We start from the raw sequence: 344772 nt of genomic DNA, 5'->3' as shown, positions 1-344772 counted from the left end.
GAACACCGACCGCTCCCAGGCACGACTCGAGGGCATGAGCCCGGTTCAATACCGAGCTCACGCCCTCGCGGCCTAATCTGACTTCACGGTCCAACCGGGACCAGTTCACGGTCCGTCGGACCTGCACCGGGCCTCCAGTCGGTCGCTACCTGGCTGCGCTCACCAGGACGCGCTCGATCTGCGCCACGATGTGCGGCGTCGCGTAGCGCGCGGCGGAGTGGCGCCCGTTGCGGGCGAGTCGGTTCCGTTCCTGCTCGTCACCGGCCAACCGGAGGATCGCGTGCGCGAGGGCATCGACGTCGCCTGGACGGACGAGGAGCCCGTCCTCGCCGTGCGTGAGCACCTCGGCAGGGCCGCCAGCGTCCGCGGCGATGACCGGTCGACCGAGCGCCATCGCCTCGGTGACCACCTGCCCGAACGGCTCCGGGCGGCGGCTGGCGTGCACGAGCAGATCGCACGCGCTGATCTCGGCATCGACGTCCTGCCGGTGTCCCCGGAACTCGACCACCGCCGTCAGGTCCAGCTCCGTGACCAGGGTGTGCAACTCGGCGGCGTGGTGGTCGTCGGTCCCGAAGTGCGCCGCGCCGATCAGCCGGAGCCGCGCATCGGGGTCGAGACCGAGCGCGCGGGCCGCGGCGAAGGCGCGGACAGCGATGTCCTGCCCCTTCCAACGGGTGAGCCGCCCGACCATGCCGATGGTGAACGGGCCGGGTGCCGACGGGGCGGCCTGGTCCGGGAGGTCCACGGGGCAGCCGATCACCGCGGGTGCCGGACCGGACCGGCCGAGGGAGCGGGCCGTCGTCCGTGAGTTGGCGATTCGGGCTGCGGGGAGCGTCGTCAGCGCCGCGCGGAGTACCAGGGTGTTCGCGCGGGAGGCACCGGCCGCTCCGACGACGTCGTGGACGTACGCCACGACGGGGATGCGTGCGAGCCGGCCGGCCAGTCCGCCGTACACGTGCGCTTTCGCCGAGTGTGTGACGACCACGTCGGCGCCGAGGTCGCGGAGCCGTCGCGCGAGGGCCCGCGTGGAGCGGAGTGTCGACACTCCCTTCGCGAGGAGGCCCCCGGCCGCATCGGCTGCGTGCTCGGTCACGGACGGGTCGAGCGCGACGACCTCGTGCTCGACGCCGAGCCCGGAGAGCAGGGACTCGAGTGGCCCGTGTTCACCGAGGACGACGATCACCTCGGTCTCGACCCGGGCAGCGGCCACCCGCGCCACGAGGAGCTCCGCCCCGGACAGTGCTGCGCTGTGGGTGAGCATGGCGACGAGCGGGAGGTTCCGGGTTGTCATGCATCTAGAATACCAGTATTCTATAGAGCGTGACATTGAAACGTCACCGGGGCGACAGTGCCAAGCGTCATCCGCCTCGCCGCGATCCCAGAACGGAACCCGACATGCGTCACACCTCCCGCACCGCCCGCATCGCCGCCACGACCCTGGCTGCGATCGGGATCCTCACCGTCGTCACGGCGTGCTCCGGCACCGGCGGCGACGAGCCCACCAAGAAGCCGACGGCCAGCTCGAGCGCCAAGGCAGACGACCGCTTCTCGACGCCGCCGGCCGACATCCAGAAGGCGACGGCGGAGTGCGCCGACGGCAAGGTCGTCATCGACCAGAGCAACAAGGACGTCACCGTGGGCGACTGCGCCTCGGTCGAGATCACCGCGAGCAACGCGGTCGTCCACCTCGGCAAGGTCGACGCGCTCGTCATGAGCGGCACCATCAACGACGTCGACGCCAAGGAGATCGGCAAGGTCACGGTCAGCGGCAACGGCAACCGGGTCACCACGGACGGCAAGCCGAAGGTCACGGACAAGGGCGCCGAGAACCTGTTCGTCACCCGCTGAGTCCGACCCGACCCGAACGGAGGACTGCCATGACCCGCACGACCCTGCCGGACTGGCAGTCTTCCGCTCCGCTCGCGACCGCGGCAGCCCGTGGCGGCATCGTCACCGCCGCCGGCACCGCGACCCGGTTCCTCGTGCAGCTCGTCACCGTCGTGGTGATCGCCAGGATCCTCGGCCCCGCCGAGTACGGGTTCGCGGTCGTCGTGCTCCTGCTCAGCGGTCTCGCCGAGCTCCTCCGCATCGGTGGCATCGGAGCCCTCGTCATCCGTGCGCCGCGCCTGTCCGCCGGCGTCGCCTCCTCGCTCCACCTCCTCAGCGCCGCAGCCGGACTCGCTGTCGGCGCTGCGCTGGCCCTGTCGGCGCCGGCACTCGCGGTCGTCCTCGGCTTCCCAGCGTCCGGCAGGTCCGTGATGCTGCTCGCGGTTCCCTTCGTGGCGGCCGGGGCCAGCGCGGTCCCCACGGCGCTGCTCGCCCGCAACCTCCGCTTCCGTGCCCTCGCCCTGCTCGAGGTCGCGTCGATGGTCTCCGGCGCCGCCCTGGCGCTCGTGCTCGCGATCGCCGGTGCGGGCTCATCGGCGCTCGTCGCCCAGGCGCTCCTCTTCTCGCTCGTGCTCGGCATCGGTTCGATCGCCGTGTGTCCCTGGCGCCCGACCCGCCCCGCGCGGTGGCCCGCCGTCCGGCCGGAACTCGGCTTCGCAGCGAACGTCACCGCGGTCCAGGTCCTCAACTTCGCGGCCCGCAACCTCGACAAGGTGATCGTCGGGGCGTCGTTCGGCCCGCTCGCCGCCGGCTTGTACGCACAGGCCGGGCAGCTGCTCACGATCCCGCTGGAGCAGGTCAACGGGCCGCTCCAGCGCGTCGCGGTCCCCGTGCTCGCCAAGGTCGCCGACGACCGCGAGCGCTTCCGGCGCTACTACCGGCACCTCACAGCCCTGACCGGGTACGTGCTGTGGCCGACCTTCGCGGTGCTGGCAGTGCTCGCCGACGCCGTCGTCACCGTGCTGTTCGGCCCCGCGTGGGCGGGCTCGGTACCGATCTTCCGCGTGCTGGTGCTCGCTGGCATCGCGCAGACCCTCGGCTACGTCACCGTCTGGGTGTTCGTCGCGACCGGCCAGGGCGCTCGTCAGACCATCTGGGCGCTCGTCAGCCGTCCACTCGTCCTCGCCTCGTTCTTCGTCGGCCTGCCGTGGGGCGTCACCGGGATGGCGTGGGCGTTCTCCGTCAGCTCGCTCGTCCTCGTCGTCCCCGGCTTCGTGGTCGCTGGTCGACGCCCAGGGCTCGGGCTCCGTGACCTCGTCACGCCGATCGTCCGCCCCGGCATCGTGGCCGTGGCGGTGGGTGGTGTCACGCTCCTGACCCGGCTGCTCGACCTCGGCCCCTGGCTCGCGATCACGGTCGGCGGCGCTTCTGCGCTCGTCGTGCTCGCCCTTGCCGTCGTGCTGCCGGGCATCCGCCGCGACGTCATCGCGATGGCGCGCCACGTCGTGCCCGCCCGGTTCGGGCGCACCGCCGCAACCACACCCTGAGAGAGCGAGTCCGCCGTGCCCGTCTCCGCCGTGCCCGTCTCCGTCGTCGTCCCGGTCGGTCGACCCGACACCGCCCTGAGCGCGCAGCTCGGGGCGATCGCCGTGCAACAGCACGAGGGCGACGTCGAAGTCGTCCTCGCTGCCAACGGCGTCAGGCCCAGCGTCCTGCGCCCGTTCGTCGACGCCACGGAGTGGCCATCCGGCTGGGCCGTGCGCGTCGTCGACGCGACGGACGTCCGTGGGCCGAGCCACGCTCGCAACGTCGGCTGGCGCGCCGCACGACACGACATCGTGCTGTTCTGCGACGCGGACGACGTGCTCGAACCCGGATGGATCTCGGCGATGGCTGTGGCCGTGCAGCAAGACGGCATCGGCGGCGGCCGACTGGCGTACGACCTGCTCAACGCACCCGCGCTCGCGGCCCGGGTGACCGCGTCGACGACGGAGCTGCCCGTCAAGTTCCGGCACCTGCCCTACACGCCGAGCTGTGCGCTCGGCGTGACCCGCGCGCTGCTCGAGGCCGTCGACGGCTTCGACGAGTCCTTGCACTGCGGCGAGGACATCGACTTCTGCTGGCGGGTGGCTGCGGCTGGTTCGCCCATCGTCTTCGTCCCGCAGGCGGTCGTCCAGTACCGCTTGCGCAGCGCGGCCCGCGGTGCGTTCCACCAGGCGTACCGCTACGGCGTCGACGATGCGCGCCTCCTGCGGGCACACCGCGCCGCCGGTGCACGGTGGCGCGCGGTCGACGGGGTCCGTGAGCTCGCATCGACGGTCAAAGCCGTTCTGCTCGCCGGCACCGGCCAGGAGGCCCGGATCACCGCCGCCTCGCGCGTCGGCGCCGCCTGCGGCCGGTTCGCAGGCTCCGTGCGGCACCGCATCGCCGCCTTCTGATCGCAGTCCGCCGCTGAGCGGCCAGGCCGCCGCACGTCGTCACGACGGGCGGCGGCCTTCGTCGTTGGTGAACGTGGGCTGTGGGCTGTGGGCTGTGGCAGGGCGGTCGGCGGTCGGCGGTCGGCGGTGGGCCGGTGCGGTTGCGGTTGCTGGGTTGTGGTGCCGGTGCCGGTGCCGGTGCGGGTGGCATTGCGCGTTGCGCAGGTGCAGGGAACGCCGAACGGCCCGACCCCTGGGTGGGGTCGGGCCGTCGGGTCCTGCTGGGGTGTTACTGGGTGACGTTGATGGTCGTGACCACCGCGTCGCCGATCAGGTTGCCCTTCGTGATCTGCTTCGTGTAGAGCACGTAGACCTGCGGGGTCAGCGTGCGGCTGATCGTGATGGACCACTCGCCTTCGGAGTTCACCGTGGCCTCGCCGAGTCGGCTCGTGGTGCCGCCGAGGACGACCGTCGAGCCAGCCTGGCCGGTACCGGTGAACGTGATGCCGGTTCCGGGGACCTGTGCGCCCTCGGCCGGGGTGTTCACGACGACCTGGGTCGCCGTGCCGTAGTCGAGCGTCGCCGTCTTGGCGGGGGAGACCTCACCGTCGACCGTCTGGGTGACGGTGAAGGTGCGGACGCCCGCGACGATCGCGCCGGTCTGGGCGTTGCCGCTGATCGTGGACTGCTTCTCGGCGTCAGCCTGGAACGAGCCGGTCGCGGTGAGCTCCGTGACCTACTTGTCCTGCACCGTGACGGTGATCTCGGCCTGCTTCGTCAGCCCGCCCTTGCTCGTCTGGAGCGCGTGCAGCTCGTAGACGTTGGGGGCGAGCTGCCGGGAGACGTCGACCGTCCAGGCGCCGTTGGCGACCTTCGTGTCACCGATCGACGATGTGTTGCCGCGCATGTCGAGCTTGGCGCCGGTGGCACCGGTGCCCGTGAAGCGGATCTGGCCGTTCGTGACGGTGGCGCCGTTCGCCGGGGTGGAGATCACCGGGACGACGGGGTTGCCGTAGTCGAGCGAGCGGTGCAACGGGGCGGACACGGCACCGTTGACGGTCTGGGTGACCGTGAACGTGTTGACACCGAACGCGGCCTTGGCCGGCGGGATCGTGATCGTGTACCGACCCCCGGTCGCCTTCGCGGTGCCGACGACCGAACCGTCGGCAGCCTTCACGGTGACCGTCGCGTCCATCTGGGCCGCGCCGGAGATCGTCGCCGGCAGGTCCTCGTCGGTGGCGTTGAACGCCGCCGTCGCGGTGAGCGGGGTGACCGCCTGCTCGTCCGTGACGGTCACGGTGATCGCCTGCTGGGTGGTCAGACCGCCCTTGGTGGTCTGCACCGCCCACAGGTTGTAGAGGTTGCTCGTCAGCGGGAAGTCGACCTTGGCGGTCCACTCGCCGTTCACGACGTCGCCGCTGGCGATCGCGTTCACGGTGCCGCGGACGGTGACCTTTGCGCCGGTCTGACCGGTGCCGGTGAAGGTCAGGCCGTCCTTGTTGACGGTCGCGCCGTTCGCGGGAGAGGTGATGTTGATCGGCGTCGGGATGCCGTAGTCGAGCGAGACGTTCACGGCTGCGGAGGTCTTGCCGTTCAGCGCCTGGGTGACGCTGAACTCGTTCACGCCGAACTGTGTGCCGTTCGCCGGGATCGGGATCGTGTAGCGGCCGCCGCTTGCGACGACGCGGCCGATCTCGTTGCCGAGGCTGTCCTTGACGACGACGGTCGCGCCGGTGGTCGCCGCGCCCGAGATCGTCGCGGGCTTGGAGGAGTCCTCGTCGAACGCGCCGGTGGCCGTCAGCGCCGTGGAGAACTCCGTGGCGTTGATCGTGAACGAGACGGGCTTCGAGTCGGCGTTGCCGCGGACCGAGGTCTGCGTCGCGGTGAGGTTGTAGACACCGTTGCCGAGGTCGAACGTCGCCGGGGCGGACCAGTTGTCGTTGTCATCGACGACTGCAGTGGCTACGACGCGGCCGGACGTGCCCTTGACCTCGACGCGCGCGCCCTTGTCACCCGTGCCGGAGAACACCGGACGCTTCTGGTTGACCGTGGAACCGTTCGCCGGGGTCTGGACCACGAGCGGGGCCTCGGTGCGGACCGTGAAGTGCACGCGCTTCGTCTCGGCAGAGCCCGTGAGCGGGGTCTGGGTCGCGCGGAGGTCGTAGAACCCCGCGCCGAGGTCGAAGTTCGCCGGAGCGGACCACTTGCCGTCCTTGACCGTCGCCGAGGCGACGACACGGCCGGAAATGCCCTTGACCTCGATGGTCGCGCCTTCGTCACCGGTGCCGGAGAACGTCGGACGCTTGGTTTCCACGACCGAGCCGTTGGCCGGAGCCTGGACGACGAGCGGTGCCGGGTCGGTCGGGATCTCGGCCGCGACGGTGAAGTTGACGCGTGCGTTCGAAGTGTCGCCGCGGACGGGCGACTGGGTGACGGTGAGGTCGTAGGCGCCGTTCGTGAGGTCGATGTCCGAGGGGGCAGACCACTTGCCGTCCTTGACGGTTGCGGTGGCGATGATCACGCCGGCGTTGCTCCTGACCTCGATGCTCGCGCCTTCATCGCCGGTGCCGGAGAACACCGGGCGCTTTGTGGTGACGGTGGATCCGTTGGTCGGGGTCTGGACGATGAGCGGTGCCGGGTCGGCCGGAACCCCTTCGAGGGTCGTCGGCGTCGAACCGTTGACCCGGTAGCTGCCGACGGAGCTCGTGCCCATGAACAGGTAGTTCATCTGGCTCGAGGTCGTCGTGGCGTTCGAGGCGTCGACCTTGAGGCTCCAGCGGAACTGCTGGCCGGCGCTCTGCGAGCCAGTTGTCTTGCCGAAGTTGAACTCCATCTGGCGGTTGTTGTCGAACAGGCGGCCGTTCTTGAGGTTGAGAACCTCGGAGTTCGCCCACGCGCCGCTGGAGCCGTTGCGCCACTGTCCGGTGACCGTGGTCTGGCCGGGCGCGAAGGTGGTGCCGGCTGGAGCGGCAACCGTGACGATCCCCTCCATGCCGGTGCGGGTCGCCTGGTTCTCGACCACGAACGGCACGTTGGTGGGCGTGGTGCGGCTGAGGGTCACGTTCGGCTGGGGCACGCCGATGATGGGGCCGTTCTCGACGATGGTGATCGTGACGCTGGTGCGGGCGACCTCGACCCCGCCGACCTTCTCGACGATGGTGCGGGGGTTCGCTCCGACGGGCAAGTTGCGGATGGTGAGCGACCACTTGCCGGTGCCGTCCGCGGTGGTCGCGAACGAGGTGCCGCTGACGGAGATCGCGGCGCCGGGGGTGGCGGTGCCGGAGACGACGGCGGTCTTCGCGAAGTTGTCGACGGAATCGACCTTCGCCGTGAGTTGTGGCACGCTCCGGAAGGAATTGATAGCGTGAATTGAGTCGCCGTTGGCAGCCTGCGCTTGGCTCAGACTTGACCGACCTGACGATGTGTATTCCTGCACATATCCGAGGTCCTTGGACCAGAGCGCCCACCCCGACGTAAACGACCCTGCAAACGGCGTGAGTTTGAACCGTTGCGCGACCCTTTCTGGATCGCAAGTTTCCCAGGTCATTCTATGCTGACTAGTCCCTGCAGACTGAAGGCAGAGACCGCTGCTCAGTTCTCGCACGGCTCCGAAAGAGTTCCAGCCTGGAATTTCCAATGTTGCCGCCGAGCTCTGCAGCGCAGCGGCAGTCGAGGCTGCGTTCGTGCTCGCCTCCTGACCGGCACGGGTGGGTGGCAAGGCGGCATTGTAGTTTCGCGCAGCCGAAGTCGGATGGCTGAACTGGATGAACTTCCCAACAAGCCGGTCCTCCGCAAGTGGACTGATGGAGGCGGAGGCGGCCGGGCCGAAGGACAAGCCGGAGACGAGCGTGGCTGCGGCGAGTCCTGCTGCGCCGACGGACTTGAGGGCCGTTGCCCTCTTCTTTCGAGACATGTGACGTTCTTTCGGGGAGGGCCGCCGGGGATCCGCGGCACGGTGGAGGATCGCAGCCCAGGACCTCTCGGTTGGCCTGCAAGCCGAGAATATCACATTACACATGGCATACGAGACATTGTATGGCGCGACTGCTGGCTGAGAGTTGAGTGGGATCGACGCAACTTCAGCCTCCCTGAGTTGACGCCGACCGTGTCCTGAGTAGAGTTGAGTCCATCGGACGCAAGTCCAACGACTTACCTCGAGCAAGAAGGAGCACCACACATGGGACGTGCAGTAGGCATCGACCTCGGAACCACCAACTCGGTCGTCAGCGTTCTCGAGGGTGGCGAGCCCACCGTCATCGCGAACGCCGAGGGCCTCCGCACCACGCCGTCGATCGTCGCCTTCACCAAGGACGGCGAGGTCCTGGTCGGCGAGACCGCCAAGCGCCAGGCCGTGACGAACGTCGACCGCACCATCGCGTCGGTCAAGCGTCACGTCGGCACCGACTGGACCACCGAGATCGACGGCAAGAAGTACACGCCGCAGGAGATCTCGGCCCGCACCCTCGGCAAGCTCAAGCGCGACGCCGAGCAGTACCTCGGTGAAGACGTCACCGACGCGGTCATCACCGTGCCGGCGTACTTCAACGACGCCGAGCGCCAGGCCACGAAGGACGCCGGTGAGATCGCCGGCCTCAACGTCCTCCGCATCATCAACGAGCCGACCGCGGCCGCTCTGGCCTACGGCCTCGACAAGGGCAAGGAAGACGAGCTCATCCTGGTCTTCGACCTCGGTGGCGGCACGTTCGACGTCTCCCTGCTCGAGGTGGGCAAGGACGACGACTTCTCGACGATCCAGGTCCGTGCGACCTCCGGTGACAACCGCCTCGGTGGCGACGACTGGGACCAGCGCATCGTCGACTACCTGATCAAGAAGTTCAAGGACGAGCACGGCGTCGACCTGTCCACGGACAAGATCGCCAAGCAGCGCCTGAAGGAAGCCGCTGAGCAGGCCAAGAAGGAGCTGTCGTCGCAGATGTCGGCGAACATCCAGCTGCCGTACCTGACGCTCACGGCCGAGGGCCCGCTCAACCTCGACGAGACCATCTCGCGCGCACAGTTCGAGCAGATGACCTCCGACCTGCTCGACCGCACCAAGAAGCCGTTCAACGACGTGATCAAGGAAGCCGGTGTCTCGGTCAACGACATCGCGCACGTGGTGCTCGTCGGTGGTTCGACCCGCATGCCCGCCGTGGCCGAGGTCGTCAAGCAGCTCACCGGTGGCAAGTCCCCGAACCAGGGCGTCAACCCGGACGAGGTCGTCGCCGTCGGCGCCGCACTGCAGGCCGGCGTGCTGAAGGGCGAGCGCAAGGACGTCCTGCTCATCGACGTCACGCCGCTGTCGCTCGGCATCGAGACCAAGGGCGGCCTGATGACGAAGCTCATCGACCGCAACACCGCGATCCCGACCAAGCGGAGCGAGACCTTCACGACCGCTGACGACAACCAGCCGTCGGTCGCGATCCAGGTCTTCCAGGGCGAGCGCGAGTTCACCCGCGACAACAAGCCGCTCGGCACGTTCGAGCTCACCGGCATCGCGCCGGCTCCCCGTGGCGTCCCGCAGGTCGAGGTCACCTTCGACATCGACGCCAACGGCATCGTGCACGTGTCCGCCAAGGACAAGGGCACCGGCAAGGAGCAGTCGATGGTCATCTCCGGCGGCTCGTCGCTGCCGAAGGAGGACATCGAGCGCATGGTCCGCGAAGCCGAGGAGCACGCGGCCGAGGACAAGGCCCGTCGTGAGGCCAACGAGCGTCGCAACCAGGCCGAGCAGCTCGTCTACTCGATCGAGAAGCTCATCAAGGAGAACGACGACAAGCTCCCCGAGGACGTCAAGTCCGAGGTGCAGGCCGACGTCGACGCGCTCAAGTCCGCGCTCGCGGGCGAGGACGAGGACGCCGTGAAGACGGCCTTCGACAAGCTCAACGAGTCGCAGGGCAAGCTCGGCCAGGCCATCTACTCCCAGCAGGACGCAGCAGCCGGTGCAGCCGGTGGCGAGCAGCCCGCGGGTGAGCAGCCGGCGGACGACGAGGACATCGTCGACGCCGAGGTCGTGGACGACGAGGACGACAAGGACAAGAAGTAACGATGACGGACCCCAAGGGCAACGCGCCCAACGAAGACGAACCCCAGGTCGAGGGCGACGCCACGAACGCGGCCGAGCCCGAGGACCTCATCGAGGCGGAGGGGCCCGACGTCGAAGTACCGACCGACGGCCCCGCCGCCGGCGGTCCGGCAACGGACGCGGCGAACGACCTCTCCCCGGAAGACCAGGCCCTGCTCGACGACGCCGCCCGCGGTATCCAGGAGGACAAGCTGTCCGACACGGACCGCGACCTCGTCGCCGAGATGCGCGCGGACATGCTCCGTGCGCAGGCCGAGCTGGTGAACTTCCGGAAGCGCGTCGAGCGCGACCGCGAGGCCAACCGCGAGGTCGCCATCGCCGAAGTGGTGCGGGCCCTGCTGCCGGCGCTCGACGACCTCACCCGGGCCGAGGCCCACGGTGACCTCGCCGAGGGTCCGATGCAGGTCATCGGCCAGAAGATCCGCGGGGGCTTCGACAAGTTCAAGCTCGTGCAGATCGGCGAGAAGGGTGAAGCCTTCGACCCGAACATCCACGAGGCGATCGTCCAGCTCCCGACCCCGGGTGCCACCGGCCAGACCGTGGCGGACGTCGTCGAGCCGGGCTACAAGCTCGGTGAGCGCGTCCTGCGTGCGGCCAAGGTCGCGGTGGCGGTCCCGGCCTGAGCCGGAACGGAAGGTAGGTACCAGTGGCCAGTCAGGACTGGTTCGACAAGGACTTCTACAAGGTCCTCGGAGTGTCGAAGGACGCGTCGGAGGCCGAGCTGAAGAAGACCTACCGGAAGCTCGCGCGGCAGTTCCACCCGGACTCCAACCCGGGTGATGCCGCGGCGGAGAACCGCTTCAAGGAGATCAGCGAGGCCTACTCGGTGCTCTCCGACAAGGAGCAGCGCCAGGAGTACGACCAGGTCCGTGCCATGGGCTCCGGCGCCCGCTTCACGGCGGGCGGCGGAGGCCAGGGTGGTGGCTTCGAGGACGTCTTCGGCGGGATGTTCGGGCAGCAGCAGGGCGGGGGCGGACAGCGCGTCCGCTTCGGCCAGGGCGGCCCGGGCGGCGCCGGCGGCTTCGAGGACATCCTCGGCGGGATGTTCGGCGGCGGTGGTGGCTTCGGCCAGACCTCCGGCGGCTACCGCGGCTTCGGTGGACCGACGAAGGGCCGGGACGTCACGGCGTCGACGACGCTCGACTTCACCACGGCGATCGCCGGCGACACCGTCAAGCTGTCGCAGGGCAACGGTCGCCCGGTGAACGTCCGCATCCCCGCGGGGGTCGCGGACGGCCAGAAGATCCGGCTGCGCGGCCGAGGCGAACCCTCGCCCGACGGCGGCGAGGCCGGTGACCTGGTGGTCGCCGTCTCGGTCCGCAAGCACCCGGTCTTCGAGCGCGACGGGCTGAACCTCCGCGTGGACGTCCCCGTGACGTTCGTCGAGGCAGCTCTCGGTGCGACGATCGAGGTCCCGACGCTCGGCGGTTCGCCCGTCAAGCTGAAGGTCGCTCCCGGCACGCCGTCGGGTCGCGTCCTGCGCGTCAAGGGCCGTGGCGTCGCGACGAAGAACGGCACGGGCGACCTGCTCGCGACCGTCCAGGTCGCGGTGCCGTCGCACCTGTCGGACAAGCAGCGCGAGGCCGTCGAGGCACTCGCCGAGGCACTTCCCGACGAGAACCCGCGCGAGGACATCCTCGCCAAGGCGCGTGACTAGCGTCACGCAACCACAGCAGTAAACCGGCCTGGAGGCGGGGTGCGGCTTCCTGACGGACGCTCGCCGGGCCTCCAGGCTGGTTTTCACCACCACGCGAACGACGGAAGGAACACGCCATGACCGACATGGACGAGAACTCGCCCGTCTTCGCGATCGCGGTCGCCGCGGAGCTGTCGGAGATGCACCCGCAGACGCTGCGGCAGTACGACCGGCTCGGCCTGGTCGTGCCGGGCCGTACCCGCGGCGGTTCCCGCCGCTACTCGATGCGCGACGTCGCGCAGCTGCGCGAGATCGCGCGCCTCGGCTCCGAGGGGGTGTCGCTGGAGGGGATCCGGCGCGTGCTCGACCTGGAGAACGAGAACAAGGACCTGCGCGACCGGGTGCGTGAGCTCGAGACCGCGTTGGCCGACCAGCTCATCAACCGGCCCGGCGCGCGCGTGTTCGCGGCGACGACGACGGGTGCCGCGGTGTCGCTGCGGGCCGGTGCGCGGCCGCAGCGGAACACGCAGATCGTGCTGTACCGCGGGCCGCGCTGACCCTTCCCGAATCGCCATACCACATGTAAAATATCTGCATGCGATTGTTTCCTGCCCTCCCTGCTGTCCTCGTCGTCACGGCACTCGCCATCGGTGGCGGGGTCGCCGCAGCGGCAACCGGCGGAGTCGACGTCCACGAGACGGTGATCGAGCACTCGGCGAACGGCGACGCGACGAGCGTCCTGGTGCACGGCATCGGTGATGCGGCGGCCGCGGCCACAGCAGAGGGACGGCGGTTCCGGCACAGTGATCTGCAGCCTGCCGGACGGTTCGTCGCCGCCGGCGACGTCGTCACCGTGTCGGTACCGATCGGTGCGCCGGCGATGGACGTCGCCATCGGGCTGATCGGCCCGTACGCGGCGCACAACTCGGGCGCCGATGTCGGGTACCAGCAGACGCGACTGACCGCTGGCGTGAACCGTGTCACGGCTCCGCACGACGGGATGGTCTCGATGGTCAGCGCGGCGGACACCGGGGAAGCGACGGTCACGATCGCCGGTGGTGTTGCCGTCCCGACCTACGTCCGGGGCCAGTCGACCGCCGACTCGTTCGCAGCGGACCTCCGGCGGTTCGCCGATGCACCGTTCGTCGAGGTGGTGTCGAACCGGATGTTCGGCGACTTCCAGAAGCCGAAGACCGGCACGGCCATCGCCGGTGCCGACCTCGCGGAGCGCACCGCGAACTGGGACCGGGTGATCGAGCTCACGAACGAGACGTACGGCCTCGACGAGCGTGCCGTCGGGACCTCGCACAAGTACCCGCACCGGATCCACATCGCTTCACCCGACTCCGGTGCCGGGTACGCCAACGCGAGCAACGCGCGCATCATGTTCCAGACCGGCACCGGTGCTGCCGCCGATCTCTTCCGGCTTCCGTTGAGTGGGCTGTGGGGGCTGTGGCACGAGATCGGCCACACCTACGAAGCTCCGATCAACATCTTCCCGGGTACCGCGGAGACCATCACCAACCTGTCCGCGCTCGCCGTGCAGGACGGACTCGGGTTCGGGAGCCGGTGGGACGAGAGCATCCCGCTCCTCGAGCGGTACTTCACCACACCGATCGCGGACCGGGACTGGGAAGGCGCCCACGACCGGGTCCGGCTCCTGGCATGGGAACAGCTGCGCCGCGCGTTCGGCGACGGCTACCTGCCGAGGTTCTTCGCGGCGCTGCGTGCCGAGGCCGCGAAGACGAACGTGAACGCCCTGACCATCGACGACAAGCACGCGATCTTCGTCGAGGTCGCCTCGCGGGTGGCCGACCGCGACCTCGCGCCGTTCTACGACCAGCTCGGGTTCCCGATGTCGGACGCGACCCGCGCCGTCATCGGTGCGCTCCCCGACCTGCGGGAGCCCATCTGGGACAACGTCGACTCACGACACCGCATCGTGGAACGACTCGTCCCCGACTACGACCCGCCGGTCGGCGTGGTCACCGGAGCAGTGTCGCCCGTGCCCGTCGGCGAGCACGTGATCGCCGCGCCGACGGTCACCGGGCTCGGGACCGCGAGCGGCCGAGGGAGCGCGACCGCCGTGGACGCCGCAGCGGTCGCCGATGCCGTCGGTACCGACACCGGACGGCTCCTCGTGCGGCTCCGGAGCGACACCGGCGCCGAGGACACGATCGTCGTCAGGACTGCGGCCGTCGGCGGGGACTCGATCGTCCTGCGCGGGGCGTCGAACCGCGTCGTCGGCGACCTGTGGCTCGATCAGCGGAACGAGGAACTCCGGTGGCGGGCGGTCACGTCCTACGACGCGCACTGGTCCTGGGGATCGAACGCCTACCTGACCGTCACGCACTTCGCGGCGGACGGCACGGTACTCGCCACGGGCACGGTGCAGGGCAACCAGACGGGCAAGGTCCTCGACGAGACCTTCCGGGACCGCCCGTACGCGGACGGCGAGTTCGTGCTCGTCCTGCACGCGCAACCGACGCTCCTCGCCGCGTACCGTTCCGACTCGCTCATCTCGGACTCGAGCGCGCCCCAGGCGTTCCGGATCGCGGACGGCAAACTGCACCTGACCGCGCCCGAGGCGATCCCGGGGTGGCAGTCCCTGTCCGGACTGCAGGGCCCGAAGACCGCCCTGACCCGCGGCGCCGACGTCGAGGTCGAGGCCGGGTTGCAGGTCCACGCCCAGATCTCGACGATCACCGGGGCGATCACGCTGACCAGTCCGGACGGCACGACCTTCGCACCCGGGCAGTCGACGCTCGCCGGCATGTACCGGAAGCCGGGCGAGGACTGGCGGACGAGCGCGAACCTCGTGCTGCGGGGCGGGACGCTCGCCGACGGCGGCACGACGATGCGGTTCACGCTGCAGACGGCTTCGGGGTTCTCGATGCCCCCGGGTTCGACGCTTCGCTGGAAGCCGGTCGTCCGTGTCCCGGCCGACGCGGTCGCGGGCGACTCGTCGCTGGAGCTGCGTGCGGAGGGCACCACCGGCTGAGTCCCCTGCAACGAGGAGCGCCCCCGGACTGACCTGCCGTCGTGGAGCTCGGGCGGCGACGTGCAGTCGCACGCTGGTCCGCGTGAACTGGACGCGGTCGTCCGCGCCGCTGCGAGGTCCGCCGTCGAGGGATGGGTACGCTGACGCGGTGCCAGACTTCGCCGACCTCTTCCGCCGCCGCGACGACACCGCCCCGGACCTCATCGCGATCGACGGCACCGACCGGTTCCTGATCGACGAGGCGCCGCACGTGCACGGGGACGCCCTGCGGCAGCCCGGCGAGGTGGCGGTCGTCGATGACCGTCTTGGAGTCCTGACCCTCGGGCTCATCACGCAGTACGGCGCATCGGACATCCGCGTCGTGCAGGACTCGCTCGTCGGGGAACGCGCGCTCGAGGCCAACGCTGGCACGTTCGGTCTGCGCGGATTCCACCACCCGGACTCGCTCGAAGACGCCTTCCGCGACGTCCGGCTCGTCGTGCTGCGGCTGTCGAAGTCACACGACCGCCTCGACGAGATCGCCCGGGCCGTCGCGCGGTTCGCCGCTCCCGACGTCGTGCTGCTGTGCGGCGGCAACGTCAAGTACATGAACCTGTCGCAGAACGACGTGCTGCGCCGCTCGTTCGGCGAGGTCACGGCTTCGCGGGGGCGGGGGAAGTCGCGCCTGCTCATCGCGCAAGACCCGTTGCGTGCCCAGGCGAACCGTGCGGCCGCGACCAATCCCTGGCCCAGATCGGTGCACGTCGACGACCTCGGCATGACGCTCGTCGCGCACGGCGGGGTGTTCGCCGGTACCTCGCTCGACCAGGGCACCCGGGTGCTGCTCGAGGCGATGGACGCCGCGGTGCCGACCGCGCGGACCGTCGTCGACCTCGGGTCCGGCAACGGTGTCATCGCCGCGGCGATCGCACTGCGGCGGCCGAACGTCAAGGTGATCGCGACCGATGTGTCCCGGATCGCGGTGGCGTCCACACGGGCGACCGCCGAGGCGAACGGCGTCGCTGACCGGGTGACGGCACTGCGCACCGACGCCGGGGACGAGCTCGCCGTCGGGTCCGCCCAGCTCGTGCTCTGCAACCCCCCGTTCCACGCGGACACCACGGTGACCACCGACGCGGCCGAGGCGATGTTCCGGAACGCGGCCACCGTCCTGCAGCCCGGCGGCGAACTGTGGTGCGTGTGGAACGGGCACCTGCGCTACCGGCCGGTACTGGAGCGCCTGGTCGGGCCGACGCGGCAAGTCCTGCGCACCCCGAAGTTCACGGTCACGGCGTCGGTCGCTGCCCCGCACTGAGGCCCGCCATACCGAACGCGGAATATCGTACGGATAATACTTGCGGACCACTCCGCGACCCGTGCACAGTCGTCTCCTGCACCGTCAGAGAGGACTCCCATGCACACTCGCTCCACCCGTGCTCTTCCACCGCCGGCCCGTCCGCCTCGTGCCCGTCCGTCCCGCGCGGCCGTCACCGTCGCGCTGGTCCCGATGGTCGCCCTGGGCGCGCTCGTCGCCGGCGCGGGCGTCGTCGCAGATGCACCACCGGCCCACGCCGTCGACCCGTTCCCGGTCCACGATCCGTTCGTGGACCTGCCCGTCGGCACCACGATGCCGTCGGGTTGGGCTCGCATCGCCTCGAACGACCAGCAGGCCGCGATCGTCGAGAACGGCTCGGCGGGCAAGTGGCTGCGGATGACCGACAACGCCAAGTACATGGCCTCGGCGGTGTACAACGAGGTGCCGTACGACTCGAGCAACGGACTGACCGTCGAGTTCGACCAGCGGATGTGGAGCCCCACCGACACCGGGTACGCCGACGGCATCGGGTTCTTCCTGCAGGACGCCGCGATGCCGCTCGACTCCATCGGCCCCGTGGGCGGCGGACTCGGCTACTTCGACGGCAAGTCCGCCTGCTCGGCAGGACTGGACGGCGGTGTCGTCGGCGTCGGGTTCGACCGGTTCGGCAACTTCGCGCTGCCGGAGTTCATCCAGAACGCCGTCACCGTCCGCGGGGCCGAGGCTGAGTGCTACCCCGTGCTGGCGACGACGGGCAACCGCGGCGACGGGTTCCTCGAGGACCGCGGCGTCGACGCCGAGACGGCGACCTACCGGCACGTGAAGGTCGACGTCGTGCCCCGGGACGCCGGTGGCATCACGGCCATCGTCACGATGTCGGACGCCACCCCCGTCGGCTCGGAGCCGGCGGAGCTGCACCACCTGATCTCGACCGACCTGCCGGCGACGGCGTTGCCTGGCCAGATGCGCTTCGGGTTCAGCGCGTCGACCGGCGGGCGGGCCGAGTTCCACGAGATCCGCAACGTGCGGGCCACACAGCCGACCGACGTCGTGACCACGGCGTCAGTGGACACCGAGGGGCCGGTGACCTCAGGCGACGACGTGTCGTTCCGCGTCCGATCGGTCAACGACGGGCCGGCCACGATCGGTGGGCCCACCGACGCAGTGGCGCGGACGACGGCACTGATCGATGCGCTCCCGCTCGAGGACGTCACCTGGTCGTGCGAGGCCACGGGCGGCGCGTCGTGCGGTGCCGATCAGGGCGCAGGAGTCGTGGCGACCGACTGGACGGCGCCGCCCGGAGGGCAGATCGAGTTGCTGGCCCGCGGGACCGTGCCGGCGACCACGAGGAGCGGGACGTACTCGGCGCCGGTGGAGAGTGTCACCGACTTCACCACCGGCCGGTTCGACGAAGGGCGGGCCGCGGTCGCGCGGGACGGCTCGGTGAGCGACGTCGACCTGACGAACAACACGGACACGATCGCGTTCGACGTCGTGCTGCCGGACGCCGTCGCCTCGGATGACGCTGCGACCGGACAGCAGGGTGAACCAGTGGTCGTGGACGTCGTGGGGAACGACGCGCTCGACGGCAGCGGTGCCGACCTCGGCTCGCTGCGGCTCACCGACGAGGGACTCGACGGTGCGGAGCTGTCCGACGACGGCAAACAGCTGCGCGTTCCGGGCGAGGGCACGTACGTCGTGGACGACGCCGGGCGGGTGACGTTCACGCCCGAGGACGGCTTCAGCGGGGTCGCGTCGCCGGTGCGGTACGAGATCACGTCGAACGCCGGGCAGGTCGCGTCCGCCGAGCTCCGGGTGGAGATCGAGGCCGGTGCGGTCGACCCGACGCCGGGGCCCACGCCGGAGCCGACGGCGGAACCCACGCCGGATCCGACCACGGCGCCGACCGCGGGGCCGACGGCCGATCCGACCGCGGTACCGGGTGCCGGTTCCGCCGCTGGGCCCGGGGACGGTCCCCAGAACGCGTCGACCGTCGGCGGACCGTCGTCCGGCGGACCGGACCGGCTCGCGTGGACGGGCTCCGACGGGGTGCTCGTCGCAGCGGTCCTCGGCCTGGGGCTCGCGGCCGCCGGTGGCGTGCTCCTGACGCTTCGACGTCGCCGACTCGAGGTGGGCCCGGACGCCGACGCCTGATCCACACCGGTACGACTCCGGACGCGACGGAGACGACGAAGCCGCCCGGGTCTCCCCGGGCGGCTTCGTCGTGTGTTCCGAGCGATCAGGCCGGGACGTAGTCGAACGTGTCCGGGTCCGGACCCGTTCGGTGGCCCTTGTCGAGAGTCGTGATGTCCGTCATGTCCTCGTCGGAGAGCTCGAAGTCGAAGATCGCGAAGTTCTCCTCGACGCGGGCACGCGTGACCGACTTCGGGAACACGATGTCGCCGCGTTGGATGTGCCAGCGGAGCACGACCTGCGCCGGGCTCTTGCCCGTGGCGCCGGCGATGCGGGTGATGGTCTCGTCGTCGAGCACGAGGCCCTGGGCGATCGGGGACCAGGCCTCGGTCGCGATGCCGAGCTCGTTGTTCACGGCGCGGAGCTCGTCCTGGGTCAGGTACGGGTGCACCTCGATCTGGTTCACGGCCGGCGGGACATCCGTCTCAGCACGCAGGCGGCGCAGGTGGTGGGCCTGGAAGTTGCTGACGCCGATCGAGCGGGAGGTGCCAGCGGCGTAGAGCTCCTCGAGCGCCTTCCACGTCGGCACGAAGTCCGAGACGGTGGGCAGCGGCCAGTGGATGAGGAACAGGTCGGTGTAGCCGCCGAGCAGGTCAGCTGACTTCTTGCCGTTCTCGGCAGCTGCCGAAGGGTCGTGGAAGCCGTTGTTGAGCTTCGAGGTGACGAAGATCTCGTCACGCGGGATGCCGGACGACGCGATGGCCTCGCCGACCTCCTTCTCGTTGCCGTACATCTCGGCGGTGTCGATGTGGCGGTAGCCGACCTCGAGCGCTGTGAGCGTCGCTTCCTTGGTCGACGCGGGGTCGATCTGGAAGACGCCGAAGCCGAGCTGCGGGATGGTCTTGCCGTCGTTCAGGGTGATGTTCGGAACGGTCATGAGTCCAGACAACACCCGACCAGCTCCCAGGCATTCCGCTCGCTCCCAGGACCGTTCAAGTCAAATGCAGAATATTGGTATTCTGGCGTGATGAACCGACACGCTTCACGACGCCCTCGTGCGCGCACCGCGCCGCGCGTCGCCGCCGTGGCGACCGCGGCCGGCCTGGTCGCCGCGCTCGCCACCCCGCTCGCCGCCACGGCAGTCCCGGCCCCCGCGGCCGACGCCGGATCCGCACGGACCGACTCTGCCGCCGACTCCACGATCCTGTTCGTCGAGGACTTCGAGAACGGCGTCACGACGACGCCGGTGCTGTTGAACGCGTACAAGGGCGCGAACGGTGAGACCTACACGGCCGACCCGGCGTGGATCAACTCCGCTGAGTGCAACGGCATCGTCACGAGCGCCAGCAGCTCCGACATGGCATCCTGCGACGCCAACCCCCAGCTCAAGCAGCTCGGGTCGGTCCTCGGGCAGATCACCGGCGAGGACCCGGAGACCAACCACGTCGTGAGTGCTTGGACCGCGTCGCGCAACCTGCCGCGGAACGCCGTTCAGATCGAGTCGCGCGATGACTTCTCGCTCGGGCAGACCGGACGCTTCGTTTCGTTCGGTGTCAGCGCCGCCGCCGGAAGCTGTGTCGGGTTCGACCACCCGCTGCTCGACTTCCTGCTGGTGGACGGATCTGCCGAGCGCCCGGTGTCCGAGCGTCCCCTCGACCCTTGCAGCGACCCTCGCTCGAGCACCTTCACCGCGGGCGGCAACACGTACAAGGGCGGCGAGTTCGTCTCGAACGGCGGCGTGCTCTTCTCCGGCGACACCCTGCGATGGCGTCTCCGCAACGCCCAGTCGTCCTACAGCGGCAACGACGGCGCGATCGACCGAGTGACGATCGTCGACTCGACCCCGACCCTGGCGAACGAGTTCTCCGGCGCCCCGATCGTCGGGGACACCGCGCGCATGACGGCGCGCGTCGTGAACACGAGCGAGCACGGTTCGAAGCCCGGTTGGTCCTTCGCCGAGACCCTGCCCGAAGGCCTCAGCGTCGCGTCCGACCCGAAGGTCGCGACCACCTGCGCCGCGGCGGACCTCGACGTCGAGGCAGATGCCACGACCATCGGTGCGTCGGGCGACCTGGACATCGACGCACCGGACTGCACGGTGACGTTCGACGTCAGCGCCTCGGCTCCCGGCACGTACACGATCGGTGCCGACGCCGTGACCGAGCGCACCGGCGTCGACCTGCCGACCGGCTCGGCGAGCATCACCTTCGCCCCCGAGGTGAACGAGCTGCGCGTCATCGACCAGGCCGTCTTGTCCGGCGGCAACGGTGACGCCGTCGCCGACCTCGGCGAGACCGTCTCGTTCCGCACGACCGTCGACAACGCCGGCAACGTCCTGGTGCGGGACGTCACGCTGACCAGCCCGAACGGCGACGCGGACTGCGACGTGCAGCAGCTCGCCCCCGGAGCATCGGCCGCGTGCGCGACCGCTCCCCGCCCGGTCACGCAGGACGACCTGGACCACGGCTCGATCGACGACACCGCCACGGTCTCTGCACGATCGCGCGCCGGCCAGGCCGTGACGGCCAGCGCAACCGCCACCGTCCCCACCTCGAGCACCACCTCGCGCGCCTTGCTCGCCATCACGCCCGTCGTGCGTGGCGGTGCCCCCGCGGTCGGTGACGACATCGGGCTCACGGTGACGGTGACCAACGAGGGCAACGTCTCGATCCGCGACCTCGCGGTGACCGTGGCCGACGAGCCCGGCATGACCGTCGCGTGCCCGCCGACCCGCCTCGCGCCCGGCGCGTCCATCGAGTGCGCCGTCGAGGGCTCGCACCCCGTCTCGCAGCACGACGTCGACCGCGGCACCGTCACGTTCGTCGCCACGATGACCGCAGTCGACGCCGCCGGTCAGCCGGTCCGTGGTGACGCCCGGACCGCACAGACCACGGTCGCCCAGGCCCCCGCGCTCGCCACGACCGTCACCCCGACGCTCGACACCGCCGGCAAGACCCCCGCTCCCGGTGACGAGGTCACGCTGAGCGTCGCCGTACGCAACACCGGGAACGTCACGCTCCGCGACGTCGCCGCCGAGGTCGAGGACCGCGACGGCATGCCCGTCTCCTGCCCGACCTCCCCGCTCGCACCCGGCGCGAGCGTCGACTGCACCGTTCCGGCCCACACCCTGAGCCAGCGGGAGATCGACGCCGGCACGGTCGGGTTCGCCGTGACCTCGACCGCCACCGCACCCGACGACCGTCGCGTGACTGCTTCGGACTCTGCGTCGGTGACCGTCGACCGCCAGCACGGCATCGTCGCGACCGCGACCGCCGGCCTGGCCGACGAGTCCCGCGCGCCGAAGGCCGGTGACCACGTCGAGCTGTCCGTCTCGGCGCGCAACTCCGGCAACACCACCCTGCGGGGCCTCGCTGCCGAGGTGGACGGCCGCGACCTGGACGTGGAGTGCGCCGAGGGTGCGCTCGCCCCCGGCGCCGCGGCGACCTGCTCCGTCGGCGACCACGTCCTGACGCAGGACGAGATCGACGCCGGCACCGTCGACTTCGCGCTCACGGTCCACGCGAACGGCCCCGGCGGTTCGCGTGCCCAGGCATCGGACACCGTGGCGGTCGAGCTCGTCAGCGCGCCGGCCATCGCCGTGTCGGCGACGAGCGTCCTCGGTGCGAACGAGCACGAGGTCCCCCTGGCCGGCGACACCGCGACGGTCACGATGACGATCCGGAACACCGGCAACGTCACGGTCACGGGCATCCGCGGCAAGGTCGAAGACCGTGCGGGCCTCGAGGTCGACTGCCCGGACGACGATCTCGCCCCGGGCGCCGCGGTGACGTGCGAGGTGTCCGAGTACACCCTCACCCAGAGCGACGTCGACAGCGGTGCCGTCCGGTTCGTGCTGTCGAGCGCAGCGACCGGTGCCGACCGTCAGCGCGTCGAGGCCCGTGCCGACACGACACTCTCGATCGTGCGAGCGCCGTCGATCACGACGACGGCCACGGCTGCGCTCGACGACACCGACCACGGAGCCCCGACCGCGGGCGACACGGCATCGGTCCGCATGTCGATCACGAACACGGGCAACGTCACGGTGCACGACCTGAGCGGCATCGTCGACGAGCGGGCCGGCACGACGGTCGCCTGCCCCGCCGAGCGGGTCGCTCCCGGTGCTTCGGCGGACTGCGCAGCGGCGGAGTACGCGCTCACCCAGGGCGACGTCGACGCGGGCAAGGTGCAGTTCGCCCTCACCGCAGCGGCCGTCGGCCCGGACGACCAGACCGTGACTGCCGGCGCGAAGGCCGGCACTGCGATCGAGCGCGCCCCGGGCGTGCAGGTCCAGGTCACCGCGCACCTGGCGGAGTCCGAGCACGAGGCGCCGCGCGCCGGTGACCACGTGAGCGTGGGCATCCGCGCCACCAACGCGGGGAACGTCACGCTGACGGGGACCCGCGCCGAGGTCGTCGAACTCGCCGGTCTACCGGTCGAGTGCGTCGGCGAGGGTGTCGCACCGGGTGCGTCGATCGACTGCACGACCCCGCAGTACGTGCTCACCCAGGCGGACGTCGACCACGGCACAGTGACGGTCGCAGCGGTGCTCGACGCGACCGGTCCCGCCGGAGACTCCGTCACCTCGCGCGACGAGGTCCAGGTCGGCCTGACGGCGAAGAGCGCCCTCGACCTGTCCGCCGAGCCGGTGCTGCACGGAACCGACGGCAGCACGAAGGTCGTCGCCGATGACCACGTGCTGCGCCCGGGCGACCGCGTGTCTGTCCGCTACGAGGTGCTCAACACCGGCAACCTCGCGGTGCACGACCTGCAGCAGGCCGAGGGCATGCCCGCGGTGACCTGCGAGGAGTCCACGGTCGAGCCGGGCCAGCGTGCCACGTGCGAGAGCGACGCGCACGTCGTGACCGAGGAAGAAGCAGCGACCGGCGAGGTCGCGATCACCGGTCAGGTGGCCGGCCAGGTCACGCGCGCCGACGGTGCCACGACCGAGGAGCCGGGTGCTGCGAGCACGGGGCAGACCGCGACGCCAGCGACGTTCGGCGTGACCACCGCCGCGGCGTCGACGAAGCCGGTCTGGGTGTTCTCGCTCGAGGTGCACACGAAGCTGCACGCCGAGCCGCAGCCCGTGACCGCCGCCGAGAAGCCCTCCGCCGCGCCGGTGGAACTCGCGTTCACCGGATCGACCGTCCTCGCGATGGGCGTCCCCGCGACGATCGTGCTCCTGCTCGCCGGAGCGGTCCTGCTGCTCTGGCGCCGCCAGCGCCGCCCGGACGACCGCCAGGTCTGACGCGCAGCGGCGCCGGCACGACACAGCGCAGCCAACACGGACCGCCCCCTGTCCCAGCCCAGGGACAGGGGCGGTCCGTCACTCCAGCGCAGCGGCGATGTACGCCTGCAGCGCCTGGCCGTAGGCGATCGCGGGGACCTCGGACGCGAAGCTGCGGTCAGCACCGCCGATCGTCGCGGTGACCGTGTAGACGATCCGGCCGTTCACCGACACCCGGGTCAACCCGATGAACGACGGACCGAGGAGCTCGCGCAACTGGTCCTCACGCGGCAGCCAGAGCGACTCCGACGCGGTCACGGAGTCGAGCGCCCACTCGGTCGTCCCGTTGAAGCCGAGGATCGTGCCGGTGGGGGAGTCGTGTCGTTCGACGGTCATCTCGGACACGGTGTAGACGTCCTCGTCCACCTCGGGCTTGTCGATGACGAAGCGGTCGCCCGTCTCGGGGTGCCAGCGCAGGCCGGCGTCGCGGAGGGTCCTGGCGAGTGCAACGGTGATCACCTCCCCACCCTGCACGCGCGAGACCGCGCTGTCACCACGAAGTCGCGCTGTCACCACGTAGGTTGCCGAAAGCATCCCGTACTAGCATCGCCGAGCACCCCCACGCGCGAGCGCCACCCGATCGCGCGCGCGACGTGACGACGCCCGGGCAACCGGTGCCGCGCCTCCAGGCCGACCAACCGGCCACGGGGCGGGCCACCGGCCGGCGTCCCGACCGAGGCGACGGACACCCCGTCCGCCGAAGAGAAGGACCTGCATGACCCTCGAACGCGAGGAACTCCGCGACGGCTGGACCGTGACCATGGCCGGAGGAACCGGCGCGCCGGACGGCGTCGCGGGACGCAGCATCCCGGCGACGGTGCCGGGGCAGGTGCACACCGACCTGGAGCGGGAGGGCCTGCTGCCGGACCCGACCTTCCACCTGAACGAGCAGGCGGCGAAGTGGGTCGGCCGGGCCGACTGGGCCTACCGGACCGCGGTCGACGTCGACCCGCGCGGCCACGAGCGTGTCGACCTGGTCTGCGACGGCCTGGACACGGTGTCCGAACTGAGCCTGGACGGCGTCGTCGTGGGCACGACCCGGAACATGCACCGCCGCTACCGCTTCGACGCGCGCGTGCAGACCGGGTCCGGCGCGACGACGAAGGACCTCGAGATCCTGTTCGAGTCGCCGTACCGCGAGGCCGGCCGGGTCGCCGCGAAGGCCGGCAGCATGCCGGGCCCGTACGACGAGCCGTTCCCGTACATCCGCAAGAACGCCTCGAACTTCGGCTGGGACTGGGGGCTCACCGCCGTCACGAGCGGTCCGTGGCGACCGGTCGCGATCGAGCGGTGGTCGACCGCGCGGCTGCGCGAGGTCCGCCCGCTCGTCGACGTCGAGGCCGGCGAGGGCGTGCTCGACGCCCACATCACCGTCGAGCGCTCCGGCCTCAACGACCTGGACCAGGACGGCGAGGACGACGACCTGGTGCTCGTCGTGACCGTCAGCGGTCTGAAGGAGGACGGCACGCCGACGCGGCAGCGGTCGCGGGCGCAGCTGACACCGAAGGACGACGAGACCGTCGTCACCGTGCGCGTGCCCGAGGCGCTGCGCTGGTGGCCCCGCGGCTACGGCGCGCAGGCGCAGTACGACGTGGTCGTCGAGCTGCAGACGGTGGACGGCGAGGTGCTCGACCGCGACACGTTCCGCACCGGCTTCCGGTCGACGCGGATCGACACGCAGGTGGACGACATGGGTCGTCCCTTCGGCATCCACGTCAACGGGACGCTGATCGACGTGCGCGGGGTGAACTGGATCCCCGACGACGTGATCGTCTCCCGCGTCGACCGCGCGCGCCTGCAGTCCCGTCTGACCGCGGCGGCCTCGCTCGGCACGAACCTCGTGCGCGTGTGGGGCGGCGGTGTGTACGAGTCGCGCGACTTCTACGAGGTCTGCGACGAACTCGGCCTGCTCGTCTGGCAGGACTTCCCGTTCGCGTGCTCGGCGTACCCGGAGGTCGAACCGATCCGCAGCGAGGTCATCGCCGAGGCCCGCGACAACGTCGCCCGCCTCGCGCGGCACCCCTCGCTGGTGCTGTGGAACGGCAACAACGAGAACATCTGGCTGCACGACGTGGACGGCTGGGCGGACTCGCTCGGTGACCGCGGCTGGGGCCTCGACTACTACCTCGACCTGCTGCCGACGATCGTCGACGCGGTCGACCCGTCGCGCTTCTACACCGTGGCCTCGCCGTGGTCGGGCGCCGAGTCGCTGCCCGCGAACGACGTCGACCACGAGACGCACCACTCGTGGGACGCCTGGAACCGCCTGCCGGACACCGCCTACCGCGGATCCGTGCCGCGGTTCGTGTCCGAGTTCGGCTGGCAGGCGCCGCCCGCCTGGCGGACGCTGCGGGACGGGGTCGCGGACGAGGTGCTGTCGCAGGACGCACCCGGGGTCGTGCACCACCAGAAGGCTGCCGACGGGATGGGCAAGCTGGCCCGCGGCATCGAGCCCCGGTTCGGCACGGGGCCCTTCTCGTTCGATGCGTGGCACTACCTGACGCAGCTGCAGCAGGCCCGCGCCATCGCGACGGGCGTCGAGCACTGGCGCACGCACTGGCCGCGCAACACGGGTGTGGTCATGTGGCAGCTCAACGACCTGTGGCCGGTGTCGTCGTGGTCGGCCATCGACTCGGCGGGGCGCCTGAAGCCCCTCGCGCACGAGCTGCGCCGGTTGTACGACGACGTCCTGCTGACGATCCGTCCGGTGTCGCGGGCGGCGGTCGCGCCGTCCGCCGTCTCCGGGCCGGCTGCTTCGCCGGCGTCGTCGCCCGTCTCACCGGTCTCCGGAGCGGTCGCGCCCGCCTCGCCGGTCGCGTCCGGCGCGGACGGGACGGGAGGCCCGGATCACCCCGGCCACTCGGCCTCCGCCGGCGAGACGGCTGATCTGGGCGACGTCGCGGACACCCTGTCGCTCGGCGTCTCGCCCGGTGCGTTCGGGTCCTCGCCCGTCGAGGTCGCCGTCCGGTCCACGCGCGGCGGCCACGACAGCGTGGTGCGCGTGCGACGGGTCACCACGGCCGGCACGATCCTGGCCGAGGCGTCGTTGCCAGTGCGGTTGTCGTCCGCCGGGGTCGCCGTCGTCGCCCTGCCCGAGTCCGTCGGCGTGGTCGACGACCCCGCGCGGGAGCTCATCGTGGCGGACATGGACTGGCGTCGGGCGGTCTGGACACCGGGCCCCGACGTCGACGTGCGGTGGGAACCCGCGCGGTACCGCACCTCGTTCACACCCGTCGACGGCGGGCTCGACCTGACCGTCGAAGCCGAGACGCTCGTCCGCGACCTGCTCGTGCAGCCCGACCGGGTGACCGCGTCCGGTGTGGTGGACCGCGGGTTCATGACCCTGCTGCCCGGGGAGCGCGTGACCTTCCGGCTCACCGGTGTGACCGAGGCCGACATCCCGGCGCTCCGTGCCGAACCCGTCCTGTGGAGCCTGGACCGCGCGCTCGAACATTGATATACAGAACGACACAGTGATATATTTTGTGGTGCGCCGCTCGCTGTCGTGACCCGACGACTCCGGCGTCCGGTCGACCTCCCGTCGGCCCGGTCGACAGGAGGACCCCACCATGTCGCTCGCGATGCGCCCACCCACCGCTGCCATCACCGTTCCCCCCGCCGCCGCACCGACCACCGCGCCGCCGTCGGCACCCGCGGGTGGTCGCCGAGGCTTCGCCCCCGCCGTTGCCCTGCTGGACGTCGGACTGCTGGTCCTGGCGTTCGCGGTCGCCCACGTCGTGCGCTTCCCCTGGGAGCTGTCGGCCGTGCGACCCCAGGCCGGCTGGATCGAGTTCGCGACGGCTCCGGTGATCATCCTGGTCTGGATGGCCCTGCTGTCGATGTTCCGCACCCGCGACCCACGCATCGCCGGCATCGGCAGTGACGAGTACCGCCGGCTCGTCACCGCGAGTCTGGTCGCCGTCGCCGTGGTGGCGGTCGTGGCGTACGCCGCGCAGCTCGACCTGGCCCGGGGGTACGTGGCCATCGCCTTCCCGCTCGGGCTCCTCTTCCTCGCCGTCGGGCGGAAGGCCGTCCGCACCGTCCTGGCGCGCAGTCGTGCTCGCGGGCAACGGTTGCAGGACGTCCTGATCGTCGGTGACACCGAGGACGTCCGCTACGTCGGGCGACGGATCGCCGCGACGCCCAGCGCCGGGTACCGGGTCCGCGCGGTCGTGACCGACTGCGAGCCGGTGGGCGCGACGATCGACCTCGGTTCGGCGTCCGTCCCGGTGGTCAGCGGGATCGACGACGTCCTCGCGCTGGCTCGTTCCGAGGGAGTCTCGGCGGTCGTCGTCGCCGGCGCCGTACGCGGCGGGCACGAGCGACTGCGCCGCCTCGGGTGGCAACTCGAGGAGCACGGCGTCGAGCTCGTCGTGTCGTCGCCCCTCGCGGACATCGCCGCGGGTCGCGTGCACGAGCGTCCCGTCGACGGCCTGCCCTTGATGCACGTGGAGACCCCCGACTACCGCCGTCGCACGGGCAAGCGTCTGCTCGACGTCGTCGGAGCCGGCTTCGGTCTCCTGCTGCTGGCGCCCGTGCTCGCGGTGATCGCGCTCGTCATCCGGCTCGACGACCGCGGTCCGGTGTTCTTCCGCCAGACCCGTGTGGGCCGTGGGGGCGCGGAGTTCTCGATCCTGAAGTTCCGCACGATGTGCGTGGACGCCGAAGCGCGGATGGCCGCACTGCAGGCAGCGAACGAGGGTGCGGGCCCGCTCTTCAAGATGAAGGACGACCCACGCGTCACCCGGGTCGGGGCGTTCCTGCGGAAGACGTCGCTCGACGAGCTGCCGCAGTTGTGGAACGTGCTCACCGGTGCGATGAGCCTGGTCGGACCCCGCCCGGCGCTCCCGCGCGAGGTCGCCCTGTACCAGGACTTCGCCGACCGCCGACTCCTGGTCACCCCGGGGATCACCGGCCTGTGGCAGGTCAGCGGCCGGTCGGATCTGGACTGGGCCGAGGGTGTGCGGCTCGACCTGCACTACGTCGAGAACTGGTCGTTCCTGCACGACCTGGTGATCCTCGCCCGGACGGTGCCGTCGGTGCTCCGGTCGCGCGGCGCGTACTGAGGGCGCTGCGGCGGATCGGCCCGGCGCCTTCCCTGTGCGAACGGTGTCCGTTCCGGGTCCCGGCCTGGGCATCGGGGAGCGGGAGAGTTACGATGGGGGGAACACGGACTTCCGCCGCGTGGGTCGACGAAGACCTGCGAACGGCGACCAGTTCCAGATCAAGGAGTCATGATGCTCGGAAACCTCGGCGGCGTACACCTGCTGATCATCCTCGGGATCGTCATCCTGCTGTTCGGCGCGACGAAGCTCCCGGCGCTCGCCAAGGGCCTCGGGCAGTCGATCAACATCTTCAAGAAGGAGATGACCGACGACGAGAAGAAGGCTCAGGCAGGCGACACCACGGTGCAGAACACCGCGGCCCCGACCAGCACCGTGCCGAACGCTCCCGCCGAGCCCGCCGCCGGTCCGATCCTGAACCCCGGCCCGAGCGCGCAGCCGAACACCGACTCCCGGCGCTAGAACACCAGCTCAGGACACCCAGCCCCGTCCTGTCGGCAGCCCCCGCGACCACATCGGTCGCGGGGGCTTCGTCGTGCGGGGCGCGCAGCGGTCCGAGGGGGCGCAGGATGAGCACATGACCACTGCCGCACCCCGCGCGACCGCGCCGCTCCGGGACGACCGGCGCACCGTGCTCGTGGTGGCGATCCTGTCGTCGTTCGTCGTCGGGCTCGACTCGAGCGTCGTCAACGTGGCGCTCCCCGCGATCCGACAGGAGCTCGGCGGCGGACTCGTCGTGCAGCAGTGGACCGTCGACGCGTACCTGGTGACGCTCGGCTCGCTCATCCTCGTCGCCGGATCACTGTCGGACGTGTTCGGCCGGGTGCGCATCATCACGTGGGGGCTCGTCGTGTTCGGGATCGCCTCGGTCGCGTGTGCGATCGCCCCGACGGGGGAGTTCCTGATCGTCTCGCGGGCGTTCCAGGGCGTCGGCGGCGCCCTGGTGACCCCGAGCGCGCTCGCCCTCATCGTGGCGGCGTTCCGCGGGGCCGCGCAGTCGAAGGCGATCGGCACGTGGACCGCTTGGTCGAGCGCGTCGACGATCCTCGGACCCGTGGTCGGCGGGATGGTGGTCGACAGCATCGGCTGGCGGTGGATCTTCGTGCTGACCGCCGTCCCGATCGCCGTGACGATCCCGCTCGTGCTGCGGATCACCGGTGACGTACACCCCGCGATCCGACCGCGCATCGACGTGGTCGGCGCCGTGCTGGCGGTCGTCGGGGTCGGTGGGGCGGTGCTCGGGCTCATCGAGCAGGAGCGGCTCGGGTGGGGCGCGCCCGTGGTGGTCACCGCGCTCGTGCTCGGTGCCCTGGCACTCGGGGCCTTCGTGCCGTGGGAACTCCACGTGACCCGGACGACCGGTTCGCCGCTGGTGCCGCTCGCGCTGTTCCGGGCCCGCAACTTCGCGGTGGGCAACCTCGCCACCCTGTCGATCTACGGCGCCCTGAGCATGGTCTTCTTCGTGGTCACCCTGTTCCTGCAGGAGGTCTGGGGGTTCCCCGCCTGGCTCGCCGGTCTGGCGACGCTGCCCCCGACGGTGGTCCTGCTGCTGGTCTCCTCGGCCGTGGGCGGGCTGGCGGGACGGTTCGGGCCGCGCTGGTTCATGGCCGCGGGCCCGGCGGTGGCAGCGGTCGGTGCGCTCCTGATGCTGCTGGTCGGTGCGCAGCCGGACGGGTACTGGATCGCGGTGTTCCCGGGCCTCGTGCTCATCGGGTTCGGGATCGCGCTCATGGTGACACCGCTGACCAGCGCCGTGCTCGGGTCGGTGCCGCAGTCCGAGGCCGGCGTCGGGTCGGCCGTGAACAACGCGATCGCGCGGATCGCCGGGTTGGTGATGGTCGCGCTCGCGGGCGTGGTCCTCGGCGGCGAGATGAGCGTCGCCGGCCTGCACCGGGCGGTCGTCGTCATGGCGGTCCTCCTGCTGGCCGGCGCGGTCGTCAGCGCCGTCGGGATCCGGAATCTCCCGGCGCCGACGTAAGTTGAGTGCAGTAGACTCAAGTACAACACCACCGCAACGAAAGGACGGAACGCATGGCGAACCTCCAGGGTGCTCCTGACTCGCAAGAGCGACAGAAGACCGCCCTCGAGCAGTACGGCGTCGACCTGACGGCGATCGCTCGCAGCGGCAAGCTCGACCCGGTCATCGGACGCGACTCCGAGATCCGACGCGTCAGCCAGGTGCTCACCCGCCGCACCAAGAACAACCCCGTGCTCATCGGCGAGCCCGGCGTCGGCAAGACCGCCGTCGTCGAGGGGCTCGCGCAGCGCATCGTCGCCGGCGACGTCGCCGATTCCCTCAAGGACAAGCGGCTCGTCTCGCTCGACATCTCCTCGCTCATCGCGGGCGCCAAGTACCGCGGCGAGTTCGAGGAACGCCTCAAGGCCGTGCTCAAGGAGATCAACGACTCCGATGGGCAGGTCATCACGTTCATCGACGAGCTGCACACCCTGATGGGTGCCGGTGGCGGCGAAGGGTCCGTCGCGGCGTCGAACATGCTCAAGCCGATGCTCGCGCGCGGCGAACTGCGGCTCATCGGGGCGACGACGCTCGACGAGTACCGCGAGTACATCGAGAAGGACGCCGCCCTCGAGCGCCGCTTCCAGCAGGTCTACGTGGGGGAGCCCAGCGTCGAGGACGCCGTGGCGATCCTCCGCGGGCTCAAGGAGCGCTACGAGGCCCACCACAAGGTCACGATCAACGACTCCGCGCTCGTCGCCGCGGCCAGCCTGTCGAACCGGTACATCTCCGGTCGGCAGCTGCCCGACAAGGCGATCGACCTGATCGACGAGGCCGCCAGTCGGCTCCGCATGGAGATCGACTCCAGCCCGGTCGAGATCGACGAACTGAAGCGCAACGTCGACCGGCTGCGTGTCGAGGAGTTCGCGCTCAAGCAGGAGAAGGACGACGCCTCGAAGGCCCGGCTGGAGACCCTGCGGAACGAACTCCGCACGCGCGAGGAACGACTGGGCGAGCTCGAGCAGCGCTGGCAGGCCGAGCGGGCGAGCCTGAACCGCATCGGTGAGCTGAAGCAGCAGCTCGACGACCTGAACATGCGCAGCCAGCGTGCCCAGCGCGAAGCCGACTACGCGACGGTGTCGCGCCTGGAGTACGCCGAGAAGCCCCGGATCGCAGCGGAGCTCGCGGCCGCCGAGCAGGCCGAGTCCGCCGACCGCATGGTGAACGACAGCGTCACCGACGAGGACATCGCCGCCGTCATCGCGCAGTGGACGGGCATCCCCCTCGGGCGGCTGCTGCAGGGCGAGACCGAGAAGCTCCTGCACCTGGAGAACGAGCTCGGCCGCCGGATCATCGGGCAGCGCACCGCCGTGAACACCGTGTCCGAGGCCGTCCGCCGCACCCGTGCCGGCATCTCCGACCCGGACCGTCCGACCGGATCGTTCCTGTTCCTCGGACCGACCGGCGTCGGCAAGACCGAGCTGGCCAAGGCGCTCGCGGAGTTCCTGTTCGACGACGAGAAGGCCCTCGTCCGCATCGACATGAGCGAGTACGGCGAGAAGCACTCCGTCTCGCGGCTGATCGGCGCCCCGCCCGGGTACGTCGGCTACGAGTCCGGCGGGCAGCTCACCGAGGCCGTCCGGCGTCGCCCGTACTCCGTCATCCTGCTCGACGAGATCGAGAAGGCGCACCCCGAGGTGTTCGACGTGCTGCTCCAGGTGCTCGACGACGGCCGGCTGACGGACGGGCAGGGGCGCACGGTCGACTTCCGGAACACGATCCTCGTGCTCACGTCGAACCTCGGCTCGCAGTTCATGACCGACCTGACGCTGACGGACGAGCAGCGCGAGGACGCCGTGCGCGAGCTCGTGCAGCAGGCGTTCCGGCCGGAGTTCATCAACCGCCTCGACGACATCGTGGTGTTCCAGGCCCTGACGGCCGACGACCTCGGCCAGATCGTGTCGCTGTACGTCGACCGGCTCGCCCGTCGCCTGACCGACCGCCGGCTCGAACTCGCGGTCACGCCCGAGGCGCGCGGCTGGCTCGCCGAACGCGGGTACGACCCGCTCTACGGTGCGAGGCCGCTCCGCCGCCTCATGCAGCGGCAGATCGACGACAAGCTGGCGCGCGCGATCCTGTCCGGTGACGTCCGTGACGGCGACACCGTCCGGGTGGACGTCGCCGAGGACGGCGACGGTCTGACTGTCGAGCCGTTCCAGTTGGCGGAGGTCGTCGAGGAGTAGGCGACGGCCGCGCGGAACCTGGTTCCGGGGTTGGTGGGGTGACCGACGGGAGGCCCGGGGCCGGTTCCTGGGACCCGGCACGGGCCTCCCGGGTTGGCTGCAGGGCATGCCTGAGATCCGCGCGATCCGTCGCCTCACCGACACCGTCGAGCACGCGAGCGTGCTCGACAAGGCCGTCGACATCGACCGTTCGGTCGTGAACGCCCTCGCCCGGCCGAAGGCCCTGCGGCAGTTGCTGCACGGTGTGCCGTTCGGGCACCCGCTGCACCCGCTCATGGTGCAGGTACCGCTCGGGGCCTGGATCTCGGCCGCCGTGCTCGACGTCTTCGGCGGGAGGGGCAACGCGAAGGCCGCGAAGACCCTCGTCGGCGTCGGCCTGGTGTCGTCCGGCAGTGCGAGCCTCGCCGGGTACGTGGACTGGTCCGAACTCGACCGCGAGCAGCTGCGCACGGGATGGGTGCACCAGGCCGTCAACTGGGTCGGCATCTCGCTGTACGGCCTGTCGTGGTGGCAGCGCAAGAACGGCAACCACGGCGCCGGCAAGCTGCTCGGGTTCGCCGCGCTCGGTGTCGTGGGGGTGGGCGGGTACCTCGGCGGACACCTGGCGTACCGCCAGCGCGCCGGCGTGAGCGACCACGGTGAGGTGCCGTTCGACGCGTGACCACTGATACGGAAACGTTATGTGGACGAAACGCGGTACGTGAAATGCTCGACCCATGGATCGACTCAGCACCGACACCGTTCCCCTGACCGGCCTTCCCGCCCGCGGCGGCCTCGAGTTCATCGTCCACATCGACGAGGCGGCGGGGGTCGTGTCACTCGACCTCACCGCCGCGTGACCAGCCGTGCGGGTCCTGGTCGTCGATGACGAAGCAGCCCTCGCCGACCTCGTCGCGAAGGGCCTGTCGCGGCAGGACATGGCCGTCGACGTCACCTACCGCGGCGACCACGCCGACGAACTGCTGGCGGTGAACGACTACGACGTCGTGGTGCTCGACCGTGACGTCCCGGGGGTGCACGGCGACGAGGTCGCACGTCGGCTGGCATCGCGCGGCAGCCTGACCCGCATCCTCATGCTCACCGCGGCGGCGACCCTGACCGACCGCGTCAACGGGCTCGAACTCGGCGCGGACGACTACCTCGCGAAGCCCTTCGAGTACCCGGAACTGGTCGCCCGGGTGCGCGCGCTCGGTCGGCGCAGCGTGGCCCCGGTCGCGCCCGTGCTCGAACGCGTCGGGATCGTCCTCGACACGAACCGTCGGATGGTCACCCGTGACGGCCGACCGCTCGACCTGACCTCGAAGGAACTCGGGGTGCTCGAGGCGCTCCTGCGAGCCGACGGTCGCATCGTCTCCGCCGAGGAACTGCTCGAGAAGGTCTGGGACATGAACATCGACCCGTTCACCGCTGCCGTACGGGTGACGATGTCGAAGCTCCGCAAGAAGCTCGGCCGCCCCGATCCGATCCGGACGGTCCCGGGCGAGGGCTACGCGCTGTGAGACGGCTCCGGCGGACCTGGAGCATCCGGGCCCGCACGGCGCTGACGTTCGCGCTCGCGGCGATGGCGCTCGCCACCGGGGTGGTGGTGTTCTCGAACGTGATGTCCCTGGCCGGGGTCGGTGCGGGTCTCGACACGACGGCGATCCGCGGTGCCTCCCAGGCGGAGACGTTCGTGACCGCCTCGCCGGTGCCGATCGGCGAGCGCTCGGCAGCGAACGACGCACCACCCTCCACCACGGTCGCGGTGGTCCGGCTCGTCGCCGTGCAGCAGTGGCAGTGGTCCGCGATCGGCATCGCCGGGGCGGGCCTCGTCGCCGGTGGCGTCGGGTGGCTGGTGAGCAGGCGCATGCTCCGACCGATCGACCGGATCACCGCGACGGCGAACCGGATCACGGCGTCGAACCTGCACGAACGCATCGCACTCGAGGGCCCGGACGACGAACTCCGACGGTTGTCCGGCACCGTCGACGACCTGCTCGACCGGCTGCAGACCGCGTTCGAGAGCCAGCGACGGTTCGTCGCGCAGGCGTCGCACGAACTCCGGACCCCGCTCGCGGTCCAGCGTGCCGCGATGCAGATCGGGTTGCACGACGGTGCCGGCGCCGATGACGTCCGAGTGGTGCGCGAGGAACTGCTCGCGCAGAACCGGCGCACCGAGCACCTCGTCGAGTCCTTGCTCGTGCTCGCGGAGGCCGATCGAGGGCTCGCAGGCGTCGGGACGTCGATCGACCTCGTGGCCATCGCCGACGAGGTCGTCGCGGGAGCCGCCGGGAGTGCGCACGAGGCGGGCGTGACCATCACCCACGAGGGCCGAGCCGCGCCTCCTGGCAGACCCACCATCACGGGTGAGCCGATGCTCGTCCGGCAGTTGCTCGTCAACCTCGTCGGCAACGCCGTCGAGTACAACGAAGCCGGCGGCTTCGTCCGCGTCACCACGCGCGGTGACGGCCTCGTCGTGGAGAACTCCGGGCCGGTCGTGCCGGACGAGGTCGCGCCACTGCTCGTCGAACCGTTCCGACGCTGCTCCGAGGTCGCATCCGGCGGTCGGCACAGCGGCCTCGGCCTGTCGATCGTCGCGTCCATCGTGCACGCGCACGGGTGGCGACTCGTCGTCACCGCGCGCCGTGAGGGCGGCCTGCGCATCGACGTTTCGTCGGTGTGACCCCACGCGTACCGGAGACGAAACACCGGGTCCGCTGTGCTGGTCCCATGAAGCCATCCACGAAACACTCCACCACCACCATCGTCGCCGTCGCCGCAGCCGTCGTGCTCCTGCCCGGCCTCCTCGCCGGCTGTTCCGGAGCGCCGTCGACCGACTCGACCGACACGGCCTCGGGCGGCGGCAAGGGGGCCGGGGCCTCGCTCGCGTCCTGCATGCGTGACCACGGGTACGACATGCCGGATCCGTCGTCGGGTGGGAACACCCTGTCCCTGTCGGCTCCCGACGGCATCGACGACGAACAGTGGAAGGCGGACCTGCAGGAGTGCATGGGCGACGCCGGAGCCGGTGAGGGGTTCCAGGCGGCGAAGCCCGCCGGGACGCCGGAACAGCGGAAGCAGATCGCGGAGTGCATCCGTGAGAACGGGTTCGCCGACTTCCCCGATGGTGACGATGCGATGTCCACGTACCGGCCCGACGACCAGGACGCGTTCCAGGACGCGTCGTCGACGTGCTTCGACGAGGTCCTGGGCAAGGGCGGCAGCTCCGGTTCGAACACGACGGTGCAGCCGTGACCACCGTCCTGACCAGTCGTCGAGCGCTCGTCACGAGCGCGTGCCTCGTCGCGGTGCTCGCCGCAGGCGCTGGCACGTGGTCGTTCATCGACCTGCAGGCTGCGCCGTCCTCGGCAGCCGCCGAGTCCGGGAAGCAGCAGCACCCGACCGCCGCGGTCACGAAGGGCGACCTGACGGACTCGAAGGTGTTCGCCGGGACCCTCGGGTACGGCACGGCCACCGGGGTCCCCGGCGCCGCCTCGGGCACGCTGACCTGGCTCCCCGCGCCCGGGCAGGTCATCAGGAGCGACGAGTTCCTGTACGCGGTCGACGAGCGCGGGGTGCGGGCGATGCACGGCACGGTGCCGATGTGGCGCTCGCTCGAACGCGGGCTGACGGGCACCGATGTGCAGCAGCTCAACGACAACCTCGCCGCGCTCGGGTACGACGTCGCGCAGGACGACTCCTTCGGCCCGCGGACGCAGCGCGCCGTGCGGCAGTGGCAGGAGGACCGGGGGCAGGAGGTCACCGGCGTGCTGACCTCGGCGGACATCGCGTTCGTCGACGGGGACGTGCGTGTCGCGACCGTCGACGGGAAGCTCGGCCAGCCGGCGGAGGGAGGGAGCGGTGACGTGCTCTCCGTCACGAGCACGAAGCGCATCGTCGTCGCCACCGTCTCACAGCGCGACGCAGAACGGCTCGCGGTCGGCACGGAGGTGCGGGTCCGGATCAACGGCGCCGGGGCACCGATGACGGGCGAGGTCGCCGACGTCCAACCGAGCTCGGGAGACGACGCCGGGTCCAAGGTCGACGTGTCCGTCGCGTTCGACCCCGGCTCGCGACGGCTGCCCGCTGCGGCGTCCGCGCAGATCGACGCCGCGGGAGCCACCGAGAAGGACGTCCTCTCCGTGCCGGTCGCGGCACTCGTGACGACGGGGAACGGCGCGTACGCGGTGGACGTGGTGCGGCGCGACGGCACGACGAAGCGGGTTCCCGTGACCCCCGGGTTCATCGCCGACGGCCGGATCGCGATCACCGGGAAGGTCGCGGAACGCGACCGCGTGGTGGTACCGGGATGAGCGGCACGGGGCCGGTCCTCGCCCTGCGCGAGGTCACGAAGACCTACGGCGACGTCGGCGCGCTCCGCGGGGTGACGCTCGACGTCGCCGCCGGGGAGCTCGTCGCGGTCGTCGGTCCGTCCGGGTCCGGCAAGTCCACGATGCTCAACATCGTCGGGACCCTCGACCGTCCCACGCAGGGCTTCGTGTCGATCGCCGGGAACGACGTCGCGACCATGTCCGACAACGCCTTGTCCGCGCTGCGAGCCGAGCACGTCGGCTTCGTGTTCCAGCAGTTCCACCTGCAGGCCGGTGCCACCGCGGCGGAGAACGTCGCCGACGGGCTCCTGTACTCGGCGACCGGGCGACGTGAACGGCGCCGACGCGCCCACGAGGCCCTGGAACGAGTCGGCCTCGGGCACCGCACCGACCACCGCCCGACCCAGCTCTCCGGGGGTGAGAAGCAGCGCGTGGCCATCGCCCGCGCGATCGTCGGGAACCCCACGATCCTGCTCGCGGACGAGCCGACCGGCGCGCTTGACTCCGCCTCCGGTGCGGCGATCGTGACGCTCCTGCGTGCGTTGAACGCCACCGGCACCACGGTCCTCGTCATCACGCACGACCTGGACCTCGCAGCCTCGTTGCCGCGGCAGGTCCGGATGCGTGACGGTCTGCTGGAGCACGACTCGGCGGTCGGGCCGGCTGGGGACATCGCCGCTTCCATCGGGGGTGGCTGGTGACCGGCGTGCGAGCACGGTTGGGTGCCGCTGACCTGCTCCGGCTCGGGGTGTTCGGGCTGCGCACCAGACCCGGCCGTGTCGTCCTGTCGGCGCTCGGCATCGCGATCGGCATCGCCGCGATGATCGCCGTCGTCGGGATCTCGTCGTCGAGCAAGGCGAAGCTCGACCAGGTGCTCGACGCCCTCGGCACGAACGTGCTCACCGCCACGCAGGCCCAGGGGTTCGGCGACGTGCCGCCGTTGCCGTCCACCGCACTCGAGTCGGCACTCCGCCAGGACGACGTGCAGTCGGCTGCCGCGGTCGGCACCGTGGTCGACGCGGCCGTCTACCGCAACGAGTTCATCCCGCCGCCGGAGACGAAGGGCATCGGCGTGATGGCGGCTTGGGGCGACGTGCCGCGCGTGCTCGGCGGCGAGCTCGGGTCCGGGCGCTGGATCGATGACTCGGTCGTGGCTCCGCCGCAGGTGGTGCTCGGTGCGGCCGCCGCAGCGGCACTCGGCATCGACCGGGTCCGTGCCGACAGCCGCGTCTGGATCGGCGGGCAGTGGGTGCAGGTGGTCGGGATACTGGAGCCGATCGCGCTCGCCGACGACCTGGGCAGCCAGGTGTTCGTCCCCCGCGGCCTCGCCCGGCAGCTCGGGTTCGACGGGGCGCCGACCGCCGTCTACACCCGCGTCGACCCGTCGCGAGTCGCACCAGCACGGGACATCCTGGCGAATGCGATCAGTCCGGGGTCCCCGCAGGACGTCGGCGTGACCCGGCCGTCCGACGCGCTCGCCGCGAAGGACGCCACCGACGACTCGTTCACCGGGTTGCTGGTCGGCATCGGCGGTGTGGCCCTGCTCGTCGGCGGCATCGGCGTCGCGAACACGATGGTGATCACCGTGCTGGAACGTCGTGCCGAGGTCGGGGTGCGGCGAGCCCTCGGAGCGCGGCGGCGGAACATCCGCGACCAGTTCCTCGTCGAGTCGCTGCTGCTGTCGTTCCTGGGCGGGGTGGCCGGTGTGGTGATCGGGGTCGGGGTGACGGTCGCCTTCGCCCTGGCGCAGGGGTGGCCGGTGGCGATCCCGCTGTGGGCCGTCGGCGGCGGGCTCGGCGCGACCGTCGTGATCGGCGGTGTGTCCGGGTGGTACCCGGCCGCGCGCGCAGCGCGCATCCCACCGACGTCCGCCCTGGCGGCCGTCTGAGGCCGTGGTGGTGATCCGGGAGGCCCGGTGCCGGTCTGCGGGACCGGTACCGGGCCTCCCGGTCGTTCCGTCCACCCCGTCGACGCGTGGCGCAGATCATGCCTGGTCATGACCAGTCGCGTCAAGCGTTGGCGACGATCTGTTCGCCATCCGTGATCCCCCGGAAACACGCGGATCGAACCCGCTCACAGGGACCGATCCAACGGTTGACAAGGGCTCTCGGAAGGTCTTCTATTGCGAATACGCAACGACCTTTCATAAAGGCCGGACCAAGGGAGTCAACGTGACACGCACGCGTTTCGCCGCACTCGGTGCGCTCGGCCTGGCGGCCGCGCTCGCCCTCACCGGGTGCTCCGCCGGAAGCAACGGAGCTTCCGACGGCGGCACGAAGGCCATCGGCACACCCGATGGCAAGGGCAAGACCATCACCGTCTGGATGATGAACGGCGACCTGAGCGACAAGGTCCTCGACGCAGCTCAGAAGCAGTTCACGAAGGACACCGGGGCGAAGGTGAAGATCCAGACCCAGCAGTGGGACGGGATCACCACGAAGCTCACCACGGCGCTCGCCCAGGACGACGCCCCGGACGTGGTCGACCTCGGCAACACCCAGGTGCCGGTCTACGCAGCGGCCGGCGGTCTCATGGACCTGACGCCGTACCGCGACGAGCTCAAGGACGGCCAGACCTGGCTCACCGGGCTCGAGGGGCCGGCCACGGTGGACGACAAGCTCTACGGTGCTCCGCTGTTCGCCGGCAACCGTGCCGTCGTCTACAACAAGAAGGTCTGGAAGGACGCCGGCGTCACCGACGTGCCGACCACCTACGACGAGCTCACCGCCGACCTGGACAAGGTCAAGGCCGCCAACACGGCGAGCGACTTCTCCGCCTTCTACATGCCCGGCCAGTACTGGTACGGCGGGCTGCAGTGGGTCTGGGATGCCGGCGGCGAGATCGCCTCCGACAAGGACGGCAAGTGGACCGGGAAGCTCGACTCGGCCGATGCGGTCAAGGGTCTGACGGCGTGGAAGACGTTCCAGAACGACTACTCCGCGAAGTCGACGCAGGACATCAACACCGACAAGCCCTCGCAGAGCGACGTCTTCGCGCAGGGCAACACCTCGGCGTTCCTCGGCTCGGCGTGGGAGATCGGTTCGATCACCACGGCGAAGCCGGCGCTCGCCGACCAGATCGGCACGTTCCCGATGCCCTCGCAGACCGACGGCAAGACGCAGCCGGTGTTCCTCGGTGGCTCCGACCTCGGGATCCCGGCGAAGGCCGCCAACCAGGACCTCGCGCTGTACTACCTGAAGATCCTGACCTCGAAGGAGTTCCAGCAGGACCAGGTGTTCGGTGTGGACGGCTGGGAGCCGAACTCGACCGAGCTGCTCGACGCCGTGGCCGACGACGTCGACACCCTGCACAAGCCGTACTTCGCGGCAGCGGGCACGAGCCGTCCGACCCCGGCGACGCCGGGCTGGGCGACCATCGAGGGCGACGCGTCGTTCCAGTCGATGTTCGCGGACATCGCCACCGGGCGGAAGTCGCCGGAGCAGGCCGCCGAGGGCTTCTCGAAGCACCTCACGACCGCGCTGAACGCGCAGCAGTAGTCGATGACCTCCACTGCAGAGCAGGCGACCGGTTCGGAGCAGTCCGAGCCGGTCGCCGGCGGCGGGGGGACCGGGGGCGCGGGCACCGTGGGCACCGGGGGCCGCGTCGGTGCCGGGTCGGGGCGGCCGGTTCGTCCCGGCCGCGGGGCGCGTCGTCGGTCGGTGGTGGCGTCGCGCGCACCGCTCGTCCTGCTGGCGCCCGCGGCGATCCTGCTGCTCGCGCTCGTCGTCTACCCGCTCGTCCGGCTCGTCGTCATCTCGTTCCAGGATTACGGACTCCGGGCGATCTTCACCGGGGAAGCCGGGTTTGCGGGGGTCTCGAACTACACGAACGTCCTGACCGACGCGTCGTTCTGGCCGGTCATCCTGCGCACCGTCCTGGTCACCGGGGCGATGGTGCTCGGCACGATCGTCATCGGGATGGGCGTCGCGCAGCTGCTCACCCGGTTGGGCGTCGTGATGCGCACCGTGGTCAGCGTCGTGCTCGTGCTGGCCTGGGCGATGCCGAACGTCGCCTCGAGCCTGGTGTGGCAGTGGCTGTTCCAGCCCTTCTACGGGGTGCTCAACTGGCTCATCACGCAGCTGCGGGTGTTCGGCGACCACACGCAGGACAACTGGGCGTCGCACCCCGGGCAGGCGTACACGATCGTGCTCACGCTCGTGATCTGGCAGGCCGTGCCGTTCGTCGCCCTGACGCTGTACGCCGCACAGTCGCAGATCGCGCCGGAGTACTACGAGGCCGGGGCGCTCGACGGTGCCTCGACGTGGACGATGTACCGCGCGATCACGCTGCCGGCACTCGCCCCGACGCTGCTGCTCGTGTCGATCCTGTCGGTGATCTGGGACTTCAACGTCTTCAACCAGATCTGGTTGCTCACGAGGGGTGGTCCGGAAGAGGCCACCCTGACGCTCGGCATCTGGACGTTCGTGAAGTCGTTCGTCTCCAACGCGTACGGCCAGGGTGCCGCGATCGCCGTCATCTCGACCGTGATCCTCGGCGCGCTCACCAGCTACTACATCCGCCGGCTCGTCCGCAGCGGGGAGGAGGACCTGTGACCGTCTCGAATGCTGCGCCGGTGCGGGCGCGGAAGCGCAAGCCGCGCGTGTTGGCGAACACCATCGCGGTGGTGTTCTGCCTGGTGTGGGTGTTCCCGATCTACTGGATGGTGAACACCGCCTTCAAGCCGGCGGACGAGGTCACCACCATGACCCCGATCTGGGCACCGCTGCACCCCACGCTCGACAACTTCACGCGCGCGCTCACCCAAGAGGGCTTCCTCGTCTACCTGCGGAACTCGACCATCGTCGTGGTGGCCGCCGTGCTGCTGTCGATCGTGGTCGGGTTCCTGGCGTCGGCGGCGCTGTCGCGGTTCCGGTTCCGCGGGCGGCGGGCGATCCTGGTCGGCATCCTGTTCGTGCAGATGATCCCGTCGGGCGCGCTGCTCATCCCGCTGTTCCTGTCGTTCCAGACCCTCGGTCTGCTCAACAGCTACGTCGGGCTGATCCTGGCGTACGTCGCGAGCGTGCTGCCGTTCTCGATCTGGGTGATGCGCGGGTTCTTCGTGGCCGTGCCCGTCGAGATCGAGGAGGCTGCGAAGGTCGACGGGGCCGGCACCTTCCGGATCCTGTGGAGCGTGCTGTTCCCGCTCGTGATGCCCGGGGTCATCGCCACGAGCGTGTTCGCGTTCATCGCGGCGTGGAACGACTACCTGATCGCGTACGTGATGCTCAAGGACCAGGGGATGTACACGCTGCCGGTCTGGCTCGCGGGCTTCTCGACGAACAAGGGCACGGACTTCGGTGGGCTGATGGCGGCGAGCGTGCTGTTCTCGATCCCCGTGGTCGTCTTCTTCCTCATCGTGCAGCGTCGCCTGGTCAGCGGCATGACCGCGGGAGCCGTCAAGGGCTGACGTGCTCGACCGAACACCCCGTCGCACACGCGGCGGGGTGTTCGTGCGTGTGGGGCGTTCGTGCGTGTGGGGTGTTCGTGCGTGTGCCGTCCGTCGAGGTTCCACGACATGCCGCGTGCTGGACGCCGAGGTTCCACGGACGGGCTGTGGGCGCCGCGAGATGCCGAGATTTCGGAACCTCGGGGGAGGGGGCGGGGACGGAGCGGGGGAGCGGGACGAGTGCGGGTGGTTGTGTTTGTGTGGGTTTGTGGCTTATGGTTCCTGAAACCCACGGGAACGAAGGAGTTCGGGCATGTACGCAACCGAGCGGCACGACGCGATCGCAGCAGCGCTGCAGGACGCCGGCCGGGTCTCCGTCGCCGATCTGGCCGAGCACTTCGACGTCACCACCGAGACCGTGCGCCGTGACCTCGACACCCTCGAGTCCGCCGGGGTCCTGCGCCGCGTGCACGGGGGAGCGGTGCCCATCGGCCGCTCGAGCGTCGTCGAACTCTCCGTCGCCGAGCGCGAAGGGCAGCACGGTTCCGCGAAGTCCGAGATCGCCCGAGCCGCGATGCGCCTGGTGCCCTCGACCTTCACCGGCTCGATCGCGATCGACGCCGGCACCACCTGCGCCGCCGTTGCCGCCGAACTCGCACGCTGGGAGCCCGCCACCGCCGGCGCGACCCTCACCGTCATCACGAACTCCGTCCCGATCGCCGCGACCCTGCAGCACAGCGAGCACGTCGAGCTGCACCTGCTCGGTGGCCGGGTGCGCGGGGTCACGAGCGCCGCCGTCGGGACCGCCACCGTCGAGCAGATCAGCGCCCTGCGGCCCGACATCGCGTTCGTCGGCACGAACGGCCTGTCCGCCGGCTTCGGGCTGAGCACCCCGGACGAGTACGAGGCCGCGGTCAAGGGCGCCTACGTCCTCGCCGCCCGCCGAGCCGTCGTGCTCGCCGACGCCGCGAAGCACGGGGTCGAGGCCCTGATGCGCTTCGCCCGGCTCGACGAGATCGACACCGTGGTCACCGACCAGGAGCCGCCGGCCGACCTCGCCGGCGCCCTGACCGACGCCGACGTCGAGGTCGTCGTCGCATGAGCCGCCGCATCGTCACCGTCACGCCGAACCCGAGCCTCGACCGCACCATCGAGCTCTCCGGCGAACTGCAGCGCGGCGCCGTCCAGCGTGCCATCCGCTCCACCGCGGAGCCCGGCGGCAAGGGCGTCAACGTGTCCCGCGTCGTGGTCGCGAGCGGTGGGGACACCATCGCCGTGCTGCCCGGCGACGAGCTCGACCCCGTGCTGCTCGGCCTCGCCACGCGCGGCATCCCGACCGCCGCCCTGCCGATCGGTGCGCCGCTCCGCTCGAACGTCACCGTGACCGAGCCGACCGGCACCACCACGAAGCTCAACGAGCCCGGTCCCTCGCTCGCCGGTCGGCTGGCCGACCTGGCCGACCTGGTCGCCGACACGGCCGCGGCGACCGCCACCGGACCCGCCGCCCGCTGGGTGGTCTTCGCCGGCTCGCTCCCGCCCGGACTCCCCGACGACGCGCTCGCCGTGCTCGTCCGCGCCGTCCGCGCACGCCACGGTGAGGACGTCCGGATCGCGGTCGACTCGTCCGGCGTCCCGTTCACCGCACTGCTGCAGTCCGGCGAGCGGATCGACCTGGTCAAGCCGAACGCCGAAGAGCTCGCCGAGGTCGTCGGCGGCGACCCCAACACCTACGAGCAGGACCTCGACGCCGCCGTGGCCGCTGCCGAGCGGTTGCGCGACCGGAACGTCGGCTCGGTCCTGCTGACCCTCGGCAGCGCCGGCGCCGTGCTGGTGTCGGACGAGGGTGCCTTCGCCGCCGCAGCACCGCGGATCGTCGCCCGCTCCACCGTCGGCGCGGGGGACTCCTCGCTCGCGGGCTACCTGCTCGCCGAGGTGGCCGGAGCGTCCCCCGAGCAGCGCCTCGCCCAGGCCGTCGCGACCGGAGCCGCCGCCGCAGCCCTGCCCGGCAGCGACGTGCCGGCCCTCGACCACACCGACCCGACGGCGATCTCGGTCCGGGTGCTCACGACGCACCCGGCGCCCGAGCCCGCCTGACCCCCGCCCCAGCTCGAACACCCCCACTCCCCGAACACCTGCACGACCCGCGCGATCAGCGCCATTGCGAAGGAGCAAGCACATGTCCGCAGACTCGAGTCCGCGCCTCATCAGCGCCCAGCTCGTCGGCCTCGACGAGGACCTCGGTGCCACCTCGGCCGACGTCATCCGCGTCCTCGCCGACCGCGTCGCCGCGACCGGCCGCGCCGCCGACGGCCGGGTCCTGGCCGAGGACGCCATCAAGCGCGAGGCCAGCGTCGGCACCGGGGTTCCCGGCGGCATCGCGATCCCGCACGCCCGTTCGGCATCGGTGTCCGAGCCGACCCTGGCGTTCGCGCGTCTCGCCCGGAAGGTGTCGTTCGGCGCCCCGGACGGCGACGCCGACATCGTGTTCATGATCGCCGTGCCCGAAGGGGCCGACAAGGACCACCTGACGGTCCTCTCGACCCTGGCCCGTGCGCTCATCCGCGACGACTTCACCGCCGCCCTGCGCGCCGCAGCCACCCCGGACGAGATCGTCCAGCTCGTCGACCGCGAGGTGAGCGGCGAGGTGTCCGAAGCCGGCGTCGGGAAGGCGAGCAGCGCCTCCAGTCCGACCGCCGCACCCGCGCCGGGCCGCAAGGTCTTCGTCGGCGTCACCGCCTGCCCGACCGGCATCGCGCACACCTACATGGCGGCCGACGCCCTCGTCGCCGCGGCGCAGCGCGCCGGTGCCGAGATGCACGTCGAGACCCAGGGGTCCTCGCAGGTCGAGCCCCTCGACCCCGCCCTCATCGCCCGTGCCGACGCCGTCGTGTTCGCGGTCGACGTCGACGTCCGCGACCGCGGTCGCTTCGCCGGCAAGCCGCTCGTTTCCGGACCCGTCAAGCGCGGCGTCGACGAGCCCGACAAGATGATCGCCGAGGCCATTCGTGCCTCGGACGACCCGAACGCCGCACGCGTCCAGGGCGGTGCAGCCGTCGACGGTGCGTCCACCGCCAAGAACGAACACTTCGGCCAGGCGCTCAAGCGCTGGCTGCTCACCGGCGTCAGCTACATGATCCCGTTCGTCGCGGGCGGCGGGCTGCTCATCGCGCTCGGCTTCCTGCTCGCCGGCTACGGCATCGCGCTCACCCACGGTGACGACGGCGTGAACAACGCGGTCTTCGCGCTCCAGCACTACAACCTGGTCGACCTGCCTCCGGAGGGGCTCCGCTACTACCTCGGTGCCGCCGCGTTCCAGATCGGCTCCGTGTCGCTCGGCTTCCTCGTCGCAGCGCTCGCCGGGTACATCGCCTACGCCATGGCCGACCGACCCGGCATCGCGCCCGGCTTCGTCGCCGGTTCCATCGCCGTCTTCATGAACGCCGGGTTCCTCGGTGGCCTGATCGGTGGCCTCATCGCCGGTGCCGCGGCGTACTGGATCGGTCGCATCCCGACCTGGCGCTGGCTGCGTGGCCTGATGCCCGTCGTGATCATCCCGCTGTTCGCCTCGATCATCGCCTCCGGCCTCATGCTGCTCGTGCTCGGTGGACCGATCGCCTGGCTCATGACCCAGCTGACCGAGTTCCTCAACTCGCTGTCCGGCGCCTCGGCGATCCTGCTCGGCATCATCCTCGGCCTGATGATGGCCTTCGACCTCGGCGGCCCAGTCAACAAGGTCGCCTACGCGTTCGCCGTCGCCGGGCTCGGCGCCGGGACCGCCACCAACGTCGTGCCGTTCGAGATCATGGCTGCCGTGATGGCTGCCGGCATGGTGCCGCCGCTCGCCCTGGCACTCGCGTCGACCGTCTTGTACCGCAAGGGCTTCACGAAGCCCGAGCGCGAGAACGGCAAGGCTGCCTGGCTGCTCGGGGCGTCCTTCATCTCCGAGGGAGCGATCCCGTTCGCCGCGGCCGACCCGCTGCGCGTCATCCCGGCGTCGATGGTCGGTGCCGCGGTCACGGGTGCGATCTCGATGGCTGCCGGTGTGACCTCGCGGGCGCCGCACGGTGGGATCTTCGTGTTCTTCGCCATCGGGGACGTCGCGATGTTCATCGTCGCGATCCTGGCCGGCACGATCGTGTCCGCGCTGGTGCTCGTCGGGCTGAAGAAGTTCGTGCGTCGGGCCCCGGCGGCGGACGCCGCCGTGTCCGAGACGGCAGACGACCGCGTGGCCGTCGCCGTGTAGTCGACGTCACCGCGTGACGGACGGGAGGCCCGGAGCCAGCTGGCACCGGGCCTCCCGTCCGCCTGCGGTCGCGACGCACCGCCGGCCGCGCGTCGGGCGGTCACGTTCCGTCGCTGGCGTGGCGCCCAAAAGACGAGACATGACCGCGCGCCGGCACTGAACGGGGTGTCGTGGCCACGCGAGGAGCAGCCCGCCCCCTACTCGGCGATGTTCGCCGTGACCGCGTCGATGTAGGCGGCGCGGTCCTCGCGCGAGTGCGGCCGCCCGGGGACGCCCGGACGCTGCTCCCACGGGAACGGCCCGGCCTCGTGCCGGTACTCGATCCCCATCGCCTCGAGCCGCGCGGTGTGCTCGGCCAACCGCCCGCGGAACTCGGCGACGTCGCGCGGTCCGGTGACGTCCGCCGACCAGAGCGCCTCGGCCAACGCCGCCACCCGCGGGAACAGCTGGTAGTCGAGCTTCCGGGCGGTGTCGACGTGCTCCGTCCACATGTTGCCCTGGCCGCCGATGACGTGGGCGCGCTCGGACTCGGTCAGGCCGGACGGCACCGGGTCGAACCCGAAGACGTCGTCGACCGTCAGCACGATGGACACCGGGATCGGTTCGGTCGCCAGGTCGCTCTGGCGGTAGTCGAGGTAGGCCTGGTCGTCGGGCGACGAGATGACGTCGTGCCCGCGCTTCGCCGCCGTCCGCGCACCGGTCAGACCGCGCCACGACACGATGGTCGCCGAGGGGTCGAGGGTGCCGCCCTCGAGGATCTCGTCCCAGCCGAACGCCTGCCGCCCGTGCGAGGCGACGTGTGCCGCGAGCTGCCCGATGATCCAGGCCTGCAGCTGCTCTTCGTCCTCGAGCCCGAGTGAACGCATGCGCTCCTGCGTGCGGGGGTCCTCGACCCACTGCACCTTCGGGCACTCGTCGCCGCCGATGCCGATGTAGCGCGAGGGGAAGAGCGCGATGACCTCGTCGAGGACGTCCTTGAAGAAGTCGACGGTGCTGTCGTCGGCGTTCAGGACGTCGTCGGCGATGCCCCACTCGGTCCAGACCTCCACCGGCGTCTCGGGGTGCACGCCGAGCGACGGGTAGGCGGCCAGCGCGGCACGGACGTGTCCGGGGGTCTCGATCTCGGGGACGACGGTGACGAACCGGTCTGCCGCGTAGGCGACGATCTCGCGGATGTCGTCCTGCGTGTAGTAGCCGCCGTGCGGGCGGCCGTCGAACGATGCCGGGCGCAGCACGCCGTCGGCGTCGGGGACGTGTGCGCCCACCTGGGACTCGCGGCGCCACGACCCGACCTCGGTCAGGCGCGGGTACTTCCGGATCTCGATGCGCCAGCCCTGGTCCTCCGTCAGGTGGAAGTGCAGCCGGTTGATCCGGTGCGCCGCGAGCTGGTCGACGACGCGCATGACCTCGTGCTTGGTGCGGAAGTGCCGCGCGACGTCGAGCATGACGCCGCGCCAGGCGAAGGCGGGGGCGTCCTCGACGATGGTGGACGGGACGGACCACGGCCCGGTGCCGACGCGGCCGCTCCGGTACACGTCGGCGGGCAGCAGTTGGAGGAGCGCCTGGACGCCGTAGAACACGCCGGCGGCCGAGCCGCCCGCGACGTCGACACCGTCGGGTGTGACGGTCAGGCGGAAGGACTCGGCGCGCTCGCCCTCGGGCGACGGCGGACCGGCGGGCAGGGAGGGGTCGTCGGTGACGCGTAGCGAGATGACGCCCGTCCGCACCGACCCGTCGGCGGAGGCCGCCCCGTCGACGGCCACGTCCTCCGCTGCGTCGCGGACCGGCTGGCCGGTCGACGCCCGGAGCGTCTGCTGCAGGTACAGTCGGACCGATCCGCTCGCTGCGTCCGCTGCGATGCGGGTCGACGGGGTGATCTCGAAGGCGCCGGTGCCGGGGACGGCGCGGCGCGGTCGTGGGATGAGCATGTCGGAGTCCACCATTCCTCAATGATCTTTCGTAATGTGGAGGCTATGGCCGTGGACGAGACCGTGTCAACGATCCCGAGTGTCGTGGGGACGACGCCGGGTGTGCTCCGACTCATGAACTCCCGGGCCATCCTCGACGAGCTCCTGCGCGACGACGCGTCGCGCACCGTGACCGAGCTCAGCCGCACCGTCGGGCTCTCCCGCCCCACGGTCGAGGCGGCGCTCGCAGACCTGGTCGACGAGGGCTGGGTGACCGAGGCCGAGGCGATCGCCACCCCGAACAAGGCCGGCCGCCGGGCCAAGCGCTTCGCCGCGGACGCCACCGCCGGTTCCGTGCTCGGCGTCGACCTCGGACTGCACGGCATCGTCGGCATCCGCGCCGACCTGCGCGGGAACACCCTCACCCGGGTCGAGGAGCGCTACGCCGACCTCGCCGACGCGGAGCAGGCCTGGACGAGCGTGCAGGACGTGGTCCGCCGCCTGACGGCCGACTCGGAGGCGTCACCGGTCCTCGCCGCCACGTTCGGCGTCCCCGCAGTCGTCGACCGCGCCGGCGAGATCGACTACACGGTCGCGGTGCCGGAGTGGGTCGAGCGCCGCGTGCCCGGCCGGATCCAGGACCTCTTCCCCGGCATCGCGACGTTCTTCGACAACGACGCCAAGCTCGCCGCCACCGCCGAGGCGATGTGGGGGCGCTTCCGAGGCGTCCAGGACGGCCTGTACCTGGTGATGGGTCGGCAGATCGGTGCGGCCTACGTCATCGACGGGGCGTTGGCGCGCGGCGCGCGCGGTGCGGCTGGCGAGATGGGCGGCCTGGCCTCGACCGGGTGGCCCGGTGCGCCCGCCCGCCTGGAGGCCCGGATCACGTCCGACACGGACCTCGAGTCGGTCTTCGCCGCAGCCGGGCGCGGGGGCGCAGCGCCGGGTCGCGTCGGCGAGGACGGTCCGGACCCGGCGGCGGTCGACGTCGTCCGCGCCTTCGCGGACGACGTGGCACCGGGCGTCGTGCAGCTCGTCACGACGATCGACCCCGAGATCGTGGTCGTCGGGGGCGAGGTCCTGCCGGCGGCGTCGGTGTTCGCCGAGGCGCTCGCCGCGGTGGTCACGCCCCAGCTCCGGCACCCCGTCGAGATCGTGCCGTCGACGGTCGGTCGTGACGCCGTCGCCCGCGGTGCCCTCGCGCGATCGCTGACGCACGTGCGGACCTCGCACATGGGACTCGGCTGACGTTCAGGTACCGCGCCGGGTCCTGACAGGGCGCTCAGGGATGCTGGGGGCATGACGACTGCCGTGACCGCCCGTGCCATGACCGTCGCCACCGGCGACTCCACCGCTCCCTCGGACCTCGGCGGACTCTCCGGCCTCGTGCTCCAGATCATCGACGCCCTGGGGGAGTGGGGCGTCGCGCTCATGCTCTTCATCGAGACGGTGTTCCCGCCGATCCCGTCCGAGCTCATCCTGCCGCTGGCGGGGTTCCTGGCGGGCGCCGGGCAGATGAACCTCGTCCTCGTCCTCGTGCTGGCGACGCTCGGGTCCTACCTCGGTGCGCTGGTGCTCTACTGGCTCGGCGCGAAGATCGGGTTCGAGCGCACCACACGGTGGTTCGGCAAGCTCCCCCTGGTCGACGAGGACGACTTCCGCAAGGCCGCCGCGTGGTTCCACCGGCACGGCAAGAGCGCCGTGTTCTTCGGCCGGTTCGTCCCCATCGTGCGCAGCCTCATCTCGCTGCCCGCCGGTGCTGACCGCATGCACCTCGGCACGTTCTCGGTGTTCACGATCATCGCGAGCGGCATCTGGAACAGCGCCCTCGTGCTGCTCGGTGCCGCGTTCGGCTCGCAGTACGACCGCGTCGAGCAGTACACCGAGTGGATCGACCGGGTGCTCTACGTCGTGATCGCGGTCGTCGTGGTGACGTTCGTGGTCCGGCGGGTCCGACGGTGGCGGGCAGACCGTCGCGCGGACGGAGGCGGCAACGGCGACGGTGCCGCGAGCGGGGGCGCACGTGGTCGTCGTCGCGCCGAACCCGCCCGTGACTGATCCGCTCGTCGTCAGGCCCTGGTCAGCGCCGACTCCTTGTGCGCGGCCTGCTTGCCGCTCTTCTCCGACTCGACGATCCAGTACGGATCGTCGTCGGTCGGCTTGAACGTCTGACCGTCCAACTCGAAGTCGCTCGTGCGCTTCCGCACGAGTTTCCCGGTCGTCCGTCCCTGCGAGGTGTTCCAGTGCACCTCGTCACCCTTCGTCAGTGCCATCGCTGTCCTCCTTGCGTGATCGCTCACCCTGGTCGGAGGTCGAACGGTACCCTGATGCATCCGCATGAACACAGGGAAGTACGCCGATCACGATGTCATAACACCCGCCCAAAAGCGGGGTCGGACGCGTACCGTTTCTCGTGAGCCAACACGCCGGCAGCAGCCGCGGAACCTGCGGCTCCCGACGGAACGACGGACACCATGACCCTGCTCGACGGCTTGCGGACGGAGACGGTCCTGTCGGGCCGGTACCGACTGGTGAAGCTCATCGGCACGGGTGGCATGGGGACCGTCTACGAAGCCCGCGACGAGCACACCTACCGCGCCGTCGCCGTGAAGCTCTTCGCGACGCCGGACAAGATGACGACGGCCGACCGCGTCCGGCAGGAGCGCGAGATCCGGCTCCTCAGCATGCTGTCGCACCCCGGGCTCATCCCGCTCTACGACGCCGGCACGCACGACTTCCCCGACGGCCCGCACCGGTTCATCGTGATGGAGCTCATCGCCGACACGACGCTGCTCCGCCGACTGTCCGAGGGGGCCCTGCACAACTACGAGGTGGCCGACCTCGGCGCCCAGCTCGCCGACGCCCTGGCCTACGTGCACTCGCGCGGCATCGTGCACCGGGACGTCAAGCCCGCCAACATCCTGATCAGCGACGAGGGCTCGTCCGGCTTCGCCCGGACCGTGAAGCTCACCGACTTCGGCGTCGCGCACTTCGTCGACGGCTCGCGCCTGACGAACGACGGCACGATCATCGGCACGGCGGCGTACCTGAGCCCCGAGCAGGTCGCGGGTGAGCCGATCAGCTTCGCCACCGACGTGTACTCGCTCGGACTGGTGCTGCTCGAGTCCCTGACCGGCAAGCAGGAGTACTCCGGCACCCTGATCGAGGCAGCACTGGCCCGCCTGCGGCACGACCCCGAGATCCCCGACGACGTCGCCTCGGAGTGGCGTGAACTGCTCAGCCGGATGACCGCCCGCGACCCGGAGCGTCGTCCGACCGCGGTGGCGATCGCGAACGCCCTGCGGGGCGGCTCCACGCAGGTCACCGGACCCGTGCCGCTCGGACCCGAGCGGGTCAAGCACCAGCGCGACCACCGGATGCACCGGGCGGCCCACCGGCACGCGAAGCGCGGGACCTTCTCGGCCGTCCGCCGCTGGCGTCGGCGGAACGTGCTCGTCGGCTCGTTCGCGGCGTTCGGCGTGCTGGTCGCGTGCGGCTCCGCCTACGTCGCGGGCATGCTGCACTGACGTCGCGAGCTCGTCCCGTTCGTCCGTGGTCCCTGGCAGGATGGACAGCATGACCGACCAGCGCTGGATCAAGATCTGCGGCCTGTCGACGCCCGACACCGTGGACGCCGCCGTCGACGCGGGCGCCGACGCGGTCGGGTTCGTCTTCGCCGCGAACAGCCCCCGCACCGTGACGGCCGACCTGGCGAAGGAACTCGTCGAGCGGCTGCCGGACGGCATCGACGCCGTGGGGGTCTTCCGCGACCAGAAGATCGACGAGATCGTCGGCATCGCGTCCGAGGTCGGGCTCACCACCCTGCAGCTGCACGGTGGCGAAGCCGCGACCGACTTCGCCCGGGCCCGCGACGCCGGCTTCTTCACCATCCGGGCCCTCGCGGCCGAGGACTACCTGCGTGAGACCGCCGAGCAGCGCGCCTCGTACGACCACGACCTGCTGTTGCTCGACGCCGCCGTGCCGGGCAGCGGTCGGCTGATCGACCCCGCCGTGATCGAGGGCGGGATCGACGAGGCCTGGATCCTGGCGGGCGGCCTGACCCCCGCCAACGTCGTCGCCGCGGTCGAGGCGCTCGACCCCGACGGTGTCGACGTGTCGAGCGGCGTGGAGTCCGAGCGCGGCGTGAAGGACCCGGCCAAGATCCGTGCCTTCGTCGAGGCCGTCCGCAGCCTGGGCTGACGCGGGGTCAGCGCAGGGTCGGGATGAGCTCGGTCAGGAAGGCGTCGGTGTCCTCCCAGCCCTCGACCGCGTGGCACGGCACACCGAGGGCCTTCACGGGGTAGTCGTTGCCCTCGGGGTCGAGCCGGTCACCGACGAAGAGCATGTCGTCGAGCGCGATGCCGGTGATCTCGGCGAGGCGCTGCATGCCGTACGCCTTGTCGATGCCCTTGCGGGTGATGTCGACGCTGGTCGAACCGCCGGACCGGACCTCGAGGTCGGGGAGCTCGGCCTGCACGCGGCGACGCAGGTCGTCCTTCTTCGCGCCGGTCGGGTCCCACTGCTTCTTGACGTCGACCGGAGCGGCCTGCCCGAGGGCCGAGAACGTGATCTGCGACCCGCGGTCCTCGAGGATGTCGCCCCAGGTCTCGGACTCCCAGTAGCCGGCGTCCTTCGCGACGGACTCGACCGCTGCGAGAGCGCGTGCCTTCTGGTCGTCGGTGAGGTCCTCGGCGTACTGCAGGGCCCAGTCGTCGTCGGACCAGCGGTAGTACCGCGTGCCGCACGTCGGCAGCAGGTGCAGGTCGTCGAGGGCCAGGCCGTCGCGGTGGCGGAGCGGGGTGACGAGCTGCTGCTCGAACTGCGTGAAGTTGCCGCCGGAGATGACCGCGACCGGCACGACCTCGAGCAGGGACGCGAAGGTCTCGAGCATGCGGGGGTCGAGGGAGGACTTCGACGGGGCGAGGGTGTCGTCCAGGTCGAAGGCGACGAGGCGGGGCGTGGTCATGCCCCGATCCTGCCAGAGGCCACCGATCACGTGCCGGGTGCGGTGTTCACCGCACGCGACTGCTGCGCGATGTCTGCGGGGTCACGCGGGTCAGGCGCGGTGCGTCGCGGGGACCCGGTCGCGGTCGTACGTGATGTCCGTGTAGCCGTGCGGCGCCGGGTTGCCGTCGTCGTCGAGGTTCACGAACACGACCTCGTCGATGGTGAGGATGCTGCGGTGCGTGAAGAGGTTGCGCGCCTCGGCCCGCATCGTGAGCGAGCTGCGGCCGAAGCGGGTGGCGACGAGGCCGATCTCGACGATGTCGCCCTCCTTCGCCGAGGACACGAACTCGATCTCCGACATGTACTTCGTGACGACCTTGCCGTTGCCGAGCTGGATGATCGCGTAGACCGCGGCCTCCTCGTCGATCCAGCGGAGCAGGCTGCCGCCGAACAGGGTGCCGTTGGCGTTGAGGTCCTCGGGGCGGACCCACTTGCGGGTGTAGAAGTTCATCTCGGGCTGCATGTCACGACATACTACGCGGCGGCGGCGGCAGCGGCAGCGGAGACGACAACGGCCGCGCCCCACAGGGACGCGGCCGGACGTTGGTGCCGAGGACTACTCCTTGACGAGCACGACCTCGTCGAGGGGCAGGCGGGTGCGCGGTGCGACCTCGCGCTCGGCCGCCTTCTCGTCGAGCTGCGACGGGTGCGCCACGGTGCCGATGGCCGTCACGGTGAAGGGCAGGAAGCGCTCCGGCAGGTCGAACGCGGCGCGCAGGCCCGCGGCGTCGATGCCCGCCATCTGGTGCACGTGCAGGCCCTCGGCGTGCGCCTGGACGGTGAGCGCGGCGAGCGACTGGCCGAGGTCGTACTGCGCGAAGGGACGCTCGTCGCCGTCCTCGGTCACGGTCTCGAGCACGCCGACGACGAGGGCGCTGGCACGGAAGGCCCAGGCGGCGTTGAAGCCGAGCAGGTTCTCGTTGATCTTGCGGAACGTCTCGGTGCCACGACGGCCCGCGATGAAGCGGCGGGGCTGGAAGTTCATGGCCGATGCGGCCCAGCGGGCAGCCTCGAGGACGGCGTCGAACTGCTCGTCCGAGATCGTCGCGGTCTCGTCGTAGGAACGGGGGCTCCAGCGCTCTTCGAGCAGGGGTACGAGGGGCTGGCTGGAGTCGGTGGACCGGGTGAGGGTGTCGGCGTTCGTCGAGGTCATGGTGCCTGCAACGGTATTCGATGCGAACGCATTTCCGACCTGAGCGACGTCACATGGTGCAAGGATGGACGCGATGGGTGGCGTGTTGACCGGCTTCGCGATCATCGGCGCGATCATCGCCGGTGGGTACGTCGTCGGGCGCATCGGACTGCTCGGCCCGCACGCACAGTTCGTGATGAGCCGCCTCGCGTTCTTCGTGCTCATGCCCTGCCTGCTCTTCCACACCATCGCCTCGGCCGACATCGAGTCGCTGCTGTCCCCGATGCTCTGGGTCTCGCTGCTGAGCGCGGCCGTGGTCGCACTCGGAGCGGCGGCCGTCTTCCGGTTCGTGCTGCGGCGTCCGGTCACCACCACGACGGTCGGGGCCTTGGCCGCGAGCTACGTCAACGCGAACAACATCGGCCTGCCGGTCGCCGTGTACGTGCTCGGGCAGGCGACCGCGGTCGTGCCGGTGATCCTGCTGCAGCTCATCGTCATCGCGCCGGTCGCGTTGACGATCCTCGACGCCGCGACCTCGGGCGCCGGCGGCTGGGGACGCCGGATCTCCGGACCGTTCCGGAACCCGATCATCATCGCCTCGCTGGTCGGCCTGGTGTTCTCGGCGACCGGCATCACGCTGCCCGCTCCCGTGCTCGAGCCGTTCTCGCTGGTCGGCGCGGCAGCCGTGCCCGTCGTCCTGCTGTCGTTCGGGATGAGCCTGCACGGTGCCGCGCCGCTGCGGGACCCGGCGATCCGGACGGACGTGATCGTGGCGTCGTCGATCAAGCTCGTGGTGATGCCGGCGGTCGCGTACGTGTTCGCGCGCTTCGTGTTCGGGCTCGGCGACCAGGACGTCTTCGTGCTCACCACCCTGGCGGCGTTGCCGGCGGCGCAGAACGTGTTCAACTACGCGCAGCGCTACGACGCGGCGGTCCCGGTCGCCCGCGACGTGGTGCTCATCTCGACGATCGGCTCGGTCCCCGTCCTGGTCGCGATCGCCGCGCTGCTGCACCCGTAGCGCGCCGTGAGCGCACCGCGAGGCGGACGGGAGGCCCGTGGCGGGGCCGCCCCGTGCCTCCCGTCCGCCGTGGGGTCGCGTGCACTGCGGATGGTGAGCAGGAATGGTCGGGTCGCGGTCACCGACCCGACCATTGCTGCTCACGAAGCGCATCGGGGGCGCGCGTACGCTGGCGTCCACGGGGCGGACCCGCCTCGGGACCACGACGGACGGAGACCTCCGATGGACACGATGGCGATGATGAAGAACATGTCGATGACGGACATGCCCATGGAGATGGACATGGACGTGATGCAGGACACGATGATGGCGATGAACGCCGCGTCGATGGCCGCCACGATGTGCTCCGCGAGCGACATGCGCATGGGCGGCGAGATGGCCACGTGCGCCGCGATGTGCTCCAACACGGCGATGATGGCCGACACCGGCATGCGGATGATGATGCGTCCGGCCGGCATGGACCTGCCGAGCATGCAGGCGATGCTCATGGCCGTGATGACGATGGGCACGATGTGTGCTGCCGAGTGCCGGAAGCACATGGACATGGACGAGTCGTGCCGCTACTGCGCCATGGCCTGCGACGAGATGGTCGCGAAGTGCGAGGCGATGCTCGCCTCGATGTCCGCCTGAACCAGGCCGACCGTCTGCGCTACGCGCTGCGTGCCGTGGTCTGACGACCGCCGGCGCTGAGGATCTCCGCAACCGGGTGGTGGGCGACCGGATCGCCGACCGACAGGAAACCGTCGGCGTCCGCCACCCGGAGCTGGGTCACGCCGCCGTCCAGGAACACCACGACGGCGTCGGCGGGACGGGTCTCGACGACGATTCCGTCGCGCCAGGCGCCGGGGGCCGCGTTCGCCATGACGCGCTGGATGGGAAGGATCGTCGTGCGGGACATGGCTTCACCTGCTCTCGAAGGGGTTCGGTGCAGGAAATCTACGTCGGCGCCGTCACCTGCTCAACGAGGGCGGACGCCGGGCGTAACAGAACGCGTCACGACCGCGTGACCGCTCAGAAGATCATCGGGCGGTCGTCGTCGAGCGACGTGTCCAGGTCGAGGTCGACCACCACGGGGACGTGGTCGCTCGGGGCGTCGCCCTTCCGCTCGTTGCGGTGGATCGAGGCATCGGTGACGACGTCGGCGAAGGCCTGCGAGCCCATCACGAAGTCGATGCGCATGCCCTCGTTGCGTGGGAACCGCAGCTGTTTGTAGTCCCAGTAGGTGTAGCCGTCGGGGACGATCGGCCGCACGACGTCCTGCAGGAGCCCCGCTGCCTCGAACGCCCGGAAGGCGTCGCGCTCCGGTTCGCTGACGTGGGTGTGCCCCTCGAACACGCGGACGTCCCACACGTCGGTGTCGAGCGGTGCCACGTTCCAGTCGCCCATCAGCGCGAGCGGGGTCTCCGGCGACGCGGCGATCCACTCGGCGGTGCGGTCGGCCAGCTGCGCGAGCCAGTCGAGCTTGTACGTGTAGTGCGGGTCGCCGACCTCGCGCCCGTTCGGCACGTACAGGCTCCACAGGCGCACGCCGTCGACGGTGACGCCGATGGCCCGGGCCTCGACGGGCAGGTCCGGCCCTTCGTGCCCCTTGAGGAAGCCGGGCTGGCCGGGGAAGTCGCGGGTCACGTTCTCCATCGGCAGTCGGCTGGCGAACGCGACACCGTTCCACTGATTCAGGCCGTGCGCCTCGACGTGGTAGCCGGCGTCCTCGAACGCCTGCACCGGGAACTGCTCCGGCTTGCACTTGATCTCCTGCATGCCGAGGACGTCGACGTCCTCGCGCACCAGCCAGTCGACGACCCGCCCCACTCGGGTGCGGACGGAGTTCACGTTCCAGGTCGCCACGCGCATGGCATCGAACCTACCGGGGACGACCGACCCCGCCGTGCAGCGCGCCGCCTGCCGCTCTCGGGCGCAGCGCGGCACGATGGTGTTCGCTGGAAGTCCAGCAAGCGAGCGCAGGAGGCACTGATGGCATCGACGACGAACCGCGTCGACGGGACCGCGACGACCGGCACCACGACCGGCACCACCACCACGCAGGTCACGGCCAAGGGCAAGACGATCATCGACGACACCGTCGTCGCCAAGGTCGCGGGCATCGCCGCGCGTGACGTCCCCGGCGTCTACGCCCTCGGCGGGAACGCCTCACGGGCCTTCGGCGCCATCCGTGACGCGATCGGCTCGAGCGCGCTCGGCCAGGGCGTCCGTGTCGAGGTCGGTGAGACCCAGGTCGCCGTCGACCTGACGATCGTCGTGGACTACCCGATCCCGATGATGGACGTCGCGTCCGCCGTGCGCGCCGCCGTCACGAGCGCCGTCACCGAGCTCGTCGGGCTCGAGGTCACCGAGGTCAACATCGCGATCAACGACGTCAACATCCCCGCACTGAACGGCACCGCCGACGACCTCGACGGCGACGTCCGCGAGGGCCGGGTCCGGTGAACGCCACCGTCGTCGGGATGGGCGTCGGCGCCCTCCTCGCGATCGTCGCGGTGACCCTCGGGTTCTGGGCGTTCGTGGTCGTCGCCGTCTGCATGGCCGTCGGTGGCCTGGTCGCCCGCATCGTCGCCGGTGACGTCGACGTGCGTCGCCTGGTCGACGTGCTGCGCGGACGCCGGAGTTCGTCGTGACCGACGCCGCCGTCGCCACGGTCGGCGACAGCGGCGTCCGGCTCCGCGGCTCCGACCGCATCGGCACGTCGGCGCTGGTGCACACCGCCCAGGCGGTCGCCGCCGAAGCGCTGCGCGTGGCCTTCCGGGAGGTCCGTGCCCGGGTCTCCGACGACGGCCGCGGCGCGCTGGCGGTCGAGATCACCGCCCCGCTCACCCTGCCCGTGCTGGGGAGCCACGCGGTCCCCGACGAACCCGTCGTCACGAGCGCGCACCGGGCCCGCGGCACGATCGCCGAGCGGCTCCGGACCATCACCGGCCGACAGGTGTCCCGGGTGACCGTGACGTTCGCGTCGTCGGTCGTCGACGTCCCGCGGAGGGTCCGGTGACCGCCGTGGACGGCCGGACCGCATCGGTTCCCGAAGCCGGCCCCGCACCGTCCACCGAGCACGCCGCCACGTACCGCCGTCTGCTCCGCCGCGAGACCCACGTGTCCCGGTCGGGTGCCGTCGTCATCGCGATGCTCATCACCCTCGTGCTCGCCGCCGCTGCCGTCTTCGCCGGTGCCCTCGTGCTGCTCGACCAGAACGTCCTCGGCGTCGACCCGCGTGCCGTGGTGGACGCCGCCCTCGCCGCGCCGGACGGCCTCGACACCACGCTCGTCGTCGGGATCGCGGCGATCGTCGCCCTCGTCGGCCTGGTGCTCCTGCTGCAGGGGTTCCTGCCGCAGCGGCGTCCGCGCCACGCGATGGCATCCGACCGGCTCGCCGTCGTGGTCGACGACGAGGTGCTCGCCTCCGCCGCGGCACGTGCCGCCCGTTCCGTCACGCGGCTCGGGCCGGATGCCGCCGTCGGCACCGTGGGCCGCCGGACCGTCGAGGTGGTGCTGCGTCCCGCCGCCGGCGTCGACGTTCCCGCAGTGGCCGCGACCGAGGCCGTCGAGCACGAGTTCGCGGGGATCGACGCGCTGCCCGCCCTCGCTGCACGGGTGCGCGTCCAGCCGACCGGACGGGTGGACGGATGAACGCGACCAACCGTGGGCTCGGCCGGACGGCACTCGTCGTCGTCGGGCTCGTCCTGTTCGTCGCCGGGGTCGGTGCGATCCTGGTGCAGACGGCCCAGGGCCTGCCGCTCGTGGCGTCCTGGTGGCGCACGGCCGGCGACGCACTCGCGGGCCTCGGCACGGACACGTCGCGCGATGACTCCCTGCTGTCGTGGACGTGGGTGCTCGGCGGCGGGGTCGTCGTCGGCATCCTGGCGATCGTGGTGCTGACGACGCTCGGCGGTGGCCGTGCGGGCACCGTCGTCGAGAGCGACGGATCAGCTGACGGCGTCGCCGGTTCGGTGCGCGTCGAGTCCACGGCCGTGCAGCACGCGCTGTCGTCGGCGATCGGGGAGCTGCCGCAGGTGGCCTCGCTCGCGGTCGACGTCTACCGCGTCCGCGGCGGCCGGGCGATCCGGGTGCGGGTCCGTCCGCGCCGGGGTGCCTCACCGCGCGAGGTCACCGAACGGGTCGAGGCCGTCGTGGCCGACCTGGACGCCCTGCTCGGCGAACGACTGCCGGTCCTGCTCGAGATCGCACGCGGTGGGGCCGGGTCCTCGCGCCCGGACCGCGTGCACTAAGGCCGTCGTGGTGCGGTCGATCGGCGGGCTGCCGGGGCCGGACTCCGTCGTCCCCGTGCCGCGGGTGGTCGTGGAGGCCGCCCGGGGCCGCGAGGTCGCCCTGGTCTGGCACAACGAGATCGGCGGCACGACGTTCCGGATCGGCCCCGACGAGCACGCCGAGGAATTCGTCAAGGTCCTGCCGCACGCCTACGGCCGGTGGATCGGCAACGAGGCCGCGCGACTGGAGTGGGCGTCACGGTACGTGCGGGTGCCCGAGGTGCTCGACCACGGTGCGGACGACGACGGCGTGTGGCTGCACACCCGTGCCGTCCCCGGGTGGAGTGCCGTCGACCCGCGGTGGCACGACGAACCCCGGACCGCGGTGGTCGCGGTGGGCGAGGGCCTCCGCGCGTTCCACGACACCCTGCCGGTGGACGACTGCCCCTTCGCGTGGTCGACGGCGGCGCGGCTCGACCGTGCTCGCGCGGCTGGTGCCGACACGGACCGCCTGGGCCCGGAGCCGCCCGGTGATCGCGTCGTGGTGTGCCACGGAGACCCGTGCACGCCGAACACGCTCATCGGTGCCGACGGCCGGTGGAGCGGGCACGTCGACCTGGACGCCACGGGTGTCGCGGACCGCTGGGCGGACCTGGCGGTGGCGACGATGGCGTTGGGGTGGAACTACGGGCCCGGATGGGAGTCGCTGTTCCACGAGGCGTACGGGGTGCCCGACGAATCGGAGCGGACGGCCTGGTACCGCGCGCTGTGGAACGCCGACGTGGACGACCTCGGGGACTAGAAGGCGACGCCCCGCGCGGACATGAACGGCACCGGGTCGGTCGTGGCGCCGTTGATGTGCACCTCGATGTGGCTGTGGCACCCGGTGGACTGGCCGGTCGAGCCGACGAGCGCGATGAGTTGCCCCGCGGAGACCTGCTGGCCGATACCGACCCGGAAGCCGCCGTTGACGATGTGACCGTAGGCCGTCTGCACGCCGTTGCCGTGGTTGATGCGGACGTAGTTGCCGTAGCCGCCGTACCAGCCGACGTAGTCGACGGTGCCGGCCGACGCGGCGACGATCGGCGTCGAGCAGCCACTGGCCAGGTCGGTGCCGTCGTGCTTGATGACGGTGCCGTAGATCGGGTGCACGCGGTAGCCGTACGGGCTGATGACGTAGCCGCTGGCCGGACGGACCCAGCCCTGACCGCCACCCGAGCCGGCGGAGCCGCCACTGCCCGAGCCGCTGCTGCCGGAGCCGCCACCGCCGCCGGACGATCCGCCGCCGGCGTTCGCTGCCGCCGCAGCCGCCGCAGCGAGTTCTCGGGCGGCGCGGGCTTCGGCCTCGCGCGCGGCCTTCGCCTCGGCCGCCTTGCGGACGCGCTCACCCTTGGCGAACTCGGCCTCGGTCCGGACACGGCCGGAGACCAGGGTCGCGAGCTGGGCGTCGAGACGGGCCTTGTTCGACTGCTGTTCGTCGTACGCGGTCTGCACGGCGTCGGAGGCGGCCTGCGCCTCTTGCATGCGGGCCTCGGCCTTCGCGGCGAGGCTGTCGAGTTCTTCGGAAGCGCGGTCTGCCTGGGCTTCGAGCGAGCGGGCGACCCCGGCGTCGACGCTGGCGGCGGCCTGCACGCGCTCGGCCTGTTCGGACAGCTTGCTCAGCGCGCCGAGGTCGTAGAGCAGGTCGCGCGCGTCTTCGCCCTTGGTGAGCACCGAGGTCGTGACGTCGGCACCGCCCGAGCGGGCCATCTGCGCGGCGAATTGGCCGGCCTGCGCGGCGCTCTGGTCGGCGACCTTCGCGTGTTCGTCGGCGTCGGCGCGGAGCTTCTGCTCCTTCTCGGCGGCGTCCTGCGCGTCGGACTGCGCGTCGAAGAAGACCTGCCCGAGCTCCTGTGCCTTCGCCTGGGCGGCTTCGACCTTGGCGTCGAGGTCGCTGATGATGCCCTTGATCTCGGTGATCTGCCCCTGCTTGGCGGATTCCTTGCCACGGGCGTTCTTGACCTCGTCCCACGTGGGGTAGGTCACCGCCTGGGCAGTGGGTGCATCGACGACGACCGTGCCGACGAGGCCCGCGAGTGCCAGTCCGGTGACGGCGAGGCGGAGGCGCACGGAGGCACGAGGGGTGCGGTGGCTGGTGGGGCGAGACATCGACCACGAGCCTATACATCCGTACAGAGAAGATCGGACGCCGACGCGCCGCTGTGGACAACTCCTAGAACCCGCGCTCCTGCCGGATCTCGTCCGCACTGCCGACCACGTCGCGCCGGAGGACGTCCGCGCCGGAGGTCCCCGCGTAGTCGTAGACGTCGAACCCCGTGCAGTGCGTGATCGTCGCCGGAGCACCGAGGGAGTCCTCGACCGCGGTGGTCCACAGGTCGTGGGACCCGACCACCACGAACGTCGGGTCGGCGTCCCGGTAGGCCCCGAGGTCGACGAGCCACGGGTACGTGTCGAAGGTGTCGCGGACCTGCAGCAGCTGCACGTTCGTCGCGGAGTACGTGGCGAGGGGCCGCACCGTCCAGAACTGGCCGACCCCGGTGACCGACCGTCCGTCCGCCCAGCGGTCGAGGCAGGACGACGGCGTGTACCGGGCGGTGGCGACGGCGTGCGCGGTGCTCGGTGCGGTGGCGACCCCCGCGGCGAGGACGGCGACGGCGGCGATCGCGACGGTGGCGCGGACCCCGCGGAACGGCCGGTGCACGCGGGTGCGGCGGACCGCCGTGCGGGTGAGCTCGGCCACCGCGACGAGGGCCAGCAGCGGTGCGGTGACGACGGGCTCGAGGTATCGCGGCGTCTCCGACCCGACGAGCACGACCCCGATCGACGCCGCGACCACGGTCACCAGGGGCAACGCGGTCGCGACGAGCACGGTGCGCGCGGTCCGGACCCGCCAGGCCCACACCGTGCCGCCGACGGTGACCAGCACCCCGACGAACATCAGGAGCAGCCCGGCGTCGCCCGCCGCCGTGCCGGCTCGCACGTCGGTCAGCGCCGCGAAGAACTGCAGGGTCTCCACCGCGCGCGACGGCCGGACGTAGGTGGACGGGTCGAGCGACACGAAGGGCTGCAGCGGGATCCGCACCAGGTACCCGAGCAGCGACCCGACCGTCACGGTGCCGGACAGCAGCAGCGCGGGACGCCACGGCACCCGGCGCACCGCCGCCAGCAGCACGAGCGTGACCACCACGGGTGCGGCGGACCACGGCACGTACAGCGGGTTCGACGCGGTCGTGCACAACGCCACCAGCCCGAGCACCACGAGCACGACGACCGACGCCCGCCCGACCCGCACGGCGCGGAGCACGAGCACCGCGGTGCCGAGCATCGCCAGCACCACGCCGTAGTAGTACGTCGTCGTCAGCAGCAGGGACGCCAGCTCGAGCGACGTCGCGGTGCCCGACGACTCCGTCAGCACCAGCAGGGTCACGAACGCCACGCTCGCCGCCGACACCGTGATGCGGGCCGCTCGTCCGGCCGACGGCATGAGCTCGTTCGCGGCAGCCCGGACCAGCGCGTACACGGCCAGCAGGACGAGCACCCCGTTCAGCGCCAGGGCCTGCTGCGGGGTACCCGTGACGAGGGCGCAGAGCAGGTAGACCGGCAACTCGGGGAAGAAGAACAGCGCCGGGGACATCGCCCACTCGAACGGCTGCCCGAGCTGCATCGACCGGTGCACCAGGGGCAGCAGCACCGAGTCGCCGTCGTACCAGAGCAAGGCGACCCGTTCCGTGGCGACGACGTGGCGGAGGGCGATGACGGACAGAGCCAGCGCGACCAGGGCGCCCAGGGCCTCCCCTCCGATCGCCCCGGCCACACCGCCGGACCGACGGCCGCCGGACGGAGCCGGCGCCACGGCGGAGCGACGCGGTGCTCGGGGCATGTCCCGGAGCGTACCGAGGGCTGCTCGGGACGACCCCACAGGACGGGGGAGCGCGCTGCGAGTCCGACCGGCTACCCTTGTGCGCTGTGACCGACGCGCGCGAACAGTTGATCCAGTACATCTCCTCCGAAGCGGTGTTCCACGGCGACTTCACCCTGACCAGCGGGAAGAAGGCGACGTACTACATCGATCTGCGGAAGGTCAGCCTGGACCACCGGGTCGCGCCGCTGATCGGGCAGGTCATGACCGAGCTCGTGCAGCAGGTGCCGGACGTCTCGGCCGTCGGCGGACTCACCATGGGTGCCGACCCCATCGCCAGCGCCGTGCTGCACCAGGCCGCCGCACAGGGCCTGACCTACGACGCCTTCGTCGTCCGCAAGGAGCCCAAGGACCACGGCCGCGGCAAGCAGGTCGAGGGTCCGGACCTCAAGGGCAAGCGCGTCGTCGTGCTCGAGGACACCTCCACCACGGGCGGCTCGCCGCTCAAGGCGGCCGAAGCGCTCGAGCGTGAGGGCGCGATCATCGCCGCCGTCGCGGTCGTCGTCGACCGCGACACCGGCGCCAAGGAGACCATCGAGGCAGCCGGGTACCCCTACTTCGCGGCCATCGGGTTGGCTGATCTGGGGCTGACCGCGTGAGCGGGGAGCGTCCGGACGACGCGCGCGACCCCGAGGACACGGCCGGCCCCGCAGCGGCGGCCGACGGTGCCGACGGGGTGGACGGCCAGGAGGCCCGGCGCGCGTCCGACCCGGACGCTCCGTTCCACGGTCTCCGCAGCGCCGCGGACATCTTCGGCGCCCCGCGGGGCGAGGAGGACTGGCCCTCGCGACGGGAGCGCCGCGAGGCCGAGCGCACCGCACGCGAGACGGGCGCACCGTTGCCGGAGCCGTTCGAGGCTGCGACCCCTGAGGCCTCGGCCCCCGAGGCGTCGGCGCCCGAGGCGCCCACCGCGCCTGCTGCTCCGGTGCTGGACGACGGCGCGACGCAGGCCATCTCGATGCCCGAGCAGCTGTCGGCGCCGTCCGAGAGCCCGGACGCCGCCGCCGAGCACGAGCGCTCCACCCTGCACGACCGCATCCCGCCGGCCGCCGTCGTGCCGCCGAACCCCACCGCGCCGCACCCCTCGTCGATCGTGCTGCCCACCGCGCAGACCCACCGCGACGAGCGCGCCGCGGCGTCGCAGGCCATCGAGGACGAACGTCGCCGCGTCGACCCGTTCGGCGAGGGCCGTGCCGACGTCGACTGGCTCGGCCGTGCGACCGGTTCCGGCGCACCCGTCCCGCCCACCGGACCCGTGGCGCACCAGCCGCTCGGCGTCGAGAACGTGCTGCCCCCGTCCGAGGAGCCGCCGAGCTTCACCGACCTGCTCCGGATCACCGGCGAGGGGCCCGTGCCCACGCAGGGCGCCGGACCGGACCGGCCGTTCGACTGGGCCATCCGCGACGACGAGACCGGCGAGGTCCCGACGACCCTGACCGGCGACTCCTTCGACACGACGGCGTTCGGTGGCGGCGGCTCGTGGTCGTTGGCGGACGAGACCGAGGACGATGACGAGGTCGTCTCCGGCGAGGTCGACACCCCGGTCGACGGGGTGCCGCAGGCGCTTCGGACGTTCCCGGTGCCCCCGGCGGTGCCGACTGCTGCTGCTGTGCCGCCTGCTGTTGTGCCGCCGGCGGCTGCTGTGCCGCCGGGGGCTGCCGTGCCGCCTGCTGCTGTGCCGACGGCGGTTCCCGGTGCCGGGCCGGTGGCTCCCGCGGAGCCGACCGAGGCCCCGGACGCGACCCGCTCCGCTGCCGAGGGTGACGGGGCGGACGCGGCCACGGGCCTCCCGGACGCCGCGACCACCGCGCTGCCGGTCGCCGGGACGCCCTGGTGGTCCGAACCCGACGCGACCGTGCCGCCGACCGCTGCGCCGCCCCTCGTCGAGCCCGCTGCGTCGCCCGCGTACCCGGCGCACCTGCCGCCCGCGGTGGGCCAGGACCTGGACGCCGTCCTCGGCCTGCGCCGGGACGACACGGGGGCGCAGCCCACGGCGTTGCCGGCCGCTGCGCCGGAGGAGCTGGACCAGTCCGAGTGGGACGGCCGCGAGACCAGCGACACGAGTGCGATCAAGGACCTGTTCGGCACCGAGGCCGTCGGGCAGCTCGGTGGCACGGGGTACGACCCGGAGGACACCGGGACGCGGATGATGCCGGCGGCCGCGATGCCGTCGGCTGCTGCCGGTGCCGGTGCCGGTGCCGGTGCCGGTGCTGCCGGTGCTGCAGGTGCGTCGTCGCCTGCTCCCGCTCCGTCGGGCCAGCCGGTCGAGCGCGACAACTTCATCAACCAGGGTGCGGCGCGCCTGCGGAGCGAGGGCAAGCGCGGCAAGCAGCTGCTCGTCTACGGCTCGATCGCCCTGATCGTCGTGCTCATCGTCCTGGTGTTCCTGCTGTCGAAGTGGATCCTCGGCAACAACATCTCCGACCAGGAGATCGCGCCGACGAAGTCCCCGGCGGCAGCGTCATCGGCTCCGGCGACTCCTTCGACTGCGGCGTCTGCCGCTCCCTCGGACGAGGCCGCTGCTCCGGCTGCGACGCTCCAGTTCGCCACCACGCCCGCGCTGCCGGGCGAGCACGCCTGGACCGACCTGGCCGGCGGGGAGTGCCTGTCGCCGTTCACCAACGCCTGGGCGCAGAGCTTCACGGTCGTCGACTGCGCGACGCCGCACATCGGGCAGCTCACCGCACGGATCGCCGTCGACGGGGATGCGTACCCGGGGGCCGAGGCCCTCGCGACGCAGGCGGCCGACCAGTGCCAGTCGGACGCGGCGCTGAACGCTTCGGCGGCTGCGGCCGTCGGGGACGTGCAGGTGCAGGGGTCGTACGCGCCGGACCAGGCGACGTGGGACCAGGGCGACCGGTTCATCTCGTGCTTCGTGACGCGGTCGTCGGGGCAGGAGCTCACGGCGTCGTTGGCGCCGGGGGCGTAGGGCGGCTGCTGCTGCTGCGGCGGCTGCTGCGGCGGTCGACGTGGAACGACACCGTCGACGTCGTACGACATCGATCTCGTCGTCCGTTGCGCGCCGGTGATGCCCGCGTGTGCAACGAACGACATCCCCGACGTCGTGCGACGTCGAGGATGTCGTTCGGGGTCGAGGCGGGCGCGTGTCAGGCGGCCGCGGGGACCTTCGCCGACACGTCGGACAGGGTCTGCAGCTCGTCGGCGCTGAGCTCGAGCTCCGCCGAGGCCAGCAGCGCCGGCAGCTGCTCGGTGTTGCGGGCGCTGGCGATCGGCGCGACGACGTCCGGCTGCGCCTGCAGCCACGCCAGGGCGACGGTCGCGAGCTCGGTGTCGCGGGCCTCGGCGATGGTGGACAGGGCGTCGACCACGGCGAGTCCCTCGTCGTTGAAGTAGCCCGAGACCTGGCCCTCGCGGTCCTTGCCGGCGAAGTCCTCCTTCGAGCGGTACTTGCCGGTCAGGAACCCGGCGGCGAGAGCGAAGTACGGCACGACGCCGAGGCCGTGCGCGTGGGCGAGCGGTGCGATGTCGGACTCGTACGGCTCGCGGGTGACGAGGTTGTAGTGCGGCTGGATCGCGACCGGCTGCGCGAGGCCGTTCTCGGTCGCGATGCGGATCCACTCCTCGGCGCGGTCCTTCGAGTAGTTCGAGATCGCGGTGTAGCGGACGATGCCGTCCGTGACGAGCTGGTCGAAGGCGCGGACGGTCTCCTCGAGCGGGGTCGACTGGTCGTCGAAGTGCGCGTAGTACAGGTCGATCCGGTCGGTGCCGAGGCGCTGCAGGCTGGCACGGGCCGCAGCGGCGACGGTGTCCGCGCCGAGGCCCTGGAACTGCGGGTGCTGCGAGCCCTTCGTGGCGATGACGACGTCATCACGCTTGCCCGAGGCCGCGAGCCACGAACCGATCACCCGCTCGGACTCGCCGCCCTCGTTGCCGGGGGCCCACGCCGAGTACACATCGGCGGTGTCGATGAAGTCGCCGCCCGCCGCGGTGTAGGCGTCGAGGACCTGGTGGGAGGTCGACTCGTCCGCCGTCCACCCGAAGACGTTGCCGCCGAGGGCGAGGGGGAACACGTGGAGGTCGCTGGTACCGATGCGGGGCATACGGGGGTCCTTTCGTGGTCGGGCGAGCGGTCCTCGATGCGAACCGCTCCTCGGCCGACGCTATGCCCCGAGGCTTGACACGGCCCCGGTGGCAGCGGGTTGCATGGACCCATGACCGCACTCACCGATGCCCTCGCCGACCCCCGTTCCTCGGTGCGGCTGCAGGCCGTGATGGCCGCCGGGACCACCCCGGATGCGGCTGACCTCGACGTGCTCGTCGAGCAGTGCGCCGTCGAGCCGGACTTCTTCGTCCGCGACATGCTCACCTGGGCGCTGGTCCGGCACCCGTCGGCCGACGTCGTCGCGCGGGTGGTCCCGTCGCTCACCCGTTCCGAGCCGCAGGCCCGTAGCCAGGCGTTGCACACCCTGTCGAAGGTCGGCGACCCGTCGGCTTGGCCGTCGGTGCGCCCGTTGCTCGCGGACCACGACGACGACGTGCTCCGCGCCGCCTGGCGGACCGCCGTCGCACTCGTGCCCGACGACGAGCGGGGCGAGCTGGCCCGGACGTTGGCGGTGCAGCTCGGGGTCGGTCCGCGCGAACGGCGACTCAGCCTGTCGCGGGCACTGGTCGGGTTGGGCGAGGATACGGTGGCGCCGGTGCTCGCAGCGGCTGCCGCCCGGGGCTCCGACGCCGTGCGGGACCACGTCGCCGACACGGACCGGCTGTTGCACGACCCGGACGCTGCGTCCGCGCTCGCCCTCGAGCGGGCTCGGCGCGAGGTGGCGCTCGGCCGCACCCGGTCCGTGAAGGGCTAGGGCCGGTGGGCGCGCCCGGCTGGGCGCGTCGAGTGGTCGAGAACCGTCGTCGTCGCGGTGGTGGGGCGGGCGCGTCGCGCGGTCACGAAACCCCGTGCCCTGGGCGCCGAGTGGTCGTGAACCGTCGGTCGCGGGGCTGTCGGACGGCGGTCCCTGACCGCTCGGCGGACGTGAGCGGGGTGTCGTGACCAGTGGGGGCGACGGACGGGAGGCGCGTGGCGGCCGCGCACCGGGCCTCCCGTCCGACACCACGCGCGTTCGCGGGCCGCGGTGCGGTCGCGACGCCCCGTGCCCTGGGTGCCGAGTGGTCGTGAACCGTCGGTTGCGGGGCTGCCGGGCGACAGATGGTGACCGCTCGGCGGACGTGAGCGGGGTGGCGCGGGCGGGCCCGCTCAGTCGGCGTCGGGAGCCAGCCAGATCGCGGTCGCGGCGGCGGCGGGCAGGTCGACGAGCGCCTCGGCGCCGTCGGCCCCACGTCGGGAGACCGCGATGACGCCGGCGTAGTCCCGCACCCGCTCGACCCGCAGGTGTGTGCCGAGGCCGACCCCGAGCTCGTCGAAGTACCGCAGCAGCGAGGGGTCGTCGTCGGACACCCGGTCGACGGTGCCGCACGCACCGGGCTCGATCGCACCGAGCAGCGTGCCGAGCGTGGCGGGCACGGTGCCGTCCGCGGCGGGGATCGGGTCGCCGTGCGGGTCGTGCGTCGGGTGCCCGAGATCGGCGTCGACCCGGTCGAGGAACCGCTCCGACACCGCGTGCTCGAGCGCCTCGGCCTCGGTGTGTACCTCGTCCCACGTGTAGCCGAGGCGGGACACCAGGAACGACTCGATCAGCCGGTGCCGCCGGACCATCGCGACCGCGACCTGCTGCCCGAGCGGCGTGAGCACGACGCCGTAGTACGGGGTGTGCTCGATGAGGCCGTCGCGGTCGAGCTTCTTGAGGTTGCCGGACACCGTCGAGGCCGACACCTTCAGCGTCGCCGCGATGTCCCGCGTGGCCAGTCCGGTGCCGCCGCGCTCCCCGGCCTTCCAGATGAGCTTGACGTAGTCCTCGGCCATGGTCGACAACGAGGGCAGGCGCATACCGCCAATCGTACGGCTGCACTGGTACAACCGGGACGTGCACCAACCCCGTCGTCGCCGCTGGCCGGTCCCGCCCTCGCTGCTCATCGGCCTCGCGCCCCTCGTGGTCTTCGCGGCGATCAGCGCGTGGCGGTCACGGCCGAGCGACGACTACCCGACACTCGGCCAGACCGTCGACAGTGTCGTCCGTGCCCTGGTGATCCCCGAGGGCATCGCCGCCGTCGCGCTCGCCGTGGTCGTCACCGGGCTCGGGTGGTGGCGGATCGCGACCGTCGACCGCACCCGGACGCCGCTGCGCTGGTCCGCGCTCGCACCGGGGCTGGCGCTCGTGGTGTGCCTGGTGCGGCTGCCCCTGATCGACTGGACGGCGCTGCCCGCGCACTACTTCCTGCTGCTCACCGTCGGGGTGCTGTTCGTCGGGGTGTTCGAGGAGCTGATGGCCCGGGGCATGCTCCTGGTCGGGTTGCGTCGCCGGGTGCCCGAGTTCGGCGTGTGGGCGCTGTCGTGCGTGCTGTTCGGGCTGCTGCACCTGCTCAACGCGCTCGCCGGTGCCGGGATCGGACCGACGGTGATCCAGGTCGTGTTCGCGGCGTCGTTCGGTTCCACGCTGTACGTCGCACGACGGGTGACTGGTTCGCTGCTCGTCCCGGTGCTGCTGCACGCGTTCTGGGACTTCGGGTCGATCGGGTACTCCGCGACCGCTGACCCGTCGGACACGGGTCGCGTCGTGGTGCTCGGCCTGATCGGGCTGTTCTCGTTCGCCGTCCTGGGCTTCGGGATCGTCGCGGGCGGTATGGTCGCGTGGCGCGACGACCGGCCGCGTCGCCTGGCGAAGCGGTGGCGTTCCGTGCCGCCGATGGCGGCCTTCGCCCTGGAGGCCCGTGGCGACCTGGCAGCGCCGGCCCCGGCCCGGTAGCGGCCCGGCTCCAGAGCCGGGCGCGCGGGCGCGCGGGCGCGCGCAGCAGCGCCCGGTGGCGCGGGCCGTCAGGGCTTGCGACCGACGGCGAAGACGCGGCGGAACGGGTACACGGTGCCGTGGGTGCTCGCCGGGTACGCCTCGCGCAGCGCCGCCCGGTACCGGTCGACGTACTCCGCCGTCAGCGCACCGGAGGGGTCGGCGGCGTCGAGTGCCGCCAGTGCCGGTCGCAGCCCGGTGCCGCGCACCCAGTTGAGCACCGGGTCCTCGCCCGGCAGCAGCTGCGCGTAGGTCGTCTCCCACGCGCGGGCCGCGAACCCGGCGTCGAGCATGATGCCGAGGTAGCCGGCGGGGTCGAGCACCGGGTCCTCGCGCAGGACACCGTCGAGCGCTGACGCCCAGGGACCGGAGGCCCCGATCGACCGCATCAAGGCATGCGACGGGGACTCGAAGTTGCCCGGCACCTGCATCGCGAACCACGATCCGGACGGCATCGCGTCGAGCCACCGCGGCAGCAGCTCCACGTGCGACGGCACCCACTGCAGCGCCGCGTTCGTCACGACGACGTCGTCGGTGGGCCCGGGCGTCCAGTCCTCGATCGCACCGAGCTCGAACGACAGGTTCGGCAGGCCCGCCAGAGCGGGGTCGGCCGCAGCCGACGCGAGCATCTCCGCCGAGCTGTCGATCCCGACCACCGGCGACGAAGGCCACCGCGCTGCCAGCGTGGCGGTGAGGGACCCGGGACCGCAGCCCAGGTCGACGACGCGACGCGGGGCCTCCCGTCCATCGTCCGCTGGCCACGCGACCTGCGCGACCAGGTCGTGGAACGGACGCCCGCGGTCGTCCGCGAACGCGGCGTACCGCGACGGGTCCCAGCGCATCGCTACAGCTCGACCTCGAAGGGGGCGGTGCGCACGAGTTCGTGCACGCCGGAGATGACCTCGCTCGGACGGAACGGGTAGCGGTCGATCTCGGCCTGGTCGCTGATGCCCGTCATCACGAGGACGGTGTGCAGCCCCGCCTCGATGCCGGCCTGCACGTCGGTGTCCATCCGGTCGCCGATCATGCCGGTGTTCTCGGAGTGCGCGCCGATGCGGTTCATCGCCGAGCGGAACATCATCGGGTTCGGCTTGCCGACCACGTACGGCTGCTTGCCGGTCGCCTTCTCGATCATCGCGGCGATCGCGCCCGTGGCTGGCAGGACGCCCTCGGCCGACGGGCCGGTGGCGTCGGGGTTGGTGACGATGAAGCGGGCGCCGTCGCGGATCAGGCGGACGGCCTTGGTGATCGCCTCGAACGAGTAGTTGCGGGTCTCGCCGACGACGACGTAGTCGGGGGCGGTCTCGGTCATGATGAACCCGGCTTCGTGCAGGGCGGTGGTCATGCCGGCCTCGCCGATGACGAACGCGGAGCCGCCGGGCATCTGCGACTTGCAGAAGTCGGCGGTGGCGAGGGCGCTCGTCCAGATGCGCTCCTCGGGGACGTGCAGGCCCGAGCTCCGGAGCCGGGCGCTGAGGTCACGCGGCGTGAAGATCGAGTTGTTCGTCAGGACGAGGAACTCGGTGCCCTCGTCGAGCCACTGCTGGATGAGCTCGGGGGCACCGGGGAGGGCCTGGTTCTCGTGGACGAGCACGCCGTCCATGTCGGTCAGCCAGCACTCGACGTCGTCGCGGGTCGCCATGGCCTCACCCTACTGCGCACGGCCGACGGGCCGGCCCGTCGGACGGGTTCCTTCGAAGGGGCCGGGAGGCGCGGATCGGCTCTTGCGCGTCGGCTCCGGACCCGAGATGGTCGAGTCACCGAACGCCACTCGGCTTTGCCCTAGGCTTTTCGGGACACGTACCGAATCAAGGAGAACCCGCCGTGCTCGTCGAACCCGGATCCCCGACCGCCACGCCCCGCCCCGCTGCGGTGCCGGACCTGGAAGCGGCTCCCGATCTGGTCGAGGCGACACCGCGACGACGTCGGGGCCGGCCCAACGTGCTGAGCCGCGAGCAGGTGATCGACGCCGCGACGGCGATCGCGAACGAGGACGGCCTCGACCGCCTGTCGTTCCGTGCGCTCGGGGTGCGGCTCGGCGTCGCGCCGATGACCGTGCACCGGACCATCGGCGGCCTCGACGACCTGCACGGTGAACTCGTCCGTCGCACCGTCGACGAGTTCACCGCCACCTTCGTCTGGCCGGACGAGTGGCACGCCGTGGTGCGCACCTTCGCCACGACGTTCCGCGACCTGATGCGCACCCACCCCCTGGTGCTCGAGTCGCACAGCCGGCGCGGGGCCCTGGTGTCCACCGAGTCCGACGCCGTCGTGGCGAAGGTCGTCGGGGCGCTCCGCTCCGCCGGGCTGGCCGATGCCGAGGCGATGTACGCGTTCTTCGTCGTGTACGACTTCGTGGTGGGGCACACCTCGGTGGAGATCGGGCGTGGAGATGCCGAGGCCGGGCGTCCCGAGCGGCACGCGCTCGTCGGAGAGCTCCTGGGGGAGCACTCGTACGACGCACGCTTCACGCTTGGGCTCGACGTCCTCGTCGCCGGGATCGAATCGCGCGTCCGCTGAATTTCGGTACGCTTCCCAACAAAAAAAGATGTGAGATACCGTCTTTCACGATGTCCACTCAGTACCAATCCCCACAGTCTTCCGTTCCGCAGTCCTACGGTTCCGTCCCGCACCGCACGAACACCCTCGCGATCATCTCGCTCGTCGCGGCGTTCGTCGCACCGCTGATCGGGTTCATCCTCGGTCTCGTCGCGATGTCGCAGGCGCGCAGACGATCCGAGGGGGGCCGCGGCCTCGCGCTCGCCGCGGTCATCGTCGGTGGGGTGGTCACGCTGCTGTACATCGGGCTGTTCGTGACGATCGCGGTCCTCGCGGCGAACACCCCCGATCCGACGTACTCGTACTGACCGACCACGCACGTCGATCATGAGCACCACCGATCCGGCCGCCGCCCTCCGTGCGAAGGCCGCCGCGCAGCAGGGCAGCGCCCGTGCACTCGTCCTGACGATCGTGTGGGCGGCGCTCCTGCTCGCCGTCGGCGTCGTCGCCGGGTACGCGCTCGGGTCCGTCCTCGGCACCATCCGGGACATGACCGTCAACAGCGTGTTCTCGGACACGCCGGACCCGGAGTACCCGTGGTGGGCGATGCCCGTCGCGGTCACGGGGTCGGTCGTCACGCTGGGCATGTACTCGAAGTGGAACCACCGCTTCGCAGGCCGGGCGTCGGAGTTCGTCGGGGTGGGACCGGTGAGCATCTGGCTCGTCGGCGCCGCAGCCGGGCTCTGGTGGACGACCGCGACGCAGTGGGCGCCCGTCGACCGCGTCGGGACCACCGTCGACCCGGCGTTCGGCCGCGACGAAGTCTGGGGCATCGGCGGCTGGATCTGGTACGCCGCTGCGTGGTGGATCCCCGCACTGGTCACCGCGCTGGCGCTGGTCGCCCTGATCGGCGGGACGGTTGCACGCCGCGGGCAGGGCGGCCGACGCGGTCGGCTCGAACAGCTGCTGCGTGCGGGGCGCCGGGTCGACGGGATCGTCACCGCGGTCAGCGGCTCGACCGCCCACGACGCCTCCTTCACGCTGCTGCGCTGGACCTTCACGTTCACGGACCTCCAGGGACAACAGCGCTGGGTCGACCGGACCGAAGGGTTCCGCGACGGAACCGGCCCGGTGCTCGGAGCGACCGTCGTCGTCGTGTTCGACCCGACCCGTCCGAGTGATCGGAAGCGCATCTTCGCGGCGACCAACGCCGGTGCCGTTCCGGAGGACTTCCTCCGCCCGGGTACGCAGTGACACCGTGACGCGGCGGGCGTTCGGCTGGAACACGGTCGTGGGACTCGCGCCGACCGGCCCGGTTCGCCGCGGCTCTACCCTGGAGGCGTGACCGACGAGCCCGCCCCGACGCACGAACTGACGACGAACGGCGTCGGCCCGCACCCGGAGCCCTGGCCGGACGACCCGCGGCTCGACCCGGAGCTGCTGGCGGCGGGGGACTCGCGGAACGTGCTCGACCACTTCCGGTACTGGTCGATGGACGCCATCGTCGCCGAGCTCGACACCCGCCGGCACGCGTTCGACGTGGCGATCGAGAACTGGCAGCACGACCTGAACATCGGGTCGATCGTGCGGAGCGCCAACGCGTTCCTGGCCGGCACGGTGCACATCATCGGGCGGCGGCGCTGGAACAAGCGCGGCGCGATGGTGACCGACCGGTACCAGCACGTCCGGTACCACCCCGACGTGCAGGCGTTCCTGGCCGCGATGGCCGAGGAGCAGCGCCCGGTGATCGCGATCGACAACACCCCTGGCGCCGATCGCATCGAGACCGCGGCGATCCCGGAGCGGTGCGTGTTCCTGTTCGGCCAGGAGGGCCCCGGGCTCACCGACGAAGCGGTGGCCGGTGCGTCCGGGCACCTGGAGATCACGCAGTTCGGGTCGACGCGGAGCATCAATGCCTCGGCGGCGGCTGCGATCGTCATGCACAGCTGGATCGTGCAGCACGCGGCGCCTGCCGACGCGACTTCGTGAGCAGAAATGGTCGGGTACGGGCCCTGGACCCGACCATTTCTGCTCACGAAGCGGGCGGGGCGGACGCGGGACGGGCCTCCCGTCAGCCGCGTCAGCGCGGGGCGGTCGTGCGGCGAGCAACCAGGCGGGGCTCGACCAGGGACTCGGTGGCGGCCAGCCCCGGGTCGGCGATGCGGGCGAGCAGGCGCTCGCCGGCGCCGCGGCCGATCTCGACGCTGCGATCGTCGATGCTCGTCAGGCCGACGTAGCGCGTGGCGGCGACGGGGGTGTCGTCGTAACCGATGACGGAGACGTCCTCGGGGACCCGGAGTCCGCGTTCGGCGAGTTCGGACAGTGCGCCGAGGGCCATCACGTCGTTGGCGGCGAACACCGCGGTGACGTCGGGGTGCTCGTCGAGCAGGGCGCCGAGGGCGCGGGATCCGGCCTCTTCGGTGGGTTCGCCGGGCAGGACCACGACGGCGACGCTTGCACCCGCACTGGCCGCGACGGTTGCCTCGAACCCTGCGCGGCGTTCCTTCGACGCCGCCGAGCTCGCACCCACGAAGCCGAGCCGCGTGTGGCCCAGCGCGAGCAGGTGCTCCGCCGCCATCCCGCCGCCAGCGCGGTCGTCGTTCGCCACGGTGTCCGCGCGGGGGATCGACACGCGCCCGCCGGCGATGACGACCGGCATCGACGCCGGGATCGCCAGGTCGGTGTCGGGCTCGCCGGCGATGACGATGCCCTCGACGCGCATGGACAGGAAGCCCTCGACCGGCGAGGCGTCGAGCCCCGTGTTCAGGAACCGGTCCGCGACGACGAGCCGGTAGCCCTGGTCCTGCAGGGCCTCGCGCAGCCCGGTGAGCAGGTCGACGAACCACTGGTTCCGGAAGTCGTCGAGGACCACGCCGACGGTGCGGCTGCGGGTGCCGGCGAGGGACACCGCGGCAGTGGAGGGCCGGTAGTCGAGCTCCTGGATCGCCGTGAGCACGGCGGCCCGGCGCTGGGCACTGACCCGGGGGGAGCGCTGCAACACCAGGGAGACGAGGGACTTCGAGACCCCGGCGCGCGCGGCGACGTCGTAGATGGTCGCGGGTTTGCCGTCTCCCATGATGCGCTTCGACCTCCGTTGGTTCGTCCGTCGATCGTAGCGGGCGGCGGGGTTCCGTTCGGTGCGTCGAGTGAGCAGAAGACGACGGGTGCTGGATGCTCACCCGTCTTCTTCTGCTCACTCGGTGCGCGGTGCGCGGTGCGAGTCCTCCACACGGGAGGCGCGGTGTGCGTTGTGCACAGAACAAACGTTCGGCCTGCGGAGGCGGGGCGCGGGGCGCGAGCGTGGTGCGCATGCAACCACGCGCACTTCCGCCATCGCTCCGCGGGCGAGCGTTCGACGTCGGAGCCGCTGACCGTGCGGGTGTTCCGCGTGAACGGCTCCAGCGCCGAGACCTCGTCTGCCCGACGCGGTCCATCCGCTGGGCGCGTGACCGTCAGCCGGACCAAGTCCAGCGAATCCAGGCACTGCGACCGGTCCTGTTGCCTGGCCAGTTCATCAGCCACCTGTCGGCCGCAGTCCTGTGGGGGCTCCCGATCATGTGCTCTGACGACGATCCGGTCCACATCACGAGCGTGCTGCCGCAGACCCAAGCCCGTCGGAGCGGGGTGGTCGGGCACCGCATCGCGGCAGAGCGCGCGTCGGTCCGACTTCGTCGCGGCATGCCGGCGAGCGCGCCTGACGCGGTCTGGGTCGAGTGCGGCGCGATGCTCGACGCCGACGAGCTGGTCGTGCTCGGCGACGCGATCGTCACCGAGGGCCGCTGTGCGACGACTCCGGGCGACCTCGCCGTCGCGCTCGCCGCAGCCGGCACCCGCCGTGGCGTCCGCAAGCTGCGGACGGCACTCGAACTCGTGCGGGTCGGTGCTGGCTCACCGCAGGAGACCCGGGCGCGACTGACGATCGTGCGCGCCGGATTGCCCGAGCCGGAGCTGCAGGTCGACGTGCTCGACGAGGCAGGGCGGTTCGTGGGGCGCGTCGACATGGCGTACCCGGAGCAGCGCATCGTCATCGAGTACGAGGGGGACCAGCACCGGACCGACGCCGAGCAGTGGGGTCGTGATCTGCGGCGCTACCGCGAGATGGAGCGGCTCGGCTGGGCGGTCGTGCGGTGGACGAAGTCGGACCTGGGCGTGCACGTGTCCGGCGCCGTCGACCACCTGAGGGAGCTGCTTGCGCATCGGACTCGTCTCGCTCCTCGCTCCGGTCGCACCGAGTGAGCAGAAGACGACGGGTCGCCTCGGGCCACTCGTCGTCTTCTGCTCACTCGGCGAACGCGGGGCGCGCGACGCTGCCCGCCCCGCGCCGCCGCCCCGCTACCCGATCAGGCTCGGGCGCAGGTCGCGCAGCGTGCGGGAGCGGGTCTGCCGCGCCGTGACCACGAAGGACACGAGCAGCGCCCCGAGCAGCCAGCAGAGCAGCACGCCCGCGTCGGACCACGCGGCGCCGAGGTTCCCGCCGTACATCGTCTGCCGGATCGCGTCGACCGAGTACGTCATCGGCAGCGCGAAGTGCAGCGCCGCCAACTGCCCCGGCAGCGTCTGCCACGGGAACGTGCCGCCGGCGGTGACGAGCTGCACGAGCATGAGCACCAGGCCGAGGAACTGTCCCACCGACCCGAGCAGCACGTTGAGCGCCATGATGACCGCCGCGAACGTCGCCGAGGCCAGCACCATGATCCCGATCGTGCCGCCGACGTGCACCACGTTGAGGTCGAGGGCGAAGCGCACGATGAAGAACAGCGCGACCATCTGCACCAGGCCGAGCAGCGCCGGGGTCAGCCATCCGCCGAACACCACCGCGAGGGGCTTCCGCACCGCGGTGATCGCCCGCTTCGAGATCGGCTTGAGGATGAGGAACAGCGCGTACATGCCGATCCAGGCCGCGAGCGAGATGAAGAACGGCGCGAGGCCGGCGCCGTAGTTCGACGCCGCGGCGACGTTGTCGTCCCCGACCTTCACCGGGTCGGAGATGACCGAGGCCTGCGACTCGCGCTCCGAGGCGTTCGACGCGGGGATCTTCGTGCGGCCCTCGTCGAGCGACGCGGCGAGCTTCGACGACCCGGTCTTGAGCTTGTCCAAGCCGGAGACGAGCGACGAAGCACCCTTGTCGGCGGACGCTGCGCCAGTCGCGAGCGACGAAGCACCTGACGACAGCGTGGGTGCGGCGGACGCGAGCGCAGACGTACCGTCTGCGACCTTCGCGGCACCCGTCGAGAGCGTCGACGCCCCGTCCGCCGCCGACGAGATGCCCGAGGTCAACGTCGGCGCCGCTGCAGCCAGCTTCGACGTCCCGGCGGCGAGCGTGTCCGAGCCGTCGGAGAGCTGCTGGATGCCACTCGTCAGCGACGGAGCCTTCTCGGCGAGCTGCGATGCTCCGGCGGACACCTGCGCGCTGCCGGTCTTGAGCTTCTGCAGGTTGCCGGACAGCGCTCCGGCACCGGTGCCGAGATTGGCACTGCCGGTCTGCAGGTTGTCGAGCCCGGCGAGCAGCTCGGTCTTCTGGTCAGCGTTGAGCACCGTGGACGCCTGTACAACGGGCTTCAGCGACGCGACGAGTTCCGGCGACTGCGCAGAGAGCTGCTGGACACCCGCGATGAACGGCGCGGCCTTGTCGGCGAGCTCGGCGTTGCCGCTGGCGACCTTCGATGCACCGGACGCGAGCGTCGCCGAGTCCGCAGGCAGGGTCGACGTCTGGTCGCGGAGCTGGTGCAGCCCGGTCTGCAGTTGCTGCGCCCCACTGTTCAACTGCTGCGTCTGCGACGGCAGCGCCGCCGTCTGCTGCTGCGCACTCGCCAGCCCTGAGGCGAGCGTGGAAGCACCCGACGCCACCTGCTGCGCCCCGCTGTCCAGCTGCTGGGTCTGGGACGGCAACGACGCCATGCCGGACGCGAGCTCCGCCGCACCGGACGACAGCTTGCCGGTGCCGTCCGCCAGCTTGCGAGCCCCCGAGTCCGCCTTCGCGGTGCCGGAGGCGAGCTGGTCGGCCCCGTCGACGGCGTCGCCGAGGCTGTCGCGGACGTCGGCGAGCCCGACGAGCAGGGTCTTCGCCGCCTGCTTGCCGACGCGCTCGGCGACGGCCGTGCGCATGGTCTTGCCGGCCTGCTCCGCGATGGTCGAGGCCAGGTACGAGTTCGTGTCGGCCGTCGTCATGACGAGCTTCGCCTGCGTCGGGTCGTCGGACTGCGCGGACACCAGGTGCTCGGAGAAGTCGTGCGGGATCGTGACGACGAAGTCGTAGGTGCCGTTCCGCACGCCGGAGCGCGCGTCGGCGGCGCTGGTCTTCGTCCACTTGAAGTCGGCGCCGTCGATCGCCTCCTTCGTGACGTCGGTGCCGTAGTCGACCTGGTCGCCGTCGAGGGTGGCGCCGGCGTCGAGGTTCACGATCGCCGCCGGGATCTGGTCGAGCTTGGCGTACGGGTCGCGGTTCGCCCACAGGTACGCGCCGCCGTACAGCAGCGGCACGATCATCAGGGCGATGAACGCCAGCCGTGCGAGCGGGGTCGCGGTGAGTCGCGCCAGTTCGGCGCGGACGAGCGAGGTGGTGGTCACGGGGTTGCCTCCGTCGGGACGGTTGCGGATTCTGCGGTGACGGAAGGGCCGGACGGGAGGCCCGGCTCGGTTCCGCCGGACAGGGCCGCGTCGTCGGGACCCTCGGTCTGGAGCGCGACGTGCGTCGCGGCGTCGTCGTGCGTCTGGACGGTTTCGGTCGTGTCGAGCAGCGTCTCGACGGTCGCGGCTGCGGCCTTCGAGGTGACGAGCACGACGGTCACGCCGCGTCGTGCGACGTCGCGGAGGACCGCGAACCACTCCTCGACGGCGCCGCCGTGCCGCTCGGGCGCGGTGACGACGAGCCCGGTGACGCCGTCGCGGAGCAGGGCGAGCTCGACGAGCAGTCGCACGCGCACGGCGGTCGGCACCCGCTGGACCGGGGTGTCCGCGTAGTGCCGCAGGCCGAGCTCCTCGAGCACGGTGTCGACGTGGTCGCGCGAGGGGCGCTGGGCGGCGAACGCGAGCTCCTCGCGCACGATCTGCTTGACGGCCATCACGGGGAAGGGCTCGGCGACGCCCGGGGTGTCGACGAGGGCGAAGGCGCGGCGCACGGCGGCGGCGTCCTCGTGCCCGTCGAGCAGCAGCCGCCCGGTGTCGGGCTGCATCCGGCCGCCGGCGACGAGCGAGGCGAGCACGGGGGCCTGCTCGGTCTCGACGGCGACGACCCCGGGGTGTCCGGGCGCGGCGACGGCGGAGACGACGGGCAGTGCCGCGCCGGGCTCCTCGCCGATGCCGACGTGGTCGAGTTCGAGCGTCATGCGGGGTCCTTCACGGGGGAGACAGCGGAGCCGGTGGCCGGGGCCGCGGGTTCGGACAGCAGTGCGGTGCGCCAGTCGATGCCGGCCATGCCGAGCGCCGACAGCACCACCATGCGCCGTCCGGCCTCGTCCGGGGTGCCCGACCGGGTCGCCTCGTCGAGGACGGCGATGCACGCGCCCTCGACCAGACGCCCGAGGGTGGCGGGGTCGACGTCGTCGCGCATGGCGCCCTCGGCGATCCCGAGCGTGCACGCCTGGCGGACCTGGGCGCGCAGGGGTGCGAACACCTCGGCGACGGGCTCGGCGAACGGGCTGCGCACCGCGACCCGGGCCATGGACCGGACGTGCGAGACCTCGGTCCAGAGCGTCACCGCGATCGCGGCGAGCCGGGCGGCCGGCGGCAGCTCCTGCAGGTCCGAGGTGGTCGGCATGGCCGCGGCGATGCGAGCGGCACCGGACGTCACGACCTCGCGAACGAGGTCGTCACGTGACGGGAAATGTCCGTACACCGCGCGGCGCGAGAGTCCCGCGGCCGCGGCGATCGTCTCGATGGAGGCGTCCGGATCGCGCTGCAGGCAGGTCCGTGCTGCGTCGAGGAGGGCTGCCCGGTTCTCGGTCGCGTCGCGGCGGGGTGCGCGTGCGGGGTGGGGAGCAGTGGTCACGAACCCCATCGTAATAACGTGCACACGTGTGTGCAACTTAACAGGAAGACCGGCCCTCGAACGGGGGTGTCCCCCAAAGTGCGGACTGCCCTTTCTGAATGTAAGCGCATAACTTCACAGCAATCTCATGCGAACCACGGACTGAGCCTGGAGTGCCCTCTTTGAACCGTGCAACACCGAACCACGACCCGAACCCGACCCCGAACTCCCATCGCATCGCACGCGTCCTGACCGCCGGCATCGCCGCCGTGGCCCTGACGTGCGGCGGCCTCGCAGTCGGGGGCGCGGCCTCCGCAGCTCCGGCCGGGGTGTCGGTGGCCGACCTGAAGCTCTCCGCACCACTGCGCGACGCCAAGCCCACCAAGACCGTCGCCGCCTTCGTGCGCACGACCGGCCAGGGTGCCCTCGAGGTGGACGCGAACGCGAAGGGCGGTGACCTGACCAAGTCCAAGACGCAGTCCTCGGCAGCGAAGAGCCGCGTCAAGGCGATCGAGTCGACGACCGCGGCCGTCCGCGCCGCCGTGAAGCGCGCCGACGCCGACTCCACCGAGCTCTACTCGACCGAGTACACCGTCCCCGGTGTCGCGGTCGTCGCCGACGTCTCCGCGCTGCAGGACATCGCGAAGCGTTCCGACGTCGAGAGCATCATCCCGCTCACGCCGAAGAAGATCGTCGAGCCGACGGTCAACGCCGACGCGAGCGCCGCTCCGTCCGGTGTGGACCCGAGCCTCGTGAAGCCGGGCGCCGACGGCGTCTCGCCGAATAACGCCGCGAGCGACGTCTACACGCGCTCGCTCAACGCCTGGCAGCAGACCGGCCACACCGGCAAGGACGTCAACGTCGCCGTCCTCGACACCGGCCTCGACTACACGCAGGCCGACTTCGGCGGCCCCGGCACCACCGCGGCCTACCAGCAGGCCCTGGCGAACGCGAGCTCCGGCGCCCCGGACCCCAGCCTGTACGACGCGTCGAAGTTCCTCGGCGGGTACGACTTCGCCGGCGCGACCTACAACGCCGACCCGACCGACCCGGCCTACGACCCGGTGCCGGCTCCGGACGGCAACCCCATCGACGGCAAGGGCGGCGACCACGGCACGCACGTGTCCGGCTCGATCGCGGGCTACGGCCTGACCGCCGACAAGCAGCAGTTCGACGGCGACTACACCAAGCTCACCACGCAGCAGGTGCAGGACATGTGGATCGGTCCGGGCACCGCGCCCGAGGCCGGCCTCTACGCCCTCAAGGTGTTCGGTGACGGCGGCGGTTCGACCGACGTCACGGGCGCCGCGCTCGACTGGGTGGGCCAGGCGCTCACCGAGGGCAAGGACATCAACGTCCTGAACCTGTCGCTCGGCTCCGACTACGGCGCACCGGACGACCCCGACAACGCCAAGATCGACGCGCTGACCGCACGCGGGGTCCTGCCCGTGATCGCCTCGGGCAACGCTGACGACTTCACCGACATCGGTGGCTCGCCGGGCAACGCCGAGGGCGCGCTCACCGTCGCCGCGAGCGCCACCGGCCAGTCGCTGTACGACGGCGTGCAGGCCACGGCCCCCGCGAACGTCGCGAAGACCTACCGGTCGCAGTACTCGCAGAACTTCACGGGAACCCTGCCGGTCGAGGGTGACGTCGTCGTCCCGACCAGCAACATCGACGGCTGCGCCGCGTTCAGCGCCGCCGACGCCGCGAAGATCGCGGGCAAGGTCGTCTGGCTGAAGTGGACGGACGGCGCGCTCGAGTGCGGCTCCGGCGTGCGCTTCAACAACGTCCAGGCCGCCGGCGGCATCGGCGTCCTGCTCGCGGGCACGATCAACACCTTCGACTCGGGCATCGCCGGAAACGCGACCATCCCCGGAGCCGAGCTGACGCTGGACGCCGCCACGAGCCTCCAGGCAGCTGCCAAGGCGGGGACCCTGCACGTGCGCTTCGCGGACGAGCTCAAGGGCTTCGAACTCGCCACCGACCCGGAGGCCGTGAACACGCTCGCCGGGTTCACCAGCCGGGGCGTCCACGGGTCGTTCAACGACATCGTCAAGCCGGACATCGCCGGCCCCGGGGTCAACGTGATCTCGGCGGCCAACGGCACCGGTGACGGCCGCATGTCGATGAGCGGCACCTCGATGGCCACGCCGGACGTCGCGGGCATCGCGGCGCTGACCTTCCAGGCGCACCCGGAGTGGAGCGCACCGCAGGTCAAGGCGGCGCTCATGAACACGGCGACGCACGACGTCAAGGACGGCTCGCGATCGGCGACCCTGCTCCGGCAGGGCACCGGCCGCGTCGACGCCCTGCAGGCCGTGACCGCCGGCACCACCGTGCGGAGCGTCGAGAACGACCTGCTCGTCACCGCCTCGTTCGGTGTCGTCGAGGTCTCGAGCGCGACGACCGAGAGCCGCACCCTCCAGATCGCGAACACCGACGGCGTCGCGCACACCTACGACGTGGCCTACCAGCCGCAGGTGTCGCAGCCCGGCGTGACGTTCGCGCTCAACACGAAGCGTGTCACCGTTCCGGCGAACCGCACCGCGACGGTGAAGCTCACCTTCACGATCGCCGACCCGACGAAGCTCCGCCGCGTCATCGACCCCACCCAGGAGTCGGTGCAGCAGGGCTACCAGCGCGAGTTCGTCACCGCCGCCTCGGGCATCGTGGCGTTCACGCCGACCGACACGACCGCGGTGCCGCTGCGCGTCGGTGCGTACCTCGCACCGAAGCCCGTCAGCTCCGTGCAGGGTCGCTCCACCGTCGCCTTCACCGGCCCGGGCAAGTCGGCCGACCTGACGCTCAAGGGGCGCACGGTCGACCAGGGCGGCCTGACGACCGGCTACCACGCCGCCGTCGCACCGTTCGTACTCGGCGGGACCGACCCGGTCGAGTCGTTCCCGGCGGGCTCGGCGAAGCGCTCGCTGCAGGCAGCGGACATCCGCTCCTACGGCGCGAGCTACGACAAGGCCTCGGACACGATCGCGTTCGGCATCCAGACGGCCGGTCCCGACGCCAACCCCGGCGCCGTGACCAACGTCGAGGTGCTCATCGACACGAACCGTGACGGCGAGCCCGACTACCTGGTCTACAACGCCAAGTCCGCCGCGGTGGACGCGACGTTCGCGACGACGATCGACCTGGCCAAGGCCGCGTCGGACGACCCGGACGTCGACCCGGTCGTCGACGTCCAGCCGCTGAACGGCGGGGCACCCGGCCAGGACGTCAACACCTTCGACAGCTCGGTGAAGGTGCTCACGACCACGGGTGCGCTGATCGGCGCGAAGGGCAAGTTCACCTACTCGGTCCTGACCGAGTCGGCGTACGCCCCGGGTGCCGCGACCACGGGTTCCTCCGTGGTGGACGAGACGAAGAGCGCCTCGTTCGACCCGTCGAAGCCGGCACTGTCCTTCGCGCAGGGCCGCAGCACCGGCGTCCTGTTCGCCGACTCCGGCGCCCTCCGGGTCACCCGCGCCTCGGGTGTCACGAAGGCCACCGTGCTGCTCCTGCACCTCGGCAACGCGTCGGGCAAGCAGGCCGGCACGTCGACCATCTCGGTGACCCCGCCCACGCTCGCGCTCGCCGCGGGCAGCAAGGTGACGGTCAGCGGGACGGCGAAGGTCGGCTCGAAGCTGTCGGCCGGCCACGGCAAGTGGAGCACGACGAAGGCGACGTACAAGTACCAGTGGCTCCGCGACGGCAAGGTCGTCGGGAAGGCCACCGCTGCGACGTACAAGCTCGGCACGTCCGACGCGGGACACAAGTTCTCCGTCAAGGTGACCGCGCACGCCTCGGGCTACAAGGACGGAACCGCAACGTCCAAGTCGACCGCGAAGGTGTCGCGCAAGTAGTCGCCGCGAGCGCGTCCGCGCGCCGCACATGGTGAGCAGAAGATGTCGGGTCCCGCGTTCGGACCCGACATCTTCTGTTCACGGAACGGGATCCGGCGGACCGCAGACGCGGAATCGGGACAGGTAGTTAGACAAACTAGTTATCGGGTGCCAGGGTTGCAGCATGCAGAACACGCTGAGCCAGCTCCGGGCCAACCCGACCGAGTGGCGCCGCCGGGGGCTCACCCCGCCCGACGTCGTCCAGGCGATGATCGAGCAGCGTCTCGCCGAGCCCGGCTACTCGCAGCCCGTCGGCGACCCGTCGTACCAGGACTTCTTCCGCGCCTGATCACGCGGCGTGCGAAACGGACGGACGGGAGGCTCGGTGCCAGCTGGCACCGGGCCTTCCGTCCGTCACCTGGGTGCGTACCGGGCGTTACTCGCCGACCTTGTCGTCAGCCGCCTGCTGGGCCTTGTCGATCTGGTCGCCGTGGCCGCCGCCGGTCGCCTTGTCGGCCGCGTCGCCTGCCTTGTCGAGGCCGGCGTCGGACGCCTGCTCGCCCTTGTCGCTGTTCGCGAAGTCCTTGGCCTTGTCACCGAGGTCACTCATGTCGTGCTCCTTCCGATGGTGGATCTGACCGGTACGACGGTGCTCCGGAGCCACCGAGCGTCCACACAGCCTGTGTGGTCCGGACGAGAGGTCGCGGTACCGGTGACTACGCGACCATCTGCACGACGGTGCCGAGCGGGAGTGCGTTGATCGCATCGACGGCATCACCGTCGAGGCGGACGCACCCGTGGGACACCGCTCCGCGGGCGACGGATTCGTAGTGCACGCCGATGAGCCCGCCGTCGTCACCGCCGAACGGCTCGTCCGCCGCTGCGGAGTGCAGCGTCGTCAGGTTGATCTGGTGCACCGTCTGGTCCTGGGCGGGATCCAGGTACCTCGCCTGGATGTAGCCGACGACACCGGTCGGGGTCGGAGTGTCCCCGGCACCGACGCCGGCCGGGAACTCGTGCACGACCTTGCCGCTCGCAGCGACGATCAACACGGTCTGGTCACCGACGGAGATGACGACGTGGTCGTCGAGCGCGTCGCCCTGGTGCAGCAGGTCGCGGCGCATCCAGCCGGCGGTCTGCGCTGGAGCGCCGCCCGGTGCAGTTGACGGCAGTGCCTGTCGGCTCGGGGTCATGACGAGGGCCCAGTCGCCCTGGAACCGCAGCGGGACGACGACGGTGGGGTCACCGAGGAAGTTCTCGGCTGCGAGTCTCGCGACCGGCTCGGTGCGGTCGTCGCCGTAGAGCGGCGCGTCGCGCTGGATCGTGTACGCGTGTCCTGCGGCCTTCGGGACGTCAGGGTCGTACGAGGGCAGGAGCCCGCCGATGACCGCGTCGTACCGGGCCTCGGGGAGTGCTGCAACCGTCTTCGTCGACGGTGCGCGGTAGGGCTCGGCGGACGCCGTCGGGGTCGCCGTGGCAGTACCCGTGCTGCTCGCAGCGGTCGGGGCGGGATCAGCGTGGCAGGACGCCAGGCCGAGCGAGAGCAGCACTCCGGCGGCGACGGCGAGGACGAGGCGAGCTGAGCGGGTTGCGTGCATGTGCGGATTCCGGGTCGGGACGGCGAACGGGGACGCGACGATCCGTCGCGCCCCCGCTCGGTGGATGGTTCCGGTGTCAGCCGCTGACGACCGGGAGTGCACCCACGGCCGGGGTGCGGCCGACGGCCGGAGCGGCGCCAGCGCCGGTCTCGGTGCCGGTGCCGGTGCCGGTGCCGGTGCCGGTGCCGGGGGTCGCGCCCTGGTCGCCGCCGTCGACGGGGGTGGTGCCCTCGTCGCCGCCGTCACCCGGGGTCGTGCCCTCGTCGCCACCGTCACCGGGGGCCGCTGCCACGGCGGGCAGCGTGATCGAGAACTCGATGTTGCCCTGGCCCTGGCCGCCACCGACCTGGTTGACACTCAGGTCCTGCTCGACAGCAGCCGAGTCCGAGAAGGTGCCCGTGGTGGACCAGTTGCCGTCGGCGTCCACGATCGTCTGCGGAGCAGCGCGGTTGCCATCGGTGTCCAGCACGTTCACGGTGTCGCCCACGGCGCCGGTCCCGGTGAAAGTCACGGTGCGCGAGTCGACGGTGTCGCCGTCGGTCGGGCTGGTCAGCGAGAAGTTGAAGTCCGCAACCGCGGCTTCGGCGCGAGCCGTGACGGTGACGGAGTCGACCGTCGACAGGTTCGCGCGCTGCTCGTTGATCGTGTAGGTGTGCTCGTCGGTGTCGGTGCCCGGGATCTCGTACGAGATCGTCCAGGTGCCGTCGTCGGAGATCGGGGTGCGGCGGACGGGGTAGCCCACGTCGAAGTTCACCGTGTTGCCGACGGCGCCGGTACCGGAGACCGTCAGCGTGCGGCCGGAGACCGACTGCGACGTGACGGCGAAGGGCAGGACGGCAGCTTCCGCACGAGCGGTCACGGTCAGCGACTCGACCGTCGACAGGTTCGCGCGCTGCTCGTTGATCGTGTAGGTGTGCTCGTCGGTGTCGGTGCCCGGGATCTCGTACGAGATGGTCCAGGTGCCGTCGTCCTTGATGGCGGTGCGCTGCACCGGGAACCCCGCGTCGAAGTTGACGGTGTTGCCGACTGCGCCGGTGCCGGAGACCGTCAGCGTGCGGCCGGAGACCGACTGCGACGTGACGGCGAAGGGCTTGTCCGTGGCCTCGGGGGCGGCGGTGACCGTCACCGAGCCGTCCTGGTTCAGGCCCTTGAGCTGCTCGAACGTGTACGTCTGCGCAGTCGTGTCCGTACCGGGGATCGTGTACGAGATCGTCCAGGTGCCGCTCGCCGGGATCTCCTGGCGGGTGTTGCGGAAGTCCTCGTCGAGCTGGATGTTCTCACCGGGGGTGCCGGTGCCGCTCACGGTCAGCACGCGGCCGGAGACCGACTGGCTGGTGATGGACAGGTCGGCCGGGTCGGCCATCGCGGGGGCGGCGGCGAAGGTGACGCCACCGATCACGATCGCGGCGCACGCGGGGAGCGCGAGCGCCTTCTTGCTCCAGAGAGCCTTGTTCATCGTCGAACTCTTCTTTCCGTGCTGCATGAGGGCACGACTGTTCTGATGCATCCGGGCGCGTTGCAGCGTCCGGTGGTGCTCACGCGAATCTCGCGCTGGCTGAACGGAGTGGGTTGGACTCCGACGTGACGCCGACAGGGAAACCGACGTCGCGGTGCACGATACGTCGTGCTTCCCGAGATGTTCCGGCCTGGAACTATTTGTCCCCCCTTGTGGGGACGTTCGGCATGCACCGACGCGTAATGAGGACAATTCACCGACGCGGCGACGGTGCGGGCGACCGTGTCCGATGGGTGGCGCGCGAGTGACCAGCCGATAGACTCGGGTGGACCACCGGCCCGCCTGGTCGCGTGAGGTCCTCCGCCAACGTGAGGAGAACCAGATGCCCGCAGCAGTCATCATCGGAGCCCAGTGGGGCGACGAGGGCAAGGGGAAGGCCACCGACCTCCTCGGCTCCCGCATCGACTACGTCGTGAAGTTCAACGGCGGCAACAACGCCGGCCACACCGTCGTCGTCGGCGGCGAGAAGTACGCGCTGCACCTGCTGCCCTCCGGCATCCTCACGCCCGGCGTCACGCCGATCATCGGCAACGGCGTGGTCGTCGACCTCGAGGTGCTGTTCCAGGAACTCGACGCGCTGAAGGCCCGCGGCGTCGACACCTCGAAGCTGCTCGTGTCGGCGAACGCCCACCTCATCACGCACTACCACCGCACCATCGACAAGGTGACGGAGCGGTTCCTCGGCAAGCGCCAGATCGGCACCACCGGTCGCGGCATCGGCCCGTCCTACGCCGACAAGATCAACCGCGTCGGCATCCGCGTCCAGGACATCTTCGACGAGAACATCCTGCGGCAGAAGGTCGAAGCGGCCCTCGACCAGAAGAACCACCTGCTCGTCAAGGTCTTCAACCGCCGCGCGATCGACGCCGAAGAAGTGGTCGAGTCGCTGCTGTCCTACGCCGAGCGACTGCGCCCGATGGTCGCGGACACCGCCCTCGAGATCCACCGGGCACTGGAGCGCGGCGACACCGTCCTGTTCGAGGCCGGTCAGGCGACCATGCTCGACGTCGACCACGGCACCTACCCGTTCGTGACGTCGTCGTCGGCGACCGCCGGTGGCGCAGCGACCGGTTCCGGCATCGGCCCGGGCAAGCTCGAGCGCATCATCGGCATCGTCAAGGCGTACACGACCCGCGTCGGTGCCGGTCCGTTCCCGACCGAGCTCTTCGACGAGTCCGGCGAGTTCCTGCGCGCCAACGGCTTCGAGTTCGGCACCACCACGGGCCGTCCGCGCCGCTGTGGTTGGTACGACGCCCCGATCGCCCGGTACACCGCGCGCATCAACGGCGTGACCGACTTCGTGCTGACCAAGCTCGACGTGCTGACCGGGCTCGAGACGATCCCCGTCTGCGTCGCGTACGAGGTCGACGGCGTCCGCGTGGACGAGGTCCCCGTGAACCAGTCGGACTTCCACCACGCGAAGCCCGTCTACGAGGAGTTCCCCGGCTGGACCGAGGACATCACCGGCGCCCGCTCGTTCGACGACCTGCCGAAGAACGCGCAGGACTACGTGCTCGCGGTCGAGGCGATGTCCGGCGCGCGGATCTCCGCGATCGGTGTCGGTCCGGGCCGCGACGCCATCGTCGTCCGGCATGACCTGCTCGGCGCCGGCGCCTGACGATGCGGGTCCTGTTCGTCTGCAGCGGCAACATCTGTCGTTCACCGCTCGGCGCGCAGGTCCTGACGGCGCGACTCGGCCCGGACGCTGCGGCGTTCGTGGTCGAGTCCGCCGGCACCATCGCCGACGACGGCGCCGCGATGGACGGCGCCGCCGCAGCGCAGTCCGTCCGGCTCGGCGGTGACCCGTCGGGCCACGGCTCGCGCTACTTGACGGCCTCGATCGTCGAGGACGCCGACCTGGTGCTGACGGCCGAACGGTCGCACCGCGCGGCCGTGGTGTCGCTCGCACCCCGGGCCACCAAGCGGGCGTTCACGATCAAGCAGTTCGCGCGGGTGCTCGCGGGGCTCGAGCCCGGTGACCTGGCCGACGTGCACTCGCCCGAGGCCCTGGTCGAACGGGTCGCACGCCTGCGCGGCACCGTCCCGCCGCCGGCCGACCCCGCGGACGACGACGTCGACGACCCCTACCGCCGGTCCGAGGCGACCCACGCTCGGGTCGCCGACGAGATCGACGCCGCGCTCGCGCTGATCGCGGACGCCCTCCGGGCCGCGCTGCGCTGACCTACGCTGTGCCCCGCCTCGCACGGTGCGGGCTTGTTCGTCCGGTGCGAGGTTGGTGGCTCGGTGCGGAGTTGTAGCGGCGCACGGAGCGGTCAAGCTCGCACGGGCCGGCGGACACCGCACCGTGCGCCGCGCCGCGCCACCGCCACCGCCACCACCTGCACCCTTCGATGCAAGTCCGGCAGGTGCATCCCGAAGCCGGTCGTTCTGCGACGCCGCAGTTCCTAGCGTCGTGTGCATGACGAACACCACCGACGTCCGGCCCACCGCCGGCACCACTCCGCAGGAGCGCGGGGGAGTCAGCGGCGTCATCGCCCGGCACCCGCTCGCGTCCTTCTTCACCCTCGCGCTCGGCCTCAGCTGGCTGGCGTGGATCCCGTACATCCTGTCGCCGCACGGCCTGGGCGTGTGGGACCTGCACTTCCCCGAGGTCCTCGGCACCGCGCAGTTCACCGGCGTGCTGCCCGGAGCGCTGCTCGGCCCGTTGGGCGGCGCGTTCGTCGTCACCGCGGTCGCCGACGGCCGTCCGGGCCTGCGTCGATGGGTCGGGCGGCTGTTCCGCTGGCGGGTCGCCTGGTACTGGTACGCCCTGGCGCTCGTCGTCGTGCCGGCCGTGATCGTCGCGTCCGCGCTGCCCTTCGCCGGCGGTGACGTCCGTGCCCCCTCGGCCCTGGCCGTCGCCATGCTCGTGCCCGGCCTGGTCATCCAACTGTTCTCCACCGGTCTGAGCGAGGAGCCCGGCTGGCGCGACTTCGCCCTTCCCCGGCTGCAGCACCGCTTCGGCGGGCTCGGAGCCGCTGCGATCCTCGGTCCGATCTGGGCGCTCTGGCACATGCCGCTCTACCTGAGCGACTGGGGCGGGTGGCCGAACGCACACTGGAGCGAGCCCGTGGTCTTCGCCCTGTTCACGATCACGTTCAACGTCGTGATGATCCAGGTGTTCAACAAGACGGGCGAGAGCCTGCCCCTGGCCCTGCTGCTGCACGTCGGCGTGAACAACACGATCTCGACGCTGTTCCCGGAGATGTACCCGAGCATGACCGCCGGCACGCTGATGCTCGGCCTGACCATCACCTCGACCGTCGCTGCCGCGGTGCTCCTCGTCGTGACCCGCGGCCGCCTGGGCTACGACCCCACCCGCCGTGCGCTGCCGATCGACGCCCCGGTCCCCGCCCGCACCCGCCTCGTAGGATCACACGATGGCCTCCGCTGACCCGCGCACGCGCACGTCGCGCGACGGCGACCCGCGCACCCGCGACCGCCGCGTCGACGTGCTCGTCGCGCTCGGCACGGCCGTCGTGGCCCTCGGCCTGCTGATCGGCCTGCCGCCGCTCGACGCCCTCGAGCCGGACGGCCCCGCCCTGGCCCTGCGGGTGCCGGCACCGTTCACCGCCGCGTGGACCGTCCTGGCGATCAGCCTGTTGGTCCAGTCCGCCGCCCTGCTCGCCGCCCGTCGGGCACCACGGACCGTGCTCGTCGCGGTGTCCGCGCTGCCGGTGCTGGTCGCCGCGCTCGCTCCGCAGTCGCTCGACCTGTTCGGCCTCACCGCCCTGCCGGTGGTCGTCGCCGTGGTCCTCGCCGCCCTCCGTGTCCCGCTCGCACGCCTGTGGCCGACCCTGCTGGTCGCCGGCGCGCTGGTGGCAGCCGGCAGCGCGGTCCTGTCCGCGGTCGCCGGCGGAGCGCTCCGGGGCGACGTCACGCAGGGACTGTCCGGCGCACTCGGCCAGGGGATGCTGCAGGCCGTCGGCGCCGTTGGGCTCCCGCTCCTGGTCACCCTGCTGGTGCGCTCCCGCCGCGAGGTCCGCGCCGCCCGCACTGCCGAGGCGAGCGCGGTCTTCCGTGAACAGGACGCCCTGGTCGACGCCGCGGTCTCCCGTGAACGTGCCGCCATGGCCCGCGAGCTCCACGACATCGCCGCCCACCACCTGTCCGGCATCGCCCTGATGGCCGCCGTGATCGACCGGCAGATCGACAGCGACCCGGAGCGCGCGCACGAGGGTGCCCGTCAGGTGCGGGAGCAGAGCACCGCCGTCCTCGACGACCTGCGCCGCCTGGTCGGGCTGCTGCGCGAGGACGTCCCCGCCGAACGCGCGGTCGAGACGGTCGCCGGCATCGTCGACCTGGTCGAGCGTGCCCGGTTCCGCAGCGACGTGCGCCTCGAGGTGCTCGCTGGTGACCACGCGCGTGGAGCGCAGGCGCTGGCCGACGGCGTCGGCCCACTCGCGCAGCTCGCCGCCTACCGGACGGTGCAGGAGGCGCTGGCCAACGCCGCCCTGCACGCCCCGTCCGCCCCGTGCACGGTCACCGTCGACGACCGCGACCCGACCCGGGTGGTGATCCGGGTGGAGAACGCACGGGCCGCCGCTCCGGCAGCGCCGACCTCACCGTCGGGCGGCAACGGCCTGCGGGGGATGAGCGAGCGGGCGGACCTGGTGGGGGCGAGCCTCCAGACCGGACCCACCGCCACCGGCGGATGGCTGGTGGAGCTGGCGCTCGGACGGGAGGCACCTGCCGCACCCGCGCAGGCCGCCGACGGTGGCGAGGTGGTCGCGTGATCCGCGTGCTGGTGGCGGATGACCAGCCGCTGGTCCGTGCCGGGGTGTCCGCCCTGCTCGGCGCGGAGGCCGACATCGAGGTGGTCGGCGTGGCCGCCGACGGCGGCGAGGCGCTCGCGCTGGCGCGCTCGTTGCGACCCGACGTGGCCTGCCTGGACATCCGGATGCCCGTCATGAACGGGATCGAGCTCGCCCGGCTGTTCTGCGCTCCCGACGCCGACCCGGCGATCCCGGTGCTGATGCTGACGACGTTCGACCTGGACGACTACGTGTTCGGGGCGCTCGAGGCCGGTGCCTCCGGATTCCTGCTGAAGGACGCCGAGCCGGACACCATCGTCGACGCCGTGCGCCAGGTCGCCGCGGGCAACGGGACGCTCGACCAGGCGCTGACCCGGCGGGTGCTGCGCGAGTTCGTGTCGCGACGGAGCCTGCAGCCGGTGTCGGGGGACCGGGCCGACGGGGTGCTCACCGCCCGCGAACGCGAGGTCCTGCTGCTGCTCGCGCAGGGGATGTCGAACGAGGAGATCGCGGTCGCGCTCGTGCTCGAGGTCTCCACCGTGAAGTCGCACCTGGCGCGGATGCTGCCGAAGCTCGGGGTCCGGTCACGGCTGCAGGCCGTGGTGTGGGCGTACCAGAACCGGATCGTGGCGGTCCCCGAGCCGTAGGGCACGTGTGGTGCGTGCCGGCCGTCAGCCGGTGGTGAGCGGCTCGGCGGCGCCGGGGACGACGAGGCGCCAGACGCTGTCGTCGTCCTCGGGGTCGGCCTTCGTCAGGTAGAGGCGGAACGTTCCCCCTGGTTCGAGCACGTCGCCGTCGAGGTACTCGACGGGTTCGCCGCTCGTCGTGCACTGGTCCGACGTGCTGACGACCTCGATGGTGGCGCCGGGGGCATCCCCCTTCGAGGTCGTCGTGACCTCGGCGTCGTAGACGTCGTAGACGCCGCCGATCTCGACGGTGCGATCGGTCTTGGTGACCTGGCCGTCGACCACGAGATCGGCGGATTCGCGGCGCTCGGCCGCGGTCATGGGCACGTAGTCGATGCAGGAGCTGACCGAGGTGCCAGTGTCGATGGACTGGACCGTCCCGTCGGCGCCGCACCCCGCGAGCGCTCCGCTCGCCATCAGGGCCACCGCCGCCACCGGTACGATCCGTCCCCACTGCATGGGATGAGTATCGCTCGCAGGTCGATCGGTGGGAAGTGTCGTGGCCGGATCGTGCTGGTCCGTTTTGCGCGCGATCCCCGTTCGGGGGCTTTGGTGGGACCGGTGTGCCTGGTGGGGTGTATGCATGCACATCGAATCATCGCGCCGGACCTCGGACGATGCCGCCCTCCGATCGGCCGTCGTCGACGGGATGATCACGGCACTGCGGACGCGTCCGCTCCACGAGGTGACCCCGGCCGTCGTCGCGGACCACGCCGGTCAGGACGTCGACGTGGTCGGCCGGACGTTCCCCAGCTGGGACGGTCTGCTCCTGGCCACCATCGACCACTGGAACGAGCAGCGCACCGCACCGCTCATGCCACTCGCCGAACGGTTCGGGACGGTGCCGTTCCTGCGTGCGATCGTGACCGCGAACATCGCCGACCCGTCCCTGATGCGCTTCCTCACCGCCACCCTGAACATCGCGGCGTCACCGGAGCACCCGCTCGCGCCGATGCTGCACGCGCGGTGGCGCCGGTTCCACGCCTTCGTGCAGGACTCCCTGCAGCGCGACAGCCTGCTCGGTCGCGAACCGAGCACCATGGAGCCGTCGCGCGGCGCCGAGCAGCTGCTCGCGACCTACGAGGGACTGCAGCTGCAGTCCATGGTGCGCCCCGAGATGGACCTGCTCGAAGCGTTCGACCGGGCAGTCACCCGGTTGCGCGAGGGATGGTCCCGCGAGTACGTCGCCCCCGTGTGGGACCTCGACCTGGTGAGCTGACCCGGACCAACCACAGACCACGGACGCTAGGGCGTCCGAGGGCAGACGCCAGCCGTCTGCACGCGCCACCGCTCGATTCGGGTTCGAGCGGAAGCGCGCACACCGTGCCGCCGCTCGATTCGGGTTCGAGCGGCGGCACGCACACTGAACACCCACGGGGTACCCGCGACGACGCGGCGCCGGGCGAGGAACACACCACGATGCAGCACCTGACGTTCTCGGTCGCGGCCGAGCCCTTCGACCACGAGGACGCCGTCCGGCTGCGCGCCGCGGCCAGGATCGAGGTCGACCGGATCTACGGCCGTCCGGCCGACCGTGGCCGTCCGCTGACCGAGGCGACCGCCGCCGTGCACGTCATCGCCCGAGACCGCTCGGGCTTGGCGCTCGGTACCGCGTCGCTGAGTGCGGCCGGCGACGGCGTGTTCGAGGTCCGGCGGCTGTTCGTCCGACCGGACTCCCGCGGGCAGGGCGTCGGCGACCTGCTGGTGCTCGAACTGCTCGCGCAGGCCGAAGAGCTGCAGGCACCGGCGGTCGTCGCCGAGTTCGGCGTGCTGCAGCCGCACGCCGCCGCGCTGTTCGCCCGGAACGGGTTCGTGCGGATCCAGCCGTTCGGGCCCTACCGCGACGACCCCGAGTCGGTCTGCTTCTCGCGGGCGTTGTGATCGCCCGTGCCCTCGACCGGGATCTCGAAGAGGTCCGTGTGCCGGTAGTCCTCGGCCCACCCCCGCCGCAGCCGTGACACGGCGCGGTCGAAGGACGCGATGATGTCGAACCCCTCGATGAGGAGCGACTGGATCCGCAGACCGTCGTAGAGCGCGAGGAGCTGCTCGGTGGCACGCGCGGGATCCATGGTGGCCGGTTCGCGACCTGTCCGGACGTCCCGCTCGAGTGCTTCCCGGACGGTCCGACGGAACCGGAGGTACAGGGTGCGGTAGTACTCCGCGCCTTCGTGCCCTGGGTCGGTGCTCGAGGCGAGCGTCGAGGCGAGCAGCCGCATCAGCGCTGGTTCCTCCGAGTACGCCACGACCAGCGCGTGCAGGTACGCGACCGCGCCGTGCGTGTCCGCGATCGGCCGCAGGGGCCGTGACACGGAACTCGACCACCGGTCGACCGTCGCCGTCAGCAGGCTCTCGCGGGTGGGGAAGTGGGTGCGCAGCTCGTCGACGGTCATCTCGGCCCGGGTGGCGACGGTGTCGACGTCGACCTGCTCGACCCCGGTCTCGTGCAGCACCGTGATCGTCGCGTTGACGATCCGGGTGCGCAGCTCGATGCCGTCGTCGCCGTGCTGGTTCGTCAGCGGCGCCAGGGGGTGCTTCCGGAACCACTCCAGCAGGGCCGTCGCGCGGGACGTACCGGTGGCGGGGTCGGGCGCGTGCCCGTCGGCGAAGAGGTCGAGGAACCCCGGGATCTCCTTGATCAACGGGTCCGCCGGTTGGAACGCCATCGACCACTCCGGGAAGGACCGGGTCGCGACGGTGTCCGCGGCGACCTGGCGCACGTTGGTGTGACGGGGGTCCTGACGGATGCCCTCGAACCGTTCCCGCACGACCTCGTCGTCGCCCTCGATGATGCCGATGCAGTTGCTCCCCTGGTGGGCGAGGACCCCCGTGATGCCGAGCTGCAGGTTCTTCTCGTGACCGATCACCAGGATCTCGGCGAGTTCCTCGTCCGTGACCGGTCGGCTCATCGTGCTCACGTACACCAACGACAGCATGTGGTCCCTGTTCCTCCGAGCGAGCGTGTACTCCACACAGTGGTGCACACCGGCGCCGATGGCAAGGCATGCCGACCGCGTCGCGGTCCGCCTGCGGCACGCGGCCCGCGGCCTGCGCGCAAGGTGGACGGCGCGGTGTCCTGCCGGTGGGCCGCTGCCGACACTGGGGGACCGGGCCCGACCGGGAGCCCGGTCGGCGAAGGTGCTCGGAAGAGCTGGGCGGTGTCACGGACGAAGTCCTTCCGCCGCGCCGCGTTCAGGTTCCCGTCGCGCAGTGCCCGGGTCGTCGAGTTCGTGTTCCGTCGCCTCGACGCGACCGGGGAGTGTTCGTTGGCGAGCGGGGCGGACTGTCGCCCGGCGTCCGCACCCACGAGCTCTCCCTCCCGTGTTCTTCGCCCGGCGCCGGGCTGCACGGACGGCGCGCGGCGTCTCGTGGAAGATGGTCCCCGCACCCTCGGAGAGCGTCCGGGAACTCCCGTCCATCAGCGCTCAACCCGACGATGTCTTGGTGAGACCGTGCTCCGTCTTCTCCCAGTAGTGGGGGCGGGTGATGAGCTGCCACAAGCCCTTGTAGGCGGCGACCGAGTGCAGCACCCAGTACACGGGGTTCAGCAACGCCCAGAGCATCAGGTCGAACCGAGCGCGTTTGTACGGTCCCATCATGGTCAGGTAGATCATCGTCGCGTTGCCGAGCAGGAAGTCGAGCACGCACAGCCAGAGCACCGGGGCGGGGAACACCGGAGCCGTCCACGCCGTGGGCAGCACGAGCGTGGCGATCGTGACCGCGATGCCGGGCAGCATGCCGAGGAACGTCAACGGTGTCCCGGCGATGAGCAGCGCGAACGCGGCTGCTCGGCGCACCCCGATCTCCCGCACGAGTGCACGGGGCCGCCGGGCGTGGACGAGGGCGGTCTGCATGTACCCCTTGATCCACCGCGACCGCTGCCGGACGAAGTTCGGGATCGAGGTGTTCGCCTCCTCCATCGTGGTCGAGTTGACGACGGAGACGCGGTACCCGACCGCGGACGCGCGGATGCCCAGGTCGGCGTCCTCGGTGACGTTGTAGGGGTCCCAGCCACCGAGCTCGCGCAGGAGCTCGGTGCGGAAGTGGTTCGAGGTCCCGCCCAGCGGGATCGGCAGGTTCCGGGCATCGAGGCCGGCGAGCATGTAGTCGAACCAGTACGAGTACTCCAGCGTGAACATGCGCGTCAGGGCGTTCTCGTCGGCGTTGAAGTAGCTCAGGGCAGCCTGGACGCACACCGTGTCGGTGCCGGCCCGCTCGAACGTCGTGAACACCTTCTTGAGCTGGTCGGGGTCGGGGCGGTCCTCGGCGTCGTAGATGACCACGTACTCGCCGCGGGCGATCGCGAGGCCGACGTTGCAGGCGCGCGGCTTGGTCTGCGGCGCACCGGGAGGGACGATGACGATCCGCATCCAGGCCGGTGGTTCAGCGTCGAGGACGGCCTGGCGTGTCTCGTGGTCCTCCGCCTCGACGAGGACCAGGACCTCGAGGCGGTCCTTCGGCCAGTCGAGGACCTCGAGGTTGCGGACGAGGTCGCCGACGATGTTCGCCTCGCGGAACACCGGGACCAGGACGGTGTACGTCGGCAGCGTGGTGTCGTCGAGCGCGGCGACGTCGGCCGCTGAGACCTGCTCGACGAGGTCGAAGCGGGCCCCGACCATGGAGACCCAGAACTTGAAGACGATGCCGGCCAGGAACCCGAGCGAGAGCACCGCGGTGACGATGGCGGCCGTCGTGCCGGGAGCGACCACCAGGCAGCCGGCGAACGCGAGCAGGGCGATGCCGCCGCCGACCTGTTGACCGCGGGACAGCACCGTGCGGGCGGACATGGCCGGGATCGTCCGGGCGAGGTCGTGTGCCGCGAGGTCGGCGACCTCGTCGTCCAGCTCCCACATGATGCGCTGGCGGACCTCTGCCTCGTCGACCGCCCGGAGCACGACCGGCTCGCCGAACTCCTCGGTCAAGGCGGCTCGGAGCACATCCGGGTCCGACCGGCCGCTGGTCAGGACGAGGACCCCCTCGCGGATCCGTGCGGAGGCGACCCAGCCCTCGTCGACGTGCCGGCGGACCGAGCACCGGTGCGGCGGGCGCCAGTCGGACTCGCCGCCGCGGTGCCGGGCGGTCGTCTCGTCGATCGACGGGGTGTCGGTCTCGCTGGTGACGGCGGACGCACTGGACACGACGGCGGTCATGCGCCCACCGCCGAGACCAGGGCGTGCATCCACTCGGCGACGACCTCGCGTTCGAACGCCGCAGTCCATGCGAGCGGGATCTGGAGGGCGGCGAGCACCATGACGAGAGCGCTCGTGACCCGGCTGCTGACCCGCGGGAGGATCGCGATCGCGACGGCGAGCATCGTGACGAACGTGTTGCCGGCGGTGGCGACCGGGATGAGCCCGATCGCGTAGCCGGCGAGGATCCCGGCGAACAGCGCGACCACGATGACGATCGCACCGGGTCGGTGCACGAGCAGGGCCAGGAGGCACCCCGCGACGACCATCGCGAGGAGCAACAGCCCGTCGAACGAACCCACCAGGTGCTGGAGGCCGCTCAGCCGGGTGCTGTCGGTGTGCACGGTGTTCCGCAGTGCCGCGAACGGGTCGCGGAGGACGAGCAGGTCGAGCACGGACATCGAGCCGATGACGGCGATGCTCGGGAACACGAGGACGAGCGTGTTCGCTCGTCGGATGCCCGGCTGTCCGTGCCGGGCGAGCTCCAGCAGCGGGGCGGTCAGAGCTGCGATGACGACGTAGACGAGGCCCATCGGATCGACGAGCGTCGACACCATCAACGACAGGCCGGCACGGAAGCCCGCTTGGGTGTCGCCGTACGAGAAGAACCGCACCATGTCGGCGATCGCGAGCGCGAACAGCGCGATGCCGAGGAAGGCCTGCAGGTCGTTGAGGGCGACGAAGGCGTAGAGCGGGTTCGCGCCGAGCGCGATGGTGAAGACGACCACCTTCCGCATCCGGAGGCCGCGCCGGAGCATGGCCTGCGCCAGGAGTTGCAGCAGCACGCCGGCTGCGAGGCCGCCGAGGACGGCTGCGCCGTGCACGCCGAACGGCAGGAACCGGAGCAGGACGCCGGAGAGCAGCGGGTAGAGCTGACCGACGGCCTGCACGACGCCGCCGTCGAGAGCCGCCGTCGCCCGGTCGAGGGTCGCCTGGTTGCCGGTGAGTTCGAGGAGCGGTGTGGTCGGGATCTCGATCGAGAGCACGGCGACCACGACGTAGGGCACGGCGAACGCGAGCCGGAGGAGCCACCGCGTCCACGCGCGAGGGAGCGGCCGGAGCGCCGATCGGTGCGGCGGCTCGGCCGACGACAGGACGGCGCTCAGACGCGGGACGGTGACGGTCATGCGCGCTCCTTCGGGTGGATGCGGACAGTGGAGCCCAGGCACCCATCACAGCCGGAGGACAGACGAATCGGTACACCCAGAATGGGGTACAGGGGAGTCCCCCGGAGTGAGGACCACTGCACATCTCGTGAATGGGGGTGCCGCCGTGTCGAACCCGAATCGACACGCCGGCACCCACCGCGACCGCCCCACCCGAGGGGGGTCACCTTCGCTTGGTGCCGAAGCTCCGCGCGGATCTCGTCCGCAACGGAGTTGCTGACTCGACGACCCAACCAGGCCACGCCCCTCGTCGGTATCCCCCGAACGGGGAACGTACGTTCTCCGGATGGCGGCAGGAGGCTTCCGGTCGATTTCCGCGTACCTGTGCACCCGGAGAGTGGCACATCCGTACCGTCTCGTGAGCTACCCCGCGGTGCCCAGCTGCGGGGGCCCGATCCCTGTTCCGGGCTGGCATCGTCGCGGCCCGCCGCGCCGAACCCGACGTCGTCGTAGCGCGAGGGCGCCTGCTCCCCGACCCGAACGAGGAGCAGACGCCCTCGGTCACCGTTCGGTGTCGGCCCACGTGGTCGCAGCTGTCCGGTCTGCGCATCCATGCCTGCCGGGGTACGTGCGCGAGCCGGGACCACAGCGGCCGCCCGGTACAACGACACCATGACCACTTCTGCCCGCACCCCGCTCGGGGTCACGCTCGTCGACGGCGGCGCCAACGTCGCTCTCTTCTCCAGCACCGCGGAGCGCGTCGAGTTCTGCACGTTCGACGACGACGGCACGGAACACCGCACCGAGCTGCAGCACCGCACCGGCTACACCTTCCACGACATCGTCCCCGGCGTCGCTGTCGGCACCCGCTACGGCTTCCGCGTGCACGGCGCGTGGGACCCGGCCAAGGGCCTCCGCCACAACGGCTCCAAGCTCCTGCTCGACCCGTACGCCACGGCGGTCGACAGCTCGTACGAGTGGGGCCAGGCCCTGTTCGGGCACGACATGGACGACCCGGAGACCCGCGACGACACCGACTCGGCCGCCGCCATGCCGAAGTCGGTCGTCGCCGACCGCTCGTTCGACTGGGGCGACGACGTCCGTCCCGCGACCCCGCTCGGCGACACCGTCTTCTACGAGGTCCACGTGAAGGGCTTCACGAAGCAGCACCCCGACGTGCCCGAGGCGATCCGCGGCACCTATGCCGGCATGGCGCACCCGGCCGCGATCCAGCACCTCGTCGACCTCGGCGTCACGGCCGTCGAGCTGCTGCCCACGCACCAGTTCGTCCAGGACTCCACACTCGCCGACAAGGGGCTGCGCAACTACTGGGGCTACAACTCCATCGGGTTCTTCGCGCCGCACGACGAGTACTCGTCCAGCGGCACGGCCGGCCAGCAGGTCGCCGAGTTCAAGGAGATGGTCAAGGCCCTGCACGCAGCCGGGCTCGAGGTCATCATGGACGTCGTCTACAACCACACCGCCGAGGGCAACCACATGGGTCCGACGCTGTCCTTCAAGGGCATCGACAACGAGTCGTACTACCGGCTCGTCGAGGGCGACGAAGCGAACTACTTCGACACCACCGGTACCGGCAACAGCCTCAACGTCTCGCACCCGGCCGCGCTCGGTCTGATCATGGACTCGCTGCGCTACTGGGTCGAGGAGATGCACGTCGACGGTTTCCGCTTCGACCTGGCGACCACGCTGACCCGTCAGGGCGGCGAAGCCGAGAAGCACTCCGCGTTCCTCGACATCATCCACCAGGACCCGGTGCTCCGTGAGGTCAAGATGATCGCCGAGCCGTGGGACACCGCGGGGTACCAGGTCGGCGGGTTCCCGGCCGACTGGTCCGAGTGGAACGGCAAGTACCGCGACGACCTCCGTGCCTTCTGGCGCGGCGACGAGGGGGCGCTCGGCGACGCCGTGCAGCGTGTCCTCGGCAGCCCGGACGTCTACGAGGGGTCACGGCGCTCGCCGCTGTGCTCGGTCGACTTCGTCACGGCCCACGACGGCTTCACCCTGGCGGACCTGACCTCGTACGCCGAGAAGCACAACGAGGCGAACGGCGAGGGCAACAACGACGGCGAGAGCGACAACGCCTCGTTCAACGGCGGCGTCGAGGGGCCCACGGACGACGCCGGGGTCAACGCGTACCGCGACCGGCAGCGCCGGAACTTCCTCGGCACCCTGCTGCTTTCGGCCGGTGTGCCGATGATCCTCGGCGGCGACGAGATCGCCCGCTCGCAGGGCGGCAACAACAACGCCTACTGCCAGGACGACGAGATCTCGTGGTTCGACTGGGACGCCGCCGACCAGGACCTGCTCGCGTTCACGACCGCGGCGATCGCGTTCCGGGCCCAGCACCGTTCCCTGCGTCCGGAGTGGTACCGCACGGCACCCGGCGACTCCGACTCGACCGTCTCGGTGCTCCGCGCCGACAACGCGGGCTTCGAGGACGGGGACTGGGCAGACGGCGGCAACCGGGCGGTGATGCTCGTCCTCGAACAGGGCGACGACACGGTCGCCGTCCTGCTCAACGCCTCGGACACCACCGTCGAGTTCACGCTGCCCGAGAAGCCGGGTGGCGGCACGTGGCAGCTCGGGCTGTCCAGCGACCCGCAGCAGCAGGTCGCGGGTGACGCGGCGACCGTGCTCGTGCGCGACGCGTCCTTCTCCGCGCTGTACTGACACGGTTCCGGTCGCCGGACACCGACCCGGTGGGGTCGACGGTCGGCGATCGGAGCTGGTCTACGTTCGACTCATGGGGACTGACGACGTGACCGGACAGCAGCGGCGGGAGCGGAACCGGTGGTGGCTCTGGTGCGCCGGCGGATTCGTCCTGTCGCTCGGGCTGCTGCTCGTGCTGGGGCGGTGGTTCCCGGTGAGCGCCGGGGTCCTCGTCGGCTGGTTCGTGCTCGCGACCTCGGCCTGGTCACTGCCGACTGGTCGTCCGCGCCTGGGCAGCCCCGTCGCCACCTTCGTGCTGTCGACGATCACGGTCATCGGGGTGAGCTTGCTGGTCGGTGCCATCGTGCCGAACCTGGGCGACGGTGACCTTCGCATCGAGGGGATCGTTCTCGGGGTCGTGCTCACCGCGGTCGGTGTGACGTGGGGGATCGTCGTGGCGAAGCGGTTCTCGCGGCGGCAGGTCGATGCGGAGATCGAGCGGTTCCGGCGCGAGCAGGAGGCAGCGGTCGAGGACTGACCTCGTCATGCTCGGTCCTGGTGCACCGGACGGACCGGCACCGCGGAGGCGTCAGCCGGGACCGGCGCTCGCCGGACCGCGATCACCGTCACATCGTCGTCGTGCGCGACCTCGTCCGCCCGCGCGGACAGCGCCGCCACGAGCGCAGTGGGCTCGGACCCGCAGGCCCGCGCGAGGTCGGCCACGGCGTCGACGGTGTCCTCACGCCCGCCGAACAGGTCGAGCACGCCGTCACTGAACGAGATGAGCAGGTCGCCGGTGTCGAGGAACCCCTCGGTCGTCGCCCACTCGTCGCGGAGCCCCATCCCGAGCGGGAGGTCGCTCGACCGGAGCCGGTCCACGGCACCGTCGGACCGGAGCACCAGGCTCAATCCGTGGCCCGCGTCCGCCCACCGGAAGGTGCCGTCGGTCGAGATGCGCGCGTGGAACAGCGTGGTGAACGTCACGTCGGTCGCGCTGCCCTCGGCGGCGAGCCCGTCGGCCGCCCGCAGGAGCGCCTCGGACGGGTCGTCGACGGCACGGGAACTGCGGACCGTGGCCCGCACGGCCGCTGCGATGAGCCCCGCCCCCACGCCCTTGCCCATCACGTCACCGAGGCTGACGGCGATCCCGCTGTTCGTCTCGTACCAGTCGAAGAAGTCACCACCGACCGACTTCGCCGGCAGGCAGGCGCCCGCCACCGCGACGTCGGCGCCCAGGTGGTCGGTCGGCGTGGGGAGCAGCGAGCGCTGAACGGCGGCGGCACGGTCGATCTCCGCGCGGACGCGTTCCTCGCCCAGTCGGGCAGCGCGGACGTTGCGCCGCGCTCGCCGTGAGAGCTCCTGCACGACTGCCGCGACCGTCCCGAACACGATCACGGTGACGCCAAGGCGGACCAACTCGCTCGCTCCGGGCACGTTCGTCGGCGTCAAGAAGTAGGGCGCCATGATCACGAGCGTCACGCCCAGCGCCGCGTACACGACGGTCAGGCGGCCACGGAGCGATCCGCACCAGACGACCGGCAGGACGGCGAGCGAGGTGAAGACCGAGGCACCTGCGCCCGTGCTCGTCCGGAACAGCGCGATCGCCACGAAGTCGAGCACCAGCAGCGCCGGCACGAGCCCGACGGAGTGTGGCAACGCCAGTGCCACCGCAGCCACGACCGTCGCGAGACCGGTGACCGCGAGGCTCGCGACGAACAGGCCGTCGTCCGTCACCTGGAGCGACGGCACCGTGATGCTCAGGACGGCTCCGAGCGCCAACAGCGCACTCAGGGGAGCCTGCCGGGCGAGGGGGCTCTCGAGGATGCTGGTTGGGCGAGACATTCGAGAAGGACGTTACCGGTCGGGGCGGCTCATCGTGCGGTCGGTGTCAGCGCGGCCAGGTGAGGACGACCGCCACGGTGTTGAACAGGACGTGCGCCAGGATCGCCCCGCCGATGCGTCCGGTCATGGCGACGAGCGTCCCCGTCAGCAGGCCGAGCACGAACGTCGTCACGAAGACCTCGAAGCCCGCGACCGACGACGTGGTCGTGCTGATCGCGAGGTGCATCAGCGCGAAGGCGAACGCGGTCACCAGCACCGCGAGGAACCGCGTGCGTGGCGTCAGCTCGGCCGACAGTCGACGCTGCATGACACCCCGGAACACGATCTCCTCGAGCACCGGACTGACCAGGCACACCCCGATCGCCGAGACCACGAGCAGCAGGACGTCCGGGGTACCGAGGGTCGGCTGCGGCGTCAGCCCGGTCGCGCCGAAGAACGCGACGGACAGCACGGCGTCGAGCCCGCGGCACACGACGACGATGCCGATCGCCGCGACGACGTCGGCCCACCCGAGTCCGAGCCGCCGCACGAGGACGGCTGGGGCGGACTTCCGGAGCACCCATCCGACACCGAGCACGAGCGGCACCCACACGGCCAGGTCGGCGGCGAGCACCTGCGTGATCGGCGAGGGCAGACCCCCAGTCCGGGCGACGCCACCGACGATGCGGGAAAGCAGCACGGCGACCAGGAGCGCGATCACGATGACCTGCAGGTCCCGCACCGCCGAGGAAGGGCGGGCGGCGGTCGGCGCGTCCGGTTCGGGCTGCATGCCGCCACCGTACGGGACGCAGAACGAGACTCGACGTCGCGCGACCCCGAGCGCGTCTCATCGGTGTGGCAGTATTTCCCTGCCGAACGCTGGGACGATCCCGGTCGACCTGCGACAGGGACTCTGCAGGGCGCGGCGACTTCCGGGGAAGGGTGCCGCGTGGAGCTACGCGACTACATAGCGGTCTTGCGCAAGGGATGGGTCTTCATCCTGGTGCTGGCACTGGTCGGGGTCGCGGCCGCTGCGGGCTTCTCGCTGGTGAAGAAGCCGGTCTACGCAGCATCCGCGCAGGTCTTCGTCTCCACGGAGACGTCCGGCAGCGCGAGCGACCTGGCGCAGGGCAACACGTTCACCCAGCAGCGCGTGCTGACGTACTCGAACCTGGTGTCGACGCCCATCGTCCTGTTGCCGGTCATCTCGTCGCTCAAGCTCGACATGAACGCCGATCAGCTCGCGACCATGGTGTCCGCGACGGCGCCGACGAGCACCACCCTCATCTCCATCTCGGTGGAGGGCACCGACCCGGTGCAGGCCGCGAACATCGCGAACGCGACCTCGCAGAGCCTGACCAACGTCGTGCAGGACATCGAGGCCACCGATGCGAGCGGCAAGAGCACGGTCAAGCTCACCCGCGTCAAGCAGGCGGACGTCCCGAGCACCCCGGTCAGTCCGAACGTGCCCGTCAACGTCGCACTCGGTCTGCTCGTCGGGCTCGCGCTCGGCATCGGGATCGCCGTGCTGCGCGAGACCCTGGACAACCGGGTCCGGACCGAGCTCGACGTCGAGAAGATCAGCGACAAGCCGGTCATCGGCGGGATCGCCTACGACGCCAAGGCCGCCGAGCGTCCGCTCATCGTGCAGGTCGACCCCCGTAGCCCCCGCGCCGAGTCCTTCCGGACGCTCCGCACGAACCTCCAGTTCCTCGACATCGGCACGGGCGCTCGGACCTTCGTCATGACGTCGTCGATGCAGTCCGAAGGCAAGAGCACGACCGTGGCGAACCTCGCGATCGCCCTGGACAGCGCCGGCTTCCGGGTCATCCTGATCGACGCCGATCTGCGCCGCCCCCGCGTCGCCGAGTACATGGACGTCGAGGGCAACGCCGGCCTCACCGACGTGCTCATCGGACGTGCCGACCTCGAGGACGTCGCACACCCGTGGGGGCGCGGCAAGCTCGTCGTCCTGCCCGCAGGACCGATCCCGCCGAACCCGTCGGAACTCCTCGGCTCGCGCGCGATGCAGGACCTGATCGAGCGCCTCGAGCAGCAGTTCGACTACGTGCTGTTCGACGCTCCGCCGTTGCTACCGGTGACCGACGCGGCGATCCTGGCGAAGAAGGCATCGGGCGCGATCATCGCGGTCGCCTCGGGCCACACCCACAAAGGGCAACTGGCGGCAGCCATCGCATCGCTCGAGAACGTCGGCGCCCCGATCTCCGGTTTCGTCATCACCAAGATGCCCGTCAAGGGTCCCGGTGCTTACGGGTACGGCCGGTACGGGTACGGGTACGGCTACGGCCAGGACGACGGCGCCTCTGCTCCGGTGACCCCGCCGAAGCAACCCGGCAAGAAGCTCGGCGTGCTCCGGCGCGCCGGACGCTGAACGGAGCCGCCGACCATGAAGACCCGCCGGGGGACCCGAAGCCTCGGCCGCGCACTGCCCCGAACCACACTCATCGTGGTGGCGGCAGTCGTGGTGGTGCTGGTCGCGATCGACGTCGTGCTCGTCTCCCTCGCCCTGGGGCGCACCGCGCCGGAGCAGAACGGGCCAGCGGGCCCGATCCCCACGTTCACGAGCACACCCGACACGACCGAGACGCCGCGCGCGAGCACGTCGGCTGACGCAGACCCCGCATCCACCGCTCAGCAGGGGCGGCGCCTGTTGGCAGCCGTGGACGACCGGGAGGCATGGCGTGCGTCCGGCGGGTCGTGCGGCGGCCCCCGGCCGGTGCTGGAACACACCGTGGACGGCGGGTCGACGTGGGTCCCGGTGGGACTCGGGACGGATGTCGGATCGCTCATGGCGATCCGGGCCTCCAGTGCGGAGCTCTCGATCCTGGCGGGCGTCGGTGACGACTGCACCACGACGGCGCGGACCAGCACCGACGCGGGCGTGACGTGGAACGCGGGGACGCCCGGCGCCGCCGGCGCCGGGATCAGCACCGACGGTGTGGTGCTCGCGAGCGGGACGATCCAGGCCCCGTGCGCGGACCCGATCGAGGCGTTCCAGGGGGAGCGGACCTCGGTCGTGATCTGCGACGGACAGCTCGAGTGGCGGGCCGGCACGGATGCATGGGTGGACGTACCGATGGGCGGTGTGCGCTCGATCGCGGTCGACGGCGGCGAGTACACCCTGGCCCGAGTGGACGTGGCGTCCTGCTCCGGCGTGCAGCTCGTGACCATGCCCGCGGCGGACGTGACCCCCAGCACCGCGGTCTCGCCGGTGGGCTGCGCCGACGGTGCGGACTCCGACGGCACCGTCACGATCGACCGTGCCGGACAGGACGTCTGGCTGTGGGACGGCGAGACGGTCAGGGTCTCGAGTGACGGCGGTGCGTCGTGGTGATGCGACCGTGACGGCGGACGCGCTCCGCGCACCGAGCGTGGTCGGGGCCCGCGACGAGTGGAGCCGCTCGTACTCGCGCCGGGTGCTCATCACGGATCTGCTGGCGCTGATCTGGGTGGTCTTCGGCGTGCAGATCGCCTGGCTGGGGATCGAGTCGAACCTCGCCACCAACACCGCGGACCTCCGGCTCAGCTACTCGGCCATCTCGATCGTCGTGATCGTGGTGTGGATGAGCGCGCTCGCCCTGTACGACACCCGCGGGGCGCGAGTCATCGGTGTCGGGAGCACGGAGTACCGCCTGGTCGCAGACTCCAGCGTCCGGGTGTTCGGGCTGCTGGCGATCGCGGCGTTCCTGCTGCACGTCGATCTCGCGCGCGGGTACGTGCTCATCGCCTTCCCGATCGGGATCCTCGTGTTGCTGCTGTCGCGGTGGATGTGGCGGCAGTGGTTGGTCGCCCAGCGTCAGCAGGGTGCGTACTCGGCGACGGTGCTGCTGGTCGGTTCGCCGGCCAGCGTGCTGCACATCGGCCGCGAACTGGCTCGTTCACCCGAAGCCGGGTACCGCGTGGTGGGTGCCGTCGTGTCCTCCAACCACCGCGGGATGCTGGCGGGCTCGACGATCCGGAGCCACGGCGGATTCGACGACGTCGGCTCCGCATTGCGCGAGACCGGTGCCGACACCGTCGTGATCACGAGCTCCGACGACCTGCCGCCGGAGCGGGTCCGCGAACTCAGCTGGTCGCTCGAGCCCGGTCGGCAGCACCTGGTCGTCGCACCGAGCCTGACCGACATCGGAGGTCCGCGCATCCACACGCGGCCCGTGCAGGGGCTCCCGCTCATCCACGTCGAGACGCCGACCTACTCGGGACGCAAGCTCTACACGAAGCGGGCATTCGACCTCGTCGGCGCGACGCTGCTCGTCATCGTCCTGTCACCGCTGCTGCTCGTGCTGACCGTGCTGGTGAAGACCACGACACCGGGTCCGGTCTTCTTCCGCCAGGAGCGAGTCGGACTGAACGGCGGCACCTTCCGGATGATCAAGTTCCGATCGATGGTCGTCGATGCCGAAGATCGCCTGCAGGAGCTCAGCGCCCTGGACCGCGCCGAGGGCAACGACGTCCTCTTCAAGATGCGGAACGACCCGCGCGTCACCCGGATCGGCGGTTTCATGCGGCGATACAGCCTCGACGAGGTGCCGCAGCTGTTCAACGTCCTCGCAGGCAGCATGTCGCTCGTCGGCCCACGTCCTCCGCTCGCCCGCGAGGTCGCGCGCTACGACACCCACGTCCACCGTCGGTTCCTGGTGAAGCCGGGCATGACGGGTCTGTGGCAGGTCAGCGGTCGGTCCGACCTGTCGTGGGAGGACTCGGTGCGGTTGGACCTGTACTACGTGGAGAACTGGTCCATCACGGGCGATCTCGTGGTGCTCTGGCGGACTGCCAGGGCCGTCGTCGCTTCGCGTGGTGCCTACTGACCACGCTATGTCGTCCTGGTCCCCCTCACCGCACAAGGAAGGTCGTCATGACCGCTCACGCAGCGCCAGTTATGGAATCACTACCTCGGCGCCGACTCGGTGGCCTTCCGATCGTCGCTGCCACGCCCGCAGCGGCTGCATCCGCTGTGATCCAGGCGGCTCAGTTTGATTCGGCGACCGGTGCCGCGGTTCATCTCGTCAATGCCTATTCGATCGCTCTTGCTCAGAGCGACGAGGTGTTCCGCGAGTCGCTTTCGGGCGACGCGTACAACTTCCCCGACGGCAAACCGCTCAGCTGGGTGACACGACTGTCCAAACACCGACTCTGGCAGGTTCGTGGTCCGCAGTTCTTCCACGACGTCATGGATCAGGGCCGGGAGTCCCGCGTCCGACACTTCCTCCTTGGTGGGTCAGAGGAGTTGTTGATCAGGTTGCAGCGGAATCTGGAGGCTCGGCACCCCGGGGTGATCATCGCCGGGGCGTACAGCCCACCCTTCCGACCAATGTCGCCGGGAGAAATCATCGCTCAGGATGAGCTGATCCGGGATGCACGGGCCGACATCGTGTGGGTCGGTCTCGGAACGCCGAAACAGGATCTCGAGGTCCGTCGCCTCGCCGCGTCGCTGACGGTTGTTGCCTGCGCTGTCGGCGCTGCGTTCGACTTCACCGCGGGTACGAAGCGTGAAGCGCCGAAGTGGATGACGACTCTCGGCGTGGAGTGGGTATTCCGTCTCTTGTCGGAGCCCAAGCGGCTTTGGCGGCGGTACCTCATCGGCAACTTCGTGTTCATTGCGGCCGTGATCAGGAGCCGCTGATGATCTCGGGTCGTCGGATCGTCGTGATCAGTCAGGTGCCGCCGCCGATGCACGGCTCGACACTGATCACCAAGATCCTCCTCGAGGTACTCCGCGAGCTCGGGGAGACGCCCATTCTCGTCGACCGGCGCTTCAGTCGAGACATCGGTGAAGTCGGCTCAGTGTCGCTTCGGAAGATCAGTGCGGCTCCGGCCCTTGCCGGACGGCTCCTGATCGCGCTGTTCCAACGCCCAGGTGCCTGTGTGTTCTTCTGCACGAACCGGCCGTTCTCGTTCCTCGTGGATGTCGTTCTCGGCGAGTTGCTCCGGCTGTTCCGTGTACCAACCGTCAACTACGTCCATACGAGGGGTTACCGGGAACTTGCCCAGCGCGGCAAAGTGTGGCGCTTTCTTGTGAGCCGATTACTCGGACGAGGCAAGGTCACTGTCTGCCTCGGGGAATCCCTGGTGGCCGACATCGTTGACTTCGTCCCCGCGGGGTCGATCACGATCATCAAGAACACCGTTGAGACGCCGCCGACGAAACGCGCGCCCCGACGACGCGGGCACGTCATCTTCCTGTCCAACCTCCTGGAGGAGAAGGGTGCTGACGTCTTCGTGGAGGTGGCGATCAAGATCTCCGCTGGCCCCGGCGAGGAGACGTTCTCCTTGATCGGTCCGACGGTCGACGAGGCTGTGACTTCCTCACTCCGCGACCGCGTTGCTCGAGTCGGGCTGTCCGACAGGATTGCGTTCCGTGGACCGCTCCTCGGCGAGGAGAAATGGGCTGCACTGGCGTCGGCGGAGCTGCTGGTGTTCCCGTCTCGGTACCGGTTCGAGGCGCAACCGCTCACGATCATCGAGGCGTTCAGCATCGGTGTGCCGGTTGTCGCGTCCGATCTCGGCGCGATCGGCGAGCTCGTTGACGATGACTTCAACGGGCGGCTAGTCGGGGCGGCTACCGTCGACTCCGTGTCCGCCGCTGTTCAGAGCATCACCCGCGACGCCTCGACGTCGGAACGACTTGCCGAAGGTGCTCGGCGAACCTTCGACGAGCAGCATTCGCGAGACGCATTCCGCGCTGGCTGGGCCCGTGTTATCTCGAGCGTGAGGAAGTAGCGGCATGGTGACGGACGAATTAGTTCTGGGAGGTGGGACCGCGGAGGCGCAGGCCGCGTTGCTGCCGTTCGAGTCGTTCGCAGGCTTCCGCAGGACATTGCGAGCCGATCTGCGGGCCAACCGTGGTGATGTCAAGTCACAACTCGTGCTCACCGGGCTGCGCGTTTGCCAATTCTTGATGCGGAGCCGCGCTCGACCGCGGAGGAGATCGTTGCCGGCGGTGATCTTGTACCGCCTCGCAACGGAGTTCGTGCTCGGGATCGAACTCCGCCCGAAGACGATGGTGGGCCCCGGGCTGACCATCTTCCACGGAACCGGCTTGGTGGTGAACGACCACGCGCTGATCGGTTCGGGAGTAACGCTGCGTAACGGCGTCGTGATCGGGCACAAACGACCGGGCGAGCGTGCGCCCTTCGTCCGCGATGGGGTGGATGTCGGAGCCGCAGCGCTGATCATTGGCGCGGTGACTGTGGGACGGAGCGCCAACGTCGGAGCTGGCGCGGTCGTTGTTCGGGACGTGCCCGACGGGGACACCGTGGTCGGGAACCCAGCGAGGAGCGTGCGCCGGTGAGCACAGCGCGCCGCTCTCACGACGACCTTGTCGTTGTTGCCTACGGGTATGCCGCGTCCGAGCGCGACGCAGTCGCAAAGGCCGTCCATGATTTGGCCGGTGAGCTGCGGCGGCGCGGCGAGAGAGTCGCTGTCATCGCGATCCGCCCAGAGAAAATTGTCCTCTCCGGCGGCAACGCCGCAGCGAAGGCGAGACGTCTCTTGTCAGAGATCCGTTTTCTCGGATCTGCGGCCAGATTCGTCTGGCGCCGCAGGCGCGCAATCCGCGTCGTGATCACCGTAGATGTGCCGTCGGGGATCCCGTTCGTCGGAGCCCTGGCACGACGTCTCAGTCGTGGGCGGGTCACGGATGTTGCCTGGGTCATGGACCTCTACCGACTGACGCGTGATCAAGGCGGGCCTCTGTCGAAGGCCAGAGCTGCCGTTGAGCGCGCAGCGCTCCGAAGTAGTGGGAACGTCGTCACGATCGGAGAGTGCATGGCAGACGCTCTCTCCGCGGTCACCGGTGGCAAGGTGAGCACGATCCCGCTGTGGCACCGCGACATGGCTGCAACGCCGGTCGGCGATCGCGGTGGCCCGCTGCAGCTCCTCTACTCCGGTTCTGCTCGTGACCTTCACCCGCTACTGCCCTTGGTGAGGGCTGTAGCGAACCGGCGTGATGTCGAGCTCTCGATCAACGGCTCCGGAAGCGAGGTCGATCGTGTCGCCGCGTACTTGGCAGGCACTCCGGCTAGCAATGTCCGGATCGGTGGTTTTGTCGACGAATCGCAACTGGAAGCAGCGTATGCGGCTGCCGACATCCACGTCGTCTCACTCGCCGATAGCGCGACGGGCACGTGCGTTCCGTCGAAGGTGTACGCCGCTATGGCAGCCGGGCGAGGAGTGCTCTACCTCGGCTCAGGCTCCGGGCAGGCAGCTCGAGACGTCCTCGCAGCGGACGCCGGGCTGGTGGCACCGCCTGAGTCTGTATCCCTCATTTCGACGACCGTCTCGAAGCTCGTGTCAGATCGCGAAGCAGTGCAGCAGTACGGGGTCCACGCTCGGCAGTTCTTCGAAGAGCGGCGCAATGTCCGAGCCGGCGGGGAGAAGTGGGTCGGTGCTGTCGGCAGGACCGAAGCGGCCACTGCGATCTCGGTCTCGGCGAGCTGATCGATGCGCAGTCTGATCTGGTCGCTCATTGAACGGGTGTTTCCGAGGCTTGCCAGCGCCCTGTTGATGGTGTTGCTGGCACAGTACGTGACGCCGGTCGTCATCGGACTCTACGCCTGGCCGATGCTCGTCCTCACCTTCTACTACTCGGCCCTAGATGGCGCGATCCGCCAGGTCGTTGTGCCGAGCCTGGCCAACAGGGACTCGTACCAATTCCTCCTTCGATACCGGAGGTGGGCAAGCATCGGCGGAGTCGTTGCAATGCTCGTCACCATCGGGCTTCTCTGGTTCGCCTTCCCCGAAGAGCTGCACACCCAGATCTTCGCCCTGCTCCCGCTCGTCGCGGTGCCGATTGCGAATTCGTACTCGATCATCCCGCTCGGATTCCTACAGCGGGGCGATGAATGGCGCCGCCTGGCAAACCTGCAGCTGCTGGTGTCTGGCCTCTCGCTCGTCGTGTCCGTCCCGATGCTCTTTCTCACGCGCAGTCTCGCGGCTGCGTCACTGCAGGTTCTGCTCGCAGAGCTCCTGTTTGCGGTACTCGCTCACCGGGCTGCCGCCCGACTGGGCTTACCCGCTCACGTTGAGGCACTAGGTGCAGGCACTACCCTCACCAGGGAGTTTCGTCACTCGTCCGGATTCTTCATCCTCGGCTGGTTGCAAGGGCAAGCTGATCGCATTCTGCTCGGCGCGATTGCTGGCACGGCTGCCCTCGGTTCGTACAATCTGGCGATGGCAGTGGCACGGAACCCGGGCGACGCGGTGTCCTCTTCAACAGCCAACGTGCTCCGGGTCCGGCTTGACAAGGCCGATGGCGTTGACGATGTGAGAGGTGCGGCCAACGTGCTCCTCGTGAGAGCCGCCCTCCTGTCGGCCGCTCTGGTCGTGGTGCTCAACGTCGGTACGGAATTCATACTGCGCCCGTTCCTCGGCCCGGCCTGGACGAAGCCTCTCGATGCCGTCTACCCCGCTTCACTCAGCATCCTCGTGACGACGATCACCTGGTCGCTCGCCCCGGTTCTGATGGCTCGCGGGCGACTCGCCTGGGGGACGCCGATCAAGGCAGTGGGCGTCGTTCTCGCGATTCCGATCGCCGTTGCTGCAGCGCACAGCGTCGAGTCAGCAGCATGGGTCTACCTCGGCCGCGAGCTTCTGCTCCTCGTGCTCCTCGCGTTCGGATGTGGCCGTGCAACTCCTTATCGAGCTGTCGGTTTGAGTCTCGCGCTCACGGCTGCACTCGGGGCAGCGCTCGGAGTTCTCTGCCAGCTCGGTTGAGCGTGACGCCCCATCGCTGAGCCGAGCACAGGTCTTGGCGGGGAGTGCATTTGTCGCGTTGGCTCGGGTGGCGGAGACGCCCGACCATCGGAAGGTCGAAGGATGCACCGACCGTGCTAGCTTTCCCCCATGGCTTCGGGGGACTTGCAGCGCCAGTCGACCCGAGTCGTCGTCGGCACGAGTGCCGTGGCGTTGATCCTCGCGGCGAGTCGCTGGGGCTCCTACATCGGAGTTTCCCCACTGTTCTTGACCGACGTTCTTCTGTTCCTCGGGTTGTCGCAGTGGTTCATCTCGCGACACATGCGGGGCCAGCAGTTGCGCGACGATCTGTTCGCTCGCGACCAACCCGGCCTCGCCGTACACCTCTTCTTCGGCTACATCCTCATCCGAGTTGCGTTTGCGCTGACACAGGGCGAGCCAGTGAGCGACTGGATCCGAGATTCGGCACCGTTCATCTACGTCTTCGTTGCCTACGTCAGCGCTGCATCGATCGCGCGCTCGACGAAGAGCGCCCGCGACAGAACAGCCCGCATCTTCCGGCTTGCGTTGGCCTTCCATCTTGTGTGGGCCACCGTTTCGATCTTCACAGGGTTTACGGGCATCCCGCTCCCTGGCGGTGCCGCAGGGATCTTCCAGCTTCGGCCGGACATCGACATGGCGATCCTCGGAATCGGGGCCGGGACGTTCTTGCTCCGAGCGTTCCGCACGACGAAGCGTTTCTGGTCCATCTTGGCGATCGTCGTTTCTCTGATTGACGCCTTCTCGCTTCAGTCGCGCGCTGGGTTGATCAGCGTCGTTGCCTCGATGTTCGTCGCCTACCTGATCTTCTATGTGAGCACTCCTGCTCGTAGCGGACGTCGACTCTTCTCCCAGATGCTCGTGCCGATTGCCGTTGCAGTTCTCATGCTTGTCTTGCCGCTCACCGGCGCGGGACAGCGAATCATTGCGACGATCGATGCCTCCGCGGCCACCACGCAAGGCCAGTTGAGCGCGAAGGGTACAGAGAATGCCCGGCGGTTAGTCTGGTCGCAGGTGATCGCTTGGACGAATGCATCGCCGTCCCGACAAATCATCGGCAGCGGATTCGGAAACGACTTCCTGTCGGAATCTGGAACGCTGACGTTCCTCGAGGGTACGACCTACGACAACGTTCGGAGTCCGCACAACTATTTCGTCGGTATCTACGCCCGCATGGGGGCAGTCGGCGTGGTCCTTGCAGCGGCAGTAGTCCTGTCACTTGTGTTCACGCTGTTCCGGCGGCTGCGTGTCGCGGCCCAAGATGACGTCGTCGCGACAGCGGCCTTGACGACCATCGCGATCCTTCCAGTCGCATCACTCGGAGTTGTCCTCGAAGCGCCGTTCGGGGCGGTGCCATTCTGGTGGTCCGTCGGGATCATTCTCGCAATCGGACCGCGAAGGGTCGAAGGTGTCGATCAGCGGACTGCGGTCTCCTCGGGTAAGACCGTCACCTCGCCGGAAGGCGCGCCAGCGGCTTGATCGGGGCGCTATCGTGTCGGGAATTCCGAACCTGAAGACGGTCGGGCTGCGAAGACCGTCTCTTAAGAGGCGAGAGATCAGGTGAGTGTCGGGCTGGCTTTTGTCGATGGCAGCTTGTAGGCTCACGCACCGTGGAACAGCCTGCCAACAGAATTGGCGCGTTTGATGGACTTCGTGGAATTGCCGCTCTAGTCGTTCTCATCCATCACTCGTTCGTCTCGGTGGCGCCTCTCGGCGATGTCTACTTCGACAAGCCGACGCCAGCGAGGCTGGCGTGGTTGGTTGCGTCGCCGATGCATCTCGTATGGGCTGGGCCCGAGGCGGTCTACGTGTTCTTCATTTTGAGCGGGCTCGTACTCACTCTGCCAGCGCTTCGTAGGCGCTACGACTGGAAGGCGTACTACCCCTCGCGGCTGATACGGCTCTACTTGCCCGTCATTGCCGCCGTGGTCTTTGCCCTTGCCCTCGCTCTGGCCGTGCCTCGGAAAGGCACAGCTGGACGCGGGATATGGATGGAACACCATGATCAAGCGCCTTCTCTCGTCGCCTTTGTCCGCAATGCCACATTGGTTTCGCCGGATTGGCTGAATCCGCCGCTATGGTCCCTGCGGTGGGAAGTAGCGTTTTCCGTCTTGCTCCCTCTATATGTCTTCATCGCTCTGCGCTCTGCACGATGGGAAATCCCGCTCATAGTGGGAGCGATTGGCTTGAGTACATTCGGAACGTTGACCCACGACAAGGGCCTGCTGGTCTACCTTCCAATGTTCCTGATCGGTGCGGTCCTCGCGCCAATGCTTTCCCGGCCAGAGAAGTCGACTAGTCGAAAATGGCCATGGCTCATGGGTGCTGGTCTCATCGGTATCACTTGTAAGTGGTGGCTTGAGCCGTTGATCCCGGGTAGCAACGCAGCGACAATGCCGATCGTACTTTTGTCCGCGCTCACGATCGTGGTCTCTGCGGTCAGGTGGCCGGGTGCTCGCTCGTTCTTGGAGCGGCCGGTGGTGCAGTGGCTCGGCCGGATATCGTTTAGCCTCTACCTCACGCACGACCCCATCGTGGTCGCCACTGGGACGCTCCTCCCGGTCGACCTGGCTTGGCTGACGCCCTTGGTCTGCATCCCTGTCTCTATTGCAGTCGCCTACATCTTCTTCCGGCTCGTCGAGCGACCGGCTCACATTGCAGCGAAGCGGGCAGCCTCCAGACTTGCTTCCCCGCGCGGCGCTGCGGTGGGCTGATCAGCCGCGCCCGATGAGGATCCTCATTGCAAGAGCATCCCGAGCACTAAGGTCCTGCATGGCGTCCAAGATGCCTGGTAGGAGAAGAGCGCGCTTTGACTCGATCGTCATACACGCGTTCACCTTGGCGAGCAGGGTCGGATCTGCGGCAATCTGACCCGTCGCTACAGCCAGTGCTGCGTACGACTCTTGCCACTCAGGCTCACTGCTTGCTCTTGCCGCCCATCCTTCGTTCGCTGTCACCTGACCGCCGTGCCTCCTCAGCGCGGTGACCGGGCGAGCAAGACGCGAGATGCGCGCGCCTCGAGCTGCCGCGCGCATCCAAAGGTCGTAGTCCTCGGCAAGGCACTGGCGGTAGCCGCCGAGCTCCAGGAGCAGCCCCCGTCGGGCCATCATCGTCGAGTGTGCGACGGGGTTGTCGATCAACAGAGCCGAAGGAAAGGCGCTTGGGCCCAGGGCGATCGGCGGCGAAGGGTAGGGAATCCGGACGCGAGCTCCAAAGTGGACCACTCCGCCGAAGATGATGTCGAGAGGCCTGCGGAACTGGGTGAGCTGGAACTCGAATCGTCCGGGTAGGCCGATGTCATCGGCGTCCATCCTTGCCACGAAGTCGCCGCGCGCCTCCATCAGGAGCACGTTCAAGGCTCCGGCTACCCCCGACGGCGCACTCGACCGGAATACCTTGACGCGTGCATCGCCCGTTGCGCTCGCGATTTCAGCCGTCTTGTCACTGCTTGCATCGTCGAGAACGAGAAGCTCAGCGTCGGCGGGAAGGGCTCGAAGTGTCGATCTCATGCTCGCAGTGATCGTCTTGGCGGCGTTCCGAGCGGGCATGAGGAGGGACAGACGCATCGATGGCTTCCATGTACTGATCAAGCGTGCGGGTGGCGGAGGTACTGACCAAGCGTGCAGAAGGCGAGCTCGGTGTGATCGTACTGGAGGCGTCGGTGACGTCGGACGAAGAACGGCTCCCGTCCAGAAGAGGGCAGGGAGCGAGTCGCCTACGTGCTCCATGTGGGCCCGTACTGAGGCTGTCCGGGCAACGGCGATTCTCAACCGACTGACGTGCGGTGCAGCGACGCAAATGGCAACATCTGGCTCCGATCATGCCGATCGTTCGCCCGACGCGCTGCTTTAGATGCGAGAACCATGCTAGTCCTTGCAGTAACAGGGCCGTTGGGACACTGTTGGGCCTGTGGATGACCCTGTTGTAGTGCTTCGTGAACAGACTCGGTCGAGTCTCGCACTGCTGCACTCGGGGATCGCCGAAGTGGTGCTGACGGATTTCCCCGACCACGGAAACATCGGTGACTCCGCGATCGCGTTGGGTCAGCGTCGCTTCTGGGATGATGCTGGTATCAGGTTGACGAAGGTCAACAGTCGCTCAACGCTCAGTCGATCGACTCTGGATACGAAGACAACGGTCGTGATCCACGGTGGTGGCAACGTCGGTGGGCTCTACCCGGATGCCGATCAGCATCGATATCGTCTCGCCGAGAACCTTCGGTCCGAGACCTTGCTGATACAAGAGCCGCAGACGGTTCACTTCACTTCACCTGCGTCCCAGGAGAGCTTCGCGCGGAGGTTCGCGGCGCGCCCGAACACACGTTTGGCCGTACGGGACCACCGGTCGGCGGTCGCTGTGAGGGACATGATGTCCAAGGTTGTGATGAGCCCGGACGCCGTCCACATGCTCGGTTCGATCGAGGCACCGGCGCCGATCGCGAAGGTGGTGACCCTTCTGAGAAGGGACGGCGAATCTGCACGGACTCTCGTTGACGGATCCGATTGGCCTCGCGATCCAGTGGACCTCGATCTGCTCCGGTGGTGGTCGAATCGTGCGCACCAGGTCCCGCCGCTCAAGATCTTCTTCCGACACGCACCGCGCACTTGGATGTCCAAGGCGGAGCGACGCTTTCAGCGAGGCGTCCGATTCTTGTCGCAAGGGGAGACCATCGTTACCGATCGCCTCCACGCGATGCTCATCGGTCTACAGATGGGGCGCCAAGTCATCGCTACGGACAACAACTACGGGAAGCTCTCCGCCTACGCGGAGACGTGGCTGGCACCGTTCGGTGATCAGCTACACCTCCGAGTTGCGGCCTGACCGGCCGAAATCGGAGCAGACATCGGGCGCAGTGGCGGCAGCCGTTATGCTGACGAATCGTTGCGTCCAGCCACGCTTCGGGGCGGTGCCCGGAGGCTGGCGCTTGAGCTGGGGAAACATGACGAAGCGCGCGCTCATCACGGGCATCACCGGACAGGACGGCTCGTACTTGGCTGAGCTGCTGCTCCGCAAGGGGTACGAGGTGCATGGCCTGATCCGTCGCGCCTCCACGTTCAACACCTCGCGGATCGACCACCTCTACGTCGACCCGCACGAGTCGGGCGCGAAGCTGTTCCTGCACTACGGGGACCTCGGCGACGGTGCACGACTCGTCAGCCTCCTCAGCGAACTGAAGCCGGACGAGGTCTACAACCTCGCGGCGCAATCACACGTGCGGGTGTCGTTCGACGAGCCGGAACACACCGGTGACGTGACGGGTGTGGGCACGATGCGCATGCTCGAAGCGGTCCGGGTCTCCGGCATCCACACGCGCTTCTACCAGGCGTCCTCCTCCGAGATGTTCGGGGCGACCCCGCCGCCGCAGAACGAGGAGACGCCGTTCTGGCCGCGTTCTCCGTACGGTGCAGCGAAGGTCTACAGCTACTGGGTGACCCGGAACTACCGCGAGGCGTACGGCATGTTCGCGGTGAACGGCATCCTGTTCAACCACGAGTCGCCGCGACGTGGTGAGACGTTCGTCACCCGGAAGATCACCCGTGCAGTCGCGCGGATCAGGGCCGGCCTCGAGGACCACGTGTACCTCGGCAACCTCGACTCCGTCCGCGACTGGGGGTACGCCGCCGAGTACGTCGAGGGCATGTGGCGGATGCTGCAGGTCGACGAGCCGGACGACTTCGTCCTGGCGACCGGCGGTGACTTCACGGTCAAGGACTTCCTGACGACCGCGTTCTCCCACGCAGGCCTGAACTGGGAAGACCACGTGCGCTTCGACGAGCGGTACCTGCGACCGAGCGAGGTGGATGCGCTGGTCGGTGACGCGTCGAAGGCCAAGGAGAAGCTCGGCTGGGAGGCGACGGTCGACACCGCCGAACTGGCGAGGATCATGGTGGACGCGGACATCGCCGCCCTCGAGCACGAGGGCAGCCCGTGGATCGACACCGTCCGACTCGAGAGCTGGGGATCCTGATGACCACGACCGACTTCACTCCCGGTCCGATTAACCGCGCGGACCGCGTCTACGTCGCGGGACACCGCGGTTTGGTGGGCTCGGCGGTCTGGCGCAAGCTCGAGTCGGAGGGCTTCACCGACCTGGTCGGGCGGAGCTCCTCCGAGCTGGACCTGAAGGACCGCGGCGCCGTGTTCGCCTTCTTCGCCGAGCAGCAGCCAAAGCACGTCGTGCTGGCGGCAGCCAAGGTCGGCGGGATCATGGCGAACAACACCTACCCGCACGACTTCCTGAGCGAGAACCTGCAGATCCAGGTCAACGTGATGGACGCGGCTGTTGAGCACGGCGTCGAGCGGCTCGTCTTCCTCGGGTCGTCGTGCATCTACCCGAAGATGGCCGAACAGCCGATCCACGAGGACGCGCTCCTCACCGGGCACCTCGAGCCCACCAACGACGCGTACGCGATCGCCAAGATCGCTGGCATCCTGCAGGTGCAGGCCGTCCGGCGGCAATTCGGGCGCCCGTGGATCTCGGCCATGCCGACGAACCTCTACGGCCCGGGCGACAACTTCTCGCCCACCGGTTCGCACGTCCTGCCGGCCCTCATCCGCCGGTACGACGAAGCGGCACGAACGGGTGCGGCGCGCGTCGAGAACTGGGGGACGGGCTCGCCCCGTCGGGAGTTCCTGCACGTCGACGACATGGCGGCGGCGGTCTTCCACCTGATGGAGCACTACGACGGTCCGGACCAGGTCAACGTCGGGACCGGGTCCGACGTCACCATCAAGGAGATCGCCGAGACGATCGGCAGGATCGTCGGCTTCGAAGGCGAGACGGTCTGGGACACCACCAAGCCGGACGGCACGCCGCAGAAGCTGCTCGACGTATCCAAGCTCGCGGATGCCGGCTGGACTGCGCAGATCGGCCTCGAGGACGGTCTGCGGAGCACCATCGACTGGTACCGCGAACACGTGGACACCGTGCGTCAGTGACGTGGGCTGGACACGGGGAACCGTAGGATCGCGTCATGTCCGACCTGCCCGAGTCGCGACGCACTGCAGCACACCGGGGATCCAGGGCCCGGATCGTCTTGTGGATCGTCCTCGCCCTCGTCCTGCTGCTCATCCTCGCCGTCGCCTGGGTGGGAGTGCGTGGTGCGCTCGCGAAGGGACACCTCGAACGAGCGGTCGGTGACGTCGACACACTGCGCTCCCAACTCACCGGTGGCGACACCGCCGCCGCGCAGAAGACCGCGAAGCACCTGGAGCGTGAAGCGGGGGCAGCTCGTTCGTTGACGGGTGATCCGATCTGGGGGGCCTCGCAGAACGTCCCGTTCTTCGGGGCCAACCTGCGTGCAGTCCGCCAGGTCTCCGTCGTCGTGGACGATGTTGCCCGGAACGCGGTGACCCCGGTCGCCGACGTCATCGGCGGTCTCGGAACCGACTCGTTCGCGCCGAAGAACGGCAAGGTCGACCTGCAGCCGATCGTGGACGCGCAGCCGGCCGTCGCGAAGGCGACGACGACCCTGGCACGGGCTGACCGCGATGCGGACGCGATCGACACGAGTGACACGTTGTCCCCGGTGACGACCGCGGTTGCCGAGCTACGGAACGCGTTGTCGTCCGCTTCTGCGCAGGTGACCACCGCGAACCGGGTCGTGCAGCTCGCGCCGTCGATGCTGGGCAACGACGGTGAACGGAACTACCTGCTGTTGTTCCAGAACAACGCCGAGTTGCGCGCGGGTGGCGGGATCCCGGGTGCCGTGGCGCTCCTCCAGACCGATGACGGTGCCATTCACCTGCAGAACCAGACGTCCGGTGGCTCGTTCGGTCCGTACGCGCAGCCGATCCTGCCGCTGACCCCGGACACGACTGGTCTGTACGGCAGCATCACCGGGAAGTACATGCAGGACGTCACCCTGACCCCGCGTTTCGACGTCTCGGCGAAGCTCGCTCGGGCCATGTGGAAGCAGAAGTTCGGCGAACAGGTCGACGGCGTGCTGGCGATGGACCCGGTGACGCTGAGCTACATCCTCGAGGCCACCGGCCCGGTGAAACTGCCGACCGGAGACACCTTGACGTCGGACAACGCGGTCAAGCTCCTACTGAGCGACGTGTACGCGAGGTACCCGGACCCGGTCGTGCAGGACGCCTTCTTCGCCTCCGCCGCCAGCGCGGTGTTCGACAAGGTCGCGAGTGGTGACTTCGACCCCCAGCAGTTCGTCTCCGCCCTGAGCCAGAGCTCCGGCGAGGACCGACTGCGCCTGTGGAGCGCGGACCGGGCCGAGCAGCGCCGCATCAGCGGTACCGCTGTGGCCGGCGAACTCCCGACCGAGTCGGCGTCGTCACGAGAGTTCGCGGTGTACCTGAACGACGGCACCGGCTCGAAGATGGACTACTACCTCGAGAAGACCGTGTCAGTCGGCAGCTCAGTGTGCCGGAAAGACGGTCGTCCCACGTCGGTCGTCGAGGTCACCATCAAGAACACTGCACCCGCCGACGCCGCGACGAGCTTGCCCGAGTACGTCACGGGTGGCGGCGACTTCGGTGTGGAGCCGGGCAAGATCAAGACCCTGATCGCGACCTACGCGCCCGAGAGCGCGATCTTCCTCGGCGCAGCCAAGGACGGCAAGACGACCGCGGTGCAGACGGCGACGGATGGCGGACACCCCGTGGCGCAGTTGCAGACGCTGCTCGCACCGGGCCAGAGCCTGACCTACCGCGTTGCCTTCCTCGGCGAGAGCAAGTACGCGAAAGCCCCCGTGCAGGCGAGCTCCACCCCGGGTGTCCGCCAGTCCGAGGCCAGGCCGATCGCGTTCGAGTGTGACCAGCCTCTCGCCGCCGGGTGAGCCCGCCGTCCCGTTAACGCGGATCGGGCGCCCCCACTCCGGGGGTGATCGATCGCGGCTGTCCGACGTCACAGGCTGGTGATGCGGTGGTCAGGATTCGTGGGGGTTCGGCTGAATGTTCGCCTGACCTGGGATTTCCTCGTCGGATTCAGCCCGATGGCATCATGACGGCGACTCGGTCGCGCGCTCGTCTGGAATGAACACATGACGACCAATGACCGAAATCCACGCCATCTGGTACCGAGCTGTGAAACTCCGGTAGATTGAGACAACTTCGCCATCGCAACCGCCAGTTTCTTGGCCGGGGACAACCACGGGCGGATCAGCGGGCTCTGGGTGTCAGGGTCTGGATTTTCAGATCTTTAGGGGAACCACATGAAGAAGCTCATCGCTGCGGTGGTGCTGGCTGGGGCCGCACTGCTCGCCACGCCGACCGTCGCCAACGCCGCCGGTTACACGCCTGACTCCGACGTCTCCGTCTCCGGCACCGCCGTTGCCGGTGGTACCGCCTCCGTGAACTTCACCGAGGGTGCGTTCCAGGACAACGAGACCGTCAACGTCCAGGTCACCGGTGCCGGTGCGGTCACGCTCGGCGCGCTGCCGACCACGACCGTCTCGAAGACCTACACCGCTGCCTCCGACGGTTCACTCGCCGTCAAGGTCACCTTCCCGAAGGGCGCTTCGGGTACCTACAACCTGACCGCCACCGGCGCGACCTCGGGTGTCGTCGGCTTCGCCGCCTTCACCGTCGCCCCGGCTGACGCTGCTGCTGCTGTCCCGGCTGCGGGTGCTGGCTCCGGCACCGACGGCACCCTCGCATTCACCGGTTCGACCGTGTCCGCCCTGGCCCTCTGGGTCGCCGGTGGCGCAGTCGTCCTCGGTGGTGGCCTGCTGCTGGTCCGCGGCTCGGTCCGTCGCCAGCGCGAGTCCGTCTGAGACTCGAGCCTCTGAAGGAAGCCCCCGGAGCGCATCGCTCCGGGGGCTTCGTCGTGTCCGCGCGTCAGTGACGCCGGCGGTGTGCCGCCCACGCGAGCGCGAGGACGCCCAGGACGGCTCCGATGACCGCTCCCAGACCGTTCGCCAGGACATCGGCCAGTGACGCGGTGCGCGCGGGCAGGAAGAGCGCCTGGCCGGTCTCGATGCCGACGCTGACGACCACGCCCGCAGCCGCACCGGCCCACCACCACCGAGCGCCCGCGAGCAGGACCACGAGCAGGCCCAGCGGGACGAAGAAGACCACGTTCGACAGCGACTCGATCGTGCCGTACCCGAACCAGTCGGGGGCCCCGTGGCGATGAGCGATCGCCATCACCCGGTCGAGCGTCGGACCGGCTGCCGCGTCGACGGGTGAACCCCAGAACCCGACGAGCACCACCGCGACGCCGTAGGCGGCGGCGAGCCACGTCGCGACCCGACGGCTGCGTCCGGTGGCCGGGGCGCGCCCTGGATCGCGGGGACTGTCGGAGGTCACCCGACCGACGGTAGTGAGTCGGGCCTCCCGGATGGGCGTCTCCGTCATTCCGTGACGCATCTCGGAGGTCCGGAAAACGAGTACCCCGATCTGACGCGTGTACCCCGGAAAGACGTCACACCACCCCGGAAACCCAGGGGACGCCGATGGGTCGCATTGACGAAACCCGTGAATCAACGGGCATCGCTGGCGGTTCGGGCCGTGGTTCTCGTAGCGTTCTCGTGTCAGCAGATGTACCCCGGATCGTGAAGGAGAGCGACATGAGCATCACCGTCAACAACGCGACGCAGGCCGAGGTCACCCTCGACACCGACACGGTCGACACCATCGCGATCCTCGAAGCCGACGCGGCGACCTCGACCCGTCCGACCCGCGCCAAGGTCACCTGGGTGCAGGAAGACCAGGGCGAGTGGATCGCCGGCTACGGCGGGTACTTCGGTGGCAGCGTCGACAAGCGCGACGGCCGCTTCGTCGCTTCGGACACCTTCGGCCTGGTCGTCGGTGAGTTCGCATCGCTGGAAGAAGCGCAGACCAAGCTCGAGGACCAGCTCCACGTCATGCTCCCGTCGGTCATCCGACCGGTCGAGTAGGCGCCACCGGCGCCACCGCATGGCCAGCACCACCGGCGCCTGTCCAACCACGCACCATCGGCGTCCGCGACGCCCGCAGCACCAGTACGCAGCACCAGCACGCAGCACAGCCCGAAGGAGCACCACCATGAGCATGACCGCCGATCACCACCTGCAGACCGAAGTGACGCTGGACACCCGGACGATCGAGGTCATCGCCGAGATCGAGGCGCAGGTCGTCGCCGACACCGCGCCGACTCGCGTCCGCATCAGCTGGGCGCAGCCCGACGCCGGGCTCTGGGTCGCCAACTACGGCGGGTACTACGGCGGCACCGTCGACCGGCAGGGCACGCACTTCTTCGTTGCCGACACGTTCGGCGAGTACGTCGGGGACTTCCGATCGCTTGACGAGGCGAAGACGCGGCTGGCCGAGCGGCTACACGTGCTGTTGCCCGACGTGATCCGCGTCACCGCCTGATCCGGACCACGCTCGACCCCCACGAAACCCCACCGGATCCCGGTGGGGTTTTCCAGTGCCCGAGCGGGTGACGCGGCCCTGAGGTGCGCCTACCCCCACAACGAGTGGTCCCCTCTATTGGGGACCCGTCCCGTCCCCACTTCGGTATCGAGACCTGCCAGTATCGACCCGGCGCCAACGACCGTCCTCCCTGAACCGACGGCCGTTGATCAGCGCCCGCATCATCTCGACCCGAAAGTGATCATGCTGCCTGGAAACCAGGGCACCGCTGTGCCTCGACGCCGCTTCGGCGTCCGAACCGTCGCCTTGTTCGGTGCCGCGCTGCTCGTCGGCGCCGGTCTCTCGACGACCACGGCGGTCATCGCGGCCGAGCCGGCGTCGGCCGTCGATGCGACCCAGAACGGTGCGCTGGTCTGCTACCCGCAGAACACGCTGTACGCGATCGACAGCACCGGCAAGGTAGTTGCCGTCGACATCAGTTCGGACGAGTCCAAGGTCGGTCAGACCGCGGACGTCACGAACCTCGGTGCGGGCGCGAACAACGGTCTCGGCATCTCGCGCGAGGGCGTTTCGATGTTCGCCGCAGCGAACGGCGGGACCGCGACGCTTCGTCAGTACGACCCGAAGACGGGTGTCGCCAGCGACCCGGTCGCGACCGACACGACACGGTCAGTGATCCGTGGTGCCGTGAACCCGGCAACGGGCATCTACTACTACGGCGACGGCACCGGTTGGCTCGGCGCGTACCGCCCCGCGACGGACACGACGCCGGCGAAGTACCTGGGTCAGGTCGGGCAGATCAACGGGCTCGCCACGCGGAACGCCGCCGACACCGCGAACGCGAACGGCGACTTCGCGTTCAGCTCCCGCGGACTGTTCTTCGTCGTCGCGGCGAACCACGTCTACCGCGTGAACACGAACGAGGTCCCGACGACGTCGGGCAACACGGCGATGACGACGACCGAGATCGCGACCCTGCCGTCCACCACCAACAGCCCCGGCATCGCGTTCTCCTCCGACGGCTTCCTGTACGTCTCGAACACGGTGACGACCAACCGGGTCCCCACCACCACGATCTTCCAGCTGGACCCGACGTCGGGAAAGGAAGTCCGCAACTTCCGCATCGTCGGTGATTACGCCGCGAGCGACCTCGCCAGTTGCAACTACGCCGACACCGTCACGGGTGAGTCGAGCGTCGACACCCGCTGGAACAGCGGTGACCAGTTCACGGTGTCGATCACCGGCGGCGGCATCACCCCGAACGCCGGGACGACCAGCACCAGCAGCGGCAGCGCCACGGGCATCCAGGCGCAGAAGGCGGGCGCGGTCCTGACCACGCCGAACAAGGACTACACGGTCACGCAGACCGCCGATGGCACCACGGACATGGCGAACTACGACACCACGTGGAAGGCCGTCGACCGGGGGACCAACGCGGTCATCGCGAAGGGCAACGGGAACACCGGCACCTTCACGTTCCCCGCCGCCACGACCGCCGACGGCACCGACGTCATGGTCACCTTCACCAACACGCTCAAGGCCGTGCACGTCACCACGACCTCGGACACCGGCAACACGCCGAACGGCACGAAGCTCACGGTGCCGACGAAGGGCGTCCTGGCGAACGACAGCGGCACCGGCCTGTCCGTCGTCTCGAACACCACGCCCGCCCACGGCACCGCGACCGTGAACTCCAACGGCTCGTACACGTACACCCCGGCCGGCGGCTTCTCGGGCACGGACACCTTCCAGTACACGGCGAAGGACTCCTCCGGCCAGACGTCGACCAGCACCGTGACGATCACCGTCGCTCCGGCGGGCACCGACGACGCGTTCAGCGTGCACGCCGGCCAGACCGCCACTGCGGACGCCGGGACGGGTCTGCTCGCGAACGACCACGGCACCGGCCTGACGGTCACGGGCAACACGAAGCCCGCCCACGGTGACCTGACCGTCGAGCAGGACGGTTCGTACTCGTACACCCCGACCGCCGGTTACTCCGGCCCGGACTCCTTCACCTACACGGCGAAGGACGGCGACGGCGCGCCGATCAGCGGCACGGTCACCATCACGGTGCTGCCGACCGCGGGCGCCGACACGATCACCGCGACGGCGGGGGCCACCACCCCCGGCACCGCCCCTGGCCTGCTCGCCAACGACCTCGGCTCGGACCTGACCGTGACGGGCAGCACCAAGCCCGCCCACGGTGACGTCGTCGTCGCGAAGGACGGCAGCTACACCTACACCCCGGCCACCGGTTCCTCCGGCCCCGACTCCTTCACGTACACCGTCACCGACGGCACCGGGGGGACCGACACCGTGACCGTGACCGTGAACGTCGCCCCGCTGGCGAAGGACGACACCGTCCGCGTCGCCGCCGGCACCACGTACACCGCCGACACCCGCGCCACCGGCGTCCTGGGCAACGACCTCGGCACCGGCCTGACGATCTCGTCGAACACGAAGCCCGCGCACGGCGAGCTCACCCTCGACAAGGCGACCGGTGCGATCACCTACACGCCGGCCGACGGCTTCTCGGGCACGGACTCGTTCCGTTACACCGCGACGGACACCGCCGGTGCGCCGACGACCGCCACGGTGACCATCACGGTCAACCCGACGATCGCGAACGACACCACGACGACGAGCGCCGGCACCCCGGTGAACGTCGACGTGCAGCACAACGACCGCGGCTCGGACCTGGTCACCACGATCGTCACCGGTCCGGCGAACGGCACCGCAGTGGTGGCCGAGGACGGCACCGTCGAGTACACGCCGACGGGTGACTTCTCCGGCACCGACTCGTTCACCTACACCGTGACCGACGGCGACAAGGTCACCACCAGCCCGGCGACGGTCACCGTCACCGTCAAGCCGGTCGCGAACGGCGACACCGTGTCGACGAAGTCCGGCGAGACGCTGACCATCGCGCCGACGACGCTCACCGGCAACGACAAGGGAACGAAGCTGACCGTCACCGACGCGGCCGCCGTGCCGGACGCCGACGGCACGACGCACGGTGACGTCACGATCGACCCGACCACCGGCGTGATCACGTACACGCCGAAGCCCGGCTTCTCGGGCACCGACACCGTCACCTACACGGTGCGGGACGACTCCGGCCAGACCACGACCGGCACGATCACCGTCGTCGTCGGCCCGATGGCCACCCCGGACACCGCGACCGCCACCGCTGGCACCACGCTGATGGTGGGCGGGGACGGCGACGACCGCACGGGCGTGCTCGGGAACGACGAGGGCACGAAGCTCACCGCCACGGTCGACCTCGAGCCCGCGAACGGCGACCTCGAGCTGGCGGAGGACGGGTCGTACACGTACACCCCGAAGGACGGCTTCTCGGGCACGGACACCTTCACCTACACGGCGAAGGACCCCTCCGGCGGGACGGCCACGGGTGTCGTGACGATCACGGTCAAGCCCGGCACCGAGCCGGACGAGATCACGGTCAAGGCAGGCGGCAGCAAGACGGTCACCTCGGCCGAACTGACCGGCAACGACCACGGCACCGGCCTGTCCGTGCTCGACATCCCCGTCGGCAAGAGCGGCACGAACGGCACCGCGGTCCGGAACGACGACGGCACCGTCACCTACACGCCGAAGCCGGGCTTCTCCGGCACCGACGAGTTCACGTACACGGTCACGGACCGCAACGGCCTCACGAACACCGGCACCGTCTCCGTCCGGGTCACCCCCGTCACGGCGGGCGGCTCCACGTCCACCGACGCCGACGGATCCATCACCGTGCCGGCCGACAAGGGCGTGCTCGACGGCGCCACCGGCACCGACCTGCACGTCACGGACAACACCGACCCGTCGCACGGTGACGTCGTCGTCGACGAGGACGGCGGGTACACCTACACGCCGAAGCCCGGCTACTCCGGCCCGGACTCGTTCGACTACACCGTCACCGACGGCTCCGGCGGCACGACCACCGGCACCGTGACGATCGTCGTCGCCCCGAAGGCCGTCGCCGACACCGCGACCACCACCGCCTCGACCCCGGTCGACGTCGTGGTCACGGGCAACGACTCCGGCACGAAGCTCACCGTCACCGCGGTCACCAAGCCCGGTCACGGCGAGGCCGCGATCACCGGAGGCGGAGCCGGAACCGGCAACACCGGCACCGGCACCGTCACGTACACGCCGGCCGACCGCTTCTCCGGCACGGACACGTTCACCTACACGGTGACCGACCCGACCGGCGGCACTGCGAAGGCGACCGTCACGCTGACGGTCAAGCCCGTCGCCGTCGCGGACACCGTGCGCACCAGCGCCGGCACCGCGCTGGCCATCGCCGGCGCGACGCTGACCGCCAACGACCACGGCACGACGCTCACGGTCACCGGCCACGGCGACGCCGCGCACGGCACCGTGACGAAGGGCACCGAGCCCGGCTCGCTCGTCTACCTGCCGAAGAAGGGCTTCTCCGGCACGGACACGTTCACGTACACCGTCACGGACGGCTCCGGCCAGACCACGACGGCGACCGTCACCGTCCTGGTCGGCACCATGGCGACCCCCGACACCGGCCGCACCGCCACCAACGGCACCGTGACCGCGACCGTCGGCACGGGCGTCCTCGCCGACGACGAGGGCACCGACCTGTGGGCGAAGCTCGACCGCAAGCCGGCACACGGCTCCGTGGCGCTGGCGAAGGACGGCTCGTACGTCTACACGCCGGAGCACGACTGGTCGGGCATCGACACCTTCACCTACACGGCGATCGACCACGACGGCAACACCGCGACCGGCCTCGTGACGATCACCGTCACCCCGACGGCGACGAACGACAAGGCAGCCACGAAGGCCGGCAAGTCGATCACCGTCGCCGGCCCCGGCGTGCTCGGCAACGACCACGGCAGCGACCTGACGGTCGTGACCTCCGGCACGGCGGGGCACGGCACGGTCTCGATCGCCGCGGACGGCACGTTCGTCTACACCCCGGCGAAGGGCTTCTCCGGCACCGACACCGTGACCTACCGGGCACAGGACGGCTCGGGTCAGCAGGTCGACGCCACCGTCACCGTCACCGTCGGCATCGACGCGACGAAGGACGCCGGCCACACCATCGCCGGCACCCCGATCGCCCGCGACGCCGCCCACGGTCTGCTCACCAACGACCAGGGCACCCGCCTCACCGCAGCGCTGGACCGCAAGCCGGCCCACGGCACGGTGACGGTCCAGCCCACCGGCGCGTACGTCTACACCCCGGCCGCCGGCTTCACCGGCACGGACACCTTCACCTACACGGTGACGGACGCCTCGGGGCAGACCACCACCGCCACCGCCACGATGACGGTCGTCGCCGCCGCGGTCGCGAAGGACGACTCCGCCACCGGGACCGTCGGGCACCAGGTCACGATCGACCCGCTCGACAACGACTCCGCCTCGGGCGGTGCCACCTTCGAGACGGGCACCCTGCACCTGATCGACCCGGAGACGGGCAAGCAGTCCGACCGCGTCGTCGTCAGCCACGAGGGCACCTGGACCGTCCGCGACGGCAAGGTCGTCTTCACCCCGGCGAAGGGCCACACCGGCACCGCGTTCATCGGGTACACGGTGACGGACAGCAACGGCCAGACGGTGACGGCGACCATCACGGTCACCTACCCGACCGGCATCGCGGCAGCGGTCCACACCGCGGAGCTCGCCTTCACCGGTGCGACCGGCCTCGTCGGCCTCGGCCTCGCGGCGATCGCACTGCTCCTGGCCGGCGTGCTGCTCGTGACGCGTCGCCGCATCGCGGCGGGCATCGCAGCCGCCCCGGGGATCCGACGCAGCGCGCGTCCGTAACCACCGCGGTCGACCGGGAGGCCCGGATCACGTCAGCCGACAGGCGCACGTGATCCGGGCCTCCCGTCGTCCTGCCGTGGTCGCGTCCGACGCACGCCGTCACGCGGGGTGGTGCGGCTCCGCCGCTCGCTAGCCTCGGAGGATGAGCGACCGACCCACCGCACCCGGCCGACCCACCGCGATCGTGACCGGTGGGACCAGCGGCATCGGACGCGCCGTCGTCGAGGAGCTCCGCCGGACCCACGAAGTGATCGCCGTCGGGCGTGACCGCGTGCGGCTCGACGAGGTCGGGGCGCTCGACCACGTCACCGCCGTGCAGCTCGACCTGACCGACGCCGCCGGGTTCCCGGCCTTCGCCGACTCGGTACCGGAGCTCGACGTCCTGGTGCACAACGCAGCGATCGTCGAACGCCTGCGTGTCGAGGACGCCCGCGCCGAGGACTGGCAGCGCGCCTTCGCCACCAACGTCATCGCGCCGGCCGAGCTCAGCCGGGTGTTCCTGCCACACCTGCGCCGGGCAGCCGGGTCGGTCGTCGTGATCAGCTCGGGCGCCGCTCGACGGGCCGTGCCGAACAGCACCGTGTACTCCGCGTCGAAGCACGCGCTGCAGGCCGTCACCGACGGGCTCCGCCAGCAGGTCAGCGCCGACGGGATCCGGGTGAGCACCGTCGCGCCGGGACCGACCGACACCCCGCTCGCGCACACCGGCGATCGGTACGGTCCGGCCGACCCCGACGTGGTGCGGAGCGAACCGTCCACCGTCGCCTCGGCCGTGCGGTTCGTGATCGACGCCCCGCGGGACTCCCAGATCGCCGAACTGTGGGTGCGTCCGAGCGTCGAGTAGGGCGCCGGGCCGGGTGGCGTCTCGCTGGCTACGCCACCGGTTCGATGAGCTGCGGGCCGTCGTTCTTCACGCTGTTCACGGTGCGGGCGACCTCGTACTGCTCCAGGCCGGCCGCGACCGTCAGCGACTCGTGGTCGAGCAGGGCCAGCAGGTCGTCGGTGCCGAGGCCCCCTGCGCCACCGGTGCCGCCCCCCAGCCAGTCGTCGTAGCCGTCGGGCGTCAGGAACGCCGGCATCCGGTCGTGCACCTCGCCCGGGGCAACGTGGGCGTCGCGCGTGATGATCGCCAGTGACAGCCGCCACTTGTCCGGGTCGCCCTCGGGCTTGGTCGGGTCCGGCCAGGCACTCACGACCCCGGCCATCGCCAGGGCACCGCCGGGCTCGTGCACGAAGTGTGGCTCCTTACCGTCCTCGCGCACCACCCACTCGTAGTACCCCTGCGCCGGCACGATGCAGCGGTTCGTCGCGAAGGCCCGCTTGAACATGCCGCTCGTCGCGACCGTCTCGATGCGGGCGTTGATCGGCTTCGGGCGCTGCTTCAGGAAGTCCTTCGCCCAACTCGGCACGAAGCCCCAGCTGATCTGCGGCAGCTCGCGCTCCCCGTGCCGCTGGCGCACCGCGGACACGGGGTCGGTCGGGGCGACGTTCCAGCTCGGCACCAGGCCGGTCCCCACGACGCCGGTGTCCTGGTCGACGTGCTCGGTCCGGTCGGCGAGCTCACCGAGGAGCTCGGGCAACAGATCGGCCGTGGTGTCGGAGACGACGAACCTTCCACACATGCGCCCAGTGTGCCCCGTGCCCCCGACAGTCGCGCGGGCGGGGCTGTTGCGTCGTGTCGGCCTGTTCCCTTGTCCCGTTCCGCTTCGTGAACAGAAATGGTCGGGTCCCGTCACGCCACCCGACCATTTCTGCTCACGAAGTCGGGCCGGCGGGGACCTCGAACGGCTCGGCGGCCTCGGCGGCGACCCGCGCGCGTTCGGAGCGGCCGAGGCGGACGACGTACTCGGGCAGCACGAGGACGTAGAGCGCGACGGACACCACGGGCCACCAGGGCGCGACGTCGAGCAACGGGCCAGCACCGACGGCGGCGACCCCTGCCCCCAGCAGCGGGGTGACGCGGGCGAGCGTGCCGATCAGGCCGCGGCGGAGCAGGACCGTGTCGGTGCGGACCGCCTCGCGGTCCTCTGGACGGACGGGGCGTGGCCGTCGCAGCAGGTAGGGCTGCACCGAGGTCCGCACCGAGTTCTGCCACGAGGCCCGCACCTGCCGCCCGTTGATCGTCGCCGAAGGGTCCGGCGCGCGCCGCGTCGGGAAGCACGCGAACGTGAGCAGACCCACGCCGGCCGCCAGCAGCACGATGGCCGCCACGCTGCGGAGCGGAGGCTGTGCCGTCCAGCCGAGCCGGGCCTCCAGGACGAGCATGCCGACCAACGCGACCACGGCCCCTGCACCGGACCACGCTGCTGCGCGGCGGACACGACGCGGGTCCAGCACGTCGTCGACGTGCTGGAAGAAGATCCGCCAACCGAGTGCGAACACGGCTCAGTCTCCGGGCAGCGAGAGCTTGCTGCCCTTCGGGGTGCCGGGCCGGCCGCGGGCGGGCGGTGCCGGCGGGACGGGCGGGAGCGCCTCGGCCTCGACGCGCAGCTGCTCCTGGCGGCCGAGGGTGCGGATCCCCATGACGCCCGTGCCGCTCGAGAAGACGAGCCACATGGACCACACACCGAGGAGCACGATCATCCGGTCGCCGTCGACGGGGAACGTGAGGACGAAGACCACCGTGCCGAGGACGAGACCCACCCAGCTGACGAACTGCAGGAACGAACGGGTGGCGAAGCGGACGATCTGGTCGCGGCTCTCCAGCAGACCGTGGAGCACGGCATCGCGGTGCTGCGGGTCCACCGCCGGAGGGTTCCTGCCGTAGTAACGGGCGATGGCCTCTTGCGTGCGCCAGCCGATGCCCGGGATCGGTGGGACGGCCCATCCCTTCGGGCCGACCGGCGTCATCGATGCGCCGAAGCACCCGAAGCCGGCGGCCACCACGACCGCGATGACGACACCGGCGGGACCGGGAACGGGGTCGTCCAGGCGGTCCAGGAGCACGCCGACGAACAGCAGCACCACGAACGCGGTCGCCGCGACGATCGTGCCGACGACAACCATGCGGCGGCGGATGCGCTCGCCGATGACCTCGGGCAGTCGCTCCCGGTACACCTGCCACCCGATCTTGAACACGTGTCATGTCTACCGGGTTCGGGGTGTCGTGGGCCGGGTCGGCGGTGCATCGAGTGAGCAGAAGACGACGGGTGCGGTGATGTGACCCGTCGTGTTCTGCTCACTCGGCGGTGTGGGCACGCACGCGCGGACACGCCCGGCGGCGCGGGCACGCGCGGGCGCCCGGCCCCGGCACCCCGGGCGCGCGCAGCACACGTCCAGGTGGGCGCGATGACCTCGGCTCCATGAGTCTCGACATCGTCTACACCGCAGCCGCCCACGCCACCGGAGGCGGCCGCGACGGGCACGTCCGCAGCGAGGACGACCGGCTCGACCTGGACACCCGCCCGCCGAAGGAGATGGGCGGCAGCGGCGAGGGCACCAACCCCGAGCAGCTGTTCGCCGCTGGGTACGCCGCGTGCTTCCTCGGTGCGCTGCACGCCGCGGGCAAGGAACTCGACCTCGACACCACCGGCGCCGAGGTCTCCGCCGAGGTCGGCATCGGCGGCGCCGGCAACGGCACCTTCGGCCTGGCGGTCGAGCTCGACGTCTACGCACCGGCCGCCCCGCAGGAGCAGCGCCAGCGCCTGGCCGAGCGCGCGCACGAGATCTGCCCGTACTCGAACGCCACCCGCGGCAACATCACCGTCGCGCTGTCGATCGTCGACTAGCGTTCCGGCGTGGTCACCGACGAGACGCGCTGCCCCTGCCTGAGCGGCAACCCCTACGGCGAGTGCTGCGGCCCGCTGCACCGCGGTGCGGCCGCGCCGACCGCGGAGCGCCTGATGCGCTCACGCTTCAGCGCGTTCGCGCTGGGACTGCCGGAGTACCTGCTGCTCACCTGGCACCCGCGCACCCGTCCGGCGGCCCTCGAGTTGGACGCGTCCCAGCGCTGGACCCGGTTGGACGTCCTGACGACGACCTCGGGAGGCCCGTTCGACTCCCAGGGCACGGTCGCGTTCCGCGCGTGGTGGCGTTCCGACGACGACCGCGGGACGCTCGAGGAGACGAGCGAGTTCGTCCGCGAGCAGGGACGATGGTTCTACGTGGACGGTGTCGTCGCCTGACGGCTCCGCACCACGCCAGCTGACAGGAGTCGACATGCCCGCACGCGACCTCACCCGCTTCGGCGGCCGGACCACGGCCGCCGAGGTCGTCGACGGCCTCGACCTGACAGAACGCACGGCGATCGTCACCGGCGCCGCGTCCGGCATCGGGGTGGAGACCGCCCGAGCACTCGCCGGAGCCGGGGCGCGCGTGACGCTCGCCGTGCGGGACGTCGACGCCGGCCGACGGGTCGCGGACGACATCGCCCGGTCGACGGGGACGGACGCACCGGCCGTCGTCGAACTGCACCTGGACCGCCCGGGCTCCGTCGAGGCGTTCACCGCAGCGTGGTCGGGGCCGCTCGACGTGCTCGTCGCCAACGCCGGCATCATGGACGCGCCCGAGTCGTACACGCCCGCCGGGTGGGAGACGCAGTTCGCGACGAACCACCTCGGGCACTTCGCCCTCGCGCTCGGGCTGCACGACGCCCTGGCGGCCTCGGGTTCGGCCCGCATCGTCTCGGTGTCGTCGAGCGGCCACGGCGGTTCGCCCGTCGTGTTCGACGACCTGTTCTTCCGCCGGCGTCCCTACGAACCCGGACTCGCCTACGGCCAGTCGAAGACCGCGAACGTGCTGTTCGCCGTCGCTGCCGGCCGGCGGTGGGCCGCCGACGGCATCACCGCGAACGCCCTGATGCCGGGCGGGATCTGGACCGGGCTGCAGAAGCACTGGGACCCGGAGGTCCTCGCCGCCACGAAGATCGCCGCCGCCGACGCCGTGAAGACCCCGGAGCAAGGAGCTGCGACCTCGGTCCTGCTCGCCACCGCACCGGAACTCGACGGGGTCACCGGCCGCTATTACGAGGACTGCCACGAAGCAGCGGTGGTCGAGCGGATCGAGGACGGCCTGCACGGCGTGCTGCCCTGGGCGCTCGACCCGGACCAGGCCGACCGGCTGTGGGACGTGTCCGTCGCCCTGCTCGACGCCGAGGCGCGGTCCCGCGGCTGACCGCGGGTCGCCGGTGTCGTCGTCGGCTAGCTGCTGATGACGGCGGGCAGGCCGACAGCCGAGCGCATCGCACGACGGACGGCGGCCTCGTCGGGCAGCAGCTCGTCCTCGTCACCGGTCAGGAAGAAGCGGATCTGGCCGATGGCCTGTTCGGTGAGCATGTCGAGACCGTTCAGCACCCGGCCGCCCGCACCGGCCCAACGCGACGCGACGGCGGTCGGCCACGGTTCGTAGGCGACGTCGAACAGCACGGCGTCCGACCCCGACGGCACCAGCTCGAGCGGGTCGGCCGCGCCGCCGGGAAGCGTCGACAGGACGAACCCGTGGCGGGTGCCGGGCAGGTCGGTGAGCGGCAGGACCTCGAGCGAGACGCCGAGCCGCACGGCCAGCTCCACGAGCGACCCGGCCTTCGCGGTGTCGCGCAGGAACACCCGCACGAGTGACGCCCCGAGCCGCACGGCTGCGGTCAGGGCGCTCGCCGCGGTCGCCCCGCCGCCGAGGATCGTGGCCTCGCCGGGAAGGTGCCCGAGGGCCTCGACCGGACGGACGAGCCCCTGGACATCGGTGTTGGCACCCGCACGGACGATGCTGTCGCCCTCGTGGCGGAACGCCACCGTGTTGGCGACCCCGAGCTCATCGACCAACGGGGTCGTGCGGTCGAGGAGCGGCAGCACCTCGCGCTTGAGCGGCATCGTGAGACTCAGCCCGCGCCATCCGGGACCCAGCCCCGCGACGAACTCGTCGAGCCCACCGGACGCGACCTCGTGCCTCCCGTACGACCACCCCAACCCGAGCGCGTCGTAGGCCGCTTCGTGGAGCGTGGGGGAGAGCGAATGCGCGATGGGGGAGCCGAGCACCGCGAGGCGCGTACGGTCTGGATCTGGGACGGCCACGATCACCCAGCCTATCCAGCTGAATTCCTGTACGCCCCGTTAGGTTAGGCTACCCTTCGTGATCCGCTCATCCCTTCGTCTCCGACGTGTCCTCGCCGCTGCGGGTGCCGTCGCCGCAGCCTCCCTCGTCCTCGCCGGCTGTGCCTCGGGCTCCGGCTCGTCCACCGACACGGCTTCGTCCGGCTCGTCCGACGGCGCCTTCCCGGTGTCCATCACGACCGGCCTCGGCACCACGACGATCGACTCGCAGCCCAAGCGCGTCGTCGCACTCGGCTGGGGTGACGCCGAGACCGCGCTCGAGCTCGGTGTGCAGCCGGTCGGCGCGAGCGACTGGCTCGCCTTCGGTGGCGACGGCGTCGGACCGTGGCTCAAGGACGCGTACACGAAGTCGCCGAAGATCATCCAGACGCTCGAGCCGAGCTACGAGGACATCCTCAAGCTCAACCCCGATCTGATCCTCGACGTGAAGTCGTCTGGTGACAAGGACCGCTACGACAAGCTGTCCGCGATCGCGCCGACCGTCGCGATCCCGAAGGGCGGCGAGAACTACCTCGCCTCGACCGAGCAGCAGACCACGATGATCGCGAAGGCGCTCGGCAAGGAGTCCGAGGGCAAGAAGCTGCTCTCCGACCTCGACGACGCCTACGCCGCGGCGCGCAAGGCGCACCCGGACTTCGAGGGCAAGACCGCCGTCGTCGGTGCGTACAGCTCCGAGGGCTTCGGGGCGTACGCCTCCACCGACAGCCGCTCGTCGTTCATGAAGAACCTCGGGTTCACGATCCCGTCGGCCATCGACAAGGAAGCCGGCAAGGCGTTCTCCGTCACGCTGTCCGACGAGAACCTCGACCTGCTCGACGCCGACCTGACGCTGGTCCTGCCGATCTACGTCGACGCGTCGAAGGCCGAGGCTGACCCGCTGTTCCAGAAGGTGCCGTCGGTCGAGGCCGGTCACTACATCGTCTTCGACGACAAGGACGTGTCGTCGGCGTTCTCGATGGGCACCACCGCTGCGATCGAGTGGGCGCTCGACAAGCTGCCGGCCCAGTTCGAGGACAAGCTCGGCTGACCTGGCCGGTCTTCACCCGCGAAAGCGACAGGGTGCCGCCGAACTTCGGTGGCACCCTGTCGCTTTTGCTTGGTGGGGCTGACGATCTGGTCGAGACGGCTCAGACGGCGCAGACGGCTCAGACGGCGCAGACGGCGCAGACGGCGCAGACGGCGCAGACGGCGCAGACGGCTCAGACGGGGAAGCTCGAGCCGAGCAGCGCGAAGAGCAGCGCGATCAGCGGGAGCGTGCCCTGCTTGAACGCGGAGTTGACGTACTTGCGGCCGGAGCCGACCAGGATCACCGCGGCGCCGAGCATGCTCGCGGTCGAGAACACGACGAGGGTCCAGCCGGTTGCGGTGTTGCCCGCCAGCACCAGCACGACACCGAGGATCGCGCCGATCGCCAGGAACAGGTTGTAGAACCCCTGGTTGAACGCGAGGGAGCGGGTCGCGTCGGCCTCGGTCTCGGTCGCGATGCCGAACACCTTGCGGGCGCGTGGACTCGTCCAGATGATGGATTCGAGGAACCAGATGTACACGTGGACGAGGCCAGCGAGGACCGCACACACGCCCGAGATCACGAGCAAGACCGACATGTGCTCATTCTCGCAGGCGTCGGCGGGGTTCGGCTGCGCGTCCGCCAGTAGGCTCGGGGCATGAGCGACGACGTCACCCCGCCCGAGCCCGAAGCGACGGCCGAAGCGACGGCTGTCGCCGAACTCCGGAGCATCCGGCAGAGCATCGACAACATCGACGCCGCCGTCATCCACATGCTCGCCGAGCGCTTCAAGTACACCCAGCGAGTGGGGCACCTGAAGGCCGAATCGGGCATGCCCGCCGCCGACCCGGACCGCGAACAGATCCAGGTCGCACGGCTCCGGAGCCTCGCCGCCGAGGCGCACCTCGACCCCGCCTTCGCCGAGAAGTTCCTCAACTTCATCGTCGCCGAGGTCATCCACCACCACGAGCGCATCGCCGGGCGCGACGAATGAGCGTCGACCTGCCGACCCTGCTCGTCGGTTCCTACACCGCCACGGGCGGCGGGAACGCGACCGGCATCTCCCTGGTCGACGGCGGCGCTGCCCGCGCGGGCGCGGGCGAGGGCGCTCGTACGGTCGCGGTCGCTCGTACCGTCGCGGTGCTCGACGATCCCTCGTTCCTCGCTGTGTCGGGCGACCGTGTCTACGCCGTGTCCGAGACGAACGACGGCGGCGTCTCCGCCTTCCGGATGCAGAACGGCGCGCTCGAACACCTGTGGGACGCCTCCGCCGGCGGTGACGCCCCGTGCCACCTGCGGGTCGACCCGTCCGGGGCGCTCATCGTCACCAACTACGTCTCCGGCACCGTCACCGCCGTGTCCCTGGCGGCGGCCGAGTCGTTCTCCGCCTCGGTCCTCGCGAGCGACGGCGTCGTCCTGCCCGCAGACGGCGTGCACGGCCGAACCGACCGGCTCGCCGTCCCCGCCTCGGCCATCGCCGTCGCGACCCTGCCCGCCGCCACCGGCCCGGTGCAGGACCGGCAGGATGCGCCGCACGCGCACCAGTCCGTCGCGACGCCGGACGGCACGGTGCTCGTCGCCGACCTCGGTGGCGACGCGCTGCACGAGTTCCGCGTGACCGTGTCGGCCGACGGCGTCCCCACGCTCGAGGCGCTGCGCGTGCACCACGTGGCGCCCGGCGTCGGCCCGCGGCACCTGGCCTGGTACGCAGGCGACCTGTTCGTCGCCGGTGAGCTCGACGGCGCGGTCCACCGACTCCGCCGCGACGAGTCCGGCTCGCTCGTGACGATCGCCTCAACCCCGACGTTCGAGGGTGCGGTGGGGGAGTCGCTCCTCAGCCACATCGAGGTCGACGACGCCGGACTCGTCACCGTCGCCGTCCGTGGCCGCGACCTGATCGTGGTGCTCGACGCTGCCGACGACGGGCTCGCGCTCGTCGGGTCCGCCTCGTGCGGGGGTGCCTGGCCGCGCCACTTCGCCCGGGTGCCGGGGTACGTGCTCGTCGCCAACGAGCGGTCGGACGCCATCGCCGTGCTGCCGATCGGTGCCGACGGTGTGCCGGGCGAGGCCGTCGAGCAGATCGCCGTCGGGACCCCGACGTGCATCATCCCGCTCTGACCATGACCGAGGTCGACCCGTACACCCTGGTCGTCGGGGCACCGCCGCTGGCGGACTACCTGCGTCTGCGCCAGGACTCCGGACTCTCACCGAAGAACGCCGAGCAGGGCGCCGGGGCGATCGCCGGCAGTTGGTCGGCGTGCCACGTCGTGGACGCCGGCGGCACACCGGTGGCGATGGGCCGGACGATCGGCGACGGCGGTTGGTACTTCCACATCGCCGACATCGCCACCGATCCCGACCACCAGCGCCGTGGGCTCGGACGCCGTGTGGTCGAGTGGCTGCTCGAGGATGTCCGCGACCGAGCACCCGCCGGTGCCTACGTCACGCTCGTCGGGGATCCGCCCGGTCAGCGGCTGTACCGATCGCTCGGGTTCGACGACGTCGCGCCGAGTCTCGGCATGGCACTCCGACTGGACTGACGCCGACGGGTCGCTAGCGCTCGATCAGGTTCTCGAACGGGCGACCCTCGGCCAGCGCTGCGACCTGCCGACGCATCAGCTCGATCGACCGCGGGACGCTCAGGTCGGTGTTGCCCCCGACGTGCGGCGTGAGGACCGTGTTCGGCGTCGTCCACAGCGGGTGGCGGTCGGGCAGGGGCTCGGGGTCGGTGACGTCGAGCGCCGCGAACAGTCGCTCGGACTGCAGCTCCGCCACCAGCGCATCGGTGTCGACGACCTTTCCGCGGGCGACGTTCACCACCAGGGCGCCGTCGGGCAGCGCGGCCAGCAGCTCGGCGTCGACCAGCCGTTCGGTCTCGTCCGTCAGCGGCGCGATGAGCACGAGGACGTCCGTCGTCGGTGCCAGCTCGGGCAGCTCGCCGAACGCGTGCACGTGGCGACCGTCCTGGTCGCGAGCCGTACGGGCCACCACGGTGACCTCGGTGCGGAACGCCTCGAACCGGGTGGCGATCGCCGACCCGATCGCGCCGTAGCCGACGACCGTGACCCGGCGGTCGGCCAGGGATCGGGTCTTCCGGGCGTCCCAGACACCGTTGGCGCGATCGGCCTGGAACGCCCCGAGCTCGCGCAGCGAGGTCAGCGCCAGGCCGACGGCGAGCTCGGCGGTCTCGTCGTCGTGGATCCCCCGACCGTTCGCCAGCTGGGCGTGCCCGGGCACGTGCGGCACCGCGTGCTCGTAGCCGGCGCTCGGCAGCTGCAGGAGCTCGAGCGCCGGCAGGTCGTGCACGAACTGCCAGCGGTGCCGTCCACCGAAGTAGAACGGCAGGAACGTGATGGCGACGTCGTCCGGGCGACCGTACGGCGCCTCGACGTCCCACACGTCCAGCTCGATGCCGTCCGGCACGGGGCCGAACCGGTCGACGAGCTCCGCGAAGGGCAGGGTGACGATGGGCACGCGGTGTCCGCCGGGCCTAGGAGTCCGTGCGCGGCGAGAACGCACCGTCGGAGTCGAGCGGCCCACGGCCGACGTACCCCTCGGTGACGTCCTCGACGATCACGTCGCCGAAGCGGGCCGGCAGCGTCGCGTTGTGCGTGCCGCGGAGCTCGTCGAGCGTCGCCGTGAACGCACCCTGGACCTCGAGCGCGTTCGACGTGGCGTCGGTCACGCCGATGCGCAGGACCGGGAAGCCCCGACCGGCGCACAGGCCCTGGAAGCGGACGTCGTCCTCGCGCCGGACGGTCACGATGACGCGACCGGTCGACTCGGAGAACAGCGCGGTCGCCGTGTCGACGCCGTCGCGGGACTCGAGCTCGTCGAGGACCACGCGGGCGCCGAGGCCGAAGCGGAGCACCGACTCGGCGAGCGACTGGCCGAGGCCACCGTCCGCCAGGTCGTGCGCACTCGTCAGCAGCTGCTCGCCACTCGCTGCGAAGAGCAGCTCGGCGAGCTCCTTCTCGCGACCGAGGTCCACCGCCGGCGGACGACCGCCGAGGTGTCCGTGCACCGTGCCGGCCCAGGCCGAACCGTCGAGCTCGAGGCTCGTGGTGCCGAGCAGGTAGATGTTGTGGCCGTCGTCCTGCCAGCCCGACGGGACGCGCTTGGCGACGTCGTCGATGACACCGAGCACACCGACGACCGGGGTCGGGTGGATCGGGGTCGAGCCGGTCTGGTTGTAGAACGACACGTTGCCGCCGGTGACCGGGATGCCGAGCTCCATGCAGCCGTCGGCCAGTCCCTCGACCGCCTCGGAGAACTGCCACATGACCTCGGGGTTCTCGGGGGAGCCGAAGTTCAGGCAGTCGGTGACCGCGGCGGGGACGGCACCGGTGACGGCGACGTTCCGGTACGCCTCGGCCAGGGCCAGACGCGCGCCCTGCTTCGGGTCGAGCTGGCAGTAGCGGCCGTTGGCGTCGGTGGCGATGGCGACACCGAGCCCCGTTTCCTCGTCGACGCGGATCATGCCACCGTCGTCGGGGAAGGACAGGGCCGTGTTGCCGAGCACGTAGGTGTCGTACTGGTTCGTGACCCAGTTCTTCGACGCCAGGTTCGGCGAACCGAGCAGGCTGAGGAACTGCGCCTTGAGCGCGGGGCCGTCGGCCGGACGGTCGAGCGAGGCGGCGGAGTCGGCCTGCAGCGCGTCGATCCAGGTCGGGTAGGCGACCGGGCGGTCGTAGACCGGGCCGTCGACGGCGACGGTGCGCGGGTCGACGTTGACGATCTCCTGGCCCTGCCAGTCGATGACGAGACGGCCGGTGCCGGTGACCTCGCCCAGGACGCTGGTCTCGACCTCCCACTTGCCGACCACGGCGAGGAACTCGTCGAGCTTGTCGGGGCGGACGACCGCCATCATGCGCTCCTGGCTCTCCGACATCAGGATCTCTTCGGCCGTGAGCGTGGGGTCGCGCAGCAGGACGTCGTCGAGCGAGATGTGCATGCCGCCGTCGCCGTTGCTCGCGAGCTCGGACGTGGCGCAGGAGATACCCGCGGCGCCGAGGTCCTGGATGCCCTCGACCAGTTCCTTCTGGAACAGCTCGAGGCAGCACTCGATCAGGACCTTCTCGGCGAAGGGGTCGCCGACCTGGACGGCGGGACGCTTGGTCGGGCCGCCCTCGGTGAAGGTGTCGGACGCCAGGATCGACGCGCCACCGATGCCGTCGCCACCGGTGCGGGCACCGAACAGCACGACCTTGTTGCCGGCTCCGGACGCGTTCGCCAGGTGCAGGTCCTCGTGCCGCAGGACGCCGACCGCGAGGGCGTTGACGAGCGGGTTGCCCTGGTACACCGGGTCGAAGTAGGTCTCGCCGCCGATGTTCGGCAGGCCGAGGCAGTTGCCGTAGAACGAGATGCCACCGACGACGCCGTGCACGACGCGTGCGGTGTCCTCGTGGTCGATCGCGCCGAAGCGGAGCTGGTCCATCACGGCGACCGGGCGGGCACCCATCGAGATGATGTCGCGGACGATGCCGCCGACGCCGGTCGCGGCGCCCTGGTACGGCTCGACGTAGGACGGGTGGTTGTGCGACTCGACCTTGAAGGTCACCGCCCAGCCGTTGCCGACGTCGACGACACCGGCGTTCTCGCCCATGCCGACCATCAGGTTCTTCGTCATCTCCGGCGTGACCTTCTTGCCGAACTGACGGAGGTAGTTCTTCGAGGACTTGTAGGAGCAGTGCTCGGACCACATGACGGAGTACATCGCCAGCTCACCCGAGGTGGGGCGGCGGCCGAGGATCTCCTTGATGCGGGCGTACTCGTCCGGCTTCAGGCCGAGCGCGTCGTACGGCTGGTCCTTGTCGGGAGTCGCCGCGGCATCCTGCACGGTGTCGGGCTTCGGGCGCACGTAAGTCGTCACGGTGTTGTCGTTCCCTGTCACTGGAGTCGCGGCCGTCACTTGACGAGCGTCGACTCGATCACGGAGGTGAAGAAGGTGAGGCCGTCCGTGCCGGAGGCCATGGCAGCGGCGGTGTCCGGGCCGAAGCCGGGCTCGGTCGCGTGCTCGGGGTGCGGCATCAGGCCCACGACGTTGCCGCGCTCGTTCGAGACGCCCGCGATGTCGTCGATCGACCCGTTCGGGTTCACGCCGACGTAGCGGAACACGACCTGGCCGTTGTCCTCGATGCGCTTGATCTCGTCGGCGTCGGCGACGAACCGGCCGTCGGCGTTCTTGAGCGGGATCGTGATCTCCTGCTGCGCGGTGAACCCCGAGGTCCAGGCGGTCGAGGTGGTCTCGACGCGGAGCTTCTGGTCGCGGCGGATGAACTGCTGGTGCGCGTTGCGGGTGTGCGCGCCGGGGACCAGGCGGGCCTCGGCCAGCATCTGGAAGCCGTTGCAGATGCCGAGCACGGGCATGCCCTTGCCGGCGGCGTCGATGACCTCGGCCATGATCGGCGCCTTCGCGGCGATCGCTCCGGCGCGCAGGTAGTCGCCGTACGAGAACCCGCCGGGCAGCACGATGGCGTCGACGCCCTGCAGGTCGTGGTCGCCGTGCCAGAGGGCGACGGGGTCGGCACCGGCGAGACGGACCGCGCGCTGGGCGTCACGGTCGTCGAGGGAGCCGGGGAAGGTGATGACGCCGATGCGCATCCGGGTCACTGACCTTCGACGGTCACGGAGACGACGTCCTCGATGACCGCGTTCGAGAAGACGTCGGCGGCGATGTCGCGGACCTCGGCCAGCTTGGCGTCGTCGACGGGGCCGTCGACGGTCACCTCGAAGCGCTTGCCGATGCGGACGTTGGTCAGGTCGGCCTTGCCCAGACGGGCGAGGGCGTTGCCCACCGCCTTGCCCTGGGGGTCGAGGATCTCAGCCTTGGGCATGACCTCGACGACGATCGTTGGCACGTGTTCTCTCCAGCGCTTCAGGGGTGGGGGACGCGACCAGTCTACGGGGCGCGCGCGACACGCCGGGACGGATCCGGGCCTCCTGTGGAGAACGTGCTGTGCGTTTGCTCACCTGTGTTCGACTCCGTATATTCGAAGTCGAATAGTCCAGTCGGAAGACTGCCGCATCGATCCGTCAGGAGGCCCGCATGGCGTCGCTCACGCCCCTCGCGTTCGCCGCGCTCGACCTGCTGAACGAGGCACCGATGCACCCGTACGAGATGTTCCAGACGATGGTCCACCGGCAGGAGGAGCGGAACGTCAAGGTCCGCCCGGGCACCCTGTACCACCAGGTCGGCCGCCTCGCCGAGCTCGGGTTCGCCGAGGTCGTGGGCACCGACCGCGACGGCAACCGGCCGGAACGCACCACCTACACGATCACCGACGCCGGTCGCGCAGCGCTCGCGGACGGCCTCCGCCGCATGGTGGCGGAGCCCGCGGACGAGTACCCGGAGTTCCACCTGGCCCTCTCCGTGCTCGAGAACCTGCCGCACACCGAGGCGGTCGATGCCGTCCGGGCCCGGATCGTCGCACTCGAACAGGAGCGCGACGACTACGACCAGGCACTCCAGCGCGTGCAGGCCAAGCAGCTGACCGAGCGGTACTGGCTCGACGTGTCGTACGTCCGTGCGATGCTCGCCGCGCAGATCGAGTGGCTCAGCACCACCGTCGACCGCATCGCCAGCGGCGACCTCCCCTGGGACGGCCCGGCCGTCCCCACAGACACTGACTTCCCCACGAACAGCAAGGACACCACTCGATGACCACCGTCACGCCTCCGCGGACGACCGAGAAGAAGCCGTGGCCCGCCCTCTGGGCGCTCGTCGTCGGCTTCTTCATGATCCTCGTCGACTCGACCATCGTGTCGGTCGCCACCCCCACCATCGCCCAGAAGCTCGACGCGGACATCAACTCCGTGATCTGGGTGACGAGCGCCTACCTGCTCGCCTACGCGGTGCCGCTGCTCATCACCGGCCGCCTCGGTGACCGCTTCGGCCCGAAGGTCATGTACCAGATCGGCCTCGTCGTCTTCACGCTCGCCAGCCTCTGGTGCGGTCTGGCCGGCTCCATCGAGATGCTCATCGTGGCCCGCGTCGTGCAGGGTCTCGGCGCCGCGATGATGAGCCCGCAGACGATGTCCGTCATCACGCGCATCTTCCCGCCGCAGAACCGCGGTGCCGCGATGGGTCTCTGGGGCGCCGTCGCCGGTGTCGCCTCGCTCGTCGGCCCGATCGTCGGCGGTCTGCTCGTCGACGGCTTCGGCTGGGAGTGGATCTTCTTCGTGAACGTCCCCGTCGGTGTCGTGGCGTTCGTGCTCGCGCAGCGCTTCGTGCCGTCGTTCGACCGCCACGGGCACCGCTTCGACTACCTCGGCATCTTCCTGTCGGCGGCCGGCCTGTTCCTGCTCGTCTTCGGCATCCAGGAAGGCGAGACCTACGACTGGGGCGTCATCGCCGGACCGATCTCGGTGTGGTCGCTCATCATCGTCGGGCTCGTGGTGCTCGCCGGGTTCGTCGTCTGGCAGGGCGTGCAGAAGGGCGAGCCGCTGCTGCCCCTCGGCCTGTTCAAGGACCGCAACTTCACCCTGGCCAACGTCGCCATCACGGCCGTCGGTGTCGCGATCGCCTCGTTCGCGCTGCCGATCATGCTCTGGGCGCAGGACGTCCTGCGGTTCTCGCCGACCCAGGCTGCACTGCTCCTCGTGCCGCAGGCCGTGCTGTCCGCCGGCCTCGCACCGCTCGTCGGCAAGAACCTCAACCGGTGGAACCCGCGCTGGGTCGCCGCGTTCGGTCTCGCGTGCTTCTCGGCCGGGCTGTTCTGGTTCGGAGCCCTGCTGTCGTCGAGTGCCGACTGGGGATGGGTGCTCCTGCCGAGCGCGCTCCTCGGCATCGCCAACGCCTGCATGTGGGGTCCGCTGTCCGTCTCGGCGACGCGCAACCTGCCGCCGAAGCTGGCCGGTGCCGGCTCGGGCGTCTACAACACCACGCGCCAGATCGGTGCCGTGCTCGGTTCGGCCGGCATCGCGGCGCTGATGGAGGCCCGGATCACCGCGAACTTCCCGGCCTCGACCGGTGGGACCTCCGCCGGTGGTGCCGAGCAGCAGGTCGGCGGGCTGCCCGGGTTCCTGCTCGAGCCGTTCTCGCGGGCCATGGGTGAGTCGCTGTTCCTTCCGGCGATCGTGCTCATCGCGGCGATCGTGGCGGCGCTGTTCCTGGCGAAGCCGAAGCAGACCGTCGCCTGGCAGCAGACCGGCGGCGTGACCGCCCAGCCCGAGGCCGCCGGAGCCCCGTCGAAGTAGGAACGCGCACAGTTCGTGAGCAGAAATGGTCGGGTCGCCTGCGGGCACCCGACCATTTCTGCTCACCATGTGCCGCTCGCCGCTCGCCGCCGCCGCCCCGCCCGCGCGCTCAACCCCGGCGCTGCAGGTGCTCCCGCGTCAGCTCGTCGATCTGCTCGTCGGTCAGGGCGTCGACGGCGTGGGCCTCGCGGCGATCGGTCCGCTGCCACCGGATGAACAGCGAGATGAGCACGGGGATGTCCGCCACCTCGGCGATGAACCACAGCAGGTCGCCCGCCAGGTGCTGATCGCGCAGCGGCGACGGGAACCACGGCTGCCCCACGGCCTGCACCACCGACCCGTCGAGCACGTGGTTCGTGATCCGGAGCACGATGCCCGGCACCGCGTCGATCATCAGCTCCACGAAGGCGAGCAGGAACTCCGCGGTGACGAACGTCGACGACCGCAGCACCCCGGGCTCGGACAGCGGAGCGAGCAACCCGAACCCGAGCATCGGGACCGTCACCGTGATCACGACGGCCCAGACGGACGATTCGCGCAGGGTCGCCGCGAACGGTGTCAGCAACAGGCCGAACAGGACGAGGGCGACGAGCGGCGCGACGATCGCGTTGCCGAGCAGGCGCACTGGACGCGACCGCATGGCGGCGTCGGCGGCGTGCGCGAGGTGATCCGGGCCTCCTGTCCGGAGCAACGAGACGGGCGCACCGAGCGCGGCGAAGGTGGGGACCGCGAAGAAGAGCAGGGCGGACCGCAGCACGAACGCCCACCGCAGCTGCTGGTCGTACACGCCGACGATGCCGAACTGCAGGATCCCGAACAGCACCAGTGCGGCGACGAACGCGAGGGTGCGCCACCAGGGCCAGCGTGCGCCGCGACGTGCGGCGGCGACGACCCACCAGCCGTAGGCGACCGCGGCGACGGCGATCATCACCGCGGACAGGGGATCGAACCGCCAGGTGCTCCAGAACTCGGGTGTCGACGGCGTCGGGTGCCTCCAGGGGATCGGCCTGCCGCCATCCTCTGGCCGGCGCGTGTGGCGGTGCAGGCCCGAGTGGTCCCGAACGGTGAGAACCGGTTCAGATCCGGGTGACGCCCCGGGCCGGCGTGGTCCGCGAAAGCAACCACACCCCGATCGGCACGGCCACGGCGCCGATGACCGCGATCCCGAACGACAGGTGCAGCTGCATCACCAGGAACGCCGGACCGATCGTGCAGAGCGCAGCGACAGCGACGACCGGCCAGGACGGGCGGTCCGCCGAGGGCAGCAGCCGGGGGAGCGGGCGGTCGAACCAACGGAGCGCGCGAGCAACCCCGAGCGCGACGACGAGCACCGCGACCAGCGCGATCAGCCGGGACGCCCACCACCCACCCGAGCCCGGCGACGGGAACGGCACCCCGACCAACAGGGCGACCCCGTTCAGCGCGATGAAGAGCGGCAGGTGCCAGAGGTAGATGGTCATGCCGTCCCGACCGAGCACGAACACGGCGCCGAGCGCGGCCCTGGTGCGCATCAGGCGGGTGAGCGGGGCGTGCACGAGCTGGACCAGGCAGGCCTGTGCGATCGCGAGGAACGCCAGCGGGAGCATCGGCGGGTTGAGGTCCTGCAGCATGTCCGGTGCCCACAAGCCGATCGAGGTCATCGGGACGAGCAGGGCGTAGGCGGCGACGGCCACCGCGAGCAGGAGCGCCTTCGACCGCCGTGCGAACCACCCGTCGGCCCAGAGGAACCCGAGCTGCTGCGCGAAGAGCCACACCGGCCCGAGGTTGAGCAGTCCGACCTCGGTGACCCCGGTGGCCAGGCGGACCGCATCGACCACCGCGGCGAGCACGAGCAACACGCCGAGGGTTGCCCAGGGTGCGCGCTCGTGGAACCGCATCATCAGCGGCACGCAGCACTGCGTGATGCCGTACGCGGCGAGGAACCAGAGCGGTGAGCCGATGCCGAACGCGACCTCGGCGAGGAGGTCCGGCGGGGTGCCGACGGCCGTGGCCACACCGAGCCCGAGCGCGAGGAACACGAACAGCGGGACCGCGGGCCGGAACAGGCGCACGAGGCGGGTGGCCAGGTAGTCGCGAGCAGGGCTCGGTGCACCGCGGGCGACGGTGCTGCGCCAACCGACTGCGCTCGCGAAGCCGCCGACCACGAAGAAGAGGGGCATCACCTGCCCGATCCAGGTGGCGGCGACGTACCACGGGAGTTCCTGCAGGGGGCTCGTCACCCGCACTCCCTGGTCGTCGGACGCGACGCCGACCATCGTGACGTGCACGATGACGACGAGGACGACGCAGGCCGTCCGGATGAGGTCGACGACCAGGTCCCGCTTCGCGATGATCCCCCGGACGTCCGGTGCGCTGTTCGCCTGCTCAGACAGGCCGTGGCTCGTGGACATGTCGGGACGTTAGCGTGCAGACCGATCGTTCCAGCGTCCCTCCAGGTGATCGCCGCCAGATCGTGACACGTCGCATACCGGTCGCGGAATGTGTTCCGACGGGTGCGCGCCACGACGGCTCGTGTACAGTGGCCGTGTTGTCTTGATTCCTGCAAAAGAAAGGCTCAGCATGGACGCCGACGCCGATCTGCTCCGCACCTCGGGCCTCCGGGTCACGACGCCGCGACTCGCGGTGCTGCGGGCCACCGAATCGATGCCGCACGCCACCGCCGACGACATCGTCACGGCGCTCACGGCGGAGCTGCCGACGACCAGCCACCAGGCCGTGTACGGCGTGCTCGCCGCGCTGACCGGCGTCGGCCTCGTCCGACGCATCGAGCCGGCCGGCAGCCCCGCTCGGTACGAGCGACGCACCGGTGACAACCACCACCACATCGTCTGCACGCTGTGCGGCGCGATCGAGGACGTCGACTGCGCCGTCGGACACTCGCCCTGCCTGACCCCGTCGGACGCGCACGGCTTCGCCGTCACCACCGCCGAGGTCACCTACTGGGGCATCTGCGAGCGGTGCGCCGCGGCCGAGCGCGACGACGCCGGCGATGACGCAGCCAGCGACGCAGGCGCAAGCGCAATCGACGCAAGCGCAAGCGAAAGCGCAGACGACCCCGACGCAGCCGTGCCCGACGCAGCCGCGCCCGACGCCCCGCGCGTCCCCTGAACCACCCGAGCACCCCTGACCGAACCAACCGTTCCACCCAAGGAGGAACCGTGTCCGACCAGAACACGACGCCCGGCCAGCCGGCCGGCACCCCCACCACGACCACCAACTCCGGCGCTCCCGTCTCGAGCGACGAGCACTCGATGGGCGTCGGGGCCGACGGCCCCCTCGCGCTACACGACCACTACCTGATCGAGAAGCTCGCCCAGTTCAACCGCGAGCGTGTGCCGGAGCGGGTCGTCCACGCGAAGGGCGGCGGCGCCTTCGGTACCTTCACGGTCACGCAGGACGTCAGCAAGTACACCCGCGCCGCGTTCCTGCAGCCGGGTCAACAGACCGAGATGCTCACGCGCTTCTCGTCCGTCGCCGGTGAGCAGGGTTCTCCCGACACGTGGCGCGACCCCCGCGGTTTCGCGCTGAAGTTCTACACGTCCGAGGGCAACTACGACCTCGTCGGCAACAACACCCCCGTCTTCTTCATCCGCGACGGCATCAAGTTCCCCGACTTCATCCGCTCGCAGAAGCGCCTGCCCGGCTCGCACCTGCGCGACCACGACATGCAGTGGGACTTCTGGACCCTGTCGCCCGAGTCGGCGCACCAGGTCACCTGGCTGATGGGCGACCGCGGCCTGCCCGCGTCGTGGCGCGAGATGGACGGCTTCGGCTCGCACACCTACCAGTGGATCAATGCCGAGGGCGAGCGCTTCTGGGTGAAGTACCACTTCATCACCGAGCAAGGCCACAAGACCCTGACGCAGGAGGACGCCGACCGCATCGCCGGCGAGGACGCGGACTTCCACATCCGTGACCTGCACGCCGCGATCGAGCGTCAGGACTTCCCGCGCTGGACCCTCAAGGTGCAGGTCATGCCCTACGAGGACGCCGCGACCTACCGCTTCAACCCGTTCGACCTGACGAAGGTGTGGCCGCACGCGGACTACCCGCTCATCGAGGTCGGCACGATGGAGCTCAACCGCAACCCGGAGAACTACTTCGCGCAGATCGAGCAGGCGACGTTCGCCCCCTCGAACTTCGTGCCCGGCATCGCGGCGAGCCCGGACAAGATGCTCCTGGCGCGCATCTTCAGCTACGCGGACGCCCACCGCTACCGCGTCGGCACCAACCACGCGCAGCTGCCGGTGAACGCCCCGAAGAACGAGGTGCACTCGTACTCGAAGGACGGCGCGATGCGCTTCGACTTCCAGAAGTCCGAGGTGCCCGTGTACGCGCCGAACTCGCTCGGTGGCGCACACGCCGACCCGACCGCGACCGACGACGTGCCCGGCTGGGAGTCGGACGGCGCGCTGCAGCGTTCCGCCGCGACCCTGCACCCGGAGGACGACGACTTCGGCCAGGCCGGCACGCTCGTCCGAGAGGTCCTCGACGACGCCGCCCGTGAGCGCCTGGTCGGCAACATCGCCGGTCACGTCTCGAAGGTGACGCGCGACGACCTGCGCGAGCGCGTGTTCGCGTACTGGACGAACGTCGACGCCGACCTCGGTGCGCGCGTGCGCGCCGCGGTCGTGCCGAGCGCGCCGGGTTCGAACGAGGACCCGGAGACGGTGGCCGTCGAGGCGTAGCCCAGCCAGCGCAGGGGCGTGAGCCCCGGTCCACCACCTGACGGACGGGAGGCACGGTGCCAGCTGGCACCGGGCCTCCCGTCCGTCTGTCGTTGCGTTCTAGACCTCTTGTCCGTTCAGCCAGATCGGGCCGGCCGGCCAGTCCTCCAGGGCTGCGGCCACCGGCCGCACCATCCAGCCGCCCTGCTCGGTGTTCGTGATGCCGGCGCCCTCGGCGGTGAACGCCGAGAAGGTGCCGACGACCGCGGGGAACTCGTGCCAGCCGAGCTTCGCGTAGAAGGGGATGCGGTTCTCGCCCGCGCCGAGGAAGCCGTACGGCACCGCGAGCCCGTCGAGCACGGCGTGCGTGCGCTCCATGAGTTCCCGGCCCTTGCCCGATCCCTGCAGCCGTGGCGACACGGCGACGAGGCCGGTGTCTCCGACCAGGACGTCGCGCCCGCCGACCGTGATGAACATGCGGCGGATCCCGACGTGCGCCAGGACGACGCCGTCCCGGTCGCGGGCGAGGACCCGGCGTTCGGGCTGCATGCCGGACCAGCTGCGGCCGCCCACGTACCAGTGGGACCAGTCCGGGAACGCCTGCGCGAGCAGTGCTGCGATCGCTTCGTGGTCCGGGAGCGAGAGGGAGCTCTCCTCGACCACCTCCCACCGGATGTCATCAGTCACGCGTCCATCCTGCACGGATGTGGTGGGTGTCGTTGCGTTCTCGTACTGACCGGTAATACGTTAACGGTGACATCGGGGCGATGTCGCGATGAAAGGGGAGATCGATGTCGATCAAGAACGTCGTACTGGGTGCGGCCGTGCTGGGGAGTGTCGTGGGCGGCGGGATCGCGGTCGACACCGTGACGGCGCCGGAGGCAAGTGCTGCGACGTGCTGGCGGAAGGTGACGCAGAGCATGGGCTTCAACGAGTCGGGGTGTGGCCGTGCTCAGCACTTCAACCGGCTGAAGAGCGGGACGATGAAGTGGGGAAACGTGGTCGGTGGCAACAAGTGGTCCTACGAGGCTGCCTGCTGGACCAACATCGCCCAGTACGGCATGATCCGGGCCTGACGCGGTGGTTCGGAACCGTGCTCGGGGAGCAACGGTCGTCGTGGTGATCGGCGCCACGGCACTCGCTGGCTGCGCCTCCGCAGATGCTGCGCCCCGGGTCGTCGATCCGTCAGGCTTCTCCGCGGCCGGGCCGTGGGCGGATGAGTTCGCGGAATCAGCCGCCGACACCAGCCCGTACCAGCGGCAGATCCTCTCGGACGGAACGATCTCGGCGCGGGAGGTCGCAGATGCCCAGTCCCGCATGAGCGCATGCATGCGGGATCTCGGCTACGACTACACGACAGCAGAGGACGGCACGTCCGAAGCGTCGCCGCTCCCGGGGCGGAAGGCTGAAGACGCAACGGCCATCAACGATTCGAAGTCGAAGTGCGCGAAGGACTTCGACAGCGACGTGACGTACCTGTTCAACGAAGTCCGGCGGAACCCGGAGAAGCAGGACGAGGCAACGATCACCGTCGCGTGCCTCCGTGCCGCGAGACTCGTCGACGACACGTACACCGAACGTGAATGGCGCACCCAGAACGACGACGGGAACTTCTCCTTCTCGCAGTGGGACCCCGCAGCCGTACAGTGTCGGCTGGACCCCCTCGGACTCTGGCGGCAGTGATGCGCTGCCCGTCTGCCGCGCTCTTGGCGCTCGGGGCGATGGTGGTCGCGGCGGCGACGGCCGCCGCCATCGTGGTTGCTGTGCCGGCCGAGGTCCCGGCTGCCCTCCGGACGGCGGCCCCCACGAGCACCGTCCGGGTGACCGAGCGCACCGATGCCGATGAACGACAGGTGCAGCTCGCACTCGACACCGGTGCCCCACGGGCGGTCGTGACGTCGCGGACCGGCACGGTGACGACGTCGACGTGCTCGACCGGGGCACCCGTGCGGAGTGGGGACGTCCTCACGCGGGTCGACGGGCGGCCGGTGATGGCGCTCGCCAGTGACGAGCCGCTGTGGCGCGACCTCGAGATCGGCGACCGCGGGGCCGACGTCACGGGGCTGCAGCGGGAACTCACGCGCCTCGGTGCCGGACTGAGCATCGACGGCGTCCTCGGCCCGGGCACGCTCCGAGCTGCGCACCAGTTCCTGGTCGACCGAGGTGTCGACCGCGACGACCTGCCCGACGACGTCGTGCCGCGGGACCCGTTCGCATGGGTGCCAGCCGCCGAGAACGCCGTCCTGGCGTGCGTGGCCGTCGTCGGGGCAGCGGTCGGCGCCGACGGTGTCCTCGTCGAACTCCCGGCCGAACTCCGCGGCGCGCGCATCGAGGCGCTCCCGGTTGATCCGGCGCCGGGGGAGCGCGTGCTGCGGATCGGGAACGCCGACATCCCGATCGACGCCGCCGGGGTGGTCTCGCCGCCGACGGACCTCGCTGCGATCACCGCCCTGCCGGAGTACGCGGCGACGGTCGCTTCGGCGGACGGCGCACCGACGGTGGCCGCGACGTGGACGCTCAGTCGCCCGCGGACCGTCCAGGTGGTGCCGCCGACGGCCCTCTGGGACCTCGAGGGCGACCGGGCGTGCGTGCAACCGACGACGGGGCGGCCGCTCCGGGTCGAGGTCCTCGGGTCGGAACTCGGGCAGTCGTTCGTCCGGGTGCCCGGCGGACGAACGCTCGACCGGATCCGTGCCGCGCCGGACCGGTCCAGCTCGTGTCGGTGACGCTCGAGGGCGTCGGGCACGTCTGGCCGAACGGCACCGTGCTGTTCGACCGCGTCGACCGCACCTTCGCCGAGGGGAGCGTGACCGCGGTCGTCGGGCCGAGTGGCTCCGGTAAGTCCACGCTGCTCGCGATCCTCGCCGGGATGCTCCGTCCGACGCGCGGTGCCGCCGTCCGCCCGCCGGGCTGTCGGCCGCTCTGGGTCTTCCAGAACCCGTACGGGGTGGCCCGCCGCCGCGTGCTCGACCACGTCGCGTTGCCGTTCGTCGCCCAGGGCGCGGATCGTCGGACCGCGGACGTCCGGGCACTCGGGGTCCTCGAGCGCTTCGGGCTCGGTTCGCGGGCGCACGCGCGGTTCGCCGAACTGTCCGGTGGCGAGGCGCAACGCCTGATGCTCGCGCGCGCGATCGCGAGTGCGCCGGGTCTGATGCTGGTCGACGAGCCGACGGCGCAACTCGACCGGGCGACCGCGATCGAGGTGAACCGTGGGATCGGTGCGCTCGCCGCGTCGGGGACGGTCGTCGTCGTCGCCACGCACGACGACGCGACCCGTGACGCCTGCGACGGAGTGCTCGACCTCGGGCGGTACCGATGAGCCCCCGCCGGATGCAGGTGACCGAGGTCTGGCGGGAGGCGTGGCGCGACATCGCCTCCGGAGCCTCGTGGGCAGCCGTGACCGCTGCCGTCCTCGCGGTGCTGCTCAGCGGTGTCGTGGGCCTGCGCGCCGCAGCGGTCGCCGGTGACGTCCGAGCGGCTGCGGTGTTCGTCGCGAGCGGTGCGGCGACGACCGTCCAGCGAGCCGAGGGGCGGATCGACGGCCGCGTGTGCGATGCCCTCGCGGATGCCGAAGGGGTCATCGCGTCCGGTGCGTTCCGTCGCCTCGACGCCGGGGTCGTCCCCGCCGCGCTGCCGGGCTCGGCGATCCCGACCTACGAGGTGACCGCCGGGGTGCGTGGCCTGCTCGGCGGCTCCGCTGCCGACGGGGCCGCGGGAGTGATCATCTCGCCCACGGTGCACGAGACCCTGGGGCTTGCTGCCGGCGATCGCCTCGTGAGGGTGGGCCTCGCGGGCACCGGAGTCGCCGGTGTGTACGACCACCCCGACGACGGCCGGGACCCCGACCTGGAGTACGCGGTCCTCGCGCCGACGGTGGACGACGGGTCGCCGTTCGACGCCTGCTGGGCGACGGTGTGGCCGCAGCGCGACGACACGGTCTCGATGCTCCGGCGCACCGTCCTGCCGGCGAGCGGTGCCGAGGGCGAAGACCGACCCACCGCCGGGCAGCTCAACCCGACCCTGGGCGCGGTCTTCACCCCCGCGGCGCGGCAGCCAGTGCTCGTCCCGTTCGGGGCAGCGGCCCTCGTGGGGCTGACGATCGGCGCGGCAGCGGTCGCACGGCGCCGGCTCGCCCTGGCCTCCGACCGGCACGTCGGGGTACCGCGGAGCGCGCAGGTCCTCGGAATCGTCCTGCAGCACTTGGTCTGGGGATCGGTCGGGGCCCTGGTCGCGACGAGCGTCGCGGTGGTGTCGGTGCGTGGCCTCGACGTCGACGACGCACTGCCGATCGTGCGCGAGGCGATCGCGATCGCGTCCCTCGGGCTCGTGGGCGCGCTGCTCGGTGGGGCGCTCGCCGCGGCCACGATCCGCGAGCGCGCGCTGCACCGCTACTTCCGCTCCCGCTGACCGCAGCCGGGTGCTGCGCCACTTCAGTTCGCGCTGAGCGACACATCTCGGGCGCCGGGCCGCGAGAAGTGTCGCCCACCACGAAACTCGCCGCGACCACCGATGAACCCATTTGGTTGACGCGTCAACCAAATGGGCGCACACTGGTGCCATGCACACGCAGGACCTCCTCGCCGCCGACACCGGGATGGGTGCCGTCACCCTCCGCGTCGCGAACCTCGACCGGATGATCGGTTACTACCGCGATGGCGTCCAGCTCTCGCTGCTCTCGAACGAGGGCGGTGTCGCCGTGCTGGGACGACCGGGCGCCGGTGGCCTGGCGGTCCCGATCGTGATCCTCGAGCACGCGCCGTCGATGCAGCACGCCGGCCCGCACGACGCCGGCCTGTTCCACACCGCGATCCTGTTCGACACGAGGGCCGACCTGGCCGCCGCGCTGTACTCGGTGGCGACGAAGTTCCCGCAGACCTTCACCGGCAGCGCCGACCACCTGGTGAGCAACGCGTTCTACTTCACCGATCCCGAGGGCAACGGCGTCGAGCTGTACTGGGACCGCGACCGCACGGAGTGGTCGTGGACGCACGGCATGGTCGACATGGACACGAAGTACGTCGACCCGAACGCGTTCCTCCAGGAGCACCTTACGGCCGAGGCTGTGGAGTCCGCGCCGAACGCGCCGGGTCGGGTCGGCCACGTGCACCTGTCGGTCGGCGACGTCGCCAGCGCGAAGGACTTCTACGTCGACAAGCTCGGCTTCGCGACGACGGCCGGGTGGGGCGACGCCCTGTTCGTCAGCGCCGGCGGCTACCACCACCACATGGCGATGAACACCTGGAACTCCCGCGGGGCCGGGCGCCGTCAGCTCGCGCTCGGGCTGGGGCTCGTGCGGATCGAGGTGCCTGGGTCGGACGACCTCGGCGCCCTCGTCGCACGCATGCACGACACCGGGGTGCAGACCGCCGACGACGGCCGGACGGTCGCGTTCGAGGACCCGTGGGCGAACCGCATCGAGGTGACCGCGCCCGGTCGCGGCTGACGCGGTCCGCCGGCAGGGTCACGCGCGGTTCGAGATCCCGCCGTCCGACGTCAGCAGCTGCCCGTTCACCCAGCGCCCCTGCTCCGAGCAGAGGAACCCGACGAGTGCAGCGGTGTCCGACGGTCGTCCGAGTCGGCCGAGCGGCGTGCCCTCGACCGCCCAGCGCTTGACGTCGTCGGACATCCACCCGGTGTCGTTCGGGCCGGGGTTCACGACGTTCGCGCTGACGCCGAGGCTGCCGAGCTCCTTCGCGGCACCGAACACGAGGCGGTCGAGCGCCCCCTTCGACGCCCCGTACGGCAGGTTGTACGCGATGTGGTCGCTCGTCAGCGCGACGATCCGCCGGCGGTCCCGCGGTGCGGCGTCGCCAGCACGTTCGAGTGCGGCCGCGTACGCTTGCACGAGCAGGAACGGCGCGCGGGCGTTGACCGCGAAGTGCCGGTCCCACGACTCGACCGTCGTGGTCCGGACGTCCGAGTCGACCGATTCGCAGTGCGACATCACCAGCGCGGTGACGGGGGCGCCCGCCTCGGTCTCGGCGCGGCCGACCAGGGCGGCCGCCTGGTCCGGGTCCTCCAGGTCGACCGGGAGGCGCGTCACGCGTGCACCCACCGACTCGCACTCCTGCACGACGGATTCGACCCCGTCGGGATCCGCCCCACCGCTCACGCGGTCGTCGTACGGGCCCCACCACGAGATGGCCAGGTCCCAGCCGTCGGTCGCCAGACGGGTGGCGAGCGCCGCGCCGATGCCGGCTCTGCGGCCCACGCCGGTCACCAGGGCGAGTGGTCGTGCGGACGTCATACGGGCCTCCTGTCCGGTGCGCCGTCGCACCGATCGCCACCCAGTCTGCCGGAACCGGCCACGCGCGTGGCCATCGCACTCGGTGTCCTGTCGGCGAGGACCGGCACGCGAGGGCCAAGATGGACGGATGCCACGCACACGACCACCGCTCGGACGCGGACGCGGACCCCGCGGCGGTCGTCCGGACCCGCGCGACCTGCCGATCGAGCACGTCCGCGACCGGATGTCGTCCTACATCTACGGCAACATCACGGTGCTCGCCGCCGCGATCGCCGTCGACCCGGCCGCCATCCACCACGGGTCGGCGATCTGGGCCGTCCTGGCGACCGCGGTCCTGACCTACCTGGCGCACGTGCTCGCGCACCTGGTGGCGCACGGCCTCGGCGGCGACGACTCCCAGACGGACGACGCCCGGCGCGAATCGGTCCTGACGATCATGCGGAACGCGAACCCGATCGCGACGTCCGGGCTCATCCCCGCGGTGCTGTACGCGGTGGCGTGGATCGGGTGGATCCCGACGGGGTGGGCGCAGACGGCCGCCCTGGTCATCCTGGTCGTGCGCATCGGCATGGTCGGCGTCTTCATGCAGCGGTTCAGCGGCAAGCGGCCCACGTTCCTCGGGCTCTGGGGTGGCATCGTGCTGGCCGCCGTGGCGTTCGTGATCGGTCTCGTGAAGGTGGTGTTGACGCATTGAGCGCCACCGAGTCCGAGCCGAAGCCGAAGCGGGCCGGCTGGAAGTTCCTCCGCGACCTCGTCGTCATCGTCGTCGTGGCGCTGCTGGCGTCGTTCCTGGTGAAGACCTACCTGGTCCGGTCCTTCTACATCCCGTCCGCATCGATGGAGAACACGCTGCTCATCGGCGACCGCGTGCTCGTCAACGAACTCGTCCCCGGCGCCGTGCCGCTGCAGCGCGGTGACGTCGTCGTGTTCCAGGACCCGGGCGGCTGGCTCGGCACCGGGCAGGGCGACGACCTGATCAAGCGCGTGATCGGCCTGCCCGGCGACACCGTCTCGTGCTGCGGCACCGGCGGACACCTGTCGGTGAACGGCCACCCGGTCGACGAACCCTACGTGGTGCCCGAGATCGGGTCGGACCGGGTCTCCGGCACCGACTTCGACATCACCGTGCCGAAGGGGCGCATCTGGGTGATGGGCGACAACCGGTACAATTCGGCGGACTCCCGCGTGCACGGCACGGTGCCGGTCGACGACGTGGTCGGTCGTGCGTTCATCACCACGTGGCCGGTGTCACGGTGGACGGTGCTCTCGCGGTACGCCGACGAGTGGGACCAGGTGCCCGACCCGTCCTGAGCGGCCCTGAGCGGTCCTGAGCGGCCTTGAGCGGTCCGGGGCGGTCGTTGCCCGCCCCGGTCGTCCGGTGCGGTAGCGTTCCGATTCCCGTGTCGGACCGTCCGCAGCGGGGTGAGCGGAGGCACTGTTCCGATGGACGCTGTGCCCATGGACTACGTGACCGGGGGTGACGCAGAGCTGTCGATCCGGCGCATCGGGACGCACGGACACCGCTCCGGCACGATCGGCCCCCGACCGGACCACGTGGTCTTCTGGCTCGCCGACGGCCGTGCCCGCCTGACCGCGGACGACGGCTCGAGCTGGGACGTCGGCGCCGAACGCCCGATGATGCTCTCCGCCTCGGTCGCGTACGGCTTCGACACCGACGCCACGGCGATGACCCTGCTGCACCTGTCGCCGGCGTTGCTCGGCGGACGCGACGGCGACGGCGACGGCGGCGGCGGCGACCGCGGCGGCGACCGCGGCGGCGGCCCAGCGGCCGAGTTCCGGCAACCGGACGCCGCCGACCCTCGGATCGAACCCCTCCGAGCACTGCTCCGCGACGTCACCGGTCGCGTCCTCGACCCCGCGCTGCCGGCCGACGAGCGGGCCGCCCTGAACCGACGCATCGCGACGGTCGTGCTGTCGACGTTCTCACCGTCGCGGTCCGACGTCGAGCACCGGATGCGTCGTGCGATCCGCTTCGTGCACGACCAGGCCGACCGGCCGCTCTCGGTGGGCGACATCGCGGACTCGTGCGGCCTGAGCGAGCGCGGTGTGCAGGACCTCTTCCGCCGGCGGCTCGCGGTGACACCGATGCAGTACCTGCGCGAGGTCCGGCTCGACCGGGTCCACCTCGAACTCGGCCGATCGCGTTCGGGCGCGCTGCTGGTGAGCGACGTCGCCCGGCGCTGGCAGTTCTCGCACCTCGGGCGCTTCGCCGCCCACTACCGCGCACGCTTCGGCGAGCAGCCGCACGAGACGATCGCACGGGGTCCCGGCGCGGTCTGAACCGACCCGCGCTCAGCAGCCCGTCGTCGTCAGCGTGACCGTCGCGACGGCGTCGTTCGTCACCGTCGTCGTCTGCGGGCACAGCGAGCCCGCGCGGACGGTCACCTTGCCGAGCGGGACCCCCGCGAAGTCCGCGGTGCCACCGGGGAACACCCGCTGGTGCTCGGAGAGCTTGCCCGTCGACGCGAAGACCTTGACCTCGTACGGGCGGTCGGCGGCGTTGTCCGACACGGTGACCGAGACCTGACCGGTCGAGTCGTGGGCACCGCACCCCGCGAGCGTCAGCAGGGCCGCCGCGGCGAGGGCGACGGCGGGCAGGGCGCGGCGGGACACGCGTCCAGGGTAGTCCCGCGCCGGGCCGCGCCGGACCAGGGTCGGCCGCCGAACACTCGGCGAGCCTGCCCCGCGGACTGGGGTGGTGCGTCCTCCGTAGTGGGGACAGGACCTGTCCGGTTGGCGCGTTAGCGTGGGTGCATGCACTCGGAGACAGCGACGACCGTCCCAGTCACCGGCGCGCCCGACGCCGTGCGCCGAGCAGCGCTGCTCGCCGCACTCGACGTGGTCGAGGGTGGCGCCGAAGAGCGCTTCGACCGGATCACCCGCATCGCGCGTGAAGCCCTCGGTGTCTCCGGCTCCTTCCTGAACCTGGCGGGCGAGACCTCGCTGACCATCAAGTCCCAACAGAGCGACAGCCACTTCGGACCGGTCATCCCGCTGCAGGACACCTTCTGCGGGCGGACGCTGGGGGAGCGCGGCCCCGTGCTCGTGCCGGATGCGCGCATCGACGCCCGCTACTCCGACATGCCGATGGTCGTCGGCGACCCGAACGTGCGCTTCTACGCCGGGGTCCCGCTGCGGCTCGGCGACGACGACGTCAAGGTCGGCACGCTCTGCCTCATCGACCCGGAACCGCGGACCCTCGACGCCGACGAGGTCGCCCTGCTCCAGGAGCTCGGTGTCTGGGCCGAGCGGGAACTGGCAGCCGGCGCCGACGAGGACCGCCTGCGGTCCGTGCTCGCGGGGCTCGAACCCGGCACGGTCGACGTGCCCGGCTACCGGATCGCGGGGCTGTCGGTGCCGCACGGCGTCGTCTCCGGCGACTTCCACGACTGGCACCGTTCCGGCGACGACGCCGTGCACCTGACCGTGGCGGACGTCATGGGCAAGGGCATGTCGGCTGGGCTGCTCGCCGCGAACATCCGCGGCGCACTGCTCGCCCGCGGCGACCTGGCACCCGACGTCGCCGTCGCCGAGCTCGAGGCACAGGTCGCACCCGACCTCAGCCGCGCCGAGTCGTTCGCGACGATGTTCCACGGCCGCCTCACCCCCTCGACCGGCCGGATCGACTTCACCGACGCCGGACACGGGCTCGTCCTGCAGCTCCGCGACGACGGCGCCGAGCGCATCCTGCGGTCGTCGGACCTGCCGATCGGGCTGCACCCCGCGGGCATCGAACGTGCCTCCGGGTCGCTCGTCATGCGTCCGGGTGACGTGGTCATCGTGGTCAGCGACGGCGCGCTCGAGCTGTGGGACTCCACGCTCGCGTCGCTGTCGCAGCTCGGGGAGCTCTACCGCGGCTCGCCGGACATCGCGACGTTCCTCCAGCGGGTGCGGTCACGTGCGGTCGACCACGACCCGGGCGACGACCTGACCGTCGTCGTGGTCGCGCGCGACCTCTGACGACGAGCCGTCGGCAGGTCGTCGGCAGGCCGTACGCCGGTCGTCGGCAGGTCAGGACTGGTCGCTCGTCGACTGGTCACGACGTGCCGTCGGCGCGCCGCCGGGCGGTCACGAACGGTCGGGTACCGGGGGCCTGAACGACGGCTCGTGACCGGTCGCCGGACGTGAGCGGGGTGTCGTGACCGGTCGGGGCCCGCTCGGGGCCCGCGCAGCAGGCCCGCAGCAGGAACCGACTAGGCGCCGAGGCGCTCGATGAGCTCGGCGTAGCGCGCGGCGGTGCGGGACACGATCGCCTCGGGCAGCACCGGGGGCGTGCCCTGGCGGTCCCAGTTGGCGCTGAGCCAGTCGCGCACGATCTGCTTGTCGAAGGAGTCCGTCCGACCGTCGGCCCGGGCGTCCCAGTACCGGCTCGAGTCGCTGGTCAGGACCTCGTCCGCGATCCGGATCCGGCCGTCGGCGTCCTGCCCGAACTCGAACTTCGTGTCCGCGATCACGACGTCGCGCTCCAGGGCGATCGCCGCAGCCTCGGTGTACACGTGCAGCGACAGGTCGCGCAGGGTCGCCGCGACCTCGGCGCCGACCAGGTCGACGGTCTGCTCGTACGAGATGTTCTCGTCGTGCTCGCCCTGCGGTGCCTTGTAGGCAGGGGTGTAGATCGGCTCGGGCAAGCGGTCGCCGTTCGACAGCCCCTGGGGCAGGGCGACACCGCAGACGCTGCCGGACGCCTGGTACTCGGCCCAGCCGCTGCCGACCAGGTACCCGCGCACGACGCACTCGACGGGGAACATCTCGAGCGGCATGACGTGCATCGACCGTGACTCGACCTCAGCCGGTACGGGGGTGCCACCGGACGACGGGCCGATGATGTGGTTCGGCACGTCGCTCAGCTGCGTGAACCAGAAGCGCGACAGGCGGGTGAGCAGCTCGCCCTTGCCGGGGATCGGTGGCTCGAGTGCGAAGTCGTAGGCACTGACGCGGTCGGACGCCACGAGCAGCAGCTCGGACGCACTCTGGAGGTCGGCGGTGCCGGACGGCACGTACAGCTCGCGGACCTTGCCCGACGAGACGTGGTCCCAGCCCTCGATCACGGGCGCGGCGCTCATCGGGTGACCTTCGCGGCGATGTCGGTGCGGTACTGCGCGCCCTGCAGGGTGATGTCACCGAGGCCCGCGTAGGCACGCTCCCGTGCCTGGGCGAAGTCGGCCCCGGTCGCGACGACGCTGAGCACGCGGCCGCCGGTGGCGACGAGGCTGTCGTCGAGCACCCCGGTGGCGGCGTGTGCGACGGAGACGCCGTCGCGGGCGTTCGCGGCGTCGATGCCGGTGATCGGACGGCCGGTCTGCGGGTTCTCCGGGTAGCCCTCGCTCGCGAGCACGACCGTGACCGCCGCGTCCGGACGGAACGAGGGTGCCGGGGTGCCCCCGAGCTGGCCCGTTGCGGCGGCGAGCAGCAGTCCGCTCAGCGGCGTCGCCAGGCGGGGGAGGACGACCTGGGTCTCCGGGTCGCCGAAGCGGGCGTTGAACTCGATGACCCGGACGCCCTGCTCGGTGACGATGAGCCCGCAGTAGAGGAGCCCGACGAACGGGGTGCCCTCGTGCTCGAGACGACGGACGGTGGGCAGCGCGACCAGCTCGGTGACCTCGTCGACGAAGGCCTGCTCGGACGCCCACCGATCGGCCAGCCACGGCAGCGGCGAGTAGGCGCCCATGCCGCCGGTGTTCGGCCCGAGATCGCCGTCGGCCAGGCGCTTGTAGTCCTGCGCGGGGCTGAGCGGGCGGACGTCGTGGCCGTCGCTCAGGAAGAACAACGAGACCTCTTCGCCATCGAGGAACTCCTCGACCACGACGTGCCCGTGCTGCAGCCAGTAGGTGGCGTGGTCGATCGCGGCCTGACGGTCCTCGGTCACGAGGACGCCCTTGCCCGCGGCCAGCCCGTCGGCCTTCACGACGTACGGTGCGCCGAGCTCGTCGATCGCGGCGACGGCCTCTTCCGCCGTGCCGGCGTACACCGGGCGGCCGGTGGGCACGTTCGCCTCGGACATGATGCGCTTGGCGAAGGCCTTCGAGCCCTCGAGCTGCGCGGCGGCCTTGCCCGGCCCGAAGACCGGGATGCCCCGGGTGCGGACGGGGTCGGCCACACCGGCGATGAGCGGTGCTTCGGGCCCGACGACGACCAGCTCGACGCCGTTCTCGATCGCGTACTCGGCGACGAGTGCACCGTTGGTGGGGTCGAGGGAGACGGTCTCGACATCGGCGGCGATGCCGGCGTTGCCGGGAGCAGCCGTGATGACGTGGCCCGCCTGTTCAGCGAGGAGGGCCGTGATGATCGCGTGCTCGCGGGCACCGGAACCGAGGACGAGGATTCGCACCCGATCACCCTACCGATCAGGACTCGCCCGCCGCGAGGCGACGGCTAGCCTGTGGAGATGCCACCCAGGAGGATCGAGGACGCCGCCGGCCGCGCCGCACTGACCGCGGTGCAGCAGGGCGACTCGGCACGGGCGACCGTCGCGACGGCCGTCCGGTGGACCCTGCAGCGCCTCGCCGACGACGTGCCGGGCAACAGCGTCGAGGTCCGGGTGCCGCCGTTCGCCGCGGTCCAGGCCGTCCCCGGCCCGCGCCACACCCGTGGCACGCCGCCGAACGTTGTCGAGACGGACGCCACGACGTGGCTCGCGCTCGCGACCGCGGAGCTGACCTGGGACGAGGCCGTCGCGCAGTCGCGCGTCAGCGCGTCCGGCTCGCGTGCGGACCTGACGGCGTTCCTGCCGGTGCGGGTCGCGCTCTAGTCGCGTTCAGCACTACCTAGGCGGACGAACCGAATTAGGTAGTCCCTACCGATGCGGGCGCATGCACTGCGAACCTACGCTTGAAGTCGCCGGGATTCGGACCCGACCCGAACGGGTCCGAACCCGGCGACAGGGACCAAGGTACGCGATGTTCCACACAACGTGTCAACCGCCGCGGCGCGTCGTGCTGCAATGCGCAACGTTCTTGCGTCACGAGTGGACTCAGAAGAGTCCGGCGAGCTCCGAACGAGCATGCAGGTCCCACTTGCCGAACACGCGCGACAGGTGCGCGTCGATGGTCCGCGTCGAGAGCCCGAGCTCCTCGCCGATCAGGCGGTTGCTCAACCCCTGCGCCGCGAGCTCGGCGACCTGGTACTCGCGGTTCGTGAGCGGTGGTTTCGGCCGGCCGGCCGTGACCGCCATGCCGTGCGACGCGAGCACCCCCTGCGCCGCGATCACCCGCGTCCGGTCGCGTGCGGTCAGGGCGTCGGCGTATTCGACGATCGCCGCGGCGAGCGGACCGTCGACCCGAGCCGCTGCCTCGCGCATGCGACCGAGCGAGGTACCGGTCTCGCGTCCGTTCAGCATGTCCATCGCGTAGTGCAGCGTCTGCGCGTACATGACGTGCGTCCACCCACCGCTCGCCGTCCCGCGGTCGATGATGTCGTCGGCGTGCCGGAGCCCGGCCGGGTTGCCGAGCACCGCCTCGGTCCAGGCGATCGTCACCGCGACCTGCTCGCCCGTGATCCGCATCGCCCGCTGCGGGGTGGCCCTCGCCCGGTCGAGCGCACGTGTCGCGTCCTCGGTTCGACCGGCGTAGGCGTACGCCATCGCGAGCCGCGCCCACGGGTAAGCAGCGAAGCCGCCGTGGTCCGCGACGTCGTACCGCTCGCAGGCTGCCGAGAACGCCGCGATCGCGTCGTCCCAGCGCCGTTGGCCGATGGCGAGGTTGCCGTCGCCGATGAGTTCGAGGGTGAAGTCGTACTTCAGGTACGGGTTGGATCGTCGGACCGGCACCTCGGTGAGCAGGTCGGCGAGGTCGCCGCGCCAGACCTGCACCTGGTGCAGCACTGAAACGATCTCACCGACGCTCCACGGTGCGTCCTCGAGGTGCTCGATCGCGGTGGCCAGTGCCCGGCGACCGAGGGCCGAGGCGTCGTCGAGCCGACCGGCCGTGGCGAGCGCCATGATCGCGCAGGGGGCGACGCACAGGAACGCGAACGGGATCGTCGGGGCGTGCACGATGCCGCTGCGCTCGAGTTCGGCGCGGACCTCGTCGAAGCGGCCGCCCCAGCCGAGGTGCGCGAGGCGCAGCAGGCGGAGCCGTTCGACCGCGTCGCCGGACACCAGTCGGCTCGCGACGTCGGTGAGCGCGACCGCTGCCAGCACGTCGTCGTCGTGGAACTGCCGGATGTTGGCGAGGATCTCGCAGGCCTCGACCACGAGGGCGTCGTCCACCGTGCCGGGGTCCGCACGGGCGACGGCCCAGGCAGCCTCGGCGTCGGCGCGACCGGCCTCGCGCCCGTCGGTGTACGAGTACGCCAGCGACCGCAGGCAGCGCGCGGCGACCTGCTCGTTCGGGTGCAGCGTCCGCCGGAGCGCTGCGGAGGCGAGGGCGATCGCGCTCTCGTGCTCCTGCAGCCGCACCGCGACCTGCGCCGCGTCGAGCAGCTGCTCGACCGGGGGCACGACACCGCAGTCGAGCGCCCAGAGCGCTGACCGCAACCGTGCGGCGGGCGGGGCGCCCTCGGGACTGTCGGTGCGGAAGGCGTTCGCGCGGGCGAAGAGTGCCGTGCGGCGGGCGACCGGCACCAGGCCGCGGATCACGTCGCCGACGAGCAGGTGCTGCGGACGGGCCACCGCGGCGCCGTCGTCGAGCGAGTCGATCCGGACCAGCCCGAGCGCGACCACGCGGTCGACGTCGCCGCCGCTGACCAGGCCGAGCAGTCGCGCGAGCGGGATCGGGTCGGCCAGCGCCACGATGTCGACGACGTCGCGCAGGTCCTCCGGCAACGAGCCGAGTTCCGTCCGGTACATGTCGGCGAGGCTGTTCGACGCCGTCACCCGGCCGCGCCAGTACCACCCGGACGCCGTGTGCTCGAGGGCACCCGAGGTGCGGGCGGCGCGGACGACCTCGCGCAGGTAGAGCGGGTTGCCGGCGGTCGCACGGTGCACCCGTTCGGCCGAGGCGTTCTCGAGCTGCGAGCCCAGCGCCTCGGCCACCAGGGCCGACGTCTCGCGCAGGCTGAGTGGCGCGAGGTCGATGCGCTCGAGCAGGTCGTCCTGCCACAGGGCGCGGAGCGGCTCCGGCAGCGCGGTGAAGTCACGGCAGGTCAGGACGAGCCGCGCACCCTGGTGCCGGACGAGCCACGCCACGTACCGGGCGGAGATCGCGTCGAGGTGGTCGGCGTCGTCGACGCGCAGCAGGACGTCGCGGTCCGCCAGGTCGGCGATCGCCCGGAGGCGCTGCTCGGCCCCGGCGTCGTCGGACAGTTCGGACAGGGTCGCCGGCAGCTCGCCGAAGCGGTCCGAGATCGCGCCGAAGGGCATCGATCGCCCGGAGGCGACGGCGGTGATGGGCACCACGACCGTGCGCCCGGTGGCGTCCCGTCCGGCGACGCGGTCGGTGACGCGGGCGGCGACGGTGCTCTTGCCGAGACCCGGGGCGCCGACGAGCGCGACGCTCCACTGGTGCTCTGCGACGACGGACACGGCACGGTCCTCTTCGTGGCGTTGCATCACGGGCCAGGTCACGCGCGCCGGGGTGCTCGGGGTGCGACCTCGCCCCCGTACGGTCCGTTCTCGCATCCGTGTCACCTCCAGCCCTTGGGATACCAACGCGTACGGATCATCCTCTCCTGGATCGGACTGCGCGGACAGGCCGGGAGACGTCCCACAGTGGGGGACAATGGGTGGGTGAGCAACACCGATCGACCCGACGACCAGCCGGTCCCGGCCCCTGCGCCGAACGCCGTCTCCACCTCTGACGAGGTCACGATCCGTCGTGCCCCGAAGTTCGGGGTGTTCATCGTCGGCGGTGCGGTGCTCGGGTTCATTGCGACCCTGATCGTCGTCTCGCTCACCATGAACCTCGGTGGCCAGCAGGAGGAGTCGAGCTTCGGCAGCCTGGTGGGCTACTTCAGCCTGTGGGGCGTCACGATCGGTGCCTTCGTCGGCGCGGTCGTCGCCGTCGTGTTCGACCGGGTCTTCGCCCGGCGCGCGGCCCGGCTGACGGCGGAGCGTGTCGAGGTCGAGCTGCCGCCCGAGACGGTCGACGGCGAGATCGACGAGCACGGCGACCAGCGGCCGTAGCCGCGACCGCTTCCAGACGGGAGGCCCGTTGCCAGCTGGCAACGGGCCTCCCGTCCGTATTGCGGTTGCGTCTCGGACGCGACCTAGCTGAGCTGGTTCGCCTCGACCCAGGACAGGTACTCCGGGCTCACGGTGCCCGTGACGTACTCGCCCGTGAAGCAGCTCATCTCGAGGTCGGTCACGTCGGAGCCCTCGATGATGGCGTCCCGCATGTCGCCGATCTCCTGGTAGATCAGGTGATCGCTGCCGAGCACGCGGTTGATCTCCGGGATCTTCCGGTCGTGCGCGATGAGCTCGTCGCGCGTCGGCATGTTGATGCCGTAGACGTGCGGGAACCGGACCGGGGGAGCGGCGCTCGTGAAGGTGACCTCGTTCGCACCGGCGGCGCGGGCCATCTCCACGATCTCCTTGCTCGTCGTGCCGCGCACGATCGAGTCGTCGACGATCAGGATGTTCTTGCCCTTGAACTCCGACGACATCGCGTTGAGCTTCTGCCGGACGGACCGCTTGCGCTCCGCCTGGCCCGGCATGATGAAGGTCCGGCCGACGTAGCGGTTCTTGTAGAAGCCCTCGCGGTACTCGATGCCGAGCTTCCGCGCGACCTGCATGGCTGCGGGTCGGGACGAGTCCGGGATCGGCATCACGACGTCGATGTCACCGGTCGGCGCGTACTGCTCGATGGTGTCCGCCAGCCGGTTGCCGAGGCGCAGGCGGGCGTCGTAGACCGAGATGCCGTTCATGACCGAGTCGGGACGAGCCAGGTACACGTACTCGAACGAGCACGGTACGAGCCGCGGGTTCTTCGCGCACTGCCGGGCGTGCATCTGCCCGTTCATCTCGATGAAGATCGCTTCGCCCGGGGCGACGTCGCGCACGATCTCGTAGCCGCCGGACTCGAGCACCAACGACTCGCTCGCGACGACCCACTCGGGCTGGCCGGCCTCGTCGAACTTGTGGCCGAGGATGAGCGGCCGGATGCCGAACGGGTCGCGGAAGGCCAGGAGCCCGTGGCCGGCGATCGTGGCGATCGTGGCGTACGAGCCCTCGACCCGCTCGTGCACGCGCTCGACGGCGTCGAAGACCTGCCCGGGGTCGAGGTCGGTGCCGCGGACCTGTCCCTGCAGCTCGTGCGCCAGCACGTTCACCAGGAGCTCGGTGTCCGACGTGGTGTTGAGGTGCCGACGGTCGATGTCGAACAGTTCACGCGTCAGTTCCCGCGTGTTGGTGAGGTTGCCGTTGTGGACGAGGACGATGCCGTACGGCGCGTTCACGTAGAACGGCTGCGCTTCTTCCTCGTTGCTCGCCGCGCCCTTGGTGGCGTAGCGCACGTGGCCGAGGCCCATGGTGCCGAGGAGGGCGCGCATGTCACGGGTTCGGAACGACTCCCGCACGTGGCCGCGGGTCTTGTGCATGTGGTGCACGTGACCCTCGACCGTGGCGATGCCCGTCGAGTCCTGCCCGCGGTGCTGCAGGAGGAGCAGTGCGTCGTAGATGGATTGGTTGGCGGGGCCCTGTGCAACGAGGCCGACGATGCCGCACATTCGCGGGTGTGCTCCAGACCGTAGAATCGGGGGGTACCGAACAAGTCTGCCATGTCACCGCGAAGGACTCCGCATGCCCAACCCGTACGCCGAAGCCGGAGTGGACACCGCTGCCGGTGACCTGGCCGTCGAACTCATGAAGTCCGCAGTCGCGGCGACGCACAACAGCCACGTGCTGGGCGGCGTGGGCGGCTTCGCCGGACTCTACGACGTGTCGTTCCTGAAGGACTTCTCACACCCGTTGCTCGCGACCTCGACCGACGGCGTCGGCACCAAGGTCGCCATCGCCCAGGCGATCGACAAGCACGACACCATCGGGCAGGACCTGGTCGGCATGGTCGTCGACGACATCGTGGTGGTCGGTGCGAAGCCGCTGTTCATGACCGACTACATCGCCTGCGGGCGCGTCGTGCCGAACCGCATCGCCGACATCGTCGCCGGGATCGCCCGCGGCTGCTCGGCGACGGGCACCGCGCTGGTCGGTGGCGAGACCGCCGAGCACCCCGGGCTGCTCGGCCCGGACGACTACGACGTGGCCGGTGCCGCGACCGGTGTCGTCGAGGCCGGTTCGCAGCTCGGTGCCCACCTGGTGCAGGACGGCGACGTCGTGCTCGCCATCGAGTCGTCCGGGCTGCACTCGAACGGGTACTCGCTCGTCCGGCACATCCTGGCGTCGCGCGGGGTCGGGTACACCGACCAGCTGGCCGAGTTCGGCGGCGTCTCGGTCGGCGAAGCCCTGCTCGAGCCCACCCGCCTGTACACGACGCCGCTGCTGGAGCTGCTCGAGCAGCACCCGGGCGCCGTGCACTCCCTGTCGCACGTGACCGGTGGTGGCATCGCGGCGAACCTGGCGCGCGTGCTGCCCGTCGGCTCGTGGATCGAGGTCGACCGCTCGACCTGGCAGCCGCTTCCGGTCTTCCGCGTGCTCGCCGACATGGCCGGCACGCCGATCGAGGACACCGAGGGCACCTGGAACCTGGGCATCGGCATGTTCGCCGTGGTGTCCGCCAGCGCCGCGGTGGACGTCATCGAGTCGCTCGGCGTGGCCGGGATGCCCGCGTGGCCCGTCGGCACGATCGCCACGTCGGCCCGCGACCTGACCGGCTTCGAGCAGGGCGCCAAGGGCGTCGACGGCGGTGCCGTGCGGCTCGTCGGGAGCTACGCCGCCTGAGCCTGTCGGCCACGCCCGTCACGCAGGCCGCGTGGCGGGCGTTCGTCGTGCCTCCAGGCCGCAGGACCTGCCGTCAGGTGTCCGCCGAGTGGCCACGAAGTGCCGCTCGGTCCGGCCGCGGGCGGCACTTCGTGACCACTCGGCGTTCCCCGCGTGGGGAGTCGTGACCGGTCCGCGTCATCCGCGTGGGCACGCAGAAACGCCGCGCTGCCCGGAGGCGCGCGGCGTGACGGCTGTGCCGGTCAGGCGGACTTGTTCTGGTCCGCTTCGGTCTCGAACTCGTCGGATTCGTCTGCCGCTTCGGGACCGTACTGGTCCGCCCAGCGGTCGACGAGATCGTCATCGGAGTGTTGTCCGGCGGAGAGCTCCTGCTCGAGTGCACCGTAGTTCGTCTGCGGGCTGAAGTACTTCAGCTCACGGGCGACCTTGGTGTGCTTCGCCTTTTGACGGCCGCGCCCCATGCGTGACCCCCTCGTTCGGCTCTGGTCCGGTCCTGGCGAATGACGGAAGATCACTCGGGGAACCAGACGGTTCGTGGTTTGAAATCTGCCGATCACTCTACCATGTACCTCGATCTGGACGTCGCCGCGACGGCTCCGTGCACAGGAGAATCGAAGTGATGACCGAACCCCTCGAGAACCCAGCCGACCAGTCCGCCCGTGTCGTCGTCATCGGTGCGGGGCAGGCCGGACTGTCGGTGGGATACCACCTGCGCCGCCTGGGGCTCGTGCCCGGCACCGACCTGGTGCTGCTCGATCGGGCCCCGAGCACGGGTGGCGCCTGGCAGTTCCGGTGGGAGGCCCTTCGGCTCGGCGCGGCGCACCGCGTGCACGACCTGCCGGGGATGCGGGCGATGGGGCTCCAGTTCGACGACGCCGATCGGTCACGACCCGCCCGGGACGTCGTGGGGGAGTACTACCGGCGGTTCGAGCAGCACTACGACCTGCGGGTCCGGCGTCCGGTCTCGGTGCCGTCGGTCTCGCGCACCGCGGACGGCCGACTGTGCGTCACGACCCGCTCCGCCGACGGCACCGAGACCCGGATCCGCGCCGACGTCGTGGTGAACGCATCGGGCACGTGGGGCACGCCGTTCGTGCCGTGGTACCCGGGCCGAGGCGCGTTCCGCGGACGACAGCTCGACACGACCGAGTACCGCAGCGCCGCGGAGTTCGCCCGGCAGGACGTCGTCGTGGTCGGCGGCGGAACGAGTGCCATCGGTTTCCTGCTCGAACTCGACGGTGTCGCGCGGTCGACCCACTGGTTCACCCGGCGGCCGATGGTGTGGGCGGACTCCTCGTCGCTCGACCTCGAGTCGGCGGTCGCAGCGGTCGACGAGCAGGACCGGGCAGCTCGTGCCGGCGAGGTGCTGCCGAGCATCGTGAGCGGCACGGGTGTGCCGGTCTCGCGGCGGATCCGGGCGGGCATCCACCGCGGGGTCCTGCGTGACCAGCCGATGTTCACCCGGATGGACGAGACCGGCGTGGTGACGGCCGACGGCACGCACGTGCACGCTGACGCGGTGCTCTGGGCGACCGGGTTCCGGCCTGACCTGCGGCACCTCGCGCCGCTGCACCTGCGGACCGCGGCCGGCGGGGTCGTCGTGGCGGACGGGCGCTCGGTCGACGAGCCGCGGTTGTTCCTGGCGGGCTACGGGCCGCAGGCGTCGACGATCGGGGCGAACCGGGCCGGACGGCTCATCGCCCGCCAGGTGATGGACGTGCTCGCCGCCGCGTGAGCCGCTCCGCCTGGTGCGAGGTTGACCACCCGGTGCGAGGTTCTTTCGGCGCACCGGGTGATCAACCTCGCACCAGGGGCGCAGGGCGGCGCAGCGCGGGTCAGGCGGGCAGGGGCTCCTGCACGCCACGACGGCGACGGGACGACGCCAGGAACACGGCGTCGAGCGAGAACCGCCCCGGGCCGGTCAGCGCCACGACGAGCGACCCGACTGCCAGGACGAGCACGTACTCGAAGCCGCCGTCCTGCGAGTAGAAGCCGGACGACGCGTGCGCGAGCAGCCCCGCGACGACCATGTCGACGGCGAGCAGGACGCCCACGACGCGGGTCGCGACGCCGAGCACGAGCAGCACGCCGCCGACGAGTTCGAGGCCCGCCACCAGGGGCGCGGCGACGTCGGCGAGCGGGACGCCCATGCCGGAGAAGCCCTGGGCGACGTTCGGGATGCCCTGGGCGAACTTCTGGGCGCCGTGGGCGATGAACACCACCCCGAGGACGATGCGGAGCGCGGTCAGGCCGATGGAGGTCGATGTCGTTCGCATGGCCACGAAGCTAACCGGTGACGCGTCATCGAACCCCCTCGTCCGGGGGTCTGCCCGGACTTCACCAGAACATGCCCAGGCTGGGGTCCGCCGAAGGGCGGACCCGCTCTCAGGAACCCGTGGTGTCGGTGCCGCGGCCGGTCTGCTGCTGCAGGCGGTCGATGTGCTCCGAGGCCTCAGCCTTGGTCAGGTCGGCGGAGAGTTCTTCGCCGGCTTCGCGGGCCAGGGTGTCGAGGTAGCTGCGCTGGGGTCCGGTCATCGGCTCGTCACCGGTGACCCACTGCTCGGGGTCCTTGCTCGCGTCGGTCGACGGGTCCGGACGGGCGCCGCCGAGGGTCTCTTCTGCATCACTCATGCCGAGGACGCTACGCCGCACCCCCGACGCACCCCGCAGGCGCGTGTCCCCCGTCAGACCGGCGTGGCCGAGTACCGCACCAGGTCCGGACCGACCGCACTCGTGGCGATCGGAACGGTCCGACCCTCGCGCCGGACCCAGATCGTCGCGGCCTGCTCGTCGATCCGCTCGACCTCGTGCAGCGAGCCGTCGAGCAGCACGGTCGCGGACACCACGACCCGGCCACTGGACGGCCGCGGGGGCAGCCCGGGGACGTCGTCGTCGTACGCCGCGTACTCGCCGGGCTGCAGGAACGGGGACACCGGAGCGGTCACGACCTCGAAGCCCTCGTCGACCTCGGCGACCGCCACGAGGCGCACCGCCTGGTCCGTCGGCAGGGGGACGTCGACCACCCAGGGCGCCTCGGAACCGGCCAGTGCGCGGAAGGCGGGGCGACCGTCGGGGGCGAGTCGTGCCTCCAGGCCGTCGATCCGGACCCGTCCGCGACCGCGCGAATCGGCGTAGAGACCGGGCTCGATGCCGGACTGCCGCGCTTCGAGCCGGGTGATGACCACGCGGTCCGGGCGGTACCAGTCGCGGAGCGTCGACGGGTCGACCCACCCGACGCTGGGGACGCCGCGCGACAGCGCTGCCGACTCGTCGGCGGCGCGCTCGTCGAGCGCACCCAGGGGGTGTTCGCCGCGCACCGCGACGAGTCCTTCGTGGCGGCTGCCCGCGACGGGCTCGTGGTCCAGCACCTCGACGCGCTTCGACACCTTGCCGCCGTGGCCGTCGAACGTGGCGAACGTCCGCAGGTCGGTGATCGTCATGACGTCAGATGCTACGACTCGTCGCCCCGGCGCGGCGAGGTCGGCACGAGCGCGTGCAGCTCACCGGTGCACTGCGCGGGGTCGACGCCCTCGGCGGGACCGGCCGGTCGGGTCGCGCGACGCGGCTGCAGGCTGTTCCGCTGCGCGGACCGGGCCAGGCGATCGTCGACGACACCGTCGGCAGGCACTCCGGCCGAGCCGGCGAGGGACCGGCGGAGCGGGGGCCGCACGGGCTCGCCGCGACGTTCCTGACCGGGGAGCGGACGCGACCGGCGGCCGTACAGCAGTTCGGACGAATCGAGCAGCCACGGCACCAGCGCCACGGTGACGCCGTGCACGAGCAGGAGCTTCTTGCGGATGCGACGGCCGCGGTGGTTGTGGAGCAGGCCCTCCCACCAGTGACCGACGATGAAGATCGGCGTGTAGACGGTGACGACCTCGGAGCCGTGCTCGAGCCGGTGCGCCTTGATGTACTTGATGAGCGGCATCGAGATGTCGCGGTACGGACTCGGCACGATGGTCAACGGCATCCGGATGCCGTACTCGGCCCACTGGTCGCGCAGGTGCTGGGCATCGGCGTCGTCGATCGCGACGTGGACCGCCTCGCAGCTGGCGTGCTCGGCCGCGATCGCGTAGTCGAGGGCCTTGAGCACGGGCTTCTGCAGCTTGTTCACGAGCACGACGGCGTGGTCGCCGGTGGCGCCGAACTCGGTCTCGACGTCGGCCTCGATCTCGTGCGAGACGTCGCGGTAGTAGCGGTTCACGCCGAGCATGAGCACGTACAGGATCGGCATGATCAGGAACACGAGCCAGGCGCCGTGCGTGAACTTGGTGATCGTGACGATGACCAGGACGACCAGGGTGAACGTGGCACCGATCGCGTTGATGGTCCGGGAGCGCAGCACCTGCGCACGGTTGACGGACGGATCGGCGGTGCCGGCCCGGTCCGCGCGCAGCAGGCGCGTCCAGTGCACGACCATGCCCGTCTGCCCGAGGGTGAACGACACGAAGACGCCGATGATGTAGAGCTGGATGAGGCTCGTGACGTTCGCCCGGTACACCACGAGCAGCGCCGCGGCGACGAGCGCCAGGACGATGACGCCGTTCGAGTAGATGAGCCGGTCGCCGCGGGTGGACAGGGCCTTGGGGGCGTAGGAGTCGCGGGCCAGGATCGAGCCGAGCAGCGGGAACCCGTTGAACGCCGTGTTCGCGGCGAGGAGCAGGACCGCGGCCGTCGTCGCCTGGATGACGAAGAACAGCACCGAGTTGTCACCGAACGTCGCCGCCGCGATCTGGGCGATGAGGGAGCGCTGCGGCGTCGTGGCGCAGTCCGCGAACCCCTGCAGGTCGCAGGCGCGTTCGGCGTAGTGCACGCGGGACACGAGCGCGAGCGTGATGAGCCCGATGAACAGGACGATCGCGATGCCGCCCATCGCCACCAGGGTCGCCTGCGCGTTCTTGATCTTCGGGCGTCGGAAGGCCTGCACGCCGTTCGCGATGGCCTCGACGCCGGTGAGGGCCGAGCAGCCGGAGGCGAAGGCGCGGAGCAGCAGCAGGATGAACGCCGCCTGCGTCGTGTGCTCGACGTTGTCGACGGTGTACCCGGCGGACTCGGCGACCGGGGCGTGCCCTGAGGCGACGCGGACCAGGCCGGTGACGACCATCACGAAGACCGACGCCACGAACAGGTAGGTGGGGATGGCGAAGGCCTTGCTCGACTCCCGCACGCCGCGCAGGTTCGTGGCGGCGAGGAGCACGACGAACACGAGCGCGAGTTCGACGCGGACGTCGTTCAGCATCGGCAGGGCCGAGATGATGTTGTCCACGCCGGAGGCCACCGACACGGCGACCGTCATGACGTAGTCGACGAGCAGCGCGCTCGCGACGACCAGCCCGGCCTTCTCGCCGAGGTTCCGGTGCGCGACCTCGTAGTCGCCGCCGCCGGACGGGTACGCCTTGATGAGCTGCCGGTAGGACGCGACGACCACCACGAGCAGCAGCACGACGAGCGCGGCCACCCACGGTGCGAAGGTCAGGAACGACATCCCGCCGAGCAGCAGGATCATCAGCAGTTCCTGCGGTGCGTACGCGACGGAGGACAGCGGGTCACTCGCGAAGATCGGCAGGGCCAGGTGCTTCGGGAGGAGCTGTCCTTCGAGCTTCTCAGAGGGGAGGGGATCCCCGATCAGTCGCGCTTTCAGCGACCGGACCTCGTTCGTCACGAGCGGCAAACCTACTCAGTTCCGGGCGGGAGTCAACACGGGTGCCCGGGCGGTCATTCCCGGTCGGTCGCGTGTCGTCGACTCCGCACCCCGATCACCCCTTGCAGTTGACGCGGCGTCAACCTCTACGGTGGGCTGCATGAGGGATCCGTCAGACATCGCCACCGCAGCTGCGAAAGCACCGCACGGCATCGCCGACGTGGCGCGATCCGCCGGGGTGTCGAGTCGCACGCTCCGCCACTACGACGCCATCGGGCTGCTGCCGGCCACCGCCGTCGGCGACGGCGGACTCCGCCGCTACGACGACCGGGCACTCGTCCGGCTGCAGCGCATCCTGCTGCTGCGCGGCCTCGGCATCGGGCTGCCCGACATCCGCCGGGTCCTCGACGGCGAGCAGGACGACGTCGCCGCCCTCACCGCGCACGTCGCCTGGCTCGAACGCGAGCGGGACCGCCTCGCCCGGCAGCTCGCCGCCGTGCGCACCACCATCACCAGGATCGAGAACGGGGACACCATGAACGCCACGGACACCTTCGACGGGTTCGACCAGACCCGCTTCAAGCACGAGGTCGAGGAGCGCTGGGGGGCGGACGCCTGGCAGCGCGGCACCGCCTGGTGGGACGCGAAGGACACCGCGGGCAAGCAGGCGTTCCAGGACGAACTGCGCGCGATCGCCCGGGACGCCGCAGCGCTCGCCGCGTCCGGAGACGGCTCGGACTCGCCGGCCGCGCAGGCACTGGCGCGGCGGCAGTTCGCGTGGCTCGCCGAGTCGGCGCCGCCGGCGGACCTCACCGCGGAGCGGTTCCGGACCCTCGCCGAGATGTACGTGCACGACGAGCGGTTCGCACACGCCTACGACTGGGCCGGAGCGGGTGCGGCACGTGCGCTGCGCGACGCGATGGTCGCGTTCGCCGACGCCGGGCTGTAGCGCGCCGACCGCAGGCTGGGGCGCGCGAACGGAACCAGGTTCCGGTCACGACACCACGGATCGGCGTGGTGCTGTGTCCGGAACCTGGTTCCGTGGGTGGGGCTGTGCGGGGTGGGCGGTGCGACGGGCGGCCGGGAGGCACGGGTCGCGACCGCCTGTCGGCCGCGGGCCGTCAGAGCGACTTGCGCAGGGCCTCCAGGCCGTCACGCAGACGCGTCACGGTGTCCGCACGGAGCGTGCCGCGGGTCGCACGTCGGCGCAGGTCCGCGCGGACCTGCTGCCGGAACGACGACAACGCCATCTCGAGCTCGCGCAGGGCGCGGGCGCTCTCCGACGGGACCGAGACGGGCTCCTCGTGGGAACCGGTGCCGGGGCTCTCCGCCGAGGCGGCGAGGTCGGCACGGAGGGAGCGCATCGCCTCGCCGACCGAGGCGCGGACGCCGTCGGCCAGGGACTTCACCGAGTCGGCGACCCCGGATTCGACCGCGGCGATCTCGTCGGCACGGGCCGCGAGTTCGGTGCGGCCGGCCTCGGTGATCGCGTAGACGGTCTTGCGGCCGTCGGCGGTCTTCGAGACGAGGCCCTCTTCTTCGAGCTTCGCGAGCCGCGGGTACACGGTGCCGGCGCTCGGCACGTAGGTACCGCCGAACCGGTCGCCGAGGGCCTGGATGAGCTCGTAGCCGTGCATCGGGTGGTCCGCCAGCAGCACGAGCAGGTACAGGCGGAGGTGGCCGTGGGCGAAGACGGGACTCATGCGGGCACCTCGCCGTCGTTGGTCGGGGCGGTCGGGGCGGCCGGGGTGGTCGGAGCAGTCGGCGGAGCCGGGGTGGTCGGCGCGGCCGGGGTCGTCGGGGCCGCGGTCGGTTCCGCTGCTGCCGGCGGGGCGTGCAGCACCGCGATGTCGCCGGAGACCGAGTTCACGCGCAGGTCCAGCCACTGGCCGGCCAGCTCGCCACCCTGCTTGACGTACGAGCCGCGCACACCGCGGATCTCGGAGTCGTCGAACTGGAGCTTGCCGGAGGCCGTGCTGACGGTGCACTGGTAGGCGACACCGTCCTCGAGCCGGACGCTCACGCCACCCGAGACCGTGTTGACGCGCGCCGACTCCGGCACGCCGTGCAGGTCGAGCACGACGTCGGCCGAGACACCGTCCGCCTGGAACCGCGGGATCTCGCCCGTGGCCACGACGTCACCCGAGACCGTGTGGACCGTCAGGGCGCCGTCCAGCTCGCGGATCGTCGTCGCGCCCGACACGGCGTTGACCGTGACGTCGCCGGCGACACCGTCGACCACGAGGTCGCCGGACACCGTGTTGAGCATCGCGCCGCGGTTCGTGCCGGACAGCAGGGCACCCGCCGAGACGACCCCCAGGGTGACCGAGGCGTCGCGGGGGACCAGGATGCTGACGTCCGCGTGGGCCTTGCCGCGGAACGACTTGAGGAACCCGATGGGGTCGTCCCACCGGATCTGCGGGTGGTCGACGGTGAGCGTGTCGCCGTCGACCTCGATCTTCAGTTGCTTGCCGGACACGCTGTGGACCTCGACCCGTGCGGTGGGTTCGTCGTGTGCCACGACGTCCACCTGACCACCGACGAGTCCGACACGGAGTGTGCGGACGATGCCGGTGTCGATGACCTTGGGCTCGTCGACGAGCCATTTCTCCTGCGTCATGTTGCTTCCTCCAACTCGCGATGTATCGCGTCTGTGGAGGTCACGCTATATCGCGAGTCGACGAGGCGCAAGGGTGCCGGGCGGATGGTGAGCAGAAATGGTCGGGTGGGGCCCTGCGACCCGACCATTCCTGCTCACGAAGCGTGCGCGACGGAGGTGGGACGGGCCTCCCGGACGACCCGGCGCTCGGGGCTCCACGGGAACCGGCGGAAGAACGGCATGAGCGGCTGCACCATCGGGCCGATCGCGAAGGCGGCGATGACGGTGCCGGCCCCGACGTTCCCGCCGAGGATCCAGCCGACGACGACGACGGACACCTCGACCAGGGTGCGCGCGAGCCAGAGCGGCCAGCCGAGGCGCTCGTGCAGCCCGACCATCAGGCCGTCACGGGCCCCGGTGCCGAACCCCGCGCCGATGTAGAACGCCGTCGCCACGGCGAGCAGCACCAGTCCCGCGACGAACAGGGCGATCCGGGCGAGTAGACCGGACGGCTCCGGCACGAGCCAGAGCACCAGGTCGGCGCTCGGCCCGATCGCCAGCGCGTTCAGCAGCGTGCCGATGCCCGGTTTCTGGCGCAGGGGGATCCAGAACAGCAGGATCACGCCGCTCGACACGACGGTGATGACGCCGAACGACCACGGCACCACGTTCTCGAGGCCCTGCGTCAGGACGGTCCACGACGAGACGCCGACGACCGCTCGGACCTGCAGCGCGGTGGAGGCGCCGTAGAGGAACAGGCCGACGAAGAGCTGGACGAAGCGGAACGTGAGGGCGGTGCTGCGGGACATGGGTTCATCGTCGATGCGGATTGGACTGCTGGTCGAGAGCCAATCGCGCTACCGTGGACCCATGACACCCGTGCTGTTGAGTGCCCGATCTGCTGCCCTGCTGCTCACCGACTGGCGCGACGGCACCGACGCCCCGGCGTACGAAGCACTGTCCGACGCCATCCGGGTGCTCGTCATCGACGGCCGGGTCGCGCAGGGCGTGCGACTGCCGGCGGAGCGTGGGCTCGCGACCGCGCTCGGCATTTCCCGCACGACCGTGGCGAACGCCTACGCCCGACTGCGGTCCGACGGGTTCGTCGTGTCGATCCGTGGCTCCGGCAGCGTGGTCCACCTGCCCGCGTCCCTGATCGGTCGTCCCGACCCGGAACGGCTCGGCGGGGTGGTCGACGGCGAGCTCCTCGACCTGCGGAAGGCCGCGCTGCACTCGGCACCGGGGATGGCCGAGGCCGTCGAGCGGGCGGTTCGACACGTGCCCGCGGCGCTCGCCGGCATCGGGTACGACACCGTCGGCGACCCCGGGCTCCGCGCCGCCATCGCCGACCGGTACACCGAGCGCGGACTGCCGACCGACCCGTCCCAGGTGATCGTGACGATCGGCGCGCAGCACGCCATCGCGCTGCTCGCACGGGTGCTCGTCCGTCGCGGGGACGCCGTGCTCGTCGAGTCCCCGACCTACCCGCACGCGCACGAGGCGTTCCGCGAGGCCGGCGGACGACTCGTCGGCGTGCCCGTCGACGCGCGGACCGGGTGGGACGCCGCCGCGCTCGAGACGACGCTGCGGCGGACCGCCCCGGCCGTCGCCTACGTCATGCCCGAGCTGCACAACCCGACCGGAGCGACCATGTCCGCGTCGACCCGCCAGCTGCTGCTGTCGGTCGCGGCGTCGGTCGGCACGACGGTGGTCGCCGACGAGACGATGGGCGAGCTACGGATCGACGGCGCGCCGTCGCTGCCGCTGGCAGCAGCGGACCCGTCGGGTGCGTCGGTCGTGATGATCGGGTCGGCCGACAAGGTCTTCTGGGGCGGCCTGCGGATCGGCTGGATCCGGGCCGCACCGGCCCTCCTGCAGCGGCTGCTCGCCGCCCGCCCGACGGGCGACCTCGGCACCCCCGTCCTCGACCAGCTGGTCGCGCGGGAGCTGGTCCCACGCACGGCGGCCGTCCTGGAGGCGCGGCGCGAGTACCTGCGACAGGGTCGCGACGACGTCGTGGGCGCGCTCAGGGCACGACTCCCCGAGTGGGACGTCCCGTCGCCCGCAGGCGGGCTGACGACGTGGGTGGGCCTCGGGCGACCGGTGTCGAGTGCGCTCGTGCTGGCCGCGCGGTCCGAGGGCGTGGTGCTGGCATCCGGCGGGGTGTTCGGCCCGGACGGCGGGTTCGAACGGTTCCTGCGGGTGCCGTTCACGATGGCGCCGGCGGACCGCGGTCGTCTGGTGGACGTGCTCGAACGGGCGTGGGCTCGGGTCGGTGGGGAGTCCGCCGGGGTGCGGGGGTCGCTCGCCGCGGTGGTGTGAGCAGTCGTGGGGTCATCCTCTGGGGTGATGGGCTGGGGTCGTTCTCGCTCCGTGGGGTGATGTGCGCGGCGGCGGACGACGCGATGCTGATGCCATGAACGCGACCCTGTCCGCCGGTGCTCCGGCGCCTGCTGCGTCCCCGTCGTCCGCGTCGCCGTCCGAGCCGTGCCCCGCGGTGCCGGCTCTGGTGCGCGTCACGATGGCCCTGAGCGGTGCGCTGCTCGCCGGTGTGCTGACCTCGTTCGGGCAGACCGTGCCCGCACTGTCGTCGGTCGCCAACTCGGCCGGCCCCTGGTTCCTGGTCGCCGTCGCGCTGTGCATCGGCGCCGGAGCCCGTGCCGGCCGGTTCGCCCTGCCGCTCGCGATGCTGCTCGGCGTCGTGCTGCTCGAACTCATGCACGTCGGCTACTGGGCCACGACGAACCTGCGCGGCTACCCGGACTTCCTGTCCGTCACAAACCTGTGGGTGCTGCTCGGCGTCCCCGCCGGGCTGCTCGCCGGTGCGGTCGCCGTGTTCGTCCGCTCCCGCGACGCCCGCTGGCGTGCCGGAGCGTTCGGGGTCACCGCCGCGATCCTGATCGGCGAGGGGGTGCGGGCGCTGCTGCAGGTGGTGGCCACGACCGGCCCGGTGACCTGGGTGGTCGAGATCGTCGTCGGCATCCTCGTGCTCGTCGTCGGGGTGGCCACCGCCCGGTCGTCGGTCGGCCGCGTGATCGCCCTCGGCAGCGGCGTGCTCGGCACCGTCGGCGTGCTCGGCGCGTACCTGCTGCTCGGTGGCTGACCCGACGGCTGACCCGAAGGCCTGATGCGGACGCGCACGGGCTACGGCTGCGAGGATCGATGACGTGCACCTCCTCTCGGTCTTCAGCCTCCGCAACCGGGCCCTCATCGCGCTCGTCACCATCGTCGTCGCGATCTTCGGCGGCATCGCGCTGTCGAACCTCAAGCAGGAGCTCATCCCGAGCGTCGAGTTCCCGCAGGTCGCGATCGTCAGCGCGTACCCGGGTGCCACGCCCGAGGTGGTGTCCAACGACGTCTCGACGAAGATCGAGCAGGGGATCCAGGCGGTCCCGGACCTCGAGTCGACCTCGGCGACCTCGTCCACCGGGCAGAGCATCGTGTCGGCCTCGTTCGACTACGGCTCCAACCTGGCCAGCGCCGAGGACAAGATCCAGACCGTCGTCAACGCACTCTCGTTGCCCGACTCCGTCCAGACCCAGATCGTGACCGGGTCGTTCGACGACCTGCCCGTCCTGCAGCTCGCGGTGTCGGCGAAGGGCGACCAGGAACAGCTCGTCGAACGGCTGAACGCCACCGCGGTGCCCGACCTCGAGAAGCTCGACGGGGTGCGGGCCGCCGACGTCTACGGCAACCCCGGTCGCCGCGTCGTCATCACCCCGGACCAGGACGACCTGGCAGCCCGGGGCCTCAGCGAGACGGCGATCTCGGACGCGCTCGACGACAACGGCACCCTGATCCCCGGTGGCACGATCACGCAGAGCGGTTCGACGCTCTCCGTGCAGACCGGCGAACGCATCGCCTCGGTCGCCGACATCGAGGACCTGCCGCTGACGGGCGGCACCTCGGCGACGACCCTCGGCGACGTCGCCACCGTCGCCATCAAGGAGTCGCCGCGCACCTCGATCAGCCGCGTGAACGGTGAACAGGCACTCACCATCGCGAACACGAAGACGCAGGAGGCGAACACCGTCGACGTCTCCGAGACCGTCCGTGACGCCCTGCCCGGCATCGAGGCGAAGATCGACGGCGACCCCCGGTTCACCGTCGTGTTCGACCAGGCGCCCTTCATCCAGCAGTCGATCGACTCCCTGGCCGAGGAAGGCCTGCTCGGCCTGGCGTTCGCCGTCCTCGTGATCCTGCTGTTCCTGCTGTCGGTCCGGTCGACGATCGTCACCGCGATCTCGATCCCGACGTCGGTGCTCCTCGCCGCGATCGGCATGCTGGCCGCCGGCTACACGCTCAACATCATCACGCTCGCCGGCCTGACCATCGCGATCGGCCGTGTGGTCGACGACTCCATCGTCGTGATCGAGAACATCAAGCGGCACCTGCAACCCGGCGTCGACCGGCAACGGGCGGTGCTCGACGGCGTCCGCGAGGTCGCCGGCGCCGTGACCGCGTCGACCGTGACGACCGTGGTCGTGTTCCTGCCCGTCGCGTTCGTCGCCGAGCTCGTCGGCGAGCTGTTCCGGCCGTTCGCCCTGACCGTGACGATGGCGTTGATCGCCTCGCTGCTGGTCTCCCTGACCATCGTGCCGGTGCTGGCGTACTGGTTCCTGCGCGCGCCGAAGGGGCACAAGCACGCCGGGGCGGTGCAGCCGGCCGTGTCGGGGACCGACGCCGACGGGGCGGCGGGGGCCGTGCCTCCCGTCAGCTCTGCGACGGACGGTGCACTCGCGAGTGCGGCAGACCTGCACGACGCGTCCGCACCCGACCGGCTGCGCCGCGGCTACCAGCCGGTGCTCGGGTGGGCGCTCCGCGCACCGTGGGTGGTCCTCGTGCTCGCCGTGCTCGTGCTCGGAGGGACCGCAGCGGCGCTGCCGTTCGTCAAGACGAACTACCTCGGTGACTCCGGGCAGAACACGTTCACCGTCACGCAGGACCTCGAGCCCGGCACGAGCCTGGCGTCCCAGTCCGACGCGGCGCGCACTGTCGAGCGCCAGCTCCGCGCGGTCGACGGCGTCGAGACCGTCCAGACCACGATCGGCACGAGCGGCCAGTCGATCCAGGCCGCGTTCGGTGGCGGCGGCACGGCATCGGTGCAGTACTCGGTGACCACCGACGAGGGCGCCGACCAGACCCGGGTGCAGTCGGACACCCGGAAGCGACTCGACGGGCTCAAGGACCAGGGCGAGCTCACGGTCGCGTCGTCGGGTGGCGGCTTCGGCGGCAGCAGCGACATCGAGGTCGACGTCAGCGCGCCGACCCAGGCGCAGCTCCGGACCGCCGCGTCGCAGGTGCTGCGCGAGATGCGGACGGTCGACGACACCACGGGGGCGACGAGCAACCTGTCGTCGGCCGAGCCGTACCTGGCCGTCCGGGTCGACCGCGAGAAGGCGGCCGCGCTCGGGCTGACCGAGACCCAGGTCGGCGGGATCGTCGCAGCCTCGGTGTCGCCGCGCGACACCGGGACGGTCGAGATCGACGACGCCTCGCTCGACGTCTACATCGCCGCACCCTCGCCGCCGGGGACGATCACGGCACTGCGCGCACTGTCGGTCCCGACCTCGACCGGCCCGGTGCCGCTGTCCGACGTCGCCACCGTCGAACGTGCCGAGGGGCCGACGACCGTCACCACCTCGGACGCCGTCCGCACCGCGACGATCACCGTGACCCCGGACGCGTCGAACCTCGGCGCGGCGGTGCAGTCGGTGACCACGGCGGTCGACCAGCTCGACCTGCCCAAGGGGGCGTCCGCGTCGATCGGCGGCGTCGCCTCGAGCCAGACGTCGGCGTTCAGCCAGCTGCTGCTCGCCGCCCTGGTCGCGATCCTGATCGTCTACGTGGTGATGGTCGCGACGTTCCGGAGCCTGCTCCAGCCCCTGCTGCTGCTCGTCTCGGTGCCGTTCGCGGCGACGGGCGCGATCCTGCTGCAGATCGCGTCGGGTATCCCACTCGGTGTGGCGTCGCTCATCGGCGTGCTCATGCTCGTCGGCATCGTCGTGACGAACGCGATCGTCCTCATCGACCTGGTGAACCAGTACCGGCGGCGCGGACTGCGGGTGCGCGAGGCCCTGGTCGAAGGGGCCACCCGACGACTCCGGCCCATCCTGATGACCGCACTGGCGACGATCTTCGCGCTCGTGCCGATGGCGATCGGGCTGACCGGCAAGTCCGGGTTCATCTCGCAGCCGCTCGCGCTCGTCGTGATCGGCGGGCTGGTGTCGTCGACGTTGCTGACCCTGGTGGTGCTGCCGGCGCTGTACTACGTGGTGGAGCGGGCGCGGGAGCGGCGGGCTGATCGGCGGGCTGCGGCGGCGGCCGCGGCGGGCTAGCGGCGGGTTAGCGGCGGCGTTGTCGGCGCCGGGCCCCGCTACCTGCGGTACTCGGCGTCGACGGCCGCGATGGCGGCGGTCGTGAGGGGCACCGAGGCCGAGGCCGTGCCCGGCACGACGGGCGCGGTGACCCGGTGGTCGGCACGCTCCTCGCGCTCGACGGCGCGGAACCACGACACGAGCACGCAGGTCAGCGTGACGAGGAAGACGATCCCGGCGCCCTGCGCGAACACAGCGAGGTGCCCGGTCGCAGCCGCGTACCCGCCGAAGGCCGTGGTGGCGGCGAACGACAGCCCGAGCAGCAACTCCGCAGAGGTCTGCAGCGCGGAACGGTCCCAGCGGGTCGCGGCGGCGCGTGCAGGGCGGGTGGAGGTGTCGGTCACCCCGGAAGTCTGCGACGTGGCGCGGGTCGGCAGTAGTCCCGACTCCGGGTGCCACCCACCCGGGGCACGCGGCAGTGCGGCTCCGCGAAAGCGACACTGCTCCGCCGAACATCGGCGGCACAACGTCGCTCTGGTGGCACGGACGCCCGCTCGTCGGCGAGAAGTGTCGCTTCGGCGGCACACAACCCGCCCGCGGCCGAACCCGCGCACGGCGCCCCGCAGCGCCTCAGCCCAGCTGGGTCCGGAAGAACGTCGCCACGCGGCGGCTCATCGCCTCGTCGAGCTGCGCGATCGAGTGCGCCGTCCCCTCGACCTGCACGAACGTGACCGGCACGTCGTGTGACCGGAGCGTCGCCGCGAACTCCTGCGACTCCCACAGCGGGATGAACTCGTCCGTCGAGTGCCCGATGAAGAACGGCGCCGTGTCCGAGGTGACGTGGTACTCCGGCGACGCCCGGGTGGCCGCTGGACACTTCGCGTAGGTCCGGCAGCCGAGGTACAGCAGCTGCTTCCGCTGGAAGGACGCGGACACCCCGTCGGCCCGCGTCGAGCGTGACGTCAGGTTCGTGGGGCCGCTCAGGTCGACGACCGCACGGATCCGGTCGCCCTCGGCGTAGGCGGCGGACTCGTGGTCGGTCACTGCGAGCATCGCCGCCAGGTTGCCGCCCGCGCTCCCGCCGAACACCCCGACCCGCTGGGAGTCGACGTCGTACGTGGAGAGCGTCGTGGGGCGGAACACGTAGTCGAGCGCCCGTCGGACGTCGTCGAGACCGGCCGGGAACGGGTCGGTGGGGGCGAGCCGGTAGTCGACGTTGAACGTGACGAAGCCCTCGGACGCCAGGTACTTGCACACCGACCGGTAGGCGGCCGTGGCCTTGTCGCCGTGCGACCAGCTGCCGCCGTGGATCATCAGCACCGCGGGCCGACCGGTGCTGGCTGCGGCCTCGGCGGGGTCGGCCGTCGGGGTGGCGGACGGCGTCGCCGTGGGGGTCGCGGTCGTCTCCGGGGCGCTGTCGGCCGGCAGGCAGACGTCGAGTCGCTGCAGCGGGGCCGTGCCGTACGGCACATCCGCGACCACGTCGATGCCGTGGTACTGCAGGGACAGCGGGTAGATGACGCTGTCCGCGGTGACCGTCGCGTTCTCGTCACCGACGGGGTCCGTACTGCAGGACGCGACCGCGCCGAGCGCCACGACCGCGGCGACGAGCGCGAGCACTGTGCGGCGGCCGGACTTCATCGGTTCCACGGTAGCCGCACCCGGGGCCGGCCACGTCACCCGAGCGGAGGAACCCCGACCGCGCACCCGACCGCGCAACCCGACGGCGGAACCGGACGGCGCAGCCCGACGGCGGAACCGCCACAGTGCCAGGATGAGAGCTGGGGGCACCCGCCGCCAGGACCGCAGGAGGACCCGTGAGCCGTCGCAAGGCCTGGAACGCCGATCCCGAACCACTGCTCCGCGTCGACCCGGGCTTCCGCCTCGACCAGGTCGACCCGGATGCGACGCCGGGCTTCCCCGGCCGCAAGATCGACGGGCTCGAAGCGCTCGCCGCGGGGGCGTCTCGCCTCGCCGCCCTGCAGGAGCGGTTGTACGCGGCGTCGACCGCCGGCGACCAGCGCCGGGTGCTGCTCGTCCTGCAGGCGATGGACACCGCCGGCAAGGGCGGCATCGTCTCGCACGTCGTCGGTGCGGTCGACCCCAACGGCGTGCGGTACGCGGGCTTCAAGGCCCCGACGGCCGAGGAGCGCGAGCACGACTTCCTCTGGCGCATCGAGCGGCAGCTCCCGAGTGCCGGGCAGCTCGGCGTCTTCGACCGCTCGCACTACGAGGACGTCCTCATCCAGCGCATCCGGGCGTTCGCGGCGCCGGACGAGATCGAACGACGCTACGGCGCGATCACCGAGTTCGAGGACCGTCTCACCGCCGAGGGCACCACCATCGTCAAGGTGATGCTGCACATCTCGAAGGACGAACAGCGCGAACGCCTCGGCGAGCGACTCGACCGCCCCGACAAGCACTGGAAGTTCAACCCGGCCGACATCGACGAGCGCCTGCTGTGGGACCGCTACCAGGACGCGTACCAGATCGTGTTCGACCGGACCTCGACCCCGCAGGCGCCCTGGTACGTCGTGCCGGCGAACCGCAAGTGGTACGCCCGCCTGGCGGTGCAGCAGCTCCTGCTCCGGGCACTCGAGGACATGCAGCTCTCGTGGCCGAAGGCGGACTTCGACGTGGCCGAGCAACGACAGCGGCTCGCCGAGTCCTGACCGACGGGCAGGCCGGGAGGCACGGGCCGGGTCCGGCTCGCGGCCGTCCGTCGACGACGGGGCTGGCATCAGAGCGCGGGGTCGCGTAGACTCGCTCGGTCGGCCTTCGACGCCGTGACATCGTGATCACGGGCTTTTTGTTGGGTGTGTGTTGCTCGAGGGCTGGAATCACGTCGAATCGCGACGGGATGAACCCCCTCTCCGCAAGCAGCCCCCGCCGATGTCGCTGTCGGGCGCTGCGGTTCGTTGCGCACCCGAGAAAGCAGTCATGGCTCCGTACAACAAGGGCGCGGACAACCGCGCCTCCGATCGTCCCCGCCACCCGAACGGCACCCCCGCCGCACGCAGCAGCAAGCACCGCGGGTTCCGCGCCGCCGAGCCGACCGCGCCGCGCCAGAAGCAGCGCTGGGACGCCGAGGAGCGCCGCGGCCGCTCGGCGCAGGGCGAGCGCCCCGCGCGCCCGAACTGGGAGCCCCGCGACAGCGGCGGCCAGCGCCGCCCCGAGCGCGACGACCGCGGTGGTCGCGGCTACAACCGTGACGACCGCGCGCCGCGTCGCTTCGATCGCGATGACCGCGCTCCGCGTCGTGACAACGACGACCGTCCGCGTCGTAGCTTCGACCGCGACGACCGCGCCCCGCGCAGCTTCAACCGCGACGACCGCGCTCCCCGTCGTGACCAGGACGACCGTCCCCGTCGCTTCGACCGCGATGACCGTGCTCCCCGTCGTGACAACGACGATCGTCCCCGTCGCAGCTTCGACCGCGATGACCGCGCCCCGCGCAGCTTCAACCGCGATGACCGTGCGCCCCGTCGTGACAACGACGATCGTCCCCGTCGTTCGTTCGACCGCGATGACCGCGCCCCCCGTAGCTTCAACCGCGATGACCGTGCGCCCCGTCGTGACAACGACGACCGTCCTCGTCGTAGCTTCGACCGCGATGACCGTGCCCCGCGTCGTGACAACGACGACCGTCCCCGTCGCAGCTTCGACCGTGCTCCCCGCAGCTTCAACCGCGATGACCGTGCGCCCCGTCGTGACAACGACGACCGCCCGCGTCGCAGCTTCGACCGCGACGATCGCAGCGCTCCCCGCCGCTCCTTCGACGAGCCCGAGCGCGGCAAGTTCGTCCCCGCCGACGACGTCAAGCTCGCGAAGCTCCAGGCCGAGTCCACCGTGGCGTCGGACGTCGAGGGCGTGACCTTCGGCGACCTCGGCATCGGCGGCAACATCTCCCGCGCCCTGCAGGAGCTCGGCGCGAGCAGCCCGTTCCCGATCCAGGCCGCGACGATCCCCGACGTGATCGCCGGCAAGGACGTCCTCGGCCGTGGCCGCACGGGCTCCGGCAAGACCATCGCGTTCGGCGCCCCGCTCGTCGAGAAGCTCATGGAGCACGGCGGCGGCACGAAGCGCAAGATGGGCCGCGCCCCGCGTGCGCTCATCCTCGCGCCGACCCGCGAGCTGGCCCTGCAGATCGACCGCACGGTGCAGCCGATCGCCCGCTCGGTGGGCCTCTTCACGACGCAGATCTACGGCGGCGTGCCGTACGGCCGTCAGGAGGGTGCGCTCGAGCGTGGCGTCGACATCATCGTCGGCACCCCTGGTCGTGTGCAGGACCTCATGAACAAGGGGAAGCTCGACCTCAGCGAGGTCGTCATCTCCGTGCTCGACGAGGCCGACCACATGTGCGACCTCGGGTTCCTCGAGCCGGTGCAGGAGATCCTCTCCGCCACCGCCGAGGTCACCCCGCAGGGCAACCGTGCACAGAAGCTGCTGTTCAGCGCGACGCTCGACACCCAGGTCGCGGCGCTCGTCGAGCAGTTCCTGCACGAGCCGAGCGTGCACGAGGTCGCGGGTGAGGACCAGGCGTCCTCGACCATCGACCACCGTGTCCTCGTGGTCGAGCAGCGCGAGAAGGACCGTGTCCTCGAGGAGCTCGTCGCCGGTGACGGCAAGACGATCGTCTTCGCCCGGACCCGTGCCTACGCCGAGCGCCTCGCCGACCAGTTCGAGGACGCCGGCATCCGTGCCACGTCGCTCCACGGCGACCTGAACCAGTCGCGCCGGACCCGGAACCTGCAGCTCCTGACGAGCGGCCGGGTGAACGTGCTCGTCGCCACCGACGTCGCCGCCCGCGGCATCCATGTCGACGACGTGTCGCTCGTCGTGCAGGCGGATGCCCCGGACGACTACAAGGCGTACATGCACCGCTCCGGCCGGACGGGTCGTGCCGGCAAGGAGGGCACCGTCGTGACCCTCGTCCCGCGTGGTCGCATCCGCAAGATCGAGGGCATCCTCGAGCGTGCCGAGATCGCGGCGGACCTCGTGCAGGCCGCCCCTGGTGACGGCATCGTGTCGGAGCTCGCCGCGCGCTAGTCGCGACCACACGCACGACGGGAGGCCCGTGGCGAGCTCGCCACGGGCCTCCCGTCCGTCACATGGTGAGCAGAAATGGTCGGGTCCCGAAATCGGACCCGACCATTTCTGCTCACGAAGCGAGCACGCCCTCGCGACCGCGCGACCGCGTCAGCGGTTGAAGAACAGCAACCCGCGCACGAAGCCGGCCTGGCCGGCGTGCTGCGTGCAGTCGTCGAGGATGCTCACGAGCCGGGCACCGGCGGTGACGGGCGGGTCCCACGCGTCGTCGACCACGGGGTCGAGGTCGTCGGGGCCGAGCGTGCCGAGGTACGCGACGGTGCGGTCGTGGACGGCACGCAGGTACCCGGTGAGCAGCGCGGCCGAGGCACGCACGCGACCGACGTCGTCACGGGACATGCCGTAGCCGAGGGCCTCGGCCGGGAACGGCAGGCCGAACCGGTCGTACCAGCCGTCGGCGGTCCACACCTGCGCGGTGCCGGCGAGGTCGGCGATCTGGACGTCCTGCCCACGGGCGGTGTGCCACGCGAGCCATGCCAGGGTGTTCGCCCCGGCGGCCGGACGCGCTGCGAGTTGGTCCTCGGACAGGCCGTCGACGGCACGCTCGACGGTCTCGGGGACGCGGGAGAACGCTTCGATCAGGACTTCGGACGGTGTCATGCGCACCACGCTACGCGCGCGCCCCGACACACGAGGTCACGCGGAGCGGGCTGCGGTCTCCGCGCGCGAGTGGCGGTCGAGGGCGTCGCCGAGCCCGGCGAACGCGGCGGCGAGCCGGACTCGGTCGGCGGGGGCGACGACCTCGCGGAAGGCGTCCGAGTACACGGCGCCGATCTGCCGGGCCACCTCGGCGCCCGAGGCGGTGAGGTGCAGCAGCACGCTGCGACGGTCCTGCGGGTTCGGGCGGCGCTCGAGGTGTCCGCGCTGCTCGAGCCGGTCGACGAGCGAGGTCATGGCGCCTGTGGTGAGCTCGAGGTACTCGCCGGCCTGCTTCGGCGTGATCCCCTCGCCGTCGGCCGCGGCCAGGAAGAACACGAAGCGGGTGTCGGTGGCGTTCAGCCCGCGCACGACGCTCTCGTGGTGCAGGACGCGGGCGTGCTGCGTCTGGAGCAGGCGGAAGGCGGTGAGGAGCTTCGCGAGGTCGGTGTCCGAGTCCACGCGCTCCGGCACGGAGACGGTCGGCGACACGGGCGCGGGCGGCAGGGTGTCGGGCAGGACGGGCTGGGTGGTGTCCGTCATCGGCGGCTCTTCTCGGCAGGGGGTGGGAAGACTCAGTCAACAAGTATCTCACTCGTCAAGATACCCCCAGCACGGGGGTGGTTCCTTCCCTTGTGAGTTGCTCGGCGGAAAAGTAACTTGATCGTCGTAGCAAACACCACGGCACCGACGCGACCAACCACCGCGACCACGGCGCCACCGTTTCCGGATCAGGAGCTCCCGCAATGTCTCGTGTCACCCCTCGCGCCGCCCGTCTCGCGGCCTGGATCGCCATCCCCGCCGCCCTCGTCGCCTCGGGTGTCGTCGTCTCGACCGCGTCCTACTCGGCGTTCTCGGCCACCACCGTCAACCCGACCAGCAACTGGACCGCCGGCAGCGTCGCCCTCACCGACGACGACAACAACACCGCGCTCTTCACCGCGACGGGCCTGAAGCCCGGCTCGACCGGCGCCAACTGCATCACGGTCACGTCGACCGGCTCGCTGGCCTCGACCGTGAAGCTGTACGGCACGAACCCGGCCACCACGAACAACCTCTCGGGCAACATCAACCTGCAGGTCGAGCAGGGCACCGGCGGTGGCTTCGGCTCCTGCACCGGATTCACCCCGGCCGCGACCAGCGGAACGCTCTACAACGGCACCCTCGCCGCGTTCGGCACCGGCTCGACGAACTTCGCCACCGGCCTCGGCACCTGGGCCCCGACCGGGTCCGCGTCCGAGTCGCGCGTCTACCGCTTCACCTACACGGTCTCGAGCACCGCGCCGAACACGGTGCAGGGCGGCACCGCGTCCCTCGGCCTCACCTGGGAGGCCCAGAACAGCTGAGCCGGGAGCCCTCCCCACCCGGTGACCGGGGCTGAGCCCGAGCCAGCCCCGGTCACCACCCCCGAGAACGCGCCCCCGGTCGAAGGCAGTCATGAGCAGCATCGCAGTGCACGGTGGTCCCACACCGCACGCCGTGCTCCGTGACGTCGTCGACTGGGGGCGCGTCGTCGTCGGCACCGTTGCACGCGGTGTGGTCGCGACCCTCCTCGGCCTCGCCCTGTGGGCGGCAGCTCCCGCGCTGATCGGCTGGCAACCGACGACGGTGATGACCGGGTCGATGGAGCCGCGCCTCACGCCCGGGGACGTCGTCGTCTCGCGCCCGGTCGCGTCCGGTGAGGTCCGGACGGGCAAGATCCTGCTCGCGGACGACCCGGACCAGCCGGGTCACCTCCGCATGCACCGCTACGTCGAGGACGGCCCGGGCGGCACCCTGGTCACCAAGGGCGACGTGAACCCGCAGCAGGACTCCACACCGCTCGAACGCTCGGCCGTGCACGGGGTCGCCTTCCTGCGCATCCCGTTCGTCGGGGCGCCGATCTTGTGGCTCCGGCAGGGGGAGTGGGTCAAGGTCGTCGTGCTCGCACTCGGCCTGACGGCGCTGCTCGCGCTCTGCACGGTCGACGGGTCGCTCCGCCGCCTCGCGGCGATCGACGACGACGACGCCGACGGCTCGGACGGGGGCGACACCGCCCACGGGTCGGGTGACGGGCCGTCGGACGGTACCGACACCGGCCGGGAGGCACGGGACGACGCCGCCACGCGCCTCCCGTCCGGCGGGACCACCGTCGTCACCCGTCGCTCGCTCCGGGTGCACGAGCGTCGCGTGCAGCGGCTGCGCCGCTTCGGCGGTGCGGCGGCGGTCCTCGTCATCGCGGGGAGCATCGGGGTGCTCGTGCCGGCGCAGGCGGTGGCCGTGCCGTGGTCGCGGACGACCGTGAACCCGGTGTCGAACTTCACGGCGGGCACGGCCACCGGTGTCCCCACGCTGACCTGCACGGCCGCGTCGTCGAGCACCGTGACGATCACCTGGACCTACACGGACCCCACCGTGCCGAACTCGTTCGACCTCATGAACGGGACGACCCAGCTCGCGACCGCCACGACCCCCGGACAGCGTTCGCTCGTCTACGGCGGTGCGGGCCTGCTCGACCTCGGCACGACCTACACGCTGAACCTCCGCACGAACCTCGGCAACAACTGGACCGCGACCAGCACGCCGACCGTCAAGGTGCGGGTCGTGTCGGTCCTCGGCCTGGCGTCGGCGAGCTGCGTGCCCTGAGTTCTCCACAGGCGGCGCGCGGCCGTCCGGCGATGTCCCCGGCCGGCGTTACCGTGTCCGCATGCGCATCCTGCACACCGGCGACTGGCACCTCGGCCGCACGCTGCTCGGTGCCGACCTCCTCGAGCACCAGGCGGCGTTCACCGACTGGCTCGTCGACCTCGTGCGGGACCGCTCCGTCGACCTCGTCGTGATCGCCGGTGACGTGTACGACCGGGCGATCCCGCCGATCGACGCGGTCCGCATGCTGTCCCGGGTGCTCGAACGCCTGGCCGAGACGGCGACCGTGGTGCTCACGCCCGGCAACCACGACTCCGCCGCACGCCTCGGCTTCGGTGCCGGCGTGATGGACCGCCGCGTCCGCATCCTCGCCGAACCCGCCCGGATCGCCGACCCGGTGCTCGTCGACGACGCCGACGGCCCGGTGGCGGTCTACGGCATCCCGTACCTGCACCCCGACCTCACCCGCTACGCACTGGCCGACGTGCCGGACGAGCCCCTCGCACGGTCGCACCACGCCGTCGTGCAGGCCGCCACCGAGCGGATCCGGTCCGACCTCGCGCTGCGCGGCGGCACCCGCAGCGTCGTCGTCGCACACGCCTTCGTCGGCGGGGCGGACCCGAGCGACAGCGAGCAGGACATCCGCGTCGGCGGTGTCGACCGGGTGGCCGAATCGGTCTTCGACGGCTTCGACTACGTCGCCCTCGGGCACCTGCACGGCCCGCAGCGGGTCGGCGACGGCGGACGGATCCGGTACGCCGGCTCACCGCTGGCGTTCTCGTTCGGCGAGCGGCACCAGCAGAAGTCGGTGACCATCGCCGAGCTCGACGCGGCCGGTGCCGTCTCGGTCGAACTCGTGCCCGCTCCCGTGCCGCGCCGCCTGGTCGACGTCCGCGGGGGCATCGACGACATCGAGTCCGGGGTCTTCCGGGCCGACGCCGACGCCTGGGTGCGGGTGGCCGTGACCGACACGGTGCACCCCGAGCGCATGTACGCCCGGGTGAAGGACCACTTCCCGCACGCGCTGGCGATCACGCACGAACCCGCCGATCGCGGCCCGGCCTCGGTGGCCCGTGCGGTCACGGCGACGTCCGACCCGGTCGAGGTCGCCGCCGACTTCGTGGCCTTCGCCACCGGTGCCGCCCCCGACGACGACGAACACGCCGTCCTGACCGAGGCGTACGAGGCCGCGGTGCTGGCGCTGCAGCGCGAGGGGGACCGCTGATGTACCTGCACCGTCTCGAACTCCGCGCCATCGGGCCCTACCCCGACCTGGTGTCCATCGACTTCGCAGCGCTCGCGGCCTCCGGGGTGTTCCTGCTCGAGGGGCCGACGGGCTCCGGCAAGTCGACCATCATCGACGCCGTCGTGTTCGCCCTGTACGGCGGGCTCGCCGGGTCCGACGCCAGCTCCGACCGCCTGCACAGCCAGCACGCCGACCCCGCGGTGGAACCGTTCGTCGAGCTCGTCTTCGAGACCACCGCAGGGACCTACCGGGTCCGCCGGACCCCGCAGTACGACCGCCCGAAGCAGCGGGGGACCGGCACCGTCAAGCAGCCGGCGTCCGTGCAGCTGTTCCGTCTGGCGAACCCGTCCGACGTCGCCGGCGAACCGATGTCGTCACGCATCCCCGAGGTCGGCGTCGAGATCGGCCGCATCGTCGGGCTCGACCGCGCGCAGTTCCTGCAGACCGTCGTGCTGCCGCAGGGCGAGTTCGCACGGTTCCTGCGGTCCCCGGGCGAAGAGCGCCGCAAGCTCCTGCAGTCCCTGTTCGGCACGCAGGTCTACGACCGCACGGCCGACGAACTCGCCGCGCGGCGCCGTGCCGTGCAGGCCGAGGTCGACGGTGCCGACGACCGCGTACGTGATGCCCTGAACCGCTTCGCCCAGGCCGCCGGTCTCGACGACGCCGACGAGACCGTGGTGCCGTCGACGGTGGCGTCGGTCCGTGCGGCCGCCGATGCCGCTGCCGCCGTCCGTGCTGCAGCAGCCGCGGCGGCGACGACCGCTGCCGAGCACGAACAGGCGGTCACGGCGCGTGCGACCGCCCTCGAACGACGCGCGGGACTGCTCGTGCGACGGGCCACGCTCGACGACGACGCCCCCGCCGTCGACGCCGCCCGGTCGGCCCTCGCCCTTGGCGAACGCGCCGCACGGGTCGCTACCGTCGCCGACGGACTCGACGCCGCAGTCATGCGCGCCGACGAGAGCACCGCGGCCGCCCGGTCGCTGCGTGACCGCCACGGGGTCACCGCCGACGCCGACGCCGTCGTGCTGCGACGCGACGCCCTGGCCGACGACCTGTCGGCCGTCCGGCACCTCGTCGCGGTCGAGGACGGCGCCGCTGCCCGTCGGTCCACCATCGCCGAGGCCACCGCGGACGCTGAGCAGATCGCCGAGCAGCTGCTCGAACGCGACGCCGCACTCGACGCCCGTCCCGCCGAGCGGGCCCGCATCGTCGAGGCTGCACGCACCGCGGCCCGTACGGCCGCCGACTCGGACGCCGCCGCGCACGAGGTCACCCGGATCCGGTCCCTCCGAGCCGACCTCGTGGCGCGCGACCACGCGGCGCAGCGGGTCGCCACGGCCGAGCAGTCCGTCGCCACCGCGCGCCGGTCGGCGACCGACGCCCTCGCCGCCGAGCGGGCACTCCGCGAACGCCGGATCGCCGGGCTCGCCGGAGAACTCGGGGCGGCGCTCACGACCGGCGACCCGTGCCCGGTCTGCGGGTCGACGGCGCACCCGTCGGTGGCGACCCCGCAGGACGACCACCCCACGACCGCGGCCGTCGACGCCGCCGGCGACGCCACTCGTCGCGCGGACCAGCACCTCGCCGACGCCGCGTCGGACCTGGCGGTCGAACGTGCCGAACACCAGCGGCTCGTCGACGTCGTCGGCACGGTCGACACCGCCGCGCTCGACGCCCTGACCGCGGCCGCCGACGAACGGGTCCGGGCCGCGCACGACGCTGCCGCGCTCGTCCTGCAGCACGAGCGGCAGCGGGCGGAGCACGACACGACGACCGGTCGGCTCCAGCGCGAGCGGAACGACCTCGACGCACGGCGCACCGTCCTGGTCTCGACCGCGCTGGCCGACGCCGAGCGGCTCGACACCGACCTCGGCACCGTGACCGCGGCGCTCGAGCGGCTCGGAGCACTCCTCGACGAGCGTCCCGCGACGCTCCGGACGGCTGTCGAGCTCCTCGACGAGCGACTCGAGGCGTACCGCGCGGTCGCGCAGGCCGACGAACGGGTGGCCGCGGCGACCCGTGCCCGCGACGACCGCCGTGCCGAGGTCGACCGGGTCCTCGTCGACCAGGACTTCGCCGACGTCGCCGCAGCGCGGGCCGGACGGCTCGACCCTGACAGCACCGACCGGCTGCGTGCGCGGATCAGCGCGGCCGAGGCCGAGCGGGCCGTCGTCGTCGCTGGCCTGGCCGAGCCCGCTGTGGTCGCCGCGGCGGACGACTCCGCGGAACGCCTCGACCTCGACGGTGCCCGTGCCGGACGCCAGCGCGCTGCCGCCGCACTCGACGAGGCCGTCGCGGTCGCCGTCTCCGCGGTCGACCGTGCCGACGCGGTCGACCGGTGCGCGACCGAGGTCACCCGGGCGATCGGTGCCCGCGACGAGACGTCGGCACGCAGCCGTGCCGTGGTCCGACTCGCCGACATCGCGAACGGGGTCACCGCCGCCAACCCGACCGGGATCACCCTGGGCACCTACGTGCTCATGCGCCGGTTCGAGGACGTCGTCGCCGCGGCCAACGACCGACTCCGGGCGATGCTCGCGGGGCGGTTCACGCTCGAGACCTCGGACGAGCGGGAGTCCGGGTCACGGGCACGCCGGACCGGCCTGGCACTCGCCGTGCACGACCACACCACCGACACCGTGCGGGACCCCCGCAGCCTGTCCGGCGGCGAGACGTTCACGGTGTCCCTGTGCCTGGCGCTCGGGCTGGCCGACGTCGTGCAAGCCGAGGCCGGTGGCGTCTCGCTCGGCACGCTCTTCGTCGACGAGGGGTTCGGGACGCTCGACCCGGAGACCCTCGACGACGTCATCGGGCAGTTGTCGCGACTGACCGCCGGTGGACGGCAGGTCGGCATCGTCAGCCACGTCGAGGAACTCAAGCAGCGGATTCCGGAGCGGATCGCCGTGCGGCGGACGGCAGCCGGCGGCTCGCAGGTGACGACAACGGTCTGACGCCGCCTGCCGTCCGCCGCCGGTCCTGGTTCCGAATGGCCGGCCGCTACGGCGTCGGCGTGGACTCCACGGTGCCGTCCGGCGGCGGCAGGATGTCCGCCGCGATCCACGGGAACACCCACTGGAACAGCACGAACACGATCGCTGCGAGCAGCACGAGCAGCTCGAGCACCTTCAGGAACGTGGGGCCGGGCAGCAGCCGCCAGACCAGGGGGAAGATCACTTGGCCGTCTCCGAAAGTTCCTTCGGGGTGCCCTCGGACGCGGGCATCCAGTAGTCGAGCTTCGCGTGCGTGACGAACCGTTCGGCCGCCGACCACATCGGGTGGCACGCGGTCAGGGTCAGCCAGCGGTCCGACGGCGAGGGGTCGACTCCGGGCTTGTTCGGCACCGGCGCGATCGTCTCGATGTGGTCCGGCGTGACGATCTGGCTGTCGGTGACCTTGTAGACGTACCAGACGTCGAACTTCGTCTTCGCGTCGGTGACCCGCACGACGACGGAGTCGTCCTTCTTGAGTTCGGCGATCTGGTTGAGCGGCTTGCCGTAGGTCACACGGTGTCCGGCGACGGCGAAGTTGCCGGGAGCCCCGGGCATCGCGGTGTCCTGGTAGTGCCCGAGCCCGATGGTGTTGAGAACCTTCTCACGGTCGGTGCCCTCGCCGATCGGCCGGTTGTAGTCCTTGCCGAAGCGGGGGATCTGCATCGTGCCGAACACGTCGGAGAGATCCGGTGGCTCCGCCAGCACGGGTGCGGTCCCACGGTGCTCGGTGCCGGCCCCGTCCGGGGTCTTCAGCTGGTCGAGTCCCTCGACGAGCTTCGACTGCTCGTTGACCGCCACGACGTCCGTCCACCAGGCGGTCCAGACCACGTACAGCCCGGTGCCGGCACCCGCGATGATGAGCAGTTCGGCGATGAGCGAGACGATCGCGCCACCGACCGTCTGCCGTCGCCGGGGGGAACGGCGCCCGGACCGTCTACCGCCGTCGTCGTCCCGCGCGCTGCGGCGCGACGGGATGGTGTCGTGTGCGGTCACGGGGCTCCTGATCGGCTGGTCGGTCGGACAGGTCTATCAGATCACGACGACGGTCCGGTGACGACGTTCTCCACACCCCGTAACGTGGGGGGATGGAGTACCGGATCCGCCCGTTCCGCGCCGACGACACCGACGCGGTCGTCGCCCTCTGGGAATCGTGCGGTCTCGTCCGCCCGTGGAACGACCCGCGCCGCGACATCGCGCGCAAGGCCACGGTCCAGCCCGAGCTCTTCCTGGTGGCGGAGTCGGAGGCCGGCGGGGTCGTCGCCGCGGGGATGGCCGGTTTCGACGGGCACCGCGGCTGGGTCAACTACCTCGCCGTGCAGCCGGACCTGCAGGGCTCCGGTCTCGGCCGGACGCTGATGGCCGAGTTCGAGCGGCTGCTCACCGACCTCGGCTGCCCGAAGGTGAACCTGCAGATCCGTGCTGGCAACGAGCGGGTGCTCGGGTTCTACGAGTCCCTCGGGTACTCCGACGACCGCACCGTGTCGCTCGGCAAGCGGCTCATCCCCGACGTCTGAGTCGTCCGGTCACGCCAGGGCCAGGCCCACCGACGCGATGAACGCCAGCGCGATGCCGACCCACTGCGGCGCGGTCAACCGCTCCCGCAGCACCACCCCGGCCAGCACGACCGTGCCGATCGGGTAGAGCGCGTTGAGCACGCTCACGACGGGCAGGGTGCCCGGCTCGTCGCTCGCGTGCAGCGCGGCCTGGATGCACACGTTCGCCATGGCGTCGAGCACGCCGCACGCCGCGACCGTCAGCAGCAGACGCGTCGGCCACCAGCGCCCTGGAGGCACGGCAGACCCCGCGACGCCGACCGACGCTGCGGGGTCTGCCGCGCCTCCAGACCGCGCCCCGCGCCCGGCACGCACCGTCACCACGAGCGCCGCCGCACCCAGCAGCACCGTCTGCAGCACCCGCGCGACCACGAGCGGGTGGATGCCCGCGCCGGGCGGTGTCGCGTCGTAGGCGAGCACGATCCCGCCGAACCCGCACCCGGCGACCGCGGCCGCGACGACCCCACGCACGGTGAGGCGCCCACCCGAGGTGTCCCGCACCGCCGCCACCAGCACCACCGCGACGACGGCCACGACCACCGCGGCGACGGCCAGCGGTGACAGGACGGTCCCGCGGGCCACGGCCACCAGGACCGGGACGACGGCGGCGAACACGGCGGTCAGGGGTGACAGCACGCTCATCGGGCCGATCGCCAACGCGGCGTAGAGCAGCAGGACTCCGACCGCGCCGGACAGTCCGGCGACGGCGCCCCAGAGGGTGCCCGCCCACGACGGCGTCCCCCCGAGCACGGCCAGACCGATCAGCAGCGGCAGGATCCCGATCGCCGCGGCGACGGCGGTGACCGCCACCGGACGGATGCGCCGCGACGCGAGCCCGCCGAGGAAGTCGGCGAAACCGTAGACGACGGCTCCGGTCAGGCCGAACAGCACGGTGAGCACGGGTCCCATCCTGCCCGGCCCGGTAGCCTGCGGGGCGTGAGTGTTCCCTACCACCGCCTGACCCGTGTCGACGCACGATGGAGGTGGTGGCGCCCGCTGGTCGCCCTCGCGTTCCTGGCGGGCTGGTACCTCGCCTCGCAGGTGCTCATCACCGTCGCGTACTTCGTCCCGGTCGCGGCGGTCGGGGGCGAGTCCGGCCTGTACGACCTGCTCGACGACCTGCAGCGCGGAGCCCTCGACCCGACCGATCCGCTGATCCTGTCGCTGACCCTGGTGTCGCTGGTCATCCTGCTGCCCGGCATCCTGCTGGCGGTCAAGGTCGCACGGCTCGGGCCCGGCGCGATCCTGACGTCGACGCGCTTCCGGGTGCGGTGGGCCTGGACGGCATGGTGTCTGCTGCCGACCCTGGTCATCGCGGTGATCATGTTCGTGGTGCAGACCGGCCTGTTCTGGGACGGCGGGATGATCACGACCGACGGCGGCTTCGCGTGGAACCACGCCGCGATCGGGCAGTCGACGGTGTCCCTGGGCACCCTCACGCTCACGATCGTCCTGGTCGTCCTGCTCGTGCCGTTCCAGGGCGCAGCCGAGGAGTTCATCTTCCGCGGTTTCCTCATGCAGACGATCGCCTCGTGGATCCCGCGACGCACCGGCACGATCATCGCCGTCGCGGTGTCGACCGTCGTCTTCGCGGTGCTGCACATCCCGAACGGCTACAACGTCTGGGGCATCCTCGACGTCGGTTCGTTCGGCCTGATCGCGGCGATCATCGTGCTCCGCACCGGCGGTCTCGAGGCCACCGTGCTGCAGCACGCCTTCAACAACATCATGATCTTCGTGCTGCAGGCGCCGGGCTGGTCGGGGATCGACCTGGCGTCTTCGGACGCCAACGGCACGCTCGGTGGCTGGCTCGTCACCCTCGGCACCTCGCTCGCGTTCTGGGGCATGGTCGAGGTCCTGGCGTGGTGGCGGAAGCTCGACCGGACGTTCGCCGGGCACCAGGCGCCGCGGTTCCGCGGGACGCCGCCGGTGTGGGCGGGTGGCAAGCGCTGGCTCGGCCCGGCGGGCACGGGCTGGGCCGTCGCGCCGGCTAACGCCAACGATGTCGACGCAGCTGCTGTGGACAGTGCCGCTGTGGACAGTGCCGTGGGTGTCGCCGGTCGCCCGTAGGCTCGTGGCATGAGCACCACGCCCGCGCCCGCCGCCGTGTCTGCTTCGCGAGCCGCCGCGCTCGACGTCCTGCACCGCGTGTGGGGCTACGACGACTTCCGTGGCGAGCAGGCGGCGATCATCGACCAGGTGGTCGCCGGCGGTGACGCCCTGGTGCTCATGCCCACCGGCGGTGGCAAGTCGCTCTGCTACCAGGTGCCCGCGCTCGTACGCGACGGCGTCGGGGTCGTGGTGTCGCCGCTCATCGCGCTCATGCAGGACCAGGTCGACGCCCTCGCGGCGAACGGGGTGCGTGCCGCCTTCCTCAACTCGACGCAGGGGCCCGACGAGCGTGCCCGGGTCGAGCGCGCGGTCGTCCAGGGCGAGGTCGACATGCTCTACCTCGCGCCCGAGCGGCTCCGGCTCGAGTCCACGCGCGCGCTCCTCGACCGGGCGCGGGTGTCGCTGTTCGCCATCGACGAAGCGCACTGCGTCGCCCAGTGGGGCCACGACTTCCGGCCGGACTACCTCGAGCTGAGCGTCCTGCACGAGCGCTGGCCGACCGTGCCCCGGATCGCCCTCACGGCCACGGCGACCCCGCAGACCCACCAGGAGATCTCGGCGCGGCTCGGCCTCGACGACGCCGCACACTTCGTCGCCGACTTCGACCGCCCGAACATCCAGTACCGCATCGAACCGAAGACCGGCGCGCTGCAGCAGCTCCTCACCTTCATCCGCACCGAGCACAGCGGCGACTCGGGCATCGTCTACTGCCTGTCGCGCAAGTCGGTCGAGCGGACCGCCACCGCACTGGCCGAACAGGGCATCCAGGCGCTGCCGTACCACGCAGGGCTCGACGCCCGGGTGCGTGCGCGCAACCAGTCGACCTTCCTGCGCGAGGACGGCATCGTCATGGTCGCGACGATCGCCTTCGGCATGGGCATCGACAAGCCCGACGTCCGGTTCGTGGCGCACCTCGACCTGCCGAAGTCGGTCGAGGGGTACTACCAGGAGACCGGTCGTGCCGGACGCGACGGCCTGCCCTCGACCGCGTGGCTGGCGTACGGCCTGAACGACGTCGTGCAGCAGCGACGGATGATCGACCAGTCCGAGGGCGACGCCGCACACCGTCGGCAGCTCAGCGCTCACCTCGACGCCATGCTGAGCCTGTGCGAGACGATCGAGTGCCGCCGGGTGCGGCTCCTGGCGTACTTCGGGCAGCCGTCCACGGCCTGCGGCAACTGCGACACGTGCATCGCCCCGCCCGAGTCGTGGGACGGCACCGTGCCCGCGCAGAAGCTGCTGTCCACGGTCGTCCGGCTCGAGCGTGAGCGCGGTCAGCGGTACGGCGTCGCCCATCTCGTCGACATCCTGGTCGGCAAGCAGTCACCGCGGGTGCAGGAACTGCAGCACGAGTCCCTGGCGACCTTCGGCATCGGTTCCGACCTGTCCGACGGCGAGTGGCGCGCGGTGGCCAGGCAGCTGCTCGCGCAGGGCTACGCCGCGGTCTCGGGCGACGGGTTCGGCACGGTCGTCCTCAGCCCGACGAGCGCCGAGGTCCTGACCGGCAAGGTCCAGGTGCGGATGCGCCGCGACCCGGTGAAGGCGACGCGGGCGAGCCGGTCGTCCCGCCGGACCGTCGTCACCGACATGCCCCAGCAGGCGGTCGGCCTGTTCGAGGCGCTCCGAGTCTGGCGTGCAGCCCAGGCGCGCGAGCAGGGTGTGCCGGCGTACGTGGTGTTCAACGACGCGACGCTCCGCGGCATCGCGGCGGTGCGTCCGGCCGACGTCGACCAGCTCGCCGAGATCTCCGGGGTCGGTGCCGCGAAGCTCGAGCGGTACGGCCGCGCGGTGCTCGACGTCGTCGCGTCCGAGGCCGACTGACCCACGGTCGGACGTGCATGCCGCCGTGGGCATGTACTGCTCGCAGGCGTGATTACACTCGGGAGTTCGCCGTCACGACGAGGAGGCCCGGTGTCCGGTTCGACCAAGTTCGCCACCGTGCTGAGCCGCGCAGTGGTGACACCGCTCGCGCGGATGCTCTGGCGACCGAAGATCATCGGACGCCGCAACGTTCCCAAGCGCGGGCCGGTGATCCTCGCGAGCAACCACCGCTCCTTCATCGACTCCCCGGCGATCACGTTGATGGCACCGCGGAAGGTCGCCTTCCTGGCGAAGCAGGAGTACTTCACCGGCACCGGGTTCCGTGGCGCGGTGTCGCGGGCGTTCTTCGGCGGCATCGGTGCGATCGGCGTCGAACGTGGTGCGGGCGCCGCGGCGCAGCAGGCGCTCGACCTGGGGCTCGCGCGGTTGAACGAGGGCGAGGCCTTCGCGATCTACCCGGAGGGCACCCGCTCCCTGGACGGCCGGATCTACAAGGGCCGCACGGGTGTGGCCTGGCTGGCCCTGACGAGCGGCGCGCCCGTGGTGCCCGTGGCGCTGACGGGCACGCAGGACGTGCAGCCCGTCGGCTCGAAGCTGCCGAAGCTCGCGAAGGTGACGATCGAGTTCGGGAAGCCGATCGACTTGTCCTCGTTCGGTGAGGCATCGTCCGGACGCGCGCGCCGTCACGCGACCGATGCGGTGATGACCGCGATCCAGGAGCTCAGCGGGCAGGAGCCGGCGAACACGTACAACAACCCGCCGGCGACGATCGTCGAGCGGGTCAAGCGGGCACTGCAGCCCGACGACCCGACCGCGGCTGCCGTCGACCCCGACTGATCGCGATCTGTTCGGTCACTATTGCACATCTGAAATATCGATGGTTGAATGAGGGACGTGCCGCACGGCACGCATCCCCGACGGGTCGCCCGACAACGGCCCGCAACCACGACTCAGATCGGACGGTCAGCAGCATGTCCTCCACCCCGCTCTTCGACTCCATCGCCCAGCGACGCGACCAGCCCGAGGCCCACGTCGTCCCGGCACCGGTTCCGACCCCGGCTCGCGCGGCCGCAGCGCCCGCACCGACCTCACCGATGACCGCTCCCGTCCGTGCCGGTGACTCGACCCTCGTGCCCGCGGCCCTCGTCGCCGCGATCGACGACATCACGGTCCGCGTCACCCCGTCGGTGGTCACCGAGCTCCGCGTGCAGCCCGAGCAGCTCGTCCTGGTCGAGACCGTCGCCGACGCCATCACCCGAGCGGTCGTCGACGCCGTCGCGACCGAACTCGACCGGATCGCCCGCGACGGCGTCGTCCGCGTCTGAGCCCGGCGGTCCCCGAGCGATGACGACGCCCGCTGACGGCCTCCCGCTGCGCCCGCGCGGTGCCGAACGGCGGGCCGCGAACCGCCTCCGCACCCGCCGTCCCGAAGCGTCCGAGCGGCGCCGTGCTGGGCACGGCACGCGTCCGGACGCCCCCAGAGCCGCCGGGGTGGTGGCTCCCCCTTCCGCCACCCCGGCTTCCCCCTCCTCCTTCCGCAGTTCCGTCCGCCGCGCCCTGCCCGCGACGGCGACCGCCGCGGTGACCTGTCTCTTCGTCGCCGTCGGCTCCCCGCAAACCGTGATGGCATCGACCCCGTCGCCGAGCAGTCCCGTGCCCGGCGTGCAGCAGTTCGTCGCCGACGGTTCCGCCCGGCTCTCCGTCGACCGCGACGGCTTCTCGATCGGCAGGGCTGCCGCCGCGCAGGCACGTGCGACCGCCGTCGGCTCGTCGGATGCCGCGGCCCGCCCCACCGCGGGGAACGTGCCGGCCGCCGGCGGGTTCGGCTCGCGCTGGGTGACCGGGTGCTCCGCCTGCTCGACGAACCACCAGGGCATCGACTTCGCGGCTCCGATCGGCACCACCGTCGTCGCCGCGATGCCCGGCAGTGTCGTCTCCGCCGGGGTCCTCGGCGGGTACGGCAACCAGGTCCTCCTCCAGCACGCCGATGGCACCCAGACCCGGTACGGCCACCTGTCGGCGATCGGGGTGCGACCCGGTCAGGTCCTGTCGGCCGGCGAACGCCTCGGCGCGGTCGGCAACACCGGCGTCTCGACCGGGGCGCACCTGCACTTCGAAGTCATCGTCGGCGGGGTCCCGGTCGATCCGGCCACCTGGCTGCAGGCCCGCGGGCTCCTCTGACAGCGACGACGGTCGAGCGCGTAGCGTCGGGAACGCCGGGGCACCGAGCCGTGGCAGGACGGAGGCGCACGTGCGAGTGACGGTGTTGGGGACCGGGGCGATGGGTGCCGGCGTGGCGGGATCACTGCTGCGCGAGGGGCACCAGGTCACGGTCTGGAACCGGAGTGCCGACAAGGCCGCACCACTCGGGGAGCACGGTGCGACGGTCGCCACGGACCCGGGTGCCGCCGTCGAGCACGCCGAGGTGGTCCTCCTGACCCTCTTCGACACCGACGCCGTGGTCGACGTGCTCGAACAGGCCGCCGGAGACGCTCCGACCGACGCCGTGTGGATCCAGGCGTCCACGATCGGCGTCGACGGCACCGAGACCGTCGTGCAGCTCGCCGCGAAGTACGGCATCACCCTGGTCGAAGCGATGATGCTCGGCACGAAGGCCCCGGCGGAGCAGGGGAAGCTCACCATGCTGGCGGCCGGCCCCGCCGACCAGGTCGACCGCGTCGTCCCCGTGCTCGACGCGATCGGCGCGAAGACCATCCGCGCCGGCGAGCGGGTCGGCGACGGGACCGCGCTCAAGCTCGCGGCCAACGCCTGGATCGCCTCGATCACCGCGGCCACGGGGCAGTCGCTCGCCCTCGCCGCGGCGCTCGGGCTCGATCCGCAGCTGTTCCTCGACGCGATCGACGGCAGCGCGAGCGACTCGGCCTACGCGCACACCAAGGGCGCGGAGATCATCGCGGGGGAGTTCCCGGCACAGTTCGCACTCGACGGGCTGCGGAAGGACATCGGCCTCATCGCCGAGGCTGCGAGGGCGAACGACGTGTCCACCACGCTCCTCGACGCCCTCGGTCGCGTCTACGCCGACGCGAGTGCGGCCGGGCACGGCGGCGACGACATCGCGGCGGTGGGCACCGCCTTCTGAGTCGGCGCGCGAGTCGGCGCGCGAGACGACGCGTCAGTCGCGGCGGAGGAACCGTCGCAGCCGTGCCGTGAGCCGTCCCACGGCCTCGTCGTTCATGGTGTTCGCCAGGTCGAAGGCCTCGCGCGCCGGGTCGGCCCCGCCCTGGATCCGTCGGAGTGCGGCGTCGGCGCGGGCCCGCGAGTCGAGTTCGGCGAACGGCATGTCGTCCTCGGGGTCGTGCGTGCCGCGAGGGTCCATGGACAGCAGGTTACGCGCGGCGGAGCGTGCGGGCGCCTGCGTCGACGTCGTCGACCACGCGGACCATCTCGTCGAGGAAGTCCACGACGACGGCCATCTCGTCGGTCGGCACGTGCTCGGTGACCTCGAGGGCGCGGGCGTCGAGTTCCTCGATCACGCGCAGGGCGTGGCCCATCGACGTCCCCGTCGCGGTGAGGATCACGCCGCGGCGGTCGATCGGGTCCTGGTGCCGCTCGACGTGGCCGCTGCGGACCAGTCGGTCGACGAGCGCCGAGGTCGACGCCGCCGTGATCTCGAGGCGCTCGGCCAGGTCCTTCGCGTTGACGGTCCGGCCGTCGTGCTCGGCGTCGATGAGGACCCGCAGCGCGAGCAGTGCGTTCTCGCCGATGCCCAAGGCTTCGCGAGCACGACGTTGCGCGGCACTCTCGGCGGTGCGGTACCGGCGCAGGGCGTTCAGGACGTCGACGGCGGTGACCGGGGAGTCCTCGTACCAGAACCCCGCGGTGCTGGTCAGGACCTCGGACGTCATCCTGCAATGCTAGACGCTCTAGTTAGATTGTCTAGCGAGGGGTCGGTATCGCGGCGGAGACCCAGGCCCGTGCGCGGACATCGGACACTGCAACACCCGTGACGCGGCTCCGAAACACTCCCGCAACGCCCGCTCGTTAGGTTCTGGGGATGCAGGAGCAGCCGTGCTGAGCCGACTCGCGGGGAACGTCTTCCACGTGGGGAGCGCGGTCGAGCGCACCGACGTGGTCGCACGCCTGCTCGACGTCTACGTCGCCCGACGCGAACCCGGCACCGTCGAGGACGACCGGGCCGTCGCCGCGGAGCTCCGTTCGGTGGTGGGGACCGCCGGACCGGCGAACGACGCCGACCGGTCCGCGACCATCGACGCCCTGGCGCTGGACCGCCACGAGCCGGCGTCCATCGCCGCCGCGGTCGCCGTCGCGCGGGACCACGCCCGTCGAGCCCGCGAGGTCGTCTCGAGCGAACTCTGGGACTGCCTCGACGTCACCCGTTCGCGCATGCCGCGCAAGATCGCCCCGGGCCGCGCGCACGAGTTCCTCGGCTGGGCTCGGGAACGGAGCGCCCTCGCGATCGGCGTGGTCGAAGGGGACGCCAGTCGCGACGAGGTCTGGGAGTTCTTCACCCTCGGCCGCTCCCTGACCCGGGTCGCCTCGACCGCCCGGCTACTCGCCTCGGGGTTGCTCGAACCGGACTCGGTCACCTCGTGGACGGCGGCGCTCCGGGCCTGCGGTGCGGGCGAGGCCTTCCTGCGTGGCCGGGACCACCATCCGGTACCGGACGACGCCGCGGCGTTCCTGCTCCTGGACGAGCACAGTCCGCGGTCGCTGCGCTTCACCGTCCGACGGGCCGCCGAGTGCCTGGCCGACGTGGCTCCGTCCTGCGTCGCGGAGGAGGTCGCGGCGTTCTCCGCCGCCCGCGACCGGCTCGAGGCCGTCCCGACGGACGCGGCCCTCGGCGTCGTCGGCGATGCCGGCGACCGGCTCGCGGCCGCAGCGGACCGCGTCACCGCGGCGCTCGACGAGCGCGTCTTCGCGGTGACCGAACCCGCGCACTGATCGCGGCCCTGGACGGGACCGGCGACGGCCGGGAGGCCCGTGGCGGGCCCGACCCGTGCCTCCCGTCCGCCACGCGAAAGCGTCAGGGCCCCGCCAACGGTTCGCGGAGATCTGTCGCTTTCGCGAGGTGGACGCTGCCGCGTCGCGGAGATCTGTCGCGTTCGCGGAGTGGCCGGGTCAGACGGCGCTGGAGCGGTCGGCGACGGCCTCTTCGCGCTCGAGCTCCTGGCGGAGCGCGGCGCGCGAGGCGCGCGTCCCGACCACCGGCATCGCGTGCGTGACCGCGAGGTGCAGGCGGGTGTCCGCGTCGTACCGGAGTCGGAGGCGCTGGAAGCGGACGAGCCAGACGATCGCGATGGCGAGTGCGACGAAGCCCGACGCCGCCCCGACCGCGATGGCCCAGCGGGGACCCCACGCGTCCGCGATGGCACCGACGATCGGGGCGCCGATGGGGGTGCCGCCGGCGAAGATCGCCATGTAGAGCGCCATCACGCGGCCGCGCATCGCGGGCTTCGTGGTGGTCTGGACCAGGGCGTTCGCGGTGGTCATGAAGGTCAGCGCCGCGAGTCCGACGAACACCAGGACGAACGCGAACGTCCAGTACGTGGGTGCGAGGGCGGCAGCCGTGCACGCCAGGCCGAAGCCTCCGGCTGCGAGCACCAGCGTGCGCATCCGCGGCTTGTCCCGGCGGGCGGACATCAGGGCGCCGAACACCGATCCGATCGCCATCACCGAGTTGAGCAGGCCGAACTCGCCGGCGCCCTGGTGGAACTCGACCCGGGCCATCGTCGAGGTGAAGATCGGGAAGTTCACGCCGAACGTGCCGACGACGAAGATCATGCAGAGCACGACGATGATGTCCGGCCGGGTGCGCACGTACCGGAAGCCGGCGACGATCTGCCCCTTGCCGCGGCCGGCGTGCACCCGCTCGGCGAGCTGCGCGGGGTCGACGAACCGCAGGGCGATGAGAACCGCCAGGAACGAGCCGGCGTTGATGACGAACACCCAGCCGGAGCCGATGGCGGCGATGAGCACGCCGGCGACCGCGGGGCCGATCAGGCGGGCGGCGTTGAACGAGGCGGAGTTCAGTGCGACGGCGTTCGCGACGTTCTCGCCCTGCACGACGTCGGAGACGAACGCCTGGCGGATCGGGGTGTCGAACGCGGCGACGATGCCGAGCGCGAGGGCGAAGCCGTACAGCGCGAGCAGCGTCGCGGTGTGCGTGAGGACCATGACACCGAGGCCCAGCCCGAGCAGGCCCATCAGTGCCTGGGTGAGCATGAGCATCTTGCGACGGTCGAAGCGGTCGGCGGCGAGGCCGGTCAGGGGGAGGAGCAGCAGCTGCGGGCCGAACTGCAGCGCCATCGTGATCCCCACCGCGACGGCGTCGTTGTCGGAGAGCTGGGTCAGGACGATCCAGTCCTGGGCGGTGCGCTGCATCCAGGTACCGACGTTCGACACCAGGGCACCGGCGAACCAGATGCGGTAGTTGCGTCCGGCGAGGGAGCGGAACATGGCGGTCACTGCTGGGCCAGCCTCCTCATGATCTCGGTGGCGTCGGCGAGGGTGGCGCGCTCGACGGGGGTGAGTGCGGCGAGCCGCGGGGTGAGCCAGCCGTCACGGCGGCGACGGGTCTCCTCGACGAACGCGGCCCCGGCCGGGGTGGCGCAGAGGACGACCTTGCGCCGGTCGTCGTCGTGGCCGCCCTTGGACACCAGGCCACGCTCGACCAGCACCGCGATCGTCTTCGTCATCGAGGGCGGGGTGACGCCGTCCTGGCGGCTCAGGTCGGCGAGGGTCATCGCGCCGTCGCGGTGGAGCCGGGCGAGCGCCGCGAACTGGGCGTCGGTGACCGTCGTGTCGGCCTTCTGCGCGCGGAGCGTCCGGGACAGCCGGTTCACGGCGATGCGGAGGTCGGTGGCGTCGGTCACAGGTCGTTAGCCTAGCTCATTAGTTCAGTGAACGAACTGGTTTTCGGGTGTACCGTTGTCCTGGACAACAGGTGTTGTTCAGAGAGAAGGAATCATGTCCGAGTTCGAGGGCAAGGTCGCCATCGTCACCGGTGGTGGCAGCGGCATCGGCGAGTCCGTCGCGAAGGAGCTCGCCGCGGCGGGTGCCACGGTCGTCGTCACCGACATCAAGCTCGACGCTGCCCAGCGGGTCGCGTCCGAGATCACGGAGGCCGGCGGCACCGCCAGCGCGTTCGAGGCCAACTCCGCCGTCGCCGCCGACAACGAGCGCATGGTCCAGTACGCCGTCGAGACGTACGGCGCGCTGCACCTCGCCGTGAACAACGCCGGCATCGGCGCCGCACCGCAGAAGATCGGCGAGTACGACATCGCCGCCTGGGACCGCGTCCGTGCGGTCGACCTCGACGGCGTCTTCTACGGGCTCCGCTACGAGCTGCCCGCGATGGTCGCCGCCGGCGGTGGCTCGATCGTCAACATGGCGTCGGTGCTCGGCACGGTCGGCATCGCGCAGAACGCCGCGTACGTCGCGTCGAAGCACGCCCTGGCCGGCCTGACCAAGGTCGCCGCGCTCGAGTACTCGGCGCAGGGTGTCCGCACCAACGCCGTGGGCCCGGGCTTCATCGACACCCCGCTGCTCCGCAACGCCATGACGCCCGAGGCCATCTCGGCGCTGGAGGCGGAGCACGCCACGAAGCGTCTCGGCACCGACAAGGAGGTCGCCGCGCTCGTCCTGTTCCTGCTGAGCGACAAGGCCTCGTTCATCACGGGCAGCTACCACCTGGTCGACGGCGGCTACTCCGCGCACTGACGTCGGTCGCGTAGGCGTTCCGGGCGTACTTGGTCGAAACGGGCGTACCTGGTCGGAAGTTTCGACCAGGTACGCCCGTTTCCGTTTCCCAGCGCGGGGGCGATGGGAAGGAACGTGCTAGTGGAACTGGGGGATCGTGAGCCAGATGCCAGCGAGCACGGCTGCCGCACAGACCGCGAAGCACAGGACGGCACCCGCCAGCGCTGCCGGCGGCGTGTGCCCGGACCGCGGGGTCTCCTCGGAGTACTGGGTGCGTTCGCCCCCGGTGTCGAGCGGCTGACCGGTGCCGAGCAGCCGCAGGCCGAGCGTGTAGACGAGCACGATGCCCACCGCGGCCACGAAGCCGACGCCCGCGACCAGGCCGATGCTCGTGAAGTCGATCTCCATCGTCGTTCCCCTCAGTTCTGCGCGCCGGCCGGCTGCGGCTCGGCCTGGTCGGTGGGTTCGGTCGATCCGGCGGCGACGTCGTCGTGCGAGATCGGCTTGCGCTTGGCCAGGACGGTGAAGGTCAGCCCGCCGGCCAGGGCGAGCACCGCCACCAGCACGAGGCCGACCGCCGAGGTCGAGGCGAGCCACGTCGCCAACCCGCCGACCACCGCGGCTGCCGGCAGCGTGATCACCCACGCGACGACGATGCGGCCGACGACCGACCAGTGCACGTCGGCGAGCTTCTTGCCGAGCCCGGACCCGATCACCGAACCGCTGGTGACGTGCGTCGTCGACAGGGCGAAGCCGAGGTGCGAGGAGATGAGGATCGTCGCGGCGGAACTCGTCTCGGCCGCGAAGCCCTGCGGCGACTGCACGTCGGAGATCTTCTTGCCGACGGTCTGCATGATCCGCCAGCCGCCCGTGTAGGTGCCGAGGCCGATCGCGAGTCCGCAGGCCAGGATCACCCAGAGCGCCGGGCCCGTGCCGCTGTCCTGGTAGTTCGCGGCGATGAGCGTGAGCGTGATGACACCCATCGTCTTCTGCGCGTCGTTGGTGCCGTGCGCGAGCGACACCAGCGATGCCGAGACGGTCTGGCCGTGCCGGAAGCCCGTCGCCGCACCGTGCGTCGTGGCGTTCTTCGTGAGCACGTACGCCAGGTAGGTGGCCACCAGGGCGATGACCCCGGCGATGACCGGTGAGAGCAGCGCCGGCAGCACGACCTTCGACACCACCGTCGCCCAGTCCACCGAGTTCAGCCCGGCGCCGATGATCGATGCGCCGATCAGCCCGCCGAACAGCGCGTGCGTCGACGACGAGGGCAGCCCGAGGTACCACGTGGCGAGGTTCCAGAGGACCGCGCCCACCAGCCCGGCGAAGATCATCGTGGGGGAGATGTGGACGCCGTCCTGGCCCTCGCGGATGATGCCCTGCGAGACGGTCTTGGCAACCTCGGTGGAGAGGAACGCGCCGACCACGTTGAGGACGGCGGAGATGAGCACGGCGGTCCGGGGCTTGAGCGCCCCGGTGGCGACCGACGTGGCCATGGCGTTGGCGGTGTCGTGGAACCCGTTCGTGAAGTCGAACACGAGGGCCACCACGATCACGAGCACGACGATGACGAGGACGTTCATGCCGGGGACGGTAGGCCCGCCCCGAAGCCCCTGCGTGAACGCCGGATGAACAGGTTCGTGGGGGCGAGGATGGCAGCGTCTGCGAAACTGCGGGTGTGCCCACTTTCTCCGCAGCGCGAGGCGACGCCTCGTTCACCGACGCCCACGGCGTCGAGATCGTCTACTCGACCTGGCGAGCGGCGCGCCCCAAGGGCATCGTGCAGATCGCGCACGGCGTCGGCGAGCACGGGCTGCGGTACGAGCCGTTGGCGCAGGACCTCGTGCGTGCCGGGTACACCGTGCACGCGAACGACCACCGCGGGCACGGGCGCACCGGTCTCGGCCAGTGGGACGGCGACCACGCCAAGCTCGGTCGGCTCGGCCCCGGCGGACTGCGCGCCGCGGTCGCCGCCGTCGAGCAGATGGGGGAGGTCGCCCGGGCGGACACCCCCGGCGTGCCACTGGTGCTGCTCGGGCACTCGTGGGGCTCGCTCATGGCGCAGCGGATCGTGAACAGCTCGTCGGAGTCGTGGGACGGGGTCGTGCTCTCCGCCACCGCCTACCGGCTGCCCGGCTGGATGAACAGCGGCGACCTCAACGCACGGCACGCGGGCTCCGGTCCGACCAAGTTCGAGTGGCTCACCCGCGACCGGAAGATCATCGACGCGATGTCCGTCGACCCGCTCGCCGTCGAGGCCGACGTCATCGGCCTGTTCGGCCTGCCCGACACACTCCGGCTGCTCGGGGTCCCGCGGCGAGGGATCCCGCACGACCTGCCCATGCTGCTGCAGGTCGGGTCCGACGACGCCCTCGGTGGGCCGCGGTCGGTCGAGCGGCTGGCGCAGGCCTACCGGCGGCGCGGACGACTGTCCGACGTCACGGTGCAGGTGTACGAGGGGGCGCGGCACGAGGTCTACAACGAGACGAACCGCGACGAGGTCGTGGCCGACCTGGTCGCGTGGCTGGACCGGCTGACGGCGCGCGCCGCGTCCTGAGACGGTACCGGCTGGCGGACGGGAGGCCCGTGGCGGCGCCGACCCGCGCCTCCAGTCCGACAGGTGGCGGGCGTAGGCTCGACGCGTGCACGGTGAGTACAAGGTCCCAGGTGGAAAACTGGTCGTCGTCGACCTCGACGTGGTGGACGGGGACATCCAGGAGTTCCGGCTCGCCGGCGACTTCTTCCTCGAACCCGACGACGCGCTGCCGCTCATCGACGCGGCCGTCAACGGGCTGCCGGCGACGACCGACGCCACCGGCATCGCCGCGGCCGTCCGTGCGGCGCTCCCCGCCGACGCCGTGCTGCTCGGCTTCACACCCGAGTCCGTCGGGGTAGCCGTCCGCCGCGCGCTGTCCCGTGCATCGTCGTGGCAGGACTACGACTGGCAGATCATCCACGAAGGCCCGATCAGCCCGAACGAGCACCTCGCACTCGACCAGGTGCTGACCGAAGAAGTCGGCGCCGGACGTCGCGGTCCGACCCTGCGCATCTGGGAGTGGGACCAGCCCGCCGTCGTCATCGGGTCGTTCCAGTCGCTGAAGAACGAGGTCGACCCGGCCGGTGCCGAGAAGTTCGGCGTGCAGGTGGTGCGGCGGATCTCCGGCGGCGGCGCGATGTTCATGGACGCCGGCGCCATCATCTCGTACTCGCTCTACGTCCCCGCCGACCTCGTGCAGGGCATGACGTTCGCAGACTCCTACGCCTACCTGGACGAGTGGGTGATCGAGGCGCTGAAGTCCCTCGGCATCGACGCGTACTACCAGCCGCTCAACGACATCACCTCAGCCAAGGGCAAGATCGGCGGCGCTGCGCAGAAGCGCCTCGGCACCGGGTCCCTGCTCCACCACGCCACCATGAGCTACGACATGGACGGCGAGAAGATGGTCCAGGTCCTGCGGATCGGGCGCGAGAAGATGAGCGACAAGGGGACCACGTCGGCCGCGAAGCGCGTGGACCCGCTGCGCTCGCAGACCGGGCTGTCCCGCGCCGAGATCATCGACCGGCTGATCGGCACGTTCACGAAGCTGTACGGGGCAACTCCCGGCGCGGTGACCGACGCCGAGCGCGAGAAGGCGCAGGAGCTCGTGCGCACGAAGTTCGCGACGAAGGAGTGGCTCGAGCGGGTGCCCTGAGCGAGCACAGCCCCTGAGCGGGCACTGCCCGTGATTGGGCACTGCCCGTGAGCGGGCGCAGCCCGTGAGCGGGCACTGTTCGACCTAGGGCCTCGGCGTACCGCCGTCGTCCTCGTCCTCGTCCTCTTCCTCGTCCACGTACTGGATGCCGGTCGCAAGCGTTCCGATGCTCCCGTCCGGACGGAACGTGGTGCGGGACAGCGGAGCGACGGCCACCCAACCCACCTCGCCAGCGGCGAAGGCTTCGCCGTCGTCATCGTCATCGTCGTCCGGCTCATCGTCGTCAGCACCGTCGCCGGTGCGTGTGCCGAGCAGCTTCCGCGTCAACGCGCTCCGCTCGGTCAGCAGGGAGTCGAGCGCCGCACGGAGGTCCTCGTCCGCCGGCTGCGCACCACGCAGTGCCGCCCCGAGGACGCTCCGCCGCATGAGCTCCTTCGCGAACGACCCCGTCGTGCCATCAGCGCGCTCGGCTGCCTCGGCAAGGGCGTCGTCGGAGAACGGCAGCGACCCGGCGTAGCGACGGAACAAGCGCACCCGCTCGGGCAGCGCGGGGAGCGGCACCTCGACCGCCAGGTCGACCCGGCCCGGTCGGTCTGCCAGGGCGCGCTCGAGGACGGACACCCGGTTCGTCGTCATCACGAACGCCACGTCGGCGTCGCCGTCGAGGCCGTCCAGGGCATCGAGCACTTCGAACAAGAGCGGCTGCGGTGACGAGTGCCGCTCCATCGCGACGAGGTCGATGTCCTCGAGCACGACGATCGACGGCTGGAAGGTCCGAGCGATCTCGGCTGCCGAGCCGATCGCGGCGATGCTCGACCCGGTGAGCAGGATCGCCGTCACGTCGGGAGTCCGCGTCAACAGGTGCCGGATGGTCAGCGTCTTGCCGGTGCCGGGCGGCCCGTAGAGCAGGACTCCGCGCTTGAGGTGCTGACCCGCGGCCAGCAGGGCGTCACGCTGCTCTCCGATCCCCACGACGTGGTCGACGACCTCGTCCAGCACACCGTCCGCGAGCACGACGTCGTCGCCCGCGATGTCGGGCCTGCGGAGGAAGGTCGCACCGGCATCGGAGCCGTACTCGGATCGGACGAACGACAGCACCTGGCCACGGAGCACACTCCGCTCGATCATGAGCGCCCGCAGCCGCTGCAGGAACGCAGCCGCCGCGTCCTGGTCGGTGCCGAGGAGCTCGAGAGTGGCGCTCGACCGGCCGTACTCGGGCTTGGCCGAGCGCTGGACGACAGCGATCGGGGAGCCGTCGAACGTCAGCAGCCGGAGCCCGAAGGACACCACTCGACGTGTCGCGTCCGGACCGGTGGCCCGGTCGGCGTAGCTCACAGGGCCGGGGGCCCAGCGCATGTGCGGGTTGGCGATGAACTCGCTGACCGAGCTGTGGAAGCGGGAGTCGTCGCCTGCGATGCCGATCAGCGCGCCGGGCGCATCACCCGCGAGCTCCTCGAGGGCGATGTCCGCGTCGACCAGCCGGTGGTCGGGCAGTTCTTCGGTCACCACCGGGACGGACTGCGGGTCGACGCCGAGGTGATCGCGGACGCGCTCGCCGATCGGCGTCAGGACCGCCTTCTGCTCGGACTGCGCGAGTTCGTTCGCGTGGTCGATGTAGCGGGCGAAGGCCCGCATGAGGTCCCGGTCTGCGTCGTCGAACACGTCGCCATCCTGGCACGGCCCGGTGTCCGCTGGTGGGTCGGATGGTGGGCGGCCGGAGCAGAGGGGGGACGCTCCGGCCGCCGCTCGACCAGTGTGACGACCGACTCCATGAACCACACGTGCGGATCATGAGAATCCCCCGCGCGGCTGATGTCGTGGCCGGATCGTCCACGTAGCGTCGCTCGCGTGAACTGGTTGATCTTCCTAGGGGCGGTGGCCGCGGTGGCCGTCGTGGTGTGGATCGCCGATCGCGTGGGGTGGATCGACCTGTCGAACAAGTCCACGCGCAGCGGCGGATCCGGAGGCATCGGCGGGATGCTGGACGAGGTGTTCGCGCCGACCCGCCACGAGACGCAAGCCGAGTACGAACGGCAGTCGCGCCTCCCGAAGGAGGCACCGTCACCGGCGGACGACGACCACGACCTGCTCAGCGGCAGCGTGCTCATCAAGGTGCCGACGGTGCGGAGCGCCGGTCGGCACGAAGCGCGCGTCGGGACGCACGACAGGTCGTACTGACCGTCAGGCGGTCGCTCGTCGCTCTCGTCAGCGCGTCGTGAGCTCCTGGTAGTCCGGGTGCCGCTCGATCCACGCGCGGACGTAGCTGCACTGCGGCACGACCCGGAGGCTGCCGTCGCGCACGTCGTCGAGCGCGTGCTGCACGAGGATCGACGCGTGCCCGCCACCGCGGTGCGACGGGTCGACCTCGGTGTGGACGAAGCGGATCTCGTCGCCGTCGACCTCGTACGCCGCGAAGCCGATGACCTCGCCGTCCTCGACCAGGGAGTACTGCTGCTTGTCGGTGTCGTTGCGGACCTCGGGTGCTGCCATGCGCCGAGGCTACGCCGCGAGGCCGAGTCGCCGCTGGCTGCGCCACAATGGTCCCGTGCACACGGGAGACGACCGAGGCCCGGACCGCGTCGTCCTCGGCGACGCCCTCGACGTGACCCCGGCGCTCGCCGACGGCACGTTCACCCTGGTGTACCTCGACCCGCCGTTCAACACGGGGCGGTACCAGCGGCGGCATGCTTCGTCCGCGGTGCCGAGCGCCGACGGGCCGGTGATGGGGTTCCACGGACGGACCTACGAGCGGGTCCGCGGCGACCTGATGCGGTTCGACGACCGGTTCGAGGACTACTGGACGTTCCTCGAGCCCCGACTGATCGAGGCCTGGCGACTCCTCACCACCGACGGCACCCTGTACCTGCACCTCGACTACCGCGAGTCGCACTACGCGAAGGTCCTGCTCGACGCGCTGTTCGGCCGCGAGTCCTTCCTGAACGAGATCGTCTGGGCCTACGACTACGGCGCCAAGTCCAAGTCGCGGTGGCCGACCAAGCACGACACGATCCTGGTCTACGTGAAGGACCCGTCGCAGTACTGGTTCGACTCGTCGGCGGTCGACCGCGAGCCGTACATGGCGCCGGGACTCGTCACACCGGAGAAGCGGGAGCGCGGCAAGCTCCCCACCGACGTCTGGTGGCACACGATCGTGTCGCCGACCGGCAAGGAGAAGACCGGCTACCCGACGCAGAAGCCCGAGGGGGTGCTGCGGCGGATCGTGCAGGCCTCTTCGCGCGAGGGCGACTGGGTGCTCGACTTCTTCGCCGGCAGTGGGACGACCGGCGCGGTGGCCTCGGCGCTCGGGCGGCGGTACGTGCTGGTGGACGACAACCCGGCGGCGATCGACGTGATGCGGAAGCGCTTGCCGGCGGCCTCGTTCGAGGTGGCGGGTGCGGCCCCGGGTGGTCGCGCGGGAGCGGTGCCGGCGGGCTGACGGGCGGCCGTGGCGCGTGCGTGGTGGCGGCGCGAGTGCGTGCGCGTGGCGGGTGCGCGTGGGTGCGCGGCCGCGCGTGGGTGCGCGGCCGCGCGTGGGTACATGCGGGTGCATCGTGCGACGTTCCACGAGGTGATCGACGCGTGTTCTGTCGGAACATGCACACGCACACGATGCGGGTGCATGCTGCGACGATCCACGAGGTAATCGACGCGTGGATCGTCGGAACATGCGCACGCACCGAGTGCGCGCGCAGTGCGACATCCTCGACGTCGTACGACATCGAGGACGACGCAACCGCGCGCCCGCAACAGTTGCACGCTCGCAGAGACGACAAGGTCGACGTCGTGCGACGTCGACCTCGTCGTTCCGAGTCGGCAGGGCCGACCTGCGCGCGCGCCTACTCGGCCGAGTGCCGCCCGTGCGGGTGCGCGTCGTCGGCGTCGTCCAGCCGGGAGGCACGGCTCGCCTCCGCAGCGTCGGCCCCGGTCGCAGGGGCGCCGGCGTCCACCACCGGGGCAGCATGGGCAGCCCGGGTCCGGATGGCACCGGTCGTCGTCGGGGGCTCGTCGACCGGCGCTGCCGCCGAGTGGGCGCCGTGCGTCGTGGCGTCGGGCAGCGGCGCGCGAGTGCCGTCCGTGGCGACGTCGTTCGGTGGCACGTCGTTCGGCAGCACCGACACGTCCGATGATCCGGCAGCGCGAGCCGACCGGGGCTGTGCGGGCACGTCGGGCGAGGTCGGCACTGCCTCGGATGACGCGAGCGCCGCCGAACCCGATCCGGCGCCGGCAGCACCCGCGCCCGCACCGGCAGCCGCAGCGTCAGCGGTCCGTGCGGCGTCCGCCTGCTCCTGCAGCGCCGAGGTCTTGCGCAGCGGCGGCACCCGGAAGAACCAGGTCAGCACGAACGCGAGCAGGATCACCGCGAGGCCGACGTAGTACACGCGGACGGCCGAGTCGCTGAAACCGACCAGGAACGGACGGGTGAGTCGCTTGTCCGCGCCGTTCAGGAACGAGGTGTCGCTCGTCGCCGCGGAACCGGACGAGCTCGCGCTCGAATCGCCGCTCTTCAGCTGCTTGATGAGCGTCGGGGCGACCTCGTCGACGACGTTCTCGCGCTGTGCCTTGTCCGAGTAGTCGACCTGCAGCGTGCCGTCGACGACGGTCGCGTTCGCCTTGGCCGCAGCCGTCTCGAGGGCCTGCTGCTCGGCGGCCGGCTTGGCGTCGTCGACCTGCTGGGCGATGACGGTGTCGGCTGCGGCGGCGGGGAGCTTGCCGGCTGCGACCTGCTGCTGCACGGCGGCGGTGACCTGCTTCGTGACGGCGGCGTCGGCGGCTTCCTTCGCCTGCACGGCCCCGTCGTTCAGGCCGTCCTGCACGTTCTTCTGCACGGGATCGACGATCTTCGTCCAGATCTGGTCCATCACGCCCTTGTTCTCGGACGCGTTCGCGACCGAGGGGGTGAGCGCGGCGTTGAGTGCGCTCTTCAGGTCGGTCTCGTTCTGCATCGCCGCGGTGATGTTCGTCGGCATCAGGGTGAACAGGACGGACAGCAGCACGGCGGTGCCCATGGTGCCGCCGATCTGCCGGAAGAACGTCGCGGCGCTGGTGGCGACGCCGATGTCCCGCGGGGACACCGAGTTCTGCGCCGCGAGGGTCAGTGTCTGCATGAGCTGCCCGAGCCCGAGGCCGATGCCGAACATGCCGAGCATCAGGAACCAGAGGGGGCGGTCGGCGGTCAGGAACGTCAGGACCGTGAAGCCGATGGCCGTGAACGCCGTGCCCGTGATCGGGAAGACCTGGTAGTTGCCGGTCCGCGAGATGATCTGGCCCGAGGCGATCGACGAGATCATCAGACCGAGCACCATCGGGAGCATCGCGAACCCGGACTCGGTCGGGGTGACGCCCTTCACGATCTGCAGGTACAGCGGGATGGTCAGCATCGCGCCGAACATGCCGAAGCCGACGAGCACGGACAGGATCGCGGACATCGAGAACACCCGCGAGCCGAACAGCTTCATCGGCAGGATCGCGTCGCTGCCCATCGCCCGTTCGACGATGATGAACGCGATCAGACCGGCTGCACCGATGCCGTAGCAGGCGAAGGCGCCGGGGGAGCTCCAGCCCCACTCGCGGCCCTGTTCGGCGATGAGCAGCAACGGCACGAGGGTGACGATGACGAGCGTCGCACCCCACCAGTCGATCCGGGGCTTGCCACGGTCACCGAACTTCGGCAGGTGCAGGAACGTCAGCACCATGAACAGCGCGATGACGCCGATCGGCACGTTGATCAGGAACACCCAGCGCCAGCCGGAGATGAAGAGCAGCTCGCTCGCGCCGGCGAAGACGCCACCGACGAGCGGACCGATCACGGACGAGATGCCGAAGACGGCCAGGAAGTAGCCCTGGTACTTCGCCCGCTCGCGGGGAGCGAGCATGTCGCCCATGATCGCCAGCGGCAGGGACATCAGGCCACCGGCACCGAGACCCTGCAGCGCACGGAACCCGGCGAGCATGAGCATCGAGGTCGAGAACGACGCGAGGAACGACCCGACGATGAAGATGCCGATCGCCGTGATGAACAGCGGCCGCCGACCGAAGATGTCGGAGAGCTTGCCGTAGATCGGCGTCGTCACGGTCGAGGCGATCAGGTACCCGGTGGTGACCCAGGCCTGCTGGTCGAGGCCGTGCAGGTCGTCACCGATGGTGCGGATCGCGGTGCCGACGATCGTCTGGTCGAGGGCTCCGAGGAACATCCCGGCCATCAGGCCGTAGATCACCAACAGGATCTGTCGGTGGTTCATCACGACGTTGGACGCCGTGGTGGGGGCCGCGGGTGCGGTCGCCGTCTGGGTCATGAGCAGGGTCTCCCGGTACCGATGCGCTGGCGAAACGATTTTTGCGCTGCCTGCAAAGTTACATCTGCCGCAAGTGCTCGGTTGCTCAGGAGCGGCTTCCTGTGTGGATCGGCAGTCACGGTACGCCCGGATCGCGGGCTCGGTGACGATCCCGGTCCACGGCCAGGAGGCCCGGCTCGGCCCCGTCAGACCGCTGCGGTCTCCACGACCCGGGTCACACCCCGTGCCGCCAGCGCCGCGGGGTCGGCTACGGTCCGGCTCGTCACGACGGTCACGGCCTCGCCGGCCGCGCGCAGGCGGTGCCAGCGCTCGAAGACCGGGCCGCCCGGTGCCAGGTCCGCCCGACGGATCGGCAGGTCGGCTGTGTCGACGTCGACCACCACGGCACTCGTCCGCGGGGTCGGGATCGGGGCGGAGCGCCGTGCGTCGGCGACGACCTCGGCGTAGCGCCGGCCGAGCGGCTTCACGCGGTTGTCGACGTCGAGCAGACCGAGCGAGTACTCCAGGTCCTTGAAGTCGCCCAGGTCGCGGGAGACGTCGTGGGAGCACCACCACGTGACCGCGTGGAGGCGTTCGGTCGTGAGGGCCGCGGCGACCGTGCGCTCGAGGAACTCGGGCATCTCGGACTCGGCGAGGTGCCGGTCGGGTGCCCCGACCTCCTGCAGCCAGACGGGCCGCTCGAGGTCGGTGGCGAAGGCGCGGGCGAGCTCGATCATCCACTCGGCGTGCCGGACGGACTCGTCGGAGAGTGCCCCGTACCGACCGGCCACCCCGTTGAAGATCCAGGAGTGCACGGTCGTGACGTCCCCGAGCCGGCTGGCGTGCGCCGGTACGAACGGGTGGCCGTCGCGGTACCAGAGGTGGTCGTTCTCGGAGTGCGTGACGACGTGCCGCGGGTCCTTGTCGTGGGGTGCGCCGAGCAGGGACTCGAGCCAGTGCGTCACCTGCGCGGTGTCGGCGGGCATCGCGGCGGGGTTCGGCGGCTGGAACTGGTTGAGCTCGTTGCCCAGGGTCAGCCCGGTGAAGTTCGGGCGGTCGCGCACCGCGTCGTACACGGCGGCGACGAGGGCGGCCTGCGCGTCGATCGCCGGCTGGTCGGTGAACATGTTGCCGTCGTGCCAGTTCACGAGCCACGCGGGGACGAAGTCGAATCCGGACATGTGCCCCTGGACGACGTCGACACTGGCGTCCAGCCCGAACTCGGCGGCGATGTCGACCACCAGGGCCACGTCGTCGAGGGCGCGTCGGCGGATGAGTGTGCGGTTCGGCTGCAGGGTCGGCCACAGCGGGAACAGCCGGACGTGGTCGAGGCCGAGGGTGGCGATCGCCTCGAGGTCACGGCGGATCGCGGATTCCTCCACCGACTGCCACTGGAACATCCAGTCGGTCGAGGGCACGTAGTTCACGCCGAAGCGCGTGGCGGTGGTCATCGGTCTCCTTCGATCAGGGAACGGTGGCGGCGGCTGGGGCGGGGCCGGTCGAGCCGCGGACGTGCAGGGCACGCCCGCCGACCTCGGCATCGGTGACCTCGTCGCCCCGGACGAGTCGTTCGACCAGGGCGACGGCGGTGCGGGCGGACTCCTCGACGGGGGCGTCCAGGGCGGTCAGCGACGGACGCACGATCGACGAGACCCACGAGTCCTCCCACGCGACGACGGACAGGTCCTCGGGAACGCGGACACCGAGCTCGGGGGCGTGCGCGATCACTTCGGCCGCGATCGCCTCGCCGTCCAGGACGATCGCCGTGGCGCGGTCCAGCCGGGCGAGCAGGTCGGCCACCGGGTCCTCGGCGTCGGCTCGCCACTCGAGCACGAGCGCGTCCACCCCCCGGCGCGCGGCTGCCGCGGTGAAGCGGGCGTCGCGGGCGCCGGTGTGCGCGAGCGCCGGACCGTCCCCGACGCGGGCGATCCGGCGGTGCCCGAGCGAACCGAGGTGGTCGAGCAAGGACTCGGTCGCGTCGGCGTCGCCCACCGTGACCGCCGGGACGGTGCTGCCGGCGATCGGTGCGCCGAGCATGACGGCCGGGGCCGCCAGGTGCTGCAGCATCGGGATGCGGGGGTCGTCGGTGCGGACGTCGACGAGCAGGAAGCCGTCGACCCGCTGCTCGGTCCACCACTGCCGGTAGACGGCGGCTTCGTCGTCGGCCTGCACGAGGGTGACGGACAGCGACCAGCCGATCGCGGCGAGGGGTTCGGTCAGGCCGGCGATCAGCCGCATCGTGAACGGGTCGCGCTGGAAGGTGTCGCGTGAGCGGGCGAGGACCAGTCCCAGGCTGTGCCCCGCGTTGCCGGAGAGCTTGCGGCTCGCCAGGTTCGGCCGCCAGTTCAGGTCGTCGGCGGCCTTGCGGATCCGGGCCGCGGTGGCGGCGGACACGTTCGGCCGCCCGTTGAACACGTGCGAGACCGCCGAGGTCGAGACGCCGGCGCGCTTGGCGACCTGCGCGATGGTCACACGGCGTCGGTCGACGGCTCCGGCAGTGGTGTCGCTCATGCCGTCGAGCGTAGAGGCTTGACCCCGTCGTGTAAAGCGGTATACGTTGCTCGTCACCTGAAGTACACCGCTGTACCAAATGCATCGCGATCGCTCCACCATCCACTGCCAGGGAGGCACCGTGACGGACGGCATCAGTAGGCGCACCCTCATCGGGGCCGGGCTCGGCGCCGGCATCCTCGCGCCGATCCTGGCCGGGTGCAGCGCGCTCACCCCGGCCTCGAGCGGCCCCGGCACGCTGAGCGTGCACACCCAGCTCAGCGGCGCGGTCGCGGGTGCGCAGACGTTCACGGACGTCGTCGCCGCCTACCGCCGCCGCACGGACCGCAAGGTCGCCCTGCTGTCGAACGGGTCCGACCTGCCGATCGTCTTCGAGACGAGTTCCCTCGCCGGCAAGGAAGCCGACGTCGCGATCGTGAACATGGTCGGGCGGACGCTGTCCTGGACGGGTGAGGACGCCACGATCGACGTCTCCCGGTACCTCGACGAGTGGGACCTGCGCGACAAGATCCTCCCCGAGGCGCTCGAGGAGTGGACCGACGACCAGGGCCGGCTCCGGGCGTTCCCGTTCACCCGGACGAACTGGCCGGTGTCGTTCAACACGGCGCTGCTCGAACAGGCCGGAGTCAGCGAGATCCCGACGACCTCGGACGCGCTCATCGCCGCAGCCGACCGCCTGCGCTCCGCCGGCATCGGGCCGGTCACCGTCGGCGGGTCGGACTGGAGCGGGCAGAAGCTCCTCATGCAGGTGATCCAGGGGTTCGTGTCCCAGGACGAAGCGGCGAAGGTCTTCTCCACGGGCAGGATCTCGGAGAGCGCCGGTGCGGTCCGCGGCGTCGAGCACTTCGTCGAGCTCCGCGACGCCGGGGTCTTCGTGGACTCGGTGCAGGGGTTCACCTCGGACTCCGAACTGACGCAGTTCACCACGCGCAAGGCCGCGATCGTCCCCGCGATGTCCTCCGCCCTGGCGCTGGTGTCGAAGGAACGCGCGAAGGAGGTCACCGTGGGCGGCTGGCCGGTCCCCTCGCAGCACGCGGCCATCGCGCACCCGAGCGTCATCAAGAGCTACAACGGGCACGGCATCTGGATCAGCGAGAACGGCCGGGCGAAGCTCGACCTCATCAAGCCGTTCGTTCAGTACCTGTACTCGTCGGCGGTGACGACCGAGTTCGTCCTCGACTCCGGCCGCGACATGAGCCGGATCACCGACACCGTCAGCCGCGACTTCCCGCTCGTCGCCCAGGCGTCGAAGCTCACCGACGACCAGGTCACCCCGGTGATGCTGCCCGACCTGCTCGTGCCCGACTCGGCGTACGAGCCGATGATCCGTGCGACCAGCCTGGCGTACGGCTCGGGCACCTCGGCCGACCGCATCATCGACCTCTTCGAGCGCGCCTACACGGCCGCCTGACCCACCCGACCCTGCGAGAAGGAGCTCCCCATGGCAGTGCTCGTCGAGGAACCACCCGTCCGGTCGGCGTCGACCCCGCCCGGGCCCGCCCGCCGCGGATCCCGCGCCGTCGGCAGCACCCGCGGCAGCTTCCCGACCTTCGCGATCCCGGCGCTGGTCTGGTACGGCCTGTTCATGATCGGGCCGGTCGTCGCGATGATCGTGATCGCCTTCCTGAGCTGGCCCGGCATGCTCGTCTCGCCGACGTTCGCGGGGCTCGACAACTTCCGGGTGCTGTTCTCCGACGAGACGTTCTGGGCCGCGGTCCGGAACAGCACGGTGCAGATCGTGGTGGGGTTGCCGATCATGATCGTGCTGGCGTTCCTGCTCGCCTTCCACGTCGTGCAGAAGCCGCGCGGGCACAAGGTGCTCCGCTACCTGCTCTTCATCCCGGCGCTCATCTCGGCACCGGCCACGGCGATGATGTTCTACGCGATGCTCAATCCCGACGGCCTGGTCAACGGGGTGCTCGCGACGCTCGGCATCGGCGGCAAGGCATGGCTGGCCGACCCCGCGACCGCCCTCGGCGCGCTCATCGTCGTCGACCTGTGGGCCGGCATCGGGTACTCCGCGGTGCTCATCGCGAGCCGGCTCGACGGCGTCGACACCGAGGTCGTGCAGGCCGCCCGCATGGACGGCGCCGGATCGTGGCGGCTGGCGTGGGGTGTGTACTGGCCGATCGCCCGCGACTTCATCGGGGTGGTGGCGATGCTGCAGTTCCTGTCGATGCTGTTCAGCTCCGCGCAGAACGTGCTCTTGCTGACCCAGGGCGGCCCGGGCACCGCGACCACGACGCTGTCGTACCTCGTGTACCAGAAGGCGTTCGTCGACACCGACCTCGGCTACAGCCAGGCCGTCGGCGTCGTCCTGTTCGTGCTCGGACTCGGCGGGATGTTCGTCATCCGCCGGGTCCTGCGCAAGACCCACTGACCGTGACACCCCTGACCGACCGCCCCTGACCGACAGACCCCGGGAGACCACCATGGCGAAACCCACCGCCGGCATCCGGCTGCGAGACCGGATCGGCTCCATCACGAGCGGCACCGTGGCGTGGATCTACGCCGCCCTGCTGATCCTGCCCTTCTACTACTTCGTGGTGTCGTCGTTCAAGGACAACGACGGCATCTTCGAGTCCCCGTTGGCGCTGCCCGCGTCGTGGGACCTGTCGAACTTCACCGAGGCGATCCGCCAGGCCTCGCTCGGACCGGCCATCGCGAACTCGGCGATCACGACGGTGGCGGCCCTGGTGCTGACCCTCGTCCTCGCGCTGCCGGCGTCGTTCGCCCTCGCCCGGGCCACCGGCCGCGCCGGACGGATCGTCGAGGGACTCTTCTCGCTCGGGTTCCTCATCCCGTCGTTCGCGGCGCTGTTCCCGACGTTCCTGCTCGCCGCCGGGATGGGGCTGTTCCACACCCGGACGTTCCTCGTGCTCCTGCTGCCGGCGACCGCGATGCCCCTGGCCGTCGTGATCCTGACGCAGTTCATGCGGACGATCCCGCGCGAGCTGGAGGAGGCCGCGTCGATGGACGGCGCCTCGGCGTGGCAGGTGATGCGCCAGGTGTACCTGCCGATCTGCATCCCGGGCATCGCCACGGTGCTGCTGCTGAACTTCCTGTCGTTCTGGAACGAGTACCTCTACGCCCTGGTGCTCATCGGTCCGGACACCGCGCAGCGGACGATCCAGGTGGCGCTCCCGACGCTGAAGGTCGATGCCGGCACCGACTACGGGATGCTCATGGCCGGCACGTTGTTCACGCTGCTGCCGGTGTACCTCGTGTACTCGATCCTGCAGCGCCAGATGCAGCGCGCCCTGGTCTCCGGAGCGATCAAGGGATGACCGAGCACCCGACCGCGCACCCGACCGAGCACCAGACCGCGACGAGCCTCGACGTCCGCGCCCGCATCGGCCAGCTCAACCAGCGCCTCAAGGGCTGGGAGGCAGTCCGCTGGGTCGACGGCCGCCCGCGGATCACCGACGTCCTGCGCGCCGAGGTCGACCGGTGGGGCGGGATCGGCGCGGTCTACGGCGTGCTCCGCGCCGACCCCTGGTCCGGCGTGCACTGGGGCAACGGCATCCCGCCCGAACGCTCCGCCGAGGCCTACGCCGCCGTGCAGGACCACGTCGTCGCGCACAGTGACGGCGGCGTCCCGACGCTCTTCGTGGAAGAGGTCCCGCACGGGCTGCAGGCCCTCGGCGGCACGACGGTGCCCGTGAACCTCGCGCTCGGCGCCGCGATGGACGAGCAGCTCGTCGAGGACCTCGCGGCTGCGGTCGCCGCCGAGGTCCGCGCCCGCGGCACCCACGTCGCCCTCGTCTCCGGGCTCGACGTCCTGCGCGATCCCCGGTGGGGCCGGAGCGAGGAGTGCTGGTCGGAGGACGCCGCGCTCGCCGCGATCATGGTCGCCGCCACCGTCCGGGGCATGCAGGGCGGCGGCCCGGGCCCGATCGACGACCGACACGTCGCGGTCGTCGCGAAGCACCTGGCCGGGCAGGGCGCCGGCATCGGCGGGCGGAACGGCTCCGGTGCCCCGATCGGCCGCCGCGAGCTCGCCGAGGTGCACCTGCCGCCGGCGCTCGCCGCGGCACGCGAACACGTCGCCGGGTTCATGGCGGCGTACAACGACGTCGACGGGGTGCCGTGCTGCGGCAACCGCGACCTGCTCACCACCACGATCCGCGACACGTGGGGCTGGGACGGGCTCGTGATGGCCGACGGCACCGCCATCGACCGGCTGCGCGACGTCACCCCCGACCCGGCCTCGGCGGCTGCGCTCGCGCTCCGTGCCGGGGTCGACCTGAGCCTGTGGGACGAGGCGTACACGCACCTCGACGAGGCACTGGACCGGGGCCTGATCAGCACCGACGACCTCGACCAGGCGGTGGACCGCGTGCTCGCCCTGAAGCGCCGCGTCGGCCTGCTCGCGACGCCGACACCAGCACCACCAACGACACCAGCACCAGCACCAGCACCAGCACCAGCAGCGACGCGCGCCGAGCCACCGGAACGCGCGACCATCGCGCTCGCTGAACGCGCCGCTCACCGCGCCGTGGTCGCCCTGGGCGGAGCGCTGCCCGCGATCGCACCCGACGTCGTCGTCGCCGTCGTCGGCCCGAACGCCGACGACGTCGACGCCCTGCTCGGCGACTACTCACCCCCGAGGCCGCCCGTCGACCCCGGTGCGTCCACCGTCCGGTCCGCCCTGGAGGCCCGGCTCGGCCCCGCCCGGATCCGCACCGCCCGGGGCAGCGGGCTCCGACAGCCCCTGCCGGGCCCCGACGGGCTCCTCGCGGTCCGCACGGCGCTCCTCGGCGCCGACGTGGCGGTGGTGGTGCTCGGCGGCTCGAGTCGTCGCGCGTACGACGACGGCTTCGAGGACAACGGCGCCGTCAGCGGTCCGGCACCGGACACCACGAACGGCGAGGGGGTCGACCTGGCCTCGATCGCCGTGCCCGACGCGCAGCTCGACGTGCTCCGCGCCGCCCGCGAGAGCGGTCTGCCGGTCGTCGCGGTCGTCGTCGACGGTCGACCACGGGTCCTGAGTGAGGTGCTCGCCCTGGCCGACAGCGTGCTCGTCGTGCCGTTCCCGGGGCCCTCCGGCGGTCGAGCCGTCGCGGACGTGCTGTTCGGCGCCCCGGCCGAGGGGCGACTCCCCGCGACGTGGCCCGGCGCCGACGGCGTCCTGCCCGTGGCGCACGACGAACGCCTCGAGACGGCGCGCGGCTACGTCGACGTGACCAGCCGCTCGACCGTGACCGGTGCACCCGGGCCGGGTGGCGGGGTGGACGTCCGCCTGGCGGAGGGGAGCGACGCGGTGACTGCTGTGCGCCTCCTGGCCGGGGGGACGGTGACCGTCCCGGTGACGGTGCGCAACACGTCGGACGCACCCCGTCGGGTCTCGGTGCCCCTGTGGGGGCGGCGGCGTGAACCCGGTGTCCGTCCGCGGCGACGACGACTACTCGCCCTGGTGACGGTCGACGTGCCCGCCGGTGGGACCGTCGACACCGTGTACGCGCTCGGACTCGATGCGCTCGCCACGTGGGACGCTGGTCTCCGGCTCGGTGCACGGCCGCTCGAACTCGACTGCTGGACGGACGACGTGCTCGATCCACCCGGGTCGACGCGGACCGTCCGCGTCACCGACGGACAGGAGTCAGTGCGATGGGTGTCGTGACGCAGACGCAGCTCGAGGAGATCACGCCGACGCTGGTGGCGGCCGCCGACCGGGTCCGGGCCGCGGTCGGTACCGAGGTCGGCGACCGCGTTGAGCGCGCGCTCGTCCGCACGCTGCGGGACACGATCTCGCTCGACGACGACGGCGCCTTCGTGATCACGGGAGACATCCCGGCGATGTGGCTCCGCGACTCGACGACGCAGATGACGCCGTACCTGCGGTTCGTGGCGGACGACCCGGCGCTCGCGGACCTGCTCTGGGCGGTCGTGCGGCGGCAGTTCCGGCTGATCGAGCACGACCCGTACGCGAACTCGTTCAACCGCGAGCCGAACGGGGCGCACTACGACCCCGACGACCTGAACGCCGACCCGCTGGTGTGGGAGCAGAAGTACGAGGTCGACAGCCTGGCCTACCCGGTGACCTTCGCGCACGCGCTGTGGCGGGCGACCGGGTCGACCGCGGTGCTCGACGAGCGGGCCCATCGGGCGTTCCGCACGATCGTGGCGCAGTGGCGGACCGAACAGGACCACGACGCCTCGGCCTACCGGTTCGTGCGCGACGGGGCCATCCCGACCGAGACCCTCGCGCGCGACGGCCGCGGCACCCCGGTCGCGGTGACGGGCATGACGTGGTGCGGGTTCCGCCCGTCGGACGACGCCTGCACGTACGGCTACAACGTGCCGGCGAACCTGTTCGCCGCCGAGGCGCTGCTCGCCGTCGCCGCCATCGCGCGTGACGTCTGGTCCGACACCGGCCTGGCGGACGACGCCGACGTGCTGCGCGCGAGCATCCTGGACGGAGTCCGGCAGCACGGCGTCGTGCCCGGGCCCGCGGGGGAGGACGTCTACGCCTACGAGGTCGACGGGCTGGGCGGCGTGCTGCGCATGGACGACGCGAACACCCCGTCGCTGCTGTCCCTGCCGTTGTCCGCGCCGTCGGTGCTCGACGACTCGGTGTGGGCGGCGACGCGGGACTTCGTGCTGTCGCCGGCGAACCCGTACTGGTTCAGCGGCACCGCGGCCGCCGGTGTCGGCAGCCCGCACACGTTGCCGCAGCGGGTGTGGCCGATCGCCCTGGCGGTCGAGGGCCTCGTGTCCGGCTCGCCGGCGCGCCGTCGGGAGCTGCTCGACGTGCTCGTGGCGACTGACGGCGGGACGGGCGACATGCACGAGTCGTTCGACGTCGAGGACCCGGCGCAGTTCTCGCGACCGTGGTTCTCGTGGGCCGATGCGATGTTCTGCGAACTGGCACTGGCGGCGGCCGAGGACTGATCCTCGACCGCCGCCAGTGCGGGTCCTGGGGGTGGTCGGCTAGGCACCGAGCGCGGCGTCCACGATCTCCTTGGCCTCGCGCTGCACCTGCTCCAGGTGCTCCTGCCCGACGAAGCTCTCGGCGTAGATCTTGTAGACGTCCTCGGTGCCGGACGGTCGTGCGGCGAACCAGGCCTTGTCGGTGACGACCTTGACGCCGCCGACGGCCGCGTCGTTGCCGGGGGCCTTCGACAGCTTGGCGGTGATCGGGTCGCCCGCCAGGGTCTCGGCGGTGATGGCGTCGCCGTCGAGCTTCGACAGGCGGGCCTTCTGCTCCTTCGAGGCCGCGGCGTCGACGCGCTGGTAGACCGGGTCGCCGAAGCGCTCGGTCAGCTCGACGTACAGCTGCGAGGGGGTCTTGCCGGTGACGGCGACGATCTCGGACGCCAGGAGCGCCAGGATGATGCCGTCCTTGTCGGTGGTCCACGCCGTGCCGTCGGTGCGCAGGAACGACGCTCCGGCCGACTCTTCGCCACCGAACGCGACGGAGCCGTCGATCAGGCCGGGCACGAACCACTTGAAGCCGACCGGGACCTCCCAGAGACGGCGCCCGAGCGATTCTGCGACGCGGTCGATGATGCTCGACGACACCAGGGTCTTGCCGATGGCGGCGTCGTCGCGCCAGGCTGGACGGTGTGCGTAGAGGTACTCGATCGCGACGGCGAGGTAGTGGTTCGGGTTCATCAGGCCGCCGTCGGGCGTGACGATGCCGTGCCGGTCGGAGTCGGCGTCGTTGCCCGTGAGGACGTCGAACTCGTCCTTGTGCGCCAGGACCGAGGCCATCGCCGAGGGGCTCGACGGGTCCATCCGGATCTTGCCGTCCCAGTCGAGCGTCATGAACGACCAGGTCGGGTCGACGTCCGGGTTCACGACGGTCAGGTCGAGGCCGTAGTGGTCGCGGATGAGGTTCCAGTACGGCAGCGATGCACCACCGAGCGGGTCGGCGCCGATCTTCACCCCGGCACGCTTGATCGCGGCGATGTCGATGATGTTCTCGAGGTCGGCGACGTAGGCGTGCAGGAAGTCGTAGCGGTCGGGGGTGGCGTGCTCGGTGCGCTGCACCTCGGCGTTGCCGCCCTCGATGATCGCGTTCGCCCGGTTGGCGATCCAGCTCGTGGCGTCGCTGTCGGCGGGGCCGCCGTGCGGGGGGTTGTACTTGAAGCCGCCGTCGCGGGGCGGGTTGTGGCTCGGCGTGATGACGATGCCGTCCGCCGTGTCGGGGTTGCCGGCGCGGTTGTAGCGGATGATCGCGTGGCTCAACGCGGGGGTCGGCACGTAGCCGTTGTCGCTGTCGGCCAGCACGTGCACGCCGTTCGCTGCCAGGACCTCGAGCGCGGTGCGCTCGGCGGGGCCGGACAGGGCGTGGGTGTCGCGCCCGATGAACAGCGGGCCGTCGGTGCCCTGCGACTGCCGGTACTCGACGATCGCCTGCGTGATCGCGGCGATGTGGGTGTCGTTGAAGGCGGAGTCGAGCGAGGAGCCGCGGTGGCCGGAGGTGCCGAACACGACCTGCTGCTCGGCGACGGAGACATCGGGCACACGGTCGTAGTAGGCGGCGACGAGCGCGTCGATGTCGACGAGGTCGTCTGCGGTCGCGGGGGTGCCGGCGCGGTCGTTCATGGGTCCATCCTGGCATCGCGCACCCGGACGCGTCCGGCCGGCGCACAGCCCGGGCCGCAGAGCGCGGCCGGAGCCGTGTCCGCCGACCGGGGCGACGGCACGGCTCAGGCGGTGCGGAAGGAGCCGGTCGCCGTGCGGAACGAGCCGGTGGCCGTGCGGGTGGAGGCGGTCCAGGTGCCGGGACGCGACCGCTGCACGTCGGTGAAACGCCCGAGGCGTCCGGTGATCGGCGCACCCGTGTAGGTACCGACCGAGTCGATGGAGCGGGTGCCCGTGAAGGACCCGCGCTCGTCACGGCCGCGGAGTCCGGACACGAAGGTGCCGCCGAGCGGGAAGGTGCTGTTCGTCATGCGCTCGACGGTACGGGACTGTCTTGCATGATGCAAAACAAGTGCACGAACGTGCGCGATCAGGCCATGAGCTCGCAGAAGCTCCGGCCCGCGACCGTCCAGCTCTGCCGCGCCACGAGGCCGGCGTCCGCCGCGTGCCGGTGCAGCGCGTCGAGTCCGACCTCGGCCCAGGGGAACCCGGCGCTCTCGTGACCGTCGGCGTCCACCACGCGGGCGGTGTACACCCGGTCGGCCAGCGGGTCGGGGTTCGTCTCCACGATGACCCGGCCACCGGCGCGGACGATCTCGCCGCAGCGCTCGAGCAGGGCGGCGGGGTCGCCACCGATGCCGATGTTGCCGTCGATGACCAGGGCGGTGTCCCAGTGCCCCTCGTCGGGGACCGCGTCGAACACCGACCCCTGGATCGCGGTGCCACCGGACCGCTGGGCGATCGCCACAGCCTCGGCGGAGACGTCCACGCCGAGTGCGGGGATGCCGCGGTTGCGCGCGGCGACGAGCATCCGCCCGGGGCCGCAGCCGATGTCGATCACGGGGCCGTCGGCGTCGTCGAGCAGCGAGCGGTCGACCCGGTCGGCCGCGGCGCTCCACCGGCCGACGTCCATCGTCGTGACGACGTCGGGACGGTCCGGGTCGGTCAGCCGGAGCCGTCCGTCCGAGCGCAGTGCCCGGGCGTACGGCTCGCCGCCGCCGGCGCCGAAGGAGACGGGTGCGTGCATGGTCATCGGAGACTCCCCGCGGTCTCGGCACGGAGTGCCTGGGTGAAGCCGGAGTCCGGCGCGAGTTCGGCGACGCGTTCGGCGTCGGGCATGGTGTCGACGTCGAGCAGTTCGCCGAGGATCCCGACGTCGAGGCCGGCGTCGGTCAGGCGTGCGAGCTGGACGGCGCCGGTGTCGTCCTGCGACATCGGGACGCCGCGGAGCAGGTCGCCGGTCGGGGCCTGCAGGTACAGCGACCAGAAGCCGCCATCCTCGGCGGGGCCGAACCACGCGTCGCGCTCGGGCCGGTCGAACACCGGGGCGAGCGCGTCGGTGGACACCTGCGGGGTGTCCATCCCGACGAGGAGCAACGGGCCGTCGATGGCGTCGAACAGGAACCCGAGGCGCTCGTCGAGTCCGCCGCCGGGCTGGTGGAGGACGTCGAAGCCCTCGGCCGACTCCGGGACGACGTCGCCGTCGAAGAACAGGACGCGGCGGTCAGCAGGCAGCGCGCGCACGGTCGACAGGGTGTCGGCGAGGCTCGCGGACGCGACTCGTGCGGCACCCTCGGGGGAGAGCGCCGGGGTCAGCCGGGTCTTCACCTTGCCGGGCAGGCACTCCTTCGCGACCACGGCCACGGTGATGCCGGCGGTCATGCGCGCGTCCCCTCGACCGAGGCGGCGACGGGTGCGGAGTCGGGCCGTACCGCGGAACCGGTCGCGGCGGTGGAGCCGGCCACGTGACGGACGGATGCCGGTGCGACGACCCGGACACGGGCCTCCCGGCGGTACGCGCGCAGCAGGCGGGTCATGTCGCGGACCGCGTTGATGGTGCCGCGGAGCGTCCCGGTCACCTTGCTGTCGCCGATGCGCTGCGCGTAGCCGATGTCGGACTCGTCGACGCGCCAGCCGGCCGCGTGCGCGGCCAGGACCATCTCGAGCGGGTAGCCGCTGCGGCGGTCCTGCAGGTCCAGGGCGACGAGGTCCTCGCGGCGCATGACGCGCATCGGGCCGAGGTCGCGCAGGCGGTAGCCGGTCGCGCGGTGCATCAGGACGGCGAGGACGCGGTTCGCGAACCGGGCGTGCGGCGCCCACGCGCCCTTGCTCGTCGGGACACGTCGTCCGAGCGCCAGGTCGACGCGGCCGCTCGCGACACGGTCGACCAGTGGCGGCAGCTCGGCGGGGTCCATCGAGGCGTCGGCGTCGCAGAAGGCGACGAAGTCGGCGGTGGCGGCCGCGACGCCCGCGGCGCAGGCGGAGCCGAAGCCCTTCACCGGCTCCGTGACGACGAGGGCACCGTGGGCGCGGGCGACGTCGGCGGAACCGTCGGTCGAGCCGTTGTCCACCACGATCGCGCGGTAGCCCTCCGGGAGGCGTGCGATCACCTTCGGCAGGGCATCGGCCTCGTCGAGGCACGGGAGGATGACGTCGACACTCATGTCCGTCATTCGGTGCCGGTCGTCAGATCGACGGGTGTGTCCTGTCATGCACTCGACGTAACACGACGACACGCGTCGGGGTACAGGAAATCTGTACCCGATGGTCAGTCAGCGCACTGTTTCGGGGCGGGGTCCCCAGAACGGGGGACAAGCGGACGGGAGGCCCGTGGCGGGCGTTCTGGTCGGGTCGCGTCCGCCGCGTGGTTGCGCTGGGCGCGGGGCGCGCGGGGCGCGCGGTGCGCTCGCTTGGTGAGCAGGAATGGTCGGGTCGCGTCCGGCGACCCGACCATTCCTGCTCACGAAGTGGGGCTACTGGACGGCGCTCCGGAGGGGAGCGGTCGCGAAGTCGCGCATGCCGGCCGCGAAGTCGACCTCGGCGCGCCAGCCGAGCTCGTCGGCGATGCGGTCCGAGCTCGCCGTGACGTGGCGGACGTCGCCCAGGCGGTACTCACCCGTGACGACCGGCTGTGGACCGTCGGGGCCCGCGATCGCCGCGGCCATGTCGCCGATCGTGTGCACGACGCCGGACCCGACGTTGTACGCGCGGAACGAGTCGGCGGGCAGGTCAGCGGTCGCGGCGATCGAGGCAGCGTTCGCTCCGGCGACGTCGTCGACGTGCACGAAGTCACGACGCTGCGCGCCGTCCTCGAAGACGCGCGGGGCCTCGCCGCGGGCCAGCGCCGAGCGGAACAGTGACGCGACACCGGCGTAGGGGGTGTTCGCGGGCATGCCGGGTCCGTAGACGTTGTGGTAGCGGAGCGCGATCGCCCGGCCGCCCGTCGCGCGCGCCCAGCTCGAGGCCAGGTGCTCCTGCGCGACCTTCGTCTGCGCGTACACGTTGCGGGGGTCGAGCGCGGCGGACTCGTCGATCAGTCCGGGCAGCAGGGGATGACCGTCCGGGCCGATCGGGTCGAAGCGACCGGCGTCGAGGTCCTCGCGGCGGCGGGCCGGCGGACGGACGGGCTCGCCGTCGGACGTCGTGTAGGCGCCCTCGCCGTAGACGACCATCGAGCTCGCGACGACGAGTCGGCCGATGTCGTGCCGGTCCATGCCGGCGAGGACGTACGCGGTGCCGGCGTCGTTCGACGAGACGTAGTCGGGGGCGTCCTGGAAGTCGACGCCGAGGCCGACCTTGGCGGCCTGGTGGCAGACGACGTCGACGCCGTCGAGCGCGGCGTCGAGCGAGACCCGGTCGCGGACGTCGCCGTGCACGAACTCGATGCCCTGCTGCTGGTGCGCGCGCACGACCTCGCCGGGATCGCCGTGGACGTCGTCGCGGAGGGAGTCGAGGACGCGGACCTCGTGGCCGTCGGCCAGCGCGCGGCGGACGATCGCGGAGCCGATGAAGCCGGCGCCGCCGGTGACGAGCAGGCGGGTCATGCGGTGGGTCCCGTGGTCGCGGCGGTGGGCTGGGTCTGCATGATGCTGGCGCTGGCGCTCGCCGGGACGAGTTCGCGCGGCGTGAAGTCGGCGGGGATCGCGCCGACGATCCCGCCGATGGCGCGGACGATCACCTCGTTGGCGCGGGCGAGACGCTCCATCACGAGGGCGTGGGTGACGGGTGCGCCGGCGTCGTCGGCTGCGTCGCCCGTGGCCGCTGTGCCCGCCGTGGCCGCTGCGTCCGCCGTGGCCGCGTGGGCGGCTGCGGCTGCGGCTGCGGCTTCGTCCTCGGTCGGGGCCAGGCCGGCGTCGGCGTCGGTGACGAACGACAGGTTGACGGTCGCGATGCCGAGCTCGGCGGCGAGCGGGACCTCGGGGGTCATCGTCATGTTGATGGTGTGGCCACCGGCCTCGCGCAGCCAGACGGACTCGGCGCGCGTCGAGAAGCGGGGGCCCTGGATGACGACGCACGTGCCGGTCGGACGGAACGGCACGTCGAGTGCGGCGATCGCGTCGACCGCGGCACGGCGCAGCGTCGGGTCGAACGGGTCGGCGAACGACAGGTGCTGGACGTCGTCCTCGAAGAACGTGTCCGCGCGGCCGAAGGTGCGGTCGATGAGTTGGTCGGTCACGACGAAGGTGCCCGGGGCGTAGTCGGGGTGCAGACCACCGACGGCGCTCGAGGACACGATCGCGCGGACGCCCAGGGAGCGGAGCGCCCAGAGGTTCGCGCGGTGGTTGATGCGGTGCGGGGCGACGGAGTGCTCACGACCGTGCCGGGTGAGGAACGCGACCCGACGGCCGGACATCGTGCCGATGCTGATCGGGCTCGACGTCGGGCCGAACGGCGTCGGCACGTCCAGTTCCTCGGCGGTCCCCTCCTCGAACAGCTGGTAGAGGCCGGAGCCCCCGATGACACCGATCGTCACGGCTTCGTCGTTCTCCACAGGTCCTCCGAAAGGTCGTCGGCGCGGTCTGCGCGCTGGATACGCTACTGACGCCGGCCCCGGACGAACCGGGAGCGGCGACACCATCCCTGTTCGGAGGCACCTGTGCGAACGATCGGTCAGCACCGCGACGACCTGGCAGCGCTGCTCGCGCCGGTCCTGGCGGGCCTCGGGGGTGCGTCGTGGCGGATCGACGACCTGGCCGTCGACGGCCGTGCCGGTCACGGGCACCGCGTGCTCGCTGCACCCGTCGCCTCACCGGTCCCGTTGCCGCCCTTCGACAACAGTCAGATGGACGGCTTCGCCGTCCGGGTGGCCGATGCCGGGCAGGACGTCCGGGTCGTCGCGCCCATCCCCGCCGGGGTCGTCCCCGCACCGCTCTCCGCCGGCACAGCGGCACCGATCATGACCGGCGCGCGGATCCCCGACGGCGCCGATGCCGTCTTCCCGGTGGAGGCCACGTCGCCGGGGTCCTTCCCGGCTGCGCTCGAACTGGGGCACGTCACGGTGCCCGCTGACCTCGTGCCGGGCACCTTCGTGCGGGCGGCCGGCAGCGACCTGGCCCTCGGTGCGTCGATCGCTCCGACCGGTGCGCCGATCACCCCAGCCCTGCTCGGCGCGCTCGCGTCCGCCGGTGTGTCCACCGTGCAGGTCCGTCGACCCCTGCGGGTGCTCGTGGTCTCGACGGGGTCCGAGCTGCAGGGAGCCGACACCGACGCGGCGACGATCGGCGACGCGAACGGCATCGCGCTGCAGGCGGCGCTCGCCGAGGTCGGTGCTTCGTCCCGCACGGTCCGGGTCCCCGACGACGTCGACGCGTTCGTCACCGAGCTCGACGACGCCGTGGGGGACTGGGCCGACCTCGTGCTCACCACCGGGGGCATCAGTGCCGGTGCGTACGAGGTCGTGCGGCAGGCACTCGAACCCCGCGGGCTCGCCGTCACCCCGGTCGCGATGCAGCCCGGCGGGCCGCAGGCGTTCGGCAGCGTGGAGCTCGCCGGTCGACCGGTGCCGGTGGTGTCGTTCCCCGGCAACCCGGTGTCGGCGCTCGTCTCGTTCGAGGTCTTCCTCCGTCCGCTGCTCGCACCCCTCGTCGGGCTGCCGGCCGACCGCCCCGTGCTGCACCTGCCCGCTGCTTCGGCTGCGCAGTCACCGGGTGGCAAGCACCAGGTTCGGCGTGGACGGGTGGCCGACGGGGTCGTCCACTTCGTGGGCGGACCGAGTTCCCACCTGCTCGCGCACTACGCCGCCGCCACGCACCTCGTCCACGTCCCGGTGGGGGTCGACGCCGTCGAACCCGGTGACGTCCTGACCGTCTGGAGTCTCCGATGACCGAACCCACCGCCACGTCCGATCAGGTCAATCCGTCCGACGCGGCCGAGCTGTCGCACGTGCGCGCCGACGGCTCCGCGCACATGGTCGACGTGTCCGCGAAGGACGTCACCGACCGCTCGGCGACCGCCACCGCCACGCTCGTCACCCGGCCCGACGTCGTCGCTCACATCCTCGACGGCTCCCTGCCGAAGGGCGAGGTCATCGGCACCGCCCGCATCGCCGCGATCATGGCCGTGAAGAAGACCTCCGACCTCATCCCGCTCTGCCACCCGCTCCCCATCGCCGGGGTGCAGGTCGACATCACCGGTGCCGACGACCGCGTGCTGATCGAGGTCTCGGTCCGCACGACCTCGCGCACCGGCGTCGAGATGGAAGCGCTGACCGGCGCGAGCGTCGCCGCGCTGACCGTGTACGACATGGTGAAGGCCGTCGACCGGGCGGCCTCGATCACGGACGTCCGAGTGCTCGAGAAGCACGGCGGTCGGTCCGGAGACTGGAGCAACCGATGACCTCGCAGCCGACCTGGGGCCGTGCCGCCGTCGTGGTGGTGTCCACGCAGGCCGCCGCCGATCCGGCACTCGACCGCACCGGGCCCGTCATCGCGGGGTGGCTGCGCGAGCGGGACTTCACCGTCGCCGAGCCCGTGATCGTCCCCGACGGCGGGGCGATCACCGAGACCGTGACCGCCGAACTGCTGGCCGGGGCCCGGATCGTCATCACGACCGGGGGCACCGGCGTCACCCCGACCGACCGGACGCCCGAGGCCGTCGCGCCCCTCATCGACCTGGAGCTGCCCGGTGTCCTCGAAGAGGTCCGTCGTCGCGGGCTCGCGGGGGCCGGTCCGACCGCACTGCTGAGCCGCGGCATCGCCGGCATCAGCACCGGCGGATCCCTGATCGTCACGCTGCCCGGGTCGCGCGGCGGGGTGGCGGACGGACTGGCCGTGCTCGACGGATTGGTCGAGCACGTACTCGCGCAGGTGCACGGCGAGGGCCACGCGCCGCGGAGTGCGTCGTGAGCGCGTCGCCGGCGCCGTCCCCGGCACCGGACGCGCGCGTCGTCCTCGCCGACGTCGTCGACCGGGGGATCACCGTCGACGAGGTCTCCGCCGTCGTCGCCACCGACCAGGACGGTGCCGTCGTCACCTTCGCCGGCGTCGTCCGCGACCACGACGGCGGGAAGGGCGTCACCGCGCTCGACTACGAGCGACACCCCAGCGCCGGCGACGTCATCGCCGAGGTCGCCCGCACCGTCGCCGACGCCCACCCCGACGTCCGGATCGCCGTACTGCACCGCGTCGGGTCGCTCGGTATCGGGGACGTCGCGCTCGCCGCAGCCGTGGCGTCGTCGCACCGGGCGCAGGCGTTCGCGGCGTGCGGCGAGCTCGTCGACCTGGTGAAGGAGCGGGTGCCGATCTGGAAGCACCAGCGGTTCACGGACGGGTCCGACGAGTGGGTCGCGGCGCTGTGACATCTGCCGAACGGCCGAACGCGGAACCGACGGCGGTGGAACGCCGCTGGGGCGAGTCCGAGGAACGCGCTCGCGCCGTCTCGGCGAAGTCCCCGGGCGCTGTCCTGCAGGTCCGTTGGTTCGTCCTGGCGATCGTGCTGGTGTTGGTAGTGCTCGGCGTCGGGGCGATCGTCCTGCCCGCTGGCTCCGACCCGCGCTTCGCCCTCTCGGCGGCGGTCGCCGCACTGGGTTTCGTGGCCGGTCTCAGTGAGGCCGTGCAGGTCGGCATCCGCCGGAGACGGAACGGGGTGGGAGCTCGTCCCGCGCCGGTGCTCGCGCCGTTGCAGCAACGCGAGCAGCGCGCGGTGACCGCGGCTGCCACCGGGCAGCGCGCTGCCCCCGCCGACCGGCTGGCGATCGTGCGGGCTCGAGCCGTTGAACTCGCCGATGGCCCCGGTCTCCAGCTGACCGTGGGGCTCGTCGCCGTGTGGGCGGCGGTCGCGTTCTCCGGCTTCACGCTTTGGCCCGTCTACCTGGCGGGTGGCATCGTCGCCGCGGGGCAGTTCGCTCTGACGGCACGGTCCGCGGTGCTCGCCCGCCGGTACCTCGACGCCTACCCTGTGCACCTTCGCAACCACGACGCTCGTTCGGGGAATGGTGAGACTCCAAGCGGATCCATAGAATCGCGAACATGAGCGTCTTGCTGCCCGGGATCACCGTCATCCTGCTGGTCTTCGCCCTGATCGACATCCTGACGAAGACAGACGACCAGATCCGCGGCCTGCCGAAGATCGCGTGGGTGATCCTCGTGATCCTGGTCCCCGTCGTCGGCAGCATCGTCTGGTTCGCCATCGGCCACGACTGGGCTCCGGGCGAACGGAACCACGGCCGCTACATCGAACCCGCCCGTCACGAGGACCGGTACGCCACCCTCGGCGATGCCCGCAACGCCCACGGCGCCAAGCGCATCAGCGGCACGGAGCAGGAGCTCGCCGAACTCGAGCGCGAGATCGAGTACTGGGAGGCGCAGGCCCGCCTGAAGCGTGCCAAGGAAGCCGCGGGCGAGGGCGACACCGCCCCCGCGAGCTGATCGTGTCCACGCCGGCCCCGCATGAGTTCGCCGGAGCCACGGTCTCCGAGGAGACCTGGCAGCAGGTGGAGGACCGTCTCGCGGGGGCGCCAGTCGGACCGCGTGTCCGCCGTTCGATGGTCCGGCGGGTCATCTGGATCGTGCTGGCCGTGGTCGCCGCGGTTGCAGCCGGGTGGCTGAGCGCCGAACACCTGCCGCGCTTCGAGCTGCCCTCGACCGGAAGTGGCCTGCCGGACTGGGCGTTCTTCGTCATCGTCCCGCTCATGATCGTTGGCCCGGTCTGCTGGGTGATCGCCATCGTCCGGGGCGGTGGGCAGTTCCAGAGCGCGATCTCTGACCCAACGTTCGGGCTTCTCCGTGCCGACCGCCGACGGATCGAGCGCATGGCTCGTGGGCAGCGGCCCGCCGACCCGCAGCACCGGACCGCGCTCGTCACGCTCGCCGGCCGTCGACTCAGCCAATCGACATCGACGTTCTGGCTCGCCCTCGGGTGGACGCCGTTCGCGTTCGCCCAGCTCCTGCTCAACTGGATGACGTGGTTCGGGCTGCTGTACGCACTCCTCACCGTGTTCTTCTTCGCGATGCTGCTCTGGACCGTCCGCAAGCGGCGGCAGTGGCGAGCGTTCCTGCAGGAGACCGAGCCCCGCGCCGGAGCCGAACCGGCCCCGGGGAGCTGACCCGGGCCTCCAGGCCGACGCGCCGGTGCGCCGACGCACCGTGCGCGGTCCATCGGCTGGTGCGAGGTTGTGCGCTCCGTGCGCCGCTACAACCTCGCACCGAGCGGTCAACCTCGCACCACTCGAACAAGCCCGCACCGTGCGCCCGGCCCCGCCCGGCCCCGCACCGGCCGCCCACCCGCCCGGCCCCGGCCGGACCACCCGAATCACGCCCCCGCACCGACCACCCCGCCACGCCGCCTACCCTTGACGCGTGGCTCATCTCCTCGGCGCCGAGAACCTGCATCTCGAGTTCCCCACCAAGGTCGTCTTCGACAACGTCACCCTCGGCATCGACGAGGGGGACCGGATCGGCGTGGTCGGACGCAACGGCGACGGCAAGTCGACCCTCCTCGCGCTGCTGTCCCAGCGCCTCGAACCCGACGACGGCCGTGTCACGCACCGCCGGGGTCTGACCGTCGGCTACCTGGACCAGCGCGACATCCTGCCCGAGGGCGCGACCGTCGGCAGCACCGTCGTCGGCGACCTCGAAGAGCACGAGTGGGCTGGCGACCCGAAGATCCGCGACGTCATCGGCGGTCTGGTGTCGGACATCCCGTGGGACGTCAGCGTCGACGAGCTGTCCGGTGGCCAGCGTCGCCGCGTGGCACTCGCGCGGCTGCTCGTCGGCGACTGGGACGTCCTGTTCCTCGACGAGCCCACGAACCACCTGGACGTCGAGGGCATCCAGTGGCTCGCCGAGCACATCAACCGTCGCTGGTCGTCGAACCAGGGCGGCATGGTGGTCGTGACGCACGACCGGTGGTTCCTCGACGCGGTGTCGACCGACACGTGGGAGGTCCACGACGGCGTCGTCGACCCGTTCGAGGGCGGCTACGCGGCGTACATCCTGCAGCGCGTCGAGCGCGACCGGCAGGCCGCGGCGAGCGAGCAGCGCCGCCAGAACCTGGCCCGCAAGGAGCTCGCGTGGCTGCGCCGCGGCGCACCGGCCCGGACGAGCAAGCCGAAGTTCCGCATCGATGCGGCGAACGCCCTGATCGACGACGTCCCGCCGATCCGCGACACGGTCGCGCTGGCGAAGACGGCGACCGCCCGCCTCGGCAAGGACGTCGTCGACCTGCTCGACGTCAGCGTCTCGTTCGACGGCACCCAGATCCTCGACCGCATCGAGTGGCGCATCGCACCGGGGGAGCGGACCGGCATCCTCGGCCCGAACGGTGCCGGCAAGTCGACGCTGCTCAACCTCGTCTCGGGCACGCTCGCGCCGACGAGCGGCCGCGTGAAGACCGGCAAGACCGTGCAGGTCGCGATCCTCGACCAGCAGCTCGCCGACCTGGCCCAGTTCGCGAACGACCGTGTGCGCGAGGTCGTCGCCCGCAAGAAGACGAGCTACGTCGCCGACGGCAAGGAGATGACGCCAGCACAGCTGCTCGAGCGCCTCGGTTTCACGGCGGAGCAGCTCTCCACGCCGGTCAAGGACCTGTCCGGTGGGCAGAAGCGCCGCCTGCAGCTCATGCTCATCCTGCTCGACGAGCCGAACGTGCTGATCCTCGACGAGCCCACCAACGACCTCGACACCGACATGCTCGCCGCCATGGAGGACCTGCTCGACACCTGGCCGGGCACCCTGCTGGTCGTCTCCCACGACCGGTACCTGCTCGAGCGCGTCACCGACCAGCAGTACGCCGTGCTCGGCGGGCACCTGCGGCACCTGCCCGGCGGCGTCGACGAGTACATGCGGCTGCGTGCGGCCGGCACCGGTGGCGGGACCGCTTCTGCGGCTGCCGCCGCGTCTGCCGGGAGGCCCGACACCGCTGGCGGGACCGGCTCGGCCGGTGCTGTGGCCGGGTCGACTGCCCCTGCCGCGCCCGGTTTGTCGGGTGCGGACAGGCGCACCGCCGAGAAGGAGATGTCGGCGCTGGACCGCAAGATCGCGAAGGTCGGCGCGGACCGGAAGAAGCTGCTCGACGACTTCGCCACCCACGACCAGTCGGACTACGCCGGGCTCGGGGAGCTGCAGGCGAAGCTCGCCGCGCACGAGGCCGAGATCGAGCAGCTCGAGGAGCGCTGGCTCGAGGTCGCGGAGCTGCTCGGGGTCTGAGCGGGTCTACTCCGCTGGCTTCGCATCCTCGGGGGCCCCGCCGCCGGGGTTCGCGACGACCTCCCACAGGTGGCCGTCCGGGTCCTGGAAGAAGCCGGACCACATGCCCCACGGCCGCGTGTACGGCGCCGCGAGCATCGTCGCGCCGGCGATCCGGGCCCGGTCGAGGAACGCTTCGGCGTCGGCCTGACTGTCGACGAAGTGCCCGATCGTGCTGCTCGGTACCGTCGCGAGTGCCACCCCGGAGTCCTTCGCCATGTCGTCCCGCCCGTAGACGCTGACGATCAGACCGTCGTCCAGGGTGAACATCGCCGTGGTGCCACCCGCCTCGGTCTCGGTCGGCGGGTACTCGGTGCCGATGACGCCGCTGCCCTCGATCCCGAGCAGGGCGCGGTAGAAGTCCGCCGATCGTGCGACGTCGGCGACGGCCAGGGTGATCGCGTGCATGGGCCGGAGACTAGTCCCCGAGGCCCAGGATGAGTCGTCGGAGCAGCCCGGCCAGCTGGTCCTGCTCGGCGTCGGACACCCCGGACAGGATGTCCCGCTCCGCCGTCAGCAGGTCCGCGATGGCCGCGTCGACCGCGATCCGGCCTTGGCTGGTCAGTGACACGAGGATGCCGCGGCCGTCCTTCGGGTCCGTCCGACGCCCCACGAGCCCACGCGCCGTCAGACGGTCGACCCGGTTCGTCATGGTGCCGCTCGACACCAGGGTCTGCTGCAGCAGGGTCTTCGGGCTCAGCTCGTACGGCTCACCCGCACGCCGCAGGGCGGACAGCACGTCGAACTCCCACGGCTCCATGTCACCGGCATCGAACGCCGCTCGCCGGGCGCGGTCCAGGTGCCGCGCGAGCCGGTCGACGCGGGACAGGACCTCGAGCGGCCCGAAGTCGAGATCGGCGCGCTCACGACCCCACGCCGCGACGATCCGGTCGACCTCGTCCTGGTGCGGCATCCCTCCATCTTGGCCGAACCCGGAGCGGACGGCCAGCCTCGCCGGTCATGGGAGGATGGACGTGCACCCACGGGTGCGTTCCGCCTTGGTGTAATGGCAGCACGACGGCCTTTGGTGCCGTTAGGTCCGGGTTCGAATCCTGGAGGCGGAGCCGAGGGGTGATCCGAGTTTTCGGCGTTCGGTTTGAGACTTTTCGCGGCTGGGGGAGCTTGGTGCCGTGAAAACCGGATTGAGCACCCCGGGGACGAACTGCGAGACGTCGAATGCGACTGCACCCCTTGGCCCAAGGTGCTCTGTGCCAACGACAGCACCCCCTGCCCGACAAACGGGCAGGGGGTACCGCGGCCAGGGCGGCCGTCAGGAGGGTCGATGTTCAGTTCGGAGCGAGCAGTGCGCTACGCGATGAGTCTGAGTTGCTCTATCTCTGCAAGTCGGTTGAACGGGTTGCGACGATCGTGCTCTTCGACCGTGAGGCTTTCGAGGCCGGGCTCGAAGAGCGCGGCGCTCGAGCGGTTCATGCGGTTCATCCCACGGAGAGCGAGGCGGGCCTTGAGCCAGTCGATGATGCGGGAGATGTTGGCGCTCGCTGCTGCCATGGCGCCGGCCATCTCGACGATCCAGGGGCCACGCATGCGTCGCTTCATCGGAACCCCGAGCGCCTCGCGGTCCGCGTCCTTGAGACACGAATTGCCGTTCTCGACGTTGTTACGCTTGCCGAACCAGGCGCGCCACACATCGGACTTGTACTCGTACTCCTGACCGTACTTGAGGTGGTTCTGGTTCTTGTCGCCGTTCTTGTCGCTGAGAACCCCAGGGACTTTCACGGTCTTGCCCGGGATGACAACGTCGATCCAGGTGTCGGACTCTGCGTCGTAGACCTTCGGGTCGGTGAACTCCGGGTAGGAGTACTGGCGCGCGCCGGTGGCGTCGTAACCGCTACGGGGGATGAGCCGGTAGCGGGAGCGCTCCTTGCGGCGCTGACGGAGAAGCGCATGGGCTTCGTCTCGAAGTATGGAACGCTCGGCCTCGGGCTTGCTCGTGATGGTCTTGAGGTAGTCGAGGTAGGTCTTCTCGGCGTCGATGAGGGCGGCTGGCATGAACCGCAGGTGCCAGCTACCCGTGACCATGACCAGGTTGTGCCGGCCATCGGCGCTTGCGTAGAACGCTTGCTGACCGAGCTCTTCTTCCTCGTTCTTGTAGTCCATGACGACCTTGACGCCTGCTTGCGCGAGAGGGCGCTGCAAGTCCTCGGGCTTCGCTCCTGGGAAGTAGGCGCAGTCGCCGACAACGGTCTTGATGGGGTGACCGCGTTCGACGGCAGACTGGTAGAGGAACAAGCCGTGCCCTGTGAGAGCGCCAGGCTTGTGACCGCTGGTCGAGAGAAAGAGCAGGGGATAGCTCGCCTCAGTCTCGTTCGGGTCGCGGGTCATGACCGCGTACTCGAGCTCCCATCCGAACGCGTACTTATCGCCACCGTCATGGTCAGGGTCGTGGCTGCCCTGGCGGCCGTACCAACCGCAGTCGTAGTTCGTGGAGACCTTGTCGCCCGGCTTGATGTTTTTGGCACTCTTCTGCTTGCCCGAGACTTCCGCGAATGTGGCATCGATGGCAATCGCGCCCTTGAATCGCCGGCGAACTTCACGGTTGAGGAACTGGACAGATCCTTCGATCAGCTGGTTCGTGAGTTCGAGCATGCGGGCTGCGCGCTTCGCCATCTCCACCGGGTCGCGCAGCTCCGCAATGGCCGCCGCGCGTTCTGCGTCGGTCATAGTGTTGCGGCGAGGGCCGGGGTGTCGGTCGATGAGCTTCCGGAGCCGCTTGATTGCCTCCCAGATGCGGCGGTAGAGGGTGTCCTGGTGTGGGGTGAACTTCAGGATGCCGATTGCTTCACGCTGTGACGTCGTCAGGGACATCGCGACTTCCGTCATCTGCTGGATGCTGACGCTCCGCCGAGCTCGCATCGTGATGAACATCAGCATGAGCACGGAGGTCTCCGACATCAACGCCTTCCGGCCTCGGTCGGATGTCCGGTCTTCCGCTTTCCAGCGCTCGATGCGCGCTCGAATGCACGCTCTGTCGAACAGGCGGACGGTCTCGAACGTCGCCAGCTCAAGGGGGAAGGCCTGACCGATGCGGATGTATGTCGACATCTTCATGCCGAAGTCGTCCTGCATCCACCGTTCGGCGTCGTCGAAGTCGTGATGCTTCGGCTTCGGCGCGGTCATCGTGCGACCTCCGCACGGAGCTGACGACGGTAGGAAGCAGTGTCGGGCGCGGGAACGTGGGCGACGAGCTGGTCGAGGTGCTCGAACTTCGTGACACCGGCGGCGGTCATCAGGGCACGCATGTTGGTGCCGGCGATGAGGTGGGTGATGAGCCACGTGTTCCGCATGCGGGTGGTGACGGGGTCTGGCTCGTTGCCACGATCGGTGTCGTAGAGAAACGTGGTGAGCGTGCTGATGCCGTGCTTGACGCGCTTCGGGGATCCGAACACCCAGTGCTCCGGCTCGACCTCGGCGATGGAGTTGAGCAGGAGCGTTTCGAAGCGGGCCAGGAGCGGAACGGTCCGGGCTCCCGGGTTGACAGTGACGAGGACACCGCCGGCGTCAGCGAGGATGTCGCGGCGGCGGGTCTGGAGGAGCTCGTTCGCTTTGAGCCCCGCTCCAGTGCAGAGTGCGAGGACGACGCCGGCGCTGCGGCGCCGCGCCGCGGTCGACTGGCCCGTCGCCCAGCTCTCGAGGAGGTGCAGGTCTAGGTCGTCGTAGGGTGCTGCGGTGTTCTGCGGAGTCGTCGGTGCGAACTTCAGCGGCACCTCGCCGACGAGGACCTCGGACATGCGCATCAGAGAGGACCGGTATGTGCGACGCGTGGTGTCCGACCAGGTGACGTCGGTGCGGGTGATGTAGCGCCGGATGATGACGGGGTGGAACACGACGGCGGTCTTCGCCGGGTACCCGTTGACGTTAACGACCCAGTCGACGAACGGTGCCGCAATGACGATGAGTCGGTCGGCGGGCTGAGCAATGGACGCTGCCGCCTCGGCGACTGCGCTGACCACGAATTCCCGGACAACGTCCCATCGGTCCTCCGCGAACGTCGGAACGTACTTCACCGGTGTTCCTCCGCGCGTGAGGAACGACAGGAGGGCGCGCAGCATCGCGGTGATGTACTGACGCGGTGACCGGGGGATCTGGCTAGGCATGCCCGGCCTATGCAGGCGAAGTGGGATGAGCTGTGGGAACGCGTCCCAGATTTTGATCTCGCTGCCGTCCGATCCGCATGCCCGCGCGGATCTGCCGGGGTTGCCGCGCATGCGAACGGTCGCGTCACCCCGGGCGTGTCGCCGCTTGCCAGCGCATGCGGCGTCAGCGTCGGCGTCGTACGCGTGACGCTGGCCATGTGCATGCGATCCGGGCGGCTCTCTGCTTCGGGGACTCAGAAAACGTAGTGATCTTCGCGGCCGGATTGGTCCTGTTTGCGGACCCCGCTCGTCTGCGACCCGCGCGTCCTCCAAGATCACGCCCGTTCCGCGCATACCCCCTCCGAGGCCGACCGCCGGCCTCGGAGAGGACCACATGCCCACCCCGACCACGGCGCTCGCAGCGCTCCACGGCGAGTATGCCGACCACGCAGCGCAGCCAGCCCTGACGCTCACCCTCGACCAGCGGCGCGGCGTTGCGTTCTACCTGGCCGACACCGATGACGCCGTCGAGGTCGAACCTTTCGTGCGACGCTGGATCGACCGAGTGCACGACCTTGACGACTTCGTCGGCAGGCGCGGACGGATGCCCCGCGCCGACTCGACCCGTCCGCGCCCTGCCACCGCCGAGCAGAGCCTCGTCGACGCCCTCACCTACTTCCGGCAGGTCGGCGCTGCGGGTGGCTACTGCTCGTACCAGGTTCGACGACTTGAAGCGGTGCCGGGGTTCGCCTGGAACCCCCGGGACGCGCAGTGGTCCGCGATGCTCGCCGCGCACCAGCAGTTCTGGGCTGATCATCAGCGACCGCCGCGTCGTCGCGCGGCCGACCAGACGGAGGTGACGATCGGACGGTGGGTCGCCCAGCAACGAGCCCAGCACGCCCGCGGCCGCCTGCTGCCGGAACGCGAGCAGCAGCTCCGGGCGGCTCGGTTCCGTGTCCTCTGAAGGCGTTACCGAACTTCGCGGGCCTCGGCGAGGATCCGTCGACGGTGCTCGGAAGCGTTCATCGTCGGAATGTGCCGGAGGGACGTGACCAAGTGCTCGGGCTTGCGCAGTCCGCCGGCAGCCATGAGTTCGGCGGCGTGCGTGCCGGCAGCAAGGTGCGTGGTGATCCAGGTAGCGCGCATTCGCGTCGGGACTGGCTTCGGTTCGTTGCCGAAGTCGGTGTGGTTGATGAACGGTGTGACGAAGTTGTAGGTCGTTTTCTTGTTCGACCCGCCGAGTACCCATGCGTTGTCCGGCACGTCCGTGAGGGAGTCGATGAGGAGCTGCTCCCATCGTTCGAGCACGGGCACCAACCTCGGCGTTCCGCCCTGTACGTTGACGAGCGCTCCGTCACGGTCAACGTGCACGTCGCTGCGTCGAAGGTGCTGCATCTCCCACGGGTCCAGCCCAGCACCTGCACCTAGGGCAAGGACCGCGCCAGCACCTCGACGTCGCAGTGCCGTTGACTGCCCCCGCGCCCAGGACTCGAGCAGGTTCAGTTCGAGGTCGGTGTACGGGGCTGTGACGGACTGCCCGTTCAACGGCGCAAACTCGATCGGACCTTCGTGGGGGAGGACGACCTCCGAGATCCGGAGCAGGAAGGACCGGTAATCGCGGCGTGTCTTGTCCTTGAGGTTGAGGTCGTCGCGGGAGATGTACCGGCGGATCAGCACCGGGTGGAACACGTTGGCGACCTTCTGCATCCCGTTGACGTGCACGACCCAGTCGACGTATGGAGTCACCGCGACCATGAGCCGTTCAGCAAGGTACGCGCACGCGGGCGCGACGAGTGCGACAGCGTCCAGTACGAACGGCTCGATGCTGGCCCACCTGTCGGCGGGAACCGACTGGCTCCGATACTTCCGCATCGCGTGAAGGGGCTCCGGGCGAAGCTGCGCGACAAGAGTCCCCTTGTCTGCGTTCGAGCTTCTGGCCCCGAGCGTTGAGTCCCCGAGGCTGAGCGGCTCGCGTTCCCAACATTGGATGTGCGAGCAGTGCTCGACGGGACCTTGACGTGGGAACGGACGACCGAAGGCGGCGCCCATCGGTCGCCCCAGGGCGGTCGCGGACGCGACAGACTCCTGGTTCGGCATGACAAGGTGCTCGGTTGAACTCGGTGAGCGGAGCGCCGCTCGAACGGCGGCAGGGAGCGAAGGCATGCCACGGCTATGCCTGACGGCCTCACCCTGACGTAAGGAACGCCGAGAAGAAGATCGACCAGGTCTCGAGGGACGGGTGCTCGGCGCCTTTCCCGGCTGGTTCGGGCGTGCCGGCATAGCTCCAGGACTACGACTCCTGGAGGGCCCCTTGGACTACCGCACCGCCACCCGTGAAGAACGAGCCGCCGAGTTCATCGACTTCGCGACGAAGCTGCACAAAGGCCGATACGACTACGCGCACGTCGAACGCAGCTACGTCAACGGCGATACCAAGGTCACCATCATCTGCCCCGACCACGGGCCCTTCGAGCAAACCCCGCGCGAGCACCGCCGAGTCCGCGAAACGCCCTGGGGCCCGCAGCGTGGCCAGGGATGCCGGGACTGCAAGGGCTTCCGCAACGCCAACCAGGAGTTGCGCACGCAGCGTTTCATCCAATGTGCAACCAACCGGCACGGCGACAAGTACGACTACGCGAAGGTCGTCTTCATCGACCAGAAGACTTACGTCACGGTGATCTGCCCGCTCCATGGGGACTTCCAGGAACGCCCCGACAATCATGTGGCGGAGGGCTCGGTCGGCTGCAAAGACTGCCATCGCCTTGCCCGAAGGGCAGGCCGTTCGAAGACGAAGCGGAAGTAGGTCAACGGCGTGCATCCGACTTGTTGCACCACTGACGCGCTAGTCCGTTCTCGGCCGGAGCCACTTCCACCTTGAGTGAGCACGGGAGCTTCGTGGAGCTCAACACCATCACGGTGGCGTTCCACGGGATGTTCTCGCGGTTCGCCTGTGGCTGGGAACGCTTTGTGGCGTGATTCCGACAATGCTGTGTGGCCTAGCTTGCCCTGTCGGCGTGGCCGGTCGGGTCAGGGCTGGCTGTGCTTGGCGTTTGCCTGGTCGTGGGTATCGGGGTGGTCACTCATCATGCGGAGCATGGGCCATGAGCCGCTGCGGGTGAAGACGACGAGCAGGAACGCCGCGACGAGCAGGAACACGATGTTGAGCCAGGTGGTGTAGTTCCAGCTGATCGAGGTCGTCACGATGGTGAGGTGCCGGTTCGTGGGGATAAGGTGCAGCGGGGTGAAGAGCAGTTCGACGGCGTAGCCGGCGAGGACCATGGCGCCGTAGAAGATCCCGGTGATGCGGAGGGCTGCTTTCCAGCCGTAGTACTTCCGGTAGATGATGATGATCGGGATGATGATCAGGTCGGCGAAGATGAAGCTGATCACACCGCCGAAGCTGATCCCACCGTTCCAGAGGACCGCTGCGAGGGGGACGTTGCCGACGGAGCAGACGAAGCTCACCATCGCCAGGATCGGTCCGATGAGCGGGTCGATCAGGAACGCGAGCGTCGGGTGTCCCTCGAGGAACAGTGCTTGCAGCCACGCCTTCGGGACCCAGGCGTCGAAGGCGCCGGCGATGAGTAGGCCGATGACGATGTCGCGGATGACGGATGCCCAGTCCATGACGAAGTACTGCGACACGCTCGTGAGCCCGGGCCTCGAGAACAGTCGCCGCCAGAAGCCCTGGTCGCCCTGCACGGACATGTCCATGGCTGCGTGGCCCTCCATCGCGCCGGCGAGGCCCTTGTCGGCCTGTTCGCGGGCGGCGTCGACGATCTTCCCGCGCATCCAGAGCCGGAACCCGAGGGCGATGAGGATGATCATCAGCGGTCCGCCGACGAACTCCGCTGCGGTGAACTGCCAGCCCATGACGAACGCGAGGATCAGACCGAGCTCGACGACGAGGTTCGTGGAGGCGACCTCGAACGCCATGGCCGACGACAGGCTCGCGCCCTTGCGGAAGAGCGCCCGTGCGAGGGCGACGGCGGCGTAGGAGCAGGACGAGGACAGTGCGCCCAGGCCGGTTGCGACGCTGATCGCTCGGGGGGAGTCGTCGCGCATGAGCTTGGTGATCTGGTCGGTGCGGACGACGGCTTGGATGATGCCGGAGAGGGTGAAGCCGAGGATGAGGGGCCAGAGGATCTCCCACCCCATCGAGCCGGCTGCTACTAGGGCGTCACCGACTGCGTTGATCACGAACATATACACCTGCTTCTTCACGTCGCGGGCATATTCTGCCGCGACAGGGTGGTCACGAACGGGGAAGAACCGGTCACTTGGACGCGAGCATGTCCTTCATCTGCGTGATCTGCTCGGTCTGGCTCGACACGATTGACTTCGCCATCGCGACCGCGTCGGTGTTCTTGCCCTTGTCGACTTCGCTCCTGGCCATATCGACGGCGCCCTCGTGGTGCTGGACCATCTGCTGCAGGAACAGCTTCCCGGCGTCCTTCGCGGATGCCTGGTCAAGGTCGGTCATGTCGGAATCGGACATCATCCCGGACATGGAGTGCCCCGACCCAGGGTGCTCCGACTCCGTGGGCTCACCCCAGCCCTGCAGCCAGCTGGTGAGCTGAGTGATCTCCGGACCCTGCTCGGCCTTGATCTGCTTCGCCAGGGTGGCGACGTTGGGGTCAACACCGTCGCCCTTGGCGAGGAGCACGTCGCTCATCTCGACGGCCTGCTCGTGGTGCGGCAGCATCATCTGCGCGAACATCACGTCCTGGTCGTTGTGCGCCGACGCGGCCGATCTCGACGAGGCGGACGAGCCCGCGTCGGAGCTGCTGTTGTTGGTGGAGCAGCTCGCGAGGGTCAGGCCGAGGGTGAGCGAGGCGGCGATCGCGAGGATGCGCGTGGTCGTGGTGGTGTGCATGGAAGGTCCGTTCCCGTGTATGCGTCAATTGGTCCGGGCAGGCGGATGCCTCCCGGTTCTGGGCATGCGGGAGCCGCCCTGCGGCGGTGTGGTCCCGCAGGGGGAGGATCAGATGCGGATGATCTGCAGTGCCGTCAGTGACGGTGGTTTCGGTGCTGCGATGTGGCGCGGCAGCCGGTCAGCCAGCGCAAGCAGTCGCGACAGCAGCGCGAGGACGCCGCCGGTCCGTGCGCGCACTAGCGCCCATGCGAACAGGGCGATCGTCAGCGCGCACGCCATCCCCATCAGCGAGCACATCAGCGCGCACAGGCCGCTGTCACAGCCGGCGTCGGTGAGGACCGTCAGCACCGCGGCCGCGGGAGCGGCATGCTCCCCGTGGCGGTTTGCGACGGCATGGACGTGCTCGGTGGTGGCGGCGGGAGCTGCCATCGGGTGCTCGTGGCCGGCCATCGTGTGCATCAGGACCGTGAACCCGACCAGCAGCAGCAGCGCCAACGTCGCTACGGCCTGCAACAGCAGCCGGCGACGCGGGGAGGCGGTGGTGGTGAGCATCAGTCTTTCGATCAGGTCGGTGAGTGTCGGAGTGTCGAGCTGCAGCGTTGAGCACGTCACAGTGCAAGGTAGATTTAATGGCACTGTACCCCCTGGGGGTATGTGCTGTCTGTGGCGGCTGGGTGATTGATCAGCACAGGGGTATGCGTCGCGTGGCCGTACCGTTCAGAGGCCGTACCCCTTCCGCAGAAGCCGGAGGGACTTTCCTGTCGTGGTGCGTGGTGGTGGGTGCATACTGGTGGTGTCTTCGGACCCGGTAGTGGGGCTTGCCGGACCCAACCTCGACACCTGTCGACAACAGTCCCTATCTCAGCACGGCGCGCGTCAGCGTGCCCGAGATAGGGAGAAGACATGGTCGAGGCAGACTCCGCCCGCACGATCGTTGCCGGCGTACAGTCCGGGCAGGTAGAGAGCGTTGTCGGCGTTGCCACGCTGATCGCGAAGCATTTCGGTGCGTCGGTAGTGTGTGTTGCGGTGGATCCGGCGCTGCTGAACGCAGGAACTCGTCGGGACGGTTCGGAGATCATCGAACCGATCGATCCGGACACGGCGGACACCGAACCGCAGCAGCTGCCCGACCGCGACGTCGCCGTCATCCACGATCTCGCTGCAGCACGGTCGGTCCGGGTGGAGATCCTCACTCGGGTTGGAGATCCAAGCCGGGCGTTGGCGGCGGTGGCGGAGCAACGTGACGCGGTAATGATCGTCGTCGGGTCGCAGACGGGCCGACGCCGGGTTGCGGAGTTCTTGAACGGTTCCGTCGCCGCCCGCCTGACGCACCAGCAGCACCGTCCCGTCGTGGTCGTCCCACACGCTCCGGTCGGGTTCGAGAGCGCCCTGCCGTGGGATGCGTCGTGACGGGCCGGCTGGTGCTGCTGCGCCACGGGGAAAGCACCGCGAACCGGGCCGGCACCTTCACCGGCCTCCGCGACGAACCGTTGACCGTCGAGGGTGTCCAGCAAGCCGTGACCGCGGGGCGGCTCCTGCAGGCAGCAGGCATCTTGCCGGACCAGGTGCTCACGTCGACGCTGCAACGCACCGTGCACACTGCGGAACTGGTCCTCGACACCCTCGGCATCGCCATCCCGACGGAGAAGGTCTGGCAGCTCAACGAACGCAACTACGGCGCACTCACCGGGATGACCAAGACCGATGCCCGCCGAACGCTCGGCGACGACGAATACACCCGAATCCGCAGGTCCCGGAACGGCGCACCACCGGCGATGTCCCTGCAAGTGTGGACGGCGCTGCGGTCAAGTTCCGCGCTGCGCGACCTGTCAGACGCTGCCCTCCGACGCACCGAGGCCCTCTCCGATGTCATCGATCGGGTCCGACCCGTGCTGCAGGACCGACTTCTACCGATGGTGCGGTCGGGTCGGAGCGTCCTCGTCGTCGCGCACGGCAACTCGCTCCGCGCCATGTGCGCGTGCATCGACGACCTCACGGAGCCGGAACTGCACGCACTGAACCTGCCCACGGGGCAGCCGCTGCAGTATGAGCTTACGCCGACGGGTGCTCTCGTCCCGCGTGGTGGGGCGTTCCTGGATCCGGTAGCAGCGCACCACGCCGCGGCGCTGGTCGCGGCAGAAGGCGGAACATGACCACCCGAACGGACACCCCGATGCCCGATGATCAGCTCCCCTCCGACCCGGATGTGGACGTCTCCGACCCCGCAACGGCCATGCGGCCCGTGCACCTGCGGTGGCGGTACGTCGGCCTCGTCGCGGTCGGTGGCACGGTCGGCACACTCCTGCGCGACGTGATCAGTGCGCTGCTCCCAGCAGACGGCGGGGTGAGCTGGTCGATCTTCTGGATCAACATCAGCGGAGCGCTGCTGCTCGGGGTGCTCCTGGAAGCGTTGGCGCATCGCGGTCCCGACGCGGGCCGCCGCCGTGTCCTGCGTCTGCTGCTCGGCACGGGAGTGCTCGGCGGCTTCACCACCTACAGCACCCTCGCTGAGTCCACCGCCGCACTGTTCCTCACCGGCCACGGTCTCGCCGGCACCGGGTACGCGCTACTGACCGTCATAGCCGGTGCGATCGCGACCGCGGTCGGACTGGTGGTCGCCGGCTGGTTCCGCCCCCGGACGGTGTCCGCATGAACGCCGGCATCCTCCTCGCGGTCGCGGCCGGTGGCGGCGTGGGCGCTGCCGGCCGGTTCCTCCTCGACGGGCTGATCAACACCGGCCGGGAGTTCCGGCTCCCCGTCGGCACGTTGACGATCAACATCACCGGGTCGCTGCTGCTCGGGCTCATCGTCGGCGCCGCCAGTCACCTCGGCGCAGCCCCCGTGGCGGTGCTCGGCACCGGGGTGATGGGCGGCTACACCACGTTCAGTACCGCCAACTTCGAAACGGTCCGCCTCGCCCGCAGCGGCCGGATCACCGCCGCAGCCGTCAACGGTCTCGGGATGCTCGTCCTCTCGGTCGCGGCAGCCATCGCCGGCATCCTCCTTGGCGGTCTGCTGTGACCGCCACCCCACATCCTGGAACGGGCCTTCCCATGCTGTTCGACGTCACGATCGAGGTTCCCCGCGGCAGCGGCAACAAGTACGAAGTCGACCACACCACCGGCCGGATCCGGCTCGACCGGGCCGTGTTCACCAGCATGGTGTTCCCCCAGGACTACGGCTCCATCGATGACACGCTCGGCGATGACGGCGACCCCCTCGACGCGCTCGTGCTGCTGCCCCGACCGACGTTCCCGGGCGTCGTCATCACGGTCCGGCCGATCGGGATGCTCCGCATGGTCGACGAGAACGGCGGCGACGACAAGATCCTCGCCGTCCCCGCCGGCGACGACCGGTTCGAAGACCTGCAGGACATCAGCGACGTCCCGGAGCACACCCTCATCGAGATCGAGCACTTCTTCTCCCACTACAAGGAGATCGAACACGGCAAGCACGTCACCACCAACGGGTGGGCCAACCGTCCTGCTGCCGAAGCCGTCATCCGCACCGCACAGGAAGCCCACACCCGACACCCGTGATCCACGGGCCCCTTGACCGCCGCGGGGAGGCACTGGCGCTGAGTGATCGCCAGCAGGTCGTCCCCTCCGCCTCCCCGCGGCTTTCCCTTCCATCCGCACGACCACGACGCATGACCCGACCAGAAGGAGCGTCACCATGAACGACTACATCAGCGGCATCCACCACCACGGAGCCCACCAGGGCGAGTACGTCACCCACCGCGACCACCCCGTCACCATCGACGCCGTCCACGGCACCCGCATCCTCGACTCCCGCGGCTACCCGACCGTCCGCGTCCTGCTCGAACTCGACGACGGCCGCACCGTCACCGGCGACGCCCCCGCGGGCGCATCCACCGGCGCCCACGAAGCCGTCGAGCTCCGCGACGGCGGAACAGCGTTCGGTGGCCGCGACATCACCCAGGCGCTCCACCTGATCAACACCGACATCGCGGGCCTGCTCACCGGCCGGTCCTGGTCCGCGATCGGACAGGTCGACGCCGCCCTCGCCGAACTCGACGGCACCACCGGGTACCGCCGGCTCGGCGCGAACAGCGTCGTCGCAACCTCCATCGCCGCCTCCCGGGCCCTCGCACACGCCGCGGACCTCCCACTCTGGCAGTGGATCGCCGAGATCACCGGCTCGACGCCGCGGATGCCGGTCCCGCACTTCAACGTCCTCAACGGCGGCGCGCACGCAGCGAACAAGCTGGACTTCCAGGAGTTCATGATCGCCCCCGTCAACGCCTCAACGATGGCCGACGCTGTCCGCATCGGCGCGGACGTCTACCACGCCCTCGCGGGCCTGGTACGGGACCGGTTCGGTAGCCTCGGCCTCGGCGACGAGGGCGGCTTCGCACCATCGATCGCTGCACCCGAGGAAGCGCTCGACCTGCTGGTCACCGCGATCCGCGCCGCAGGCTACGAGCCGGGCGTCGACCAGGTGGCGATCGCCCTCGATCCGGCCGCGAACGAGTTCTCCCTCGGAGACGGCTCGTACCGGATGCTCGACGACAGCCTCGACCGGGACGGGCTGGTCGACTACTACCGGCAGCTCATCGACACGTACCCGATCCGCAGCATCGAAGACGGGTTCGCTGAGGACGACCATGAGGGGTTCCGCCGCATGCAAGCGGCGCTCGGTGACCGGATCCAGACCGTCGGCGACGACCTCTACGTCACCGACCCCCAGCGCATCCGCGACGGCGGCGAGCAACACCTGACGAACGCGGCACTGATCAAGCCGAACCAGATCGGTACGGTCTCCCAGACCCTCGGTGCGATCGCCACCGCCACCAGCATCGGGATGGCCAGCATGGTCTCCCACCGTTCCGGGGAGACCACGGACACGTTCATCGCCGACCTCGTCGTCGGAACCGGTACTGGGCAGATCAAGTCGGGCGCACCCGCCCGCGGGGAACGGGTCGCAAAGTACAACCGGCTCACCGAAATCGCCGAGCAGCACCCGGGACTGCCCTACGGCTTGATCGGGCAGCGGTGAGCGACAATGCAGCGCATCGTGAAATGGTCTCCAGTGGAGACGCATCAGTACGGGTGGGACCGAAGCGCACCAGCAGATGACTGGATGGCATCCGATGTTGACGCGCACCATGTGGAGTGGTTCGACGTAGACGTGAACCATCTTGTGCAGGTCCCGGCGCTGCAGCAGGCGCTCACGCGCGATGGTCAGATCGGTACGATCCGGGAGATGACGCACGAGATGCGTGATGGGCAACGCATCTTCATCTTTCTCGTCGACTTTGGCAGACAGGGCGGTGACCAATAGTCGGCATGCTCCCGGCGATCCGGCGGACCGAATCAACGATGCTCAGGCGGGCGGTCCTGCCCGAGGGCAAGGGGACGCGCGCCTTGGCCGGACACACCTTCTTTTCTTCCCGATCTGGGTACGCCTGCAACCTGAGCGCGTGGCGGCCGCCGGTGGAAGGAGCGAGTTGATCAATTCCGATGAAGCCGTCCGCACTCTCGTCGGCGTGGTCACTCTCGTCGGTGTTACGGCGGCGGTGTTGCTGGCAGTGCGCGCACCCTCACCGTGGGCTCCAGCATTCGCAGTTGGGCGGGGGGTGTTGCAGTTGGCTGCGATCAGCGTGCTGCTGACAGGGATCATCCGCTCGCCGGCGCTGATCACCATCGCGCTCTTGGTGATGTTCACGGTCGCGGCCATTACCTCAGCTCGACGGCTCGGCACGCTCCGCGCTCGCATTGTCCCAGTCGCGACGTGCATGGCTGCAGGAATCATGGTCGCCGGCGTACTCGTCTTCGGAACCGGGGCCATCGCGCTCACCCCGCGATACGTTCTCGCGATCGGAGGCATCGTGATCGGGAACACAATGACGATCTCGACCTTATCCGGAAGGCGATTCGTCGAACTCGTCGATGACCGATGGGACGAAGTCGAAGGGTGGCTCGCCCTTGGAGCGCAGCCACGGCAGGCCACCGTCGACCAGGTCCGCCGAGCGATCGGCGCAGCATTGGTGCCAACAGTGGACCAGACGAAAACGACCGGGCTGGTCACGCTTCCCGGAGCGTTCGTCGGCGCGGTCTTCGGTGGGGTTTCGCCCATCGAGGCCGGACGATTCCAGATCGTCGTCCTCGCCGTCATCATCGGCGCTGGCAGCATCGTGGCCACCGCACTCACCGCCTGGCTCGCTCCCGTTGCAACCCGCCCCACGCGACCACGCTGACACCCGGAAATCCCGCGCGGCACCGGCAGCCGGCACAGAGGAAACTCAGTCCGCCGCCGCCCCTTCCTCCCGACGCAGGTTCGCTCGAGTGAACCCCGGCCCGGTTCCGCCGAGCTGACACCACGACACGGACCAGTGCACCGTGCCGACCAGTGCACCGTGCCGATGATGCTCGGTGGCATGGAAGTCGCCCGCTGCGCGTCGCAACCGCCGCCGCACACAACACGCCGTTGTGTGGTCACAACCGAATCTCCGTTGCCGACCGCCCGAGCGGCGAGGAAGATCGGCAGGAACGCTTCCACGAACAGGAGAGCCATGCTGATGCGCCCCAATCAACGTTCGGGTGGACCGCTCAACGGAACGGCTCGCAGCCGGTGTTACGTCGCGACGGATGCATTCGACATGCACGACCAGGCAGTCGCCGACGTCGTCACCGAAGCTGAGCAGGTGGTGCAGTCACATGCCACGACCCGGGTGCGTCACCGCCAGCCTGCTAGCGCTGCTGGGCTCATGCCAGCCCCAGTGCGTGCCTGATCGCTGCCGTCCTATTCGTGTGACCCCAGCGAGCCGGCAGAATTCGCCCAACCAGTCTCTGCACTGCATGTCGAAAGGCAGCTCATGACCGCCACAACCCCGCGCACCACCGACACCGGGGTGCCCGTGTTCGATGCGCCCCGGACCGGCGCAAAAGGAAACATCATTGTCCGGTGGATCACCTCCACCGACCACAAAGTCATCGGCTACCTATACATGATGACCTCATTCATGTTCTTCCTCCTCGCCGGCGTCATGGCCCTCGTGATCCGCGCGCAACTGTTCGAACCGGGCCTCCAAATCGTGGCGACAAAGGAGCAGTACAACCAACTGTTCACCATGCACGGCACGATCATGCTGCTGCTGTTCGCGACACCGTTGTTCTCGGGTTTTGCGAACGCGATCATGCCGCTGCACCTCGGCGCGCCGGATGTCGCGTTTCCCCGACTGAACGCCTTTTCGTACTGGATCTACCTGTTCGGCGGCCTCATCACTGTGGGCGGTTTCCTGACTCCGCAGGGTGCAGCATCGTTCGGGTGGACCGCGTACGCGCCACTGTCGGACACGACCTTCACGCCAGGCCTCGGTGGCACCCTGTGGGTGTTCGGGCTCATCCTCGTCGGATTCGCATCAATCCTCGGGTCGGTCAACTTCATCACCACCATCATCTGCATGCGTGCCCCCGGCATGACGATGTTCCGCATGTCGATCTTCTCCTGGACCGTCCTGGTAACTGCGCTGCTGGTACTGATCGCGTTCCCGGTATTGGCCGCTGCCCTCTTCGGCCTCGGCCTCGACCGTGTCTTCGACGCGCAGATCTTCAATCCCGCCAACGGTGGAGCGCTGCTGTGGCAGCACATGTTCTGGTTCTTCGGGCACCCCGAGGTGTACATCATCGCGTTGCCGTTCTTCGGCATCATCTCCGAGATCATGCCCGTGTTCAGCCGAAAGCCGATTTTCGGCTACAAGACACTGATTTACGCCACCATCTCTATCGGAGCCTTGTCGGTGACCGTGTGGGCACACCACATGTACGTCACCGGCAGCGTCCTGCTGCCGTTCTTCTCACTGATGACGATGCTGATCGCAGTCCCGACCGGGGTGAAGATCTTCAACTGGATCGGCACCATGTGGCGCGGCTCGGTGACATTCGAAACACCGATGCTCTGGGCTGTCGGGTTTCTCATTACCTTCACCTTTGGTGGCCTTACCGGCGTGATCCTGTCGTCTCCGCCGTTGGACTTCCACCTCTCCGACAGCTACTTCGTCGTCGCCCACTTCCACTACGTCGTGTTCGGCACCGTCGTGTTTGCAATGTTCGGCGGTTTCTACTTCTGGTGGCCGAAGTGGACCGGGAAGATGCTCAACGAACGGCTCGGCAAGATCCACTTCTGGTTACTGTTCCTCGGGTTCCACACCACGTTCCTCGTGCAGCACTGGCTCGGCGTGATCGGCATGCCCCGCCGTTACGCGACCTACTTGCCGCAGGACGGGTTCACCTGGCTGAACCAGGTCTCCACGATCGGGTCGATACTGCTCGGGATCTCATTCCTGCCATTCCTGTTCAATATCTACATCACGGCTCGGAAGGCACCCAAGGTGCAGGTCAATGACCCATGGGGGTACGGTCGCTCCCTCGAGTGGGCAACCCAGTGTCCGGTACCGCGACACAACTTCACCTCGATCCCCAGGATCCGGTCGGAGTCCCCGGCGTTCGACCTGAATCACCCTGAGGCTGGCATCCCGATCGGGCGCGGCCCATTCACAGATGCTCCGGATGGCCCCGTGGTGCATGGCAATTCTGTCAAGCAGGTTGGCGACGAGAACGGGCAGACGTTCTGATGCAACGGACGAGTCGGTCTCGCAGACGATTCAGTGCCAACGACGCGGAACGTGATCGGAGCGTGTCGCGGATGTCGATGAGCATGCGGGAAGCTGCGCAGATCTCGGCCAATGCCCGCAACGGACTGTTGGACCTGTCCGATCCGACGATCCGCCGTCTGGTCGGCGATGCGCACCAGATCACCGTCCGGGCGAGCGTGTGGGGCGACGCACCAGATGGGCAACCCCGCCGGCAGAAGCGGCTGCTGCTCACCGGCGTCTCCCTCGTCGTCTTGATCGCTGCCGCAGCACTGTTCGTTCCGCTGCTGCATGCCGTTTGATCCGTCCCCGACACCCGCCGCCACATAAGGGAGCACCAATGACCCCCCACACCATCGCCAGCGTGTACCGCGACGTGGTGCATCAGTGGAGCACGCAGTACGCCGGCCGGCGATCGATCATCGCGGTCGATGGTGATTCCGTCGACGCCGTGCACGCGGTTGCGACGGCGCTCGGTGACGCGGTCACTGCAGCTGGCTACGCCGTGCAACACGAGACGATCACTTCGGTCATCACCGCGATGGGAGCACGAGCGGATGTGGCGATTCCCTTCCGCAGCGACCCGGTAGGAGCGGACGTGCTCATCGTGACCGGATGGGGACTGTTGCAAGTGCCCGCTCGAGGGCTCTGGGACTGGACGATCTGGGCCAGTACCGGCATTGTCCGCGCGCCCATCCGTGATGTCGGAGCCGCGCAGGCGTTCACGCAACGAGACGAACCGCGATCCGCAGCGAACGCCATCATCGACGTTTCCAACCCCAACACACCATTCCGTGAATGGAACGACGCGTGCGCAATATGACAACCCCGCGAAGCCGTGGCCGCCAGCTCCGGTTCGCCAGCAGACGACTACACCGGGTGGGTTGCGGTGTGCAGGAACGCCGCGGTCGCGGCTGATGGCGGCGTCGACCAGATCGCGGTAAACCGCCGAAGCGGTGATGGGCCATCGACCGGGACCCGCACGAGGACCCCAGCGTCGACATCCGCACGTACCGAACGGACACTCATCACCGCCGGCGCCACGCCTGAGCGAACGTTCGCGCGAATCACCGCGGTGGTATCAAGCTGCGCCGCCGGTTCCACCATCGTCAACCCCTGGTCACGCAACCACCCTTCCACGACAGCGCGCGTGCCCGATCCCTGCTCGCGCACCAGCAGCGGTGTCGCGGCGACATCCGCCGCCGTCACAGACGCCGCTGACGCCCATGGATGCTCTGCCGCAACGACCACCGTGAGCTCATCGTCCGCAACCGGCATCGCATGAAGATCCACCGGCGTGTGTGGCCCCTCAACGAACCCGATGTCAGCGGCGCCGGTGCGGACGTACCCGATCACGTCGGTGCTGTTCCCCGCCAACATGCGCACACTGATCTCCGGCGCCGCACGACGGGAGCGCAACAACCACTCCGGCAACATCAACTCCGCGATCGTTTGCGACGCGGCAACCGTGATCGTGCCCGATGGCAGCCGCAGTGCATGCACACCTGCCTCCAATCGTGCTGCCGCATCCAACACCGGTGCGGCAAGCTCCATCACCGTCGCCCCAGCATCGGTGAGCCACGAACCCGACGAGGAACGCACCACCAGCTGCACCCCGACCATCCGCTCCGCCGCCGCAATCCGCGCTGACACCGCCTGTTGAGTGATGCCCAACTGGCTCGCAGCCATCGACAACGAGCCCGACTCCGAGACACGCTGCAGCACGTCCAACGTGTCGAGATCCAGCTTCCGGTCCGTCACACGACGTTTCACAAACCATGATTGTGCCACCCCGAAACAGTTCGTGGTTCCACCCCGCCCGAGGTCGGGGTCAGACTGCCTGCATGACCACCCAGACCGCACCGGCACCCAGCACGACCAAGCGGCACGGTGCCCCAAAGCGGCGCACGGTGTTCCGAGAGCTCGATCGGCCAGGGCATATCGTGTCGAACCTGACTCCGAACTGGTTCGCATCCATCATGGGCACCGGCATCGTCGCCGTCGCCGCTGCATCACTCCCGCTGCAGTTCCCAGGGCTGCGCACTGGCGCGACGGTGGTGTGGGCAATCGCTGCGATCCTGCTCATCGCCCTCACCATCGCGACGGTCCTGCATTGGGTGCGCTACCGGGACACCGCGGCGAAGCACCACCTGCACCCGGTCATCTCGCACTTCTACGGCGCCCCGCCAATGGCGTTTCTCACCGTCGGTGCAGGCACGATCCTGCTCGGCAAGGACTGGATCGGCCTCCCCGCCGCCGTCACCATCGACTGGGTCCTCTGGACCATCGGCACCATCGGAGGACTGCTCACGGCAGTGCTCGTGCCGTACCTGGCGTTCACCCGCCACGAGAACAAACCCGACTCGGCGTTCGGCGGTTGGCTGATGCCGATCGTCCCGCCGATGGTGTCCGCCTCCACCGGAGCGCTCCTCCTGTCCTACGCCCCCGCCGGACAGGCACGGGAGACGCTGCTGTGGGCCTGCTACGGCTTCTTCGGCCTCAGCCTCATCACGTCCCTGGTCGTGATCACCCTGATCTGGAACCGTCTCGCGCAGCACAAGGTCGGCGCCGCCGGCATGGTCCCGACTCTGTGGATCGTCCTCGGGCCGGTCGGGCAGTCGATCACCGCCGTGAACCTCCTCGCCTCGAACGCCCCCACCGTTGTCGATGCGAGTACCGCGCATGCCCTGCTGGTCGTGGCGCTGGTGTACGGGTTCGCGATGCTCGGCTTCGCGCTGCTGTGGACCGTCATCGCCCTCGCCATCACCATCCGCACCGCGAAGCAGCACCTCCCGTTCAGCCTGACCTGGTGGTCGTTCACGTTCCCCGTCGGCACCTGCGTCACCGGCCTGAACGGCCTGGCCCTGCACTCCGGACTCACCGTCGTCGCTGGCCTCGCCGTCCTGTACTACGCCGGCCTCGTCGCCGCGTGGATCACTGTTGCCGTCCGCACCTTCCACGGCTCCGTCATCCGCGGCACCCTCCTCGCGCCCCCGAAGCCAGCTTGATGCGGCGATCACCACGTGATGCTGCCGCCGCTGTGCGCGACACCGGTCGGACGTTCGCACCGGCGGATGTTCGGTCGCTGAACGGGTTGGCGGAGATGTGGCGGCTCGCACCGGATGGGACCAGGCGATTCGTGCCGGGCTTCGACGCTCACTCCGGTGGGGTCGAATCCCAGGTCCTGGTGCTGATGGAATCGCCCGGTCCCGCCACGATCGCGGTCGGCGCGGGTGCGATCTGCAGCGAGGACAATCCCGGCCCGACAGTGGCTGCGTTCAGGCGCGCGCGTGCGGAATCTGGGCTGCCGCGTACGGCGTACCTGCGGTGGAATATCGTGCCGTGGGAACTCGCGAGAAGACCCACGCGAGCAGATCTGGTGGAAAGCATCCCCGCGCTGTCGACGCTCCTTGCCTCGCTTCCGCAACTGGCCGCGATCGTCACCTTCGGAGCCACGGCGCTGGACGGCGTCATGCGGTACCTCACCATGACAGACGCCCCGACTGTGCTACCGGTGATCGCCGCGCCACACCCCTCACCGGCCAACGGTCGGCACCGGGCCGAACAACACCTCCGCGCCGTGAATGCGTTACGGGTCGGATGGGCAATTGCGCAAAGGAGCAGCAGACCGTTATGACCTCCCGCACAACGCCGACGCAAGAGCCCGACAACATCCCCGAAGAGCAACAAGCTGAGCTGCTGTCCTTGATGCTCCGAGTGCGGCGGTTCGAGGAACGCGCCGCCCGCGCCTACACGCAAGCCCTGATCGGTGGATACTGCCACCTGAATCTCGGCGAGGAGGCTGCGGTCGCCGGGATCACGACCGCGATGCAGCCGATGGATTACCTGTTCACCAACTACCGGGAGCACGGGTACGCGATCGGCCGCGGAATCGACCCGAACCGGGTGATGGCGGAGTTGTACGGCCGCGTCGACGGGGTTTCCAGTGGTTGGGGCGGCTCCATGCACATGTTCGACCTCACCGCGAGGCTCCTCGGCGGCTATGGGATCGTCGGCGGGCAAATCCCGCTCGCCACCGGGGCAGCCCTCGCGATCGACTACCGCGGCGGCGACGAGGTCGTGGTGTGCACGCTCGGAGACGGGACGACGAACATCGGCGCGTTCCACGAGTCGTTGAACCTCGCCGCGCTGTGGCATCTGCCGATCGTGTACGTCATCATCAACAACCAGCTCGGGATGGGCACGACCGTCGAACACGCCTCCGCGGAACCGAAACTGTACAAGCGCGCTGCCTCCTACCGGATGGCCGCCGAACGCGCCGACGGGCTGCACCCGGTCACCGTGCAGCAAGCGATGACCCGCGCACTCGCGTCAGCGCGTCGAAATGAGCCGTTCCTGCTGGAACTCACCACCGAACGCTTGAAAGGCCATTCGGTGGTGGACCCGGCGAAGTACCGCACCGACAGCGAAACGGAAGCGCTCCGCGAGCACGACCCGGTCGCCGCCTACCGGGCGGCGCTGATCGCCGCAGAGATCATCGACGACGATGCCGCCGCCGCCATGGACGCCGCCGCCATCGCTGCAGCCACCGCGGCAGCGGACTACGCCGCGAACAGCGCCCACCCGGACCCCAGCACCCTGTTCGACTACACCTACGCCACACCGGTCCCGAACGACACGCGCCGGCTCCCTGCACAGCCGCTGTTCCCACCGCCCACTGACACGAACTATCCCGCCACGACAAGTCAGGAGCAGACCCGATGACTGTGATGAGCTACCGGGACGCGCTCCGGATGACGCTCCGCGAGGAACTCCTCGCGGACGAGAACGTGCTCCTGCTCGGCGAAGAGATCGGGATATTCGAAGGGTCGTACAAAATCACTCAGGGGCTGCTCGAGGAGTTCGGGCCACGCCGTGTCCGCGACACCCCAATCGCGGAAGAAGGGTTCACCGGTGCCGCGATCGGTGCCGCGATGCTCGGACTGCGACCGGTGGTGGAGATCATGACCATCAACTTCTCCCTCCTCGCACTCGATCAGATCGTCAACCACGCCGCGAAGATCTACGGCATGTTCGGCGGGCAGAGCCGCGTACCGCTAGTGATCCGCACACCAGGTGGCGGCGGTCAACAGCTCGGTGCAACGCACTCGCAGAACGTGGAGCTGTACTACGCGTTCGTACCCGGTATGAAAGTCGTCGCACCGTCCACCCCAGCGGACGCACGTACGCTCCTGCGTGCGTCGATCCGGGACGACGACCCGGTGCTGTTCCTCGAGAACCTCGCCCTCTACAACATCAAGGACGACGTACCCGATGACGTCGACGACGTCGAAATTGGTCGCGCCGCTGTCAGCCGCGTCGGGTCTGACGTCACGCTCATCGGCTACTCACGCACCGCGCACCTGGCGCGGCAAGCAGCAACACGGCTCGCCGAGGACGGCATCGACGCCGAAGTCATCGACCTGCGAAGCCTCCGCCCACTCGATCGCGAGACCGTGATCCGTTCCGTGCGGAAGACCCACGCCGCGGTCGTCCTTGAAGACGACTGGCTCACTTACGGCATCGGCGCGGAGCTTGCCGCGTCGATCTCCGACGGCGCCTTCGACGACCTCGACGCACCAGTCCGCCGCGTCGCGATGGCCGAAGTTCCCCTGCCATACGCCAAGCCCCTCGAAACGGTGGCCCTTCCCGCGCTCGAGGACGCGATTACCGCCGTCCACGAAACCCTCCACGCGGTCGGCTGGCGCGCCTCCGACCGGAACGGAACGTCCCGATGATCCAGATCACCATGCCGCGGCTGTCGGACACGATGGAAGAAGGCGCCATCTCCGCCTGGCACAAGCACCCCGGCGACATCGTCGAAGTCGGCGACATCCTCGTCGAGATCGAAACCGACAAAGCCACCATGGAATACGAAGCCTACGACGCTGGCACCTTGACGGAGATCCTCGTTCCCGAAGGAGAGAACGTTGCGATAGGGACTCCCATCGCGACGCTCGACGACGGTTCCGGCCCCGCGCTCAGCCCGGCGGATGGCCAACGCGCGGACTCGCCCGCCGATGAGCACACATCGCCGACCACTCCAACGTTCGTCCCCGCTCCCGCGTTCGACACATCATCCGAGCACGACCACCCCGCACGCACATCGGAAGATCCCCCCGTGGAGCCGCAACAGCGTGAACGCTCCGAAGGCATACCCGCGCCGGCAGAGCACATCGCGTTCGCGTCCCCACTGGCACGCAAACTCGCTCGCGAACACCACGTCGACATCGCCACCGTTCACGGATCGGGCCCCGGCGGCCGCCTTGTCAGGGCTGATGTCGAAGCCATCATCGACGCGGACCAGAGTGCTGCAGCTTTAGAGCACGATGTCCCGTCGACGGCAACGCTCCCCGTGCCTGGCAGCGCCTCCACACACCATCAGCAAGACACCGACGCGGACGTGACGACGCCGATGACCGGGACGCGGAAGGTGATCGCTCGCCGACTCACCGAGAGCGCCCGCACCATCCCGCACTTCACCGTCACCGCCGTCGCCGACGCTGACGCCCTCATTGATCTGCGCACCATGGTGAACGCATCACGGATCAGACAAGACACCGCGAAAGTCAGCCTCAACGACTTCATCGTCAAGGCCGCAGCCCTCGCCCTGGCCGCGCACCCGGCCATCAACGTCTCCTACCAAGACGACCCGGATCCTGCGATCACGCAGCACACTGCAGTGAACATCGGGATCGCGATGGCCGCGCCGGCCGGCCTCGTTGTCCCGGTCATGACACATGCCGACACCAGAAGCGTCAGCAGCATCAGCGCCGCCAGCCGATCCTTCAGCGCCCGTGCGGCGGATCGGAAACTGCAACCCGCCGACATGACCGGCGGCACGTTCACCGTCAGTAACCTCGGCATGTTCGGCGCGGAGTCCTTCACCGCCATCATCAACCCGCCCGAAAGCGCAATCCTCGCCGTTGGAGCAGCGACGGCGGACGCTGCCGTACACGACGGCAACCTCGTCGTCCGCCACAGGATCCGCCTCACGCTCTCCGCAGACCATCGCGTCATCGACGGCGCCCTCGCCGCTCAATACCTACAGACGCTCACCAGCCTCCTTGAAGACCCGATCTCACTCTTACTATGACGCCACGGAACGATCTGGACACCGTGGCAGGGAATCATTCACCCGACGGCGGTCGACGTTGCTGCAGCTCCTCCGGCAGCGACCGGATCTCGGCAGACAGTTCACGTAGTTCACGCCGGGTCGCGATCTGTGCTTCGTCGTCACGTCGACCGACCTGATCAATGATCCAGCTCGCGATTGTCGCGGTAACTACACCCAGCAGCGCGATGCCACTGATCATCACTCCCGCGGCGATCAACCGACCTGTCTCGGTCACCGGGGTCAGATCACCGTACCCAACGGTCGTGATCGTGACCAACGCCCACCACAGCGCATCCCCGAATGACACAATCGTCGCGCCGTCGGCATGCCGTTCCACATCGAGGATCGCTAACGCGGACACGAACACCAGCAAAGCTGTCGTCACAATCACGTACACGATCACTCGCCCGCGAACGGCAGCCCCGGTGCTCCGCTGCAGGACTCGGAACAGCTGCGCGAGCCGCAACAGCCGTAAAGGCCTCAGGAACGGCAACGCAAGAGCGGCCAGGTCCACCAGATGGTGCACGAACCACCGACCACGATGACGCGCCAACAGGAGCGTCACGAGGTAGTCCACCACGAACATCGCCCACGTGACGTTGATCACAACATCCGACACGAACGCGCTGCGGCCGTGATGATCGGCGAGCACCTCCACCGCATACGCAGCAAGAAACGCTCCCGCCGCGATCGCAAGCGGCCACCGCATTACCCGTTCCCACCGCTGCTGTGTCCACCTCACATGTGCACGATATTGCCCCTCGCCTCAGCCAGCACCTACCGAAGACCTCCCCGCGACCACGTCGACCCCCGCTCCGAGCGGGCCGCCCGAAACCGGACTCCTGGGACGCCAGATCCTGCGCCTAACCCTCACCTCGCGGGAACCACCGATTCCCGTCCGACCCGACGACATCGGGCGCGGCCGTCGCTCACTTGCCGGACTGCTCGAGATGCTCCCCGAACTCCGCGCCGTGGTCGCCAGCGGCGGTATGGCCATCGACAGCGTCATGCGACACCTCACCCTCCACGCTTGCGCCCGCGTCATCCCCGTCCTGGCAACGCCACACCCGTCACCGGCAAACGGACGCCATCGTTGAGAGCACCACCCGCAGCGGCTCCCTGCAAAGCCCGGATCTAGCTATGTGCCGATAACGAACCATTCCGCTACAACTGTCCGAACCGACGCTCCGGCAATATGCGAGACGGCGTGTCTTGTAGCGGAACTCAGTCCCGGAATCTACGTGTCGCCTCTACCCCTCCTGGTCGAGTTTCGCTACGTTCTCTTCATGGGGCACCTCCTCGGGTACGCGCGTGTATCCACCACCGACCAGGACGCGTCATTGCAGGTCGATGCGCTGAACGCTGCCGGCTGCTTCCGCGTATTCGTCGACACCATGTCTGGGTCACTCGAGCACCGACCAGAACTCGACAAGCTCCTCGACCAGATCCGCCCCGGCGACACACTCGTCGTCTGGCGTCTCGACCGACTCGGGCGCTCGATCCGGCACCTCATCGACCAGCTGCACGGCCTCGCGGACCGTGGTGTCGGATTCCGGTCGCTGCAGGAGACCATTGACACCACCTCGCCCGGCGGCCGCCTCGTCTTCCACGTGTTCGCGGCCCTGGCGGAGTTCGAACGGGACCTCATCAAGGAGCGCACCAATGCCGGCCTTGCTGCGGCTCGCGCCCGTGGCCGCACCGGCGGGCGTCCACCGCGGCTGTCCTCTGACCAAGTCCGAACGGCGCGCCGGTTGTACGAGCAGCAGGACATGACCGTCGCGCAGATCGGAGACGTCCTCGGAGTCAGCAGGACGACCATTTACCGCACGCTCGCGAAGCACACCGAGGTCATGACCGCTCGACGCACCAAGCCCTCCCCGTCGATGTAGCGACCGTGGACGCGGACGAGCGGTGGCGAATCCTTCGACTGCATGTCGATGACGCGATTCCGCTTGCCGAGCTCGTCCGCACAACGGGTGTGCCGCGTCGGACCCTGACGCGGTGGCTCGCCCGCTACCGAACAGGCGGCTACGACGCGCTCTCCGACAGTGTTCGCCTGGATCGTGGGGTCAGGCGCACATCGCCGGATCTCGTGGCTCTGGTTGAGGCACTGGCCCTGACCCGGCCACGACCTTCGATCGCCACCATCCACCGGCGCCTGGTCGAGCGCTGCGCTGGCCGCGACGCCGATGCACCGTCGTACTCGACCGTGCAGAACATCGTGCGCGCTCTCGACCCAGGGATGGTGACCCTGGCGCTCGACGGGCCTGCATCGTACCGGGATAAACACGAGCTGCTCCTCCGGCGTCGAGCGGACCAGCCGAACGCGGTCTGGCAGGCCGATCACACGATGCTCGACATCCTGATTGTCGGCCCGGACGGGAGGCCGGCTCGTCCTTGGCTGACCGTCATCCTCGACGACTACTCCCGAGCGGTGTGCGGGTATCTGGTGTTCCTCGGTGCGCCATCGGCGGCGAACACCGCGCTCGCTCTCCGGCAGGCGATCTGGCACAAGGTCCAACCCGATTGGCCCATCTGCGGCATCCCCAACGTGCTCTACGTCGACCACGGGTCCGACTTCACCAGCCACCGACTCAGTGCAACCGCCGGATCACTGCACCTTCGGATCGTGCACTCCGCAGTCGGTCGACCGCAAGGCCGCGGAAAGATTGAGCGGTTCTTTGGCACCGTCAACACGGAACTGCTCACCGGCCTGCCCGGCCACCTGACGACGAAGACGCCCGCTCCGTCACCAGTCCTCGACCTCGCTGGCCTCGATGCGGCTGTCGTGGCGTTCATCGGCCGCTACAACACTCGCATTCACCGGGAAACGAAACAGTCCCCGGTGGACGCATGGATCGCTGGCGGCTGGCTGGCCCGCATGCCCGACTCCCTCGAACAGCTCGACGGATTTCTCCTGACCGTGCCGGCGTCCCGGATCGTGCAACGCGACGGCATCCGCTTCCAGGGCCTTCGCTACACGTCACCAACACTGGCACCGTTCGTCGGGGCGACAGTGACGATCCGCTACGACCCACGAGACATCACCGAGATCCGCGTGTTCCACCGCAACATCTACCTCTGCACCGCAGTCAACCCGGAACACCAGAGCGAAACCGTCTCCCTCAAACAGATCCAGGCCGCGAGAAACGCGCACCGCCGAGCGCTCCGCGGACAGATCCAAGAACGCATCGCTGTCGTCGAACATCCGCCAGCGCAGGAGCCACCGTCCGAGCCCGTATCTCAGCAGCGCCGACGGAGGCTCCGTACCTACGAGGAGGACCAGTGATGCCCAACCAGTTCGTCGTCACCAAGGAACACCGTCGATTCACGGAGTTCGCCGACGCCGTTCGCAAGCAACAGACCATCGGAATCTGTTTCGGCGCCGCCGGCGTCGGCAAGACGCTCTCGGCCCGCCGCTACGCACACTGGGACCTCATCGGACCCTTCATCAAGCAATGGGGTCCTCGATCCGAAAGCGACCTCAAGGTCTACGCCGCTGCCCACCGAGCGCGCACCGTCTTCTACACGCCGCAGGTCGCTGCTTCCCTGCGGTCCCTTCGCGACCAGCTCGACTACGACCTACGCCACACGAACATCCTCGTCGAGGAACACCTCCGACTCATCGGTCACACCGTCAGCTACCGCCACGGTCAACCACCGTCCCAGCTCGAGCTCGTCATCGTCGATGAAGCGGAACGGCTTACCGCCACCGCGATCGAGTGGCTCCGCGATCAGTACGACCGCACAGGCACAGCGCTGATCTTGATCGGGATGCCCGGCATCGAGAAGCAATTCGCGCACTACCCGCAGCTCTACAGCCGTCTCGGCTTCGCACACCAGTACCGCCCACTCGGCCACGACGAGCTGCTGTTCGTCCTCGAACGCCAGTGGCGAAAGCTCGGCCACACCCTCGACCCTGACGACTTCACCGACGCCCAAGCCGTCGCCGCCATCGAACGGATCACCCGCGGTAACTTCCGCCTCCTTGAACGACTCCTCCCGCAGATCCAACGCGTGCTCCGCATCAACGAACTCGACGTCATCACCAACGACGTCATCGAAGCCGCCCGCAGCACTCTTGTCATTGGCGTCAGCTAACAAGCCAAAGAACGATGCCCGAACCGGGCCATGAGGCGCTGCCGCTCACAACGAGGACCCATGAAGAGAACGTAGCGAAACTCGTTGGACGGGGTAGTAGCGGGACGTAGATTCCGGGACTGGGTTTCGCTACAAGACACGCCGCTGTCGCCGATGTCTCACCGCGACCTCGGCCCGCTGTAGCGGAATCGGAGGTTTGTGGTACGAAACGGACACAGAGCTCTCCCCGACGATGGAGGGGGGTCTTTTTTGAGCGCTACTTCTTCGAAGCAGCCTTCGCCCGCTGCATGCGAGCGACGCGGCGGGCAGCCTTGTCACTCAGCACCGGCCACGCCTGTCGGATCGCGATCGCGATGAAGTTCATCGCGAGGGCGAATCCGACTGCGTAGCCAGCGGCAGCGGGGATCTCAATCGACAGGGGCATGGAACCTCCACCGTTCGATCTGCCAGCCCGTGGGCTGGCTCTCGGGAGCACGCCCAGTGCGTGCTCCGAGGTCTGTGGGCCTCGCGGTGCGAGGGACGGTTCATCGATGACCGAACCACGTGGGTGCCGCGATGAGCTCGCCGCGTGCACAGGTGCGGCTCGACACACTGGGCTCACCTCGCGTCGCGATCAGCCGCGAGAAGAAGGGCGGGGGCCTCACCATCCCCCGCCCTTTCATCGAGGGGCGGGGAGAGGCCTGCATCTCGCCGCAAGCGATCGCCGCCGCTGGGCCTTCGCGGGTAGAGCGTTTCGGGCACAAAAAAACCGACCCGAAGGCCGGCTGTTGGCGCGCACTATGAACGCAGGACGATTCTGACACATCTGGCGGGCATGCAGCAAGTACGTCGCACCCGCCAGATGTGCCGCCCCCTGGAGCTTGAGGGGGCCTCTGCACTCCGGCGGCCGCGAGGGCCAGTCACTTGGATCAGTGGTGGCCGTGAACGACGGCGTGCCCGAGGCCGCGGCTGATCATCCACCGGTTCACCGGGGTGGTCACGATGAACGCGATCACCAGGGAGAACGCGAGGGAGCCCCAGAACAGCCAGTCGTTCAGCTGCGCGTCCATGGCGCCGGGAACCGCGACGATGACGGTGTTGTCGATGATCTCCATCACGGCGATTGACACGGTGTCTGCGGCAAGGGCGACCTTGAACGCGGCGGAGAAGCTCAGCCCGGACCGGACGACGCCGCGCATGGTGAGGGCGTAGCCGAAGATGAACGCCAGCACGATCGACAGGATGATCGTGCCGGTGTTGTGCAGGCCGGTCGCGGTGCCGATGACCATGCCGAGGACTTCACCGATCGCGCAGCCGGTGAGGCAGTGCAGGGTCGCTTGTGCGGCCATCGTCCACGTCGTCGTCGCGTGACCGCCGCCATGGTTCTGGTGGTTGTCGTGGTCGGTCATGCTGTGGTGTTCGTGGGTGTCCATGTCGCTCCTATCGGGTGTGGAAGGTGCGGAGGCGGAGGCTGTTGCTGACGACGAAGACCGAGGACAGCGCCATTGCGGCGCCGGCGATCATCGGGTTCAGCAGGCCGGCCATCGCGAGCGGGATCGCGGCGACGTTGTAGGCGAAGGCCCAGAACAGGTTCACCTTGATCGTGCCGAGGGTGCGGCGGGCGAGCGCGATCGCGTCCGCCGCGGCGCTCAGGTCCGCTCGGATGAGGGTGATGTCGGCGGCTTCCATGGCCGCGTCGGTGCCGCTACCCATCGCGATCCCGAGATCCGCGGCGGCGAGAGCGGCGGCGTCGTTGACGCCGTCGCCGATCATCGCCACGGACCGGCCCTGCTGCTGCAGCCGGATGACGGTCCGGTACTTGTCTTCGGGGCGTACCTCGGCTTCGACGTCGTCGATGCCGACCTCGGCGGCGACCGTCCGGGCGACGTCTTTAGCGTCGCCGGTGAGCATGATCGTGCGCAGCCCCATGTCGTGGAGGCGTCGGATCGCGTCCGGGCTGGTCGGCGCGATGGTGTCCGCGACGCTGATGACGCCGCGGGCTGCGCCGTCCCATGCGACAACGACCGCGGTCGCGCCGCCCCGCTCTGCGGTCCGGACCGCGTCCGTGACCGCTTCGGGGATGGTGATGGCCCACTGGTCGGTCAACCACGCGGGTCGGCCGACGAGCACGAGGGTGCCGTCGACGACGGCTTGGACGCCGAGCCCGGCGGTGGACTGGAACGATTCCGCGGTGGGGTGGTCGGTGGCGGCTGCGGTGATGGCGCGGGCGATCGGGTGTTCGGATCCTGCTTCCGCGGCGGCGGCGAGGGCGAGCACCCGGGTGTCGGTTTCCCCACCGACGGCGGTCACCTGGTGGACGCTCATCTTGCCGGTGGTGACGGTGCCGGTCTTGTCGAGCACGACGGTGTCGATCCGGCGGGTGGCCTCGAGGACCTGGGGTCCGCGGATGAGGATCCCGAGCTGGGAGCCACGTCCGGTGCCGACGAGCAGCGCGGTGGGAGTTGCCAGCCCCAGGGCGCAGGGGCAGGCGATCACCAGGGTCGCGACGGCGGCGGTGAACGCGGCTTGCACGTCGCCGGTGAGCAGCAGCCACCCGATGAGGGTCAGCACCGCCAGGCCCATGACGATTGGGACGAACACGGCGGAGACCCGGTCGGCGAGGCGCTGCACCTCGGCCTTGCCGGTCTGCGCGGACACGACGAGCCGGCCGATGCGGGCAAGCTCCGTGTCGTGGCCGACGCGGGTGGCTTCGACGATGAGTCGGCCGCCGACGTTCACGGTCGCACCGGTGACGGTGTCGCCGGGGCCGGCCTCGACGGGGACCGCTTCACCGGTCATCACGCTGGTGTCGATCGCGCTCGTGCCATCGGTGATGGTTCCGTCGGTGGCGATGCGTTCACCGGGACGGACCACGAACCGGTCCCCGACCTGTAGTGCTGCGGTCGGCACCTCGGTTTCGACACCGTCTCGGAGCACCCGCGCAGTCGGTGCACCCAAGGCGAGGAGCGCCTGCAGGGCGGCGCCGGAGCGGTCCTTCGCGCGGGCCTCGAAGTACCGGCCGGCGAGGAGGAACACCGTCACCGCGGCGGCGACTTCGAAGTACGGCTCCGGAGCCGCGCCCGGGTGCGGGAACCAGGAGAACGCCATCTGCATCCCGATGTGCCCGGCGCCGCCGAACACCAGCGCCCAGACGGACCACACGGTCGCGGCGGCGACGCCGACGCTGACGAGGGTGTCCATCGTCGCGGCCCCATGCCGGGCGTTGATCGCGGCAGCACGATGGAACGGCCACGCACCCCACACAGCGACCGGCAGCGCCAGCACCAGAACGGCCCACTGCCATCCCGGGAACTGCAGGACCGGGACCATCGACAGCGCCACCACCGGGACGGCGAGCACCGTGGACACGATCAGGCGCCGACGCAGCGGCGCGAGCTCGTCGGTGTCCGCGCCGGCCGGTTCGGGCAGGTGCGCGCCGTACCCGGCCGCTTCAATGGTCCGGATCGCGTCGTCGACAGCGAGGTCCGCGGGGAGCGTGACGGAGGCGCTTTCGGTGGCGTAGTTCACGCTCGCGGTCACGCCGGGCAGCTTGTTCAGCTTCCGCTCGATCCGGTTCGCGCACGACGCGCAGGTCATCCCCTCGATGGTCAGCTCAACCGGCGGGGTGCTGGTCGTGGTCATGATGCGACCAACGTGTAGCCGGCCTCCTCCACAGCGGCGGAGACTTCCTCCTGCGGCAGGTTGCGGGTGCTGGTCACCCGAGCGGTGGAGACACCGCCGACGTTGAGGTCGATCGTCACGTCCGTGACGTCCGGCACGGCGGCGAGTTCCTCGTTGACACTCATCACGCAGTGCCCGCACGTCATGCCCGTGATGGCGTACGTGTTCGTCAGCTGCTCGCTCATCGTGGTGATCCCTTCGTCGTTCACGTTCATCAGGTACCCTAGGGGGGTACCGTAGCGAGTGTAACGCCGGTCGGGCGGATGTGTTCCCAATCCGCCGAACCGGCATCCGGAAAGAGGACGTGATGGCGAGCAGAACTGATCGGCGCGAAGAGGCGCGGCGGAAAGCCGCTGACCGCAGAGCGGAACAGCAGCGCAGTCGCACCCGCCGGTGGTGGCTGCTGGGCGCCGCCGTGGTCGTCGTCCTCGCCGCGGTCACCACGATCACGGTCGCCGCGCTGAACCGTGGCAACGACACGGCGCCAACAGCGTCCGGAGCGACGGCGGCACCGCCGTGGCCGGCCCCCGCGGATGCGGCGGCGCGGGCGAAGGCTGCCGGGCTCGAGGTGGCGGGGATGGAAGGTGCGGCGCTGCACACCCATCAGCATCTGTCCGTGTCCGTGGACGGGGAGCCGGTGGCGGTGCCGGCGAACATCGGCGTCGACGTGCAGCGGGGCGGCATGTCTGCACTCCACACCCACGACACCTCCGGCATCGTGCACGTCGAGTCCGCGAAGGTGCAGCCGTTCACCCTCGGACAGCTCTTTACCGAGTGGGACGTGACCTTGCGAGACGGGCAGGTCGGCGGGTACGTCGACGGGAAGAACGACCGGCACGTCGCCGTGTTCGTCAACGGCACCCGCACCACCACGCCGCTGCCGGATCTGGAACTGCAGGACCAGCAGGACATCGCCATCGTCATCACCCGTGGGTCCGGTACGCCGATCGCGCCGACCCCGTTCGATTGGTCGACGGCGGCATGAGCGCCGCTACCGTAATCGGTGAACCCCGAGGAGCGTCCATGACCGACACCACCGCGCCCGCAGCAGAGCACCACCACGGGTACATCACCGCGAAGGAGGACTACCTCAAACGGTTGCGCCGCATCGAGGGGCAAGCCCGCGGCCTGCAGCGGATGGTCGATGAGGAGCAGTACTGCATCGACATCCTCACCCAGGTGTCCGCGATGACGAAGGCGCTGCAATCCGTCGCGCTCGGCCTGCTGGATGACCACCTCGCGCACTGCGTCACCGACGCCGTCGCCGAAGGCGGCGACGAGGCGGCGGTGAAGCTGAAGGAAGCCTCCGACGCGATCGCCCGCCTCGTGCGCGCCTAACCAGCTCTCCGCCCGCCAGACGGGGCGGTTGTCCTCTCAGCGCTCGTCCTGCACCATAGAACCCGCACCCCGACCAGTCATCAGTACGGATCCGCATGCTCACCACCGCGAACACCACGCGCCGCCGCCTGCTGCTGCAGGCCACGGCGGTGCTGGCGTTGCTGCTGCTGGTCGGGTTCACGGTCCTGATGCACAGCATGCTCGGCCACGCGACCACCGGCGAGCACGCCATGACCGCCATGACGGCCGAGCACACCCACAGCGACGCAGCCGAGCACGCTGCCGCGCCGGCTGGCGCGGTGGTGAGCGTGCTCAGTGATGCTGGCTGCGATGGCGGCCTGTGCGCGCTGATGTGCTCCCTGATGGGGATGGCCTGCGCGCTGACGATCGCCCTGTTCGCGTGGGCGCTTCTGCGCACCCGGAACGGCGGGGTCCTCTACGTCCTCGCACGCCTCCTCGCCCTCGGGGACCGTGTCGCACGCCGCGTCGCGGCACCCAAGCCGCCATCACTGACGGCGCTGCAGATCATCCGTATCTGATCCATCCCCGGCGGGAGCGCTCCCTTCGGAAGCTCTCGCATGCCCAGAACACGGGCAGGTATTCGCCTGCCCGGAACACCTGACGCATCACGGGAACGGATCCATGAACACCACCATCACGCGCACCCTCGCGGCCACCGCCGCCCTCACCATCGGCCTCACCCTCGCCGGATGCTCCACCAACAACGCCGGCTCCTCGGACAACTCCTCCTCGTCGTCCTCGTCGTCCTCGTCGACGCACAATGACCAGGACGTGACGTTCACGCAGGGGATGCTGCCGCACCACAAGCAGGCCATCGAGATGAGCGACATGCTCCTCGCCAAGGGCTCCGACGTGGACCCCGACGTCGTCACGCTCGCGAAGCAAATCAAGGCCGAGCAGGCACCGGAGATCAAGACGATGACCGGCTGGTTGAAGGCCTGGGGCGAGCCCACGGAGATGTCGAGCATGTCCGGGATGGATCACTCCTCCATGTCGGGCGGGATGATGTCCGACGCCGATATGAACGCCCTCGACAGTGCCTCCCCGGCGGACGCCGGGAAGCTGTTCCTGCAGCAGATGGTCGAGCACCACACCAGCGCTGTCGACATGGCGAAGACCGAAGTCGATAAGGGCAAGAACACCGACGCGGTCGCGATGGCGAAGTCGATCGTGTCGAGCCAGACCGAGCAGATCAGCCAGATGAAGGACATGCTCGCGTCGATGTGACCCCGGCCGTGGGTCGCGGCGGTGTCCCCCCTCCCTGCCGCGATCCGCGACCGGCTTTCCCCCTCTCCCGCTCGAGCACCCCGCCGAGCGGCCCTGTTTCTTCTGACGTGCTCATCCCCGTCCGCCGTCTTTCTTGGAGCCTGCCTGTGCCCCAGCAGCACCCCCACACCCCCACTGCAACGCCGCTGACGCGCCGCGAAGCCCTCGCCGCAGAACGCGCCACACCCCCCGCTCCGCGGACGCCCCGCATCCGCCGGACCCCCGCTGTCGTGAGTCGGCCGCCGCTGCCCGCCGTGACGGTGGCCGCGCCGGCTCCGACGCGGACGTTCCGATCCCGGGCGCTGGCGGCGATTCCGCTGACCGGTGCTGCTGCGGCGATGGCGCTGTTCACCGCCGCGGCGCTTCCCGCGCAGGCATCTACCGGCCCCGCCGTCACCGTGCCCGGCGGCACCCCGTCCGCTACCGGGCAGAGCTTCACCGCGACCGGGCTGACCGTGACCGTTGACCGGGACGGCTACACCGTCACCAAGCCCGCCGTGAAGCCCGTGATCACCAAGACGACCACCAGCACCACGAACAGCGCCACAGCAGCGGCAGGTAGCACGGCTGCAGTCGCGCCCACCGGGACGATCGTGAACACCGGCGCCGGCGATATCCGCTGGCCCGTCGCCGGCAGCATCCGGGTCAGCTCCCCGTTCGGCCCCCGCCTCGCCCCGTGCGCGGCGTGCTCGTCGATCCACCAGGGCGCCGACATCACCCCCGGCGCCGGCACCCCCATCGGCGCCGTCGCCGCCGGCACCGTCCGAATCTCGGGCACCCACCCGGAGTACGGCCAGTACGTCATCATCGACCATCAGATCGACGGTCAGACCATCTCCACCCTCTACGCGCACATGATCTTCGGCTCGTCACCGCTGCATGCCGGGCAGAGCGTCGCCGTCGGGCAGCTCGTCGGCCTCGTCGGCAACACCGGCGCCAGCACCGGCGCCCACCTGCACCTGCAGGTCATGCTCGGCAGCAGCACCCCAATCGACCCCATTGCCTGGCTTACAACGAATGCCGGGCGCACCTTGTGAGCGGCGCCCACTCAGCCCGCTCCGCGGCAACCATCCGATCGCGCGCCGACGATCGCCTCCGGGCCGGCGGCAGCGTTGTGGAGAGCCGGCCGGCTGCACGTCGCCGATCATCGGTCGATACCGATATGATCGGCGTATGACGATCACTTGCCGGATGATGGTTCCCGTGTCTCGGCCGCCGCTTGTTGAGTCGAACCGATGATCGGCACGATTGCGGCGGCGGTGGGTCTCTTTGCTGCCACCAACATCGATGACGTCGTGGTCCTGACGGTTCTGTTCCTTGCATCGACGCGTGGAACGTTGCCGGGGTGGAAGGTCGTCGTCGGTCAGTACGCCGGCTTCATCGCCCTCGTCGCGATCAGTGTCCTCACTGCTGCGGGGCTCACCATCGTTCCGGACAAGTGGGTGGGACTGCTGGGGCTCATCCCCCTGGGTATTGGTCTGGTGGGGTTGGTCCGTGCTCTGCGACGACGCGGTGATGACGACGACGATGACGACGACTCGGCAGTGCGCGCCGGCGGGGTCCTCGGAGTCGCCGGGATCACCATCGCCAACGGCGCCGACAACATCTCCCTCTACACGCCGGTGTTCCGGACGACCCCGATCCCGGACACCGTGGTCACGATTGCGGTGTTCCTCGTGCTCGTCGCGGTGTGGTGCCTCGTGGCTCGCTTCGTGGGGACGAACAAGACCGTCACGGAAGCCCTCGAGAAGATCGAGCACTGGCTCGTGCCCGCCGTGTTCACGGGCCTGGGCCTCTACATCCTGATCGAGTCCGGCGTGATCGTGCGCCTCATCGACGTGCTCTCGTGAGAGCAAGCATCCGAGTGGTCGTGGTGCTGCTGATCGCCGCGGCCGCGCTCACCATCGACCAGCTCACCAAAGCGTGGGCACTGTCCGGCCTCGGCCCGTCGCGCACAATTGAGCTGGCTCCGGGTGCGACCCTCCAGCTCGTGTTCAACCCAGGCGTCGCTTTCAGCCTCGGCAGCGAGATGGGGCCGCCGCTCGCACTCGGCATCATCGCCCTGACGTTGTGCCTGGCAACGTGGGCAGTCGTGCGCGCCGTGCGCGGCGCCGACATGCTCGCCACTGGGCTGATGAGCGTCGCCGTCGGCGGCGCCGCAGGCAACCTCTGGGACCGCATCACCCGCGCCGAGTCCGGGCCACTCACCGGCGAAGTCGTCGACTTCATCAACATCGACTGGTTCGCCATCTTCAACGTCGCCGACATCTTCGCCACCCTGGGGATCGCCGGATTCGCGATCCGCTTCCTGATGCCGGGCAGGCACAAGGACGAGCCCGCGCCCACGGAGCGATCAGCGTGAACGGGAACCCCTTCGCGGAAGCGATCCTCAGCGGACAGCTCCTGATCGCCGTGCCGGTCGCACTCCTGGCCGGGCTGGTGTCCTTCCTCTCACCATGCGTCCTCCCACTCGTCCCCGGGTACCTCGGCTTCATCGGCGGTGTCGCAGAGCAACGCCGCCGCAGCACGCTCACCCTGGGCGTGCTCCTGTTCATCCTCGGCTTCACCGTCATCTTCGTCGCCTACGCCGCCGCATTCGGCGCCGCCGGCTTCTGGCTGATCCGCTGGCGCGACCTGCTCACGCAGATCCTCGGCGGCTTCGTCATCATCATGGGACTCGTGTTCATCGGCCGCTTCGGGATCCTGCAGCGCACCCTCAAACCACGATGGAAACCGGCCACCGGCATCGCCGGCGCACCCCTGCTCGGGATCGTGTTCGGGCTCGGCTGGACCCCCTGCCTTGGCCCGACCCTCACCGCGATCAACCTGCTGAGCCTGCAAGCCGCGAGCACCTGGAACGGCGTCCTGCTCGGCATCGCCTACTGCCTCGGACTCGGCATCCCCTTCCTCCTCCTCGCCCTTGGAACCACCTGGGCCACCACCGCGATCAGCCGCGTTAAACGGCACCTACGGACCGTGAACCTGATCGGTGGTGGCACGCTGATCCTCATCGGTGTCCTCATGGTCACCGGACTGTGGTCATCGCTGATGTACACGGTCGGCGCACACATCGGCCAGTACGTCACGCTCCTCTAACACCCAGGTGCAGCCCGCTGCAACGCATGGTCGACGGCGGCATCCCCATGGTCACGATCGAGCAAGCACCGCCCCAGAACCAATGGCCGACCTTGAACGCACGAACCGCGCTACGCCGATATCATCGGCATATGCCGATCGTAGAAGCGCGGGGCGATCTTGCCGCGGTATCGCTGTTCCACTCTCTCGCAGACCCGACCCGGCTGCGCATCCTGCGCCGACTCCGCCACGGGGAAGCTCGCGTGAGCGACCTCGTCGCGGAGCTCGGTCTTGCCCAATCGACCCTCTCCGAGCACGTCGCGTGCCTTCGCGACTGCGCACTCGTGGAGGGGCGGGCGCAGGGCCGGCAAGTGTTCTACAGCCTCGCCCGTCCGGAGTTGATGGACCTCCTCGAGTCCGCGGAGACACTGCTGCAGGCCACCGGCTACCAAGTCGATCTCTGCGGCACCTATGGCTCGGACGCGAGGGCTGGCGAATGAGCACGCTCACCGAAACCGAAACGGAGCAGCTCACCCGACGAGGGCTCCGCCTCGCGCAGTTCACCGTCGCATACAACGTCCTCGAAGGAATCGTCGCCATCACGGCTGGGATCGCCGCGGGACTCGTTTCCGTCATCGGGTTCGGTATCGACTCCGGAATCGAATCGATCGTCGCCGTGCTGGTGGGCATCCGCCTCGCCGCCAGGCTCCGCCACGGCGAAGCGGACGAGGGTAAGGAGCGACGCACGTTGAAGTTCGTCGCCGTGACGTTCTTCCTCCTCGCCGCCTACGTCGTGATCGATGGCATCCGCAGCCTGATCACCCACGAAACACCGGAGACCTCCCCGGTCAGCATCGTGCTGCTGGTCCTCTCGATCATCGTCATGCCGGTCCTCGCCGCACTCAAGACCCGAGTCGGCAAGAAGCTCGACGACCCGCTCATCCTCGCCGACGCGGCAGAAACTCGAATCTGTGTCCTCCTCAGCGTCGCGACCCTCATCGGACTCCTCCTCTACACCCTCACCGGCGCAGCCTGGCTCGACCCCGTCGCAGGATTCGTCATCGCCCTCTTCGCCATCCACGAAGGACGCGAAGCGTGGGAAGGCGAACTCGTGGAAGACGACGATGACGACTGAAACGACCGCTTCATAGCGACACCGAACACCGCTCAAAAGCTGACACAAAGCGAAGCTGCTCACACTCTGTGCCTCGCGGGGCGAAGAGCGGACCAACGGGATGCAGAACACCACCGCAACGCGCACAGCTGCAGATGAGCAAACTGGGGCTGCCTCGCGTTGCGATCAGAGCCGCGAGAAGAAGGGCGGGGGCCTCACCAACCCCCGCCCTTTCAGCTGCTGGACGCAACAGCTAACCCGGCGTCACCTCGGACGGACGGGCTCGTCTTCAACCCAAGCATTGCCTTCAGTCTCGGACGGGACATGGTTCACCGCTCGCGGCCGGCATGATCGCCCTCACGCCGTGCCTGGCGACGCGGGCTGATGTTGCCGATGGGGCTGCTATCCACTGAAGTAGGTCAGCGTTCTACCTAGTGGGTGCTGCGGAGCAGGAGCCGCGGCAAGTATTTGTCTGTCAGGGGCAGCCTGTTGCATGCTCACTCCCGCTCCGACGGCAGCACGGTTACGGTGACCCGGTCCGGGATCTGGAGCGGATCACGCGCGTGGTCGTCGTGCAGCGCGAACTCCGTTGGCGATGACGACCACCTCGGCGAGCTCGTGAACAAGGACGACACCAGCCAGGCCGAGCGCTCCGGCCAGGGCGAGCGGGAACAGGACGACGATGATCGCGAGGGAGAGTCCGATGTTGCTGGTCATGATGCGACGTCCCCGGCGTGCGTGCAGGAGCGCTGCCGGGATGGCGCGCAGGTCGGTGCCGGTGAATGCGACGTCGGCGGATTCGACGGCTGCAGCGGCACCGGTGGCGCCCATCGCGATGCCGACGTCTGCGGACGCGAGGGCGGGCGCGTCGTTCACGCCGTCGCCGATCATCGCCACGGTACCGTTGCGTCGGAGTTCGTTGACCGCGGATGCTTTGTCCTGTGGGAGCTGTTCGGCGCGGACGTCGTGGATCCCAGCGCGGGCGGCGAGCGTGGTGGCGGTGCGTTGATTGTCGCCGGTCAGCATGAGGGTGCGGATGCCCGCTTCGTGCAGTGCTGTGATGGTTTCGGCGGCTTCGTCGCGCAGCTCGTCGCGGACGCCGACGACGCCGGTGATGACGCCGTCGATTTCGACCACCACGACGGTTTCACCGTTGCGCTCGAGCCGGTCGATGTCTGCCTGGAGTGTTCCGGCTTGCAGCCAGCGCGTGCTGCCGACTCGGACTCGTCGCCCGTGGACCTCTCCGGTGAGACCGCGGCCGGGTTCTTCCGTGACGTCGAATGCTGCCGGCGGCTGGTCCACGGCGTTGGAGATCGCTGCTGCGAGCGGGTGGGTGCTGTGTCGTTCGAGTGCAGCTGCTGCCGTGAGGATGTCCTGGCGGTCGTGACCGGGGGCGGTGACGACGTCGACGACTTCGGGGGCGTTGCGGGTCAGCGTGCCCGTCTTGTCGAACGCGACCGCGGTGACGGCGCCGAGCTGCTCGAATGCCGCTCCGGACTTGATGATGACGCCGAACTTGCTCGCCGACCCGATCGCGGAGATCACTGTGACGGGCACGGCGATTGCGAGTGCGCACGGGGATGCTGCGACAAGGACAACGAGTGCGCGCTCGGTCCACGTCGCCGGGTCACCGACGATGAACCCGAACACGACGACGAGCGCCGCGACGATGAGTACGACCGGGACAAGGGGGCGGGCGATGCGGTCCGCAAGACGGGCGCGTTCACCCTTCCGGGATTGTGCATCTTCGACGAGTCGCACGATGGTTGTCAGGGAGTTGTCGTGGCCATCCGCTGATGCCTCGATCTGCAAGGCGCCCTGCCCGTTGACCGATCCGGCCGGGACCGAGTCGCCGGGACCCACTTCGACAGGGATGGACTCGCCGGTCACTGCGGACGTGTCGAGGCTGCTCCGACCAGCGGTGACGATGCCGTCTGTGGCGACCCGTTCCCCGGGGCGCACCACCAGCAGGTCCAACGCTCGGATCTCCTGCGCCGGGATCTCAACCTCTCCTGAGAGTCGAGAGACGCGGGCGGTGTTGGGGATCAGGTCCAGCAGGGCGCGGAGGCCTTGCCGTGCGCGGTCCATCGCCCGGTCCTCGAGAGCTTCAGCAATTGAGAACAGGAACGCCAGCGCGGCTGCTTCTGCGACCTTGCCGAGCAGAACCGCGCCGATCGCGGCGATCGTCATCAGCAGACCCACGCCCAGTCGGCCCCGGAGTACCCGACGGATCGCGCCGGGGACGAACGTCCACGCTCCGGCGAGCAGCGCGGCGCCGTGCACGATGGTGCCCGCGACGGTGAAACCGCTCCAGTCGAGCCCATAGCCGATCAGCAGGAACACGCCGGCGAGGGCCGGGAACAGTAGCGCCCGATCGCGCCAGACGGGGACGAGTCCGTCGTCGTCGTGCTCCGATGCCGCGGCGTCGTGATTGCAGCAGTCATCGTCGGCGTGGCCGTGTGAGTCGGTGCCGGTCACTTGCAGGCTCAGCTCGCTTTCTGGCCGACGCACCTGCACGGCAAGCGGCTGGCGTTCCTGCCCCTCCTCCGGCCCGCAGCATTCGCGGCTCATCGGATCGCCTTCATATCCTGCAGGACACTGGACGTCGTCGTGTCGCAGCACAACGGCACGTCGCATGCGGGGTCGGCACAGTCGACGCCGTCATCGACAGCGAGGACCACCTCGACGAGCGCTTCCAACGCCTTCGTAATGTGCGGGTCCGCGATTTCGTAGCGGGTGCGGCGGCCCTCCGGGGTCGCGACGACGATGCCGCATCCGCGCAGGCACGCGAGGTGGTTCGACACGTTGGTCCGCGTGAGCGTCAGCTCGTCAGCCAGCCGGGCCGGGTACCCCGGCTCGTCCAGCAAGCTCAACAGGATCCGAGAACGGGTCTCATCCGCCATCGCCCGGCCGAGCCGGTTCATCACGTCAAGCCGCGAAGCAAGTGTCAGCATGCGATGACCATACGGCGCATGATGACCAATCGCCAGTTGACCAGGTCCCGCCGCTTAGCGCGGGCCCCGGGTTTCAACCGCGTGCATCTGGGCGCCACGTCGATCCAAGTTTCAATCACACTGGTTAAGCCTGCGCTTGCACCATCGGCCTCCGCGACGGTGCAGCTTGACGGTGTGCACGACGCGAGAGGCGGTGTTCTGCGCGCCGCTCGGAATCGCAGCGATGGTCCTCGCCGCATCAGCTAAACGTTCAGTAGCTGGGGCGCCGAACCGGGCCGACAAGCGCTCGTCGTTTCGAGTTCACCCGGGGTAGCTAGCGTCGCGGACGATGCTGCCTCGGGAGTATGGCTCGTTCCGAGCCGACGTGCACGCGATCCGGGCTGTCGCCGTGGCGCTTGTGGTGCTGTATCACGTGGATTTCGGCTGGTTCCGTGGCGGCTTTGTGGGAGTGGATGCCTTTTTCGTCGTCTCCGGGTACCTCATCACCACCCAGCTCGCTCGAGAGCTCCAGTCTCAGGGGCGGATAGACCTCCCGAGGTTCTGGGCTCGCCGTGTTCGCCGATTGGCGCCTTCGGCGCTGGCCGTCCTCGTCACCGTTGGAATCGCCGCAGCGGTGTTGTATCCGAAGGAAGACTGGCCGAAGGTTGGGGGGCAGTTCGCCGCGAGTGTGGCCTACGTCGAGAATTGGGCGCTTGCCGCGTCGAGGACTGACTACCTTGCGGCTGGCACACCGTCCACTCCGTTTGAGCATTTCTGGTCACTCAGCGTCGAGGAGCAGTTCTACATCGGCTGGCCGGTCCTGCTCCTGGTGGTGTGGAAGTACGTTCCACGAAAATCGGCGTTGCGCTGGGTCGTGGGGGCAGTGACCGGAGCCTCAGTCGTCAGTTCCATCTGGTTGACGGTCTCAGACCCCGCAGCTGCGTACTTCTGGCCGCATACGCGCGCATGGGAGTTCGGCGTCGGTGCATTACTGGCGTTGCTTGGGCCAAACCCCGGGCGACGGTTCTCGGTTCCTGCGCGGCTGCGGTTTGGAACTGCTCTGTTCGGTTGGATGGGCCTGATTGGTGCCGGCGTCGCACTCTCGGCAAGGGTGCCGTACCCAGGCATTGCTGCAGCGATCCCCGTCACGGCGACCACTCTGATCATCGCCGCAGGCGCCGAGGGCGGGGTGATCGGGGTGATGCTGCGTTGGAGTCCGGTGCGCTGGCTTGGCGCCATCTCGTACCCGTTGTACTTGTGGCACTGGCCGGTCGCGCTGTTGCTCCCGCGACTTGTTGAACTACCACCGCCGGTTCGAATCGTCGCCACTGTCGTGTTCGCGCTGATCCTCGCCCAGTTGACACACGTCTTGATCGAGAAGCGCGTTCGTTCCGGCTTGCTCTCACGGTACCGTCCAGCCACTGTTCTCGCCGGCGCGGCAGGTCTGATGGTGGTGTTGCTGATCGTCCCGACCGCGGGCTGGGCGGCACTGCAGAGTCAGGAGCGTCGGGACCGGGATGTCGTGTCCATGTTGCGCGGGGACGGCTGCTTCGGTGCTGCTGCTGCGTGGAACCGTTCCTGCCGGCTCAGCGGTGATCCGCGACAACCATTCACCCCGGCGACCTTGACCGCGGCGTACGACATCGACCCGACCTGGGACAAGTGCCAGGCGCAGACGACCGCAGCGCGCAGCTGCGTGGTCGGGGTGCGAGGGGGCACTCGGGTGGCGTTGATTGGGGATTCCCACGCGCACCAGTGGTCGTCGGTGTTGATACAAATTGCTCGCGCACGAGGCTGGGAGCTGCACCTCTATGTCAAGGGCGGGTGCGACTTCTCACGCGTGCGATGGTCGGACGTGTCGGACACGAATCAACGTCGATGCGCCATCTGGAACGACGACGTCGACCGCTCGTTGGAAGCCGAAGCCCCCTACACGCTGGTCTTCACGGCCGCTCGTGCGGACCTCCGCGGACGACCGGTGGGAGCTGACCATGATCGGGCGGCGCAGCGCGGCTACCGCGCGTCATGGGATCCGGTGATTACCCGAGGGGCCACTGTCCTTGCGATTCGGGACACCCCCGCAGCTGGGACCGGTGTGCAACGTTGCCTCGACGTGAATCCGGGTGCTGTCTCCCGCTGTCGATTGAGCACAGGACGAGCGTTCGCGGCGAAGGACTACCTCGCTGTTGCGGCGCAGCGCATCCGCGGTGCACAGGTGCTGGATCTGACGTCGTCGTTCTGTCGTGCTGGGTGGTGTCCTGCGGTGGTTGGGAACGTGCTTGTGTATCGGGACTCGCAGCACATCACCCGCACCTACGCGAACACTCTCACTCGTCCCCTGCAGCGCACCATCACGGCAGCACTGGCTCGAGCCTCACCAGCGACGAAGCGAACGGTAACGGCTGAGATCACTCGCGCGAGCGATCTCGCCCGTTCATCGCGGCGAGCTGTTCGTTGTAGGCGCGAAGCTCAGCGTCGCCGTCGCGTTGCGCCTGACGGTCCAGGCGTTTGGCGTCGCGTTTGTCTGACTTGACCCAGTTCCGCACGACGAGCAGTGCGACGAACACCATCGGCAGTTCGGACGCGCCCCAGGCGATGCCGCCGCCGGTGTGCTGGTCAGCGAGGAGTGCGGCTTCGTTGGTTTGCCCGAGTGCGCGGAACCAGTCGAGTGCGTAGACCTCGGTTGAGGTCATCACTGCGACGCCGAAGAACGCGTGGAACGCCATTGTCGCCAGGAGCGCGATGATGAGGATCGGGTAGGCGGGCCGTTGCGGGCCCGGGTCGATGCCGACGAAGACCCAGAAGAATAGGTAGCCGCTCAGCACGAAGTGGACGACCATGACGATGTGCCACTCGTGTGACTGCATCGAGGCTTGGAACGCCGGGGTGAAGTAGAACACCACAAGGGACCCGGCGAAGATGATCCCAGCGACGGCGGGCTTGCCGAGGAACTGCATCCAGCGGGAGTGTACGAAGAGCATCAGCCACTCACGGGCGCCGCGTGAGCCGTCGTTGCGGACCGGCAGCGTGCGCAGCGCAAGGAGCACCGGGCCGCCGAGCACGAGCGGCAGCGGGACGAACATCATCAGCAGCATGTGCTGGATCATGTGCGAGGAGAAGTGGATCATGCCGTAAACGGCGGGGCCGCCGTTCATCGTCCAGATAAAAATCAGGCAGCCCGTGACCCAGCTGATTGTCCGACCGACCGGCCAGCTGTCGCCGCGCTTGTGGAGCTTGCGGACGGCGAAGAGGTACCAGCCGATGCCGATGAGGGCGAGAGCGGTCCATGCCCAGTCCCAGTGCCACGCGCTCAGGAAGTTCTGCAGGGTCTGGGTGGGCGGGTAGGTGAACCCGATCAGCCCGTCACGTGTGTCTGCCCCGGTTTCCGGCGTCTGCGGGATCGGCGGTTGGCTCCGGGACACCGCGACGGAGGCGCCGATCGCGACCGCCATGAAAATGATCTCGGCGAGAGCGAACCGGACGAACAGCCGACGGTTGGCGGGGTCGCGGAGAAGCCCTGGCACGAGTTTTCTGCGCTGCGCGACGCCGGCGATGCCGAGAAGGATGAGCGCCGATGCTTTGACGGTGATCAGCCAGCCGTATGAGGTGGTGATCAGGTCGACGGGGCCGGTGAGTCGGAGTGCCGCGTTGACGATTCCGGAGAAGGCAACAGCGGCGAAGGACCAGCCGGCGAGGGTCGAGTAGCGAGCGACAACACGGCCGGTGCTGCCCTGGGTCATCGTGCGCAGCAGCAGTACCGCGGTGAGCCCGCCAACCCAGACACATACGCCGATTAGGTGGATCGCGAGGGAGTTCACGGCGTTGGCGTGCTCGAGGGATCCAGCTGCGTGACCCGACAGCGACAGCGGCAGGAGGGCGAAGATGGCGAAGACCGTCGCGACGGCGATGCTGGTCACACGTGTTGCGGAGGCGGCGATGATCGTGGCGACCAGGACCGCGGTTGCGGAGACGAGGTACACCTGACCGGCTTCCAGGCGGAAGAGGAACTCCGGAAAAGTTCGGGCGAACACGGAGCTCGTGATCGGCGCGCCGATGGTGTTGGCGCCGGTGAACACGATTCCGGCCACGGCGGCGAGGAACCACAGCGCGCCGCTCCACGCCGCCCAGCGTGCGGCCCGGTACTGCATCCAGGAGAGCCGGCCCCGTTCCTTCCGCTGACCGGGCAGCGCGAACGCTGCGACGATGAGCAGCCCGATCGTCACTGCAGCCATGGCGTCGTGGACCACTCGCGCGACAGGTAGGCCGTAGTCGACAAGCCGGCCGGCGTCGACGAGCTGTGTTGCTTCCCCGAGCGCCCCGGTCAGGGTGAGCCCGAGCAGCGCGCATGCCAGTGCGAGTGGCACTGAGATGGTGAGTGTCGAGCGAACTGCCACGGTGTCGGGCGCTACCTCAATGGGTGCGGTGCGCGTGTCTGCCGAGCGGTGGTTCGTGTCAGTCAATGGGTCATCACAAGTCGTTGTCGGGCCGCTGTTTCCTTGGTGCGCAGCAGGCTCAGGGATGCGCGGGATCAGACGTGGGGGGTGTGTTCGTGTTGGCTGTGTCCAGCCGGTTCCAGCTGGAACGTGGAGTGCTCAACACTGACATCGAAGTGTTCCGCGACGCACCGCTGCAGGTCGTCGAGCAAGGCCGGCACGCTGCCGTCGGTGAAGCATGCGGAGTCGATGCTGACATGCGCGGTGAGCACCGGAAGGCCGGTCGCGATTTGGGACGCGTGGAGATCGTGCACGTCAATCACGTGTTTCCGCTCGAGCAGGTGTGCGCGGACGTCGTCGAGGTTCAGGCCCGTGGGGGTGGCCTCCAGCAGCACATTCAGGGTCTCTCGGAGCAGCTTGAACGCCCGCGGCAGAATGAGTATGCCGATGAGGAGACCTGCAATGGCATCAGCCCCGCCCCAACCGGTGATGGCGATGACGATCGCTGCGATGATGACGGCGACTGATCCGAGAGCGTCGTTGAGGACTTCGAGGAACGCAGCGCGCAGGTTGAAGTTCGCGTTCCGGCCGGAGGCGAGCACCAGGATCGACGCGATGTTGCCGGCGAGGCCGATGATGCCGAAGACGAGCAGCCCGCCGGAAGCGATCTCCGGGGGTGCGAAGAGCCGCTGCACCCCTTCGATGAGGACGAACAGTCCGACCGCGAGCAGGACTGCCGCCTGTCCCGTGGCGGAGAGCACCTCGGCGCGGGCGAAGCCCCAGGTGCGCTTCGCGGTCGCGGGTCGTCGTGCGAGGTTCGCTGCGACGAGTGCGGTGGCTAGCCCGCCGGCGTCGGTGAGCATATGCGCTGCGTCGACGAGGAGCGCGAGGCTGTTCGTCGCGATCGCGCCGATGATCTCGGCCACAAGAATCGTTGCGGTGATGCCGAACGCGATCGCGAGCCGGCGGCGGTTCACCGCGTGCGCGTCGATGCCATGATCGTGTGAGGTGCTCATGCGTCGTGCTCCGTGTTGTGGTGGTGACGGACCACGTCGCCGACGGTGTGCTCGGCCTGGAAGATCGCATCGTGCACGAGCTTGTTCGCGTGGTCGTTCGCGAGGCGGTAGTAGACCCGGTTGCCGTCTTGCCGAGTGGTGACCATGCGGGCCATGCGCAGCTTCGCGAGGTGCTGAGACACGGCAGCCTGCGACCGGTCGACGACGGCAGCGAGATGCCCCACCGGCATCTCTTCCTCACGCAGTGCGAGGACGAGGCGGATACGTGTCGGGTCGGCGAGCATCGCGAAGATCTCTGCGGCTAGTTCGACGTGCGCGTCATCGAACTCCGCCTGCCCAACATTCGTGTATTCGCTCATGCGAATATAGTTGCATGTTGATGGTGGTGTGTCTACCGTCGGGTGGCATGGAACCGTTGGCGTGGATACCGACCGCACCGCCGACTGTCGCTGCGTTGCTCGCACCGACGTTGCAGCCCGTGCCCGTGATCCCTGTCATCGCGGTGCTGCTCGCTGCTGGGTACGTGACCGGATGGCTACGCTTACGACTGCAACGCCGAACGTGGCCGGTGTGGCGTGGCGTGCTGTTCCTGACCGGATGCGGACTGCTTGCCGTCACGATGGGTGCCGGCATCGAGGGGTACGGCTTCGTACTGTTCTCCGCGTTCATGTTCCAGCAGCTCACACTGATGATGACGGTTCCGCTACTGCTTGTCCTCGGCGCACCGGGCACGTTGCTCCTCCGAGCAACACCGCATCGAGGTCCCGGTCGGCTGGTGTTGCAGACGGCGGTGTTCGGGCTGCGGTCACGGCTCGGCCGGTTCTTGCTGCATCCCGGGTTCATGATCCCGCTGTTCCTCATCACCTTCTACGGCCTCTACCTCACCAGCGCCGCGGACGCCCTCCTCCAGACGTGGGCCGGACATGTCGGCCTCGAGCTCGCATTCCTCGCCGCTGGAGTGCTCTTCACCGCCCCGCTGATCCCAACCGACCCACTGCCACGCCGACAAGGGCACCTCGGCCGACTCCTGGATGCGTTCCTGGAGATGCCGCTGCACGCCTTCTTCGGAGTGATCCTGATGATGGCGACCGTGCCACTCGTACCCGCGTTCACCAACATTCCTGCCTCCTGGGGCATCACCGCAGTCGGCGACCAAGCGTTCGCGGGCGGCCTTGCGTGGTCGTATGGGGAAGCACCCTCACTCGCCCTAGTGCTGATCCTGATGACCAGCTGGTTCCGCCACGAATCCCGGAAGAGTCGAGAGCGGGACCGTGAGATCGATCGCGATGGTGACCCGGACCTCGAGGCCTACAACGCGCACCTCGCACGGCTGCAAGGACGAACAACCTCACCCCACGAGCAGCACGGATGACCCACCGGCACCGCATGCTCAGGCACCCCGGACACACCCAGCGAACTCACCTGTACCCCTTGACAGCGTCCTGCACAATGGATGCGGCCGCACCGATCGGGCCATCCTCATCATGACGACACTTCGCCACCTCCTCCCGCTCCGGCTGCTTCGTGCTGCCACCGCGGTGATCGCAGCCGTTCTGTTGTTGCTCGGTGCGATGACGTTGCAAAACCTGGCCGCGCACACGGACGACCCGGTGGCGAGCCTCACTGGCGCATCTACCGTGTCCGAACTGGAACAGGGCACCTCCGGTACCGCCCACGTGGACCAGCATGAGGGCGTCAGTGGAATCTTCTGCGCATTGTTGGGGCTGGCGGCGTTGGTGATGAGTGCCGGCCTCGTCCTGGCACTGCTCGCGCACGACCTCCGCCGGCCGTTGTTCTCCTTGTCCCGGGTCCTCGCCAGACTGCGGCCGCGGCTCATCCGGCACGACCAGACAGCGGTCTCGCTGACGGTCCTGTCGATCGCACGCGTCTGATTCTCCTTCCGGACGACCCCGCAACGCGGGGACGTCAAAAGCGTCCTGCCCGCTTAACGGAAGCCTTCCTGCAGACCTGTGACGAACCAGACCGCCCTCGTACCCGATTCCCCAACTCCCCTCACGCGACGCGCAGCCCTCGACGCTGAACGCCACGCCCAGCGAGCACGCACCCCTCGGCAGCTCCAACACCGGCCACTTCCCCGTCCGCGACCCATCGCCGGCGCGCCCTCCCCCGCTCGCCCGAGGAGGGCTGTCTCCTCGCAGCTGGTGTTGACCAGTGCGGCAGCAGCCGTCGTGCTCTTCGCAACTGCCGCACTGCCCGGGCCGGCAACGGCGTCCGTGGCCGCGCCGGCGACAGCCCTCACCCCCGGTGTGAGCGGGCAGAGCCTCCAGGTAGCAGCCGCCGCATTGGACCCAACTGCCCAACGCGACTCCTTCACCGTCAGCACCCCAACAGTGGTCGGCAGCGCACCGGCTACCGCGGCCGGTGAGGTGGGCGCCGTCACCGGCGGGGGCGATGTTCGCTGGCCGTTCCCCGGTCCGGTGCCGCAGAGCTCCGGCTTCGGATATCGCATCGCGCCATGCGCCACCTGCTCGACAGCGCATCAGGGCCTCGACCTCACCCCCGGAGCTGGAACTCCCATCGGTGCGGTCGCCGCGGGCGTGGTCCGCGTCTCCGGCATGCACTCTGAGTTCGGGCAGTACGTGATCATCGACCACCAGGTCGGCGGGCAGCTCGTATCTACCCTGTACGCCCACATGATCATCGGTTCATCCCCGCTCCGGACGGGGCAACGCGTCGCCGCTGGCGCTCGAGTCGGGCTTGTCGGATCTTCTGGCCGGAGTACCGGCGCGCACCTGCACCTCGAGGTGCATCAGGGCGGCGCCACTCCCATCGACCCGGCAGCGTGGCTGCGCAGCAACGCCGGCCGCAACTTCTAACAGGAAGGCACCCGTGCGACTTCGCACCCTCATCGCAATCTTCATCCCGGCAACCGTGCTCGCCACAGCACTGACCATTGCTGCCCCGGCAAGTGCGCACGACGCACTTTCATCAGCAACGCCCGCCGCAGACACCACCATCAGCGGCGACCTCGACACGGTCACCCTGACGTTCTCCGAGCAGCCCTTGGCGGGGCTGGAATCCGGACTAGTGATCAGCGTCACCGGACCCAACGGCGCCGAAGTCACCACGGGCACATTGGAAGTCGACGGCAGCACCCTCACCAAATCCGTCAATGTCACCGCCCCCGGCACGTACAACCTTGCCTGGCGGAGCGTCTCGGTTGATGGGCACCCGATCTCCGGTGGCTACCAGTTCACCTCCACCGGCAGCACCGCATCTGCCACACCGACGGCACGGGCCACTACGCCATCGGCAACACCGACAAGCGCCTCTCCGACCGCACGAGCAACGGCCGCAGCGCAGGGCGGAGGGAGGGACACCAGTCCGGCGATCTGGGCCCTTGGCGGTCTGACCGGGCTGTTCGTCCTCGCGGTCGTCGGGATCCTGCTCATCACCCGCCGCCGTCCAAAGGCTCCCGAATGATGCGGCGCACCACGGTCGCCGCGGCGACCATCATCGCGATCGTCATCGCTGCGCTGCCTGCAGTACCCGCGGCGGCGGCAACGGCACCGGCACCGAGCTGGGCGGACGTGCTCCGCGCTCGAGGCGATGAGGCGGCCGCCTCCCGGCAGGCCGAGCAGATCGCAGCGCTCGTCACGGAACTCGAGGACACGACCGTGACGGCCAAGGCGGCCGCTGATGCTCGCGGACGGGAGCTGCAAGTCGCTCAGGATGCCGCAGACGCTGCGGCGGGCCGCTTCGACACGCTCACCGCGCAGGCCGATGATGCACGAGCGGACGCCGCCGGCGCGGAGGAGCAGATCGCGTCCTGGTCGGCGTATCTCTCCCGGTCGGCAGGACGCGATCTCACGGTGAGTATCACGGCGGACACTGACGATCTCCTCTCTCGTCTGGGCACGGCGTCCAAAGTCACCGACACCATGAACACCACGCTCCGAGACGCCGCGACCAAGGCTGGGACCGCGACGGCGTTGAGTAAGCAAGCGAAGGCAGCGAAACGGAAGCGGGACCAGCTCCGGAACACCGCTGCCGGCGCCTTCACCGCAGCGTCAACGGCCGCTGCAGAAGCCGCCGCTGCGGAGGCCACCCAGCGCAGCCGCCAGCGGGAACTCAACGACCAGCTCGCGGTGCTGCGCAACCGGACGCTGAGCACGGAGGCGGCATACACGGAGGCGGAGCGGCGCCGCGCTGCAGCTGCACGAGCCGCCGCGGCGGCTGCTGCAGCACAAGCCGCGCAGAACCGTCCACAGACCCCGTCGAACCCCGGCGCGGTTTCCGCATCCGGTTGGACGATGCCAATCACGTCGTACCGCTCGTACCAGGCGTACGGCAACCGGCTGCACCCCGTACTGGGCTACTACCGCCTCCACGCAGGCGACGACTTCGGAGCCGCATGCGGCACCGGCCTCTACGCCGCATCCGCCGGCACCGTCACCTACGCCGGCCCGTACGGCGGCTACGGGAACCTCATCACGGTTGACCACGGCGGCGGCGTCACCACCAACTACGCGCACATGTTCCCTGCCGGGGTGCAAGTTGCTGTCGGGCAGCGTGTCAGCGCCGGACAGAAAATCGCGGAAGTCGGCAATGCCGGACTCTCCACTGGCTGTCACCTGCACTTCGAGGTGCGTCAGGGCGGTACCGCGATCCCACCAACCCCGTTCCTCAATGGCAAGGGGGCGTGATGGGGCCCATTCGGGCGACGTGGTCCGCCGTGCAAGTCGTTGTCCTGACGATCACCGTTGCAGTGTGCGGCGTGATGCTGCTCCGCGACGGCCCAGGGCCCGGCGGCATCTACGTCATTGGCGCGGTCTGCTTCGGGCTCGCCCTCATCGGACACGCCACCGTTCTCCTGCTCGCACGTTCCGCTCGACGCGGCGCCCCCGCTCCCAACCCAGCAAAGGGACCTCATGACTCGTAGCACCCGCATCGGTGTCGTTTCCGGCCTCATCGCCGGCGCACTCGTCCTGATCGTCATCGCCGTCTTCGTCATCCGCGCCTACGTTCCCTCCGCGCCGACCGCAGCAACAGCGGCGTCCTCGAGCCCAACCGGTGCCGTCACGCCAACACGGGTCCTCGGGCCCCCTGGCAAGGGCTCCGTCACCGTTGTCGAATTCCTCGACTTCGAATGCGAAGCATGCGCGGCGTTCTACCCCTACGTCGAGGACCTCCGCAAGAAGTACGAAGGTGACGTCACCTTCGGGTTCCGGTACTTCCCCCTCCCCGGCCATGGCAACTCCCGCACCGCTGCCGCCGCCGTCGAGGCTGCCGCCCAGCAGAACAAGGTTGAGGGCATGTACCAGCGCATGTACGAGACGCAAAAGGAGTGGGGCGAGCGAGGCACCGACTCTCAGGCCGAACGATTCCGCGGCTACGCCAAAGACCTCGGCCTGAACATGAGCCGCTACGACCGCGACGTCACCAGCAAGACTGTGCTCGAGCGCATTCAACGAGACGTCAATCTCGGAACGACACTGGGCGTGAACAGCACACCCACGTTCTTCATCAACGGCGAAGTGGTTCCCCTGCAGACCTACGCTGACCTGCAGACCGCAGTGGACGCCGCTGTGCAGGAAAGTCGATGACCCGCCGGCCATCTTGGCGACGAGCCGCGCCCGCAACGGCGGCGATCATGGCGGTGATGCTGCTGGCGGGATGCGCTGGCGGGCAGAACGGCACGCTGAGCTCGCAGTACCGCGGCGGCGAAACGAAGAACTACGTCTCCGGCGACGGCACCGTGACGCAGGTGCCAACGTCCAACCGGAGCGCTCCGGTACAGTTTGACGAGACCGCGATGGACGGCACGCAGCTGAACAGCGAGGAGCTCCGCGGGCAGGTCGTCGTTCTCAACTTCTGGTACGCCTCCTGCCCGCCCTGCCGCGCTGAGGCGAAGCACCTCAACAAGGTCGCGGAGCGCTTCGCAAGCCGAGACGTACAGTTCATCGGCGTCAACGTCCGCGACGCGCAGGGCACAGCGGAAGCCTTCGAACGCCGCTTCAACGTGACGTACCCGTCGATCCTCGACAACGACACCGGTCGCATGCAACTCGCGCTCTCCGGCGACGTGGCGCCAAACGCTGTCCCCACCACGATCGTTCTCGACGTGCGAGGCAGGGTCGCCGTGCGGATCCTCGGAGCTATCGGCGGGCCGGGAACCCTCGCCACACTCATCGAAGACGAACTCACCCGAGCGTGAGGAACAACCCCCCGCCAGGTCACCAGACCGACGCCGACCGCAGCCCAGGTTCTCAGCGCGGGCGCTCCCTCGCGACGGTCATCGGGGTCGCAGTCCTCGTCGCGGCCGTGGATCAGCAGACCAAGCTGTGGGCGCTCTGGCACCTCGACCCGCACCGGACCCTCCCCGTCCTCGGTGACCTCGTCGGCTTGCAACTTGCGTTCAACCGTGGAGCGGCGTTCTCTCTCGCAGAAGGACGAACCTGGATACTCTCCGTCCTCGCAGCACTCGTGATAGCCAGCCTGCTGGTGTGGGCGGCGACCGGCCTCCGACTCATCATCGCTGTCGGTGTCGGCTGTCTGATCGGTGGCGCAGCCAGCAACCTCAGCGACCGGCTCACCCGCGGGCAGAACATCGGCGAAGGTGCCGTCGTCGACATGATCAACTACGCCGACATCGCGATCGGCAACGTTGCGGACATCGCCATCCTCGTCGGCGTCGTCATCCTCGCGGTCACCTTCTCTCGGTCCCCGAACCCCCGATCCCAAAACGGCAAAGACGGCCCTCCCGGCGCCTCCGACTACCCCACCGAGCCCCGAAACCAGGAGCCTCGATGACGTTGCAGGAGACAGTCTTCAGTGGGCAGATGCTGGCTGCCGTTCCGATTGCCATGCTCGCCGGGCTCATTTCGTTCGCGTCCCCATGCGTTCTTCCGCTGGTGCCGGGGTACCTGGGCTTCGTCAGTGGCTCCGCGTCCACGGTCACAACGCGACGCACTCTCGGCGGAGCCGCACTCTTCGTCGTCGGGTTCGGACTGGTGTTCGTCGCCTACGGTGCAGCATTCGGCACCGCTGGCGCGTGGCTGTTCCGATGGCAGGACGTCATCATCCGCATCCTGGGGCTCATCGTCATCATTATGGGAGCCGCGTTCATCGGGCTCTTCCGTCCACTCCAACGGACCGTCCGAACATCATGGAGACCGCGACCCGGTCTCCTCGGAGCACCACTCCTAGGCGCAACGTTCGGATTGGGCTGGACGCCCTGCTTTGGTCCCACCCTCGCGACCATCACCGCTCTCAGCCTCGACTCCGGTACAGGACTCCGCGGCGCAGCCCTCGGCTTGGCCTACTGCCTCGGCCTCGGCCTCGGCATTCCCTTCATCATCGTCGCTGCCGGCTTCGGATGGGCCAGCCGAACCGTGACGTTCCTACGGACCCACATCCGGGCGATCAATCTCCTCGGCGGATGCATCCTCATCGCCACCGGGATCGCCATGCTGACCGGGGTCTGGACCCTCATCATGTCCATCCTGCAAGGCATGATCGCGAACACAACAGTTGTCCTGTAACCCCCGGAACTCCCCACCCAGCTCGTGGATCTCGCAGTGACCCGCCGACCACACGTCGCTCGTCGCTCGTCGCCTCTATGGTGCCCCGCGCACACCGTCGCCGAAGCCGCCTCGTCCGCGCTGACGAAATGGTGGTCGACCGCTGCAGGACCCAGCATCAAGTGGTCATTGGCCCGACTCTGGCTGGAACGAGCCAAGGTACCAGCCGTACGTAGATGATCATGCCGACGAGCTCGACGAGGGTCTGCGTCACCACGACGACCGGTGCGAGGCCGAGGTCGGGTGGGAGTGCGAGTGCGAGCGGGAGGACGACCAGGGAGTTCCGCGTGGCACCGCTGAACACCAGCGCGCGCCGGCTGGGGACGTCGAGCCTGGCGATTCTGCCGGCGATCGTCCCGAGTGCGGCCATCACCGCCAGGAACGTCCCGTAGATGGGTACCAGCACGATGAGCCGGGTGACGTTCTCGGCGACGGCGCCCGCCTGTGAAGCGACGACAACGAACAGGGTCGCCATCATGAGGGGCACCATCAGGCCCTGCATCAGCCCCTCAACACGTTGGCCGAAACGCGTCCGCTTCGCGAGTGCCTGCGTCGCCGCGGCTGCGGCCAGCGGCAAGACGATCAGGACGAGGAACGCTTCGACGAACGGTCCGATGTCGACTGCGGCGACCCCGGTGGGGCCGATGAACAGCAGCAGGTAGACGGGGAGCAACAGGATCTGCATCAACATCAGCAGGGGTGCCGCCGCGAGCAGCCGCGCGGACGCACCGCCGGCGAGGCCGGAGAACACGATGACGTAGTCGATGCATGGTGTCAGCAGCACCAGCAGCACGCCGAAGAGCAGTGGCGGGTCGCCGGCAACGAACCGGGACAGCGCGAACACCACGACCGGCACGACGACGAAGTTCAGCACGAGCACCGTGCCGAGGAAGCGAACGTCTCGGACCGCTCGTCCGATCGCGGCGAACGGCACCCCGAGGAACGTCGCGTAGAGCAGAAGTCCGAGGACGGGGTTGATACCGACCTCGAGGCGCTCCGCTCCAGGCAGCACCAGTCCGGCTCCGGCGCCGATGGCGATCGCGGCCAGGTAGAGCAGGATCTGGTGAGCCTCCATCGCGGAGACGAGCCGCTTCACCGGAACGCTCCGGCCGCATCAGGGGTGTGCACGAACGTTGACCCTAAACGTTCCAGTGCGCTGGAAGGTCAAGCCGTACGCTGCTGACGTGCGCATCTCGGAAGCCAGCCGCAGAACCGGTGTCGCAGCGACCACGCTGCGGTACTACGAGTCCCTTGGCCTGATCGGCAGCCGCCGGCTCGAGAACGGGTACCGCGACTACGACGACGCCGCGATCGACCGGGTCGGGTTCATCCAGGCGAGCAAGGAGCTCGGCCTCTCCCTCGTCGACGTCGCCGCGCACCTCGTCACGGTTGATACCCGATCCTGCACGGACGTCCGCGACACCATGCGTCCCGTCCTCGCCCGACGTCTTCAGGAGATCGACGACAAGATCGCCCGACTGCAGCAGCTCCGCGGGCGGTTGGCGCAAGCGGATCAGGACTTCGCGGGATGCCCGGACCGTGACGAGCACTGCAGCACGCAGTGCGTCATCGCCGACGGCATCGGCGCAACTGCCCGGCGTCCCGGAAGGTAACCGCGCGGCCGAGGGTTAGCGCGTCGGTGCGGTGATGAGGCCGGCGAGGGTATCGAGCGCGCCGGGCACGAGGGAGAAGTACGCCCAGGTGCCGCGCTTCTCGCGGTGGAGGATCCCGGCGTCGACGAGGACCTTGAGATGGTGTGACACGGTCGGCTGGGACAGGCCGAGCGGTTCCTGCAGGTCGCACACGCACGCCTCGGCGCCGTCGTGCGCGGCGACCATCGAGATCAGCCGGAGCCGCGCCGGGTCGGCGATCGCCTTGAGCGACTTCGCCAGGACCTCAGCGGACGCCTGGTCCATCGGCTCGGTGGTGACTGGCGAGCAGCACGCGGTGACGTCCTGGATGGGAAGCAGCTCGATCGTCATGGGCTCATCCTCCCACGGACTTCGACACGCGTCTATATTTGCGTTCATCGATATCGACGTGCTTCGATGTACGCGCCGTCTTTCGGCTCCCGCTCGATCCTTGAAGGACCAGCCTGATGACTCACCTCCTCGCCGTCGGTGGCAGTGACGCCGGCATTGCCGCGGCGCTCCGCGCCCGTGAACTCGACCCGTCGACGGATGTGACGGTGGTGCTCGCGGATGAGTTCCCGAACTTCTCGATCTGCGGTATCCCGTACTGGGTGTCCGGGGATATCGCCACGGAAGCGTCGCTCGCGCACCGCTCCCGCGCCGACCTCGAGGCCGCCGGTATGACCGTCCGCTCCTCCACGTGGGCTTCCGCCGTCGACGTCGACCGTCGCTTGCTGACCGTCATCGGTCCCGCCGGCGAGGATGAGATCTCCTACGACGAGCTGCTGATCGGCACCGGCGCCGAGCCGGTGCGTCCGGCTGGGGTCCCGTTCGGGGAGCCGGGCATTCACCTGCTGCACTCCATGACTGATGCCGAGCAGGTCGTCGCTGCCCTCGAGCTGCTGCCGGCGGGGAGCCGGGTCGCGGTCGTCGGTGCCGGCTACATCGGCCTGGAGATGACCGAAGGGCTCGTCGCCCGTGGGTTCGACACCACGCTGATCCAGCGCGGCCCGGAAGTGCTCTCCACCCTCGACCCAGAACTCGGCTCCCTTGTCACCGCCGAGGTCCGCCGCCACGGCGCGACCGTCCTGACTGGTTCCACCGTCACCGGGATCACACCAACCGCCGGCGGTGAGTGGCGCGTCGCCACCAGCTCGACGTCCGGTGATGCGGAGGGCACGTTTGCGCTCGTCGTGGTCTGTGTCGGTGTCCGCCCGGTCACGGACCTCGCTGTCGCTGCCGGCGTGCAGCTGGGTCAGGCCGGCGCGATCGTCGTCGACGCGTCCATGCGGACTGGGGTGCCGCATGTGTGGGCTGCGGGTGACTGCGTCGTGACGCACCACCGCCTCCTCGGCACGACCTGGTTGCCGCTCGGTACGACGGCGCACAAGCAGGGTCGCGTCGCCGGGGAGAACATGCTCGGTGGTAGCAAGGTCTTCGCAGGTTCCGTGGGGACGCAGGTGGTGAAGGTGTTCGACCTCGTCGCCGCCCGCACCGGCCTCCGCCAGCACGAGACCGGCCCACTGGACGTGTCGCCGCTGACGCGGGTGACGGTGGCGGATGACCACAAGCGGTACTACCCGGGTGCGGTGCCGCTGACGATCAGCGTCACCGGCGACCAGTCCACGGGCCGGCTCCTCGGTGCGCAGATCGTCGGTCAGCGGACTGCGGAGATCAGCAAGCGGATCGACACGTTCGCCACTGCCCTTTACGCGGAGCTCACCGTGGACGACGTCATCGATCTCGACCTCTCCTACACGCCGCCGCTCGGATCCCCGTGGGACGCCGTGCAGGTCGCCGCGCAGGGCTGGGAACGCGCCGCCGCAGCGGCGAACCAGGCCGGGGTGACCGCCTGATGGTGATGGCTGTGGTCGCGGCGGCGATCTTCGTCGCGACGCTCGTGGTGGTGATCTGGCAGCCCAAGGGCTTCCCGATCGGCTACACCGCGCTCATCGGCGCCGTCGTCGCCCTCGCCACCACTGTCGTTGGCCTCTCCGACGTCCCGACAGTGGTCGGGATCGTGTGGAACGCGACGCTGACGTTCGTCGCGGTGGTGCTGATCTCGTTGATCCTCGACGAGGCCGGGTTCTTCGAGTGGGCGGCCCTCCACGTCGCCCGTTGGGGCCGCGGCAACGGACGGCTGCTGTTCGTCCTCATCGTGGGCCTCGGCGCCGTCATCGCCGCGGTGTTCGCCAACGACGGTGCCGCGTTGATCCTCACCCCGATCGTCGTCGGGATGCTCCGAGCCCTGAACATGCCGCAGAAGGCAGCGCTGGGGTTCATCCTCGCCACCGGGTTCATCGCCGACACCGGCAGTCTGCCGTTTGTGGTGTCGAACCTGGTCAACATCGTCTCCGCCGACTACTTCCACCTCGGCTTCGCCGAGTACGCCGCCGTCATGATCCCCGTCGGCATCGTCTCGGTCCTGGCGTCCCTCGGCATGCTGCTGGCCTACTTCGGCAGGAGCATCCCGAAGCGGTATGACGTCCTCGCCCTCACTAACCCCGCCGCCGCGGTGAAGGACCGAGCGACGTTCCGCGCCGGCTGGGTCGTCCTGGCACTGCTGCTCGTCGGCTACTTCGCCGCCGACCCACTCGGCGTCCCCCTCGCAGCCGTCGCCGGTGTCGGTGCCGTCGTGATCGTGCTCGTTGCCGCCCGGCAGCCTGCATTCCTCTTCGCCCGCACTGCGTCTGCACCGGTCCTCGTTACCACCGGCGGCACCGCCACCGTCCGTGCCGCTGGTGGCGGAGCAGGGGCGCCGTCGGGGCGGGTGATTCCGGTGTGGAAGACGATCCGGGAGGCGCCGTGGCAGATCGTGCTGTTCTCCATCGGCATGTACCTCGTCGTCTACGGCCTCCAGAACCAGGGCCTCACCGACCACCTCGCGACGCTGTTCGACGTGTTCGGTGACCACGGGGTCCTCGTCACCGCGCTCGGCGTCGGGTTCACCATCGCGATCCTCGCGTCCCTGATGAACAACATGCCCACCGTCCTCATCGCCGCTCTCGCCATCAGCGGTGCCGGAGCGACCGGGCTGACGCACGACGTGATGGTCTACGCCAACGTCATCGGCTCCGACCTCGGCCCGAAGATCACCCCCATCGGATCCCTCGCGACGCTGTTGTGGTTGCACGTGCTGGAGAAGAAGGGCATCCACATCGGGTGGGGGCAGTACTTCCGCACCGGCATCGTCCTCACCATCCCCGTCCTCGCCATCACCCTCGCCGCCCTCGCCGGCTGGCTCACCCTCATCCACTGAACCCGAAAAGACACACACCCATGAGCAACAAGCCCACGATCCTGTTCGTCTGCGTCCACAACGCCGGACGCTCCCAGATGGCCGCCGGCTACGCCCAGGCCCTCGGCGGCGACCGCGTCGAGGTCATCTCCGCCGGCAGTGCGCCGAAGGACCAGATCAACCCGATCGCGATCCAGGCGATGGCCGAAGACGGCATCGACATCGCCGGCAACCAGCCGAAGATCCTCACCACCGACGCCGTCCGCGACTCCGACGCCGTCATCACCATGGGATGCGGCGACGCCTGCCCGATCTTCCCCGGGAAGCGGTACGAGGACTGGGAACTCACCGACCCCGCCGGCCGCGGCATCGAGGACGTCCGCCCCATCCGCGACGACATCAAGCACCGCGTCCAGACGCTCCTCGCCGAGCTGCTGCCCGCCGAAGCAACCGCGTAACGACCAGGAAGCCGCAGACCATGACGCTCACCCTCACCGTCCCACCCCGGACCGACGCGGACCGCCTCACCGGACTCCCCGTCGCGATCATTGGTGCCGGCCCCGTCGGCCTCGCTGCCGCCGCGCACCTCCTTGAGCGCGGCCTCGATGTCGTCGTCTACGAAGCTGGGCCGACCGTGGGGACGAGCGTTCGCGCTTGGGGGCACACGCGGCTGTTCTCCCCGTGGCAGTACGTCATCGACCCTGCCGCCCAGCGCCTCCTGGAAGCCACCGGCTGGGAAGCACCTCGAGCGGCGTCGTTGCCCACTGGCCACGACCTCGTCGACACGTACCTGGCACCCCTGGCAGCGACCCCGCAGCTCGCACCGGTGATCCAGTACGGCACCCGCGTGGAAGCGGTATCCCGGCAGGGCATGGACCGCACCCGCTCCACCGGCCGAGCCGACACCCCATTCCTGCTCCGCCTCCACACCGCCGACGGCGTCACTGACGTGACTGCGCGTGCGGTCGTCGACACCTCGGGCACCTACACGTCCCCGAACCCCCTCACTGCCGCCGGCCTCGCACCCGCCGCGGACCTCGGCGACCGGGTCGTCCACGCACTGCCTGACGTCCTCGGCGCCGACCGGGCCCGGTTCGCCGGTCGTCGGGTCCTCGTCGTCGGTGCCGGCCACTCCGCAGCGAACACGCTCATCAAGCTCGCCAGCCTCGCCAAGACCGCGCCGGGAACCGACGTGCTGTGGGCTGTCCGAAACGCCGGCACCGCCCGGCTCGGCGCCGACGCCGCCGACGGCCTCGCCGCCCGCGGGCAGCTCGGGTCCACCGTCCACGGGCTCGTCGAATCCGGTCAAGTGCAGCAGATCGCCTCGTACGAGATCGACGACGTCCAACCCGACGGCGACCAAGTCACCATCACCGGACGTCGCGCCGGCGAGCCCTTCGCGGTGACCGTCGATGTCATCGTGAACGCGACCGGGTTCCGGCCCGACCTCGACATGCTCCGCGAAATCCGGCTCGGCCTCGACGACATCGTCGAAGCACCCCGCGCCCTCGCACCACTGATCGACCCGAACCTGCACTCCTGCGGGTCCGTGCCCCCGCACGGCGTCGCGGAGCTTGCGCACCCGGAGCCGAACTTCTTCATCGCCGGGATGAAGTCCTACGGCCGAGCCCCCACGTTCCTGCTCCTCACCGGCTACGAGCAGGTCCGCTCCATCGCCGCCGAACTCGCCGGAGACCACACCGGAGCCCGACAGCTCGAACTCGTCCTCCCCGAAACGGGTGTCTGCTCCACCGACATCGGTGGCAGCTCCTGCTGCACCACCCCGGCCGCCACTGCCACTCCCGCAGCTGAGGACGCTGCCTGCTGCACTCCGCCTGACTCGGCTACCGGCAACACCTCGTGCTGCACCAACTGACCGAACCTGCGTCCATGACCACGAAGCCCACTGTCCTGTTCATCTGCAAGCACAACGCCGGCCGCTCCCAGCTCGGCGCAGCACTCCTCGAACTCGCCGCACCCGACCGGTACACGGCCACCTCCGCCGGCATCAGCCCAGCCGACGAGTTGAACCCCTCGATCGCCGCGACCGTGGACGAGCTCGGCCTCGACATCACCGGACGCATACCCCGGCGCGTGACGCCCGACCTACTCGAACAGGCGGACATCGTCGTCCTTATGAAGCCCGGCCTTGAGCTGCCTGCAGAACCACGCGGCACGGTCCTGGAGTGGTCGTTCCCTGACCCGACCTCCTGGTCGCCAGACGACGTGCGACCGATGCGGGACGCCGTCGCGGAACGCATCGAGCGAGAGCTCCTGCAGCCGTAGCAACCGGCCAACCCGACACGGAGCGAAGTCCGACTCACGACACGGAGCAAAGCTGCTCACACCATAGGTCATCCACGTTTGCAGACTGACGAGGTGCGGTGACGTTCACTCCGTCCCGACAGCCGGTCGTTGGCTGGGCACTTCGCTGACTCGGGGCGGTGAGCCGTTCCGTCCTACGTGGCGCCGGGCAGCTCCGTCGCACATAGGTGGTCCGCATCGAATCTCATTTCGGGTGCCCTATACGGGCGGGCCGCCAGCGTCAGTCCTCGCTCGTACGATCCGTCCCGTAGGTCGTCGTCGTTCGAATCGTTGGGTGCCGCCGCAGCCGTTCTCGCTTGAGGAAGAGGCGCGAGGCGAGGACGTGCGGGAGCTTGAGCAGCCGATGCCGGTGTACGCCTGGTTCCAGCTGCCGGACAGGCTTATTCGCCGAGATGATGCGGTCGCTCGAAGCATGACTCGTGATGCGGTCTGGGTGGAAGCGGGTCGCGGCGAGACGAAGCTGACGGCATGGGTGTTGCGGAGTGCGGTGCGGCATCGAGCCGAGGAGCGGTCGAGCTGATCCGCACTGTCAAACGCTGAATAGCGTGCAGCGACGTCCCACAAGTACTTGCCGCGCCTCGTCGGTGAGCAGGGAGGTCGAACCCTCCGAGGCGACGCTCCACGTGTTTCGCCCCGGTTCAACGACGGCGAAGGGTTGCGCGTCGGCGTAGATGGCGAGGACCGTTCTATCTGGCGCTGTGCGGCCGAGATCGAGAAGCAGCTCACCGCGCCAGGTGGGTACTCGGGCGGTGTAGCTGTATGGACCGTCGGGTGCGTTGTCGGGTAGATCGAACAAGCGGTCAGAGCCTGTCCCCACGAGCACCGCGTGGGCGGCGGAGCGTCCGAGGAGATCGGCGATGTCGAACAGTGCGTCGCTGACGAAGGGGGCGGTTTAGAAAGGCACTCCACCAGTGCGGACGTCCATGGTGCTCCGTGCGGAGGAGGACGAAGCGAGCGTTGTCGCGAGTCTCGCTGACCACGAGGACGCTACCGACGGTCATCTGTGCGAGGAGTTCTGCGGCGCCGGTCAGCGTGAGGGGCTTGGCTGCGGTCTCCGCGTTGAAGCGCGAGTTCTCAAGCGAGTTGTCAGTCACATGGGGAGCTATGCGGCGAAGTCCGATGCCCGTCAAGCGGCCCCTTACGGAGTGTGGCGGATCGCGTTCGCAGGGCGCCCCTGGTCAGGGGGATTCCCGTTTGACGGGTGGGTGGCCGCGGACGCCGGCGATGTTCGGCAGGTGAACGAAGAGCGAGATCCGGTCGGTTGGTGGTTCGCCGCGAACGCGGAACGCTGCCGCGCCGATGCGGTCAAGCTCTGGTGCGAACAGGCGTGCCTTGGCTGCGGAGATGTGGCCGACTTTTCGTGTGGCGTCCCAGACGGCGACGGCGTTGTTGTCATGTCGGTTCCGTGGTTCGCGCACGAGCCAGTACTCGTGCCCGCCGACGGAGTGGCGGTGCCGGTCCGGCACGTAGGCGAAGGTGCCCTTGACTCGGAACCGGGAAGCGGCCAGCGACGTGAGGTCCTCGGCGTCGCTGAAGTCGGGGTGACGCTCCCGACGTTCTTGTGCTGCCGCTTGCAGCGTTGCAGCGGGCGCCCCGGTCGCTACCTTCGGCTTCGCTGGCTGCGAGGTCGTGTCCGGCGGGGTGGATGAAAGCGGAGCCCGTTTCGATTGGTGCCGGAGCGCGCGGACGGCGAAGTACGCGATCACCAATGCGCATAGGACGACGAGCAAGGCGGCCACGGTCGAAGCGTATGGAGGCTTTCGACTCGGCTGCAATGCCCCACTCGAGGGCACGTCTCCCCGGTTGCCCCAATCGGCTACCCGTCGATCGGTGTCCGCAAGTGTTGATTCAACGCCACGTCGAGTTCCCGCGGCAGCCACAGGAACCCGGGCGCCTGATTCGGGACCTCGGGGAGCGCATGAAGTGCTGGAACGAGCTGAGCGATGGCGTCGTTGACCGTGACGACCTGCGCCTCGTATACGTCGGCCTGGTACCAGCGCGGCCCGACTCGGGTCCTGGCGCCACCGTCTGGTCGTGCGGTGACGGGCCAGCACGACCACCGCCACTGGTACCCGACTCTGGAGACATCGCCGCAGACGTACACGCGGTCTGCCCAGCCGAGGACTTCGAAGGTGTTGACGCTGCCGAACGTGCCGGCGTCGTCGAGGTCGAAGGTGCGCATGATCGCCGCCCACGGGTTCTGCGGGGTGCGTGCACGGATGATGTCCTTCGCCTGCGGCAGGTTGTTGAGCGGCTCCCACGCGGTGCGGGTGTCGTTGTCGCGGTACCAGAGCTCCTCCTCGGCGTTCGCGTCCGGGGCCAGCAGTAGGGAGGGCAGGAGCTCGGGGGCTCGTGACGCTGCCAGCGTGTTGTCGATTCTCATCTCGGTTTGGTGTTGGTCACGATGGAAGATTCCAGCGGAGGTCGTAGACAGTGTCGGCGAGGAACTGGAGCCGGTTGCGGATGTCGTGGAGGGCTTTGTTGTCGTCGTCGTTGCGGGTGTCGGCGCGGAGGAGTGTGTTGGCGGTGATGAAGTCGTCCGTGTGGTTGCTGTACCCGGCTGCTTTCGCGGTGGGGAAGATGGTGGGGTCGGCGGGGATGATGAGTTCGGTGCCGGCGTAGTCGTGGTCTTCGGGTTCGAAGCCGAGTCCGGGCATGTCGATCTCGGCCGGGGCGTAGGCGACGAGGCGGAACGGCGGCGGAACGTGGTCGGGCCGGAACCGGGATGCGTCGCGTTCGGTTGCCCACCTGCCCGACATCAGGCAGCCCGCACCGATCAGAACTTCTGCTTGATGCTGAATCGGCAACGCTGACCGCCATCTCGCGCGGATTCCACCCACCCCGGGATAGCACGCGATCGAAAAGTCCACGAGGCCGCCGACCTGACGGGATTCCCATCCGATGCTGGTCCTGTGCACGCGTTTGCCAAGTCGTGCGAGTGCGTCATCCACCTGCCCCGGCATGAATCCTCCACGTTCGACAAGTTCGTCGAAGGTGGCCCCGTTCACGGCGAGCATCCGTGCCACAGCGAATGTGATGTAGATCGGGGCGGCGTCCTTCCACCGATCCCAGCTACCCAACCGCTGCTTCCCGTCCGCCCAAAGGCGCCGTCGCTCGACGTCAACGAGGAGGACGTTCGGGTTCTGTTCCGCGAGCGCGATCAGCGACGGTGACAGCACCCGCGGTACCAGCAGGATCAGTTCAGAGTCCTTCTGCTGTTCGGTGCGGGGGTTCTTCGTGGCGGTGTGGAGGCGGGCTCTGCGGCCGTCTACGAGGCGGAGCGTGTCGTGGGACTCGACGACCGCGTTCAGGCCGGCGAGTTTGAGGACAGCGAGCGCGTCGGTGAGGTCCGCGGTCTCGCCAAGCCCATACGGGAGCGTGATGTGCGGACGTCCCGCGTAGGCGTCGGCGACCCATTGCAGTGCGGGTCCCATCAGCGGCGCTCGTCCGGGGTGTCCGGGCGGATGAGCGCCATGAGCCAACTCGCTTCGGTGAGGAACGGCTCCCATCCGTCGCGGGTGTCACCGTGTGCTGGTTCGCAGCGGTAGCCGCCGTCGCTGTCGGTGCTGCTGACGAGGACCTGCCGGAGTTCGGTGTCGGGTGGGTCGCGGAAGTACATGTGTCCGTGGGTGCCGGCCATGTCGAACGCGACGGTGAGCAGGAACAGCTCCGGTCGGGTGGTCACCAGCGCCACCGCCGTCCGCGGAATAAGGCGATGACGGTGGCGACGGGCCGTCCTTGCTGCATCCAGGCCAACGGTGTCAGGGGCACGTCGTCGACGCTGAGGAACTGCCGGGGTGTGGTCATGAACTCGGTCATCGCTGCCGCGTCGAGGAGCCGCTGCGGCGCTGCCGCGAACAGCACGTCAAGCCCCGGTAGGAGCACGGCGGGGTCGCCGAACTCGGGGAGGGCGGGTTGGACGAGTTGCCAGTCGGGGATGCGTTCTTCACCGTCGAGGTCGAAGCTGGTCAGCAGGTTCGACCCGAACAATTCACCGACCTCATCAACGCTGATCTGCAGCGCGGCGGCGGCTTCCGCTTCGGTGAGGGTCGTCTCCAGCAGGTGGCGGCGAATGCGTGCCTGGGTGGCCTGCCACCACTCTTCGGGAACGTCAGCACCGTCGGCAGGAGCGGCACCGGGTGCGCGGGGGATTTGGCGGCCTTGGTCGGTGTAGGCCTGGAGCTGGTCGATGCTGATCTCACCGCGGGCGTACATCCACAACTGGCCTTGCCAGGGCATGTCGTCCGGGAACCCTTCGAGGTAGCCGGAGTGGATGACTTCCCGGACCGCTTTTTCCCGCTTCGCGATCTCGGAGGCGGGGATGAGCAGGGTTTGGACGATGCGGTTCGCTTCGCGTGTTGCGGGGATGGTCAGGTCGGTGAGATGCCGCCGGTTCCGGTCAACGAGCTCGTAACCGGGCTCTTTGTCGCTGTGTTCAATCATGATCCGCGCCATCGACGCTGCCGGGTCGTCGGTGTCCTCGAGGAGGACATGCCCCCAGAGGATCCGGTCGTTCGAGAGGTGTAGGGAAACCAGACGCATCATCAGCAGTACCTCCAAGAAATCGTCAACAGGCGAGCGGGACCGGGGCAGGTCAGCTGGCCGGTGGGTTGGGTCGGGTTCGGCCGATGCGTTCCGGCTGCTCGGTGAGGATGAACCGCATCAGGCGCTCCGTTTCCGCCATCGCCGCGACCGACACGTCGCTCCCGGTCGGGTCGGTGGTGGTGAGGCGGAACCAGGGCTCCTCGTCCGAGTGGTCGACCAGAACCGTCGCCCACGGCCCATCCGGATCGTTCGAGTCAGTGAAGATGGCGGCGCCGAAAAACCGGACGTCGTCGAACGCCAACGTCAGAGACACCAACTGCAACCTCACGGACGGCTCTCGTTTGCTTCGTCGGTCATTGGACGTGCAACCAGCGGAGGTCATAAGTGGCGTCTGCGCGGAAGCAGCAGCTGCCGCAAGGGCGCCGGCTGCGGTGCTCGACGGTCAGACATCGCGGGCCAGCCGCGGATCGTCCTCCGCCAGCCGTTCCAAGCCAAGCCCAGACGCTTCGAGAATCGCGTCCTCAGACTCTTCCGTCGCGACGAAGGACCCGATCTGCGCGTTAGCGGCGACAAGAACCTCGATACGGCTCCGGGCATCCAGCACCACTGCGGCAACTTCCTCGTCGCTGCAGTCGGAGGTGAATTCCGGCTTCGACGGGTGCAGGGCTGGGAACTCGAGCTGCTGTACCGGTGGGTGCCACTTCACGCCGACGCGGAGCACGCGGCCGTCGGCGTCGCTGCGGTAGAACATGGACCCGAACGGGTGGCCCATGTCGAGGGTGAGGTCCGCTCCGTACAACGTCCACCCCGCGGCGGCGTAAGTCGGGTCCCAACGCTGCACGATGAGGGCACCGATGCCCATCTCGAGTCCAGGGACGAGGGCTTGGTCGTCGCGGACGTCGGCGTAGAGCTCCTGCAGGTTCGGGGGACTTTGGTCGCGCATGCTCGACAGCGGGATACGCGCTACGGTGCGAACGGCTGCACGGCCTGGCCGCTTCCCGGGACCCGAGCCCATGTCGGGGGAGTTTCCGCTCATCGGCCGGCGCTCTTGCCAGCGGTGGCAGCCGGGCGGCGACGGTACCGGAGCGTCGTCAGGACGCAGACGGTGGGGGGTGCGACGTGAAGCATGTCGAGGACGCTACGAGAGCGCTCCGTTCTTCGCAGCCGTTTCGGCCGCTCTGAGTCCGGCAGCAGGAAAGCTGACGAGCTTCAGCGGGAGTCGCGGTGCTGCGCCATGGCTTCTGGCGCGTCGTCGGTGGCGAGCCGCGTTGACCCCACTTCGCGGGGCATGACGGGTCCCGTCGGCGCCATTTTGTCCCGCGAACGAGGGTCTTTCGCCGATTTTCGGCTCTGCTGGTGCTCGCGAACAGGATTTCAGCCCCGCTCCCGGACGCGCTCTGGCATAGGGCTGACATCGGCGGAGAACCACTCCGCCCCAACTCGGAAGACCCCAGCCATGAACTCCAACAAGTACAACACCGTCACCTCGATCGCCTTCTGCACGCGCACGACCCCGCACCGCCATAGCATGCTGGAGCTGCAGCAGCTCCGCATCGCACGGCACCGGGCCGGCCAGCGCGGCCAGCAGAAGATCACCTGCCCGATGATCCGTCAGTGGCGAGGCGAGTTCGAGGACATGTACGAGGTGCGGACCGAGCCGGAACCGGTCGAGGTGTCGCGCACGAGCGAGGCCGACCTGCGCGTCAGTCGACGGGTGGAGGCCGACGTGCAGGTCAGCAGCGTGCTCCTCCGCTGGCACTGCACCGAGTGGCCTGTGGTGACCATCCGCACCTGCGGGGAGACCGACCTCGACGGCGAAGCGCCGATCCCGGCACCGGCGCCCGCACCGAACGACCCCATCTGCGGCGGATACGCGCACCGCCTCGACGCCACCCAGCTCCCACCGACCCGCCAGTACGACTACCAGGGGTACGACAAGCACCGTTCCGACCGCGCCACCGCCCTCCAGCGCGCCGCCGAGCGGTGGTTCGACGCAGCCTTCGCTCCCACCGTGCAGACGGTTCCGCGACGCGCCGGCCAGCGAGTGGCCTTCGACGCGACGAACATCCGCCTCACCGCAGCCCGGTACAGCCCGCAGCAGTCGAACGACGACGCTGGCTGGGACGAGAAGACCCCGTCGCCGGTCCGTCGGCAGTCCGCGTGGGAGGTCGAGTACGCCGTCATGACCCGCCACACCTCCGAGTCGAGTTTCCTCGGCTCTGTCCGCTGAATCGCTTTTCCCGAACGCGAGTCACCGCCGGAAGAAGGGAACACCAACAAGCAGCACGCTTCATCAGGTCATCGAAAGCGCCGTCCACCACAGGTGGGCGGCGCTTTCGTCGTATCGGAGGCGCTTCAGAAGGCAGCGGGCGAGGCGCTCGCGTCAGCGATCGCCGTCAGAGACGCTCTTGGAGCGTCGGTGGCTGTCGTTCCAGCCGGGGATGTTGGCGTCAAGCCATCGCCTTTGGTCGGTGGTTCGTGGTCGGTCCTTTTGGAACCGCAGCCACTGCAGTGCGTTGACGCCGCAGATAACGACGGTGCGATCCGGGCGGCGTCCGTCATGCCTGTCCATCCAGGTCGCGACTGCGTCAGCGATCTCAGACCATGTAGCTCTCGTTGCCGCGACGTTCCATCCGGGCACGTGCTCGTCGAGCCATTGGCCCCGCTTCACCTGCATGGCTCCTTCGCCCCGCTTCTGATCAATCTCCCGTTGGAAGACGAGCCACGTGCCGAGGGAATATCCGTCCACTACCTCACGGGTATGCGGAAAACGGTCGTTCGTGCGAACGAACTTCTGTAGCGTTTCGGCCTGTCGATTCCACAGCTGCTCGCTCGGGGACAGTTCCCACTCGGGCACCCATGTCTCGAGGTAGTACTGCCGAGCTGGATGCAAGGTTTCGCCGGTCCTGGCCTTGCCGAGCCGCCGCTGCTTGTCGAGCCACGCGCCGATCTTCAACCCCCGCGAGACGGTGGTATGCGGTGGGAGAAGCTTCTTCTTCTCGACGTAGTCGCGGACTTCCTCCGCATGCTCGAACCAGGTGTGTCCGAACTCCTCAGGGCCGTCCCAATCCTCTCGGGGGATTTCATCGCGATTCCGGGGTCGTTCGTTTCGCATGCAGCGACTCTTCCGAACCCGCGTTGCTGATCGAAAGCCGACTCGCCCGATGCCCCCCGTACTGGGTCGGCGATTCAAACTTCGGGCCCGGCTATGTCCGCGTCGCACACTTAGGAGGGCACGCGCGGAAGGATGGCATCATCAGCCCTCTTCGCTGGTCTCGCTGTCGGAGTCGTGTGGCGCCTCGGACTCGGCGCCCAGTATCTCGAGGTTGCCGGTGGCCTCACCGTCGATGGTGATCTGCCGCGGGTGAGAACCCAATTCCGTGAGTGCGTGCTGCGCTTCCTCGGTGAATCGGTTGACGTTCTGGCGGCTTTGCAGCAGTCGAAGCTTGGCGTCGCTCGCCTCCGCCCATCCCTGTCGCCACCCCGCGACGAGCCGCGGGATCGCGCTGCTCACGCGCTCGGGATGCTTGAGGACATACATGAACAGCGAGGCCGCACCGCCAGCGCTGGCCACGCCTGCGCCGACGTGCACCCATGCGAGCAGGTCCAACGGGGAGCCGGCGGACATCCGGCGCACCGCAAGACCAGGCAGGTCATCGTTTGAGCCTGGCTCGACGGCTCGGATGCAGGCGTCCCAGAGGCTCGAGAGAGCGAGGATGGTCAGCCCCGCATCCCGCGCGGTCCACTCTGGGCGATCGATGCGAACGGCGATCTGCAAGCCATCTACGGGTCGAAGCCAGTGATCGATCTCGAGTCCATCGAGTCGACGCACGTTGAGGTGCTCGTTCGCCAAAGCAAGCCACTCCAACGAGTAAATGCGCTCGTCACGACGCCCGAGGTTGAGCCACTGCGGCTCCGGGAGTGTGCCGGCAGCGATCATGGCTCGCACTCCGTCTGGTTTCACGCCGAGCAGCCGGGCTACGACACTGGTCGACAGATGTGTCGGGTCATCTCGACGAGTCGTTGTCACACGCGGACGCTAACCTCATGCGATGGCCAGGTGAGGAAGACTCGCCCCATAACGAGAAGGAAAATCTCATCGTGACCGACGACGTGCCCGTGATCAGCTGCCGGGATCATGTCGACCGGGCCCCTTCTCCGGATTCTGGTCGGAACTCGCGGGGAGGGACACCACGCTTCAGAGCAGATCTCCTCGTGCAGGGCCTCGCAACCAAGAAGCTGCGGACCACAGGGGAGAGCTGGTTCACGAGCTGGCGGCGACGCCAACAGGGGTTTGCGGACGGGCAATTCCGTCTGGTACCCGAAGAAGGCAACCCTGCAGACGCGACGGCAGTAGGGGTATGGCTCGACGACGAACAAGTTGCCTACATCTATGGAGACGATGCAGAGCGGTACACGGCGGCGCTCACGCATGTCGGTTGCAATCTCCTGGTCAACGCGGTGCAAACGGAGGACGGGCTCGAGCTTCGAGTCGAGGCACCGGCACCTCGCGCACTCAAGAAGCTCCTCCGAACCGCCGATCCGTCAACGTTCGTTCCCTTGCCGGCGCCAGTATCGATCGCCGCCGGCCCTCGTGCAGGTCATGACATGCGTCGCTACCCTGCGCCCGTAGGGGACTACTCGCTGCCGCCATCCGTTTGGTGGCCAATAACGGGCGGGCGCCGTTCGGGCGGCACGACGGCGGACAGTCCGGGGGCCGTCTCCACCTGCCCGCTGTGCCTCAATCCGATGGATCAGACGACAGCACGAAGAGTGAACGCAACTCGGAACAAGACCGCCGCCCGAATGATCTGCCCAGAGTGCTTCATCGAAATCGGCCCCGGCGAACGACCCAGAGGCGTCGAACTGACGCCAGACCAGATCGTCGCGAGCATGAAGCAATACCACGCGGTCACCGGCGCCATCCCTCGGCAGGGGGGGCTCGGGCTACGCGTTCCTTGATAAGTACCCGAGAAGCGCATCGCCGGAGGAGCTCCTTGCCTTCCTTCGCCTCATCTGGGACTGGCCAGATCGCTCGACAGTCAACGAGGTGTTCGGCAGCTGGCATGGAGCGCTCGCAGCATCTGGCGTACTCGGCGACGGCACAGAACGCATGAGCCGCGGCGTGCGATCCATCGCCAACGACGGACATCTCTGCCTGTCCTACGGGGAACGAACAATCGACGACTGGCTCCACAAACAAGGCATCGCCCACACCCGCGAACCCTCCTACCCCGGCACGAACTACCGCGGTGACTTCCTCGTCGGCGACCTCATCATCGAGTATCTGGGGCTACACGGCGACCCCGACTACGACGCTCGCTTCGCCGCGAAACGCAGGGCAGCCAAACGAGCAGGTCTCGACATCTTCGAAATCACACCGCGAACGCTCGGCGACTGGGACACGCTCGCACTCCGGCTAGCCCAACGGCCAGCGCGCTGGGCACCGACAGCGACGCCTGTCTCACCCGCTCCCACTGCCGAGCCACTCACGCCGGTACCCGAAGGACCGACCGGTGCCCCTGGCTGGCGGACCGACCCGCTCAACGCTTCCGGGCGGCGATACTTCGACGGATCTGCCTGGACCCATCACACGCTGGACCGATCGGGTGAGTGGCACGCGCACACCCCGCTCGGCGACGCCGCTCGCAGCGCAGCGCAGGCGTGGGTACGGCACGAACGACCCATGCGAGAAGCGCCCGAGGCCGCGCTCGGGAAGCTCGGCACGCATCCCGACGGGCTGGCGTTCTGGCTCGCGGCGATCGACGAGCACGAGAACGGCGGCCAGGCACGAGCTGCCGACTCAGCAACAGCGCCCGCCTACAGAGGCTTCATCCGCTACCTCGAGAGGGACGGCGCGGCGATGATGGCAGCGATGGACCGATGTGCACGATTTGACCGAGCCGGCAGCAGAACGCTTAACGACCGCGCGCTGCACATCTTCCACCAAGCCGGCGTCCGCCCCGACTTCGCTGCCGCCGGGCTGACCTTCCACGCCTGACAACGGTCTAACGCAACGGACGCAATGAGCGTTATCGGCGCGTACGCCCGACTCCCAATCGCTCAAGGCCCGTCAAGAGGATGGACGACTCCGCATCGCGTCGACCGTGGCCTTCGCGTCCTACACCCTCGGCGCGGGGGCCATTTTGGCGGACAACTATGTTGCGCTTCTCAAGCAAGAAAGACTGCTGTCGATTTCGTCGACTGCCGCGCACGACGTCGTGCCTCGGCCTGCAAGTCTCAGTGCTGGCATTGCACGCCCCACCAATGACTGGCACGTGACCACCTAGGAAGCTCTGCACCTGATACGGTCCGCGCGGTCGTCCAGCGCCGGTCTACCGTTCTAAAAAATCGGTCGTTCGAGTGACCAGCGAGGCCTACTCGTCAATCGCTCTCGGCAATCGCCGTGCGTACGAGTTGAGGTAGCCGAGCGACGTCGTCGGGAGTTGCAACGACGATACGCGGATCGTCGATATCCGCGAGTGCGCGCGTCAGCAGTTCCCTCGGAACGATGAGAACGGCAGCGGCATACTCCGGACTCGTCAGTACCCTCGCGAGGCGCTGCTTGACGAGTCTGCTGGTGGAGCGGCTCCAGCTGCTCTTGATCTCGATCGCGACAACCTTCCCGTCAAGGTGGAAGGTAGCGTCAACGCGTGGCGGCCGGCCGCGGGATGGCACGGCAACGTCGACGTCGCGACGGAGTCCGCTGAGAGAGCCGAGGTCGACGTTCTCGGCTGCCTCCGCTGCGGGTACAGAATCGCGGAGCATCACAGTCGTTTCGAATGCTGCTTCTTGCCGCTGCTCCTCTTGGGCGGCGCGCGCCGCTTCGTCCACGGCGTCCGGTGTCCGAGTACCGCCTCGCGCGATGTCAACGACCTGATCGAAGATCTCAGGCGCTTCCGCACGAACGACCGCGAGTATCTCTTCCAGCGAGTCGCGCCGGAATTCCATCTCAACGTCTCCCACCGACAGGCGGTCCGGGAAGCGACCAAGTACTGCGAGTAGAACCAGCACGCCTCCGACCACAATCAGCGCGGTACTGCCCAGATCCCCCGAATGAGGTCGAAGCACAGCCCAAGTGCCCATGGAGAGGGCCGCGAGTCCAGCTGCGGCTAGCGCGAGCCGCACCAGATGTGGCATGTGCCGCGCACTCTCTCTGCGAAGAGGCCAACGGCTGCTTGATGGTCCCTCGTCGCTCACCTTCAAAAGCATAGCAATCCTCACTCCCTCCTGGAAGGCGAGCCGCGAAGTCTGCTGTGTGGCTGGCGTTCGCTTCGCTGCCTCGTTGCCTGCCGTCGCCCTTCCGTGCTCCTGGCCTTCAGTGCAAAGGAGGCCCGCATCTGGGCGGCGCTCGTGAGCTTGTCAGTGCGCCTTCCCCTCAACCCGGTGAGAGAAGCAGGTCACTTGTCGTGGATCGTCCGCCGCGTGTCGCGCCTGCTCGCTCTCGGCAGGAGGCAAGCTTCTGTCATGTCTCGAGGTGTACATGCCCAGCAATGAAGGTTTCTTTCAGGACCCGAAGAAGGCCGCCGCGGTCCTCAAACACGGCATCCTTCGTCGCTACCTCGCGAAGTTCGCCGGAGCGACTGCGACTACCGCGCCCGGTCGCCGAGTCGCGTTCATCGATGGGTTCGCTGGGGAAGGTGAGTACCGACACCCGGTTACTGGGGTCACGGAAGTTGGCTCCCCGAGGATCGCACTCACCATCGCGCAGGACCTTCGGTCGCGCGGCATCAAGCTGGAGTGCACCTTCGTGGAGAAGCGGCCCGACGCTTTCGCGCAGCTGAAGACCCTCGTGGACTCATGCGGAGACCGCTCGGCTCTAGCGCTACAGGGAGACATCAGCGATCACTACGAGGACGCGATCCGGCGATCCGCGAACATCCCTACGCTGGTGTTCCTCGACCCGTTCGGCCGGTCCTTGGACCATGACCAGACGGTGGCGGCGCTCGCTTCGCGCGGGGACACAGTGCCGACAGAATTACTCCTGAACTTCTCGCTGCAGGCGGTTCGTAGGATGGGGGCTCGCCTGTATGAGGATGACGGCGCTCAAGGCCGAGCGGCGACGTTGGCCAACCTCGACAGCTGGCTAGGCGGCGATTGGTGGCGTGCGGATTTCCTCAAGGAGGAACTGCTCGCCTTGCCCCGTGAGGAGCGTGCGCATCCTGCTGCGCTCGCGGTATGGGGGCAGTACGCGGCGCGCGTGCGCGACGCGCTGGGCTATAACTCCTACGACGTGGAGATCAGGCGCAAACCGACGGACAAGCCACTGTTCATGCTCGCTCTCTTCTTCCCTCGCATCAACGCGCTTTACAGCTACAACGACCACGTGAGCCTGGCTGCACAGGACTGGCGAAAGTTCTTGGCTGAAATGGACTTCGCTGAAGCTGAGGCCCTCGATGAGACAAATCCTCTTCTAGGCGAGAGCCGTCTCGCAGAAGCGAGACGACGTTTCGCCGACGACGAGGAGGCCACGAAGCGCCAGGCGATCGATGACGTGAAGGACTCAGTGACCCTTCACCTGAGCAAGTTGGGTCGCCTCCACGTGAGTAAGAACCTCGACAAGGTCTTGGGGACAGCCGTAGGCATCGCCCGCGAGACACACATACGGGCAGCCTGGAAGGAGCTCGCAACGGAGGGCGTCACGAACGGCTGTCCGAAGGGCAGCCTCGAGAAGCAGACGATCTGGCGAGCCTAGAGTTCTCACCGAGGTGATGTAGTGAAGAAGAGCACGATCGAGTGGACTGAGGCGACCTGGAACCCGGTCACTGGCTGTGACCGTGTCACGGCCGGCTGCGACAACTGCTACGCACTAGCACTGGCCAAGCGCTTGAAGGCGATGGGAGCCGAGAAGTACCAGAAGGACGGCAACCCCATCACCTCGGGCCCCGGCTTCGGGGTGACGACTCATCCCGAGGTGCTCGCCCAGCCCGCGAAGTGGAAGCGTCCTACAACAGTGTTTGTCAATTCGATGAGTGACCTCTTCCATGCGAAAGTGCCGAAGCCCTTCATCCAGGACGTGTTTGACGTGATGTTGGCCACACCGCAGCACACCTACCAGATCCTGACGAAGCGCCCGACGAGACTACGGCGGATGGCGGGCGACCTGCCCTGGCCAGAGAACGTGTGGGTCGGCACGTCCGTCGAGGAACCGAAGGTTCTTGACCGCGTAGCAGACCTCGCCGAAGTTCCAGCTGCCGTCCGCTTCCTCTCCTGCGAGCCGCTGATCGCGGCGCTCCCGGACCTCCCCCTCAACTGCATTGACTGGGTCATCGCTGGCGGTGAGTCAGGGCCGCGCCACCGCGAGATGCAGGCGGAGTGGGTCCGTGACATTCGAGACCAGTGCCTGGCCGCCAACGTGCCGTTCTTCTTCAAGCAGTGGGGCGGTCGCACGCCCAAACAGAACGGTCGTGAGCTCGATGGTCGGTTGTGGGATGGGTACCCTCTAGCCCACAGACGCGGCGGACGCGGCGAGGCGCGGGCTTAGCTACCGCTGAGGTCCTGCTGCATCGAGCCGCGGACCGACCTCGTGGAACAGAATCCCGATACCCGTGGAACGTCCGTCAGCACTGGGATCCGCGATCCGCGCCACCGCTGGCATCCGCGAATAAGCCGAACACCTCGCCGAGGGCGTTCGGCCTTCGTGCCACGCCACTCGTCGGACCTGCACTCAGACCGTGAACTCTCCGCCGGTGACTCTGTCGAAGTCGGTGGGGTCGAGATCAGGGGGTAGACGGGGTCGCGGGAGCCGTCTACTCCATCTGCAGTAGGCGATCGAGTCTTGCCGGACGACGACCAGCCGCCGTCCGGCGCTGAGGATGAACTCATCGGGGCTAGACCCTGCACAAAGGAGTCATCATGACCGCGATCCAGTCCGCCACACCGTCAACTGTGCAACGCATCCGTCCCGCTGAGGGTGCCGTGGCGCGCACTGCCCGAGTTCCCAAGCTGGTCGCCTGGGGGACACTCATGACCGTTTCCGAGGTGGTCCGGTTCGCCGGATTCATGGTTGTGCTCGTCGCCATGGGTGTCGAGAAGCTCGCTGTGACGGTGATCTCGCGATGACGATGAGCTTCGGCCGCTCCGATGCGGAATCCGTACTGCTGCGACAGACCGTCCGCCCGGACGATCTCTTCTTGCAGGACACCGTGCCGATCGACATGACTGCCGTGCTGCTCGAGTACCCGAAATCCGTAGAACCCGCGGAACCCGCGGAACCCGCGGAACCCGCGGAGCGCCGAGCGTCAGAGCGAGAGACCACGGCGCGCGACACCATCTCAGCCACCCCGGTCTCCGACGAACGCGAGGCTGCCGTTGGCGATCGGTGAACGGTCCGGCGCGCGGCGGTGAACAGGGCTCAGAGGACGACATCGTCCGAACATCCGAGGCATGTGACGTCTGCAGGCCGCGCGCCGATCTTCTCCAGGCACAATCAAACCGTGAACGACGAACCTCAGCGACCTGAGATCGAGTCGCCCCGATGGCTGCGTGCGCAGCGCGCGGTACCTCGCTCCATGCCGTACATCAGCGTCACGGCGATGCTGGTCGAGATCGCCACCGCGATCATTCTCGGCGGGTCGTTCCTCGGATACACGGGAGCCGTGGTCTGCGCGGTCGGTGCCGTAGTGGCACGTCGGCGACCTCACGTCGGCATCGGGGCAGTCCTTCTGGGGACCGCACTGGCAACACTGGGGCACCGTGACGCCCTCGCTGAGTTCACGGTGGTGGCATTCACGTTGTTCGCCATCACGGCTACCGGCACCCCGGCGTTCCGAACGACGTTGCTGTCGGCGGGAGTGGTTGCCGGGATCGTCGCCGCAAGCGGCTACCTCGACCACGGTCGGGTTGTCCAGTGGGACGGAGCTGCGGGAGTTCTGAGCGTCGTCGCGGCAGGCGCCATCGGATCGGCGTTGTTCCAGCAGTACAGGTCCTGGGAGGCGTTGCGAGCACGTGCCGAGGACGCGATCGTCACCCGAGACATTGAGGCAACTCGCCGAGTCGCTGAGGAGCGCATCCGTATCGCTCGTGATCTCCACGACATCATCGGACACCAGACCGCGGTCGTGAACATGCATCTCGGGGCGATTGCCGTATCCGGGCTGGCGACTGACTCACGGACTGCCGCATCCGTCGAGGCCGCACAGACCGCCACGCAACGCATCCTCGCAGAAACCCAGCACACCCTGCGGGTTCTCCGCGCAGACGAGCACGCAGCCGCGGCATCGAGCCCGCTGCCGAACCTCCAGGACATGGCCGCGCTTGTTCGATCGTTCTCCGAGATCGGTCTCGACGTCGACGCGCAGATCCCAACTCCCTTGCCGAAAACCTCGGACGCGGTGGGCGTGACCGTCTACCGAGTCGTGCAAGAGGCGCTCACGAACGCTCATCGATACGGCGCCGGCGAGGCAGCACTCACGCTCCACGCTGCCGCCGGTGCGCTGCACGTGGAGGTGACGAACCCAACCCGACCGGACGCATCGAATGTTCACGGAACGGGGTTCGGCATCATGGGCATGCAGGAGCGCGTCAAATCTGTTGGTGGCACCGTTCGGATTGACGTCGACGATGACGTGTTCGCAGTGTTCGTGACCATCCCCGAGGAGCAAGCATGACCTGTCGCGTACTACTCGTCGACGACCAGGAGATGATCCTTCTCGGTCTCCGAGCCATCATCGATTCCAGCCCGGACTTCGCTGTCGTGGCCGAAGCATCCGATGGATTCGAGGCCCTACGGATTCTCGACCACGAGGCCGTAGACCTGATCGTGATGGACGTACGGATGCCTGGGATCGACGGAGTCGAGACAACCCGACGGGTACGAGCGACACGATCAGCGCAGCAACTCCCGATCATCGTCCTCACCACCTTCGAGGACGACGCCGTGGTTCTCGACGCACTCCAGGCCGGTGCCAACGGGTTCCTCGGCAAAGGCGTCGGCCCAGCCGCGCTCCTCGAGCGACTCCGGCAAACGGTGCAGGGTGATGCAGTGCTTTCCCCAGCTGCGTCGAGCGCGGTCGTGGGACACGTCCAAACTGGTCCCCGACGACCAGTCGACGCCGAACTCGCACAGCGCTTCGCAGCGCTGACGCCCCGCGAACTCGACGTCGTCATCGCCGTCGCCGCGGGCGGTGACAATGAGCAGATCGCCGCAGCGATGTTCGTCTCACCCTTCACCGTCAAGACTCACGCCACCCGCGCGATGGCGAAGGTCGCAGCGCGCGACCGCGCTCAGCTCGTCGCCTTCGCCTACCGCGCTGGACTCGTCTGACCCTCCGGACATCGGAGCGTCATCTACTGCAGATGAAGTAGGAACGGCGCTTCGCACGGACGACGCCCCGACGACTGCGTCACCCGAGGATTGAGACATCAACTGCCGGCCCGAGTTCCTCCAGGGCGGCACCTCATTCTTCAGGAGCACTCATGCCGAAGTTCCTCGCGGATGTCGGGCGATTCAGCGCCAGACACCGCTTGATCGTGATCGCAGCTTGGCTGCTGATCATCGCCGTCTTCACCGGAATCACCGCCACATCAGCTGACCTGGGCGGCGGGAAGACCACTGCCCCTGACACCCCCGCGTCCAAGGCGCTGGACACACTCCAAGACAAGTTCCCGGGCATGAAATCCTCCGGCTCGGAGGCAAAGACCCTGCAGCTGGTGATGGAAGGCCGCAACGGCGCCAACATCACGGACGCCGATTCCGTGTCCCGAGTCACTCGCATCGTGGACGCCGCGGGGGACCTCCCGCACGTGGAGTCCGTGACCTCCCCGTTCGACGAGCAGCAGCCCTACGTGTCAAAGGACCAGACCACCGCCGTGTCCACGCTGACGTTCAGCGGCATCACGGACAGCAACGCTGAGAAGACCTACGACAAGGTCCTCTCCTTCGTTCACTCGCACGACGCAGATCTTCGCATCGAAGTTGGCGGGCAGATCGCCGAGGACAGCTACCCGATCGGCGGAGCCGGGGAGATCGTCGGCCTCCTGGTTGCGTTTCTGATCCTCTTCCTGACCTTCGGATCGCTCATCACCGCCGGCGCCAACATGCTTGTCGCCCTCAGCGGCGTCGGAGCAGGCATCCTCGGCGTGCTCGCATGGTCGGCAATCCACCCTCTCGACACCACCGTGATCAGTTTGCCAGGCATGCTCGGCCTCGCGGTCGGCATCGATTACTCGCTCTTCATCCTCACACGTTTCCGCGCTGAGCTTCGTGCCGGCCGCAAGGTCGAGGACGCCGTCGCTCACGCCACGGGCACGGCCGGCACAGCCGTCGTCTTCGCTGGCCTCACCGTGATCATCGCGCTCGTCGGCTTGGTCGTCACTCGGATCAGCACCATCGAGGACATGGGCTTCGCAGGAGCCTTCGCAATCGCGATCGCCGTGCTCGCAGCCCTCACCCTCTTGCCCGTCATCCTGCGGAGCCTCGGCCTTCGCGCCCTGCCGAAGAAGGACCGCGAAACGCTCCGCGCCGGCGGAACGATCGACGTCGCCCCGAAGAAGCGTTCGTTCCTGCGCAGCTGGGGAACGGCGAACACCCGGCACCCCCTGCTCATGCTCATCGGAGGCGTTGCAGTTCTCGCCATCGTTGCGATCCCGCTGTTCAGCATGAAGACCGCCGCAAACATCCCGGGCGGCTCGAACCCGGACTCCACACAGCGCCACGCGTACAACCTCATCGTGGACAAGTTCGGTGGCACGCAGTCACCGCTCCTCGTCCTCGCCGAAGGCAACGACGTTCAGGACAAGGCTCCTGACGTGCAGAACGCGCTCGATGACCTCGCTCACGTTCGGATGGTCACCCCTGCCCAGATCGACACCTCCGGTGACACGGCCCTGTTCACCGTCATCCCGAACGGCAGCCCGATCGACGACGGCACGAAGGACCTTGTCCACGACATCCGCGACCAAGCCGATTCTGTCGGTGGTGTGCACCTCGAAGTGACCGGCGAAACTGCAATCGGTCTCGACACGACCGCACAGATGAACAAGGCACTGATCCAGTACGTCGTCGTGATCGTCGTCTTGTCGTTCCTGCTGCTGGTCGTGATGTTCCGGTCGCTCCTCGTACCGCTGTTCGCGACCCTCGGCTACCTGCTGTCGTTGGGTGCCGCACTCGGTGCACTCACTGCGGTGTTCCAGTGGAAGTGGCTGGACTTCATCATCGCCGCACCCCAGGGCGACCCCCTCGGCAGCATTCTCCCCATCATCCTCGTCGGCGTCCTCTTCGGACTCGCCATGGACTACCAGGTCTTCCTCGTCTCCAGGATCCGCGAAGAGTACGTCTCCGGGCTCCGGCCCAAGGAAGCCATCCTCGCGGGCTTCAGCAAGTCCGGCCCGGTGATCGTCGCCGCAGCCCTGATCATGGCCTTCGTGTTCGGCGGCTTCGCGTCGAGCGAGATGACGTTCGCGTCGGAGACCGCGTTCGGACTCCTGATCGGCGTGCTAGCGGATGCGTTCATCGTCCGCATGGTCCTGATGCCGGCGCTCCTGGCGTTGGCCGGACGCGCCGCATGGTGGATGCCGAAGTGGCTGGAGCGAATCGTGCCGAATCTCGACACCGAGGGTCACAGCCTGACCGAGGACGAAACGGCTGCCAACACTGAGCCGCAGCGAGAGGCGATCAAGGCCTCCTGACATTCCCGACAGCGGGGGTATCGACGAATCTTTCGTCGGTACCCCCGCTGTCGTCTGCCTGCGACTGACCGGCAGGTCCCATTCGCGCACAGCCCAACGAGCGCAGTCGCTACGATCTCATCGCGGAGAGGAATCGCGATGACCACCGGTGAAGAAGGCGCTCGAAGCAAGCGCGTCACAGCAACGCGAGAACTGATCCTGACCGCCGCCGAGCGTCTCTACGCGGAGTACGGCATCGCACACATCTCGAACAGGCAGATCGGAGAGGCTGCGGGCCAAGGAAACACCGCAGTCGTCAGCTACCACTTCGGCAGCAAGCACGAACTCATCCGCGCCATCCTCGGACGACACCAGCGGCGCATCAACGAGCTGCGTCTCCTGGAACTTGCGCGCATCGACGGGTCCACCGACGTTCGTGACTGGATCGGATGCTTCGTGCGAGCAACAACGACACATCTCGCAGCACTCGGCTCACCCACCTGGTACGGCCGGTTCAGCGCACAGGTCGCCACCGACCCGGCGTGGGCAGACATCGCGATGGACGAGGCGCGCGAGACTCCGAGCCTCCTTCGCATCGCTGAAGGCATCAGGAGCTGCCTACCCGACCTCCCTCGGCAGGTGCGGGCGGAACGCAATGCCATGGGCCGGATCTTGTTGACGCAGATGATCGCGGAGCACGAACGGTCCCTCGAGCGCGGAGGGCCCAGGATCTGGTCCGACTGGTCGGATGTCGCAGCAGCACTCACCAACGCGATCTCCGCGCTGTGGTTCGTCGATCTGCCCACGGCTGACCGTCTGCCGTGACCTGGGCCGTGGGTCCTCCGTTGAGGGGACCGTGGGGCACGGGCGGGTGAGAAAGCGGTGAGAATCTAAATCACGTGTTTGAAAATCTTGCTCGTCGGAGTTGACTACCCCTGACGGAGCGTCTCTGACTCGCAGATTCGGCTTCCGTGCGGAGGCATACATGACGACATCTGCAATCGACAGCAGCGTGCTCATCGTCGGTGCGTCCGCCGCGGGGATCGCTGTTGCGGAAGGGCTGCGACGACGAGGGCACAGCGGCCCGCTGACGTTGCTCGACAACGAACAGCACACCCCGTACGACCGTCCGCCGCTGTCGAAGCAGTACCTGAGCGGCCACTGGGACCTCGAGCAGGTGATGCTCCGGCCGCAACGGTCGCTGGATGGCCTCGGCGCGGTCTTCCGTCTCGGGCACTCCGCCACCGGACTTGACGTTGCGCGCCGAACAGTATCGGCGGGCAACGAGGCCATCGCAGCCGACAACATCGTCATTGCGACCGGTGTCCGTGCTCGTCAGCTTCCTCTCCAGCACGACCTCCTCGGAGTCCATGTCCTTCGCTCGCTCGATGACGCGCGCGAACTCCGCGAGTCGCTCCGATCGACGGTGCCCACACTCGTCGTCGGGAACGGGGTCCTCGGCAGCGAGATCGCCGCGGCGACAGTCGCTTCTGGGTCCGCAACCACACTTGTCGGCCCGGAGCCGACTCCGATGCTCGCCCAGCTCGGCTCCGTCGGTTCTGCCCTGCTCAGCAGCCGCCATGAAGACGCGGGCGTCGTCCTGCGCGGTGAGTCCCGCGTCAGATCACTCCTGCCGGATCGCGGCAGCGTGGTCGGCGCCGTACTCGATGACGGCACACAGCTTCAGGCTGGTCGAGTGATCGTGGCGATCGGGTCGACACCGAACACGGAGTGGCTCAGCGACAGCGGTCTCGATGTGTCTGACGGTGTCCTGTGTGATGGTCTTTGTCGCGCTGCACCCGGGATCTGGGCAGTTGGTGATGTCGCACGCTGGCGTCACGAAGGCCTCGGCCGGGACCTTCGGCTCGAGAACCGCACCAACGCAACGGAACAAGCGGCGGCAGTGACCCGAAACATCCTCGACGCGAACGCGGCAGCACCCTACGTGCCGGTTCCGTACTTCTGGTCTGATCAGTACGGGATCAAGATCCAGGCGTACGGCTTCCCCGGCGACGCAGATGACAGCGCAGTCATCGAGGGATCGATCGAGGAAGGTCGCTTTGTCGCGCTCGCCACACGGGCCGGTCAACCCGTCGGTGTCCTGGGGTGGGGGATGCCGAAGCAGGCACGCCTCGCGAGCGCGCTGCTCACTGACCTCTTCGCCGGTCAAGCCGCTGTCATCTGAACACCGAGAGGAAGGAAACCCGATGACTGATGTCATTGCATCGACGCAGCAGGCTGAACCGCCAGCGTTCCCCATGCGGCGAGCGAGCGCATGTCCGTTCGACCCATCTCCAGCGGCAACCCATGAACAGCAGCAGGGACCGATTCGAAGGGTTCGCCTCTGGGACGGTTCCACGCCGTGGTACGTGACTCGACATGCTGAAGCGCGGACGATCCTTGCTGATGCCCGCATCAGCGCGGACATCAGCCGACCCGGCTACCCATCCCCGGCTCCTGTCGACGGCGGCGGTTCCGGTCTGAGCTTCATCCTCATGGACGATCCCGACCACGCGCGATTGCGCCGGATGGTGACGGCGCCGTTCGCGGTGAAGCGCATCGAGGTCATGCGACCGGCAGTGCAACGGATCGCAGACGACCTGATCGACTCGATGCTCTCCCGCACCGGACCAGTCGACCTCGTCGAAGAATTTGCGCTTCCGCTCCCGTCGCTGGTGATCTGCGAGCTGCTCGGCGTGCCCTATGGCGATCACGACGACTTCCAGGAGCACAGTCGAACCATCATCAAGCGCGGTGTCGCTCGTGAGGAACAGCGTCGCGCCTTCGAATCGCTCGGCGCCTACCTCGCGCAGCTCCTGCACCGAAAGATCGCCGAACCAGGCGAGGACCTGCTCTCGGACCTCGGCCGCCGCGTCACCGACGGCGAGCTGGAGATGTCCGACGCTGTGCAGATGGGCATCCTGCTCCTCATCGCCGGTCACGAGACAACGGCGAACATGATCGCCCTCGGCACGCTCGCGCTCATCGAACACCCTGACGAGTTGGCGCGACTCCGCGACGATCCCGACCCCGCGCTCGTGGCGTCCGCGGTAGAGGAGCTTTTGCGCTACCTCACCATCACGCACGACGGGCGTAAGCGAGTCGCTGTCGAGGACATCGAAATCGACGGCGTCACCATCCGCGCTGGCGACGGGATCATCGTGGCGACCGACCTCGGCAACCGGGACGACGCCGTGTTCAGCGACCCAAACCGGCTCGACGTGGGACGGAACCCCAGAACGCACGTTGCGTTCGGGTTCGGCGTGCACCAGTGCCTCGGCCAACCGCTGGCACGAATGGAGCTGCAGGTCGCCTACGCCACGCTGCTCCGACGTATCCCCACGCTGACACTCGCCACCACCCTCGACGCGATCCCCTTCAAGCACGACGGATCCGTCTACGGGGTGTACGAACTCCCGGTCACTTGGTGCCCGGCTCACCCACAGAAGGAAGAGAAGGAGCAGACCCGATGAAGGTCATCCTCGACCAAGACAAGTGCGTCGCAAGCGGTCAGTGCGTGATGGCTGCCATGAACGTCTTCGACCAACGAGACGAGGACGGTATCGCCTTTCTCCTCAAGGACGACGTGACCGGAGAAGAAGTCGAGGAGGTCCGCGACGCCGTCGCGGTCTGCCCGGCTCTCGCGATCGCGCTTGAAGACTGACGAGCGAACTCACCGTCGACCAACCGGCCGTCGACCGAGGCGGTCACGCATCGTCACCGATCGTCCCGTTCTGGAGGAACATGACCGACCCCACCGCCAACGACATGCCTGCGCTCCGCGCGCGGTACGCGCAGGAGCGCGACCGTCGCATCCGGCCAGATGGGCTCCGGCAGTACCGACGAACCCGCGGGTCCTTCGGATACTGGGAGACCGATCCCTACACGCCGCGCAAGGAACGGACCGTGGAACACGGTGCAGTCCAAGTGCTCGTCGTCGGAGGCGGGTTCGGTGGGTTGCTCACCGCGTCGAAGTTGCGGCAGGCCGGCTTCACGTCCGTTCGCATGTCCGAGGAGGGCGGCGACTTCGGTGGCACCTGGTACTGGAACCGATATCCCGGCGTTCACTGCGACATCGAGTCGTCGATCTACATGCCACTGCTCGAGGACGTCGGCACCATCCCCTCCAGGCGCTACGCGCCGGGTGAGGAGATCCGAAAGCACGCGATGGCCATCGCCCGGAAGTTCGACCTGTACGACGACGTCCTGTTCCACACCCGCGTGACGGAACTGCGATGGCACGAGGACGACGCCGAGTGGCAGGTCGCAACCGATCGTGGTGACAGCTTCCGTGCACGGTACGTCGTCGTCTCGTCTGGGACACTCTCGCAGCCGAAGCTCCCCGCGATCCCTGGCATCGAGACGTTCCGCGGTCACACCTTCCACACGAGCCGCTGGGACTACGGCTACACGGGGGGCACGCAGGACGGCGACCTCGGAGGGCTGCGTGACAAGCGGGTCGCGGTCGTCGGCACCGGCGCCACCGGGATCCAGGTCATTCCTCAGGTCGCTCGCTCCGCTGAGCACCTCTTCGTGTTCCAGCGCACCCCGTCCAGCGTCGATGTCCGGGACAACCGAGACCTGCCGCCTGGCTGGACCCAGTCGCTGCCGCCCGGCTGGCAGGAAGAACGAATGGAGAACTTCCTCGCGGTCGTGTCCGGCGAGGAGACAGACGTCGACCTCGTCCAGGACGGGTGGACCTCCACCGCTGCCCTACAACGGACGATGCTCACCGGTCAGAGTGACGAGAGGGTCGATGCACCAGACCGAGGCCTCGTCATCGAGGTTGCAGACGCGCAGAAGATGGACCGGATCCGCGCCCGCGTCGACGCGATCGTCGACGACGCCGGCACCGCCGCAAAGCTGAAGCCCTGGTACCGGTACATGTGCAAGCGACCCACTTTCAGCGACACGTACCTGCAGACCTTCAACCGGCAGAACGTGACTCTGATCGACACGGCCGACAGTGGCGGCATCACCGCCATGACGGAGCACACGGTCGTCGTCGGCGACAACGAGTACGAAGTCGATTGCGTCATCTTCGCCACCGGATTCGAGACCGGCGTCTCCGGAGTCGTCTCCGGGACGCTACCGGTACTCGGTCGCGGCGGGGACCAGCTCCTCCAGGCGTGGGCGGAGGGGCCGAAGACGCTCCACGGCTTCATGTCGCATCGTTTCCCCAACCTCTTCCACCTCGGGTCGCTGCAGAACGCCAACTCAGTGAACTTCGTCCACGTCCTCCAGGAGCAGGCAACCCACATCGCCGCCATCCTCGGACGAGCGAGAAGCGAGGGCGCCCGCTTCGTCGAACCGACTCAAGAGGCGCAAGATGCTTGGGCCGAGACAATCAGCGCCGTCGAGACGAACAATGCGGCGTTCCTCGCCGAGTGCACGCCTGGGTACTACAACGGCGAGGGGACTCGCCGCCGCGGCGGCGGGAGCTACAGTCCCGGTCCCGTGCGGTTCCACTCGTTGCTTCGACGCTGGCGTGAGACGGAAATGAGGACCGTGCTCCATCCAGCACTCGTCGGATCCACCAGCAGTTAGACGATCTTCGTCGGTCGCGTATCGCGCGTCACCGCCCCATTAAGCTGGGCACGGCCGGGAGGAGACCGCATGGTGACCAGGAGCGAAGACGTGGCGCGTACCGCTGGTGTCTCGCGAGCGACCGTCAGCCAAATCCTGAACGGTCGCGGTGCACGTTTCTCACCCGCGACGCGCGAACGGGTCGAACGGATCGCTCTCGACCTCGGGTACCAGCCGTCGGTCGCGGCACGGGCCCTCGCGACTGGTTCCAGCGACATCGTCATCGCCCTCATCCCCAACACGACATTCCACGGCAACCTGCAGGACCTGTTCGAGCGAGCGACCGACGAGCTTGCCGATCGTGGCCTGACGCTCCTGCTGCGATTCCCGACCGCATCGGCCGAGTCACTCAATCGGATGGTCCGCGGTCTGCATCCACGTGCCGTGATCTCATTCACGCTCTTCGACAGCTTCGAGCGAGAGCTACTCGAACGGAACGGGGTCCTCGCCGTCGACCCGGGACCGCGCGCCGCAGATGACGACGTCAACAGGAGTATCGGCTGCTTGCAGGCTGAGCACCTCATCGAGAAGGGTCACCAACGCCTTGCGTTCGCTCATCTTCACGATGCGCGTGACGACCCCTTCGGTCAGGCCCGGGAGGCAGGAGTGCGAGACGCCTGCCGCGCCGCCGGCCTCCCGGACCCGTTGAACGTGAGTGTCGAGATCAACGCTGACTCCGCAGACGCCGCCCTTGATTCGCTTGCCGCGCCTGGTGTCGCGATTGCCTGCTACAACGACGACGTCGCAACTGCTCTGCTCGCCGCGGGAACGCGACGCGGGTACCGCATCCCCGAGGACGTCGCGCTGATCGGAATGGACGACACCCCGCTCTCAGCAGTGACCATCCCGCCCCTGTCGACCGTGCACGTCGATCTGGAGAGCGCGGCGCGGTCAAGTATCAACCGAGTCATCCAAGGACTCGGGCTCACAACGACCGACCCGAAGCCGGCCGAGAACCCGCTTCGGGTCGTCGTGCGTGGTACTACCTGACCCGAGGAGAACGATCCGACGCTCACCGCATGCGTCAGAACACGGACTCACCACCGTCAGACGGCAGAAGGGCGCCCGAGACGTTGACGCCGTCGTCGCTCAGCAGGAACGTGATGGATGCTGCAAGCGCCTCCGGAACGGCGATCGGGACGTCGGCGGTGTGACTGTTCAATCGCTCTTGACCGAAGGTGTTCGTCGCTGTCGGACGCATGCCGGTGAGGGTACCGCCAGGAGCGACGGCGTTCACGCGGATCCCGTTCGGCTCGTACATGAACGCAGACGAGCGCGTGACGCCGAGGACGGCGCTCTTCGACGCGGTGTACGCCAACCCCGCAGAGGAGCCGCGCAGGGCAGCCTCGGACGCTACGTTCACGATTGATCCGCGGCCAGCGGCGATCATCGCAGGAATGACCGCTCGAGACAGTCGTACCAGACCAAACACGTTCACTTCGAACACGCGACGAAGCATCGCGTCGTCCGTCTCGTGAAGGGGACTGAAATCGTCGAGGAGGCCCGCGACGTTCGCGAGCCCATCGATACGGGCTCCGGCAGCCTCAACGATCCGCGCGACGCCGTCATCGGCGGTGATGTCCGCTGCGACGGGCCGCACGGACGGGAACGCTGCCACCAGGTCGGCGAGGCGCGATTCGGCGATGTCCACAGCGACAACGGTTCCGCCCTCGCGGGCGATACGCACCGCGACGGCACGGCCGATACCCGAAGCGGCGCCCGTGACGATGACGGTGCGGCCGTCGAACCGACCGGCGGAGATGCGCTCCACCCAGCCCGCACTTTCGGCTTCTTCTTCCGGAGACACTTCTCGCCCGTTCGCCTCCCGAGTCAAAGTATCGAGCACTCCGTCACCTCGGTCCCCCATCCCAGCGATCAAGGTCTCGAGTGGCACACGGCGGAGTAGGCGAAGGGCCGATTCCTGCATGCCGAGCTGTTCACCGAACTGGCGAAGCACCGCACCCCCGGCGGGGTGCTCAAGCCACGCTCCGATCATTGTGTGGCCAGTGAGTGGCTTGTTCGACTCGGACACGTGTCCATCCCTTCGTTGGTAACGCGCGTAACTGACGCTAGAGCGGTCGCGTGTCCACGTCAACCGCGCCATCTGGTTCGAGCGGGATGCTGTTGAGGTTCCCAGCCGGTGCAAAAGGATGCCGATCGGCACCGCGTTGTCCGCGAGTGCTTCGGTGCGACGCAACGAACCGGAGCCTTGGGCTTGGCGGGTCGTCGGCGAGGGTGCTCGGCCGCGTCCGTCCTGGATCAGTGGCCCCCAGTGATCGGCATGCGGGGGAACCGTCTCGGCGGTTGACACGCAATACCCGAGCTGATTGGCTAGGTAACGCGCGATACCTGCGCAGACGATGACGTTGTGGAGACCTTGATGACCGTGCAGCTGCTCAACCAGGGTTGGTCTTACCGTCCGAAGGTCAGCGCGTTTGCCGAACTCGGCGGCGCGGGCGGCGACTGGGAAGACGTGACGTTGCCGCACGATGCACAGATCACCACGGCGCGAACGCCTGATCTCCGGAACGGCGCCGCGCCTGGCTACTTCCCGGGTGGAGCATGGGAGTACCGCACCGAGGTCTCAGTTCCAGCGGACTTCGGTGGTCAGCTCTGGGCGCTCGAATTCGACGGTGTCCACCGAGATGCGATGGTCTACGTCAACGGTGCACTCGCCGGCCAACACGCGTTCGGATACTCCCGATTCGTGGTGCGGATCGACCCGTGGCTCGAGGCCGGGACAACGAACACGATCAAGGTCGACTGCCGCACTCACCAGGACAGCCGTTGGTACACCGGAGCCGGAATCTACCGCGACGTTCGTCTCATCGTGAAGAGTGCCGCGCGGATCGCAGTCGACGGCGTGCAGGTCACCACCCCGGACGTCGATGTGGACAGAGCGGTCGTCGAGGTTGCTGCGGAGGTCGAGAACGGCGGCACAACGACCCGCACTCTCCGTCTCACGACCAACATCACGCAGGTGACCCAGGCCGAATCGTCCGCTTCCCTCGTCACGAGCAGCGCTCCGGTCAGTCTCCTTCCTGGCGAGCGCTCCACCGTCCGACTCCGACTGCCTGTGACGAACCCATCGCTGTGGGACGTGGACTCGCCGACGCTGTACGGCGCGACCGTCGTCCTGACCGACGGTGACGACGAGGTCGACCGCGAACAGGTGACCTTCGGCATCCGCACTCTGCAGCTCGACGCCGTACGCGGACTTCGGATCAACGGACGAGCTGTCCTGCTCCGCGGAGCATGCATCCACCACGACAACGGCCCCCTGGGTGCTGCCGCGATCGTCCGCGCAGAGGAGCGCCGAATCGAGCTGCTCAAAGACGCAGGGTTCAACGCGATCCGAAGTGCGCACAATCCCATGAGTTCGGCGCTACTCGAAGCGTGCGACCGGCTGGGCATGCTGGTCATGGACGAGACGTTCGATGTCTGGACCTCGAGCAAGTCCGACTTCGACTACGCGTCCGACTTCACCCAGTGGTGGGAGCGAGACGTCGAGTCAATGGTCGCCAAGGACGTCAACCACCCGAGCGTCATCATGTACTCCATCGGCAACGAAATCCCAGAAACGGGTTCCATCAGTGGCGGCATCTGGAGCAGGCGTCTCGCCGAGAAGCTCCGCTCGCTCGACCCCAACCGGTTCGTCACGAACGGCATCAACGGATTCGTGTCAGTCCTCGACCTGGTCACCGCCGGTATGGCGCAGCAGCGGGAGGCGCTGGCATCCGCAGAGCCGCAAGCCGGCGGCGTGAATGCGATGATGAGCCAGGTCGGCGACATGATGAACCAGATCTCGGCCTCGCCGCCCGTGACCGCGCGGACCGAAGAATCGTTCTCCGTGCTCGACGTCGCCGGCATGAACTACGGCGACGGGCGGTACGAACTCGACCACGAGCTCTTCCCGCACCGCGTCATCGTCGGAAGCGAGACGTTCCCCTCGCACATCGCCCGGAACTGGGACCTCGTCAAGCGGCTGGACCACGTCATCGGCGACTTCACGTGGGTGGGGTGGGACTACCTCGGCGAAGCGGGCCTCGGCGGCGTGAGCTATCACGACGAGGCAGCCGGTCCTGCCGCAGCGAAGGCTTGGCCCTGGCTCGCCGCCGCCAGCGGCGACCTCGACATCATCGGACGCCGTCGGCCCGTTTCGTACTACCGAGAGATCGTGTTCGGCCTTCGCCGCGAGCCGTACGTTGCCGTGCAGCGGCCCTCGCGTCACGGTCAGACGGTGCTCGGAACCCCTTGGTCGTGGAGCGACAGTGTGTCGAGCTGGGCTTGGGACGGCTACGACGGCCTTCCCGTAACCGTCGAGGTCTACAGCGACGCCGACGAGGTCGAGCTGCTGCTGGACGGCGACATCATCGGTCGCGCCGCCGTCGGAGCCGAGTTGGCGTTCCGGGCAACGATCGAGACGGTGTGGCAGCCCGGTGAACTGACCGCCGTGGCGTACGCCGGCGGTGTCGAGACCGGTCGAACGTCGCTCCGCTCCGCCGCCGATGAGACGATCCTCTCCGTTTCGGCGGACCGGACGGAGATCACCAACGGCACGACCGACCTCGCATACATCGACATCTCACTCACCGACACCGCGGGCGTCGTTCGACCGCTGATGGATCGCGAGGTGACTGTCCTCGTTGAGGGCGCAGGGACCCTTCAGTCGTTCGGCAGTGGGGATCCGGCACCGGTGTCGCTCTTCGCCGAGACAACTCGGTGCACCTTCGACGGAACCGCCCTCGCAATCGTCCGACCGACCGCTGCAGGCGTCATCACCGTGACGGTCACTGCACCCGGTTGTGCTTCCGCAATCGTCGAACTCACCGTGCACTGACCGTCCGCCGGAACCGTTCTCCTCCTCTGCGAACCTAGAAGGAACGCCATGACACAGTCCACCGAACCCGTCTTCGTCAGCGCCGACACTGCAAGCGTCGAAGGCGACCCGGCACCGTACTTCCGGCGTGACTTCACGGTCGCCGAAGGACTCCGCCAAGCGACGCTCACGGTGTCTGCGCTGGGCATCGCTGAGACGTACGTCAACGGACACCGCGTCGGTGATGAAGTGCTCTTCCCAGGGTGGACGTCGTATCGGCACCGACTCGTCGCAAGACGCCACGACATCACCGGTCTCCTCACGAACGGCGAGAACGCGTTCGGCGCGATCGTCGGTGAAGGGTGGGCGGTCGGTGCTCTCACCTGGGAGAACCGGCGACACAACTACGCGGACAGGCCTGCCTTCTGGGCGCGCCTCGAACTCGAGTACGACGATCACATCGACGTCATCGGAAGCGACGAGCAAGTCCTCGTGAGCACCGGAGCGGTGCACTCGAGCGGGATCTACGCTGGCGAACGCTACGACGCGCGCAGTGAACCGATCGGATGGTCGACAGCGGCGTTCGACGCTGCGAACTGGTGCGCCGCGCGAGCCTTCGACTGGGACACCAAGACGCTCGTCGAGGGCGGTGCACCCCCTATCCGGCGCATGGAGGAACTAGAGCCGGTTTCCGTGACCGAGCAGTCCGCTGGGCAGTGGATCGTCGACTTCGGGCAGAACATCTCCGGCTGGGTGCGACTGACGGTGAACGGGCAAAGCGGCGACACCGTCACGCTCCGTCACGCCGAACTGCTGAAGCCAGACGGCTCCCTTGAAACCGAGACCCTTCGCAGCGCGGCCGCGACCGACGAGTACATCCTCCGGGGCGGCACAGCGGAGACGTGGGAGCCACGTTTCACCTTCCACGGTTTCCGATACGTCGAGGTAACAGGATGGCCCGGGGTACCCACAGTCGCTGATCTGCGCGCCATTGTGGTGCACACGGACATGACTCGCACCGGCTGGTTCGAGGCATCAGACCCCCGCATCACGAAGCTGCACGAGAACACCGTCTGGTCGATGCGCGACAACTTCGTCGGCGTACCGACGGACTGCCCGCAGCGTGACGAACGACTCGGATGGACGGGCGATCTGAACGCATTCACGCCCACCGCCACGTTCCTCTACGACGTCCGCGAGGTGCTCGGCTCCTGGCTGAAGGACCTCGCGGTTGAACAACAGGAGACCGGGACCGTCCCGTGGAGCATCCCGGACGTCCTCCCGACACCGTCAACCGCTACTGCGCTGTGGAGTGACGTGGCGGTCAGCCTGCCGTGGGCCCTGTACCAGGAGTATGGGGAGTCGGAGATCCTCCGACGCAGTTACGAATCGATGACGGCCTTCGTCGACGAAGTCGAATCAGTACTCGACGACGACGGGCTCTGGGGCCACGGATTCCAGTTCGGTGACTGGCTCGACCCCGACGCTCCGTCCGACAACCCCGCCGGCGGAAAGACGGACCGGTACCTCGTCGCCCAGGCGTACCTCGCCAAGACGACGAAGGAGATGGCGCAAACTGCGGCAGTTCTCGGTGAGCATGCAGACGCTCAGCACTTCGACGAATTACACACACGTGTGCGGACGGCCTTCCGGCGTCACTTCGTGACCCCCGTCGGCCGCGTGGTGAGCGAATCGGCAACCGGATACGCCCTTCCCATCATGTTCGGACTGCTTGACGACGACCAGCAGCGCGTCGCTGGAGATCGGCTCGCAGCGATCATCAGTGAGTCGGGCGCCACGATCGGCACGGGATTCGCCGGCACCCCGCTCGTCACCGACGCGCTCAGCAGCACCGGACACGTCGACGTCGCGTACGACCTGCTGATGCAGACGAAGAGTCCCTCCTTCCTCTACCCCGTCCTCATGGGTGCGACCACGGTCTGGGAACGCTGGGACGCTGTGCTCGCCGACGGTACGGTCAACGCCACTGGCATGACGTCGCTCAACCATTACGCCCTCGGGGCCGTCGCCGACTGGCTTCACCGTGTCGTCGGCGGTCTCACCCGAACTGCGCCGGGCTGGCGGACATTCACGGTGGCCCCGCAGCCGGGTGGAGGACTCACATCCGCCCACGCCAAACACGACACGGTGCTCGGGCGGGTGGAAAGCCACTGGTACGTCGACGACGGTGACCTCGTACTGGAGGTTGTCGTACCCGATGGAGCCACCGCCACCGTCATCCCCCCGCTGCATCCAGAACAGCTCGCCGTCGATGTCGCTCCTGGTCGGCACTCATGGCGGTACGCGGCGCCGGCAGGGTTCGGCGAGAAGGCAGAGCTGACACTCGACTCCAGCGTCAAAGAGACCATGAAGGACGACGCCGTCTGGGCCGCCGTTCTCGACGTCCTCCGCTCGTACTTCCCGGGTGTGCCGGTCGAAGCCGCGGGTAGCCGCCTCGGCGATGCGCCGGTGCGCACCCTCGCGCAGCAGCACCCGAACTCATCGGCGATGGAACGGGACCTCGTCGCCGCCCTGTCGATCCACGACGTGTGATCTCCGACACGGTCACTAGGAGCGGAACGAAGACGTCATGCCAAGCGACGTCTTCTCACCTTCGGCAAGCGTGACCGCCACCTCAGCAGCGGGTGCACGGCCGCTGGTACCGCGCGTTACGCCAGATCAGTACCACCTCTTGCTTTTAGACCCTGCACTGGCGATACTTCGGTAACGCGCGTTACTTGACCGCCTGCGTCACTCATCACAACAACGGAGTTCTGATATGTCCTCACCCGACGGCACCGCGCCGCACTCCTCAGCAAAGCCAAACGAGGTCCCACTCGGAATTCCGAGCGGACTCGAAATCGCTGCGGAGGGAGTTGGCGACGCGGTCCGCCACGGCGCCGACCCCCTGAAGAAGATCAGCGCGCGCTACATCATTGGCCTGGTCGTGGCAACACTCGCGCTGTACGTCGCGTGGGTGACCCCGATCGGCTACTCCCTCTCCATTCGGGTACAGCAGATCGACCCGGTCGGCAAAAACGGCGCGATCGCACTCGCCATCGCGATCCCGGGCATCATCGTCCTCTTCACCACCCCGCTCGCCGGGCTCCTCAGCGATCGCACTCGATCCCGCTTCGGCCGCCGGCGCCCCTGGATCATCGGCGGGGTAATCGTGGGCTTGCTCGGATCGCTCATCGTCGGGTTCGCACCGTCCATCCCGCTCCTCATCGTCGGATGGTCCATCGCCTACGTCGGATACTCGACTGCCGGCGCAATGCTCCTGACGCACCAGAGCGACCTCATCCCCGAGGAACAGCGAGGGAAGGTCTCTGGCCTCACCGGTTCAGTTACGCAGATCGGCCCGATCGTCGGAATCCTGTTCGCTGGTGCGTTCGTGAAGATCCCCGTGATCATGTTCGCGGCTCCGGCGGCGTTCGCGCTCATCTTCGTTTTGATCTTCGCGGGCCTGATGAAGGACAAGCGATCGGTGAGCGAGCGCAAGCCCGTCGACATCAAGTCCATCGCGCGAGGGTTCTACTTCAACCCACGGAAGTTCCCCAACGTCGGCTGGGTATGGATCAGCCGAGCTCTGGTCTTCCTCGCACTGTCCTTCTCCACGACTTACGGCGTCTACCTCCTCGGGCAGCGTCTCGACATCACGCTCGCGGAGGCCGCCCCGATCCTTGCAACGTCGGGTCTCATCGGCATCGTCACGGCGATCGTCGGCGCCATCGCCAGCGGGTACCTCTCGGACCGATTCCACAGCCGAAAGCCATTCTTGATCGCAAGTGCGTTCATTCTGGCCGCCGGAATGGTCGTGGTCGCCTTCACTCAGAGCGAGGGACAGTTCCTCCTGGGCAGCGCGCTCAGCACGCTCGCCGTCGGTGTCTACGGCGCAGTCGATCAAGCGATTCAGCAGGACGTTCTGCCACGCGAGGAGAACGAAAACGGCCGGTTCATGAGCATTATCCAACTGGCGAACCAGGTGCCGCAGGCCGTCGGGCCGCTCGTCGCGGGAGGGATCATCGCACTCGCGACCGGCGATTACACCGCGGTGTACATCGTCGGTGGAATCGTCGGGATTCTTGGCGCGCTGGCCATCATCCCCATCTCGGTCGGTCGTCGAAGCACTGACTCCACCACGAGCATCCGAGCGCCAAAATAGTCGCCTGGACACCATCAAGCGAAGCCCTGACCTTTCAGCTCTCGAAATACAGCGAGCGGTGGTCCATGGATCCGTTGCTTGCTGGCCCAACAGCGGAGAGAACTCAGCTTCGCGCTTCTCGGAGAGGACAAGCCGATCATGGATGTTGAGCCCGGAGATGAGTAGCCGACGACCGCGCTGGCTGTCCGAGCAGGATCAGCCGCCAAAAGCTCCGACCATCTATGACGTCGCCGCCCTGGCATCGGTCTCCCACCAAACCGTATCGCGAGTGATCAACAAAACTGGGCACGTGCGACCGGTCACCCGGCATCGAGTTCTGGCGGCGATGTCATACCTCGGCTACGTCAAGAACGAGGCGGCAGCGGATCTCGCACGGAAACCTCACAGTGGCACCAGCCATGCCGACGTGACGAGCAGTCATTCCACTGTGGGCAACTAATCTTGATCACCGCCCGCACCAGAAGATTGTGATCGTGGTCGACCAACGTCAGTTCGGCGACATTGGAGGGTCGCTATCTTCGCGGGCGTATCGCGGCCCGAAGCTGCTGCTCAGTTGCGGCCATTATCTCGGACACCGTTTGCGTCTTCGGCGAAGTAGCCATCGTCAGAAACAGAACCGCCGACACCACGCGGGCAAGATTCATTGCTTCCGCCTCGGGGGTGACAGCAAACCGCTTGAGCTGGCTGCTGACCGCAATCTCCGTGTCACCGACGATTGCGAGCGCCGCGGCGTGGTTCTCTTCCGTGTGATCCCCAAATGCCATTTCGCGAAGGTACGTCCGTCCATTATCGAACTGGGCACGGTTGCACTCGATAATGGGTGCGGTGATTGCCATCACCGCATCGAGCGCGGTGTCTGATTCCGCGGCGAGTCGCGTGCCGCGCTCGAGCGCAGCCTTGTAGTGGTGGTTCTGCACCATCAGCAACAGTTCGCCCTTCGTCTTCGCGTAAAGGAAGAGCGTGCCGGTGCCGATGTCCGCCGCATCAGCGATCTGCTGCGTCGTCACCTCATCGACGCCGCGCTCGGCAAACAGAGCCGACGCGGCCGCGGTGATGCGAGCGAGCTTGTCCTGCTTGTTGCGTTCGCGCCGGCCGGCTCCTGTCGATGGCACAGTCACGAGCGACCCTCCGGGAGTAGAAGACGACTACGCTCAGTGCTGAGCAGAGTCAGTAAGTGGCATGGGAAGAGATCCTACCGCCCTACTTTCCCACAGGCACCGAGGAGACCCCTCCCCGTCGTCGTCGACCCCTCGAGATGAGTCCGCTTATGCCCGCACCCTCCGCCCTGACACCTCTTCACTCTCGGCCGCATCGAGCTGGTGCACTGGCTCGCTCGCACCCTGATGACGAGAAGCCGCGCAAATACCGATGGGACCCCGGGTGCCCTAGCCGCCGAGTACTACAGCCAGCGCGCCTCGCTCGAGCTGCTCATCACCGAGGGAACACAACCCTCTACAGATGGGCAGGGGTATCTCGACACCCCCGGTATCTTCACGCCGGAGCGCATCGCAGGGTGGCGCCGCGTGACCGAACGGGTGCACTGCGGTGCCGGGCACCTGTTCACCCAGCTGATGCACGTCGAATGCACGTCGCACCTGGAAAACACCCCGCATCACCGTCAGCCGATCATCCCGTCCGCAATCGAAGCGGGTGACCCCGGAACGATCTACTCCGGCGGCGCCCACGGCTACACCGACCACCCCGCGCTCACCCGCAGCTGACCCTGCGCACTATTGAAAGCAGCCTCCATGACCTCACTCAACGGCGCCGTCGTCCTCGTGACGGGCGCGAACGGTGGCATCGGCACCCACTTCGTCGCCGAAGCCCTGGCCCGGGGTGCGGCGAAGGTGTACGCCACCGCGCGCACCCCGCGCGCCTGGGATGATGAGCGCATCGTCGCACTGCAACTCGATGTCACCGACCCGACCTCCATTCAGGCTGCGGCTGATTTCGCCACCGACGTCACGGTCCTGGTCAACAACGCCGGTGCCAGCCCCTCGACGGCCAGCTTGATCGACATTGCCGAGTCCGAACTGCGGACCACAATGGAGATCAACTTCTTCGCCCCGGTCCTGCTCGCCCGCGCATTCACCCCAGCGCTGCTGAAGGCAGCGCACCCGATCCTGATCGACGTGCACTCCATCGGCAGCTGGCTTGGATATGGCGGCGCGTACAGTGCCGCGAAAGCCGCTCTCTGGGCCGCCACGAACGCCTTGCGCCTCGAACTCGCACCACGAGGCGTGCACGTCATCGGGGTGCACATGAGCTATGTCGACACCGCCATGGCGGCGCAGGCGCAGGGGCAGAAGCTGCAACCCGGCGATCTCGTCCTGCAGGTGTTCGACGCGTTGCAGGCTGGAGCTGTCGAGGTGATCGGTGACGAGCAGACCGCGAAGGTGAAGGCGGCTCTTGCAGGCCCCATCGAAGCGCTCTACCCAGAGCTGCCGCCCTTCGCCTGAGACGGAAGGGCGGCACTGCCGCCCTTCCGAGGTGGGCTCAGTCAGTGAGGAACTTCACCGCGACAGGGGCGAACTCCTCCCAGTACTGGAAGATGCCGCCGTGACCGGAGTTGGGGTAGATGATCAGCTCACTGTTCGCGATCCGGTTCCGCAGATCAGTCGACAGCACCGATGGCACCATGCGGTCGTGGTCACCGTTGGCGATGAGGGTCGGCTGCATGATCACGGACAGATCCGACGGCTGTGAGCGCCCGAACCGCTGGATCGCCTTCAACTGGGTGCCGAACGCCTTGTTGTTGATCTTCTTGTCGCGGTCAACCGTGCGCTCCTTGAGCCGTTCCACGAACGCCTTGCCGGCCTTCTTGCCGGGGACGTCTCGGTTGAAGAACAGGAACTCCTTCGGATCGGACCGGGTGAGGGCGGCGCGAAGGATGTCGTAGTAGGTGGCCCCGACGACCTTGTCCATGTCCTTGCCGCCGCGCGGGCCGGTCCCGGTGAGAACGAGTTTGCGGACCAGGGATGGATGCTTGACAGTCAGATCCTGCGCGATCATGCCTCCCATGGAGAAGGAGAAGACGTCGATCTTGTCGTAGCCGAGGGCGGTGATGAACGCATAGGCGTCGTCCGCTGCCTGTTCGAGGGTGGCTGGGACGGCGCCACTGGAGGCGCCGACTCCGAGCTGATCGAAGGTGATCACGTGGCGCTGCTTGGCGATCGGGTCGACGAGCCGTGGGTCCCAGTTGTCCAGGGTCGCAGCAAGGTGGGTGAAGAACACCACCGGAATGCCGCCCTCGGGTCCAAGCTCCCGGTAGGCGAACGTGTCGCCGCCGGTGGTGATGGTCTTCGCGGGCGCGTTCGCGTACGAGGTGATCACGGGTTCGGTCGGAGTGCTCATGACGACGGGGCTTTCTTCGTTGGGATCAAGAGAGAGTGCGGTCTCGATGTCGGATGCTGGCTAAGAGAGTGTGACGACGGCCTTGCCGCGGATACTCGTCTTCCCGAGCGACGACAGTGCAGCCGGAATCTGTTCGAACGGGAATGTCGCGCCGACGACAGGGCGGATGATCCCGCGCTCGAAGAGGTCGGTCATCTTCTGCAGCTGCGCACCGTCGGCTCGCATGAACAGGAACTCGTACGTCACGCCGAGCTTCACTGCCTGGGCGCGCACCTTGCGGCTCAGCCCAGCGACGACGAGCTTCACGACCGGATTCAGGTGGGCTTCCTTCGCGAACGCAGGATCGGGCGCACCGTTGATACTGACGGCCTTCCCACCGGGCTTGAGAATGCGAAGCGACTTGGCGAGATTTTCGCCGCCGAGACTGTCGAGGACGAAGTCGTAGCCGGAGAGTTCCTGTTCGAAGTCGTGGCTGCGGTAGTCGATGACCACATCGGCGCCGAGTTGGCGGACGAAATCGGCGTTGGCTGCAGAGGCCGTCGTGGCGACGTGGGCACCGAGGTGCTTCGCGAGCTGAATGGCAATTGTGCCCACACCGCCAGAACCGGCGTGGATGAGGACTTTCTGCCCGGGCTGGACGTTGCCGCGCTCCACGAGTGCCTGCCATGCGGTCAGCGCGACGAGCGGCAACGATCCGGCCTCGATCGTGGTGATCGTCGTCGGCGTGAGTGCGAGGTCGGCTTCGTCGATGGCGATACGTTCGGCGAACGCGCCGATGCGGTGGTCCCTCGGGCGTGAGTACACCTGATCGCCCGGCTTGAAATGGCTGACCTTGCCTCCTACCCGGATCACAGTCCCTGCGACGTCGTGGCCGAGAGTGGTCGGTAGCTTGTAGGGCAGGATCGGCTTGAACTCGCCCTCCCGGATCTTCTCGTCGAGCTGATTGAGCCCTGCGGCTTCGACCGTGACGAGGACGTCGCGTTCGCCGACGGTGGGCTCGGGGGTGTCTCGGAGTTCAAGGGGCTGCTTGTACTTGGTC

At 69.6% G+C, this 344772-nt stretch carries 329 protein-coding genes, 1 tRNA gene and 2 pseudogenes (1 of these 332 running past the window's edge); 213 read left to right on the top strand and 119 right to left on the bottom strand.

The genetic code is table 11. The annotated features are described in order from the left end of the window. Positions 1-145: 145 nt before the first annotated feature. Positions 146-1291, bottom strand: a complete 1146-nt coding sequence (locus tag EDF23_RS08110) for a glycosyltransferase (RefSeq protein ID WP_165901060.1) — start codon at positions 1289-1291, stop codon at positions 146-148. A 104-nt stretch (positions 1292-1395) separates the two neighbouring features. On the opposite strand from EDF23_RS08110, the gene EDF23_RS08105 reads away from it, so the two are divergent. Genes EDF23_RS08105 through EDF23_RS08095 form a run of 3 tightly spaced genes read left to right on the top strand, consistent with a single transcriptional unit; the run spans position 1396 to position 4265 of the window. Further along, positions 1396-1848: a DUF3060 domain-containing protein gene (locus EDF23_RS08105; RefSeq protein WP_123937414.1), complete on the top strand. Its 453-nt coding sequence runs from the start codon at positions 1396-1398 to the stop codon at positions 1846-1848. Between the two features lie 29 nt (positions 1849-1877). Next, positions 1878-3374, top strand: coding sequence for a lipopolysaccharide biosynthesis protein (locus EDF23_RS08100; RefSeq protein WP_131921358.1), 1497 nt, complete (start codon positions 1878-1880; stop codon positions 3372-3374). A 15-nt stretch (positions 3375-3389) separates the two neighbouring features. Beyond that, entirely contained in the window at positions 3390-4265 is an 876-nt protein-coding gene (locus tag EDF23_RS08095) for a glycosyltransferase (RefSeq protein WP_131921357.1), read from the top strand. A gap of 268 nt (positions 4266-4533) precedes the next feature. On the opposite strand, the gene EDF23_RS08090 is transcribed toward EDF23_RS08095, so the two are convergent. Both EDF23_RS08090 and EDF23_RS08085 read right to left on the bottom strand, forming a co-directional pair. Continuing rightward, entirely contained in the window at positions 4534-4791 is a 258-nt protein-coding gene (locus tag EDF23_RS08090) for an Ig-like domain-containing protein (protein WP_131921356.1), read from the bottom strand. Positions 4792-4980: 189 nt separating this feature from the next. Further along, positions 4981-7587: an Ig-like domain-containing protein gene (locus EDF23_RS08085; RefSeq protein ID WP_165901059.1), complete on the bottom strand. Its 2607-nt coding sequence runs from the start codon at positions 7585-7587 to the stop codon at positions 4981-4983. 834 nt (positions 7588-8421) lie between these two features. Here EDF23_RS08085 and dnaK point away from each other — a divergent pair. From dnaK to EDF23_RS08050, 7 genes are all read left to right on the top strand, one after another. After that, positions 8422-10287 (top strand): molecular chaperone DnaK, encoded by a 1866-nt coding sequence (gene dnaK / locus EDF23_RS08080; RefSeq protein ID WP_123293529.1) that lies wholly within the window; start codon positions 8422-8424, stop codon positions 10285-10287. A 2-nt stretch (positions 10288-10289) separates the two neighbouring features. Continuing rightward, the gene (locus EDF23_RS08075; RefSeq protein ID WP_131921354.1) at positions 10290-10949 is read left to right on the top strand and encodes a nucleotide exchange factor GrpE; all 660 of its coding nucleotides are present in this window, start codon (positions 10290-10292) and stop codon (positions 10947-10949) included. A gap of 23 nt (positions 10950-10972) precedes the next feature. Further along, the gene (locus EDF23_RS08070; RefSeq protein WP_131847081.1) at positions 10973-11983 is read left to right on the top strand and encodes a DnaJ C-terminal domain-containing protein; all 1011 of its coding nucleotides are present in this window, start codon (positions 10973-10975) and stop codon (positions 11981-11983) included. Between the two features lie 125 nt (positions 11984-12108). After that, positions 12109-12519 (top strand): MerR family transcriptional regulator, encoded by a 411-nt coding sequence (locus EDF23_RS08065; protein WP_123293837.1) that lies wholly within the window; start codon positions 12109-12111, stop codon positions 12517-12519. A gap of 38 nt (positions 12520-12557) precedes the next feature. Then, positions 12558-14963: a M60 family metallopeptidase gene (locus EDF23_RS08060; RefSeq protein ID WP_131921353.1), complete on the top strand. Its 2406-nt coding sequence runs from the start codon at positions 12558-12560 to the stop codon at positions 14961-14963. A gap of 148 nt (positions 14964-15111) precedes the next feature. Beyond that, positions 15112-16257, top strand: coding sequence for a class I SAM-dependent methyltransferase (locus EDF23_RS08055; RefSeq protein ID WP_131921352.1), 1146 nt, complete (start codon positions 15112-15114; stop codon positions 16255-16257). 99 nt (positions 16258-16356) lie between these two features. Further along, positions 16357-18411 carry a hypothetical protein gene (locus EDF23_RS08050; protein WP_131921351.1) on the top strand — a complete coding sequence of 685 codons (2055 nt, stop codon included), beginning with the start codon at positions 16357-16359 and terminating at the stop codon, positions 18409-18411. Between the two features lie 85 nt (positions 18412-18496). Here the strand turns inward: EDF23_RS08050 and EDF23_RS08045 are convergent, their stop codons facing one another. Next, positions 18497-19327, bottom strand: coding sequence for an aldo/keto reductase (locus EDF23_RS08045; RefSeq protein WP_131847077.1), 831 nt, complete (start codon positions 19325-19327; stop codon positions 18497-18499). Between the two features lie 90 nt (positions 19328-19417). On the opposite strand from EDF23_RS08045, the gene EDF23_RS08040 reads away from it, so the two are divergent. Beyond that, on the top strand, positions 19418-23638 hold the full coding sequence (locus tag EDF23_RS08040; protein ID WP_131921350.1) for a hypothetical protein: 4221 nt from the start codon (positions 19418-19420) through the stop codon (positions 23636-23638). Positions 23639-23716: 78 nt separating this feature from the next. Here the strand turns inward: EDF23_RS08040 and EDF23_RS08035 are convergent, their stop codons facing one another. Beyond that, positions 23717-24136, bottom strand: coding sequence for a pilus assembly protein CpaE (locus EDF23_RS08035; protein WP_131847075.1), 420 nt, complete (start codon positions 24134-24136; stop codon positions 23717-23719). 256 nt (positions 24137-24392) lie between these two features. Between EDF23_RS08035 and EDF23_RS08030 the strand changes: the two genes are divergently transcribed. The 19 genes from EDF23_RS08030 (at position 24393) to EDF23_RS07945 (ending at position 46879) form a co-directional block, all read left to right on the top strand. Then, on the top strand, positions 24393-27134 hold the full coding sequence (locus EDF23_RS08030; protein ID WP_131921349.1) for a glycoside hydrolase family 2 protein: 2742 nt from the start codon (positions 24393-24395) through the stop codon (positions 27132-27134). Positions 27135-27246: 112 nt separating this feature from the next. Further along, positions 27247-28743 carry a sugar transferase gene (locus EDF23_RS08025; RefSeq protein WP_131921348.1) on the top strand — a complete coding sequence of 499 codons (1497 nt, stop codon included), beginning with the start codon at positions 27247-27249 and terminating at the stop codon, positions 28741-28743. A gap of 168 nt (positions 28744-28911) precedes the next feature. Continuing rightward, positions 28912-29202: a twin-arginine translocase TatA/TatE family subunit gene (gene tatA, locus EDF23_RS08020; protein WP_333924556.1), complete on the top strand. Its 291-nt coding sequence runs from the start codon at positions 28912-28914 to the stop codon at positions 29200-29202. A gap of 115 nt (positions 29203-29317) precedes the next feature. Continuing rightward, on the top strand, positions 29318-30718 hold the full coding sequence (locus EDF23_RS08015; protein ID WP_131921347.1) for an MFS transporter: 1401 nt from the start codon (positions 29318-29320) through the stop codon (positions 30716-30718). 53 nt (positions 30719-30771) lie between these two features. Then, positions 30772-32940: an AAA family ATPase gene (locus EDF23_RS08010; protein ID WP_131921346.1), complete on the top strand. Its 2169-nt coding sequence runs from the start codon at positions 30772-30774 to the stop codon at positions 32938-32940. Positions 32941-33046: 106 nt separating this feature from the next. Continuing rightward, the gene (locus EDF23_RS08005) at positions 33047-33601 is read left to right on the top strand and encodes a DUF2231 domain-containing protein (RefSeq protein WP_131921345.1); all 555 of its coding nucleotides are present in this window, start codon (positions 33047-33049) and stop codon (positions 33599-33601) included. 55 nt (positions 33602-33656) lie between these two features. Further along, positions 33657-33779 carry a hypothetical protein gene (locus EDF23_RS19720; RefSeq protein WP_260154542.1) on the top strand — a complete coding sequence of 41 codons (123 nt, stop codon included), beginning with the start codon at positions 33657-33659 and terminating at the stop codon, positions 33777-33779. Between the two features lie 6 nt (positions 33780-33785). Next, positions 33786-34439 carry a response regulator transcription factor gene (locus tag EDF23_RS08000; protein WP_131881221.1) on the top strand — a complete coding sequence of 218 codons (654 nt, stop codon included), beginning with the start codon at positions 33786-33788 and terminating at the stop codon, positions 34437-34439. Next, on the top strand, positions 34436-35602 hold the full coding sequence (locus tag EDF23_RS07995) for an ATP-binding protein (RefSeq protein ID WP_131921344.1): 1167 nt from the start codon (positions 34436-34438) through the stop codon (positions 35600-35602). Before EDF23_RS08000 ends, EDF23_RS07995 begins: the two co-directional genes overlap by 4 nt. A gap of 47 nt (positions 35603-35649) precedes the next feature. Beyond that, positions 35650-36174, top strand: a complete 525-nt coding sequence (locus EDF23_RS07990) for a hypothetical protein (RefSeq protein ID WP_131921343.1) — start codon at positions 35650-35652, stop codon at positions 36172-36174. Beyond that, entirely contained in the window at positions 36171-37232 is a 1062-nt protein-coding gene (locus EDF23_RS07985) for a peptidoglycan-binding protein (protein ID WP_131921342.1), read from the top strand. Before EDF23_RS07990 ends, EDF23_RS07985 begins: the two co-directional genes overlap by 4 nt. After that, positions 37229-37951 carry an ABC transporter ATP-binding protein gene (locus tag EDF23_RS07980; protein ID WP_131921341.1) on the top strand — a complete coding sequence of 241 codons (723 nt, stop codon included), beginning with the start codon at positions 37229-37231 and terminating at the stop codon, positions 37949-37951. Before EDF23_RS07985 ends, EDF23_RS07980 begins: the two co-directional genes overlap by 4 nt. Further along, a complete protein-coding gene (locus tag EDF23_RS07975) occupies positions 37948-39138 on the top strand; it encodes an ABC transporter permease (protein ID WP_243648849.1) in 1191 nt (396 codons plus the stop codon). The genes EDF23_RS07980 and EDF23_RS07975 overlap by 4 nt, the downstream gene beginning before the upstream one ends. Positions 39139-39421: 283 nt before the next feature. Beyond that, the gene (locus tag EDF23_RS07970; protein ID WP_131921340.1) at positions 39422-40747 is read left to right on the top strand and encodes a sugar ABC transporter substrate-binding protein; all 1326 of its coding nucleotides are present in this window, start codon (positions 39422-39424) and stop codon (positions 40745-40747) included. Positions 40748-40750: 3 nt separating this feature from the next. Beyond that, positions 40751-41803: a sugar ABC transporter permease gene (locus EDF23_RS07965; protein WP_131921339.1), complete on the top strand. Its 1053-nt coding sequence runs from the start codon at positions 40751-40753 to the stop codon at positions 41801-41803. Further along, a complete protein-coding gene (locus EDF23_RS07960; RefSeq protein ID WP_243648848.1) occupies positions 41800-42657 on the top strand; it encodes a carbohydrate ABC transporter permease in 858 nt (285 codons plus the stop codon). The genes EDF23_RS07965 and EDF23_RS07960 overlap by 4 nt, the downstream gene beginning before the upstream one ends. A 292-nt stretch (positions 42658-42949) precedes the next feature. After that, positions 42950-43738 (top strand): DeoR/GlpR family DNA-binding transcription regulator, encoded by a 789-nt coding sequence (locus EDF23_RS07955; protein WP_123340051.1) that lies wholly within the window; start codon positions 42950-42952, stop codon positions 43736-43738. Then, positions 43735-44730: a hexose kinase gene (locus EDF23_RS07950; protein WP_131921338.1), complete on the top strand. Its 996-nt coding sequence runs from the start codon at positions 43735-43737 to the stop codon at positions 44728-44730. Before EDF23_RS07955 ends, EDF23_RS07950 begins: the two co-directional genes overlap by 4 nt. A gap of 82 nt (positions 44731-44812) precedes the next feature. Continuing rightward, positions 44813-46879 carry a fructose-specific PTS transporter subunit EIIC gene (locus EDF23_RS07945; RefSeq protein WP_123937437.1) on the top strand — a complete coding sequence of 689 codons (2067 nt, stop codon included), beginning with the start codon at positions 44813-44815 and terminating at the stop codon, positions 46877-46879. 197 nt (positions 46880-47076) lie between these two features. On the opposite strand, the gene EDF23_RS07940 is transcribed toward EDF23_RS07945, so the two are convergent. Then, positions 47077-48822 carry a beta-N-acetylhexosaminidase gene (locus EDF23_RS07940; RefSeq protein WP_131921337.1) on the bottom strand — a complete coding sequence of 582 codons (1746 nt, stop codon included), beginning with the start codon at positions 48820-48822 and terminating at the stop codon, positions 47077-47079. A gap of 36 nt (positions 48823-48858) precedes the next feature. Here EDF23_RS07940 and EDF23_RS07935 point away from each other — a divergent pair, with 36 nt between their 5' ends. Together EDF23_RS07935 and EDF23_RS07930 are read left to right on the top strand one after the other, a co-directional pair. Continuing rightward, the gene (locus EDF23_RS07935; RefSeq protein ID WP_165901058.1) at positions 48859-50034 is read left to right on the top strand and encodes an ROK family transcriptional regulator; all 1176 of its coding nucleotides are present in this window, start codon (positions 48859-48861) and stop codon (positions 50032-50034) included. A 51-nt stretch (positions 50035-50085) separates the two neighbouring features. Continuing rightward, positions 50086-50844 (top strand): DedA family protein, encoded by a 759-nt coding sequence (locus EDF23_RS07930; protein ID WP_165901057.1) that lies wholly within the window; start codon positions 50086-50088, stop codon positions 50842-50844. A gap of 11 nt (positions 50845-50855) precedes the next feature. Here the strand turns inward: EDF23_RS07930 and EDF23_RS07925 are convergent, their stop codons facing one another. Then, positions 50856-51059: a DUF2945 domain-containing protein gene (locus tag EDF23_RS07925; RefSeq protein ID WP_131921335.1), complete on the bottom strand. Its 204-nt coding sequence runs from the start codon at positions 51057-51059 to the stop codon at positions 50856-50858. Positions 51060-51260: 201 nt separating this feature from the next. Between EDF23_RS07925 and EDF23_RS07920 the strand changes: the two genes are divergently transcribed. Both EDF23_RS07920 and EDF23_RS07915 read left to right on the top strand, forming a co-directional pair. Beyond that, positions 51261-52313 carry a serine/threonine-protein kinase gene (locus EDF23_RS07920; RefSeq protein ID WP_123293556.1) on the top strand — a complete coding sequence of 351 codons (1053 nt, stop codon included), beginning with the start codon at positions 51261-51263 and terminating at the stop codon, positions 52311-52313. A gap of 49 nt (positions 52314-52362) precedes the next feature. Further along, positions 52363-52986 carry a phosphoribosylanthranilate isomerase gene (locus EDF23_RS07915; protein WP_123293557.1) on the top strand — a complete coding sequence of 208 codons (624 nt, stop codon included), beginning with the start codon at positions 52363-52365 and terminating at the stop codon, positions 52984-52986. 7 nt (positions 52987-52993) lie between these two features. Here EDF23_RS07915 and EDF23_RS07910 read toward each other — a convergent pair whose 3' ends face one another. From EDF23_RS07910 to EDF23_RS07900, 3 genes are all read right to left on the bottom strand, one after another. After that, entirely contained in the window at positions 52994-53752 is a 759-nt protein-coding gene (locus EDF23_RS07910; protein ID WP_131921334.1) for an HAD-IIB family hydrolase, read from the bottom strand. 90 nt (positions 53753-53842) lie between these two features. After that, the gene (locus tag EDF23_RS07905; protein ID WP_111086180.1) at positions 53843-54256 is read right to left on the bottom strand and encodes a hotdog domain-containing protein; all 414 of its coding nucleotides are present in this window, start codon (positions 54254-54256) and stop codon (positions 53843-53845) included. Between the two features lie 93 nt (positions 54257-54349). Further along, complete coding sequence (locus EDF23_RS07900) at positions 54350-54946, bottom strand: nitroreductase family protein (RefSeq protein WP_111086179.1); 597 nt, start codon at positions 54944-54946, stop codon at positions 54350-54352. Between the two features lie 73 nt (positions 54947-55019). Between EDF23_RS07900 and EDF23_RS07895 the strand changes: the two genes are divergently transcribed. Both EDF23_RS07895 and EDF23_RS07890 read left to right on the top strand, forming a co-directional pair. Next, positions 55020-55943 carry an AEC family transporter gene (locus EDF23_RS07895; protein ID WP_131921333.1) on the top strand — a complete coding sequence of 308 codons (924 nt, stop codon included), beginning with the start codon at positions 55020-55022 and terminating at the stop codon, positions 55941-55943. A 222-nt stretch (positions 55944-56165) separates the two neighbouring features. Then, a complete protein-coding gene (locus EDF23_RS07890; protein ID WP_123293560.1) occupies positions 56166-56573 on the top strand; it encodes an aldehyde dehydrogenase in 408 nt (135 codons plus the stop codon). A gap of 19 nt (positions 56574-56592) precedes the next feature. Here the strand turns inward: EDF23_RS07890 and EDF23_RS07885 are convergent, their stop codons facing one another. Beyond that, entirely contained in the window at positions 56593-56841 is a 249-nt protein-coding gene (locus EDF23_RS07885) for a nuclease (RefSeq protein WP_131921332.1), read from the bottom strand. A gap of 113 nt (positions 56842-56954) precedes the next feature. Then, on the bottom strand, positions 56955-57794 hold the full coding sequence (locus tag EDF23_RS07880; protein WP_131921331.1) for an exodeoxyribonuclease III: 840 nt from the start codon (positions 57792-57794) through the stop codon (positions 56955-56957). 120 nt (positions 57795-57914) lie between these two features. Here EDF23_RS07880 and EDF23_RS07875 point away from each other — a divergent pair, with 120 nt between their 5' ends. From EDF23_RS07875 to EDF23_RS07850, 6 genes are read left to right on the top strand one after another with little or no spacing between them, the layout of a single operon-like run. Further along, positions 57915-58388, top strand: a complete 474-nt coding sequence (locus tag EDF23_RS07875) for an Asp23/Gls24 family envelope stress response protein (protein WP_123293563.1) — start codon at positions 57915-57917, stop codon at positions 58386-58388. Next, positions 58385-58576 (top strand): DUF2273 domain-containing protein, encoded by a 192-nt coding sequence (locus EDF23_RS07870; protein ID WP_111086173.1) that lies wholly within the window; start codon positions 58385-58387, stop codon positions 58574-58576. Before EDF23_RS07875 ends, EDF23_RS07870 begins: the two co-directional genes overlap by 4 nt. Further along, positions 58573-58944, top strand: a complete 372-nt coding sequence (locus tag EDF23_RS07865) for a hypothetical protein (protein ID WP_111086172.1) — start codon at positions 58573-58575, stop codon at positions 58942-58944. Before EDF23_RS07870 ends, EDF23_RS07865 begins: the two co-directional genes overlap by 4 nt. After that, a complete protein-coding gene (locus EDF23_RS07860) occupies positions 58941-59579 on the top strand; it encodes a hypothetical protein (RefSeq protein WP_131921330.1) in 639 nt (212 codons plus the stop codon). The genes EDF23_RS07865 and EDF23_RS07860 overlap by 4 nt, the downstream gene beginning before the upstream one ends. Continuing rightward, positions 59576-60178: a hypothetical protein gene (locus EDF23_RS07855; RefSeq protein ID WP_131921329.1), complete on the top strand. Its 603-nt coding sequence runs from the start codon at positions 59576-59578 to the stop codon at positions 60176-60178. The genes EDF23_RS07860 and EDF23_RS07855 overlap by 4 nt, the downstream gene beginning before the upstream one ends. Before the next feature lie 7 nt (positions 60179-60185). Continuing rightward, a complete protein-coding gene (locus EDF23_RS07850; RefSeq protein WP_131921328.1) occupies positions 60186-60959 on the top strand; it encodes an aminoglycoside 3'-phosphotransferase in 774 nt (257 codons plus the stop codon). Here the strand turns inward: EDF23_RS07850 and EDF23_RS07845 are convergent. Both EDF23_RS07845 and EDF23_RS07840 read right to left on the bottom strand, forming a co-directional pair. Then, positions 60956-62305, bottom strand: a complete 1350-nt coding sequence (locus tag EDF23_RS07845) for a M23 family metallopeptidase (protein ID WP_131921327.1) — start codon at positions 62303-62305, stop codon at positions 60956-60958. The genes EDF23_RS07850 and EDF23_RS07845 overlap by 4 nt on opposite strands. A 64-nt stretch (positions 62306-62369) precedes the next feature. Beyond that, positions 62370-64037: a hypothetical protein gene (locus EDF23_RS07840; protein ID WP_131921326.1), complete on the bottom strand. Its 1668-nt coding sequence runs from the start codon at positions 64035-64037 to the stop codon at positions 62370-62372. 86 nt (positions 64038-64123) lie between these two features. On the opposite strand from EDF23_RS07840, the gene pyrE reads away from it, so the two are divergent. Together pyrE and EDF23_RS07830 are read left to right on the top strand one after the other, a co-directional pair. Next, complete coding sequence (gene pyrE / locus EDF23_RS07835; protein WP_071404348.1) at positions 64124-64675, top strand: orotate phosphoribosyltransferase; 552 nt, start codon at positions 64124-64126, stop codon at positions 64673-64675. After that, positions 64672-67005 (top strand): septum formation family protein, encoded by a 2334-nt coding sequence (locus tag EDF23_RS07830; RefSeq protein WP_131921325.1) that lies wholly within the window; start codon positions 64672-64674, stop codon positions 67003-67005. The genes pyrE and EDF23_RS07830 overlap by 4 nt, the downstream gene beginning before the upstream one ends. A gap of 178 nt (positions 67006-67183) precedes the next feature. On the opposite strand, the gene EDF23_RS07825 is transcribed toward EDF23_RS07830, so the two are convergent. Next, the gene (locus EDF23_RS07825; RefSeq protein WP_131921324.1) at positions 67184-68137 is read right to left on the bottom strand and encodes an aldo/keto reductase; all 954 of its coding nucleotides are present in this window, start codon (positions 68135-68137) and stop codon (positions 67184-67186) included. Positions 68138-68248: 111 nt separating this feature from the next. On the opposite strand from EDF23_RS07825, the gene EDF23_RS07820 reads away from it, so the two are divergent. Continuing rightward, complete coding sequence (locus EDF23_RS07820) at positions 68249-68893, top strand: HEAT repeat domain-containing protein (RefSeq protein WP_131921323.1); 645 nt, start codon at positions 68249-68251, stop codon at positions 68891-68893. Between the two features lie 392 nt (positions 68894-69285). On the opposite strand, the gene EDF23_RS07815 is transcribed toward EDF23_RS07820, so the two are convergent. Then, entirely contained in the window at positions 69286-69975 is a 690-nt protein-coding gene (locus EDF23_RS07815) for a metal-dependent transcriptional regulator (RefSeq protein ID WP_123937455.1), read from the bottom strand. A gap of 37 nt (positions 69976-70012) precedes the next feature. Between EDF23_RS07815 and EDF23_RS07810 the strand changes: the two genes are divergently transcribed. Next, positions 70013-70891, top strand: a complete 879-nt coding sequence (locus EDF23_RS07810; protein WP_165901056.1) for a CPBP family intramembrane glutamic endopeptidase — start codon at positions 70013-70015, stop codon at positions 70889-70891. 68 nt (positions 70892-70959) lie between these two features. Here the strand turns inward: EDF23_RS07810 and EDF23_RS07805 are convergent, their stop codons facing one another. Both EDF23_RS07805 and EDF23_RS07800 read right to left on the bottom strand, forming a co-directional pair. Beyond that, positions 70960-71772 carry a methyltransferase domain-containing protein gene (locus EDF23_RS07805; RefSeq protein WP_131921321.1) on the bottom strand — a complete coding sequence of 271 codons (813 nt, stop codon included), beginning with the start codon at positions 71770-71772 and terminating at the stop codon, positions 70960-70962. Positions 71773-71774: 2 nt separating this feature from the next. Further along, positions 71775-72572: an HAD-IIA family hydrolase gene (locus EDF23_RS07800; protein ID WP_111086157.1), complete on the bottom strand. Its 798-nt coding sequence runs from the start codon at positions 72570-72572 to the stop codon at positions 71775-71777. A gap of 182 nt (positions 72573-72754) precedes the next feature. Between EDF23_RS07800 and EDF23_RS07795 the strand changes: the two genes are divergently transcribed. The 4 genes from EDF23_RS07795 (at position 72755) to EDF23_RS07780 (ending at position 75418) form a co-directional block, all read left to right on the top strand. After that, entirely contained in the window at positions 72755-73450 is a 696-nt protein-coding gene (locus EDF23_RS07795; RefSeq protein WP_131921320.1) for a TetR/AcrR family transcriptional regulator C-terminal domain-containing protein, read from the top strand. Between the two features lie 50 nt (positions 73451-73500). Further along, entirely contained in the window at positions 73501-73797 is a 297-nt protein-coding gene (locus tag EDF23_RS07790; RefSeq protein WP_131921319.1) for a DUF4190 domain-containing protein, read from the top strand. Positions 73798-73816: 19 nt separating this feature from the next. Further along, positions 73817-74683 (top strand): hypothetical protein, encoded by an 867-nt coding sequence (locus tag EDF23_RS07785; protein WP_131921318.1) that lies wholly within the window; start codon positions 73817-73819, stop codon positions 74681-74683. 87 nt (positions 74684-74770) lie between these two features. Then, on the top strand, positions 74771-75418 hold the full coding sequence (locus EDF23_RS07780) for a TrmH family RNA methyltransferase (protein ID WP_123672028.1): 648 nt from the start codon (positions 74771-74773) through the stop codon (positions 75416-75418). 91 nt (positions 75419-75509) lie between these two features. Here the strand turns inward: EDF23_RS07780 and EDF23_RS07775 are convergent, their stop codons facing one another. Further along, a complete protein-coding gene (locus tag EDF23_RS07775) occupies positions 75510-76505 on the bottom strand; it encodes a LacI family DNA-binding transcriptional regulator (RefSeq protein ID WP_131921317.1) in 996 nt (331 codons plus the stop codon). 479 nt (positions 76506-76984) lie between these two features. Between EDF23_RS07775 and EDF23_RS19180 the strand changes: the two genes are divergently transcribed. Next, a complete protein-coding gene (locus EDF23_RS19180; RefSeq protein WP_165901055.1) occupies positions 76985-77665 on the top strand; it encodes a DUF559 domain-containing protein in 681 nt (226 codons plus the stop codon). A gap of 96 nt (positions 77666-77761) precedes the next feature. Here EDF23_RS19180 and EDF23_RS07765 read toward each other — a convergent pair whose 3' ends face one another. Genes EDF23_RS07765 through EDF23_RS07755 form a run of 3 tightly spaced genes read right to left on the bottom strand, consistent with a single transcriptional unit; the run spans position 77762 to position 81416 of the window. Further along, the gene (locus EDF23_RS07765) at positions 77762-79996 is read right to left on the bottom strand and encodes a YhgE/Pip domain-containing protein (RefSeq protein ID WP_131921315.1); all 2235 of its coding nucleotides are present in this window, start codon (positions 79994-79996) and stop codon (positions 77762-77764) included. After that, entirely contained in the window at positions 79993-80754 is a 762-nt protein-coding gene (locus tag EDF23_RS07760; RefSeq protein WP_131921314.1) for a hypothetical protein, read from the bottom strand. Before EDF23_RS07760 ends, EDF23_RS07765 begins: the two co-directional genes overlap by 4 nt. Continuing rightward, on the bottom strand, positions 80751-81416 hold the full coding sequence (locus tag EDF23_RS07755; protein ID WP_123937467.1) for a TetR/AcrR family transcriptional regulator: 666 nt from the start codon (positions 81414-81416) through the stop codon (positions 80751-80753). The genes EDF23_RS07760 and EDF23_RS07755 overlap by 4 nt, the downstream gene beginning before the upstream one ends. Positions 81417-81577: 161 nt before the next feature. Between EDF23_RS07755 and EDF23_RS07750 the strand changes: the two genes are divergently transcribed. Then, positions 81578-85252, top strand: coding sequence for a S8 family serine peptidase (locus EDF23_RS07750; RefSeq protein ID WP_165901054.1), 3675 nt, complete (start codon positions 81578-81580; stop codon positions 85250-85252). A 163-nt stretch (positions 85253-85415) separates the two neighbouring features. After that, positions 85416-85580: a hypothetical protein gene (locus EDF23_RS19175; protein ID WP_159573348.1), complete on the top strand. Its 165-nt coding sequence runs from the start codon at positions 85416-85418 to the stop codon at positions 85578-85580. An 87-nt stretch (positions 85581-85667) separates the two neighbouring features. Here EDF23_RS19175 and EDF23_RS07745 read toward each other — a convergent pair whose 3' ends face one another. The 3 genes from EDF23_RS07745 to EDF23_RS07735 form a co-directional block, all read right to left on the bottom strand. Beyond that, the gene (locus tag EDF23_RS07745; RefSeq protein ID WP_123293590.1) at positions 85668-85841 is read right to left on the bottom strand and encodes an antitoxin; all 174 of its coding nucleotides are present in this window, start codon (positions 85839-85841) and stop codon (positions 85668-85670) included. A gap of 106 nt (positions 85842-85947) precedes the next feature. Next, on the bottom strand, positions 85948-86829 hold the full coding sequence (locus EDF23_RS07740) for a L,D-transpeptidase (RefSeq protein ID WP_131881158.1): 882 nt from the start codon (positions 86827-86829) through the stop codon (positions 85948-85950). A gap of 76 nt (positions 86830-86905) precedes the next feature. Further along, the gene (locus EDF23_RS07735) at positions 86906-88285 is read right to left on the bottom strand and encodes a hypothetical protein (protein ID WP_131921312.1); all 1380 of its coding nucleotides are present in this window, start codon (positions 88283-88285) and stop codon (positions 86906-86908) included. 382 nt (positions 88286-88667) lie between these two features. Here EDF23_RS07735 and EDF23_RS07730 point away from each other — a divergent pair, with 382 nt between their 5' ends. The 5 genes from EDF23_RS07730 to EDF23_RS07710 all read left to right on the top strand — a co-directional run bounded on the left by EDF23_RS07730 (position 88668) and on the right by EDF23_RS07710 (position 93746). After that, the gene (locus EDF23_RS07730; RefSeq protein WP_111086193.1) at positions 88668-89963 is read left to right on the top strand and encodes an adenylosuccinate synthase; all 1296 of its coding nucleotides are present in this window, start codon (positions 88668-88670) and stop codon (positions 89961-89963) included. A gap of 2 nt (positions 89964-89965) precedes the next feature. Continuing rightward, on the top strand, positions 89966-90526 hold the full coding sequence (locus tag EDF23_RS07725; RefSeq protein ID WP_131921311.1) for a low molecular weight phosphatase family protein: 561 nt from the start codon (positions 89966-89968) through the stop codon (positions 90524-90526). 238 nt (positions 90527-90764) lie between these two features. Beyond that, positions 90765-91739: a type II CAAX endopeptidase family protein gene (locus EDF23_RS07720; protein ID WP_131921310.1), complete on the top strand. Its 975-nt coding sequence runs from the start codon at positions 90765-90767 to the stop codon at positions 91737-91739. Then, the gene (locus tag EDF23_RS07715) at positions 91726-93081 is read left to right on the top strand and encodes a histidine kinase (RefSeq protein ID WP_131921309.1); all 1356 of its coding nucleotides are present in this window, start codon (positions 91726-91728) and stop codon (positions 93079-93081) included. Before EDF23_RS07720 ends, EDF23_RS07715 begins: the two co-directional genes overlap by 14 nt. Then, positions 93078-93746 carry a response regulator transcription factor gene (locus EDF23_RS07710; protein WP_123293595.1) on the top strand — a complete coding sequence of 223 codons (669 nt, stop codon included), beginning with the start codon at positions 93078-93080 and terminating at the stop codon, positions 93744-93746. Before EDF23_RS07715 ends, EDF23_RS07710 begins: the two co-directional genes overlap by 4 nt. 24 nt (positions 93747-93770) lie before the next feature. Here EDF23_RS07710 and EDF23_RS07705 read toward each other — a convergent pair whose 3' ends face one another. Beyond that, on the bottom strand, positions 93771-94244 hold the full coding sequence (locus tag EDF23_RS07705) for a hypothetical protein (protein WP_131921308.1): 474 nt from the start codon (positions 94242-94244) through the stop codon (positions 93771-93773). Positions 94245-94368: 124 nt separating this feature from the next. Between EDF23_RS07705 and EDF23_RS07700 the strand changes: the two genes are divergently transcribed. Both EDF23_RS07700 and EDF23_RS07695 read left to right on the top strand, forming a co-directional pair. Next, the gene (locus tag EDF23_RS07700) at positions 94369-95004 is read left to right on the top strand and encodes a hypothetical protein (protein ID WP_123310369.1); all 636 of its coding nucleotides are present in this window, start codon (positions 94369-94371) and stop codon (positions 95002-95004) included. A 200-nt stretch (positions 95005-95204) separates the two neighbouring features. Next, positions 95205-95666: a GNAT family N-acetyltransferase gene (locus tag EDF23_RS07695; RefSeq protein WP_131921307.1), complete on the top strand. Its 462-nt coding sequence runs from the start codon at positions 95205-95207 to the stop codon at positions 95664-95666. On the opposite strand, the gene EDF23_RS07690 is transcribed toward EDF23_RS07695, so the two are convergent. From EDF23_RS07690 to EDF23_RS07680, 3 genes are all read right to left on the bottom strand, one after another. Then, positions 95621-96718, bottom strand: a complete 1098-nt coding sequence (locus EDF23_RS07690; protein WP_131921306.1) for a BLUF domain-containing protein — start codon at positions 96716-96718, stop codon at positions 95621-95623. The genes EDF23_RS07695 and EDF23_RS07690 overlap by 46 nt on opposite strands. Positions 96719-97207: 489 nt before the next feature. Beyond that, entirely contained in the window at positions 97208-98932 is a 1725-nt protein-coding gene (locus EDF23_RS07685; RefSeq protein WP_207895459.1) for a glycosyltransferase, read from the bottom strand. Further along, a complete protein-coding gene (locus tag EDF23_RS07680; RefSeq protein WP_131921304.1) occupies positions 98929-100098 on the bottom strand; it encodes a hypothetical protein in 1170 nt (389 codons plus the stop codon). The genes EDF23_RS07685 and EDF23_RS07680 overlap by 4 nt, the downstream gene beginning before the upstream one ends. Before the next feature lie 651 nt (positions 100099-100749). Between EDF23_RS07680 and glgX the strand changes: the two genes are divergently transcribed. Together glgX and EDF23_RS07670 are read left to right on the top strand one after the other, a co-directional pair. After that, positions 100750-102768 (top strand): glycogen debranching protein GlgX, encoded by a 2019-nt coding sequence (glgX, locus tag EDF23_RS07675; protein WP_131921303.1) that lies wholly within the window; start codon positions 100750-100752, stop codon positions 102766-102768. A 73-nt stretch (positions 102769-102841) separates the two neighbouring features. Continuing rightward, the gene (locus EDF23_RS07670) at positions 102842-103285 is read left to right on the top strand and encodes a hypothetical protein (protein WP_131921302.1); all 444 of its coding nucleotides are present in this window, start codon (positions 102842-102844) and stop codon (positions 103283-103285) included. Positions 103286-103290: 5 nt separating this feature from the next. Here EDF23_RS07670 and EDF23_RS07665 read toward each other — a convergent pair whose 3' ends face one another. Next, positions 103291-104589: a SpoIIE family protein phosphatase gene (locus tag EDF23_RS07665; protein ID WP_131921301.1), complete on the bottom strand. Its 1299-nt coding sequence runs from the start codon at positions 104587-104589 to the stop codon at positions 103291-103293. Between the two features lie 46 nt (positions 104590-104635). Continuing rightward, complete coding sequence (locus tag EDF23_RS07660) at positions 104636-105358, bottom strand: type II CAAX endopeptidase family protein (RefSeq protein ID WP_131921300.1); 723 nt, start codon at positions 105356-105358, stop codon at positions 104636-104638. A gap of 159 nt (positions 105359-105517) precedes the next feature. On the opposite strand from EDF23_RS07660, the gene EDF23_RS07655 reads away from it, so the two are divergent. From EDF23_RS07655 to EDF23_RS07610, 10 genes are all read left to right on the top strand, one after another. Next, on the top strand, positions 105518-106960 hold the full coding sequence (locus tag EDF23_RS07655) for a polysaccharide biosynthesis tyrosine autokinase (protein ID WP_131921299.1): 1443 nt from the start codon (positions 105518-105520) through the stop codon (positions 106958-106960). A 78-nt stretch (positions 106961-107038) separates the two neighbouring features. Further along, a complete protein-coding gene (locus EDF23_RS07650) occupies positions 107039-107923 on the top strand; it encodes a hypothetical protein (protein ID WP_131921298.1) in 885 nt (294 codons plus the stop codon). Then, entirely contained in the window at positions 107901-109397 is a 1497-nt protein-coding gene (locus tag EDF23_RS07645; protein ID WP_243648846.1) for a sugar transferase, read from the top strand. Before EDF23_RS07650 ends, EDF23_RS07645 begins: the two co-directional genes overlap by 23 nt. 47 nt (positions 109398-109444) lie before the next feature. Continuing rightward, positions 109445-110212 (top strand): WecB/TagA/CpsF family glycosyltransferase, encoded by a 768-nt coding sequence (locus EDF23_RS07640; protein WP_131921296.1) that lies wholly within the window; start codon positions 109445-109447, stop codon positions 110210-110212. Then, a complete protein-coding gene (locus tag EDF23_RS07635) occupies positions 110212-111309 on the top strand; it encodes a glycosyltransferase family 4 protein (protein ID WP_131921295.1) in 1098 nt (365 codons plus the stop codon). The genes EDF23_RS07640 and EDF23_RS07635 overlap by 1 nt, the downstream gene beginning before the upstream one ends. Before the next feature lie 4 nt (positions 111310-111313). Then, the gene (locus EDF23_RS07630) at positions 111314-111880 is read left to right on the top strand and encodes a serine acetyltransferase (RefSeq protein WP_131921294.1); all 567 of its coding nucleotides are present in this window, start codon (positions 111314-111316) and stop codon (positions 111878-111880) included. After that, complete coding sequence (locus tag EDF23_RS07625) at positions 111877-113028, top strand: glycosyltransferase (RefSeq protein WP_131921293.1); 1152 nt, start codon at positions 111877-111879, stop codon at positions 113026-113028. The genes EDF23_RS07630 and EDF23_RS07625 overlap by 4 nt, the downstream gene beginning before the upstream one ends. Before the next feature lie 3 nt (positions 113029-113031). Next, complete coding sequence (locus EDF23_RS07620; RefSeq protein ID WP_131921292.1) at positions 113032-114303, top strand: oligosaccharide flippase family protein; 1272 nt, start codon at positions 113032-113034, stop codon at positions 114301-114303. Positions 114304-114432: 129 nt separating this feature from the next. Beyond that, entirely contained in the window at positions 114433-115800 is a 1368-nt protein-coding gene (locus EDF23_RS07615) for an O-antigen ligase family protein (protein WP_131921291.1), read from the top strand. Positions 115801-115931: 131 nt separating this feature from the next. Next, complete coding sequence (locus tag EDF23_RS07610; RefSeq protein ID WP_131921290.1) at positions 115932-117035, top strand: acyltransferase; 1104 nt, start codon at positions 115932-115934, stop codon at positions 117033-117035. Here the strand turns inward: EDF23_RS07610 and EDF23_RS07605 are convergent, their stop codons facing one another. Next, positions 117036-117887, bottom strand: coding sequence for a glycosyltransferase (locus EDF23_RS07605; RefSeq protein ID WP_165901052.1), 852 nt, complete (start codon positions 117885-117887; stop codon positions 117036-117038). A 361-nt stretch (positions 117888-118248) separates the two neighbouring features. Between EDF23_RS07605 and EDF23_RS07600 the strand changes: the two genes are divergently transcribed. The 5 genes from EDF23_RS07600 to EDF23_RS07580 all read left to right on the top strand — a co-directional run bounded on the left by EDF23_RS07600 (position 118249) and on the right by EDF23_RS07580 (position 124052). Further along, complete coding sequence (locus tag EDF23_RS07600) at positions 118249-119142, top strand: polysaccharide pyruvyl transferase family protein (protein ID WP_165901051.1); 894 nt, start codon at positions 118249-118251, stop codon at positions 119140-119142. Between the two features lie 118 nt (positions 119143-119260). Beyond that, positions 119261-120289, top strand: a complete 1029-nt coding sequence (gene gmd, locus EDF23_RS07595; protein ID WP_131921368.1) for a GDP-mannose 4,6-dehydratase — start codon at positions 119261-119263, stop codon at positions 120287-120289. Beyond that, positions 120289-121260, top strand: coding sequence for a GDP-L-fucose synthase (locus EDF23_RS07590; protein ID WP_131921287.1), 972 nt, complete (start codon positions 120289-120291; stop codon positions 121258-121260). Before gmd ends, EDF23_RS07590 begins: the two co-directional genes overlap by 1 nt. Before the next feature lie 35 nt (positions 121261-121295). Beyond that, positions 121296-123116, top strand: coding sequence for a DUF4012 domain-containing protein (locus tag EDF23_RS07585; protein WP_131921286.1), 1821 nt, complete (start codon positions 121296-121298; stop codon positions 123114-123116). A gap of 375 nt (positions 123117-123491) precedes the next feature. Continuing rightward, positions 123492-124052 (top strand): sortase, encoded by a 561-nt coding sequence (locus tag EDF23_RS07580; protein ID WP_111086114.1) that lies wholly within the window; start codon positions 123492-123494, stop codon positions 124050-124052. 64 nt (positions 124053-124116) lie between these two features. On the opposite strand, the gene EDF23_RS07575 is transcribed toward EDF23_RS07580, so the two are convergent. Further along, positions 124117-124587, bottom strand: a complete 471-nt coding sequence (locus tag EDF23_RS07575; protein ID WP_159573953.1) for a VanZ family protein — start codon at positions 124585-124587, stop codon at positions 124117-124119. A gap of 260 nt (positions 124588-124847) precedes the next feature. Between EDF23_RS07575 and EDF23_RS07570 the strand changes: the two genes are divergently transcribed. The 4 genes from EDF23_RS07570 to EDF23_RS07555 all read left to right on the top strand — a co-directional run bounded on the left by EDF23_RS07570 (position 124848) and on the right by EDF23_RS07555 (position 132292). After that, the gene (locus EDF23_RS07570) at positions 124848-125177 is read left to right on the top strand and encodes a hypothetical protein (protein ID WP_111086112.1); all 330 of its coding nucleotides are present in this window, start codon (positions 124848-124850) and stop codon (positions 125175-125177) included. Positions 125178-125304: 127 nt separating this feature from the next. Then, a complete protein-coding gene (locus EDF23_RS07565) occupies positions 125305-125634 on the top strand; it encodes a hypothetical protein (RefSeq protein WP_207895458.1) in 330 nt (109 codons plus the stop codon). 270 nt (positions 125635-125904) lie between these two features. Beyond that, a complete protein-coding gene (locus EDF23_RS07560) occupies positions 125905-131448 on the top strand; it encodes an Ig-like domain-containing protein (protein WP_165901050.1) in 5544 nt (1847 codons plus the stop codon). Between the two features lie 142 nt (positions 131449-131590). Next, complete coding sequence (locus EDF23_RS07555) at positions 131591-132292, top strand: SDR family oxidoreductase (protein WP_111086110.1); 702 nt, start codon at positions 131591-131593, stop codon at positions 132290-132292. 28 nt (positions 132293-132320) lie between these two features. Here the strand turns inward: EDF23_RS07555 and EDF23_RS07550 are convergent, their stop codons facing one another. The 3 genes from EDF23_RS07550 to EDF23_RS07540 form a co-directional block, all read right to left on the bottom strand. Then, on the bottom strand, positions 132321-133070 hold the full coding sequence (locus tag EDF23_RS07550) for an SOS response-associated peptidase (RefSeq protein WP_131921283.1): 750 nt from the start codon (positions 133068-133070) through the stop codon (positions 132321-132323). 133 nt (positions 133071-133203) lie between these two features. Beyond that, complete coding sequence (locus EDF23_RS07545) at positions 133204-133830, bottom strand: hypothetical protein (RefSeq protein WP_131921282.1); 627 nt, start codon at positions 133828-133830, stop codon at positions 133204-133206. 3 nt (positions 133831-133833) lie between these two features. Further along, positions 133834-134526: a hypothetical protein gene (locus tag EDF23_RS07540; RefSeq protein WP_131921281.1), complete on the bottom strand. Its 693-nt coding sequence runs from the start codon at positions 134524-134526 to the stop codon at positions 133834-133836. A 224-nt stretch (positions 134527-134750) separates the two neighbouring features. On the opposite strand from EDF23_RS07540, the gene EDF23_RS07535 reads away from it, so the two are divergent. Genes EDF23_RS07535 through EDF23_RS07525 form a run of 3 tightly spaced genes read left to right on the top strand, consistent with a single transcriptional unit; the run spans position 134751 to position 136560 of the window. Then, positions 134751-135176: an organic hydroperoxide resistance protein gene (locus EDF23_RS07535; protein ID WP_123293624.1), complete on the top strand. Its 426-nt coding sequence runs from the start codon at positions 134751-134753 to the stop codon at positions 135174-135176. Positions 135177-135185: 9 nt separating this feature from the next. Further along, the gene (locus EDF23_RS07530; protein WP_131921280.1) at positions 135186-135572 is read left to right on the top strand and encodes a YchJ family protein; all 387 of its coding nucleotides are present in this window, start codon (positions 135186-135188) and stop codon (positions 135570-135572) included. 34 nt (positions 135573-135606) lie between these two features. Next, a complete protein-coding gene (locus tag EDF23_RS07525; RefSeq protein ID WP_131921279.1) occupies positions 135607-136560 on the top strand; it encodes an SDR family NAD(P)-dependent oxidoreductase in 954 nt (317 codons plus the stop codon). Between the two features lie 26 nt (positions 136561-136586). Here EDF23_RS07525 and EDF23_RS07520 read toward each other — a convergent pair whose 3' ends face one another. Beyond that, a complete protein-coding gene (locus EDF23_RS07520; RefSeq protein WP_207895457.1) occupies positions 136587-137453 on the bottom strand; it encodes a shikimate dehydrogenase in 867 nt (288 codons plus the stop codon). Between the two features lie 58 nt (positions 137454-137511). On the opposite strand from EDF23_RS07520, the gene EDF23_RS07515 reads away from it, so the two are divergent. Further along, on the top strand, positions 137512-138519 hold the full coding sequence (locus tag EDF23_RS07515; RefSeq protein WP_165901049.1) for an iron-siderophore ABC transporter substrate-binding protein: 1008 nt from the start codon (positions 137512-137514) through the stop codon (positions 138517-138519). A gap of 172 nt (positions 138520-138691) precedes the next feature. On the opposite strand, the gene EDF23_RS07505 is transcribed toward EDF23_RS07515, so the two are convergent. Continuing rightward, positions 138692-139096: a DUF1304 domain-containing protein gene (locus tag EDF23_RS07505; RefSeq protein WP_123293628.1), complete on the bottom strand. Its 405-nt coding sequence runs from the start codon at positions 139094-139096 to the stop codon at positions 138692-138694. Positions 139097-139156: 60 nt separating this feature from the next. Here EDF23_RS07505 and EDF23_RS07500 point away from each other — a divergent pair, with 60 nt between their 5' ends. Genes EDF23_RS07500 through EDF23_RS07490 form a run of 3 tightly spaced genes read left to right on the top strand, consistent with a single transcriptional unit; the run spans position 139157 to position 141038 of the window. Then, positions 139157-139492, top strand: a complete 336-nt coding sequence (locus EDF23_RS07500; protein WP_123293629.1) for a chorismate mutase — start codon at positions 139157-139159, stop codon at positions 139490-139492. After that, positions 139489-140616 (top strand): beta-propeller fold lactonase family protein, encoded by a 1128-nt coding sequence (locus EDF23_RS07495; RefSeq protein ID WP_131921277.1) that lies wholly within the window; start codon positions 139489-139491, stop codon positions 140614-140616. Before EDF23_RS07500 ends, EDF23_RS07495 begins: the two co-directional genes overlap by 4 nt. A gap of 2 nt (positions 140617-140618) precedes the next feature. Continuing rightward, on the top strand, positions 140619-141038 hold the full coding sequence (locus EDF23_RS07490; RefSeq protein ID WP_123293631.1) for a GNAT family N-acetyltransferase: 420 nt from the start codon (positions 140619-140621) through the stop codon (positions 141036-141038). Positions 141039-141051: 13 nt separating this feature from the next. Here the strand turns inward: EDF23_RS07490 and EDF23_RS07485 are convergent, their stop codons facing one another. From EDF23_RS07485 to purS, 4 genes are read right to left on the bottom strand one after another with little or no spacing between them, the layout of a single operon-like run. After that, on the bottom strand, positions 141052-141972 hold the full coding sequence (locus EDF23_RS07485; protein WP_165901048.1) for a 2-hydroxyacid dehydrogenase: 921 nt from the start codon (positions 141970-141972) through the stop codon (positions 141052-141054). A gap of 16 nt (positions 141973-141988) precedes the next feature. After that, a complete protein-coding gene (purL, locus tag EDF23_RS07480; protein WP_243648845.1) occupies positions 141989-144370 on the bottom strand; it encodes a phosphoribosylformylglycinamidine synthase subunit PurL in 2382 nt (793 codons plus the stop codon). Between the two features lie 35 nt (positions 144371-144405). Next, a complete protein-coding gene (gene purQ, locus EDF23_RS07475) occupies positions 144406-145101 on the bottom strand; it encodes a phosphoribosylformylglycinamidine synthase subunit PurQ (protein ID WP_111085606.1) in 696 nt (231 codons plus the stop codon). Positions 145102-145106: 5 nt separating this feature from the next. Next, positions 145107-145358 (bottom strand): phosphoribosylformylglycinamidine synthase subunit PurS, encoded by a 252-nt coding sequence (gene purS, locus EDF23_RS07470; RefSeq protein WP_017886272.1) that lies wholly within the window; start codon positions 145356-145358, stop codon positions 145107-145109. A gap of 188 nt (positions 145359-145546) precedes the next feature. Here purS and EDF23_RS07465 point away from each other — a divergent pair, with 188 nt between their 5' ends. Together EDF23_RS07465 and EDF23_RS07460 are read left to right on the top strand one after the other, a co-directional pair. Next, complete coding sequence (locus tag EDF23_RS07465; protein WP_111085590.1) at positions 145547-146161, top strand: PadR family transcriptional regulator; 615 nt, start codon at positions 145547-145549, stop codon at positions 146159-146161. Continuing rightward, positions 146158-147696 (top strand): DHA2 family efflux MFS transporter permease subunit, encoded by a 1539-nt coding sequence (locus EDF23_RS07460; protein ID WP_131921275.1) that lies wholly within the window; start codon positions 146158-146160, stop codon positions 147694-147696. The genes EDF23_RS07465 and EDF23_RS07460 overlap by 4 nt, the downstream gene beginning before the upstream one ends. Before the next feature lie 109 nt (positions 147697-147805). On the opposite strand, the gene EDF23_RS07455 is transcribed toward EDF23_RS07460, so the two are convergent. Then, the gene (locus EDF23_RS07455) at positions 147806-148624 is read right to left on the bottom strand and encodes a cytochrome c oxidase assembly protein (RefSeq protein ID WP_131921365.1); all 819 of its coding nucleotides are present in this window, start codon (positions 148622-148624) and stop codon (positions 147806-147808) included. Positions 148625-148772: 148 nt separating this feature from the next. Further along, positions 148773-150086 carry an acyltransferase gene (locus EDF23_RS07450; RefSeq protein WP_131921274.1) on the bottom strand — a complete coding sequence of 438 codons (1314 nt, stop codon included), beginning with the start codon at positions 150084-150086 and terminating at the stop codon, positions 148773-148775. A gap of 169 nt (positions 150087-150255) precedes the next feature. Here EDF23_RS07450 and EDF23_RS07445 point away from each other — a divergent pair. Both EDF23_RS07445 and EDF23_RS07440 read left to right on the top strand, forming a co-directional pair. Next, a pseudogene (locus EDF23_RS07445) lies at positions 150256-150648 on the top strand (Fur family transcriptional regulator); the annotation flags it as partial. 206 nt (positions 150649-150854) lie between these two features. Continuing rightward, on the top strand, positions 150855-152384 hold the full coding sequence (locus EDF23_RS07440; protein ID WP_131921273.1) for a catalase: 1530 nt from the start codon (positions 150855-150857) through the stop codon (positions 152382-152384). Positions 152385-152483: 99 nt separating this feature from the next. Here EDF23_RS07440 and EDF23_RS07435 read toward each other — a convergent pair whose 3' ends face one another. Then, positions 152484-153050, bottom strand: a complete 567-nt coding sequence (locus EDF23_RS07435; protein ID WP_165901046.1) for a GNAT family N-acetyltransferase — start codon at positions 153048-153050, stop codon at positions 152484-152486. A gap of 104 nt (positions 153051-153154) precedes the next feature. Here EDF23_RS07435 and EDF23_RS07430 point away from each other — a divergent pair, with 104 nt between their 5' ends. From EDF23_RS07430 to EDF23_RS07405, 6 genes are all read left to right on the top strand, one after another. Then, positions 153155-153439, top strand: a complete 285-nt coding sequence (locus EDF23_RS07430) for a hypothetical protein (RefSeq protein WP_131921271.1) — start codon at positions 153155-153157, stop codon at positions 153437-153439. Positions 153440-153482: 43 nt separating this feature from the next. Further along, positions 153483-154046 carry a hypothetical protein gene (locus EDF23_RS07425; protein ID WP_131921270.1) on the top strand — a complete coding sequence of 188 codons (564 nt, stop codon included), beginning with the start codon at positions 153483-153485 and terminating at the stop codon, positions 154044-154046. Then, complete coding sequence (locus EDF23_RS07420) at positions 154046-155089, top strand: hypothetical protein (protein ID WP_131921269.1); 1044 nt, start codon at positions 154046-154048, stop codon at positions 155087-155089. The genes EDF23_RS07425 and EDF23_RS07420 overlap by 1 nt, the downstream gene beginning before the upstream one ends. Continuing rightward, the gene (locus tag EDF23_RS07415) at positions 155080-155682 is read left to right on the top strand and encodes an ATP-binding cassette domain-containing protein (protein WP_123937515.1); all 603 of its coding nucleotides are present in this window, start codon (positions 155080-155082) and stop codon (positions 155680-155682) included. The genes EDF23_RS07420 and EDF23_RS07415 overlap by 10 nt, the downstream gene beginning before the upstream one ends. Then, on the top strand, positions 155679-156770 hold the full coding sequence (locus EDF23_RS07410) for a hypothetical protein (protein ID WP_131921268.1): 1092 nt from the start codon (positions 155679-155681) through the stop codon (positions 156768-156770). Before EDF23_RS07415 ends, EDF23_RS07410 begins: the two co-directional genes overlap by 4 nt. 151 nt (positions 156771-156921) lie before the next feature. Beyond that, the gene (locus EDF23_RS07405) at positions 156922-157806 is read left to right on the top strand and encodes a VOC family protein (protein ID WP_131921267.1); all 885 of its coding nucleotides are present in this window, start codon (positions 156922-156924) and stop codon (positions 157804-157806) included. Positions 157807-157824: 18 nt separating this feature from the next. On the opposite strand, the gene EDF23_RS07400 is transcribed toward EDF23_RS07405, so the two are convergent. Continuing rightward, a complete protein-coding gene (locus EDF23_RS07400; RefSeq protein WP_131921266.1) occupies positions 157825-158610 on the bottom strand; it encodes an SDR family oxidoreductase in 786 nt (261 codons plus the stop codon). Positions 158611-158737: 127 nt separating this feature from the next. Between EDF23_RS07400 and EDF23_RS07395 the strand changes: the two genes are divergently transcribed. From EDF23_RS07395 to EDF23_RS07385, 3 genes are all read left to right on the top strand, one after another. Beyond that, on the top strand, positions 158738-159304 hold the full coding sequence (locus EDF23_RS07395) for a hypothetical protein (RefSeq protein ID WP_131921265.1): 567 nt from the start codon (positions 158738-158740) through the stop codon (positions 159302-159304). Further along, positions 159301-159921: a signal peptidase I gene (lepB, locus tag EDF23_RS07390; protein ID WP_123293649.1), complete on the top strand. Its 621-nt coding sequence runs from the start codon at positions 159301-159303 to the stop codon at positions 159919-159921. Before EDF23_RS07395 ends, lepB begins: the two co-directional genes overlap by 4 nt. 147 nt (positions 159922-160068) lie before the next feature. Beyond that, positions 160069-160911: a helix-turn-helix transcriptional regulator gene (locus EDF23_RS07385; protein WP_131921264.1), complete on the top strand. Its 843-nt coding sequence runs from the start codon at positions 160069-160071 to the stop codon at positions 160909-160911. 12 nt (positions 160912-160923) lie between these two features. Here EDF23_RS07385 and EDF23_RS07380 read toward each other — a convergent pair whose 3' ends face one another. Further along, entirely contained in the window at positions 160924-161244 is a 321-nt protein-coding gene (locus tag EDF23_RS07380; protein ID WP_131921263.1) for a hypothetical protein, read from the bottom strand. A 141-nt stretch (positions 161245-161385) separates the two neighbouring features. Between EDF23_RS07380 and EDF23_RS07375 the strand changes: the two genes are divergently transcribed. Beyond that, positions 161386-162591: a GAF domain-containing SpoIIE family protein phosphatase gene (locus tag EDF23_RS07375; RefSeq protein ID WP_131921262.1), complete on the top strand. Its 1206-nt coding sequence runs from the start codon at positions 161386-161388 to the stop codon at positions 162589-162591. A gap of 233 nt (positions 162592-162824) precedes the next feature. On the opposite strand, the gene EDF23_RS07370 is transcribed toward EDF23_RS07375, so the two are convergent. Continuing rightward, positions 162825-163694 carry a phosphoribosylaminoimidazolesuccinocarboxamide synthase gene (locus tag EDF23_RS07370; RefSeq protein ID WP_131921261.1) on the bottom strand — a complete coding sequence of 290 codons (870 nt, stop codon included), beginning with the start codon at positions 163692-163694 and terminating at the stop codon, positions 162825-162827. Then, positions 163691-164959: a phosphoribosylamine--glycine ligase gene (gene purD, locus EDF23_RS07365; RefSeq protein WP_131921260.1), complete on the bottom strand. Its 1269-nt coding sequence runs from the start codon at positions 164957-164959 to the stop codon at positions 163691-163693. The genes EDF23_RS07370 and purD overlap by 4 nt, the downstream gene beginning before the upstream one ends. A gap of 57 nt (positions 164960-165016) precedes the next feature. On the opposite strand from purD, the gene EDF23_RS07360 reads away from it, so the two are divergent. Then, positions 165017-165379: a sterol carrier family protein gene (locus EDF23_RS07360; protein WP_131921259.1), complete on the top strand. Its 363-nt coding sequence runs from the start codon at positions 165017-165019 to the stop codon at positions 165377-165379. A gap of 222 nt (positions 165380-165601) precedes the next feature. Here EDF23_RS07360 and EDF23_RS07355 read toward each other — a convergent pair whose 3' ends face one another. Continuing rightward, positions 165602-168091 carry a LuxR C-terminal-related transcriptional regulator gene (locus EDF23_RS07355; RefSeq protein ID WP_165901045.1) on the bottom strand — a complete coding sequence of 830 codons (2490 nt, stop codon included), beginning with the start codon at positions 168089-168091 and terminating at the stop codon, positions 165602-165604. A 204-nt stretch (positions 168092-168295) separates the two neighbouring features. On the opposite strand from EDF23_RS07355, the gene EDF23_RS07350 reads away from it, so the two are divergent. Then, complete coding sequence (locus EDF23_RS07350; RefSeq protein WP_111085569.1) at positions 168296-168691, top strand: hypothetical protein; 396 nt, start codon at positions 168296-168298, stop codon at positions 168689-168691. Positions 168692-168774: 83 nt separating this feature from the next. On the opposite strand, the gene purF is transcribed toward EDF23_RS07350, so the two are convergent. Next, positions 168775-170232 (bottom strand): amidophosphoribosyltransferase, encoded by a 1458-nt coding sequence (gene purF, locus EDF23_RS07345; RefSeq protein WP_111085568.1) that lies wholly within the window; start codon positions 170230-170232, stop codon positions 168775-168777. Positions 170233-170305: 73 nt separating this feature from the next. Here purF and purM point away from each other — a divergent pair, with 73 nt between their 5' ends. Beyond that, positions 170306-171403 (top strand): phosphoribosylformylglycinamidine cyclo-ligase, encoded by a 1098-nt coding sequence (gene purM / locus EDF23_RS07340; protein ID WP_123937526.1) that lies wholly within the window; start codon positions 170306-170308, stop codon positions 171401-171403. Positions 171404-171645: 242 nt separating this feature from the next. On the opposite strand, the gene EDF23_RS07335 is transcribed toward purM, so the two are convergent. Next, positions 171646-171864: a DUF3073 domain-containing protein gene (locus EDF23_RS07335; RefSeq protein ID WP_111085566.1), complete on the bottom strand. Its 219-nt coding sequence runs from the start codon at positions 171862-171864 to the stop codon at positions 171646-171648. A gap of 158 nt (positions 171865-172022) precedes the next feature. On the opposite strand from EDF23_RS07335, the gene EDF23_RS07330 reads away from it, so the two are divergent. Beyond that, on the top strand, positions 172023-173138 hold the full coding sequence (locus EDF23_RS07330) for an NAD(P)-binding domain-containing protein (protein WP_131921257.1): 1116 nt from the start codon (positions 172023-172025) through the stop codon (positions 173136-173138). Positions 173139-173238: 100 nt separating this feature from the next. Here EDF23_RS07330 and EDF23_RS07325 read toward each other — a convergent pair whose 3' ends face one another. The 4 genes from EDF23_RS07325 to EDF23_RS07310 form a co-directional block, all read right to left on the bottom strand. Then, positions 173239-173679 (bottom strand): DoxX family protein, encoded by a 441-nt coding sequence (locus EDF23_RS07325; RefSeq protein ID WP_123671966.1) that lies wholly within the window; start codon positions 173677-173679, stop codon positions 173239-173241. Positions 173680-173788: 109 nt separating this feature from the next. Further along, a complete protein-coding gene (locus tag EDF23_RS07320; protein WP_123293659.1) occupies positions 173789-174034 on the bottom strand; it encodes a DUF3072 domain-containing protein in 246 nt (81 codons plus the stop codon). A 53-nt stretch (positions 174035-174087) separates the two neighbouring features. Then, a complete protein-coding gene (locus tag EDF23_RS07315) occupies positions 174088-174843 on the bottom strand; it encodes a hypothetical protein (protein ID WP_111085562.1) in 756 nt (251 codons plus the stop codon). Between the two features lie 11 nt (positions 174844-174854). Then, on the bottom strand, positions 174855-177074 hold the full coding sequence (locus EDF23_RS07310; protein WP_131921256.1) for an APC family permease: 2220 nt from the start codon (positions 177072-177074) through the stop codon (positions 174855-174857). A 130-nt stretch (positions 177075-177204) separates the two neighbouring features. Here EDF23_RS07310 and EDF23_RS07305 point away from each other — a divergent pair, with 130 nt between their 5' ends. Then, positions 177205-177993 carry a MerR family transcriptional regulator gene (locus EDF23_RS07305; protein WP_131921255.1) on the top strand — a complete coding sequence of 263 codons (789 nt, stop codon included), beginning with the start codon at positions 177205-177207 and terminating at the stop codon, positions 177991-177993. A 172-nt stretch (positions 177994-178165) separates the two neighbouring features. Here the strand turns inward: EDF23_RS07305 and EDF23_RS07300 are convergent, their stop codons facing one another. The 3 genes from EDF23_RS07300 to EDF23_RS07290 all read right to left on the bottom strand — a co-directional run bounded on the left by EDF23_RS07300 (position 178166) and on the right by EDF23_RS07290 (position 180452). Next, positions 178166-178747, bottom strand: coding sequence for a PadR family transcriptional regulator (locus tag EDF23_RS07300; RefSeq protein ID WP_131921254.1), 582 nt, complete (start codon positions 178745-178747; stop codon positions 178166-178168). Further along, positions 178744-179664: a DUF4097 family beta strand repeat-containing protein gene (locus tag EDF23_RS07295; RefSeq protein ID WP_131921253.1), complete on the bottom strand. Its 921-nt coding sequence runs from the start codon at positions 179662-179664 to the stop codon at positions 178744-178746. Before EDF23_RS07295 ends, EDF23_RS07300 begins: the two co-directional genes overlap by 4 nt. A gap of 134 nt (positions 179665-179798) precedes the next feature. Next, the gene (locus tag EDF23_RS07290; protein WP_123293664.1) at positions 179799-180452 is read right to left on the bottom strand and encodes a hypothetical protein; all 654 of its coding nucleotides are present in this window, start codon (positions 180450-180452) and stop codon (positions 179799-179801) included. Between the two features lie 61 nt (positions 180453-180513). Between EDF23_RS07290 and EDF23_RS07285 the strand changes: the two genes are divergently transcribed. From EDF23_RS07285 to EDF23_RS07275, 3 genes are all read left to right on the top strand, one after another. Further along, entirely contained in the window at positions 180514-181965 is a 1452-nt protein-coding gene (locus EDF23_RS07285) for a PLP-dependent aminotransferase family protein (RefSeq protein ID WP_131921252.1), read from the top strand. 94 nt (positions 181966-182059) lie between these two features. Next, positions 182060-182746 carry a DUF6518 family protein gene (locus EDF23_RS07280; RefSeq protein ID WP_131921251.1) on the top strand — a complete coding sequence of 229 codons (687 nt, stop codon included), beginning with the start codon at positions 182060-182062 and terminating at the stop codon, positions 182744-182746. A gap of 64 nt (positions 182747-182810) precedes the next feature. Next, positions 182811-185981 (top strand): efflux RND transporter permease subunit, encoded by a 3171-nt coding sequence (locus tag EDF23_RS07275; protein ID WP_131921250.1) that lies wholly within the window; start codon positions 182811-182813, stop codon positions 185979-185981. 38 nt (positions 185982-186019) lie between these two features. Here EDF23_RS07275 and EDF23_RS07270 read toward each other — a convergent pair whose 3' ends face one another. Beyond that, the gene (locus tag EDF23_RS07270; protein WP_131921249.1) at positions 186020-186364 is read right to left on the bottom strand and encodes a hypothetical protein; all 345 of its coding nucleotides are present in this window, start codon (positions 186362-186364) and stop codon (positions 186020-186022) included. Positions 186365-186590: 226 nt separating this feature from the next. Further along, positions 186591-187601 carry an alpha/beta hydrolase gene (locus tag EDF23_RS07265; protein WP_111085552.1) on the bottom strand — a complete coding sequence of 337 codons (1011 nt, stop codon included), beginning with the start codon at positions 187599-187601 and terminating at the stop codon, positions 186591-186593. 176 nt (positions 187602-187777) lie between these two features. On the opposite strand from EDF23_RS07265, the gene EDF23_RS07260 reads away from it, so the two are divergent. Then, complete coding sequence (locus EDF23_RS07260) at positions 187778-188632, top strand: polyphosphate kinase 2 family protein (protein WP_243648844.1); 855 nt, start codon at positions 187778-187780, stop codon at positions 188630-188632. Between the two features lie 268 nt (positions 188633-188900). After that, positions 188901-191009 (top strand): DEAD/DEAH box helicase, encoded by a 2109-nt coding sequence (locus tag EDF23_RS07255; protein ID WP_131921248.1) that lies wholly within the window; start codon positions 188901-188903, stop codon positions 191007-191009. 150 nt (positions 191010-191159) lie between these two features. Here EDF23_RS07255 and EDF23_RS07250 read toward each other — a convergent pair whose 3' ends face one another. Continuing rightward, complete coding sequence (locus EDF23_RS07250; protein ID WP_123937539.1) at positions 191160-191669, bottom strand: DinB family protein; 510 nt, start codon at positions 191667-191669, stop codon at positions 191160-191162. Positions 191670-191705: 36 nt separating this feature from the next. Next, positions 191706-192248 (bottom strand): MarR family transcriptional regulator, encoded by a 543-nt coding sequence (locus tag EDF23_RS07245; RefSeq protein WP_123937540.1) that lies wholly within the window; start codon positions 192246-192248, stop codon positions 191706-191708. A gap of 203 nt (positions 192249-192451) precedes the next feature. Here EDF23_RS07245 and EDF23_RS07240 point away from each other — a divergent pair, with 203 nt between their 5' ends. From EDF23_RS07240 to EDF23_RS07225, 4 genes are all read left to right on the top strand, one after another. Continuing rightward, positions 192452-193051, top strand: coding sequence for a hypothetical protein (locus EDF23_RS07240; protein WP_111085548.1), 600 nt, complete (start codon positions 192452-192454; stop codon positions 193049-193051). A gap of 91 nt (positions 193052-193142) precedes the next feature. After that, positions 193143-194330 carry a S24/S26 family peptidase gene (locus tag EDF23_RS07235; RefSeq protein WP_131921247.1) on the top strand — a complete coding sequence of 396 codons (1188 nt, stop codon included), beginning with the start codon at positions 193143-193145 and terminating at the stop codon, positions 194328-194330. A gap of 61 nt (positions 194331-194391) precedes the next feature. After that, positions 194392-195555, top strand: coding sequence for an exonuclease SbcCD subunit D C-terminal domain-containing protein (locus EDF23_RS07230; RefSeq protein ID WP_131921246.1), 1164 nt, complete (start codon positions 194392-194394; stop codon positions 195553-195555). Then, positions 195555-198530 (top strand): SMC family ATPase, encoded by a 2976-nt coding sequence (locus tag EDF23_RS07225; RefSeq protein WP_131921245.1) that lies wholly within the window; start codon positions 195555-195557, stop codon positions 198528-198530. The genes EDF23_RS07230 and EDF23_RS07225 overlap by 1 nt, the downstream gene beginning before the upstream one ends. 46 nt (positions 198531-198576) lie before the next feature. On the opposite strand, the gene EDF23_RS19170 is transcribed toward EDF23_RS07225, so the two are convergent. After that, complete coding sequence (locus tag EDF23_RS19170; RefSeq protein WP_159573240.1) at positions 198577-198753, bottom strand: hypothetical protein; 177 nt, start codon at positions 198751-198753, stop codon at positions 198577-198579. Next, positions 198750-199562: a class E sortase gene (locus tag EDF23_RS07220; protein ID WP_243648843.1), complete on the bottom strand. Its 813-nt coding sequence runs from the start codon at positions 199560-199562 to the stop codon at positions 198750-198752. Before EDF23_RS07220 ends, EDF23_RS19170 begins: the two co-directional genes overlap by 4 nt. 92 nt (positions 199563-199654) lie before the next feature. On the opposite strand from EDF23_RS07220, the gene EDF23_RS07215 reads away from it, so the two are divergent. Further along, positions 199655-200083: a GNAT family acetyltransferase gene (locus tag EDF23_RS07215; protein WP_131921244.1), complete on the top strand. Its 429-nt coding sequence runs from the start codon at positions 199655-199657 to the stop codon at positions 200081-200083. 9 nt (positions 200084-200092) lie between these two features. Here EDF23_RS07215 and EDF23_RS07210 read toward each other — a convergent pair whose 3' ends face one another. Beyond that, positions 200093-201022 carry an EamA family transporter gene (locus EDF23_RS07210; protein WP_131921243.1) on the bottom strand — a complete coding sequence of 310 codons (930 nt, stop codon included), beginning with the start codon at positions 201020-201022 and terminating at the stop codon, positions 200093-200095. 36 nt (positions 201023-201058) lie between these two features. Between EDF23_RS07210 and EDF23_RS07205 the strand changes: the two genes are divergently transcribed. From EDF23_RS07205 to EDF23_RS07180, 6 genes are all read left to right on the top strand, one after another. Beyond that, positions 201059-202192, top strand: a complete 1134-nt coding sequence (locus EDF23_RS07205) for a CPBP family intramembrane glutamic endopeptidase (protein ID WP_131921242.1) — start codon at positions 201059-201061, stop codon at positions 202190-202192. 9 nt (positions 202193-202201) lie between these two features. Continuing rightward, entirely contained in the window at positions 202202-204055 is a 1854-nt protein-coding gene (recQ, locus tag EDF23_RS07200; protein ID WP_123937548.1) for a DNA helicase RecQ, read from the top strand. A 90-nt stretch (positions 204056-204145) separates the two neighbouring features. Further along, a complete protein-coding gene (locus tag EDF23_RS07195) occupies positions 204146-204892 on the top strand; it encodes a lysophospholipid acyltransferase family protein (RefSeq protein ID WP_123937549.1) in 747 nt (248 codons plus the stop codon). 134 nt (positions 204893-205026) lie between these two features. Continuing rightward, entirely contained in the window at positions 205027-205380 is a 354-nt protein-coding gene (locus EDF23_RS07190; RefSeq protein ID WP_123937550.1) for a hypothetical protein, read from the top strand. 298 nt (positions 205381-205678) lie between these two features. Next, positions 205679-206236, top strand: a complete 558-nt coding sequence (locus tag EDF23_RS07185) for a M23 family metallopeptidase (RefSeq protein WP_165901044.1) — start codon at positions 205679-205681, stop codon at positions 206234-206236. A 70-nt stretch (positions 206237-206306) separates the two neighbouring features. Beyond that, positions 206307-207155 (top strand): NAD(P)-dependent oxidoreductase, encoded by an 849-nt coding sequence (locus tag EDF23_RS07180; RefSeq protein ID WP_279388792.1) that lies wholly within the window; start codon positions 206307-206309, stop codon positions 207153-207155. A gap of 33 nt (positions 207156-207188) precedes the next feature. Here EDF23_RS07180 and EDF23_RS07175 read toward each other — a convergent pair whose 3' ends face one another. Together EDF23_RS07175 and EDF23_RS07170 are read right to left on the bottom strand one after the other, a co-directional pair. Continuing rightward, positions 207189-207392 (bottom strand): hypothetical protein, encoded by a 204-nt coding sequence (locus tag EDF23_RS07175; protein WP_131846957.1) that lies wholly within the window; start codon positions 207390-207392, stop codon positions 207189-207191. 10 nt (positions 207393-207402) lie between these two features. Then, complete coding sequence (locus EDF23_RS07170) at positions 207403-207921, bottom strand: MarR family transcriptional regulator (RefSeq protein ID WP_131921240.1); 519 nt, start codon at positions 207919-207921, stop codon at positions 207403-207405. A gap of 163 nt (positions 207922-208084) precedes the next feature. Here EDF23_RS07170 and EDF23_RS07165 point away from each other — a divergent pair, with 163 nt between their 5' ends. Further along, a complete protein-coding gene (locus EDF23_RS07165; protein ID WP_165901043.1) occupies positions 208085-208978 on the top strand; it encodes an alpha-E domain-containing protein in 894 nt (297 codons plus the stop codon). Positions 208979-209155: 177 nt separating this feature from the next. Here the strand turns inward: EDF23_RS07165 and EDF23_RS07160 are convergent, their stop codons facing one another. Both EDF23_RS07160 and EDF23_RS07155 read right to left on the bottom strand, forming a co-directional pair. After that, a complete protein-coding gene (locus tag EDF23_RS07160) occupies positions 209156-210502 on the bottom strand; it encodes an MFS transporter (protein WP_323749192.1) in 1347 nt (448 codons plus the stop codon). Further along, on the bottom strand, positions 210499-210909 hold the full coding sequence (locus EDF23_RS07155) for a MarR family transcriptional regulator (RefSeq protein WP_111085532.1): 411 nt from the start codon (positions 210907-210909) through the stop codon (positions 210499-210501). Before EDF23_RS07155 ends, EDF23_RS07160 begins: the two co-directional genes overlap by 4 nt. 94 nt (positions 210910-211003) lie before the next feature. Between EDF23_RS07155 and EDF23_RS07150 the strand changes: the two genes are divergently transcribed. Next, the gene (locus EDF23_RS07150) at positions 211004-211756 is read left to right on the top strand and encodes a glucose 1-dehydrogenase (protein WP_131921238.1); all 753 of its coding nucleotides are present in this window, start codon (positions 211004-211006) and stop codon (positions 211754-211756) included. 117 nt (positions 211757-211873) lie between these two features. Here EDF23_RS07150 and EDF23_RS07145 read toward each other — a convergent pair whose 3' ends face one another. Then, positions 211874-212143 carry a hypothetical protein gene (locus EDF23_RS07145; RefSeq protein WP_123293687.1) on the bottom strand — a complete coding sequence of 90 codons (270 nt, stop codon included), beginning with the start codon at positions 212141-212143 and terminating at the stop codon, positions 211874-211876. Between the two features lie 11 nt (positions 212144-212154). After that, on the bottom strand, positions 212155-213315 hold the full coding sequence (locus tag EDF23_RS07140) for an inorganic phosphate transporter (RefSeq protein ID WP_131921237.1): 1161 nt from the start codon (positions 213313-213315) through the stop codon (positions 212155-212157). 95 nt (positions 213316-213410) lie between these two features. Between EDF23_RS07140 and EDF23_RS07135 the strand changes: the two genes are divergently transcribed. Both EDF23_RS07135 and EDF23_RS07130 read left to right on the top strand, forming a co-directional pair. After that, positions 213411-214289, top strand: a complete 879-nt coding sequence (locus tag EDF23_RS07135; RefSeq protein ID WP_131921236.1) for an alpha/beta hydrolase — start codon at positions 213411-213413, stop codon at positions 214287-214289. An 85-nt stretch (positions 214290-214374) separates the two neighbouring features. Further along, positions 214375-215424 carry a biotin/lipoate A/B protein ligase family protein gene (locus EDF23_RS07130; protein ID WP_131921235.1) on the top strand — a complete coding sequence of 350 codons (1050 nt, stop codon included), beginning with the start codon at positions 214375-214377 and terminating at the stop codon, positions 215422-215424. 84 nt (positions 215425-215508) lie between these two features. Here the strand turns inward: EDF23_RS07130 and EDF23_RS07125 are convergent, their stop codons facing one another. After that, a complete protein-coding gene (locus tag EDF23_RS07125) occupies positions 215509-217086 on the bottom strand; it encodes an AAA family ATPase (RefSeq protein ID WP_131921234.1) in 1578 nt (525 codons plus the stop codon). Positions 217087-217272: 186 nt separating this feature from the next. Between EDF23_RS07125 and EDF23_RS07120 the strand changes: the two genes are divergently transcribed. Then, positions 217273-217602 carry a hypothetical protein gene (locus EDF23_RS07120; RefSeq protein WP_123340175.1) on the top strand — a complete coding sequence of 110 codons (330 nt, stop codon included), beginning with the start codon at positions 217273-217275 and terminating at the stop codon, positions 217600-217602. A gap of 27 nt (positions 217603-217629) precedes the next feature. Here the strand turns inward: EDF23_RS07120 and EDF23_RS07115 are convergent, their stop codons facing one another. Then, positions 217630-217914 carry a GNAT family N-acetyltransferase gene (locus EDF23_RS07115; RefSeq protein ID WP_123293692.1) on the bottom strand — a complete coding sequence of 95 codons (285 nt, stop codon included), beginning with the start codon at positions 217912-217914 and terminating at the stop codon, positions 217630-217632. A gap of 55 nt (positions 217915-217969) precedes the next feature. Between EDF23_RS07115 and EDF23_RS07110 the strand changes: the two genes are divergently transcribed. After that, the gene (locus EDF23_RS07110; RefSeq protein ID WP_243648841.1) at positions 217970-218860 is read left to right on the top strand and encodes a site-specific DNA-methyltransferase; all 891 of its coding nucleotides are present in this window, start codon (positions 217970-217972) and stop codon (positions 218858-218860) included. Between the two features lie 400 nt (positions 218861-219260). On the opposite strand, the gene EDF23_RS07105 is transcribed toward EDF23_RS07110, so the two are convergent. The 3 genes from EDF23_RS07105 to EDF23_RS07095 form a co-directional block, all read right to left on the bottom strand. Beyond that, a complete protein-coding gene (locus tag EDF23_RS07105; RefSeq protein ID WP_268839501.1) occupies positions 219261-221756 on the bottom strand; it encodes a DHA2 family efflux MFS transporter permease subunit in 2496 nt (831 codons plus the stop codon). A gap of 146 nt (positions 221757-221902) precedes the next feature. Beyond that, the gene (locus EDF23_RS07100) at positions 221903-223147 is read right to left on the bottom strand and encodes a glycosyl hydrolase (protein ID WP_131921232.1); all 1245 of its coding nucleotides are present in this window, start codon (positions 223145-223147) and stop codon (positions 221903-221905) included. A 13-nt stretch (positions 223148-223160) separates the two neighbouring features. Beyond that, positions 223161-224207 (bottom strand): LacI family DNA-binding transcriptional regulator, encoded by a 1047-nt coding sequence (locus tag EDF23_RS07095; RefSeq protein WP_131921231.1) that lies wholly within the window; start codon positions 224205-224207, stop codon positions 223161-223163. Positions 224208-224328: 121 nt separating this feature from the next. Here EDF23_RS07095 and EDF23_RS07090 point away from each other — a divergent pair, with 121 nt between their 5' ends. From EDF23_RS07090 to EDF23_RS07070, 5 genes are read left to right on the top strand one after another with little or no spacing between them, the layout of a single operon-like run. Continuing rightward, complete coding sequence (locus EDF23_RS07090) at positions 224329-225618, top strand: ABC transporter substrate-binding protein (RefSeq protein ID WP_131921230.1); 1290 nt, start codon at positions 224329-224331, stop codon at positions 225616-225618. Positions 225619-225648: 30 nt separating this feature from the next. After that, positions 225649-226587 (top strand): sugar ABC transporter permease, encoded by a 939-nt coding sequence (locus EDF23_RS07085; RefSeq protein ID WP_131921229.1) that lies wholly within the window; start codon positions 225649-225651, stop codon positions 226585-226587. Positions 226588-226639: 52 nt separating this feature from the next. Then, positions 226640-227494 (top strand): carbohydrate ABC transporter permease, encoded by an 855-nt coding sequence (locus EDF23_RS07080; RefSeq protein WP_123293697.1) that lies wholly within the window; start codon positions 226640-226642, stop codon positions 227492-227494. Next, entirely contained in the window at positions 227491-229830 is a 2340-nt protein-coding gene (locus EDF23_RS07075; RefSeq protein ID WP_131921228.1) for a glycoside hydrolase family 3 N-terminal domain-containing protein, read from the top strand. Before EDF23_RS07080 ends, EDF23_RS07075 begins: the two co-directional genes overlap by 4 nt. Beyond that, positions 229818-231101 (top strand): glycoside hydrolase family 125 protein, encoded by a 1284-nt coding sequence (locus EDF23_RS07070; RefSeq protein WP_131921227.1) that lies wholly within the window; start codon positions 229818-229820, stop codon positions 231099-231101. Before EDF23_RS07075 ends, EDF23_RS07070 begins: the two co-directional genes overlap by 13 nt. Positions 231102-231140: 39 nt before the next feature. Here EDF23_RS07070 and pgm read toward each other — a convergent pair whose 3' ends face one another. The 7 genes from pgm to EDF23_RS07035 all read right to left on the bottom strand — a co-directional run bounded on the left by pgm (position 231141) and on the right by EDF23_RS07035 (position 237570). Next, positions 231141-232760 (bottom strand): phosphoglucomutase (alpha-D-glucose-1,6-bisphosphate-dependent), encoded by a 1620-nt coding sequence (gene pgm, locus EDF23_RS07065; RefSeq protein WP_131921226.1) that lies wholly within the window; start codon positions 232758-232760, stop codon positions 231141-231143. 104 nt (positions 232761-232864) lie between these two features. Beyond that, a complete protein-coding gene (locus EDF23_RS07060; RefSeq protein WP_131921225.1) occupies positions 232865-233110 on the bottom strand; it encodes a hypothetical protein in 246 nt (81 codons plus the stop codon). A gap of 59 nt (positions 233111-233169) precedes the next feature. Next, positions 233170-233832, bottom strand: coding sequence for a methyltransferase domain-containing protein (locus EDF23_RS07055; protein ID WP_123293702.1), 663 nt, complete (start codon positions 233830-233832; stop codon positions 233170-233172). After that, positions 233829-234461: a DUF2064 domain-containing protein gene (locus tag EDF23_RS07050; protein ID WP_131921224.1), complete on the bottom strand. Its 633-nt coding sequence runs from the start codon at positions 234459-234461 to the stop codon at positions 233829-233831. The genes EDF23_RS07055 and EDF23_RS07050 overlap by 4 nt, the downstream gene beginning before the upstream one ends. Then, entirely contained in the window at positions 234458-235243 is a 786-nt protein-coding gene (locus EDF23_RS07045; RefSeq protein WP_347812706.1) for a glycosyltransferase family 2 protein, read from the bottom strand. The genes EDF23_RS07050 and EDF23_RS07045 overlap by 4 nt, the downstream gene beginning before the upstream one ends. 309 nt (positions 235244-235552) lie before the next feature. After that, complete coding sequence (locus EDF23_RS07040; RefSeq protein ID WP_131921223.1) at positions 235553-236623, bottom strand: NAD-dependent epimerase/dehydratase family protein; 1071 nt, start codon at positions 236621-236623, stop codon at positions 235553-235555. Next, positions 236620-237570 carry an MTAP family purine nucleoside phosphorylase gene (locus EDF23_RS07035; RefSeq protein ID WP_131921222.1) on the bottom strand — a complete coding sequence of 317 codons (951 nt, stop codon included), beginning with the start codon at positions 237568-237570 and terminating at the stop codon, positions 236620-236622. The genes EDF23_RS07040 and EDF23_RS07035 overlap by 4 nt, the downstream gene beginning before the upstream one ends. Positions 237571-237675: 105 nt before the next feature. Between EDF23_RS07035 and glp the strand changes: the two genes are divergently transcribed. The 8 genes from glp (at position 237676) to EDF23_RS07000 (ending at position 244222) form a co-directional block, all read left to right on the top strand. Next, complete coding sequence (gene glp, locus EDF23_RS07030; RefSeq protein WP_131921221.1) at positions 237676-238902, top strand: gephyrin-like molybdotransferase Glp; 1227 nt, start codon at positions 237676-237678, stop codon at positions 238900-238902. Beyond that, positions 238899-239414: a cyclic pyranopterin monophosphate synthase MoaC gene (moaC, locus tag EDF23_RS07025; protein ID WP_131921220.1), complete on the top strand. Its 516-nt coding sequence runs from the start codon at positions 238899-238901 to the stop codon at positions 239412-239414. Before glp ends, moaC begins: the two co-directional genes overlap by 4 nt. Then, positions 239411-239923, top strand: coding sequence for a molybdopterin-binding protein (locus EDF23_RS19480; RefSeq protein WP_207895454.1), 513 nt, complete (start codon positions 239411-239413; stop codon positions 239921-239923). The genes moaC and EDF23_RS19480 overlap by 4 nt, the downstream gene beginning before the upstream one ends. A 68-nt stretch (positions 239924-239991) precedes the next feature. Further along, complete coding sequence (locus EDF23_RS19475; protein WP_207895461.1) at positions 239992-240375, top strand: molybdenum cofactor biosynthesis protein MoaE; 384 nt, start codon at positions 239992-239994, stop codon at positions 240373-240375. After that, positions 240372-241049, top strand: coding sequence for a hypothetical protein (locus tag EDF23_RS07015; protein ID WP_131921219.1), 678 nt, complete (start codon positions 240372-240374; stop codon positions 241047-241049). Before EDF23_RS19475 ends, EDF23_RS07015 begins: the two co-directional genes overlap by 4 nt. Continuing rightward, positions 241046-241444, top strand: coding sequence for a PLDc N-terminal domain-containing protein (locus EDF23_RS07010; protein ID WP_131921218.1), 399 nt, complete (start codon positions 241046-241048; stop codon positions 241442-241444). The genes EDF23_RS07015 and EDF23_RS07010 overlap by 4 nt, the downstream gene beginning before the upstream one ends. Before the next feature lie 2 nt (positions 241445-241446). After that, positions 241447-242121 carry a hypothetical protein gene (locus EDF23_RS07005; protein WP_131921217.1) on the top strand — a complete coding sequence of 225 codons (675 nt, stop codon included), beginning with the start codon at positions 241447-241449 and terminating at the stop codon, positions 242119-242121. Between the two features lie 253 nt (positions 242122-242374). Then, positions 242375-244222: an ABC-F family ATP-binding cassette domain-containing protein gene (locus EDF23_RS07000; protein WP_131921216.1), complete on the top strand. Its 1848-nt coding sequence runs from the start codon at positions 242375-242377 to the stop codon at positions 244220-244222. 6 nt (positions 244223-244228) lie between these two features. On the opposite strand, the gene EDF23_RS06995 is transcribed toward EDF23_RS07000, so the two are convergent. After that, positions 244229-244669: a VOC family protein gene (locus tag EDF23_RS06995; protein WP_131921215.1), complete on the bottom strand. Its 441-nt coding sequence runs from the start codon at positions 244667-244669 to the stop codon at positions 244229-244231. Between the two features lie 10 nt (positions 244670-244679). Further along, the gene (locus EDF23_RS06990; protein WP_131921214.1) at positions 244680-245174 is read right to left on the bottom strand and encodes a MarR family transcriptional regulator; all 495 of its coding nucleotides are present in this window, start codon (positions 245172-245174) and stop codon (positions 244680-244682) included. A gap of 79 nt (positions 245175-245253) precedes the next feature. Here EDF23_RS06990 and EDF23_RS06985 point away from each other — a divergent pair. Next, positions 245254-245325: transfer RNA gene (locus EDF23_RS06985), tRNA-Gln, on the top strand. A gap of 244 nt (positions 245326-245569) precedes the next feature. Here the strand turns inward: EDF23_RS06985 and EDF23_RS06980 are convergent. Together EDF23_RS06980 and EDF23_RS06975 are read right to left on the bottom strand one after the other, a co-directional pair. Then, entirely contained in the window at positions 245570-247399 is a 1830-nt protein-coding gene (locus EDF23_RS06980; protein WP_131921213.1) for a hypothetical protein, read from the bottom strand. Beyond that, positions 247396-248232: a site-specific integrase gene (locus EDF23_RS06975; protein WP_148067652.1), complete on the bottom strand. Its 837-nt coding sequence runs from the start codon at positions 248230-248232 to the stop codon at positions 247396-247398. The genes EDF23_RS06980 and EDF23_RS06975 overlap by 4 nt, the downstream gene beginning before the upstream one ends. Positions 248233-248749: 517 nt before the next feature. Here EDF23_RS06975 and EDF23_RS06970 point away from each other — a divergent pair. Continuing rightward, complete coding sequence (locus tag EDF23_RS06970; protein WP_123293718.1) at positions 248750-249319, top strand: helicase associated domain-containing protein; 570 nt, start codon at positions 248750-248752, stop codon at positions 249317-249319. A 5-nt stretch (positions 249320-249324) separates the two neighbouring features. Here the strand turns inward: EDF23_RS06970 and EDF23_RS06965 are convergent, their stop codons facing one another. Beyond that, a complete protein-coding gene (locus tag EDF23_RS06965; protein ID WP_123654333.1) occupies positions 249325-250452 on the bottom strand; it encodes a hypothetical protein in 1128 nt (375 codons plus the stop codon). A 214-nt stretch (positions 250453-250666) separates the two neighbouring features. Here EDF23_RS06965 and EDF23_RS06960 point away from each other — a divergent pair, with 214 nt between their 5' ends. Continuing rightward, the gene (locus EDF23_RS06960) at positions 250667-251158 is read left to right on the top strand and encodes a hypothetical protein (RefSeq protein WP_123654332.1); all 492 of its coding nucleotides are present in this window, start codon (positions 250667-250669) and stop codon (positions 251156-251158) included. 224 nt (positions 251159-251382) lie between these two features. Here EDF23_RS06960 and EDF23_RS06955 read toward each other — a convergent pair whose 3' ends face one another. From EDF23_RS06955 to EDF23_RS06945, 3 genes are all read right to left on the bottom strand, one after another. Then, positions 251383-252579, bottom strand: coding sequence for a permease (locus EDF23_RS06955; protein ID WP_200849224.1), 1197 nt, complete (start codon positions 252577-252579; stop codon positions 251383-251385). A 52-nt stretch (positions 252580-252631) separates the two neighbouring features. Next, entirely contained in the window at positions 252632-253231 is a 600-nt protein-coding gene (locus tag EDF23_RS06950) for a DUF305 domain-containing protein (protein WP_123293723.1), read from the bottom strand. 108 nt (positions 253232-253339) lie between these two features. Continuing rightward, positions 253340-253783, bottom strand: a complete 444-nt coding sequence (locus EDF23_RS06945; protein WP_123340876.1) for a hypothetical protein — start codon at positions 253781-253783, stop codon at positions 253340-253342. 351 nt (positions 253784-254134) lie between these two features. On the opposite strand from EDF23_RS06945, the gene EDF23_RS06940 reads away from it, so the two are divergent. From EDF23_RS06940 to EDF23_RS06895, 11 genes are all read left to right on the top strand, one after another. Next, a complete protein-coding gene (locus tag EDF23_RS06940) occupies positions 254135-254641 on the top strand; it encodes a universal stress protein (RefSeq protein WP_123293725.1) in 507 nt (168 codons plus the stop codon). After that, on the top strand, positions 254638-255384 hold the full coding sequence (locus EDF23_RS06935) for a 2,3-diphosphoglycerate-dependent phosphoglycerate mutase (RefSeq protein WP_123293726.1): 747 nt from the start codon (positions 254638-254640) through the stop codon (positions 255382-255384). Before EDF23_RS06940 ends, EDF23_RS06935 begins: the two co-directional genes overlap by 4 nt. Then, complete coding sequence (locus tag EDF23_RS06930; RefSeq protein WP_235035968.1) at positions 255381-255884, top strand: CrcB family protein; 504 nt, start codon at positions 255381-255383, stop codon at positions 255882-255884. Before EDF23_RS06935 ends, EDF23_RS06930 begins: the two co-directional genes overlap by 4 nt. Continuing rightward, positions 255881-256252 carry a CrcB family protein gene (locus tag EDF23_RS06925; protein WP_123293727.1) on the top strand — a complete coding sequence of 124 codons (372 nt, stop codon included), beginning with the start codon at positions 255881-255883 and terminating at the stop codon, positions 256250-256252. The genes EDF23_RS06930 and EDF23_RS06925 overlap by 4 nt, the downstream gene beginning before the upstream one ends. A gap of 32 nt (positions 256253-256284) precedes the next feature. Next, a complete protein-coding gene (locus tag EDF23_RS06920) occupies positions 256285-256770 on the top strand; it encodes an inorganic diphosphatase (RefSeq protein ID WP_123293728.1) in 486 nt (161 codons plus the stop codon). A gap of 136 nt (positions 256771-256906) precedes the next feature. Continuing rightward, positions 256907-258250 (top strand): phosphopyruvate hydratase, encoded by a 1344-nt coding sequence (gene eno, locus EDF23_RS06915; RefSeq protein ID WP_123340877.1) that lies wholly within the window; start codon positions 256907-256909, stop codon positions 258248-258250. Between the two features lie 6 nt (positions 258251-258256). Continuing rightward, positions 258257-258535, top strand: a complete 279-nt coding sequence (locus EDF23_RS19165; RefSeq protein ID WP_131845087.1) for a hypothetical protein — start codon at positions 258257-258259, stop codon at positions 258533-258535. Then, the gene (locus tag EDF23_RS06910; RefSeq protein WP_123293730.1) at positions 258477-259451 is read left to right on the top strand and encodes an ABC transporter permease; all 975 of its coding nucleotides are present in this window, start codon (positions 258477-258479) and stop codon (positions 259449-259451) included. Before EDF23_RS19165 ends, EDF23_RS06910 begins: the two co-directional genes overlap by 59 nt. Positions 259452-260069: 618 nt before the next feature. Then, a complete protein-coding gene (ctaD, locus tag EDF23_RS06905; protein ID WP_123293731.1) occupies positions 260070-261827 on the top strand; it encodes a cytochrome c oxidase subunit I in 1758 nt (585 codons plus the stop codon). 71 nt (positions 261828-261898) lie between these two features. After that, positions 261899-262147, top strand: coding sequence for a hypothetical protein (locus EDF23_RS06900; RefSeq protein ID WP_123293732.1), 249 nt, complete (start codon positions 261899-261901; stop codon positions 262145-262147). 38 nt (positions 262148-262185) lie between these two features. Further along, on the top strand, positions 262186-262668 hold the full coding sequence (locus EDF23_RS06895; protein ID WP_123293733.1) for a hypothetical protein: 483 nt from the start codon (positions 262186-262188) through the stop codon (positions 262666-262668). 47 nt (positions 262669-262715) lie between these two features. On the opposite strand, the gene EDF23_RS06890 is transcribed toward EDF23_RS06895, so the two are convergent. After that, entirely contained in the window at positions 262716-263636 is a 921-nt protein-coding gene (locus EDF23_RS06890; RefSeq protein WP_235035966.1) for a LysR family transcriptional regulator, read from the bottom strand. A gap of 152 nt (positions 263637-263788) precedes the next feature. Between EDF23_RS06890 and EDF23_RS06885 the strand changes: the two genes are divergently transcribed. From EDF23_RS06885 to EDF23_RS06865, 5 genes are read left to right on the top strand one after another with little or no spacing between them, the layout of a single operon-like run. Further along, a complete protein-coding gene (locus tag EDF23_RS06885; protein WP_235035965.1) occupies positions 263789-264853 on the top strand; it encodes a TDT family transporter in 1065 nt (354 codons plus the stop codon). A gap of 32 nt (positions 264854-264885) precedes the next feature. Further along, positions 264886-265482: a uracil-DNA glycosylase family protein gene (locus EDF23_RS06880; RefSeq protein WP_159573342.1), complete on the top strand. Its 597-nt coding sequence runs from the start codon at positions 264886-264888 to the stop codon at positions 265480-265482. Beyond that, positions 265479-266570, top strand: coding sequence for a thiamine pyrophosphate-dependent enzyme (locus EDF23_RS06875; protein ID WP_200849223.1), 1092 nt, complete (start codon positions 265479-265481; stop codon positions 266568-266570). Before EDF23_RS06880 ends, EDF23_RS06875 begins: the two co-directional genes overlap by 4 nt. Beyond that, a complete protein-coding gene (locus EDF23_RS06870; protein WP_123293737.1) occupies positions 266567-267583 on the top strand; it encodes an alpha-ketoacid dehydrogenase subunit beta in 1017 nt (338 codons plus the stop codon). Before EDF23_RS06875 ends, EDF23_RS06870 begins: the two co-directional genes overlap by 4 nt. After that, positions 267580-268941 carry a dihydrolipoamide acetyltransferase family protein gene (locus EDF23_RS06865; RefSeq protein WP_123293738.1) on the top strand — a complete coding sequence of 454 codons (1362 nt, stop codon included), beginning with the start codon at positions 267580-267582 and terminating at the stop codon, positions 268939-268941. The genes EDF23_RS06870 and EDF23_RS06865 overlap by 4 nt, the downstream gene beginning before the upstream one ends. A 34-nt stretch (positions 268942-268975) precedes the next feature. On the opposite strand, the gene EDF23_RS06860 is transcribed toward EDF23_RS06865, so the two are convergent. Then, entirely contained in the window at positions 268976-269704 is a 729-nt protein-coding gene (locus EDF23_RS06860) for a potassium channel family protein (protein WP_243648839.1), read from the bottom strand. A 544-nt stretch (positions 269705-270248) separates the two neighbouring features. Here EDF23_RS06860 and EDF23_RS06855 point away from each other — a divergent pair. The 3 genes from EDF23_RS06855 to EDF23_RS06845 are packed head-to-tail and all read left to right on the top strand — an operon-like array spanning position 270249 to position 273063. Further along, positions 270249-270851, top strand: coding sequence for a recombinase family protein (locus tag EDF23_RS06855; protein WP_123293853.1), 603 nt, complete (start codon positions 270249-270251; stop codon positions 270849-270851). Positions 270852-270856: 5 nt separating this feature from the next. Then, a complete protein-coding gene (locus EDF23_RS06850; protein WP_123293740.1) occupies positions 270857-272251 on the top strand; it encodes a Mu transposase C-terminal domain-containing protein in 1395 nt (464 codons plus the stop codon). After that, entirely contained in the window at positions 272251-273063 is an 813-nt protein-coding gene (locus EDF23_RS06845; protein ID WP_123293741.1) for an AAA family ATPase, read from the top strand. Before EDF23_RS06850 ends, EDF23_RS06845 begins: the two co-directional genes overlap by 1 nt. A gap of 256 nt (positions 273064-273319) precedes the next feature. On the opposite strand, the gene EDF23_RS19160 is transcribed toward EDF23_RS06845, so the two are convergent. The 4 genes from EDF23_RS19160 to EDF23_RS06830 form a co-directional block, all read right to left on the bottom strand. Further along, positions 273320-273487: a hypothetical protein gene (locus EDF23_RS19160; RefSeq protein WP_165901042.1), complete on the bottom strand. Its 168-nt coding sequence runs from the start codon at positions 273485-273487 to the stop codon at positions 273320-273322. Positions 273488-273971: 484 nt separating this feature from the next. Beyond that, positions 273972-274475: a DUF4396 domain-containing protein gene (locus EDF23_RS06840; RefSeq protein ID WP_185094187.1), complete on the bottom strand. Its 504-nt coding sequence runs from the start codon at positions 274473-274475 to the stop codon at positions 273972-273974. Between the two features lie 7 nt (positions 274476-274482). After that, positions 274483-276684, bottom strand: a complete 2202-nt coding sequence (locus tag EDF23_RS06835; RefSeq protein ID WP_123937985.1) for a heavy metal translocating P-type ATPase — start codon at positions 276682-276684, stop codon at positions 274483-274485. Next, positions 276681-276938 (bottom strand): heavy metal-associated domain-containing protein, encoded by a 258-nt coding sequence (locus tag EDF23_RS06830; protein ID WP_243648838.1) that lies wholly within the window; start codon positions 276936-276938, stop codon positions 276681-276683. The genes EDF23_RS06835 and EDF23_RS06830 overlap by 4 nt, the downstream gene beginning before the upstream one ends. A 92-nt stretch (positions 276939-277030) precedes the next feature. On the opposite strand from EDF23_RS06830, the gene EDF23_RS06825 reads away from it, so the two are divergent. The 10 genes from EDF23_RS06825 to EDF23_RS06780 all read left to right on the top strand — a co-directional run bounded on the left by EDF23_RS06825 (position 277031) and on the right by EDF23_RS06780 (position 283558). Then, positions 277031-277708 carry a hypothetical protein gene (locus tag EDF23_RS06825; protein ID WP_123937983.1) on the top strand — a complete coding sequence of 226 codons (678 nt, stop codon included), beginning with the start codon at positions 277031-277033 and terminating at the stop codon, positions 277706-277708. Positions 277709-277746: 38 nt separating this feature from the next. Then, positions 277747-278061 (top strand): metal-sensitive transcriptional regulator, encoded by a 315-nt coding sequence (locus EDF23_RS06820; RefSeq protein ID WP_079238218.1) that lies wholly within the window; start codon positions 277747-277749, stop codon positions 278059-278061. Positions 278062-278156: 95 nt separating this feature from the next. After that, the gene (locus tag EDF23_RS06815) at positions 278157-278600 is read left to right on the top strand and encodes a hypothetical protein (RefSeq protein ID WP_096897504.1); all 444 of its coding nucleotides are present in this window, start codon (positions 278157-278159) and stop codon (positions 278598-278600) included. Positions 278601-278703: 103 nt separating this feature from the next. Further along, positions 278704-279309, top strand: a complete 606-nt coding sequence (locus tag EDF23_RS06810) for a DUF305 domain-containing protein (protein WP_079238220.1) — start codon at positions 278704-278706, stop codon at positions 279307-279309. Between the two features lie 269 nt (positions 279310-279578). Then, complete coding sequence (locus EDF23_RS06805; RefSeq protein WP_123937981.1) at positions 279579-280385, top strand: M23 family metallopeptidase; 807 nt, start codon at positions 279579-279581, stop codon at positions 280383-280385. A gap of 198 nt (positions 280386-280583) precedes the next feature. Beyond that, a complete protein-coding gene (locus EDF23_RS06800) occupies positions 280584-281198 on the top strand; it encodes a cadmium resistance transporter (protein WP_079238222.1) in 615 nt (204 codons plus the stop codon). A 20-nt stretch (positions 281199-281218) separates the two neighbouring features. After that, positions 281219-281710, top strand: a complete 492-nt coding sequence (locus tag EDF23_RS06795; protein ID WP_158521905.1) for a signal peptidase II — start codon at positions 281219-281221, stop codon at positions 281708-281710. Then, positions 281707-282444 (top strand): cytochrome c biogenesis CcdA family protein, encoded by a 738-nt coding sequence (locus EDF23_RS06790; protein ID WP_099051938.1) that lies wholly within the window; start codon positions 281707-281709, stop codon positions 282442-282444. Before EDF23_RS06795 ends, EDF23_RS06790 begins: the two co-directional genes overlap by 4 nt. 131 nt (positions 282445-282575) lie before the next feature. Next, entirely contained in the window at positions 282576-282923 is a 348-nt protein-coding gene (locus EDF23_RS06785; RefSeq protein ID WP_079238223.1) for a metalloregulator ArsR/SmtB family transcription factor, read from the top strand. Continuing rightward, positions 282920-283558 (top strand): cation transporter, encoded by a 639-nt coding sequence (locus EDF23_RS06780; RefSeq protein ID WP_079238224.1) that lies wholly within the window; start codon positions 282920-282922, stop codon positions 283556-283558. Before EDF23_RS06785 ends, EDF23_RS06780 begins: the two co-directional genes overlap by 4 nt. 534 nt (positions 283559-284092) lie before the next feature. Here the strand turns inward: EDF23_RS06780 and EDF23_RS06775 are convergent. Next, positions 284093-286108: a cation-translocating P-type ATPase gene (locus tag EDF23_RS06775; RefSeq protein WP_123937977.1), complete on the bottom strand. Its 2016-nt coding sequence runs from the start codon at positions 286106-286108 to the stop codon at positions 284093-284095. Next, complete coding sequence (locus tag EDF23_RS06770) at positions 286105-286491, bottom strand: metalloregulator ArsR/SmtB family transcription factor (RefSeq protein WP_123937975.1); 387 nt, start codon at positions 286489-286491, stop codon at positions 286105-286107. Before EDF23_RS06770 ends, EDF23_RS06775 begins: the two co-directional genes overlap by 4 nt. A gap of 328 nt (positions 286492-286819) precedes the next feature. Here EDF23_RS06770 and EDF23_RS19595 point away from each other — a divergent pair. Beyond that, a pseudogene (locus tag EDF23_RS19595) lies at positions 286820-288793 on the top strand (acyltransferase family protein); the annotation flags it as partial. A gap of 85 nt (positions 288794-288878) precedes the next feature. Here EDF23_RS19595 and EDF23_RS06760 read toward each other — a convergent pair. The 3 genes from EDF23_RS06760 to EDF23_RS06750 all read right to left on the bottom strand — a co-directional run bounded on the left by EDF23_RS06760 (position 288879) and on the right by EDF23_RS06750 (position 292278). Continuing rightward, positions 288879-290834, bottom strand: a complete 1956-nt coding sequence (locus EDF23_RS06760; protein ID WP_243648837.1) for a cytochrome c oxidase assembly protein — start codon at positions 290832-290834, stop codon at positions 288879-288881. Positions 290835-290998: 164 nt separating this feature from the next. Further along, entirely contained in the window at positions 290999-291919 is a 921-nt protein-coding gene (locus EDF23_RS06755) for a cation diffusion facilitator family transporter (protein WP_123937969.1), read from the bottom strand. Further along, positions 291916-292278, bottom strand: coding sequence for a metalloregulator ArsR/SmtB family transcription factor (locus tag EDF23_RS06750; protein WP_123937967.1), 363 nt, complete (start codon positions 292276-292278; stop codon positions 291916-291918). The genes EDF23_RS06755 and EDF23_RS06750 overlap by 4 nt, the downstream gene beginning before the upstream one ends. A gap of 47 nt (positions 292279-292325) precedes the next feature. Between EDF23_RS06750 and EDF23_RS06745 the strand changes: the two genes are divergently transcribed. The 9 genes from EDF23_RS06745 (at position 292326) to EDF23_RS06705 (ending at position 299424) form a co-directional block, all read left to right on the top strand. Next, complete coding sequence (locus EDF23_RS06745; protein WP_123937965.1) at positions 292326-293291, top strand: cytochrome c oxidase assembly protein; 966 nt, start codon at positions 292326-292328, stop codon at positions 293289-293291. A gap of 112 nt (positions 293292-293403) precedes the next feature. Continuing rightward, positions 293404-293811, top strand: coding sequence for a hypothetical protein (locus tag EDF23_RS06740; RefSeq protein WP_123937963.1), 408 nt, complete (start codon positions 293404-293406; stop codon positions 293809-293811). A gap of 78 nt (positions 293812-293889) precedes the next feature. After that, the gene (locus EDF23_RS19785; RefSeq protein ID WP_123937961.1) at positions 293890-294756 is read left to right on the top strand and encodes a M23 family metallopeptidase; all 867 of its coding nucleotides are present in this window, start codon (positions 293890-293892) and stop codon (positions 294754-294756) included. A gap of 13 nt (positions 294757-294769) precedes the next feature. Further along, a complete protein-coding gene (locus EDF23_RS06730; protein ID WP_165901039.1) occupies positions 294770-295363 on the top strand; it encodes a copper resistance CopC family protein in 594 nt (197 codons plus the stop codon). Further along, positions 295360-296586: a M23 family metallopeptidase gene (locus tag EDF23_RS06725; protein WP_243648836.1), complete on the top strand. Its 1227-nt coding sequence runs from the start codon at positions 295360-295362 to the stop codon at positions 296584-296586. Before EDF23_RS06730 ends, EDF23_RS06725 begins: the two co-directional genes overlap by 4 nt. A gap of 225 nt (positions 296587-296811) precedes the next feature. Then, positions 296812-297486: a thioredoxin domain-containing protein gene (locus tag EDF23_RS06720; protein ID WP_123937954.1), complete on the top strand. Its 675-nt coding sequence runs from the start codon at positions 296812-296814 to the stop codon at positions 297484-297486. Beyond that, positions 297483-298097, top strand: a complete 615-nt coding sequence (locus EDF23_RS06715; RefSeq protein ID WP_123937952.1) for a TlpA disulfide reductase family protein — start codon at positions 297483-297485, stop codon at positions 298095-298097. Before EDF23_RS06720 ends, EDF23_RS06715 begins: the two co-directional genes overlap by 4 nt. Continuing rightward, the gene (locus EDF23_RS06710; protein ID WP_123937950.1) at positions 298094-298693 is read left to right on the top strand and encodes a signal peptidase II; all 600 of its coding nucleotides are present in this window, start codon (positions 298094-298096) and stop codon (positions 298691-298693) included. Before EDF23_RS06715 ends, EDF23_RS06710 begins: the two co-directional genes overlap by 4 nt. After that, a complete protein-coding gene (locus tag EDF23_RS06705) occupies positions 298690-299424 on the top strand; it encodes a cytochrome c biogenesis protein CcdA (protein ID WP_123937948.1) in 735 nt (244 codons plus the stop codon). Before EDF23_RS06710 ends, EDF23_RS06705 begins: the two co-directional genes overlap by 4 nt. Positions 299425-299581: 157 nt before the next feature. Here the strand turns inward: EDF23_RS06705 and EDF23_RS06700 are convergent, their stop codons facing one another. Continuing rightward, complete coding sequence (locus EDF23_RS06700) at positions 299582-300538, bottom strand: bile acid:sodium symporter (RefSeq protein WP_123938119.1); 957 nt, start codon at positions 300536-300538, stop codon at positions 299582-299584. Positions 300539-300647: 109 nt separating this feature from the next. Here EDF23_RS06700 and EDF23_RS06695 point away from each other — a divergent pair, with 109 nt between their 5' ends. Beyond that, positions 300648-301076 (top strand): MerR family transcriptional regulator, encoded by a 429-nt coding sequence (locus EDF23_RS06695; protein WP_123937946.1) that lies wholly within the window; start codon positions 300648-300650, stop codon positions 301074-301076. A gap of 15 nt (positions 301077-301091) precedes the next feature. On the opposite strand, the gene EDF23_RS06690 is transcribed toward EDF23_RS06695, so the two are convergent. After that, the gene (locus EDF23_RS06690) at positions 301092-301445 is read right to left on the bottom strand and encodes a metalloregulator ArsR/SmtB family transcription factor (protein ID WP_131921211.1); all 354 of its coding nucleotides are present in this window, start codon (positions 301443-301445) and stop codon (positions 301092-301094) included. A gap of 116 nt (positions 301446-301561) precedes the next feature. Here EDF23_RS06690 and EDF23_RS06685 point away from each other — a divergent pair, with 116 nt between their 5' ends. From EDF23_RS06685 to EDF23_RS06660, 6 genes are all read left to right on the top strand, one after another. Next, positions 301562-302950: an FAD-dependent oxidoreductase gene (locus EDF23_RS06685; RefSeq protein ID WP_131921210.1), complete on the top strand. Its 1389-nt coding sequence runs from the start codon at positions 301562-301564 to the stop codon at positions 302948-302950. A gap of 5 nt (positions 302951-302955) precedes the next feature. After that, positions 302956-304353 carry an arsenic transporter gene (locus EDF23_RS06680; protein ID WP_123293747.1) on the top strand — a complete coding sequence of 466 codons (1398 nt, stop codon included), beginning with the start codon at positions 302956-302958 and terminating at the stop codon, positions 304351-304353. 20 nt (positions 304354-304373) lie between these two features. After that, positions 304374-304790 (top strand): arsenate reductase ArsC, encoded by a 417-nt coding sequence (locus EDF23_RS06675; RefSeq protein ID WP_123937942.1) that lies wholly within the window; start codon positions 304374-304376, stop codon positions 304788-304790. A gap of 20 nt (positions 304791-304810) precedes the next feature. Next, positions 304811-306208, top strand: coding sequence for an FAD-dependent oxidoreductase (locus EDF23_RS06670; protein WP_131921209.1), 1398 nt, complete (start codon positions 304811-304813; stop codon positions 306206-306208). Positions 306209-306222: 14 nt separating this feature from the next. Then, positions 306223-306618: a low molecular weight phosphatase family protein gene (locus EDF23_RS06665; RefSeq protein ID WP_123293750.1), complete on the top strand. Its 396-nt coding sequence runs from the start codon at positions 306223-306225 to the stop codon at positions 306616-306618. A gap of 313 nt (positions 306619-306931) precedes the next feature. After that, positions 306932-307177 carry a hypothetical protein gene (locus tag EDF23_RS06660; protein WP_123293751.1) on the top strand — a complete coding sequence of 82 codons (246 nt, stop codon included), beginning with the start codon at positions 306932-306934 and terminating at the stop codon, positions 307175-307177. Positions 307178-307835: 658 nt separating this feature from the next. Here EDF23_RS06660 and EDF23_RS19150 read toward each other — a convergent pair. The 7 genes from EDF23_RS19150 to EDF23_RS06630 all read right to left on the bottom strand — a co-directional run bounded on the left by EDF23_RS19150 (position 307836) and on the right by EDF23_RS06630 (position 312145). After that, positions 307836-308396, bottom strand: coding sequence for an HIRAN domain-containing protein (locus tag EDF23_RS19150; protein ID WP_159573340.1), 561 nt, complete (start codon positions 308394-308396; stop codon positions 307836-307838). Positions 308397-308473: 77 nt separating this feature from the next. Then, on the bottom strand, positions 308474-309040 hold the full coding sequence (locus EDF23_RS19145) for a hypothetical protein (protein WP_165901037.1): 567 nt from the start codon (positions 309038-309040) through the stop codon (positions 308474-308476). 16 nt (positions 309041-309056) lie between these two features. Next, on the bottom strand, positions 309057-310091 hold the full coding sequence (locus tag EDF23_RS06650; RefSeq protein WP_131921207.1) for a hypothetical protein: 1035 nt from the start codon (positions 310089-310091) through the stop codon (positions 309057-309059). Continuing rightward, complete coding sequence (locus tag EDF23_RS06645) at positions 310091-310342, bottom strand: hypothetical protein (RefSeq protein ID WP_131921206.1); 252 nt, start codon at positions 310340-310342, stop codon at positions 310091-310093. The genes EDF23_RS06650 and EDF23_RS06645 overlap by 1 nt, the downstream gene beginning before the upstream one ends. Further along, positions 310339-311217, bottom strand: a complete 879-nt coding sequence (locus tag EDF23_RS06640) for an antitoxin VbhA family protein (protein ID WP_131921205.1) — start codon at positions 311215-311217, stop codon at positions 310339-310341. The genes EDF23_RS06645 and EDF23_RS06640 overlap by 4 nt, the downstream gene beginning before the upstream one ends. Before the next feature lie 34 nt (positions 311218-311251). Then, positions 311252-311530, bottom strand: a complete 279-nt coding sequence (locus tag EDF23_RS06635) for a hypothetical protein (protein ID WP_123293755.1) — start codon at positions 311528-311530, stop codon at positions 311252-311254. Positions 311531-311644: 114 nt separating this feature from the next. Continuing rightward, positions 311645-312145 (bottom strand): hypothetical protein, encoded by a 501-nt coding sequence (locus EDF23_RS06630; protein ID WP_123293756.1) that lies wholly within the window; start codon positions 312143-312145, stop codon positions 311645-311647. A gap of 513 nt (positions 312146-312658) precedes the next feature. Here EDF23_RS06630 and EDF23_RS06625 point away from each other — a divergent pair. Continuing rightward, positions 312659-313432, top strand: coding sequence for a hypothetical protein (locus EDF23_RS06625; RefSeq protein WP_123654322.1), 774 nt, complete (start codon positions 312659-312661; stop codon positions 313430-313432). A 153-nt stretch (positions 313433-313585) separates the two neighbouring features. Here EDF23_RS06625 and EDF23_RS06620 read toward each other — a convergent pair whose 3' ends face one another. Continuing rightward, positions 313586-314317: a hypothetical protein gene (locus EDF23_RS06620; RefSeq protein WP_123293758.1), complete on the bottom strand. Its 732-nt coding sequence runs from the start codon at positions 314315-314317 to the stop codon at positions 313586-313588. A gap of 141 nt (positions 314318-314458) precedes the next feature. Next, positions 314459-315142, bottom strand: coding sequence for a hypothetical protein (locus EDF23_RS06615; protein WP_123293759.1), 684 nt, complete (start codon positions 315140-315142; stop codon positions 314459-314461). A gap of 161 nt (positions 315143-315303) precedes the next feature. Here EDF23_RS06615 and EDF23_RS06610 point away from each other — a divergent pair, with 161 nt between their 5' ends. Both EDF23_RS06610 and EDF23_RS06605 read left to right on the top strand, forming a co-directional pair. Continuing rightward, positions 315304-316164, top strand: coding sequence for a hypothetical protein (locus EDF23_RS06610; RefSeq protein ID WP_131921204.1), 861 nt, complete (start codon positions 315304-315306; stop codon positions 316162-316164). Between the two features lie 163 nt (positions 316165-316327). Next, positions 316328-317203, top strand: coding sequence for a DUF2510 domain-containing protein (locus tag EDF23_RS06605; protein ID WP_165901036.1), 876 nt, complete (start codon positions 316328-316330; stop codon positions 317201-317203). A gap of 383 nt (positions 317204-317586) precedes the next feature. Here EDF23_RS06605 and EDF23_RS06600 read toward each other — a convergent pair whose 3' ends face one another. Continuing rightward, positions 317587-318342, bottom strand: a complete 756-nt coding sequence (locus tag EDF23_RS06600; RefSeq protein ID WP_131921202.1) for a hypothetical protein — start codon at positions 318340-318342, stop codon at positions 317587-317589. Positions 318343-318685: 343 nt separating this feature from the next. Between EDF23_RS06600 and tcmP the strand changes: the two genes are divergently transcribed. The 13 genes from tcmP (at position 318686) to EDF23_RS06535 (ending at position 332385) form a co-directional block, all read left to right on the top strand. Then, complete coding sequence (gene tcmP / locus EDF23_RS06595; RefSeq protein ID WP_131921200.1) at positions 318686-319897, top strand: three-Cys-motif partner protein TcmP; 1212 nt, start codon at positions 318686-318688, stop codon at positions 319895-319897. 21 nt (positions 319898-319918) lie between these two features. After that, positions 319919-320686 carry a phage Gp37/Gp68 family protein gene (locus tag EDF23_RS06590; RefSeq protein WP_096897475.1) on the top strand — a complete coding sequence of 256 codons (768 nt, stop codon included), beginning with the start codon at positions 319919-319921 and terminating at the stop codon, positions 320684-320686. A gap of 371 nt (positions 320687-321057) precedes the next feature. Next, on the top strand, positions 321058-321264 hold the full coding sequence (locus EDF23_RS06585; RefSeq protein ID WP_123293764.1) for a hypothetical protein: 207 nt from the start codon (positions 321058-321060) through the stop codon (positions 321262-321264). After that, positions 321261-321527, top strand: coding sequence for a hypothetical protein (locus tag EDF23_RS06580; RefSeq protein WP_131921198.1), 267 nt, complete (start codon positions 321261-321263; stop codon positions 321525-321527). Before EDF23_RS06585 ends, EDF23_RS06580 begins: the two co-directional genes overlap by 4 nt. 111 nt (positions 321528-321638) lie before the next feature. Then, positions 321639-322811: a histidine kinase gene (locus EDF23_RS06575; RefSeq protein ID WP_131921197.1), complete on the top strand. Its 1173-nt coding sequence runs from the start codon at positions 321639-321641 to the stop codon at positions 322809-322811. Continuing rightward, a complete protein-coding gene (locus EDF23_RS06570; RefSeq protein WP_123293767.1) occupies positions 322808-323467 on the top strand; it encodes a response regulator transcription factor in 660 nt (219 codons plus the stop codon). The genes EDF23_RS06575 and EDF23_RS06570 overlap by 4 nt, the downstream gene beginning before the upstream one ends. A 152-nt stretch (positions 323468-323619) precedes the next feature. Further along, complete coding sequence (locus tag EDF23_RS06565; RefSeq protein WP_131921195.1) at positions 323620-325830, top strand: MMPL family transporter; 2211 nt, start codon at positions 323620-323622, stop codon at positions 325828-325830. A 138-nt stretch (positions 325831-325968) separates the two neighbouring features. Next, on the top strand, positions 325969-326634 hold the full coding sequence (locus tag EDF23_RS06560) for a TetR/AcrR family transcriptional regulator (protein ID WP_123293769.1): 666 nt from the start codon (positions 325969-325971) through the stop codon (positions 326632-326634). Positions 326635-326794: 160 nt separating this feature from the next. Then, a complete protein-coding gene (locus EDF23_RS06555; RefSeq protein ID WP_123340197.1) occupies positions 326795-327994 on the top strand; it encodes an FAD-dependent oxidoreductase in 1200 nt (399 codons plus the stop codon). A 22-nt stretch (positions 327995-328016) separates the two neighbouring features. After that, positions 328017-329282, top strand: a complete 1266-nt coding sequence (locus EDF23_RS06550; protein ID WP_123293771.1) for a cytochrome P450 — start codon at positions 328017-328019, stop codon at positions 329280-329282. Next, on the top strand, positions 329279-329473 hold the full coding sequence (locus tag EDF23_RS06545; RefSeq protein WP_123293772.1) for a ferredoxin: 195 nt from the start codon (positions 329279-329281) through the stop codon (positions 329471-329473). The genes EDF23_RS06550 and EDF23_RS06545 overlap by 4 nt, the downstream gene beginning before the upstream one ends. A gap of 80 nt (positions 329474-329553) precedes the next feature. After that, positions 329554-331356 (top strand): NAD(P)/FAD-dependent oxidoreductase, encoded by a 1803-nt coding sequence (locus tag EDF23_RS06540; protein ID WP_123293855.1) that lies wholly within the window; start codon positions 329554-329556, stop codon positions 331354-331356. Between the two features lie 69 nt (positions 331357-331425). Beyond that, the gene (locus EDF23_RS06535) at positions 331426-332385 is read left to right on the top strand and encodes a LacI family DNA-binding transcriptional regulator (protein WP_123340200.1); all 960 of its coding nucleotides are present in this window, start codon (positions 331426-331428) and stop codon (positions 332383-332385) included. A 34-nt stretch (positions 332386-332419) separates the two neighbouring features. On the opposite strand, the gene EDF23_RS06530 is transcribed toward EDF23_RS06535, so the two are convergent. After that, positions 332420-333427, bottom strand: coding sequence for an SDR family oxidoreductase (locus EDF23_RS06530; protein WP_243648835.1), 1008 nt, complete (start codon positions 333425-333427; stop codon positions 332420-332422). Between the two features lie 348 nt (positions 333428-333775). On the opposite strand from EDF23_RS06530, the gene EDF23_RS06525 reads away from it, so the two are divergent. The 4 genes from EDF23_RS06525 to EDF23_RS06510 all read left to right on the top strand — a co-directional run bounded on the left by EDF23_RS06525 (position 333776) and on the right by EDF23_RS06510 (position 340818). Continuing rightward, on the top strand, positions 333776-336235 hold the full coding sequence (locus EDF23_RS06525) for a glycoside hydrolase family 2 TIM barrel-domain containing protein (RefSeq protein ID WP_131921194.1): 2460 nt from the start codon (positions 333776-333778) through the stop codon (positions 336233-336235). A 48-nt stretch (positions 336236-336283) separates the two neighbouring features. Continuing rightward, positions 336284-338767 (top strand): alpha-L-rhamnosidase, encoded by a 2484-nt coding sequence (locus EDF23_RS06520; protein WP_131921192.1) that lies wholly within the window; start codon positions 336284-336286, stop codon positions 338765-338767. Between the two features lie 226 nt (positions 338768-338993). Beyond that, complete coding sequence (locus EDF23_RS06515; protein ID WP_123340203.1) at positions 338994-340379, top strand: MFS transporter; 1386 nt, start codon at positions 338994-338996, stop codon at positions 340377-340379. 142 nt (positions 340380-340521) lie between these two features. Continuing rightward, positions 340522-340818: a LacI family DNA-binding transcriptional regulator gene (locus tag EDF23_RS06510; protein WP_347812705.1), complete on the top strand. Its 297-nt coding sequence runs from the start codon at positions 340522-340524 to the stop codon at positions 340816-340818. Between the two features lie 73 nt (positions 340819-340891). Here the strand turns inward: EDF23_RS06510 and EDF23_RS06505 are convergent, their stop codons facing one another. After that, complete coding sequence (locus EDF23_RS06505; protein WP_123293777.1) at positions 340892-341497, bottom strand: TetR/AcrR family transcriptional regulator; 606 nt, start codon at positions 341495-341497, stop codon at positions 340892-340894. 201 nt (positions 341498-341698) lie between these two features. On the opposite strand from EDF23_RS06505, the gene EDF23_RS06500 reads away from it, so the two are divergent. Next, positions 341699-342100, top strand: a complete 402-nt coding sequence (locus EDF23_RS06500; protein ID WP_243648834.1) for a hypothetical protein — start codon at positions 341699-341701, stop codon at positions 342098-342100. Between the two features lie 27 nt (positions 342101-342127). Beyond that, positions 342128-342838, top strand: coding sequence for an SDR family oxidoreductase (locus tag EDF23_RS06495; RefSeq protein WP_131921189.1), 711 nt, complete (start codon positions 342128-342130; stop codon positions 342836-342838). Between the two features lie 37 nt (positions 342839-342875). Here the strand turns inward: EDF23_RS06495 and EDF23_RS06490 are convergent, their stop codons facing one another. Both EDF23_RS06490 and EDF23_RS19590 read right to left on the bottom strand, forming a co-directional pair. Beyond that, on the bottom strand, positions 342876-343733 hold the full coding sequence (locus EDF23_RS06490) for an alpha/beta hydrolase (RefSeq protein ID WP_123293779.1): 858 nt from the start codon (positions 343731-343733) through the stop codon (positions 342876-342878). Positions 343734-343793: 60 nt separating this feature from the next. Beyond that, positions 343794-344772, bottom strand: partial view of an NADP-dependent oxidoreductase gene (locus tag EDF23_RS19590; protein WP_243648851.1) — the 3' portion only. The gene runs 17 nt beyond the window's last position; the window shows 979 of its 996 coding nt (coding positions 18-996); the start codon falls outside the window, past its right edge; its stop codon occupies positions 343794-343796.

The sequence above is a fragment of the Curtobacterium sp. PhB128 genome (genome assembly GCF_004340725.1).
GTDB lineage: Bacteria > Actinomycetota > Actinomycetes > Actinomycetales > Microbacteriaceae > Curtobacterium.
Note: the sequence above shows the minus strand (reverse complement) of the source record. Positions and strands in the feature narration are given on the sequence as shown.

What these genes read in the sequence shown, in the direction of transcription:
- EDF23_RS07825 (WP_131921324.1), bottom strand. Translation starts at nt 68,137, where the DNA reads ATGCCCCGCATCGGTACCAGCGACCTCCACGTGTTCCCCCTCGCCCTC.
- EDF23_RS06815 (WP_096897504.1), top strand. Translation starts at nt 278,157, where the DNA reads ATGCTCACCACCGCGAACACCACGCGCCGCCGCCTGCTGCTGCAGGCC.
- EDF23_RS06580 (WP_131921198.1), top strand. Translation starts at nt 321,261, where the DNA reads ATGACGATGAGCTTCGGCCGCTCCGATGCGGAATCCGTACTGCTGCGA.
- EDF23_RS08060 (WP_131921353.1), top strand. Translation starts at nt 12,558, where the DNA reads ATGCGATTGTTTCCTGCCCTCCCTGCTGTCCTCGTCGTCACGGCACTC.
- EDF23_RS07010 (WP_131921218.1), top strand. Translation starts at nt 241,046, where the DNA reads ATGAGCGTCTTGCTGCCCGGGATCACCGTCATCCTGCTGGTCTTCGCC.
- EDF23_RS07910 (WP_131921334.1), bottom strand. Translation starts at nt 53,752, where the DNA reads ATGACCACGCCCCGCCTCGTCGCCTTCGACCTGGACGACACCCTCGCC.
- EDF23_RS07230 (WP_131921246.1), top strand. Translation starts at nt 194,392, where the DNA reads ATGCGCATCCTGCACACCGGCGACTGGCACCTCGGCCGCACGCTGCTC.
- tcmP (WP_131921200.1), top strand. Translation starts at nt 318,686, where the DNA reads ATGCCCAGCAATGAAGGTTTCTTTCAGGACCCGAAGAAGGCCGCCGCG.
- EDF23_RS06495 (WP_131921189.1), top strand. Translation starts at nt 342,128, where the DNA reads ATGACCTCACTCAACGGCGCCGTCGTCCTCGTGACGGGCGCGAACGGT.
- EDF23_RS07330 (WP_131921257.1), top strand. Translation starts at nt 172,023, where the DNA reads ATGACCGAACCCCTCGAGAACCCAGCCGACCAGTCCGCCCGTGTCGTC.
- EDF23_RS07170 (WP_131921240.1), bottom strand. Translation starts at nt 207,921, where the DNA reads ATGACGTCCGAGGTCCTGACCAGCACCGCGGGGTTCTGGTACGAGGAC.
- EDF23_RS06665 (WP_123293750.1), top strand. Translation starts at nt 306,223, where the DNA reads ATGACCACGAAGCCCACTGTCCTGTTCATCTGCAAGCACAACGCCGGC.
- EDF23_RS06810 (WP_079238220.1), top strand. Translation starts at nt 278,704, where the DNA reads ATGAACACCACCATCACGCGCACCCTCGCGGCCACCGCCGCCCTCACC.
- EDF23_RS06895 (WP_123293733.1), top strand. Translation starts at nt 262,186, where the DNA reads ATGACCCCCCACACCATCGCCAGCGTGTACCGCGACGTGGTGCATCAG.
- EDF23_RS06920 (WP_123293728.1), top strand. Translation starts at nt 256,285, where the DNA reads ATGCTGTTCGACGTCACGATCGAGGTTCCCCGCGGCAGCGGCAACAAG.
- EDF23_RS07715 (WP_131921309.1), top strand. Translation starts at nt 91,726, where the DNA reads ATGGCCTCCGCTGACCCGCGCACGCGCACGTCGCGCGACGGCGACCCG.
- EDF23_RS07405 (WP_131921267.1), top strand. Translation starts at nt 156,922, where the DNA reads ATGCACACGCAGGACCTCCTCGCCGCCGACACCGGGATGGGTGCCGTC.
- EDF23_RS19480 (WP_207895454.1), top strand. Translation starts at nt 239,411, where the DNA reads ATGACCTCGCAGCCGACCTGGGGCCGTGCCGCCGTCGTGGTGGTGTCC.
- EDF23_RS07410 (WP_131921268.1), top strand. Translation starts at nt 155,679, where the DNA reads ATGAGCCCCCGCCGGATGCAGGTGACCGAGGTCTGGCGGGAGGCGTGG.
- glgX (WP_131921303.1), top strand. Translation starts at nt 100,750, where the DNA reads ATGACCACTTCTGCCCGCACCCCGCTCGGGGTCACGCTCGTCGACGGC.
- EDF23_RS07190 (WP_123937550.1), top strand. Translation starts at nt 205,027, where the DNA reads ATGTCCTCCACCCCGCTCTTCGACTCCATCGCCCAGCGACGCGACCAG.
- EDF23_RS06705 (WP_123937948.1), top strand. Translation starts at nt 298,690, where the DNA reads ATGACGTTGCAGGAGACAGTCTTCAGTGGGCAGATGCTGGCTGCCGTT.
- EDF23_RS07490 (WP_123293631.1), top strand. Translation starts at nt 140,619, where the DNA reads ATGACCGAGGTCGACCCGTACACCCTGGTCGTCGGGGCACCGCCGCTG.
- EDF23_RS07890 (WP_123293560.1), top strand. Translation starts at nt 56,166, where the DNA reads ATGGACACGATGGCGATGATGAAGAACATGTCGATGACGGACATGCCC.
- EDF23_RS06550 (WP_123293771.1), top strand. Translation starts at nt 328,017, where the DNA reads ATGACTGATGTCATTGCATCGACGCAGCAGGCTGAACCGCCAGCGTTC.
- EDF23_RS06700 (WP_123938119.1), bottom strand. Translation starts at nt 300,538, where the DNA reads ATGGAGGCTCACCAGATCCTGCTCTACCTGGCCGCGATCGCCATCGGC.
- EDF23_RS07075 (WP_131921228.1), top strand. Translation starts at nt 227,491, where the DNA reads ATGACCGAGCACCCGACCGCGCACCCGACCGAGCACCAGACCGCGACG.
- EDF23_RS07605 (WP_165901052.1), bottom strand. Translation starts at nt 117,887, where the DNA reads ATGCGTCTGTCCCTCCTCATGCCCGCTCGGAACGCCGCCAAGACGATC.
- EDF23_RS06785 (WP_079238223.1), top strand. Translation starts at nt 282,576, where the DNA reads ATGCCGATCGTAGAAGCGCGGGGCGATCTTGCCGCGGTATCGCTGTTC.
- EDF23_RS07385 (WP_131921264.1), top strand. Translation starts at nt 160,069, where the DNA reads ATGGACTACGTGACCGGGGGTGACGCAGAGCTGTCGATCCGGCGCATC.
- EDF23_RS08045 (WP_131847077.1), bottom strand. Translation starts at nt 19,327, where the DNA reads ATGACCGTTCCGAACATCACCCTGAACGACGGCAAGACCATCCCGCAG.
- EDF23_RS07040 (WP_131921223.1), bottom strand. Translation starts at nt 236,623, where the DNA reads ATGACCCGCCTGCTCGTCACCGGCGGCGCCGGCTTCATCGGCTCCGCG.
- EDF23_RS07255 (WP_131921248.1), top strand. Translation starts at nt 188,901, where the DNA reads ATGGCTCCGTACAACAAGGGCGCGGACAACCGCGCCTCCGATCGTCCC.
- EDF23_RS06745 (WP_123937965.1), top strand. Translation starts at nt 292,326, where the DNA reads ATGGAACCGTTGGCGTGGATACCGACCGCACCGCCGACTGTCGCTGCG.
- EDF23_RS06865 (WP_123293738.1), top strand. Translation starts at nt 267,580, where the DNA reads ATGATCCAGATCACCATGCCGCGGCTGTCGGACACGATGGAAGAAGGC.
- EDF23_RS06965 (WP_123654333.1), bottom strand. Translation starts at nt 250,452, where the DNA reads ATGCCGAACCAGGAGTCTGTCGCGTCCGCGACCGCCCTGGGGCGACCG.
- EDF23_RS08040 (WP_131921350.1), top strand. Translation starts at nt 19,418, where the DNA reads ATGAACCGACACGCTTCACGACGCCCTCGTGCGCGCACCGCGCCGCGC.
- EDF23_RS07175 (WP_131846957.1), bottom strand. Translation starts at nt 207,392, where the DNA reads ATGGACCCTCGCGGCACGCACGACCCCGAGGACGACATGCCGTTCGCC.
- EDF23_RS07700 (WP_123310369.1), top strand. Translation starts at nt 94,369, where the DNA reads ATGCACATCGAATCATCGCGCCGGACCTCGGACGATGCCGCCCTCCGA.
- EDF23_RS06490 (WP_123293779.1), bottom strand. Translation starts at nt 343,733, where the DNA reads ATGAGCACTCCGACCGAACCCGTGATCACCTCGTACGCGAACGCGCCC.
- EDF23_RS06630 (WP_123293756.1), bottom strand. Translation starts at nt 312,145, where the DNA reads ATGCGCGACCAAAGTCCCCCGAACCTGCAGGAGCTCTACGCCGACGTC.
- EDF23_RS06925 (WP_123293727.1), top strand. Translation starts at nt 255,881, where the DNA reads ATGAACGCCGGCATCCTCCTCGCGGTCGCGGCCGGTGGCGGCGTGGGC.
- EDF23_RS06620 (WP_123293758.1), bottom strand. Translation starts at nt 314,317, where the DNA reads ATGCGAAACGAACGACCCCGGAATCGCGATGAAATCCCCCGAGAGGAT.
- EDF23_RS06770 (WP_123937975.1), bottom strand. Translation starts at nt 286,491, where the DNA reads ATGCTGACACTTGCTTCGCGGCTTGACGTGATGAACCGGCTCGGCCGG.
- EDF23_RS07070 (WP_131921227.1), top strand. Translation starts at nt 229,818, where the DNA reads ATGGGTGTCGTGACGCAGACGCAGCTCGAGGAGATCACGCCGACGCTG.
- EDF23_RS07085 (WP_131921229.1), top strand. Translation starts at nt 225,649, where the DNA reads ATGGCAGTGCTCGTCGAGGAACCACCCGTCCGGTCGGCGTCGACCCCG.
- gmd (WP_131921368.1), top strand. Translation starts at nt 119,261, where the DNA reads ATGACGAAGCGCGCGCTCATCACGGGCATCACCGGACAGGACGGCTCG.
- EDF23_RS07565 (WP_207895458.1), top strand. Translation starts at nt 125,305, where the DNA reads ATGAGCATGACCGCCGATCACCACCTGCAGACCGAAGTGACGCTGGAC.
- EDF23_RS07925 (WP_131921335.1), bottom strand. Translation starts at nt 51,059, where the DNA reads ATGGCACTGACGAAGGGTGACGAGGTGCACTGGAACACCTCGCAGGGA.
- EDF23_RS06600 (WP_131921202.1), bottom strand. Translation starts at nt 318,342, where the DNA reads ATGCCACATCTGGTGCGGCTCGCGCTAGCCGCAGCTGGACTCGCGGCC.
- EDF23_RS07535 (WP_123293624.1), top strand. Translation starts at nt 134,751, where the DNA reads ATGAGTCTCGACATCGTCTACACCGCAGCCGCCCACGCCACCGGAGGC.
- EDF23_RS07400 (WP_131921266.1), bottom strand. Translation starts at nt 158,610, where the DNA reads ATGACGTCCGCACGACCACTCGCCCTGGTGACCGGCGTGGGCCGCAGA.
- EDF23_RS06525 (WP_131921194.1), top strand. Translation starts at nt 333,776, where the DNA reads ATGACCGTGCAGCTGCTCAACCAGGGTTGGTCTTACCGTCCGAAGGTC.
- EDF23_RS08005 (WP_131921345.1), top strand. Translation starts at nt 33,047, where the DNA reads ATGCCTGAGATCCGCGCGATCCGTCGCCTCACCGACACCGTCGAGCAC.
- EDF23_RS07805 (WP_131921321.1), bottom strand. Translation starts at nt 71,772, where the DNA reads ATGCGCTGGGACCCGTCGCGGTACGCCGCGTTCGCGGACGACCGCGGG.
- EDF23_RS07725 (WP_131921311.1), top strand. Translation starts at nt 89,966, where the DNA reads ATGCGGGTCCTGTTCGTCTGCAGCGGCAACATCTGTCGTTCACCGCTC.
- EDF23_RS07080 (WP_123293697.1), top strand. Translation starts at nt 226,640, where the DNA reads ATGGCGAAACCCACCGCCGGCATCCGGCTGCGAGACCGGATCGGCTCC.
- EDF23_RS06825 (WP_123937983.1), top strand. Translation starts at nt 277,031, where the DNA reads ATGGCGAGCAGAACTGATCGGCGCGAAGAGGCGCGGCGGAAAGCCGCT.
- EDF23_RS08030 (WP_131921349.1), top strand. Translation starts at nt 24,393, where the DNA reads ATGACCCTCGAACGCGAGGAACTCCGCGACGGCTGGACCGTGACCATG.
- EDF23_RS07800 (WP_111086157.1), bottom strand. Translation starts at nt 72,572, where the DNA reads ATGGCGACCCGCGACGACGTCGAGTGCTGGCTGACCGACATGGACGGC.
- EDF23_RS07305 (WP_131921255.1), top strand. Translation starts at nt 177,205, where the DNA reads ATGAGGGATCCGTCAGACATCGCCACCGCAGCTGCGAAAGCACCGCAC.
- EDF23_RS07980 (WP_131921341.1), top strand. Translation starts at nt 37,229, where the DNA reads ATGAGCGGCACGGGGCCGGTCCTCGCCCTGCGCGAGGTCACGAAGACC.
- EDF23_RS07300 (WP_131921254.1), bottom strand. Translation starts at nt 178,747, where the DNA reads ATGAGTCCCGTCTTCGCCCACGGCCACCTCCGCCTGTACCTGCTCGTG.
- EDF23_RS07905 (WP_111086180.1), bottom strand. Translation starts at nt 54,256, where the DNA reads ATGCAGCCCGAGATGAACTTCTACACCCGCAAGTGGGTCCGCCCCGAG.
- purQ (WP_111085606.1), bottom strand. Translation starts at nt 145,101, where the DNA reads ATGCGCATCGGCGTCATCACCTTCCCCGGCTCCCTCGACGACCGTGAC.
- EDF23_RS07665 (WP_131921301.1), bottom strand. Translation starts at nt 104,589, where the DNA reads ATGTCTCGCCCAACCAGCATCCTCGAGAGCCCCCTCGCCCGGCAGGCT.
- EDF23_RS07455 (WP_131921365.1), bottom strand. Translation starts at nt 148,624, where the DNA reads ATGATCGCCGTCGCCGCGGTCGCCTACGGCTGGTGGGTCGTCGCCGCC.
- EDF23_RS06900 (WP_123293732.1), top strand. Translation starts at nt 261,899, where the DNA reads ATGTCGATGAGCATGCGGGAAGCTGCGCAGATCTCGGCCAATGCCCGC.
- EDF23_RS07325 (WP_123671966.1), bottom strand. Translation starts at nt 173,679, where the DNA reads ATGCGAACGACATCGACCTCCATCGGCCTGACCGCGCTCCGCATCGTC.
- EDF23_RS07045 (WP_347812706.1), bottom strand. Translation starts at nt 235,243, where the DNA reads ATGAGTGTCGACGTCATCCTCCCGTGCCTCGACGAGGCCGATGCCCTG.
- EDF23_RS06830 (WP_243648838.1), bottom strand. Translation starts at nt 276,938, where the DNA reads ATGAACGTGAACGACGAAGGGATCACCACGATGAGCGAGCAGCTGACG.
- EDF23_RS06560 (WP_123293769.1), top strand. Translation starts at nt 325,969, where the DNA reads ATGACCACCGGTGAAGAAGGCGCTCGAAGCAAGCGCGTCACAGCAACG.
- EDF23_RS08065 (WP_123293837.1), top strand. Translation starts at nt 12,109, where the DNA reads ATGGACGAGAACTCGCCCGTCTTCGCGATCGCGGTCGCCGCGGAGCTG.
- EDF23_RS07430 (WP_131921271.1), top strand. Translation starts at nt 153,155, where the DNA reads ATGTCGATCAAGAACGTCGTACTGGGTGCGGCCGTGCTGGGGAGTGTC.
- EDF23_RS07375 (WP_131921262.1), top strand. Translation starts at nt 161,386, where the DNA reads ATGCACTCGGAGACAGCGACGACCGTCCCAGTCACCGGCGCGCCCGAC.
- EDF23_RS06670 (WP_131921209.1), top strand. Translation starts at nt 304,811, where the DNA reads ATGACGCTCACCCTCACCGTCCCACCCCGGACCGACGCGGACCGCCTC.
- EDF23_RS06840 (WP_185094187.1), bottom strand. Translation starts at nt 274,475, where the DNA reads ATGGACACCCACGAACACCACAGCATGACCGACCACGACAACCACCAG.
- EDF23_RS07760 (WP_131921314.1), bottom strand. Translation starts at nt 80,754, where the DNA reads ATGACGCTCGAACTCGACCACGTCGGCATCGGCGAGGAGCCCGGCGCG.
- EDF23_RS06740 (WP_123937963.1), top strand. Translation starts at nt 293,404, where the DNA reads ATGACGACACTTCGCCACCTCCTCCCGCTCCGGCTGCTTCGTGCTGCC.
- EDF23_RS08075 (WP_131921354.1), top strand. Translation starts at nt 10,290, where the DNA reads ATGACGGACCCCAAGGGCAACGCGCCCAACGAAGACGAACCCCAGGTC.
- EDF23_RS07685 (WP_207895459.1), bottom strand. Translation starts at nt 98,932, where the DNA reads ATGACCGCCGTCGTGTCCAGTGCGTCCGCCGTCACCAGCGAGACCGAC.
- EDF23_RS06800 (WP_079238222.1), top strand. Translation starts at nt 280,584, where the DNA reads ATGATCGGCACGATTGCGGCGGCGGTGGGTCTCTTTGCTGCCACCAAC.
- EDF23_RS06685 (WP_131921210.1), top strand. Translation starts at nt 301,562, where the DNA reads ATGACTCACCTCCTCGCCGTCGGTGGCAGTGACGCCGGCATTGCCGCG.
- EDF23_RS06540 (WP_123293855.1), top strand. Translation starts at nt 329,554, where the DNA reads ATGACCGACCCCACCGCCAACGACATGCCTGCGCTCCGCGCGCGGTAC.
- purM (WP_123937526.1), top strand. Translation starts at nt 170,306, where the DNA reads ATGCCCAACCCGTACGCCGAAGCCGGAGTGGACACCGCTGCCGGTGAC.
- EDF23_RS06585 (WP_123293764.1), top strand. Translation starts at nt 321,058, where the DNA reads ATGACCGCGATCCAGTCCGCCACACCGTCAACTGTGCAACGCATCCGT.
- EDF23_RS07950 (WP_131921338.1), top strand. Translation starts at nt 43,735, where the DNA reads ATGAGCCGCCGCATCGTCACCGTCACGCCGAACCCGAGCCTCGACCGC.
- EDF23_RS07735 (WP_131921312.1), bottom strand. Translation starts at nt 88,285, where the DNA reads ATGAACAAGGCTCTCTGGAGCAAGAAGGCGCTCGCGCTCCCCGCGTGC.
- EDF23_RS07320 (WP_123293659.1), bottom strand. Translation starts at nt 174,034, where the DNA reads ATGAGTGATGCAGAAGAGACCCTCGGCGGCGCCCGTCCGGACCCGTCG.
- EDF23_RS07945 (WP_123937437.1), top strand. Translation starts at nt 44,813, where the DNA reads ATGTCCGCAGACTCGAGTCCGCGCCTCATCAGCGCCCAGCTCGTCGGC.
- EDF23_RS06950 (WP_123293723.1), bottom strand. Translation starts at nt 253,231, where the DNA reads ATGCACACCACCACGACCACGCGCATCCTCGCGATCGCCGCCTCGCTC.
- EDF23_RS07185 (WP_165901044.1), top strand. Translation starts at nt 205,679, where the DNA reads ATGGCATCGACCCCGTCGCCGAGCAGTCCCGTGCCCGGCGTGCAGCAG.
- EDF23_RS06720 (WP_123937954.1), top strand. Translation starts at nt 296,812, where the DNA reads ATGACTCGTAGCACCCGCATCGGTGTCGTTTCCGGCCTCATCGCCGGC.
- EDF23_RS07060 (WP_131921225.1), bottom strand. Translation starts at nt 233,110, where the DNA reads ATGACGAACAGCACCTTCCCGCTCGGCGGCACCTTCGTGTCCGGACTC.
- EDF23_RS06995 (WP_131921215.1), bottom strand. Translation starts at nt 244,669, where the DNA reads ATGCACGCGATCACCCTGGCCGTCGCCGACGTCGCACGATCGGCGGAC.
- EDF23_RS06650 (WP_131921207.1), bottom strand. Translation starts at nt 310,091, where the DNA reads ATGGGACCCGCACTGCAATGGGTCGCCGACGCCTACGCGGGACGTCCG.
- EDF23_RS06750 (WP_123937967.1), bottom strand. Translation starts at nt 292,278, where the DNA reads ATGAGCGAATACACGAATGTTGGGCAGGCGGAGTTCGATGACGCGCAC.
- EDF23_RS06510 (WP_347812705.1), top strand. Translation starts at nt 340,522, where the DNA reads ATGTTGAGCCCGGAGATGAGTAGCCGACGACCGCGCTGGCTGTCCGAG.
- EDF23_RS06990 (WP_131921214.1), bottom strand. Translation starts at nt 245,174, where the DNA reads ATGCCGCACCAGGACGAGGTCGACCGGATCGTCGCGGCGTGGGGTCGT.
- EDF23_RS07570 (WP_111086112.1), top strand. Translation starts at nt 124,848, where the DNA reads ATGAGCATCACCGTCAACAACGCGACGCAGGCCGAGGTCACCCTCGAC.
- EDF23_RS06615 (WP_123293759.1), bottom strand. Translation starts at nt 315,142, where the DNA reads ATGATCGCTGCCGGCACACTCCCGGAGCCGCAGTGGCTCAACCTCGGG.
- EDF23_RS07550 (WP_131921283.1), bottom strand. Translation starts at nt 133,070, where the DNA reads ATGTGTGGAAGGTTCGTCGTCTCCGACACCACGGCCGATCTGTTGCCC.
- EDF23_RS06875 (WP_200849223.1), top strand. Translation starts at nt 265,479, where the DNA reads ATGACCTCCCGCACAACGCCGACGCAAGAGCCCGACAACATCCCCGAA.
- EDF23_RS06970 (WP_123293718.1), top strand. Translation starts at nt 248,750, where the DNA reads ATGCCCACCCCGACCACGGCGCTCGCAGCGCTCCACGGCGAGTATGCC.
- EDF23_RS07360 (WP_131921259.1), top strand. Translation starts at nt 165,017, where the DNA reads ATGCCACCCAGGAGGATCGAGGACGCCGCCGGCCGCGCCGCACTGACC.
- EDF23_RS19160 (WP_165901042.1), bottom strand. Translation starts at nt 273,487, where the DNA reads ATGCCCCTGTCGATTGAGATCCCCGCTGCCGCTGGCTACGCAGTCGGA.
- EDF23_RS08010 (WP_131921346.1), top strand. Translation starts at nt 30,772, where the DNA reads ATGGCGAACCTCCAGGGTGCTCCTGACTCGCAAGAGCGACAGAAGACC.
- moaC (WP_131921220.1), top strand. Translation starts at nt 238,899, where the DNA reads ATGACCGAACCCACCGCCACGTCCGATCAGGTCAATCCGTCCGACGCG.
- EDF23_RS06845 (WP_123293741.1), top strand. Translation starts at nt 272,251, where the DNA reads ATGCCCAACCAGTTCGTCGTCACCAAGGAACACCGTCGATTCACGGAG.
- EDF23_RS06725 (WP_243648836.1), top strand. Translation starts at nt 295,360, where the DNA reads ATGATGCGGCGCACCACGGTCGCCGCGGCGACCATCATCGCGATCGTC.
- EDF23_RS06820 (WP_079238218.1), top strand. Translation starts at nt 277,747, where the DNA reads ATGACCGACACCACCGCGCCCGCAGCAGAGCACCACCACGGGTACATC.
- EDF23_RS07235 (WP_131921247.1), top strand. Translation starts at nt 193,143, where the DNA reads ATGAGCAGCATCGCAGTGCACGGTGGTCCCACACCGCACGCCGTGCTC.
- EDF23_RS07145 (WP_123293687.1), bottom strand. Translation starts at nt 212,143, where the DNA reads ATGGAGATCGACTTCACGAGCATCGGCCTGGTCGCGGGCGTCGGCTTC.
- EDF23_RS07265 (WP_111085552.1), bottom strand. Translation starts at nt 187,601, where the DNA reads ATGAAGTCCGGCCGCCGCACAGTGCTCGCGCTCGTCGCCGCGGTCGTG.
- EDF23_RS07930 (WP_165901057.1), top strand. Translation starts at nt 50,086, where the DNA reads ATGACGACTGCCGTGACCGCCCGTGCCATGACCGTCGCCACCGGCGAC.
- EDF23_RS07630 (WP_131921294.1), top strand. Translation starts at nt 111,314, where the DNA reads ATGGTGACGGACGAATTAGTTCTGGGAGGTGGGACCGCGGAGGCGCAG.
- EDF23_RS07720 (WP_131921310.1), top strand. Translation starts at nt 90,765, where the DNA reads ATGACGAACACCACCGACGTCCGGCCCACCGCCGGCACCACTCCGCAG.
- EDF23_RS07895 (WP_131921333.1), top strand. Translation starts at nt 55,020, where the DNA reads ATGGGTGGCGTGTTGACCGGCTTCGCGATCATCGGCGCGATCATCGCC.
- EDF23_RS07100 (WP_131921232.1), bottom strand. Translation starts at nt 223,147, where the DNA reads ATGACCACCGCCACGCGCTTCGGCGTGAACTACGTGCCCTCGACCGAC.
- EDF23_RS06855 (WP_123293853.1), top strand. Translation starts at nt 270,249, where the DNA reads ATGGGGCACCTCCTCGGGTACGCGCGTGTATCCACCACCGACCAGGAC.
- EDF23_RS07900 (WP_111086179.1), bottom strand. Translation starts at nt 54,946, where the DNA reads ATGACCTCGACGAACGCCGACACCCTCACCCGGTCCACCGACTCCAGC.
- EDF23_RS07705 (WP_131921308.1), bottom strand. Translation starts at nt 94,244, where the DNA reads ATGCAGTGGGGACGGATCGTACCGGTGGCGGCGGTGGCCCTGATGGCG.
- EDF23_RS07940 (WP_131921337.1), bottom strand. Translation starts at nt 48,822, where the DNA reads ATGGTGGACTCCGACATGCTCATCCCACGACCGCGCCGCGCCGTCCCC.
- EDF23_RS07990 (WP_131921343.1), top strand. Translation starts at nt 35,650, where the DNA reads ATGAAGCCATCCACGAAACACTCCACCACCACCATCGTCGCCGTCGCC.
- EDF23_RS07290 (WP_123293664.1), bottom strand. Translation starts at nt 180,452, where the DNA reads ATGTCCCGCAGCACCGCCCTCACGTTCCGCTTCGTCCAGCTCTTCGTC.
- EDF23_RS07745 (WP_123293590.1), bottom strand. Translation starts at nt 85,841, where the DNA reads ATGAGTGACCTCGGTGACAAGGCCAAGGACTTCGCGAACAGCGACAAG.
- EDF23_RS06835 (WP_123937985.1), bottom strand. Translation starts at nt 276,684, where the DNA reads ATGACCACGACCAGCACCCCGCCGGTTGAGCTGACCATCGAGGGGATG.
- EDF23_RS06515 (WP_123340203.1), top strand. Translation starts at nt 338,994, where the DNA reads ATGTCCTCACCCGACGGCACCGCGCCGCACTCCTCAGCAAAGCCAAAC.
- EDF23_RS07505 (WP_123293628.1), bottom strand. Translation starts at nt 139,096, where the DNA reads ATGTCGGTCTTGCTCGTGATCTCGGGCGTGTGTGCGGTCCTCGCTGGC.
- pgm (WP_131921226.1), bottom strand. Translation starts at nt 232,760, where the DNA reads ATGAACGACCGCGCCGGCACCCCCGCGACCGCAGACGACCTCGTCGAC.
- EDF23_RS06570 (WP_123293767.1), top strand. Translation starts at nt 322,808, where the DNA reads ATGACCTGTCGCGTACTACTCGTCGACGACCAGGAGATGATCCTTCTC.
- EDF23_RS06870 (WP_123293737.1), top strand. Translation starts at nt 266,567, where the DNA reads ATGACTGTGATGAGCTACCGGGACGCGCTCCGGATGACGCTCCGCGAG.
- EDF23_RS07915 (WP_123293557.1), top strand. Translation starts at nt 52,363, where the DNA reads ATGACCGACCAGCGCTGGATCAAGATCTGCGGCCTGTCGACGCCCGAC.
- EDF23_RS07730 (WP_111086193.1), top strand. Translation starts at nt 88,668, where the DNA reads ATGCCCGCAGCAGTCATCATCGGAGCCCAGTGGGGCGACGAGGGCAAG.
- EDF23_RS07920 (WP_123293556.1), top strand. Translation starts at nt 51,261, where the DNA reads ATGACCCTGCTCGACGGCTTGCGGACGGAGACGGTCCTGTCGGGCCGG.
- EDF23_RS07500 (WP_123293629.1), top strand. Translation starts at nt 139,157, where the DNA reads ATGAGCGACGACGTCACCCCGCCCGAGCCCGAAGCGACGGCCGAAGCG.
- EDF23_RS07585 (WP_131921286.1), top strand. Translation starts at nt 121,296, where the DNA reads ATGTCCGACCTGCCCGAGTCGCGACGCACTGCAGCACACCGGGGATCC.
- EDF23_RS06625 (WP_123654322.1), top strand. Translation starts at nt 312,659, where the DNA reads ATGAACTCCAACAAGTACAACACCGTCACCTCGATCGCCTTCTGCACG.
- EDF23_RS06535 (WP_123340200.1), top strand. Translation starts at nt 331,426, where the DNA reads ATGGTGACCAGGAGCGAAGACGTGGCGCGTACCGCTGGTGTCTCGCGA.
- EDF23_RS07240 (WP_111085548.1), top strand. Translation starts at nt 192,452, where the DNA reads ATGTCTCGTGTCACCCCTCGCGCCGCCCGTCTCGCGGCCTGGATCGCC.
- EDF23_RS07845 (WP_131921327.1), bottom strand. Translation starts at nt 62,305, where the DNA reads ATGTCTCGCCCCACCAGCCACCGCACCCCTCGTGCCTCCGTGCGCCTC.
- tatA (WP_333924556.1), top strand. Translation starts at nt 28,912, where the DNA reads ATGATGCTCGGAAACCTCGGCGGCGTACACCTGCTGATCATCCTCGGG.
- EDF23_RS07335 (WP_111085566.1), bottom strand. Translation starts at nt 171,864, where the DNA reads ATGGGGCGCGGCCGTCAAAAGGCGAAGCACACCAAGGTCGCCCGTGAG.
- EDF23_RS07955 (WP_123340051.1), top strand. Translation starts at nt 42,950, where the DNA reads ATGTACGCAACCGAGCGGCACGACGCGATCGCAGCAGCGCTGCAGGAC.
- EDF23_RS07250 (WP_123937539.1), bottom strand. Translation starts at nt 191,669, where the DNA reads ATGACACCGTCCGAAGTCCTGATCGAAGCGTTCTCCCGCGTCCCCGAG.
- EDF23_RS07580 (WP_111086114.1), top strand. Translation starts at nt 123,492, where the DNA reads ATGAAGAAGCTCATCGCTGCGGTGGTGCTGGCTGGGGCCGCACTGCTC.
- EDF23_RS07785 (WP_131921318.1), top strand. Translation starts at nt 73,817, where the DNA reads ATGAGCACCACCGATCCGGCCGCCGCCCTCCGTGCGAAGGCCGCCGCG.
- EDF23_RS06715 (WP_123937952.1), top strand. Translation starts at nt 297,483, where the DNA reads ATGACCCGCCGGCCATCTTGGCGACGAGCCGCGCCCGCAACGGCGGCG.
- EDF23_RS07635 (WP_131921295.1), top strand. Translation starts at nt 110,212, where the DNA reads ATGATCTCGGGTCGTCGGATCGTCGTGATCAGTCAGGTGCCGCCGCCG.
- EDF23_RS07280 (WP_131921251.1), top strand. Translation starts at nt 182,060, where the DNA reads ATGAACGCGACCCTGTCCGCCGGTGCTCCGGCGCCTGCTGCGTCCCCG.
- EDF23_RS07370 (WP_131921261.1), bottom strand. Translation starts at nt 163,694, where the DNA reads ATGAGCGCCGCGCCCGTGATCGAGGGCTGGGACCACGTCTCGTCGGGC.
- purF (WP_111085568.1), bottom strand. Translation starts at nt 170,232, where the DNA reads ATGTGCGGCATCGTCGGCCTCGTTGCACAGGGCCCCGCCAACCAATCC.
- EDF23_RS07050 (WP_131921224.1), bottom strand. Translation starts at nt 234,461, where the DNA reads ATGACCGCCGGCATCACCGTGGCCGTGGTCGCGAAGGAGTGCCTGCCC.
- dnaK (WP_123293529.1), top strand. Translation starts at nt 8,422, where the DNA reads ATGGGACGTGCAGTAGGCATCGACCTCGGAACCACCAACTCGGTCGTC.
- EDF23_RS07395 (WP_131921265.1), top strand. Translation starts at nt 158,738, where the DNA reads ATGCCACGCACACGACCACCGCTCGGACGCGGACGCGGACCCCGCGGC.
- EDF23_RS07740 (WP_131881158.1), bottom strand. Translation starts at nt 86,829, where the DNA reads ATGCACGCAACCCGCTCAGCTCGCCTCGTCCTCGCCGTCGCCGCCGGA.
- recQ (WP_123937548.1), top strand. Translation starts at nt 202,202, where the DNA reads ATGAGCACCACGCCCGCGCCCGCCGCCGTGTCTGCTTCGCGAGCCGCC.
- EDF23_RS07295 (WP_131921253.1), bottom strand. Translation starts at nt 179,664, where the DNA reads ATGACGCAGGAGAAATGGCTCGTCGACGAGCCCAAGGTCATCGACACC.
- EDF23_RS07680 (WP_131921304.1), bottom strand. Translation starts at nt 100,098, where the DNA reads ATGACCGTCACCGTCCCGCGTCTGAGCGCCGTCCTGTCGTCGGCCGAG.
- EDF23_RS08105 (WP_123937414.1), top strand. Translation starts at nt 1,396, where the DNA reads ATGCGTCACACCTCCCGCACCGCCCGCATCGCCGCCACGACCCTGGCT.
- EDF23_RS07965 (WP_131921339.1), top strand. Translation starts at nt 40,751, where the DNA reads ATGACCTCCACTGCAGAGCAGGCGACCGGTTCGGAGCAGTCCGAGCCG.
- EDF23_RS07615 (WP_131921291.1), top strand. Translation starts at nt 114,433, where the DNA reads ATGGCTTCGGGGGACTTGCAGCGCCAGTCGACCCGAGTCGTCGTCGGC.
- EDF23_RS06980 (WP_131921213.1), bottom strand. Translation starts at nt 247,399, where the DNA reads ATGACCGCGCCGAAGCCGAAGCATCACGACTTCGACGACGCCGAACGG.
- EDF23_RS07775 (WP_131921317.1), bottom strand. Translation starts at nt 76,505, where the DNA reads ATGGGAGACGGCAAACCCGCGACCATCTACGACGTCGCCGCGCGCGCC.
- EDF23_RS07215 (WP_131921244.1), top strand. Translation starts at nt 199,655, where the DNA reads ATGGAGTACCGGATCCGCCCGTTCCGCGCCGACGACACCGACGCGGTC.
- EDF23_RS06690 (WP_131921211.1), bottom strand. Translation starts at nt 301,445, where the DNA reads ATGACGATCGAGCTGCTTCCCATCCAGGACGTCACCGCGTGCTGCTCG.
- EDF23_RS19165 (WP_131845087.1), top strand. Translation starts at nt 258,257, where the DNA reads ATGCAGCGCATCGTGAAATGGTCTCCAGTGGAGACGCATCAGTACGGG.
- EDF23_RS07815 (WP_123937455.1), bottom strand. Translation starts at nt 69,975, where the DNA reads ATGCGCCTGCCCTCGTTGTCGACCATGGCCGAGGACTACGTCAAGCTC.
- EDF23_RS06565 (WP_131921195.1), top strand. Translation starts at nt 323,620, where the DNA reads ATGCCGAAGTTCCTCGCGGATGTCGGGCGATTCAGCGCCAGACACCGC.
- EDF23_RS19175 (WP_159573348.1), top strand. Translation starts at nt 85,416, where the DNA reads ATGCAGAACACGCTGAGCCAGCTCCGGGCCAACCCGACCGAGTGGCGC.
- EDF23_RS07525 (WP_131921279.1), top strand. Translation starts at nt 135,607, where the DNA reads ATGCCCGCACGCGACCTCACCCGCTTCGGCGGCCGGACCACGGCCGCC.
- EDF23_RS06520 (WP_131921192.1), top strand. Translation starts at nt 336,284, where the DNA reads ATGACACAGTCCACCGAACCCGTCTTCGTCAGCGCCGACACTGCAAGC.
- EDF23_RS19180 (WP_165901055.1), top strand. Translation starts at nt 76,985, where the DNA reads ATGTGCTCTGACGACGATCCGGTCCACATCACGAGCGTGCTGCCGCAG.
- EDF23_RS07640 (WP_131921296.1), top strand. Translation starts at nt 109,445, where the DNA reads ATGACCGCTCACGCAGCGCCAGTTATGGAATCACTACCTCGGCGCCGA.
- EDF23_RS19720 (WP_260154542.1), top strand. Translation starts at nt 33,657, where the DNA reads ATGGATCGACTCAGCACCGACACCGTTCCCCTGACCGGCCTTCCCGCC.
- EDF23_RS07140 (WP_131921237.1), bottom strand. Translation starts at nt 213,315, where the DNA reads ATGAACGTCCTCGTCATCGTCGTGCTCGTGATCGTGGTGGCCCTCGTG.
- EDF23_RS07555 (WP_111086110.1), top strand. Translation starts at nt 131,591, where the DNA reads ATGAGCGACCGACCCACCGCACCCGGCCGACCCACCGCGATCGTGACC.
- EDF23_RS07820 (WP_131921323.1), top strand. Translation starts at nt 68,249, where the DNA reads ATGACCGCACTCACCGATGCCCTCGCCGACCCCCGTTCCTCGGTGCGG.
- EDF23_RS08110 (WP_165901060.1), bottom strand. Translation starts at nt 1,291, where the DNA reads ATGACAACCCGGAACCTCCCGCTCGTCGCCATGCTCACCCACAGCGCA.
- EDF23_RS07690 (WP_131921306.1), bottom strand. Translation starts at nt 96,718, where the DNA reads ATGCTGTCGTTGGTGTACGTGAGCACGATGAGCCGACCGGTCACGGAC.
- EDF23_RS06930 (WP_235035968.1), top strand. Translation starts at nt 255,381, where the DNA reads ATGACCACCCGAACGGACACCCCGATGCCCGATGATCAGCTCCCCTCC.
- EDF23_RS07095 (WP_131921231.1), bottom strand. Translation starts at nt 224,207, where the DNA reads ATGAGCGACACCACTGCCGGAGCCGTCGACCGACGCCGTGTGACCATC.
- EDF23_RS06910 (WP_123293730.1), top strand. Translation starts at nt 258,477, where the DNA reads ATGGGCAACGCATCTTCATCTTTCTCGTCGACTTTGGCAGACAGGGCG.
- EDF23_RS07590 (WP_131921287.1), top strand. Translation starts at nt 120,289, where the DNA reads ATGACCACGACCGACTTCACTCCCGGTCCGATTAACCGCGCGGACCGC.
- eno (WP_123340877.1), top strand. Translation starts at nt 256,907, where the DNA reads ATGAACGACTACATCAGCGGCATCCACCACCACGGAGCCCACCAGGGC.
- EDF23_RS07460 (WP_131921275.1), top strand. Translation starts at nt 146,158, where the DNA reads ATGACCACCGTCACGCCTCCGCGGACGACCGAGAAGAAGCCGTGGCCC.
- EDF23_RS08050 (WP_131921351.1), top strand. Translation starts at nt 16,357, where the DNA reads ATGCACACTCGCTCCACCCGTGCTCTTCCACCGCCGGCCCGTCCGCCT.
- EDF23_RS07695 (WP_131921307.1), top strand. Translation starts at nt 95,205, where the DNA reads ATGCAGCACCTGACGTTCTCGGTCGCGGCCGAGCCCTTCGACCACGAG.
- EDF23_RS07840 (WP_131921326.1), bottom strand. Translation starts at nt 64,037, where the DNA reads ATGCCCCGAGCACCGCGTCGCTCCGCCGTGGCGCCGGCTCCGTCCGGC.
- EDF23_RS07790 (WP_131921319.1), top strand. Translation starts at nt 73,501, where the DNA reads ATGTCCACTCAGTACCAATCCCCACAGTCTTCCGTTCCGCAGTCCTAC.
- EDF23_RS06555 (WP_123340197.1), top strand. Translation starts at nt 326,795, where the DNA reads ATGACGACATCTGCAATCGACAGCAGCGTGCTCATCGTCGGTGCGTCC.
- EDF23_RS06755 (WP_123937969.1), bottom strand. Translation starts at nt 291,919, where the DNA reads ATGAGCACCTCACACGATCATGGCATCGACGCGCACGCGGTGAACCGC.
- EDF23_RS19145 (WP_165901037.1), bottom strand. Translation starts at nt 309,040, where the DNA reads ATGAGAATCGACAACACGCTGGCAGCGTCACGAGCCCCCGAGCTCCTG.
- ctaD (WP_123293731.1), top strand. Translation starts at nt 260,070, where the DNA reads ATGACCGCCACAACCCCGCGCACCACCGACACCGGGGTGCCCGTGTTC.
- EDF23_RS08015 (WP_131921347.1), top strand. Translation starts at nt 29,318, where the DNA reads ATGACCACTGCCGCACCCCGCGCGACCGCGCCGCTCCGGGACGACCGG.
- EDF23_RS07315 (WP_111085562.1), bottom strand. Translation starts at nt 174,843, where the DNA reads ATGACGATCACCGACCTGCGGACGTTCGCCACGTTCGACGGCCACGGC.
- EDF23_RS07885 (WP_131921332.1), bottom strand. Translation starts at nt 56,841, where the DNA reads ATGTCCCGCACGACGATCCTTCCCATCCAGCGCGTCATGGCGAACGCG.
- EDF23_RS07855 (WP_131921329.1), top strand. Translation starts at nt 59,576, where the DNA reads ATGAACGCGACCAACCGTGGGCTCGGCCGGACGGCACTCGTCGTCGTC.
- EDF23_RS07875 (WP_123293563.1), top strand. Translation starts at nt 57,915, where the DNA reads ATGGCATCGACGACGAACCGCGTCGACGGGACCGCGACGACCGGCACC.
- EDF23_RS07115 (WP_123293692.1), bottom strand. Translation starts at nt 217,914, where the DNA reads ATGGCAGCACCCGAGGTCCGCAACGACACCGACAAGCAGCAGTACTCC.
- EDF23_RS06775 (WP_123937977.1), bottom strand. Translation starts at nt 286,108, where the DNA reads ATGAGCCGCGAATGCTGCGGGCCGGAGGAGGGGCAGGAACGCCAGCCG.
- EDF23_RS06675 (WP_123937942.1), top strand. Translation starts at nt 304,374, where the DNA reads ATGAGCAACAAGCCCACGATCCTGTTCGTCTGCGTCCACAACGCCGGA.
- EDF23_RS07450 (WP_131921274.1), bottom strand. Translation starts at nt 150,086, where the DNA reads ATGTCCACGAGCCACGGCCTGTCTGAGCAGGCGAACAGCGCACCGGAC.
- EDF23_RS06680 (WP_123293747.1), top strand. Translation starts at nt 302,956, where the DNA reads ATGGCTGTGGTCGCGGCGGCGATCTTCGTCGCGACGCTCGTGGTGGTG.
- EDF23_RS07420 (WP_131921269.1), top strand. Translation starts at nt 154,046, where the DNA reads ATGCGCTGCCCGTCTGCCGCGCTCTTGGCGCTCGGGGCGATGGTGGTC.
- EDF23_RS07880 (WP_131921331.1), bottom strand. Translation starts at nt 57,794, where the DNA reads ATGCGCGTGGCGACCTGGAACGTGAACTCCGTCCGCACCCGAGTGGGG.
- EDF23_RS07620 (WP_131921292.1), top strand. Translation starts at nt 113,032, where the DNA reads ATGCGCAGTCTGATCTGGTCGCTCATTGAACGGGTGTTTCCGAGGCTT.
- EDF23_RS07465 (WP_111085590.1), top strand. Translation starts at nt 145,547, where the DNA reads ATGGCGTCGCTCACGCCCCTCGCGTTCGCCGCGCTCGACCTGCTGAAC.
- EDF23_RS07660 (WP_131921300.1), bottom strand. Translation starts at nt 105,358, where the DNA reads ATGCAGCCCGAACCGGACGCGCCGACCGCCGCCCGCCCTTCCTCGGCG.
- EDF23_RS07245 (WP_123937540.1), bottom strand. Translation starts at nt 192,248, where the DNA reads ATGACGGACACCACCCAGCCCGTCCTGCCCGACACCCTGCCGCCCGCG.
- EDF23_RS06780 (WP_079238224.1), top strand. Translation starts at nt 282,920, where the DNA reads ATGAGCACGCTCACCGAAACCGAAACGGAGCAGCTCACCCGACGAGGG.
- EDF23_RS08025 (WP_131921348.1), top strand. Translation starts at nt 27,247, where the DNA reads ATGTCGCTCGCGATGCGCCCACCCACCGCTGCCATCACCGTTCCCCCC.
- EDF23_RS07150 (WP_131921238.1), top strand. Translation starts at nt 211,004, where the DNA reads ATGTCCGAGTTCGAGGGCAAGGTCGCCATCGTCACCGGTGGTGGCAGC.
- EDF23_RS06945 (WP_123340876.1), bottom strand. Translation starts at nt 253,783, where the DNA reads ATGCTCACCACCACCGCCTCCCCGCGTCGCCGGCTGCTGTTGCAGGCC.
- EDF23_RS06940 (WP_123293725.1), top strand. Translation starts at nt 254,135, where the DNA reads ATGGTCGAGGCAGACTCCGCCCGCACGATCGTTGCCGGCGTACAGTCC.
- EDF23_RS07285 (WP_131921252.1), top strand. Translation starts at nt 180,514, where the DNA reads ATGACACCCGTGCTGTTGAGTGCCCGATCTGCTGCCCTGCTGCTCACC.
- EDF23_RS07055 (WP_123293702.1), bottom strand. Translation starts at nt 233,832, where the DNA reads ATGACCATGCACGCACCCGTCTCCTTCGGCGCCGGCGGCGGCGAGCCG.
- EDF23_RS07670 (WP_131921302.1), top strand. Translation starts at nt 102,842, where the DNA reads ATGGGGACTGACGACGTGACCGGACAGCAGCGGCGGGAGCGGAACCGG.
- EDF23_RS08100 (WP_131921358.1), top strand. Translation starts at nt 1,878, where the DNA reads ATGACCCGCACGACCCTGCCGGACTGGCAGTCTTCCGCTCCGCTCGCG.
- EDF23_RS07495 (WP_131921277.1), top strand. Translation starts at nt 139,489, where the DNA reads ATGAGCGTCGACCTGCCGACCCTGCTCGTCGGTTCCTACACCGCCACG.
- EDF23_RS07225 (WP_131921245.1), top strand. Translation starts at nt 195,555, where the DNA reads ATGTACCTGCACCGTCTCGAACTCCGCGCCATCGGGCCCTACCCCGAC.
- EDF23_RS06545 (WP_123293772.1), top strand. Translation starts at nt 329,279, where the DNA reads ATGAAGGTCATCCTCGACCAAGACAAGTGCGTCGCAAGCGGTCAGTGC.